General features: G+C 60.5%; 441 protein-coding genes, 9 tRNA genes and 1 riboswitch (2 of these 451 running past the window's edge). Of the genes, 269 read left to right on the forward strand and 181 right to left on the reverse strand.

The genetic code is table 11. The features are described from left to right. The 8 genes from pgsA to cobC form a co-directional block, all read left to right on the forward strand. A protein-coding gene (gene pgsA / locus E4P32_RS01810; RefSeq protein WP_116433523.1) for a CDP-diacylglycerol--glycerol-3-phosphate 3-phosphatidyltransferase crosses the window boundary here: on the forward strand, window positions 1-257 show its end. 334 nt of this gene lie to the left of the window's left edge; only the last 257 of its 591 coding nucleotides appear in the window; its start codon lies beyond the left edge, outside the window; its stop codon occupies window positions 255-257. A gap of 41 nt (window positions 258-298) precedes the next feature. Further along, a tRNA-Gly gene (locus E4P32_RS01815) sits at window positions 299-374 on the forward strand. 125 nt (window positions 375-499) lie between these two features. After that, window positions 500-573 (forward strand) — tRNA-Cys (locus E4P32_RS01820). Between the two features lie 10 nt (window positions 574-583). After that, window positions 584-659, forward strand: a tRNA-Gly gene (locus E4P32_RS01825). Window positions 660-922: 263 nt separating this feature from the next. Continuing rightward, complete coding sequence (locus E4P32_RS01830; protein ID WP_116433522.1) at window positions 923-1,873, forward strand: chemotaxis protein; 951 nt, start codon at window positions 923-925, stop codon at window positions 1,871-1,873. Between the two features lie 369 nt (window positions 1,874-2,242). Continuing rightward, on the forward strand, window positions 2,243-3,277 hold the full coding sequence (cobT, locus tag E4P32_RS01835; protein WP_116433521.1) for a nicotinate-nucleotide--dimethylbenzimidazole phosphoribosyltransferase: 1,035 nt from the start codon (window positions 2,243-2,245) through the stop codon (window positions 3,275-3,277). Between the two features lies 1 nt (window position 3,278). After that, complete coding sequence (locus E4P32_RS01840) at window positions 3,279-4,103, forward strand: adenosylcobinamide-GDP ribazoletransferase (protein WP_116433520.1); 825 nt, start codon at window positions 3,279-3,281, stop codon at window positions 4,101-4,103. Window positions 4,104-4,118: 15 nt separating this feature from the next. Then, window positions 4,119-4,673 carry an alpha-ribazole phosphatase family protein gene (cobC, locus tag E4P32_RS01845; RefSeq protein ID WP_116433519.1) on the forward strand — a complete coding sequence of 185 codons (555 nt, stop codon included), beginning with the start codon at window positions 4,119-4,121 and terminating at the stop codon, window positions 4,671-4,673. Window positions 4,674-4,740: 67 nt separating this feature from the next. Here cobC and E4P32_RS01850 read toward each other — a convergent pair whose 3' ends face one another. Both E4P32_RS01850 and E4P32_RS01855 read right to left on the reverse strand, forming a co-directional pair. Then, window positions 4,741-5,385, reverse strand: a complete 645-nt coding sequence (locus E4P32_RS01850; protein ID WP_116433518.1) for a response regulator transcription factor — start codon at window positions 5,383-5,385, stop codon at window positions 4,741-4,743. Then, window positions 5,378-6,757, reverse strand: a complete 1,380-nt coding sequence (locus E4P32_RS01855; RefSeq protein ID WP_116433517.1) for a cache domain-containing protein — start codon at window positions 6,755-6,757, stop codon at window positions 5,378-5,380. Before E4P32_RS01855 ends, E4P32_RS01850 begins: the two co-directional genes overlap by 8 nt. A gap of 189 nt (window positions 6,758-6,946) precedes the next feature. On the opposite strand from E4P32_RS01855, the gene E4P32_RS01860 reads away from it, so the two are divergent. The 9 genes from E4P32_RS01860 to E4P32_RS01900 all read left to right on the forward strand — a co-directional run bounded on the left by E4P32_RS01860 (window position 6,947) and on the right by E4P32_RS01900 (window position 14,484). After that, complete coding sequence (locus E4P32_RS01860; protein ID WP_116433516.1) at window positions 6,947-9,016, forward strand: carbon starvation CstA family protein; 2,070 nt, start codon at window positions 6,947-6,949, stop codon at window positions 9,014-9,016. 25 nt (window positions 9,017-9,041) lie between these two features. Further along, the gene (locus E4P32_RS01865) at window positions 9,042-9,257 is read left to right on the forward strand and encodes a YbdD/YjiX family protein (protein WP_116433515.1); all 216 of its coding nucleotides are present in this window, start codon (window positions 9,042-9,044) and stop codon (window positions 9,255-9,257) included. Between the two features lie 256 nt (window positions 9,258-9,513). Next, on the forward strand, window positions 9,514-9,897 hold the full coding sequence (locus E4P32_RS01870; protein ID WP_116433514.1) for a response regulator: 384 nt from the start codon (window positions 9,514-9,516) through the stop codon (window positions 9,895-9,897). Further along, entirely contained in the window at window positions 9,894-10,544 is a 651-nt protein-coding gene (locus tag E4P32_RS01875; RefSeq protein WP_116433513.1) for a chemotaxis protein CheX, read from the forward strand. Before E4P32_RS01870 ends, E4P32_RS01875 begins: the two co-directional genes overlap by 4 nt. A gap of 10 nt (window positions 10,545-10,554) precedes the next feature. Continuing rightward, on the forward strand, window positions 10,555-11,514 hold the full coding sequence (locus tag E4P32_RS01880; RefSeq protein ID WP_116433512.1) for a diguanylate cyclase: 960 nt from the start codon (window positions 10,555-10,557) through the stop codon (window positions 11,512-11,514). Window positions 11,515-11,636: 122 nt separating this feature from the next. Next, window positions 11,637-12,074 (forward strand): hypothetical protein, encoded by a 438-nt coding sequence (locus tag E4P32_RS01885; protein WP_116433511.1) that lies wholly within the window; start codon window positions 11,637-11,639, stop codon window positions 12,072-12,074. Window positions 12,075-12,186: 112 nt separating this feature from the next. Continuing rightward, window positions 12,187-13,071, forward strand: coding sequence for a protease HtpX (gene htpX / locus E4P32_RS01890; RefSeq protein ID WP_116433510.1), 885 nt, complete (start codon window positions 12,187-12,189; stop codon window positions 13,069-13,071). Window positions 13,072-13,171: 100 nt separating this feature from the next. Beyond that, window positions 13,172-13,345: riboswitch (FMN riboswitch) on the forward strand. Between the two features lie 83 nt (window positions 13,346-13,428). After that, window positions 13,429-13,938 carry a 6,7-dimethyl-8-ribityllumazine synthase gene (locus E4P32_RS01895; protein ID WP_116433509.1) on the forward strand — a complete coding sequence of 170 codons (510 nt, stop codon included), beginning with the start codon at window positions 13,429-13,431 and terminating at the stop codon, window positions 13,936-13,938. Window positions 13,939-14,154: 216 nt separating this feature from the next. After that, complete coding sequence (locus E4P32_RS01900; RefSeq protein WP_233526586.1) at window positions 14,155-14,484, forward strand: hypothetical protein; 330 nt, start codon at window positions 14,155-14,157, stop codon at window positions 14,482-14,484. 149 nt (window positions 14,485-14,633) lie between these two features. On the opposite strand, the gene E4P32_RS01905 is transcribed toward E4P32_RS01900, so the two are convergent. Continuing rightward, window positions 14,634-15,248, reverse strand: a complete 615-nt coding sequence (locus tag E4P32_RS01905; protein WP_116433507.1) for a DUF2242 domain-containing protein — start codon at window positions 15,246-15,248, stop codon at window positions 14,634-14,636. A 306-nt stretch (window positions 15,249-15,554) separates the two neighbouring features. Between E4P32_RS01905 and E4P32_RS01910 the strand changes: the two genes are divergently transcribed. From E4P32_RS01910 to E4P32_RS01920, 3 genes are all read left to right on the forward strand, one after another. After that, complete coding sequence (locus tag E4P32_RS01910) at window positions 15,555-16,598, forward strand: nitronate monooxygenase (protein WP_116433506.1); 1,044 nt, start codon at window positions 15,555-15,557, stop codon at window positions 16,596-16,598. A 319-nt stretch (window positions 16,599-16,917) separates the two neighbouring features. Continuing rightward, window positions 16,918-17,139 (forward strand): hypothetical protein, encoded by a 222-nt coding sequence (locus E4P32_RS01915; RefSeq protein ID WP_116433505.1) that lies wholly within the window; start codon window positions 16,918-16,920, stop codon window positions 17,137-17,139. Between the two features lie 367 nt (window positions 17,140-17,506). Further along, complete coding sequence (locus tag E4P32_RS01920; RefSeq protein WP_116433504.1) at window positions 17,507-17,908, forward strand: response regulator; 402 nt, start codon at window positions 17,507-17,509, stop codon at window positions 17,906-17,908. A gap of 52 nt (window positions 17,909-17,960) precedes the next feature. Here the strand turns inward: E4P32_RS01920 and E4P32_RS01925 are convergent, their stop codons facing one another. The 6 genes from E4P32_RS01925 to E4P32_RS01950 all read right to left on the reverse strand — a co-directional run bounded on the left by E4P32_RS01925 (window position 17,961) and on the right by E4P32_RS01950 (window position 24,558). Then, window positions 17,961-18,146: a hypothetical protein gene (locus E4P32_RS01925; RefSeq protein WP_116433503.1), complete on the reverse strand. Its 186-nt coding sequence runs from the start codon at window positions 18,144-18,146 to the stop codon at window positions 17,961-17,963. 506 nt (window positions 18,147-18,652) lie between these two features. Continuing rightward, window positions 18,653-18,964: a hypothetical protein gene (locus tag E4P32_RS01930; protein ID WP_116433502.1), complete on the reverse strand. Its 312-nt coding sequence runs from the start codon at window positions 18,962-18,964 to the stop codon at window positions 18,653-18,655. A gap of 149 nt (window positions 18,965-19,113) precedes the next feature. After that, window positions 19,114-20,673, reverse strand: coding sequence for an FAD-dependent monooxygenase (locus tag E4P32_RS01935; RefSeq protein WP_116433501.1), 1,560 nt, complete (start codon window positions 20,671-20,673; stop codon window positions 19,114-19,116). 30 nt (window positions 20,674-20,703) lie between these two features. Continuing rightward, a complete protein-coding gene (locus tag E4P32_RS01940; RefSeq protein WP_116433500.1) occupies window positions 20,704-21,444 on the reverse strand; it encodes an endonuclease/exonuclease/phosphatase family protein in 741 nt (246 codons plus the stop codon). Beyond that, window positions 21,441-23,600, reverse strand: a complete 2,160-nt coding sequence (locus E4P32_RS01945; RefSeq protein ID WP_116433499.1) for a VTT domain-containing protein — start codon at window positions 23,598-23,600, stop codon at window positions 21,441-21,443. The genes E4P32_RS01940 and E4P32_RS01945 overlap by 4 nt, the downstream gene beginning before the upstream one ends. A gap of 175 nt (window positions 23,601-23,775) precedes the next feature. Beyond that, on the reverse strand, window positions 23,776-24,558 hold the full coding sequence (locus tag E4P32_RS01950; protein ID WP_116433498.1) for an NAD(P)H-dependent oxidoreductase: 783 nt from the start codon (window positions 24,556-24,558) through the stop codon (window positions 23,776-23,778). Between the two features lie 95 nt (window positions 24,559-24,653). On the opposite strand from E4P32_RS01950, the gene E4P32_RS01955 reads away from it, so the two are divergent. Both E4P32_RS01955 and yddG read left to right on the forward strand, forming a co-directional pair. Continuing rightward, complete coding sequence (locus tag E4P32_RS01955) at window positions 24,654-25,547, forward strand: LysR family transcriptional regulator (protein WP_116433497.1); 894 nt, start codon at window positions 24,654-24,656, stop codon at window positions 25,545-25,547. A gap of 72 nt (window positions 25,548-25,619) precedes the next feature. Beyond that, a complete protein-coding gene (gene yddG, locus E4P32_RS01960) occupies window positions 25,620-26,543 on the forward strand; it encodes an aromatic amino acid DMT transporter YddG (protein WP_135008696.1) in 924 nt (307 codons plus the stop codon). A gap of 38 nt (window positions 26,544-26,581) precedes the next feature. Here yddG and E4P32_RS01965 read toward each other — a convergent pair whose 3' ends face one another. Beyond that, complete coding sequence (locus E4P32_RS01965; RefSeq protein ID WP_116433495.1) at window positions 26,582-26,818, reverse strand: hypothetical protein; 237 nt, start codon at window positions 26,816-26,818, stop codon at window positions 26,582-26,584. 475 nt (window positions 26,819-27,293) lie between these two features. On the opposite strand from E4P32_RS01965, the gene E4P32_RS01970 reads away from it, so the two are divergent. After that, a complete protein-coding gene (locus E4P32_RS01970; protein WP_233526585.1) occupies window positions 27,294-30,044 on the forward strand; it encodes an EAL domain-containing protein in 2,751 nt (916 codons plus the stop codon). Here the strand turns inward: E4P32_RS01970 and E4P32_RS01975 are convergent. Further along, window positions 30,014-31,531, reverse strand: coding sequence for a PLP-dependent aminotransferase family protein (locus E4P32_RS01975; protein ID WP_116433950.1), 1,518 nt, complete (start codon window positions 31,529-31,531; stop codon window positions 30,014-30,016). The genes E4P32_RS01970 and E4P32_RS01975 overlap by 31 nt on opposite strands. Before the next feature lie 184 nt (window positions 31,532-31,715). Between E4P32_RS01975 and E4P32_RS01980 the strand changes: the two genes are divergently transcribed. The 9 genes from E4P32_RS01980 (at window position 31,716) to E4P32_RS02020 (ending at window position 44,155) form a co-directional block, all read left to right on the forward strand. Beyond that, window positions 31,716-32,303, forward strand: coding sequence for a flavin reductase family protein (locus E4P32_RS01980; protein WP_116433493.1), 588 nt, complete (start codon window positions 31,716-31,718; stop codon window positions 32,301-32,303). A 219-nt stretch (window positions 32,304-32,522) separates the two neighbouring features. After that, on the forward strand, window positions 32,523-34,679 hold the full coding sequence (locus tag E4P32_RS01985) for a hybrid sensor histidine kinase/response regulator (protein WP_116433492.1): 2,157 nt from the start codon (window positions 32,523-32,525) through the stop codon (window positions 34,677-34,679). A 177-nt stretch (window positions 34,680-34,856) separates the two neighbouring features. Beyond that, window positions 34,857-35,402: a sigma-70 family RNA polymerase sigma factor gene (locus tag E4P32_RS01990; protein ID WP_116433491.1), complete on the forward strand. Its 546-nt coding sequence runs from the start codon at window positions 34,857-34,859 to the stop codon at window positions 35,400-35,402. Window positions 35,403-35,413: 11 nt separating this feature from the next. Beyond that, a complete protein-coding gene (locus E4P32_RS01995; protein WP_199525586.1) occupies window positions 35,414-36,436 on the forward strand; it encodes a FecR family protein in 1,023 nt (340 codons plus the stop codon). A 301-nt stretch (window positions 36,437-36,737) separates the two neighbouring features. Continuing rightward, on the forward strand, window positions 36,738-39,194 hold the full coding sequence (locus tag E4P32_RS02000; protein ID WP_233526584.1) for a TonB-dependent receptor: 2,457 nt from the start codon (window positions 36,738-36,740) through the stop codon (window positions 39,192-39,194). Next, window positions 39,194-40,336, forward strand: a complete 1,143-nt coding sequence (locus E4P32_RS02005) for a PepSY-associated TM helix domain-containing protein (protein WP_116433490.1) — start codon at window positions 39,194-39,196, stop codon at window positions 40,334-40,336. Before E4P32_RS02000 ends, E4P32_RS02005 begins: the two co-directional genes overlap by 1 nt. A gap of 322 nt (window positions 40,337-40,658) precedes the next feature. Next, window positions 40,659-41,474: an oxidoreductase gene (locus E4P32_RS02010; protein WP_116433489.1), complete on the forward strand. Its 816-nt coding sequence runs from the start codon at window positions 40,659-40,661 to the stop codon at window positions 41,472-41,474. Between the two features lie 58 nt (window positions 41,475-41,532). Beyond that, entirely contained in the window at window positions 41,533-43,095 is a 1,563-nt protein-coding gene (locus tag E4P32_RS02015) for an MFS transporter (RefSeq protein ID WP_116433488.1), read from the forward strand. A 112-nt stretch (window positions 43,096-43,207) separates the two neighbouring features. Further along, window positions 43,208-44,155: an alpha/beta hydrolase gene (locus E4P32_RS02020; RefSeq protein ID WP_199525585.1), complete on the forward strand. Its 948-nt coding sequence runs from the start codon at window positions 43,208-43,210 to the stop codon at window positions 44,153-44,155. Between the two features lie 123 nt (window positions 44,156-44,278). On the opposite strand, the gene E4P32_RS02025 is transcribed toward E4P32_RS02020, so the two are convergent. Next, window positions 44,279-44,371: transfer RNA gene (locus E4P32_RS02025), tRNA-Leu, on the reverse strand. Window positions 44,372-44,606: 235 nt separating this feature from the next. Between E4P32_RS02025 and E4P32_RS02030 the strand changes: the two genes are divergently transcribed. From E4P32_RS02030 to E4P32_RS02065, 6 genes are all read left to right on the forward strand, one after another. Next, window positions 44,607-45,473: an alpha/beta hydrolase gene (locus E4P32_RS02030; protein ID WP_116433487.1), complete on the forward strand. Its 867-nt coding sequence runs from the start codon at window positions 44,607-44,609 to the stop codon at window positions 45,471-45,473. 42 nt (window positions 45,474-45,515) lie between these two features. Continuing rightward, window positions 45,516-45,866, forward strand: a complete 351-nt coding sequence (locus E4P32_RS02035; protein ID WP_116433486.1) for a RidA family protein — start codon at window positions 45,516-45,518, stop codon at window positions 45,864-45,866. A 58-nt stretch (window positions 45,867-45,924) separates the two neighbouring features. Then, window positions 45,925-48,183, forward strand: coding sequence for a bifunctional (p)ppGpp synthetase/guanosine-3',5'-bis(diphosphate) 3'-pyrophosphohydrolase (locus E4P32_RS02040; RefSeq protein WP_116433485.1), 2,259 nt, complete (start codon window positions 45,925-45,927; stop codon window positions 48,181-48,183). Between the two features lie 114 nt (window positions 48,184-48,297). Then, window positions 48,298-48,374 (forward strand) — tRNA-Val (locus tag E4P32_RS02045). A gap of 356 nt (window positions 48,375-48,730) precedes the next feature. After that, the gene (locus E4P32_RS02050) at window positions 48,731-49,096 is read left to right on the forward strand and encodes a hypothetical protein (RefSeq protein ID WP_116433484.1); all 366 of its coding nucleotides are present in this window, start codon (window positions 48,731-48,733) and stop codon (window positions 49,094-49,096) included. A 694-nt stretch (window positions 49,097-49,790) separates the two neighbouring features. Next, window positions 49,791-50,483: a hypothetical protein gene (locus E4P32_RS02065; RefSeq protein WP_116433482.1), complete on the forward strand. Its 693-nt coding sequence runs from the start codon at window positions 49,791-49,793 to the stop codon at window positions 50,481-50,483. A 201-nt stretch (window positions 50,484-50,684) separates the two neighbouring features. On the opposite strand, the gene E4P32_RS02070 is transcribed toward E4P32_RS02065, so the two are convergent. The 9 genes from E4P32_RS02070 to E4P32_RS24030 form a co-directional block, all read right to left on the reverse strand. Beyond that, window positions 50,685-51,128 carry a hypothetical protein gene (locus E4P32_RS02070; protein WP_116433481.1) on the reverse strand — a complete coding sequence of 148 codons (444 nt, stop codon included), beginning with the start codon at window positions 51,126-51,128 and terminating at the stop codon, window positions 50,685-50,687. Beyond that, the gene (locus E4P32_RS02075; RefSeq protein ID WP_116433480.1) at window positions 51,125-53,230 is read right to left on the reverse strand and encodes a ParB/RepB/Spo0J family partition protein; all 2,106 of its coding nucleotides are present in this window, start codon (window positions 53,228-53,230) and stop codon (window positions 51,125-51,127) included. The genes E4P32_RS02070 and E4P32_RS02075 overlap by 4 nt, the downstream gene beginning before the upstream one ends. A gap of 15 nt (window positions 53,231-53,245) precedes the next feature. Next, window positions 53,246-53,566: a hypothetical protein gene (locus tag E4P32_RS02080; protein ID WP_116433479.1), complete on the reverse strand. Its 321-nt coding sequence runs from the start codon at window positions 53,564-53,566 to the stop codon at window positions 53,246-53,248. Then, window positions 53,563-53,859, reverse strand: a complete 297-nt coding sequence (locus E4P32_RS02085) for a hypothetical protein (protein WP_116433478.1) — start codon at window positions 53,857-53,859, stop codon at window positions 53,563-53,565. The genes E4P32_RS02080 and E4P32_RS02085 overlap by 4 nt, the downstream gene beginning before the upstream one ends. Beyond that, complete coding sequence (locus E4P32_RS24020; RefSeq protein WP_158559712.1) at window positions 53,856-53,996, reverse strand: hypothetical protein; 141 nt, start codon at window positions 53,994-53,996, stop codon at window positions 53,856-53,858. The genes E4P32_RS02085 and E4P32_RS24020 overlap by 4 nt, the downstream gene beginning before the upstream one ends. Next, window positions 53,993-54,169 carry a hypothetical protein gene (locus tag E4P32_RS24025; RefSeq protein ID WP_158559711.1) on the reverse strand — a complete coding sequence of 59 codons (177 nt, stop codon included), beginning with the start codon at window positions 54,167-54,169 and terminating at the stop codon, window positions 53,993-53,995. Before E4P32_RS24025 ends, E4P32_RS24020 begins: the two co-directional genes overlap by 4 nt. Continuing rightward, on the reverse strand, window positions 54,166-54,477 hold the full coding sequence (locus E4P32_RS02090) for a hypothetical protein (protein ID WP_116433477.1): 312 nt from the start codon (window positions 54,475-54,477) through the stop codon (window positions 54,166-54,168). The genes E4P32_RS24025 and E4P32_RS02090 overlap by 4 nt, the downstream gene beginning before the upstream one ends. Window positions 54,478-54,995: 518 nt before the next feature. Next, window positions 54,996-55,376, reverse strand: coding sequence for a helix-turn-helix transcriptional regulator (locus tag E4P32_RS02095; RefSeq protein ID WP_116433476.1), 381 nt, complete (start codon window positions 55,374-55,376; stop codon window positions 54,996-54,998). Between the two features lie 311 nt (window positions 55,377-55,687). Continuing rightward, entirely contained in the window at window positions 55,688-55,993 is a 306-nt protein-coding gene (locus E4P32_RS24030) for a hypothetical protein (protein ID WP_167735679.1), read from the reverse strand. Between the two features lie 86 nt (window positions 55,994-56,079). Between E4P32_RS24030 and E4P32_RS02105 the strand changes: the two genes are divergently transcribed. From E4P32_RS02105 to E4P32_RS02240, 29 genes are all read left to right on the forward strand, one after another. After that, the gene (locus E4P32_RS02105) at window positions 56,080-56,535 is read left to right on the forward strand and encodes a YmfL family putative regulatory protein (RefSeq protein WP_116433473.1); all 456 of its coding nucleotides are present in this window, start codon (window positions 56,080-56,082) and stop codon (window positions 56,533-56,535) included. Beyond that, window positions 56,532-59,042 (forward strand): VapE domain-containing protein, encoded by a 2,511-nt coding sequence (locus tag E4P32_RS02110; RefSeq protein WP_116433472.1) that lies wholly within the window; start codon window positions 56,532-56,534, stop codon window positions 59,040-59,042. The genes E4P32_RS02105 and E4P32_RS02110 overlap by 4 nt, the downstream gene beginning before the upstream one ends. A gap of 366 nt (window positions 59,043-59,408) precedes the next feature. Next, a complete protein-coding gene (locus E4P32_RS02115; protein WP_116433471.1) occupies window positions 59,409-59,693 on the forward strand; it encodes a hypothetical protein in 285 nt (94 codons plus the stop codon). Beyond that, entirely contained in the window at window positions 59,693-60,358 is a 666-nt protein-coding gene (locus E4P32_RS02120) for a hypothetical protein (RefSeq protein ID WP_116433470.1), read from the forward strand. The genes E4P32_RS02115 and E4P32_RS02120 overlap by 1 nt, the downstream gene beginning before the upstream one ends. A gap of 187 nt (window positions 60,359-60,545) precedes the next feature. Next, the gene (locus tag E4P32_RS02125) at window positions 60,546-60,932 is read left to right on the forward strand and encodes an HNH endonuclease (RefSeq protein ID WP_116433946.1); all 387 of its coding nucleotides are present in this window, start codon (window positions 60,546-60,548) and stop codon (window positions 60,930-60,932) included. Window positions 60,933-61,053: 121 nt separating this feature from the next. Then, window positions 61,054-61,581 (forward strand): phage terminase small subunit P27 family, encoded by a 528-nt coding sequence (locus E4P32_RS02130; RefSeq protein WP_116433469.1) that lies wholly within the window; start codon window positions 61,054-61,056, stop codon window positions 61,579-61,581. Continuing rightward, window positions 61,578-63,245 carry a terminase TerL endonuclease subunit gene (locus E4P32_RS02135; RefSeq protein WP_116433468.1) on the forward strand — a complete coding sequence of 556 codons (1,668 nt, stop codon included), beginning with the start codon at window positions 61,578-61,580 and terminating at the stop codon, window positions 63,243-63,245. Before E4P32_RS02130 ends, E4P32_RS02135 begins: the two co-directional genes overlap by 4 nt. Window positions 63,246-63,247: 2 nt before the next feature. Beyond that, on the forward strand, window positions 63,248-64,495 hold the full coding sequence (locus E4P32_RS02140; RefSeq protein WP_116433467.1) for a phage portal protein: 1,248 nt from the start codon (window positions 63,248-63,250) through the stop codon (window positions 64,493-64,495). Further along, window positions 64,492-65,427 (forward strand): S49 family peptidase, encoded by a 936-nt coding sequence (locus tag E4P32_RS02145; protein ID WP_116433466.1) that lies wholly within the window; start codon window positions 64,492-64,494, stop codon window positions 65,425-65,427. Before E4P32_RS02140 ends, E4P32_RS02145 begins: the two co-directional genes overlap by 4 nt. A 77-nt stretch (window positions 65,428-65,504) precedes the next feature. Continuing rightward, window positions 65,505-66,776 carry a phage major capsid protein gene (locus tag E4P32_RS02150; RefSeq protein WP_116433465.1) on the forward strand — a complete coding sequence of 424 codons (1,272 nt, stop codon included), beginning with the start codon at window positions 65,505-65,507 and terminating at the stop codon, window positions 66,774-66,776. Window positions 66,777-66,853: 77 nt separating this feature from the next. Further along, window positions 66,854-67,108, forward strand: coding sequence for a hypothetical protein (locus tag E4P32_RS24035; protein WP_158559710.1), 255 nt, complete (start codon window positions 66,854-66,856; stop codon window positions 67,106-67,108). Beyond that, a complete protein-coding gene (locus tag E4P32_RS02160; RefSeq protein ID WP_116433464.1) occupies window positions 67,108-67,602 on the forward strand; it encodes a hypothetical protein in 495 nt (164 codons plus the stop codon). Before E4P32_RS24035 ends, E4P32_RS02160 begins: the two co-directional genes overlap by 1 nt. Beyond that, window positions 67,602-67,934 carry a phage head closure protein gene (locus E4P32_RS02165; RefSeq protein WP_116433463.1) on the forward strand — a complete coding sequence of 111 codons (333 nt, stop codon included), beginning with the start codon at window positions 67,602-67,604 and terminating at the stop codon, window positions 67,932-67,934. Before E4P32_RS02160 ends, E4P32_RS02165 begins: the two co-directional genes overlap by 1 nt. Further along, window positions 67,927-68,397, forward strand: a complete 471-nt coding sequence (locus E4P32_RS02170) for a hypothetical protein (protein WP_116433462.1) — start codon at window positions 67,927-67,929, stop codon at window positions 68,395-68,397. Before E4P32_RS02165 ends, E4P32_RS02170 begins: the two co-directional genes overlap by 8 nt. 9 nt (window positions 68,398-68,406) lie before the next feature. Continuing rightward, window positions 68,407-69,000 (forward strand): hypothetical protein, encoded by a 594-nt coding sequence (locus tag E4P32_RS02175; protein ID WP_116433461.1) that lies wholly within the window; start codon window positions 68,407-68,409, stop codon window positions 68,998-69,000. Beyond that, window positions 68,997-69,194 carry a DUF2635 domain-containing protein gene (locus E4P32_RS02180; RefSeq protein WP_233526583.1) on the forward strand — a complete coding sequence of 66 codons (198 nt, stop codon included), beginning with the start codon at window positions 68,997-68,999 and terminating at the stop codon, window positions 69,192-69,194. The genes E4P32_RS02175 and E4P32_RS02180 overlap by 4 nt, the downstream gene beginning before the upstream one ends. After that, window positions 69,191-70,684, forward strand: a complete 1,494-nt coding sequence (locus E4P32_RS02185) for a phage tail sheath subtilisin-like domain-containing protein (protein ID WP_116433460.1) — start codon at window positions 69,191-69,193, stop codon at window positions 70,682-70,684. The genes E4P32_RS02180 and E4P32_RS02185 overlap by 4 nt, the downstream gene beginning before the upstream one ends. 64 nt (window positions 70,685-70,748) lie before the next feature. Further along, the gene (locus E4P32_RS02190) at window positions 70,749-71,096 is read left to right on the forward strand and encodes a phage tail tube protein (protein WP_116433459.1); all 348 of its coding nucleotides are present in this window, start codon (window positions 70,749-70,751) and stop codon (window positions 71,094-71,096) included. After that, window positions 71,093-71,368, forward strand: coding sequence for a phage tail assembly protein (locus tag E4P32_RS02195; protein ID WP_116433458.1), 276 nt, complete (start codon window positions 71,093-71,095; stop codon window positions 71,366-71,368). The genes E4P32_RS02190 and E4P32_RS02195 overlap by 4 nt, the downstream gene beginning before the upstream one ends. Window positions 71,369-71,373: 5 nt before the next feature. Continuing rightward, on the forward strand, window positions 71,374-71,511 hold the full coding sequence (locus E4P32_RS24040; RefSeq protein ID WP_158559709.1) for a hypothetical protein: 138 nt from the start codon (window positions 71,374-71,376) through the stop codon (window positions 71,509-71,511). Continuing rightward, window positions 71,504-73,291, forward strand: coding sequence for a phage tail tape measure protein (locus E4P32_RS02200; RefSeq protein WP_116433457.1), 1,788 nt, complete (start codon window positions 71,504-71,506; stop codon window positions 73,289-73,291). The genes E4P32_RS24040 and E4P32_RS02200 overlap by 8 nt, the downstream gene beginning before the upstream one ends. After that, window positions 73,288-74,523, forward strand: a complete 1,236-nt coding sequence (locus E4P32_RS02205; protein ID WP_116433456.1) for a DNA circularization N-terminal domain-containing protein — start codon at window positions 73,288-73,290, stop codon at window positions 74,521-74,523. The genes E4P32_RS02200 and E4P32_RS02205 overlap by 4 nt, the downstream gene beginning before the upstream one ends. Further along, window positions 74,523-75,635, forward strand: a complete 1,113-nt coding sequence (locus E4P32_RS02210) for a phage baseplate assembly protein (RefSeq protein WP_116433944.1) — start codon at window positions 74,523-74,525, stop codon at window positions 75,633-75,635. Before E4P32_RS02205 ends, E4P32_RS02210 begins: the two co-directional genes overlap by 1 nt. Continuing rightward, entirely contained in the window at window positions 75,635-76,171 is a 537-nt protein-coding gene (locus E4P32_RS02215; RefSeq protein WP_116433455.1) for a phage baseplate assembly protein V, read from the forward strand. The genes E4P32_RS02210 and E4P32_RS02215 overlap by 1 nt, the downstream gene beginning before the upstream one ends. Further along, window positions 76,164-76,568 carry a phage GP46 family protein gene (locus tag E4P32_RS02220; protein ID WP_116433454.1) on the forward strand — a complete coding sequence of 135 codons (405 nt, stop codon included), beginning with the start codon at window positions 76,164-76,166 and terminating at the stop codon, window positions 76,566-76,568. Before E4P32_RS02215 ends, E4P32_RS02220 begins: the two co-directional genes overlap by 8 nt. Further along, a complete protein-coding gene (locus E4P32_RS02225) occupies window positions 76,558-77,604 on the forward strand; it encodes a baseplate J/gp47 family protein (protein ID WP_116433453.1) in 1,047 nt (348 codons plus the stop codon). Before E4P32_RS02220 ends, E4P32_RS02225 begins: the two co-directional genes overlap by 11 nt. Continuing rightward, window positions 77,595-78,185: a YmfQ family protein gene (locus E4P32_RS02230; protein ID WP_116433452.1), complete on the forward strand. Its 591-nt coding sequence runs from the start codon at window positions 77,595-77,597 to the stop codon at window positions 78,183-78,185. Before E4P32_RS02225 ends, E4P32_RS02230 begins: the two co-directional genes overlap by 10 nt. A gap of 11 nt (window positions 78,186-78,196) precedes the next feature. Next, window positions 78,197-78,994 (forward strand): phage tail protein, encoded by a 798-nt coding sequence (locus tag E4P32_RS02235; protein ID WP_116433451.1) that lies wholly within the window; start codon window positions 78,197-78,199, stop codon window positions 78,992-78,994. A 996-nt stretch (window positions 78,995-79,990) separates the two neighbouring features. After that, window positions 79,991-80,344 (forward strand): phage tail protein, encoded by a 354-nt coding sequence (locus E4P32_RS02240; protein ID WP_116433450.1) that lies wholly within the window; start codon window positions 79,991-79,993, stop codon window positions 80,342-80,344. Here the strand turns inward: E4P32_RS02240 and E4P32_RS02245 are convergent. Continuing rightward, window positions 80,275-81,327, reverse strand: a complete 1,053-nt coding sequence (locus E4P32_RS02245; RefSeq protein ID WP_116433449.1) for a site-specific integrase — start codon at window positions 81,325-81,327, stop codon at window positions 80,275-80,277. The two genes, E4P32_RS02240 and E4P32_RS02245, sit on opposite strands and share 70 nt — an antisense overlap. A gap of 92 nt (window positions 81,328-81,419) precedes the next feature. On the opposite strand from E4P32_RS02245, the gene E4P32_RS02250 reads away from it, so the two are divergent. From E4P32_RS02250 to E4P32_RS02270, 5 genes are all read left to right on the forward strand, one after another. Further along, a complete protein-coding gene (locus E4P32_RS02250; protein ID WP_116433448.1) occupies window positions 81,420-81,809 on the forward strand; it encodes a putative holin in 390 nt (129 codons plus the stop codon). Then, window positions 81,806-82,126: a phage holin family protein gene (locus E4P32_RS02255; RefSeq protein ID WP_158559708.1), complete on the forward strand. Its 321-nt coding sequence runs from the start codon at window positions 81,806-81,808 to the stop codon at window positions 82,124-82,126. The genes E4P32_RS02250 and E4P32_RS02255 overlap by 4 nt, the downstream gene beginning before the upstream one ends. Beyond that, window positions 82,126-82,560 (forward strand): DUF5675 family protein, encoded by a 435-nt coding sequence (locus E4P32_RS02260; RefSeq protein ID WP_116433446.1) that lies wholly within the window; start codon window positions 82,126-82,128, stop codon window positions 82,558-82,560. The genes E4P32_RS02255 and E4P32_RS02260 overlap by 1 nt, the downstream gene beginning before the upstream one ends. After that, window positions 82,557-83,090, forward strand: a complete 534-nt coding sequence (locus E4P32_RS02265) for a hypothetical protein (RefSeq protein WP_116433445.1) — start codon at window positions 82,557-82,559, stop codon at window positions 83,088-83,090. The genes E4P32_RS02260 and E4P32_RS02265 overlap by 4 nt, the downstream gene beginning before the upstream one ends. 130 nt (window positions 83,091-83,220) lie before the next feature. After that, on the forward strand, window positions 83,221-84,009 hold the full coding sequence (locus E4P32_RS02270) for a DNA adenine methylase (protein ID WP_116433444.1): 789 nt from the start codon (window positions 83,221-83,223) through the stop codon (window positions 84,007-84,009). Between the two features lie 8 nt (window positions 84,010-84,017). On the opposite strand, the gene E4P32_RS02275 is transcribed toward E4P32_RS02270, so the two are convergent. Further along, on the reverse strand, window positions 84,018-84,800 hold the full coding sequence (locus E4P32_RS02275; protein WP_116433443.1) for a hypothetical protein: 783 nt from the start codon (window positions 84,798-84,800) through the stop codon (window positions 84,018-84,020). A 157-nt stretch (window positions 84,801-84,957) separates the two neighbouring features. Here E4P32_RS02275 and E4P32_RS02280 point away from each other — a divergent pair, with 157 nt between their 5' ends. Together E4P32_RS02280 and E4P32_RS02285 are read left to right on the forward strand one after the other, a co-directional pair. Further along, complete coding sequence (locus E4P32_RS02280; RefSeq protein ID WP_135008697.1) at window positions 84,958-85,296, forward strand: hypothetical protein; 339 nt, start codon at window positions 84,958-84,960, stop codon at window positions 85,294-85,296. Window positions 85,297-85,377: 81 nt separating this feature from the next. Continuing rightward, entirely contained in the window at window positions 85,378-86,367 is a 990-nt protein-coding gene (locus E4P32_RS02285; protein WP_116433441.1) for a hypothetical protein, read from the forward strand. Between the two features lie 417 nt (window positions 86,368-86,784). Here the strand turns inward: E4P32_RS02285 and E4P32_RS02290 are convergent, their stop codons facing one another. Further along, window positions 86,785-87,546, reverse strand: a complete 762-nt coding sequence (locus tag E4P32_RS02290) for a GntR family transcriptional regulator (protein WP_233526582.1) — start codon at window positions 87,544-87,546, stop codon at window positions 86,785-86,787. Between the two features lie 304 nt (window positions 87,547-87,850). Between E4P32_RS02290 and E4P32_RS02295 the strand changes: the two genes are divergently transcribed. From E4P32_RS02295 to E4P32_RS02355, 13 genes are all read left to right on the forward strand, one after another. Then, on the forward strand, window positions 87,851-89,068 hold the full coding sequence (locus E4P32_RS02295; RefSeq protein WP_116433440.1) for an aminotransferase class V-fold PLP-dependent enzyme: 1,218 nt from the start codon (window positions 87,851-87,853) through the stop codon (window positions 89,066-89,068). A 189-nt stretch (window positions 89,069-89,257) separates the two neighbouring features. Next, the gene (locus tag E4P32_RS02300) at window positions 89,258-90,541 is read left to right on the forward strand and encodes an MFS transporter (protein WP_116433439.1); all 1,284 of its coding nucleotides are present in this window, start codon (window positions 89,258-89,260) and stop codon (window positions 90,539-90,541) included. A gap of 68 nt (window positions 90,542-90,609) precedes the next feature. Continuing rightward, window positions 90,610-91,374: a 2-keto-4-pentenoate hydratase gene (locus tag E4P32_RS02305; RefSeq protein ID WP_116433438.1), complete on the forward strand. Its 765-nt coding sequence runs from the start codon at window positions 90,610-90,612 to the stop codon at window positions 91,372-91,374. A 32-nt stretch (window positions 91,375-91,406) separates the two neighbouring features. Further along, the gene (locus E4P32_RS02310) at window positions 91,407-94,412 is read left to right on the forward strand and encodes an FAD-binding and (Fe-S)-binding domain-containing protein (protein ID WP_116433437.1); all 3,006 of its coding nucleotides are present in this window, start codon (window positions 91,407-91,409) and stop codon (window positions 94,410-94,412) included. Window positions 94,413-95,409: 997 nt separating this feature from the next. Continuing rightward, window positions 95,410-97,317 (forward strand): threonine--tRNA ligase, encoded by a 1,908-nt coding sequence (gene thrS / locus E4P32_RS02315; protein WP_116433436.1) that lies wholly within the window; start codon window positions 95,410-95,412, stop codon window positions 97,315-97,317. A gap of 65 nt (window positions 97,318-97,382) precedes the next feature. Further along, a complete protein-coding gene (gene infC, locus E4P32_RS02320) occupies window positions 97,383-97,904 on the forward strand; it encodes a translation initiation factor IF-3 (protein ID WP_083457935.1) in 522 nt (173 codons plus the stop codon). Between the two features lie 267 nt (window positions 97,905-98,171). Then, window positions 98,172-98,369: a 50S ribosomal protein L35 gene (gene rpmI / locus E4P32_RS02325; RefSeq protein WP_083830894.1), complete on the forward strand. Its 198-nt coding sequence runs from the start codon at window positions 98,172-98,174 to the stop codon at window positions 98,367-98,369. A 25-nt stretch (window positions 98,370-98,394) separates the two neighbouring features. Continuing rightward, window positions 98,395-98,754, forward strand: coding sequence for a 50S ribosomal protein L20 (gene rplT, locus E4P32_RS02330; protein WP_007882754.1), 360 nt, complete (start codon window positions 98,395-98,397; stop codon window positions 98,752-98,754). A 298-nt stretch (window positions 98,755-99,052) separates the two neighbouring features. Then, window positions 99,053-100,069 (forward strand): phenylalanine--tRNA ligase subunit alpha, encoded by a 1,017-nt coding sequence (pheS, locus tag E4P32_RS02335; protein WP_116433435.1) that lies wholly within the window; start codon window positions 99,053-99,055, stop codon window positions 100,067-100,069. Window positions 100,070-100,182: 113 nt separating this feature from the next. Then, window positions 100,183-102,609, forward strand: coding sequence for a phenylalanine--tRNA ligase subunit beta (gene pheT, locus E4P32_RS02340; RefSeq protein WP_116433434.1), 2,427 nt, complete (start codon window positions 100,183-100,185; stop codon window positions 102,607-102,609). A gap of 35 nt (window positions 102,610-102,644) precedes the next feature. Further along, the gene (locus E4P32_RS02345) at window positions 102,645-103,058 is read left to right on the forward strand and encodes an integration host factor subunit alpha (RefSeq protein WP_050977690.1); all 414 of its coding nucleotides are present in this window, start codon (window positions 102,645-102,647) and stop codon (window positions 103,056-103,058) included. Between the two features lie 14 nt (window positions 103,059-103,072). After that, window positions 103,073-103,468 carry a MerR family transcriptional regulator gene (locus E4P32_RS02350; protein WP_116433433.1) on the forward strand — a complete coding sequence of 132 codons (396 nt, stop codon included), beginning with the start codon at window positions 103,073-103,075 and terminating at the stop codon, window positions 103,466-103,468. An 87-nt stretch (window positions 103,469-103,555) separates the two neighbouring features. Then, window positions 103,556-104,083 carry a GNAT family N-acetyltransferase gene (locus E4P32_RS02355; RefSeq protein ID WP_116433432.1) on the forward strand — a complete coding sequence of 176 codons (528 nt, stop codon included), beginning with the start codon at window positions 103,556-103,558 and terminating at the stop codon, window positions 104,081-104,083. Window positions 104,084-104,089: 6 nt separating this feature from the next. Here the strand turns inward: E4P32_RS02355 and E4P32_RS02360 are convergent, their stop codons facing one another. Next, a complete protein-coding gene (locus tag E4P32_RS02360) occupies window positions 104,090-106,603 on the reverse strand; it encodes an aldo/keto reductase (RefSeq protein ID WP_116433431.1) in 2,514 nt (837 codons plus the stop codon). Window positions 106,604-106,643: 40 nt separating this feature from the next. Continuing rightward, window positions 106,644-107,579, reverse strand: coding sequence for a glycosyltransferase family A protein (locus E4P32_RS02365; RefSeq protein WP_116433430.1), 936 nt, complete (start codon window positions 107,577-107,579; stop codon window positions 106,644-106,646). A gap of 287 nt (window positions 107,580-107,866) precedes the next feature. Here E4P32_RS02365 and E4P32_RS02370 point away from each other — a divergent pair, with 287 nt between their 5' ends. From E4P32_RS02370 to E4P32_RS02380, 3 genes are read left to right on the forward strand one after another with little or no spacing between them, the layout of a single operon-like run. After that, window positions 107,867-108,673 carry a WecB/TagA/CpsF family glycosyltransferase gene (locus E4P32_RS02370; protein ID WP_116433429.1) on the forward strand — a complete coding sequence of 269 codons (807 nt, stop codon included), beginning with the start codon at window positions 107,867-107,869 and terminating at the stop codon, window positions 108,671-108,673. Continuing rightward, a complete protein-coding gene (locus E4P32_RS02375) occupies window positions 108,670-110,076 on the forward strand; it encodes an undecaprenyl-phosphate glucose phosphotransferase (RefSeq protein WP_116433428.1) in 1,407 nt (468 codons plus the stop codon). The genes E4P32_RS02370 and E4P32_RS02375 overlap by 4 nt, the downstream gene beginning before the upstream one ends. A 22-nt stretch (window positions 110,077-110,098) precedes the next feature. Next, window positions 110,099-111,292 carry a GNAT family N-acetyltransferase gene (locus E4P32_RS02380; protein ID WP_116433427.1) on the forward strand — a complete coding sequence of 398 codons (1,194 nt, stop codon included), beginning with the start codon at window positions 110,099-110,101 and terminating at the stop codon, window positions 111,290-111,292. Here the strand turns inward: E4P32_RS02380 and E4P32_RS02385 are convergent. Genes E4P32_RS02385 through E4P32_RS02430 form a run of 10 tightly spaced genes read right to left on the reverse strand, consistent with a single transcriptional unit; the run spans window position 111,249 to window position 123,811 of the window. Continuing rightward, on the reverse strand, window positions 111,249-112,022 hold the full coding sequence (locus E4P32_RS02385) for a polysaccharide deacetylase family protein (RefSeq protein WP_116433426.1): 774 nt from the start codon (window positions 112,020-112,022) through the stop codon (window positions 111,249-111,251). The genes E4P32_RS02380 and E4P32_RS02385 overlap by 44 nt on opposite strands. 23 nt (window positions 112,023-112,045) lie before the next feature. After that, window positions 112,046-113,185, reverse strand: coding sequence for an acyltransferase (locus E4P32_RS02390; RefSeq protein ID WP_116433425.1), 1,140 nt, complete (start codon window positions 113,183-113,185; stop codon window positions 112,046-112,048). After that, entirely contained in the window at window positions 113,182-114,579 is a 1,398-nt protein-coding gene (locus E4P32_RS02395) for a hypothetical protein (protein WP_116433424.1), read from the reverse strand. The genes E4P32_RS02390 and E4P32_RS02395 overlap by 4 nt, the downstream gene beginning before the upstream one ends. Window positions 114,580-114,583: 4 nt before the next feature. Beyond that, window positions 114,584-116,953, reverse strand: coding sequence for a capsular biosynthesis protein (locus E4P32_RS02400; protein WP_116433423.1), 2,370 nt, complete (start codon window positions 116,951-116,953; stop codon window positions 114,584-114,586). Next, entirely contained in the window at window positions 116,950-118,329 is a 1,380-nt protein-coding gene (locus E4P32_RS02405; RefSeq protein ID WP_116433422.1) for an O-antigen ligase family protein, read from the reverse strand. The genes E4P32_RS02400 and E4P32_RS02405 overlap by 4 nt, the downstream gene beginning before the upstream one ends. Next, window positions 118,313-119,239, reverse strand: a complete 927-nt coding sequence (locus tag E4P32_RS02410; protein ID WP_116433421.1) for a glycosyltransferase family 2 protein — start codon at window positions 119,237-119,239, stop codon at window positions 118,313-118,315. The genes E4P32_RS02405 and E4P32_RS02410 overlap by 17 nt, the downstream gene beginning before the upstream one ends. Beyond that, window positions 119,236-120,525, reverse strand: a complete 1,290-nt coding sequence (locus E4P32_RS02415; RefSeq protein WP_233526581.1) for a hypothetical protein — start codon at window positions 120,523-120,525, stop codon at window positions 119,236-119,238. The genes E4P32_RS02410 and E4P32_RS02415 overlap by 4 nt, the downstream gene beginning before the upstream one ends. 5 nt (window positions 120,526-120,530) lie before the next feature. After that, complete coding sequence (locus E4P32_RS02420) at window positions 120,531-121,484, reverse strand: polysaccharide biosynthesis tyrosine autokinase (RefSeq protein ID WP_233526580.1); 954 nt, start codon at window positions 121,482-121,484, stop codon at window positions 120,531-120,533. Window positions 121,485-121,508: 24 nt separating this feature from the next. Beyond that, entirely contained in the window at window positions 121,509-122,891 is a 1,383-nt protein-coding gene (locus E4P32_RS02425) for a Wzz/FepE/Etk N-terminal domain-containing protein (RefSeq protein WP_116433418.1), read from the reverse strand. Window positions 122,892-122,911: 20 nt separating this feature from the next. Beyond that, window positions 122,912-123,811: an SLBB domain-containing protein gene (locus E4P32_RS02430; RefSeq protein WP_116433417.1), complete on the reverse strand. Its 900-nt coding sequence runs from the start codon at window positions 123,809-123,811 to the stop codon at window positions 122,912-122,914. Window positions 123,812-124,294: 483 nt separating this feature from the next. Between E4P32_RS02430 and E4P32_RS02435 the strand changes: the two genes are divergently transcribed. Beyond that, entirely contained in the window at window positions 124,295-125,332 is a 1,038-nt protein-coding gene (locus E4P32_RS02435) for an LLM class flavin-dependent oxidoreductase (RefSeq protein WP_116433942.1), read from the forward strand. 141 nt (window positions 125,333-125,473) lie between these two features. On the opposite strand, the gene E4P32_RS02440 is transcribed toward E4P32_RS02435, so the two are convergent. After that, window positions 125,474-126,616, reverse strand: coding sequence for a glycerate kinase (locus E4P32_RS02440; protein WP_116433416.1), 1,143 nt, complete (start codon window positions 126,614-126,616; stop codon window positions 125,474-125,476). A gap of 268 nt (window positions 126,617-126,884) precedes the next feature. Between E4P32_RS02440 and E4P32_RS02445 the strand changes: the two genes are divergently transcribed. The 11 genes from E4P32_RS02445 to iscX all read left to right on the forward strand — a co-directional run bounded on the left by E4P32_RS02445 (window position 126,885) and on the right by iscX (window position 134,665). Further along, entirely contained in the window at window positions 126,885-127,076 is a 192-nt protein-coding gene (locus E4P32_RS02445) for a hypothetical protein (RefSeq protein WP_116433941.1), read from the forward strand. Between the two features lie 138 nt (window positions 127,077-127,214). Continuing rightward, window positions 127,215-128,036: a hypothetical protein gene (locus E4P32_RS02450; protein ID WP_116433415.1), complete on the forward strand. Its 822-nt coding sequence runs from the start codon at window positions 127,215-127,217 to the stop codon at window positions 128,034-128,036. Between the two features lie 200 nt (window positions 128,037-128,236). Beyond that, window positions 128,237-128,740: a Fe-S cluster assembly transcriptional regulator IscR gene (iscR, locus tag E4P32_RS02455; protein ID WP_116433414.1), complete on the forward strand. Its 504-nt coding sequence runs from the start codon at window positions 128,237-128,239 to the stop codon at window positions 128,738-128,740. Between the two features lie 15 nt (window positions 128,741-128,755). Beyond that, window positions 128,756-130,009: an IscS subfamily cysteine desulfurase gene (locus E4P32_RS02460; protein WP_116433413.1), complete on the forward strand. Its 1,254-nt coding sequence runs from the start codon at window positions 128,756-128,758 to the stop codon at window positions 130,007-130,009. Between the two features lie 66 nt (window positions 130,010-130,075). Further along, on the forward strand, window positions 130,076-130,480 hold the full coding sequence (iscU, locus tag E4P32_RS02465) for a Fe-S cluster assembly scaffold IscU (RefSeq protein ID WP_016834035.1): 405 nt from the start codon (window positions 130,076-130,078) through the stop codon (window positions 130,478-130,480). Between the two features lie 42 nt (window positions 130,481-130,522). Continuing rightward, complete coding sequence (gene iscA / locus E4P32_RS02470; RefSeq protein ID WP_016834034.1) at window positions 130,523-130,846, forward strand: iron-sulfur cluster assembly protein IscA; 324 nt, start codon at window positions 130,523-130,525, stop codon at window positions 130,844-130,846. A gap of 208 nt (window positions 130,847-131,054) precedes the next feature. Beyond that, on the forward strand, window positions 131,055-131,570 hold the full coding sequence (gene hscB, locus E4P32_RS02475) for a Fe-S protein assembly co-chaperone HscB (protein WP_116433412.1): 516 nt from the start codon (window positions 131,055-131,057) through the stop codon (window positions 131,568-131,570). A gap of 6 nt (window positions 131,571-131,576) precedes the next feature. Next, the gene (locus E4P32_RS02480) at window positions 131,577-132,191 is read left to right on the forward strand and encodes a LysE family translocator (RefSeq protein ID WP_116433411.1); all 615 of its coding nucleotides are present in this window, start codon (window positions 131,577-131,579) and stop codon (window positions 132,189-132,191) included. Window positions 132,192-132,198: 7 nt separating this feature from the next. Further along, window positions 132,199-134,064, forward strand: coding sequence for a Fe-S protein assembly chaperone HscA (gene hscA / locus E4P32_RS02485; protein ID WP_116433410.1), 1,866 nt, complete (start codon window positions 132,199-132,201; stop codon window positions 134,062-134,064). A gap of 27 nt (window positions 134,065-134,091) precedes the next feature. Next, window positions 134,092-134,430 carry an ISC system 2Fe-2S type ferredoxin gene (fdx, locus tag E4P32_RS02490; RefSeq protein ID WP_116433409.1) on the forward strand — a complete coding sequence of 113 codons (339 nt, stop codon included), beginning with the start codon at window positions 134,092-134,094 and terminating at the stop codon, window positions 134,428-134,430. A gap of 40 nt (window positions 134,431-134,470) precedes the next feature. Beyond that, window positions 134,471-134,665: a Fe-S cluster assembly protein IscX gene (gene iscX / locus E4P32_RS02495; RefSeq protein WP_116433408.1), complete on the forward strand. Its 195-nt coding sequence runs from the start codon at window positions 134,471-134,473 to the stop codon at window positions 134,663-134,665. Window positions 134,666-134,733: 68 nt separating this feature from the next. On the opposite strand, the gene E4P32_RS02500 is transcribed toward iscX, so the two are convergent. From E4P32_RS02500 to E4P32_RS02530, 7 genes are all read right to left on the reverse strand, one after another. Further along, entirely contained in the window at window positions 134,734-136,050 is a 1,317-nt protein-coding gene (locus tag E4P32_RS02500; RefSeq protein WP_116433407.1) for a DUF1501 domain-containing protein, read from the reverse strand. Between the two features lie 16 nt (window positions 136,051-136,066). Then, on the reverse strand, window positions 136,067-137,578 hold the full coding sequence (locus E4P32_RS02505) for a DUF1800 domain-containing protein (protein ID WP_116433940.1): 1,512 nt from the start codon (window positions 137,576-137,578) through the stop codon (window positions 136,067-136,069). Between the two features lie 127 nt (window positions 137,579-137,705). Next, window positions 137,706-138,296, reverse strand: a complete 591-nt coding sequence (locus E4P32_RS02510) for a hypothetical protein (RefSeq protein WP_135008698.1) — start codon at window positions 138,294-138,296, stop codon at window positions 137,706-137,708. Further along, window positions 138,289-140,868, reverse strand: coding sequence for a fimbrial biogenesis usher protein (locus E4P32_RS02515; protein WP_135008699.1), 2,580 nt, complete (start codon window positions 140,866-140,868; stop codon window positions 138,289-138,291). The genes E4P32_RS02510 and E4P32_RS02515 overlap by 8 nt, the downstream gene beginning before the upstream one ends. A gap of 32 nt (window positions 140,869-140,900) precedes the next feature. Then, window positions 140,901-141,611 (reverse strand): fimbria/pilus chaperone family protein, encoded by a 711-nt coding sequence (locus tag E4P32_RS02520; protein WP_233526579.1) that lies wholly within the window; start codon window positions 141,609-141,611, stop codon window positions 140,901-140,903. 145 nt (window positions 141,612-141,756) lie between these two features. Then, a complete protein-coding gene (locus E4P32_RS02525; protein ID WP_158559707.1) occupies window positions 141,757-142,407 on the reverse strand; it encodes a DUF1120 domain-containing protein in 651 nt (216 codons plus the stop codon). Window positions 142,408-142,476: 69 nt separating this feature from the next. Beyond that, window positions 142,477-143,241, reverse strand: coding sequence for a DUF1120 domain-containing protein (locus E4P32_RS02530; RefSeq protein WP_116433404.1), 765 nt, complete (start codon window positions 143,239-143,241; stop codon window positions 142,477-142,479). A gap of 163 nt (window positions 143,242-143,404) precedes the next feature. On the opposite strand from E4P32_RS02530, the gene E4P32_RS02535 reads away from it, so the two are divergent. From E4P32_RS02535 to E4P32_RS02545, 3 genes are all read left to right on the forward strand, one after another. Continuing rightward, window positions 143,405-144,661 carry an EAL domain-containing protein gene (locus tag E4P32_RS02535; protein ID WP_116433403.1) on the forward strand — a complete coding sequence of 419 codons (1,257 nt, stop codon included), beginning with the start codon at window positions 143,405-143,407 and terminating at the stop codon, window positions 144,659-144,661. Window positions 144,662-144,816: 155 nt separating this feature from the next. Next, window positions 144,817-145,500: a response regulator transcription factor gene (locus E4P32_RS02540; protein ID WP_116433938.1), complete on the forward strand. Its 684-nt coding sequence runs from the start codon at window positions 144,817-144,819 to the stop codon at window positions 145,498-145,500. Between the two features lie 8 nt (window positions 145,501-145,508). Next, complete coding sequence (locus E4P32_RS02545; RefSeq protein WP_233526577.1) at window positions 145,509-146,204, forward strand: response regulator; 696 nt, start codon at window positions 145,509-145,511, stop codon at window positions 146,202-146,204. 88 nt (window positions 146,205-146,292) lie between these two features. On the opposite strand, the gene E4P32_RS02550 is transcribed toward E4P32_RS02545, so the two are convergent. Further along, complete coding sequence (locus E4P32_RS02550) at window positions 146,293-146,757, reverse strand: rhodanese-like domain-containing protein (RefSeq protein WP_116433402.1); 465 nt, start codon at window positions 146,755-146,757, stop codon at window positions 146,293-146,295. 371 nt (window positions 146,758-147,128) lie between these two features. Here E4P32_RS02550 and glnA point away from each other — a divergent pair, with 371 nt between their 5' ends. The 4 genes from glnA to ntrC all read left to right on the forward strand — a co-directional run bounded on the left by glnA (window position 147,129) and on the right by ntrC (window position 152,034). Next, window positions 147,129-148,544 carry a type I glutamate--ammonia ligase gene (gene glnA / locus E4P32_RS02555; protein WP_116433401.1) on the forward strand — a complete coding sequence of 472 codons (1,416 nt, stop codon included), beginning with the start codon at window positions 147,129-147,131 and terminating at the stop codon, window positions 148,542-148,544. 148 nt (window positions 148,545-148,692) lie between these two features. Beyond that, window positions 148,693-149,181 (forward strand): DUF4124 domain-containing protein, encoded by a 489-nt coding sequence (locus E4P32_RS02560; RefSeq protein WP_116433400.1) that lies wholly within the window; start codon window positions 148,693-148,695, stop codon window positions 149,179-149,181. Window positions 149,182-149,334: 153 nt separating this feature from the next. After that, a complete protein-coding gene (gene glnL, locus E4P32_RS02565) occupies window positions 149,335-150,408 on the forward strand; it encodes a nitrogen regulation protein NR(II) (RefSeq protein ID WP_116433399.1) in 1,074 nt (357 codons plus the stop codon). A 117-nt stretch (window positions 150,409-150,525) separates the two neighbouring features. Further along, entirely contained in the window at window positions 150,526-152,034 is a 1,509-nt protein-coding gene (gene ntrC, locus E4P32_RS02570; protein WP_116433398.1) for a nitrogen regulation protein NR(I), read from the forward strand. Window positions 152,035-152,240: 206 nt separating this feature from the next. On the opposite strand, the gene E4P32_RS02575 is transcribed toward ntrC, so the two are convergent. After that, entirely contained in the window at window positions 152,241-153,533 is a 1,293-nt protein-coding gene (locus tag E4P32_RS02575; RefSeq protein ID WP_116433397.1) for an MFS transporter, read from the reverse strand. A 315-nt stretch (window positions 153,534-153,848) separates the two neighbouring features. Beyond that, window positions 153,849-155,489, reverse strand: coding sequence for a propionate catabolism operon regulatory protein PrpR (prpR, locus tag E4P32_RS02580; RefSeq protein ID WP_116433396.1), 1,641 nt, complete (start codon window positions 155,487-155,489; stop codon window positions 153,849-153,851). Between the two features lie 242 nt (window positions 155,490-155,731). On the opposite strand from prpR, the gene E4P32_RS02585 reads away from it, so the two are divergent. The 11 genes from E4P32_RS02585 to E4P32_RS02635 all read left to right on the forward strand — a co-directional run bounded on the left by E4P32_RS02585 (window position 155,732) and on the right by E4P32_RS02635 (window position 168,168). Then, window positions 155,732-156,613 carry an isocitrate lyase/PEP mutase family protein gene (locus E4P32_RS02585; RefSeq protein WP_116433395.1) on the forward strand — a complete coding sequence of 294 codons (882 nt, stop codon included), beginning with the start codon at window positions 155,732-155,734 and terminating at the stop codon, window positions 156,611-156,613. A gap of 42 nt (window positions 156,614-156,655) precedes the next feature. Next, complete coding sequence (prpC, locus tag E4P32_RS02590) at window positions 156,656-157,828, forward strand: 2-methylcitrate synthase (protein ID WP_116433394.1); 1,173 nt, start codon at window positions 156,656-156,658, stop codon at window positions 157,826-157,828. Window positions 157,829-157,955: 127 nt separating this feature from the next. Then, entirely contained in the window at window positions 157,956-160,565 is a 2,610-nt protein-coding gene (gene acnD / locus E4P32_RS02595) for a Fe/S-dependent 2-methylisocitrate dehydratase AcnD (RefSeq protein ID WP_116433393.1), read from the forward strand. A gap of 23 nt (window positions 160,566-160,588) precedes the next feature. Continuing rightward, a complete protein-coding gene (gene prpF / locus E4P32_RS02600; RefSeq protein ID WP_116433392.1) occupies window positions 160,589-161,779 on the forward strand; it encodes a 2-methylaconitate cis-trans isomerase PrpF in 1,191 nt (396 codons plus the stop codon). Window positions 161,780-161,910: 131 nt separating this feature from the next. After that, on the forward strand, window positions 161,911-162,303 hold the full coding sequence (locus E4P32_RS02605; RefSeq protein WP_116433936.1) for a hypothetical protein: 393 nt from the start codon (window positions 161,911-161,913) through the stop codon (window positions 162,301-162,303). A 241-nt stretch (window positions 162,304-162,544) separates the two neighbouring features. Beyond that, window positions 162,545-164,443 (forward strand): propionate--CoA ligase, encoded by a 1,899-nt coding sequence (locus E4P32_RS02610; RefSeq protein ID WP_116433391.1) that lies wholly within the window; start codon window positions 162,545-162,547, stop codon window positions 164,441-164,443. Window positions 164,444-164,540: 97 nt separating this feature from the next. Further along, window positions 164,541-165,032: an arsinothricin resistance N-acetyltransferase ArsN1 family B gene (locus E4P32_RS02615; RefSeq protein WP_116433390.1), complete on the forward strand. Its 492-nt coding sequence runs from the start codon at window positions 164,541-164,543 to the stop codon at window positions 165,030-165,032. A 9-nt stretch (window positions 165,033-165,041) separates the two neighbouring features. Beyond that, window positions 165,042-165,308 (forward strand): hypothetical protein, encoded by a 267-nt coding sequence (locus E4P32_RS02620; protein WP_116433389.1) that lies wholly within the window; start codon window positions 165,042-165,044, stop codon window positions 165,306-165,308. An 80-nt stretch (window positions 165,309-165,388) separates the two neighbouring features. Beyond that, complete coding sequence (locus tag E4P32_RS02625; RefSeq protein ID WP_199525610.1) at window positions 165,389-166,147, forward strand: AraC family transcriptional regulator; 759 nt, start codon at window positions 165,389-165,391, stop codon at window positions 166,145-166,147. A 92-nt stretch (window positions 166,148-166,239) separates the two neighbouring features. After that, the gene (locus E4P32_RS02630; RefSeq protein WP_116433387.1) at window positions 166,240-166,626 is read left to right on the forward strand and encodes a cupin domain-containing protein; all 387 of its coding nucleotides are present in this window, start codon (window positions 166,240-166,242) and stop codon (window positions 166,624-166,626) included. 267 nt (window positions 166,627-166,893) lie between these two features. Then, the gene (locus tag E4P32_RS02635) at window positions 166,894-168,168 is read left to right on the forward strand and encodes an MFS transporter (RefSeq protein WP_116433935.1); all 1,275 of its coding nucleotides are present in this window, start codon (window positions 166,894-166,896) and stop codon (window positions 168,166-168,168) included. Between the two features lie 72 nt (window positions 168,169-168,240). On the opposite strand, the gene xth is transcribed toward E4P32_RS02635, so the two are convergent. Beyond that, window positions 168,241-169,005, reverse strand: a complete 765-nt coding sequence (gene xth / locus E4P32_RS02640; RefSeq protein WP_116433386.1) for an exodeoxyribonuclease III — start codon at window positions 169,003-169,005, stop codon at window positions 168,241-168,243. A 176-nt stretch (window positions 169,006-169,181) separates the two neighbouring features. Here xth and E4P32_RS02645 point away from each other — a divergent pair, with 176 nt between their 5' ends. Continuing rightward, window positions 169,182-170,204, forward strand: coding sequence for a hypothetical protein (locus tag E4P32_RS02645; protein WP_135008700.1), 1,023 nt, complete (start codon window positions 169,182-169,184; stop codon window positions 170,202-170,204). A 180-nt stretch (window positions 170,205-170,384) separates the two neighbouring features. On the opposite strand, the gene E4P32_RS02650 is transcribed toward E4P32_RS02645, so the two are convergent. Further along, window positions 170,385-171,131 carry a MipA/OmpV family protein gene (locus E4P32_RS02650; protein ID WP_116433384.1) on the reverse strand — a complete coding sequence of 249 codons (747 nt, stop codon included), beginning with the start codon at window positions 171,129-171,131 and terminating at the stop codon, window positions 170,385-170,387. Between the two features lie 89 nt (window positions 171,132-171,220). Continuing rightward, entirely contained in the window at window positions 171,221-171,673 is a 453-nt protein-coding gene (locus E4P32_RS02655; protein WP_116433383.1) for a helix-turn-helix domain-containing protein, read from the reverse strand. Window positions 171,674-171,858: 185 nt separating this feature from the next. Between E4P32_RS02655 and E4P32_RS02660 the strand changes: the two genes are divergently transcribed. Next, complete coding sequence (locus tag E4P32_RS02660; RefSeq protein ID WP_167735714.1) at window positions 171,859-173,031, forward strand: MFS transporter; 1,173 nt, start codon at window positions 171,859-171,861, stop codon at window positions 173,029-173,031. 15 nt (window positions 173,032-173,046) lie between these two features. Here the strand turns inward: E4P32_RS02660 and E4P32_RS02665 are convergent, their stop codons facing one another. Next, window positions 173,047-173,715 (reverse strand): S24 family peptidase, encoded by a 669-nt coding sequence (locus E4P32_RS02665; protein WP_233526576.1) that lies wholly within the window; start codon window positions 173,713-173,715, stop codon window positions 173,047-173,049. Window positions 173,716-173,825: 110 nt separating this feature from the next. On the opposite strand from E4P32_RS02665, the gene E4P32_RS02670 reads away from it, so the two are divergent. Both E4P32_RS02670 and E4P32_RS02675 read left to right on the forward strand, forming a co-directional pair. Next, window positions 173,826-174,059 (forward strand): hypothetical protein, encoded by a 234-nt coding sequence (locus E4P32_RS02670; protein WP_116433380.1) that lies wholly within the window; start codon window positions 173,826-173,828, stop codon window positions 174,057-174,059. A gap of 23 nt (window positions 174,060-174,082) precedes the next feature. Continuing rightward, window positions 174,083-174,739, forward strand: coding sequence for a hypothetical protein (locus tag E4P32_RS02675; protein WP_135008701.1), 657 nt, complete (start codon window positions 174,083-174,085; stop codon window positions 174,737-174,739). Between the two features lie 79 nt (window positions 174,740-174,818). Here the strand turns inward: E4P32_RS02675 and E4P32_RS02680 are convergent, their stop codons facing one another. After that, window positions 174,819-176,342 (reverse strand): leucyl aminopeptidase, encoded by a 1,524-nt coding sequence (locus E4P32_RS02680; protein WP_116433378.1) that lies wholly within the window; start codon window positions 176,340-176,342, stop codon window positions 174,819-174,821. A 63-nt stretch (window positions 176,343-176,405) separates the two neighbouring features. Here E4P32_RS02680 and lptF point away from each other — a divergent pair, with 63 nt between their 5' ends. The 3 genes from lptF to E4P32_RS02695 are packed head-to-tail and all read left to right on the forward strand — an operon-like array spanning window position 176,406 to window position 179,043. After that, window positions 176,406-177,533 carry an LPS export ABC transporter permease LptF gene (lptF, locus tag E4P32_RS02685; RefSeq protein ID WP_116433377.1) on the forward strand — a complete coding sequence of 376 codons (1,128 nt, stop codon included), beginning with the start codon at window positions 176,406-176,408 and terminating at the stop codon, window positions 177,531-177,533. Next, window positions 177,533-178,666 (forward strand): LPS export ABC transporter permease LptG, encoded by a 1,134-nt coding sequence (gene lptG / locus E4P32_RS02690; protein ID WP_116433376.1) that lies wholly within the window; start codon window positions 177,533-177,535, stop codon window positions 178,664-178,666. The genes lptF and lptG overlap by 1 nt, the downstream gene beginning before the upstream one ends. Before the next feature lie 5 nt (window positions 178,667-178,671). Continuing rightward, window positions 178,672-179,043 (forward strand): CbiX/SirB N-terminal domain-containing protein, encoded by a 372-nt coding sequence (locus E4P32_RS02695; protein ID WP_116433934.1) that lies wholly within the window; start codon window positions 178,672-178,674, stop codon window positions 179,041-179,043. 6 nt (window positions 179,044-179,049) lie between these two features. On the opposite strand, the gene E4P32_RS02700 is transcribed toward E4P32_RS02695, so the two are convergent. The 8 genes from E4P32_RS02700 to E4P32_RS02735 all read right to left on the reverse strand — a co-directional run bounded on the left by E4P32_RS02700 (window position 179,050) and on the right by E4P32_RS02735 (window position 186,537). Beyond that, complete coding sequence (locus tag E4P32_RS02700; RefSeq protein WP_116433375.1) at window positions 179,050-179,421, reverse strand: tRNA-binding protein; 372 nt, start codon at window positions 179,419-179,421, stop codon at window positions 179,050-179,052. Window positions 179,422-179,452: 31 nt separating this feature from the next. After that, window positions 179,453-180,244 (reverse strand): uroporphyrinogen-III C-methyltransferase, encoded by a 792-nt coding sequence (gene cobA / locus E4P32_RS02705; protein ID WP_116433374.1) that lies wholly within the window; start codon window positions 180,242-180,244, stop codon window positions 179,453-179,455. A 57-nt stretch (window positions 180,245-180,301) separates the two neighbouring features. Beyond that, window positions 180,302-181,639: a GTP-binding protein gene (locus E4P32_RS02710; protein ID WP_116433373.1), complete on the reverse strand. Its 1,338-nt coding sequence runs from the start codon at window positions 181,637-181,639 to the stop codon at window positions 180,302-180,304. Then, entirely contained in the window at window positions 181,639-182,574 is a 936-nt protein-coding gene (gene cysD / locus E4P32_RS02715) for a sulfate adenylyltransferase subunit CysD (protein ID WP_116433372.1), read from the reverse strand. The genes E4P32_RS02710 and cysD overlap by 1 nt, the downstream gene beginning before the upstream one ends. Before the next feature lie 119 nt (window positions 182,575-182,693). Beyond that, on the reverse strand, window positions 182,694-183,428 hold the full coding sequence (locus tag E4P32_RS02720; protein ID WP_116433371.1) for a phosphoadenylyl-sulfate reductase: 735 nt from the start codon (window positions 183,426-183,428) through the stop codon (window positions 182,694-182,696). Window positions 183,429-183,473: 45 nt separating this feature from the next. Then, the gene (locus E4P32_RS02725) at window positions 183,474-184,031 is read right to left on the reverse strand and encodes a DUF934 domain-containing protein (RefSeq protein ID WP_116433370.1); all 558 of its coding nucleotides are present in this window, start codon (window positions 184,029-184,031) and stop codon (window positions 183,474-183,476) included. Then, window positions 184,003-185,697: a nitrite/sulfite reductase gene (locus E4P32_RS02730; RefSeq protein ID WP_116433369.1), complete on the reverse strand. Its 1,695-nt coding sequence runs from the start codon at window positions 185,695-185,697 to the stop codon at window positions 184,003-184,005. Before E4P32_RS02730 ends, E4P32_RS02725 begins: the two co-directional genes overlap by 29 nt. 66 nt (window positions 185,698-185,763) lie before the next feature. After that, complete coding sequence (locus E4P32_RS02735; protein WP_116433368.1) at window positions 185,764-186,537, reverse strand: sulfite exporter TauE/SafE family protein; 774 nt, start codon at window positions 186,535-186,537, stop codon at window positions 185,764-185,766. Between the two features lie 129 nt (window positions 186,538-186,666). Between E4P32_RS02735 and E4P32_RS02740 the strand changes: the two genes are divergently transcribed. After that, the gene (locus E4P32_RS02740) at window positions 186,667-187,608 is read left to right on the forward strand and encodes a CysB family HTH-type transcriptional regulator (RefSeq protein ID WP_116433367.1); all 942 of its coding nucleotides are present in this window, start codon (window positions 186,667-186,669) and stop codon (window positions 187,606-187,608) included. A 43-nt stretch (window positions 187,609-187,651) separates the two neighbouring features. Continuing rightward, the gene (locus E4P32_RS02745; RefSeq protein WP_116433366.1) at window positions 187,652-188,977 is read left to right on the forward strand and encodes a chloride channel protein; all 1,326 of its coding nucleotides are present in this window, start codon (window positions 187,652-187,654) and stop codon (window positions 188,975-188,977) included. 86 nt (window positions 188,978-189,063) lie between these two features. Here the strand turns inward: E4P32_RS02745 and E4P32_RS02750 are convergent, their stop codons facing one another. After that, window positions 189,064-190,959: a chemotaxis protein CheA gene (locus E4P32_RS02750; RefSeq protein WP_116433365.1), complete on the reverse strand. Its 1,896-nt coding sequence runs from the start codon at window positions 190,957-190,959 to the stop codon at window positions 189,064-189,066. Next, a complete protein-coding gene (locus E4P32_RS02755) occupies window positions 190,959-191,675 on the reverse strand; it encodes a protein phosphatase CheZ (RefSeq protein WP_116433364.1) in 717 nt (238 codons plus the stop codon). The genes E4P32_RS02750 and E4P32_RS02755 overlap by 1 nt, the downstream gene beginning before the upstream one ends. Before the next feature lie 536 nt (window positions 191,676-192,211). On the opposite strand from E4P32_RS02755, the gene E4P32_RS02760 reads away from it, so the two are divergent. Genes E4P32_RS02760 through E4P32_RS02770 form a run of 3 tightly spaced genes read left to right on the forward strand, consistent with a single transcriptional unit; the run spans window position 192,212 to window position 195,902 of the window. Next, complete coding sequence (locus E4P32_RS02760; protein WP_116433363.1) at window positions 192,212-194,134, forward strand: TonB-dependent receptor; 1,923 nt, start codon at window positions 192,212-192,214, stop codon at window positions 194,132-194,134. A 17-nt stretch (window positions 194,135-194,151) separates the two neighbouring features. Beyond that, complete coding sequence (locus E4P32_RS02765; protein ID WP_199525583.1) at window positions 194,152-195,135, forward strand: iron ABC transporter permease; 984 nt, start codon at window positions 194,152-194,154, stop codon at window positions 195,133-195,135. After that, the gene (locus tag E4P32_RS02770) at window positions 195,132-195,902 is read left to right on the forward strand and encodes an ABC transporter ATP-binding protein (RefSeq protein WP_116433362.1); all 771 of its coding nucleotides are present in this window, start codon (window positions 195,132-195,134) and stop codon (window positions 195,900-195,902) included. The genes E4P32_RS02765 and E4P32_RS02770 overlap by 4 nt, the downstream gene beginning before the upstream one ends. Window positions 195,903-195,907: 5 nt before the next feature. On the opposite strand, the gene E4P32_RS02775 is transcribed toward E4P32_RS02770, so the two are convergent. The 4 genes from E4P32_RS02775 to E4P32_RS02790 all read right to left on the reverse strand — a co-directional run bounded on the left by E4P32_RS02775 (window position 195,908) and on the right by E4P32_RS02790 (window position 198,806). Beyond that, a complete protein-coding gene (locus E4P32_RS02775; RefSeq protein ID WP_233526575.1) occupies window positions 195,908-196,807 on the reverse strand; it encodes a cobalamin-binding protein in 900 nt (299 codons plus the stop codon). Next, window positions 196,807-197,646, reverse strand: a complete 840-nt coding sequence (panC, locus tag E4P32_RS02780) for a pantoate--beta-alanine ligase (protein WP_116433361.1) — start codon at window positions 197,644-197,646, stop codon at window positions 196,807-196,809. Before panC ends, E4P32_RS02775 begins: the two co-directional genes overlap by 1 nt. A 77-nt stretch (window positions 197,647-197,723) precedes the next feature. After that, window positions 197,724-198,590: a ScpA family protein gene (locus E4P32_RS02785; RefSeq protein ID WP_116433360.1), complete on the reverse strand. Its 867-nt coding sequence runs from the start codon at window positions 198,588-198,590 to the stop codon at window positions 197,724-197,726. Between the two features lie 9 nt (window positions 198,591-198,599). Continuing rightward, window positions 198,600-198,806, reverse strand: a complete 207-nt coding sequence (locus E4P32_RS02790; protein WP_116433359.1) for a DUF3460 family protein — start codon at window positions 198,804-198,806, stop codon at window positions 198,600-198,602. A gap of 91 nt (window positions 198,807-198,897) precedes the next feature. Between E4P32_RS02790 and bamE (E4P32_RS02795) the strand changes: the two genes are divergently transcribed. Further along, window positions 198,898-199,407: an outer membrane protein assembly factor BamE gene (bamE, locus tag E4P32_RS02795; RefSeq protein WP_233526618.1), complete on the forward strand. Its 510-nt coding sequence runs from the start codon at window positions 198,898-198,900 to the stop codon at window positions 199,405-199,407. 37 nt (window positions 199,408-199,444) lie between these two features. Here bamE (E4P32_RS02795) and E4P32_RS02800 read toward each other — a convergent pair whose 3' ends face one another. The 11 genes from E4P32_RS02800 to metG all read right to left on the reverse strand — a co-directional run bounded on the left by E4P32_RS02800 (window position 199,445) and on the right by metG (window position 212,458). Beyond that, window positions 199,445-201,145 (reverse strand): Na/Pi cotransporter family protein, encoded by a 1,701-nt coding sequence (locus E4P32_RS02800; protein ID WP_116433358.1) that lies wholly within the window; start codon window positions 201,143-201,145, stop codon window positions 199,445-199,447. After that, a complete protein-coding gene (locus E4P32_RS02805; RefSeq protein WP_116433357.1) occupies window positions 201,142-201,930 on the reverse strand; it encodes an HAD-IIB family hydrolase in 789 nt (262 codons plus the stop codon). The genes E4P32_RS02800 and E4P32_RS02805 overlap by 4 nt, the downstream gene beginning before the upstream one ends. Beyond that, entirely contained in the window at window positions 201,927-202,775 is an 849-nt protein-coding gene (locus E4P32_RS02810) for an endonuclease/exonuclease/phosphatase family protein (protein WP_116433356.1), read from the reverse strand. Before E4P32_RS02810 ends, E4P32_RS02805 begins: the two co-directional genes overlap by 4 nt. Window positions 202,776-202,793: 18 nt before the next feature. Beyond that, window positions 202,794-203,627 carry a carbohydrate ABC transporter permease gene (locus E4P32_RS02815; protein ID WP_116433355.1) on the reverse strand — a complete coding sequence of 278 codons (834 nt, stop codon included), beginning with the start codon at window positions 203,625-203,627 and terminating at the stop codon, window positions 202,794-202,796. After that, the gene (locus tag E4P32_RS02820) at window positions 203,624-204,499 is read right to left on the reverse strand and encodes a sugar ABC transporter permease (protein ID WP_116433354.1); all 876 of its coding nucleotides are present in this window, start codon (window positions 204,497-204,499) and stop codon (window positions 203,624-203,626) included. The genes E4P32_RS02815 and E4P32_RS02820 overlap by 4 nt, the downstream gene beginning before the upstream one ends. Before the next feature lie 96 nt (window positions 204,500-204,595). Continuing rightward, a complete protein-coding gene (locus E4P32_RS02825; RefSeq protein WP_116433353.1) occupies window positions 204,596-205,891 on the reverse strand; it encodes an ABC transporter substrate-binding protein in 1,296 nt (431 codons plus the stop codon). A 63-nt stretch (window positions 205,892-205,954) separates the two neighbouring features. After that, window positions 205,955-207,007, reverse strand: a complete 1,053-nt coding sequence (locus tag E4P32_RS02830) for an ABC transporter ATP-binding protein (protein ID WP_116433352.1) — start codon at window positions 207,005-207,007, stop codon at window positions 205,955-205,957. A 55-nt stretch (window positions 207,008-207,062) separates the two neighbouring features. After that, on the reverse strand, window positions 207,063-208,631 hold the full coding sequence (gene glpD / locus E4P32_RS02835; RefSeq protein WP_116433351.1) for a glycerol-3-phosphate dehydrogenase: 1,569 nt from the start codon (window positions 208,629-208,631) through the stop codon (window positions 207,063-207,065). Beyond that, complete coding sequence (locus E4P32_RS02840; RefSeq protein WP_116433930.1) at window positions 208,631-209,674, reverse strand: sugar-binding transcriptional regulator; 1,044 nt, start codon at window positions 209,672-209,674, stop codon at window positions 208,631-208,633. Before E4P32_RS02840 ends, glpD begins: the two co-directional genes overlap by 1 nt. A gap of 215 nt (window positions 209,675-209,889) precedes the next feature. Next, the gene (locus tag E4P32_RS02845) at window positions 209,890-210,369 is read right to left on the reverse strand and encodes a GNAT family N-acetyltransferase (RefSeq protein ID WP_116433929.1); all 480 of its coding nucleotides are present in this window, start codon (window positions 210,367-210,369) and stop codon (window positions 209,890-209,892) included. Between the two features lie 25 nt (window positions 210,370-210,394). Next, window positions 210,395-212,458: a methionine--tRNA ligase gene (gene metG, locus E4P32_RS02850; protein ID WP_116433350.1), complete on the reverse strand. Its 2,064-nt coding sequence runs from the start codon at window positions 212,456-212,458 to the stop codon at window positions 210,395-210,397. Between the two features lie 243 nt (window positions 212,459-212,701). On the opposite strand from metG, the gene apbC reads away from it, so the two are divergent. From apbC to E4P32_RS02885, 7 genes are all read left to right on the forward strand, one after another. Further along, the gene (gene apbC / locus E4P32_RS02855; protein WP_116433349.1) at window positions 212,702-213,790 is read left to right on the forward strand and encodes an iron-sulfur cluster carrier protein ApbC; all 1,089 of its coding nucleotides are present in this window, start codon (window positions 212,702-212,704) and stop codon (window positions 213,788-213,790) included. Window positions 213,791-213,872: 82 nt separating this feature from the next. Continuing rightward, on the forward strand, window positions 213,873-214,316 hold the full coding sequence (locus E4P32_RS02860; RefSeq protein WP_116433348.1) for a DUF4399 domain-containing protein: 444 nt from the start codon (window positions 213,873-213,875) through the stop codon (window positions 214,314-214,316). A gap of 111 nt (window positions 214,317-214,427) precedes the next feature. Then, the gene (gltX, locus tag E4P32_RS02865) at window positions 214,428-215,840 is read left to right on the forward strand and encodes a glutamate--tRNA ligase (protein ID WP_116433347.1); all 1,413 of its coding nucleotides are present in this window, start codon (window positions 214,428-214,430) and stop codon (window positions 215,838-215,840) included. A gap of 73 nt (window positions 215,841-215,913) precedes the next feature. Next, window positions 215,914-215,989: transfer RNA gene (locus tag E4P32_RS02870), tRNA-Ala, on the forward strand. Window positions 215,990-216,100: 111 nt separating this feature from the next. Next, a tRNA-Glu gene (locus tag E4P32_RS02875) sits at window positions 216,101-216,176 on the forward strand. Between the two features lie 41 nt (window positions 216,177-216,217). Then, window positions 216,218-216,293: transfer RNA gene (locus E4P32_RS02880), tRNA-Glu, on the forward strand. 598 nt (window positions 216,294-216,891) lie between these two features. After that, window positions 216,892-217,683: an enoyl-CoA hydratase-related protein gene (locus E4P32_RS02885; RefSeq protein WP_116433346.1), complete on the forward strand. Its 792-nt coding sequence runs from the start codon at window positions 216,892-216,894 to the stop codon at window positions 217,681-217,683. Between the two features lie 80 nt (window positions 217,684-217,763). On the opposite strand, the gene E4P32_RS02890 is transcribed toward E4P32_RS02885, so the two are convergent. Then, window positions 217,764-218,345, reverse strand: a complete 582-nt coding sequence (locus tag E4P32_RS02890; protein ID WP_116433345.1) for a DJ-1/PfpI family protein — start codon at window positions 218,343-218,345, stop codon at window positions 217,764-217,766. A gap of 83 nt (window positions 218,346-218,428) precedes the next feature. Continuing rightward, on the reverse strand, window positions 218,429-219,346 hold the full coding sequence (locus E4P32_RS02895) for a LysR family transcriptional regulator (RefSeq protein ID WP_116433344.1): 918 nt from the start codon (window positions 219,344-219,346) through the stop codon (window positions 218,429-218,431). 153 nt (window positions 219,347-219,499) lie between these two features. Between E4P32_RS02895 and E4P32_RS02900 the strand changes: the two genes are divergently transcribed. The 3 genes from E4P32_RS02900 (at window position 219,500) to mmsB (ending at window position 223,250) form a co-directional block, all read left to right on the forward strand. Then, window positions 219,500-220,714 carry an ABC transporter substrate-binding protein gene (locus E4P32_RS02900; protein ID WP_116433343.1) on the forward strand — a complete coding sequence of 405 codons (1,215 nt, stop codon included), beginning with the start codon at window positions 219,500-219,502 and terminating at the stop codon, window positions 220,712-220,714. A gap of 94 nt (window positions 220,715-220,808) precedes the next feature. Then, window positions 220,809-222,317 (forward strand): CoA-acylating methylmalonate-semialdehyde dehydrogenase, encoded by a 1,509-nt coding sequence (locus E4P32_RS02905; RefSeq protein WP_116433342.1) that lies wholly within the window; start codon window positions 220,809-220,811, stop codon window positions 222,315-222,317. A gap of 39 nt (window positions 222,318-222,356) precedes the next feature. Then, the gene (gene mmsB, locus E4P32_RS02910) at window positions 222,357-223,250 is read left to right on the forward strand and encodes a 3-hydroxyisobutyrate dehydrogenase (protein ID WP_116433341.1); all 894 of its coding nucleotides are present in this window, start codon (window positions 222,357-222,359) and stop codon (window positions 223,248-223,250) included. Window positions 223,251-223,419: 169 nt separating this feature from the next. Here mmsB and denD read toward each other — a convergent pair whose 3' ends face one another. Continuing rightward, on the reverse strand, window positions 223,420-224,394 hold the full coding sequence (gene denD / locus E4P32_RS02915) for a D-erythronate dehydrogenase (protein ID WP_116433340.1): 975 nt from the start codon (window positions 224,392-224,394) through the stop codon (window positions 223,420-223,422). Between the two features lie 101 nt (window positions 224,395-224,495). On the opposite strand from denD, the gene E4P32_RS02920 reads away from it, so the two are divergent. Continuing rightward, window positions 224,496-225,320 carry a FadR/GntR family transcriptional regulator gene (locus tag E4P32_RS02920; RefSeq protein WP_233526574.1) on the forward strand — a complete coding sequence of 275 codons (825 nt, stop codon included), beginning with the start codon at window positions 224,496-224,498 and terminating at the stop codon, window positions 225,318-225,320. Window positions 225,321-225,407: 87 nt separating this feature from the next. Here E4P32_RS02920 and E4P32_RS02925 read toward each other — a convergent pair whose 3' ends face one another. The 5 genes from E4P32_RS02925 to E4P32_RS02945 form a co-directional block, all read right to left on the reverse strand. After that, entirely contained in the window at window positions 225,408-225,977 is a 570-nt protein-coding gene (locus E4P32_RS02925; protein WP_116433338.1) for a DUF4865 family protein, read from the reverse strand. A 154-nt stretch (window positions 225,978-226,131) separates the two neighbouring features. Then, window positions 226,132-226,548, reverse strand: coding sequence for a MarR family transcriptional regulator (locus E4P32_RS02930; RefSeq protein ID WP_116433337.1), 417 nt, complete (start codon window positions 226,546-226,548; stop codon window positions 226,132-226,134). A gap of 152 nt (window positions 226,549-226,700) precedes the next feature. Next, complete coding sequence (locus tag E4P32_RS02935) at window positions 226,701-227,276, reverse strand: elongation factor P (protein ID WP_116433336.1); 576 nt, start codon at window positions 227,274-227,276, stop codon at window positions 226,701-226,703. Between the two features lie 157 nt (window positions 227,277-227,433). Beyond that, on the reverse strand, window positions 227,434-228,609 hold the full coding sequence (gene earP, locus E4P32_RS02940) for an elongation factor P maturation arginine rhamnosyltransferase EarP (protein ID WP_116433928.1): 1,176 nt from the start codon (window positions 228,607-228,609) through the stop codon (window positions 227,434-227,436). A 97-nt stretch (window positions 228,610-228,706) separates the two neighbouring features. Then, window positions 228,707-229,498 (reverse strand): glucose 1-dehydrogenase, encoded by a 792-nt coding sequence (locus tag E4P32_RS02945; protein WP_116433335.1) that lies wholly within the window; start codon window positions 229,496-229,498, stop codon window positions 228,707-228,709. Window positions 229,499-229,593: 95 nt separating this feature from the next. Here E4P32_RS02945 and E4P32_RS02950 point away from each other — a divergent pair, with 95 nt between their 5' ends. The 3 genes from E4P32_RS02950 to E4P32_RS02960 all read left to right on the forward strand — a co-directional run bounded on the left by E4P32_RS02950 (window position 229,594) and on the right by E4P32_RS02960 (window position 231,771). Beyond that, window positions 229,594-230,550, forward strand: a complete 957-nt coding sequence (locus E4P32_RS02950) for a helix-turn-helix domain-containing GNAT family N-acetyltransferase (RefSeq protein WP_116433334.1) — start codon at window positions 229,594-229,596, stop codon at window positions 230,548-230,550. Between the two features lie 109 nt (window positions 230,551-230,659). Beyond that, window positions 230,660-231,136: a MarR family transcriptional regulator gene (locus E4P32_RS02955; RefSeq protein WP_116433333.1), complete on the forward strand. Its 477-nt coding sequence runs from the start codon at window positions 230,660-230,662 to the stop codon at window positions 231,134-231,136. A 209-nt stretch (window positions 231,137-231,345) separates the two neighbouring features. Further along, a complete protein-coding gene (locus tag E4P32_RS02960; protein ID WP_007875624.1) occupies window positions 231,346-231,771 on the forward strand; it encodes an organic hydroperoxide resistance protein in 426 nt (141 codons plus the stop codon). Between the two features lie 93 nt (window positions 231,772-231,864). On the opposite strand, the gene E4P32_RS02965 is transcribed toward E4P32_RS02960, so the two are convergent. The 6 genes from E4P32_RS02965 to E4P32_RS02990 all read right to left on the reverse strand — a co-directional run bounded on the left by E4P32_RS02965 (window position 231,865) and on the right by E4P32_RS02990 (window position 236,288). Continuing rightward, window positions 231,865-232,362, reverse strand: coding sequence for a DUF2867 domain-containing protein (locus tag E4P32_RS02965; RefSeq protein WP_116433332.1), 498 nt, complete (start codon window positions 232,360-232,362; stop codon window positions 231,865-231,867). Between the two features lie 7 nt (window positions 232,363-232,369). Further along, a complete protein-coding gene (gene cydX, locus E4P32_RS02970; RefSeq protein WP_116433331.1) occupies window positions 232,370-232,549 on the reverse strand; it encodes a cytochrome bd-I oxidase subunit CydX in 180 nt (59 codons plus the stop codon). A gap of 29 nt (window positions 232,550-232,578) precedes the next feature. Then, window positions 232,579-233,721, reverse strand: a complete 1,143-nt coding sequence (gene cydB, locus E4P32_RS02975) for a cytochrome d ubiquinol oxidase subunit II (RefSeq protein ID WP_116433330.1) — start codon at window positions 233,719-233,721, stop codon at window positions 232,579-232,581. Between the two features lie 61 nt (window positions 233,722-233,782). After that, complete coding sequence (locus E4P32_RS02980; RefSeq protein WP_116433329.1) at window positions 233,783-235,393, reverse strand: cytochrome ubiquinol oxidase subunit I; 1,611 nt, start codon at window positions 235,391-235,393, stop codon at window positions 233,783-233,785. Beyond that, window positions 235,380-235,649, reverse strand: coding sequence for a cytochrome oxidase putative small subunit CydP (cydP, locus tag E4P32_RS02985; RefSeq protein WP_116433328.1), 270 nt, complete (start codon window positions 235,647-235,649; stop codon window positions 235,380-235,382). Before cydP ends, E4P32_RS02980 begins: the two co-directional genes overlap by 14 nt. A gap of 3 nt (window positions 235,650-235,652) precedes the next feature. Continuing rightward, window positions 235,653-236,288: a GbsR/MarR family transcriptional regulator gene (locus tag E4P32_RS02990; RefSeq protein WP_199525582.1), complete on the reverse strand. Its 636-nt coding sequence runs from the start codon at window positions 236,286-236,288 to the stop codon at window positions 235,653-235,655. A gap of 223 nt (window positions 236,289-236,511) precedes the next feature. Between E4P32_RS02990 and E4P32_RS02995 the strand changes: the two genes are divergently transcribed. Next, window positions 236,512-237,417 carry a YihY/virulence factor BrkB family protein gene (locus tag E4P32_RS02995; protein WP_233526573.1) on the forward strand — a complete coding sequence of 302 codons (906 nt, stop codon included), beginning with the start codon at window positions 236,512-236,514 and terminating at the stop codon, window positions 237,415-237,417. Between the two features lie 18 nt (window positions 237,418-237,435). On the opposite strand, the gene E4P32_RS03000 is transcribed toward E4P32_RS02995, so the two are convergent. Beyond that, the gene (locus E4P32_RS03000; protein ID WP_158559706.1) at window positions 237,436-238,680 is read right to left on the reverse strand and encodes an NAD(P)/FAD-dependent oxidoreductase; all 1,245 of its coding nucleotides are present in this window, start codon (window positions 238,678-238,680) and stop codon (window positions 237,436-237,438) included. A gap of 120 nt (window positions 238,681-238,800) precedes the next feature. Between E4P32_RS03000 and E4P32_RS03005 the strand changes: the two genes are divergently transcribed. Beyond that, window positions 238,801-239,625: a helix-turn-helix transcriptional regulator gene (locus tag E4P32_RS03005; RefSeq protein ID WP_116433927.1), complete on the forward strand. Its 825-nt coding sequence runs from the start codon at window positions 238,801-238,803 to the stop codon at window positions 239,623-239,625. A 40-nt stretch (window positions 239,626-239,665) separates the two neighbouring features. Then, window positions 239,666-241,366 (forward strand): tetratricopeptide repeat protein, encoded by a 1,701-nt coding sequence (locus tag E4P32_RS03010; RefSeq protein WP_116433324.1) that lies wholly within the window; start codon window positions 239,666-239,668, stop codon window positions 241,364-241,366. Here the strand turns inward: E4P32_RS03010 and E4P32_RS03015 are convergent, their stop codons facing one another. Together E4P32_RS03015 and E4P32_RS03020 are read right to left on the reverse strand one after the other, a co-directional pair. After that, window positions 241,367-242,791 (reverse strand): heavy metal sensor histidine kinase, encoded by a 1,425-nt coding sequence (locus tag E4P32_RS03015; protein ID WP_116433323.1) that lies wholly within the window; start codon window positions 242,789-242,791, stop codon window positions 241,367-241,369. Window positions 242,792-242,816: 25 nt separating this feature from the next. Continuing rightward, entirely contained in the window at window positions 242,817-243,488 is a 672-nt protein-coding gene (locus E4P32_RS03020; protein ID WP_116433322.1) for a heavy metal response regulator transcription factor, read from the reverse strand. 233 nt (window positions 243,489-243,721) lie between these two features. Here E4P32_RS03020 and msrP point away from each other — a divergent pair, with 233 nt between their 5' ends. The 5 genes from msrP (at window position 243,722) to E4P32_RS03045 (ending at window position 248,172) form a co-directional block, all read left to right on the forward strand. Beyond that, the gene (gene msrP, locus E4P32_RS03025; RefSeq protein WP_116433321.1) at window positions 243,722-244,696 is read left to right on the forward strand and encodes a protein-methionine-sulfoxide reductase catalytic subunit MsrP; all 975 of its coding nucleotides are present in this window, start codon (window positions 243,722-243,724) and stop codon (window positions 244,694-244,696) included. 13 nt (window positions 244,697-244,709) lie between these two features. After that, window positions 244,710-245,402, forward strand: coding sequence for a protein-methionine-sulfoxide reductase heme-binding subunit MsrQ (locus E4P32_RS03030; RefSeq protein ID WP_116433320.1), 693 nt, complete (start codon window positions 244,710-244,712; stop codon window positions 245,400-245,402). Beyond that, on the forward strand, window positions 245,399-246,106 hold the full coding sequence (gene msrA, locus E4P32_RS03035) for a peptide-methionine (S)-S-oxide reductase MsrA (protein ID WP_116433319.1): 708 nt from the start codon (window positions 245,399-245,401) through the stop codon (window positions 246,104-246,106). Before E4P32_RS03030 ends, msrA begins: the two co-directional genes overlap by 4 nt. Before the next feature lie 161 nt (window positions 246,107-246,267). After that, window positions 246,268-246,723 (forward strand): DUF305 domain-containing protein, encoded by a 456-nt coding sequence (locus E4P32_RS03040; RefSeq protein ID WP_233526572.1) that lies wholly within the window; start codon window positions 246,268-246,270, stop codon window positions 246,721-246,723. Window positions 246,724-246,762: 39 nt separating this feature from the next. Beyond that, on the forward strand, window positions 246,763-248,172 hold the full coding sequence (locus E4P32_RS03045; RefSeq protein WP_116433318.1) for a hypothetical protein: 1,410 nt from the start codon (window positions 246,763-246,765) through the stop codon (window positions 248,170-248,172). A 4-nt stretch (window positions 248,173-248,176) separates the two neighbouring features. Here the strand turns inward: E4P32_RS03045 and E4P32_RS03050 are convergent, their stop codons facing one another. The 7 genes from E4P32_RS03050 to E4P32_RS03080 all read right to left on the reverse strand — a co-directional run bounded on the left by E4P32_RS03050 (window position 248,177) and on the right by E4P32_RS03080 (window position 255,511). Continuing rightward, entirely contained in the window at window positions 248,177-250,762 is a 2,586-nt protein-coding gene (locus tag E4P32_RS03050; protein ID WP_116433317.1) for an EAL domain-containing protein, read from the reverse strand. Window positions 250,763-251,206: 444 nt separating this feature from the next. Next, window positions 251,207-251,497 (reverse strand): hypothetical protein, encoded by a 291-nt coding sequence (locus tag E4P32_RS03055; RefSeq protein ID WP_116433316.1) that lies wholly within the window; start codon window positions 251,495-251,497, stop codon window positions 251,207-251,209. 567 nt (window positions 251,498-252,064) lie between these two features. Beyond that, window positions 252,065-252,673 carry a TetR/AcrR family transcriptional regulator gene (locus E4P32_RS03060; RefSeq protein ID WP_116433315.1) on the reverse strand — a complete coding sequence of 203 codons (609 nt, stop codon included), beginning with the start codon at window positions 252,671-252,673 and terminating at the stop codon, window positions 252,065-252,067. A gap of 147 nt (window positions 252,674-252,820) precedes the next feature. Continuing rightward, the gene (locus E4P32_RS03065; RefSeq protein WP_116433314.1) at window positions 252,821-253,522 is read right to left on the reverse strand and encodes a Pr6Pr family membrane protein; all 702 of its coding nucleotides are present in this window, start codon (window positions 253,520-253,522) and stop codon (window positions 252,821-252,823) included. 79 nt (window positions 253,523-253,601) lie between these two features. Then, window positions 253,602-253,916, reverse strand: coding sequence for a hypothetical protein (locus E4P32_RS03070; protein ID WP_135008703.1), 315 nt, complete (start codon window positions 253,914-253,916; stop codon window positions 253,602-253,604). A gap of 18 nt (window positions 253,917-253,934) precedes the next feature. Continuing rightward, window positions 253,935-254,555: a TetR/AcrR family transcriptional regulator gene (locus E4P32_RS03075; RefSeq protein WP_116433925.1), complete on the reverse strand. Its 621-nt coding sequence runs from the start codon at window positions 254,553-254,555 to the stop codon at window positions 253,935-253,937. A gap of 122 nt (window positions 254,556-254,677) precedes the next feature. Beyond that, on the reverse strand, window positions 254,678-255,511 hold the full coding sequence (locus E4P32_RS03080; protein WP_116433924.1) for a helix-turn-helix transcriptional regulator: 834 nt from the start codon (window positions 255,509-255,511) through the stop codon (window positions 254,678-254,680). Window positions 255,512-255,678: 167 nt separating this feature from the next. On the opposite strand from E4P32_RS03080, the gene E4P32_RS03085 reads away from it, so the two are divergent. After that, window positions 255,679-256,053 (forward strand): nuclear transport factor 2 family protein, encoded by a 375-nt coding sequence (locus tag E4P32_RS03085; RefSeq protein WP_199525581.1) that lies wholly within the window; start codon window positions 255,679-255,681, stop codon window positions 256,051-256,053. 17 nt (window positions 256,054-256,070) lie between these two features. On the opposite strand, the gene E4P32_RS03090 is transcribed toward E4P32_RS03085, so the two are convergent. Further along, window positions 256,071-257,063, reverse strand: coding sequence for a M48 family metallopeptidase (locus E4P32_RS03090; RefSeq protein ID WP_116433922.1), 993 nt, complete (start codon window positions 257,061-257,063; stop codon window positions 256,071-256,073). An 8-nt stretch (window positions 257,064-257,071) separates the two neighbouring features. Beyond that, window positions 257,072-258,178: a YjgN family protein gene (locus E4P32_RS03095; RefSeq protein ID WP_116433312.1), complete on the reverse strand. Its 1,107-nt coding sequence runs from the start codon at window positions 258,176-258,178 to the stop codon at window positions 257,072-257,074. A 29-nt stretch (window positions 258,179-258,207) separates the two neighbouring features. Between E4P32_RS03095 and E4P32_RS24045 the strand changes: the two genes are divergently transcribed. The 10 genes from E4P32_RS24045 (at window position 258,208) to E4P32_RS03140 (ending at window position 269,360) form a co-directional block, all read left to right on the forward strand. Then, the gene (locus E4P32_RS24045) at window positions 258,208-258,345 is read left to right on the forward strand and encodes a hypothetical protein (protein WP_158559705.1); all 138 of its coding nucleotides are present in this window, start codon (window positions 258,208-258,210) and stop codon (window positions 258,343-258,345) included. Window positions 258,346-258,860: 515 nt separating this feature from the next. Then, window positions 258,861-259,391, forward strand: a complete 531-nt coding sequence (locus E4P32_RS03100) for a polymer-forming cytoskeletal protein (protein WP_116433311.1) — start codon at window positions 258,861-258,863, stop codon at window positions 259,389-259,391. 365 nt (window positions 259,392-259,756) lie between these two features. Continuing rightward, window positions 259,757-260,626, forward strand: a complete 870-nt coding sequence (gene purU, locus E4P32_RS03105) for a formyltetrahydrofolate deformylase (RefSeq protein ID WP_116433310.1) — start codon at window positions 259,757-259,759, stop codon at window positions 260,624-260,626. A gap of 219 nt (window positions 260,627-260,845) precedes the next feature. Continuing rightward, window positions 260,846-262,474 carry a methyl-accepting chemotaxis protein gene (locus E4P32_RS03110; protein ID WP_116433309.1) on the forward strand — a complete coding sequence of 543 codons (1,629 nt, stop codon included), beginning with the start codon at window positions 260,846-260,848 and terminating at the stop codon, window positions 262,472-262,474. Window positions 262,475-262,484: 10 nt separating this feature from the next. After that, on the forward strand, window positions 262,485-262,946 hold the full coding sequence (locus tag E4P32_RS03115; RefSeq protein ID WP_116433308.1) for a chemotaxis protein CheW: 462 nt from the start codon (window positions 262,485-262,487) through the stop codon (window positions 262,944-262,946). Beyond that, window positions 262,943-264,283 (forward strand): protein-glutamate O-methyltransferase CheR, encoded by a 1,341-nt coding sequence (locus tag E4P32_RS03120; protein WP_116433307.1) that lies wholly within the window; start codon window positions 262,943-262,945, stop codon window positions 264,281-264,283. Before E4P32_RS03115 ends, E4P32_RS03120 begins: the two co-directional genes overlap by 4 nt. After that, on the forward strand, window positions 264,276-264,983 hold the full coding sequence (locus E4P32_RS03125) for a chemotaxis protein CheW (RefSeq protein ID WP_116433306.1): 708 nt from the start codon (window positions 264,276-264,278) through the stop codon (window positions 264,981-264,983). The genes E4P32_RS03120 and E4P32_RS03125 overlap by 8 nt, the downstream gene beginning before the upstream one ends. Continuing rightward, complete coding sequence (locus E4P32_RS03130) at window positions 264,980-267,271, forward strand: hybrid sensor histidine kinase/response regulator (RefSeq protein WP_116433305.1); 2,292 nt, start codon at window positions 264,980-264,982, stop codon at window positions 267,269-267,271. Before E4P32_RS03125 ends, E4P32_RS03130 begins: the two co-directional genes overlap by 4 nt. Next, entirely contained in the window at window positions 267,271-268,293 is a 1,023-nt protein-coding gene (locus E4P32_RS03135) for a chemotaxis response regulator protein-glutamate methylesterase (RefSeq protein ID WP_116433304.1), read from the forward strand. Before E4P32_RS03130 ends, E4P32_RS03135 begins: the two co-directional genes overlap by 1 nt. 107 nt (window positions 268,294-268,400) lie before the next feature. After that, window positions 268,401-269,360, forward strand: coding sequence for a diguanylate cyclase (locus E4P32_RS03140; protein WP_116433921.1), 960 nt, complete (start codon window positions 268,401-268,403; stop codon window positions 269,358-269,360). Window positions 269,361-269,407: 47 nt separating this feature from the next. Here E4P32_RS03140 and E4P32_RS03145 read toward each other — a convergent pair whose 3' ends face one another. From E4P32_RS03145 to E4P32_RS03170, 6 genes are all read right to left on the reverse strand, one after another. Next, the gene (locus E4P32_RS03145) at window positions 269,408-271,057 is read right to left on the reverse strand and encodes a fatty acid--CoA ligase (RefSeq protein WP_116433303.1); all 1,650 of its coding nucleotides are present in this window, start codon (window positions 271,055-271,057) and stop codon (window positions 269,408-269,410) included. Between the two features lie 133 nt (window positions 271,058-271,190). Next, on the reverse strand, window positions 271,191-271,538 hold the full coding sequence (locus E4P32_RS03150) for a copper-binding protein (protein WP_116433302.1): 348 nt from the start codon (window positions 271,536-271,538) through the stop codon (window positions 271,191-271,193). 15 nt (window positions 271,539-271,553) lie between these two features. Beyond that, window positions 271,554-272,936, reverse strand: coding sequence for a copper oxidase (locus tag E4P32_RS03155; protein WP_116433301.1), 1,383 nt, complete (start codon window positions 272,934-272,936; stop codon window positions 271,554-271,556). Then, window positions 272,929-274,335 carry a TolC family protein gene (locus E4P32_RS03160; protein ID WP_116433300.1) on the reverse strand — a complete coding sequence of 469 codons (1,407 nt, stop codon included), beginning with the start codon at window positions 274,333-274,335 and terminating at the stop codon, window positions 272,929-272,931. The genes E4P32_RS03155 and E4P32_RS03160 overlap by 8 nt, the downstream gene beginning before the upstream one ends. Window positions 274,336-274,439: 104 nt before the next feature. After that, window positions 274,440-274,835 (reverse strand): hypothetical protein, encoded by a 396-nt coding sequence (locus tag E4P32_RS03165; RefSeq protein ID WP_116433299.1) that lies wholly within the window; start codon window positions 274,833-274,835, stop codon window positions 274,440-274,442. Between the two features lie 34 nt (window positions 274,836-274,869). After that, on the reverse strand, window positions 274,870-276,084 hold the full coding sequence (locus tag E4P32_RS03170; protein WP_116433298.1) for a citrate synthase: 1,215 nt from the start codon (window positions 276,082-276,084) through the stop codon (window positions 274,870-274,872). Window positions 276,085-276,191: 107 nt separating this feature from the next. Between E4P32_RS03170 and E4P32_RS03175 the strand changes: the two genes are divergently transcribed. Further along, window positions 276,192-277,574: a CoA transferase gene (locus E4P32_RS03175; RefSeq protein ID WP_116433920.1), complete on the forward strand. Its 1,383-nt coding sequence runs from the start codon at window positions 276,192-276,194 to the stop codon at window positions 277,572-277,574. Between the two features lie 6 nt (window positions 277,575-277,580). On the opposite strand, the gene E4P32_RS03180 is transcribed toward E4P32_RS03175, so the two are convergent. Continuing rightward, a complete protein-coding gene (locus E4P32_RS03180; protein ID WP_116433297.1) occupies window positions 277,581-279,854 on the reverse strand; it encodes a heavy metal translocating P-type ATPase in 2,274 nt (757 codons plus the stop codon). A gap of 114 nt (window positions 279,855-279,968) precedes the next feature. On the opposite strand from E4P32_RS03180, the gene cadR reads away from it, so the two are divergent. The 3 genes from cadR (at window position 279,969) to E4P32_RS03195 (ending at window position 281,765) form a co-directional block, all read left to right on the forward strand. Beyond that, window positions 279,969-280,421, forward strand: coding sequence for a Cd(II)/Pb(II)-responsive transcriptional regulator (gene cadR, locus E4P32_RS03185; protein ID WP_116433296.1), 453 nt, complete (start codon window positions 279,969-279,971; stop codon window positions 280,419-280,421). 129 nt (window positions 280,422-280,550) lie between these two features. After that, on the forward strand, window positions 280,551-281,312 hold the full coding sequence (locus tag E4P32_RS03190; RefSeq protein ID WP_116433295.1) for a DUF3658 domain-containing protein: 762 nt from the start codon (window positions 280,551-280,553) through the stop codon (window positions 281,310-281,312). A 90-nt stretch (window positions 281,313-281,402) separates the two neighbouring features. After that, window positions 281,403-281,765, forward strand: coding sequence for a NirD/YgiW/YdeI family stress tolerance protein (locus tag E4P32_RS03195; protein ID WP_233526571.1), 363 nt, complete (start codon window positions 281,403-281,405; stop codon window positions 281,763-281,765). Here E4P32_RS03195 and E4P32_RS03200 read toward each other — a convergent pair. Genes E4P32_RS03200 through E4P32_RS03210 form a run of 3 tightly spaced genes read right to left on the reverse strand, consistent with a single transcriptional unit; the run spans window position 281,762 to window position 285,652 of the window. After that, the gene (locus E4P32_RS03200; protein WP_116433294.1) at window positions 281,762-282,751 is read right to left on the reverse strand and encodes a Gfo/Idh/MocA family oxidoreductase; all 990 of its coding nucleotides are present in this window, start codon (window positions 282,749-282,751) and stop codon (window positions 281,762-281,764) included. The two genes, E4P32_RS03195 and E4P32_RS03200, sit on opposite strands and share 4 nt — an antisense overlap. 16 nt (window positions 282,752-282,767) lie before the next feature. Next, window positions 282,768-283,175: a Cu(I)-responsive transcriptional regulator gene (cueR, locus tag E4P32_RS03205; protein WP_116433918.1), complete on the reverse strand. Its 408-nt coding sequence runs from the start codon at window positions 283,173-283,175 to the stop codon at window positions 282,768-282,770. 20 nt (window positions 283,176-283,195) lie between these two features. Next, window positions 283,196-285,652: a heavy metal translocating P-type ATPase gene (locus E4P32_RS03210; protein WP_116433293.1), complete on the reverse strand. Its 2,457-nt coding sequence runs from the start codon at window positions 285,650-285,652 to the stop codon at window positions 283,196-283,198. Between the two features lie 169 nt (window positions 285,653-285,821). Here E4P32_RS03210 and E4P32_RS03215 point away from each other — a divergent pair, with 169 nt between their 5' ends. Then, window positions 285,822-286,019 (forward strand): heavy-metal-associated domain-containing protein, encoded by a 198-nt coding sequence (locus E4P32_RS03215; protein ID WP_116433292.1) that lies wholly within the window; start codon window positions 285,822-285,824, stop codon window positions 286,017-286,019. Window positions 286,020-286,025: 6 nt separating this feature from the next. On the opposite strand, the gene E4P32_RS03220 is transcribed toward E4P32_RS03215, so the two are convergent. Genes E4P32_RS03220 through E4P32_RS03230 form a run of 3 tightly spaced genes read right to left on the reverse strand, consistent with a single transcriptional unit; the run spans window position 286,026 to window position 288,696 of the window. Further along, window positions 286,026-287,195, reverse strand: coding sequence for a VWA domain-containing protein (locus tag E4P32_RS03220; RefSeq protein WP_116433291.1), 1,170 nt, complete (start codon window positions 287,193-287,195; stop codon window positions 286,026-286,028). A gap of 21 nt (window positions 287,196-287,216) precedes the next feature. Continuing rightward, on the reverse strand, window positions 287,217-287,804 hold the full coding sequence (locus E4P32_RS03225; RefSeq protein WP_116433290.1) for a GNAT family protein: 588 nt from the start codon (window positions 287,802-287,804) through the stop codon (window positions 287,217-287,219). A gap of 37 nt (window positions 287,805-287,841) precedes the next feature. Continuing rightward, the gene (locus E4P32_RS03230) at window positions 287,842-288,696 is read right to left on the reverse strand and encodes a MoxR family ATPase (protein ID WP_116433289.1); all 855 of its coding nucleotides are present in this window, start codon (window positions 288,694-288,696) and stop codon (window positions 287,842-287,844) included. A gap of 195 nt (window positions 288,697-288,891) precedes the next feature. Here E4P32_RS03230 and E4P32_RS03235 point away from each other — a divergent pair, with 195 nt between their 5' ends. The 3 genes from E4P32_RS03235 to E4P32_RS03245 all read left to right on the forward strand — a co-directional run bounded on the left by E4P32_RS03235 (window position 288,892) and on the right by E4P32_RS03245 (window position 291,940). Beyond that, window positions 288,892-291,015, forward strand: a complete 2,124-nt coding sequence (locus E4P32_RS03235) for a site-specific recombinase (RefSeq protein ID WP_116433288.1) — start codon at window positions 288,892-288,894, stop codon at window positions 291,013-291,015. A 244-nt stretch (window positions 291,016-291,259) separates the two neighbouring features. Beyond that, a complete protein-coding gene (locus E4P32_RS03240) occupies window positions 291,260-291,574 on the forward strand; it encodes a cytochrome c (RefSeq protein ID WP_053198566.1) in 315 nt (104 codons plus the stop codon). Between the two features lie 12 nt (window positions 291,575-291,586). Beyond that, a complete protein-coding gene (locus tag E4P32_RS03245) occupies window positions 291,587-291,940 on the forward strand; it encodes a cytochrome c (protein ID WP_053198564.1) in 354 nt (117 codons plus the stop codon). Window positions 291,941-292,025: 85 nt separating this feature from the next. On the opposite strand, the gene E4P32_RS03250 is transcribed toward E4P32_RS03245, so the two are convergent. After that, complete coding sequence (locus E4P32_RS03250; RefSeq protein WP_053198562.1) at window positions 292,026-292,445, reverse strand: DUF1841 family protein; 420 nt, start codon at window positions 292,443-292,445, stop codon at window positions 292,026-292,028. Window positions 292,446-292,610: 165 nt separating this feature from the next. Here E4P32_RS03250 and E4P32_RS03255 point away from each other — a divergent pair, with 165 nt between their 5' ends. Continuing rightward, window positions 292,611-293,837 (forward strand): branched-chain amino acid ABC transporter substrate-binding protein, encoded by a 1,227-nt coding sequence (locus E4P32_RS03255; RefSeq protein ID WP_116433287.1) that lies wholly within the window; start codon window positions 292,611-292,613, stop codon window positions 293,835-293,837. 13 nt (window positions 293,838-293,850) lie between these two features. On the opposite strand, the gene nth is transcribed toward E4P32_RS03255, so the two are convergent. The 5 genes from nth to fdxA all read right to left on the reverse strand — a co-directional run bounded on the left by nth (window position 293,851) and on the right by fdxA (window position 298,577). Then, window positions 293,851-294,501 (reverse strand): endonuclease III, encoded by a 651-nt coding sequence (gene nth / locus E4P32_RS03260; RefSeq protein ID WP_116433286.1) that lies wholly within the window; start codon window positions 294,499-294,501, stop codon window positions 293,851-293,853. After that, complete coding sequence (rsxB, locus tag E4P32_RS03265; protein WP_116433285.1) at window positions 294,498-295,217, reverse strand: electron transport complex subunit RsxB; 720 nt, start codon at window positions 295,215-295,217, stop codon at window positions 294,498-294,500. Before rsxB ends, nth begins: the two co-directional genes overlap by 4 nt. Before the next feature lie 156 nt (window positions 295,218-295,373). Next, a complete protein-coding gene (gene phaZ / locus E4P32_RS03270) occupies window positions 295,374-296,609 on the reverse strand; it encodes a polyhydroxyalkanoate depolymerase (RefSeq protein WP_116433284.1) in 1,236 nt (411 codons plus the stop codon). Between the two features lie 356 nt (window positions 296,610-296,965). Further along, the gene (locus E4P32_RS03275) at window positions 296,966-298,048 is read right to left on the reverse strand and encodes an NAD(P)/FAD-dependent oxidoreductase (RefSeq protein ID WP_116433283.1); all 1,083 of its coding nucleotides are present in this window, start codon (window positions 298,046-298,048) and stop codon (window positions 296,966-296,968) included. 205 nt (window positions 298,049-298,253) lie between these two features. Continuing rightward, window positions 298,254-298,577: a ferredoxin FdxA gene (gene fdxA, locus E4P32_RS03280; protein ID WP_116433282.1), complete on the reverse strand. Its 324-nt coding sequence runs from the start codon at window positions 298,575-298,577 to the stop codon at window positions 298,254-298,256. Window positions 298,578-298,927: 350 nt separating this feature from the next. Here fdxA and E4P32_RS03285 point away from each other — a divergent pair, with 350 nt between their 5' ends. The 4 genes from E4P32_RS03285 (at window position 298,928) to E4P32_RS03300 (ending at window position 304,049) form a co-directional block, all read left to right on the forward strand. Beyond that, window positions 298,928-300,130 (forward strand): ABC transporter substrate-binding protein, encoded by a 1,203-nt coding sequence (locus E4P32_RS03285; RefSeq protein WP_199525580.1) that lies wholly within the window; start codon window positions 298,928-298,930, stop codon window positions 300,128-300,130. 156 nt (window positions 300,131-300,286) lie between these two features. Beyond that, on the forward strand, window positions 300,287-301,459 hold the full coding sequence (gene pncB / locus E4P32_RS03290; protein ID WP_116433280.1) for a nicotinate phosphoribosyltransferase: 1,173 nt from the start codon (window positions 300,287-300,289) through the stop codon (window positions 301,457-301,459). Window positions 301,460-301,674: 215 nt separating this feature from the next. Then, window positions 301,675-303,048: a sodium:proton antiporter gene (locus E4P32_RS03295; RefSeq protein ID WP_116433279.1), complete on the forward strand. Its 1,374-nt coding sequence runs from the start codon at window positions 301,675-301,677 to the stop codon at window positions 303,046-303,048. Between the two features lie 17 nt (window positions 303,049-303,065). Beyond that, window positions 303,066-304,049: a D-glycerate dehydrogenase gene (locus E4P32_RS03300; protein WP_116433278.1), complete on the forward strand. Its 984-nt coding sequence runs from the start codon at window positions 303,066-303,068 to the stop codon at window positions 304,047-304,049. Between the two features lie 82 nt (window positions 304,050-304,131). Here the strand turns inward: E4P32_RS03300 and E4P32_RS03305 are convergent, their stop codons facing one another. Continuing rightward, window positions 304,132-304,386, reverse strand: a complete 255-nt coding sequence (locus E4P32_RS03305; protein ID WP_116433277.1) for an acyl-CoA-binding protein — start codon at window positions 304,384-304,386, stop codon at window positions 304,132-304,134. A gap of 38 nt (window positions 304,387-304,424) precedes the next feature. Next, the gene (locus tag E4P32_RS03310) at window positions 304,425-304,781 is read right to left on the reverse strand and encodes an FKBP-type peptidyl-prolyl cis-trans isomerase (RefSeq protein ID WP_116433276.1); all 357 of its coding nucleotides are present in this window, start codon (window positions 304,779-304,781) and stop codon (window positions 304,425-304,427) included. Window positions 304,782-305,068: 287 nt separating this feature from the next. Between E4P32_RS03310 and E4P32_RS03315 the strand changes: the two genes are divergently transcribed. The 5 genes from E4P32_RS03315 (at window position 305,069) to E4P32_RS03335 (ending at window position 309,662) form a co-directional block, all read left to right on the forward strand. Further along, a complete protein-coding gene (locus E4P32_RS03315) occupies window positions 305,069-306,055 on the forward strand; it encodes a cytochrome D1 domain-containing protein (protein ID WP_116433275.1) in 987 nt (328 codons plus the stop codon). 50 nt (window positions 306,056-306,105) lie between these two features. Next, window positions 306,106-306,900, forward strand: a complete 795-nt coding sequence (locus tag E4P32_RS03320; RefSeq protein ID WP_233526570.1) for a polysaccharide deacetylase family protein — start codon at window positions 306,106-306,108, stop codon at window positions 306,898-306,900. Window positions 306,901-306,963: 63 nt separating this feature from the next. Then, entirely contained in the window at window positions 306,964-307,950 is a 987-nt protein-coding gene (locus E4P32_RS03325; RefSeq protein WP_116433916.1) for a sterol desaturase family protein, read from the forward strand. Beyond that, a complete protein-coding gene (locus E4P32_RS03330) occupies window positions 307,950-308,783 on the forward strand; it encodes an EI24 domain-containing protein (protein ID WP_116433274.1) in 834 nt (277 codons plus the stop codon). The genes E4P32_RS03325 and E4P32_RS03330 overlap by 1 nt, the downstream gene beginning before the upstream one ends. A 72-nt stretch (window positions 308,784-308,855) precedes the next feature. Continuing rightward, the gene (locus E4P32_RS03335) at window positions 308,856-309,662 is read left to right on the forward strand and encodes a molybdopterin-binding protein (protein ID WP_116433273.1); all 807 of its coding nucleotides are present in this window, start codon (window positions 308,856-308,858) and stop codon (window positions 309,660-309,662) included. Window positions 309,663-309,972: 310 nt separating this feature from the next. On the opposite strand, the gene phaP is transcribed toward E4P32_RS03335, so the two are convergent. Next, a complete protein-coding gene (gene phaP / locus E4P32_RS03340) occupies window positions 309,973-310,536 on the reverse strand; it encodes a TIGR01841 family phasin (RefSeq protein WP_116433272.1) in 564 nt (187 codons plus the stop codon). A gap of 273 nt (window positions 310,537-310,809) precedes the next feature. Here phaP and E4P32_RS03345 point away from each other — a divergent pair, with 273 nt between their 5' ends. Beyond that, the gene (locus E4P32_RS03345; protein WP_116433915.1) at window positions 310,810-311,712 is read left to right on the forward strand and encodes a histone deacetylase; all 903 of its coding nucleotides are present in this window, start codon (window positions 310,810-310,812) and stop codon (window positions 311,710-311,712) included. Window positions 311,713-311,776: 64 nt separating this feature from the next. Next, window positions 311,777-312,691 (forward strand): DMT family transporter, encoded by a 915-nt coding sequence (locus E4P32_RS03350; protein ID WP_116433271.1) that lies wholly within the window; start codon window positions 311,777-311,779, stop codon window positions 312,689-312,691. Between the two features lie 5 nt (window positions 312,692-312,696). On the opposite strand, the gene E4P32_RS03355 is transcribed toward E4P32_RS03350, so the two are convergent. Further along, window positions 312,697-313,521: a helix-turn-helix transcriptional regulator gene (locus E4P32_RS03355; RefSeq protein ID WP_116433270.1), complete on the reverse strand. Its 825-nt coding sequence runs from the start codon at window positions 313,519-313,521 to the stop codon at window positions 312,697-312,699. 129 nt (window positions 313,522-313,650) lie between these two features. On the opposite strand from E4P32_RS03355, the gene E4P32_RS03360 reads away from it, so the two are divergent. The 3 genes from E4P32_RS03360 to pbpG all read left to right on the forward strand — a co-directional run bounded on the left by E4P32_RS03360 (window position 313,651) and on the right by pbpG (window position 316,722). Then, on the forward strand, window positions 313,651-314,412 hold the full coding sequence (locus E4P32_RS03360; protein ID WP_116433269.1) for a class I SAM-dependent methyltransferase: 762 nt from the start codon (window positions 313,651-313,653) through the stop codon (window positions 314,410-314,412). Between the two features lie 126 nt (window positions 314,413-314,538). After that, the gene (locus tag E4P32_RS03365; protein WP_158559704.1) at window positions 314,539-315,447 is read left to right on the forward strand and encodes a DMT family transporter; all 909 of its coding nucleotides are present in this window, start codon (window positions 314,539-314,541) and stop codon (window positions 315,445-315,447) included. 156 nt (window positions 315,448-315,603) lie between these two features. Next, complete coding sequence (gene pbpG, locus E4P32_RS03370) at window positions 315,604-316,722, forward strand: D-alanyl-D-alanine endopeptidase (RefSeq protein ID WP_116433267.1); 1,119 nt, start codon at window positions 315,604-315,606, stop codon at window positions 316,720-316,722. Between the two features lie 87 nt (window positions 316,723-316,809). Here pbpG and E4P32_RS03375 read toward each other — a convergent pair whose 3' ends face one another. Beyond that, complete coding sequence (locus E4P32_RS03375) at window positions 316,810-317,613, reverse strand: IclR family transcriptional regulator (protein ID WP_116433266.1); 804 nt, start codon at window positions 317,611-317,613, stop codon at window positions 316,810-316,812. A 421-nt stretch (window positions 317,614-318,034) separates the two neighbouring features. Between E4P32_RS03375 and E4P32_RS03380 the strand changes: the two genes are divergently transcribed. The 9 genes from E4P32_RS03380 to E4P32_RS03420 all read left to right on the forward strand — a co-directional run bounded on the left by E4P32_RS03380 (window position 318,035) and on the right by E4P32_RS03420 (window position 325,563). Then, on the forward strand, window positions 318,035-319,048 hold the full coding sequence (locus tag E4P32_RS03380; RefSeq protein WP_116433914.1) for a sulfate ABC transporter substrate-binding protein: 1,014 nt from the start codon (window positions 318,035-318,037) through the stop codon (window positions 319,046-319,048). Between the two features lie 91 nt (window positions 319,049-319,139). After that, window positions 319,140-319,730, forward strand: a complete 591-nt coding sequence (gene ssuE, locus E4P32_RS03385; protein WP_016835620.1) for an NADPH-dependent FMN reductase — start codon at window positions 319,140-319,142, stop codon at window positions 319,728-319,730. 120 nt (window positions 319,731-319,850) lie between these two features. Then, window positions 319,851-320,828, forward strand: coding sequence for a sulfonate ABC transporter substrate-binding protein (locus tag E4P32_RS03390; RefSeq protein ID WP_116433265.1), 978 nt, complete (start codon window positions 319,851-319,853; stop codon window positions 320,826-320,828). 91 nt (window positions 320,829-320,919) lie between these two features. Further along, complete coding sequence (ssuD, locus tag E4P32_RS03395) at window positions 320,920-322,095, forward strand: FMNH2-dependent alkanesulfonate monooxygenase (RefSeq protein WP_116433264.1); 1,176 nt, start codon at window positions 320,920-320,922, stop codon at window positions 322,093-322,095. Between the two features lie 9 nt (window positions 322,096-322,104). Continuing rightward, window positions 322,105-322,941: an aliphatic sulfonate ABC transporter permease SsuC gene (gene ssuC / locus E4P32_RS03400; RefSeq protein ID WP_116433263.1), complete on the forward strand. Its 837-nt coding sequence runs from the start codon at window positions 322,105-322,107 to the stop codon at window positions 322,939-322,941. Window positions 322,942-322,967: 26 nt separating this feature from the next. Further along, window positions 322,968-323,834: an ATP-binding cassette domain-containing protein gene (locus E4P32_RS03405; protein ID WP_116433913.1), complete on the forward strand. Its 867-nt coding sequence runs from the start codon at window positions 322,968-322,970 to the stop codon at window positions 323,832-323,834. A 75-nt stretch (window positions 323,835-323,909) separates the two neighbouring features. Beyond that, window positions 323,910-324,125: a TOBE domain-containing protein gene (locus E4P32_RS03410; protein WP_007884497.1), complete on the forward strand. Its 216-nt coding sequence runs from the start codon at window positions 323,910-323,912 to the stop codon at window positions 324,123-324,125. A 24-nt stretch (window positions 324,126-324,149) separates the two neighbouring features. Then, on the forward strand, window positions 324,150-324,992 hold the full coding sequence (locus tag E4P32_RS03415) for an EAL domain-containing protein (protein ID WP_116433262.1): 843 nt from the start codon (window positions 324,150-324,152) through the stop codon (window positions 324,990-324,992). A gap of 1 nt (window position 324,993) precedes the next feature. Further along, the gene (locus E4P32_RS03420; RefSeq protein WP_116433261.1) at window positions 324,994-325,563 is read left to right on the forward strand and encodes an alpha/beta hydrolase; all 570 of its coding nucleotides are present in this window, start codon (window positions 324,994-324,996) and stop codon (window positions 325,561-325,563) included. 351 nt (window positions 325,564-325,914) lie between these two features. Here E4P32_RS03420 and E4P32_RS03430 read toward each other — a convergent pair whose 3' ends face one another. Next, window positions 325,915-326,670 carry an SDR family oxidoreductase gene (locus tag E4P32_RS03430; RefSeq protein ID WP_116433259.1) on the reverse strand — a complete coding sequence of 252 codons (756 nt, stop codon included), beginning with the start codon at window positions 326,668-326,670 and terminating at the stop codon, window positions 325,915-325,917. 152 nt (window positions 326,671-326,822) lie between these two features. Here E4P32_RS03430 and E4P32_RS03435 point away from each other — a divergent pair, with 152 nt between their 5' ends. Further along, window positions 326,823-327,719, forward strand: coding sequence for an AraC family transcriptional regulator (locus E4P32_RS03435; protein ID WP_116433258.1), 897 nt, complete (start codon window positions 326,823-326,825; stop codon window positions 327,717-327,719). Here E4P32_RS03435 and E4P32_RS03440 read toward each other — a convergent pair whose 3' ends face one another. The 7 genes from E4P32_RS03440 to E4P32_RS03470 form a co-directional block, all read right to left on the reverse strand. Beyond that, complete coding sequence (locus E4P32_RS03440; protein WP_116433257.1) at window positions 327,720-329,189, reverse strand: mannitol dehydrogenase family protein; 1,470 nt, start codon at window positions 329,187-329,189, stop codon at window positions 327,720-327,722. A 22-nt stretch (window positions 329,190-329,211) separates the two neighbouring features. Further along, window positions 329,212-330,090, reverse strand: coding sequence for an ABC transporter permease subunit (locus E4P32_RS03445; protein ID WP_199525579.1), 879 nt, complete (start codon window positions 330,088-330,090; stop codon window positions 329,212-329,214). Between the two features lie 32 nt (window positions 330,091-330,122). Beyond that, the gene (locus E4P32_RS03450) at window positions 330,123-331,001 is read right to left on the reverse strand and encodes a sugar ABC transporter permease (protein ID WP_116433256.1); all 879 of its coding nucleotides are present in this window, start codon (window positions 330,999-331,001) and stop codon (window positions 330,123-330,125) included. Then, complete coding sequence (locus E4P32_RS03455) at window positions 330,998-332,098, reverse strand: ABC transporter ATP-binding protein (RefSeq protein WP_116433255.1); 1,101 nt, start codon at window positions 332,096-332,098, stop codon at window positions 330,998-331,000. Before E4P32_RS03455 ends, E4P32_RS03450 begins: the two co-directional genes overlap by 4 nt. Window positions 332,099-332,192: 94 nt before the next feature. Next, entirely contained in the window at window positions 332,193-333,380 is a 1,188-nt protein-coding gene (locus tag E4P32_RS03460; protein ID WP_116433254.1) for an extracellular solute-binding protein, read from the reverse strand. Between the two features lie 127 nt (window positions 333,381-333,507). Beyond that, the gene (uxaC, locus tag E4P32_RS03465) at window positions 333,508-334,929 is read right to left on the reverse strand and encodes a glucuronate isomerase (protein WP_116433253.1); all 1,422 of its coding nucleotides are present in this window, start codon (window positions 334,927-334,929) and stop codon (window positions 333,508-333,510) included. 120 nt (window positions 334,930-335,049) lie between these two features. Then, window positions 335,050-335,790: a FadR/GntR family transcriptional regulator gene (locus E4P32_RS03470; protein WP_116433252.1), complete on the reverse strand. Its 741-nt coding sequence runs from the start codon at window positions 335,788-335,790 to the stop codon at window positions 335,050-335,052. 460 nt (window positions 335,791-336,250) lie between these two features. Between E4P32_RS03470 and cysT the strand changes: the two genes are divergently transcribed. From cysT to E4P32_RS03490, 4 genes are read left to right on the forward strand one after another with little or no spacing between them, the layout of a single operon-like run. Then, window positions 336,251-337,108: a sulfate ABC transporter permease subunit CysT gene (gene cysT, locus E4P32_RS03475; protein ID WP_116433251.1), complete on the forward strand. Its 858-nt coding sequence runs from the start codon at window positions 336,251-336,253 to the stop codon at window positions 337,106-337,108. 1 nt (window position 337,109) lies between these two features. Continuing rightward, the gene (cysW, locus tag E4P32_RS03480) at window positions 337,110-338,036 is read left to right on the forward strand and encodes a sulfate ABC transporter permease subunit CysW (protein ID WP_116433250.1); all 927 of its coding nucleotides are present in this window, start codon (window positions 337,110-337,112) and stop codon (window positions 338,034-338,036) included. 16 nt (window positions 338,037-338,052) lie between these two features. After that, on the forward strand, window positions 338,053-339,153 hold the full coding sequence (locus E4P32_RS03485) for a sulfate ABC transporter ATP-binding protein (RefSeq protein WP_116433249.1): 1,101 nt from the start codon (window positions 338,053-338,055) through the stop codon (window positions 339,151-339,153). Then, window positions 339,150-340,085: a CysB family HTH-type transcriptional regulator gene (locus tag E4P32_RS03490; protein ID WP_116433248.1), complete on the forward strand. Its 936-nt coding sequence runs from the start codon at window positions 339,150-339,152 to the stop codon at window positions 340,083-340,085. The genes E4P32_RS03485 and E4P32_RS03490 overlap by 4 nt, the downstream gene beginning before the upstream one ends. A 77-nt stretch (window positions 340,086-340,162) precedes the next feature. Here E4P32_RS03490 and E4P32_RS03495 read toward each other — a convergent pair whose 3' ends face one another. From E4P32_RS03495 to E4P32_RS03515, 5 genes are all read right to left on the reverse strand, one after another. After that, window positions 340,163-342,136 carry a family 2A encapsulin nanocompartment cargo protein cysteine desulfurase gene (locus tag E4P32_RS03495; protein WP_167747541.1) on the reverse strand — a complete coding sequence of 658 codons (1,974 nt, stop codon included), beginning with the start codon at window positions 342,134-342,136 and terminating at the stop codon, window positions 340,163-340,165. An 8-nt stretch (window positions 342,137-342,144) separates the two neighbouring features. Continuing rightward, a complete protein-coding gene (locus E4P32_RS03500; RefSeq protein WP_016835647.1) occupies window positions 342,145-343,077 on the reverse strand; it encodes a family 2A encapsulin nanocompartment shell protein in 933 nt (310 codons plus the stop codon). Window positions 343,078-343,157: 80 nt separating this feature from the next. After that, entirely contained in the window at window positions 343,158-343,430 is a 273-nt protein-coding gene (locus E4P32_RS03505) for a helix-turn-helix transcriptional regulator (RefSeq protein ID WP_116433910.1), read from the reverse strand. A 105-nt stretch (window positions 343,431-343,535) separates the two neighbouring features. Then, window positions 343,536-344,459, reverse strand: coding sequence for a serine O-acetyltransferase EpsC (gene epsC, locus E4P32_RS03510; RefSeq protein ID WP_116433247.1), 924 nt, complete (start codon window positions 344,457-344,459; stop codon window positions 343,536-343,538). Between the two features lie 38 nt (window positions 344,460-344,497). Next, window positions 344,498-344,995 carry a rhodanese-like domain-containing protein gene (locus tag E4P32_RS03515; RefSeq protein WP_116433246.1) on the reverse strand — a complete coding sequence of 166 codons (498 nt, stop codon included), beginning with the start codon at window positions 344,993-344,995 and terminating at the stop codon, window positions 344,498-344,500. Window positions 344,996-345,338: 343 nt separating this feature from the next. Here E4P32_RS03515 and E4P32_RS03520 point away from each other — a divergent pair, with 343 nt between their 5' ends. Then, on the forward strand, window positions 345,339-346,343 hold the full coding sequence (locus E4P32_RS03520; RefSeq protein WP_116433245.1) for a sulfonate ABC transporter substrate-binding protein: 1,005 nt from the start codon (window positions 345,339-345,341) through the stop codon (window positions 346,341-346,343). An 18-nt stretch (window positions 346,344-346,361) separates the two neighbouring features. Here the strand turns inward: E4P32_RS03520 and E4P32_RS03525 are convergent, their stop codons facing one another. Next, on the reverse strand, window positions 346,362-347,357 hold the full coding sequence (locus E4P32_RS03525) for an SDR family oxidoreductase (protein ID WP_116433244.1): 996 nt from the start codon (window positions 347,355-347,357) through the stop codon (window positions 346,362-346,364). Between the two features lie 106 nt (window positions 347,358-347,463). Between E4P32_RS03525 and E4P32_RS03530 the strand changes: the two genes are divergently transcribed. Together E4P32_RS03530 and E4P32_RS03535 are read left to right on the forward strand one after the other, a co-directional pair. Then, window positions 347,464-348,372: a LysR family transcriptional regulator gene (locus tag E4P32_RS03530; RefSeq protein WP_116433243.1), complete on the forward strand. Its 909-nt coding sequence runs from the start codon at window positions 347,464-347,466 to the stop codon at window positions 348,370-348,372. Further along, a complete protein-coding gene (locus E4P32_RS03535; RefSeq protein ID WP_233526569.1) occupies window positions 348,369-349,007 on the forward strand; it encodes a tRNA-uridine aminocarboxypropyltransferase in 639 nt (212 codons plus the stop codon). The genes E4P32_RS03530 and E4P32_RS03535 overlap by 4 nt, the downstream gene beginning before the upstream one ends. On the opposite strand, the gene E4P32_RS03540 is transcribed toward E4P32_RS03535, so the two are convergent. Next, entirely contained in the window at window positions 348,988-349,455 is a 468-nt protein-coding gene (locus E4P32_RS03540; protein ID WP_116433242.1) for an Lrp/AsnC family transcriptional regulator, read from the reverse strand. The genes E4P32_RS03535 and E4P32_RS03540 overlap by 20 nt on opposite strands. A 143-nt stretch (window positions 349,456-349,598) precedes the next feature. Between E4P32_RS03540 and E4P32_RS03545 the strand changes: the two genes are divergently transcribed. The 5 genes from E4P32_RS03545 (at window position 349,599) to E4P32_RS03565 (ending at window position 354,174) form a co-directional block, all read left to right on the forward strand. Beyond that, entirely contained in the window at window positions 349,599-350,660 is a 1,062-nt protein-coding gene (locus tag E4P32_RS03545; RefSeq protein ID WP_116433908.1) for an ornithine cyclodeaminase, read from the forward strand. A gap of 39 nt (window positions 350,661-350,699) precedes the next feature. After that, entirely contained in the window at window positions 350,700-351,623 is a 924-nt protein-coding gene (rocF, locus tag E4P32_RS03550) for an arginase (RefSeq protein ID WP_116433241.1), read from the forward strand. A gap of 195 nt (window positions 351,624-351,818) precedes the next feature. Further along, entirely contained in the window at window positions 351,819-352,598 is a 780-nt protein-coding gene (locus E4P32_RS03555) for a basic amino acid ABC transporter substrate-binding protein (RefSeq protein ID WP_016835658.1), read from the forward strand. 104 nt (window positions 352,599-352,702) lie between these two features. Continuing rightward, window positions 352,703-353,455, forward strand: coding sequence for an amino acid ABC transporter permease (locus E4P32_RS03560; protein WP_116433240.1), 753 nt, complete (start codon window positions 352,703-352,705; stop codon window positions 353,453-353,455). Next, window positions 353,452-354,174 (forward strand): amino acid ABC transporter ATP-binding protein, encoded by a 723-nt coding sequence (locus tag E4P32_RS03565; protein WP_116433239.1) that lies wholly within the window; start codon window positions 353,452-353,454, stop codon window positions 354,172-354,174. Before E4P32_RS03560 ends, E4P32_RS03565 begins: the two co-directional genes overlap by 4 nt. Before the next feature lie 76 nt (window positions 354,175-354,250). Here E4P32_RS03565 and E4P32_RS03570 read toward each other — a convergent pair whose 3' ends face one another. From E4P32_RS03570 to E4P32_RS03585, 4 genes are all read right to left on the reverse strand, one after another. After that, complete coding sequence (locus E4P32_RS03570; RefSeq protein WP_116433238.1) at window positions 354,251-355,285, reverse strand: quinone-dependent dihydroorotate dehydrogenase; 1,035 nt, start codon at window positions 355,283-355,285, stop codon at window positions 354,251-354,253. A 93-nt stretch (window positions 355,286-355,378) separates the two neighbouring features. After that, on the reverse strand, window positions 355,379-356,107 hold the full coding sequence (locus E4P32_RS03575; protein WP_116433237.1) for an arginyltransferase: 729 nt from the start codon (window positions 356,105-356,107) through the stop codon (window positions 355,379-355,381). A 144-nt stretch (window positions 356,108-356,251) separates the two neighbouring features. Beyond that, window positions 356,252-356,974: a leucyl/phenylalanyl-tRNA--protein transferase gene (gene aat / locus E4P32_RS03580; protein WP_116433236.1), complete on the reverse strand. Its 723-nt coding sequence runs from the start codon at window positions 356,972-356,974 to the stop codon at window positions 356,252-356,254. 15 nt (window positions 356,975-356,989) lie between these two features. Beyond that, window positions 356,990-357,574 carry an NUDIX hydrolase gene (locus tag E4P32_RS03585; RefSeq protein WP_116433235.1) on the reverse strand — a complete coding sequence of 195 codons (585 nt, stop codon included), beginning with the start codon at window positions 357,572-357,574 and terminating at the stop codon, window positions 356,990-356,992. Between the two features lie 260 nt (window positions 357,575-357,834). On the opposite strand from E4P32_RS03585, the gene E4P32_RS03590 reads away from it, so the two are divergent. Then, window positions 357,835-357,911 (forward strand) — tRNA-Met (locus tag E4P32_RS03590). Between the two features lie 190 nt (window positions 357,912-358,101). Here E4P32_RS03590 and E4P32_RS03595 read toward each other — a convergent pair. Next, window positions 358,102-358,308 (reverse strand): hypothetical protein, encoded by a 207-nt coding sequence (locus E4P32_RS03595; RefSeq protein ID WP_116433234.1) that lies wholly within the window; start codon window positions 358,306-358,308, stop codon window positions 358,102-358,104. Window positions 358,309-358,434: 126 nt separating this feature from the next. Then, complete coding sequence (locus tag E4P32_RS03600) at window positions 358,435-358,761, reverse strand: hypothetical protein (RefSeq protein WP_116433233.1); 327 nt, start codon at window positions 358,759-358,761, stop codon at window positions 358,435-358,437. A 186-nt stretch (window positions 358,762-358,947) separates the two neighbouring features. On the opposite strand from E4P32_RS03600, the gene aroQ reads away from it, so the two are divergent. Continuing rightward, window positions 358,948-359,532, forward strand: a complete 585-nt coding sequence (aroQ, locus tag E4P32_RS03605) for a gamma subclass chorismate mutase AroQ (protein WP_116433232.1) — start codon at window positions 358,948-358,950, stop codon at window positions 359,530-359,532. Between the two features lie 3 nt (window positions 359,533-359,535). Here the strand turns inward: aroQ and E4P32_RS03610 are convergent, their stop codons facing one another. Further along, window positions 359,536-360,255 carry a M15 family metallopeptidase gene (locus tag E4P32_RS03610; protein ID WP_233526568.1) on the reverse strand — a complete coding sequence of 240 codons (720 nt, stop codon included), beginning with the start codon at window positions 360,253-360,255 and terminating at the stop codon, window positions 359,536-359,538. 327 nt (window positions 360,256-360,582) lie between these two features. Here E4P32_RS03610 and E4P32_RS03615 point away from each other — a divergent pair, with 327 nt between their 5' ends. After that, window positions 360,583-360,816 carry a hypothetical protein gene (locus E4P32_RS03615; protein ID WP_233526567.1) on the forward strand — a complete coding sequence of 78 codons (234 nt, stop codon included), beginning with the start codon at window positions 360,583-360,585 and terminating at the stop codon, window positions 360,814-360,816. Between the two features lie 269 nt (window positions 360,817-361,085). Here the strand turns inward: E4P32_RS03615 and E4P32_RS03620 are convergent, their stop codons facing one another. Together E4P32_RS03620 and E4P32_RS03625 are read right to left on the reverse strand one after the other, a co-directional pair. Continuing rightward, window positions 361,086-361,886, reverse strand: a complete 801-nt coding sequence (locus E4P32_RS03620; protein ID WP_116433229.1) for a MetQ/NlpA family ABC transporter substrate-binding protein — start codon at window positions 361,884-361,886, stop codon at window positions 361,086-361,088. A gap of 137 nt (window positions 361,887-362,023) precedes the next feature. Further along, on the reverse strand, window positions 362,024-362,809 hold the full coding sequence (locus tag E4P32_RS03625; protein ID WP_116433228.1) for a phosphodiester glycosidase family protein: 786 nt from the start codon (window positions 362,807-362,809) through the stop codon (window positions 362,024-362,026). Window positions 362,810-363,124: 315 nt separating this feature from the next. Here E4P32_RS03625 and E4P32_RS03630 point away from each other — a divergent pair, with 315 nt between their 5' ends. The 6 genes from E4P32_RS03630 to E4P32_RS03655 all read left to right on the forward strand — a co-directional run bounded on the left by E4P32_RS03630 (window position 363,125) and on the right by E4P32_RS03655 (window position 370,069). Next, entirely contained in the window at window positions 363,125-364,825 is a 1,701-nt protein-coding gene (locus E4P32_RS03630; protein WP_116433227.1) for a methyl-accepting chemotaxis protein, read from the forward strand. Window positions 364,826-365,188: 363 nt separating this feature from the next. Then, window positions 365,189-366,331: a branched-chain amino acid ABC transporter substrate-binding protein gene (locus tag E4P32_RS03635; protein ID WP_116433226.1), complete on the forward strand. Its 1,143-nt coding sequence runs from the start codon at window positions 365,189-365,191 to the stop codon at window positions 366,329-366,331. Between the two features lie 105 nt (window positions 366,332-366,436). Next, on the forward strand, window positions 366,437-367,363 hold the full coding sequence (gene livH / locus E4P32_RS03640) for a high-affinity branched-chain amino acid ABC transporter permease LivH (RefSeq protein WP_116433225.1): 927 nt from the start codon (window positions 366,437-366,439) through the stop codon (window positions 367,361-367,363). Beyond that, a complete protein-coding gene (locus E4P32_RS03645) occupies window positions 367,363-368,589 on the forward strand; it encodes a high-affinity branched-chain amino acid ABC transporter permease LivM (protein WP_116433224.1) in 1,227 nt (408 codons plus the stop codon). The genes livH and E4P32_RS03645 overlap by 1 nt, the downstream gene beginning before the upstream one ends. Beyond that, the gene (livG, locus tag E4P32_RS03650; protein WP_116433223.1) at window positions 368,586-369,365 is read left to right on the forward strand and encodes a high-affinity branched-chain amino acid ABC transporter ATP-binding protein LivG; all 780 of its coding nucleotides are present in this window, start codon (window positions 368,586-368,588) and stop codon (window positions 369,363-369,365) included. The genes E4P32_RS03645 and livG overlap by 4 nt, the downstream gene beginning before the upstream one ends. Then, a complete protein-coding gene (locus E4P32_RS03655) occupies window positions 369,365-370,069 on the forward strand; it encodes an ABC transporter ATP-binding protein (protein ID WP_116433222.1) in 705 nt (234 codons plus the stop codon). The genes livG and E4P32_RS03655 overlap by 1 nt, the downstream gene beginning before the upstream one ends. A gap of 134 nt (window positions 370,070-370,203) precedes the next feature. On the opposite strand, the gene E4P32_RS03660 is transcribed toward E4P32_RS03655, so the two are convergent. Then, window positions 370,204-370,827: a hypothetical protein gene (locus tag E4P32_RS03660; protein WP_116433221.1), complete on the reverse strand. Its 624-nt coding sequence runs from the start codon at window positions 370,825-370,827 to the stop codon at window positions 370,204-370,206. A gap of 311 nt (window positions 370,828-371,138) precedes the next feature. Between E4P32_RS03660 and E4P32_RS03665 the strand changes: the two genes are divergently transcribed. Then, window positions 371,139-371,774: an FMN-binding negative transcriptional regulator gene (locus E4P32_RS03665; RefSeq protein ID WP_116433220.1), complete on the forward strand. Its 636-nt coding sequence runs from the start codon at window positions 371,139-371,141 to the stop codon at window positions 371,772-371,774. Window positions 371,775-371,798: 24 nt separating this feature from the next. Here the strand turns inward: E4P32_RS03665 and E4P32_RS03670 are convergent, their stop codons facing one another. Then, window positions 371,799-372,086 carry a hypothetical protein gene (locus tag E4P32_RS03670; protein WP_116433219.1) on the reverse strand — a complete coding sequence of 96 codons (288 nt, stop codon included), beginning with the start codon at window positions 372,084-372,086 and terminating at the stop codon, window positions 371,799-371,801. A 128-nt stretch (window positions 372,087-372,214) separates the two neighbouring features. Further along, window positions 372,215-373,309 (reverse strand): 4-hydroxyphenylpyruvate dioxygenase, encoded by a 1,095-nt coding sequence (gene hppD / locus E4P32_RS03675; RefSeq protein ID WP_116433218.1) that lies wholly within the window; start codon window positions 373,307-373,309, stop codon window positions 372,215-372,217. 184 nt (window positions 373,310-373,493) lie between these two features. Here hppD and E4P32_RS03680 point away from each other — a divergent pair, with 184 nt between their 5' ends. The 4 genes from E4P32_RS03680 (at window position 373,494) to E4P32_RS03695 (ending at window position 377,204) form a co-directional block, all read left to right on the forward strand. Further along, window positions 373,494-374,012: an Lrp/AsnC family transcriptional regulator gene (locus E4P32_RS03680; protein ID WP_016835679.1), complete on the forward strand. Its 519-nt coding sequence runs from the start codon at window positions 373,494-373,496 to the stop codon at window positions 374,010-374,012. A gap of 113 nt (window positions 374,013-374,125) precedes the next feature. Beyond that, on the forward strand, window positions 374,126-375,223 hold the full coding sequence (gene ada / locus E4P32_RS03685) for a bifunctional DNA-binding transcriptional regulator/O6-methylguanine-DNA methyltransferase Ada (protein ID WP_116433217.1): 1,098 nt from the start codon (window positions 374,126-374,128) through the stop codon (window positions 375,221-375,223). Then, a complete protein-coding gene (gene alkB, locus E4P32_RS03690) occupies window positions 375,220-375,867 on the forward strand; it encodes a DNA oxidative demethylase AlkB (RefSeq protein ID WP_116433216.1) in 648 nt (215 codons plus the stop codon). Before ada ends, alkB begins: the two co-directional genes overlap by 4 nt. 128 nt (window positions 375,868-375,995) lie before the next feature. Beyond that, on the forward strand, window positions 375,996-377,204 hold the full coding sequence (locus E4P32_RS03695; RefSeq protein WP_116433215.1) for an MFS transporter: 1,209 nt from the start codon (window positions 375,996-375,998) through the stop codon (window positions 377,202-377,204). Window positions 377,205-377,255: 51 nt separating this feature from the next. On the opposite strand, the gene E4P32_RS03700 is transcribed toward E4P32_RS03695, so the two are convergent. After that, entirely contained in the window at window positions 377,256-378,395 is a 1,140-nt protein-coding gene (locus tag E4P32_RS03700; RefSeq protein WP_233526566.1) for a DNA topoisomerase IB, read from the reverse strand. Window positions 378,396-378,629: 234 nt separating this feature from the next. Beyond that, window positions 378,630-379,913: a D-amino acid dehydrogenase gene (locus E4P32_RS03705; protein ID WP_116433214.1), complete on the reverse strand. Its 1,284-nt coding sequence runs from the start codon at window positions 379,911-379,913 to the stop codon at window positions 378,630-378,632. 105 nt (window positions 379,914-380,018) lie between these two features. Between E4P32_RS03705 and E4P32_RS03710 the strand changes: the two genes are divergently transcribed. The 8 genes from E4P32_RS03710 to E4P32_RS03745 all read left to right on the forward strand — a co-directional run bounded on the left by E4P32_RS03710 (window position 380,019) and on the right by E4P32_RS03745 (window position 389,392). Beyond that, window positions 380,019-380,507 carry an Lrp/AsnC ligand binding domain-containing protein gene (locus tag E4P32_RS03710; protein ID WP_116433213.1) on the forward strand — a complete coding sequence of 163 codons (489 nt, stop codon included), beginning with the start codon at window positions 380,019-380,021 and terminating at the stop codon, window positions 380,505-380,507. Window positions 380,508-381,083: 576 nt separating this feature from the next. Further along, the gene (locus tag E4P32_RS03715) at window positions 381,084-382,655 is read left to right on the forward strand and encodes an ABC transporter substrate-binding protein (RefSeq protein ID WP_116433212.1); all 1,572 of its coding nucleotides are present in this window, start codon (window positions 381,084-381,086) and stop codon (window positions 382,653-382,655) included. A gap of 164 nt (window positions 382,656-382,819) precedes the next feature. Then, the gene (locus E4P32_RS03720) at window positions 382,820-383,761 is read left to right on the forward strand and encodes an ABC transporter permease (protein ID WP_116433211.1); all 942 of its coding nucleotides are present in this window, start codon (window positions 382,820-382,822) and stop codon (window positions 383,759-383,761) included. A gap of 15 nt (window positions 383,762-383,776) precedes the next feature. Beyond that, entirely contained in the window at window positions 383,777-384,610 is an 834-nt protein-coding gene (locus E4P32_RS03725; protein WP_116433210.1) for an ABC transporter permease, read from the forward strand. Between the two features lie 26 nt (window positions 384,611-384,636). Then, entirely contained in the window at window positions 384,637-385,665 is a 1,029-nt protein-coding gene (locus E4P32_RS03730; RefSeq protein ID WP_116433209.1) for an ABC transporter ATP-binding protein, read from the forward strand. Beyond that, entirely contained in the window at window positions 385,662-386,660 is a 999-nt protein-coding gene (locus E4P32_RS03735; RefSeq protein ID WP_116433208.1) for an oligopeptide/dipeptide ABC transporter ATP-binding protein, read from the forward strand. The genes E4P32_RS03730 and E4P32_RS03735 overlap by 4 nt, the downstream gene beginning before the upstream one ends. Before the next feature lie 126 nt (window positions 386,661-386,786). Next, on the forward strand, window positions 386,787-389,123 hold the full coding sequence (locus E4P32_RS03740; protein WP_116433207.1) for an FdhF/YdeP family oxidoreductase: 2,337 nt from the start codon (window positions 386,787-386,789) through the stop codon (window positions 389,121-389,123). 8 nt (window positions 389,124-389,131) lie between these two features. After that, window positions 389,132-389,392, forward strand: coding sequence for a helix-turn-helix domain-containing protein (locus E4P32_RS03745; protein ID WP_116433206.1), 261 nt, complete (start codon window positions 389,132-389,134; stop codon window positions 389,390-389,392). Window positions 389,393-389,402: 10 nt separating this feature from the next. On the opposite strand, the gene E4P32_RS03750 is transcribed toward E4P32_RS03745, so the two are convergent. Continuing rightward, window positions 389,403-390,860, reverse strand: a complete 1,458-nt coding sequence (locus tag E4P32_RS03750) for a PLP-dependent aminotransferase family protein (RefSeq protein ID WP_116433205.1) — start codon at window positions 390,858-390,860, stop codon at window positions 389,403-389,405. A gap of 59 nt (window positions 390,861-390,919) precedes the next feature. Here E4P32_RS03750 and E4P32_RS03755 point away from each other — a divergent pair, with 59 nt between their 5' ends. The 8 genes from E4P32_RS03755 to E4P32_RS03790 all read left to right on the forward strand — a co-directional run bounded on the left by E4P32_RS03755 (window position 390,920) and on the right by E4P32_RS03790 (window position 398,944). Continuing rightward, entirely contained in the window at window positions 390,920-391,588 is a 669-nt protein-coding gene (locus E4P32_RS03755; protein WP_116433204.1) for a glutathione S-transferase, read from the forward strand. A gap of 198 nt (window positions 391,589-391,786) precedes the next feature. Continuing rightward, window positions 391,787-392,431, forward strand: coding sequence for a PepSY-associated TM helix domain-containing protein (locus E4P32_RS03760; protein ID WP_116433203.1), 645 nt, complete (start codon window positions 391,787-391,789; stop codon window positions 392,429-392,431). Between the two features lie 39 nt (window positions 392,432-392,470). Continuing rightward, window positions 392,471-393,007: a DUF2271 domain-containing protein gene (locus tag E4P32_RS03765; RefSeq protein WP_116433202.1), complete on the forward strand. Its 537-nt coding sequence runs from the start codon at window positions 392,471-392,473 to the stop codon at window positions 393,005-393,007. Between the two features lie 14 nt (window positions 393,008-393,021). Next, window positions 393,022-393,840: a DUF4198 domain-containing protein gene (locus E4P32_RS03770; RefSeq protein ID WP_116433201.1), complete on the forward strand. Its 819-nt coding sequence runs from the start codon at window positions 393,022-393,024 to the stop codon at window positions 393,838-393,840. 113 nt (window positions 393,841-393,953) lie between these two features. Beyond that, a complete protein-coding gene (locus tag E4P32_RS03775; RefSeq protein WP_116433200.1) occupies window positions 393,954-394,961 on the forward strand; it encodes an FAD:protein FMN transferase in 1,008 nt (335 codons plus the stop codon). Next, entirely contained in the window at window positions 394,958-396,601 is a 1,644-nt protein-coding gene (locus tag E4P32_RS03780) for a sulfite reductase flavoprotein subunit alpha (RefSeq protein WP_116433199.1), read from the forward strand. Before E4P32_RS03775 ends, E4P32_RS03780 begins: the two co-directional genes overlap by 4 nt. Window positions 396,602-396,694: 93 nt before the next feature. After that, a complete protein-coding gene (locus E4P32_RS03785; RefSeq protein WP_199525577.1) occupies window positions 396,695-398,020 on the forward strand; it encodes a hemolysin family protein in 1,326 nt (441 codons plus the stop codon). Between the two features lie 54 nt (window positions 398,021-398,074). Further along, a complete protein-coding gene (locus E4P32_RS03790) occupies window positions 398,075-398,944 on the forward strand; it encodes a DNA ligase (protein ID WP_255419415.1) in 870 nt (289 codons plus the stop codon). A gap of 13 nt (window positions 398,945-398,957) precedes the next feature. Here the strand turns inward: E4P32_RS03790 and E4P32_RS03795 are convergent, their stop codons facing one another. The 3 genes from E4P32_RS03795 to E4P32_RS03805 form a co-directional block, all read right to left on the reverse strand. Then, window positions 398,958-399,407 (reverse strand): TM2 domain-containing protein, encoded by a 450-nt coding sequence (locus E4P32_RS03795; protein ID WP_116433197.1) that lies wholly within the window; start codon window positions 399,405-399,407, stop codon window positions 398,958-398,960. A gap of 123 nt (window positions 399,408-399,530) precedes the next feature. Further along, window positions 399,531-401,204, reverse strand: a complete 1,674-nt coding sequence (locus E4P32_RS03800; RefSeq protein WP_116433196.1) for a 2-isopropylmalate synthase — start codon at window positions 401,202-401,204, stop codon at window positions 399,531-399,533. 31 nt (window positions 401,205-401,235) lie between these two features. Beyond that, on the reverse strand, window positions 401,236-402,141 hold the full coding sequence (locus E4P32_RS03805) for a DMT family transporter (RefSeq protein WP_116433195.1): 906 nt from the start codon (window positions 402,139-402,141) through the stop codon (window positions 401,236-401,238). Between the two features lie 117 nt (window positions 402,142-402,258). On the opposite strand from E4P32_RS03805, the gene E4P32_RS03810 reads away from it, so the two are divergent. The 7 genes from E4P32_RS03810 to E4P32_RS03840 all read left to right on the forward strand — a co-directional run bounded on the left by E4P32_RS03810 (window position 402,259) and on the right by E4P32_RS03840 (window position 409,209). Beyond that, entirely contained in the window at window positions 402,259-403,023 is a 765-nt protein-coding gene (locus E4P32_RS03810) for a helix-turn-helix transcriptional regulator (RefSeq protein ID WP_116433194.1), read from the forward strand. A 192-nt stretch (window positions 403,024-403,215) separates the two neighbouring features. After that, window positions 403,216-404,565: an MFS transporter gene (locus E4P32_RS03815; protein WP_116433193.1), complete on the forward strand. Its 1,350-nt coding sequence runs from the start codon at window positions 403,216-403,218 to the stop codon at window positions 404,563-404,565. Between the two features lie 77 nt (window positions 404,566-404,642). After that, on the forward strand, window positions 404,643-405,341 hold the full coding sequence (locus E4P32_RS03820) for a DUF4197 domain-containing protein (RefSeq protein WP_116433192.1): 699 nt from the start codon (window positions 404,643-404,645) through the stop codon (window positions 405,339-405,341). A 410-nt stretch (window positions 405,342-405,751) separates the two neighbouring features. After that, window positions 405,752-406,477 (forward strand): ABC transporter permease, encoded by a 726-nt coding sequence (locus tag E4P32_RS03825; RefSeq protein WP_116433191.1) that lies wholly within the window; start codon window positions 405,752-405,754, stop codon window positions 406,475-406,477. Between the two features lie 32 nt (window positions 406,478-406,509). Continuing rightward, on the forward strand, window positions 406,510-407,412 hold the full coding sequence (locus tag E4P32_RS03830) for a glycine betaine ABC transporter substrate-binding protein (protein ID WP_116433190.1): 903 nt from the start codon (window positions 406,510-406,512) through the stop codon (window positions 407,410-407,412). Between the two features lie 10 nt (window positions 407,413-407,422). Beyond that, the gene (locus tag E4P32_RS03835) at window positions 407,423-408,073 is read left to right on the forward strand and encodes an ABC transporter permease (RefSeq protein ID WP_116433189.1); all 651 of its coding nucleotides are present in this window, start codon (window positions 407,423-407,425) and stop codon (window positions 408,071-408,073) included. Continuing rightward, window positions 408,070-409,209, forward strand: coding sequence for an ABC transporter ATP-binding protein (locus E4P32_RS03840; protein WP_116433188.1), 1,140 nt, complete (start codon window positions 408,070-408,072; stop codon window positions 409,207-409,209). Before E4P32_RS03835 ends, E4P32_RS03840 begins: the two co-directional genes overlap by 4 nt. Window positions 409,210-409,259: 50 nt before the next feature. Here E4P32_RS03840 and E4P32_RS03845 read toward each other — a convergent pair whose 3' ends face one another. The 3 genes from E4P32_RS03845 to E4P32_RS03855 form a co-directional block, all read right to left on the reverse strand. Continuing rightward, complete coding sequence (locus tag E4P32_RS03845) at window positions 409,260-409,739, reverse strand: GNAT family N-acetyltransferase (protein ID WP_116433187.1); 480 nt, start codon at window positions 409,737-409,739, stop codon at window positions 409,260-409,262. 41 nt (window positions 409,740-409,780) lie between these two features. Continuing rightward, window positions 409,781-411,214 carry a DEAD/DEAH box helicase gene (locus tag E4P32_RS03850; protein WP_116433186.1) on the reverse strand — a complete coding sequence of 478 codons (1,434 nt, stop codon included), beginning with the start codon at window positions 411,212-411,214 and terminating at the stop codon, window positions 409,781-409,783. A 216-nt stretch (window positions 411,215-411,430) separates the two neighbouring features. Further along, window positions 411,431-411,748, reverse strand: coding sequence for a multidrug efflux SMR transporter (locus E4P32_RS03855; RefSeq protein ID WP_116433185.1), 318 nt, complete (start codon window positions 411,746-411,748; stop codon window positions 411,431-411,433). 81 nt (window positions 411,749-411,829) lie between these two features. Here E4P32_RS03855 and E4P32_RS03860 point away from each other — a divergent pair, with 81 nt between their 5' ends. Then, entirely contained in the window at window positions 411,830-412,261 is a 432-nt protein-coding gene (locus E4P32_RS03860) for a helix-turn-helix domain-containing protein (protein WP_116433184.1), read from the forward strand. A 10-nt stretch (window positions 412,262-412,271) separates the two neighbouring features. Here E4P32_RS03860 and E4P32_RS03865 read toward each other — a convergent pair whose 3' ends face one another. The 3 genes from E4P32_RS03865 to E4P32_RS03875 all read right to left on the reverse strand — a co-directional run bounded on the left by E4P32_RS03865 (window position 412,272) and on the right by E4P32_RS03875 (window position 414,448). Then, window positions 412,272-413,030 (reverse strand): alpha/beta hydrolase, encoded by a 759-nt coding sequence (locus E4P32_RS03865; protein ID WP_116433183.1) that lies wholly within the window; start codon window positions 413,028-413,030, stop codon window positions 412,272-412,274. 20 nt (window positions 413,031-413,050) lie between these two features. Next, window positions 413,051-413,530 (reverse strand): VOC family protein, encoded by a 480-nt coding sequence (locus E4P32_RS03870; RefSeq protein WP_116433182.1) that lies wholly within the window; start codon window positions 413,528-413,530, stop codon window positions 413,051-413,053. Window positions 413,531-413,650: 120 nt separating this feature from the next. Then, a complete protein-coding gene (locus E4P32_RS03875; RefSeq protein WP_116433181.1) occupies window positions 413,651-414,448 on the reverse strand; it encodes an inositol monophosphatase family protein in 798 nt (265 codons plus the stop codon). A gap of 207 nt (window positions 414,449-414,655) precedes the next feature. On the opposite strand from E4P32_RS03875, the gene E4P32_RS03880 reads away from it, so the two are divergent. Beyond that, on the forward strand, window positions 414,656-415,426 hold the full coding sequence (locus tag E4P32_RS03880) for an RNA methyltransferase (protein WP_116433180.1): 771 nt from the start codon (window positions 414,656-414,658) through the stop codon (window positions 415,424-415,426). Next, a complete protein-coding gene (locus E4P32_RS03885; protein ID WP_116433179.1) occupies window positions 415,426-416,142 on the forward strand; it encodes a 16S rRNA pseudouridine(516) synthase in 717 nt (238 codons plus the stop codon). Before E4P32_RS03880 ends, E4P32_RS03885 begins: the two co-directional genes overlap by 1 nt. 88 nt (window positions 416,143-416,230) lie before the next feature. On the opposite strand, the gene hslO is transcribed toward E4P32_RS03885, so the two are convergent. Continuing rightward, window positions 416,231-417,163 carry an Hsp33 family molecular chaperone HslO gene (gene hslO / locus E4P32_RS03890; RefSeq protein WP_116433178.1) on the reverse strand — a complete coding sequence of 311 codons (933 nt, stop codon included), beginning with the start codon at window positions 417,161-417,163 and terminating at the stop codon, window positions 416,231-416,233. 87 nt (window positions 417,164-417,250) lie between these two features. Further along, window positions 417,251-417,775: a gamma carbonic anhydrase family protein gene (locus E4P32_RS03895; RefSeq protein WP_116433177.1), complete on the reverse strand. Its 525-nt coding sequence runs from the start codon at window positions 417,773-417,775 to the stop codon at window positions 417,251-417,253. 101 nt (window positions 417,776-417,876) lie between these two features. Here E4P32_RS03895 and E4P32_RS03900 point away from each other — a divergent pair, with 101 nt between their 5' ends. Both E4P32_RS03900 and E4P32_RS03905 read left to right on the forward strand, forming a co-directional pair. Continuing rightward, window positions 417,877-418,713 carry a ferritin-like domain-containing protein gene (locus E4P32_RS03900; RefSeq protein ID WP_116433176.1) on the forward strand — a complete coding sequence of 279 codons (837 nt, stop codon included), beginning with the start codon at window positions 417,877-417,879 and terminating at the stop codon, window positions 418,711-418,713. A 146-nt stretch (window positions 418,714-418,859) separates the two neighbouring features. Continuing rightward, complete coding sequence (locus E4P32_RS03905; RefSeq protein ID WP_116433175.1) at window positions 418,860-419,183, forward strand: hypothetical protein; 324 nt, start codon at window positions 418,860-418,862, stop codon at window positions 419,181-419,183. A 49-nt stretch (window positions 419,184-419,232) separates the two neighbouring features. Here E4P32_RS03905 and E4P32_RS03910 read toward each other — a convergent pair whose 3' ends face one another. The 5 genes from E4P32_RS03910 to E4P32_RS03930 all read right to left on the reverse strand — a co-directional run bounded on the left by E4P32_RS03910 (window position 419,233) and on the right by E4P32_RS03930 (window position 422,660). Beyond that, window positions 419,233-420,165 (reverse strand): alpha/beta fold hydrolase, encoded by a 933-nt coding sequence (locus E4P32_RS03910; RefSeq protein WP_116433174.1) that lies wholly within the window; start codon window positions 420,163-420,165, stop codon window positions 419,233-419,235. Window positions 420,166-420,240: 75 nt separating this feature from the next. Then, a complete protein-coding gene (locus tag E4P32_RS03915; RefSeq protein ID WP_255419420.1) occupies window positions 420,241-420,717 on the reverse strand; it encodes an RDD family protein in 477 nt (158 codons plus the stop codon). Window positions 420,718-421,008: 291 nt separating this feature from the next. Next, window positions 421,009-421,662 (reverse strand): DUF3106 domain-containing protein, encoded by a 654-nt coding sequence (locus E4P32_RS03920; protein ID WP_116433905.1) that lies wholly within the window; start codon window positions 421,660-421,662, stop codon window positions 421,009-421,011. 21 nt (window positions 421,663-421,683) lie between these two features. Then, complete coding sequence (locus E4P32_RS03925; protein ID WP_116433172.1) at window positions 421,684-422,094, reverse strand: DUF3619 family protein; 411 nt, start codon at window positions 422,092-422,094, stop codon at window positions 421,684-421,686. After that, on the reverse strand, window positions 422,091-422,660 hold the full coding sequence (locus E4P32_RS03930; RefSeq protein WP_116433171.1) for an RNA polymerase sigma factor: 570 nt from the start codon (window positions 422,658-422,660) through the stop codon (window positions 422,091-422,093). Before E4P32_RS03930 ends, E4P32_RS03925 begins: the two co-directional genes overlap by 4 nt. Window positions 422,661-423,190: 530 nt before the next feature. Between E4P32_RS03930 and E4P32_RS03935 the strand changes: the two genes are divergently transcribed. The 7 genes from E4P32_RS03935 to E4P32_RS03965 all read left to right on the forward strand — a co-directional run bounded on the left by E4P32_RS03935 (window position 423,191) and on the right by E4P32_RS03965 (window position 430,039). Then, window positions 423,191-424,909, forward strand: a complete 1,719-nt coding sequence (locus tag E4P32_RS03935; RefSeq protein ID WP_116433170.1) for an acetolactate synthase 3 catalytic subunit — start codon at window positions 423,191-423,193, stop codon at window positions 424,907-424,909. Next, window positions 424,909-425,400, forward strand: coding sequence for an acetolactate synthase small subunit (ilvN, locus tag E4P32_RS03940; protein WP_007882202.1), 492 nt, complete (start codon window positions 424,909-424,911; stop codon window positions 425,398-425,400). Before E4P32_RS03935 ends, ilvN begins: the two co-directional genes overlap by 1 nt. Window positions 425,401-425,486: 86 nt before the next feature. Next, on the forward strand, window positions 425,487-426,503 hold the full coding sequence (gene ilvC, locus E4P32_RS03945; RefSeq protein ID WP_116433169.1) for a ketol-acid reductoisomerase: 1,017 nt from the start codon (window positions 425,487-425,489) through the stop codon (window positions 426,501-426,503). Between the two features lie 233 nt (window positions 426,504-426,736). Then, on the forward strand, window positions 426,737-427,483 hold the full coding sequence (locus E4P32_RS03950) for an SIMPL domain-containing protein (RefSeq protein WP_116433168.1): 747 nt from the start codon (window positions 426,737-426,739) through the stop codon (window positions 427,481-427,483). Between the two features lie 351 nt (window positions 427,484-427,834). Then, window positions 427,835-428,476, forward strand: coding sequence for a phosphatidylserine decarboxylase (locus E4P32_RS03955; RefSeq protein WP_016832346.1), 642 nt, complete (start codon window positions 427,835-427,837; stop codon window positions 428,474-428,476). A gap of 29 nt (window positions 428,477-428,505) precedes the next feature. Next, a complete protein-coding gene (gene pssA / locus E4P32_RS03960; protein WP_116433167.1) occupies window positions 428,506-429,372 on the forward strand; it encodes a CDP-diacylglycerol--serine O-phosphatidyltransferase in 867 nt (288 codons plus the stop codon). A gap of 163 nt (window positions 429,373-429,535) precedes the next feature. Next, entirely contained in the window at window positions 429,536-430,039 is a 504-nt protein-coding gene (locus E4P32_RS03965) for a hypothetical protein (protein ID WP_116433166.1), read from the forward strand. Here E4P32_RS03965 and E4P32_RS03970 read toward each other — a convergent pair whose 3' ends face one another. The 3 genes from E4P32_RS03970 to E4P32_RS03980 all read right to left on the reverse strand — a co-directional run bounded on the left by E4P32_RS03970 (window position 430,040) and on the right by E4P32_RS03980 (window position 432,784). After that, window positions 430,040-430,786: an alpha/beta hydrolase gene (locus E4P32_RS03970; protein ID WP_116433165.1), complete on the reverse strand. Its 747-nt coding sequence runs from the start codon at window positions 430,784-430,786 to the stop codon at window positions 430,040-430,042. It lies immediately after the preceding gene. After that, a complete protein-coding gene (locus E4P32_RS03975) occupies window positions 430,783-432,285 on the reverse strand; it encodes a sensor domain-containing diguanylate cyclase (RefSeq protein WP_116433164.1) in 1,503 nt (500 codons plus the stop codon). Before E4P32_RS03975 ends, E4P32_RS03970 begins: the two co-directional genes overlap by 4 nt. A 133-nt stretch (window positions 432,286-432,418) precedes the next feature. Further along, the gene (locus tag E4P32_RS03980) at window positions 432,419-432,784 is read right to left on the reverse strand and encodes a hypothetical protein (protein WP_116433163.1); all 366 of its coding nucleotides are present in this window, start codon (window positions 432,782-432,784) and stop codon (window positions 432,419-432,421) included. Between the two features lie 174 nt (window positions 432,785-432,958). On the opposite strand from E4P32_RS03980, the gene E4P32_RS03985 reads away from it, so the two are divergent. Continuing rightward, window positions 432,959-434,467 (forward strand): PLP-dependent aminotransferase family protein, encoded by a 1,509-nt coding sequence (locus tag E4P32_RS03985; protein WP_116433162.1) that lies wholly within the window; start codon window positions 432,959-432,961, stop codon window positions 434,465-434,467. A 196-nt stretch (window positions 434,468-434,663) separates the two neighbouring features. After that, the gene (locus tag E4P32_RS03990) at window positions 434,664-435,995 is read left to right on the forward strand and encodes a tetratricopeptide repeat protein (RefSeq protein ID WP_116433161.1); all 1,332 of its coding nucleotides are present in this window, start codon (window positions 434,664-434,666) and stop codon (window positions 435,993-435,995) included. A gap of 89 nt (window positions 435,996-436,084) precedes the next feature. Here E4P32_RS03990 and E4P32_RS03995 read toward each other — a convergent pair whose 3' ends face one another. Both E4P32_RS03995 and E4P32_RS04000 read right to left on the reverse strand, forming a co-directional pair. Further along, window positions 436,085-437,008, reverse strand: coding sequence for a sugar kinase (locus E4P32_RS03995; protein ID WP_116433160.1), 924 nt, complete (start codon window positions 437,006-437,008; stop codon window positions 436,085-436,087). A 21-nt stretch (window positions 437,009-437,029) separates the two neighbouring features. Next, window positions 437,030-438,325, reverse strand: coding sequence for an amino acid deaminase (locus tag E4P32_RS04000; RefSeq protein WP_116433159.1), 1,296 nt, complete (start codon window positions 438,323-438,325; stop codon window positions 437,030-437,032). 170 nt (window positions 438,326-438,495) lie between these two features. Between E4P32_RS04000 and E4P32_RS04005 the strand changes: the two genes are divergently transcribed. The 4 genes from E4P32_RS04005 to E4P32_RS04020 all read left to right on the forward strand — a co-directional run bounded on the left by E4P32_RS04005 (window position 438,496) and on the right by E4P32_RS04020 (window position 442,795). Next, window positions 438,496-439,377: a MurR/RpiR family transcriptional regulator gene (locus tag E4P32_RS04005; protein WP_116433158.1), complete on the forward strand. Its 882-nt coding sequence runs from the start codon at window positions 438,496-438,498 to the stop codon at window positions 439,375-439,377. Between the two features lies 1 nt (window position 439,378). Continuing rightward, window positions 439,379-440,887: a D-aminoacylase gene (locus tag E4P32_RS04010; RefSeq protein WP_116433157.1), complete on the forward strand. Its 1,509-nt coding sequence runs from the start codon at window positions 439,379-439,381 to the stop codon at window positions 440,885-440,887. A gap of 91 nt (window positions 440,888-440,978) precedes the next feature. Then, the gene (locus E4P32_RS04015; protein WP_116433156.1) at window positions 440,979-441,362 is read left to right on the forward strand and encodes a RidA family protein; all 384 of its coding nucleotides are present in this window, start codon (window positions 440,979-440,981) and stop codon (window positions 441,360-441,362) included. 71 nt (window positions 441,363-441,433) lie between these two features. Further along, the gene (locus E4P32_RS04020) at window positions 441,434-442,795 is read left to right on the forward strand and encodes a GntP family permease (RefSeq protein ID WP_116433155.1); all 1,362 of its coding nucleotides are present in this window, start codon (window positions 441,434-441,436) and stop codon (window positions 442,793-442,795) included. Window positions 442,796-442,878: 83 nt separating this feature from the next. Here the strand turns inward: E4P32_RS04020 and bamE (E4P32_RS04025) are convergent, their stop codons facing one another. After that, window positions 442,879-443,376, reverse strand: a complete 498-nt coding sequence (bamE, locus tag E4P32_RS04025) for an outer membrane protein assembly factor BamE (RefSeq protein ID WP_116433154.1) — start codon at window positions 443,374-443,376, stop codon at window positions 442,879-442,881. Between the two features lie 188 nt (window positions 443,377-443,564). On the opposite strand from bamE (E4P32_RS04025), the gene rpsO reads away from it, so the two are divergent. The 3 genes from rpsO (at window position 443,565) to E4P32_RS04040 (ending at window position 447,884) form a co-directional block, all read left to right on the forward strand. Beyond that, window positions 443,565-443,834: a 30S ribosomal protein S15 gene (rpsO, locus tag E4P32_RS04030; protein ID WP_016832358.1), complete on the forward strand. Its 270-nt coding sequence runs from the start codon at window positions 443,565-443,567 to the stop codon at window positions 443,832-443,834. 311 nt (window positions 443,835-444,145) lie between these two features. Then, complete coding sequence (gene pnp, locus E4P32_RS04035) at window positions 444,146-446,278, forward strand: polyribonucleotide nucleotidyltransferase (protein WP_116433153.1); 2,133 nt, start codon at window positions 444,146-444,148, stop codon at window positions 446,276-446,278. A gap of 307 nt (window positions 446,279-446,585) precedes the next feature. Further along, window positions 446,586-447,884: an NAD(P)/FAD-dependent oxidoreductase gene (locus E4P32_RS04040; RefSeq protein WP_116433152.1), complete on the forward strand. Its 1,299-nt coding sequence runs from the start codon at window positions 446,586-446,588 to the stop codon at window positions 447,882-447,884. A 71-nt stretch (window positions 447,885-447,955) separates the two neighbouring features. Here E4P32_RS04040 and E4P32_RS04045 read toward each other — a convergent pair whose 3' ends face one another. Together E4P32_RS04045 and E4P32_RS04050 are read right to left on the reverse strand one after the other, a co-directional pair. Beyond that, window positions 447,956-448,960 (reverse strand): DUF2891 domain-containing protein, encoded by a 1,005-nt coding sequence (locus tag E4P32_RS04045; protein ID WP_116433151.1) that lies wholly within the window; start codon window positions 448,958-448,960, stop codon window positions 447,956-447,958. 101 nt (window positions 448,961-449,061) lie between these two features. Beyond that, on the reverse strand, window positions 449,062-449,642 hold the 3' portion of the coding sequence (locus tag E4P32_RS04050; RefSeq protein WP_116433150.1) for a DUF979 domain-containing protein. 406 nt of this gene lie beyond the right edge of the window; 581 of the gene's 987 nt are visible here — the last part of the coding sequence; the start codon falls outside the window, past its right edge — the gene reads right to left on this strand; it ends in the stop codon at window positions 449,062-449,064.

Below are 449,642 nucleotides of genomic sequence, written 5' to 3' on the forward strand. Positions count from 1 at the left end.
GTGAATGGATGGCGCAGCTCGGCGCTTCGAAATCCGTCGCCGTCAGTTCGCTCGGCAAAATCAAGACCACCGCGCAAATGATCGCCATTCCGATGCTGCTGTTCTACTCGGATCTGTTCGGCATCATCGACACGCGCGAGTGGGGTCACTGGCTGCTGCTGATCGCTGCGGTGCTGACGGTTTGGTCGATGCTGTACTACCTGCGCAAGGCCTGGCCGCTCATTAAAAAAGTGCAGGAAAGTAAAAGCGGCGCTTGACTTCTCCTATGGAAGCTCTATAATAGCGTTCTGTTGTTGATGCGGGAGTAGCTCAGTTGGTAGAGCGATACCTTGCCAAGGTATAGGTCGAGAGTTCGAGCCTCTTCTCCCGCTCCAGAATTACTAAAGGAAGCGCAAAACGCTTCCTTTTTTCATTGTGAGAGTTTGGTCATCAGCTGGAAAAACTTCTTCGGAAGCCGGTTGAAAACATATCGCAATTGACAGCAGTTTCAGTGTCCCCTGGCGGGGTAGCAAAGTGGTTATGCAGCGGCCTGCAAAGCCGTTTACGCCGGTTCGATCCCGACCCCCGCCTCCAAACACTCCATGCGGGAGTAGCTCAGTTGGTAGAGCGATACCTTGCCAAGGTATAGGTCGAGAGTTCGAGCCTCTTCTCCCGCTCCAAATTAAAAAGGAAGCTCAGCAATGAGCTTCCTTTTTTCTTGCCCGGCTCGCTTTTATCCTGCCGTCCGTAGTGCTCCTTAGTTACCCCATTTCATCTTTCGCCACGCCGGCACGCCGTGCTGCACCTGCACAGTGCGGACATCATCAGCGCATCGTTACTTTTATGTCGCATTTCGTTGGATGTAATTGTTTTTTAAGCAATTACACTCTACATTGGTATTTCGGTCGGCGAGGGTGGGTCATAACAAACGGGGGACAGGGAAATGGATGCATTTCAAAAAGAAATCGACGAGAGAACCAATCTCACGAGTTCCAACAAGTTCGAACTGCTGCTGTTCCGTCTGGGCACGGATCCGTACGGCGTACGCTCCGAACTGTTCGGCATCAACGTATTCAAGATTCGTGAAATCGTCCCGATGCAGGAGATCACCAAGGCCGCCGGCACGCGTTCACCGCTGCTGGGCATGGTCAATATCCGCGGTCAGATCATTTCCGTCATCGATTTGCCGGCCGTCGTCGGCTGTGTGCCCAAAAGCGGCCTGAACATTTTGCTCGTCACCGAATACGCGCGCAGCACCCAAGCGTTTGCGGTCGAGTCGGTCGATGAAATCGTGCGGCTGGAGTGGAGCCAGGTCCTGTCGGCCGAATCCAAGGCCGGCGGCAACTTCGTCACCAGCATCGCGCGTCTTGACGACGACCTCAGCAGCAGCCGTCTGGCGCAGGTGCTCGACGTCGAGCAGATCCTGCACGAAATCATGCCGACTGAGCGCGACATGGAAATGGAGGGCCTGGAACATATCCAGCTCAAGCCCGGTTCGATCATCCTCGCGGCAGACGATTCCAAAGTCGCCCGTTCACTGGTCGAAAGCGGACTCAAGGCGCTCGGCTTGCCGTACGTGATGTGCAAGACCGGCAAGGAAGCCTGGGAAAAGCTGCAAGACATCTACAAGGAAACCAAGTCCCAGGGCGTGCCCATCACCGATCGCGTGGCGATGGTGCTGACCGACCTTGAAATGCCCGAGATGGACGGCTTTACGCTCACGCGCAACATCAAGCGCGACGACGGCCTGAAAGCCATTCCGGTGGTGATTCACTCGTCGCTGTCGGGCTCGGCCAATGAAGATCACGTCAAGAACATCGGCGCCGACGGCTACGTGGCAAAGTTCGTCATTGAAGACCTGACTGCCGCCCTCATCAAGGCGCTCGGCAAATAATAGCCGGCCGCGGCGTCCTGAACGAGGTCGTCGCAAGTTGAAAGCAAAATGCCGTTTGTCCCGAATAGAGAGAGGGAGCGGCATTTTGCCGTTTTCTCTCCATTCGTTTGCAATGAACAGGTAGTCGGCCAGCCATGCAGCGCAAACCATGTTCAGGAGCGCCGGGTGTCGCAGCGGAAACTACCATGCTCAACAATGTTGATATATTGATATCGTTTGTCGTTCCGACCGGCCATGTCCGCGGGACGCATTCAAATGTAAAGATCGGGACTTCATCGCGGCACATTTGCTCGCAGGACGCCGCTATCTCTTATACTGACGTCCTTTCCAACCTGTTCCCATTTTCCGGTCACGCATCGTGATCCTGCTATGCGCATTCCACAGTTAGCTTCCACGCAAGACGCTGCGCTGGCCTCGGCCCTGCAAGCGGCAATCGACAACAAGACCAAGCCGCAGGGCAGCCTCGGCGTGCTCGAATTCGTCGCGCATCGCATCGGCCTGATCCAGCAATCGCGCACGCCACGTATCGACCGCGCCGCAGTCGCGGTGTTCGCTGGCGACCATGGCGTGGTGGCGGAAAATATTTCGGCCTATCCGCAAAGCGTGACCTGGCAGATGGTGGAAAATTTCCTGCAGCAGGGCGCGGCGATCAACGTGTTTGCGCGCCAGAACGATTGCGCGCTGCATATTGTGGACGCCGGCGTGAACCATGAGTTCGGCGAGCGTGAAGGACTGGTCTCGCGCAAGCTGGGACCGGGCACGCGCAATTTCGCGCAAGAACCTGCCATGAGCGCAGCGCAGTGTGAACAGGCCTTGCAGTACGGCATGGACCTGGTTGCAGCGATGCCGGTCGACGTCATCGGTTTCGGTGAAATGGGCATCGGCAACACCACCGCTGCTGCTGCCATCATGCACAAGATCACCGGCATCGCCGTCGCGGAATGCGTCGGCGCCGGCACCGGCCTGGCCGCCGACGGCATCCTTCATAAGCAACGGGTGATCGAGCGGGCGGTCGCGCTGCACGTCGGCGCCGATGCGCCGCTGGAAGTGCTGCGCACCTTCGGCGGTTTTGAAATCGCCATGATCGCCGGCGCCATGCTCAAGGCGGCCGAGCGTCGCATGGTGTTGCTGATCGACGGCTTCATCGTGACCTCGGCGCTGCTGGTGGCGGCGAAACTGCAACCGGCCATCCTCGACTATTGCCTGTTCTCGCATTGTTCCGATGAGCACGGCCACCGCCGCATGTTGCAGTATCTTGACGCGCGTCCCTTGATGCAACTCGACCTGCGGCTGGGCGAAGGCACCGGCAGCGCGCTGGCGTTGCCGTTGCTGCACGCGGCGGTCAACTTCCTCGCGCAGATGGCGACGTTTTCCTCTGCGCAAGTCAGTGAGAAGAGCGCCTGACATGGCTGCCGCGCCCACGCCGTCACCCGCCACCGGCTTGCGCCATCAGTTGCAGCTGTTCTTTACGGCGCTGCAATTTTTCACGCGCCTGCCGGCGCCGCGCTGGGTCGGTTTCGACGCTGCCTGGCTGCAACACGCGGCACGCTATTTTCCTGCGGTGGGGATCATCGTTTCATTGGCATGCGCCGCTGTGTACTGGCTGGCGGCGCTGTGGCTGCCGCAAGTGGTGGCGGTGCTGTTATCGACTGCAGCGGGCATCTATCTCACCGGCGCTTTTCATGAAGACGGCTTTGCCGACGTCTGCGACGGTTTCGGCGGTGGCATGCAGCCATCGCGCGTGCTCGAGATCATGCGCGACTCGCGTGTCGGCGCCTATGGGGTGATCGGCATCGTGCTGCTGCTGGCGACCAAGATCGCCGGCCTGGCGTCGCTGCCCGCATTGCAGGTGATGCCGGCCTTGCTGATTGCCCATCCCTTGTCGCGCTGCTTCGCCGCAGCGCTGATCTGGCGCATGCCGTATGTGCGTGAAGAGGGCAAGGTCAAGCCGTTGGCGCAAAACATGAGCAAGGGTGAATTCACCGTCGCCGCCGTCACCGCCGCGTTGCCGTTGATCGTGTGCGTTGCGACGGGATGGCTGGCGCTGCAGGCGCTGCTGTTGGCCATGTTGCTCGGCGCCGGCGCGGCCTGGTTCCTTGCGCGAAAATTCCACCGCCGCATCGGCGGCTACACCGGCGACTGCCTCGGCGCCGTCCAACAATTCAGCGAAGTCGCGATCTACCTGGGCCTGCTGGCCGCAGCGTCAGTGTCGCCGGCTTCCCATATTTAAACAGAAAGGTCGACCATGTTGCTGCATCTCATCCGCCACCCCCAGCCCGTTATCGACAAAGGCCTTTGCTACGGCAGCAGCGACCTTGCCGTGACCGAAGAAGAGTGCGCCAAGGTGCTCGAGCAGGTAAAACCTGCGCTGCCGCCGCATGTGCCGGTGTACTCGAGTCCGTTGCAGCGTTGCGTATTCCTGGCCGAACCACTGGCGACCGCGCTCAGCGCCGGTCCGGTGCGCTACGATCCGCGCCTGATGGAAATGCATTTCGGCACTTGGGAACAGCGCGCCTGGGATGACTTGCCACGTGCGGAAATTGATGCCTGGGCCAGCGATGTGGTCGGCTATCGTCCCGGCGGCGGCGAGAATGTCCTCAACGTGGCGCAGCGCGTGGAAGCCTTCTGCAGCGACTTGCAGCAGCGCGGCCAGAGCCAGGCCATCGTGGTCTGCCACGCCGGCACGATCCGTCTGTTGCAGGCGCGCGCGCTTGGCTTGTCCGTCACCAAGATGGCTGAGCATGCTGCGGTCAACGCGCATGCGATTGCGTTCGGCGAAGTACTGACGCTGAAGTTGTAAAAACAAAACGCGCGGTTTGAGGCCGCGCGTTTTTGTTCATTCTTCCGTTTGATCTTCCGATCTTTATCTATTCGTAGCGCTGTTCCACCGCAAATTTGATCAGTTCCGCCTGACCGTCGATGCCGAGCTTGCGCTTGATGTTCAGGCGATGCGTCTCCACCGTGCGCACGCTCAGGTCCAGCTCGCGTGCAATCTGCTTGTTCGATTCGCCGTTGGCGATATGCTGCAGCACCTGGCGCTCGCGCGAGGTCAGCAGGTCGCCTGCCGCCAGCGGCTGCGACAGTTTCCTGGCCAGCGCGGCGCTGTAATAAATCCCTCCCGATATCACCGTCTCGATGGCCCGGATAATGTCCTGGCCCGGGGCATCCTTGAGCACGTAGCCGCGTGCGCCGGCCTGGATCGACTGCATCACGTATTCGCTCTTGTCGTGCATGCTCAGGATCAGCACGGCGATCTCCGGAAAGCGTGCGTGGAATTCCGCCGTCAGGTCGATACCGTTCATGCCGCGCATGTTGATGTCCATCAGCACCAGATCGATCTCCTGCAGCGTCGCCAGTTTCAGGGCCTCGTCGGCGCCGCCGGCTTCGGCCACCACGTGCAGGTTCGTCACCGTCTCCAGTCGCGCGCGCAAGCCGTCGCGTACCAGCGGATGATCGTCGACCAGCATGATGCGGGTGACATTGGACGCAGACGTCGATGTGGACTCAGACATGGGGATATACCGGTGCGGTTGAGTGGGGAATGCGGGCCGTCACGACCGTGCCTTCCGACGAAGAGCGCAGCGAGAAGCTGCCGCCCACGGCTTCCAGACGTTCGACCATGTTGCGCAGGCCGATACCGCGCTTGGGATGGTCGTCGATCTGGTCGAGATTGAATCCGATGCCGTTATCGCCAATCTCCAGCGTAACGTGGCCGGCGTCGGCATGCAGCTGCATGTCGATCTGGGTGGCTTGGGCGTGGCGCGCGATATTGGTCAGCGCTTCCTGCGCGATGCGGAACAGCACCGTGTTGGCCACGCCCGACAAGGTATCGACCTGGGCGCCGGCATGGAAGGCGATCGGCGTCGACGCAGTGCTGCTCCATTCCTGGCACAGATGTTCCAGCGCCGCGGCCAGCCCCAGGTCGTCCAGGATGGCAGGGCGCAGGTCATGAGAAATGCGGCGCACTTCGGCCAGCACGTCAGTGATCTGGGTGGCGGTGCGTTCGACGCTGAGCTTGGCGGCCGCAGCCTGCTCGGGCGTGCCCGACAATCGGATGACGGCGGCTTCGATCTGCAGCTTGATCGACACGAGCCACTGGCTGATGCCGTCGTGCAAATCGCGTGACAGCCGCGCGCGTTCTTCTTCCTGCGAGCGCACCACGCGCTGCGCCAGCTGCTTGAGCTTGGCGTCGGCGACGCGATGTTCGCTGACGTTGAGCAGCAAGCCGGACAGCGCCACCACCAGCGCGCTCAGGATGGCGATGCCGGCGATCAGCAGCATGGTCTTGTGGATGTGGCCGGACACCTGGTTGTCGATCTTTTCCAGCGCGGCGTCGACGTCGTCGAGATAAATGCCGGTGCCGACCACCCAGCCCCAATTCGGTATCGCCACCACGTAGCCGAGCTTGGGCGCGACGGTGTGGCTGGACGGCTTTTCCCACAAGTAACGCACGTAGCCGCCGCCTTCGTTGGCGCGCGCGATCAGCAGCTGGATGGTCGGGCTGCCGCTGGCATCGCGCCAGTCCCACATGTCGCGGCCGACCAGCTCGGGTTGGCGCGGATGGACCAGGTTCTTGCCGCGCTGATCGTAGACGTAGAAATAACCGTCGTCGCCGAAATCGAGGCGTTCCAGAATCCGCTTGGCTTCTTCCTGCACTGCGGTGTCGCTGCGGCCCGATTCGTACAGGTGCGCAATCGCGCGCGTGGCCAGGTCGACGTAGTGCTTGAGCTCGGCATCCTTGCTCGCCAGATAGGCCGCCTGCACCGAGGCGCGCTGCTGCTGGCCGAGCGTCACCGCCTGGTGGCGCACCACCAGCGCGATCGCGGACAAGGCCAGCGCCAGTGGGACGATGGCGAGGAAAATGATCTTGTGACGTAAGTTCATGTCGCGCATTCTACATAACTACAAGTACGTAGTTATACGTAGCGAACCTGCGTAGTGCTCCGCTTGTGGCGGCTCCTCCGATATCAAATACTACGCTCCGTACCGATCCCTCGCGGACGGGCAATGTCGCACAACAAAAACAATAAAAACAATTTCCATAAAACAGAGATCCCGTCAGGGAGGAGAACAATGAACCAATTGACTTCAAAATTGGGCTGGCTCGCGCTGGCCCTGCTCGGCGCATGCTCGCTGGGCTACGTCGCCCTGCAGCGCGGCGAATCGATCAATGCAGTCTGGATCGTCATCGCGGCGGTCTGCGTCTATCTGATCGCCTACCGCTTCTACAGCCTCTATATCGCCAAACAGGTGCTGAGCCTGGACCCGGCGCGCATGACGCCGGCCTACAAGTTCAACGACGGCCTCGACTACGTCCCGACCAACAAGTACGTGCTGTTCGGCCACCACTTCGCCGCCATCGCCGGCGCCGGTCCGCTGGTCGGCCCGGTGCTGGCCGCGCAGATGGGTTACCTGCCGGGCATGCTGTGGATCCTGGCCGGGGTGGTGTTCGCCGGTGCGGTGCAGGACTTCATGGTGCTGTTCATCTCGACGCGCCGCGACGGCCGTTCGCTGGGCGACCTGATCAAGTCCGAGCTCGGCAATACGCCGGGCGTGATCGCGCTGTTCGGCGCCTTCATGATCATGGTCATCATCCTCGCGGTGCTGGCGCTGATCGTGGTCAAGGCGCTGGCCGAATCGCCGTGGGGCACCTTCACCGTGGCGGCGACGATCCCGATCGCGCTGTTCATGGGCGTCTATACGCGCTATCTGCGTGCGGGCCGGGTCGGCGAAGTCTCGCTGATCGGCTTCGTGCTGTTGATGCTGGCCATCGTCGGCGGCCAGTACGTGCAGGAGCACGCGACGCTGGCGCAGATGTTCACCTTCACCGGCAAGGAACTGACCTGGATGCTGATCGGCTACGGCTTCGTCGCCTCGGTGCTGCCGGTGTGGCTGCTGCTGGCGCCGCGCGACTACCTGTCGACCTTCCTCAAGATCGGCACCATCCTGGCGCTGGCGCTGGGCATCGTGTTCATCGCGCCGCACTTGAAGATGCACGCCGTCACCAAGTTCATCGACGGCAGCGGTCCGGTGTGGTCGGGTTCGCTGTTCCCGTTCCTGTTCATCACCATCGCCTGCGGCGCGGTGTCGGGTTTCCACGCGCTGATCTCGTCGGGCACCACACCCAAGCTGCTGGAAAATGAGCAGCACGCGCGCTTCATCGGCTACGGCGCCATGCTGATGGAATCCTTCGTCGCCATCATGGCGCTGATCGCAGCCTCGTGCATCGAACCGGGCATCTACTTCGCCATGAACAGCCCGGCCGCGCTGATCGGCACCACGCCGGACCAGGTCGCCGCCACCATTTCGCAATGGGGCTTCATGCTCACGCCGGAAATGCTCACCCACACCGCGCAGGCGGTCGGCGAGCACACCATCATCTCGCGCGCAGGCGGCGCGCCGACGCTGGCCGTCGGCATGGCGCAGATCCTCTCGGGCGTGACCGGCGAGGCCATGATGGCGTTCTGGTACCACTTCGCCATCCTGTTCGAAGCCTTGTTCATCCTGACCGCCGTCGACGCCGGCACGCGCGCCGGCCGCTTTATGCTGCAGGATTTGCTGGGCACCTTTGTCCCTTCGATGAAGCGCACCGAATCCTGGGTTGCCAGCCTGATCGCCACCGGCCTGTGCGTGGCCGGCTGGGGCTACTTCCTGTACCAGGGCGTGATCGATCCGCTGGGCGGCATCAACACGCTGTGGCCGCTGTTCGGCATCTCCAACCAGATGCTGGCCGGCATTGCGCTGATCCTGGCTACCTGCGTGCTGTTCCGCATGAAGCGCGACCGCTTCGCCTGGGTCACGGCCGTGCCGACCGTATGGCTGCTGGCGTGCACGCTGACCGCCGGCTGGCAAAAGGTGTTCGACGCCAATCCGCGCGTCGGCTTCCTGGCCCATGCGCAGAAGTACCAGGCCGCGCTGGCCGACGGCAAGCTGCTGGCGCCGGCCAAGTCGATTGACCAGATGCGTCAGGTGATTTTCAACGACTACCTCGACGCCGGCCTGGCCGCGATGTTCATGCTGGTGGTGATCAGCGTGCTGGGCTTCGGCATACGCACCGTGCTGCAGGCGCGTGCGGCGCAACGGCCGAGCGTGCGCGAGTCGGCCTACGAAAGCATGCCGGCCGCCGCAGCGGCGCCGCAATAAACCTCGACAACACACAGGAGCCGCCATGGGCAAACCGAATCTTTTGCAAGAATGCGTGAAGCTGGGGCGCTATGCAGGCCAGACGCTGCGCCTGATGGTGGGTTTGCCCGAATACGACGCCTACGTGGCGCACATGCAGGCGACCCATCCCGAGGCCGACGTGATGAGCTACGAAGCGTTTTTCCGTGAACGCCAGGAAGCGCGCTACGGCGGCAAGGGACGGGTGGGGCGCTGTTGCTGAGCGCCCACATACATCGGATGGAGTGAATTCAAGGAAGCCTGCGGGCTTCCTTTTTTGTGCCTGCTCGCCAGAGACCCGCGTTGCAGGAGCAGCGCATTAAGGGAAGTGATGATTTCCGGCAAGTCATTGTTTTAGCGCAAGATTTCCTCGGAAAAATGCACATTGATTTTGCCTGCATTTCTGTAACACTTAAAAATATTCGATTTAAAAATAGTAGAATGTAGAAAAAAAGACAACTTTATTCACGAATACAGACATGCTCGCCACCCAATCTCCGAAGAAAGTCCTGATCGTCGACGACAGCAAAGTCTCGCGCATGGTCATCAAGGCGCACATCCTCGCCGCCTATCCTGAATGGAGCGTACAGGAGGCGGCCAGCGGCGACGAGGCGATCAGCGCGGTCGAGCGCGATCTGCCCGATTACTGCACGATGGACATCAACATGCCGGGCATGCTCGGCACCGACGCCGCCGAAATCATCCTCGCCAAACATCCGCAACTGCGCGTGGTGATTTTCTCGGCCAATATCCAGGAAGCCGCGCAATCGCGTGCGCAGCAATTGGGCGCCTTGTTCGTCGCCAAGCCGGTGACGGAAAAATCCATCGCCCAGGCGCTCGGCCATTTCGCGAGGGGTGCATGAAGGCGAAGGTCCTGTCCGAGATCCAGATCGACGCGCTCACCGAAGTCTTCAACGTCGGCGCGGGCAGGGCGGCGCTCAGCCTGAGCGAAATCGTCGGCGAAGAAGTCATGCTGTCGGTGCCGTCGATCGAGGTGCTCAAGGCCGAGGACGTCAACAGTCGCGTGCTGACGCTCAAGGATGACAAGTTCGCCACCGTGAGCCAACTGTTTTCCGGCCCGTTCGAGGCCGAGGCGGTGCTGCTGTTTACCGAGAATTACGCCCTCGAAATCGTGCGCGACATGATGGGCTCGCAGATGAGCATCGAGGACCTCGCCGAATTCGAGCAGGAAGCCATGTGCGAGCTCGGTAACATCATCCTCAACGCCTGCCTGTCGGCGATGGCGGACATGCTCGGCATCAGCCTGAACAGTTCGCTGCCGACTTACGCGATGTCGTCGCCGGACGAAATCACGGCGCGGCTGGCGGACAAGCGCGACGAGGAAAACGGGGAAGATGATGACAATGACGGAAGTTACGTGCTGGTCCTGCACATCGACCTGGTGCTCGAAAAGCACCATACCGAAGGTCATCTGATCTTCCTGCTCAGCTCGACTTCGCTGAGCAAGCTGATCTCCCATATCCAGCAGTATTTGAACAATATTCTCTGAACGGCACGTCATGAGCAGCGCGGCACCTTTGGGATTTTCTCCGGATGAAGTGGTCAACAGCATCGGCCTGGGACTGGTCGTGGTGGACAGCGAACTGAACATTCTGCTGTGGAACGACTGGATGACCAGACACAGCCGCATCACCGGCGAGCAGGCGCTGGGCAAGAACATCATCGCGCTGTTCGGCGAACAACTCACGCCGGGTTTTTTGCGTACGCTCAACAACGCCATCGGCTATGGCTTGCCGGCCATGATGTCGAGCGCGTTGCACCGTTCGCCGCTACCCTTGTTCCTCGAGCTGGACAAGAGCGACAAGCCGCTGCGCATGCACCAGTCGATCGTCATGACGCCGCTGCAAGCCAGCGAAGGCAAGGCGGCCAGCTGCCTGATCCAGATCAGCGATTCGAGCACGTCCATCAAGCGCGAAAAAATGCTGATCTCGCATTCCGATGCCCTGAAACGCGAAGCCATCACCGACGGCCTCACCGGCATCTACAACCGCCGCTTCTTCGACGAGAGCTATGCGATTGCGTTGCGCACGGCCAAACGCAATCGCAGCAGCCTGTCGCTGTTCATGATCGACATCGACTACTTCAAGCAGTACAACGACCACTACGGCCACGTCGAAGGCGACAAGGCGCTGCAACTGGTCGCCAACACCCTGCGCGCACAGATGCGCAGACCAACCGATATTTGCGCGCGCTACGGCGGCGAAGAATTCATCATGCTGATCCCCGGCTTCACGCCGGAGCAGGCCGGGCGCTTCGGCGAACGGCTGCGCGCCAGCGTCAGCGACCTGGCGATTGCGCATGAAAAGTCGACCGTGCAGCCGAACATGACCATCAGCGTCGGCGTCTGCACCATGACGCCGGACCAGACCAGCGAAGGCAAGACCTTGCTCAGCGGCGCTGACGGCGCCTTGTACCAAGCCAAGAAGCAGGGCCGCAACTGCGTCCAGAGCGCGTCCTGAGCAAATTCTGCCCAATCGCACGAAAGCTTGAACGCATGCGGCTTGCGCGCGGTCATAGACAAGTTATCCACAGGGTTGACCACATTTTCTGTGGGTAACTCGGCCGGCGGCTTTTGCGTATAATGCGGCGCTTGTCGTCATGTATTTCACCATCATCCACCATCATTTCTGCTGTCCCTATTGCCTTGCTCATGCGCCGATTCTGCTTTTTGTTGCTGGCATTCCTGTTTCCCCTGCAATTGTTTGCGGGGACGCTTGAGCCTATGGCGAATGCGGCAGCAGTAACGGACGACGCAATCGTCATTGTTTTTGAAGCGGTACTTCACGCTTCGGATCCTGTCGACGCAGACGCATTGACCGTGCAGGCAGGCGACGACGAGGCCGGCACCGATCCCGGCCCGGATCCATGGAAGGTGCAAGCCGATCTGGAAGACCAGACCCTGCCGGTGCCTGTGGCTACCTTGCCGCTGGACTGGCAATCCTTTCCCCATTTGTATCCCCACGTGAGCGGCAGCGAGTCTGTGTTCATCGGTTTGCTGCGGCCGCCTCCGGCCGTCTGATCTCCTGTCCGCGGCCGATTCTTTCCGCCGCGGCGACATCTTCTTTCCCGAATCCGGTTTTCCCGCGACGATCGTCACCGCACGGTCGCGCTCTCTTTGCATAGGAAGCATCATGAAACGCGTCATTCTTTTCCTCGTCACCAACCTGGCAGTGATGCTGGTGCTGAGCGTCACCGCCAGCATCCTCGGCATCAACCGCTACATGACCGCCAACGGCCTGAACTTCGGCATGCTGCTGATGTTCTGTGCGCTGATGGGCTTCGGCGGCTCCTTCATTTCGCTGCTGATGTCCAAGACCATCGCCAAATGGTCGACCGGCGCGCGCGTCATTGAGCAGCCGCAGAACTCCACCGAAATGTGGCTGGTCGACACCGTCAATCGTCTCGCCACGCGCGCCGGCCTGACGATGCCCGAAGTGGCCGTCTACGACGGTCCGCCCAACGCCTTCGCCACCGGCGCCAGCAAGAGCAATTCGCTGGTGGCGGTGTCGACCGGCCTGCTACAAGGCATGACCAAAGAAGAAGTGGAAGCCGTGCTGGCGCACGAAGTCGCGCACATTGCCAACGGCGACATGGTTACGCTGACGCTGATCCAGGGTGTGGTGAACACCTTCGTCATGTTCTTCGCGCGCATCGTCGGCTACTTCGTCGATTCGGCCCTGCGCCGCAACAACGAGCAGTCATCGGGTCCCGGCATCGGCTACATGGTCACGGTGGTGGTGTGCGAAATCGTGTTCGGCATCCTCGCCAGCATCATCGTCATGTACTTCTCGCGCCAGCGCGAATACCGCGCCGACTCCGGCGCTGCAAAACTGATGGGTTCGCCGACGCCGATGATCGGCGCCTTGCGTCGCCTCGGCGGGATGGAAGCGGACGGCCTGCCGCAAAACCTGCAGGCTTCCGGCATCGCCGGTCGCAGTGCGTGGATGGGTTTGTTCTCCAGCCATCCGCCTATCGAATCGCGCATCGCCTCGCTGCAGGGCCGCGCCATCGCATAAGCGCATCGAAAAATGAAGCGGCCGCCAGCAGGTTTTTTTCAGCCGTGATAAATTCCTGCGTGGCGAAAAACTTTGCATCCGATGCGAAATTTTTCGACCACGATGTTCTCGGGGCGGGGTGGAAATCCCCACCGGCGGTAATGTCGTAGCGGCGTTGTTTTCGACGTCATTGCAGCGAGCCCGCGAGCGCTTGGCGGACGCCTGTCCGTTGAGGTCAGCAGACCCGGTGTGATCCCGGGGCCGACGGTCATAGTCCGGATGAAAGAGAACGAAAACCTGCCGCGCGCATGCTGCCTGCATGCGCTCGCCGGTTTTCATGCGCCCTGTTTTTATTCGACAAACAGGAGTCCTGAACAAATGCAACACCCATCCAGCAATACCTCGTCCGCCAAGAACCGCATCGCCTTCATCCAGGCCAGCTGGCACAAGGAGATCGTCGACCAGTGCCGTATCTCCTTCACTGCGGAAATGGCCAAACTCGGCTTTGCCGAATCCAGCATCGACTTCTTTGAATTGCCCGGCGCGTTTGAAATCCCGCTGCATGCCAAGCTGTTGGCCAAGACCGGCAAATACGCCGGCATCGTCGCGGCAGGCCTGGTGGTCGACGGCGGCATCTATCGCCACGACTTTGTGGCGCAAGCGGTGATCACGTCGCTGATGAACGTCCAGCTCGAGACCGAAGTGCCGGTCTTCTCGGCCGTACTGACGCCGCATCATTTCCATTCACACGGCGAGCATCAGCAGTTCTTCCATGAGCATTTCGTGGTCAAGGGCCAGGAAGTGGCGCGCGCCTGCGCCGATACGGTGGCCAAGGTCGCGCGTATCGAAGCGGGGCAGGGCAATGTGGCGGTGCTGAACGCTGCCTGAAGTCAGTGGTGAAGACAAAACGGGCCTCGTTGATCGAGGCCCGTTTTTTTTGAGCTGATTGTCAAATCACGTCAGGGATTTGTAGCATCTTGTTACAAGGCTTACCGTCAACTGACTGGTCCCCGGCCGCGAATTGGATTTAAATACAGCTAAGGATTCAACGTTTTATTTTTAGCAAAGTATTTAAGTACCTCTAGGTACATCCAAGGAGCCATCGTGAAAAAATCTATTCTCTCCGTGACAGTCATTTCTGTCGGCGTGCTCGCCGCGAGCCTGTTTGCGACGCCGGCGATGGCCACCCATGTCGGCGTGGGCATCAACATCGGCGTGCCGGTGTATGCACCGCCGCCACCTCCGGTCTATTACGCACCTGCACCGGTGTATGCGCCGCCGCCGCCGGTCTATGTGCGTCCGGCCCCGGTCTATTACGCCCCCGCACCGGTCTATGTGGAACGCGGCTACTATCATCGCGGCCCCGGCTATTACCGCCATGGTCCACGTTATTACGGCCACGGCCATCATGATCGCCACGATCACCGTCGTTAAACCGGCCGCCAGGTTGTCCACAGTTACCCACAGAAACTGTGGGTAACCATGTGAGCAACTCTGTACAACATTGGCAAGTCGTTGATTTTATTGAAATACCGTAGCGCGCCTCAAAATCAGGCAGTTGCTTAAAAACTGTGCAGGGAGTCCTATTTGGACTCCTTTTTTTGTGGCTGCGGCAAAGGGCCGTCAAGCTCGGTTTTGCTGGCTTTGGCTGCATCATCCTCGCCCGGCGCCAGGTAACGCTCCACCGCGCCGAAGAAGCGGTCGTAGAAATGTGCTGAGCGGATGGTTTCACTGGCCACGCGCACCAGCGAATCGTCGCTCGAGCCGAACGGCATCGAGACCGAACCCAGTACGCCGACACCCAGGCTGGCTGAGTTGTTGGTCTTTTTGAGCGCATAGCGATCCTGGGTGGCGCTGACGAAGACCGACGCCTTCTGATCGGCCTTGCCATTGCCGGCGCAGACGATATGAAAGGCGATTTCGACGTGCTGGTCGCTTTCCGGCTGGAAGCTCTTGGTGCCGTCGACGATATTGGCCTGCGCCTTGCTGATGATGTAGCCCTGGCCCAACAGTGCGCGGCGCGCGGCTTCGCACACCGCAGCGTCGCTGGCGCCGAAGCTGCGCGAATAGGTGTCGGTTTCGCTGAAATCTTCCTGATGATAAAACGATGGCTTGGACGTGGAGCAGCCGGCCAGCAGGGCAACGGCCACGAGCGGCAACACGGTAAAAGCGTACGGCAAAGGAAGCGAGCGGCGCATGCCTGGATTCTCCTGAAGATAATTCGATACCCCGATTGTAAATTATCGGCAAGCCCGCAAGTCGAAGCAGAAGGTAAGGAGTGGTAACAGTAAGCGAACAGTAAACGGGCCGCCGACGCGAAATTCATCAGCCCGTTATACTGGCGATGAACACGAATATTTTGGTTTAAATGTGAATTTTCGTTTATTTCTTGTTGATATTTCTCGCCGGTCGTGACGTAAAAATTTCACTTGAGGCAGCTTCGGCCCCGCAGCAATTTGACGGCATCATGAACCGCAGAAAAGAATCGGGGACAGAGAACAGTCATGGACACACTGCAAAAATTGCTCGGCATCGAACTCCCTCTGATCCAGGCGCCGCTGGCGGGGATTCAGACCCACGCCATGGCCATCGCCGTCTCGAACGCAGGCGGACTGGGCTCGCTGCCCTGTGCGATGCTGACGCCGGACGCCTTGCGCAAGGAGCTTGAATTGATCCGCGCAGGCACCTCCAAGCCCTACAACGTCAATTTCTTCGCGCACACGCCACCGACGCCGGATGCTGCGCGGGAAGCCGCCTGGCGCACCGCGCTGGCGCCTTATTATCGCGAGTACGGCATCGATCCCGAGACCATCCCCCAAGGGGCTGGCCGTGCGCCTTTCTCCGCCGAGGCAGCGGAACTGCTGAGCGAATTCAAGCCGCCGGTGGTGAGTTTTCATTTCGGCTTGCCAGACCAGGCTTTGATCGATCGCGTACGCAAGTGGGGCGCCAAAGTACTGTGTTCGGCCACCACCGTGGCGGAAGCGCGTTGGCTGGAAGAACAGGGCGTCGACGCCATCATTGCGCAAGGTATCGAAGCAGGCGGTCATCGCGGCTTCTTCCTCACGCACGACCTGTCGACGCAAATAGGTACTTTTGCCTTGCTGCCGCAAATTGTCCGTGCCGTCAAAGTCCCGGTGATTGCCTCCGGCGGGATTGCCGACGCGGCCGGCGTGGCTGCCGCCAAGCTGCTGGGCGCAGCCGGCGTGCAGATCGGCACCGCCTACATGCTGACGCCGGAAGCCTTCACCAGCGCGCCGCATCGCGCCGCACTCAAGGGCGCCGCCGCCGAACACACCGCGCTGACGACCTTATTTACCGGCGGTCCGGCGCGCGGCATCGTCAATCGCGTCATGCGCGAGCTGGGGCCGTTGAGCAGCGCCGCGCAAGTTTTTCCGCTTGCCACCGCCGCGATTGCGCCGTTGCGCGCCAAGGCGGAGGCGCAGGGCAGCGGCGATTTTTCCCCGCTGTGGTCGGGGCAGAATGCACGCGGCTGCAAGGAAATTCCTTCGGCCGACCTGACCCGCGAGCTGGCGGCCGGTTGGAAATAAGTGATAAAGAGGAGCAAAGCAGGACCAAAACACGAGCAGTGTAGCGAGTCCGCCTGCAGTCATTTGATCAGGATCAGGTCGTCGTAAAAATTGGCATAAAAAGTCAGAAGATTTATTGTTTAAGTACAGAAATTCGGTGTAATGTCTATTGCGCAATGACAAGTTGCAATCAAGATACCGAAGTGAATGCGAGTCACGGGCTTGAAAGAATTGATGCATAGTATGGTGTCGGGGGCTTCACGATGTATTTCCTTGCATGAATTAATCGGATGCCGCGTCAACCGTCAGATTCGAATAACCGACGAGCTAAAAATCATCGATGGATAAAACAAAGAAAACCGAACTGGATCGGATCCGTAGAGAGTTGATCAACGCGCATAATCGCGCCGCGTGGCATATGGCGGCGACGATCGTCAAGGCGTCGCTGGTCAAGGGCGGGATGGACGAACCGCCGACGGCGAGGGAGCTTGCCGACCTCAACGCGACGATTACCAATTTGCGCAGCGTCGCTGAAGACGCGATCGAACTGTTGAAGAAGTAGGGCGGCAGGACGAGAGGATCGTCACCTGCATCAGCCCTGGCCTGTTTCCTGCTCTGGAGACAGGTGGCGTATTTCTGGCGTATTTCCCGCAAGTTTGCTTTGCCAATCGAGCGATCGGCGCACGGATAGATCGCGTTCTTGCTGATATTGAACGCCGGCCCCCGTAGAAATGTCTTTACAATATGCTCTCGTAAAAATATTGTTTGTTTATAAATAAACAACTTGAATTTTTAGCGATTAATACAATAACGATACCGTAGAGTATTGAAATTTCTGGAAATGTTTTAAACTGGCAATAGCAAAAAATTCTAGATAAAAATCAAGAAAACCCTCGCTTTCACTAACTCGCAAGAATCAATTATCCAAAATGGCAGATGACCAATATTTCCTGGTGGTAGACGATTTTTCTACCATGAGGCGCATCGTAACGGGCTTGCTCAAAGAGCTTGAGTTCACCAAGATGGCCGAGGCCGAAGATGGCGCCGCCGCAATGAAAGTGCTGGAAGGCGGAGCCGCTCCCATCACTTTCGTGCTGACCGACTGGAATATGCCGGTGATGGATGGTCTGGCCTTGCTGAAAAAAATTCGCGCGACACCGTCCCTGGCGCATTTGCCGGTGCTGATGATTACCGCGGAAGCGAAGAAGGAAAATATCGTCGAAGCGGCGCAAGCCGGCGCCGACGGTTATATCGTCAAGCCGTTCAATGCCGCGACGCTGAAAGAGAAGATCGAGAAGATCATCGCCCGTCGCGCCAACATGGCGACGTAACGTGGAAAGATGATGAGGGCGGCAATGCCCTCATCGGATTGATGCTCCGCCGTCAGCCGATGGCGAAGTAAGCGCGGATGTCGCCTGCAGTCCAGGATTTGACCACCGCGCCTTTCAGCAGCACCCGGTATTCGGGTTGCTGCGTTCCATCCGCAGCTGCGATCGTGCGGCTTTGCAAAACATACTCAACATTGTTGATGATGGTCGGCAGTTCGATACATTGGTGACCGTCAGGCATTCTTCGTTTCTCCCTTGAATGGCAAAATCCTAGCATGAACTTTTCGCTTTTCGCGGGACGTTTTGTGTAAAACAGGTGAAATTTTTTCGCGTGCTTGTCGCTTTGTTAAAGCTTGTCGAAATAAATGTGCATTTATGCAAATGAAACTGCACGTTTGATTGCCATTCCGATCATTTTCTCTTCCGCCAATATCCTCCAACGATCGATTCTCGTCTTCCGTCTTTGCACAACTTTGCGGCGTTTTACCGTGCGCGAACGAACTTTGCCAGCGCCGGTTTCTATACTTGGCGCATGCCTTGCGATGACGTGGGGGCAACTTTGATGCGAGAGGAAATGGCATGACCTTCGACTGGCTCTTGCACGTATTGGCAGTAGTCGCGATCAGTGTATTTGCAGGCGGGATCTGGATAGTGGCCAGGCAGGAACTGAGCGCCTGAGGAAGTCCTGCTTGCCGCCATGGCGGCTGTCGCCGCGGCAAGCAGGATGGGTTTGATGGGGCAAGCGGATTAACCGCCGCTGCCGCTGCCCGCCCCACCTGCGCCAGCGCCGCCTGCACCGGCACCCGCGCCGCCGGAACCGCTGCCACTATTGCCGCTGCCGCTATTGCCGCCACCCGGCGGCTTCGGTGCAGCGCTGCTGTCCTTCGGTTGGCGCATGCTCTTCTTGGACGATTTGGTTTTCGACTTCGACATGTCGTTGTTCACGGTCTGGGCCGAATCATTGGTGGTGCTGGTGCCGGCAGTACCTGTGCTGGCCTGGGCATACGCGCCCGCACTGAAAGTGGCGGCGACGAGGACTGCAATGAGTTTGGAATGCATGGTGGTCTCCTTGGATGTGGACGCCAGGCAGACGCGTGGCGTGTTCAACCATCCTAAAGAAGATCGTTCTCATTGAAAGTCGGCAAGCACCGCTACACGATGTCGGAGTAGGACGGACGGCTTGTAGTGGTTTGCGGTCGTTGCCGACGCTACGACGCTCTGGTACCGACGCCCATCTGCAAGCCGCGCTGCCGTAAATAGTCGTCAAACGCCTGTGGACCGCCCGCCGGATCGGCACATGCAATGTAGGAGTCGGGCCGCAGCAGATAGGCCGCATTGCGCGCGAGTCCGGCGTGGTGGTGCTGCGCCGCCCATGGAAAAACATGCAGCGCGATACCGCGTGCGGCGGCCCACTCGGATAATTCAGGACGCGCTTCGCCGTACACATGGACTTGCCACACCGGTGTCGCCAGGCTTGCAAAGTTGTCGCCGCCGTGCGTCGGCGCCCATGGCAGTCGGTCGCCACCGCGTACGGCGCCGGCCTGGCCTGCGCCGAGCGGGCCGTGACGGTAGCTGATCGTGGTTTGCGACACCGTGCGGAACAGGAACTCGCGCGCCATCGGCAAGCGCACCGCGCGCGGCAGCAAGGCGGGTGCGAGTCGCGTGCGCACCACCTTCGCCAGATTTCCCGGCGAGGTCACCAGCGTGAAGGCGCGGTCGGTGGTCTGCACCAGGCGTCGCGCGAAAGTAAGACGTTCCGCTTCATAACTGTCCAGCAGACTGTCGCCGGCTTCACCGCGCAAGACCGCCGCCAGTTTCCACGCCAGGTTGATGGCGTCGCCGATGCCGGTGTTCATGCCCTGGCCGCCGACCGGACTGTGCACGTGACCGGCATCGCCGGCGATGAATGCGCGACCGGCGCGGAAACGGTCCGCCACGCGATGATGCACGTGATAGCTGGAGAACCAGTTGACCTTGTCGACCTTGATCTTCATCTCCCGCAGGGCGCGTTCGGAGACATCTTCAAAATTCAGCGCTGCGGCTTGTCCGTTGCCGCTCAAACCACTCACCCGATCTTCGCGGATGGTGCCGACCAGGCGCGCACGGCCGCCCGCATTCATGCCGAACACCGCGACGAAGTCTGCCTCGCTGAGATCCACATGCACCTCGCCGTTGAGCGCAGGCCCGCTGCCTTCGATGTCGGCAACGTAGAACAGCTGACGGTACGTGCCGCCGGAAAAATCCGCCCCCAGGCTTTTGCGCACCATCGAATGGGCGCCGTCGCAGCCGACGATATAGCGCGCCTCGCAGGTCTGTGCGCGGCCGTCGGCATCGAGGTAACGCGCACTGACATGCGAACCGGCATCGCTGTAGTCGATGAAGTCGATGCCGCGTTCGATCACGACCCCGGCCGCCTGCAACCGTTCGGCCAGCAGTTTTTCATGACGATCCTGCGGAAAGATCTGCAGGAACGGGTAGGGGGTGAGACCTTCACCGATCGCGCCGAGCTGCACGTGCGCTTTGTGCTCTCCTTCGGCCCACAGGTTGAAAGCCTGGGCCCGATGCCCGTCTGCCAATACTGCCTCGGTCAGGTTGAGCTGGCGATACAGTTCCAGCGTCCGCGCCTGCACCACCAGCGCGCGCGACGCCGTGCCCGGCGCAGCCGCCTTGTCAAGGACACGCACGCGCACGCCGAATTTGTTGAGCCACAACGCGAGCACCATGCCGGTAGGGCCGGCACCGACGATCAATACTTCATGCTGTTCCATTGGATATTCCTTTCAATGAGGGCCGAACCGCTAGGCATCAATATGCGCCACCAGCGGCAAATGGTCGGACGCAATGCGCGCCAACGGGCTCGCGTGCACGTGCACGCGCAACAACCGACGGCGCGGGCTGATCCAGATGCGGTCGAGCGAAAACAGCGGCCAGCGCGCCGGGAACGTGCGTGGAGCCGGGACCGCATCGAAGTGCGACACCAGCCAGCGCAATGGCCGCCCCCAGACAAACCATTCGTTGACGTCGCCCATCAGGATCACCGGCATGCGGTCGGTATCGAAGGCTTGCAGCAGGCGTTTGATCTGATCGCGCCGTTCGGCCGGACGCAGGCCCAGGTGCGTCGCCACCACGCGCAACGGCTGACCGTGGCAATCCAGGTCGGCATCGAGCGCGCCGCGCGCTTCGTGACTGCCGAACGACAAGTCGATGGCGCGCGTCGCCTGCACCGGATAGCGGCTCAGCACCGCGTTGCCGTAGCGACGCTGCGGCGTATCTTCGGTCGGCCCTTCCACTGCATGAAAGCCGGTGGCGTCCTGCAACACCTTCAGCACATCCGCGCTTTCTGATCCGCCCAGCGGCACTTCCTGCAGCGCGATGACGTCAGCGCCGATGTCGAGCAGTACACGCGCGATGCGTTCCGGCGCGAAGCGGCCATCGGTTCCGATTGCACTATGGATATTGTAGGTGGCGACGGTCAGAGGCCACGGGCTGGGCGGCGTTGTGTGCGCCGGGGGCGCCAGCACGGCAGCGAGGTCATTCATCGTGCGCCCTTGGGCTGTTGTGAAAACAATTTCTGCAAGCCCAGCGCCATGCCGATCAGCAGCGCTGCCATGCCGGCCAGCAAGGCCATCGTCGCCAGGCTGGGATGGCGAATCGCCTCCGCCAGATTATGCGCGAACGCGACGGTGAGGATGATGCCGGGCGCCATGCCGAGGAAAGTGCCGATCAGATAATCGCGCAAGCTCAGGTGCGACACGCCGGCAACCACATTGGCGATCGTGAACGGCGCTACCGGCAGCAGGCGGATCACCACCATGGCCGGAATGCCGCGCTGCGCGAAGCGACGGCTGAGGCTGTTGACGCGACGCCCCAACAGTTGCTGCAGCGTCTCGCGCCCGAGCCAGACCCCGAAGCCGAAGCCGGCCAGCGCACTGAGCAAGGATCCCGCCAGCGCATACAAAGCGCCATAGAACGGTCCGAACACGATCCCGGTCACCGCAATCAGCAAGGTCACCGGAAACATCAGCATGCCCGCCACGAGATACACCGCCATCACCGCCAGCGGCGTGAACGGCAATGCTTCAAGGCCGCGCGCCAGGGCGATCAGCGAGCTCAGGTTAAGCCATTCGCGCAGCGGCGTGAAACGCCACGCCAGAGCCAGTGCCAGCAACAGGATGCCGAACACGCCGAGTCCGATCAGGCGACGCGGCACCGGCTTGCGTGCATGGCCCGGCACGAACTGCGCAATCAGTTCATCGGGATTGATCGGTGTTTCCGGATCGAACATCACCTTGTCCGGCATGACAGCTTCGATCTGCGGCAGCAGGACCGGATCGAGCGTGACCACGGTGCGGCCTTCGCTGTGCAGCGCGGCGATGGCGGCATGCAGTCCGGCGCGGCTTTCAATTTCTTTTTGTACAGTTTCCACACTGGCGTCGAGATGCTCGGCCAGCAAGCGGTTACGCATGTCCACAATCGCGGCACGGATGCGCGCCTGCTGCGCTGCATCGCCGTGGGCTTCGACAATCAGATTGCACTCGGTGTCATATGCCATCGAACGGTTGCTCATGTTGGCCGAGCCGACGCAAAACAAACGATCATCAACGGCGAATACCTTGCTGTGCACATTGAGGCAGCCATCCTGCTCGCCGGCCAGCTGCGGGCAATACATGCGATAACGGTCGTGACGGTCAGCGGTTTTCAGGCGCTGATGGATGCGCGCGCGCAGATGGCCCATGGTGGCTTGTTCCAGCCAGCCGCTCTGGTTTTGCGGCGACACCACTGCGACTTCCGGCGCGTCGTCTTCAGCCAGGCGCGCCGCCAGCGCATCGTGCAGCACGTTGGCGGTGAAGTACTGGTTTTCGAAGAACAAGGAATGCTGAGCAGCGGCGATGGCGTCGAGGTAGAGCTGGCGGATTTCGTAGACGCCCGGCACGCCTTCGCGTTCCGGTTCGGTGCGTGCGATGCCGATCTCGACATCGCTCAGGTCGGGTTCCATGCCGGCCGGCCAGAGGTCGTCGCCACCTTCTGCCTGGTTCTGCGCCAACGCAGGTCTGCAGCCGGCGCGCAACCAGCGGGTGCGCGCCAGTTCGCCCAGCGCAGCCGCGGCTTCGCCGTCGAGCATGGCCTGCACGTCGTGAAAAGGACCGTACGCCTTGCCGTCGATGTCGCGGCGCAACGGTTGATCCGGCGCATGCTCCGGCGTGTCCCAGCGGTTGCGCGTGAGGTCGATACCGCCTGCGAAGGCCAGCTTGTCATCCACCACGACAATCTTCTGATGATGTGAAGCGCCGACCGGATGACTGGCGTCCATATGGAAGTAAAGCCGGCTGCGCTTGCGCCAGCCGTGTTTGTAGGCCGGCGGCCACTCACGCTCCAGCGCATACAGCATGGCAAAATCCCAGTTGAGAATATAGACCCGCAGTTGCGGGCGCTCCTCAATCAGCGCGTTGAGGAAATCGCCCAGCGCCTCCGGATAGCCGTCGCCGGCGCCTCCCGGCACCAGCCGCATGCGGCTGTCGATGTCCCAGCCCAGGATGAACACGCTGTGCTGCGCCTGCCGGACGGCGGCGCGCACTGCACGGAAATAGGCGTCGGCGTCGATCAGCAGCTTGAAGCGGCGTGTCGGCGCAATGCGCCAGCAATTCTTGCCGGGCTCGAGCAGGCGAGATGAGGATGGCGCGGGCTCGGTGTGCATGGATTCGCTGACCTTTCGGAAATGCCTGCGGTGCAGGCGCAGTAAGGGATTTCAGCGTAGACCGTGCAGGCCGGAGCGGGTATCGGCAAATGCCTTTTTCCAAAGTCAGACAAAAAGGAAGTCCGGGCGCGGGCGAGATGGGGGATGTTGTGATTTTGAAATCATTTCGGCACGTTCAGGAATTCCGCTCATGCGCAGCAAAGCCGGACGCGCCTGGCGCAATGTCCTCGCGCAGCGTCAGCGCGGGAATGTCATAGTCGCCGGCGTTCTGCGGACGAAATGCAATCGGCGTGGTGCTGGCGAGCGTGTCGAGGCGCTCGCCGAGCGCGGCACAGATGCCGGCATAGCGCGCAGCATCGGTCTTGCCGGTGCGATACACGACGAACGGCGGCAGCACTTCAAAGCCGGGGTAGTACAGGATGCCGTGGTGGATAGGGAACAGCAGGTCGTTGATCGGGCCGTTGATGCCGCGCGCCGCATAGTGCGACTCCCAGCCGCCGGTGGTGGTGATCACCATCGCGCGCTTGCCTGCCAGTGAACCTTCGCCGAAACGGTCGCCCCAGTGGGTATCGGAATGTTCACCGACGCCATAGGCGAAGCCGTAAGCGTAAACGCGTTCCACCCAGCCCTTCATGATGGCCGGCATGGAATACCACCACAGCGGGAATTGCAAAATCACCGTATCGGCCCAGCGCAGCTTGTCCTGTTCGCGCGCGATATCTGCACTTTGCAGGTCGTTCTCAAAGGCATGCATCGATGCCAGCGATGCATCGAAGCGTTCGCCGTTGCGCGGCGCCAGGCTGTCGTTGGCATCGATCGGCGCTTTCCAGTTCATGGCATACAGATCCGACACTTGTACGGCGTGGCCGGCCGCCTCCAGACGGGCAACCGCGAAATCCTTGAGGGAACCGTTCAGCGATTGCGGTTCGGGATGGGCGTAGACAATCAGGACATTCATGGCGGACTTTCAAAAGAAGGAAGCGCCCAGCTTAGGTCCGTATCAGGTATATTGGAAATGAATTTCCACAATTACAGGTATTACGAAAGCTGATCATGAACAAGCTGCGACAACTCGATCTCAATCTGCTGGTGACGCTGGATGTGCTGCTGTCCGAGCACAATGTCACGCGTGCGGCGCAGCGGCTCAACTTCTCCCAGCCGTCGGTCAGCGTGCATCTGGCCAAGCTGCGCGAAATATTCGGCGATCCATTGCTGTTGCCGGGACCACGCGGCATGCAACCCACCGCACGCGCCGAAGAATTGCGCGAACCGCTGCGTGAAGCCTTGCAGGCGCTCGAGCGTGCGGTGGCGCCGGGTGCTGGATTCGATCCCGCCACTGCGGACAATACCTGGCGCATCGCCGCTACTGATGCCACCGAAACGGCGGTGTTGCTGCCGGCCTTGCCAGGATTGCGCGCCGCCGCGCCCGGTACGCGCCTTGCGGTGGTTGAACTGGCGCCCACGCGCATCGCGCGGCAGGCGGAGCAGGGCGAGATCGACCTGGCCTTCCACACCAGCCATGACGCGCCGCCGGGCATGCGACAGCGCGTGCTGTTCCGCGAGCGCTATGTTCTGGTCGGTCGCAGCGGGCATCCAAAATTACGTCGCAAACCGACTCCGGCGCAGTTCTGCGCGCTGGAGCACGTGATCGTGTCGCCGGATGGCGGCGGCTTTCGCGGCGTTACCGACGACGCGCTGGCGGCTGTTGGACTGACGCGTCGCGTGGCATTGTCGGTGCCGCATTTTCTGTTCATGATGTCGGTGCTGGCCAATACCGACATGGTGGCGATGGTGCCGTCGCGCCTGATGCGAGGATCGGCGGCGCTGCAGGTGGTTGAGCCTCCCTTCGACGTCGCCGGTTATGACATGGCGATGCTGTGGCATGAGCGTTCGCATCGCGATCCGGCGCATCAATGGTTGCGCGATCATCTGGTCAATTCGATCTGATCACAGTCAGTCGTGATTCGGCTAGACTGCGGGCCATCACGATTTTTCTTACCCGATACCTGTTGAAATTTGATGAATAGAAAGAAAGCCACACTCATCGGACTTACCGCCGTCGTCCTTTGGAGTTCCATCGTTGGATTGATCCGCAGCGTCAGCGAGTATTTCGGCGCCACTGCCGGCGCGGCAATGATTTACAGCGTTGCGTCCTTGTTTTTACTGTGCTCGGTCGGTGTTCCAAAACTCAGTTCTTTCCCCAAGAAATACCTGCTGTGGGGAAGCCTCCTGTTTGTGACCTATGAGCTATGCCTCTCCCTGTCCATCGGCTATGCCAACTCGGGCAGGCAGGCCATTGAAGTGGGGATGGTCAATTATCTGTGGCCGACATTTACGCTCGTCGCCGCAATTGCTTTCGGCAAGCAGAGGGCGACCCTGCTGGTCCTTCCCGGCCTGGTTCTTTCGATTGTCGGTATCGGTTGGGTGGTGGGCGGCGATCAGGGACTGGACGTCCTCGGCATGCTCACCAACGTCAAAGAAAATCCGCTCAGCTACGGCCTGGCGTTTGCAGGGGCGCTTGTCTGGGCGGCATATTGCACCGTCACGACCAATGTCGCGAAGGGGAAAAACGGCGTGACGCTGTTCTTCATTCTTGTTTCACTGGCGCTGTGGGTGAAATTCTTCCTGGAGGACCACGGCCCTATTTCCTTCAGCACGCCGGCGGTGGTCTATCTGCTCCTGGCGGCGGCAGCGATGGGATTCGGCTATGCGGCGTGGAATGTCGGAATCCTGCACGGCAATGTCACCGTGCTGGCGGGATCGTCTTACTTCATTCCTGTTTTCTCGTCGGCGCTGTCCGCCGTCTTGCTGCATGCACCGCTGCCGAAATCGTTTTGGATTGGGGCATTGCTGGTGTGCGCAGGCTCGATACTGTGCTGGCGTGCAACCGCGGCCGCGAGCCCTTCAGCGGCGCAAGCAAACGTTGCCGCAGACCGCACCTGAACGGAGGCTTCCCGGTTGTCTTCCTGCGTGCGGGATTGCTAGAAATTCCCGGTTGCGATCTTGCGCGCTGCGTGCAGGCGCGCAAGATCGATTGCCTGCTCGCGGCTTTGTGCCGGGCGTTCTGACGCGACCGGCTGGCGCTCCAGAACGCGGATGCTGCGATACGAAGCGGCGCGGCCGCGATAGATGGTCAGGTAAGGCGTCCATGCCGACGCCGACAGGTCGGGGTAGGCTTCGAGCACAATTTCATATTGACCGATGACTTCAATCAGCATGTGTTCTCCGTTGGGTGTGGTTGCGTGTGCGCATTGTTTGGAACGTCGAGCTTAGGTGCGCGTTGCCGCCGCCGCCATCCGACCAAGGTGTGGCTGTGCTCATACCTTGGTTTAATCATCGCCCTTTTCCGACCGTGTTCCGGCTGTACTTCTTCATAGCGCAATCCCTTGCCCGCAAAGGTTTGCGCGCGATGTCAGTGGTTCTCATTCCCGCGCAACTGTGTTCCTCGCATGTTGCCTCATGTGTGCGTCCAGTGCCGACGCACTTGCTTTTAGACTTGCAGCAACAGGTCGAATAACGACAAGCGGCGCCAATCCGGCGCAGGCGTCACAGTTCGCCACGGTTCGTCACGGTTCGTCACGCACAGCGAGGACATCAGATGAGGCTCGAAAATATTTCCATACGGATCAGGCAAGCCATGGCGTTTGCCGTGGTGCTGGCCCGCGTCTCGTGAAAGCCATCGAGCGAGGCGATATGCGCAGGCATCTGTTCCGCCAGGTCGGCTTCAGTCGCAGCATTCTTGAATGGTGTACCTTTGGTGCCGTGCTGGTGTTCACCGCCTTGCTGATCGCCAACTTCATCTGGGCCGAACGGCGCCTGATCACGGCGTCGGAAACCTCGCGCATGCAGACGCAAGCCCGGATCATTGAAGAGAACCTGTCGCATCAGTTTCAGGGCGTGCGCAATGCGCTCGACAGCGCGCGTGAAGCGATCGTCGATCCTGCGCGTTGCGGCGGCGACTGCCAGAACCTGCTGCTGCATGCGCTCAAGCGCGCCATGCCTGGCGTACGCGCGCTGGTGGTGCTCGATGCTGAAGGCAAGATCCGCATGTCGGCCGACGACATGGGCGACCGCCATTTGGACGACCGCGATTTCCTGTCGCAGATTTCACAGATGTATTCACGCAAGCTGATGTATCTGTCGCAGCCGTTTGAAAACACGCCGGGCGTGTTCAACATCAAGCTGTCGGTGCCGATCCTCGACGCCGGCGCGCACAACGTCGGCGCCATCAGCGCCATCCTCAATCCGGAATACTTCGACGCCGTCATGCGTTCGGCGCTGTACGCGGAAGACATGAACAGCGCCATCACCCAGGAAGACGGCCGCCGCGTGCTGTTCGTACCGGCCAACACTGCAGCGATGCGCTCGCTTGGCGCAGGCGAGGACGACTTCCTGCTGCGCCATTTGCGCGGCGGCAATGCCACCAGCGTACTGGTCGGCCTGGGCGGCGACGGCGAGAAGCGCATGGTGGTGCAAAGAAGCGTGGCGCCGGGCGACCTCGGGCTGGACAAGACCCTGGTCATCAGCCTCACGCGCAGCGTCGACAAACTGCATGCCGGCTGGCACGACCTGGCGATGTCCTACCTGCTGGCGTGGTGCGTCTTCGCCATGATCGGCTCACTGGCGCTGGCGCTGGTGCAACGGCGTCGGCGCATTGCTCAACATCTTGTGCGTGCGCACGAGGCGCATCAGGCCGAAACCACCGAACGCATCGAACTGGCGCTGAGCGGCGCCAACCTCGGTCTGTGGGATTGGGACATCCCCAACGACAGCCGCACCGTCGACGCGCGCGCCAACGCCATGCTCGGCTATCCGGCCGAGCGCCAGCACAACACGCCCGGCGAATGGCGCAGCCTGGTCAATCCTGAGCATCGCGACGAACTCGACCGAGTGCTGCGCCAGCATCTGCACGACAGCAGTCATTCGTTCGAAGCCGAATACCAGATGTGGCATCGCGACGGCCATTGGGTCTGGATCCAGTGCCGCGGCCGCGTGGTGCAGCGCGATGTGCACGGTCGCGCCCTGCGCATGGTCGGCACGCGCATGGATATCAGCGCGCGCAAACAGGCCGAGGCCGACATTGCACACCTGGCGTTCTACGACGGCCTGACCAATCTTCCCAACCGACGCCTGCTGCTGGAACGCCTGGCGCATGCAGTGGCGCGCAGTGAACGCGGCGGTTATCACGGGGCGGTGATCTTCGTCGACCTCGACAACTTCAAATCACTCAATGACACCATGGGCCACGACATGGGTGACCAGTTGCTGGGCCTGGTGGCGCGCCGCCTCACGCAAGTGACGCGTGAAGTGGATACCGTGGCGCGCCTAGGCGGTGACGAATTCGTGATCCTGCTGGATGACCTTGGCGCTTCCCCCGAAGAAGCAGGCAACAACGCCGAGTTCGTTTGCCGCAAGGTGCTGGCCGCGCTCAACGCCGGCTATGCGCTCGGCGCCTATGAATTGCGCAGCACGCCCAGCATCGGCGTGGTGATGTTCGGAGGCGGCGAACACACCGTCAACGACCTGCTGCGGCAGGCCGACATGGCGATGTACGAAGCCAAGGCGGCAGGGCGCAATACTTTCCGTTTTTTCGATCCGCGCATGCAGGAAGCGCTCGACGAAATCGCCATGCTGGAAACCGACCTGCGGCATGCCTTGGCGCGCAAGGAATTGCTGTTGCACTACCAGCCCATCGTTGACAACGACGGTCGCCTGAGCGGCGTCGAGGCGCTGATGCGCTGGCGGCATCCGCAGCGCGGGCTGGTGTTTCCCGGCACCTTCATTACCCAGGCCGAAAAGTCCGGCATCATCGTCGAGTTCGGCGAGTGGGCGCTGGAAACCGCCTGCGAACAACTGGTGCAATGGTCGGCGCGTCGCGATACCGCGCACCTGACGATCGCCGTCAACGTCAGCGCGCGCCAGTTCCGCCAGCCGGAATTCACCCAGCGCATCCTGCAGATCATCGAGCGCACCGGCGCCAATCCGCGTCGCCTCAAGCTGGAATTGACCGAGAGCATGCTGCTGACCGACGTCGAAGACCTGATCCACAAAATGAGCATGCTGAAGACGCATGGCGTCGGCTTCTCGCTGGACGATTTCGGTACCGGTTATTCGTCGCTGAGCTATCTGAAGAAGCTGCCGATTGACCAGTTGAAGATCGACCGCTCGTTCGTCCAGGACATGCTGCTGACGCCGCACGCGTCATCGATCGTCCGCACCATCGTCAATCTGGCGCAGAGTATGGGGCTGCAAGTGGTGGCGGAGGGGGTGGAGACGGCGGAGCAATGGGCGGCGCTGAAGAAGATCGGCTGTGGCAACTTCCAGGGCTATCTGTTTGCTCGTCCCGGCACGATCGGTGACCTGCGGCATTGGTTCGCCGCGGTGGACGATACAGCGTCGAGCGTGCGTTCGTCTCACCTGAGTTTGGTCAATCCGGTTCCCTGAACAGCTGCGCGCGGCCGGGAAGCTTTTGGCAGGGCAGCCGGAGGTGTTGCAGCAATGGACCTTACTGCATTCAATTGTGTGGCAATGCCGCCGAGCGTTTGTACTGCGGCTTCCAGTCTCGGACTCCAGGGAAAGCTGCAGTTCAGGCGCAGGCAATTGCGGAACTGTTCGTCGATGCTGAACATGGTGCCGGGCGCGATGCTGATGCCCTCGCCGTGGCCGCGCGAATACAGTTCCAGCGCGTCGATATGCGCGGGCATGACAACCCACAGCAGATAGCCGCCGGTAGGGTGCGACACGCGGGTGCCGGCCGGGAAGAAGCGCAGCACCGCTGCGCTCATGATGCGCACTTGTTGGGCGTAGGTCTTGCGCAGGCGGCGCAGGTGGTAGTCGTAACCTTCGTTCTTGAGGTAGTCGGCGATCGCCATCTGCGGCGTCGACGGCGTCGTCACTGTGTTGAGGAATTTGAGACCTTCGATACTTTCGCGATAGCGTCCCGGCAGGGTCCAGCCGATGCGCGGTTCGGCCGTCAGGCTTTTCGAGAAAGAGCTGCAGTACAGCACCAGTCCGGCGCGGTCGAAAGCCTTCAGCGATTTGGGACGCTGCTCGTCGAAGTGCAGTTCACCGTAGACATCGTTCTCGATGAGGGGAAGGTCATGTCTGCGCATCATCTCCACCAGCATCTTCTTGCGCTGCTCGGGCATGACGAAGCCGAGTGGATTCTGGAAATTCGGCATGACGATGCAAGCCACGATGCCCTCGGCGGCGATGGCTTCTTCCAGTGCGTCGATATCGATGCCGGTCTCGGGATCGGTGGCGATCGGCACGGCGCGCATACCCATCCGGGCGATGGCATGCAACACGGCGTAGTAGGCCGGCGCCTCCACGGCGATGGCGTCGCCGCTCCTGGCGACCGCTTGCAGGCACAGGTTGATGGCTTCGGTGGCGCCTTCGGTGATGATGATTTCGGCGGCGTCGATTGCCAGCCCGGTTTCAAGATGGCGACGGGCGATTTGCCGGATCAGTTCGGGATGGCCGGGCGGCAGCGCACCGATCAGTTCCTGGCGTTCGCGGCGTTTGTAGAGGCCACGCGCGAGCTGGCTGATCCTGGCCTCGGGAAACAGCGACGGGTCGGGATAGGGCGAGCCGAGCGGCACCGAATTCTGGCAATTGATCATGCGCAGGTTGGACAGCACCAGTGCGTACGACGACAGGTTTTCCGCCGTCGGCTGTATAGCCGGCGGGCGCGAGGGCGATGTCGAGGATGCGGCGTCCTGTTGGCCGGCGCGCACGAAGTAGCCCGACTGCGGCCGGCTCTCGATCACGCCGCGGCTCTCCAGCAACAGGTAGGCGCGGATCACGGTGGAGATGCTGAGATTGTGTTGCTGGCTGGTGCGTCGGACCGACGGGATCTTTTCGCCCTCGTGCATGACGCCGCGGGCGATTTGTTCTCTGATGGTTTCCGCGAGCGTTTCGTATAGCTTCATGGTGTTTTCCCCGAGATGCTTCATTGCACCCTTTTTCCATGTTATGTCGCCGACTGCCGTCCGCCAATCATACGAGAGTATGAGCGCGTTTTATTGTATTTCCGGCCGGAAAGGCTGCCCCTGTCCGCTTTTCCGGATCAGACGATAATACAGATTTTCCGAAATCCACCTTCAAGTAAATGACATGAACGAACATATATCCGCAGTTGAACTCGGCAAAGCCTACCGCTTGTTGAATCACGGTCCGACGGTGCTGGTGTCGGCCGAACATGGCGGCACCGTCAACGTCATGGCGGCGGCCTGGGCTTGCGCACTGGATTTCGCCCCGCCCAAGGTGACGGTGGTGCTGGACAAGGCCACCGCCACGCGCGCGCTGGTGGAGCAGAGCGGCTTCTTTGTGTTGCAGGTGCCCAACGCCGCTCAGTTGGAGCTGACCCAGGCGGTCGGCAGCACCAGCTTGTCGGAAGCGCCGGACAAGCTCGGCCGCTGCGGCGTGGAGTTATTCCGGGCGGAAGGTCACGACCAGCCGCTGGTGGCAGGCTGCTCCGCGTGGCTGGTATGTCGCCTGATCCCGGAGCCGCACAACCAGAACACCTACGACCTGTTCATCGGCGAAGTCGTCGGCGCCTGGGCCGACACGCGGGTTTTCCGCGACGGCCACTGGCGCTTCGAAGACGCGGGTCCGGAATGGCGCAGCCTGCACTACATTGCCGGCGGGAATTACTACGCCATAGGCGAACCTCTGCGTGCCGCAGGAGGCGAAGCGGCGTAACCCCGCCCGCGTCGATCACTTCGCTTTGTCCTACACGGTAATCAGTGTTTCTCGACCTGCTCTTTTGCAGCCGGTTTGGAGATACTCCTCAGCGCCGGGAGGAACATTGTTGTCATCAGTACATGTGCTGTGGCAACCTGTGACGTCAGCAGGGGGGCGGCAAACATTCATCAGAAATGAATCGGGAAATGGCTCTTGGACACCAATAATAATCAACCAATGGCGACAGACGCAGCGGATCTCAGCGCACCGCGCGTGGGATTCGACGTGCAGCGACGCCTCCTGATCGCCTTGCTGGCGCTGTGCGTGCTGATTTCCGCGGCGTTACTGAGCGTGCTCGGCTTCGTCCAGTGGCGCACCCTGCATGAACAGGCCGAACTCTCGGCGGCGCGCGCCACGGTGGTGGCCAAGGAACACGCGGACAAAGTGTTCGAACTCAACGCTGCGCTCAAGGGGCGTATTGAAGACTTGCTCGGCGGGATGAGCGAGAGCGCGATCCACGCCGACGAAAGAAACATCCACACCAAATTGCGCCGCATGATCGCCGGCCTGCCGCAGGTCGTGTCAGTCGGCATCATCGGCAAGGACGGCGAGCTGCTGGTGCACAGCCGCGAGTATCCGTCGCCGGGGACGATCGTGTCGGACCGGGATTATTTCAAGACGCTCAAGGAAGGCAAGCAGGAGTCGGTCTCTCCCGTGGTGATCGGCCGGCGTGCCCTGCAGCCGGTGTTTACCGATGGCGTGGCGCGGCGCTCGGAGAGCGGTGAATTCCTCGGCATCATCCTGGTGTCGCTCGATCCAAATTATTTCTTGTCCTTCTACGAGGAAATGCTGCCCGGCGACATGCATCAGTCGTTGTCACTGGTGCGCGAGGACGGCGCGCTGCTGGTCCGTTATCCACGCCTGCTGGGCGAGTTCTCGACCGTGCCGGCGGGGTCGCCGTTCTTCCGCGGCATCCAGGCGAACCCGGAGTCGGGTGCATTGGTCGGTATTTCTCCCATTGACGGCGACAAGAAAATCCTCGCTTATCGGCGCGTCGCCAATCACGATCTCTATGTGGTGTCGGCCGGCTCACTGACAAGCGTGCGAAACGCCTGGCTATCCTACATGGCGTTGGCGGCGGCCTTGCTGCTGGTACCGTGCGGGCTGCTGTGCGGAATCATCGTGTTCGCGATTCGTAAAGTGCGCGACCAGCGCGTCGCGTGGAGCCACTGGAGACGCGAATTCAGCCTGCGCCACACGGCCGAATCCACGCTGCGCGAATCGCAGAAATTTGAAGCGCTCGGCAAGCTGCTCGGCCGCGTGGCGCACGATTTCAACAACTGCCTGATGGTGGTCACGACCGGCATCCAGATCATCCGCCTCAAGCGCATCGCCGGCGTTGAAAAGCAGATTGATGCGATTGAGCGTGCCGTCAATGGCGGTCAGCAACTGACGCGGCAATTGCTGGGCGTGAGCCGTCGTCAGCCGCTCAAGCCGGAGGTACTCGCGCTGCAGACCCGCCTCCCGGAATGGCAGATCCTGTTGCTCAATCCGATCGGCGCCGAGCGCTGTACGGTTGTGGTGGAGCCGGATACCTGGCCGGTCTGCGTCGATCCGATCGAGCTGCAGTTGGCGCTGATCAACGTGCTCATGAACGCACGCGATGCGAGTCCCTCCGAGGGCAAGATCACGCTGCAGGTTGGGAATGTCCTCAAGCGCAACGACGAACAAACACATGATTATTTTGTGCGCCTCGCCATCGTTGATCACGGCATCGGCATGTCCGAGAGCGCACGCCGACAAGCGTTCGATCCGCTGTTCACGACCAAGGAAGCAGGCAAGGGAACCGGATTGGGATTGTCGCAGGTACAGAATTTTGCACGCGCCGCCGGCGGCCATGTGGAATTGGAAAGTACGCTCGGCGTCGGCACCACGGTATCCATCTTCCTGCCGGCGGCCGAAGGCGCGGTGCGAGAGCCGGAGCCGGATCCGGCGGCAACGCCTGCGGTGGTGAAGCCGTTGAAGCTGCTGCTGGTCGAAGACAACCTCGACGTCGCCGACGGCATCATCACGCTGCTGCAGACGGCCGGGCACACGGTCACGCACATGAAGAACGCGATGGATGCAGAGCAGTTCCTGTTGGATAACCAGGTCGAACTGGTGATCTCCGACATCCACATGCCGGGAGGCATCACCGGCATCGCGCTGGCGAAGAAACTCCAACTGTCGCACCCGGCCTTGCCGGTGGTCCTCATCAGCGGCTATGCCGAAGACCTGCAGTCGGCGATGAAGAGCGGCTTCAAGGTCGTGTCGAAACCGTTCTCGCTGGAGAGCATCAATCAGCATTTACGGATTGATGACATACAGATCGACCCGGTGGGACAGGGCCGATAAAATCCGGTCTTTCTCGCGATGCAGTCTTCCTGTCAAATCAACAGTCGGTCAGCTTTCGTAAAAATGACGGCAACGCACGTCGTTGCTAGCCTTTTTGCAATCGGATAAAATGAGAATAATTCCCATTTAAGTGAGTGCCACGCACTCCTATATCCATAAGAGAGGGCGGGGCCGGCTATGGAGTTTTACGCACAACAGCAGATTGACGCTCTCTACGTCGACCATCACACGTGGCTCAGGACTTGGTTGCAGCGACGACTGGGCAACGCCGCCGATGCCGCCGATCTGGCGCATGACGCCTTTCTTCGCCTGATGTTGAAACCAGCCCCGCGCGGCTTCGGCAGCGTAGGAGAGGCGCGCGCGTACTTGCGCACCATGGCCCAGGGCATGTGCATCAACCTCTGGCGCCGCCGTGAAATCGAGCAGGCCTGGCTCGACACGCTGGCGGCGCATCCCGAGCAATGCGCACCGTCTGCGGAGCGGCAGGCGATCATTCTTGAAGCGCTCCACGAGATGAGCGCCTTGCTGCTCGGACTGCCGCCTAAGGCGGCCAAAGCCTTTCTGATGGTGAGCGTGTGCGAGATGACTGAACCCGAAACAGCTGCCGAGCTTGGCGTGTCTTCACGCATGGTGCGCAAGTATGTGGCGCAGGCAATGCTCTGCTGCATGCAGGCCAACGCGCGCCATACCGCAGCTGAGCTTCGCTATTCCTCCGAACTGTGAGCACGTCGGCAATGAGCACGGCGTCGTCCGGTTCTCCCTCGGAAATTCCGCATCGCGCCATGGAAGAGGCCGCCGAATGGTATGCGCTGCTGGTGTCCGGCCAGGCCGGCGACGACGACAAGTCACGTTGGCAATCCTGGTTGGCGGCAAGTCCGCACCATCGCCAGGCGTGGGCTTATGTGGAGTCGGTCAGCCGTCGCATCCTGGCGCCGCTGCAGCAGACTCCCGATCCGCAGGCGACTTCCGATAGTTTGCTGACGGTCAACCACCGGTTGCTGAAGCGTCGCCGGGTGCTGACGCGCGTGGCGGCATTTACGGGCATCAGCCTGCTGGGATGGGGGGCATGGTATCGCATGGCTGTAGGGCAATTCGTTGCAGTTCTCGCGGCAGACCACCATACCGGCACCGGCGAGATACGGGAAGTTGCGTTGCCTGACGGGACACGCGTCTGGCTCAATACCGCCAGCGCTTTCAACGCCGACTACCAGCCCGCGCTGCGCCGTCTTCATCTGCTGGCCGGCGAGATCCTGATCACCACTGCGGCCGATGCTTCCCGGCCATTTGTCGTCGATACCGCGCAAGGACGGCTGCGCGCGCTGGGGACGCGGTTCACCGTACGCCTGGAAGAAGGCAAGACTTTCCTCGCCGTCTATGAAGGCAAAGTAGAAGTGCGCACCGCCAACGGCAGCGCCGCCGTCGTCATTCCGGCCGGTCAACAGACCACGTTTGACGGCGTCGCCGTGCAGCGGGTTTCACCAGCAGATCCGGCGCGCCAGGCCTGGAGCCAGGGACAACTGGTCGCCTGGGATCTGCCGTTGCAGGAGATTGTGCAGGAATTGCGGCGTTATCACGGCGGTCATCTGGGCGTGGCGCCGGAACTCGCTCAAAGACACGTCTTCGGCATCTATCCGCTGGGCGACGTACCGCAAACGATGAGCATGCTGGCCGATGCCGTGCACGCACGCGTCAGTCGTCCTCTTCCCTGGTGGACGACGATCGAAGCCGACGACCGCAGCAGCGCGTCAAAAAAATAATTTCAGATTTCTCTGCAAAACCGGTTCCGCTTTTGCATCCCTCGATTGATTCATGGAGTAAGAGAAGTCACATCCATGCCTCTTCCTGCAGGGACGGAAGAGTGTGCCGAACCCCACGCTTGCGGAGTCTGTCGGAGATACAGACGAAGCGGCGGTTCGGTGCTGAAGATGGGACTTGATCTTTTCATCTTCCCTCTTTCTTTGGAGTCGACTTCCCATGCATCACCGTCTGTCTCATCGTCTGCCTGGCCGCCTGTCTTGCGCTCTGTCCCGTACTGCTATCGCGATACCACCCAATGAAATGGCGCAGCGTGCCGCCGGCTCCCGGTTTGCCTTGCGCCCGTTGGTTCTGGCCTTGCAACTGAGCGCGATCGCGGCGGCGGCCTGGTCCGGCGACACGCATGCGCAATCTGCGTCAAACGCAGGCAATCCGTCCAGGCAGCAGCCAGTCGCCGCGTCCGACGCCGTGCACGGTTACGACATCCCGCCGGGACCATTGCAGACGGTATTGACGCGATTTGCCGGCGAAGCCGGCGTATTCCTGGCTGGCGCGATTGAATTGACCAGCGGCAAGAACAGTGCGGGACTGAAAGGAAACTACACTGTGCGGGAGGGATTCGCCGCTATCCTCGGCGGCATGGGCCTCGACGTCGTGCTCAATAGCCAAGGGCAGTACGTATTGCGGCGTGCGGCGCCGGGGGCCGCCGCCGGCGTGCTGCCTGCCGTGACAATCACGGCAACGGAAGACGCGTCGCCGGGAATTTACGCCGGAGGACAGGTCGCCCGCAAAGGAAAGATCGGCTTCCTCGGGGATCGCGACTTCATGGATACGCCCTTCAACGTCACGACCATCACGGCGGAGACGATACAGAACCAGCAGGCGCGCACCATCGGCGACGTCGTCAAGAACGACCCATCGGTACGCACCATCTGGCCCGACGTCAGCTACATCAGCCAGTTCACGATCCGTGGATTTCCAACGCAAACGCAAGACATGGCCGTCAACGGACTGTATGGCATCGTGCCGCCGCAGATGACCGGCGGACTGGAAGCCATCGAGCGCGTTGAGATCCTCAAAGGTCCCAGCGCGCTGCTCAACGGCATGGCGCCGACCGGCGGCGTCGGCGGCAACATCAATCTGGTCACCAAGCGCGCCACCGACAAGCCCATTACCCAGCTCACCACCAGCTATTATTCCGACGCCCAGTTCGGCGCCCATCTCGATCTGGGGCGACGATTCGGGCAGGACAACAGCTGGGGCATCCGCTTCAACGGCGCCTATCGCGACGGCCGCACGGGCGTCAACGATCAGTCGCAACGGGCGTCATCGGCAACCGTGGGCATTGACTACCGCAGCGAACGTTTCCGCGTCTCGGCGGACCTCGGCTATCACGACATGCGTACCGATGCGCCGACGCGCATCGTGTATACCGACAATGCCAATTTTCAGATTCCTTCTGCGCCGGACAGCCGCCTCAGCCTCGGGCAGCCATGGTATTTCGCAAAATCGACAGACCGTTTCGGCATGATCCAGGGTGAGGTGGACATCACTGACAATCTGAGCGCCTATGCGGCGTTCGGTGCGCGGAAAAACGATTTCCTCGGTCTGTACAACTTCATCTATCTGCAAAATGCAGCCGGGAATTTCCGCGCCAATCAATACTTCCAGCCGACGTTTTCCAACAGCAACACCAGTGTTGCGGGCCTGAAAGGCAAGTTCAGCACCGGACCCGTGAAGCACGAAGTCAATCTGAGCGCCACGACGCTGCATACCGAGTCCGGCGTGCTGGCGCCGATTTTTGCCACCTACACATCCAACATGTACGCGCCGGGAAGCATCAGCCAACCGAGCCTGTCGGCCTATTCCAGCACGGCGCCAAAAACGGCGGAATCGGATCTGGACAGTATCGCCCTGGCCGACACGCTGTCCTTCTTTGACGATACGGTGCAACTGACGCTTGGAGCGCGACAACAAAACGTCAAGGTGCGTAATTTCAGCGCCACCACCAGCGCGCAAACGTCGTTGTACGACCGCAGCAAAGTGACGCCGGCGGTGGGACTGATCGTCAAACTTTCGCCGGCCGTCAGCCTGTACGGCAACTACATTGAAGGCCTCAGCCAGGGACCGACCGCACCGGCAGGAACGACGAATGCCGGCGCCATGTTCGAGCCGCTCGCGTCCAGGCAATATGAAGCGGGCGTCAAGTACGACATGGGACGTTTCGCCACCACCATCGGCGTTTTTCAGATCGAGCAGCCGAGCGGTTACACCAATACGGCAACCAATACCTATGGCGTTGACGGCAAGCAGCGCAATCAGGGGATTGAAATCAATGCGTTCGGCGAGGCCGCACGCGGCGTCCGATTGCTTGGCGGCGTGAGCTTCCTGCGCGGCATCATGACGAAGACGGCCGGCGGCACTTTCGACGGCAAGAAGGCGATCGGCGTGCCGACCACGCAGCTCAATCTGGGCGCCGAATGGGATACACCCTATGTACCCGGAATGACGCTCACGGGACGTGTGATCTATACCTCTTCGCAGTACTACAACGTCGCCAACACCCAGAGCATTCCGTCATGGACGCGTCTCGATCTTGGTGCACGCTATAACACCAGCATTGCGGGAACACCGGTGGTGATTCGCGCCGCCATCGAGAATGCACTGGGCAAGGATTACTGGGCGGCGACATCCAGTTCCTTCGGACTTGCCCGCGGCGCACCGCGCACGCTGCTGATTTCGACGACCTTCGATTTCTGATGGCAAGAGTCCTGATGCCGGCGTTCCGCCTGGGGACGATACGGCTGCGGCGCACAGTGCATCGCTGGAGCAGCCTGGGATGCACGCTGTTCTTGCTGCTCTCGTGCGTGACGGGTTTGCCGATGATCTTTTCGGATGAGATTGATGAGCTCATGGCGCCGCCTGCCATGCTCAGAGGTCCCGCCGTGAAGGTTGACCCGCCCAGCCTGGACGGCATGATCACGGTCGCCGCAGCACGCTACCCGCAGGAGAAGGTGCGTTTCGTATTTTTCGACAAGGATGAGCGCCAGGTCAAGGTCGTGCTGGGGCCGGCCGATATGCCCGACCGCCGTCGCGATCATCCGCTGGTCTTCGATGCGGACAGCGGGATGCTGCTCGACGAACCGCTGCCGGTGGCAAGTCGCCGCCTGAGCGTCATGGGCGTGCTCAATCGGCTGCATACCGATCTGTTCGCCGGGTTTGCAGGCGAGATGTTGATGGGATTTGTCGGTGTTTTGTTTGTGGTGGCAATCATCTCGGGAGTGGTGTTGTACGCACCGTACATGAAGCGCTTGTCGTTTGGCACGCTGCGACAGCGCAACTCAAGGATACGATGGCTCGACCTGCATAATCTGACGGGAATCGTCATTGCCGTCTGGCTGGCCGTGGTGGGCGCAACGGGAGTGCTCAACGAAGTGTCGAAGCCGTTGGCCGCGCTATGGAGAGCAGGGGAGGCAGGTCGTTTCGGCAGCGGTGACCATGTTCCTTTGGGGCGCGGCGACTCCGCTTCCGTCGACGCCGTCTTCGCGAAGGTGAGGGATGCCCTGCCTGAAAATAACGTGACGAGCATTATTTTCCCGAGTCGGACATTCAACAATCCGCGACATTTTCTGGTCTGGTCCAACGGCAACACGCCGCTGACCCATCGCCTGTTCAGCGCGGCCTTCGTGGACGCAGCAAGCGGCAAGCTGGCATCGGTCGCGCAGATGCCGGGATATTTGCGCGCGCTCCAACTGTCCCGGCCGCTGCATTTCGGCGACTTCGGCGGGATGCCGCTGAAAGTGGTCTGGGCCTTCCTCGATGTGATTGCCATCCTTGTATTGGTCAGCGGTTTTCTGCTTTACGCAAAACGGTCAAAGGAAATCGGCAATACACTGGCCTAGTGCTGGAAATCGCAATCAAGACAGTCATCGGAAACGGGCCGATCTGCGCTCGTTTCCTCGATCTGCGCTCGTTTCCTTTTTCTCCACCATCTTCTCCCTCTCCAACTCTTCCTCCGGCGCACATCCCGCCAAATCAACACGCTCCCCTTGCACTCCGGAAACGCCAAGGCACGCGCGCATGCCGTCGGGAAGGTGTTTTGGCGACACCTTGATTGAGCATTCAATTAAATGATGAATTACTTTCATAATGATAGTAATATTACTTTCGAAATGATAGTAACCCTTCTTTTTAGACTGATCTGCCGATGTGGAGATAGAAATAATGAGCAACGTTTATGGACGCGTGGCGATAGTGACAGGCGCTTCGTCGGGCATCGGCCTGGCGACCGCAAAAAGGCTCAAGCAAGCCGGGTATCGGGTGTTCGGCACCAGCCGTAAAGCCATGGCCGACAACGTCGACGGTATTTCCATGCTGGTCTGCGACGTGACCGACGACGCGTCGGTTCAAGCCATGGTGGCGGCAGTGTTGCGCAAGGACGAGCGGATTGATTTGCTGGTCAACAACGCGGGCATCGGTTTGCTGGGCGCTGCGGAAGAATCCTCCGTTGCCCAGGCCCAGGCGCTGTTTGACGTGAACGTCTTCGGAATACTGCGCGTGACCAACGCCGTATTGCCGACGATGCGGGCGCAGCGCAGCGGGCGGATCGTCAACATGAGTTCGATATTGGGGCTGATACCGTCGCCTTACAACGCTCTCTACGCGTCGACGAAACATGCCGTCGAAGGTTATTCGGAGTCACTGGATCATGAACTGCGCACGTTCGGCATCCGGGTGGCGCTGGTCGAGCCCGGACTGATCAGGACTTCGTTCGAAGAAAGCATCACAAGGCCGGATGCATCGCTTGCCGTCTATGACGCCGTACGCGCGGACATGGAAGCGTTGATGCGAAAAGGCATCGTCGCCGGCGACTCGCCCGACGTGGTCGCCGATACGGTGTTGAAGGCGGCAACAGATGCCGTGCCGAAGCGGCGTTATACCGCAGGAAAACTGGCGCAGCAGGTCAGCTTCATGCGGAGATTCCTGCCGGAATCGATGGTCGATAAAAATCTCAGGAAATACAACCAGTTGCCGGTCTGACGCACCAACGCGTCATGACAACCGCTGTCTATCCACTCCTCACTGATCGAGCAATAAAATGACTGCTGCCCGTAACCCGGCCGAAGCAAACCGCATCCTTTACATCGCCGCCATCGTATCGTCGTTGGTGATGCTGGATTCCAATGTGGTCGCGGTTGCGCTGCCGACGATCGCGCGTTCCATCGGGGCGGATTTTTCCGCCTTGCAATGGGTCATTACCGCTTACGTCCTTCCTTTCGCCGCGTTGCTGCTTGCCGCCGGATCATGGGCGGACATCTACGGCCGCAAGAAAGCCATCCTGCTGGGGCAATTCATCTTTGCACTGGCATCGCTGTTCTGCGGCATCGCCACGACGCCGCTGTTGCTGAACCTGGCGCGGGCGGTGCAAGGTGTCGGCGCCAGTCTGCTGCTGACGGCGGCGCTGGCCATCATCAACAACGAATTCCAGGGCAAGGAGCGCGCCCGGGCTTACGCATTCTGGGGATCTTGCCTGGGCATTGCCATCACATGCGGTCCCATCATCGGCGGCGTGATCTCGAACTATTGGGGCTGGAACTGGGTGTTCCTGATTAACGTCCCGATTTGCGCCGTACTGATTTTCGCCACGCAGAAAATCATTCCCGAATCGAAATCGCCGGTGGCCAAAAAGCTGGACTACGCCGGCGTGGCGACCTTCAGCATCGGCCTGTTCCTGCTCACCTGGGCGGTCATCGACGGCAATGCGCTCGGCTGGAGCAGCGCCGCCATTTCCTTGCGCCTTGCCGGCGGCATCGTGTTGCTGCTGTTGTTTGTTGTCGTGGAACGGCGGCAGCAAGATCCGATGGTCGACTTTTCGCTGCTGACGACATCGCGCTTCATCGGCAGCGCCCTGGCGATGATCGGTTATGCCGGCGGTGCGCAGGTGATGATTTTCTATCTTCCGGTTTATCTCCAGAAAGCCTACGGATTTGAGCCTGCAGCAGCCGGCCTGGCGATGTTGCCGTTCGCGCTGCCGATGTTCCTGATTCCCAAGGTGGGGGCGCGCCTGTCGGCCGTGATCCCGTCGAAGGCCATCCTCGGCATGGCGCTGGCGATCACGGCGTCCGCCAATTTCCTGATGGCGTTGGTGAGCGTTTCAGACTTGAGCTACGGCGTCTTCGCTGCGGCGATGATCTGGGCGGGAGTCGGCGCCGGATTGCTCAACAGTGAAACGGCAAAGGCCTTGCAAGGCGCCATTCCACCGGAACGCGCAGGCATGGCGTCGGGCGTCAGCGCTACCGTCCGCTTTACCGGTTTGTTGCTCAGCGTGGCTGCACTGGGCGCCGTGCTGGCCGCGACCACCACCAGATTATTTTCGGACCGTGCAGCGAGCTTGGGACTTTCTCTTGACGCCGCGCGGGAACTGGCCAGACATTTTGTCGCGGGCGAAGCGGCGCAAGCGCATGCCGGCGGCGTGGATTTTTCGCGCTACCAGGATGCCCTGCGCCATGCTTTTGATGCTGGTTTTGCCTCCACCAGCATTGGCGCTGCGTTGATTGCGGCGGTTTGCCTGGTGCTGATGTATCTGATCATGCCGAGGGAGCAGGGCTTGTCGGCAAAGGGGCAGAGCGACCTGGAAGCGGTCATCGTTCCCGGCGAATAAAAGCGCGGGTCAGGCGATGGGTCATTTCAGATCAGATGGCGGGCAAGAAATGCATCCGCCCGCCCGTTCGCCGGGCTGACCATTCGCAGTAAAACCTATCGGAGATCAATGCATGAAAATCGGTTCAACACTGGCGGCCCTGATGCTGGCGGCGATCGCTGCGACACCCGTTGCAGGCAATGCAGCCAATGCAGTCCCAGACGGGACGGCAATTCGCTATCGTCATGCGACTGTCGACAACATCGACATTTTTTATCGGGAAGCAGGCAATCCGCGCGCGCCGACCTTGCTCCTGCTGCACGGCTTTCCTTCGTCATCGGCAATGTTCCGCGATCTGATGCCATTGCTGGCGGACCGTTTTCATGTGGTGGCGCCGGACTATCCGGGTATGGGCGCCAGCGAAGCTCCCGCAGCTGACAAGTTCAAGCCGACCTTCGACAACCTGGCCACCGTGATGACGGATTTCGCAGTCAAGCTCAATCTGTCCAACTACATTCTGTACATGCAGGATTTCGGCGGGCCGGTCGGCATGCGCATGGCGGTGCGCAATCCGGAGCGTGTGGACGGATTGATCATCCAGAATTCACCGGTCTCACTGGACGGCTGGGATGCCAAGAGGCTTGCTGCAATCCAGGCCGGCGCCGCCGGTCCGATGACGCCCGAGAAGCGCGCGGCGGCGGCGGCGCGCGTGGTGCAGGCAACCTCGAACCTGTTGCACCAGTACGGCGCCGCGCATCCCGAACAACTCAACCCGGATTCCTGGGCGGTCGACGCCTACGCGTTGAACGACCCGGACAAGCGTCGCATCATGACCGATCTGCAACTCGATATTCCGTCGAGCCTGGCGCTGTATCCGGCCTGGCAGGACTACCTGCGATCCCGGCAGCCGCGCACGCTTGTCGTATGGGGACGCAACGACCCGATTTTCGCGCCCAATGGCGGCGACGTGATCAAGACGCTGATTCCGACTGCCGATGTCCATTACTACAACACCGGCCATTTTGCGCTGGAAGAGAATGGCGCCGACATCGCCGGCGAGATCCGGCGCTTCTTTCCGTGATGGAGTGAAGCGCATCGGCAGTCGGATTTGAAATAACACTGATCGCCAGAAAACAGAAAGCCGCTGAAACTTGCGTTTGAGCGGCTTTTTCACGACTTCTGCGTACTATCCTGCCATGTTTCTTGGTGCCTGAGGCCGGACTTGAACCGGCACGCCCCTTTCCAGGTAAGCGGCGGATTTTAAGTCCGCTGTGTCTACCAATTTCACCACTCAGGCCTTGGGTGTTTCCGGCGCAGGAGGCCGGAAAAGGAACGCATTATAGCAGCGACTTTGGCCGGATTTGCGCGAATGTTTCCGCTGCGCCATGCATTTCGCGGTTTTTGTCGCCGCAGCGCACATCCGCGCACATCGGCCCCTGTCGGCGCGGATTGACGTCGCCCGGCATTTCCAGTCTGTAACATCCATGCAGGTAGTAAAATGAGGGCTATTCCAATTCGAATCGGTTGAGACCATGACACAAGCTGTATTGAAGACAGTTCAATGTATTTCGCCTACCGGTTTGCATTCCATGGCTTACAAAGAGTGGGGCGACGCGCACAATCCGAATGTGCTGGTCTGCGTCCACGGCGTGACGCGCGTGAGTGATGACTTTGACGTGATGGCGCGCGACTTGTGCGACACCTATCGGGTGGTGTGTCCCGACGTGGTCGGCCGCGGCCGTTCCGGACGTCTGGGCAATCCACAGCATTACGCAATTCCTCAGTATGTCAGCGACATGGTCACGCTGCTGGCGCGGCTCGATGCCGACAGCGTCGACTGGTTCGGCACCTCGATGGGCGGCCTGATCGGCATGGGGCTGGCGTCCTTGCCGGACAATCCAATACGCCGCCTGGTGCTCAACGATATCGGCCCGTCCATCAACGGCGCGGCGCTGGCGCGCATCGGTGAATACATCGGGCAGGATGTGCGTTTCGACACGTTCGACGAAGCGGCGCTGTACATCCGCACGATTTCGGCGAGCTTCGGTCCGCATACCGATGAAGAGTGGCACAAGCTGGCAAGCGACGTGCTGCGCCAGGACGAACAAGGCAAGTGGAAACGTCATTACGACTTGCGCCTGGCCGAGCCGTTCAAGACCATGACGCCGGAAGCGGCCAGCATCGGCGAAGCCATGCTGTGGGCCGCCTACGATGCGATCCGCTGTCCGACGCTGCTGGTGCGCGGCGCGCAATCCGACCTGTTGCTGCCCGAGGTGGCGCAGGCCATGACACAACGCGGTCCCAAGGCCAAACTGGTGGAGCTGGAGGGCGTCGGCCATGCGCCGACTTTCATGCACGCTCAGCAAATCCAGGTCGCCAAGGACTTTTTGCTCGGTTGATTTCATCCCTGACCGGGCTCTTATTGATTGAGAGGAAACATCATGACAGTTCAACGTCTGCACGTCGGCAAGCGTCTTTCCGAAGTCGCCATCCACAACGGCACGGTCTACCTGGCGGGCCAGATCGCCGAAGACACTACCCAGAACATCGAAGGCCAGACGCGCGAAGTGCTGGGTCATATCGATCGCCTGCTGGCCGAAGCCGGCAGCAGCAAGGAACATATCCTGTCGTGCCAGATCTATATCGCCGATGTCAAGGATTTCGAAGGCATGAACATCGTGTGGGACGCCTGGGTGGCCGCCGGCAACACGCCGCCGCGCGCTACGGTTGAAGCCAAGCTGGCGCGTCCGGAACTGCTGGTCGAGATCATCATCGTCGCCGCACAGAAGTAATCTTCCGGCGCAATTTCCAACGCGGTCTTCAACGTTTATCGAATCAGGCAAAGGTTTCATGGTTTCTGTCGTCGCAGTTCAGCAGGAGGGCAATGCCTCCATCGTCGCCGGCCTGAGTCCGGAAGACAGCGCACGCGTATTGGCGGCGCTGGCCTTCGTCGAGCCGATCTATCGCGGCAAGCCGATTACCTCGGGACAGGATGCGCTGGCATTCGTGCAAGGCGTGGCCGGCGTGCTGACGGCGCTCAACGTCGACGCCGAGACGCGCATCGCGGGGCTACTGTTCGAGCTGCATCTGCTCGACCTTGATGTGGCGGCGACGATTGAAGAGCGCTACGGCAAGGACATCGGCGACCTGGTCGCCGGCGTGCGCCAGCTGATGCGTTTCCACGGCCTGACCTTCCAGCATCCGCAGGAAGTCCTGCGCGGCAAGAACGCGGCGCAACAGGCCGCGGCGCAGATCGAGACGCTGCGCAAGATGCTGCTGGCGATGGCTTCCGACATGCGCGTGGTGCTGGTGCGCCTGGCGTCACGCGTGACGACCTTGCGCTACTTCGCCGAGAACAAGATGGAGAACGAGACCACCGCGCAATATGCGCGCGAGACTTTCGATCTCTATGCGCCGCTGGCCAATCGCCTCGGCATCTGGCAGCTCAAATGGGAGCTGGAGGATCTGTCCTTCCGCTTCATCGAGCCGGTCACGTACAAGCGCATCGCCAAGATGCTGGAAGAGAAGCGCATCGAGCGCGCCGAGTTTGTCGCCACTGCCATCGAGCGCCTGCGCGCCGAACTGACGACCGCCGACATCAAGGCGGAGGTCTCGGGCCGCCCCAAGCACATCTACAGCATCTGGAACAAGATGCGCGGCAAGTCCATTGATTTCTCCGAGCTGTACGACGTGCGCGCTTTCCGCGTCATCGTCGACGACGTCAAGGATTGCTACACGGTGCTCGGCATCATCCACAACATCTGGGTGCCGATTCCCAAGGAATTCGACGATTACATTTCGCGGCCCAAGCAGAACGGCTACCAGTCGCTGCACACTGTCGTGGTGGCCGAAGACGGCCGTCCGCTGGAAGTGCAGATCCGCACGCGCGAGATGCACCACTTCGCGGAGTACGGCGTGGCGGCGCACTGGCGCTACAAGGAAAGCGGCGGCTCCAATTTCGCTGCGCAGAAGTATGACGAAAAGATTGCCTGGCTGCGTCAGCTGCTGGCATGGAAGAGCGAAGTCTCCGACGCCGTCGTGGAGCAGGAAGAAGTGCGCCGCGACTGGGTCGAGAAGCTTAAGTCGACCACGCTCGACGAACGTATCTATGTACTGACCCCGCAGGCGCGCGTGATCGAACTGCCGAGCGGCGCCACACCGATCGACTTCGCCTATCACCTGCACAGCGACGTCGGCCATCGCTGCCGCGGCGCGCGCGTGGACGGCGTCATGGTGCCGTTGAACACGCCGCTGAAGAACGGCCAGACCGTCGACATCATCACCGTCAAGAGCGGTCCCGGCGTCGGCCCGTCGCGCGACTGGCTGAGCACCGGTTATGCCGCCAGTTCGCGTACGCGCTCCAAGGTGCGTGCCTGGTTCAACGCCATCGAACAGGAAGAGACGCTGGCGCACGGCCGCACCGTGCTGGAGAAAACGCTGCAGCGTGAAGGCAAGACCGCCGTCAACCTGGAAGAGCTGGCGCACAAGCTCGGCTTCGGCAAGGTCGATGATCTGTGCCTGTCGCTGGGCAAGGACGAATTCAGCCCGCGCCAGATCGAGCAGATGCTGCATGAAGGCGAGGAAGGCAAGGAAAATAAGCACACCGAGCCCGATGAAGCCTCCATCACGCGCAAGAGCCGCGCCTCCAGCGTGGTGCAGGGCGCCAAGTCCGGCGTGCTGGTGGTCGGCACCGAAGGCCTGATGACGCAGCTGGCGCGTTGCTGCAAACCGGCGCCGCCGGACACCATCGTCGGCTTCGTCACGCGCGGCAAGGGCGTGTCGATTCATCGTCTGACCTGCAAGAATTTCACCGAGATGAGCAGCAAGGCGCCCGAACGCGTGATCCAGACCGAATGGGGCGCCTCCGGCAAAGACACGGTCTACCCGGTCGACATCTTCGTGCTGGCCGGCGATCGCCAGGGTTTGCTGCGCGATATTTCGGAAATCTTCCTGCGCGAAAAGATCAACGTCATCGGCGTCAGCACGCAAAGCATGAAGGGACAGGCGCGCATGGGCTTCACCGCCGAGATCGGTTCGACTGCGCAATTGCAAAAGGCGCTGACCGTGATCCGCGAGGTGAAGGGCGTACTGGAAGCCAGGCGGCAGTAGGGGTTGCGGGCGGCTGCCTGATTTCTGGAAAGCTGCCGGAGAAGATATTTTTAAAAACTTTCCGCCAAGACTAGCCAAAAATAAAAAATGCCCCTATAATCTCGCTTCTTCACTAGGCGCGTAGCTCAGCTGGTTAGAGCACTACCTTGACATGGTAGGGGTCGTTGGTTCGAGTCCAATCGTGCCTACCAGTATTCTCGATATTTGCGGGGGTGCTGGGATTATTTTGGGATAGTGACCCATTCAGTATCGCTTCCATCTTGGCCTTTTCCCGGCCTCGATCGGCAGCATCAATCCATTTTGCGTACGTCGTGAAAACCATCTTGGGATTAGCATGGCCAAGCTGGCGAGCGATGTATGCAGGGTTGACTCCTGACATCAGCGCAATCGTTGCGTAGGTGTGCCTGGTCTGATAGGCGCGCCGGTGTCGAATTCCTTTTCTCTTCAAAGTCGGTGCCCAATAGTGGTCTCTTTGCGACCGCTCGTCATGCCATGACTTCCCCGTTACCGGGTTCTCAAAAACTTCCTCTGTCTTCAAGTACGTGTATTGCTTCATCGTGCGCAGCGCATTCATGGCGCGCTCGACCAGGTCGACGTCGCGGGTCTCGCTCGTCTTGAGTGCTTTGACCGTTCCCTTGAAAGTCTTGGCGACCTGGATGCGGATTGTTCCATGGTTCCAATCGATGTCCTGCCAGCGCACGGCAATGGCTTCTTCCGGCCGCACTCCCGTCGTAAACATGAACTCGAAATAGGCGACGACTCTCGGATCGTATTGCTTTGCCATGTGCGCCAGCACGGACTCCATCTCTTCGGCGCTCAACGGATCTGGGGGCGACTTCTGGTGCTTGGTGTTGTTGACGCCGCGCATGGGGTTGTCCAGCTCCGGCCGGTCGCGGCCGAGCAATTCAAATAGGCCGCGCAGCGGTATGAGGTAGTTGTTGCACAGCTTGGCCGTTGGCCAGGGGTGCGATCCGACGACGCCAGCGATTTCACTGTGGGGGATGGCGGTTAGCGGCCGGTCAGCGCCGAATTTCTTTTGCCAAAAGACCAGCGCATTCTTGTATTGCGACAGCGTCGCAGCGGAGAGGCGCCCCTTGGTGGCCAGCCATCGATCCGACATATCTTTCAGGGTAACGTCTGCTGCCGGGTCGCTCTTCGCGATGGCCGAGTTCGGGAAATACACTGCATACTCAAAGATGCCGGCGGCGATCTTCTTCTTGATCTCGTCCGCCAGCCTGGTCGCGTATTTGATATTGGCCGGCGTCGGCTCCATGTTCTCCAGCGTCTCCTTACGCTGCTTTCCCTGCCAGCTAAATACGATCCGGATGCTGCGCTCACGGACTTCTATCCCTCTACCCATTTGTAATACTCCAACATGTTGATATTGATATGCCCGTCTGGGGCGCGTCTATACTGCCGGCCTTCAATCCATACGCCCGATTCTATCTTGCGCCGTACCGCTTTGTCTGAATAGCCGGTGAGGGCGCAGAACGCGGGAATTAGCACCCATATGACCTGGACGGCGACTGCGTTCATGTCGCCCCCCTTGCTACGTGACCGATGTGGGTCGTGCTACGATTCCGCCAAACACTAAACTTGGGGGAAAGATGAAATTTCGGGCGGCAATTGCGCGGGTCGTTAGTCTGAGACTGTATGGTTTTGTGATCTTGCTTGCGGCGGGTCTGCTCTATGGGTTGCTGCGGGCAATTTGTGAGCATGGTGTGGCGTCCAGTGAGGCGGCGGGCTGGGTGCAGGCTATCGGCTCCGTCCTCACTTTGGTCGTAGCCTTCCTGGTCGTGGAGCGCCAGTTCAATAAGCAGCGGCAACTCGACATTGAAAAGGAGCGGCGCGATAGTCATCGGAAAGCCGTTGTTGCAGCCGGCCCGGCCTTCCACAAGCTCAGTCAAATGAACGTAACCATAACCGCCGCCATCAACCTGCTGCTCGAAGCGGAGACTATGGATATGGGATTCGTTCCGTTGGAACAGTGCGCAACGCGGTTGCGAACCATCCAGGCATGGACGTTTGATGAGTTGATGAATCTCGCCCCTATAGCTGCCGACCTTGCCCTCAACCTGATTGAATTGTCTGCCAGCATCAGTCATAAGGCTGATCTTGCAGCGGGAGAGGATATTCGCGGCCAACACATCTTGGGGCCGGTTCGCATTCATCGCGCACAGATGGTGGCTGGCGGGCTGCGGGCATGCCGCCAGACGTTGGTGGGCATCTTGCGTCAGATCAATGAATTTACCGTCCATAGCGCCACCACAAAGCCTGCCCTCGACGTGAATCCGATCTAACTTGTACGGTGCTAGGGATGCGTGTTTGGCGCTTGCGGGGCAACGGATTCCGCAAAACAATCAGCCCGGTTTCGACGGGCTTTCTTCCCAATGCGACCCGCACCAGGTCGCGCATTTCAGCGCTGGTCGCAAGGCCAAGCTCCTCCGGATTGAGGAGCTTGAGCAGCAGATCCTGAATGCGCGGATCTATCGGCCTTGTTCTCATGGTGTCTCCGCTGCAGTCTGGATCAATGCATCGACGTAGTTCAGGTTCATGGTCCGGGTCTCGGCCTTCAGGGTCGCCAGTGCTTCACGCACCAAGTCGACGTCCGACTGAAAAATCATCATTCCATACTTGAACTTGTTGGCGAGCTGGCGGAGCGGGGCCGTTGGCATTTCGCGCTCGGCGATATGAGCGTGCAGCTCGTACACCTCGGCGAAGCCGTTGATCGCTGGCGCTAGTTCAAACCACTCATGGCTGCTAGGCACCTGAAAGACTGCAGTGCCGCCCTGGTCGTCGATGTCGCCGGTCGTTTGGAGAGTCGTGACGATCTGCTCCATCTGGCCGAACGCAGCTGCGATTTTCCAGGGCATGCTTGCAATGGTGCGGGTGCCTGGCTCGATCCGCTTATGTGCGCGGCGGTCGCGTCGATCCCAGCGGCTCATTTTGGATCCTTCGCGGTAGCGGTGTTCTTTTCTTCTGCCAGTTGGTCCGGCGTCTTGAACGGCCATGCGGACTTTGCTGGGGCCACCGGCTGACGCAGCGCGAACTCCACTGGGCCGGCTTTGCGCTCGAACTCGGAGCGATGAAGGCGGCCGATATTCCAGTGATCGTGCGTCGGCTCGGTTGGCGGATATGGATTCGTTGTCGAAAGGTCGGTGCAGTTGTAGCCCTCTGTATAGGCCGGCTGCTTTTCGACGTCGACCAAGGACCAATCCTGCGCATCTGCTGCAGGCGCAGCCGTAGGAGGGGTAGGAGCGGCTGCGGCGGCTTTGGCCTTTGGTGCTGCCTTCTTCGGTTTGGCGGGTGACTTCTTCGCTGCAGGCTTGGTTGCAGCGGGGGCCGGCTTTGCGGCAGTCACTGTTTCATCAGCCTTGTTTGTCTTTGGCACGGCAATCGCTGCCTGCTTTTCTTTTGCTTTGCTCTCGGCCTTGATGCGTGCTGCGCGGAGCTTGCTGTTTGCTTCCGCCGTCGCTTCGGCTTTGTGCTGGGCCTTGATCTTTGCAGCGTCGACGCCGTGGCGTTTCGCAGCGTTAGCGAGTTCTTCTGGCGCTTCATCGTTGTTGTTGTAGTTGCTGTTGGCCTGCGTGCAGCTAAAGATTGATGCCGTCCAGATGACGTCAGCCAGCTCGCCAGTATTGAGCGACCGCAGTTTGTCGGCCAGTTCCTTGCGGCCGTCGTAGCTTGCCATGCTGACGTCCCAGCCGAGAAACTTGAGGAGCCTGCGCAGCGTGTTGCTCTCGGTGCGGTGCAAGACATGCGCGGCAACCATCTGCCAGTCTTCAAACTGCGGACCCGTCGCCTGCATGTTTTCGCGGATTTTGGAAAGCACATCGACGCGGAATTCGGTGTTGAACTTCGCTTTCTTGATGGCGGCTTTTTCGGAATCGCTAAGCGAACCTCCGGACAGGGATATGCCCAGCTCTTTCACGGCCGGCTTCAGATCGTCCATGCTGATCAGTTCAATCACATCCTGAGTAACTGGATGGCGAACAGCGACCGGGTCAATGCCGCTCGCTTTTGCCAACTGCCCGTAGGTGCGGTTCTTTGGGTCTCGATAGCATGTCTCTGACGGCTTCTTGAACGTCTCGTCCGTGCTATCGCTTGTGCCATACGGGAATATTTTCTTCGCCGCTGCCGTGTCGTCGATAACTGTGCGGCCGCGCTCCTTGGCCTTGTTGACTTGGATAGTCGACCAAGCAGAGCGTTTCTGACTGAAGCACGCGGTGTCTGTGCAGACGTCTGCACTTTCGACGTCGGGGAACTGATCAGGCTGATTGCCGGTGCGTTTTGGGCATGTCGTGCATGCGCCGACCTTCGGCAGCAGCGCTTCATCTTTGATGTTGAATGGAGCTTCCTTCAGCTTGAGCATGAACTTGCGCTGAATCAGGTTGATGGCGACGCGTTGCGACATAGGGTCTTTGTTCTTGTCGCCAGCGATCTCGCCGCATGCTTCCATCTGCAGCTTGGAGCCGGGGATGCGCGCAATAAGAACTGCCAGCGACAGGGTCAGGTGCTTTGCATAGAACAGTTTGCGTGCGCCATCGCACAAGTCCAGTAGCTTCATGCTGGCATCAACATAGGCTTTGCTGCGATTGATCTTTTCGGCCAGGTCGAGACGCTTGTAGCCGTAGGTCTTGATCAATTGCTCGAAACCTTCCGCCTCCTCCAGTGGGTGCAGGTCGCGGCGCTGCAGGTTTTCCAGCACCTGAATTTCGTATACCTGCTGGTCCGTAAGCACGCGAATCAGGACGGGGATTTTGGTCAGTCCTGCAATGAGCGATGCGCGCCAGCGTTGTTCTCCGGCTACGACCTCCAAGTCCTGCGGCTCGGCCTTCGTCGGTGTGACGGGCCGCATCAGGATCGGCTGAACGATGCCGTACTCCTTGATGCTGCCGGCCAGATCCTTCAGGAAGGCTTCGTCAAAAATCTTGCGCGGGTTCGTCTTGGAAGCGCGGGTGCGGCTGCGTTCGACGACCTTGAATTCGCTGTCGGGGACAAGTTCAAATTTGCCGTCGACGACGGGCGTGGTGGTGGCGAGTTCCATTGTGTGGATCCTTAGTTAAGTGGCAGAGCGGGAGTTGCTTTCGGGGACGTAGAACAGCAATGCGCCGGAGGCGCTAACGGCCGAAGCGTGAAGGGGAAGGGTTACGGTGATTTGCCATGCGGTGCTGCCCGGCAGGCGAGGGGCTTGAACGGCGCGCACTGGAGCGCTGACCTCGTAGCCCTTCGATTCCATGCGTGCAATCACATTGGCCAGCGAGTTGGACTCGTTGCGAAGCAGTAGGGCGCTGCGAGTCGCTCCGGCGTCGAGTGCGTCGCTCAGCGCATGGATTGTCATTGCCGCCGCCGGCGTTGATACAGACGGCTGGACGCGCTTCATTGGTCGCTCCGCTTAGCTGGAGCGGTCGCGCCGCAAGCGCGTTGGCGTGCTACGACGCCATCGGCAGTGTCTGGCCAAGACTGCTTGCAGATATCCAGCAGCTGCGCCTGAACGGCTGGCGTCAACTTGGGGGCGCGAGCGGCCATGATGCCGTGCGATACCCCGCGTTTATATGCACTGGTGACGCGCTCGATCTCTTCGTTGCGGTGAAAGTGGTTGTAGATGACAAGCAACACCAGGATGACGACGGCTGCAATCACGGTATCAATCAGCATTTGACGGATGCGGTTCATAGTGGTCTCACGAATGTGGCGCACAGGCCGAAGCGGTCGAATGCAGACGTCTGCACATCGAAGCTGGACCGTGCAATGGCGGGATAAGCCCAGCGCTGGCCGGACTCGGTGGTGACGGTGATGTGGAAGGCTTTCACGATGCCGCCTTGATGCGGACGCAACTGACGCAGAGGCCGTACTGCTGCAACTGTTTGACGGTGATCTGCTTGCCGCAGTCGCAACGGCGGCGGTTGTGGACGTATGGCGGTTTGCTTGCCGCAGTGGTCGCACGAAAGCGTTCGGTGCTGAGAGGTGTGAAGCCGATGATCATGCTGGCTCCAGCTCTTTAGTTGGGGTTGGTGTGAAGAGATTGCGGATCATCTGCTCGCCGCTGAACACTTGCGGTGGGCGCTTGCGATGCAGGTAGTGCGGTTCGACGACCACCTGCCAGTTGCGATAAGCCACGACATAGCCATAGACAAGGCCGGGGCCGCCTCCGGGCGCGCCGTCGAGGCAATGCCTCGTGGCGGCTGCCTCGATAATTTCCAGTTCGGTTTCGTTGGGAATCAGGAACTCGCCTGCGAGGTTTGCTGGCGCACGGAATACGACGATCTCGCCGACTGCGAAGGGGCCGTTCATTTGGCACCTCGCTTGGTTTTGCCCTTCAGCTTGTCGAGGTCGCGTTGCGTTGCGATTTGCTTGCGTGCTTCGGCGCAGGTCATGCCGAGGGGCCACGCGCTGGGAAGCGCTGGTCGTTGCGAGCGGATGGAACTGATCGGCTGGAGAAAGTTAATGCGCCGTGGGAGTTGGAATGCTGCAGCTCTGTGTTTTCGGGATTGCATCGTCGGTCCTCATCTGGTTGTGATGGAAAACGCGACGATTAAACCATAGGTTTAAATTAAGAGTCAACCTCAGGTTTAATGTGTGAAAAAATTAAACTGACGGTATGCTTACAGCGGGTTGATTTTTGACAATGAACAATAGTGGTGCTGGAAGGGGCGGTGGTGGTTCAGATGATTAAGAAGTCAGACGAGGGGGATGATGTGGTGGAGTTGCTGGAGGCGTACAGGGGTATGGCACCTGAGGCACGGCGTATCTTGCTGGAGGCGGCCAGGCTCTATCTCCGGCGGTTCCCGGACAAGCGCTCTAAGGCGGTTTTACGGCTTGTTGTTGCGCGCAATAAGGTTAACTGATTCAGCCTTTGGGGCGCTATCGATAGCGGCCTCAATCAGCGCGCGGCCCATAACGCTCGCCTCGCGATAGGACGTCAGCATCCGCATTTCATCTGCGGTCACGTAGATGAGGGAGAGCGATTGTGCTGGCGCTGCCTCCGACTCCGTATCTTCTGATAGTAGGGCGTCGAGGGAAATCTGCAAGATGATTGCAACCTCTTTGGCCTTGGCTCTCGAAATATTCCCTGTTGCGATCCATTTGGACACGGCGGTATTAGACACGCTGGCCTGCTCTGCGAGCCAGCCCTGCGTCTTTTGCAGGCTTTTGAGGCGCTGCTTGATGATGGTGCCTACGTGTTTGGACATGTGTTGATTTTCAACTCTACGTTTATTAAGTTCAACAAACCTGCGCTTTACAAAGAATTAAACCTCTGGTTAAAATGCGCGAATGCAAAATGACCGGAAGACAACAATTGAAGAGGCCGTCGCCGCTGTGGACGGTCCATCAGAAATGGGGCGGCGCTGCGGTGTGACGCCGCAAGCCGTGTGCCGCTGGCTGCGGCGCGGCAAAGCCCCGAGTGATCGCTGCATAGCGATTGAGGTCGCGACGGGCGGGCGCTATACGCGCTACGTATTGCGGCCTGACGTGTTTGGTCGCCAGGACGCATCTGGTCAGCCTACCGTCCCGGCCGATTCCTCCAAGTTGCCAGTCCCGGATGTGACGTAACGATGTCATCTCCCAACTCCAAGACGCTCAAGTTGTCGCCGCTACGTAGTGCGCTGCCGATGGCTCTGAAGATCGAATCCGAGCCGGCGCTGGATAACCCCGTCATCGCAATCGCGGCCTCGGAAGTCAGCACGGCCTCAACGTCATCGAGGTTTGACTTGATCGCCTGTAGCACTGCGGTTGCTATTGCAGGCAGATCGTTGCGGGTGATCTTTGACGCGAGATGGACAAGCACCAGGTATTTGGCCGATTTCATTTTTCTTATTCCTCCAACGTTTGATGTGTGGGCGAAGCATAGCGAACCGCACAGAAAAATATAACCACCAGAAAAGGGCATACGTTGTGAACATTCGTAAGGCGCTCCTCGGAATGATCCGAGCAATTGGTTGGGACTCGATGTGCGACGTCCTGACAATGACGCGGCAGCAACTGGAGAATCGGCTGTACGAACGCCGTGGCCAGGGCATCACTGTTGACCTCGCATTGGAGATGCAAGCGGCCAGCGGTACGACACTGTTTGCCCAAGCGATAGCGGTCGCAAGCGGCGGCTCGTTCGTCAAGCTGCCGCCTGGGATGGAGGGCGATCAGGAAGAGTTGCTCGCCAAGTTCAACCGTCTATACATGCATGTTGGCCTGCTGTCGGCTCGATACGCCGAGTACACGGCCGACAACGAAGTCGACAAGCGCGAGCGGGCGGACTTGATTGCGATTGGCAACGAGATATCGCAAGCGACGCAGGAGCTGCTTGCGCTGACTTTCCGGACGTTCTGCGCACCTGAGCAGGGGGCCGCTGAGTGACGCTTGACGATTTCGGCGTTGTTGCCTCAGCCGCCCTGCAGTCTATTGAATCCCTGCTTTTTGAATGGTTTCCCAATGGCGTCATTGAGGGCGCGGAGTTTTGTATTGGTTCTACCTCCGGCGAAGCCGGCAAATCTCTGCGGGTTCGCCTTCACGGCGAACGCGCAGGCTTTTGGTCAGATTTTTCTATGGACGGCGAAGCCGGCCGTGATCTTATTTCCCTCTACGAAGTCGCGAAGGGTGTTTCGCCTGGTCGAGCGTGCGCAGAACTTGCATCCCAGCTCGGCGTAGCGATCACCAACGACGACGGTACAAAAACCGTCCCGTCCTTGGTTTCAAAAAATCCACCAAATCGTGCGCCTGCGCAAGCCGGCAAAGGGGTACAAGCCAAGTCGGAGAAGAAGCCAGCGACCGCTTGGGAACCAATCGTCCCGATTCCTGATGACGCGCCACCGTATCCTGCAGCGCATCCTATTCGTGGTCTGCCTGAGCGGCGCTGGGAGTATCGCGATCAGGAGCGGCGTCTGTTGGGTGTGGTGTCGCGTTTTGTCACATCAGAGGGCGATAAGGACATCATCCCTTGCGTCTACGCGAGACATCCGGAGACGGGGCGATGCGATTGGCGGTGGATGCAGTGGCGCGTGCCTCGGCCGCTGTACCTGCCTGGTCCCATCGTGCCGGGACTGCCCGTACTGGTGGTCGAGGGGGAGAAATGCGCTGATGCCGCTTACGCGCTCTTCCATGAGACGTGGAACGTCGTGTCATGGCCGGGCGGTGGCAAGGCTGTTGAAAAGGCTGGATGGTCATCGCTGGCGGGGTATGACGTGCTGCTTTGGGCCGATGCCGACGCGCAGCCGTACAAGGGTAACCACCCGCAAGCCGGTCAAATCAAACCGGAATGGGAACAGCCGGGCATGAAGGCCATGCAGAAGATTGCCGGCATCCTTCGGCAGCTCCGTTGCTCCGTCTCGCTCGTCGACATCCCAGAGCCTGGCATTAAGCCGGACGGCTGGGATATTGCCGACCTTATCCACGAGGATGGTGTGACGGCCGAAGACGTTGATGCCTGGTTAAGCAAGCGTCGGCCGCAGGCGGATGACGTCGCTGCAGTCGTCCCACAACAGGCAGAGGCGCCTGCATCTGCCGACGAGATTCCCCCGTGGGTTGATGGACCTCCTGACGACGCTGTACCCCTAACTCCGGCTAGCGCGAAGGCGTTGGACTGGGCGGCCTTACGTGAATTGATGATCCCCAACAGCTCCGGTGGTGTGAAGGCGTGCCGCGAGAATGTGTTCCTGGCGTTGAAGCATGATGCCAAGCTGCAGGGCATCGTGGCTCGCGACTCGTTCGCTGAGCTACAGATGAAGAAGCGTTCGCCGCCATGGCAGTCGGATAGCGGTGAATGGAATGAAGGCGATGACTTCCACCTCGGTATGTACTTGGCGCGGCGGTATGGTCTGGTGATGGCATCGGTCGGCGAGATCGAGAAAGCCGTGGCCCAGATCGCTCGTGAGCATGCGTTCAATCCCGTCGCTGACTACATGAACGCCTGCGCCGACAAGTGGGACGGCACACCTCGCGTTGAAACTGCCTTCGTCACCTATTGGGGCGTCGAGGATTCTGAGTACGTCAGGTTGATCTCGACGATGTTCCTGGTCGGCCTTGCTGCCAGATCGTTCTATCCGGGCGTCAAGCACGACTGCGCGCCGGTGTTTGAAGGTGGGCAAGGGCGCGGCAAGTCTACTGCACTGAGTGTGCTGGCCGGCGACTGGTACGCCGACACGCCATTCCGCATGGGTGAGAAAGACGGCTACTTATCGATTCAAGGTGTTCTGCTTTACGAGATCGCCGAGCTGGAGCAATTCAACCGTTCGGAAGTGACGGCGGTGAAGGCATTTATGTCGAGCCGAAACGACCGCTATCGTGAGCCATACGGCCGTCGAGTCAAGAACGTGCCGCGTCGTACCTTGTTTGCTGCGACCACCAACGAGAACCAGTACTTCAAAGACCCGACCGGCAATCGCCGATTCTGGCCGGTCAACGTCGGCCGCATCGATATCGACAAGCTCACGGCAGACCGTGATCAGCTGTTCGGCGAAGCGGTCCATCTGATGCGTGCTAAGACCAAATGGTATCCGACGCAGGAGCAGCAGATCAGGCTGATCAACGTTCACCAGGAGGACCGAGAGATTCCGGACCCTTGGATCGGACGTCTGTACGACTACTGCGAAGGTATCGATGGTGACGGCCGGATCCTTGCGGCAAACAAGCTGGAAAAGGTAACGGTGCGCGAGCTGCTGACCAGGGCGCTCCACATTGAAATAGGCAAGCTAGGACCGGCCAAGACCGAGACGATGCGCATCTCTACATGCATGCGCAAGCTGGGTTGGCGGAAGGATAGGCAGGCGTCTGGTGCGCGTGAATATTTCTATGAGCGCATCAAGGAAGAGGTGGTCGGCATGCAAGCGTCGACCTCCGGAGAGGCGGATGATGATCTGCCGCTATAGGTCGGAAATGAATCGTCAGGTATCATTGAGCCAGGGATCGTGCGCGCATAAATCGCGTGCGGAAAAGGCTCATGCACTTGCCGATTTATCCCAACCTCCCAACCCCGTCCAACCTTTGAATTTCAAGGTTGGACGGCGGAAAGCCGCTCCAGTAGCCGGCCCGCCAACCTCCCAACCTTTTTATAAAAAATCCTCGCACACACATACGCGCCCGCGTATGTACGCGACGAGTACCGCTTTATTTTTTTTCTATTCCAATCAAAAAGAGGTTAGCGAGGTTAGGAGGTTGGCAAGTCCAACACCGAAGCGGCTTACAGCCGTCCAACCTTTTGCCCAACCTTTTCTTGTTCTGAGGAGGTTGGTCGAATGAAGGATATGCGCAACGACATGCCAACAATTTCGGGAATCGTCGATGACCTGCGGCGGCAATACGGACTTCTGCCGATTGACCGACAGATACGGCGAGCCATGCGAGGAGAGCCGACTTTCTTCGCGAAAGAGAACGGCCACACCATCGGAACACAAAGCAAGCGCGGAACGGTCGAGGTCTACTCCGACGACCGAGGGATCAGTCAGACCCGGCCAGTGGTGGTCCCGGCAACATACATCGAATTCACGCTGCCTGAAGGCAAGCCAACCAGGGGAAAGTAATGCTGCACGCAATTTCAAACGACGAAGGAATGTTCAAAGATGTGACACACGCGTTGCATGTCGCTTACCTGGTCATGTCGACCGAGGCTCGACAGGACTGCACGACAAGGGCGGCGCTGCTCAAAATGATGGAGTACGCCGAGGATCCGCTGACGGCGGAGCAGGCTGACTGGTTTGAAGAGTTGCGGGGCGTCGCATCGCAGTCTCTCAATTTCAAGGGATTAAGTTCCGACGATATCCGGGCGCAATGCGCGCTGATCGTGTCGGCCGTTCGGAGCAAACTGCCTGCTCCGGAGATGTATGCCATGGAGGCACGCTTCACTCAGACTGAGTTTGAGGATGTACGAGGCGTGCGAAGGTTCGCCTTCTCAAGAGAGAAGGCGACGGCGATCAAGGCGTTGTCCGATTGGTTGCAGCCATCAGTGGGAACGTTGCCGTCGCTGGCCTTGGATTGTTTGGTGGCGAAGCAATATGCCAACCACAGTCGCACGTCGATCAGCTATCGGGATCTGGAAGCATCGTTCCACTTGCCGCGCATGACGTTCGCTCGCGCCGCAACGAAGATTAAGGCCAACATCCGTGCGCTTGAGTTGAGTGCGGCCAAGCGACTGCAGCTGCACTTCACTCAACAGGGCATCTTGCGGGAGCCGGAAAAAACCGCTTGACGCTGTTGGGACAGCGCGAGTATATTTTCGCCACACTCGACGCAGTCACGTCCAAAGCCCTGATGAAGAAATTCATCGGGGCTTTTTCGTTTCTGTCGTGCAGACGTCTGCATCGTCATTGATCACGTGGGGAAGCGCTTGCCGTGCCTTCGGGCGCGGCTTTTTTATTCTGAGTAGGAAGGTCGCAATGGTTCAGAAAGCAAAGACGCCGTGTCGGCACATTGGTTGCCGTCACTTGGTGGATACGCCTGGCTATTGCGAGCTGCACAAGTCCGAAGCAACCGGGTGGAACTCGCCCCGCTGGAGCGGTAGCCGCCATGAGCGAGGTTACGGGTCGAAGTGGACCGAGATCCGGAAGCGGATCCTGGCTCGCGACAACGGCCTATGTCAGCCGTGCCTGAAGCAGCAGCGCTCGACCAGGGCGAAGCATGTTGACCACATCATTCGCAAGGCTGACGGCGGCAGTGATCGCGACGACAACCTGCAATCGATCTGCGTGGCCTGCCATCGGACGAAAACCGCGACAGAAGGCCGAGGCAGGCCGGGCGGAACGGAAGAAACAGGATTTTTTTGAAAAATGCCAGCAGACCGGGGGGGCGGGTCGATTTTCTGGGCAAATCGTCGGCGGGGACTGTGCGCCCCGTCTTTTTTTTGTGTGCGCAAGTTATGGAGGGGGGGGTATCTAAGGCTCCCCGATGACTATGGGACAACGAGGACCACAACCACAAGCCAACGTGCTGAAACTGATGCGCGGCAATCCTGGAAAACGGCCGATCAACTTGGCCGACGGAGTAAATCCGGAGGTGGCGGTGCCGGACGCCCCGCGCCATCTCAACAAAGAGGCGCGCAAGGAATGGAAGCGCATCACCGTCGAGCTGGAAAAGTTGGGCTTGATCAGCCGTCTCGACCGTGCGGCGCTGGCGTTGTACTGCCAATCATGGGGCCGCCTGGTCGAACTGGAGACGGCTTTCGCTCGCCGGCAGGAGATGCTGGCCGAAAAATCGGAGGATCCGACAGCTGCGTACATCGATGTGGCCCCCAGCGGCTACCGGGCGCACGCCGTTGAGATCAATATCATTCGCTCGCTGCAGGACGAGGTCCACAAATTTCTGCAGAGTTTCGGGCTGTCGCCGTCAAGCCGTTCACGCGTCACGCCGTCGACCAACCAGATGGCGCTGCCTGGAATGGAAGGACAAACAGGATGGGGGCAATTTAGCAAATGACTTTCGTCGATACAGCCAATCAGTACATCGACGATGTTCTGACTGGCCGTATCGTTGCATGCAAGTGGGTCAAGTTGGCGTGCGAACGTCAACTTCGCGACCTCGACCGTGCCGCGAAAGGCGATCCAGAGTTTCCGTATCGCTTTGACGAAGAGGCGGCCGGACGCATCTGTCAGTTCATCGAACTGTTGCCGCACACGAAAGGACGATGGGCGCGGAGTCGGGAGCGCATTTCCTTGGAGCCGTGGCAGGTTTTCATTCTGACCACCGTGTTCGGTTGGCTCCATGTCGACACAGGCCTGCGTCGTTTTCGTCGAGCCTATGAAGAGGTTGCACGGAAGAACGCGAAGTCAACAAAGAGTTCCGGCATTGCCCTCTATCTGTTTGGTGCCGACAATGAGCCGGGGGCCGAGGTCTACAGTGCGGCGACCACCCGCGACCAGGCGAAGATCGTCTTTGACGATGCACGCGCCATGGCGATACGCGAACCGGAGATGTGCAGCACGCTGGCTATCGAAGTGCTGCAGAACCAGCTCCTGACAGATGACGGTAGTAAGTTCTTGCCACTGTCGGCCGAAGGCAGCACGCTCGACGGTCTCAACGTCCACGGCGGGATCATCGATGAGTTGCACGCTCACAAGACGCGTGCCGTCTTCGATGTGATCGATAGCGCGACAGGTTCGCGGGATCAGTCGTTGCTGTGGATGATCACAACCGCCGGTACGGATCGCACTGGCATTTGCTACGAGCAGCGCACACACGTCACCAAGATCCTGCAGAACATTTTTGTGGACGAAACCTTCTTCGGGATCATCTTTACCCTGGACGAAGAGGATGAGTGGGCAGACCCGAAGGTCTGGATCAAGTCGAACCCCAATCTCGGCATTTCCGTTTTCGTTGACGACCTGGAGATGGCAGTGCGCAAGGCGCTCTCCATGCCCAGCGCCGTTAACAATCTGCTGACGAAACGGCTCAACGTTTGGGTCAACGCCGACGCAGTCTGGATGGACATGCGGGCTTGGGAGCGCTGCGCCGACCGAACTCTCCAGCTCGACGACTTCGCCGGCGAGCCTTGTTGGATCGGGATGGACCTTGCGGAGAAGAGCGACTTCGCTGCTCTTGTGCTTGTGTTTGAACGGGCTGGCACGTTCTATGTGTTCACCCGCCTTTACTTGAACGAGGACGCCGTAACAAACGGAACGAACTCGCAGTACAGCGGTTGGGAGCGCGCCGGCCACATCATCGTCAACGAAGGCAATGCCACCGACTTCGATGTGATCGCCGATGACTTGCGTCGCTACTGCGAAACTTTCGACGTGCAGGAGATCCCATACGACCCGGCCATGTCTCGCTACTTCGCGACCAAGTTGGTACAGGAGGGCTTGCCGATGGTCGAGGTCAGGCAGGCGCCGATCTTCTTCACGCAACCGCTGATCCAGACAGAGAACCTTGTCCTGGAGAAGAAACTGGTGTTTGACGGCAATCCTGCGATGACCTGGATGGTCAGCAACGTGGTGGTGACCACTTCACGCTTCACCGGATTGAAGCACCCCACAAAAGAGCGCCCAGAAAACAAGATCGACGGTCCGATAGCGATGTTCCTTGCTCTCGGCCGGGCGATGCTGGGCAATGATGACGATGACGACGCGGCGGATGGATTGTAACTATGGGAATCAGAAACAGAATTGCCGGCGCGGTAGGCGGCTTCATGTCGCCTCCTGCGCTGCAAGCGAGCGCGGAGACCAGCGGCACGGCGTCGCCGGACAACTGGCTGCTGAAGTTGTTCGGAGGCGGTCGCACGACCAGCGGACAAGTGGTCACTCCGGATAGTGCATTGCGAGTGATGGCGGTGTATGCGGCGACTCGGATTCTTGCGGAATCGATGGCAAGCCTGCCAGTCAACGTGTACGAAGCGAAGGGCGGCAGTCGAAAGAAAGTGACGCAACATTCGCTGAGCGCGCTGCTGCACGACACGCCCAACCCTAGCAACACCTCGTTCGAGTTCGTCGAGATGGGGCAGGCGCACTTAGCGTTGCGCGGCAACTGCTACTCCTATGTGGAAGGCAACGCCAAGGGTGAAGTAACTGCACTCTATCCGTTGCATCCCGATAAGGTGGTGACACGCTACGACAAGTCTGCGCATCGATTTACTTACGACATCGACGGCGAGGCGAACGTGCCGGCGTCGAATGTCCTGCACATTCGGGGCTTCTCCCTGGATGGCTTGGTCGGGCTGTCCCCGATATCGCTTGCCCGCGAAACGCTGGGGCTGGCGATGGCGGCGGAGCAGGTCGGGATGGAGGCATTCTCCGAGGGCTTCGTCCCGCCGATTGTCCTTGAGGTGCAGGAGAAGGCGAACAAGGAGCAGCGGCAGACGTATCGCAAAGAGTGGGTCGACCTGACGAAGAATCGCCGTGGCGGTCCGCCGGTGATTTCCGGCGGAATGAAGCTGCACACCTTGCGCATGTCGATGGCTGACCTCCAGTTCATCGAGTCGCGCAAGTTCAGCATCACGGAAATATCTCGATTGTTCCGGGTGCCACCCCACATGCTCGCCGACTTGGAGCGCGCTACGCACTCCAACATCGAGCAGCAGTCGCTGGAGTTCTTGAAGTACACGCTAGCCCCCTGGATCAAACGATGGGAGCAGCGGATGAATCTCACGCTGCTGTCGGGCGTCGAGCGCGAGCGAGGCTTGTATATCAAGTTCAATGTTGATGCTTTGCTGCGCGGCGACATCAAGTCCCGCTTTGAGGCATACAAGATCGGGCTGGAAGGCCGCATCTTAAACGCCAACGAGTGCCGCGAGATGGAAGACCGCGACGCCTACGATGCCGGCAACGCGTTCTGGGCACCACTCAACATGGCACCGATTGAAGTTCCGCGAGCCGGAACCGGAAAGGAAAAAACATGAAGCATCCATTGTTGGCTTCGCTTGTCTTCGGCCAGGCACACATGATTGAGCCTGCCAAGCTGGACATCATCCTGCGCGTCCTGGCTGATCGCATGGACTTGTCCCTGGAGGCACCTACGATGCCGGATCCTGGATCGGTGGCGGCGATGAGCAAGGGGCCGGTCGCCGCTTTGCAGGCTAGCGCGAGCAGCAGCTGGGGCGACGCAGGTGGCGGCGTCTCGATCTTGTCGGTCGCCGGCACTCTGGTACATCGGGCTTCCGGCCTCGATGCAATGTCGGGCCTGACCAGCTACGCCAGTTTGTCTGCGCAGTTTGATGCGATGCTGAATAGCTCGCAAGTCTCGCACATCGTGCTTGATCTCAACTCACCAGGAGGGTCGGTCAACGGAGCCTTCGATTTCGCAGATGAGATCTACAACGCACGCGGCACCAAGCCCATTACCGCAATCGTTGACGAATCCGCTTATTCCGCTGCCTACGTAATCGCAAGTGCTGCCGACGAGATCGTGCTGCCGCGAACCGGCGGCGTCGGCAGCATCGGCGTAGTGGCGGCACACATGGATCGCAGTGCCGCTAATGAACGCGACGGCATCAAAGTGACCTACGTGTACGCCGGGGCGAGAAAGGCTGACGGCAATCCGCACGAGCCGTTGTCGGCGGAAGCGCAGTCCGGACTGCAGGCAGAGGTCGATCGTGTGTACGAGCTGTTCGTGGAAACGGTTGCGCGCAACCGTGGCTTGAGCGTCGACGCAGTGCGCGCAACCGAAGCTGCGGTCTATCGCGGTCCTGGTGCCGTGGATGCCAAGTTGGCCGACCGGATCAGTCCGGCGAAGGATGCCTTGCGCGATGTGCTTGGACTGTATCAATCACCGGGTGGCGGGTCAGGGCGCTTTCAGCGTGCCGCCACCGCGATGCGCATCAAAGCAATGTAGGGATTCCCCGCGAGGGGCGTGGAGGGCCGTCAGACGATGGCCCTTTTTTTATTCAATGTCAGAAAAGGAAAGTGAATATGGATTTGAAGAGTCTATTGCAAGCCCGCGCGGGGGTGCAGGCAAAGATTGCCGGGATCGCTGCGAAAGAGGCTGCCGGTACAGCCCTGTCCGCCGAGGAAATCTCGGAGTTCGGGGCGTTGTCCGCTGAGTTCGAGGCGCTGACGGACAAGATCAATCGCCTACAGGCTTCCGAGCGCATGTCGGCGGCCGTCGCCACTCCAGTGCAAAGCCCGCTGTATGCGCAACCAAAAGCTGCGGACAAGCGCAAGCCTGGCGAATCGCTGGGCATCATGGTCCGCTCGCTGATTTCCAGCAAGGGTGACGTACGTGCTGCGGCGAACTTCGCTGAAACTGAATGCCAGGCGCCGGACATCGCGGCGGCATTGAACACCACCACCAACACTGCCGGCGGCTTCATCATTCCACCCGGATATGTGCCGGAGGTGATCGAGCTGCTGCGTCCGAATAGCGTGATCCGCTCTCTGGGCGCTCGCACTATGCCGATGCCCGCCGGCACGCTGTCCATGGCAAAGATCGCATCGGGATCCAACGCCAGCTATGTTGGTGAAGGCGTCGACATCCCGAAGTCCGAGCCAACGTTCGGCAACCTGAATCTCTCAAAGAAGAAGCTGGTTGCCATGGTGCCAGTATCGAATGACCTGGTGCGCTTCAGCTCGCCGTCCGCGAACGAGATCGTCCGTGATGACATCGTGCAGGGGCTGGGTACTCGCGAAGATCAGGCGTTCATTCGCGACGACGGCACTGGCAACACGCCGAAGGGACTGCGTGCGCTTGCTATCGCTGCGAACGTGATTCCGGCAAATGCTGTCATCAATGCGCAGAACGTGAAGAACGATGCCGGCAAGCTGGAACTGGCGCTGATGGGCAAGAACGTCAAGATGATCAAACCGGGCTGGGTGTTCTCGCCCCGCACGCTGGTTTTCCTGACAAACCTGCTCGACGGCAACGGCAATCACGTGTTTCCGGAAATCGCGACAGGCAACTGGCGCGGCAAGCCGTACAAGACGACCACCAGCGTGCCGGACAACCTGGGCGACAACGGCGACGAATCGGAAATCTACCTGACCGATTTCAACGACGCAATCATCGGCGAAGCCACCGGCTTGATTATCGACGTGTCGGGCGAAGCCAGCTACGTCGAAAACGGCACGCTGGTCTCGGCATTCAGTCGCGATCAGACGGTGGTGCGCGCCATTACCGAACATGACTTCGGTCTGCGCCACGATCCGTCGACCGCTGTGCTGACCGGCGTGAAGTGGAAGCCGTAACACCTGACTAGGCGTCGGCGCGACGCCCTATGCGTTGTGCAGACGTCTGCATTTCTCAACTCACAAACGAGGTCGATATGAAATTAGTGAAGTTTCTCCAGCGCGTCGCGCCGTTCCAAGCGGGCGAAGTCGCAGGTTTTTCCGACGAAGATGCGGATCGCCTGGTAGCCAACAAGGCCGCCGAGCTGCATACACCGTCCAAGCGCAACAAGCGTGCGAACGCGGCCGGCAGTGACGGTGGTGGCAAGGATGGTGCCGGTGGTGAAGGCGGCGGCGAAGGTGGCCAGGGTGACGGCGGCCAAGGCGGCGAAGGCGGGGAAGGGGCGCAGTAATGGCGGCGAGGCTCATCACGCCGCCGGCGTCCGAGCCGGTCGGCGTCGACGAGTCTCGTTCGTGGGCAAAGATCGATGACGACGTCGACGCCGGCATTCTCGCCGTCGCGATACAAGCGGGGCGGGAAAAGGCTGAACACATCACTGGCCGCCGCCTCATCACACAAACATGGTCCGTGCGCGTCCAGCGCGGACAAGTTCTTTCGTTGCACGACCTGATGCCTGTCCGTTCGATCAAGACCGTCGACGGCGTGACTGTCGATTGGGAGGATGGGTTGCCGGCCACGGTCAGCGTTGATGCCGATATGGAGCTGCGCATCGAGTGTGGCTATGGCGAGGCGAAGGACGTTCCCGCGTCGATCAAGCTGTGGATCTGGGAGCGACTCGGTTTCCTAATCGAGCATCGCGACGCTCTCACTACCAATCAAGAATTCGCTGCGCCACGCGACTACGTCGACGGCCTGCTGGATCAATTCATTGTGCCGAGGTTGTGATGAAGGTACCGAGTATTGGCGAGTTGAATCGTCGGGTCGAGCTGCGCGAGCGTGTCGACCAGGCAGTGGCGGACAGTGATGTGGAGGCGACGTTTCCGCAGCAGCGTTTTCGCTGGGCAAAGATCGAACCCGTCGGGTCTGCGGTATATGCCGCCAGCGTTCAGATCGATAAGAAAGTCACGCACCGCATCACCGTTCGATACCTCGACGGCATCACTGATGCATTTGAGATCGTCTATCGCACGCAAGTATTTGCCGTGAAGCGAGTGTCAGACCTGAACGGGGCGCGGCGCTTCACGGTCCTGGAAGTGGAGGAAATCCAGCATGGATAAAGAGCTGGCGTTCTACATGCACATAGGTGGATTTGAAGGATTCGACAAGTCTGTCGATTTCGACAAGAAGCAGATCAGGAAGGCAATGCGGCAGGCGGGACGGATTGTCCAGGGCGGCGCGAAGAAGAGGGTAGGCAAGACTGGTGGCTCTACTGCCGGTGACTATCCTGCTCGTCGCCGAGGTCTGCTGCAGCGCTCGATCAAAACTAAAGTGTCGCGCTCCGGGTTCTTGGTTCGGGTTGCTCCGTTCATGGTGGCCGGCATGAAGGCTTATTACCCTGCCTTCCTCTTTTATGGAGCCAAGCGTAAGCCTGGTGCGCGTCGTGATCGACGATCAAAGGGGACTGGAGCAATGCGCATCGAAGCGCGTGGCAACTACATGGCCGACGAATTGAAGGACGACAGCGGCTCGATTCAACGACTACTGGAGGCGGCGTTTAGCAGCGCCCTGGTCATCAAATAAGGAGGCGCAATGAAGTTGTCCCCAATCGTCGCGCAGCTCCGATTGCGATGCTCGCTGTTCGCCGGCCGCGTGTTCGGCGGCATCGACTGGGAGTCACTGGAAGACGCTAGCAAGCTGCCCATGCCGGCTGCGTATGTGATCGTCACGGACGACGACCCTGATCCCAACAAGTACCAGAACGTGGCGGCGCAAGACGTCAAGGACGGCTTTGATGTGTGCGTCGTGCTGGAGGCTCCGGATAACAAGACCCTTGAACGTGTCGACCAGGTGCATGACGTTCGTGCCCTTCTGCATCTGGCTTTGGTCGGCTGGCCACCGATGCCCAACTATGACCCCGTCGAGTACGAAGGTGGTCAGTTGGTGCTGATCAATCGCTATCGCCTGGTGTACCGGTTCTCGTTCTCCGCTGGCTGGACTCTCGGCCGGACTAAAGGCAGTGACCCGCCTGAGACTTGGGAGGAGTGGCAACACGACGGCTTCCCCCGGCTTGAGGGGATCGATATCGACGTCGACGCGATTGATCCGATGGTCGACAAGAACCTGAAGCAGCAAGGCCCGGATGGGCGAATCGAACTAACCATGAAAGGAGATTTACCCCAATGAACCAAGTGCGCACCATTTTTGTCGTCCCCGTTGCAGGCCGGATCGTACCGGACCCGGAGCGTGGCGGCGACCTCGCGGCCGAGGGCCGTAACGTTCCACGCACGCCGTACTGGCTGCGTGCTGTCACTGCTGGCGATGTGAAAGAAACTAAGCCAGCGGCCGATAAATCCACTGCCAAAGGTAAAGCAGAATGACCGTTCCATACAACACCACGCCGGCTGATGCGCTGGTTCCTCTGTTCTACGGTGAAGTCGACAACAGTATGGCGAACAGCGGCTCGACTGCGCTGCGCAGCCTGATCGTTGCTCAGGTGAACGATGATGTTGACCTGGTGGCGAGCGCGCTCCAGATCGTGGCGCGCACCAGCGATGCCATCGCCCTCGGTGGCGACGGCTCGATGCTGGCGTCGATGCATGCGCGTTGGCGCAAGATTGACCTCGGCGGTGAGATCTGGGTCTTGCCGGTGAAGGTCGACACTGGATCAGTTGCCACCGGTAAGGTGACGCTGACCGGTACGGCGACTGAAGCTGGCCTGATCAACCTGTATATCGGTGCAACGCGCATTCGTGCATCGGTAGTCGTGGGTCAGACCGCTGCGGAAACGGCTACAACGCTCGCTGCTGCGATCAACGTGGCGACAAGTTTGCCGGTGACTGCTGCGGCGGCAAATGCCGTGGTAACGTTGTCCTGCCGCTGGAAGGGCGACACCGGCAACGATATCAAGCTGGCGGTCAACATGAAGGGTGCTGCGGCAAACGAGAAGACGCCGGCAGGCCTGACGGTCGCCATGGTCAATCCGGCCGGCGGCACTGGCTCTCCAGACCTCGCGCAGTTGTTGGCGCTGGTCGGGGACGAGCCGTTTGAGTTCATCTGCCATCCTTACTCGGATGTGAATACGCTGGATGACTTCCGCGACTGGATGAATGACAGTTCCGGTCGCTGGTCATATGCCCAGCAGTTGTGGGGGCATGTGTACACAGCGCAACGCGGCTCGCTGGGGCAACTTGTGGCGGCTGGCCGTGTGCGCAACGATGCGCACATGACCATCGCTGGATTCGAGGCGACTGCGCCCGATCCTATCTGGGAAGAGTCAGCGGCGTATTGCGCACGGCAGGCAGTGTTCCTTTCGATTGACCCTGCGCGCCCAACCCAGACCGGCGAGCTGGTCGGGTTGACGCCCGCCCCAGCCGGCCAGCGCTTCATCTGGTCTGAGTTCCAATCGCTGCTAAAAAATGGCATCGCCACTCAGAACTATGACGGCGGTTCTGTGCGCATTCAACGAGCGATCACCACCTACCAGCGCAACGCCTATGGCCAGCCGGACGATTCGTATCTGGACAGCGAAACGATGCACACCACCGGCTACGTGATGCGCTACTTGCGCTCGATCATTACCAGCAAGTACGGCCGCCATAAGTTGGCCGATGACGGCACGCGCTTCGGTGCCGGCGACGCGCTGGTGACTCCAAGCACAATCCGCGGCGAGTTGATTGCGGCGTATCAGGAGCTGGAGCGTCGCGGCATCGTGGAGAACTCTGCGCTGTTCGAGAAGTATCTGATTGTTGAGCGCGCTGCCGGCAGTCCGAATCGTCTCAACGTACTGTTCCCGCCGGACTACGTGAATCAGTTGCGCATCTTTGCGCTGCTCAATCAGTTCCGCCTGCAGTACGCCGAAGCGGCTTAACGCCAACGTCAACGCAGTATCACGGCCCGGTAAATCCGGGCCGTTTCTTTTTAGGGAGTCTCACATGGGACAAAAAACAGCGGGTACTTGCTACGTCAAAGTAGACGGTTCCCAACTGACGATTACCGGTGGCTGCGAAGCCCCGTTGATGCCCGTCAAGCGCGAAACGGTCGTTCCTGGCTTCTACAAGGAAGAAGACATGACGCCATATCTCAAGGTCGACGCCGTGCATACGCCGGACTTCCCACTGGAGAAGCTCATCAACGGCGACAACATGACCGTCACGACTGAGTTCAAGAATGGCAAGGTCTATGTCCTCGCTGGCGCGTATCTCGTCGGTGAGCCAGCGAGCGCGGGCGACGACGGCAAGATCGCTCTGGAATTTAACGGCATTAAAGGAACATGGCAATGAAGCTGAAAAAACCAATCACGGCGCATGGCGACCAGATCACCGAAATCGTGTTGAAGGAACCGACTGGCGAAGACTGCCGCGCTGTCGGCGGCCTGCCGTACTCGATTGCTAGCGACGAATCGGTGTCCATCAATACCGCCACGGCGATGAAATACATCGGACGTTGCGCCGGCATTCCGCCGTCGTCTGTCGACCAGATTTGCCCTTCCGACCTCAATACGCTGTGCTGGGAGGTTGCGGGTTTTTTCTTGAGCGAGACGTCCAAAACATAGAAGAAGTGATCGACCTGGCGTTTAACTGTGCGGAGTTCTGGCGGGTCGATCCTGAAGTGGAGCTGACCCGCTCGATCTCCACCATCATGCAGCACAACGCCCAGGCATGGCGTATCGCTCAATCAAGGAAAAACGATGGCTGATAAATTTCAATTGAAGGCGCTGATCACCGGCGTCGACAAGCTGTCGCCAACGCTTGCCGGCATCAGGAAGAACGTCGCCACGTTTCGGAAGCAATTGAAGACCAGCAGCCTGGGAGAGAAGATCTCCTTCGGCGAGCTGGTGCAAGGTGGCGCACTGGCGCTGCCGTTCATCGCAGGCGCCAAAGCTGCTATCGACTTTGAGTCAGCGATGGCTGATGTGCGCAAGGTCGTCAACTTTGATTCACCGCAGCAGTTCAAAGACATGAGCAAGGACGTATTGGATCTCTCCAAGCGCCTGCCGATGGCGGCAAAGGATATCGCCGCCATCGTCGCTGCAGGCGGACAGGCTGGCTTCGACAAGGGCGAGCTGGGACGCTTCGCGGAGGATGCCGTCAAGATGGGCGTGGCATTCGACCAGGGCGCGGGCGAAGCGGGCGAGATGATGGCGAAATGGCGCACAGCGTTTCGCATGACTCAGGACGAGGTCGTGTCGCTGGCGGACAAGATCAACTATCTCGGCAACAACGGGCCGGCGAAGGCAAAGCAGATTTCGGCCATTGTCACCCGCATCGGTCCGCTGGCAGAGGTGGCTGGCCTCGCATCTGGTCAGATCGCCGCTATGGGCGCGACACTCGCCGGCGTCGGTATTCAGGAGGATGTCGCCGCCACCGGCATGAAGAACTTCTTCCTGACTCTTACTGCAGGTGCCTCGGCCACCAAGCAGCAAAAGGAGACGTTCAAGGCGTTGCGGATGGAGCCAAAGAAGTTGGCGAAGGACATGCAGAAAGATGCGCAGGGAACGATGCTGCGCGTCCTGACTGCTATCAGCAAAGTCGATAAGTCGAAGCAGGCATCAGTGCTGCAGCAGCTTTTCGGTCGCGAATCAATCGAAGCTATCGCACCGTTGCTGACCAATCTTTCTCTGCTTACTGGCAACCTGCAGAAAGTAGGTGACGTGACGCAGTACGCCGGCTCGATGAACCAGGAGTATGCGTCGCGAGCAGCGACGACAGCAAATAACATCCAGCTGTTCACCAACCGCGTCGTCGCGTTGGGTATCAACGTAGGCAACATTCTGTTGCCGCCGTTGAATTCGTTCATGGCTGTAGCGGGTCCAATGATTGAAATGGTGGCTGGTTTGGCCTCGGCATGCCCATGGCTTACCAAGGGCATCCTCGGTGCGGCAGTCGGGTTCGGCATCCTGCGCTTGGCCGTCATTGGCGCGACGCTGGCATCGAAGCTCTTCCTGGCTGTGACGAGCCTGACTCCAATCGGTCTCGCGGTGCGCGTATTGGCGCTAGCCGCTGGCTTCCTGATCGCGAACTGGCGGTACATAGGGCCGTTCTTTGCCGCGTTGTGGGAGGGAATCAAGTCCGTATTCAGTGCGGGCTGGGAGCTGGTGAAAACCATCTTTGGCTTCTCTCCATTGGGCATGATCATCGCCAATTGGGAACCGATTGTTGCGTGGTTCAAAGGCATGTGGGAACGCATCCGACCATACGTGCAGCCGCTCATTGATGGCTTTAAATGGGTAACGGGCAACAGCGACAAGCTGAAGCCGGCGGGCGGCGTAGCGGGCCAAGGTGCGGACCCCGGCGCATGGCGGCAGCAAGTGATAGCTGGCCAGTCGGGACAGCCGCAATTGAAGGGCGACATGGTCGTGCGATTTGAGAACGCGCCGGCGGGCATGCGTGTCGACCAGGCGCAAACCAACCAGCCGGGATTATCGGTAACGCCACGTGTGGGATATCGCACGCTCGGAATGGGAACAGGAAAATGAGTGATTGGAGAAAGCGACTGCAGCCGGCGTCGTTTCGCGGTGTGCCGTTCAAGGTGGACAGCGATTCTTCGCCGGTTGGGCGCGACGTGGTGGTCCATGAGTATCCCAAGAAGGACAAGCCCTACGTTGAAGACTCCGGGCGAAAAACGAGGGTCTTTCGTTTTCCGGCTTTTGTCATCGGCCCGGATTGTTTTGATCAACGGGACAAGTTGCTGTTAGCGCTCGATACTGCAGGCTCCGGCGAGCTGGTGCATCCGTGGTACGGGCGCATGAAGGTGACTGCGAACGGCGATTGCACGGTGTCCCATGACCGTCGCGAGGGCGGTATGGTGCGCTTTGACTTGGCGTTCGTTGAGGCGGGCGAACTGGGGTTCCCCACTGTCAAGCCGAACAATGCCAAACAAGTGCAGACGTCTGCACAGGCGGTGCGTGACTCAGCATCCACCCGATTTGCTGCTGCATTGGAGCAGGTCAATATGGCCAAGGTGAAGGTCAACAACATCACCAGCAGCATTTCGTCAATGTACGCGACGATCAACAACAATCTGCGGCCGCTGACGTCGCTGTTCTCGTCGGCCAGCGGCATGATCAACAGCATCATGAACGCGCCGCAGAACATGGCGGCCATGGTGTTCGGGACATTGAGCGATCTGGAGCGAGCATTCTCCAGCTTCGGGGGTTCTGGCAGTTCCATCGGCGGCAGTTCGTCGGCGGTGCAATCCTTTGCTGCTGCGCCAGTGCCACCGGGAGCTGATGCCGGCAAGTTGCATAGCGCACTGGTTGGACTGCTGCAAGACGCATCTATCTACAACGGTCTGCTTGATACCGCGCAAGTCCCGGTAATCGCCGCGCCCGATGCGCCGGTCGGCATTCCAGATCTGGATACGCAGTTGTCGCAAGAGCCGGACGGTGCTACTGCGCCGATCACGTCCGACGTCATTGATATTCGCGACGGGCTGAACGAGGCAATCCACGTCGTGGCTATGTCGGCCTCTGGAGATCACTACCTGGTGCTGACCGACGCTCGGCAGGCTGCGAACTTGCACTTGTCGAACGTGGCGCGGGCAGGCATACGGCTGATCTCCTATTCGCCGCGTGCGACGACACCGGCTCTCGTGCTGGCCTACCGTTTGTATGCAGATGCATCGCGTGCCGGAGAAATCGTCAGTCGAAACAAATTGCGGCATCCCGGCTTCGTACCGGCGGTGCCGCTGGAAGTGGCGAGTAAATGATGAGCAATGACGACGATGTGACCCTGACCGTGAACGGATACGACTACGGCGGGTGGACGGAGGTTGACATCAATGCTGGCGTCGAACGCCAGGCACGTGACTTTTCTCTCGGCATTACATGGGAATGGCCGGGCAGCGGTGCAACGGCTGTTCGCATCAGGAAGAACGACCGCTGTGAAGTACGCATCGGGAATGACCTGGTGCTGACTGGCTACGTATTCGCTACTCCAATCGAATGGGACAAGAAGCAGATCCAGCTGACAGTCAAAGGGCGGTCGTTGACGGCCGATCTGGTGGATGCATGCCCGGACGATAAGCCTGGTCAATGGCGCAACCAGAGCATTGAAAAGATTGTCCGCGCCCTGGTAGCGCCGTATGGCATTCAGGTGGTGAATGAAGGGCGAGACGCCACGGTGGTAAAGGATCATACGGTCAAGCCAGGGGAAACGGTGTTTGAGTCAATTGACCGACTGCTGACGGTGTCTCGCCTGTTCTCCACCGATGACGGGCGGGGCCGGTTGGTGATGGCGCGGCCGGGTAGTAAGGGCTGGGCGGCCAATGCGTTGGAGCTGGGCGTCAACCTGTTGACGGGTAATGCCCCCCTCGATTTTTCGTCGGTGTTTTCTGAGTACGTTTGCAAGGGGCAGAAAAGCTCTTCCGATGACGATGAAGACAACGAGGCGAGCGCGGAGGTATCTGCAAGCGCCAAGGATGAGCGCATGGATCGCCATCGACGGCTTGTGATTCATGAGTCGGGACAGGTCAGCAAAGAACTGGCTCAGTGGCGAGCCGATTGGGAGCGTGAACATCGCATCAGTAAAGCACTGGAGGCAACGTACAGCGTCCAAGGCTGGCGGCAGTCCAATGGCCAGCTATGGCTGCCGAACCTGATGGCGCGCCTGATAGATCCCATAGCCGGTTTCGACCGCGACATGCTGATTGCGGAGGCTGGATATCACCGAAGCCGGCAGCGTGGGACGTTGACAACAATGAAGGTAGCGCCTCCAGACGGATTCGAGCCCGAGCCGAATGACAAGCGTAAGCGGCAAAAACTCAAGAAGTCGAAGGACGGCTTTGAATATTTGCTGCCTGCAGATTGGGAGAAAAATTAATGAGCGCGGATACCCTTTTGGCGCGTTGTACTGTGGTGCTGTCGAACCCGAAGTCGAAGACGCAGCGTCTGCAGGTGCGAGTCCTGGCTGGCGAGACCAAGGATGACATGGAGCTGTTTGAGCAGTATGGCATCACATCGGTGCCGCTCAACGGTGCCGGTGGCCTCGCGTTGTTCTTCGGCGGGGATCGCTCCCATGGCGTTGTGATCATGCCGGGCGATAAACGCTATCGGCCTACCGATCTGGAGCCGGGTGAGCTGGCGATCTATACGCACGAAGGCGCGAAGATCGTCATGCGCAAGGGGAAGATCATCGAGGTGGAATGCGACGAATACCGCGTAAAGACGAAAGTCTATTCCGTGGAAGCCGAGCAGACGATCTCGCTGAAGTCGTCAGCTTTTGACCTGGCCGCAGACACTGCCAAGTCGTCAGCGGCGCTGCAGGCTCCGGATGTCGTGTTGGGTGGCAAGAGCATGGTCAGCCACCGACACAACGAACACGACGGACCACAGACAGGAGGTCCGATCAATGGCTGACGCATCGGAAGACGAACGCCGAGCATTGCTGCGGCGTGCCGCGATTATCAGCTTGTTCTCGTGGCGTCGAGCGGATCCAAGCGACCAGCCCGACGACAGTGACCAGCTGGGATGGTGGGGCGATAGCTTCCCCAGCGTTGCGAACGACCAGACCGGATCCCGGCTTTACCTACTGCGGCGGCGGACGCTGGTGGAACAGACTCTGCGCGACGCCGTTGAGTACGCGCAGGAGGCACTGGCTTGGTTTGTCGAGGACGGACATGCCAGCGCCGTGACCGTGACGACAGAGCGACGCGGCACCAGTACGTTGGCGATGCGAGCGGTCATTGACCTACTCAATGACGATCCCCTGGTGCTGGAACTTGACGATATTTGGAGTGTGATACATGCCGTTTAACTCGGATTCTTTACCCGTCATCATCAAACGGTCGAGAGCGGATCTTGCTCCGGCCAGCAGCAGCGGTGCGCTGCGTCGCTCAGACGCGGAAGTACTGGCTCGGGTCCATGGCGGCACCAGCTTCGCGCTGCGCGAACATCAAAAGACAATCGCCGACGAGATGCTGCCTGACACGTGCAGCGACGAGATGATATTGCGGCAGGCGAACCTCCGGCTGCAGCGGGGTCTGCTGCCCGCGACGACGGCCGCTGGCAGCATCATATGCACCGGTCAGGCCGGCGGGGTTGTAACAGCGGGTGCGATCTATCAGACCGAGGACGGGCGGCGTGTCGTCGTGAGTGTGGACACGCCGCTGGCTGGTAACACGGTGGTTCCAGCAGTCTCCCTGGTCGCCGGTGCGGCCGGAAACATTGAGGCCGGCACCGCGCTCACTGCAGTCTCGCCGGTTGACCAGGTCAACGACGCTGCCGTGGTTGGGGGGGCGGGCATTGCCGGCGGGACCGAGCAGGAGACGACTGCGCAACTGCGGGCGAAGGTCATCCGCTCATACCGGATCGTCGCGCACGGCGGATCGGCTGACGATTACGAGACATGGGGGCTGGAAGTTCCTGGTGTTACTCGCGCCTGGTGCCGCCGCAACTGGTTCGGTCCGGGTACGGTCGGCCTGTTCATCATGTGCGACGGCAATCCGAATCCATTTCCTGATGCGGCCAAGCTCGCGGAGGCGCAGACGTACATCGAGACGGTGTATCCGGTCGGCGCGGATCTGGCGGTCTTGGCTCCCACGCCGAAGCCGGTGCATTTTGTGATTCACCCGGTTCCGGACACGGTCGCGGTGCGAGCATCTATCGATGCTGCTCTGCGAGACTTGATCTTTTCCGAAGCGGCCCTCGGTACAACGCTACTGCACACACACCAAACGCAGGCTATCAGCAACGCTACTGGCGAGGAGGATCACGGCTTGATCGCGCCGGCGGGGAATGTGGTTGCGGCACCAGGCGAGTTGATTACGTTCGGAGATATCGCATGGGCATAGCCGAAGACTATCTCGACCAGATGCGTCAGCTGCTGCCGCCTGGTCCTGCGTGGGACGTGGCGTTCGGCGACGAGGTCGACCAGGTACTGCAGGGCTTGGCTGCAGAGTTTGCCCGCGTCGACGCACGCGGCGACGATCTGCTGGCCGAGATGTATCCGGCAACTCTGCGCGAGCTGCTGACGGATTGGGAGCGCGTCATGCAGTTGCCAGATCCCTGCTTGGGTGACAGCCAAGGATTTGAAGAGCGCCGCACGGCGGTGATCCGCAGGATGATCGTCGGCGGCGGGCAAAGCGCTGTGTACTTTGAGGGGATCGCAGTGAGCATGGGGTATCCCGACGCCGAGGTGGTTCGACATCGAGCGCCGCGCTTCGGCAGTTCACGTTTCGGTCGCGACCGATTCGGTAGCTGGGCGCAGCAGTTTTTTTGGACGCTGCAGTTAGGTACGCCGCGACCAGGAGGCCGGCGCTTTGGCGTCTCCGTGTGGGGTGAGCGCTTCGGGTCTAACCCGAACGAAGGTATCGAATGTGTGGTGCGGCGATGGGCGCCTGCACACACCATCGTCAATTTTGAATACGACTGACAAGGATAAATATGGATTTTCCAAAGAGCGTAGCCGGCGTTGGTCTGGTGGATGGTAAGTTCGTCGACGAGAACAAGGCGACTGGCCAGGCGGGGTCGTTGATCCCTAGCGCGTGGGGTAATGCGGTTACCGACGAGCTTTTGAACGTGGTCCGTGCTGCCGGTCTGAATCCGGCCGAGGGCAACAATACGCAGCTCCTGCAGGCCATCGGCATTATGCTGGCCAATCAAGGATCTGCACTGAACCGCTATCCAACAGTGCCGGCGGTGAAGGGTGACGACGAAATCTACGTCCGGGGGCGTGGTGAGATGATTTGGACGGAGACCGCCTACTTTGTCGGGTATCGGTCGCCGCATTGCGGCCGCCCTGTCGACGGTCACACGAACGTCCCGTTGACCCGCGAAGTCGACGCGGTCGGTGGACTTTTGTCGAAAACGGATTACGCCGGATTGTGGGCTTATGCTCAGGAGCAAGCGTTAGTCGTGACGCAGGCTGTATGGACCGCAAACGTAGGCGCACACTACTTTGTAGACGTTTCAGGGACTCAGTTCCGTATCCCCGATCTGCGCAACATGTTCCGCCGATTTACCGGAACTGACGCTGACACTGCAAATGCAAGAACGCTGGCCACGAAACAGGCATTCACGGTCCAGACCCACTCGCACACCTTCATGGGATCTGTGCAGGCCGTCGGTGCCGGCGGCTACCCCGTACCGTATGGCGGCGGTGCGTCGAATGTGACAAATGCTGCAGGAAGTGCTGAGACCCGTCCCGTCAACACTGGCTACGCCCCTCGGCTTTACGCGTAGAGGCGCGGGGCGTAGGCCGTGTGCTTCGGAGCCGTCTCAGCGGTCCCTGTTGGCTGGACTATGCCGCCGACGTTGGCCAGGTTCGCACTGGAGCCGGACGAATACCGATTGACGCCGCCCGTATCGGATCCGCGTAGCGTGTGATCGTGGCTCTTCAACGTGTCGGCCTTGTACGAACCGAGCGTTCTTGCATTTGCAGTGACACAGTCGGCCTATGCGTGGATTCTCGGCGCATAGGCGGTGTGCCTTGGGGCCGTTTCAGCTGAGCCGGTGGTCAAGGTGTTGGCGAGCGATACATCGGACGAAAGGTCGGCAAGCGATTGAATGCCTGCGCCAATTGCATATACCGCACGTCCCCGCTGCACATGGGAGTGCGATTTAAACGTGTCGGCCTTGTAGGAACCCAAGCCCCTGGCATTTGCAGTGACGCGGTCGCTTTACGCGTGCAGCCGTGGCGCATAGGCGGTACTCACTGGACGCGTCTCTGTCGAGACGCGAGGCAGGCCCCCTGAGCCGTCCTGGGTCGCCGGGCCAATAGCGGTGGCAGGGGTAGTTGCCACGGCTATCGCAGCGTTCACAAAATCGTTGACCGTACTACCGCCCTGGTAGCTCTTATTCGAGTTTGTGGTGCTTTGATGGAGGTGACGCTGGAAGGCATCAAGCCGCCAAGTTCCGAGCGCTCTCGCATTTGCAGTGACATGGTCGGATCAAACGTAGATACGCGGGCAATAGGCTGTGTGTTTCGGTGCAGTCTCGGCCGTTCCTGTGGACGTAGTAACGATATAACCCGACAGTTCGCGCGGCGTATTGTTGTTACCTTGCGCAAAGCCGATCCCCGCTTGATTACCAGTTTGCGCACTATGGGCGTGGCTTCGAATCGAATCTAGTTTGTACGAGCCTAGCACCCTCGCATTTGCAGTGTGACTGACAGTATGTGTTTGTGACGCGCCGAAGTCGGCGTCGTTATTTATTTTTCACTTTTCAAAAGGAGCATTCATGAATCAGATCGATGTTTATCAAACGGACGCCAACAGCATCTTTACCTTCGCAGCGAAAGCCAACGAGCTGGCGCAATCGCCTGGCACATTCAACATTCCCTACGGCGCAAAGCTGACTGCGCCGCCGGCACGTCCGGCTGGAAAAGCTGCCCTCGCTGTGGGGGAGTCATGGATTCTGGTAGACGACCATAGCGCAACGGCGTTCTATCGCACGGATACGGGCGACAAGTACGAATTCAATACGGCGATCATCGTCGACGGCAGCGCCGTCATTTACAGCGGCTACGGAGAGGTGCCGGCATGGTTGACAGATGTCGAGCCGGAACCGGCGGAAGTTCCTGCAGCGGAGTAATGCTCTTGCCGAAGCTGCAGGAGCTGCTTGCGGCCGAGGGGACTGCGAGTCAGCTTTCTGGCCAGCTCCCTGCCGTCAGGATGGTAGTAGCGCAGCAGCATGCGCGTGTCGACGTTTCCGTTCACCTTAGCCAGCTCGTGGATTTGAAACACTGTCGCCATCTGCGACGTACCTTCATGGCGAGTGTCATGGAATCTCAAGTCGCGGAAATAAGCGTTGTTTGGTTTGCGGCAGTGCTTCTTGCATAGCTCTTCGTATTTGGTCCTGGCGCGTTTGCGGGCGCGTATGAATGCCCGCGTCACCGAGCCAGGCTGAATTGTGAATATGCGACCGCGCATCGGCTTGCCGACCACCCAACAACGCAGGGCTTCTTTGGCGATGGGGGTGAGTGGAACGACGCGGGAACGGCCGTTCTTGGTGTGTGGCAGTCGGACGGTGCCGTGCTGCAGGTCCAGATTCTCTCTGCAGATCCCGGTTACCTCAGACCGCCGCATGCCTGTTTCCCTTGCGACGACAAATATGGTCGGAAACTCCGGCGATCTTGTCGATCCGAGTATCCATGCGCTCTCGTCCTTCGGGCATTCTGATTCCGGTATCCCGCGCAGTCGGATCTGATCAAAGAAGCGGCGGTCACGTGCGTCATTGACTGCAGGACGGCGGACGAGCTGCACCGGATTGGCGAGCCAGTCGTATCCCCAGTCTTTCCGGATGACGGTGTACACATGGGACAAAAATGCGAGGCGACGCGTGACGGTGGATGCGGCTTTGGTGGTCAGCCAGGAGTCGCGAATCTCGATGATGTTCGTGTTCTTCACTCGCTCGACAGGACGACTGGCCAGCCGAGTAGAGAGCCATTGCTTTGCGATGGATGCTTCGGCCGCATGGCCCTTTTTTAATAACGAAATCTCCGAAAGATATCGCTTGATCGCTTGGGCGAGGGTGAGGGGGATTCGCGGGGCTTTCTGATGGAAGCTATTTTTCATTATAAAAAGCCCCGATTTTTACACTGAAATGCAGACGTCTGCACAACAACAACAAAGCCGCCTGTGTGCGGCTTTTTCTTTTGGGAGAAGAAATGCCGGAACCAATTACATCATCGTCGACCGCAGCGGGGCTGGTGATGGTCGGGGGAATTAGCGCTGTATCGCTGCTGGCCGGCTTAGACGCGGGGGCGCTTATCGGCGCCTTCGCTGGCGCTGCGGTGTTTGTCCTGCGGGCGAAGGAGATGGGGCTGCTGGTACGCAGTTTCTATTTTTTGGCATCGATGATTGCCGGCTATATCGCTTCTGCCGAGCTGGTACGTCTGACTGTAGTACACGACCGCGGCGTGGCTGCATTGGTGGCTGCTGCCCTGGTCGTGACGATCTTGAATCGCGGCATGGACTGGGCCGCGAGCATGGATTTTTCGGATCTCGTCGTCAACGTGGGCGAGTGGCTTAGCAAATGGAAAGGACCGAAGCAATGAGTTTTTATCTCCTTAAGGCATCACCCTTTGATCAGGCACTGCTGCTCCTGCAGCTTTTGATCTGCCTCGGCATCTGCGCACGCTTGCTGTTGTATCGAAAGCGCTATGCCAGTCACAAGGTCAGCATGTCGGCCATCGCGTGGGCATTGATCGTCGCCTACGGCTGGATAGCAATCCGGATTCTGACCGGCCAGTATTGCGGCCCCGTCGATCCAGGAGAGGTGGCGGCAAGCGCCGGCGTTTTGATCGCAGTGGTTCGGTCGCGTGGAAACATTGCGCGCTTTCTGATCGCAGGTTCTTATCAAGGGGTGAAGTGATGGATGAACTGAGACTGCTCCTGCAGCGCGGCAAGAGCACCAACGTAAGCACACCAGGGACATTGCACATCGACGGAAAGTTCGAGTGCCACACCTTGGAGGATATCGTCCGCGCACCAGGCGTAAAGGTCTATGGACGGACGGCTATTCCAGCGGGCATCTACGAGGTGCAGCTGACGTTCAGCCCCAAGTTCAGCCCCAAGTACGGCGGCCTGGCTATTCCTCTCCTGGTCGCAGTGGCGAACTTTTTGGGGGTGCGGATCCATTGGGGCAACAAGGCTGAAGACACCGATGGATGCATCCTGGTTGGCGATGCGCCGGCAGTCGATTGGCTGGGACAAAGCCGCGTCGCGTTTGATCGGCTCTACGCAAAGCTGCAGGCCGCCGTCGACGCCGGCAAGAAAATTACCATAGAGATTCGGGAGGCGGCATGACGCTTGAAGCGATTGGCGCAATGCTGAAGACGGTCCCGGCATGGTGCTGGAAACTGCTGCTGGTGTGTGCGGCGCTGCTCGCGGTGGAGTGGCATGGCCGGCACGCAATCCAAGTGAAATGGGATGCGGCCGACGAGGCTCGCGCCGAGTTGGCGCGGGAAGTTGGTCGCGCTCAAAAGGTGGTGGTGGCCGAGACGCAGATCAAATACCGGGATCTGATTCAACGAATCTATGTACAGGGAGAAGAAAATGAAGGGCGAGTGCAGGAGTTTGTTACGGGCGATGACAGTAAGCGCTTTGGTGTCAACGTTGGCTTTGTGCGGATGCACGACGCCGCCTGGAGTGGTGCCGATGCCGGACCTGCCGACAGCGCTGACCGTGGACCCGCCGCCATTCCGCTTGCTGACGTCGCCGCCGCCGACGTCCACAACGCCACCAGTTGCCGCGCCTGGAGGGAAATAGCACTCGGCCTGCGAGAGAACTATCGAAAGCTGCAGGAAGCTGCAGCAGCTGCGGCAAGCAGCAAATAAGACAGAGCGCCCGTTCTAGCTGCGCTAACAGCCGGAACGGGCCTCAATCCACTGATGCGACCAGTGAATCAAGCCAGGGCACTGCCACCTCGCGAGGCGGGCGTATCCTAGCACAACTGAAAGATTCACCATGGGAACACCAATTATTCCTTGGCTCGGCGGCAAGCGTCGTCTGGCCGATACTCTTATTCCACGCTTCCCGCAGCACAAATGCTACGTCGAGGTTTTTGCCGGCGGTGCTGCGCTGTATTTCTTGCGGCCGCCGGCAGAGGTGGAAGTGATTAACGACGTCAACGGCGAGCTGATCAATCTCTATCGGGTGGTCAAGAATCACCTTGAGGAATTTGTCCGGCAATTCAAGTATGCGCTGTCGAGTCGGCAGGTATTCAAGTGGCTGCAGGACACGCCGACCGAGACGCTGACGGATATTCAGCGTGCCGCTCGTTTCTTCTACCTGCAGCAGCACTGCTTCGGTGGCAAGGTCGATGGACAGACTTGGGGGACCGCAACAACAGCGCCGCCGGTCAACCTGCTGCGCATCGAGGAGAATTTATCTGCAGCGCATTTGCGCCTGGCGTCGACGTACATCGAGAATCGCGATTGGGCAAAGTGCATCGAGACCTATGATCGGCCGCACACTTTTTTCTACATGGATCCGCCGTATTGGGAGACGGCCGGCTATGGAGTGGAGTTCGGACTGGAGCAGTATGAGCGCATGGCCGGACTGATGCGGTCTATGAAGGGCAAGGCCATCCTGAGTATCAACGACCACCCTGAGATTCGGCGAGTCTTCGCTGGATTTCAGCTGGAAGAAGTCGGTATTGACTATCAGGTCGGCGGCGGTGGCAAGTCCGTGGCCAGGACGGAGCTGATCATTTATAGCTGGGACCGTGAAGCCGAACCTGCAGGACTGTTCTAATCACCGGGCTATTTGCTGACGGGGAGCGGCAACTTCAAAGGCGGGATGTCGTTCTCTTTCACAATGGTTTGAAGCGCACGGACGATGTGTTTGCAGGTGATGAAATGCACTATGCCAGCACTTTGGCTTCCCCTGATCAGCATTCCGGAAAAGCAGGGGAAGGTTACAGTGTCGTCCATATGTGAGAGTTGAAAGACTGGCGACCCACTAAACCCGTCAAAAGACGGGAAGTCTGTCGCGTTGTTTACTTCAAGTCCATGCAATCCGCTTCCTGTTTCTCCCCCTTCGATCAGGAACGCATCCGCAATCACTCCTACCGTGTGAATTTGCTTGCCAGAATATTCGCGTAGCTCATGCGGATAGCCCCTAAAGGTGTAATTGAAGTTGGGGTTCAAAATAGTAACCGTGTCATCCACGGAAATCTTCGCTGGATAATGTTCTGCGAGTAGTGTGACGTCAACCTTCTCGGCATCAATCTCCAAGATGGTGATATCGGATAGCTCCTCTTCACTTTCGTCATTTGCTATCAGTTCGAAGCGGCGACTGATCGGCAACATTTCGTCCCGTTGCGGATCGTATTGAGCCGTCAACTGCATTACCCCGTGACTACGCGCATAGGTATGAGTGGCTGTGACTACAAAGTATCGACCGTAGAAGTCAGCTATGAAGCATGTCCCCAAGACGGAAAAGGGAAAATCGGCGTGATCATTTTTTGCGAGTAGTGGACGTACACATGTGAAGACATCCATCAGCGGTCGATAATCATCCATTGGGTTCGATTTTTTTTTCATATGATGCTCAATAGTAGACGGGTACTGCTTTCGGATATACTGTGTTTTTATACAGCATTCTGTTGCCACGATGAAAGTTTCAATCTATCAAATGCGCAGGCATGGTGTTCGAATTCCTAAGCACGCTCTCTCGCGGGAGATAGCGCAGGAGGGGGAGTTGTCTATCAATACGACGCAGGACAATCGCCTCAATCGAGTCTCGAAGACAGCGAAGCTCACACACACGCGGTACGGCAGTACTTACGAGCTGATGGACGTCGATATCCTTTGGATAGAAGGGGATAATTTTGCCCTATCTGGCTTTGAGCAGAACAAGAACGAGGCCGGGGAGGTTGTCGACTACGCGCAGTCCTGGTTATGCCTGCTTGGCGTTGGGCGGCGGCTGAAGACGGAAAGTGAACTCTATGAAGAGCAACATGCGCGCCGGAACAAAAAGCCAGCGCCAGAGCCGTTTCTTGATTGGGCTGCTGCATCTGCCAAGGTGCGGGGTGGATAGCCAGCCCGAAGCAGCAGGCGCACTTGGTGTAGTCTATGGCTGCATCTGCGCATGCCCTTTCACTGTGTTGACCGTCTCCCTATGAAACTATTGAGTAACACGATCAATCAACATTACCTGCCGCAGGTTGAGCAGCGTCTAAACACGTGCAGCGCTCCTGGCGTGGATCGTCGAAAACAGAGGATCTATAAGTTTGAGATTCAGCAACGTGGCACAAGTGACGAAATCAAACTGGGGCCAGCGGCCAAGAAATTGATTGAAGGGAATCTGTCGCTCGACGACCTGTTCAGTTTTGACGTGGAGCCACGCGCAAATTTGCGGCACAACTTTGAGGCACTCTTCCAACGGTACGAGGAGCAACTTAAAACGCATACTGAGGCATTGCTAAAAAAGGCCGAAGTGCGGTCCGCTGATATTGTCGACGAACTGTTCGCGCTCTACTCAGCAAAGCTATTGAACTTCATCCGTAATCCTTATGTGATTCATAAGTCGCTGGATACGTTTAAAAGTTTTAAAAACCATCATCCGACCGATCCGGAGAGCAATCATCTCTTTCAACTGGTTTTGAATGGACGCAAGCCGCACCAGGTTGAAACGTGCAAACGCCTGGGTATTACGAATGTTCAGTATCGGGAGTGGCTTGGGATACTATTTATGTTGCTGACTGAGTTAGAGCCGGGTCAGGAAAACATGTTGGATGCTGTGGTGCGCCAAATGTTTACCGACAAAAAACAGGCGGTTTTCGTGATGATTAGCATGTACACGAAGGAGAAGTGCCTATTGTCAGATCGTTCCTTCAGCACGAATGTTTTGCAAGGCCCCGATAAAATGGGTATGGACTTCAATTTAAGACACGATGCATTCATTCGGTACGTTTTCATCAGTCGTGCGGCGTCATTGCCGCCAGACATGCATCCAGATCGAATAGCCTTTTTCGAGACGCTCGACCAACCAGTCAACGCTTTCTATGTCGTTGACGACTTGATGCAGCTTCGGGGATTCAACATGAACGTCATCAATCAGAGCCACAGCAGTGTGTTTTGCGCGGCTAAAGATGGAATCTTGTTCTAACTGACGAGGCCTGGAGCGAAGCAATTGGGGCGAGTGTCGATCAGGACCACGATTTGATTTGGGTTTACTTCAGGGATTTTTCGGGGGCATAAGGGGGTATCGAGGGGTATCCACTCCGCCTGATACCCTTGAAAGACCGTTGCTACGGCTTCTTGAAATTGGTTCGAGTCCAATCGTGCCTACCAATATTCTTGATGTTGTCGAATATTGGTATCGAAGCAGGTAGCAAGGCTTCGTAAAAACAGCATCAAAAGCAAAATCACAATGGAAGCGCAGTCCCGGCTTCCATTTTTGCTTTTTGTCTTCTGGATTTTCTCTTCGGATTTTCTCTTCTTCTCTTCCGCGCTCGATTTTTTCTTGCAGCCAAAAAAAAGCCACCGCAAGCGATGGCCTTCAGCGACAACTTCCCAACTGTTTTTATTGATTATTCGTTTTCCCCGCAGGCGCTTCGTTCGCGACCGGCGGCACCGGCACGTTCAGCACCGCATCGCGCTTGTCCAGCAGATGCCGGCGCAGGATCGCGGCCAGGCGCTTGCCGTCGCGTGCCTCCAGCGCCTTGACCATCTCGTCGTGATCGTGTGCGGCGCTGTCCCATTTTTCCGGACGGAAGTTTGACTTGAAGCGCAGCGCCTGCAGGCGGCGGTTCAGGCCGAGGTAGGTCTGGTGCAGCACCGAGTTGCGTGCGGCTTCGTTGATCTTGTTGTGGATGGCCTGGTTGCGGCTGTAATAGCCGGGCAGGTCGTTCTGCGCCTTGCAGGCCAGCATGGCGTAGTGCAGCGCCTTGATCTCGGCCACTTCCACCGGGGTGATGCGTTCGCAGGCCAGCTCGCCGGACATCGCTTCCAGGCCGCTCATGAGTTCAAAGGTTTCCCAGATCTCGGTCTCGGTCATCTTCGACACCGAGGCGCCGCGATTTGGCGAAATTTCGATCAGGCCTTCTGCGGCCAATACCTTCAACGCTTCACGCAGCGGCGTGCGCGAAATGCCCAGCGTTTCGCACAGTTCGCGTTCGTTCAGTTTGGTGCCGGGCATCAGCACTGCTTCCACGATCAGGTTGCGCAGGTGCTCGACGACGGTGTCGTGCAGGCGCTGGCGCTCCAGTTTCGGCAGGGCGGCGGGGCTGGTTTGCTGCTCGGTCTGGTCGGGCTTGCTAATCAATTCAATGGCTGAATTTTGCATTCAAAATCCTTAATTTACTGCTTGGCGCTATTTTAGCATCCAACGCTTCATTGCAAAAATACCAGCTTTTGTGTGTTGTATGGATGAAAAATATTGCCGCCAAGCGCGTGTCGGTGATCCCAAGTGCCTATATATACAGGGTTTTCTATCAAAATCATCGCCCCGACTCCGTACCAGGAGTAAGGACTGCAACGATCAAAAAATCCTTTACCTCTTCTGATCTCACTGATAAAGTATTTTGCATTCAAAATACAAAATTCGATAAAAGATCAATTTCCAGAGACGAATTTCAAAGGAGAAGTAAATGTTAAAACTCGACTTTCATCCAGCCGGCCGTCATTTCCTGCAAATCCCGGGTCCGAGCCCTGTGCCTGATCGCATCTTGCGCGCCATGAGCTTGCCGACCATCGACCATCGCGGCCCGGAATTCGGCGCGCTGGGCCTGCAGGTGCTGGCCGGCATCAAGAAGATTTTCAAGACCGAACAGCCCGTCATCATCTATCCGGCTTCCGGCACCGGCGCCTGGGAAGCGGCGCTGACCAATACCCTGAGCGCAGGCGACACCGTGCTGATGTACGAAACCGGCCATTTCGCCACGCTGTGGAAGAAGATGGCCGAAGCGCTGGGCCTGAAGCCGGAGTTCCTCGGCTTGCCCGGCATCGAAGGCTGGCGCCGCGGCGTGCAGGCCGACCTGATCGAAGAACGCTTACGCAAGGACAGCGGCCATCAGATCAAGGCGGTGTGCGTGGTGCATAACGAAACCTCGACCGGCGTGACTTCCGACATCGCCTCGGTGCGCAAGGCCATCGACGCCGCCGGCCATCCGGCGCTGCTGCTGGTCGACACCATCTCGGGCCTGGCCTCGGCGGATTATCGCCATGACGAGTGGGGCGTCGACGTGACCGTCTCCGGTTCGCAAAAGGGCTTGATGCTGCCGCCGGGAATCAGCTTCAACGCCGTCTCGAAGAAAGCCATCGAAGCCAGCAAATCTTCCAAATTGCCGAAAGCCTTCTGGGGCTGGGGCGAAATCATCGAGATGAACGCCACCGGCTACTGGCCGTACACGCCCAACACCAACTTGCTGTACGGCTTGCACGAAGCGCTGGAAATGATCCTGGGCGAAGGCCTGGATAACGTTTTCGCACGTCATGAGCGCCTAGCCGAAGCCTGCCGCCAAGCCGTCACGGCCTGGGGTCTGGAGATTCAGTGCGCCGATCCGGCGGTGTATTCGCCGGTGCTGACGGGCGTGATGACGCCGGCCGGTTTTGATGCCGACGCGATTCGCAAGGTGATTTACGAAAACTTCAACATGTCGCTCGGCACCGGCCTGGGCAAGATGAAGGGCGGTATGTTCCGCATCGGCCATTTGGGCGAAGCCAACGACCTGACGCTGATGGCGACGCTGGCCGGCTGCGAAATGGGGCTGAAGCTCGCGGGCGTCAAGCTGGCCGGCAGCGGCGTGCAAGCTGCAATGGACAACCTGACTGCAAAGAAAAACAAGCCGGCGCTGAAGGTCGCCTGATCATCTGAACCGCCTGGCTTGGCAAAAGAAAAAGCAATAACGGAGGAAAGAACGCCGGTGCAGACCTTCTGCAAGGACTGCATCGGCAAAGTGGATCAATAACGAAAGACCGGTGCTGCAACATCCCACAGAGGAATCGAAACCACAGGTTTCACGGCGCGCCGGCGCACCAATAATGGAGACAAAGCAATGAGACACCTGCGCTTGCGCGCGACTACGGTCGTGCTATTGATGTTATGCATGATGTATTTCATCACCTACCTCGATCGCGTCAACGTCAGCACCGCCGCGGCCGGTTTTGCCAAGGAATTCAACCTCTCGAAGACGGAAATCGGTCTGGTCTTTTCCGCCTTCGCCTATCCCTATCTGGTGTTTCAGATCATCGGCGGCTGGGTCAGCGACAAGTTCGGCGCGCGCCGCACGCTGATTTATTGCGGCTTGCTGTGGGCGCTGGCGACGGTGCTGACCGGTTTCGCGGGCGGCCTGGTGTCGTTGCTGCTGGCGCGTTTGCTGCTCGGCCTCGGTGAAGGCGCGACCTTCCCGGCGGCGACCACGGCGATGTCGCGCTGGGTGGCCAAAGACAAGCGCGGTTTCGCCCAAGGCATCACGCATGCCTTCGCACGGATCGGCAATGCGGTAGCGCCGGCGGCGGTGGTGTGGATCATGGCCGAACACGGCTGGCGCGAATCGTTCTACATCTTCGGCGCGTTCAGCCTGGTGTGGGTGATCGTGTGGGCCTTCGTGTTCACGGAAGATCCGGCCAAACATCCGCGCATCACCTCGGAAGAACTGGCGATCCTGCCGCCCGGCAAAAAGAAGAGCCCGAAGATTCCATGGGGGCCGCTGTTCAAGCGCATGATGCCGGTGACCATCGTCTACTTCTGCTACGGCTGGACCTTGTGGCTGTTCCTGAGCTGGATCCCGCAGTACTTCCTGCACAGCTATGACCTCGATATGAAGAAGTCGGCGCTGTTCGCTTCCAGCGTGTTCTTTGCCGGCGTGGTGGGCGACACCTTGGGCGGCATCGTCAGCGACAAGATCCTGCGAAACACCGGCAACCTCAAGCGCGCCCGCAGCTACATGGTGTCGGTGTGCATGCTGCTGACCTTGCTGTCGCTGCTGCCGCTGATGTTCACGCACAACCTCTATGTGTCGATCATCAGCCTGAGCGCAGGTTTCTTCTTCGCTGAAATGACGATCGGTCCGATGTGGGCGATTCCGATGGATATCGCACCGGAATATTCGGGCACCGCCAGCGGCATGATGAACACCGGCTCGGCACTGGCCGCGATCATTTCGCCGGTGCTGTCGGGCTACCTGATCGACAAGACCGGGAACTGGGAACTGCCGTTCCTCGGCAGCATGGTGTTGATGGGCTTCGGCGTGCTGCTGGCGTTCCGCATGCAGCCGGACAGCAAGTTTGAAAACACCACGCCGGATGCAGGCGGCCAGGTGATCAAGGCGCGTGCCTGATTGCATCAAGCTGAGAATGCCGCGCCCGACCGGCGGCATTTTCCTTGCAACATTCGATCGGGATAGCCATGACGACTTTACTTTCCGCAGCCGAAGAACTCGGCCATCTTCTGAGCGACGCGTATTCACAGCAGGCGACGGCTATCGTGCCGCCTGAGCTGGAGCCGGCAGACAGCGACGACGCCTATCTGGCGCAACAGGCTTTCCTGCGCCGCAGCCATGCCGTCATCGGCGGCTGGAAGATCGGCGCCAAATCCGAGGTCGGGCCGATCCAGGGTGCGCCGTTGCCGCTGAGCGGCATCCATCCGGCTTCATCGGTGATTCGTCGCAGCGCATTTGCGGTGCTGGGACTGGAGCTGGAAATCATGTTTTGCTTCGACCGCGATTTCAAGCCGCGCAATACGCCGGTGCCGGATGCTGAAGTGATGGAAAGCATTTCGTCGATGGGCGCTTCCATCGAAATCGTTTCCAGCCGCCTGGCGGGTTGGCCCGATGTGCCGAAGCTGAATCAACTGGCCGATCTGCAGAATCACGGCGCACTGGTAATCGGCGAGCTGAGCGACTATCGCGAGGATTTCAACTTCCGCCGTCCCGACACGCATCTGACCTTCAACGGCGCGGATGTCTTCAAGGGGCAGGGCGTCAATCCGGCCGGCGATCCGCGCCGGCTGCTGAGCTGGCTGGTCAATCACTGCAGCGCACGCGGCATGGCGATTCCCGGCGGCACGGTGATTACCGCCGGTTCCTACACCGGCATGTTTTTTCCGCAAGAACCGGGCATGGTGATCGGGCAGATCGCCGGCTTGCCGCCGATTCATTTTGAACTGAGCTGAATTTTACTTTCGTTTTTTGACAGGACTACCCCATGCTGGTCAAGCCCATCCATCTGGTTCCGCCGAGCGCGCGGAGCTCTGCATCCGCTACGCCATTCGCCATGCAATTGCAGCGAGAGATGCGCGGCGAAGTCATGTTCGGTAAAGCCGATCGCGGTCGTTATGCCACCGATGCCTCCATCTATCAGATCATGCCGCTGGGCGTAGTCGTGCCGCGCGACCAGGCCGACCTGAAACTGGCGCTCGACATTGCACGCCAGCATCGCATGCCGGTGCTGGCCCGTGGCGCGGGCACCAGCCAGTGTGGCCAGACCGTGGGCGAGGCGCTGGTCGTCGACAACAGCAAATATCTCAACCAGGTGATCGACTTCGATCCGGTCGCGCGCACCATCACGGTTGAACCGGGCATGGTGCTCGATCATCTCAACGCCTGGCTCAAGCCGCACGGCTTGTGGTTTCCGGTCGACGTGTCGACGGCGGCGCAGTGCACCATCGGCGGCATGTCGGGCAACAACTCCTGCGGCTCGCGCTCGATCGAATACGGCAACATGGTGCACAACGTGCTGGCCATCGATGCGGTGCTGGCCGACGGTACCGAGGGCCGGTTCGGCCGTTTACCGGAGATGCCAGGCAGTGGCCGTATCGGCGACATCGTACGCGGCTTGCAAACCATCGCGCAGCGCGAGCGCGGCGAAATCGTCGAGCGCGTTCCGAAGGTGCTGCGCCGCGTGGCCGGCTACAACATCGACATCTTCGACTGCCAGAATCCGCGCGCCTTTACCGATGACGGCGTCGCCAACCTGGCGCACATTCTCATCGGTTCGGAAGGTACGCTGGCCTACAGCCGCCAGATCACGCTGGCGCTGATGCCGCTGCCGGCGCACAAGGTGCTGGGCGTGGTCAACTTCCCGACCTTCTATCAATCGATGGACATGACCCAGCACATCGTCAAGCTGGGGCCGACCGCAGTCGAGCTGGTCGATCGCACCATGATCGATCTGGCGATCAGCAATCCGGCCTTCAAGCCGGTGATCGAGAAGGCGCTGGTCGGTCATCCGGAAGCGATCCTGCTGGTGGAATTCGCCGGCGAGAATCTCGACCAACAGCTTGAAAAACTGAAACTGTTGAGCGAACTGATGGGCGACCTCGGCTTGCCCGGCTCGGTGGTCGACATGCCTGTTGCCAACGAGCAGAAAGCGCTGTGGGATGTCCGCAAGGCCGGTCTCAACATCATGATGAGCATGAAGGGCGACGGCAAGCCGGTGTCCTTCATCGAAGACTGCGCCGTGCCGCTGGAGCATCTGGCCGAGTACACGCGCCAGCTCACCGAAGTGTTCCACAAATACGGTACCGAGGGCACCTGGTACGCCCACGCCAGCGTCGGCACCTTGCACGTGCGGCCCATCCTCGACATGCGCCGAGGCGGCGCCAAGGACATGCGCGAAATCGCTGAGGCAGCTTCGGTGCTGGTGCGTAAATACAAAGGCGCGTATTCGGGCGAACACGGCGATGGCTTGTGTCGCGGCGAATGGGTGGCGTGGCAGTACGGGCCGAAACTCAATGCCGCCTTCAGCGAGATCAAGGACTTGTTCGATCCCGACAACCGCTTCAATCCGGACAAGATCGTGCGTCCGCCCAAGATGGACGATGCGAGCAACTTCCGCTTCGCTCCCGGTTATCGCGAACTGCCGTACAGCCCGGCGCTGGACTGGTCGCAATGGAACGTCAAGCGCGACCCGCTGACCGGCAAGGAAAGCGCGCCCGGCAGCGGCGGCGACCGCAGCGACGGCCTCGCCAAGCTGGTCGAGATGTGCAACAACAACGGTCACTGCCGCAAGTTCGATGCCGGCACCATGTGCCCCAGCTATCGTGTCACGCACGATGAAAAGCACGTCACGCGCGGCCGTGCCAACACCGTGCGCCTGGCTTTGTCGGGACAGCTCGGCAGCGAAGGGCTGGCCAGTCCCGAGGTCAAGGAAGTGCTGGACCTGTGTGTCTCCTGCAAGGGCTGCAAGCGCGACTGCCCGACCGGCGTCGACATGGCCAAGGTCAAGATCGAAGCGCGCTCCGCATGGGCGGCCAGGAATGGCATCAGTCTGCGCGACAGGCTGATTGCCTACATGCCGGCTTACGCATCGTATGCCGGCAGCATCGGCGGTGCATTGGCGCTGGCGGAAAAGATTCCGGTGATTTCCGGTTGGGTGAAGGGTTTGCTGGGCTTGGCGCCGCAACGCTCGCTGCCGCGTTTCCGCAAATCGTTTCTGAGTAACGCGCGCAGTTCGGCAGAGACGACTGCCGGCAAGGAAGTCCTGCTCTTCGTCGATACCTTCAACAACAACATGGAGCCGGAAAACGCGCGCGCCGCACAGCAGGTGCTGGAGGCCGCCGGCTACAAGGTGCATTTCAATACCTTGCCGGGACAGCGCCCTTTGTGTTGCGGCCGCACCTATCTGGCGGCAGGTCTGGTCGATCAGGCCAAGGCGGAAGCGCGCCGCACGCTCGATGCGCTGATGCCGTACGTGCGCAAGGGCGTAGCAGTGGTCGGGCTGGAGCCGTCCTGTCTGCTGTCCTTGCGCGATGAATTTCTCAATTACGGTTATGGCGACGAAGCGAAACAACTGGCGAAGTCGGCTTTCCTGTTTGAAGAATTTCTGGTGCAGGAACACAAGGCCGGCAAGCTGAAGCTCGACCTGAAGCCGCTGGCGTCCGGCAAGATCGTGTTGCACGGCCACTGCCATCAAAAGGCCTTCGACGCCTTCCGTCCGGTGCCAACCGTGTTGCAGTGGATTCCGCAGGCGGAAGTGTCCGTGGTGGAGTCGTCTTGCTGCGGCATGGCCGGCAGCTTCGGCTATGAAGAGGAGCACTACGCGGCATCGATGGCGATGGCGGAGTTGTCCCTATTGCCGGCGGTGCGCAAGGCTGCGGCGGACGCCATCGTAGTGGCGGACGGTACCAGTTGCCGTCACCAGATCCATGATGGCGCGGGGAGGGAGGCGCTCCACGTTGCCCGTGTGCTGGCGGCCGCGCTGAACGCGTAGTTGATGCATGGTTTGCCGCAGGCGCGTAATTTATTTGCGTCTGCGGCTTTGACAAGATCAAATTTTGTGCTATATTGCTGGTTGTTCCTCGGTTCACAACCGGGCGGCAGGCCAAAAATCAATAAAAAGTGTTTGGTCGGCTGGTGAAGGTTACTCCGCATTACTTCTTCATTTTTGACTGGTTCCCGGTCATGTCTGTAGCAGCAATTCATCTGTAAATCTTCCTCGATACACAAGTAGTTTTAGTTTTCGCACGCGGCTTCCTTGCGCATGTTCAGTTTTCGGCGTTCGTGCCGATATCAGAGCAGATTCACCTTTCGTCGTTGCCACTTTCCAGATAGGACTGGGCGACGGGAATCTACTCTTGTATCCGCATTGCGCCTGCACATCTGTACATTGTCGATTGCCGTGTCGATACCAGAGTAGATTCACCTTTCGCGCTACCACTTTCCAGATAGGACTGGGTGGCGTGAATCTTCTCTTGTATCGGCACTCAGGGTAGTTCGTCGCGGTTTTTGTGCCGATACCAGAGTAGATTCACCTTTCGCGCCGCCACTTTCCAGATAGGACTGGGTGGCGTGAATCTTCTCTTGTATCGGTATCCGATTCCAGGCACCGCGCGTCTTCGCTTCACCGTACCGATACAAGAGCAGGTTCCTCTTGAGGCCACTTTCCAGATAGGGCTGGGCCTTGGGAGTCTGTTCTTGTATCGGTATTTCCACGTATGGGATGCGACATTTTTTGATTGTTGCTATAATCCTTGTCTGTTTCATGGTTGTTTTCCGCCATGTCTGTTAAGTACTACCCCAACATCTGTAAGAGCGAGAAAGGCAAACCGGTTATGACACCGCGAACTACCACCAAGGTCACTACGCGACGCTAGTCGGGTTCTTTTTCGTCTTCTGAAAAAGCGCGGCTGGTCCGCGTTTTTTTTCGTCCGCATTTTCCCTTTTCATTTATTCAGCGTCGGCAAGCAGTTGCCGGAATGGAGTCCAACATGGTTTCAGTACGTCTTCCAGATGGTTCGCAACGTCAATTCGATGCGCCCGTCACCGTGGCGCAAGTCGCCGCCAACATCGGCGCAGGTCTGGCTAAGGCCGCACTCGCCGGCAAGGTCGACGGCAAGCTGGTCGATACCTCTTTCCTGATCGAAAAAGATTCCGATCTGGCCATCGTCACCGACAAGGATGCGGATGGTCTGGAAGTGATTCGTCACTCGACCGCCCACTTGCTGGCGTATGCGGTGAAGGAATTGTTCCCTGATGCCCAGGTGACCATCGGTCCGGTGATCGACAACGGCTTCTATTACGACTTCGCCTACAAGCGTCCGTTTACCCCGGAAGACCTGGCCGCGATCGAAAAGAAAATGGCCGAGCTGGCCAAGAAGGACGAGCCCGTCACCCGCAAGGTGTTGCCGCGCGACGAGGCGGTGGCTTACTTCAAGTCCATCGGCGAAGCCTACAAGGCCGAGATCATCGAATCCATCCCGCAAGACCAGGATGTGTCGCTGTATACAGAAGGCAGCTTCACCGACTTGTGCCGCGGCCCGCACGTGCCGTCGACCGGCAAGCTGAAGGTCTTCAAGCTGATGAAGCTGGCCGGCGCCTACTGGCGCGGTGACTCCAACAACGAGATGCTGCAGCGTGTCTACGGCACTGCCTGGGCCAAGAAGGAAGACCAGGAAAGCTACCTGCACATGCTGGAAGAGGCTGAGAAGCGCGACCACCGCAAGCTGGGCCGCGCGCTGGACTTCTTCCACTTCCAGGATGAAGCGCCGGGTTTGATCTTCTGGCATCCGAAGGGCTGGTCGATCTGGCAGCAGGTCGAGCAATACATGCGCCGCGTGTACCAGGACAGCGGCTATCAGGAAGTCAAGGCGCCGCAAATCCTTGACCGCTCGCTGTGGGAAAAGACCGGCCACTGGGAAAACTATCGTGAAAACATGTTCACGACCGAATCGGAAAACCGCGCCTACGCGCTGAAGCCGATGAATTGCCCGGGCCATATCCAGATTTACAACTCCGGTCTGCACAGCTATCGCGACCTGCCGCTGCGCTACGGCGAATTCGGCCAATGCCACCGCAACGAGCCGTCCGGCGCGCTGCACGGCATGATGCGCGTGCGCGGCTTTACCCAGGATGACGGTCACATCTTCTGTACTGAAGACCAGATCCAGGACGAAGTCGCCGCCTTCAACAAGGTGGTGCGCGAGGTTTATGACAACTTCGGCTTTACCGACGTCGCCGTGAAGCTGGCGCTGCGTCCGGAAAAGCGCATCGGCGAAGAAGCCGTCTGGGACAAGGCTGAAAACGCCTTGCGCGAGGCTATCCGCGCTTCCGGCACCGAGTGGGAAGAGTTGCCGGGCGAGGGTGCCTTCTACGGCCCGAAGATCGAATACCATCTGAAGGATTCGATCGGCCGTTCCTGGCAATGCGGCACCATGCAGGTCGATTTCTCGATGCCGGCGCGCCTGGGTGCGGAATATGTCACGGAAGACAACGGCCGCAAGGTCCCGGTCATGCTGCACCGGGCGATTGTCGGCTCGCTGGAGCGTTTCATCGCGATTCTGATCGAAAACCATGCCGGCGCCATGCCGCTGTGGCTTGCTCCCGAGCAAGTTGTGATCCTGAATATTTCCGACGCGCAAGCCGATTACGTCAAAAACGTTGCTCAAACGCTGAAAAAACAAGGGTTTAGAGTAGTGACCGATTTGCGTAACGAGAAGATTACCTATAAAATACGGCAGCATTCTTTACAGAAGCCGCCCTATATTCTGGTGGTCGGCGATAAAGAGCGCGATACAAACACAGTGGCCGTGCGTGCGCGGGGCAACGTCGATCTGGGTGTCATGCCTATCGATGTCTTGGTGGAACGCCTCAAAACCGAGGTGGAAGCCAAAGCCTAAAGGAGCAAAGCTCCTTCCAGCGCAAGAGCACGGCTTAATTTATTGGACGTTAAAAGGAAACTGCAATAGCTACTGACAAGTCGCATCGCATCAACGGTGAAATTACAGCACCGGAATTGCGTTTATCCGGGGTCAATAACGAGCCGCTTGGCATCGTCAATTTGGCTGAAGCTTTCCGTCTGGCGGAAGAGGCTAATGTGGATCTGGTGGAAATCGCACCGACCGCACAACCTCCTGTTGCGCGCCTGATGGATTATGGCAAGTTCAAATATCAGGAGCAGAAGAAAGCTCATGAAGCCAAGCTGAAGCAGAAAGTCATTCAGGTCAAGGAAGTCAAATTCCGCCCTGGCACGGATGACGGCGATTACAACATCAAGGTGCGTAACCTGACCAAGTTCCTGGAAGAAGGTGACAAGACCAAGATCACGCTGCGTTTCCGCGGCCGTGAGATGGCTCACCAGGAAATCGGCATGCGCGTGTTGGAGCGCTTGAAGGTCGATCTGGAGCCGTTTGGCCAGGTCGAGCAGTTTCCGAAGATGGAAGGACGCCAGATGATCATGGTCCTGGCGCCTAAAAAGAAGAAGTAATGTAAGTAAGCAGAATTAAAGAAGAAGCAGCCATGCTTCTTCGCGCATCGCAGGATAAGTCTTTGCGATGCGTATTCCGGTCCAGCAAGCGATAGCAATAGCTGTAGCGAAGCCGAGGATTTTGTCGGGAAGCAGTCGTTTTGTTTTCCGCAAAAGCAGCAGTGAAAACTGCTGTCAATAAGTGAGAGCAGGCATCCAAGAGCAACGTATTGTTGCCACCTGCAATCATCAAAAAATGGAGCTGTCCAATAAAGGACAGATAGTGTCATGCCAAAAATGAAGACGAAAAGCAGCGCCAAAAAGCGCTTTCGTGTACGTCCAGGTGGAACGATCAAATGTGGTCACGCTTTCAAGCGCCACATCTTGACCAAGAAAACCACAAAAGTTAAACGCCAATTGCGCGGTATTACCAATGTCAATGCTGCAGACGTCGTATCAGTCATGCGCATGATGCCGAACGCCTAACCTCACTCATTACTAAGGAGCTACTATGCCTAGAGTTAAACGTGGGGTAACAGCACGTGCCCGTCATAAAAAAGTCCTGGCGCAAGCCAAGGGTTACCGTGGTCGCCGCAGCACCGTCTATCGTATCGCCAAGCAAGCAGTCATGCGCGCGGGCCAATACGCATACCGTGACCGCCGCAACAAGAAGCGCGTTTTCCGTGCACTGTGGATCGCCCGTATCAACGCTGCTGCTCGTGAGCATGGCGTGACATACAGCGTGTTCATGAACGGCCTGAAGCGTGCTTCGATCGAACTGGACCGTAAGGTTCTGGCCGACATGGCCGTGACTGACAAGCCAGCGTTTGCTGCGATTGTCAATCAGGTGAAGGCCAACATCGCTAAGTAATTAGCCGTGTTGCTGCAGTCGTCGTCCGGTACCGGACGGCGCTGCAAAAATACTGCGGGGCAGAGGTGAAATACCTGTGCCCCGTAGTCGTTTCAGAGAGCCGCTTTTACAGTGCAGATTTCACTCTGCAATCTGCAATGTGATGCAGTTTCTGAAACCACCGTTTTGAAGCAGCTGTTTTGAAACAGCCGTTTTCATTTCGATTTTATTTTCGATTTCATTTTTTCGACTTCGTCGTCAAAGCCGAACGGCTTTTGGATTACTCAGACTTCCATCTGAATGGAGCGAGACTTACCGCATGAATTCCCTAGAACAACTCGTTGCACAGGCCCAGGCCGATTTCGCCGGCGCACCTGACGCCGCCGCCCTGGAAAACGCCAAAGCCAAATATCTTGGCAAGACCGGGCAGATCACCGAGCAGATGAAGGGCCTGGGCAAGCTGGCGCCGGAAGAGCGCAAAGTGCAGGGCGCCGTCATCAACGCCGCCAAGGAGCAGATCGAGAACGCGCTGACCGCGCGCCGTGACGCTCTCGCCAACGCCCAGATGCAAGAGCGCCTGAATGCCGAAGCGATCGACGTCACCTTGCCGGGCCGCGGCCGCGCCAAGGGTGGCATCCATCCGGTGATGCGCTCGTGGGAACGGGTTGAAGAAATCTTCCGTTCGATCGGCTTCGACGTTGCCGACGGTCCGGAAATCGAAACCGACTGGACCAATTTCTCCGCCTTGAACAGCCCGGAAAACCATCCGGCCCGTTCGATGCAGGACACCTTCTACATCGAAGGCAACGACACGCAAGGCAAACCGCTGCTGCTGCGTACGCACACCAGCCCGATGCAGGTTCGCTATGCGCGCATGAACAAGCCACCGATCAAGGTCATCGCCCCGGGCCGCACTTATCGCGTCGACAGCGATGCCACCCACTCGCCGATGTTCCACCAGGTCGAAGGCCTGTGGATCGCGGAAGACATCAGCTTCGCCGACCTCAAGGGCGTGTACCTCAACTTCGTCAAGGCCTTCTTCGAGACCGACGACCTGCAGGTGCGCTTCCGTCCTTCGTATTTCCCGTTCACCGAACCGTCGGCGGAAATCGACATCGCCTTCGGCAGCGGTCCGTTGAAGGGCCGCTGGCTGGAAGTCTCCGGCGCCGGCCAGGTGCATCCGAGCGTGGTGCGCAACATGGGCCTCGATCCAGAGCAATACATCGGCTTCGCGTTCGGCTCCGGCCTTGAGCGCCTGACCATGCTGCGCTATGGCATCAGCGACCTGCGCCTGTTCTATGAAGGCGATCTGCGTTTCTTGAAGCAATTCAACTGACGCTCAACTGAACAATGCCGAGGCAGGACCGGCGCCGAGATCCATGGCACCGCCCCGCGAACTGTCTGAATGTCCGCGCGCACGCAAGCGGACGATAGCTGAAAGTATTCATCATGCAATTCTCTGAAAACTGGTTGCGCACCATGGTCAATCCGAAGATGACTTCGGATGAGTTGTCGCACATGCTGACGATGTCGGGCCTGGAAGTGGAAGAAGTCGAAGCGGTCGCGCCGCCGTTCTCCAATGTGGTGGTCGGCGAAGTGCTGGAAGTCGCCAAGCATCCCAACGCCGATCGCCTCAACGTCTGCCAGGTCGACGTCAAGACCGGCACCATCCTCAACATCGTCTGCGGCGCGCCGAACGTGCGCGTCGGCATGAAGGTGCCTTGCGCGATGGCCGGCGCCGTGCTGCCTCCGGGCGCCGACGGCAAGCCGTTCGAAATCAAGGTTGGCCAGCTGCGCGGCGTTGAGTCGCAAGGCATGCTGTGCTCCGCGCGCGAACTGAAGCTGTCGGAAGATCACGGCGGCCTGCTCGAGTTGCCGGATGATGCACCGGTGGGCCAGAATTTCCGCGATTACTTCCTGCTCAACGACCTCAAGTTCACCATCAAGCTGACCCCGAACAAGGCCGATTGCCTGTCCGTGCTCGGCGTGGCGCGCGAAGTGTCGGCCCTGACCGATACACCGCTGAAGCAGCCGACGTTCCAGACGGTCGCGGTCAACCTTGATGAAAAATTGCCGGTGAAGATTTCTGCGCCGGATCTGTGCGGCCGCTTCGCCGGTCGCGTGATCCGCGGCCTGAACGCCAAGGCAGCGACGCCGCAATGGATGAAGCAGCGCCTCGAGCGCAGCGGTCAGCGTCCGATCTCGGCGCTGGTCGATATCTCCAACTACGTCATGCTGGAACTCGGTCGTCCATCGCACGTGTTCGACCTCGACAAGATCCACGGCAGCCTCGACGTGCGCTGGGGCAAGAAGGGCGAACAGATCAAGCTCCTCAACGGCAACACCGTTGAAGTCGACGAATGGGTCGGCGTGATCGCCGACGACAAGGAGCTCGAATCGCTGGCCGGCATCATGGGCGGCGATGCCACTTCCGTCTCGCTCGAGACCACGAATATTTATCTCGAAGCCGCATTCTGGTTCCCGCAGGCGATCCAGGGCCGTGCGCGCCGCTACAACTTCTCGACCGATGCCGCGCATCGTTTCGAACGCGGCGTCGACTTTGCCACCGTAGTCGAACACATCGAGCGCATCACCGCCTTGTTGATCGAAATCTGCGGCACACCCGACACCAAGGTCGCTGCGGTCGACGACCAGATCGTCAACCTGCCCAAGCGTGAGCCGGTCAAGGTGCGCACTGCGCGCGCCACCAAGGTGATCGGCGTGGCCATCACCGACGACATGGTCGCCGACATCTTCACGCGCCTCGGCCTGCAGTTCACGCAAGAGCCCGGCCTGTTCGCGGTGACGCCGCCGTCGTTCCGTTTCGACATCGAAATCGAAGAAGACCTGATCGAAGAAATCGCGCGCGTGTACGGCTTTGAAAACATCCCGGCCTTGCCGCCGGTGGCCGCCAGCGAGATGAAGATCGCGCCGGAAAACATCCGTTCGCTGTTCGCGATTCGTCACCTGCTGGCCGACCTCGACTATCAGGAAGTGGTCAATTTCAGCTTCGTCGAGAGCGCATGGGAAGCCGACTTCGCCGGCAACCAGGCGCCGATCAAGCTGCTCAATCCGATCGCCAGCCAGATGAACGTGATGCGCTCCTCGCTGATTGCCAGCCTGGTCGCCAACGTGCGCTACAACATCAACCGCAAGGCCAACCGCGTGCGCGTGTTCGAAATCGGCGCCGTGTTCCATCGCGATGCGCAGGTGCAGGACGGTCCGCTGGAAGTGGCCGGCTATCACCAACCCAAGCGCGTCGCCGGCCTGGCCTATGGCCCGGTGGCTGACGAGCAATGGGGGCAGGATACCCGCAGCGTCGATTTCTTCGACGTCAAGGCGGATCTGGAAGCCTTGTTCGCGCCGTGCGTCCTGCGTTTCGCGCGCATCGAGCATCCTTCGCTGCATCCGGGACGCTCGGCTCAGGTCGAGCTGGATGGCAAGAACATCGGCCTGATCGGCGAACTGCACCCGCGCCTGCAACAAAAATACGACCTGCCGCTGGCACCGGTCGTGTTCGAAATCGATGCGGTGGCGCTGCAGCAACGCGAGGTACCTGCTTACGTCGAAATTTCCAAATTCCCGGCCGTGACGCGCGACCTCGCACTGGTCGTCAAGCAAGCTGTTCAGGTGCAGGAATTGCGTGATATTTTCGCTGCGGAACAGCAGGGCAACGCTGCGTGCGGAATCATCCAAGCCATTGTTTTATTTGATGAATATCAAGGCAAGGGCCTGGGAAATGACGAAAAAAGTCTTGCTTTCCGATTCACCTTGCAAGATACTCAAAACACACTCCAGGACGACACAGTTGACGCTGCAATGGCCGCTATCGTAGCCGCTGCAACGGGTAAGCTTGCCGCCAGATTGCGTACATAACAATTTATAAATTGGTAATAGGCGACTCACCCGTCATGAACAACGTGAATTCAAGCGAATTTCAATCTGTGCTGGATGCTGACTTGCAACGCGCGGTACTCGAATCCGAGGTGCGTTCGCAGGCGGAAAAAAACCTCCCCACGCTGACCAAGGCCGAACTTGCCGAACTTTTATTCGAGCAGGTCGGTCTCAACAAGCGCGAAGCGAAGGACATGGTTGAAACTTTCTTCGACGAAATTCGCAATGCGCTCGAACGTGGTGAAGCGGTGAAGCTGTCTGGATTCGGTAATTTCCAGTTGCGCGACAAGCCGCAGCGCCCCGGTCGCAATCCAAAGACGGGCGAAGAGATTCCGATTACTGCGCGCCGCGTCGTCACTTTCCACGCCAGTCAGAAGCTCAAGGAAATGGTCGAGGTGTCGAGCGGCCAGCCTCTCGCCCTTGCTGTGTAACGTAATCCCATTCCATGAACGAACGCGTCAATAAACCAGCGGTGATCGTATTGCCGCCGATCCCCGCCAAACGCTATTTCACCATCGGTGAAGTCAGCGAGCTGTGCGGCGTCAAACCGCACGTGCTGCGCTACTGGGAGCAGGAATTCACCCAGTTGAAGCCGGTCAAGCGACGCGGCAACCGCCGCTATTACCAGCATCACGAAGTGCTGCTGATTCGCCGCATCCGTGAGCTGCTCTACGAGCAAGGCTTCACCATCAGCGGCGCCCGCAACAAGCTCGACGGCCATCTGCATGAAGATCAGTCGGAGATCGCCGAAGACATCGAAATCTCGATGGGCGCGGAAGAAATCGAAGCCATGCGCGCCGAGTTGAACGGCATCCTGCAATTGCTGGGTCCGCGCGCCTGATTGGACCCGGTGTCATCGCTGCTGCGATGATGCATGACAGAAAGCTGCCGGCAACGGTGGCTTTTTTGTTTTTGGAGAGCACAGAACATGAACAATGAAGTGCGCAACGGCGTTACCTGGCGCGCCATGATAGACAACGATTTGCCGACCGTGACGGCGATCGCTGCCGAAGTGCATCCGGACTATCCGGAATCGCCTGCAGTGTTTGCGGAGCGGTTGCGCCTGTTTGCCCAGGGCTGTCTGATCGCCGTCGACGTAAACGGGACTGCGCTCGGTTACGCCATCGCGCATCCGGCCGTGCTGGGACAACCACCGGCCCTGAATTCCCTGTTGCATGATTTGTCGTCGCAGGCCGCTTGCCTGTACCTGCACGATGTTGCGCTGACTGCGGCGACGCGCCAGTCAGGCCTCGGCGGCGCTTTGGTCGGATACATCAGGGAGTTGGCTGGCGCGCATGGATTTTCCTGTGTCGCGCTGATGGCGGTCAACAACTCGGCGGCGTACTGGCAGCGGCGCGGTTTCATGCCGTATGCACATGCTGACGCGGCATTGACCCAGAAGATCGCCAGCTACGACAGCGATGCGCAATATCTGGTGTTGGACACCGGCCGCTGAGTCAGACTACGACCCCGCACGCGCCAGCTCCGCCACCCGCTCCACGCGTCGTGTCGACACCAGGATGGAGCCACCCGGATTGCGTTGCAGCGCCTGGCGCAATACTGCCGCACCGTCGCTTCCCGGTTGTGCGCCACCCGCCATATACCCATACGTGAATTGCAATGCGCGCTGATGCTGCGCGAGGACGTCAGCCTGACGTTTGTCCAGGCTGTCGCGCACCTGCACGATTTGCGCGAGCGACGGCGCCGCTTGCAGCATGGCGGCAATCATCGGCGCTTCGCCGGCGATGCCGAAGTGACGAATCTTGCCGGCTTGCACCAGCGACTCCAGCCAGCGTTGCCATTCTTCGGTAGCGATCAGCGCCTGGACCGGCTCGTGCAGGAACAGCACGTCCAGCCAGCCGCGTCGCAGGCGGCGCAAGCTGTCGTCGAGGCTCTTTTGTGCGCGCGCGATGCTCCAGTCGACAACCGGTTTGTTCAACGCCGGCAAGGCCTTGCCGGCGACTTTGCGCAGCAGGATTTCGGGCACGCTGGGGCCGGCGCCGTTCGGCCCGTACAGGCCGACTTTGCTGGCGATCGTGATGCGTTGCAACTCTGCTGTCGGCAATTCCCCCAGCGATTTTTCCGCCAGACCGAAGCCGTAATACGGCGACGTGTCGAAGTGTGTGAAGCCGGCGTCCAGCGCCGCCGTCAGCAGCGCCTGCCGCTGCGGTCCCTTGAACAGATGATGCAAACTGGCCGTGCCGAACGACAGCCGGCTGACGTCGAGCGAGGTGTCGGGAATACGGATGGTTTGCATGCGCTGGGATCCAGGTTGGAAGGAAAGGGGAGTGCGGGCAGTGCGGGCAGTGCCCATCGACGTGGCAGCATCGTCAGCGACGGGCGCGCTCAGACGCTGGGCAAGCCGATCCGCCAGCCGGGCCGCCAGCGCCACCGCGAGGAAAGTCGGATTGGCCTCGCCGGTGGTCGGGAAAACGCTGCTTGATGCGATGTGCAGATTGACGACGCCATGCACCTGGCAATGGCGATCCACTACGCCCAGTTGCGGATCGTCATGCATGCGCGTAGTGCCGACCTGGTGGAAGCCGTCGGTGGCCTGTTCCAGGATATGACCGATGCGCTGATCCGGCGAGCGATGGTATTCGACCTTGCCTTTGCCGGCGGCGCGCAATTGCCGGTCCAGAATCTCGTGTGCTTTGAGCGCCGATTCGGCGTCGTCCTTGAGATAACGGAAATCGACGGTCAGGCGCGGCATGCCGTGGGCGTCGTGTTCCGTGTTCAATGTGACGCGGCTATCCAGATTGGGGATCTGCTCGGCGTGGTAATTGAGCGCATAGGTGCCGCCCTGGTTGCGCAGCACGAAGCCCGGCTTGCGTACCGGCGAGACGTAGCGCAGGCGCAGGATGGTCAGCACGTCGGCGGCGGCCTGCCAGGGGCGGCGCAGGACATTGAGCAGATGCGCGCCGTAGCGATACGGCGGCGGCCCCACGTGCCGCAGGCGAATTGCCTCCGAAATCATGCGGCGGCCGATGGCCGGGAATGACAGCCCGAGGAACACCAGCGACAGCGTCGGATTGCGATGGCGTTCATCGTAGAACGGCGGATTGTCGGCGAAGAACGAAGTGTTCAGCACATGATGCGTGCGCTGCGCTTCTTCCGATATGGTGAAGCGGCGCCGTACATACGTGCCGGTGTCGTCCTCCGAGAAATCGAGGTCGGCGAAATCTCCCGGATGAGTCAATGTCAGGCTGGCAATGCTGCCGAAGATATGGCCCATGTAGTAGCGGCCGAGCGGCCCGCCGATGCCGCCGAACAAGGCGGGATGTCCCTGCTGCGCGGACAGCAGTAGGCGTGTGGTTTCGAGTCCTCCGCCGGCCAGCACGAAGTGGGATGCTTGCACGACGATGGCGGCGTTCTTGTGACGAGCCTGCAGCGATTTGACGCTGCGCTGGTCATCGTCAAAGACAAGGCCGGTGACGGTGGCGTCGAACAGGATGTGGATATCGGGCGAGGCCAGCACGCGCGGCCCAAGTTTGCCGACCAGCTTCGGCTGGCGCGCCCAGCGCTCCAGTTGCGATAGTTCGATTTCGCTCATCTCCGGCCAGTGCTGCGGCGCCTGGCGGAATTGCGCCTTGCCGCAGTCCAGGTAATCGGCGGCCTTGTCGTACCAGGGCAGCACTTCGTCCAGCGTGAACGGCCATCCCGAATGCGGTACGTACTTGCGCGGTTCGAAGTCGATTGCTTCGAATGGCACGCAACGTCCGCCCCACAGCCAGGAACTGCCGCCCAGGGCGCGGTTCGAGGCCAGTTCCATCGGTGCGTGCGCTTGCTGGTCGAGCACGGTGGCGCGCGACCATTGCTGCGTCGCCGGATTGTGTTCGGCGCCGCCGGACTCCAGCAGCAACACCTGCCGGCCGCGCGCTGCGGCTTCCAACGCCAGCGTCAGTCCGACCGGACCGGCGCCGACTATGCAGAGATCGAAGATCCGGTCGGCCGGAAGCGCGGTCAATATCGGCATGGAATCGGGGAGGACAGGAAGCGCAGATTCATTGAGGTGGTCATTTCTTGCCGAAGAAGTGGTTCTTCAGGCGCGCCATTTGCCATTGGCGCAAGTAGCGCCGGAATTCAAGGTTTTCGTAGCGCGGCAGGCGGCGCAGGGCGGACCAGAAGTAGCTGAAGATCATCAGCAGGCCGCCGATGATCATCGGTTTTTCGCGCATGCGGTTGACGCCGGTGGCGATCGCGTACAGCGGGTGGTAGCCCATGTACCAGTTGCCGCGGCCCCAGCGCAGCCGGCCTTCGTAGATGTGCTTGTCGGACGAGCCCATGATGCGGTGGTGCCACAGCCAGGCCTTGGGATCGTAATAGCAGAACGTTTTCCAACCCTTCATCCACGCAGTATGCACATCGATGCCGTCCCACGACAGATGCTGGACGAAGCCGCCGATATCTTCGAACGCGGTGCGCTTGTACAGCTTGAACTGGCCTGCGACCTGTTCGTCGATATGGCTTTCTTCGATGAACTGGCCGTCTTCATGACGATAGACCTTGCCCGACACAGCGGCCAGTTTGGGATCTTCATCGAGCTTGCGGAACATGTGTTCCAGGTAATGCGGACCGAACGACATGTCGCCGTCGAGCTTGGCGATGTATTGATAATCCTTGTTCTGAATGTGCTCGACGCCGAAGTTGAAGGCGGCGATGACGCCGCCGCCCAACTTGCGGAAGCCGCGGTTCTGGCGCGGCACGAGGCGGATGAAGGGATATTTCTCGGCGTATTCGCGCACGATGTCGGGAGTGGCGTCGGCCGAGCCGTCATCCACCAGGATCCATTCAAGCGGCCGGAACGTCTGCGCCACCATCGAGTCCATCGTCAGGCGCAGGTATTGCGACTCATCGCGCACCGGCGAAATGATGACCAGCGGCACGATGCGCGGGTCGGTCGCAGGAGGCGCTTGCACCGGCTCCAGAGGCTGCTTCTGAACATCTTGCATAGGGCCTTCCTTCTGCATGTCTTGTCGTATGTAAATAAATTTGTGGTCAGGCTCAGTCTTGCTTATGCTTGCGTATGCTGTCTGATACAGACACCCAAATCAAGAATTAATGCGTAAATTGATGTCAAATAGCGAGTACTTGGCTCGTAATATTGTTAGAATGATATCAAACTAATGATGCAATATAGTCAACTATTTCCGCGATAAGTGTTTGCTGGTTGCTGGTTGTTGATTACTGACTATCAGGGTTTCTGGATTCGAATCGTTTCTTCACCTCGCCGGAACGCATGACAAAACAAACCGCATTCCCGACGTCGTCCTTGTTCGGACTTGATATCTGCGCCGCGAGTTTCACCGGGGCAGCCGCGCAACTGATGCAACTGGCCGCGCGCCGCGAAGGACCGCCGGCGATCGTGGTTACGCCCAACGTCGACCACGTGGTGCGGCTCGATGCCGACGCGCAGTTCCGTCAGTTGTATGTGCAGGCCGATTATATTTTTGCCGACGGCATGCCGCTGGTCTGGGCCAGCCGTCGCAGCGCGGCGCCGCTGCCTGAGCGCGTCACCGGGTCAGATCTGTTCGTTCGGCTGGCGCGCGAAGCGGCGGCGCAGCAATTACCCGTATTCGTCATCGGCGGCATGCCGGGCCAGGAAGCCATGCTGACCGCAGCGTTCGCACGCGTCTATCCGGGTTTGCAGGTGACGCTGTATTGCCCGTCGATGCAGTTCGATCCGGCAGGTGCCGAGGGGCTGGAGGCGCTGCGGCGCGTGAATGCAGTACGGCCGGGTGTAGTGTTCGTCTGCCTCGGCATGCCCAAGCAGGAGCGCTGGGCGTTCGCCCACAAGGACAACATGCAGGCCGGCGTGGTCATGTGTGTCGGCGCTGCGATGGAGTTCGCGCTCGGTTTCAAGTCGCGCGCGCCGCTGTGGATGCAGAAGATCGGCATGGAATGGTTCTGGCGCCTGGCCTCCGAACCGCGCCGTCTGTGGCGCCGCTACATCGTGCAGGGCTCGAAGTTCGCCGGATTGCTGCGACGCGAATGGAAGCTGCAGCGTACAATCAATGACAACCAGAAGACAGGGAGCGGCCATTGAGCTTTTATTCCGACAAGCGCAACCACCACACTACCTTGCTCGGGTTGGCCATCGGCGCAGCCTATGCGCTGACGATCATCCTGACGCTGGAAATCTGCGTCGCGATTTATCAATGGGCCGAATTCGCCACTTTCAACTTCGTCGCCGCCGTGTCCGGCGTGACCGGTTTCATCGTTTTCAGCGACCTGCGTCGCTATGCCGTCGACAACGCCGCGCTCATGGTGCATCGCTTCAGCACTATCGTGAGGCTGTGGATCGGCACCTTCTTCGTGGTGGTGCTGGCTTTGTACCTGACCAAGACGGGCACCGAGTTTTCGCGCGTGGTGGTGACGCTGTGGCTGCTTGTCACGCCATTCACGCTGACGCTGACTTCGCTCGGTTGCCGTTGGTGGGCATTGCGCATGTACACCGCCAAGGGCGAGCGCCGCACCGCAATCTTCGTCGGTTTCAGTGAAGATGCGCAGCGCCTGGCGGAGTCGTTCCAGACCTCCAGAATGCTCGGCATCACGCCGGTGGGATTCTTTGACAACCGCCAGGGAACGCAGCGCGTCGGCTCCGAATTGCCGCGCCTGGGCAGCCTGATGGAAGCAATCGACTGGATCGAACATAATCCCGTCGACGTCGTGTTCGTCGGCCTGGTGCATGCACGCACCAGCGACATTGCACCGGTGGTGGACGCCTTGCATGACTCGGTGGCGTCGGTGTATTTCGTGCCGGATTCCAAACTGTTCGGGCTGGGCCACATGCAATACGCCGAGATGGCCGGCACGCCGGTGCTGGTGGCCTACGAGACGCCGTTCATCGGCATTACGCGCTTGCTCAAGCGCTTCGTTGACGTCATCATGTCGTTCCTGATCCTGCTGCTGCTGAGCCCGGTCCTGCTGACCATTGCCATCGGCGTCAAGCTGTCGTCGCCGGGACCGGTGGTGTTCCGCCAGATGCGTTACGGCGTCGGCGGCCAGAAGATCGTGGTATCCAAATTCCGCTCCATGCGCAACGATCCCTTGCCACAGACCGGCGAGGTCAAGCAGGCTACCGTCGGCGATGCGCGCGTGACGCCGTTCGGACGTTTTCTGCGCAAGACTTCGCTCGATGAACTGCCGCAATTCTTCAACGTGCTGGAAGGCTCGATGAGCATCGTCGGACCGCGCCCCCATGCGGTCCAGCACAACGAGCTGTATCGCAAGCAGGTCAAGGGCTACATGTTGCGGCACAAGGTCAAGCCCGGTATCACCGGCTGGGCCCAGATCAATGGCCTGCGCGGCGAAACCGACACGCTCGACAAGATGCAGCGCCGCATCGAATACGACCTGTACTACATCCGCAACTGGTCGCTCGGGCTCGACTTCAAAATCATTCTGCGCACGGTGCTGGTGGTCGTCAAAGACCGCAACGCCTACTAGGCCGGGCGTCGCGCATGCAGACATGGTGAACGCCGTATCCCGACACTTGCTGAGCGAGCTGGCCCCGGACATTGCCGGGCGCTTTGCCGACGGCGTCGCCATCCGCGTCCACACTTCCTTCGAACAAGCCGAACAACGCTGGCGCGCCGCGCAGGAAGAGTGCGTGTGCTACGGCTTCCAATCCTATGACTGGCTGGCGACCTGGTATGCAACGCTGGGCCGGCGGCAGGGCTGGGAAGTCCTGCTGGTCGAACTGACTGACGGGAATGATCGCACCCTGATGCTGCTGCCGCTGGGACGACGACGTCAATACGGATTGCGCATTGCGAGCTTTCTCGGCGGCGAAGTGACCGACTACAACGCGCCGCTGCTGCGCGCCGATTTCGACATCTCGGCCTTTGGCGTATTGTGGCCGGTGATCTTGCGGCTGCTCGGCGGCGTCGATGTGTTTCGCGCGCGTCGCGTGCCATTGCACGTCGAAGGCGTCGCCAATCCGATGGCTGCGCTGGCCGGCATGCAGCATACCGAACAGGCCCATGTGGCGACGCTGACGAGCAGCTTCGAAGAATTCCAGAAGCAGCGCAGCGCCAAGGTGTTCGCCGATACGCGCCGGCAATTGCGACGGTTGGGCGAGCTCGGTACGGTGCAGTTGCTGATCGATACGACGGCGCCACAGCGTGCGCAAGTGGTGGACGCCATGGCGCGTCAGAAGGCGCGGCGCTGGCATGAGACCGGCAGTCGGGACCTGTTTGCGGAAGAGGGCTATCTGACCTTCTATCAGGATCTTGCTGCGAATGGACTAGGAGGCGGCGCGGTCGTGGTGTCAGCGCTGTACGTCGATGGGCATTTGGTCGCCACGCATTGGGGCATCCGCTACGGCAAGCGTTTTTACTGGTTGATGCCGGGGTACGAAGACGGCGAGTGGGGGCGTTATTCGGTGGGGCGCATCCTGCTCGATGCGGTGGTGCGCGATTGCATCGCCCAGGGGCTGGCACTGTTCGATCTCACGGTCGGCGACGAAGCTTACAAACAACAATGGGCCGATCACATTCTGCCGCTGTATGCCGGCCAGCAAGGCCACAGCCTGCGCGGCAAGCTGGCGGTCACGTTGGACCGGACCTACCGCCGCCTGCGCGAACGGGCGCGCGCCAACCAGACCTTGCGCTCGCTGGTCAGGCGTCTGCGGGGGCAGCGTACTGCTGCAGATAGTCGATAGCGGCATTCACCGGCAACACCTTGCAGCCGGCCGCCAGCGCCGCCGTTACTGCACGTTCCAGCCGCTCGGGCGTGTAGCCGTAGCGGCTCGGCGGGTCTTCCACATCATGCGTATTCACAATCAGCCAACCTTTGCGGCGCACCGTGCGTTGCAGCAGCGTGTCGTAGTTTTCGGCATCCACGTGCACGTCGTAGAGTCGATGCGTTTTCAGCGCGTTCAGGTCGGCGGAGTCTTCGTGCGTGCCGCCGCCGGTGATGCGGCTGGATCGGAAGCGCTTGCCGCAGATGCGCTTGGCGTTGTAGGCATAGGCGCCGAACGGATAGGCAAAATCCAGCGTCAGCGGGTCCACGCCCAGTTCGGCCAGGAAGGCGGCGTTGCGGTCGAGCTCCTGCTCCAGTTCGGCAGCGGTGAGCGTGTCGCAGCGGACGTGCGAGTAGCTGTGGCAGCCGAGTTCGTGGCCGGTAGCCAGCAGGGTACGCAGATGTTCGCGCGAGTGGCAGGGCTTGCCTTCTTCGAGCGCGTCGGTGAGGCCGCCGGCGACGTAAAACGTGCCGCGCGCGCCATGCCGCTCAAGCGCCTGGGCTCCGGCCACGCAAGCTGATGCAGGTACATCGTCGAAGGTGAAGCTGACTACGCCGACGTCGGCGCGCAGCGGCAATATTTCCTTGAACGCATGCTGCGCCAGTCGTCGACTGATGCGCAGGGCCAGTTTGGAAGCGGTATCGGGCATGGGATTTTTCCGGAATCGTCGCCCTAGTTCGCGACCACATGCGCGCCAAAACGGCGACGCCAGCGCAGGAAGGGCTTTTCGACAAAGTTATAGGAAGCAACTGCGAACGCAAATGATAGCAGCACCGCAGTCGCCGCGAACCAGGGGAAGGTTTGCCAGCCGATGCGCTGCGGTCCGATGCTGCCGGGTCCCCACCAGATCTCGGCAATCACGATGGCGATCGGATGGTACAGATACAAGGAATACGACCAGTTGCCCACCCGCCGCGCCGGTTTGGTTTCCAGCAGGCGCGTCAGCGGCGCCAGCTTGTCGGTGAAGCAGATCGCGGTCACCAGCGGCATCAGCGCCAAGCCTTGCAGAGAATAACGCAGTGTGTCGCGAAAGCCCGGATGGCGCAGCATGAAGCACGCCAGCAACAACAGCAGGCAGACCGCCTGGACCACGTGGCTGGATGAAAAACGGCGCCAGTGTTTTTGCGTGTCGTTGGCGAGGATCAATGCCAGCCACGCGCCATACAGGATGGAGTCGATGCGCGTGTCGGTGGCCATGTAGATGTAATCGCTGCTGCCGACGCTGTTGTTACCGTAGTGATGCAAGATCACGCGCCACAACAGCACCAGCGCCACGCTGGCCGCCAGTACCCAGGAAAATCGGCGCAGGTTCGCCGTACCGGCCAGCAGCGCCACGCAGACGAAGGGAAAGACCAGGTAATACTGTTCTTCCACCGCCAGCGACCACAGGATGCTGAACGGATCGAAGCCGTCGCGGCCCTGGCCGAAATGCACAAAGATGCCGTAGTAATTGGCGTAATAGAACAGCGACGCGAAGACCTTGCCCCAGCTCATGATGCCGCCCGCGAGCGTAAACACCAGCGCGCCCAGCGCTACCGCGACCAGCAAGGCCGGATACAGCCGGAACAGCCGGCGTACATAAAATCGCCCGACCGCGATGCGGCCGTTCTGCGCATGCTCGGCCAGCAGCAGGCGCGTGATCAGCATGCCGCTGATGAAGAAAAATACGGTCACGCCGAAACCGCCCGGGATGCTGGTGCTGAAACCCATGTGCGCCACCAGCACCAGCAGCACCGCGCAGGCGCGCAGACCATCGAGGCCGGGGATGTAGTCGAACGAAGGTCGTGCACTGGCGAGCGCGCTGGCGGTCATCGCAGATCCTCAATTTGTTGGCGAGCGCGGTTGTAGCCCTGCTGGTTTTCGTAAATGAACGGCCCGGTGATGTTGTCGAAGGTGTAGTTCAGGCTGACCTGCACCGTGCTGCGCCGGTAATCGACATTGCCGCCTGACTTCGAGGTGGTCTGCTCGCGCATGGCGTCGATGCGGAAAGCCAGCCGGCGCGTGATGTCGTAGTCGTAGCGGAAACCCAGGCGCAGCAGCTGGTCGTTGCCGCTGGTCGGCGTGCTGATCTGACTGGTCGCGAAGCCGGCGGATTTTTGCGACTCCAGCGAGCTCAGCAACGACACGCGCGTCTTCGGCGTGGCCTGCCAGACCACGCGGCCCTGGATGCCTTTGGTCACGACGTAGAGACGGCTGTCGGCTTCGTCATTGGCTTGCGGGCGATCCCAGATGCGGCCGTAGAACGTGGTCTTGGCGGAGTAATGCCAGTCGATGCCGAGCTCGGCGGACACCAGGCGACTGTCGCGGTTGGGCACCGTATTGAAGTGCCGCGCGATGGTGCCGAGATGGCCGATGAACACCGTGTTCTCGGAAAAACGCCAGGCGGTGTCGGTGAACAGCTCCGTGTCGGTATAGCCGGAGTCGAAATCGGCAATCTCGTCCGGCGTGCGATTCGGGAAGCGCACCTTGTTGCGTCGCACGCCGCCCGAAAAGGTCGACTTGGTGCCGGCGGTGTAGCGGACGGCAGCCTGGACCGCGTTGCTGTTCATGTTGTACATCTCGACCCGGCCCGGGATCATGTAGCTCAGGGTTTGCTGGGTCCAGGTCAGCGGCACGTCGAAGCGGTTGGTGACGCGGTAGGCGACTTCGACGTTGTCTTCGCGCAGATGCGGGAACTCCGGCTCCACGTTGGAAATTCCGCGCGGTGGTGGATCGGCGGGGCCGCTACGGCGTTCAATCTCGCCGCCGAAATAGTTGTACAACCGGTCGTCGGTGCGATGCCGGATACGACCACGGAACAGGTCGCTGTATTCCCAGTTGTAGATGCCCTCGAACTGTTTTTTATCTTTGTTCAGACTGTAGGGGCCGCCGGTGTTCACCTGTTCATTGTAATTGCCGAAGCCGCTGCCGAAATGCATCTTGGACAGCGACGCCGTCAATTGGAGGTTGGTGCGTTCGCTCGGCAGCGGCAGGAACAACGCGCCGCGCACGTCGGTCGACCAGGCCGAATCCGAGGTCTTGAGCTTGTTGTCGCTGTTGCTCGGGAACATGAACGGGTTGTCGATGCGATACCAGCTCAGGCCGCTTTGCAGCGCGTATTCGGCGGTCGCATGGGCAGTCGGGGCAAGCAGTAGCATGCCGAGCGCGCTTGCTGCCGTGCAGCCCAGCGTAAGCAATCGGCGCGCGTTGAAGATAGTTGATCGCATGCGGTCACTCATCGGTCACCACCTCGTACCATGGGCTGGCCTGGGCGATGTCGGCCTGGATATGAATCGTTGCGACGCCGTTGCTCACCGCAGCGCGGCCGGCGTCCAGCGCGGCCAGTCGCTTGCCGCTGCCGTCCAGCGGATAAACCGCGATGCGACGCGCCTGTGTGCGCAGGGTGATGCGCGCTTCGTTGCGCTCCATCCAGACCGGACCTTCAACATCGCGCGGGCCGGAGGGTTTGTCGTTCATGCCGGAGTCGCGTTCCAGCGTCCACCACTTGGGATCGTTCTTGTAGCGCACCAGCTCTTTCGGCCGCGAGGGCATTGAGCCGGGCTGGGTGCCGGTCACGGCGCTCGAGGCGGAAATCAGGATTTGCCGCGATGAGGCCAGCGGACGGTTGTCGAGCGCCGTCAGCAACACACCGGTAAAGCCGCGGCTCTTGCCAAGCAATTCGACGGCGGCGTTGTCGTCGCCGACGCGGCGCTTCATCAGGAAACCGAAGAAGCCGCGCGCCTGCGGCGTACGTAACTGGATGCTGCGCTGCTGGGCGTCGAATTCAAATTCCCCGTTGGGCGCGCGCAGCGGCATCGCCGGTGGTGCTTGCGTCGCCAGCTTGGCGGCGCCGCTCAGATCCATGCCCAGGCGCGCCTGAGTGGCCAGTTCCGGCTTGACGCCGTAGCGCACCGCCAGATGCGATTCGAAAGCGCCCGGTTCACGCGCAGCTGCGACGGCGCGACGCGCATCGGCGCCGAACGGAATCGCGGTCAAGGTCGGCAGCGTCGCCACCAGGCCATTGCGGAACAGCATGGCGCTCTGGCCCGTAGCGGCGTACTTGCCCCAGTCGCCGGCGAGTGTGAACGCCGACGGCGTATTGGCCCAGTTGTCGCCGTCCATGTAATCGAAGAAGAACAGGCCGTCCCAGTCCTGCGACGCGGCGAAGGCCGCCATCAGCGGCTGGATTTCGCTGCTTTGCCTGTTCGGGAAAGGCTGGTTGTATTCGCTGACCACGAAGGGCTTGCGCACATCGCGGCGCAGCGACAAGGCCAGCAAACGGTTGAGTTCGCCGTCGCTGGCGGCGCTGTTGTGGATGCGCCAGTCATTGCGGTCCCAGGCCGGTCCGGGGAAGTCGGGATGGTCGATGTAAAAGTGCTCGTCGATGTAATCCATCTGCGCCTGCGAGTCGAAATTGAGCACGCCGCCGTAACCCATTTGGGTGCCGGTTACCGGCACCAGCGTGTCGGTCTCGGCTTGCACGACCTGACGAATGCGGTTGAAATAGGCACGGTCGGTATCGGCCAGGAACATCAGGAAGTCGCGGATGCGCAGCGCTTCACCCGAGGTGTTCGGCGTGCCGGGGTCGCCCGGACCGAGGACTTTTTCGGCGAGCGATTTGAGCTTGCCGTCGAGGCGGTCGCGCCATTGGCCGATCTGCGAGGCGTCGGTCGGCGTCAGCAGTTCGATGACCGAGTTGTTCGAGACGCAGGTGTTCCACGTCGCGCAGGCCTTGGCGGTAGAACCGTAGCGCTTGACCAGCCATTCCTGCCATTGCTTGCGCAGCTCGGGCTCGTAGGCCTTGGGCACGGCTTCGGTCCATTCACGGCGCTGCCAGGCGGCCAGCAGCGATGACTCATTGTTGATCTCGACCATCGCCAGCGCCGGATTGCCGTGCAGGCCCAGGCCGCGGATCAACTGGTGCGCGTACTCTTCCTGCAAAGCCACCATGCGCGGGTAATACACATGCAGCGGCGCACCCAGCGGCGTGGCTTCAGCCTTGCCGTCCAGCGGCGGCAACTGATCGACGCCGGGGCGGAAACGGTAGCCGACGTGGAGGTTCAGGTTGACGTAGATGCCTTGCTGCTTCAACGCCGCGATGAAGTTGCGCAGGCGCGTGACGGCAGTCTGGTTGAAGGTCGGATACGGACCGGGTGTCAGCAGGCTGCGCGGCGGGTTCTCCTGCACGCCCGGACTGCTGTCCATGTGATGCAGGCGCACCGCGTTGATGCCGAGCTTGCGCAGGCGCTGGGCCAGCCGCAGGGCATCGGCGTCGGACGGAAAATTGGTGGCGAAGCTGAGATTGATACCGTACAGGCGTACGCGCGTGTCGTCGGGCGTGTTGGGGCGATTGTCGGCGCCGACGCGGTAGAAATGTCCGTTGCGCACGAAGATGCGCGAACCGGCGTCGAGCGGCTGGTTCATGGCCGAGCGATCGGGGGCTCCGGCGAGCTTGTCTTCGTCAATGGCGAAGGTGAAATAGGGGATGCCGTTGTCGCCGGTGGTGAATGCGGCAGGCAGATTTTGCGCCTGGACCTGTGGCGCTAAAGCGGCGATGGCGGTCGCCATTGCCAGCGAGTGGAGTGGCGTGAATGCGTTCATGGTGTTGCCCCCGCTTCGGCCTGCGCGAGTCGCGCCGCCTCGGCCTTTTCCATGCGATGCACGGTGATGCGCGCGGAGATCGCCGTCGAGGAATAGATGAAGAAGATGTTTTGGAACAGCACGCCGCGGAACATTTCACTTTCCGACAGGTTGCTGATCAGGATCAGGATCAGCATGGCCCAGTGGATGGCTGCTTCTTCACGGTCGATGCGCGTCATCTTCACAAGATTGAGAATGTGGAAAATGAAGACGCCGGCCATGATCACCAGGCCGACGATGCCGAGCTCGTTGAGGATGTCGAGATAGCCGTTGTGGGCTTGCAGCGGGATCCAGTGCAAGGCATTGATGATCATCTGCGACGGACTGCCTTCGCCCAGCCAGAACGCGCCGTAACCGATGCCGAAGACCGGGTGGCGCTGCACTTCCAGCAGTACCAGGCGCCAGATGTCGGTGCGGCCGGTGAGGTCGGTACTCTTGTTGAACAGGGCGCCGAACGGCGCGAACAATTCATTCCATTCCGGCAGGCGGCCTTGGGCGACATAGAACATGTGCAGGCACACCAGCGCCACCACGATCACCGTCAGCGTCAGGCGGCGGCCGTCGAATTCGCCGTTGAGATAGCGCCGGCGCACCAGCAGGTAAATGCCGGTGCCCAGCGTTGCCACCAGGATCGCGGTGCTGCTCTTGGCCATCACCAGCATGAACAGGCTGAACAGAATGCCGAAATAGCAGATCGACCGCGGGAAGGTGGTGCCCAGGCTTTCCTTGATCCACAACACCACGCACAGGCCGGAGATGGCGCCGAGCGTGTTCTTCTGCGTCAGGATGCCGCGCCAGGCGCCGCCCAGTTCATAGTCGACGCCGATGCGAGGCAGCACCAGCGACACCACGAAGGACACCGCCATGAGCGCCATCAGCGTGCCCAGCATGGTACGGATCAGTTGATGCTTGCCGCCGATCGGTGGCGAGATCGCGATGCCGACCAGCGTCAGGCCGATCAGCTGGATGCTGCGCTTGAGCGTGACCACCGGATAGGGCGACCAGATGATGGTGAGCAGGCAGTACAGGATGATGGCGATGAGCATCGGATTGAGGTGCACGATGTGGCGCAGGCTCCAGCCGCGATTGCGCCAGGCCAGCCAGGCGCCGATCAGGAACACCGAGCCGAACTCCATCTGGAAGATCAGCGAACCCTCGGCATAGCTGCCTTGCGGATCGGTGTGGCCCCAGTTGAAGCCGGGCGGCAGCAGCGAGAACGTCATGCTCATGACGATCAGCAGCCGCACCACGAACGGGTCGATGTTGCTGAACACCGATCCCGATCGGGAGGGCAAGGGGGGCGACGACGATGTCGGGGATTCAGTTGCCGTATTCATGATAACGATGGCCCGCGAGGGCGCTTAACTTGCCGCATTGCGCCAGCGTCGTGCGCAGCCAGCGGATGGCCGCAATGCGTGAAAAAGGAAGAGCCAGCAGCGTCACGCCTGCGGCAATCAGCAATTGGATGAGCGCACGCACGCCGAGCTGGGCCGCACGCAGGAAACGCTGCAAGCCGCCGAGACGGGCGATCTCCGACAATACGTAGGTCTGCCCGAGTCGATAGGAGCGGCGCAGCAGCCAGTTCAGGTTGGCGCGCTGGGCCGGCACTTCTTCGCTGACCGTGGCTTCGTCGCACCAGATGAAGCGGGCGCCGTGGGCCAGCATGTCGCGAAACAGCATGGTGTCTTCCGCGCCGGTGCGGCCGAAGGCGGTGTCGAATGGCCCCGGCACCACCATCAGTTTGCTGCGCCGGATGAGTACGTTGCCGGTGCGCGCATCCTTGGTGGTGATGGCGGTGCCGGTGGCGAAGCGGCGACGGTTGAAAAAGTCGCCGGCGCGGATCCAGTCCGGCGTATCGGACAGATAGCGCGGCAGCACCGGCGCGAACACGGCGTCGGCGTTGTACTCGCGCTGGGTGTGCACCAGATGGCGGATCCAGTCGGCGTCGGGGGCTTCGTCATCGTCAATGAACAGCACCCATTCGCCTTGCGCCGTATGAACTGCGGCATTGCGCGCCTGGGCGATGTTGGGCGTGGTTTCGTGGCGCGCGTGCAGCGGCATGGGCATGCGGCTTTGCCAGTCGCGCAGGACTTCCGCCGCCGAGCCGGCCGGATCGTTGTCGACCACCACGACTTCCACGCGCAGGCCGTCGCAGGCCTGCTCGGTCAAGGCCATGAGCAGCTGGTCCAGCAGCGCAGGGCGGCGGAACGTGCAGATGCAGATGCTGATGTCGATGGGTGCGGTCATGGATTGGATGGCGGATGGGCCGCGGCGTTTTTACGGCGCAGCATGGGCAGGAAGACGACCCAGATCAGCAGCAGGTCAAAGGCTTCCACGATGATCAGCGAAAGGATCGCCCCCCAGGCGCCGTACAGCGGAATGAACACTGCTGCCGAAATCAGCATGATCACCAGGCAGGCTACGCCGCTCAGCAACAACAGCTTGTACTGGTCGTTGCTGGTCAGCCAGGACGAGCCGATCCAGCGCGCGGCATTGATGGCGAAATAACCGCCCCAGGCCAGCACCATCGGTTCCAGCCCATGGTATTTGGCGCCCAGCACATGCGCTTGCAGCCACGGCAGCGCCAGCCACAGGACGATCACGTACAGCACGGTGAGTGCTTCGATGCCGGCCACCGAGGCCCAGGCCAGGCGATCAAGGTGTTTCCAGTCGCGCGCGGCGAACAGGCGGCTGACCATCGGGCGCGCTACCCGCGACCAGGCCAGCACCGACAGCGAAATCGGCATCAGCAGCAGGCGCGAGGCGTTGAGGTCGGCCGAGGCGGCGACGCCCAGGAAGGCGGCGGCAAGATAGAGATAACTATAGTTGGTGGCCCATGCCACCAGCGCGCCGGGCAAGGCCCAACGGCCGCGTTGCATGACTTCGGCGACGGCAGCGCGGAATTCGGTCGGGTCATGTTGCGCGCGCGCGTAGCCGTGATCGGTGCTGCGCCACATGCCGGCAATATTGGCCAGGCCCATCACCAGCAGGATGGCAGGCACGGTGAAATAACCGGTCAGCAACAGGATACCGACGCCCACCGCCACCGCCAGTGCATAGGCAATGTCGGTGTGCAACACGCGTCGCGGCCGCGCTTCGATGAAGCTGATGCTGCGGTGGTATTCACGCTGGGCGTTGGCGAACAGGTAGATGGCGAAGGCGATGCCGAGCAGGATCGGATGCGCATCGATGGCGGCGACCTGGGCGACGATTGCGCTGCCTACGCCGAATGCCAGGGCCAGGCCGATGCTGAGCTGCCATTGAAAGCGCAGCAGTAGCGTCGACAGGCGCGCGCGCTGTTCAGGCGTCTTGCCGGGAGCGATGGTGGTAAGGGGGCCGGTGATCAGTGCTTCGACTACGGTGGAGGCAAAAATGCCGGCGACGTAAAGCTGCGAGTAAACGCCGTAGGATTCCTTCGTGGCCAGGCGGATCAATACCAGGCCGAGCGCGAAGTTCAGGCCGCTCAGCAGGGCCTGGTCGATGAGCGAGGCCAGCGAGTGCGTCAGCAATTTTCTGTTGCTGACGCCGCTCACACCGCCTACTTCTGGAGTGGGCCGCTCAACCATTTGCGTAGACGGCGCCATAGTGTTTTGCCCTTGCCCTCAAGCTGATCGAATGCATCCTGTTCGGAGAATTCGTTGTAGACGGTGCCGATGATCTGGGCTCCGGCAGTCTTCATCTGGGCCTGCGTCTGGCGCAGGTCGTCGAGACGCGAGTGATGCTGGCGCGCCACCAGCAGGCACATGCCGACTTGCTGGGAGATGGTTTGCGCGTCGGACGAAGTCTGCGCCGCCGGCGTATCGACGATGAAGACGTCGAAGTCGTCGGCCAGCTGCCGCATCAGGTTGCTGAGCGCGGGCTGCAGCAGGATTTCGAGCGGGTTTGGCGGTTTCGGACCGGCGTTGAGGATGTGCAGGTGCGGGAAACCTTCGGCCAGGCCGCCGGCGGAAATGGTGGTGCGCCCGGCCAGCATGGTCGACAGACCGGTCTTGTTTTCCAGGCCGAACAGCTCGTGTTGTTTAGGCGAGCGCATGTCGGCATCGATCAGCAGCGTACGCTTGCCCATCTGTGAAAACGCTAGCGCCAGGCTCGCCGCCAGGTAGCTCTTGCCTTCGCCTTCGGCGGTGCTGACGATGGCCAGCGAAATCTTTTCCTGGTCGCTGAGGCGAATCGACAGTTCGGCGCGGATCTGGCGGATCGCTTCGGCTTCCAGGCCGAACGGCGCCAGCGCGATGTCGAGCGAATCGTCGAGGCTCTCGGTCGGCACCAGCGCGGTGGCGTAGTTGAATTGGTCGGACAGCACCGCCTGCACGTTCTGCTCGGTCAGCAGGCCCAGTCGTACGGCGGCTTCGCCGAAGCGGATGCCGGCGGAGTTCTGCAGTTCGACGACACGCGCCACCTGGTCTTGCGTGAGCAGGCCCGCTTCGACGAAGCGGGAACCCATCTTGTCGGCGGTGCCCGCGTTTGCTGGTATGGAGTTTTCTGTAGCCATGGTCATGGGTGCCGGGGTCGGGGCCTAGCGAATGCCGATATGGCCGATTAACGGGAGATGGATGCCGCGCACCAGGTCGTCTTCGCAGCGTACGCGGCGCTGACCCAGTTCGTACAGCAAGGCAAGGCAGAAGCCCAGCGCCAGTCCCACCAGGATGCTGGCGGCGATGTTCTGCAGCAGCAGCGGCTTGGAGTGCGAACTCGGCACTTCGGCCACCCGCAGCACGGTCAGATCGAAGGTGTTGATGTTGCTGGCCATCAGGATTTCATCGTACTTCGCCAGTGCGGTGTTAAAGACGCGCTCGACGCTGTCGAGCTGGCGCTGGTAGGAGGTGATGGTGTCGCGGTGCTTTTTCTGTTCCAGCAGTTTGTCGCGCTGGGTGTCAACTTCCTTCCTCAACGCTTCTTCCTGCATGGCCAGGCGGCGCGCATCGATCTGTTGCGCGTCGAGCGAGCTGCGTGCTTCGCGTGTGATGCGGGTGGCGATATCGTCGCGTTCACTGATCAGCGCCAGCGTCTTCGGATGGCGCGGACCCAGCACATCCTGGATGTCGGACAGGCGCTTGTTGACGTCGGTGAGCTTGGATTTCAGGTCGTTGATGTTGGGGCGCTGAGCAACTTCAGGCAATTCGTCGATGCGCAGGCCGCCGCGGACCAGGCTGTCGGTGGCGTTCTTGCGTGCCTGAGCTTCCTGCTGCTGGTTCTGGACCGTGATCAGCGAAGTCATGAGGTCGCCGAGCTGGCGCGACTGCAGGTCGTTGCGCTCGTTCGGATCGAGGATGCCGACGTCCTGCTGGTACTTGGTCAGTTTTTCCTGGATCGAATCGGCTTCCTTGCGCAGGTGTTCGAGCTGGGCGTTGTATTGCTCGCGGCGCGCACGCGCCGAGGCCGAGGAAATCTGCTGGTTGAGATCGATATAGGCGCGCACCACGGCGTTGGCCAGGTCGCGCGCCTGTTCCGGCGCGCCGGCGGCGTATTCGACTTCAATCACGCGGCTGGAGCGACGCGTGACCACCAGGGTCTGGTCGTTGATGCGTTTGATCAGTTGCGAATGGGCGCGCGCTTCGCCCTGGCGCTCGACCGATTCGCGATAGGCGGCGGTGCGCTCCAGGTCCAGCGAGTCGATGACTTTCTCTGCCACGGCCTGGCTCTTGATCATGTCGAGCTGGGTCTGCATGTAGCTCTCGTCCATCATTGGCGAGAACAGGCGGCCATTGATCGGGTCGTTGCCCTTGTAGTCAAGGAACACGTCGGACGACGCGGTATAAGTCTTCGGCAGCAACAGGGTGACGACGATAGTGACCGCCATGGTCGCCATCAGCGTTTTGAAAATGGTGCCGCGCCGCGCCGAGATCATCGACGCCAGCTGTTTGGACGATAAGCCGGTTTCGGGAGCCTGAAGGTTCACGCTATAGCCTTGATGTTTGTTCAGAATAGACTTTCATTGACGTACACGACGTCGCCGGGCAAGACCGGGTCCGTCAATTTTGCCTTGATTTCCTGGACACCCTTTTCAGGCATTTCCCTATTGATATAGATGCGCCGTTGTGAGGCGCGCTGCGTCATGCCGCCACCCATCGAAATCGCGCGCATGACGTTCATGTCCTGTTCCATCGGATAGGAACCCGGGCGATTGACTTCGCCGTGGATGTAGAAGAGTTTCTTCTTGTTGACGTAGACGACGTCGCCGGCGTTGAGCTCGACGTCGAGAGGGGTGCGTTCGGTGGCGCTGGTTTCGCCCAGCAGAATAGGGATGCGGACGTCGCTTTCCGAGCTACTGCCTGATTTATCGTTTTTCCTGCGCAGCAGCGTCACGGTCTGATCGGCCTGCACGGTGAGGCCGCCGGCGGTGGCCAGCAACTCCAGCACGCTCATGTGGCCGGGAATCGGATAGCGGCCCGGACGGCTGACTTCGCCCAGCACCGACACCATCTGACTGCGCAGTTGGACGACTTCAACCGAAACTTCGGGATTCTTGAGGTACTGCCCCTTGCGCAGGCCGTCCGCGACCTTGGCGGAGATTTCGCTGGTGGTCAGGCCATTGACGTCGACACCGCCGATCAGCGGCAGCGTCAGGAAGCCTTTGTCGTTGACGCCGACTTCCGCGGACAGATCTGGTTGGCCAAACACGGTCACACGCAGCACGTCGCCGGAACCGACGCGGGTATTCGTTACAGTGGAAGAGGGAAGCGCCAGTGTCGACAGGGTGCCGGGCGGCGCGGACATCAGTTCACCGGTCTTGGTCGGATCGGTCGGCACCTGCGCCAGAGCGGAGAAGCTCGTCAGGAGGGCAATGATGGTGACAATGAATAAAGCGAATCGGCGCAAACTTAACTCCCGTGACTGATTACAAAACGATTGCTTGTGCGGCACAGGAATGCGCCGGCAATAAACGTGAATCAGAGGCAAAAGTTTTGTAAATATGACAACTTAAGCTGTGCATATTAATCGAAAACAGGCTCATTTCAAAAAAATTCTAATTGCGCCTACAAATCTTTGCAATTTGAGTCTTCATTGCAATAAATGTTTCTGCTAGGTAATTTTACCTGTTTTTATCTTTGCCGATGGATCGTTCCGATGCACGGAAGTTCTTTCAATTGCAGCGATATGGCGTTGCAACTCCGGGTGTGGGGCCAGTTAAGCATAGATATTGCGCGATATCAATTCAATGTTGCAGCTTTATAACGTGCCGGACGGTTGGTGCAGCAGTGCAAAAGAGAATCCCTGGACAGTCCCGCCGGAATCGCGCTCCGAAAAACCGTTTTTGCGATTTCGTCTATGCTTGGCGCATTGTCTTTTGTCCTTTACACCATGTCAGCTGCCACCGCGATTTCTTCTTCGTCCTCCCTGCGCATCAGCGTGCTCGACCAGGCCCCGGTTTCCGAGGGCATGAGCAGCGCGCAGGCGCTCCGCAATTCGCTGGACCTGGCCGTGTTGGCCGACCGTCTCGGTTATTACCGCTACTGGGTCGCTGAACACCACGGCACCCAGTCGCTGGCCTGCGCCAGCCCGGAAGTGCTGATCGGGCCGATCGCCGCCGCCACGTCGCGCTTGCGCGTGGGCAGCGGCGGCGTGATGCTGCCGCATTACAGTCCGCTCAAGGTAGCGGAATCCTTCAGCATGCTGAGCGGACTGTATCCGGACCGCATCGACCTGGGACTGGGGCGAGCGCCCGGCAGTGATTCACTGACGGCGTCGGCGCTGCAGCGCGACCGGCGTCAGCGCCCGCAGGACGATTTTCCCGAACAATTGAATGAGTTGCTGGCCTACTTGTGGGGCGAGTTGCCGGACGATCATCCGTTCGCGCGTTTGCCGCCGATGCCGGGCAGTCCCGAACTGATTCAACCGTGGATGCTCGGGTCCTCGCCGCAGAGTGGCATTTGGGCAGCTGAACTGGGCATGCCTTATATGTTTGCCGACTTCATCCAGGCGGCGGGTGAAACCGTCGCGGCGCGTTACCGGCGCGACTTCGTGCCGTCGCCGCACTGGGCGGAAGCACGTCAGGGGGTGGCTTTGCAGGTGATTTGTGCCGAGACCGATGAAGAAGCGAAGTTGCTGGCGACCAGTTACGGTATGCGCCTGATTCACATGCACAGCGGCCGCCGTCTGGACAAGATTCCTTCGGTGGAGACCGCGTTGCGTTTCTTCGAAGAACATGACCTGCCGTCGTCGACCTTGCCGTCGGGACGCCGCGCCGTGATCGGTTCACCGGCGCGGGTGCGCGAGCAGATCGAGGCGCTGGCGCAGGCCTACGGTGCGGATGAAGTCATGATCGTCAGCATCATTTACGATCATGAAGCGCGCAAGCGTTCGTATGAGCTGATTGCGCGGGAGTTTGCGCTGGTTTGATCGTCGAAGCTGGGATGCGTGAAAATGCATCCACTTTTATCAATCCAATAAATTCGTTAAGAATCAATTGGATAGCAAGAACTCCTCAAGGTTATCCACAAAGTTACCCCCAATTTCTGTGAGTAACTTCTCCTCTTTAGATTAGCGTCCGGACAGCCATAGCCGCGTCATCTGTTCGGCGCTGTCCTTGAGCAATCCGGCGGCATCTGCGATGGCCTTGTCCAGCGTAGTCGGTCCGAACGTGATCGAGAAGCAGCCCGAGAAGCTGGTCTGCAATTCTCCCAGGGCTGAGCGATCGACGCCGCCGGAAAGCAGCGAAGTCTGCACGCCCGCCTGGCGCGCGCGCTGGGCCGCGATGAAGGGCGCCTTGCCGTGCAGCGTCTGGACGTCGCTGCGGCCTTCGCCTGTGATCAGCCAGTCGGCGTCCTCGAGCGCCGTATCTAGTCCGATGTAGTCCGCCACCGTTTGCGCTCCGGACTGGAATTCGGCGCCGAGCATCAGCAAGGCATATCCCAATCCACCCGCCGCACCGGCTCCCGGCAAGTTGGCCGCGCTGCGGCCGCTGGCTTGTTCGAACAGGCCGGCGAAATGACCGAGCAGGGCGTCGAGCGGCTTGACCTGGTCGGCAGTCACGCCTTTTTGCGGGCCGAAAATCGCGGTCGCGCCCTTGTCGCCGCACAGGGGATTGTCGACGTCGGACATGGCGACGATGTGAATATCCTGCAGACGCGGATCGAGACCGGCAACTTCCACACGTGCCAGCTTTGCGAGTTGTGATGGTACCGGCTCCAGTTCCTTGCCGTCGGCGTCGTAAAGCTTCAGGCCCAGCGCGACCAGCATGCCGATACCGCCGTCGTTGGTGCTGCTGCCGCCCAACGCGATCAGGAAGCGCCGCGCGCCACTGTCAAGCAAGGCCAGCAGGGCGTCGCCGATACCGAGCGTAGAGCGGTTTTCGACCGCGACTGCGGTGCCGACGGGGTCGGTCAGGCCGACGATTTCGGCGGATTCAATAACGGCGCTGCCATCGGTGAGGATACCGGCGGCGGCGTCGCGCAATGTGCCTGCCGCGCCGCGCACTTGCAGCCGACGGACTTCGCCGCCGGCGTGCAGCAGTGCATCGAGCGTGCCTTCGCCACCGTCGGCGATCGGGCACAGACGGACGATTGCAGAGGGCGCAGCAGCGTGTACGCCGGCGCCGATGGCTTCGGCAACTTCCTGCGCGCTCAGCGAGCCTTTGAAAGAATCGGGGGCAATGACAACAACGGGGGCGGAAGCGATGGTCATGAAAGCTTTTTCGGTGGTGGGAGGTTGGCAAGGCGGCGGACGTGTTGAGTGCTGCGGCGCGGGCTTGCGTGTCTCCTGGAATGATCGGTTATTGTTTTATTGTTGAGCTGGTAGCCATCCCGACGGATGAACTGCAGATCTGCACAGATTATATAAGCAAGCGCACCTGTTTCTCGCAGGTACACGAGGTAACAAAAGGTAATGGCGCTAGCGCGGTGGTGGTGGGCAGCGCATGATGAGTTTGGAATATTCCCGGCAGGAGGGCATCATGAAACGTTTGCTATGGATCATCCCGGCGTTGCTGCTGGGCGGTTGCGTGGCGGTTCCCTACGATCCTTATCCTTATTACGGCTACGCGCAACCCGCACCGGTCTATGTCGTTCCTTCCGCATCGGTGTATTACGGTTACGGTGGCGGTTATCGCGGCGGCTGGGGTGGTCGCGGGCGCTGGCGTCATTGAGGACGGTTTCCAGACCCGGCCGGTTTGCATTCTGCGATTCAAGGCAGTAGCATTGCGGATCGTTGATCCGGGCTGATGCGCCGCATCAGGTATGATGAGCGCTGAAAAATTAGACGCTATTCGTTGTTGCTGCATGGTATGGCGATTTTTACGACACTTTCCCGAACCTCTCCCAAAACGCGCACTCGCAACAGAACCATCGTCGGCGTCAGCCTGTCGGTTCTGATTCATGTGCTGCTGTTTTTTGTTTTGCGGCCCAGCCTGCAAAAAATCGAACCACAGGCACGTTCTTCCAATGAACCGCTTGAGGTGACGTTCGTCCAGACTCCGTCGAAGCCGGCTGTCAAACAACCTGAGCCGCCTCAACAAGCCAAGCCAGTCAAAAGGCCGACTCCGCAGCCCAGGCAGATTGCACGCGCCAAACCAAGTTCGTCTGCGCCGAGGCGGCAAGCGCTGCCCCTTTCCAATTCGCCGACCGCCATCACCCAGGCACCGCCGGAAATGGACATGTCCACCATGCTCAATGCCGCACGCGAACGCCGTCGCTCCAGCGAAGATTCAGCCGCGCGCGAGAACGCCGCTGCGCGCGCCGCAGAGCAGGGCCCGTCGGCCAACGAGATTGCCCAGGCGAATATTGACTTCCAGGCGCGCAAAGCGAGCGGACCGAGCAACGGGATGTTTGAAATCGTCAGCAAGGGGCCGCGCATTTCCCAGTATCTGTTCTATGGCTGGACCAGAGATGCACGCAACAAATCGCGGCGCACCATTACTGTGGATGCCGGTTTGAACGGCGACATGGACAAAGCGATCGTGGACAGCATGATCGCCATCATCCGGCAAAATGTGACCGGCGACTTTACCTTTGACTCCCAACGGCTGGGCCGGGTCGTCACTTTGTCTGCCAGGGTGCAGGACAACGCCGGCTTGCAGGCTTTCCTGCTGCGCGAATTCTTCGGCTGATTTTCGCCTTATTTCTACCTTTTCGTACGGGTAAAGTCCTTTGCCCGCATGCCTTCCCGCCCTTTGATTCATAGTGCTTGTCCATGGCGGGGAAGGGTGTTTTGCAGTACCTGACAAGATTACTCAAGTTTGTTATACTTGACCTAAATATTCGGGAATTCAGGGAGTGGGACTGAAAACTGTTCTGGAGTCGAGAGTTCATGCGATTAACTACTAAAGGCCGTTTTGCGGTGACAGCAATGATTGACCTGGCGTTGCGCCAGGGCAATGGTCCCGTCACGTTGTCCGCCATCAGCGAGAGACAGGAAATTTCTTTATCATATCTCGAGCAGTTGTTCGGCAAATTGCGGCGTCACCAGATCGTCGAGTCCGTGCGCGGACCTGGCGGCGGCTATAACCTGGCGCGCAAAGCGGCGGACGTATCCGTCGCCGACATCATCATCGCGGTCGACGAGCCTCTGGATGCAACCCAATGCGGCGGCAAGGAAAATTGCCACAGCGTGACCCATCCCGGCGGTACCCGTTGCATGACGCACGACCTGTGGTCGACGCTGAATGAAAAAATGGTCGAATATCTTGACTCGGTCTCCCTGCAAGACCTGGTCAATCAGCAGCACACCAAAGAACAGAAGCACCCGGAACACAGAAACCTCGGTACCGAACAAAGCGTGGTTGTCATGCACCGCCCTCACGCAGCGGTTTGATTGGAGCTAGAACAAATGAACGCACCTCTGGAAAAAAGCCTGTTGGACACCCTCAAGGCACCGCATTTTCCAATTTACCTGGATTATTCGGCAACGACGCCGGTCGACCCGCGCGTAGCGGACAAGATGATTCCGTATCTGCGCGAGCAGTTCGGCAATCCTGCGTCGCGCAGCCACATGTACGGCTGGACGGCGGAGAAGGCCGTGGAAGACGCACGCGAAGAAGTCGCCAAGCTGGTCAACGCGGATTCGCGCGAAATCATCTGGACTTCCGGCGCAACCGAAAGCAACAACCTGGCAATCAAGGGTGCGGCACAGTTCTACAAGACCAAGGGCAAGCACATCATCACGGTCAAGACCGAGCACAAGGCTGTGCTGGATACCTTCCGTGAACTCGAGCGTCAAGGTTTCGAGGCGACTTATCTGCAGCCGCAAGATAATGGTCTGGTGACGGTCGAGCAAATCGCCGCAGCCGTGCGTCCCGACACCATCCTGATCTCGGTCATGCTGGTCAACAATGAAATCGGCGTGATCCAGCCGGTGCCGGAAATCGGCGAATTCTGCCGCTCCAAGGGCATCATTTTCCATTGCGACGCTGCGCAGGCAACCGGCAAGGTCGCGATCGATCTGGAAAGCTGGAAAGTCGATCTGATGAGCTTCTCGGCCCACAAGACTTACGGTCCCAAGGGCATCGGCGCGCTGTACGTCCGTCGCAAGCCGCGCGTGCGCATTGAAGCGCAGATCCACGGCGGCGGTCATGAGCGCGGTTTGCGTTCCGGTACGCTGGCAACCCACCAGATCGTCGGCATGGGCGAAGCTTTCCGCATCGCCCGCGAAGAAATGGAAACCGAACTGGCCCACATCCGCGCCATGCGCGATCGCCTGGCCAAGGGCTTGCAAGAGATCGAAGAAACTTACATCAACGGCGACATGGAACATCGTGTGCCGCACAACCTGAACGTCAGCTTCAACTACGTCGAAGGCGAATCCCTGATCATGGCGATCAAGGACATCGCGGTGTCGTCCGGCTCGGCTTGCACCTCGGCCAGCCTGGAACCGTCGTACGTGCTGCGCGCCCTGGGCCGCAGCGACGAACTGGCGCACAGCTCGATCCGCTTCACCATCGGCCGTTTCACGACCGAAGAAGACATCGACTTCACGATTGACCTGATCAAGAGCAAGGTCGGCAAGCTGCGCGAACTGTCGCCGCTGTGGGATATGTACAAGGACGGGATCGACATCAGCACGATCCAATGGGCTGCACACTAAATATCGCGAAAATGAAAACCGCCCCCATATGAATGACAGGGGCGACCATCATCAAGGAGCATCAAAATGTCTTACTCGGAAAAAGTACTCGATCACTACGAAAACCCACGTAACGTCGGCGCGTTTGAAAAAGGCGACGAGACCGTAGGCACAGGTATGGTCGGCGCGCCCGCTTGCGGCGACGTCATGAAGTTGCAGATCAAGGTCGGCGCCGACGGCGTGATCCTGGACGCCAAGTTCAAAACCTATGGTTGCGGTTCGGCAATCGCTTCGTCGTCGCTGGTGACCGAATGGGTCAAGGGCAAGACGCTGGATCAGGCGCTGTCGATCAAGAACACCCAGATCGCCGAAGAACTGGCCTTGCCGCCGGTGAAGATTCACTGCTCGATCCTGGCGGAAGACGCCATCAAGGCGGCAGTGCAAGATTACAAGGCCAAGCACGGCAGCGTTGAACAAAAGGTTGCGGCCTAATTCAGGTTGCAGCAAACGAGAAGCACGCGAAGGGCAAGCATCATGGCAATCACACTGACTGAAAAAGCTGCAAAGCACATCAGCCGCTATATGGAACGTCGCGGCAAAGGCCTCGGCCTGCGCCTTGGCGTGCGCACGACAGGTTGTTCCGGCCTGGCTTACAAGCTGGAATACGTGGACGAGGAAACACCCGAAGATCAGGTGTTCGAATCGCGCGGCATTCGCGTTTTTGTCGATCCGAAGAGCCTGCCGTACATTGACGGCACCGAACTCGACTTCGCCCGCGAAGGCCTCAACGAAGGCTTCAAGTTCCAGAATCCGAACATGAAGGATGAGTGCGGCTGCGGTGAAAGCTTCCGTATCTGACCTGCGTATTTTCCCAGGCGCCATGATGTTGATGTGCAGTGGCGTCTGCAGGAGCATCTGAGCAACTCTGCGAGTTGAGGTGCAAATGCAAGATCGTGCTTAGCCAGAATAGTCGTAGCGATAGCCTCTGAAGCGTTGTTCTGCCAAGCCTGTTGAAGTTCGAACAGGCTTTTTATTTTTTACCCATCCGCTCCCGTTTGCACAACGTATGCAAAATCATTTCGCGCTTTTCCAGTTACCGCAACGCTTTGCCGTCGATCTGACTGCGTTGGAAAAGGCGTTCCACGGCGTGCAGAATCAGGCCCATCCCGACAAGTTCGCCAACGCGACCGGCGCTGAAAAGCGCGTCGCCATGCAATGGGCCACACGCGCCAACGAGGCTTACCAGACCCTCAAAAATCCCCTCAAGCGCGCCACGTATCTGTGCGAGCTCAATGGCGTCGATCTCGAAACCGAATCCAACACCGCCATGCCGACCGCATTCCTGATGCAGCAGATGGAATGGCGCGAAGAACTCGACGACGCGCGCGCAGGCAAGAATATCGATGCGCTTGAGCAGCTCGACGGCGCCTTGCGCAGCGCCAAGAAAGATGCTGTCGCCCGCATCGAAACACTGCTCGATGCGGACGACTTTGCCGGCGCCGCACAACTCGTGCGCCAATTGATGTTCCTTGAAAAATTCGGCGAAGAGATCGGCAACGCCTTCGCCCTGATCGAAGGTTGATGCGCTATGCCTGACGTATTCCTGTTCCTTGTCGCCGCCATGATGCTGACCCTGGCGCCGGGCCCCGATAATATCTACGTGCTTACGCGTGGCGTCGCGCAGGGGAAGAAGGCCGGATTCGTGGCGGCACTCGGCTTCTCTTCCGGCTTGTTCTTCCACACTTTGCTGGCGGTGCTCGGTTTCGCCGCCATCATCAAGGCGTATCCGGCCGCCTATCACGCCCTGCAATATGCCGGCGCCGCGTATCTGGTGTACCTCGGCATCCGCACTTTGCGCTCCGCCGCATCAATGTCGCTGGATGCCACGATGACGCCGGTCAGCCTGTCGCGCATTTTTTGGCAAAGCGTCATTGCCAATATTCTCAATCCCAAGGTGACGCTGTTCTTCATCGCTTTCCTGCCGCAGTTCGTCAATGTGCAGGCCGGCCATGTGGCCTGGCAGATGCTGTTGCTGGCAGTGGTATTCATCCTCCAGGCGCTGGCGATTTTCAGCGCGATTGCATTTTTCTCCGGCATCGTCGGCGCGTATTTCAAGCGTCAGGCGCGTGCCGCTCTCTATTTGAACAGGCTTGCCGGCTGTGCGTTTGTGGGACTCGGTATCCGCATCGCCTTGCCGGAATAAATCGACTATGGCTCTTCTCCAAATCTCAGAACCGGGCATGTCCACCGCGCCGCACCAACATCGGCTGGCGGTCGGTATTGATCTCGGCACCACCAATTCACTGGTCGCCACCGTGCGCAACAGCATTCCGGAAGTCCTCAGCGACGAAGAGGGCCGCAGCCTGTTGCCGTCGGTGGTGCGTTATCTGCCCAACGGCAATGCCAACATCGGCTACAAGGCGCAAGCCGCGCAGACCACCGACCCGAAGAACACCATCGTCTCGGTCAAGCGCTTCATGGGCCGCGGTCTGAAAGACATCGCCTACGTCGAAAACCTGCCCTACGATTTCCAGGATGCGCCGGGCATGGTGCAACTGAAGACCGTGGCCGGTGTGAAGAGCCCGGTCGAGATTTCGGCGCAGATTCTGGCGACTTTGCGCCAGACTGCAGAAGATGCCTTGGGCGACGACCTGGTCGGCGCCGTGATCACCGTGCCTGCGTACTTTGACGATGCACAGCGCCAGGCCACCAAAGATGCCGCGCAACTGGCCGGCCTGAACGTGCTGCGTCTGCTCAACGAGCCGACCGCTGCGGCTATCGCTTATGGTCTCGACAACGGTTCGGAAGGCACGTTTGCCGTCTATGACCTTGGTGGCGGCACCTTCGACATCTCGATCCTGAAATTGACCAAGGGCGTGTTTGAAGTCCTGTCGACCGGCGGAGATTCCGCTCTGGGCGGCGATGATTTCGACCAGCGCCTGTTCTGCTGGATCTGCGAGCAATCGCAACTGGCGCCATTGTCGGACGAAGACACCCGCATCTTGCTGGTCAAGGCGCGCGAGGTAAAGGAATTGCTCTCGTCCAAAGCTAACACGCAGATCGACGCCGTACTCAATTCCGGTGAAGAAGTGCATCTCTCGATTACGGCCGAAGAGTTTGTCGCGCTGACCCAGCATCTGGTCGCCAAGACCATCACGCCGAGCCGCAAGGCTTTGCGCGATGCAGGGCTGTCGGTTGATGACGTCGATGGCGTCGTGCTGGTCGGCGGCGCCACGCGCATGCCGCACGTGCGCAAGGCGGTCGGTGAATTCTTCCAGACCACGCCGCTGGCCAACATCGATCCGGACAAAGTGGTGGCGCTGGGCGCTGCGGTACAAGCCAACCTGCTGGCCGGCAACCGCGCCGCGGGCGACGACTGGCTGTTGCTCGACGTGATCCCGCTGTCGCTTGGTATCGAAACCATGGGCGGTCTGGCCGAGAAAGTCATTCCGCGCAATTCCACGATTCCGTGCGCGCGCGCGCAGGAGTTCACCACCTTCAAGGATGGCCAGACTGCGCTGGCGGTACACGTGGTGCAGGGCGAGCGCGAGCTGGTGTCCGATTGCCGTTCGCTGGCGCGCTTCGAGTTGCGCGGCATTCCGCCGATGGCGGCCGGCGCTGCGCGTATTCGCGTCACGTATCAGGTTGATGCAGACGGCTTGCTGTCGGTGTCGGCGCGCGAGATGACCTCAGGCGTGGAAGCGGCCATCACGGTCAAACCTTCGTATGGCCTGGCCGACGACGACGTCGCACGCATGCTGCAGGATTCCTTCCAGTCGGCCGATGAAGACATGAAGCGCCGCGCCCTGCGGGAAGAGCAGGTCGAAGCCGAGCGCATTATCCTGGCGACGCAATCGGCGCTGGATGCCGACAGCGCACTGCTCAACGAACAGGAGCGCATCGACATCGCCGCGCTGATCGAAATCGTGCGTGAGAAGGCGCAAAGCGACGATCACCTGGCGATCAAGGCCTCGGTGGAAGCGCTTGCGCATGGCACCGAAGAATTCGCCGCCCGCCGCATGGACCGCAGCGTCCACGCCGCGCTGGCAGGCAAGAAATTGGATGAAGTTTCGTAAAAGACAAAGTCATTAAAGGTAAATACCGTGCCACAAATCGTCATACTTCCACACCCCACGTTTTGCCCTGACGGCGCCGTCATTGATGCGCCGGTCGGCAAGACTTTGTGCGACGCCATGCTCGACAGCGACGTCGATATCGAACACGCTTGCGAGAAATCTTGCGCCTGTACCACTTGCCACGTGGTGATCCGCGAAGGTTTCAACACGCTGGGCGAGCCGACCGACAAGGAAGAAGATTTGCTCGACATGGCCTGGGGCCTGGAAGCGAATTCACGCCTGTCTTGCCAGGTGGTGCTGGGCGACGACGATCTGGTCGTTGAAATTCCGAAGTACACCATCAATCACGCCAGCGAGAATCACTGATTCTGTCTGGGAGTGTGCGACCTACGTTAGCGAGGCAGCCATGAAATGGACCGACATTCAACTTATCGCTGAAGAACTCAGCGATAAATTCCCGGACACCGATCCCAAGACCATTCGTTTCACCGACCTGCATCGCTGGGTGATGGAGTTGGATGGTTTTGACGACGATGCCAATCGCTCGGGTGAAAAAATTCTCGAAGCGATTCAGGCGGCGTGGATCGAAGAAGCAGAATAATTCAGTGACGGCATGAAACAAAAAGGAGCGAAATCGCTCCTTTTTTGTTGTCCGCCCGACGCTCATCGTTACACCAGAATGTTGGACACATGCTGCATGCCGGTCGTGTATTGCGGAAAAATCTGCTGCAAGGCGCTGTCCGGAATGCGCATGTGCTTCTCCGCCAGCGTCGACATCACCGCGCGGAAATCCGTGGTGATCGCCAGATCGCGCCCTTCATTGAGCTCGGTCTTGTTCAGCCCCGGCCATTGACCGTAAATCGTCCTGCCGCGCACGTTGCCGCCCAGCAGCCACATGACATTGCCGTGACCGTGGTCGGTGCCGCCGTTGCCGTTTTCGCGGAAGGTGCGGCCGAACTCCGAAATCACCACGATCACCGTATCGTTGAAGGCTGGACCCAGCTCCTGCGCCAGCGTCGCCAATCCGGTTGCCAGCGGCGCCAGCCGTCCGGCCAGCTGCCCCGCACCGTTTCCCTGGTTGGCATGCGTATCCCAACCGCCCACCGCCAGGAAGCCCAGGCGGATCTTCGGATCGCCGCGCATCAAACGACCCAGCCGCGCCGCATCGATGGCCATGCCGTTCGGCAGAGGCGCGCCGTTGTTGGCCATGCGCTGTTCATTGCTGCTCAGTTCCGCCATCAGTTCCTTGCGCGCGGCGATGCCGTCGCGGTAGGCCTTGTCGAGCGCATCATTGCCCGCATACATGGCGCCGTAAGCCTGGCTGATCTTCGGTTGATCGATCAGGGTGGGGCGCGCTGCATCGCGGCCGGTCGGCATGTTGGCCACCACTTGCCGACCGCTCAGGATGCGCGGGATCGACTCGCCCAGCGTCAGCGCCTGCACCGGTGATTCGGACGGGGGCAGGCGGCCTTGCAGGCGATTCATCCAGCCGTCGCGTGTGTTGTGCTGACCGGGCGTGCCGGTCTCCATGTAATCCTGCGCTTCGAAATGCGAGCGCGAACCGTCGGGTGATCCTGAGGCATGGACAAAGGCCAGTTGGCCGCTATCCCAATACGGCATCAGCGGACGCAAGGACGGATGCAGACCGAAGTAGCCGGTCAGGTCGATGACGCCGTTGTTCTGGCCGGGACGCGCGACGGCGATGCCCGGGCGCGCCTGGTAGTACTCCCTGTCGCCATGCGGCACTACCACGTTGAGACCGTCGACGGCGCCGCGCAGGAACACTACCACCATGCGCGGCGTACCGTCGCCGTCGGCGTGTGCACGCTGGCGCGGAGCGCCGTAGGCCAAGGGTGCGTTGCCACCGGCATTGGCGACAGGCGGTTTGCCGGAGGGCGCTACCGCGCAGCCGGACAAGCCGACCGGCACCAGGATGGCGCCGCTGCCTGCCAGGCCCATGTAGCGGATGAAGTCTCGACGTCTCATTCCGGCTCCGATGCTCTTAACGTTTCATGAAAGCAGGTCCACCCAGGATCAGGCCGACTTGCAAATTGGGCGGCGCCGCAGCGATGGCGGTCACGGCGTTCTGGTCCAGCAGCGGCGACAGCGTCTGGATCAGGCGCACCGGATCGACGGCTTCTGTATTGGCTGCCGGTTGCGTATTCTCGGCGCGGGCGATGGGCGACTTGCCGTTGCTCAGGCCGTTGGCGAAATTGATACGGCGCAGCAGCGCATCGGGATTGAGCCAGGCTTCTTCGGAGAACTTGTAGCCCTCCGGCGTCAGCCAGCCGTACAAAGGCATGCCGAACTGGCTGAGCACGCCGCTCACTGGTCTGGCGTTGACGACCGGCGTGGCGGTGGCGCGCAGGCTGGAGACCACGTATTGATAGGGGGTCTTGAACTGGCTCTGGTAATTCCGGCGCGACCAGAATTGCGGACTGTCGAACAAGCTGCGCAGCACGGACTTGATGTCGCCGTCGCTGGCAAGGAAACGTTGCGCCAGTTTGTCGACCAGCGCCGGATCCGCCTGGTCCGAGACGAAGTACTGCACCAGCTTGGTCGAGATGAAGCGCGCCGTCGCCGGATTGCGCGCCAGCATGTCGAGCGCCTGTTCGCCTTCCTGCTGACCGCCCGGCGCAATCGTGCGACCGAGGAATTGTTTGGCTGTGCCGTCATGCCGTTGCGGATTGAACGCGAAGCCGGCGCTGTCGAATCCTTGTTTCATGTTCGGCTCATCGATGGTCCATCCGCTCAGGATGCGCGCCAGTGAAATCACGTCGGCCTGCGTGTAGCCGCCGTCAACGCCTAGCGTGTGCAGCTCCATCAGTTCGCGCGCATAGTTCTCGTTGAGTCCCTTGAAGCGTCCTTTTGCCTGCGGCGTATTGGCGCCGCTGCTGAGCCAGTTGTCGAGGTAATAGAGCATCGCCGGATGGTGTGCGACCGCGCCCAGCAACTGTCGGAAATTACCAAGCGCATTGGGGCGGATGGCATTCTTTTCATAGTCGGCGCTCCAGTAGCGCACCCATTCCTTGCCTTCGAAGACATTGAAATGATTGAACCAGAATTCGGTCATCACCTCCTGCAACTGGCGCGGACTTTCGGTCGCCAGCCACAATCGCGCGGCATGGCTTTGTGGCGTGATTTCTTTTGCGGCGCGCTGGCGTGCGGCATTCTTTTCGTCGGCGCTGGCGGTATTGGGCGGGAACGAGGGCGGGCCGTAAGCGACGTAGAGTTGCGAGGTGTTCAGCTGGTAGGTCGGAAGGCTGTCGAGGCGACTCTGGAGGTCGGCTGGAAGCGGGATGCGTTCCGGATTGAGCTGCTCGTCGATGTAGCGTTTGACGCCGGTTTTTTCAACCGCGGCGACATCACCCGGACGCGGGCCGTATGCCAGGCGATTGAGCACATGCAGGGCCTGCTCCTGCGAATTCAGCGCCTGCGCCAATGCACCGCCGCAAGCGCCGGCGAGGCTCAATGCCAGCAATCCGATCACACCATGTCTGCGGAGGAGTTGCATGAGTTGCATGACGCCGTAGAATAAAAGAAGAATGCTTAAAGTATCGCATCCTCATCGAACGTCGCTGTAATAAAGTGTAAGAGCATCGCTTCTGCCGAAAAGTCGTCAGCAGCCCTTCAGCTTGTCGTCAGTTTTCCACGAGTTCGAAACTGCCGCTGCTGCGCCATGTGGTGCGATCGGCAACCCGGCTTGCGGTGCCGGAAACGCTGGTGTTGATTTCGACCTGCACCGAGAAGCTGGCGCCCTTGAGCGTGCGTTCATCCTGCACCGGCACAATGCCCACGCCGGGCGTCAGCAGCGCGATTTCAGCCATGTTGTCGGGTTGTTGGCCGGTGACTTTGACGTTGCCGAGCTTGACGCGTTTGCCGTCAAGCTGCGCCAGCGACAAGTTAAGAACGAAGTTGCCGGCATTGCCGAAGCGGTAGCCGTTGCCGTCGCCGGCAGCGCCGCGGAAGTAAATCGTCATCAGCGTCGGCTGACGGCAGTTTACCGAGAGCGTCATGGTTTGCTTGCCCAGAGCGAAAGCGGTAGGCGAGACCTGCCGTTCAAGCAACTCGGCGCGCGTGACCTGGCCGTAGTCGATCACCGTATTGCTGATCTGCATCTGGCAATTGTCATTGGGGGCCGCCAGCGTCGGCGGCGATGCCAGGGCGATGGCCACGGCAACGATGGCGTTCCGCGTCATGGAGCCGCAGATAAAAAATTCACGATTAGGCATGAGGCGCTTTCTGTAGTTGTACTTGCAGAGTAGGGCCGCAGCGGGCCTCCGCGGTTTCGAAGAACATGTTGGGATCCGCCCTGGACGGCAATTCAAATTGCAGCGAGCATTGCCTGCCGTCCGGGAGCGAGACCTCGAGTTTGGAATTGGGTACGCCGTTGATCAGGAAAATTTGACCGTCATCCACTACAGTCGTCACGAACTGGCCTTCGGCATCCACCACAAAAGCGCCCTTGGGCAGAGGGTTGCCATCCGCTCCCTTGGTGTTGAGCAGGATGCGCCGCACCTTGATGGTGTCGAAGGTAACGAAGTTGACCGAGCCGCGCCCCGGCTCGACCAGCTTGTAGCCGTTCTTGATGTCGACATTGCGCGGCAGGCTCTTGGTGGCGATCTCCAGCCGGCTGCTGGCATACGGCGCCATTTGCGAAATCACGGCCTGCCCCCATGGATCGGTCCACACGGGCCCGTAGGGCGTGCTGACGCGGATGCCGGATTCATCTCCCACCGACAGGATGCCGAAGGTGTCCTGGATCGGATAGGGCGACAGCGTCAGGCCGTTCTGATGCAGCACCATGCCGCCGCGCAGGCCGCCATTCATGGAAGTCGCTCCCGATCCTGCGCGCGAGTATCCGAGGTTGACCTGGGTATAGCGAGGCAGTATCGACGCCTGCGTCGAGAGATCGGTTTCCTGGTTTTGGGTGTTGCGTTCCGCGGAGACCGTGTAGTTGGCGTATTCGTTGATCGTCTCGTTATAAGAGGCGCCGTAGCGTTTGTAGCCGCTGCTGTTGTTGACGTAGGTGCGTACGTTGCGCTGCCCGAGCGGGATGCTCAGCGTAAGGTAAAACGTGTTGATCGGCACTGTGTTGGCGCTGTTGGCGTCGGTGTTGCCGCTGTTGCCGCTGGTGCCGAGATTGTGTTCGAGGTTGAACGATATCGTGCCGAATGAGAATGTCTGGCCCCACGAACCGGTCACGCGCTGGGTCGATACGCCGCTGAACAGCGACGAACGCGAATAGGCGACGTTGAAGGAGCCCAGCGTCGCGTTGCTCCAGCTCATCGATGCGGTGTACTGGCCGCGATAGCGATTGTGCTGCAGGTCGCCGGCATTGGCGGGGGTGTCGACGATGGTGTCGGCCAGGTCGCGATAGCCGAGCGTTTGCTGAGTTGCTGAAAAGCTGCCTGAAAGCGACGTCGACAGCAGGCTGCTGCTGGACAGGCTGACCTGGGTGCCGCGCACGCCTTCGCCGGTTGCATTGGACAGGCGTTGCTGCAGGCTGACGCTGGTGCTGTTGAACACGCGCGTATCCATGCCCCAGGCGCCCGCCTGATACGACGTCGCCGCCATGAGGCCGGCGTTGGCATTGCTGTCCTTGCCGATTTTCCAGCCGCCGGAACCGGTGACGATCCATGGCTGGCGTGCAGTACTGCCGCCGAGACTGCGCTGACGACCGACGGCAAAGGAATAGCCGCGCTGGCTGCCCAGCGAGCCACTGTGCAGCGAAGCGGCCGGAACGATGAAGCGACGCTGCGCGCCGGTGGCTTCCACGACAGTGACTTCCAGATCGCTTCCCGAATTGAGCAGCGGCAGGTCGGACAAGGCGAATGGCCCGGCCGGAACAACGGTGGTGTAAATCAGCGCACCGGCCTGGCGCACTTCCACACGTGCCTGCCATTGCGCGATGCCTTCCACCATGACGTTGTTGCGACTGAGGCTCATCAGCGCACTTTCAGGAATGATCTGCGCGCCCGTGATGGAACCGCCCGATACCGCCGAATTGGCGATGTTGATCTGGCCCGCCTGCAGGATGGATTTGTAGTCCATCAGCGTGTGCTGGGCATAGGCATAGACATGCTGGCGCTGAGATTTTTCATCCTGTGCGGTGTAGACCTCACGACTGCGCACGATCCAGTCCCTGAAGTTGAATCCGGGCTCGGCGTTGGCCGACATGAAGCGGCTGCCGCCGCCGGCGAATTTGCTGTTCACACCGAGTATTTCGTAGTTCAGCATTGCCGCCGTGCCGCCGCTGCTGTAGCCGGCGAAGTCGTCCTCGGTGGGTCGCAAGGCATCGGTAGGCACTACCAGCGCCACTTCTTCTTTGCCGGGGCGCAGCTCCACCTGGGTTTGCGGAAAGGCTTCCTTGTAGTCGAAGCAGGCTGGTGATGCCGCCGTCGCAGATTGTGTCGCAGATGCTCCAGGCGCGGGCTTCTCGATTTTCTTCAACTGCGACGGCACGATCAATCCGCCTTTGTCGAGCATGCCGACGTCAAAGCACAAGTCACCTTTGGCATTGAAGCGTGCATCAACGCGACCGCGTTTGCTGCCGTTGACGAACAGCGTCACGACCTGCACGCCCGGACGAAAGCGCGCAGCTTCGCGAAAATAATCTGCAAGCTGCGGATCGATGCCACGCTCTTTCAGCATGTTCAGATCGAATCCGCTGGCGTCGGCTGCATGCAAGGGCGTCACCGCCATGCCTCCCGCCAGGGCTGACAAGGCAAGGAGGCAATGCTTCAGACGAGCAACGGGCGGGTCGAGGACAGATCCATGTTCCTCGCTGATTTTATTATTCATGTTCCCTGATCGCGAGGGAGAAAAAACGGGACTTATTTGGTGAGTGCGGCGTCGTAACTATCCACCGAGAAGCCGTAGACGGTCGCCGGCGCCAAGCGCACCGTGGTCGATGCCGCGCCGGCTGCCGGGACTGCTACGCTGATGGTTTCGCCCGGCAGGAAATAGGTCTTGCCGAGATCCAGCTCGGTCTTGGCCGGCAGCAGCGTCACCGTTTGCGCCAGGCGCACGACATAGGCGCTGTCGTTCCTGGCGACGAGATTGCCGTTGCGCACCGACCAGGTCAGCAGTTTCCATGGTTCGCGATTTTGCGCCAGGCCTTTGGGATGGATGATGACCGGCAGATTTTGACGAACGTTCATCGTCACCTTGACGCCGCCGTCTTTGGACTGCTGCGGGATGCCTTCAAAAATGACGCGTTTGAAGCGTTGCGTCTTGAGCGGCTCCTTTATCTGGAGGATGAAGCGCACCAGCTGGGTTTCATCCGGCTCGACGCGTGCAACGGGGGGCGTCACGACCAGCAGGTTTTCCTTGTCTTCGGGGAGATTTTGAATCGAGGTGTAGAGCAAGGTGGCATTGGCGTCGGTATTCTTGACGTTCATGCTGGCTTCGCCGTCGGCCTCGTTGATGATGACCACGGAGGTCTCGGGAAGCATGCCACTGGCATGTGCAGTCAGAGGAATGATCGCGTTGGAAAGAAAGCCGGCAACAGCAAGAAAAATCAATTTCTTAAAAATGGTGCACATTTCATTTACCCCCGATTGTTGTAGATGCAGGTGTTGAACAGCTCCGATTTTATGAGAAATTAATTTAAGAGTATTTGAGAATATTCTCAAAATGCAGACGATTTGAAGCGTCGAACAGGGGCGACAAACAGTGTCGCGGAGACTCTTAAAGATAGGAAAGCTCAAGCGTTGCCGAACCGTCGAGCAAGATCTCTTGCGACAAGGAAAGGTTTTCGGGTTTGTTGATGTAGGGCAGCACGGTAATGGTGCCGGAGATCGTGCGCAAGGACGATACGTAGCTGCTGCCCGCTGCGCCCCAGCCGAAGCTGCGGTTCTTGGCGACGTAGCCGTTCGTCGATGGTTGCCAGGTCGTACCGCTGTCGGTCGAATACAACAATTGGGCCTGCTGGTAGTCGCCGGTATAGGACGTCGGCTGAAACACGATCGCATAGCCGCCGATGCTCTTGCCGGCAGCGGTGCCCAGACCGAAGTTGAAACTGTCATTAAGGGTGCCGTCGCCCGAACCGGCAGCAACGATGCCGACGATGACCGAGCTGGTGCGATTGTCGATGGCGCGGACGCTCACTTTGGCGGCGGCATCGCAATTGATGCTGAACGACAGCGACTTCGCCGGCAGAGGCGTCACCGCGCCGGGTTTCAGCGAACGTGCCGGGATGGTGCCGTAGTCGGCGACGCCGCCGCCCGACAGCATCGGCGTGCAGGCGGCGGGAGTGATGACGCTGACTACCTGCATTTCCACCATGTTGGCAGCGCCCGACAGCGCGGTTGCCCCAATGCAGGACAGTCCGAAAGCCACAGTTGCAGTTCTGATCGCAATATTTTTCACCAATGCGCTTCTTTCATTTCGGCAGATCGTGAGCATTGCCTATAAGTACAACAGTTCGAAGGTAGCCGAACCGTTCAGCGAGGCATCTTCTTTCGTCGCTGTATTGTCGGTGCTGTCGATCACCGCCTGGATGCTCAGCCTAGCCTCGAAGTTGAGCGTGCCGCCGGGGTGGATTTTGTGTTCCGCATCCCAGGCGTAGAGCACATTCTTGCGGATGGTATTGTCGCTGCTCAGCATCCATTGCGTGGCATTGATGCCGGTAGCCGATTCCATCATGGTGGGCGGCCTCGCCGTGGGATGCGCCGGTTCGAACGATACGATGTAGGCGCCGGCATTTTGTCCGCTCTGTGCGCCCAATCCGAACAAATCTTTCTTGCTGCGATTGCGCATCGCCACTGCCTGCATTTGCGGTATCGGCGCGCTGTCGCGATTGTCGATCAGGCGCAGCGCAAGGCGTGAAGGCAGGGCACAGGAAACGGAGAGCGTGAAGATTTTCTTGCTGAGGATTTTTGCTGCGCCGCGCTCGGATGAAATCGGCCCGTAATCCACTACGCCGGCATCGGAAAAAACCGGCAGGCAGGCATCAGGAACGATCTTTCCGGTCACCCGCAATTCAGTTGCCCCGACGGCGGACGCGGTAGATGCAGCGACAAGCAGGGAGAATGAGACGCCACGCCACAGCGTTGTCGAGACGGCCTTTTTCATGCTTTCCCCAGATTGCCAAGTATTGTGATTTGATCCGGCAAGGATAACGTTGGCGAGATGTACGTCCAACCAAAATATGGGAAACGTATAAAAAAACATCACTGGTGTGGTGAACTCGTCATTTTTCGATTATTTACCGGCAAATAAGCGGGGCTGAATTGAGATCATTCTCATATACGGATGTGCGCAAGATGATCAGAATTGCATCTGGTTAATCAAAGTCTATGCCGCAGCTGCGGTGCACATCTCGCTTGGGGTAAAGATGAAAACAGTCGCGAATCTTTCTGTTCTGGTAGTTGAGGATGAGCCGTTGCAAAAAATATTTGCAGTCGAAAAATTGCGCGAGCTGGGTTGCATCAGTGTCGTCGACGCCGCAGACGGCATGGAAGCAATGGAGCGCCTCTCGGAACGCCACATCGATCTGATCTTTTGTGACATCGGTATGCCCAACATGGACGGCTCGCAGTTTGTGCTGGCGCAAGACCGTTCGGCGCAATCCGCCGGCAAGGAATTGCCGATGCTGGTATGGATGAGCGTGCATGCAGAAGACGTACGCGAGTCGCATCTGCAGCTGGCGTATTCCGCCGGATTTCCTTTTGTCGAAGCGATCGCCAAACCTCTCTCCTTGCCCGCGCTGGAAAGCATTCTCGCTACGGCGCTGAAACTGATGAATGCGATCAAGCCTCCGCCTGGGCGAAGCGGAAAAACAACACCGGCGGCAATGGACGGCGCCATCGGCGATGACGACATCTTGCGCGCCATCTGCGACACCAGTGAATTCGAAGTGCGGTACCAGCCGCAGATCGCGCTGGAGACCAAGACCATCATCGGCGCCGATGCCATGGTGCGTTGGAGTCATCCCAAATTCAGCTATCTCGTGCCGGAGCAATTCATGACGCTGATCGAGCGGCAGGGGCTCGGTCTCATGCTGTTCTATCGGACTGTCAATCATGTTCTGAAAACGCAACAGAGACTGGCGCACATCGGCTGCAGCATTCCGATCTGCATCAAGGCATCCGCTTCAACGCTGGAAACGCCGGAAATCGCCGACTATCTTTACGAACGTTCGCAACGCTACGGCATTGCCTCCAGCCTGATCACCGTCGGCATTTCGGAAGAAGAGCCGTCGCAACATGCGCTCAAGCTGGCGGCGTCGCTCAATCGTCTGCGCCTGCGCGGATTCGGTTTGTCGATTGACGATTTCGGCTCCGGCATTTCAACCATGAAGCTGCTGTCGCAAATGCCCTTCACCGAAATCCGCATTGATCGCCACTTCGTGCGTCAGTTCCTGCGCCAGCCGCAATGTCGCGTCATCGTCGAATCGATCATCGGCATCGCCAAGCGCCTGCAACTCACCGTCACTGCGGAAGGAATAGAAAATGCCCGGCAAATGGAGGTTCTCGCTGCGATGGGATGCGGGCGCGGGCAGGGCTATATTGCAGCGCCCATGCGTCAGGAAGACTTCCTGAATAAGGTCGGTGCCAATCAATTGTTCAACAATGGCCTCATAAATGCCTGAGTTTTCTATTGTATTTTTACTATTTTTGTTACACTCGATCATAATTCGACTGGTCGGGAGTCCTACCTTTTTCAATCGCATCCAGGCGAAGCGAGCATCGATTTCGATGTCTAGCGGTTTTCTGCGTGAATGATCGTCTGCGAAAGGACGCCATGATGACCTGGACTGCGACAAAGGCAATTCGTATTGCATTGCTCGACGATCATGCCGTGGTCCGGCATGGGCTGGCGGCGAGACTGACCGAAGAATCTGATTTTGAGGTAGTCGGCGCTTATGCCGCAAGCAAGGACATGATGTCCGCCTTGCGTGCCTTGCCGGCGGATATCCTGTTGATCGACTATTCCCTCGGGGCCAACGACATTGATGGCCTCAACCTGATCCGGGCGCTCAAGGTGCGTTTCCCCGACAGCAAAATTCTGGTCTCTTCTTCCCACTACAATCCAGCGACGGTCGCTTTGGCGATGCGCGCCGGTGCACGTGGTTTCGTGGGCAAGGAACAAGAATTGTCCGAGCTGATTGCGGCAGTGCGTTCGGTGGCGGTCGGGCGCGTGCACCTGAACCCGCTCATGGCGGCGGAAATCTCCTCGATGTTGTCCAGCAACGGCTCGGACGAAGAATCGGCAAACGGCGATTCGCTCACCGACAACGTCGAACTGTCGCCGCGTGAACGCGAAGTGCTGCGCTGTTGCCTGGATGGGCTGAGCGTCACGCAGATCGCCGAGAAATTCGCGCGCAGCGTCAAGACCATCAGCGGACAGAAGCAGGCAGCCTTCCGCAAACTGGGCGTGCGCAACGACAATGAACTGTTCAAGATTCAGCATCAACTCCAAGACATATAGGACGCACCATGACCACGATTGCCCCGGCTCCTTTGCTTCAGATTCTTGTCGTCGACGATTCTGCGACCAGTCGCGTCGTCATCGAGAAGCAGCTGAAGAAACTTGGTTGCGAGGTAGCGACGGCGCAGGATGGAAACTCCGGTCTTGCTGCAATGCAGGACAATGAATTCGACCTGGTGCTGCTGGATTGCCAGATGCCGGACATGAGTGGTTACGACGTGGCGAAAATTTTTCGCCGGCGCGAACGCGAAGAGGAGCTCACGCACACGCCCATCATCGCGATCTCGGCCGAGACGGATACCGCGCACATGCAGCTTTGTCTCGACAGTGGCATGGATGGCGTACTTGGCAAGCCTTTGCCAGTCGATGAACTGAAAAAAATGCTGTCGCTATGGTGCGACGTCGATGTTTCGGCGGTCGCGCCAATGAACATTGACGACGTGCGCAGCGTGGATCTGAATCTGCTGTTCCGCACGACATCGTTGGAGGACTTCACCGTGTTGCGGGCCGCCATGGATGAATCGGACATGGCGTCAGTCGGCAGGCTGGCGCATCGGATGAAAGGCGCTGCACTCACGATGGCGGCAGGCGAGATCGTTGCGACGCTGGAACGCATCGAAGCGATTGCCGTGCATCGCGCACAGCCGCCCACAGATCTGAGCGCTGAGGTCACTGCGCTCGAGCGGCAATTGCGCTCCATCTGAATCCGGGTTCATGAAAAAGGCCCGCATCAGCGGGCCCGTTCATGTTTGCCGTAAGCATACGTCAGCTGGCCCCGCTCACTGCGTCAACTCAAGCTCCTGCCCACGGCAGACCCGCCTTGCACCATCCTTCGATGGTCTTGCGATGGCCCGCACCGTCCTTGTTTCCTTCGAAACCTTCCAGAATGTCATAGCAGCGCGTATAGCCGTTTTCGGTCGCCAGTTTTGCAGCGTGGCGGGAACGCACGCCCGAACGGCACATGAACAGCAATGTCGCCTGCTTGCCTGCGAGGGCGTCAAGCTGCTCCAGAAATTGAGGATTGGGAACGCTCTCGGGATAGAGATTCCATTGCACCGCCAGATGTTGTTCCGCCGGAATCACAACCTGACCGACCCAGTCGCGTTCCGCCTTGGTGCGGACATCGACCAGTTTGACGGCCGGATCGCCCTGCAGCAGGGCAAATGCCTCTTGCGGCGTGACCGCGCCCGCATACGGAAACTGGCCGGTCTGGGCGCGCTGACCTGCGGTCGAAAGAATATCGCTGGAAGTCGTCATCAAAGTCCTTTAAGAATTGCTGGAAAGATACTTAATTTTTTATTTCAACGCTAGCGTCATCAAATATTTGCACCAAAATAAAGCATTGAGAGAAATTTGCTTTTTATTGGTGCGAAAAATGAAATTTGCACCACAATTGTTCAATATTGGAATCATCGTGCACTGCTCGGAAACGCCCGCCAGCCAATAACTCCCTAAAATATGCCATAAGCATCAACGTGAGGGAGTTGATGGCATGGAATCTGCTATCATTCCCGCCTGAGTTCTGGCGCACTATCTGTTGTATTTGCTGCACACATTAAGTCGCACGTAGTCGGCTCATCACCCAAATTGTACAAATTTATACTACTTCCTCGTTTTAGGAGATTCGCATGGCAAGGACGGCCGCAGAGGTTTTGAAGTTGGTGAAAGACAATGAAGTCAAGTTTGTTGATTTCCGTTTTGCCGACACCCGGGGTAAAGAGCAACACGTAACTGTTCCCGTTTCCCACTTCGACATCGACAAGTTCGAATCGGGTCACGCATTCGACGGTTCCTCGATCGCCGGCTGGAAGGGTATCGAAGCTTCGGACATGTTGCTGATCCCTGATCCAAACACCGCCAACATCGACCCGTTCATGGAAGAAACCACATTGTTCATGCAATGTGACGTGATCGAACCGGCCGACGGCAAGGGTTACGACCGTGATCCACGCTCCATCGCCAAGCGCGCTGAAGCGTACCTGAAGTCCACCGGCTTGGGCGACACCGCCTACTTCGGTCCTGAGCCAGAATTCTTCATTTTCGACGGTGTACGTTGGGGCGCGGACATGTCCGGTTCCTTCGTCAAGATTGAATCCGAAGAAGCAGCATGGAGCACCGGCGCCAAGCTCGAAGGCGGCAACACCGGCCATCGTCCGACCGTCAAGGGCGGCTACTTCCCAGTGCCACCGGTCGACAGCTTCCAGGACATGCGTTCGGAAATGTCCCTGATTCTCGAGTCCCTGGGCATCCCTGTTGAAGTGCACCACCACGAAGTGGCCGGCGCAGGTCAAAACGAACTGGGCACCAAGTTCTCGACACTGGTTGAGCGCGCTGACTGGACACAGACACTGAAGTATGTGATCTGGAACGTCGCCCACACCTACGGCAAGACAGCGACCTTCATGCCTAAGCCACTGGTCGGCGACAACGGCTCCGGCATGCACGTTCACCAATCGGTCTGGAAAGACGGCAAGAACCTGTTCGCAGGCGACGGCTATGCTGGCCTGTCCGAATTCGCGCTGTTCTACATCGGCGGCATCATCAAGCACGCCAAGGCGCTGAACGCGATCACCAACCCGGGCACCAACTCGTACAAGCGTCTGGTTCCAGGTTTCGAAGCACCGGTCAAGCTGGCGTACTCGGCACGTAACCGTTCCGCATCGATCCGTATTCCGCACGTTGCGAATCCTAAGGGCCGTCGTATCGAAACACGTTTCCCGGATCCACTGGCGAACCCATACCTGTGCTTCTCGGCTCTGCTGATGGCAGGTCTGGACGGCGTGCAGAACAAGATTCATCCAGGCGAAGCCGCTTCGAAGGATCTGTACCATCTGCCACCGGAAGAAGACAAGCTGATCCCGACAGTGTGCGCATCGCTGGAAGAAGCGCTGGAAGCACTGAACGCCGATCGCGAGTTCCTGACCCGCGGCGGCGTCTTCACCGACAGCATGATTGATGCCTATCTGGACCTGAAGGGCCAGGAAGTGCAACGCTATCGCATGACGACACACCCAATCGAATTCGACATGTACTACTCGCTGTAATCGTCGATTTTGCATTGATAAAAAAGGGAAGCTTGCTTCCCTTTTTTCATGCGCGCGGCATTTTCTGTTTGGTCCGGGCGGGCCGCATTTGTTCACCGCCGGGTCTTGTCATACACTTGGTTCCATCGCATTTTTCAGACGTGGACCAATGAAATCTTTTGTATTCATCGTACTGCCGGGCCTGCTCTGCGCAGTCATCGCGCACGCCGCTCCGGTGCAAGATGAAGTCTATGTCTGTGTCGATCAGAACGGCGTCACCGAATACCGTAACACCGGCCTCAACAAAGGATGTCGCAAACTGGACATGCCGGCTGCGAATGCGGCGACGCCGGCCAAACGTGCGGTACCGGGCAAGCCGGCGACGGCAGTGACGGCAGGCGCTTTCCCCAAGGCCGACGGCCAGGTGCAGAAAGCGCGCGACAGTGATCGCAAACTGATATTGCAGGATGAACTCAGACTGGAAGAGGGCAAGCTGGCGGGCCTGAAAGCGGACTACAACAACGGCGAACCCGAGCGGCGCGGCGACGAGCGCAACTATGCAAAATACCAGGAACGCGCTGCCGCCATGAAGGACGACATTGCCCGCGCAGAACGCAATGTCGACGCACTCAGGCGCGAGCTGGGCAAGCTGCGTTAATTTGCAAAACGGCTTGCAAGCCGGGAAGCCAGTGGTGTTGCAGCCTTGCCCAAATCTTGCTTAGCTGAGGGGAAGCTGACAAATCTGTGCGCATGGCCACAAGCTGTGACGACATACTTGATGCGGCATTAATACAGGCACTTACCGGAACGCATGAAAACAACTTTACCTTCACTTGATGGTCTGGATTTGCTGGCCTCAGCGGTCATCATCCTGGACGCCAACGGCGGCATTGTGTACGCCAACGCCGCCGCTGAAAACCTGCTGGAAAGTTCCTTCAAGGTGCTGTCTCAGCAAAAGCTCAGCGAGCTGTTCCTCAACGGCAAAGAGCTCGCCACTTTGTTCTACCAAGCGGTTGCACACCAGTTCGCCGACAAGCGCCTCGATCTCGTGCTGGAACGAATCGGCCGCGAGCCGCTGCAGGTCCACACCATCGTCACCGCTCTCGACAACGCCGATACACCGGTGCTGCTGGAGCTGCGTGAAAACGTCCAGCAACTCAAGCTCGACCGCGAGGAGCGTCTGCTTGACCAGAGCCAGGCCAACAAGGAGCTGATCCGCAATCTCGCGCATGAAATCAAGAATCCGCTCGGCGGCATTCGCGGCGCGGCGCAACTGCTGGAGCTGGAGCTTCCGGAACGCCATCTGAAAGAGCTGCGCGAATATACCCAGGTCATCATCAAGGAAGCCGATCGCCTGCAAACGCTGGTCGACCGTCTGCTGGCGCCGCACCGGCGGCCGCACATCGTCGGCGACGTCAACATTCACGAAGTCTGCGAGCGCGTGCGCAGCCTGATCCTGGCCGAGTTCCCCAACGGGCTGACCATCAAGCGCGACTACGACCTGTCGATTCCGGAATTCCGCGGCGACAAGGAGCAACTGATCCAGGCTTTGCTCAACATTGTTCACAACGCCGCGCAAGCGCTCGCCGAACGTATTCGCACCGGCGACGGCGAGCTGATTTTGCAGACCCGCGTAATGCGTCAAGTGACGCTGGCCAAGGTCCGGTATCGGCTGGCACTAGACTTGCATATCATCGACAACGGCCCCGGCATTTCACCGGATATCCAGGACCGCATTTTTTACCCGCTGGTATCCGGTCGGGAAGGAGGCAGCGGTTTGGGACTGACGTTGGCGCAAACATTCGTCCAGCAGCACATGGGGGTGATCGAATGCGAAAGCCGGCCGGGATGTACGGATTTCAGAATATTGATTCCGCTTCCCTGATGGCAGTTCATCGGGGGCGCAGGATTGAACAGGGCAACACCGGCACAGGCTTTTCAGGCTGTGCACATACGCCACCAAACGTTACCAATGCAACGATAAGCAAGAAAAGATAACACTATGAAACCGATCTGGATTGTTGACGACGACGAATCGATACGCTGGGTATTGGAAAAAGCCCTCGCGCGAGAAAATCTCGCCACACAGAGCTTTTCCAGCGCACGCGACGCCATGCAGGCACTGGAGAGCGGCACGCCGCAAGTATTGGTTTCCGATATCCGCATGCCCGGCGCATCCGGTCTGGAACTGCTGCAGACCATCAAGGCCAAGCATCCCGGCATTCCGGTCATCATCATCACCGCCTTCTCCGATCTCGATTCGGCAGTCTCGGCATTCCAGGGCGGCGCCTTCGAATACCTGGCCAAGCCCTTCGACGTCGACAAGGCCGTCGAGCTGATCCGTCGCGCATTGGAAGAGAGCCTGCGTGAAACCGACGTCGAGCAATCATCGGCCAACGCGCCGGAGATTCTCGGCCAGGCGCCTGCCATGCAGGATGTCTTCCGCGCCATCGGTCGCTTGTCCCAATCCAACGTGACGGTGCTGATCACCGGCGAATCCGGCTCTGGCAAGGAACTGGTAGCACGCGCCTTGCACAAGCACAGCCCGCGCGCGGCGCAGCCGTTCGTCGCCTTGAATACCGCAGCGATCCCCAAGGATCTGCTCGAGTCCGAGCTGTTCGGCCACGAACGTGGCGCTTTCACCGGCGCGCAGGCGATGCGTCGCGGACGTTTTGAACAGGCCGAAGGCGGCACGCTGTTCCTCGATGAAATCGGCGATATGCCGCTCGACCTGCAAACGCGTTTGTTGCGTGTGCTGTCGGACGGCCATTTCTATCGCGTCGGCGGCCATCAGTCGCTCAAGGCCAACGTGCGCGTGATTGCCGCTACTCACCAGAATCTCGAGCACCGCGTGCGCGAAGGCCTGTTCCGCGAAGACTTGTATCATCGCCTCAACGTCATTCGCCTGCGTCTGCCGAGCCTGCGCGAGCGCAACGAAGACATCCCTATCCTGGCGCGCCACTTCCTCACGCAAAGTGCACGTCAGCTCGGCGTCGAAGCCAAGCGCCTGTCGCCGCAGGCGATGCAGTTCCTGTCGCAACTGGAACTGCCCGGCAACGTACGCCAACTGGAAAACCTGTGCAACTGGATCACCGTCATGGCGCCAGGCCAGACCGTGGAAGTGAAGGATTTGCCGCAGGATCTGATCGAAGAGCGCAGCAGCAACTTCCAGCCGACGCACGGACACGGGCACATAACCTCATCGGCCGCGCCGGCCGAAGCGCACGGCGGGCACGGTAGTGCCGGAGCAGGCGCGAGCTACGACGGTGACGCCGGCGTTGATCGCAGCTGGATCAGCCTGCTGGAAACCGAGGCCGCGCAAATGCTGGCAGAAGAACGTCCGGAAGTCATGGACATCCTCGGTCGTCAGTTCGAAGCGACGCTGATCAAGATCGCACTCAAGCATACCCACGGCCGCAAGAACGATGCAGCCGTGCGCCTGGGCATCGGTCGCAACACGATCACGCGCAAGATCCAGGAACTCGGCATAGGCGGCGCTGAAGACGATTGAACGGAAGAGCGAAAGAATGAAAGAAGGGGTTTGAGGGGAAGAGGGAACAGAACAAGCTGCAGTGCAGGAGCAACATCTGCACATGCGATGCGGATCAATAACATCAAAAACATGAGGGCCGGTTTCAGCGATGAAACCGGCCCATTTTTTCGAGCAGCTTTTCCTTCACGCCGACCGGCTGAGCCGATCAGGCGTGAAGTCGATCATCAACGCACGCGCAGGACGTAGCGCGCCGCCGTCGAGGCGATGAGGCTCAGGGCCGCGCCGAAGATCACGAAGAAGCTCACCGACAGCTTGTTGCCGGTGACCTGAATCAGCCAGGTAATGATCAGGCCTGCGAAACCGCCGAACAGCATCACCGCAATGTTATAGCTCAGCGACATGCCGGTGCCGCGCGTCTGCACCGGGAACACATCGGCCAGCAACGCAGGCATCGACGCGAAGTACATCGTCATCAGCACGCCGATCACGATCTGCAGCAACAGCAGGTTGACGAAGCTCGGCGCACTCGTCAGGAACACGAACATCGGATAGGTGAACACCACGAACGCCAGGCTGCTGGCGATCATGAACGGCGTGCGGCCGTACTTGTCGGACAGCTCGCCCACCAGCGGTGAGAACACCATCATGATCAGCCCGGAGACGATGGTCGCTGCGTACGACGACCACGCCGGCATGCCGAGTTGCTTGATCGCATACGTCGGCATGTACAGCGCCAGGTAGACCGAAACGGTCGCCATGATCACGCTGCCGGTACCGATCAGCAGGCGCATTTTCTGGCTGGAGAAGGTGTCGCGCAGCGGTGTTTCGGTACGTTCAGCGGCGGCGAACTCCGGCGATTCATCGAGATGGCGGCGGATGTAGTAACCGGCAGGGCCGATCAGCAGGCCGAACAGGAACGGCAGGCGCCAGCCCCAGGAGTAGAGTTGCTCAGGCGTCAGCAAACCGTTCAAACCGGCGCCGAAAACCGCCGCCATCAACAGGCTCAGACCCTGGCTGGCGACTTGCCAGCTGGAGAAGAAACCGCGGCGATGCGGAGCGTGTTCCACCAGGAACGCGGTCGAACTGCCGAACTCGCCGCCTGCCGAGAAGCCCTGGATCAGGCGCGCCAGCACGATGCCGGCAGGCGCCCACAAACCGATGCTGGCATAGGTCGGCATGAACGCGATCATGGCGGTGCCGATGGTCATCAGAACGATCGACAGCGACAGCGCCGCCTTGCGGCCGACGCGATCGGAATACGCACCGAGTATGACCGCACCGAGGGGGCGCATGAAGAACGACACGCCGAAGGTGGCGAAGGTCACCAGCAACGAGACGGTCTCGTTCTGAGTAGGAAAAAACAGTTTGGCGATGATCACGGCAAAGGCGCCGTAGATCAGCACGTCAAACCATTCCAGCGCGTTGCCGATCGATGATGAAATGACCGCGCGCCAGGTTTGCGGATGTAATTTGACCGACTTGGCGTCGCCCGTGTTTGCTGAACTGATGGCGTTCATGTTTCTCCCGGAATGAAGTGATTGAAATGATTTTTTTTATGGTGGTGCATCGCACCGCAGATCATTCAGCGTCATGTTGTTTACACATCATGAACAATGCGTAAACAGTATGTCGTTGAGAGATGCGATCGAGCGAGAATACGTGCATGCGCGCGCGACTGTCAATCAGGTTTCGCGCCCGAAGGAAGCTGTCTGTCGGAGGGGGAGAGGGAGCGATTCCCGAGGGGTGGGAATCGCCGCAGATCTGCTTCACAGATGAATCAAATCAGGGAAGTGTAAAGAGCGCTGTCACGCCGCAGGACGTGTGCTGACGTTTCAGTTTTTCTCACCGAGGCGACGCCACAGCGTCGTACGGCTGATACCCAGATAACTTGCTGCGGCGGCGCGGTTGCCGTCGAAACGCGCCAGCACGTCCCGCAATGTTTCCTCGCTGCCGGAATGTACTGCAGGCGGAGCTGACATTGCGGACGCTAACGTTGTCGATCCGTCATCGCGCAGGATTTCGGGTGCGATGCGCACAATCAGATTCGGCGTCAATGCCTGCAGCGGTTCGGCCGCCAAAAACAGCGCCAGCCGCTCCATCATGTTGCGCAGTTCACGGACGTTGCCGGGCCAGGCATAGCGCGCGAGCAGCGGCGTGCAGCGCAATATTTCTGCGTGCAGGTTGGCGTGCGGGCGGATGTCCATCGCCGCCAGCGCATTCTTCAGGCACCACTCAGCCAACGGCGCAAGATCATCGGGCCGCTCGCGCAGCGGCGGCAGCGTCATGCGCAAGACGCTCAGGCGGTAAAACAGATCGGCGCGGAAGCGGCCCTCGCGCACGCGCGCATCGAGATCGCAATGCGTGGCGCTGATGATGCGCACGTTGACCGGTATCGGCCGGGTGCCGCCCACGCGCACCACTTCGCGTTCTTCCAGCACACGCAACAGGCGTGTCTGCAGCGGCAGCGGCATCTCTCCGATTTCATCGAGCAAAAGGGTGCCGCGATGCGCGGCTTCAAACAGCCCGGCGCGACCGCCGCGGCGCGAGCCGGTGAAGGCGCCTTCTTCGTAGCCGAACAGTTCGGACTCCAGCAGCGACTCCGCCAGCGCGCCGCAGTTGACTGCGACAAAAGGATGGTGCGCCTGCACCTTGCCCTGCATTTGCGGATGCGCGCGATGAATGGCTTGCGCGGCGAGTTCCTTGCCGGTGCCGGTTTCACCCTGGATCAATACCGTCGCCGGTGATTTTGCGAACAGCGTGATGGATTGCCGTACGCTTTCCATCGCTGCCGAATCGCCACGCAAGTCGTTGATGTGATGTTTGGCGCGCAGCGTGTCGGCCACCGGGAAGCTGCGTCCACGCGTCGACTCCAGTTGCGTCAGGCGTGCCAGTTCCAGCGCGTCGTCGAAGGCCTGGCGGATGGACGCGGCGGAGTACACGAAGACGCCCGCCAGTCCCGCTTCCTCGGCGAGGTCGGTAATCAGGCCGGCGCCGACGATGGCCTTGATGCCGGCGGCTTTGAGTTCGCTGATCTGCGAGCGTGCATCTTCTTCGGTGGCGTAAGTGCGCTGGGCAATGTTGAGGCCGAAGGTACTCTGGAATTCGCTGAGCGCCGGCATGGTTTCCTGATAGGTGATCAGGCCGATGTCAGGTGTGATCTTGCGTGCGCGCGCCAGCGCCTGCATCACGTCGAAGCCGCTGGCCTTGGCGATGATGACCGGCACCGACAAGCGGCTCTTCAGGTAGGCGCCGTTGGAGCCCGCCGCAATCACCGCATCGCAGCGCTCGGTGGCGAGGCGCTCGCGGATATGCCGCACCGCATCCTCGAAGCCCAGCGGGATCGGTTCGATCTCGGCCTGGTCGTCGAACTCCAGCGTGATGTCGCGGAACAGTTCGAACAGGCGCGATACCGAGACGGTCCAGATGACCGGCTTGTCGCTTTGATCACGGTGCTGAGAGGAAGGGCGCTTCATGTTTCACGTTTCAGATTGATGTTTCAAGTGTTTCAAATGTAACACATCGCAGAAGCCGTCGTGAGACCTGAAAATGGATGTTGTCGAGGGAGAAATACCCGTAACTCATTGATTTAACGATGGCTTGTTCTGAAACATCGATTTCTTCCGCGTTACAACACCCGGCAGGAGCTGCATGGCACGCGCATTGCAATAAGCAGAGACATTCACCTCGCTGAAACATGCAACTTCAAGGACTCCGTATGACCAACCTTTCCCAAACCACCAAACAAATCCTGCGTGACAAGGTCAATGCGCGCAAAGGCCTGCTGGTTCCCGGCGCCTTCAATGCGCTGTCGGCGCGCGTGATTGCCGATCTTGGTTTCGAGGCGCTCTACATCACCGGCGCCGGCGTGACCAACATGTACTTCGGCATGCCGGATCAGGGCTTCATCGGTCTCAACGAACTGGCCGACCATACCGCGCGCATTCGCGATGCGGTGGAGATTCCGCTGATCGTCGATGCCGACACCGGCTTCGGCAATGCCCTCAACGTGCGCCACACGATCCGCACGCTGGAACGCGCCGGCGCCGATGCGGTGCAGCTGGAAGACCAGGTCTCGCCCAAGCGTTGCGGTCACTTCAGCGGCAAGGAAGTCATCTCCTGTGCCGAAATGGTCGGCAAGATCCACGCCGCCGTCGATGCGCGCAGCAATGACGGCATGCTGATCATGGCGCGCACCGATGCGTGCAGCGTCCACGGTTTTGAGGATGCGCTGGAACGCGCGGCCCGCTACAGCGAAGCCGGCGCCGACATCCTGTTTGTAGAGGCGGTCGAGACCGCAGATGAAATCCGTCGTCTGCCGCAGGCATTGGACAAGCCGCAGCTGATGAACCTGGTGATCGGCGGCAAGACGCCGATCTTCAACGCCGACGAGCTGGGCGAGCTGGGCTACGGCATCGTGCTGTACGCCAACGCCGCGCTGCAAGGCGCCGTGGCCGGCATGCAAAAGGCCCTGACCGTGTTGCGCGACAACCATCGCCTCGACGAAGACCCGAATTTCGTGACGCCGTTTGCCGAACGCCAGCGCCTGGTCAACAAGCCGATGTTCGATTTGCTGGAAAAGAAATACGCGGACAAATAATTACAAACACTAAAACCTTAATACATCATTCAGGAGATACGCATGAGCGAATCACAAGCACAAACACAAGCACCGGCACCAGGCTTCAAACCGAAGAAATCCGTCGCCCTGTCCGGCGTCACTGCCGGCAACACCGCGCTGTGCACCGTCGGCAAGACCGGCAATGACTTGCACTATCGCGGCTACGACATCCTCGACGTCGCCGACAGCTGCGAGTTCGAAGAGATCGCACACTTGCTGGTGCACGGCAAGCTGCCGACCGCCGCCGAACTGAAGGCCTACAAGGCCAAGCTGAAAGCACTGCGCGGCTTGCCGGCCAACGTCAAGGCGGCGCTGGAATGGCTGCCAGCGGCGTCGCACCCGATGGACGTGATGCGCACCGGCGTATCGGCATTGGGCTGTGTGCTGCCGGAGAAGGATGACCACAACACGCCGGGCGCGCGCGACATCGCCGACCGCCTGATGGCGTCGTTGGGTTCAATGCTGCTGTACTGGTATCACTACAGCCAGAACGGCAAGCGCATCGAAACGGAAACCGACGATGAATCCATCGGCGGCCACTTCCTGCATCTGCTGCACGGCGAAAAGCCATCCGAGCTGTGGGAAAAGGCGATGCACACTTCGCTGATCCTGTACGCCGAGCACGAATTCAACGCCTCCACCTTCGCCAGCCGCGTCATCGCCGGCACCGGTTCCGACATGTACTCGGCCATCACCGGCGGCATCGGCGCCTTGCGCGGTCCGAAGCACGGTGGCGCCAATGAAGTCGCGTTTGAAATCCAGAAGCGTTACGACAACCCTGATGAAGCGGAAGCCGACATCAAGCGTCGCGTCGAGAACAAGGAAGTCGTGATCGGCTTCGGCCATCCGGTCTACACCATCTCCGACCCGCGCAACAAGGTCATCAAGGAAGTCGCGCGCAAGCTGTCCAAAGATGCCGGTTCGCTCAAGATGTTCGACATCGCCGAGCGCCTCGAAACGGTCATGTGGGACATCAAGAAGATGTTCCCGAATCTTGACTGGTTCTCGGCCGTGTCCTATCACATGATGGGCGTGCCGACCGCGATGTTCACGCCGCTGTTCGTGATCGCGCGCACTTCCGGCTGGGCGGCGCACATCATCGAGCAACGCATCGACAACAAGATCATCCGTCCGTCGGCGAATTACGTCGGCCCGGAAGATCTGAAGTTCGTGCCGATCGGCAAGCGCAAATAAGCAGCAAGTACGCGAACAAGCTTCACACGCAGCACAGCAGTCTGCCATGCCGCCACGGCGGGCAGGCTGCCGCTCTTGCAATCGCTCTTGCAATTTCTCTTACCAATGTTTTTCTCGGGATCGAGCCATGAATACCGCACACCGCAAACCTCTGCCCGGCACCACGCTGGATTACTTCGACGCGCGTGGCGCAGTGGAGGCAATCAAGCTGGGCGCCTGGAACACGCTGCCCTATACCTCGCGCGTGCACGCCGAAAATCTGGTTCGCCGTTGCGATCCGGCCATCCTCAATGACTACCTGAAGCAGATCATCGAATGCAAGCGCGACCTCGATTTTCCCTGGTTCCCGGCGCGCGTGGTCTGCCACGACATCCTCGGCCAGACTGCGCTGGTCGACCTCGCCGGTCTGCGCGACGCCATTGCCGACCAGGGCGGCGATCCGGCCAAGGTCAATCCGGTGGTGCCGGTGCAACTGATCGTCGACCATTCGCTGGCGGTGGAATGCGGCGGCTTCGATCCGCAGGCGTTTGAAAAGAATCGCGCCATCGAAGATCGCCGCAACGAAGACCGCTTCCACTTCATCAACTGGACCAAGCGCGCGTTCAAGAACATCAACGTGATCCAGCCCGGCAACGGCATCATGCACCAGATCAATCTGGAAAAAATGTCGCCGGTCATTCACAACGACAACGGCCTGGCTTATCCGGACACTTGCGTCGGCACCGACAGCCATACGCCGCACGTCGACGCGCTGGGCGTGATCGCCGTCGGCGTCGGCGGCCTCGAAGCCGAGAACGTCATGCTGGGTCGCGCATCGTGGATGCGCCTGCCTGAAATCATCGGCGTCGAACTGTCCGGCAAACCGCTGCCGGGCATCACTGCGACCGACGTCGTGCTGTCGCTGACCGAATTCCTGCGCAAGGAAAAAGTGGTCGGGGCTTACCTGGAATTCCGCGGCGAGGGTGCATCGGCATTGACGCTGGGCGACCGTGCCACGATTTCCAACATGGCGCCGGAATACGGCGCGACCGCGGCGATGTTCTTCATCGACCAGCAGACCATCGACTACCTCAAGCTCACCGGCCGTGAAGACGAACAGGTCAAGCTGGTCGAGACCTACGCCAAGGAAGCCGGCCTGTGGGCCGACAGCCTCGCCACGGCGCAATACGAACGCACGCTCAAATTCGATCTGACTACCGTGGTGCGCACGCTGGCCGGCCCGTCCAATCCGCATCGCCGCCTGCCGGTGTCGGCGCTGGCCGAACGCGGCATCGCCGTCGATCTGGACAAGGCGCAGGCGCAGGAAGCCGAAGGCCTGATGCCGGACGGCGCCGTGATCATCGCCGCCATCACCAGCTGCACCAACACCAGCAATCCACGCAACGTCATCGCCGCCGGCCTGCTGGCGCGCAACGCCAACAAGCTAGGCCTGACTCGCAAGCCATGGGTGAAGTCATCGCTGGCGCCGGGTTCCAAGACCGTGGAACTGTATCTCGACGAAGCGGGCCTCAGCACTGAGCTGCAAAAGCTCGGCTTCGGCATCGTCGCCTTCGCCTGCACCACCTGCAACGGTATGTCGGGCGCGCTGGATCCGGTGATCCAGAAAGAGATCATTGATCGCGATCTGTACGCCACCGCAGTCCTGTCCGGCAACCGCAACTTCGACGGCCGCATCCATCCTTACGCCAAGCAGGCCTTCCTGGCGTCGCCGCCGCTGGTGGTGGCGTATGCCATCGCCGGCACCATCCGCTTCGACATCGAGAAGGACGTGCTGGCAGTCGTCGACGGCAAGGAAATCCGCCTGAAGGACATCTGGCCGAGCGACGAAGAGATCGACGCCGTGGTCAAGTCCTCGGTCAAGCCCGAGCAATTCCGCAACGTCTACACACCGATGTTCGCCGTCCAAGTGGACAAGGGCCCGGCTGCGGCGCCGTTGTATGACTGGCGTCCGATGAGCACCTACATCCGCCGTCCGCCCTACTGGGAAGGCGCGCTCGCCGGTGAACGCACGATGACCGGCATGCGCGCGCTGGCGGTGCTGCCCGACAACATCACCACCGACCACCTGTCGCCGTCCAACGCCATCATGGCCGATTCGGCCGCCGGCGAATACCTGGCCAAGATGGGCTTGCCGGAAGAAGACTTCAACTCCTACGCCACGCATCGCGGTGATCACCTGACGGCATTGCGCGCCACCTTTGCAAATCCGCAGCTGGTCAATGAAATGGCAGTCGTCGACGGCGAGGTCAAGAAGGGTTCGTTGGCGCGCGTGGAACCGGAAGGCAAGGTCATGCGCATGTGGGAAGCGATCGAAACCTACCTCAACCGCAAGCAGCCGCTGATCATCGTCGCCGGCGCCGACTACGGCCAGGGCTCGTCGCGCGACTGGGCAGCCAAGGGCGTGCGTCTGGCGGGCGTGGAAGTGATTGCGGCCGAAGGCTTCGAACGCATCCACCGCACCAACCTGATCGGCATGGGCGTACTGCCGCTGGAATTCAAACCGGGTACGACACGCAAAACGCTGGGCATCGACGGCACCGAGACCTTCGACGTGATCGGCAAGCGCACCCCGCGCGCCGACCTGACGCTGGTCCTCATCCGCAAGAATGGCGAACGCGTTGAAGTGCCGATGACCTGCCGCCTCGACACCGGCGAAGAAGTCTCGATCTATGAAGCCGGCGGCGTGCTGCAGCGTTTTGCGCAGGACTTCCTGGCGTCGACCGTCAAAGCGGCTTGAGTATTCAATCTGGAAAGAAGCATATGACCCACGTACCCCAAATCAAGATTCCCGCCACCTACATGCGCGGCGGCACCAGCAAGGGCGTGTTCTTCCGCCTGCAGGATTTACCGGCCACGGCGCAAGTGCCGGGCCCAGCGCGCGACGCCTTGCTGATGCGCGTGATCGGCAGCCCCGACCCGTACAGCAAGCAGATTGACGGCATGGGCGGCGCCACCTCGAGCACCAGCAAGACGGTGATCCTGTCCAAATCCACCCGCGCGGAGCATGACGTCGACTATTTGTTCGGCCAGGTTTCCATCGACACGTCGTTCGTCGACTGGAGCGGCAACTGCGGCAACCTGTCGGCGGCAGTCGGTCCGTTCGCGATCAGCAACGGCCTGGTCAATCCCGATCGGATTCCGGTCAATGGCGTCTGCATCGTACGCATCTGGCAGGCCAACATCGGCAAGACCATCATTGCGCACGTACCGATCACCGACGGCCAGGTGCAGGAGACCGGCGACTTCGAGCTCGACGGCGTGACCTTCCCGGCGGCCGAAGTGCAGCTCGAATTCATGGATCCGGCAGCGGAAGAAGAGGGCGCAGGCGGCGCCATGTTCCCGACCGGGAATCTGGTGGACGACCTGGAAGTGCCGGGCATCGGCACCTTCAAGGCGACCATGATCAATGCCGGCATCCCGGCGATTTTCCTCAACGCGGAAGACATCGGTTACACCGGCGCTGAATTGCAGGACGCCATCAACGGTGATCCCAAGGCCTTGGCGCGCTTCGAGACCATCCGTGCACACGGCGCCGTGCGCATGGGCCTGATCAAGCACGTCGACGAAGCCGTCAAGCGCCAGCACACGCCCAAGGTTGCCTTCGTCGCCGCGCCGCGCGACTACACGGCATCCAGCGGCAAGAAGGTCACCACTGCCGACGTCGACCTGCTGGTGCGCGCCATGTCCATGGGCAAGCTGCATCACGCCATGATGGGGACGGCGGCGGTCGCCATCGGTGTTGCGGCAGCGATTCCCGGCACGCTGGTGAATCTGGCCGCCGGCGGCGGTGAACGCACGGCGGTGCGCTTCGGCCATCCGTCCGGTACCTTGCGCGTCGGTGCGCAGGCGCAACAGGCCAATGGCGAATGGAGCGTGACCAAGGCCATCATGAGCCGCAGCGCACGGGTGTTGATGGAAGGCTGGGTACGTGTTCCCGGCGACGCCTTCTGATCGGCGCTCAGTAATAGTTGGGGAAATAGCGGGAAACATGTTGCATTGCAGTGGCAGGAAAACGAGACAATGGAACGAAAGTTGGTAAGATGCCGTCCACATTCCTTTTCATCCCGGCATTGGACCAAAACATGACTTTCTTGCAACGCGCTTCCGTACTGACCCTGACCATCCTGCTGGCCGCCTGCGCTGAAACAGTGCCGCTGACCGAAACCAAGCCGGTGCCTGCACCACTGCAACCGGTAGCCGCCGCAGTCAATCCGGCCTGGGCCGGCCGCCTGGCGACCGGCAGTTTCGCCTGCGACATGGGCAACAAGGTGGAAGTCAAGGTCGACGGCAGCAATAACGTGAGCCTGGTGTGGAAGGGCAGCACTTACAAGATGACGCCGGTATCGACCTCCACCGGCGCGCTGCGTTTCGAAGACAAGGGCGATGGCCTGGTGTGGATCCAGATCCCGTCCAAGTCGATGCTGCTGAATTCGAAGATCGGTCAGCAACTCGCGAACGATTGCAAGAATCGATGACAGCTTGTTTTCAGTGAGAAAAAAGGATGCGGCGATGCATCCTTTTTTTTCGCGCCCGCCGGATTTTTTGCTACAGTTTTTTAAAAAAAGAAGACGCAGATTAAGCTGCGCGTAAGCATGTTCTGCGACAGTAAACAGCTACACACAACAAGCAGATGAATGCCGCGCAAAGACGCGGCACACCGCTCGCAGCGACACCTTGACAAGGTCGGTGCACATCCGATCGCCATGAGGAGACATCATGAGTTTCGCATCGTTTTACCAGCAGTCCATCGACGACCCGGATACCTTCTGGGCCAATGAAGCCAGGCGCATCGACTGGCATGCACCGTTCACCAAAACGCTCGATTACACGCGCCCGCCGTTCGCGCGCTGGTTCATCGGCGGCGAGACCAATCTGTGCCACAACGCCGTCGATCGTCATCTGGCGCAACGCGCCGATCAGGCCGCGCTGATTGCTGTATCGACCGAAACCAATACCGAAAAAACCTACACCTTCCGCGAGCTGCATCGCGAAGTCAGCGCGATGGCGGCGATCATGCTGTCGCTCGGCGTCAAGCGCGGCGACCGCGTGCTGATCTACATGCCGATGATTGCCGAAGCAGTGTTCGCGATGCTGGCGTGTGCGCGCATCGGCGCGGTGCATTCGGTAGTGTTCGGCGGCTTCGCCTCCAACAGCCTGGCGACACGCATCGACGACGCGCAGCCGACGCTGATCGTGTCGGCCGACGCCGGCTCGCGCGGCGGCAGGGTAGTGGCCTACAAGGGCCTGCTCGACGAGGCGATCCGGCTGGCGCAGCACAAGCCGGCGCATGTTTTGCTGACCGATCGCGGACTGGCCGAGATGCCGCGCACCACCGGACGCGACGTCGATTACACCAGCCTGCGCGCGCAATACCTCGATGCCGACGTGCCGGTGACCTGGCTGGAATCGAACGAGCCGTCCTACATCCTGTATACCTCCGGCACCACCGGCAAGCCCAAGGGCGTGCAGCGCGACGTCGGCGGCTATGCGGTGGCGCTGGCGGCGTCGATGCCCTACGTGTTTTGCGGCAATCCCGGCGAGACTTATTTCTGCACCTCCGACATCGGCTGGGTGGTCGGCCATTCCTACATCGTCTACGGTCCGCTGATGGCCGGTATGGCGACCATTCTGTACGAAGGCCTGCCGGTGCTGGCGGGCGACAAGCCGGACGGCGGCATCTGGTGGAGCCTGGTGGAGAAGTACAAGGTCACGCGCATGTTCTCGTCGCCGACGGCAATCCGTGTGCTCAAGAAGCAGCCGGCCGAATGCATGACGCGGCATGACTTGTCGTCGCTCAAGAGTCTCTATCTGGCCGGCGAGCCTCTGGACGAGACCACCTCGAACTGGATTTCAGGCGCGCTCGGCGTGCCGGTGATCGACAACTACTGGCAGACCGAAAGCGGCTGGCCCATCCTGTCCATTGCCAAGGGCGTCGACGACAAGCCGACCCGGCTGGGCAGCCCGGGTGTGCCCTTGTATGGCTACAAGATGCACATCATGAACGAGTCCACCGGCGCGCTGTGCGGCGCCAACGAAAAGGGCGTGGTGGTGATCGAAGGGCCGTTGCCGCCGGGCTGCATGCAGACCGTGTATCGCGACGACGAGCGCTTCGTCAACACCTACTGGTCCAACTTCAAGACGCAGGTGTATTCCACCTTCGACTGGGGCATCCGCGATGAAGACGGTTACTACTTCATCCTCGGCCGCACCGACGACGTCATCAACGTCGCCGGCCATCGCCTCGGCACGCGCGAGATCGAAGAGAGCATTTCCAGCCACGCCAACGTGTCAGAGGTGGCCGTGGTCGGCGTCGAAGACAAGCTCAAGGGACAAGTCGCCATCGCCTTCGTGATCCCAAAGCAGGCCGACGCCGTCGCCACGGCGGAGGGCCGCCAGACACTCGAAGCGGAAATCATGCGCGTGGTCGACAAGCAGATCGGCGCCGTCGGCCGGCCGTCGCGCGTGCTGTTCGTCAGCCTGTTGCCGAAGACGCGCTCGGGCAAGCTGCTGCGCCGTTCCATCCAGGCCATCTGCGAGGGACGCGATCCGGGCGACCTGACCACCATCGAAGATCCGACCTCGCTGCAGCAGATCAAAGCGGTCTTGCAAGCATAGAAATACGCTGGAAGCGGCAGCGACGACGTCCGGCCCCTGCGCCGGACGTCGTCATTTTGGGTACACTACGTGCTACCGCACTTTCTCCCCAGCTTTCATGACTACCTCGATACGCCCGGCCACGACGGCCGATGCCGCCGCCATTTGCGAGATCTACAACCACTACGTTCTGACGACGACCATCAGCTTTGAGCTGGAAGCCGTTTCCACTGAGGAAATGGCGCAGCGCATCGTCGAGGTGTCTGCGATATTTCCATGGCTGGTGTACGAAGAGGACGGCCGCATCCTCGGCTATGCCTACGCCACCAAATGGAAGGCGCGCAAGGCCTACCAGCAGTCTGTAGAGAGTTCGGTCTACATGGCGAAGGATAGCGGTGGCAAGGGTGTCGGTACGAAGCTGTACAGTGCCTTGTTTGCCGAACTGAAGGCGTGCGGGGTGCATGCAGTCATGGGCGGCATCGCCCAGCCGAATCCAGGCAGCATCGCCCTGCACGAAAAAATGGGCTTCGTCAAAGTCGCCCATTTCGCGCAGGTCGGCAGGAAATTCGATCAATGGATTGACGTCGCCTATTGGCAGTTGATTCTCTAAGGAGCACACATGGCCAGATCGACCAGAGCAACCGGCGCCATCGAGCGCCTCAACACGCGCGCAGGGACGAAGCAGTATTCAATGGGCCGCACCTCTGCGGAACTGTTTTACCTGCTCCAGCGCACCCCCGACAATCCGGCTGAAAAACTCAGCGAACCTCTGCCGCTGGATGAGTTCGTCACCTTCGTCAATGCCTACGGGCCGCAAAAGCCGAAGCGCATCAGCAAGCTTGACGTCGCCTTTGAAAAGCAACTCGCGAAGAAGCGCGAAGAGTAAGGCGGCAAGACATCGTGGCCTCATCGCGCCCCCGCCAGCAAAAGCGCAAGGACTGGATACTGCGGTCGCAGTCGTCCGGCATGGAGCGCATCGAGGCGTTTTTCCACGGGCGCGGCTATGCCATGCACCGCCACGACACCTACGCCATCGGCATCACACTGGGTGGGGTGCAATCGTTCCAGTACAAGAAGTCGATGCGCCACAGCCTGCCCGGCAACACCATGGCGCTGTACCCCGATGAGCCGCATGACGGCCAGGCCGGCAGCGAAGCGGGTTTCCGTTATCGCATGCTGTACATCGAACCGTCCTTGCTGCAGGACGCACTCGGCGGAGTCGCTTTGCCGTTCATCGAAGGCGGGATCTCGACCGATCCGCGCCTGTTCGGCGCCGTGGGCAATCTGTTGCTGCACATGGACGACGAGGTGGAACCATTGCAACAGGACGACGGCATCTTCGAGCTGGCGCGCGCGATGGACGCCGTATCCGGCAAGCGGCCGCGCCGCCATGCCGCCGACTTCGGCGCAGCTCAGCTGGCGCGCGAATACATCCATGGCGCGCTCGACCGCACGCTGACGCTCGACGAGTTGGCGCAAGCCAGCGGCCGCGACCGCTGGAGCCTGACGCGCGACTTTCGCAGTTTCTTCGGCACCAGTCCCTATCGCTACCTCAGCATGCGCCGGCTCGACATGGCGCGTCGCCTGATGGCGCAAGGCCTGCCGCTGGCGGATGCCGCCGCCATGTCCGGTTTTGCCGACCAGAGCCACATGACGCGTCTGTTCACCAAGACCTACGGCATTGCACCCGCGCACTGGCTGCGCATCATGCGGCGCGGGGCCTGATCCCGTAGTTGTCGTTCAAGTTGCACGATCGTTCAAGACCGCGACGTTCCGCTCGCGTAGGCTTGCTTCCGTTACTTACCTACGGAGCCAGCATGTCAGCCGCCATCCATCTGCGCGAATACCGCGCCATCAATTTTACCGACAAGCTTTCGCTGTTCAGCGAGCACTGGTCACAACACGTCATCGCCGAGATGAACGACTACCAGTTCAAACTGGCCAAGGTGAAGGGCGATTTCATCTGGCACGACCACGCCGACACCGATGAAGTCTTCATCGTGGTCGACGGCGCATTGCGCATCGACTTCCGCGACGGCGCGGTGCATTTGAAAGCCGGCGAGATGTTCGTGATTCCCAAGGGCGTCGAGCACAAGCCGTATGCCGAAGAGGAAGCCAGCATTCTGCTGGTCGAGCCGCGCGGGGTGGTCAATACCGGCGACGCCGAGAGCGACAAGACGCAACCGAACGACGTCTGGATATGACGCGATACAACCGGTATGCCGACGCGAAGGTCGGGCTGCGATCGCATCGGTGACCTGGTTTTTCAGCATTCTGTCGGGAGGCAATTCGTAAAATATCTGCATATCGAAACAGATTGCGCAATGCGGCTCGCTGGGTGCATGGAAGTTGTTTAAAAGGCAATGTGTCATGATATTTTTCGATTGATCGGACCAGCGTGATCCGAACAATCGACAACGAAGGAGATATCCGTGCACATTGCCATCGACGAGCAAAAACTGATCGACAAAATGGCCTGGAAACTGATGCCGTTTCTGGGCCTGTTATATCTGGTCGCCTACATTGATCGCCAGAACGTCAGCTACGCCAAGCTGCAAATGGTCTCCAGCCTGGGGCTGAGTGAAGCGTCGTATGGTTTGGGCGCTTCGCTGTTTTTCGTCGGTTACCTGCTGTTTGAAGTACCCAGTAACATCATCCTGCACAAGGTCGGCGCGCGTGTCTGGTTTGCCCGCATCATGTTCTCGTGGGGACTGGTGACATTGGCGCTGGCTTACACGCAGAATGCGACGATGTTTTACGTCCTGCGATTCTTGCTTGGCGCAACCGAGGCCGGTTTTTACCCGGGCGTGCTGTACTACCTGACGCTATGGTTTCCGCGGCAACATCGCAGCCGCATGATCGGTTACTTCCTGATCGGCAGCAGCATCGCCAACATGATTGGTGCTCCCATCGGCGGGGCGCTGCTGGATCTGGATGGCCTGTTCGGTATGCGCGGGTGGCAGCTGACCTTCATCTTTACCGGATTGCCGGCGGTGCTGTTGGCGTTCGTTGTGTTTTTCCGGTTGCCGGCTTCTCCTGCACAGGCGCGCTTCCTCGATCCTGAAGAGCGCAACTGGCTGCAGGAAGTTCTGACGCGGGAAAGACTGGCGCTGGAGCGAACCGGCGAGGAAGGGCATGGCAATCCCTTCAAGACGCTGCTGGACTATCGTGTCCTGCTGCTGGCGTTCTTTCTCATCTTTTTCCCGTTGTCGTCCTACGGCCTGAGCTATTGGCTGCCGACCATCGTGAAGAGCTTTGGCGTCGGTAATACGCTCAATGGTTTCATCAATACGATTCCGTGGTTGCTGGTGACCCTGGTCTTATGGTGGGTGCCGCGCAAGCCGGGACGCACGGAAGATCCGGTCAAGAACATTCTGTTGCCGGCGTTGTTTGGCGCTTGCTGCCTGGTCGGTAGCGTGTACTTCGACAATTCCTTCGTGAAGTTCGCCATGCTCTGCCTTGCCGCCGCCTGCAGCTTCACCGTCCTGCCGTGCTTTTGGACGCTGCCTGGCAGGTTTCTCACCGGTGCAAGCGCCGCTGCAGGTATTGCGGCGATTAACTCGATCGGAAACCTTGGGGGCTTCATTGCCCAGAATGTTGTGCCGATGATTCGTGAAAGCACCGGCAGCACGATTGCACCCATGTTGTTCCTGGCTGTATGCATGGCGTTCGGCGGATTGTTCACGCTCGTCGTCATGTACTGCATACGCCGCCATGAACGCGGTCTGACGCCGCGGTATGCGTGAGTGTCAAGGCAATCTGCACTCGAAATGAAAAAGCCCGCGAAGCGGGCTTTTTCACGTGTGGATAGTACGACCTCAACCGAGCGTCGCCACCACGGGCGCATGATCCGACGGCTGCTCCCACTTACGCGGCACCTTGTCGATGACGCACGCCGTGCATTGCGCCGCCAAGGGCGCGGTCAGCAGGATATGGTCGATGCGCATGCCCTTGTTGAGGCGGAATCCCATCTGGCGGTAATCCCACCAGCTGAACAGCTTGTCCGGCTGCTCGAACTTGCGGAAGGCGTCGGTGAAGCCCATTTTCTCCAGATGGAAGAAGGCGGCGCGTTCCGGTTCCGACACCAGGTTCTGGCCGACCCAGGCGGCCGGGTCATGGACGTCGCGGTCTGCCGGCGCAATGTTGTAGTCGCCCAGCAGCGCCAGTTTTTCATGCTGCTGCTGTTCTTGCGCGAGCCATTCATGCAGGGCCGCCAGCCACTTCAGCTTGTACTGGTATTTCTCCGAGTCGGGCGCCTGGCCGTTGGGGATGTAGGCGCAGACGTAGCGCACACCTTCGATGGTGGCGGCGATGATGCGTTGCTGTTCATCTTCGAACAGCGGATTGTTCTTGACCACGTCGGTGATCGGATGGCGCGACAGGATCGCCACGCCGTTGTAGGTTTTCTGTCCGCTGAAGACGACTTCGTAACCGGCGGCGTTGATTTCAGCCTGCGGGAATTTGTCGTCGGTGAGCTTGGTTTCCTGCAGGCACAGCACGTCGACCGGATTGTCGCCCAGCCATTGCAATACCTGGGGCAGGCGGACTTTGAGGGAATTGACGTTCCAGGTGGCGATCTTCATTGCGTTTGCGAATCCTTGTGGGTGAAGCTGTTTCTTGCTTGTCTGCTACGTTTCGGTTGTGCAGCAGAGGCTGAAATCATCGGTGCTTTGGTTGCGGTGTGGAATATTACCGCATTCGATCCGCGGCGATTTACTCCCGCTAAAATAGCCGGCATAACAACATCCGGGGAAACGCAATGGGAAGCTTCCACGTAACGGCCGGTTCATTCGGCAGGCGACGGTATTTTTTGCCGCTGGCCGTACTGCTGGTCGGAATAGGCGCCAGCCAGCTCGCTGCGGCGCAGGAGCCGGCAGGGGAGAATCTCCCACCATTTTCTGAACGCGATCTGCAATACGGCACCAGTTCCACGAAAGAAATCTGCGAGCGCCAGACAAATTCGGTCTGGGTCGTACACCAACTTGGGACGGAGTGCATCCGCTATTACCCCTCAGGCGGCTTGTCGGACGAAGAAAAACCGAATGTCGCCGTCATGTATTTCCACGGCGATCATCTGGCAGGTTCGGCGCCGCTGGGCAACTACGGGAAAATCACACCGCAAAAGCTGCTCGACGGCGTGCAGTCGTACTACCGCAAGTTCGGAGTGCCGTACATACTGATCGGGCGGCCCGGCGTGTACGGTTCATCAGGCGATCACACACAGCGCAGACGCCTCAAGGAATCGTATTCACTCAACGCCGCCGTGGATGCGATCAAGGCGCGCTATGGTTTGCAAAAGGTGGTGCTGGCGGGGCAGTCCGGCGGCGCGTATACCGCGGCCGCGTTGCTGTCGCTGGGCCGTACCGACGTGATGTGCGTGGCGGCGTCGTCAGGCGTGTATGCGGTCAGTGAGCTGGCGGAAATCAAGCGCGCCAAAAACTACATGCGCCCACGGCCCGGTTGCGACGTCACGAATTATTGCGACGCCTATGAAGTCATCGATCACGTGGACGGCGTCGTGGCCGATCCGCAGCGCGTGTTTTACCTGATCGCCAATCCCGAGGACCGCAACACCGTGTTCTTTTTGCAGAACCGTTTCGCCGACAAGCTGGCGGTGGCCGGTCATCGGGTTGAAGTCATTGAGGCGAAAGGACGTGGGCCGGATGGCCATAGCCTGTCGCACGTGTCCTTCCCGGTTGCCGGCCTCTGCGCACGCGGGCAGGATCCTAAAACGCTATCGCCCGGGATACAGAAAGATCAGCCGATTGAAGCGGTGAAGTAGCCTTCATCAGGGCGACGCCGGCGCACTCCATTTGACGCGGCCCTGGGCTACCAGCCGACTTGCGGAATTCGTAAACGCTTCCAGCAACCGCGCCGCTAATGCCGTCGCGGACCAGCGCATCGTTATCGCCACCGGCAATGCCGCCATCGTCCGCATGGCCTGGCACCTCTGAAACCGGGATTACTTGAAGTGATAGTTGATCGCCACCAGCCCCATGTTCTCGGTGCTGTGGTTGACGATCGGGCTGTTGGCGATGCCGTTGCCCAGCCATTTGCGGCGGAAGGTGACGTTGGCGACCCAGTTCTCGGCCACCGGCATTTCGATGGTCAAGCCCAGCATCGGCGTGGTCGAAGCGCCGGCATGGTATTCACGGAAACCGCTGGCGGACGATTCCTGGCCGGTAACGCCGTAGAAGTAGTTGTTGTAGGAGCTGCTGCGGCGCTCAATGCCGATCTGCGGGTAGAAGCTGGCGCGGCCGAGATCGAATTGCGCGGCGTAAACGGCTTCCAGCAGCGTGCCGTGCGACTTGTTGACGTCGTAGAAGGCGTTCAGGAAGAACGCGCCGAAGCGGGTTTCCTGCAGCGTGCCGATGCCGATCGGCACCGAGTTGGAGCGGCGGTTCAGGCCGCGCTCGGCGTCCATGTGGTCAAAGTTGACGCGCGCCGCCAGTTCCAGATAGCCGGCGCCGAATTTCACGGTCTTGACGCCGAAGGTATCCAGGCGCGCGAAGAAGCGGCCGTAGTCGAAGTAGGCGTACGGCAGCACCTGGGTGACGTCGCTCTTGCCGAGGATGTTGCGTTCCAGACGGAACACGCCCGGGCCGATGTCGCCGCGCAGGTGGTCGGGGAAGTCGGCTTCCGCAGCTTGCTGGGCAGAGGCGTGGCCGGCGAACGACAGGAGCAGGGCGCACAGCAGGGTTTTGTTCATGTTGGCTTTCGATGGGTGAAATTGGGATGATGTCGCCGGCTCTGTCAGCCGCGTTAAAGACGCATCTTGCACGAATAGTGGCCGTGGCATCAAGCCCTGGCCTTTCTTTTGACGAAGGCGTTTTCCGGCTTCAGCGGTTTGCCTTCACAAGTGTGTAAAGCGATTTTCGGTATCGGCTTGCCGCTGTCGCGGTCGACCATCGGCGCGATGCGTTCGCCCTTCTTGAACAGATGGCCTTCGCCCCATTGACGCAGGCCCAGCACCACCGTGAACAATTCCTTGCCCTTGGCGGTGAGGATGTATTCCTGATACGCGCTGCCATCGGAGGCCGGGGCGACGTCGAGGATGCCGGCGTCGACCAGGTCGCGCAGCCGCGCCGACAGGATGTTCTTGGCTACACCCAGGCTCTTCTGGAACTCGCCGAAGCGGCGCATGCCGTCGAAGGCGTCGCGAATGATCAGCAGCGCCCAGCGGTCGCCGACCACGTCAATCGACCTTGCTACCGGGCAGGGATCGCTCATGAGACTTTTCCGCTTGGCCATCGTATTGCCGCTTCCTCGTGCATGTCTGATGGTTGCATTTTAAAACTCGCTCGCCTACACTTCAACTGGTTTTAATTTGAAACCACATGTAAAAGTTGAAAAGGAGCGGAACAATGGCGCAAAACGATGGCGGGGCAGATGCGTGCCGATTCGAAGAGGCTGGCCCGGAGCGAGCCTCCGCGGTGATGCCGCGCGCCATGGTGTTGTTGTTTGCGATGGCCTGCGGCGTCAGCGTCGCCAACGTGTATTACGCCCAGCCCTTGCTGGATGCGCTGGCGGCAGAGTTCGGCTTCAGCCAGGCGGCGGTCGGCGTGGTGGTGACGGCAACCCAGCTCGGTTCAGCGCTGGCCTTGGTGCTGGTGGTGCCGCTCGGCGATTTGCTGGACCGCCGTCGCCTGACGCTGGCGCAGTTGCTGCTGCTGTTCGTCGCGCTGGTCGCGGTCGGGCTGGCGTCGTCGCCGGCCTGGCTGCTGCTCGGCATGCTGGCCGTGGGCATGCTCGGCACGGCCATGACGCAGGGGCTGATTTCCTATGCGGCGGCGCTGGCGGCGCCGCACGAGCGCGGCCGTGTGGTCGGCACGGCGCAGGCGGGCGTGGTGATCGGTCTGCTGCTGGCGCGCACCTTGGCGGGACTGATCGCGGATGTCGCCGGCTGGCGCATGGTGTACGCGGTGTCGGCCGTGCTGGCGCTGCTGATGCTGGCGCTGTTGCATGGCCGCCTGCCGCGCGACGGTGTATCAAACGATACCGTTCGCTTATCGTATGGACAACTGCTGGCGTCGATGGCGACGCTGATGCTGCATGACCGCGTGCTGCAAATTCGCGGCGTGATCGCGATGCTGATGTTCGCCGTGCTGAACATCTTCTGGAGCGCGCTGGTGCTGCCATTGCGTGCGCCGCCGTATTCGCTGTCGCATGCGGCGATCGGCGCCTTCGGCCTGATCGGTGTGGTCGGCACGCTGGGCGCGGCCAAGGCCGGAAGCTGGGCCGATCGCGGACGGGGGCAGTGGACCAGCGGCGTGGCGCTGGCGTTGCTGGCGGCGGCCTGGCTGCCGCTGTCGTTGCTGTCGTGGAGCCTGTGGGCGCTCGCTGCGGGCGTGCTGTTGCTGGACCTGGCGGCACAGGCGATCCATGTCACCAATCAGAGCATGATCTTTCGCGCGAGCGCTACGGCCCACAGCCGGCTGGTGGCTTGCTACATGATTTTTTATGCGGTCGGCAGCGGTGCCGGTGCGGTGCTGTCGACCGCGACATTTTCTGCCTGGGGATGGATCGGCGTGTGCTTGTTGGGTGCAGGCGTCAGCGTGCTCGGCTTGCTGTTCTGGAGCTGGAGCTTGCGGCACATGCCGCACGCCTGAACCCGGCCGGTAGAATCAGATCCGTTCGCTGGCGAGTACGATGACGCGTCCCAGCAGGATGCAGTCGGGCTGCTCGAATTCGAGACGGGGATAACGTTTTCCGGCGTTGTTGTCGGAGGTCATGAACCAGCGCCCGAGGTCCAGCGCCAGGCGTTTGATGATGGCCTCGCCGCGGTAGTTGACCAGATATACCGCGCCATCCTGCAACGCGGTGTCGCTGCTGTTGACCACTACTACGTCGCCGTCGTGCAGGCGCGGCGCCATGCCGGCGCCGGTTACCGCGACGGCGAACAACTTGTCGGCGTGCAGGCCGTGGGCCTTGAGCCAGCTCTTCGGAAATTTCCAAAGACACAGCGCCGGCGCGATCTCCTGCATGGACGTGCGCGCCGAGCCTGCTGTCAGAGCCAATACGACCTGGCGAACCGAGAGGGTATCTTCGGCGTCCGTTTTTGGCGTCTGGCGAACCACATAGGGCGTCGCCATCTCGCTGACGGCGAACTGATCGAAATAGAGGGGGGCCAGATGCAGGCGGTCTTCCAGGGCGCGGGCCGCCTTCTCGCCGAAGCCCTGGCCGTGCCGGTAGCTGGACGAAAGCAATTGCGCCAGGCGCGACTCGCTCATGCCGCTGGCGTCGCAAATCTGTCGGCGGTCGCCGTTATAGCGATCCGCGATCAACGCAAGCAAACGTTTCCGTCGATGTTCATGCATGTCCATGCCTGCATTTGAACGCAAATTTAGCATTTGGTAAATTAGCCTTTGCTTGACTTGTCTGTAGCAGATGCTAAATTGTCGTTATGACATTGATCGAATATCTCAATTCCGTGCCGATGGACAGGCGCGCCGTGCTTGCTGCGTACTGTGAGACCTCGTTCGACTATTTGCGCCAGATCGGCTACGGCAATCGCCCGTGTTCACCGCTGATTGCCGTTTGTCTCGAACGCGCGTCGCAGGGAGTGATCACCCGCAAAGACCTGTTTCCCGACGACTGGGCCAAGCTGTGGCCCGAGTTGGGCGACATAAACGATTGAGCCCTCCGACTACCTGGATACCCATGCCACCGTTCAAAACATCCCTGTGCCGGACACCCGGCGGTTTTCTCACGTTGCCGCATTTTTCTGGGACAGACGCCCAGGTTGAGAACCTTGCGCAGTTTTCACTGATGGCGGTGCTGTTCGCGGTGCTGCCGGCGATGTTGTATTGGCAGCATCGCCGGCGCCGCTGGTGGACGATGGGCGCCGGGCTGACCGCATTCATTCTGGTGCTCGATCACCTCATGCTCAAGGACCGCGGCAGCATCTGGCAGACGATGGCCGCGACAGGGATTCTGTGCGGTCCGTCGTATCTGGCGCTGACAGCGCTTTGGGCTGCCCTGCGCAGGATTGGACGCGTGGTGGGCGGTGGCCGGGCAGCGCCATTGTCGTTGTCGGACTGCATCGTGATTGCGCTGCTGGCAATCGTGGCGCACCTGTTGTTCTTCATCGCCGCAACGATCGCGGACGTCGCCAGCACGGCGCTGCTCAACGCCGTCGGCGACTTCATCAATTGCCTGTATCACCTGGCGCGCCCGGTTAATATCCGGAGCCACGGCGATCAGTTGAACATGCTGTTTGCCGCGCTGCCTGCATTGCTACTGGCGACGCTGTTGCAGGCCTGGCTGCGCCGGCGTCGCGCCATCCTCCCGCAGACATCCTTGCTGCTGCCGCGATGAAAGCGATACCCCAATAAAAAAAGCCGTCATCTTGCGGATGACGGCTTGATTGCGGAGCGTGCGAACTTACACGAGCAACTTACGCGCGCGCTTTTTGCGACTTCTTCGCTTCATTCAGCAGGAAGGTCGTCAGCAGCGGCACCGGACGGCCGCTGGCGCCCTTGGTCGCGCCGCCGCGCCATGCAGTGCCGGCGATGTCCAGATGCGCCCAGGTGTACTTCTTGGTGAAGCGTTCAAGGAAGCACGCCGCCGTCACGCTGCCTCCAGGCTGACCGCCGATGTTCGCGATGTCGGCGAAGTTCGACTTGAGCTGTTCCTGATAGACGTCCTGCACCGGCATGCGCCATGCGGTGTCGCCGCTGGATTTGCCGGCCGCCAGCAGGTCGTTGGCGAGCTGGTCATGGGCATCGTCTTCACGCGTGAACAGGCCGGTATTGTGATGCCCCAAGGCCACCACGCAGGCGCCGGTCAGTGTTGCGATATCGACCACGGCTGCAGGCTTGAAGCGTTCGACGTAAGTCAGCGCGTCGCACAGGATCAGGCGGCCTTCGGCGTCGGTGTTGAGCACTTCGATGGTCTGGCCCGACATCGAGGTGACGATGTCGCCCGGCTTGGTGGCACGGCCCGACGGCATGTTTTCGCAGGTCGGGATGACGCCGATGACGTTGAGCTTCAATTGCAGCTCGGCGATGGCGCGGAAGGTGCCCAGCACCGAAGCGGCGCCGCACATGTCGTATTTCATTTCATCCATGCCGGCGCCGGGCTTGAGCGAGATGCCGCCGGTGTCGAAGGTGATGCCCTTGCCGACCAGCACAATAGGCGCATCCTTGGATTTGCCGCCGAGATGCTTGAGCACGATGAATTTCGGTGGTTCGTCGCTGCCGTTGGTGACCGACAGGAAGCTGCCCATCTTGAGCGCTTCGAGTTGTTTGCGGTCCAGCACTTCGACGCCGAGCTTGTATTCCTTGGCCAGTTTCTTGGCGCTGTTGGCGAGGTAGGTCGGGGTGCAGACGTTGCCCGGCAGGTTGGCCAGGTCCTTGCTCAGTTCCATGCCGTTGGCCAGCGCAACCGCTTCGGCCAGGCCGGTTTTGGCGGCGGCAGTGGCGGCGGTGGAGACCGCGACGGCGATCTTCTTGACGCCGGTCGGTGCGGGATCTTTTTTGCTCTTCAGGACGTCAGAGCGGTAATTGTTGTCACGGGCAGCCAGCACCAGCGCGCGGATGGCCCAGGCGGCGTCGCGACCCTTGATCTGGTCCAGCGGCAGCGCCACCAGTGCATCGGCGGCGCCGACGGTGGTCAGTGCGCGCACGGCGCCTTGTGTTGCGGAGGAGAAACTCTTGTCGATGATCTCTTCGTCAGCACCCAGGCCGACCAGCAGCACGCGTTCGGCGGCGACGCCGGCCAGGCCGCGCAGCAGCAGGGTGGAGCCGGGCTTGCCGGTGATGTCGCCGGATTTCAGCGCATCGCTGATCGCGCCCGATTTGTCCAGAGCTTGCGCAGCTTGTGTCAGTTTGCGGTTTTCAAAAACGCCAACGACGAGCACGCCGGTCTTGGCGGTGTTGACAGAGGTTTTTGCGTCCAATGTTTTTATGCTAAAGTCCATCGCTTGTCCTTAGTTTGCTAGTTTCTGTTTGCATCAATCTACCTCTGCGATTATAAGCCCCGAATGATTTTTGAGCGCGCTCTTCGACGCGAATTGATGAGCACCGCCGGCGCAGTGTTCACAACGCTATTTACAATCACCCTCACCGTGATGCTGATCAAGATCCTCGGTCAGGCTGCGGGTGGACAGGTGAGCTCGCAGGACGTGCTCGCGCTGATCGGTTTCCAGGCGCTGAATTACATGCCGGTGATCCTGATCCTGACCGGCTTCATTTCCGTATTGCTGGTGGTGACGCGCAGCTACCAGGATTCCGAAATGGTGGTGTGGTTCGCCTCGGGACTGAGCCTGACGCGCTGGATCAGGCCGGTGCTGCGCTTCGGCTGGCCCATCATCCTGCTCACCGCGGTATTGAGTTTCGTCGCCACCCCCTGGGCCAATCAGCAAAGCGCGCAATTCCGCGAGCGCTTTGAAAAGCGCGAAGACATCGCTCGCGTCTCCCCGGGCAAGTTCCAGGAATCCGCTACTGCCAACCGCATCTTCTTCGTCGAAGGCATTTCCGGCGACGCCAACAAGGTCAAGAACGTCTTCGTCAACACCTTCCGCGACGGCAAGAACAGCATCGTGGTCGCCAAGGAAGGCGAAATGGAAGTCGACAAGGACGGCGAAAAATTCGTCGTCATGACCAAGGGCCGCCGGTACGACGGCATGCCTACCCAACCCGATTTCCAGATGGTCGAATTCGAACGCTACGGCTTGCTGGTGGGCGGGCAGTCGCAGGCCGCCGCCGGCGACAAGTCGGCGCGCGCGCTGCAGACCTGGGACTTGCTGGCGCAGGACACCCAGTTCACCCGCGGTGAGCTGCTGTGGCGCATGGCGTTGCCGCTGATGGCTTCGACCCTGATGCTGCTGGCGATCCCGCTGTCCTTCGTCAATCCGCGCGTAGGCCGCTCAATGGGCTTGCTGGTCGCATTGCTGCTGTTCGTCGTGTACAGCAATACTGTCAGCGTGATGCAATCGTCCGTGATCCAGAACCGCACCTCGTTCCTGCTGGCCTGGTGGCCGGTGCATCTGGTGGTGGCCTTGCTGGTGGTCGGCCTGTTCTTCCTGCGGCTGAAGGTCAACAGCCACTATCACCCCGCAGTCATGTGGTCTCGCGTACGGCGTGCGCTTTTCTTGAAACGGCAAGCCTGATGAGAGTCCTGCAACGTTACATCACCACCGAGATCGTCCGTTCGGTCGCATTCGCGCTGGCAGCCTTCCTCGCGCTGTTTGCGTTTTTTGAAATGATGGGGCAGTTGGAAGCGGTTGGTCGCAATGGCTATCAACTGCAGAACGCCGTGCTCTACGTGATCATGGGTTTGCCCGGCAACGTCTATGAGCTGATGCCTATCGCGGTGCTGATCGGCACCATTTACGCGCTGGCGCAGTTCGCCGCAAGTTCCGAATTCACCATCATGCGCGTGTCCAGCATGTCGACGCGCATGACCGCCAAGGCGCTGGCCAAGATCGGCCTTGGCTTCGCCATCGTCACCATCCTGTTCGGCGAACTGGTGGCGCCCAAGGCCACCGAGCTGGGCGAGAAGATCAAGTTGCAGGCGCAGGGTTCGTCGCTGTCGCAGCAGTTCCGTTCCGGCCTGTGGGCCAAGGACGTGATCAAGAGCAAGGGCCTGGAAGGCGACGTGATCGGCACGCGCTTCCTCAATATCCAACGTATCCAGACCGATGGCCGCCTGGAAGGCGTGAAGATTTATGAGCTGGACAAGGACTTCCACCTGTCCGATCTGATCGTCGCGGCGCGCGGCGATTATCAAGGTGACCACACCTGGCAACTGTCCGACGTACAGAAGACCACCTTCATCGTTGATGAGAAGGTCAGTTCGATCACTGCGCCGATTACCACCGAGAAGGTCAAGACCGTCAATTTCGTCTCCGAAGTCACACCGGAAATCCTGTCGGTGCTGTTCGCCGATCCGGATCGCATGTCGGCCTACGATTTGCGCGCCTACACCAAGCATCTGGAAGCCAATAATCAGCGCACCGAGCGCTATGAAATCGCGTTCTGGAAAAAGATCGTCTATCCGCTGTCGATCTTCGTGATGATGGGGCTGGCGTTGCCGTTCGCCTACCTGCATTTCCGTACCGGCGGCGTCAGCCTGAAGATCTTCACCGGCATCATGATCGGCGTCAGCTTCCAGTTAATCAATAATCTGTTCTCGCACCTGGGCCTGCTCAATACCTGGCCGGCGCTGGTCACTGCGGCGCTGCCGAGCACGCTGTTCATGTTGATGGCGATCGTGGCCCTGCGCTGGGTTGAGCGGCGCTGACCATGATGAAGAAATCACTGATCCTGTTTGCGCATGGCGCGCGCGATCCCAACTGGGCCGAGCCGTTCAAGCGTTTGCGCGCACTGACGCAGGCGAACCTGCCGGATGTGGCGGTGGAATTGGCTTTCCTGGAATTGATGACGCCGGACTTGCCGCAACTGGCGGCGCAGCAGATCGCCGACGGCGCGCAGCAGGTGACGATCGTGCCTGTATTTTTGGGGCAGGGCGGGCATGTCCGGCGCGATTTGCCGGTACTGATCGAACAGTTGCGCCAGGATCATCCCGGCGTGAGTTTCCAAGTGGCCGCAGCGGCCGGTGAAGACGATGGTGTGCTGCAGGCGCTGGCGCAGTACTGCATCAGCAGTTCTGCTAAATAACGCCGCTCAGAACAAGCGTCCGCCGTTCGGCGTGGCGCGATCCGGCGCGAACAAGACCACTTCTCCCTGTGCATCAGGGAATCCCAGCGTCAATACTTCCGACATGAATTTGCCGATCTGGCGCGGAGGAAAGTTGACCACCGCCGCCACCTGTTTCCCCACCAATTCTTCCAACTGATAGAGCGCCGTGATCTGCGCGCTGCTCTGCTTGATGCCGATGGTCGGCCCGAAGTCGATTTTCAGCTTGTAAGCCGGTTTGCGGGCTTCCGGGTAGGCTTCGGCCGAGATGATCGTGCCGATGCGGATATCCACCTTGAGGAAGTCGTCAAATGTGATCGGGGCCGCCGCGGGGGCGCTGGGATCGTGTAGCAAGTGCATGGGGTGTGCTCAAAAAATAGACAGGCGATGATCAGTCGCGGCCGGCCAGCGCCTCGCCGATCATGACGAGCACCGGGCCGCTGCACTGGGCCAGTCCCTGCTCCAGCGTGCCCAGTTCCAGATCGAGGATGCGTTCGTTGTCGCGGCTGCAATTTTCCACCACCACCACCGGTGTGGTGCGGGCATAGCCGAGCGACAGCAGGCGTTGCGCCGTCGCGGCGGCTTCACGGCCGCCCATGTACTGCACCAGGGTGTCGCCGTTGGGCATGATGAATTCGCTGGGCTCGTCGGGCGCGGTACTGGAGGTGAACAGCGACACGCTGCGCGCGACGCCGCGCTTGGTCAGCGGTCGCTGCGCCGACGATGCAGCGGCCAGCGCCGCAGTGATGCCGGGGACGATTTCGTAAGGAATGTCGTGGCTGTCGAGCGCGCGCAATTCTTCATCGGCGCGGCCGAACAGCATCGGGTCGCCGCCTTTCAGGCGCACGACAAGACGGTATTGATGCGCGCATTCGATCAGGCGTTCATTGATGACTTGCTGGGCGGTGGAGCGCTGGCCGCTGCGTTTGCCGACAGAGATTTTCACGGCCTGCGGGCACAGCTCGAGCATTTCTTCCGTGACCAGCGCATCGTGCAAGACGACATCCGCCTGGGCGAGAAGACGCGCCCCGCGCACGGTGATCAGATCGGCCGCGCCGGGACCGGCGCCGATCAGATAGACCTTGCCGATGGGTTTTATGGAAACAGGAGGCGTTGGCAAGTTGGCTGGTTTGGCTGGGGCTGAGCTCATGCTGAAAAAGATAAGAATCGCAGCCCGGCACATACCGGCTGCTGCGCGTTTCAGCCCGCCTGAGCGGGTGAAACGGCACAGCAGCGATTATCAGGCATCCAGGCGGATCATGCCAGCGGCAACGGTCTGGTGGGTGACTTCATCAATCAGGATGAAGGCGCCCGTGGCGCGGATGGCGTCGTAGCTGTCCGCAGCAATCGGCTGCTGCACATTGATGGACACGCGGGCGATGTCATTGAGCTTGAGCGACTCGGCCGGATGGCGTTGCTGCGTGTTGATGTCGAGCAAAGTATCGACTTTGGTCACGCGCGCCGCCACTTGTTTTGTGGTGTGCTTGAGCCAGTATTTGCGACGCGGATCAAGCGCATCTTCGGACAGCCAGCACAGGTCGGCGTTGACGGTCTTGAGTTGCGTCGGCGCCTGCTCGGCGGAAGCCAGCATGTCGCCACGTGAAATATCCAGGTACTCGTCCAGCAGGATCGTCACCGACTGGCCGGCCGCGGCCGATTGCAGCGAGCCGTCCAGCGTCAGGATGTCCTTGACGGTCGCGCTCTGGCCGCTCGGCTGCACCAGCAGCTTGTCGCCCTTGCTCACCTTGCCGGCTTCGATACGGCCCATGTAGCCGCGGAAGTCGTTGGCTTCGTGGCCGTTGTGGCGCGCCACCAGTTGTACCGGGAAGCGGAACGGTTCTTCGTGCGCATCTTCGTACACCGACAGCGACTCCAGCAGTTCAATCAGCGTCGGACCCTTGTACCAGGACAACTTTTCGCTCGCGGTCACGACGTTGTCGCCGGCCAGCGCCGACAGCGGAATCGGACGCACATCCTTGAGGCCCAGTTGCGCCGCAAATTCTTGGTACGCGCCGACGATGCGGTCGTACACGGTCTGGTCGTAGTTGACCAGGTCCATCTTGTTGACCGCGACCACGACGTGCTGGATTTGCAGCAGGTGGGCAATGGTCGAGTGACGCTTGGTCTGCGTCAGCAGCTCAACGCTGCCGTCGTCGTTCAGCTTGACCTTGGACACGTCGATCAGAATGATCACGGCGTCCGCCGTCGAAGCGCCGGTCACCATGTTGCGCGTGTACTGCTCGTGGCCCGGGGTGTCGGCTATGATGAACTTGCGTTTCGGCGTGGCGAAGTAACGATACGCCACGTCGATGGTGATGCCTTGCTCGCGCTCGGCTTCGAGGCCATCGGTCAGCAAGGACAGGTCGATGGTGTCGCCCACGGTGCGCTTGTGCTTGGCGCGCGAGATGGACGCGAGCTGGTCGGCGAAGATGCCCTTGCTGTCGAACAGCAGGCGGCCGATCAGCGTGCTCTTGCCGTCATCCACCGAACCGGCGGTGATGAAGCGCAGCAGGCCGCGTTCGTGCGCGTTGGCGTCGGAATTCGTGTTCAAATCTTTTTCGGCAACAGCGGCATTCATCAGAAATATCCTTCTTTTTTACGTTTTTCCATCGACGCTTCGGAGGTCTGGTCGTCCATGCGCGTCGCGCCGCGTTCGGTAATCTGGGTGACGGCGGTTTCGGCAATGATGGCTTCCACGGAAGCCGCATCGGAGGCCACCGGGCAGGTGCACGAAATGTCACCCACGGTGCGGAAGCGCACCACGCGGTTCTCGACGGTTTCGCCTTCCTTGGCCGGAGTCAGATCGGTCAGCGGCACCAACAGGCCGTTGCGCGGGATAACCTGGCGCTCATGCGCAAAGTAGATCGGTGGCAGCGCCAGTTTTTCACGGGCGATGTATTGCCAGACGTCGAGTTCGGTCCAGTTCGAGATCGGGAACACGCGCATGTTTTCGCCCGGATGCACGCGGGTGTTGTACAGGTCCCAGAGTTCAGGGCGTTGCGCTTTCGGATTCCATTGGCCGAACTCGTCGCGGAAGGAAAAGATGCGTTCCTTGGCGCGCGCCTTTTCTTCGTCGCGACGGGCGCCGCCGATACAGGCATCGAACTGAAATTCGGCGATGGTTTCCAGCAGCGTCACGGCTTGCGCCGCATTGCGCGAATCGGTCAGCGGATTGCGCAGGCGCACGGTACCGCGCTTGATCGAGTCTTCGACTGAACGCACCACCAGCTTTTCACCGAGTTCGGCGGCGCGCTGGTCGCGGAAGGAAATCACTTCCGGGAAATTGTGGCCGGTATCGATGTGCACCAGCGGGAACGGGAACTTGCCCGGACGGAAGGCCTTCTCGGCGATGCGCAGCAGCACCACGGAATCCTTGCCGCCCGAGAACAGCAGGGCAGGGTTGCTGCACTCGGCCGCGACCTCGCGCATGATGTGGATGGCTTCGGATTCCAGCCAGTCGAGGTGACGGTTGCTGGCGTTGTCCAGGAAGAGTTGTTCAACTGCTGTGTTCATACGATGACCTTTGGTTCAAGTCGGATGTAAAACGGATATCGGAATATCGGAATATCGGAATATCGAGTACGGCGATGCCGGCAACGCCGCGCATCGACATGTTGTTTGTCGTGGAAAAATCAGGCCGGCGCGGTCTGCGACTTGATGCGGATCAGCTTGCCGTCCACCACGTGCAGGCCGCACTCCTTGGAGTCGGGGTTTTCCCACCACCAGCGGCCGGCGCGCACATCTTCGCCTGGCTCGATGGCGCGGGTACAAGGCTCGCAGCCGATCGAGGGATAGCCCTGGTCGTGCAGCGGGTTGTACGGCACCTTGTGGTCGCGGATGTATTGCCAGACGTCTTCTTCCGACCAGTCGGCCAGCGGATTGAACTTGGCCATGCCGTGCGCCGGATCGTCTTCCTGCACGTCGAGCGCAGCGCGCGTGACCGACTGCGCGCGGCGTTGGCCGGTGATCCAGGATTTGTTGCCGGCCAGCGCACGGTTGAGCGGCTCGATCTTGCGGATGCGGCAGCATTCCTTGCGCATCTCGACGCTGTCGTAGAAGGCATTGAGGCCGTTCTGGCTGACATACTGTTCGACGGCGGCAGGTTCCGGGCGATACGGCGTGACGTCGTAATCGTAGGTTTCCCTGATGCGGTCGAGCATGCCCAGAGTTTCCTTGTGCAGGCGGCCGGTTTCCAATGTGAAGATGCCGATCTTGTCCTGCAGCTTGCCGCGCAGGATGAGGTCGGTCAGCACCATGTCCTCCGCCGCCATGCTGGAAGCGAACACGGCCGGCGTGTAGTCGGCGGCGATCTTTTCCAGAGTGGCGCGGGTAGCTTCGATGAGCGCTTGCAAAGCTTGTTCGGACATGGCGTTACTTCCTTTTCCCTTGATTCAGATGAGGCTTACTTACTCTTAATCGCGGGTGACAACCGTCTCGCGTTTGGCGCGACGGAACAGCGGGTTCTTCTCATCCCACGAGGTCTGGTACTTTTCCGAAAAATCGGTCAGGCCCTTCAATGCATCGTTGATGTCCTTGTCGGCGCGCACGGCGAAGGCGTTGAAGCCGACGCGCTGCATGTAGAACAACTGGTCGCGCAGCACGTCGCCGACAGCGCGCAGTTCGCCGGTGTAGCCGAGGCGCGCGCGCAGGTTGTAGGCGATGGAGTAGCCGCGGCCGTCGGCGAACTTGGGGAAGTCCACGGCGATGACCTTGAACGGCGCCAGATCGTCCTTCAGCGCTTCCGGACGCTCGTCGCTGGCGAACCAGACCCCGAGTTCCGCGCGGCCTTGCAGTGCGCCGCGTTGCGCTTGCCAAACCTTCAGCGGCACGATGATCTTGCCTTCCGGGACGGCGACGCCTTCCGGTGTTTCACCTTCGCTCAGGCGCAGGATGGTCCAGTCATCGCTGATGACGACTTTGTCTTTGATGATGTGGGAGGAATTAGGCACAGACGTCTTCTCCAGTGACATGACCAGCTTTGATCGGGGTTGCATAGACGAAGTCCTTGAACGGCGTGACGCCGACGCGGCGCACGGTGTCGATGAAGCGTTCGTCTTCGATGCGTTGTTTGACATAGACCTGCAGCAGGCGGTCGATCACGGTCGGCATCTGATGCGCCGAGAACGATGGGCCGATGATCTTGCCGATGCTGGAGGTGTTGCCCTGGGCGCCGCCCAGCGACACCTGGTACCACTCGGCGCCGTCCTTGTCGACGCCCAGGATGCCAATGTTGCCGACGTGATGGTGGCCGCAGGCGTTGATGCAACCCGAGATGTTCAGTTCGATGTCGCCGATGTCGTGCTGGAAATCGATGTTGTCAAAGCGTTCCGCGATGGCTTGCGCGATCGGGATCGACTTGGCGTTGGCCAGCGAGCAGAAGTCGCCGCCGGGGCAGCAGATGATGTCAGTCAGCAGGCCGATGTTCGGCGTCGCCAGACCGTGCGCCTTGGCTTCTTTCCACAGCGCGTACAGTTCGCTTTGCTTGACGTCGGCCAGCACCAGGTTCTGCTCGTGCGTGACGCGCAGTTCCGAGAAGCTGTAGCGGTCGGACAGATCGGCCACGAAGTCGAGCTGGTCGGCGGTGATGTCGCCCGGCGGTACGCCGGTCTTCTTCAGCGACAGGATCGCGGCCGCGTAGCCGGGCACCTTGTGGTCCTTGACGTTGCGCTTGATCCAGTTGGCGAAGCCCTTGTCTTCGGCCTTCAGGCGTTCGTATTCGGCATCAGTTGCCGGCAGGGTTTCATACGCAGGCTCGGTGAAGTAGTTCGCCACGCGCTGCAGTTCTTCTTCGGTCAGCGTCGACGGGCCGTCCTTGATGTCCTGCCATTCGGCTTCGACCTGGCGTGCGAATTCTTCAGGACCGATGGCCTTGACCAGGATCTTGATGCGCGCCTTGTAGATGTTGTCGCGGCGGCCGTACTGGTTGTACACGCGCAGGATCGCTTCCAGGTAAGACATCGCGTGCTTCCATGGCAGGAAGTCGCGGATCTGGCTGCCGAGGATGGGCGTACGGCCCATGCCGCCGCCGACCAGTACGCGGAAACCGACTTCGCCGGCCTCGTTCTTGATCACGTGCAGGCCGATGTCATGCACGGCGGTTGCAGCACGGTCCTGCTCGGAACCGCTGATGGCGATCTTGAACTTGCGCGGCAGGTAGGCGAACTCGGGGTGGAAGGTGCTCCACTCGCGGATCAGTTCGGCGTAGGGACGCGGATCGACGATCTCGTCGGCGGCGACGCCGGCCAGTTCGTCCGAAGTGGTGTTGCGGATGCAGTTGCCGGAAGTCTGGATGGCGTGCATTTCGACCGTGGCGAGTTCAGCCAGGATGTCCGGCGACTCTTCCAGCTTGATCCAGTTGAACTGGATGTTCTGGCGTGTGGTGAAGTGACCGTAGCCGCGATCGTATTTGCGCGCGATGTGGGCAAACATGCGGACCTGGCGCGATGCCAACAGACCGTAAGGAACAGCGATGCGCAGCATGTACGCATGGCGTTGCAGGTACAGGCCGTTCTGCAGGCGCAGGATGCGGAATTCGTCCTCGATCAGTTCATCGGAAAGGCGGCGGCGGACCTGGTCACGGTACTGGGCAACGCGCTCTTTGACGATCAGGTGATCGTATTGGTCATAACGGTACATCTTGTCATCCCTGTTAACGTCTTGCAGAAGTCTTTCATGGAGACTTCATGTGATAAAAAAAACAGCCTACCAAATCAGCTTCAAGGCAACGCTCGTCAGCGTAATCGCCAGCAGGCCACGCAAAAATTTCTCCGGCACCGCACGCGCGGCGAGGGAGCCGATGGTGATGCCCGGCACCGAACCCAGCAGCAACGCGCCGAGCAGGTTCCAGTCGATCGAACCCAGCCACCAGTGACCGAATGCCGCAATCGCCGTCAACGGCACCGCATACGCGATGTCGGTGCCGGCTATTTCAGCAGGCGACAGACGCGGATACAGCAGCACCAGCAAGGTGGCGCCGACCGCGCCGGCGCCGATCGAAGAGATCGTCACCAGCGTACCAAGCACGGCGCCTGCCAGGATGGTTGCCCGGGACAGCTCGAGGCCTTGCAACTGGCGCTCGGGATGGGCATTCAACCAAGCCTGAAGTTTACTCTTAAACAGCAAAGCGATCACCGTGAGGAAAACGGAGATAGCGATGGAATAACGGATGACGAGGCTCATGCCGTCGCTGACCGCGCCGAAATGCTTCAACAGCAGCGTGGTGACGACCGCAGCGGGCAGGGCGCCGTAGGACAGGCGGCGTACGATGTCCCAGCGCACGGTGCCCTTGAAACGGTGCGCGAACGTACCGGCCGTCTTCGTCGCCGAAGCAAAGGCCAAGTCGGTGCCGACCGCCACGCTGGGGTGGATGCCGAACAGCAGCGTCAGTAAGGGAGTCATCAGCGAGCCACCGCCGACACCGGTCAATCCGACCAGCACACCGACAGCAAATCCGCTGACTACATAAGAAACAGTCATAACACCTCGTCTATAACAGGTCGAATCGTAATAAACTTAGCCTTCAAACCAAACTACATACTATTTATTTGCTTATATGCACATTCGGCATATACAAATTCATTTGCTGAGCATATCGAAGGACAAGCCATGAATCTGCATCAATTCCGCTTCGTCAGGGAAGCGGTCAGGCAAAACTACAATCTGACCGAAGCCGCCAAAGCGTTGTTCACCTCGCAACCCGGCGTCTCGAAAGCGATCATCGAGCTGGAAGAAGAACTCGGCGTCGACATCTTCACCCGTCACGGCAAGCGCATCCGCGGCCTCACAGAGCCGGGCCGCGCGGTATTGCGTTCGGTCGAGCTGATCATGCAGGAAGTCGACGGCCTCAAGCGTATCGGCAAGGAATTCGCCGCCCACGACAGCGGAAGCTTCACTATCGCCACCACCCACACCCAGGCGCGCTATTCGCTGCCGAAGGTGGTGCAGGCGTTCACGCAAAAATACCCCAAGGTCAGGTTGTCATTGCTGCAAGGCAATCCCAAACAGATTACCGAGATGGTGCGCAACGACCAGGCCGACATCGCCATCGCCACCGAAGCGCTGGCCTCGGGCGAGGGACTTGTCTCTTTGCCATGTTATCAATGGGAGCACGTGGTGGTGGTGCCGCCCGACCATCCCTTGCTGAAATCGAAGAACCTGTCGCTGGAAGAAATCGCCGGCTATCCGCTGATCACCTACGACGCCGCCTTCAGCGGCCGCAGCAAGATCGACCACGCGTTCTCGCTACGCGACCTGAAACCGGACATCGTGCTCGAAGCCATCGACGCCGACGTCATCAAGACTTACGTCGAGCTGGGCATGGGCGTGGGCATCATCGCCGGCATGGCCTTCGACGCCGAGCGCGATCGCGGTCTGCGCTCCCTGCCGGCCGGACACCTGTTCGGCACCAATGTCTCGCGCGTAGCGCTCAAGCAGGGCGCTTATCTGCGCAGCTATGTCTATACCTTCATCGAATTGCTGGCGCCGACGCTCAACCGCAAGTTGATCGGCCAGGTCATGGAAGGCGAGAAGGACATGTACGAACTCTGAGTTGCCTGCGGGCAGCCGGATCAACGATGGGAACTGAAACGCGATGATGTCTATGCTTGCCGGCCTGCATGGCCATACTCTCCGCCGGGCGCGCCGGCTGTGGATGCAATACGGGATTCTGTGGCTGGGCGCGGTGCTGGTCGGCCTGGTGGCGGTGATGTATGCCTGGCTGATCGATTTCGGCTTCGAAATGTTCAGCGCCATGCGGCGCGATCACATCTGGCTGCCGCTGGTCCTGACGCCGGCCATGAGCGCCTTGTGCGTGTGGCTGACACGTCGTTTCTTCCCGGGCGCCGAGGGCAGCGGGATTCCGCAGGTGATTGCCTCGCTGGCGGAGGAGAATGATCGCGGAACGCCGCGTCCCTCCCGTGCGCCTGCGTTGCTGACGCTGAAGATCCTGGCCGGCAAGATCGGTATCTCTTTTCTGGGTATTTTGGGCGGCTTCACTATCGGCCGCGAGGGACCGACGGTGCACGTCGGCGCGGCGCTGATGTACAACATGCGTCGCTTCTATCCGCGTCCCAGCGCCATCCTGGAACGACGCCTGATCCTGGCCGGCGCCGCTGCAGGCTTGTCGGCCGCTTTCAATACGCCGCTGGCCGGCATCGTGTTCGCGATTGAAGAGCTGTCGCGCAGCTTCGAGCAGCGCGCCAGCGGCATCGTCATCACGACCATCATCTTCGCCGGTATCGTCGCACTCGGCCTGAACGGCAACTACACCTATTTCGGCACCATCAATGCCGGCAATGACAGCGCGCGCGAATTGATCGTCGCGGTCATCGTCAGCGGCATCCTGATGGGCGTGGCCGGCGGCATCTTTTGCTGGCTGTTGCTCAATACGCACAAGTGGATTCCGGCGCCGCTGCGCGCCTTGCGTGCAGAGCGTCCGGTGGTGTTCGGCGCCGTGTGCGGTCTGATCGTCGCGATCGTCGGTTTGTGTGCAGGCGGCATGACCTTCGGCAGCGGCTATGCCGAAGCCAAGGGTTTGCTGAGCGGCCAGACACAGTTGTCAGCGTGGTATCCGCTGGCCAAGATGGCCTCGATGGTGGGGTCTTACCTGCCGGGGATTCCGGGCGGCATCTTTGCACCGTCTCTGTCGATCGGCGCCGGCTTCGGCAATCTGCTGCACATGGTGTTCGAGCATACCTCGCTGTCGATGCTGATCGCGCTGGCGATGGTGGGCTACCTGGCGGCGGTGACGCAATCGCCGATCACCGCCTTCGTGATTGTCATGGAAATGATCAACGGCCATGCGCTGGTGATTTCATTGATGGCGACAGCCTTGCTGGCCAGTCGCGTCTCGCGCTTCTTTGCGCCGCCGCTGTATGAGGCATTGTCGGAGCGCTACGCACACGCCAGCGCCAAGTGACGCGTTGAGACGGATTCGCTCAGGTCATAAAAAAAGCTGAGCCCGGCAACGGGCTCAGCTTTTTTCGATGGGACTTGAAGCGTTGCTTAAACTTGCGCCACGGCCTTGGCAGCGGAACGGCAGCCTTCCAGCAAGAACGAGAGGCCGACCACCAGCACCAGTTCACCCTCGGCAGAGCGTGCGGTACCGGTAATGCCATTGGTCTGGATCGCGGTCAACGGTTTGATCACCAGGTCGGCAGTGCCTTCCACGGCGCCGACGCTGAGGATGTACGGATGCGGCACCGCCATCACGATACCGACACGTTCATTGCCCGGTTCATAGCCAAGGACACCGGCCAGCGAATGCACCGGCAATGGACGACCCTGATCGCGCAACACCGGTGCACCACCGACTTCATCGAATTCGGCCGGCAATTCCACCACGCGTTCCACCACTGCCATCGGCAAGGCCAATGCCGCACCGGCGGTACGCACCAGCATGGTCGGGATGATCGACAATTCGATCGGCAGACGGATCGAGAAGCGCGTGCCGACGCCCAGTGTCGAGTCGATGCGGATGGTGCCGCGGTGTTTTTCCACCGCCGTCTTCACCACGTCCATGCCGACGCCGCGGCCGGACACGCTGGACGCCACTTCCTTGGTCGAGAAGCCGGGCAGGAACACCAGTTGCAGCGCTTCGTCGTGACTTTGCGCTTCGTGTTCGCCGATGAGACCCTTGCCGATCGCCTTCTTGCGCAGGAAATCGGGATCCATGCCCTTGCCGTCGTCGAAGATTTCAATCATGACGCTACTGGCTTCCTGCCACGCCTTGAGCGAAATGGTTGCCTTGTTCGGCTTGCCGGCAGCGCCGCGATCGGTTTCGATACCGTGATCGAGCGAGTTGCGCAGCATGTGGACCAGCGGATCGTACAGGCTGTCCACGACCACACGGTCGACTTCGGTTTCCGCACCCGAGATCGCCAGGTCGACGTCCTTGCCCAGATCCTTGGCCAGTTCGCGCACCAGGCGCGGGAATTTCTGGAACAGGCGGCCGACCGGCTGCATGCGCGTCGACAGCGTGGCGCGTTGCAGTTCGCTGGAGTAGCGCGACGCGCGGCCGAGGGTTTCGGCCAGCGTCGACATCAGCGAAGCGGCGGTGCCTTCGAACTTGAACTGTTGCAATTTTTCCAGCAGCACGGCGGCCTGGTTGGCGGCCTGCACCGATTCGCCGGCCACTTCCAGCAGCGCGTCGAGCTTGCCGGCATCGATACGGATGCTTTCTTCCTTGGCGTTGCCGGGCTGGTTGTCGGTCGCGCGACGTGCTTGTACGGGGGCAGCGGCCGGCTTTGGCGTCGGCGTCGAAGAAGGCAGCGACTTCGGATGGCCGGAGCTGCTTTCCGCTTCCGCAGGCGCAGCTTCGACGGCCGCAGCAGCAACCGGCGCAACTTCGCCGGTACCGCCGGAAACGGCCTGGTACAAGGCATTCCAGTCGAGCGAGCCGTCAGCGCCGAGCACGCTGGCGCCGCCGTTGGCGGAAGGAGTCGAGGCGGCAGCCGGAGCACTCGCAGCAGCAGCAGGGGCGGCAGGCGCAGCAGCGGCAGCCGGAGCGGCCGCGTTGCCTTCAATGGCTTGCGTCAGAATGTCTTCAAGGTCCTGCGGCATCGACGCCAGGCTGGCCGGATCGGCGCCGTTGGCCAGCTCATTGAGCTGGTCGGCGACGAAGCCGCTGGCTTGCAGCGCCGCTTCGATCGCCAGCGGCGTGACCGAGGCCTTGCCGGTGCGCAATGCGTCGAACAGGTTTTCCGTCAAGTGACAGGCCGATACCATGGCCGGCAAATTGACGAAACCCGCGCCGCCCTTGATGGTGTGGAAGGCGCGGAAAACCGCGTTCAGAATTTCCAGATCGTCAGGATGTCGTTCAAGAGTCAGCAGATGCTCTTCAACGTTAGTCGCGAGGTCTAATGCCTCGACGACAAAATCCTTGAGCATTTCGTCATCCATTAGAACCCCAGGTTAGCGAGTAAGTCATCCACATCATTTTGCTCCATGGCGGAGCCGGGAGCGGAGGGCCCGTTGAGCAGTTCTACCGGTTTTTCTATGGCAGCCTTGACTTCCGGCGGCGCGTTGTCGCGCAGCAGCTGCGCCAGTTCGCGTTCCGCCACGGCGGTGATGCTGACGATCTTCTTGATCAGTTGGCCCGTGATGTCCTGGAAGTCCTGTGCCATCATGATTTCGAGCATGCGGGCCTTTTCGACCTCGGTGGCTTCGATGACGGCGGAAGAGAATTTCTTGGAATCGTTGGCCAGGTTCTTGAATTCGTCGATGGTCATCTGGCCGGCGAACAGGCGTGCCCAGCGGTCATCGATGTCCTTGGCCTTGCTGGCGAGAGCATCCTGGGCCGGCATGCCGGCGTCGATCGAATTGAGCACCTTGTTGGCAGCTTGTTCGGTCAGCGTGGCGACGTGCTCCAGGCGGCCCTGGGCATCGCCGATCTGCGACGCGACATCGGACAGCGAACGGTCGTAGCCGAGTTCGCGCATGGAGTCGTGCAACAGGCGAACGATGCCGCCCAGACGTTCATACATGGGCTTGTCGGTCTGGTCTTCGAGCGGTTCTTCTGCTGCGGCCGGTGCCGCTGGCGCTGCTGCTGCCGAAGCCGGCAGGCTCTGCGCCGAAATCTCATCGAATAGTGCCTCTAAATCAACGTCGTCACTCATGATCTTGGTATCTCCATACAAATTTGATGCGTTATTTGCTTCCGCCGCGAGGCAGGTAATCTGTCACAACTGAATTACATGGTTCGACGAGATGGTTCGGTGATAGGAAGCTCCTGTTGCTGTAAGTGCGCGGCAGCGGCCGCCGGATATCCATTGCATATCGGCAATAAATAAAAAATCTGTAGAGAGCTTGCCCCTGTTTTTGCCCGATCCCCCGGAGAGTGCCCCGGTAGGGACGGACTTCCGCTATTTGTTGAATGGATTATAAGTCCCTGTCAAGCGGCTCCATCGGCTAAAAAGCGATGAAAATTCCCCATTTAAATGGCGTTATGGCGATCCTGTTGATCTTCGGGCAATCATAATGCAAGCCCGCTCCATTTGTCACGGGTGATTGCCGCCTGTGGCGTTGGCGCATACAATTGCGCCCTTTTTGGTGCTCGCCGGCATGTTCGTGCCGGCACTCAGGGGAAAGCCCGGCTTTCCATTTCAATCCGGCTCGCGGGTAGGCAGGCACGGAAACCACTGCAAAACGAACGATGATATTCACAGTCCCATCCCGCCGCGCCGCCATGGCCTGCGCCGTATTTTCACTTGCTCACCCCCTGGCGCAGGCGGCCGACGATCCCAGGCTCACGCCGGTCGTCGTCACGGCGTCGCGTTTTTCGAACGATCCGGCGTTTCCACCCGTTGGTGCGACCGTGATCGGTGCCGACGACATCCGCAACGCCGGCATCGACAACGTCAACGAGGCGATCCGCAAACTGGGCGGCGTGTATGGACGCCAGAGCCTGGCAGGTCCCGGCGACTTCGCGCTCGACATGCGCGGCTTTGGCAGCAACGGCGATCAGAACATGGTGATCCTGATCGACGGCGTGCGTCTGTCGGAAAACGAATTGTCGACCGCCTTGCTGTCGTCGGTGCCGATCGATTCTGTCGAGCGCATTGAAATCGTGCGCGGCGGCAGCAGCGTGCTGTACGGCGACGGCGCCACCGGCGGCACCATCCAGATCATCACCAAACGCCCGGCTGCGGACGCGATGCACGGCAGCGTGGTCGGCGAAGTCGGCAGCTACGGCGTGCGCAGCGGCCGCGCGAGTGTCGCCAAAGGCTGGGACGGCTTCGCCTTGAACGCGGCGTACAGCAAGCAGCACGCCGACAATTACCGCGACAACAATGTCTCCAACCAGGAAAATTTCAGTGGCACGGCGCAGTGGTTTTCCAATGAAGGCCGCTTCGGCTTGCGGGTCGATCTGGCGCGTGCCGACTACGGCTTGGCCGGCTCGCTGAGCATGGCGCAATTCCTCACCAATCCGCGCCAGACCACCAGCCCGAAAGACTACGGTTCGTATGACAGCGACCGCATCACCGCCTTCTTCGAACGCAAGTTCGGCGCGCTGGAAGCTGCCGCCGAACTGTCGCATCGCGAAAGAATTTCACGCGCCAGCTATGGCGGTGGCGCAGTCACCGAAGTGCATAGCCGCACCACGCAATTTTCGCCGCGCTTGCGTCACCTTGCAGAAGGCGGCCTGCTGAAGAATGAACTGGTGGCCGGCATTGATTTCTCAGAATGGCAGATCGGCAATATCGACGGCAGCGGCGACGCGGCGCAGACGGCACGCGCCGCCTACGTGCGCGATGAAGTGCAGATTGCCGGCAATACCCGCATCGCGCTGGGCCTGCGCCACGAAGTGATGGACAAGCGCAGCACCGCCAACGCCTATGACAAGGCGCAAGGCGTCAATGCCTGGGATGTGCAGGCCAGCCATGCGGTGATCCCGTCAGTGCGCCTGTTCGGCAAGGCAGGCCAAAGCTATCGCCTGGCGACTGCCGACGAAAATCGCGGCATCGTGCTGGCGGCAGGACAGATCCTCAAGCCGCAGACCTCGCATGACCTGGAGTTCGGCGCGACCTGGGGCGGCGCCGACAACAATGCCACGCTCAGGTGGTTCCGTCATCGCATCAAGGATGAGTTGTTTTACGATCCCACCGTCGGCGCATTTGGCGCCAACGTCAATCTCGATCCGACCAAGCGGCAGGGCGTCGAACTGGAAGCCGCTGCGCGCCTGAACGCCGACTTCAGCCTCAGGGCGAATTTCCAGCACATTGCAGCCACCTTCACGGGCGGTCCGAATGCCGGCAAGGAAATGGTGCTGGTGCCAAAAAATACCGCCTCGGCGCGGCTCAACTGGCAGTCCGGCAACCAGACCGTCAACCTCGGTGTGCTGTGGGCCGATGCGCAGCGCTACGGCAGCGACTTCAGCAATACCTGCAATGCGCGCATGCCGTCGTACACCACGGTCGATGCGCGCTACGCGGTGCGGGTGAGTACATGGGAGCTGGCGCTGACCGGCAGCAACCTGGGCGACCGGCGTTATTTCTCGCAAGCCTTCGGCTGTGCGTCGGGCATCTATCCCGAAAGCGGCCGTGCAGTAAAATTCACCGCCCGTTACGACTTTTAAATCACTTCAAGGACTTCATGCGCAGAGCGATCTTGCTGCTTTCCTGCCTGGCCGTATTGGCCGGGCTGGCGCTCGTGCTGGCGGGTCTGTGCGGCAGTACCGGCTGTCTGCACCCAAGCGGCGATCCTGCCGATATCGCCATGCTGCTGCAATTGCGCGTGCCGCGCGCGCTGACGGCATTCACCGTCGGCGCCTTGCTGGCGATGGCGGGCGCGCTGATGCAGGTATTGCTACGTAATCCTTTGGCTGAACCCTATGTGCTTGGCGTCTCCGGCGGATCCGCCGCGGGCGCCTTGCTGGCAATGCTGCTGGCGGCGTCCATCGGGTTGCCGCGCCAGAATATCGCCGCCGTCGGCGCCGCCTTGGGCGCCGGCCTGGCGGTGCTGCTCTTGTTCGGTTTGGTCGGCAAATCGCTGCGGCGTTTGCCGCTGTCGCCGATGGCGGCCGGGCATCGTTTGCTGCTGACCGGCGTGATGCTGGCAGCCGGCTTCGGCGCCGTGATCACGCTGGTGCTGACGCTGGCGGGAGATACGCAATTGCGCGGCATGGTGTTCTGGCTCATGGGCGATCTCGAGGACAGCCGCTTCCTGCCGGTAGCCGCCGTCATCGCCGGTGCAGTCTTGCTGTGGTCGATATGGAATGCGCCGCGTTTGAACCTGCTGGCACGCGGTGAAAGTTTTGCGCAGTTGCTGGGCGTGCCGGTGGTGCGTCTGCGCGTGGCGACCTTGTGCGCGGCGTCGTTGGCGACGGCTGCCGCGGTGACGCTGGCCGGCACTATCGGTTTCGTCGGCCTGGTGGTGCCGCACGGCTTGCGCCTGCTGGTCGGCAACGATCAGCGCATCTTGCTGCCGGCCTCGGCGCTGGCCGGAGGCGCCGGCTTGACGCTGGCCGATCTGGCGGCGCGCACCATCGTAGCGCCCATGCAATTGCCGGTTGGCGTCATCACGGCGCTGATCGGCGTGCCGCTGTTCCTGTGGCTGCTGGCGCGGAGTCGCGCATGACGGCGGGCCTGTTGCTGCAAGTGGAGGCGCTGACGTTGCGCGCCGGCGACGCCATCTTGCTGGAAAACGTCGACTGGCAGGTGCGCACCGGAGAATTCTGGTGCGTGCTCGGCAAGAACGGCATCGGCAAAAGCACCTTGCTGCATGCCGTTGCCGGTCTGTTGCCGCCGACGTCCGGTCGCATCCTTTCTCCGGAGGGCGACATCAGGCGGGCAAGGCCGCAGCAATTGGCCTTATGGCGTGGACTGCAGGCGCAGCAACAACTCGATGCGTTTCCTTGTAGCGTGCTGGACAGTGTGATGGCGGGTTTGCATCCGTGTCGTCCGGGCTGGGGCTGGCCCGATGCAAGCGATCGGCGCGCGGCATTGCATGCGCTGGAACGCCTGGACATGGCGTCTTACGTCGACGCCGACGTCATGCGTCTGTCGGGCGGCGAACGCCAGCGCGTGGCGATGGCGACGCTGATGCTGCAGGCGCCGCAACTCTATCTGCTCGATGAACCGGCCTCACATCAGGACGTCGCCGCGCAGCAACTGGTGATGCGCACGCTGAAAGAACTGGCGGACGACGATCACGCCGTCGTCGCCACCATGCACGACATCAATCTGGCAACGCGTTTTGCGTCGCACGTGTTGCTGATCGCAGAGGGAAAAGTCTGGCAGGGCAGGGCTGCGGATATTCTGCAGCCGGATCTGTTGGAAGCGGCCTATGGCTGCCGTTTCGAAATCGTGGAATCTGCCGCGGGGAGATGGCTGATGCCGGCCTGAGGATTTCAGCCGGGCTGGCGGCGCGAGCGCACCGTGTCGAGCATCTTGCAGACCTCTTCGGTCGCATCCAGCACGCGCGGTCCCGGACGGTTAAGCCAGTCGGCGTTGACCGTGAACAGGTTGCCGGCGATCACCGCCTTCATCTTGCCGAACTGGCGCCATTCATCGAGCGGATGATCCTTGGCGTCATCGGGCGCGAGGATGGCCTCCGGATTGGCGGCAATCACCGATTCCAGGCTGACGTGCGGCGCCAGCTGCGGCAAGTCGCCGAAGATATTGGTGCCGCCGCAGGTGCGCAACACCGTCGACACCATGTGCTTGCCGTTGAGCGTCATCAGCGGCCGTCCCCAGATCTGATAGAACACGTTGACCGGCTTGCGGTCACGGTAGTTGCGGCTCAGCGCCTGCCAGCGCATGCGGAAATCGGCGGCGGCTTTGCGGCCTTGTTCGTCGGTGCCGCTGAGCGCGCCCAGCCGCTCCAGCGAGGTCGCAATCGTCGCGTAATCGGCCGGCTGGCTTTCGAACACCGGCAAACCGAATGAACGCAGTTGCTGCAACTGCGAGGCTGAATTGCCGCTGCGCCAGGCCAGGATCAGGTCCGGTTTGAGGGTAAGGATTTTTTCGATGTCGACCGCGCTGATGCGGCCGACCGAGGTCACTTGCAGCGCAGCCAGAGGATAGTTGCTGTAGTTGCTGACGCCGATGACATACGGTCCGGCGCCGGCGGCGTAGAGCAATTCTGTGGTGTGCGGCGACAGGCTGATGATGCGGCGGGCGGGCTTGTCGAGACGAATGTCGTTGCCGAAATCATCGGTGACGGTGATGCTTGCGGCGGCGTTGCCGGCCCAAAGCAACGCCAGCAACGCCAGCACAGCGAACCACAGCGGCATCAGCCGATGGCGCATCAGACTTCGAGATTGTCGATCAGGCGCGTCCTGCCGAGTTTGGCGGCAGCGACCACGACCAGTTGTTCGCCTTGCGCCAGATCGCCGGCGGATGGCGCTTGCAGGTCGTTGCGCTTGCGGATCGAAATGTAATCAGGTTGCCAGCCGCGCTGCGCCAGCGCATCCATGGCCTTGCGTTCCAGCTTGGAGATGTCGAGGTGGCCGCCGCGCACTTCATCGGCGACCTGGTTGAGCACCTTGTACAGCTCGGGCGCTTCGGCGCGCTCGTCAGCAGAGAGGTAGCCGTTGCGCGAGGACAGCGCCAGGCCGTCGTCGGCGCGCCAGGTTTCGGCGGCGATGATTTCGGTCGGCAGCGCGAACTGGCGCGCCATGTTGCGCACGATCATGAGTTGCTGGTAATCCTTCTTGCCAAATACCGCCACGCGCGGCTGCACACAGGAGAACAGCTTGAGCACGACGGTGGTCACGCCGGTGAAAAAACCGGGGCGGAATTCGCCCTCAAGAATGTTGCCGAGGTCGTCCGGCGGCTGCACGCGGTATTCCTGCGGCTCGGGGTAGAGATCTCTTTCGGTCGGTGCGAACAGGACGTAGACGCCTTCCTTCTCCAACTTGTCGATGTCGTCCTGGAAGGTGCGCGGATACTTGTCGAAGTCTTCGTTCGGTCCGAACTGCAGGCGGTTGACGAAAATCGACGCCACCACCGGATCGCCATGGGTGCGCGCCAGGCGCATCAGCGACAGGTGGCCTTCGTGCAGGTTGCCCATGGTCGGGACGAAGGCGGTGCGCAATTGGCCGCGCAGCTGGTCGCGCAGTTCTTCGATGGACGAGATGATTTTCATGGCGTGGTGTCGTGGATGGAGACGGAAGCGGACTGTGCTGTACTGGAGCGATCGGGCTGAAGAATCAGCCCGGCAAATCAGCTCGGTGAATACGACAGCCGCACATAAATCGGCGCGAAGGCTTCGGCCTGGGTGATTTCGATCAGGGTTTCCTTGGCCAGCTCGAGCAGGGCGATGAAGTTCACCACCACCACCGGCACGCCGCGCGCCGGATCGAACAGGTCGGCGAATTCGACGAAGCGCGCCGAGCGCAGTCGACGCAGGATGCCGGTCATGTGTTCGCGCACGGACAGTTCTTCACGACTGATGTGGTGATGCTCGGTCAGTTTGGCGCGGCGAATGATGTCGGTCCACACGGCTTGCAGGTCGTCGAGGTTGACCTCGGGCCAGCGGACGACGACGGTTTGTTCGATGTGGACCTGGGTGCGCACGTAGTCGCGGCCGACTTGCGGCAGCGAGTCGAGTTCCTGCGCGGCCAGTTTCATCTGTTCGTATTCAAGCAGGCGGCGCACCAGCTCGGCGCGCGGATCTTCGGCTTCTTCGCCGGAGTCGGCCTTCCTGACCGGCAGCAGCATGCGCGATTTGATCTCGATGAGCATCGCCGCCATCAGCAGGTATTCTGCGGCCAGCTCAAGGTTGTGCTTGCGGATCTGTTCGACGTATTCCAAGTATTGCAGGGTGACCTGCGCCATCGGGATGTCAAGGATATTGAAGTTCTGTTTGCGGATCAGGTACAGCAACAGATCCAGCGGTCCCTGGAACGCTTCGAGGAAAATCTCCAGCGCATCCGGCGGAATGTACAGATCGGTCGGCAGCTTGAACAGCGGCTCGCCGTACAGCTTCGCGAACGCGACGCCGTCGACCACATTCGGGGTCGAGTCCGGCTGGCCTTCCAGCGTCAGTTCGGCAGCGTCGGAGGATGGATTCCCGGCGTTTTCGATCATGCTGGCTGATTAATGGTTTTGGTAAACGTAAGACTGTTGCTTGACGCGGGAATCGGTCTCGCGCGCGGTCTTGTCCAGATCCAGCGGCGTCTTGTCCCACAGCAGGGCGCGACCGGCGCGTTGTTCTTCTTCGAGATTGGGATTCTTTACCTTGAGTTCGGCGATGAACTTGGTGGCTTCCGACTCGTAGGAGGTGAAAAGTTTGCTGAAGAACATGATTTATCCCGGGAATTCTTGTTAACTGGCTAATAACCGCTATTCTACCCTGTCTTGAAGCCCGCATAGAATGACAGACGCAAAGATGACCATGATCAAAAACAAGTTGCTGGCCCGGCTGGTGGCCGTCTGCGCGACGGTACTCGCGCTCGGTTGCGACCGCAACGGCAATCCGGTGGAGGAATTCGGTTTGGACAAGTTGAACAAAGGCGTATCGACCGAGGCCGACGTGCGCGGCGTGATGGGACAGCCGGACAGCGTGCGCGAGGAGAGCGACGGCGGCCGCACGCTGGAATACCCGAAAGGACCGCAAGGAGTGCGGACCTGGATGTTTCGCATCGGTGGCGATGGAAAATTGTCAGACTATCAACAAGTTCTCACGGCTGAAAACTTTGACCGGGTGCAGAAGGGTATGACCCGCGAAGAAGTGCGCAACATGCTCGGCCGTCCGCGCACCGTGGTGCCGTTCGCGCGCAAGCAGGAAGAAGTGTGGGACTGGAAATACCTGCACGTCCACGAGGAGCGGCTGTTCAACGTGCATTTCGATATGCAGACCGGCAAGGTCGTGCGCATGTCGATTTCGGAGATTTCCGGGCACTGACCGCTGACCGATATTTGATATCAGTCAGCACGTTTGATCAGGGCGGGTGCGAATAGTCGCCGAACTCCTGGCGTTCCTGCACCACCACCGGATCTTCACCGATGTCCATGCGGCTGCGGCGCAGCATGCCGGCTTCGTCCAGCACCGAATACGCGGTCGAGCAGAACAGCGAATGCATGCGGCGCATGTCGCTGATCAGGTCCAGGTGCAAGGAACTGGTTTCGATGCTCTGCTGGGTCTCGCCGGCCAGGCGCGTCAGGTGGGTCTTCGAATAAGCGCGCTCGAGGTCGCGGAAGGCTTCCTTCTCGGCCAGCAGCTTCTGCGCACTCTTGAGATCGCCGTCGATGAACACCGACAGGCCCAGTTGCAGGCTCGCCACCAGGCGCGCATGCATTTCGCAGACCTCCGTCATGCCTGCCGCAGAGAAGCTGCGCTGCAGCGCGATCTTCTTGCTTTCGATGCCCTTGACGATGCGCTCGATGATGTCGCCGGCCTGTTCCAGGTTGATCGTCAGCGTGACGATGTTGGTCCAGCGGCGCACTTCCTTTTCATTGAGTTCTTCACGCGAGACGCGCGCCAGATACATCTTCACCGCCGTGTACAGCTTGTCGACGTCGTCATCGAGCTTGCGGATCTGTTGCGCGCGCAGCTGGTTGTTGTCGCGGATGACCGGCAACAGGCTCGTCAACATTTTCTCGATCAGGTCGCCGATGCGCAGCACTTCACGCGAGGCATTGGCCAACGCCAGCGAGGGCGTATCGATTGCGGCAAGGTCGAGGTGGCGCGCGACGGCGGCGTCTTCTTCATCCTTCTGCGACGCCGGCAACAGTCGTTCGCACAAGCGCGCCATCGGTTCCACCAGCGGCAGCAGCAGGCCGCAACGCACCGTGTTGTACAGCACGTGGAAGGCCACCACGCTGAAGCGCAGGTCCTTGCCTAGCAGGGCAATCCACAAGTCGATGTAATTGATGAAGGGCAGCACCACGATCGCGCCCGAAAGGCGGAACAGCATGCTGCCCAGCGCCACCCGTCGGCCGGCGACGTTCTGGCTGGCCGCGGTCAGCAGCGCCAGGATGCCGCTGCCGAGGTTGGCTCCGATCACCAGGCACAGCGCAACCTTCAGCGAAATGATGCCGGAGGTGGCCAGCGTCGCGGCCAGCAGCACGGCGGCCAGGCTGGAATAGGTCAGCATGGCGAACACCGCGCCGATCAGCGCGTCGAGAATGATGTCGCCGGTCAGTGTGGAAAACAGCACCTTGATGCCGGCGCCGGTGATCATGGGCCGCGTCGCCGCAGTGATCAGTTCCAGCGCCAGCAGGATCAGGCCGAGGCCGATCACGGCGCGCGCCAGGCGTCCCACCGAGGTATGGCGGCGCGACAGATACACCACCACGCCGCCGAAAATCAGCAGCGGCGAAATCCACGACAGATCGAAACTCAGCACGCCCGTCATCAGCGCGGTGCCGACGTCGGCGCCGAGCATGATGGTCAGCGCAGGCGTCAGCCCGACCAGGCCCTGGGCGACGAAGGAGCAGACGATGACGGCGGTGGCGTTGCTGCTCTGGACCAGGCTGGTGACGCCGACGCCGGCCAGGAAGGCCAGGCTGCGCCGTTTGATGCTGGTGCTCAGGATGCGGCGCAGCTGCGCGCCATAGACGCGCAGCACGTCGGTACGCACGATGTGGGTGCCCCATACCAGCAGGGCCAGTGCAGAAAGCAGGTTGAGAAGGGTGGTCATGGCTCCAGCAAATGTTGAGTCAATTCGGCAAATCCGGCGCCGAAAGGATGCCGCGTGATGAAGCGCGGCGGATGTTGCAGGCGATCAGCAAATTCGAGTACGTTGGCCACCCCCACCGATAGCGGGAAGTAGGCGAACATCGGTGCGTCGTTGGGAGAGTCGCCGGCGAATACGCAGCGGCTGCGTTCTTCGTCATCGGCGAGGTCGACGTCGTAGCGCTCCTGCATCATGAGGCGCGCCATGCTCAGTTTGTCGTAGTCGCCGAACCAGCCGTTGACGTGGATGGAACTGATTTTTGCAGTCATCCCCGCATCTTCCATGATTTGCACGATGCGATCAACGGCTGCACGGTCCAGCGACGGTACATCTTCACAAAAATCGATGGCCAGGTCGTACTGGCGGCAGAACTGATCGGACGCCACGGCGCAACCCGGCACTTCGCGCAGGATGCGGTCGCGCACTGCGGCCAGCTTGTCGGTGTTATTGCGGCGGCTTGTTTCATCCAGCAGATGGCGCGTGCGCAGCTTGTTGGCGGCGCGGTCGTGCCACATGTAGAGCGCGCCGTTTTCGCCGATCACGCCGTCGACCGGCCACATGCGCGCGATCTGATCGCACCAGCCGGCGGGACGGCCGGTCACGGGGATGACGCGCAGGCCGGCGCGCTGCAAAGTCTCCAGCGATTGGTACGCTTGCGCGCTGAGTTTGCCGTCGGTGGTCAGCGTGTCGTCGATGTCGGTGAAGACGGTCGTGACCTGTGCGCGCGGCAATTGGTCTACGGATTTCATTTCAATTCCAGTAATTGCGGTTGGTGGTCGGAAGAGTGCGTGTCGCTGTCGATGTCAAAGGCGCGCACGCGTGGCAACAAATCTTCGCTGGCGAAGATGAAGTCGCAGGCAAAGGCTTCCGGCCATTGTTCGCGGTCATATAGACCGACATTGTGCGGATGCGGTTTGTTCCCGTGCAGGTATTCCCAGGTGTCGCGCAGCCCCGGCACGCCATCCTTGAACGGATGTTGCAGGCGCGAATGCAGCGGATCTTCCGGGCGGAAATTGAAGTCGCCGGTGAGGATCGTTTTCGAAGTCTGTTCGAACGCATGGTAAGGCGAATCCGACAGATCGCGCACGCGGCTGCGGGCGGCGCGCAGCGAGGTCTCGGCATGGATCGCACGGATCGCCTCGACCTGGGCGCGGCGTTGCAGCAGCGAATAATATTCCAGGTGGGTGTTCATCACGCGCACGGCGCCCAGTGGTGTATCCAGCGTCGCCTCGATCAGCACGCGCGGCATGCTGATGACGTCGGCGTCGACCGGCCACGGCAATTGGTGGCGCAGCACGCGCGAGACCGGATAGCGCGACAGGATCATGTTGCCGAAGCAGCGCCGGCTGCCGTCGGGTGCAGCGACGTCGACGCCGGCTGCCGGGATGGCCGTGAAGTCCGGCAACAGCCGGGCAAAGATCTCGAACTGGTTCTCGCCGGCGCTGCCGGCCAGCGACGGGAAATTCGCCGCCACTTCCTGCAGGCAGAGTACGTCGAAGTCGCCCAGCTTCTTTGCGTCGCGCACGATGCGCGCCGGATCGACGACGCCGTCGACGCCGCGCGACCATTGGATATTCCAGCTGATGAGTTTCATCGTAGTGTCCTGATCAAATCAGCGAATGCCGGCGCGCATGAACGACTGCACGAACTGGCGCTGGAACAACAGGAACGCCAGCAGCAGCGGCGCCGAAGTCATCAGCGTGGCCGAGGTGATGATCGACCAGTCGACGCCCTGGTCGGTGGACGAGAACACCTGCAGACCGACCGTCAGTGGACGCGACTCGACCGAGTTGGTGACGATCAGCGGCCACAGGAAATTGTTCCAGTGCGTGCTGATCGAGACCAGGCCGAACGCCAGATAGATCGGTTTGGCCAGCGGCACGTACACCTTCCACAGCACCTGCATGGCGCTGGCGCCTTCCACGGTGGCCGCTTCGTCCAGTTCGCGCGGCACCGTCTTGAAGGTTTGGCGCAGCAGGAAGATGCCGAACGCCGAGGCAAAGTAGGGCAGGCCGATCGACAGGATGGTGTCGCGCAGGCCGAGCAGGTTCATGGTGTTGTAGTTCTCGACGATCAGGATGTCGGGCATCACCATCAGCTGCATCAGCACCAGCATGAACATGATGTTGTCGCCGCGGAAGCGGTAGCGCGAGAACGCATAGGCCGCCATCGTCGCCAGCACCATCTGCGCGATCAGGATCATCGTCACCAGCAGGAAGGTGTTGAGGAAGTAGCGCGGGAACGGCGCCGCATTCCAGGCGTTGACGAAGTTCTGCAGCGTCAGCGGCGCGGTCAGCGAAAAGCGCGTGGCGAACTCGGCCGGATGGAATGCGGTCCAGATCGCATAGATCAGCGGCAGCAGCCACAGCAGGCCGAGCACCCAGGCCGCGACGGTTTCCAGTATCTTGTTCCGTTCGCCGAACGGATTGGTGGCTTGAGCGATCATTGGTAGTGAGTCCTGCGGTCGAGAATACGGAATTTGACGAAGGCGATTACCGCCAGCATCATCAGCAGCACCACGGTCAGCGCGGCGGCGTAGGACGAATCCCAGAAGCTGAAGCCGACTTCATAGATGTAGTACAGCAGCAGCGAGCTGGCGTTGTCCGGTCCGCCCTTGGTCATCACCACGATATGGTCGACCAGGCGGAAGGAATTGATCAGCGCGTTGATCAGCACGAACAGCGTGGTCGGCATCAGCAGCGGGAACTGCACCTTCCAGAAATACTGCCAGCGCGACGCGCCTTCCAGTCCGGCGGCTTCCGCCAGCACCGGCGAGATCTGCTGCAGCGCGGCCAGGTAGAAGATCATGAAGAAGCCGGCTTCCTTCCAGATCGCCACCACCATCATGCAGCCCAGCACCGTGTCCGGGTTGCCGAGCCAGTTATGCGAAGGCAGGCCGAGCGCATTGGTCAGCTGCTCCAGCAAGCCGTACTGCGGCGTGTAGAAGAACAGCCAGATATTGGCCACCGCAATCATCGGCAGCACCGTCGGCGTGAAGTAAGCCAGGCGCAGCAGGCCGCGACCCAGCAGCTTGTCGTTGACCCACAGCGCCATCATGATGGCCAGTGCGATCGAGACCGGGATGGTGCCCAGTGCGAACCACAGATTGTTGAACAGCGCGCGCCAGAAGACCGGGTCGTCGGCCATCAGCGCATAGTTTTCCAGGCCGACGAACACCGACGGGCTGGCCCCCTTGGGCGTGGAAAAGAAGCTGTGCCAGATCGTCGCCACCGCCGGATAGTGGGTGAACGCGATCAGCAGCACCATGGCCGGCATCAGCAGCAGCCAGGGTGTGATGGAAAATTGTGTGCGATTCATGTAAAGCCTTTTGCTGTCTCAGACCAGGTGCAATGCCGGTGCAGGAACCTGTCCCTGCACCGGCGATTGCAGACCTTTGCTTCGCCAAAGCGTCAATTAACGATTCCAGCTGCGCAGGATGCGATCGGATTCGCGTTGCGCATCCTTCAGTGCCGCTTCCGGCGTCTTGGTGCCGGACAAAGCAGCCTGCAGGTTGTCGTTCAGCGCCTTGGTGACGCGCTGGTTGTCATGTGTCGACAACTCGGCCACGCCGTACTTCATTTGCTCGCGCGCCACGCTGGCGGCCGGGACTTCCTGCAGGTACTTCTTCATTTCCGGTGTATCCCAGGCATCCTGGCGCGGCGCCACGTAACCAGTGGCGATCGACCATTGGGCCGCGCGTGCAGGTTCGGTGGCGAAGCGGATGAACTTCACGGCAGCTTGCTGCTGCTCCGGCGTGGTCTTGTTGAACACGTAGAAATTGCCGCCTCCGGTCGGGCTGCCCGGATGCTTGTTGGCCGGCAGCATCGCCACGCCGAATGGGAAGCTGGCGTTCGCGCGGATGTTGGTCAGGTTGCCGGTGGTGGTCCAGACCATGGCGGCCTTCTGTTCGAGGAAGTCCTTCGGCGTGGTGCCCCATTCGATCACGCCGCTCGGCATGACCTTGTGTTTGGCCGACAGGTCGACCCAGTATTGCAGCGACTCGACGGCGGCCGGCTTGTCGAAGAAGGTCTTGGTGCCGGCGGCGTTCATCAGCGCGGTGTCGTTCGGTGTGGTCAGACCCTGGAACATCCAGTAGGTGAAGCCGGTCGACGGAATCTTCAGGCCCCATTGCGAGACGTTGCCGTTGGCGTCGCTCTTGGTCAGCTTCTTGGCGTAGGTGATGGTCTCGGCCCAGTTGGCCGGCGCCTTGTCCGGATTCAGGCCGGCTTCCTTGAACAGGTTCTTGTTCCAGAACATGACGATGGTCGAGCGCTGGAACGGAATGCCCCAGGTCTTGCCGCCGGTCTGGCTGTTTTCCATGAAGCCCTTGTAGAAGCCCTCGATCCACTTCTTGTCTTCCGGCTTGTTGGCCAGACCGTCGATCGGCACGATGGCATTTTCATCGATCAGCGTGAACAGGTCGGTCGACAGCAGCACGGCCAGCGTCGGCGGCGTACCGCTCTTGAACGCGGTCAGCGCCTTGACGATGCTTTCCTGATAGGTGCCGGCGTAGACCGCCTTGATCTTGACGTCGGGATTCTGTTTTTCGAAATCGGCGACCATGGTGTCGATGGTCTTGGTGATCGGGCCGCCCACGGCGACCGGATAATAGAAGGTCAGCTCGACCGGATTGGCGGCGAATGCGGGTGCAGCGGCGAAGGCGCCGGCGACCGCCAGTGCGGCCATGGATTTCAGAATGACTCTACGCATGTTTGTCTCCCAGATTAGTTATGGTGGTACGTCTGTGGTGCAAGGTAAAAGCGGTGAAAACGATTACATCGGAATCCGACGCAAGCCCGATTTTTTGTCGAAGAAATACTGGCTGCCATGGTCCCAGCCGAGTTGGATCGCGTCGCCCGGCACCAGCGTCAGTTGGCCCGGTACGCGCATGAGCAGCGAAGCCTGGCCGACGCGGCAGCCGACGATGGTGTCGGCGCCGAAGTACTCGATCGTGTCAACCGTGGCGGCAATGCCTTGCTCGACCAGATGGATGTGCTCAGGACGCACGCCCAGTTGCCATTCTTCATCAACGTTGTGCGGATGGATCACCGGACCGGTACTGCCTTCGATGACGAGGCCGTTGGCGCTGTTCGACAGCGGCAGGATGTTCATCGGCGGCGTGCCGATGAAGCGTGCGGCGAACACCGAAGCAGGCTGCGCATACAGTTCGGCCGGCGGCGCGTTCTGTTCGATCTTGCCGTCGCGCAGCAGGATCACCTGGTCGGCCATGCTCATCGCCTCGGTCTGGTCGTGCGTGACGTAGATCATGGTCATGTTGAGCTGCTGCTGCAGGGCGCGGATTTCACGGCGCATTTCCTGGCGCAGTTGGGCATCCAGATTCGACAGCGGTTCGTCCATCAGGCAGACCGGCGCATCGGCGATGATGGCGCGGCCCAGCGCCACGCGCTGTTGCTGGCCGCCCGACAACTGGCCGGGACGGCGGTCGAGCAGGTGGCTCAGGCCGAGGATGTCGGCGACGCGCTTGAGGCGCTCCTCGAAATGCTTGGCCGGTTCCTTGCGCACGCGCACGCCGAACAGGATGTTGTCGCGCACGTTCAGGTGCGGGAACAGCGCATACGACTGGAACACCATGGCGATCTTGCGTTGCGCCGGCGGCAGGTTGGTGACGTCGCGCTCGCCGATGCGGATGGCGCCAGTGGACGGCGTGTCGAGGCCGGCGATCAGGCGCAGCGTGGTCGACTTGCCGCAGCCGGACGGTCCCAGCAACACGGTGAAGTCGCCCGACTTCACTTCGAAATCAATGCCTTTTACTGCCTGGGCGTCTCCCCAGTTCTTGGTAATGCCCTTGAGCGAAATTGCTGCCATCGCGGTGTCCCCTCGGTAAAGAAATGAATGGTGATGCAAATCAATGCGGTCGCGCTCAGGTCTGCGCCATCTGTGCGGCCAGGTGTTTTCGGATCGCGCAGTGTTCGGCGAAATAGGCGGCGAACTCGGCGCGTTGTTGCTCGCTCATGTGCAGGCCGCACTTGGTGCGGCGCCACAGGATGTCGTCCGGCTGGTAGGCCCATTCGTGCGTGATCAGGTAATCGACCTCGCGCTGCACCAGGCCGCCGCCGAAGTCGCGACCGAGTTCGGCCGGCGTCTGCGCTTCCTTGAGGATGACGTGGGCGATGCGGCCGTGGCGACCGAACAGGCGCGTCAGGAAATGGGCGTCGAGCTGGGCGTATTTCTTTTTCAGGTAATCCAGTTCCTGGGCGCGGTCGGCGCGCTTGAACTTGCCGCCGGGCAGGGCTTCGTCCTTGCTCCACGGGCCGCGACGGGTCTTGGTCCAAGGCGCCAGCTTTTCCAGCACCGATTCGGCCAGGCGGCGGTAAGTGGTGATCTTGCCGCCGTAGACCGACACGCATGGCGTGTTGTCGGCGTCCTGCAGCACCAGCGTGTAGTCACGCGTGACCGCCGACGGATTGTCGGACTCGTCGTCGAACAACGGACGCACGCCGGCGTAGCGCCAGACGATGTCGGCGTGGGCTATCGGCTTGGCCAGGTATTGATTGACCGCGCGCAGCAGGTAGGCTTCTTCATCGGCGCTGATCTTGGCGCCGTTGTCCATGTTCTCTTGCGGCACGTCGGTGGTGCCGATCAGCGTGAACTTGTCTTCGTAAGGAATCATGAAGACGATGCGCTTGTCGTCGTTCTGCAGGATGTAGGCGTGCTCGCCGGCGAACAGGCGCGGCACCACGATGTGGCTGCCGCGCACCAGCTTGACCGCGGCGTGCGTCTTGCCTTGCTGGGCCGGATTGAGCAACTGGTCCATCTTCGCCACCCACGGGCCGGCGGTGTTGACGACGGCGCGTGCGGTGAGCTGCTTGCGGACGCCGGTGACGGTGTTCTCGACTTCGCATTGCCATTGGCCGTTGCTGCGCTTGGCGTCCACCAGGCGCGTGCGGGCGAAGATGTCGGCGCCGTGTTCCTGTGCACTCAGCAAATTAAGAATCACCAGGCGGGCGTCGTCGACCCAGGCGTCGGAATAGGCAAAGCCGCGCGTGATGTCGGCGCGCAGGCCGCTCGGTGCGCTCATCTGGTCGAGCGCGATACCTGCCGAATGGGGCAGCGTGATGCGGCCGCCGATATGGTCGTACATCCACAATCCGAGACGAATCATCCAGCGCGGACGCAGACCCTTGACGTGCGGCATCACGAAGCGCAAAGGCCAGGCAATGTGCGGCGCGATGTTGAGCAGGTGCTCGCGCTCGGCCAGCGCTTCGGCGACCAGGCGGAATTCATAGTATTCGAGATAGCGGAGGCCGCCGTGGATCAGCTTGGTGCTGGCCGACGAGGTGGCGCCGGCGAAATCGTTCTGCTCGCACAAGGCGACCTTGAGGCCGCGCCCGGCGGCGTCGCGCGCCACGCCGGCGCCGTTGATGCCGCCGCCGATGATCAGGAGATCGTAGGTTTCTGAAGTGGTCGCTGTGCCGGTTGCTGTACTCATTACTTTGCTCGTTTGCGGTTGGTTTTGTTGTTTGCGGTCTTGCCGGCAGGCGCTTCCTGCGCCGCCTCGTTCTTGTCTTCGTCCAGCTGCTGCACAAGCAGGCGGGCGGTGGGTTCGTCGATCACCAGTTCATTGATGAAGCCGCCCAGCAGCGCTGCGCGCAGGCCCGGGATCTTGCCCTTGCCGGACACCACGCAGATCGAATGTGCGGCGCGCTGGAAGCGGTCGAGATCGGGTCCGCTGCTGCGCGCATTGAGCGCCACGTCGCGCCAGCTGCCGTCGTCGCGGAAGAACACGGTGGCGATGTCGCCGACCACGTCGTCGCGGCGGATGTCTTGCTGGTCCTGCTTGTCGAGGTAGCCGCCGGTGTGGATGTGGCTGCCGGTTTCGGCCGCGCCGATGCTGAACAGCAGGATGGCGGCGTCGTTCTGCAAGGTGCGGATGGCCTTGATGCTGCGCTCGCGCCAGAGCGCGGTGCGCGTGTCGGCGTAGTCGAAGAAGGCAGGCACCGGGAAGCTGTGGGCGCGGCCGCCGTAGTTCTGGGCGAAGCGCGACACCAGCGATTCGCCGAAGGTGTTGACGATGTTAGCGCCGGCGCCCGAACCGTTGAGTTGGACCACGTCGACGTCGTGCACGGCCTTCGGGCTCAGGTTGTCGGCGATGGCGGCGACGGTGTTGCCCCAGGCCAGCCCGATCACGGTGGACGGCTGCATCAGCGTATTCAGGTAAGCGGCGGTGTGCGCGGCGACGCGCTGCATGCTTTCGCGCTCGGTGGCGGCGGCCGGCACCGGCACGACCTGGATCGAGCGCAGCGGATAGTGTTTGGTGATGGCGGCTTCGAGATTGCCGGAGAGCTCCTGCGGATCATGCACGCGGATCTCTACCAGGCCGTTCTCCATGGCGTACGACAGCAGTCGCGACACGGTCGCGCGCGAGGTGCCGATCTCTTCCGCGATGGCCGCCGTCGTCATGTTCTGGAAGTAGTACAGACGCGCGACGCGCACGGCCGAATAAGCGGTGTCCTGACGTTCTCCTGTAGCCATTTTGCCTTTGAACAGATGATCATTGTTGTTGAACGTTTGTACAATAATCGAATTGATGCGAGAAATCAAGCCTGAGCCTTGACGCCGTGCAGCATCGGCGAGCACGTACGCGCCGACATGATGACGATGGGAAACAGCGCGGCGGGAAAAAGAAAAACCGCCGTGCGCGACTGCGATTGCAGCGCGGACGACGGCTCAGGGATATTGCGGAGAAGTTAGTTGCGCAGCCAGCGACGCATCACGATGGGCGACGGCTCCATCGGATTGGCGCGGGTGTATTCCAGTTCAGGGGCGATTTCAAAACCGAAGGCGGCGTAGACGTCGAGCAATTGCTCCTGATCGCTGCGGACCGCCAGGCGCAGTTCGCCGATGTCGGCGGCGAGGGCGCGATGGATCAGGGCTTCCATCAGGTGCTGCGACAGGCGTTCGCCGCGATAGCCGGGCAGGATGCCCATGCGCAGGATTTCCCAGACGTCGAGTTCGGTGTCCAGCGGCAGCCAGCGTACTGAACCGGCGGGCACGTTGTCGCGCAGCAGCACGAAGCCGCCGCCGCGTTGCAGGTCTTCCGCGACGCGCTTTGGTTCTTCACGATGGCCGCTCGAACTGGGCGCAACCTTGTTGGCCCAGCTGTCGCGCGTGAGTTCGGCGATCAGTTCCGCGTCGTCGACGGTGGCTTCACGAATCAGAAGGTCAATGTCTGCCATGGCGTGATCGCTGAGATTAATGAACCCGCATGCCCGGCTCGGCGCCCGGCCACGGATTGAGCACATAGATGCCCGGCTTGGCTTTTTCATCCTTGGCCGAAGCCGCCAGCACCATGCCTTCGGAAATGCCGAACTTCATCTTGCGCGGCGCCAGGTTGGCGACCATCACGGTCAGCTTGCCGACCAGCTCTTCCGGCTTGTAGGCCGAAGCGATGCCGGAGAACACGTTGCGGGTCTTGCCTTCACCGGCGTCCAGCGTCAGGCGCAGCAGCTTGGTCGAACCTTCGACGGCTTCGCAGTTGACGATCCTGGCGATGCGCAGATCGATCTTGGCGAAGTCGTCGATGCTGATTTCGGGGGCGAGTTCTTCGATGCCGACATCAGCCGTTTCGGCAGGCGCAGCAGCGGGCTCGGGCGCATCGAACAGCGCATCCAGCATCTTCGGATCAACGCGTTGCATCAGATGGGCATAGGCATTAATGACGTGGCCGTCAGGCAGCGCGGTCTGGACGTCGGCCCAATTGAACGGCGCAACGTTGAGGAAGCCTTCGACTTGTGCAGCCAGTTGCGGCAGCACCGGTTTCAGGTACACGGTCAGGATGCGGAAGGCTTCCAGCAGGCGGCTGCAGACTTCGTGCAGTTGCGCGTCCTTGGCGGTGTCCTTGGCCAGTTCCCATGGTTTGTTGGCGTCGACGTAGGCGTTGATGACGTCGGCTTGCTCCATGATCGCGCGCAGGGCCTTGCCGTATTCGCGTTGTTCGTAGAGCGCCAGGATGTCCGGCGCGATGCCGCGCAGCTTGGCCAGGAAAGCATCGTCGGCAGTCGCCCACGCGGTCGACAGCTTGCCGTCGAAACGCTTGGCGATGAAGCCGGCGGCGCGGCTGGCGATGTTGACGTATTTGCCGATCAGGTCGGCATTGACGCGGGCGACGAAATCGTCAGGATTGAAGTCGACGTCTTCCACCTTGGCGTTGAGCTTGGCGGCGATGTAGTAGCGCAGCCATTCCGGATTCATGCCGATATCGAGGTAGCGCAGCGGCGAGATGCCGGTGCCGCGCGACTTCGACATCTTTTCGCCGCTGACGGTGATGAAGCCGTGCGCGAACACGTTGGTCGGCGTCTTGCGGCCGGCGAACTTGAGCATGGCGGGCCAGAACAGCGTGTGGAAATACGTGATGTCCTTGCCGATAAAATGATATTGCTCGGTCTTGTCGTTGGCCATGAAGGCGTCGAAATCGCGGCCGGTCTTCTCGAAGTAATTCTTCAGCGAAGCCAGGTAGCCGATCGGCGCGTCCAGCCAGACGTAGAAATACTTGCCCGGCGCGTCGGGGATTTCGATGCCGAAGTAGGGCGCATCGCGGCTGATGTCCCAGTCGCCCAGACCGCTCTCGCCGTCCAGCCATTCGCGGCACTTGTTGGCCACTTCCGGTTGCAGGCGGTTGTTGTCCAACGCCCATTCACGCAGGAAAGCCACGCACTTCGGATCCGACAGCTTGAAGAAGAAGTGTTCCGATGACTTCATCACCGGCGTCGCGCCCGACAGGGTCGAGTACGGATTCTTCAGGTCGGTCGGTGCATACACGGCGCTGCAGTTTTCACAGGAGTCGCCGTATTGGTCCTTGGTGCCGCACTTCGGGCATTCGCCCTTGATATAGCGGTCCGGCAAGAACATGCTCTTGACCGGGTCGAAGAACTGGTCGATGGTCTTGGTAGTGATCAGCTTGGCATCGTCGCGCAGGGCGCGGTAGATGTCTTGCGACAGCTGGTGGTTTTCCTGGCTGTCGGTCGAGCTCCAGTTGTCGAAGGCGATGTGGAAGCCGTCCAGATATTGCTTGCGGCCGGCCGCGATGTCGGCGACGAACTGCTGCGGCGTCACGCCGGCTTTTTCAGCCGCGATCATGATCGGTGCGCCGTGGGCGTCATCGGCGCCGACGAAATGGACTTCATGGCCCTGCATTCGTTGGAACCGGACCCAGATATCGGCCTGGATGTATTCCATGATGTGGCCGATGTGGAACGCGCCGTTGGCGTAGGGAAGGGCGGTGGTAACGAAAAGTTGGCGTGGCGATGAAGTGCTCATTGGCAATGCGTGCTTGGGTTGGTGATCAGGAAAGAGGGTCATTTTAGCAGCCGCAGGGGCTTTGGCGCAGGCTTGATCCATAAACAAGCCGCAAACAAGCAGCCGCAAACGTCGTTTTTCATGTCTGTATGGCAATTTCCCGGAATGCCTGCCGTGTCGATGCGGCAACCTCGGCGGCGCTATTGGTTTAGACTTGCGGGTGCATTAAAGCTGGCATTAAAGCCGGTCCATCAAGGAGAGGTAATGAGCATCACCGCAGAAGTCGTCAAAGCAGCGCTGTCCCAGGTCATCGACCCCAACACCGGCAAGGATCTGGTGGCGGGCAAGTCGGTCAAGAATATCCAGATCACCGGTGCCGATGTCGCCTTCGACGTCGAATTGGGTTATCCGGCCAATAGCCAGATCGAACCGATCCGCAACGCCGCCGAGGCCGCCGTGCGGACGGTTGAGGGCGTGGGCGCGGTCAAGGCCGATGTCTATTTCAAGATCGTCGCGCATGCGGTGCAGCGCGGCATCAAGCTCAAATCCAACGTCAAGAACATCATCGCCGTGGCTTCCGGCAAGGGCGGTGTCGGCAAGTCGACCACCGCCGCCAACCTGGCGCTGGCGCTGGCCGCCGAAGGCGCGCGCGTGGGCATCCTCGACGCCGACATCTATGGTCCGTCGCAGCCGATGATGCTGGGCATCGACGCCAAGCCCGAGACCAAGGACGGCAAGACCATGGAGCCGCTGGAAAACCATGGCCTGCAAGTGTCCTCGATCGGCTTCATGATCGATCCGGACGAGCCGATGGTGTGGCGCGGTCCGATCGTCACGCAGGCCCTGCAACAGCTGCTCGACCAGACCAACTGGCGCGACCTGGACTACCTGATCGTCGACATGCCGCCGGGTACCGGCGACGTGCAGCTGACGCTGTCGCAGAAGGTGCCGGTCACCGGCGCGGTGATCGTCACGACGCCGCAGGACATCGCCTTGCTGGATGCGCGCAAGGGCCTGAAGATGTTCGAGAAGGTCGGCATCCCGATCCTGGGCATCGTCGAGAACATGAGCACGCACATCTGCTCCAACTGCGGCCACGCCGAAGCCATCTTCGGCAGCGGCGGCGGCGAGAAAATGTGCGCCGACTTCGGCGTCGATTTCCTCGGCGCCTTGCCGCTGACGATGGCGATCCGCGAGCAGACCGATTCAGGCCGTCCGACCGTGGTGGCCGAGCCGAATGGCGCGGTGGCTGAAATTTACAAGAACATCGCGCGCAAGGTCGCTGTCAAAGTGGCGGAAAAAGCCAAGGACATGACCAGCAAGTTTCCGAGCATCGTGATCCAGAACGACTGATTGATTGGTCGGTCGGTCGATGCCGGCGACGCCATGGGGGTAGGGAATCCCACCAACGTAGAACGTAGCAAGGAGAACTGCAATGACATCCACGATATCCCTGACATCGCGAGCATTCCAACCATCGCGATTCATCAAGACCCTGTTCGCCGCATCCGTCCTGCTCGTTGCGGCGCAGGCAGCCCAGGCGGCCGAGCCGTCGGTGTCGTTCACGGCGCCGATGGACGGCGCTGTCGTCTCCAGTCCGTTCGACGTCAAGTTCGCGGTCTCCGGCATGGAAATCCGGCCGCTTGGCGACATGACGCCCAATACCGGCCATCATCATCTGCTGATCAACACCGGCCCTGTCGCGAAGGGCGCGCCGATCCCGATGGACGACACGCATCTGCATTACGGCAAGGGACAGACCGAAGCGAAAATCACGCTGCCGCCGGGCAAGTACGCGCTGACCATGCAGTTCGGCGATGGCGCTCACCAGTCCTATGGTCCTGCGATGAGCAAGACCATCAACATCACCGTCAAGTAAGTGTCCGGTCTGCCGTCTGATTCCACGACGGCGGCCGACGCGGTAAAATGACGGCTTTCCGATCAGACTGACAACGGCTTTGGCGTTCCAAGGCCGTTTTTATTTATCATCATGACATCCACAGTACCTGCCACACCCGTCCGCACCCGATTTGCGCCCAGCCCGACCGGTTATCTCCACCTCGGCGGCGCGCGCACGGCCTTGTTCTCGTGGGCCTATGCACGCCGTTTCGGCGGCACCTTCATCTTGCGTGTTGAAGACACCGATCTGGAGCGTTCCACCCCGGAAGCGGTGCAGGCCATCATCGAGGGCATGCAGTGGCTGGGACTGGCGCATGACGAAGGCCCGTTCTATCAGATGAAGCGCATGGACCGTTACCGCGAAGTGGTGGCACAGATGCTGCAACAGGGCACCGCCTACCATTGCTATTCCTCGCCGGAAGAAGTCGAAGCCATGCGCGAACGCCAACGCGCCGCAGGCGAGAAGCCGCGTTACGACGGCACCTGGCGCCCCGAAGACGGCAAGACCTTGCCGGCGATCCCCGAAGGCCGCAAGCCGGTGGTGCGCTTCCGCAATCCGCTCGACGGCGACGTCACCTGGGACGACGTGGTCAAGGGCCCGATCACGATTTCCAATCGCGAGATGGACGACCTGGTGATTGCGCGTCCGGACGGCACGCCGACCTACAACTTCTGCGTCGTGGTGGACGACTGGGACATGAAGATCACCCACGTGATCCGCGGCGACGACCATGTCAACAACACGCCGCGTCAGATCAATATCCTCAAGGCGCTGGGCGGCACGCTGCCGCTGTACGGCCACGTGCCGATGATCCTCGGCGCCGACGGCGAGAAGCTGTCCAAGCGTCACGGCGCGGTCAGCGTGATGGATTATCCGGCGCAAGGTTTCTTGCCGGAAGCGATGCTGAACTATCTGGCGCGTCTGGGCTGGAGCCATGGCGACGAAGAAATTTTCTCGATGGAACAATTCTGCGAATGGTTTGACCTCGACCATCTGTCGAAGTCGCCGGCGCAATTCAATCCGGAAAAGCTGGCCTGGCTCAACAACCACTACATCAAGCTGGCCGACAACGAGCGCCTCGCTGCGCTGGTGCGTCCGCTGCTGGAAAAAGAGGGCGCGCAATTCGACGGCGCACCGGCACTGGCGCAGACCATCGCGCTGCTCAAAGAGCGCGCCAACACCGTCAATGAGCTCGCTCCTGCGGTGCTGATGTTCTATCGCCAGCCTGCGCCCGATGCGGCACTGGTGACGCAACACATCACCGACGCCATCAAGCCGGCGTTGCAGGATTTCGCTGCACGCTGTGCGACGGTGGAGTGGAACAAGGCGGCGCTGGGCGCAATGATCAAGGAAGTGCTTGCAGCCCACACGCTGAAGATGCCGTTGCTGGCGATGCCTTTGCGCCTGATCGTTGCCGGTCAGTTGCAGACGCCGGCGATTGATGCGGTATTGGAATTGTTCGGCCGCGAGGTCGTGCTGGCGCGTTTGCAAAACTATTTGTAATAAAGAAGAGGGTTTTTCCGAAAACCCTCTTGCTATTTACCAATGCATGTTGCATAATCTCGCTTCTTCGCAAGGGGGTATAGCTCAGCTGGGAGAGCGCTTGCATGGCATGCAAGAGGTCAGCGGTTCGATCCCGCTTACCTCCACCAGCGACTCAGTAGTTACTGAGTAAGAGAAGTAAAGCAGTAAATGCTAGTAATAAACTGTGATGCCACACAGTCGGTAGTACGGTAACAGCTGCGGGACATGATGTATGCGATGTCCCCATCGTCTAGAGGCCTAGGACATCACCCTTTCACGGTGAGTACGGGGGTTCGAATCCCCCTGGGGACGCCAGCTTTATCAGGTACTGCTTGAATTACTGCAAAAGGACAATTGTCCCCATCGTCTAGAGGCCTAGGACATCACCCTTTCACGGTGAGTACGGGGGTTCGAATCCCCCTGGGGACGCCAAAACAAAAATGCCCGCTGATGCGGGCATTTTTATTTTGACGTCCCCAAGTGATGTGCCTGCGCACATCACGCGGGGGATTCGAAGGGTTTCGCCTACTGGCGAAACCGCGGCCTGCCGAAGGTAGGCGAATCCCCGGACGCGCAGCGTTCGTTAGCCGGCCGGCGATCTCGCTCAAAACGAAAATAATCCCAAGAACAAAAAGCAATGTTTCGGCAAAGCCGAAACGAGCACGCCCGCAAAGCGGGCGAACTGGTGGTCGAGCCAACGCCGTCAATTAATCAATCCAAGAAAAACAGCAATGTTTCGGCAAAGCCGAAACGAACGCGCCCGCAAAGCGGGCGAACCGGCGGTCGAGTCAACGCTGCAAAAAAAATAAGTCAAAGAACAAACAGCAACGTTCCGGCAAAGCCGGGACCAGCACGCCTGCACAGCAGGCGATCCGCGCCGCAAATACAGCAACCACCATCCCCCCCTTTGTCCTCCCAAAGACAACCCATCCCCCCATTTCCCGTTAATCTCCTTCCGCACATCCCCTTGATCGCATTTTTCTTTTACCATCAGCCATCAAGCAATCAATAAAAGACAAAGGAGCCCACCATGAGCCAAGCCGCCGATCTGACCATCGACGCGCGCGGGGTAGCCACCATCACCCTGAACCGCCCCGAAGTCCACAACGCCTTCGACGACCTGCTGATCGCCCACCTGATCGACCTGATCAAACAAGCGCGCGACAACCCGCAAGTCAACGTACTGGTGCTGGCCTCGACCGGAAAATCCTTCTCCGCCGGCGCCGACCTCGGCTGGATGCGGCGCATGGCCGACGCCACGCGTGAAGACAACCTCAAGGACGCGCACCAGCTCGCCGCGTTGATGGAAAGCCTCAACAACTTCCCATGCCCGACCGTGGCCCGCATCCAGGGCACCGTGATGGGCGGCGGCGTCGGCCTGGTTTCCTGCTGCGACGTCGCTATCGCCAGCGACAACGCCTTCTTCGCCTTGTCCGAAGTCAAGCTCGGCCTGGCGCCGGCCGTCATCAGCCCCTACGTGATCGCCAAGATCGGCACCTCGCAGGCGCGTCGCTACTTCGTCACGGCGGAGCGTTTCTCCGCCATCCGCGCCGCCGCCATCGACCTGGTACATGAAGTGGTGCCGGCCACCGAGCTGGAAGCAAAGACCGAGCAAATCATCGCCACCTTGCTGGCCAACGGTCCGCAGGCAATGCGACGCGCCAAGGAATTGGCGCAGGTTGCCAACCCCTTGCCGGCCACACCGGCGCTGCGCGATTACACCACCGGCGTGATCGCCGATCTGCGTGCGTCGGAAGAGGGCAAGGAGGGCTTGCGCGCCTTTCTCGAAAAAGAATCACCGGCCTGGATTACCAAGCGTTAAGAGCGTTGAGCTGCATCTGCCGCAAATAAAAAGCCGCAGCCCGTCACAGGCTGCGGCTTTTTAACGGGCGAAGCAAAAGACTACAGCTTGATCTCCGTACCCAACACCTTGAGGAATTGCGCCAGCCATTCCGGATGACCCGGCCATGCCGGTGAGGTGACAAAGTTGCCGTCGGTGATGGCGCTGTCGACGGCGATCTCGGCATAGTGGCCGCCGGCCAGTTTGACTTCCGGTGCGCAGGCCGGATAAGCCGAAATCTTCTTGCCTTCGATTACGCCCGCCGCCGCCAGCAATTGCGCGCCGTGGCACACCGCCGCGATCGGCTTCTTGGCCTCGGCGAAATGGCGCACGATGGCGATCACCTTGGCGTCTAGGCGCAGGTATTCCGGCGCGCGACCGCCGGCGATGACGATGGCATCGTATTTGGCCGGATCGACGTCGTCGAAGCTGGCGTTGAGCGCGAACTGGTGGCCCGGTTTTTCGGTATAGGTCTGGTCGCCTTCAAAATCGTGGATGGCGGTCTTGATCTTGTCGCCGGCCTTCTTGCCTGGGCAGATGGCGTGTACCGTGTGGCCAACCATTTGCAGCGCCTGGAACGGCACCATGGTTTCGTAATCTTCGGCAAAGTCGCCGGTCAACAATAAAATCTTCTTTGCTGCCATGCTGATCTCCTGATGTGTGAGCCGGGGGCGGCTCTGGGTGGGATTGCGGAAAACTCAATACAGTGCGCGCTGGTTGCGCGTTCTCATTTCATCCAGGTCATCTGACGCGACCTCCCCATCAAAAATTCCTTGTTCGGCTCCATGCAATCGCGCAGGTAACTCCACAGCGCCGACACCCGCGCCACGTGCCGCTGCTCGCTGGCGGCGACCAGCCAGAACGAACGCTTGATCTCGACTTCATCAGGCAGCACCGGCACCAGGTCATCCGACTGCTGGGCCAGGAAGCAGGGCAGGATCGCCAGCGCCTGGCCGCTGCGCGCCGCCGTGTACTGCGCAATCACGCTGGTGCTGCGGAAGGCGCGAAACGCCTCGGGCGCGATGTTTTCCTTGTAGCGCAGCTCTTCGCTGAACACCAGATCGTCAATATAGCCGATGAAGGCATGCGGCTCGAGATCGGCCACGCTGCGCACCGGCGGATGGCTTTCCAGATAGGCCGGGGTGGCGTACAGCTTCAGCGCATAGTCCGCCAGTTTCGTGACAACGTAATTACCGCTGACCGGCCGCTCGATGGTCACGCTGATGTCGGCCTCGCGCTTGGACAGGTTGACGAAGCGCGGCATCGGCAGCATGTCCACCGAGATATGCGGATTGCGTGCGCAGAAGTGGGCAATGTGCGGCGCCAGCACGAAAGTGCCGAAGCCTTCCGTCGCGCCCAGGCGCACCTGGCCCGACAACAGCCGGTTGTGGCCGCCCAGTTCCTCGGCGGCGGCGTAGACCGTGCTTTCTATCTTTTCCGCATATTCCACCAGCCGGTAGCCGTCGGCGGTCAGGCTGTAGCCATGGTTGTTGCGGTCGAACAGCTGGCTGCCGACCTGTTCTTCGAAGCGCTTGATGCGCCGCGAGACGGTCGAGTGATCGATGCCGAGTTTCTTGGCGGCATCGACCAGGCCTTGGCTGCGCGTGAGTTCGAGGAATACCCGCAGGTTGTCCCAATCCAGCATCTTGTCTCCAGTGTGCTTCGTTATTTGTCCTTTGCAATTATGCAAAAGGCTTTTGAATTATTGGTTATTGTAACGATATTAACGCACATGCAAAATGAGCCTCGAAATCGCCGCAGAGCAATTTCATAAAAAACATATAAATGAGGAGACTCCATGCAAAAGAACATCCGCGCCGGCCTCGCCGTCGCCGCGCTTTCCCTGACCTGTATCGCCGGCGCCGTCCAGGCGCAAAATTCCGACACCGTCAAAATCGGCATCCTGACCGACATGTCCGGCCCTTACTCCGCCATGGGTGGCCAGGGTTCGGTGGTCGCCGCCAAACTGGCGATCGAGGATTGCCTCAAGGCTGAATGCAAAGGCATGAAGATTGAAGTCCTCGCGGCCGACAACCAGAACAAGCCCGACGTCGGCGTGACGCGCGCACGCGAATGGCTGGACCGCGACAAGGTCGAGGCGATCGCCGACCTGACCAATTCGTCGGTGGCGCTGGCGGTGCAAAAACTGGTCAAGGAAAAGGGCGGCATCGCCATGTACAGCGGCCCGGCTACCGGCGCGCTGACGACGACCGAATGCGCGTCCAACGGCTTCCACTGGATGTTCGACACCTATTCACAAGCGGCCGGCGCGGCGGCTGCGCTGACCAAGCTGGGCAACAAGTCCTGGTATTTCGTGACCGTCGACTACGCCTTCGGCCACTCGCTGGAGAAGGACGCATCCGACGTGGTCAAGGCCAACGGCGGCACCGTGCTGGGTTCAGTCCGTCATCCGCTGAACGCTTCCGACTTCTCGTCCTTCCTGCTGCAGGCGCAGGCTTCCAAGGCCCAGGTGATCGGCCTGGCTGACGGCGGCACCGATGTCGTCAATGCGATCAAGCAGGCCCGTTCGTTCGCCGTGGGCGGCAAGGATCAACGCCTGGTCGCTCTGCTGGTGTTCCTGTCCGACGTCCACGCACTCGGTCTGGATGCTGCACAAGGCCTGGTCTACACCGACGGCTTCTACTGGGATTACGACGAACAGACGCGCGGCTTCTCCAAGCGCTTCGAAGCGCAATTCAAGAACAACAAACCGACCATGGTGCAGGCCGGCGTGTATTCCAGCGTGTATCACTTCCTGAAGGCGCGCGCTGCGGCGAAGACTTCTGACTGGAAGGTCGTCTCGCAAAAAATGCGCGAGATCCCGATCAGCGACGTCGTCATGCGCAACGCATCGATCCGTCCCGACGGCCGCGTGATTCACGACATGTATTTGTACCAGGTCAAGTCGCCGGCTGAATCGAAGGCACCCTGGGACTATCTGAAATTGCTGTCGACCATTCCTGCGCAACAAGCCTTCCGTCCGATGGACGCGGCCTGCTCGCTGGTCAAATAAGTTTTTCAGGGAGTCGTGTTTTACCTGCCATACATCTCCGACACGCGTTTGACACGACCTCCGGTTTCTTCTTCATCACTATGGAAAATGCATCATGAGCCAAGCCAACATTCCTAACGTACCCCTCTACATCAACGGCGAACACGTCCAGTCGACTTCGAAAGAATGGCGCGACGTGATCAATCCGGCCACGCAGGAAGTCGTCGCGCGCGTGCCGTTCGCAACCAAAGAGGAAGTCGATCGCGCCGTCGCCAACGCCAAGGAAGCGTTCAAGACCTGGCGCAACACCTCGCTGGCGCAACGCATGCGCATCATGCTCAAGTTCCAGCAACTGCTGCGCGACAATATCGCACCGCTGGCCGAGATGATCACGCGCGAACACGGAAAGACCCTGCCGGACGCCGAAGGCGAAGTCATGCGCGGCCTCGAAGTCGTCGAACACGCCTGCTCGATCACCTCGCTGCAACTGGGCGAACTGGCCGAGAACGTGGCCGGCGGCGTCGACGTCTACACCATTCACCAACCGATCGGCGTGGGCGCCGGCATCACCGCGTTCAACTTCCCGGTCATGCTGCCTTGCTTCATGTTCCCGATCTCGGTCGCCTGCGGCAACACCTTCGTGCTCAAGCCTTCTGAACAGGATCCGACCTCGTCGCTGTTCCTGGTCGAGCTGGCCAACAAGGCCGGCTTGCCGCCGGGCGTGCTGAACGTGGTACATGGCGGTCCTGAAGTCGCCAACATGATCTGCGACCATCCCGATATCAAGGCCGTGTCCTTCATCGGTTCGACCAACGTCGGCACCCACATCTATCGTCGCGCCAGCGAAGCCGGCAAGCGCGCACAGTGCATGATGGGCGCCAAGAACCACTGCATCGTGCTGCCTGACGCACCCAAGGATCAAGCGATCAACAACTTGCTGGGCGCAGCATTCGGCGCCGCCGGTCAACGTTGCATGGCTAACTCGGTAGTGGTCCTGGTCGGCAAGACCAAGGAATGGATCCCGGAAATCGTCGAGCGCTCCAAGGCCATGAAGGTCGGTCCGGGCAGCGATCGCAAGGCCGATGTCGGCCCGCTGGTTTCCAAGGCCGCCAAGGAACGTGTCGAGCGCCTGATCGGCGTCGGCGTGGAGCAGGGCGCCAAGCTGCTGCTCGACGGCCGCAATTGCACGGTGCCGGGTAACGAGTCCGGCAACTTCGTCGGACCGACCGTGTTCACCGGCGTCAAGGCCGGCATGGACATCTACGAACAGGAAATCTTCGGACCGGCGATGTGCATCGTCGAAGTCGAAACCCTGGACGATGCCATCGCCTTCATCAACGCCAATCCGAACGGCAACGGCACCTCGATCTTCACCTCGTCCGGTTGGGCGGCGCGCAAGTTCCAGAACGAAATCGACGTCGGCCAGGTCGGCATCAACGTGCCGATTCCGGTGCCTGTGGCGTACTTCAGCTTCACCGGTTCGCGCGCTTCCAAGCTCGGCGACCTCGGCCCGAACGGCAAGCAGGCGGTGATGTTCTGGACCCAGACCAAGACCGTGACGGCACGCTGGTATGCACCGGATGAAGAAGCCGGTCAGGTCAACACCACGATTTCGCTGAAGTAAGCAGCCAAAGACGAATAGGAATAGGAAGAGGAGAACAACATGAGCGCCGATATCGTTTTCATTGGCCTGGGCAACATGGGCTTGCCCATGGCGCAGAACCTGGTCAAGGCGGGTTATTCGGTCAGCGGGCATGACCTGGTCAAGGCCAGCGTCGACAAGCTGGTCGAGAGCGGCGGCGTCACCGAAGCCGACGCCATGGCTGCGGTGACCAAGGCCAAGGTCGTCATCACCATGCTGCCGGCCAGCAAGCACGTCGAATCGATTTACCTCGGCGACAAGGGCATCCTGGCCAACATCAAGCCCGGCACCTTGCTGATCGACTGTTCGACCATCGCTCCGGAAAGCGCCCGCAAGGTCGCCGCCGCCGCGCTGGAAAAAGGCTACACCATGCTGGATGCGCCGGTCTCCGGCGGCACCGGCGGCGCCACCGCCGGCACGCTGACCTTCATGGTCGGCGGCACCGACGACGGCTTCGGTCTCGCCAAACCTTATCTCGAAAAGATGGGCAAGGCGATCTACCACGCCGGCGCCAGCGGCAGCGGCCAGACCGTCAAGGTCTGCAACAACATGTTGCTGGGCATCCTGATGATCGGCACCTCCGAAGCGATCCGTCTCGGCATCGCCAACGGCATGGATCCCAAGGTCCTGTCGGAAGTGATGTCCAAGAGTTCGGGCCGCAACTGGACGCTGGAAGTCTACAATCCTTGCCCCGGCGTGATGGAAAATGCGCCGGCATCGAAAGGCTACGCCGGCGGTTTCGGCGTCGACCTGATGCTCAAGGATCTGGGTCTGGCGGTGGAGAACGCACTGGCCACCGGCAGCAGCGTGCCGATGGGCGCACTGGCGCGCAATCTGTACGACATCCACAGCAAGTCGGGATCGGGCGGACTGGATTTTTCCAGTGTGTTCAACATGCTGGCGAAAGCGAAGTAACGGGAAGTTGTTGCTGCTGTACTGATGGCCGTGGCGGGGGAAACGACACGGCCGGCAGTCTCCAATTCAGCGCGGATTCGTCCGCGCTTTTTTTATGGCGTGGCAGATGATGCATCAAAAAAACGGCGCCGTTGCAGGCGCCGTTTTTTTACGAAATGAGCGGGAGAACTTATTTCTTCACTTCATCCTCGATATGCGCCTTCACGATGCCGGCGAAATCGCTGTCCGCAGTGAAACCCAGCGCCTTGGCGCGCTTGGCCTCAAAGCTGCCGGGCCAGGAGTTGACGATGCGCTTGATGGCTTCGTCTTCCTTCCATTCGATCAGCTTGACGACGTCGGCGCCGGCAACCTCTTCCAGCGCATCAACCATCTGACGCACCGAAACCGACAGGCCGTCGATGCTGAGGAAGCGCGCCAGGCCGAGATCGGCACCGTTGATTTCGTGACCGTGGATCAGGTTGTCGATGGCCTTGCGCGGCGACATCAGCCACATGCGCGTCTCGGGCGAGACCGGGCAAACCGAGGGCTGGCCGTTGAGCGGTTCGCGAATAATGCCGCTGGCGAAGCTCGACGCCGCCTTATTGGGGGCGCCCGGGCGCACTGAAATGGTCGGCATGCGCAGCGCGCGGCCGTCGATGAAGCCCTTGCGGCTGTAGTCGTTGATCAGCAATTCGCCCATCACTTTTTGTGCGCCGTAAGAGCTTTGCGGCATCAGCAGCGCATTGTCGGGGACTTGCGCCGGCAGGTCGCCGCCGAACACCGCTACCGAGCTGGTGAACACCACGCGCGGCTTGGTGCCGAGCGCGCGGGCGCGTTCCAGGATGATGCGGGTGGCGTCGAAGTTGATCTTCATGCCGAGTTCGAAATCGGCTTCGGCCTGGCCGCTGACGATGGCGGCCAGATGGAAGATCGACTGCGTGTCCTTGGTGATGGCGCGTTCGATCACGGCAGCATCGGCGATGTCGCCGACCACTGCGTCAATGCGTGCATCGTCGAAACCCTGCGCAGCCACGACGTCGAGCAGGGTGATGCGGCTGATGGTTTGCTGCTTGCCGTCGCTGCCGGTCAGCTGACCGCGCTTGAGCAATTGACGCGCCAGGCGGCTGCCCAGGAAGCCGGCGCCGCCGGTGATAACAATGTGCATCTGAATCTCCTCAATTTTATGATGTGCGGGAAACGAATCCGATAAGTTGTCATACAACTTTGCAGTCAGTGTAAAAAGAAAGCGGTATCATGTCAATCAACATGAAAAATACTCAGCTTTCCAAGACTGCTTCCCTCTCTGCTCCCCGCACTGGACCACCAGGGCCGCTCGATTCCGCCAAAGGCACATTGGCAGATCGCGTGACCGGCGCGCTGTATGAACAGATCCGTCAGGGTGACTTCGCGCCGGGTGCACGCATGCCCTCCGAGAATGAATTGACCGAGCGTTTCCAAGTCAGCCGCACCGTGATTCGGGAAGCCATTTCCCGTCTCAAATCGGAAGGCCTGGTCGGTTCGCGCCGGGGCAGCGGCACCGTCGTCCTCGCGCCGAACAATGCGACGCCGTTCCGGCTCGACATCGACGTGCAGGATTCGATCCAGGCGGTGCTGCGCGTGATCGAGTTGCGCCGCGGCGTCGAGGGCGAGATGGCGGCATTGGCGGCGCAGCGCCGCACCAAGGCGGAGAATCAACGTATTCAGCAAGCACTGAAGAGCATCGACAAGGCGGTGGTTGAGGGCAAGGACGGCGTGGAAGAAGACTTTGCTTTCCACGCGGCGATTTCCGAGGCGGCACACAATCCGCTGTACACGTCGCTGTTGCAGTTCCTGAGCCAGTTCCTGCAGGCGGCGATTCGTGTGGCGCGGATCAATGAGGCGCGTCGCGAGGATTTCAGCCAGCAGGTGCGTAATGAGCACGCCGTGATTGCGCAGGCGATCGCCGACGGCGATGCCGACGCCGCGCGCGCGGCGGCTTTGCGTCACATGGAGAATTCGGCGCAGCGCATCCAGGCTGCCGATACGGCGTTCTGGGCCAGCGAGGGCGGCAAGGCAGCGCGGCGCCTGGCGCAGACGAAAGGGCTTAAATAAACCGCAACCGTCCCGGGCGAGACGGAAAATACGCCTTGCCCGGGACGGTTGCGATCAAGACGTCGCCGGCGATTCCCTCGCATTGAATCAGATCCCGAGTTCCTTCTTCAGAGCGGGTGCGGAAAGGTGGGCTACTTCAAAGATTTTGCTGCCGTGCGACGGGGATTGCACCGGCCGTGCCTGCCACAGCGCTATCTTCATCAGCTTCCAATTATTGGTGTCCAGACCGACGAAAACCGAATGCAAGTCGTGTTCGCAGAGCATTGCCTCTGCATCGGTCGCATGCAGTTCGCATAGTTGCGCCAGGTCGACGTCGGCAGGAATGTCGATGAATTGCTGAGTCGCGAATGCCGGCGTTTGTGCAACCGCGGTTCCTTTGAAAAAGGCGACCTTGTTCCAGCGCTGTACGATCGGGCGACCGTACTTGGCGACTACCGCCCGAAACGCATCCGACAGCAGGAAGTCGCTCATGCCGCCGAGTTCATCCCACAGATAAAAAGGCGTATAGCGCGCCGGGCTGCCGTCGATGGCATCTGCGACCAGAAAGGCCTTGGAGTACAGCCCCGGCAGTTGGTCGAAGCGGCTGCCAATTTCTCTGACGCGCGCTCTGACTGGTTCTGCATCCGGGACGTCAAATCCGTATTGCATTGCAAACATGGTGTTCTCCTTGGGTTGGATGGAATTCCGATAAGTCGGGCCTGAGGTCGTCAGGCGGTGTCATTGGTGAAAAGCGAAAAACGCATTTGTCGATATAGTTAGCAATGCAACTATATAGGGTAAAAATAAGCGCGAACACGCGCACGAAAAACAATCACTCCAGGGCTGAACGTACATCCCTGATTTTCAGGACCGCATCGGCAAATTCTTCCTTGCCCAGGATCTTGCGGATCTTCTCCGCCGCGCCGCCCGCCGATGCATTCAGCGCCACCTTGATTTCAACGCCGGCGGGCGTCGGATACACCGAGATTTCCCTGCCGTCGCCGTCGGTCCTGCGGCGCTCAAGCAAGCCTTTTTGCTCCAGCGTATCCAGCGCGCGCGTGGTGGTGGAGCGGGCGATGGCAAGCTCTGCAGCCAATTCACTTTGCAGCATGCCAGGCCGGTCGATGATTGCCCTGAGCATGAAGCCCTGCGGCGCGGTCAGGCCGAACGGTGCAAAGGCTTCCGCCCACTCGCGTTCAAGTCGGCGTGACAATGCTGCGGTATTGAAATAGAGGCAGTGATCAAACATGGATTCACAATACTGCAAATTAGTTCGCAATGCAACTATATTTAAAGGAAGTGAGATTTTTTGGAAAGCGAGGAGGGGAGCAATGACTGAAGAGGACGAAAAAAAGCCGCGAAGATCGCGGCTTTTTTAATGGTACGGCTGAACAGCTGAAATCAGTTACGCACAACTTTCTTGTATTCGTTGGTGCGTGTGTCGATTTCGATCTGGTCGTCCTGGCTGACGAACAGTGGGACCATCACGACGATCTGATTCTCTTCGATCGCGTTTTCGATCTTGGCTTCCTTCAGGACGTTGCCCGAAGTATTGCCCTTGACGGCTGGTTCCGAGTACACGATCTGGCGCACGATGGTGGTTGGCAGTTCGACCGAGATTGCCTTGCCGTCATAGAAGACCGCTTCGCATTCCATGCCGTCCTTCAGGTAGCCCAGTGCTTCGCCCAGGTTTTCGCCTTCGATTTCGAACTGGTTGTATTCGGAGTCCATGAACACAAACAGTGGATCGGCGAAGTACGAGTAAGTCACTGCCTTCTTGTCCAGCACGACCACTTCGAACTTGTCGTCGCCGCGGAAAACGTTTTCCTGCGGGCTGTTGGTCAGCAGGTTCTTCATCTTCCACTTGTAAGTGAAACCTGTGCGGCTGGAACCGTTGACGTCGGAGCGCAGGACGATCATTGGCTTGCTGTCGACCATAATGATGTTGCCGACGCGAATTTCTTTTGCAAATTTCATAGCGAATATACGTAAAAAGTAGGTTGCGTAAAAATCTTCTGTAGCCTACCGGCAGAACCACACCGCAAGCCCACGTACGATTGAGTTGTTGTTGCTGAATCGATGATGCCTAAAAATTAGCCCTATATTTTAACCCATTTCCGGGCCGATTTCGCTGTTACTGCTGCATTGATGCCGCAAACTTCAGCAAATTGGACGTCAAATCGCCATTTGCCAACAGCTGTTGCTGCCATTCCATGGACAGATCGGCAAGCTGCGGCAATTCGGCGGCAAATGCGGGCCAGCGCGTCGCCATGTCGGCCTGTTCCGTGAAGGCACCGTTCCAGGCCAGCATCATGGCCTGCATCGCCGGCGTTGCCGCTTTGTAAATGTTGAGGAAGGCCTGCAGCTTGACGTGGTGCAAATTTTCATCTTGAGGATAGATGTGCCAGATGAAGGGCTTGCCGGCCAGTTGCGCACGCACGAAGGAATCCTCACCGCGTGCGAAGTTGAGGTCACAAGCCCACAGCAGCTTGTCGTAGTCGGGCTGCGGCACGAACGACAACACGCGCACTGTCAGCGCGCCCTGCGTGGCGTTGGCGCCGGCAGTTGGGGCTTGCGCCAGGAAGGCTTGCACCGCGTCGGTCGCCACGCCTTCGGGGACCAGGCAGGTGACGGCGCGGTCGCCGTCGCGCCAGGCGGCAAAGAGGTCGGCGATCGGCGCCTGCGGATAGCAGAACAGCGAAACTTTGAACGCCTCGGCTTCAGTTGTGGTAACGCCGAACTGCGCAAGGAACGCGTGGCGCGCGGCCTCATCGTCGGCAAATTCCTGGCGTTGCTGCTCAAGACCCGCTTCATACAACACGCCGCCGGTGCGCTCATTGAATCCAGGAAAGAAGAAATGCTTGGTCAGCCGCAACTGCGGATGCGGCGATGGCAGGGTGTGGCAGCCTTCTACCCAGGTTTCGGCCGTCAGTCCTTCGAAGTTGAGCCACACCGGGCGCGGCGCCCGTTGCGACATGGCCTTGATGTAGTCGGGCGGAATATCGCAGCCGAAGAACTCGATCACGATATCGGGAATATCGGCGACGCCGAACGCGCCGTCCTGATCCCGCCAATGCCTGACGGTTACACCCTGGACTTGCTGCGTCTTCTGATCAATCGCTACCTCCGGACAGATGCGCCGGAAGCTGGCCAGGTCGTCCACCCAGAGCGTGACCGCGACGCCGTGTTCGCGTTGAAGTTGCCGCGACAGGCGCCAGCAAATGCCGATGTCGCCGTAGTTGTCGACGACCTTGCAGAACAGGGCAAGAGAGGGGGCGTGAGGCGCCTGCGAGGATGTTGTTGAAAGCATTTCCGGAGTGTTCGGGATGTCGGATGGCAAGAAATAAGCGGCATGAGTGCGACCATTGCGGCCGCAATCAAGCTGGTCAGCATGATACAGGATGGGCTCACGAAGCGAGGAATCCGCCATCTGCCGCCAGCACGTGCCCGACGACGTACGATGCTGCGCCGGACAGCAGCCATAACACGGCTTCGGCGACTTCCTCCGGTTGCCCCATGCGTCTGAGCGGCAAGCCTGCGGCCACTGCGGACATGTCGGCAATGCCTGATGAAAGCATCATGTCGGTTACCACTCTGCCAGGAGCGATCGCGTTGATGCGGACGCCGTGGGGCGCATATTCCATGGCCGCCGACCGCATCAGCGAGATGGCGGCGGCCTTGGAGGCGGAGTAGAGGGCAAGCCCTGGATTGGGATTGCGTACGCCGCTGACTGAGGTATTGATGACGATGCTGCCGTTGCCGCGAGCCACCATCGGTGGCAATTGGTATTTCAGGCACAAAAATACGGCACGCACGTTGGCGTCGAAGATGGCGTCGTAGACAGCGGATTCCTGCGCTTGCAGGGACGCCCGTCGTTCCTGTCGTCCGGCATTGTTGAAGGCTGCGTCCAGGCGTCCGAATTGCGTCAGTACGGTGTCGATCAGTCGTTGGACGTCGCCCTCCTGCGTCACATCGGTTTGCACATAGAGGCTTTGTGCGCCGGCGGCGCGGCATTCGGCGGCCACGGCTTCTCCCTCCGGTTGACGCCGGCCTGCAATCACCACGGCGCTTGCGCCCGCATGCGCCATGCGAATCGCGGCGGCACGACCGATGCCGCTACCGCCTCCGGTCACCAAGGCAACTTGTCCGGTCATGTCGTACGGACTGGCGCTGCGTTCCTTTTTCGGCATCGTTTCCATGGCATTTCTCCTGAGAGGGCGCATTTGAATCGCGCTGATTTTCTTTCGATTTATAGTTGTATAATACAACTATGTAAAACGAGGGATGGAAAAATATGCAAAAAACAGGCTCTTCACCGGACCTTTCTTTTGTCGACGGCATCCGTACCGCTTCGCGTCGGATGGTGCGCGAATTGGGCTTCATGCAATCCACGCTGGCGGCGACCGACTATCCGCCGTCAGCAGTGCATGCCATTATCGAGATCGGCGCGCGCAAATCGATGAGCGCAGCGCAGCTTGCCGAATTCCTTGGTCTTGAAAAGTCCAGCGTCAGCCGTATGGTGCGCAAGCTGGTCGAGGCCGGGGAATTGCAGGAACGGGCCAGCGACGTCGACGGCCGCGTCAAATGGCTGGCGTTGACGCCGCAAGGCCGACGTACGCTGACTGCAGTCCAGGCGTTCGGTCGCAAGCAGGTGGTCGGCGCGCTCGAACAATTGAGTACGGATCAGCAGGACGCCGTAGCGAAAGGGCTGAGTGTCTATGCGATGGCACTGGAAGCGCGCCGGTCGGGCGAGCCAATCGTGCAAGCCGACGAGATTCGCATCGTCGCCGGTTATCAGGCAGGGGTGATCGGTCGCATCGTTCAGATGCATGCGATGTTTTACGCGCGCAGTGTCGGCTTCGGCAGCTTTTTCGAGAGCAAGGTGGCGGCGGGACTGGCAGAGTTCGTGCCGCGTCTGGATCATCCTAGCAATGGTTTGTGGCTAGCGGTGCAAGGTCAGCGCATCGTCGGTTCGGTGGCCATCGACGGCCAGGATTTGGGCGACAACAAGGCGCATTTGCGTTGGTTCATTGTTGATGACGATCTGCGCGGAGCAGGCGTGGGGCGCCGTCTGATGGAGGCGGCGATGGCCTTTTGTGACGCCCAGGGTTTTGCGTCGGTGCAGCTGTGGACTTTTCAGGGATTGGATGCGGCGCGCCGTCTGTATGAGAGTTACGGATTCCAGCTTGAGGAAGAATGGCCGGGAGCGCAGTGGGGCAAGGAAGTGGTGGAACAACGCTTCGAACGTTGAGGTGGGTGGGGCATCTTGCTCGAACGCAAGTTCGTTGTATTTTTTTGGCGTCGGATCTTTTTAATTAAATTGCTTGCAATTTAATTTTTGACTATGTATTATTCAATCCATGGCAAACGCAAACACATCGAAGAACGCAGCAGCGATTGATCAGGCCCTGATGCTTGAAAATCAATTGTGCTTCGCCATGTATTCGGCGTCGTTGGCGATGACCAAGGTGTACAAGAAGATTTTGAAAGACCTCGACATTACTTATCCGCAATACCTGGTCATGCTGGTCTTGTGGGAAAAGGATGAAGTCACGGTCTCGGATCTGGGTAGCAAGTTGTTCCTCGATTCCGGTACATTGACGCCGCTGTTGAAGCGCATGGAAACGATGGGTTTGCTGCACCGTGCTCGCGATACGCAAGACGAACGTCGCGTCGTGGTTCGGCTCAGCGAGGATGGCCGTGCGCTGCGCAAGCGGGCGACGGCAGTGCCGGAGCGGTTGATGTGCGCCTTGCCGCCGCTGGAGCAAGTCGCCAGCCTGCGCGAGCAACTGAAGGACCTGCGCAAGGGCTTGCTGGAAGACGCCGAAGATTCCTGATTTACCCTCTTTGCAAGAATAGTCGTATTACGTTTTAGTCGTTTATTATTTATATTGTTAGCAATTTTATTGTTTAAAATTTAAATTCCTTGCAGTTTGCATCGTTTGGGATTTAAATGAGTTTTTATCCTGTTTGAACCCTGACTGACTTACTACCAATAATCGATGCTTCCCCGCATCTTCTTCTGAACCACTCGAAAGGAAACAAAATGAAAATCGAAAAAGCACTCTACCAAGCGACTGCAACTGCAACCGGCGGCCGTGAAGGCTCGGCCAAGTCGTCCGACGGCATCCTGGACGTCAAGCTGACCACACCAAAAGAACTGGGCGGCGCAGGCGGCAACGGCACCAATCCTGAACAACTGTTTGCAGCCGGTTACTCGGCCTGTTTCCTCGGCGCGATGAAGTTCGTCGGCGGCCAGGAAAAGATCGCGATTCCTGCTGACACCAGCATCACCGGCACGGTCGGCATCGGCACCATTCCAGGCGGCTTCGGCATCGAAGTGGCATTGAACATTTCTCTGCCGGGCCTGGACCGCGCGGTTGCACAATCGGTGATCGACAAGGCACACCAAGTCTGCCCATACTCGAACGCCACACGCGGCAACATCAACGTGACACTGACACTGGTTTAATACTGGTATCGATTTCACGCATCGCGATCAGCGATGAAAAAAGCCTCGCCGGTCAAACGGCGGGGCTTTTTGTTTTTACGCAAGAAACGCTATTCAGCTACGCAACCTGTTCAGCATCGCCGGCACAATGCACCGGTGAAACGGCATGATCACGCCGAGATAGGCGCGGCCGAGCAACTGCTTGGTGCGTACCGCCGTGGTCAACGTGAGTTGTGCCGGCGACGTCGGCGTGGCGGCATCGCGCCGTACCCAGACACGGAAATCCAGATGCTTGTCGTCGAAGCCGAGCTGCACCATATCGTCGCTCTGCGCAATGATCGGAAAACCCGCCACGCCACTGTGCCTGTCGTCGCCCACCTGCATGTCGGCTGCGCGCAGGCCGAACACTGCCACCGCGCGATTGCGGATCGACACCAGCAGCGTGACCCAGGACGGCGCGCGACGGAACATCTGTTCAGCCAGTTGGGCGGCGGACTGACGCGCCTGTTCATCGCTGAGGGTGATGCGGAAGGCATCGGCAAAGCCGGCGCCGGGCAGCGCCTGCAGCAGGGCTGCGTCGGTATCAACGAGATGGGCGGAAGGCGTTTTCATCGCGGCCTCAGGGTTTGGACGGGCGTTTTTTCGCCAGATCAGCCTGGGCGCTGGCGGCGACGAAACGTTCGCGGGTTTCGTCTTCCTTGCGGCGGCCGAAGGCGTAGTTGGCTTCCAGCCACATGACGTTGATGATGCCGAAGGCCAGCGCCAGGCCGACTCCGAGTATCCAGGCGAAATACCACATGATGTTCTCCTTCTCGACTATGTAATTGGTTAGTAGGCGGTGTGTTCGTTGTCGGCGATGTGCTTGAGCGTCACCTTGCCGCGCATGACGCGATACACCCAGGCCGTGTACAGCATGATCAGCGGCAGGAAGAACAGCACCAGCCAGAACATGATCCCCAGCGTCTTGTGGCTCGACACGGCATCCCAGACCGTCAGGCTGCTGCGCGGGTCCAGCGACGACGGCAGGATGAACGGAAACATGGCGGTGGCGGCGGTCAGGATGATGCCGGCTACCGCAATGCCGCTGCTGATGAAGGCCAGCCGCGCCTTGCGCCAGGCGCCGAAGATCAGCACCAGCAGCAATCCGGCGATGGCTGCGATCGGGATCGCCTTGGTGGCGGGCCAGCGGGTGTAGTTTTCCATCCATGCGCCGGAGACGATTTCGACGGTCTTCGCCAGCGGCATGAAGGCGCTGTTGGCGCTCGGCATATCGGTGATGCTGTAGCCGTCGATGCCGTACGCGACCCAGAAGCCGGCCGCGACGAACAAGGCGAGGGTGGCGAGTGCGCCCCACAATGCAATCTTGCGTGCGCGCACCGCAATCGCCGCCTCGGTCTTCACCATGATGAAGGTGGCGCCGTGAGTCAGCAGCATCGCCACGCTCAGCACGCCGGCCAGCAGGCCGAAGGGATTGAGCAGTTCGAAGAAGCTGCCGATGTACTCCACGCGCATGGTGTCGTCGTAGTGGAAAGGCACGCCCAGCAACAGGTTGCCGAAGGCCACGCCGCAGATCAGCGGCGGCACGATGCCGCCGACGAACAGGCCCCAGTCCCAGGCATTGCGCCAGCGCGTATCGGCCACCTTGCTGCGATAGTCGAAGCCGACCGGGCGGAAGAACAGCGAGAACAGCAATACCATCAGCGCGATGTAAAAGCCCGAGAAGGCAGTCGCGTAGACCAGCGGCCATGCCGCGAAGGTGGCGCCGCCGGCGGTGATGAACCAGGTCTGGTTGCCTTCCCAGGTTGGACCGATGGAGTTGATCAGCACGCGGCGTTCGGCGTCGGTCTTGCCGACGAAGGGCAGCATCATGCCCACGCCGAAGTCGAAGCCGTCGGTCAGCGCGAAGCCGATGATGAGCACGCCGACAAAGGCCCACCAGATGATTTTTAAGGTTTCGTAATCGAAGATCATGAGGATTTCCTTGTGTACTTCTTCGTGAATGTGATCAGTTGCATCAACGTTGGCATCACCATCAGCGCGTCGGCTTCGGCAGCGGCGGCTTGGCTGCAACGGCCGGTTTCTTTTCCTTCTCCAGCAGCTCCCAGTGGTACTTGCCGGTGTGCAGGCTGCTCGGGCCACGCTTGGCGTACTTGATCATCAGCATCATTTCCACCACCAGCAGGAAGGTATAGAACAGGATGAATCCGGCCAGGCTGAAATACAGGCTTGACGGTTGCAGGGTCGAGGCCGACAGATGGGTCGGCAGGATGCCGGCGATGGTCCACGGCTGGCGGCCGTATTCGGCCACGATCCAACCCAGTTCGGCGGCGATCCACGGCAGCGGGATGCTGAATACCGCCAGGCGCAGCAGCCAGCGTTGCGGCGCCAGCTGCTTGCGCACCAGGAAGTAGAACGAGGCCGAGAAGATGAACAGGAACAGCATGCCCAGCGCCACCATGCCGCGGAACGACCAGAACAGCGGCGCCACGTTCGGGATGGTGTCGTCGACCGCCTTGGCGATCTGCTGCGGCGTGGCGTCGATCACGTTGGGGGTGTACTTCTTGAGCAGCAGGCCGTAGCCGAGATCATGCTTGAGCTTGTCGAACTCGGCGCGCGCCTCGGGCGACTTGTCGCCGGATTTCAAGCGCGTCAGTGCAGCGTAGGCCAGCATGCCGTTGCGGATGCGCACCTCATGTTCTTTCTTCAGGTCCTTGATGCCGATCACCGGCGTGTCGACCGAGCGCGTGGCGATCAGGCCCAGCACATAAGGCACCTTGAAGGCATAGTCGGTGCGCTCACCCTTGTTGTCGGGCAGGCCGAAGATGGTGATGCCGGCCGGTGCCGGATGGGTTTCCCATTCGGCTTCGATGGCGGCCAGTTTGACCTTGTTGACTTCACCGGCGGTGTAGCCGGATTCGTCGCCCAGCACGATCACCGACAAGGTCGACGCCAGGCCGAAACCGGCTGCCACGGCGAACGAGCGCAAGGCGAACGCGGTGTCGCGGCCCTTGAGCAGGTAATAGGCGGACACGCCCAGCACGAACATCGACGCCGTGACGTAACCGGCCGCAACCGTGTGCACGAACTTCACCTGCGCCACCGGATTGAAGATCACCTCGGTCATGCTGACCAGTTCCATGCGCATGGTTTCAAAATTGAATTCCGCGCCGACCGGGTTGTTCATCCAGCCGTTGGCGATCAGGATCCACAGCGCCGACAGGCTCGATCCCAGCGCCACCAGGAAGGTCACCATCAGATGCTTGACGCGCGACAGGCGGTCCCAGCCGAAGAAGAACAGGCCGACGAAAGTCGACTCGAGGAAGAACGCCGCCATGCCCTCGATCGCCAGCGGCGTACCGAAGATATCGCCGACGTAGTGCGAGTAGTACGACCAGTTGGTGCCGAACTGGAACTCCAGCGTGATGCCGGTGGCCACGCCCATGGCGAAGTTGATGCCGAACAGCTTGCCCCAGAAGCGTGTCATGTCCTTGTAGATGGGACTGCCGGTCATGACGTAGACGGATTCCATGATGACCAGGATCCAAGACAGGCCGAGCGTCAGGGGAACGAACAGGAAGTGATACAGCGCCGTGATGGCGAACTGCAGGCGCGACAGACTGACGACTTCGTCAATGGGAAGCATGGAGGACCTCGGTGGTGGGAGTGGATACGTTTGATACGCTGGATGCGGTTGATGCAGATTCCGGCGCCGGCGCCAGCAGATGCTGTTCCACCTGGGCGGTGGGCATGCGCATTTTCTTTGCCTGCGGTTCGGAGAAAAAGGTTTTTGCCAGCACCGTCAGAAGTGCGATCTTGACCACCAGGATCAAGGCGATCTCGGCGCCGAGCGGGAGTTTGGTGAGGCGCGGCAGGCGCCACAGGCGATGTGAACGCAACATGACTTACTCCTTGGCCTTTGTGGGGACCTTCTCGTTTTTATCTTCGTTTTTGTCTTCGTTCTTGCCGTCGCTTTTACTATTCTTCTCGCCGCCGAAGCGGAACTTGTCCTTGACGTCCAGCAGCTTCTTGATCTTCGAGCCCATCTTCATGAGCGAAGACAATGTTTCCGGCGACAGCCGCTGTACGTCGTCGAACCAGGAGCTGGACAGCTCGATCAGGTCGTACATTTCACGCATGCGTTTCTGCGCGTGCTTGTCGTCGACGCTGGCTGGCGTTTCCAGCAACGCATCCCGCAGCATCGACAGCGTTGGTTCGATTTCGCGGCGGCGGCGTTCTTCCAGCAAGGCCTTAAAGATATCCCAAATATCCTTCGGCGGTTCAAAATATTCACGGCGGTCGCCGGGCTGATGGAGCAGCTTGACCAGCCGCCACGATTGCAGCTCCTTGAGCCCCATGCTGACGTTGGAGCGCGAGAAGCTCAGGTAATCGGCGATTTCATCGGCGTTCAGCGGACGCGCCTGCACATACAGCAGGGCGTAGATCTGGCCGACGGTGCGGTTGATGCCCCAGCGGCTGCCCATCTCGCCGAAATGGAGGATGAAGCGCTGCATCAGGGGGCTGAGGGTGTTGGGTTCCATGGAAAATTCCTGGGGGAGGGGGCGGAGCGGCATTGTGGAATGTTTTGAATTTTCAGTAATTACTGAAATATACGACATTTCAGGAATCCAAACAATCGCTGCGTTGCCGCATGACGACGTCGGCGGCATCAACAAACCGCCTAAAATCAGGGGAAAATGCCATCTTCAGGGAATCAAACCGGCGTCCGGGCGATCCGACCACTTATTTGCCCGGAAAAACGCCATGCCCCACACCTTCATCCGTAAACTTCCTGACGAAACCCGCGCCCAGCAGGCCTGGCAGCTCAGCAAAGGCGCCGTGACCGCGTGGCTGGACGATTTTGCGCCGAGCATGGGCGCGGCGATCGCCTACTACACGATCTTTTCGCTGGCGCCGATGCTGGTGATAGCGATTGCGGTGGCCGGCATGATCTTTGGCCATGACGCAGCGCAAGGCGAAATCGTCGGGCAGATCCAGGGCGTGGTCGGGGTGGAAGGCGCGATGGCGGTGCAGGGTTTGCTGAAATCGGTGAGCGAGCCGCGCGATGGCATCATCGCCGCCGGCCTCGGCATCGTCACGCTGGTGATCGGCGCCACCGCCGTGTTCGCGGAATTGCAAAGCGCGCTCGACCGCATCTGGCACATCCCGGCGGCGCCCCGGGACAGCGGCATCTGGCTGCTGATCCGCAAACGTTTATTGTCGTTCGGTCTGATCCTCGGCCTCGGCTTTATGCTGATCATTTCGCTGGTGGCCAGCGCCGGACTGGCGGCGCTGGGGAAATGGTGGGGCAGCTGGTTTATCGGCTGGGAAATTCTGCTGCAGGTGCTCAACTTCGCGATTTCATTCGCCGTATTCACGGGATTGTTTTCGGTGATCTACAAATATCTGCCGAGCGTGCGGCTGGCATGGCATGACGTGCGCGCCGGCGCGGTCGCCACGACCATCCTGTTCATCATCGGCAAATACCTGATCGGGCTGTATCTGGGACGCGCCGGCATGACCTCGGGTTTCGGCGCGGCCGGCTCGTTCGCCTTGTTGCTGGCGTGGATCTATTATTCGGCGCAGATCTTCCTGCTGGGAGCGGAGTTTACCTGGGTGTACGCCAATCGTTACGGTTCGCGCGCGCACTTGCGCGCATCCGGCGCTTGACCTGGGGCGGTTGCCGCTTCAGTCGGCCACTGCGTTTTCGTCGCGGCCGAGTAATTGGCGGTTGCCTTGTTGGGATGACGCCAGCGCGGCAAAACTGCGCGCGCACATCAGGCTTTCATAGAGATCGATAGCGGGCGTGATGGTGTCCACCTTGTCAGCGCCACCGGCTTCGCGCTGTGCTTCATGGCTTGCTTCCGCCAGTGCGCTCGTCAATAGTGCGGCATCGGCCAGCGCACTGTTGGCGCCCAAGCCGCCGGCCGGACTCATGGCATGGATCGCGTCGCCCAGCGCCGTCACTCGCGAGGCCTTCCACAAGCACGGCAGGCTCGCCGTGCGTATCGGCACCAGCGTACGCAGGGCCGGATTGCAGGATTCGTAGACCAGCTTCAGTGCCGGCGACCAGCCGGCGGTGATGGCGCCGATTTTTTGTGTCAGCTCTGCGGCGCTCAGGCGTAGCGCTGCATCCGGAGCCTGTTCCAGGCCGAAGCGTTCGCGCGCGCCGACCAGTGCCCAGTACAGATAGTCGTCCGGTTGCTGCAGGTCGCTGTCGAAGGCATCGCCACTAAAGCGCATGGCGTCAATCACGCCCGCCAATCCTTTTTCAAAAATCACGCTGGTGCCGGCTTGCAGCTGATGCGCCAGCGTTGCGCGCAAAGCTGCGGTCAGCGGTGTCTTGCCGTACACGCAGACGTCGCCGGTATCCTGCGGCTGCATCGCAGGGAAGCGTTGCGCCGCCACTGCCGAATGGACGCCGTCAGCCGCGACCAGCACATCTCCCGTGACGCTGCCGCCATTGACGAAATGCGCCGTCACGCGACCATCGGCGGTTTCTTCGTAGTGCAGGAATTGCGCGCCGAAATGCACCTCGCGCCGCAAGCCCTGCAACAGCACCTGACGCATGGTCTGGCGATCGGCCAGGTTGTCCGGTGCGCCGCCTTCCGCCGCACCCTTGCGCCAGCTGCTGACCCACTTGCCCGCCAGTGGCTGCAATTGTCCGTTGACGGTGTCGACGCCGGCGGCCGTTTGTGCGCAGGTGGCGTTGAACAGCCGGTAGCGCTCCGGCGGCAGGCAGGCCTGCAGCGCATCGCGGCCGTTGTGGTCGATGCGGATGCGATAGCCTTGTGTGCGGCTGAACGGCGAGGCGTCTTTTTCGTAGACGGCGACCGAGATGCCGTTTTTCTTCAGGCCTTGCGCCAGGCACAGGCCGCCCAGGCCGGCGCCGATGACGATCACATGCAGGGAGGAGGTGGGGGATAGCTTCACGTTTTTCCTTTCGCTGGAGGGATGCAGAATCACTGTGCAGAACTGTCGGGATGGACAGTATTGAGCGAAAGCAGGAAAGCGTGATAACGTTGTTTGGACAGAATATATTGAAATCCGGCCATGACAAAAGAACTCTACGCACAATTCGCCGACGTCAGCGATCGCGCCGATGGACCGCCACTGATTGCGATCTGGGGCGACGATTTGCGCGCCGAGGAATTCGAGCGGCTCAAGATCGGCACACGCGAATACGACTGGCACACCCATCTGCGCGGCCAGCTTTTCTGCATCGAAAGCGGCCTGGTGCATGCGCGCACAAAACATGGTTCGTGGCTGCTGCCGCCGCAGCGCGCCGGCTGGATTCCACCGGGCGAACTGCATCAGGCTGACATCCTCGGCGTCATGAGCGGCTGGAGCATTCTGATTTCACCAGAAGCCTGCCGCGGCCTGCCCGACAAGCCGTGTGTGATCGGCGTCTCCGACCTGATGCGGGCATTGGTGCGGCGCGCGGTGACGTGGAGCACCCAGGATGCGTTGTCGCCGGCGCAGCGCCGCGTCATGAATGTGTTGCTCGACGAAGTGCGGCAGGCGCCGCACGAGCCCTTGCATCTGCCGTTGCCGACGGATCGCCGCCTGCTGCGCATCGTCTCGGCCATCATGCAGGAACCTGCGGACAACCGCACGCTGGAACAATGGGCCGAATGGGCCGGCCTGTCGCCGCGCACCATGAGCCGGCTGTTTCGCGTCGAGGTCGGATGCAGTTTCGCCCAATGGCGGCAGCAGGCGCTGCTCACGCATGCGCTCGAGCGGCTGGCGCGCGGCGAGCAGGTGGCCGCAGTGGCGGATGCGCTCGGTTATGCATCGCCGAGCAATTTTATCGCCATGTTCCGGCGTTGTTTCGGCGAATCGCCGGGGCGCTATTTCAACGGCAATTTCAGCGCCTAGCTCAGGCAGGCCCGGGCGCATGCATGTTAACATCGCGCCCATGAACAATAACGACGCCATCGCCCAGGCTTACCTGTTTTTCCAGCACGGCCAGCTGGAGGCGGCTCATGCCATCCTGCAGCCGCTGGCGCAGCAGGCCGCCGCCGATTTCAATCTTCTGCACCTGGCCGGCGCCGTCGCCGCCGGTTTGCAGCTGCACGTGCAGGCAATCGAGTTGTACCGCCGCGCACTGGCGCTGACGCCGGGCGACCTTGCGGTGAGCTACAAGCTCGGCCGTGTCCTGTATGACACGGGCAAGCATCAGGAAGCGCTGAGCCTCTATTTGCAACTGATCGCCGCCGGCGTGCAGCATGCCGATGTCTTCCACGCCGCAGGCTTGCTGCTGCAGGATTTCAACCGCAACGAAGAAGCGCTGCAAACGCTGGAGCACGCCTTGCGCCTGGCGCCGCAGAACGCCGACGCCTGGCATCGCCACGGTGTCGTGCTGGAGCGCCTGCAGCGTCCGGGCGACGCCTTGCAGAGCCTGCAGCAAGCAGTTGTTCTGGCGCCCGAACAGACTGTGTATCGCTTTGATCTGGCCTTGCTGCAGTACGAACTCCATCGCAATGAAGAAGCGCTCGCCAGCGTCGACCAGGTGCTGGCGCAAGAGCCCGACTTCGGCGACGGCTGGGTATGTCGCGCGGCGTCGCTGGGACGTCTGCGCCGCTATGAGGAATCGATCGTCGCTGCCAAGAAAGCCTTGAGCCTGCGCGCCGGCTATGCCGATGCCAGCGTTAACCTGGCGCTGACCCTGCTGGCGCTGGGACGTTTCGACGAAGCCTGGCCCTTGTACGAAGCGCGCTGGCAGGGCGAACGCGCCGATCCGCAGCGGCATGGCAGCATTGCGCGCTGGCCCGGTGTGGATGTCGCCGCCGGCAAGACCGTGTTGCTGTGGGCCGAACAAGGCCTGGGCGACGCCATTCAATTTTCGCGTTACGCGCAACAGGTCGCCGCGCTCGGTGCGAACGTCGTGCTGGAAGTGCACGCCGCGCTGAAGACGCTGTTGCAAACCTTGGAGACCGATCCGGAGTCAGGCAGGCCTACACGCATCATCGTCAAAGCCATCGGCGAAGATTTGCCCGCAGCCGATTACCAGGTGGCGCTGATGAGCCTGCCGCTGATGTTCGGCACGCGTCCGGACACGATCCCGTCGCCGCAGGCATATCTGCGCGCCGGATCGCACATGCAACAGCGCTGGGCGCAATCGCTGGAACAGGGCAGGGACGGCGTACGCCCGCTGCGCATCGGCATCGTCTGCTCGGGCAACGCCGGCAATCACAACGACCGCCGCCGCTCGATTCCCTTGCAGTCGTTTGGCCCCTTGCTGGATATCGCCAACGCCGAATTCTTCCTGCTGCAACCGGAACTGCGCCGGCGCGATGCCGACTGGTTGCAGACTACGTCGGTGCTGCAATGGCCCGGACGTGAATTGCAAGCTTTCGACGATACCGCAGCGCTGATCGCCAATCTGGATCTGGTAGTTGGTGTCGATACCGCTGCTGTGCATCTGGCCGGCGCGTTGGGTGTTCCCGTTTGGATATTGCTGTCGCACGCCGCCGACTGGCGCTGGCTGCTGGAACGCGACGACAGCCCCTGGTATGCCTCGGCGCGCCTGTTCAGGCAGACGACGGCAGGTGACTGGGATGCAGTGATGACGCGTGTTCGCACGGAACTGGCGGTGCTGAAACAAGCCGCCGGCTGATCAGCGCAGAGTGACCTTCCCCCGAGTGGAGAAGAGCAGGCTGAAGGCGATCCAGCCGTCGGCTGAACAGGCCACCGCCACCGTGCCGCCGTGCACGGTCATGATGGCCTTGACGATCGCCAGGCCGAGGCCGTTGGATTCGGTGAATTCGCTGCGCGACTTGTCGCCGCGATAGAAGCGGTCGAACATGCGTTCCATCTGTTGCCGCGTCATCGCCGCACCGCGATTGGCGACATCGATGGCGACGCCGTCGGCAGTCGGCCGCGCGCTGATCCTGATGGCGGTGCCGGCATCGCCGTAGCGCACCGCATTGACGACGAGGTTGCTCACTGCGCGTCGCCACATCACGAGGTTGGCGCTGCAGGCCAGACCCGGCGCCACATCGACTTCGAACTGCATGTCGCGTTCGGCGGCCACGCCTTCGAAATAATCGGCGATCTTCTGCAACTCTTCCTTCAGGTCGATTGCGCTGCGGTCGACCACCAGTTCCGCGTGATCGGTCTGCGCCAGGAACAGGATATTTTCAATGATGCGCGACAGGCGCGTCAATTCTTCCAGGTTCGATTCCAGCAGCTGCTCATACTCTTCCACGTTGCGGCGCTGGCCCAGCGTCACCTGCGTCTGCCCCATCAGGATGTTGACCGGCGTCCGTATCTCATGCGCCAGGTCGGCGGAAAACTGCGACAGGTGTTCATAGCCGTTTTCGAGCCGGTCCAGCATTGCGTTGAGGGCGCCGGCGAGTTGGCGCAATTCGGCCGGCGCGTCTTCTTCGCGCAGCCGGGTGCTGAGGTTGGTCGGGGTGATCTCGGCGGCGCGACGGCTCATGCGCGTGAGCGGCATCAGGTCGCGCCGCAGCACAGCGAAGCCGAGCACTGATGTCAGCAGCACGGCCAGCGCGACGGCGGCGACCACGCGCCACAGGTAGACCGTCATCATGCGCGACTCTTGCGTCATGACGTAGGCGGCGACGATCTCGACGGTGTCGTTGTGGTTGCCGACGTCGGCCAGCGCGGCGACCCAGCGCACGCGCACACCGTCGGCGCGCATGCCGTCATGCAGAGAAGATATCCCGAGCGGCACGCCGATGGCGACCGGCGTCATCGCCGGCGGCGTCAGGTTGTCGGGATTCATGTTGATGAACGGCGCCTCACCCTGGCGGCGGAAGATGCGCACGTCCTGCTCGTTGCCGAGCATGCTTTCGAACAGGGCGGGGCGCTGCTCCATCTGCTCGACGTTGTAGAGGTCGTGCAGCAGATTGCGGAAATGTTCGACGCGGCCGATCAGCGTGTAGTCGGCACGAATTTCCAGCGACATGCGCGCCGAGTTGTAGAGATACATGCCGAGACCGGTCACCACCAGACAGGCGATCAATGCAAACAGCGCACTGACGCGAAACGCCAGCGTCCAGGAACGCCACGGTCTCATTGCGCGTCCTTCATGGTGCGAATGTTCATGGGTTTTCTGAAAACATGTAGCCAATGCTGCGCACGGTATGGATCAATTTCTTTTCGAACGGTGCATCGATCTTGGCGCGCAGACGCTTGACCGCGACGTCGACGACGTTGGTGTCGCTGTCGAAGTTCATGTCCCACACCTGCGAGGCGATCACCGAGCGCGACAGGGCTTCGCCCTGGCGTTTGATCAGCAGGTGCAGCAGTAAAAATTCCTTATTCGTCAGCACGATATTGACGCCTTGCCGGGTAACCTTGTGGCGCACATGATCAAGTTGCAGGTCGGCCACCTGATAGACCTCGGCGTCGCGCGTGACGCCGCGGCGCAGTAGCGTGCGGATGCGCAGCACCAGCTCGGTGAACGAAAACGGCTTGACCAGGTAATCGTCGGCGCCCAGTTCCAGCCCGCGGATGCGGTCGTCGACGTGGTCGCGCGCCGTCAGGAAAATCACCGGCAGGTCGCGCTTGGCGCGCAGCGCGCTCATCACCTGCCAGCCGTCGGTGCCGGGCAGCATGACGTCGAGCACCACCAGGTCGTAGTTCTGTTCCATCGCCATGTGCAGGCCGTCGGTGCCGGTGCGCGCGAGATCGACCGTATAGCCGGATTCGCGCAAGCCCTTTTTAAGGTAGTCGCCGGTCTTGGGGTCGTCTTCGATGACAAGGATGGCCATGCTGGGCTTGAGTAGGGTTCAGAGGTTGAGAGGTTGTACGGGGGGACGTGGCTGCATTCTAGCAATTCGGGGCGGGCGCTCGATGACAAATTTGTCATCAAATTGCCATCTTGATGACACTGCCCCTGCCATAGGATGATGGTGCAAAAGAAGCGTCCGCGCCATGCATCATCATCTCGTATCGTGCTGCCAGGCAACAAATCGCATCCATTCATTATTCCAGGGAAACCGCCATGCTGATCAAAATCCGTCCAGACCAGATCGATATTCCGCTCGCTTCGGAGATCACGCCGCAAGAAGTCTACGCCTCGCGCCGCGCTTTCATGGGCAAGGTGGCGGCAGGCGCAATCGCCGGCAGCGGCCTGCTCGGCGCTGGCAGCGCCTTCGCCCAGTCGGCCACGGCGCGCAAGTTGCCGGCCAAGCTCAACAGCGCCTACGCGGTGATGGACAAGCCGACCGCCTATCAGGACGCGACGACGTACAACAATTATTACGAGTTCGGCACCGACAAGGCCGATCCGGCACGCACCGCCGGCACGCTCAAGACCACGCCATGGACCGTCAGCATCGAAGGAGAGGTGAAGAAGCCGTTCACGCTCGATCTCGACGCGCTCACGAAACTGGCGCCGCTGGAAGAACGCATCTATCGCCTGCGCTGTGTCGAAGGCTGGTCGATGGTGATTCCATGGATCGGCTATTCGCTGTCGGCGTTGATCAAGAAAGCCGATCCTACCGGCAACGCCAAGTACATCGAATTCGTCACCCTGGCCGACAAGAAGCAGATGCCCGGTTTGTCGGACCCGATCCTGCAGTGGCCGTACACCGAAGGCCTGCGCATGGACGAAGCGAACCATCCGCTGACCTTGCTGACCATGGGCATGTACGGTGAAGTGCTGCCGAACCAGAACGGCGCACCGGTGCGCGTCATCGTGCCGTGGAAGTATGGTTTCAAATCAGCCAAATCCATCGTCAAGATCCGCTTCCTCAAGGATCAGCCGAAGACAGCCTGGAACATGTACGCCGCGCAGGAATACGGTTTCTATTCCAACGTCAATCCCAACGTCGATCATCCGCGCTGGTCGCAAGCCAGCGAGCGCCGCATCGGCGAAGACGGTTTCTTCGCACGCAAGCGCAAGACCTTGATGTTCAACGGCTACAACGATGTCGCCGGCCTGTACACCGGCATGGACCTCAAGAAGTATTTCTGACGCCGGAGCCAGCATGCAATTTCTCAAGAGTCTGTCGAGTTTGTCACAGCGCCGGGTGCTGCAACTGCGCAACCTGCTGTTCGTGCTGGCGCTGCTGCCGCTGGTGAGGCTGGTGGCGTTCGGTTTCCTGGACCGGCTGGGCGCCAATCCGATCGAGTTCATCACGCGCAATACCGGCGACTGGGCTTTGTATTTTCTGTGCATCACGCTGGCGGTGACGCCGCTGCGCAAGCTGACCAAGTGGAACTGGCTGGTGCGCTTGCGTCGCATGCTGGGCTTGTATGCGTTCTTCTACGTGGCTTTGCATTTCACGATTTTCTTCTGGCTCGATCATTTCTTCGACGTGCAGGAGATGTGGGCCGACATCGTCAAGCGGCCGTTCATCACGATCGGCGTGCTGGCCTTCGTGCTGCTGATTCCGCTGGCGGTCACCAGCACCAACGCCATGGTGCGCAGGCTCGGCGGCAAGCGTTGGCAATGGCTGCATCGCCTCACCTATGTGATCGTGCCGCTGGGTGTGCTGCATTTCTGGTGGGTCAAGGCAGGCAAGAATCTGCTGGCGCAACCGATCTTGTTTTCGGTGATTGTGGGATTGCTGTTGTTGACGCGCGTGCTGTCGGAAAAGAATCGCCAACGGGTGGCGCAATTGTGGTCGCGGCGTAGTGCCCGCAACGCAGGAACTACTTTGATGAAAGAAAGCAAATGATGAAAAACACTTTGTACAAATACGGTCTGCCGTTCGTGCTTGCAGCTTCGGCGCTGGCGATGCAGGCAACGCCAGCGTTCGCCGCGGAATCAGCATTCAAGATTCCGCCGCCGAAAAGTGCATCCGCCAACAATGCAAGCACTGAAACGGTGGTCCTCGCCGGCGGTTGCTTCTGGGGCGTGCAGGCGGTGTTCCAGCACACGCTGGGGGTGACTAGTGCAGTGTCGGGCTATGCCGGCGGCGCCAAGGAAACGGCACGCTATGACAGGGTCGGTAGCGGTTCCACCGGCCATGCCGAATCGGTCAAGGTCACCTTCGATCCGCGCAAGGTTTCCTACGGCAAGATCCTGCAAATCTACTTCTCGGTGGTGCACGATCCGACTCAGCTCAATCGCCAGGGACCGGACAGCGGCACACAATATCGCTCGGCCATCTTCTATCAGAGCGATGAGCAGAAGCGCGTTGCCGCCGATTACATCGCCCAGCTGGATGCGGCCAAGGTCTATCCTGCGCGCATCGTCACGCAGCTGACACCGCTGGCGCCGGCGGCGTTCTATGCGGCCGAGGATTATCACCAGGATTTCGCTACGCTACATCCGACGCAAGGCTATATCGCGCGTTTCGATCTGCCCAAGATCGAGAATTTCAAGCAAATGTTCCCCTCCGACTATCGCGCCGCGCCGGTCCTCGTCTCCAGCAAATAATTTGTCCGCATGCTTCCTTTCGCGAGAAGGGAAGCATGACAAATTTGTCACTGCTTTGTCATCCGTTTAACCCGCTGCGCCTCCTACACTGAACGTCAATCCTGTGCACTGCTCATCGCTGTGCGGGGCTCGTCCACGATTAAAAATACAAGGGAGTTTGCATGGAACAAACAAAGCGATTCATTTCGGGCCAACGCCACCTCGCTGCGGCGATGGCAGTCGCCGGCTCGGTGCTGGCGGCGACGATTTTCCTGTGCGGCAGCAGCAACGCGCTGGCGCAGGACATGCCACATCATCATGGCGCCACACATGACATGGCGCCGCCGGCCTTCATCGCCAGCACCGCCAAACCATTTTCAGGATTGATGGAGGATGCCATGGCGGTGATGGAGCACGGCATGACGCAGGCGCCGATGAACGGCAAGCCGGCGCACGATTTCATCACGATGATGATGCCGCATCACCAGGGCGCGATCGACATGGCGAAGGCGGTTTTGCTTTATTCCGATGACCCCGAAATCCGCAATCTGGCGCTGGGCATCATCACCGAGCAGCAAAACGAAATCAAGGTCATGCAAGCCTGGCTGCAGCGTCATGGCGGCGCAGACGGCAAGTAATCTTCAACAATCACAATCCAACTCAGGGACACCACCAACATGAAAAAATCCACACTGGCGCTGGGCGCCATCGCCGCGCTTTTCGCGCACGCCGCTTCGGCCCTGCCTTCGGCCGATGATCGCGTCTACACCGCCGACCAGAACAGCAATACCGTCAGCGTCATCAATCCCGCCACCAATACACTGGTCGGTCAGATCCGCCTCGGCAATCCGCGCCCGGACGTGCTATCGCCGCTGTACAAGGGGCAGATCAACGTGCACGGTATGGGCTTTTCGCCCGACCACAAGACATTGCTGGTGGTGTCCAACGGTTCCAATTCGGTGACTTTCATCGACACCTCCACCAACAAGGTCAAGGGCACGACCTATGTCGGCCGTTCGCCGCATGAAGGTTTCTTCAGCGCCGACGGGAAGGAAGTCTGGGTAGTGGTGCGCGGCGAGGATTACATCTCGGTGATCGATCCGGTCAGCTTCAAGGAGACCGGCCGCATCCAGACCGGCGTCGGTCCCGGCATGGTGCAGTTCATGCCGGACAACAAGCTGGCGTTTGCGGTGTCGAGCTTCACGCCGCAAGTCGACGTGATCGACGTGCAGTCGCACAAGGTGGTCAAAAAGATCGATGTCGTCAGTCCGTTCTCGCCGTTCCTGCAATTCACGCCGGACTACAAGGAGGTGTGGATGACGCACAAGGACGTCGGCAAGGTCACGCGCATCGATACGCGCACGCAGCAAGTCGTCGGCGTGATCGACACCGGCTTCATCACCAACCACTTGTCGTTTGCCAAAGTCGGCGGCAAGGTGCTGGCGTACGTGACCATCGGCGGGGAAAACGTCGTCAAGGTCTACACCACCGACAAGGAAGCCAAACTCATCGCCACAATTGCCACCGGCGCCTTGCCGCACGGGATCTGGACCTCGGATGACAGCAGCCGCATCTACGTCGGCCTGGAGAACGGCGACGGCGTCGAAGTCATCGACACGGCATCGAACAAGGTGATTGCGCATATCGGCGGCGGCCAGGCGCCGCAGGCGCTGGTGTATCTGTCGCATGTTGCCGGTTCGGATGGCGGCGCCGCCAATCTCGTGGCGCGCGTGAACAGCGACCCGCTGAATATTCGCCTGCAAGCGGCAGCGGGCGGTCCTGCCGACGCGCGCGGCTTTGTGGTCTCACGCAATCTCGGCGTGGTCGATGCGCTGGAAGTGTCGTTGTTCAAGCTCAAGCCGCAGACCGCATACAGCGTCTATCTCGATGGTCAGGCAGCGCCGGTGGCGCGGTTTGTCACCGACGCCAAGGGCATGTCGAACGGCACCGCGATCGGACCGCTGCGTGAGTTGGCGGCGCCGGATGCTGCACCGACTGCGACTGCGACTGCGGCGGCACGCATTGTCGTGATGGAAGGCAATGCGACGGCAGACGTTTCCAAAGCGGTGTTGGTGCAGGCGAGGTAAGAGCCTAATCCTGCGTGACCGGTGCAGCAGGGAACAGATAGCGTCGTTGCATGAGCGGCGGGATGTCGGCGGCGGGGACGGGGTGCGAGATGTAGTAGCCCTGGACCTCGTCGCAGCCCAGCGATTGCAACAAGCGCAGTTGCGCTTCGGTCTCCACGCCTTCTGCGACCACCGTCATGCGCAGGGCATGGGCCATCGACACCATGGCGTTGAAGAGTACTTCGCTCTCGGCGCGCACGCCGAGTTCGGCGGTGAAGGCCTTGTCCACTTTCAGCACGTCGAGATCGAGGCGCTGCAATTGCGACAGCGATGAATAGCCAGTGCCGAAATCGTCGACCAGCAACTTGATGCCGAGCTGGCGGAACGAGGCCAGTTCTTCTGCCACCTCAAGGGCGTCGGCCATCATGCAGGACTCGGTCAGTTCGAGCTCCAGCTGGGCTGGATCAATCGCGTGTTCGGCCAGCGCGGTGGCGATGATGTCGTTGAGATTGCCCTGGTTGAGCTGACGCGAGGAGACGTTGACCGACATCGGCAACAGCGGTAATCCGGCGATACGCCATTGCGCCAGTTGCGCGCAGGCCTTGCGGATGATCAGTTCGCCCAGCTCCAGGATCAGGCCGGTTTCTTCCGCCACCGGGATGAACTCGAGCGGCGACACGATGCCGCGCACCGGATGTCGCCAGCGCGCCAGCGCTTCCATGCTGCAGAACTCGCCGGTCAAGGTGTTTACGCGCGGCTGGAAGTACAGCACGAATTCATCGCGCTCAATCGCCAGGCGCAGAGCGTTTTCGTTTTCTATCTTGATTTGGAGCCGCTCGGATAATTGCGGTTGGTAGAAACGGAAGCGTTTTTTACCTTCCGATTTCGCGGCATGCATGGCGGTGTCGGCGTGCTTGAGCAGGGTATCGACGCTGCTGCCGTCGCGCGGAAAAATGCTGATGCCGATCGACAGGTTGATCTGCAGGATGTTCTGGTTGGACAACATCAGAGGTCGTGAAAACGCCAACAGGATGCTATCTGCAAGTTGTGCCGCTTCATCGATGCTGCCGCCCTGATGGATCACCGTGAACGAGTCGCCGCTGAAGCGCACCACTTCATGCGGCGCGGGAACCAGCTCGCGCAATCGCTGCGTCACCGCTTGCAGCAGCAAGTCGCCGCTGGAGTGGCCGAGCGTGTCGTTGATGTTCTTGAAGTCATCGAGGTCGACGAACAGCACGGCGAAAGCACGGCCGTCGCCGGCGGCGTCGTGCAGCAGGCGGTTCAGATAACGGATTACCCAGTGACGGTTGGGCAGACCGGTCAGTTCGTCGGTGTTGATCTGGTCCAGCAAGGCCAGTTCATGGGCCTTGCTTTCGCTGATGTCGCGCACCGTGATGGCCAGTCCGAAGCGCGTGCGCACCATGCGCCGATGCAGCCACGACGCACCGAGCGGGCTTTCGGGCGGGGTCTCGAATTCATCTTCGTATTCGCCGGTTTCCATGGCGCGGCGGAAGGTGCGCATCAGCGTCGCGAAATATTCCTGCGAATAAAACCGCGACATGTGGCTGCCGATCAGTTCGGACTTGTTGATGCCGAAAATGGCGGCGCCGCGTTCATTGCAGTCGAGCACCTGGAAGTCGGTGATCTCGCCATCCTTGCCGCGCAACGCCAGCCACATGTAGAAGCCGTCGGCGCCGCCTTCGGTGACGATGCCGTAGGCTTCACGCGCCTTCTCGGTCTCATGCTTGCGGATCGCCAGGCGCATCGAAAACAGCATGCCAACCAGCGCGCAGATCGCAAGGAAAACCGAGCAGGCGCTGGCGATGAACATGTAATCGGCGGCTCGTTCGCGGAAGGCGGCGTAGACGTCGCGGGTGGATACACCGACCGCCGCCACCAGCGGATAACCGCGCACCGTATGCCATGCCACGATGCGCTCTTCGCCGTCGCCGAAAGTCGAGCCGGGCATGACCATGGCGGCGTTGGCGCCGACCAGCGGCGGCCGCGACTTGAACACGGTCTCCTGCGTTTGCAGCGCGTCCATCGTACGCGACAACAGCGGCGTGCCGTCCGGTTGGAACAGCGCGATGAAGTCCTTCTTGCCGAGCGCCGATTCGTCTTGCGACGGCGCCAGGAACGCCGGTTCCACCGCGACCATGACGATGCCGTTGAAGTTGCCGTCGGCATCGTTGAGGCGACGCGAGAAGCGGATCAGCATGCGCTGCGAGCGCACGCCTATCGCCGGATTACTGATCAGCAATCCGCTATGCGCATGGCTCTTGTGGGTGAGGAAGTAATCGCGATTGGCGATGCTGGCCAGTTTCTGCAGCGACAGCGAACTGGTCATCAGTGTGCCGTCGCGATCCGAGATGGTGACGTACAGCAGCGAGGAGGTGGGGTAAAGGCCTTGCCGCTGCTGGTCTTCCACGCTCAGGTGGCCGTCGGTGTAAGTCCAGTAGTACTTCAGGTGCAGAGTGATCTGGTCGACCTGGCTGACGGCGCGCGCCAGTTGTTCGGCATATGACTTGGATTGGACGCTGGCGTCCTGCAGCGCGTTTTTGCCGATTTCCGCTTCGCGGTCGTTGAGGCGCGCCAGCAGCAGTGACCACATGACGATTGCCAGGATGAGGCACCCAATGGGCCAGGCCAGAATGCTGAGGACTTTGGGGAGGCGCTTCTTCACTGTCGTTGGCTTATAAAAAATTTCAAGGTGTCATGAGCGAGTCGGTGGCGATACGGCGATACGTAATGTGATCGGCGATGCTGGCGCTTTCTTTAGGTCCCTTTTTGTTATTTTTTGTTCAAGCAGTTGTTTGTGAAAATGAAGCGGACTTGCCAAAATTAATTCTATTTTTGCAAATGATTATATAGAAACGTTGGCTTGTTCATACGATCCGGGCATGTCTTTGAACAGACTTTTTTCAAGTAGTTGCGTGGAGGTCTTGTCCGCCATGTGGGCAGCCGGCGAGGCGGAGGCCGACGCGCGCTGTGCAATATGGATACTCGGGCTTGAAGCTGTGTCAGGGCGCCAGGGAGGCGGCCCGAAATCATGGGATCAGGGTGCCGGTAATTTGCGTTTGCAGTTCCAGATACGCACGCCAAGCGCGCACCAGACCAGGAAAATGACCATGTTGGCAGGCACCCAGACCAACTGCAGCCAGATGTAGTAACGCATGGCTTCGTTCCAATGGCCGGGATTCTGCAAATCGGTCATTTCCATCCACGGTGCGGTACTGAGGGAAACGTATTGCGTCCATCCGAGTATGACGGCCATCGGAATCAGCAGGAAGCTCCAGAATGATATGGTGCGATGCACGCGTACGTCTGCGTAGGCGGATTGAGACATCGCATCGTGCTGCCGGTTGTATGTCGTGTCATGTCCTGAACATTGCATGGCGTTCATACCGCCTTGTTCGTGACAGTGGTTGTGTTGACTGCGCGCGTTATTTTCTGCATTTGCCACATCGTTCTGCATAGTGCCCCCGCATCTGCAAACTGACTTGATTGAATTTATTTGGTTTCTTATTTCATTCCCGGCATGGCGCCGATGTCTTCATTCGGACAGGCGCAGCAGGAGATGCGTACGATCGCGCCGCCGTTCGGGCGAGCGCTGCGGGAGAAGATCAGGAGCAAGCCGGGAAATGGAAAGTCGGACCTGCGGCCATGGCGTCATTGCGCAGGCAAGCGGTCGTGTCTCTGGCTGACCGGAGGCCGCCAAATTGTGACGAGGCATTTACGGTTCTCGCTGAGGTTGAGCGCATCCCTGACCAGGGTCGGGATGCATTGTTGTGCAATAGGAAAAGCAAGACGATACGTTTCGTCTCTAATTCTAGGTGCAAAATTCCTAGGGCGCAACAAATCTTACGAGAATGTTGTTAAATTGACTTGATGCTAATTCTGAATTAATTCGGAATTAATTCGAAATTAATTCAATTTTTGTTTTGGCGGGGGTGATGCCGTCGAGCACCAGTGCGACGTGCAGGTCGATATGGCGTTCGTCGATGCCGGCATGGCGCATGAGCATGCGCTGGATGATCGGACCGTACAGCAGGTCGAAAATGACGTCGAAGTCGAGGTCGGGCTTGAATTCACCGTTCTCAATGCCGCGCAACAGGACTTGCTTGGCGGCGTTGCGGCGCGGATCGAGGAAATTGTCGTTGAACAGGCGCATGGTCTCGGCGTCGAATTGCGACAGGCCGATCATTTCGCACACTACACGGCCGGTCTTGCCGCGATACAGCTTGGCCAGCTTGCGGATTTGATTTTCGATGTCGTGGCGGGCCGATTCGGTTTCCGGGAAGGCGACAGTCGGACCGACTTCACGCAGCAATGCTTCCATGGCCAGCGAACTCTTGTTCGGCCACCAGCGATAGATCGTTGCTTTACCTACACCTGCGCGCGCAGCCACGCCTTCAAGCGAGAGCTTGTCGAAGCCAATCTCGTCCAGCAGGACGCATGTGGCGTCCAGGATGGCATCGTGTGTGGCCGGGTTGCGGCGCCTGCCTGTGGCGGGGTCAGGCATGTAGGTGAGAGAAATGATCGTGCTCCAGTGATGGGGAATACAGTCTGTCCACAGCCTATATCGGTCATCTGCGTGACAACTTGAGAAAGAAACCTCCATCGCCGCGATTTTCGACAACATTTTTTACCGTCAGCTCTGTGATACGCTTCAACGACGCAGCAGCAGATTTTTGCCGGCGTTGTTGATGACCAGCAACAGACCCATCAGGACCAGGAAGCCGGCGAACAGTCCGGTGGCGTTGAGCAGCACGTGCGGATAGCCGAGGTCGCGCACGTTGATGAAGGGATAGGGATAGAAGCCGGAACTGCCGCCGCGCCACAATGTGATGCTCAGGTAGCCGAGTGGATAGACCAGCCACAGAAGGCATTTCTTCAGGCTGGGCTGGAAGCGCGGGACGAAGAAGATCCAGTACACCAGCGCCAGCAGCGGCGTCACTGTATGCAGGCTTTCGTTGACCAGCGCGCGGAAACCGGTCGGCTGCCACAACTGGCGCAGCAGGAGATTGTAGGCAATCCCGACGAAGATCATGTACGCCACCACTGCCGTAATGACCTGCGGTTTGCGGAAGAAGCGGCTGACCGGATTTGCCCCGGGCAGGGCGAGTGCGGAAAAACTCACGGCGCTCAGCAGGATGGTCAGGTTGGTGAGATAACTCGTCAAGCGTTCGACGCCGTCCATGACCGTCATGCCGCGGTCGAGCAGGCGGTCGATGGTGATGTCGGTCTGGGCGCTCAGCGCGAACCAGCTGATCACGGCGATCAGCAGGGCGAGCATGCAGGAGAGGGTGATCAGTTGCCGGTCGGGGAAGATCTCGGCAGACAGGGTGGGTTCGTTGTTTGGCGTGGACATCGGCGGTTCGTCGGGGCTGGCATTGATAAGGAGACCTTCAATCCAGTGACGGCAATACCGCAGCGACCAACGCAGACGCTCAGAACTCCTTCACCGGAACCTGGATATTGACCGCAGCAACGAAAACATTGTTCCTGGCTGCTGCATCTGTCTGTTGTTCCGCGAGTTCTGCGGCTGCGATGAAGATGAAGTCTTCATTGCTGTCCGGCACCAGGTTCATCGCCTGCAACAACTGGAACAACAATGGGAACAACAGTGATGCCGCGATGGGCAGTGCAATAGCGCCAATGATAATCCACATGATCCTCTCCCTGTTTAGCACGATAGTGCGAAATTTAGATAAAAAAAAGCAAACACAAAAAGCAAACAAAACTCCCGCATGCAGCGCCGGCATGTCGGCACTGCAGCGGCCTCAGCCGTGATAATTGAAACTGCGGTAAGTCGAAATCAGCCGGTCGTAAGCTGTTTGCACGCGCCCCAGCGCCTCCGGATCGCGCAGGAAGCGCGCATCGTGCATCAGTCCGACCATCAGGCAATACAGTTCGAACACCAGCTGCTGCGGATCGGTATCCGGGCGCAGCTGGCCTTCTTCCAGCGCCTGCTCGATGGTCCGGTGCAGCATGCCGCGCCATTGCAGGATGTTCTTCTTGATGCGGTCGCGCATCGGGCTGTCGACCACGTCGTCGTATTCAAAAGCCCCGGCGATGTACAGGCAACTGACGTCGTTGTTGGTGCGCTGCAGCCAGTTGCGGATCATCTTGTTCAGACGTGGAAGGCCACGCGGCAGCGCCATCGCGGGCTTGAAGATTTCTTCCACGAAACGGCGGTCGAATTCGTCCAGCACCGCCTGTTGCAAAGCTTCTCGCGAGCCGACGCGCGAAAACACGCCGCTTTTGCTGATGTTGAGCCGCTTGGCGACTTCGCCCAGCGACAGCGACTCCAGCCCCTCGTTGGCCGCCATCTCAAGGGCAGTGTCGACGATGGCGCTCAGAGTCAGTTCGCTTTTGGCGGTACGGGTGATGACGGTATCCATGGTCGTCAATTTAGCACACTGGTGCGAAATGTAAATCGCTTTGTGCCGCGATCGTAGAAGTACCGTAGGCAGGCCGTGTCGAAAGCGATGAAAGGATGCAGAAAGGAAATGTTTGACGTGCATCAGTCTGGTAGCAATGCCCTCAAGGCTGCCGAAGTCTCCGCATTGGCCGGGAAAAAGCACTCCATCGCCAACTCCGACAAAGTAATGTCGACCGGCGTGCCGAAGATGGTGGTGGTGCTGAAGAAGGACAGCACGCCGCCGTCCGTCGCCAGTTGGAACGGCACCGCCACGGCCGCATAAGGCGAGGCCGGGTGTTCATTGGCATCGGTTCCGGCGGGCTCCGGATAGCTCTGCAATTCCTTCATCAGGTCGATCAGCACCGGATCTGCGCTCAAGGCGATCTGCTGGCGCAGGCGATCGAGCAGGTGGCGACGCCATTCGGGAAAGTTGACGATGCGCGGCGCCAGTCCTTGCGGATGCAGGCTCAGGCGCATGACGTTGACGGGTGCGGCCAGCAATTCCGGCGCCACGCCGGTCAGCAGCAAGGGAATGACGCGATTGGCCGACACCAGGTTCCAGTGGCGGTCAATGGCCAGCGCCGGAAACGGTTCGTGACCGGTCAGGATCTGTTCGATCGCCGCACGCGCCGCCAGCAGCGCCGGATCGTCCAGCGCACGTTCCGGAAACAACGGCGCGAAGCCGCCCGCCATCAGCAAGGCATTGCGTTCGCGCAGCGGGATCTCGAGCCGTTCGGCCAGCCGCAACAGCATCTCCCGGCTCGGTTGCGAGCGGCCGGTTTCGAGAAAGCTCAGATGACGCGTCGAAATTTCAGCCTCGCAGGCCAGGTCGAGCTGGCTCATGCGGCGGCGCAGGCGCCATTCGCGCAGCAGGTCGCTGGCGCTGCGCGCAGCGGCGCGGGATGGTGTCGTAGTCAAGGGAGATGTCGTGATCATGAGCGGATCATAGCGCATCGTCCGGCATCCTCACATTACCTCCGAGGTAATTGCCGGTGCTACCGGGTCTGCGCAAAGATGTGTCTGACGCCGCACCGGATGTGTTGCAGATGTACCGGGCGGCGATCGATTGAACGCCTTTTTTCACTCACCGTATGGAGCCGAGCATGACAAACCTGAACAACGAACACATGAGCAACCTGGTCGATCTCTACATCGCCGTCTGGAACGAACCGGACGCCGCGCGCCGCACCGGCCTGATCGAAGAACTCTGGACCGCCGACGCCAGCTACCGCGATCCGCTGATGCAAGGCGACGGCCATGCCGGCATCTCGCAGCTGGTCGCGGCGGTGCACGAGCGCTTCCCGGGCTTCCGCTTCAGCCGCATCGGCGCGGCCGACTTCCACGGCGACCATTTGCGTTTTTCGTGGGCGCTGGGGCTGGACGGTGAGGAAGCCATGATCAAGGGTACCGATTACGCCATCCTGCAGGAAGGACGCCTGCGCAGCGTGACTGGTTTCCTTGATCAGGTGCCGGCCTGAGCCTGGCGGCCGGCAGCCTATTGCGCATTGAGGATGCGATCGACCCGCTCGGCGCTGGCCGGATGGCTCGACAGGTAAGGCGGCACACCGCCGCCGGCAGCTTCCTTCTCGCCCAGCTTCTCGAACACGTACGCCAGCTTCTTGCGGCTGATGCCGTTGGCCTTGAACAGCTCCACGGCATAGTCGTCGGCCTCGCGCTCGACGTCGCGTGAATACTTCATGTCCAGCAGCACCGTCGGGATATTGGCGATCACCGCCGAGACGTCGCCGAACAGCGCCGTCGCGGCCGCGCCGATGGCCGAGCTCTGGATCAGGCGGCGCATCAGGTGACGCCGGTGCACGTGGCCCAGTTCATGCGCGAGCACGCCCATGACCGCGTCGTCGTCATCCAGCAGCGTGACGATTTCGTCGGTCAGCACGATCTGACCCGACGGCAGCGCCAGCGCATTGGGGCCGATGCGGCTTTTGCGGAACACGATCTCGTAGTGAGGCACGCCTTCGACTTCGGCCGTCAGCGCGCGAAAGCGCGTCGTGATGGCGGTGCGCCGCGTGGCCGGCAACTGTGCCGGCAGCAGGATATGGTCGTCGAGGAAGTCCAGCGCACCGTCGCCGATGCGCTGCTCGACGCTGATGGGCAACGAGCGCGCGACGACTTCCGCCGCCAGCGGCAGCAGATACAGGTAACCCAGCACCAGCACCACCACCAGCGTCGCGGCCGCGGCCAGCGTGGCGCGCCAGTTCTGCTGCATGCGCACCACCAGCGAATCACGATGAGCGGTGGCTTGCAACAGGCTCGTGAAGGCGGCGTTGTCCTGGATTTCAAGATAGGCGCCGTCGGGGTAGGTCACCTTGCGCGCCGCCCGGTTGAGTCGCTCGGACACACGCAGCTGGGCAATCGGACAGGCCCGTTCAGCCTCGCCGCTGATGGTGGCGACGCCGTCGGCCACGTCCAGCGTGACCGCATGGCGACGCGAGGTCTTGCCGTCGAAGTAGAACGCTGCAACCTGTATCACGGCGCTCAAAGCGACAGATCGAAGTCGAGCAGGTCGCTCAGGCCTTCACCGGCGGCGGAACCCTGCGCCGCATTGCCGGCGATGAACTCGTCGAGATTGCCGGCCGCATGCAGGCTCATCGATTCGATCTTGTAGCGCAGCGCGCGGATCTGCGCGAACGGCGTGAACAGCCCCAGCGTCAGCACGATGCCGAGGATGTTGGTGAAGGCGATGAACATCATGCGCGGCCAGCGCATCGCGCTATGGAAGCGGTGTTCGCCGAGCCGGGTATGGTTCCAGATCAGGTTTTGCAGCAGCGTCAGGAACAGCGGATACATCAGGAACGTCCACACATACAGCGCAAAGAACAGCAGCATGAACGAGAACACGCTGTGCGCGCCGAAATCGCGCCCGGCGGCGATCAGCGCGGTGCCGCCCAGCGCCACCACGATCGCGATGAAGCCGGCCAGGTAAATCCCGAAGCCGATCAGGTAGGTCTTGTAGAAACTGCCCACCGAGCCGTCGAACGAGAAATGGCTGGCGCCGAAGCGCGATTCATTGTGCTGGAAGCGTTTGATGCGCTGATGCGTGAACGGCGTCAGCAGGTACAGCGTCAGCACGGTCAGGATGGGCAGCAGCAGATAGGCCTTGTAAGCACCGCCGGCGTTGCCGCGAAAGCCGAAGCGGATACCGCGATAGCTGGAGTTGTACAGCTTGAACTGCAAGCTGCGCCAGATCAGCCATGGCACCGCCAGCGCAAACACCAGCAGCGCGATGATGCCCAGCAGCGGGTTGTAGTTGAATGCGAACTGGTAGCCGAACAGCAGCACCACCGCGACGATGCGGCCCTTGAGGATGGCGATGGGGTTGCCGTGATACTCGAAGCTGGTGCCCGCCACCGTCGTGTTGTCATAAAAATAACGCAGGCGGCGCACCTTGGCCCACGCCGAGTAAATGCCGAAGGTGACCACTGACAGCAGCAGATTGACTATCCATATGCGGAAATATTCGGAGCCGCGTCCGCTGAACGAAAACCCTTCCACCGATGGCTCGGTCTGCGGCGGCAGCAATGATGCAAAACTGGTCGGCGTATTTGGCTCAGGCTGCCCCGGCGGATCGAAAGTGTCGCTCATGTTTACCCCGTTCGTTGTTATGGAATTAGATGCCCGACGCAAGCGATGAGTCCGGCGCGTCGTTGAGTGCGGCAAAGAATCTCTTGCGGCATGCAAAAAGTCAAGCCGTCGCCGAATTGATGTCGTCGAAATCGGCGGCGATGAAATTAAAAAGGAGGCGTGAATAAAAATAGAAAATAAAAATAGAAAATAAAAAATGAAAAATAAAAGAAGAAAAAAACGATCGGGAAAATGTAACTGCCGTTCATCGACCGGATGAAAAACCGAGGGTGTCGCCGTTTGGCGACACCCTCCATCATCGTCAAAAAATTATCGCCTCCACATAGGGAAAACGCAGATAAAAAATGATGATGCGGGCAGTCATATTTGCGTGTCGCGAAAATTTTATACGGATTAAAAATACGCGCTGCGAATTCAACTGCGCGAATGTTCTGCAATCTCATTTCACTGTTACAAAGTTCTCGTGAACTTTCTATTTCTTGATGTGCCGAATCGCCTGAGATCGCTGCACAACTCATGTCGTGAAAACACAAACGGCATCAGCATTACAGCGATCTCACCCTCCGCGGAGGACAGCGTTCATCATCGCGTAGAAACAGTGCGCCACCATATGAAGATCATGTCCCCGATTTGTTTTATCAGTGCCACGTCTTGCACCGCACATCTATCTTCAGGAGATACCATGCTTCGCTCAGAAACCCTCTTTGGCAAACGAGAAACCAATTCGCCAAACACCCCTTTCGGCGCCAACAACAACTTGACGCAACCGGGCGTATCCAATGTGTCGAAGACAGCGACTCCCACTTCCACTCCTTCTTCCAGCTCGCAGCCGAACAACAGCTCCGGCTCCAACGAAATGGGCAGCAAGCTGATCGTCGGACCCAACATCAAACTGAAAGGTGTCGAAATCAATGATTGCGACACGCTCGTGGTCGAAGGCCGCGTGGAAGCCACCATGGATTCGCGCGTGATCCAGATCGCCGAAAAGGGCGCGTTCAAGGGATCGGCTGAAATCGACCTGGCTGAAATCCGCGGCGACTTCGACGGCGATCTGACCGTGCGCCAGAAACTGGTGATTTATTCCAGTGGCCGGGTATCGGGCAAGATCCGTTACGGCAAACTGGTGATCGAAGAGGGCGGCCAGCTCAGCGGCGATGTGCAGGTCGGCGGCAGCGCAGAGCAGCGCGAACTGTTGCAGGCTAAAACGGCTTAACGGACGCATTAATTTCACCTGGCCGTCTTACTTGATCGAGTAAGCGGCGACCGTCAGCTGCTTGCCGCGGGCGCGGCAGCGGCGTGTCCGACTGTGGCCGTCTATCGGCTTAGTCTATCGGCTTATTGCTCAAGACGGCAGAGACAGCGCGATGCTTTCCGGAATGTTCCGGACGGGTTGCTGACCTTGTTCGCCTGTTTTTAACGGCTGTTAGCCGTTTTTCGTGCTTTCCAGGCCCCTGATGGGGGTTTGGCGCTTTGTGCGCGTGCGCCGGGCATGCGACAATAGCGGCTTTTCGCCATTCGGCTGCATTCCGGAGTCTTTTCCGGGACTGGCGGCAGGCGACAGCGCTTTCACGATCGACTATGACTCACCCGGAATACATCCTCACCATCTCCTGTCTCGACCAGCGCGGCATCGTTCATCGCGTGTCGGGCTTTCTCGCCGATCACGGCTGCAACATCATCGATTCCGCCCAGTTCGGCGACGCCCAGTCGAAGCTGTTCTTCATGCGCGTGCATTTCGCGTCGGAAGACCCCACGATCAGCGACGAAGTGTTGCGCGCCGATTTCGCACTGCTGGGCGGTTCGCTCAACATGGACTGGGAACTGCACGACGCCGCCGCCAAGCCGCGCGTCTTGCTGATGGTGTCGAAGATCGGCCATTGCCTCAACGACTTGCTGTTCCGCTACAAGAGCGGCCTGCTGCCGGTGGAAATCCCGGCCATCGTGTCCAATCACACCGATTTCTACCAACTGGCGGCAAGCTACAACATCCCCTTCCATCATCTGCCATTGGCTGCCGGTGCGTCGGAGGAGGCCAAGATGGCGCAGGAAGCGCGTATCCTGGAAATCGTCGAGCACAACCAGATCGACCTGGTGGTGCTGGCGCGTTACATGCAGATCCTGTCGCCGTCGATGTGCGCTGCGCTCAAAGGCCGCGCGATCAACATCCACCATTCCTTCCTGCCCAGCTTCAAGGGCGCCAAGCCGTATTACCAGGCGCATGACCGCGGCGTAAAGCTGATCGGCGCCACTGCGCATTTCGTCACCAGCGACCTCGACGAAGGCCCGATCATCGAGCAGGGCGTCGAGCGCGTGGATCATTCCATGGGGCCGGATACGCTGACCGCCATTGGCCGCGACATTGAGTCGGTGGTGCTGGCGCGCGCCGTCAAGTGGTTCACGGAACACCGCATCCTGCTGAACGGGCACAAGACGGTGATCTTCAACTGATCACGCTTTTGTGAGCTTGCAGGCGAAAACGCCGGTGCAGATCTTCTGCACCGGCGTTTTTCATTGGGGCCGCGAGTGGCAATGCGCAGGCGATTCAGCGATAATGCGCGGGAAGCAAGAATCTAGCGGTTTTTCGATGATTTTTCGATATTAATTTCACGCCAGGTTTCGCATCATCTTCTGCACCATCTTTTATCCTATTGAGAGAGCCCCGTCAGCATGAAAAATTGGACGATCAAACAGCGAATCCTCGGCAGCTTTGCGGTCATCCTGATCCTGATGGCGGTCATGGCCGGAATCGCCTACACCAGGCTGGCCAAGATCGACGACGAGGCCACCAGCCTGCGCCAGGACTCCACGCCCGGCCTGTATTACAGCACCATGATCAACGCTGCCTGGTATGAAAACCTGCTGCTGGGCCAGCAAATCGCCCAGGTTGACGATACCGAGGCGACACGCCAGGCCGACATCGCGCTGCTGCGCGCCAACGGCGAACGCCTCAATCATCTGCAGGAAGAGTACGAAAAGACCATCTTCACCACCCGCGATCGCACCTTGTTCGACCAGTTCAAGCAGGCGCGCATGGCGTACCGGCAGATCCAGCAGGAAATCCTGCGCATGGATTTGTCCAGCCCCAATCCGGCCGTCTACAAGATTATTTCGGACCAGCTGCGCCCAGCCTGGCGCACCGGTTATACGCTGACGCAGAAAATGGTGGAGATCAACAAGACCATTTCCGACGATTCGGCGCAACGCATCACCGACGCGGTGACCCAGGCCAAGACCAGCATGCTGATCGCCGTGATCGCCGCGCTGGCGGCGGCGGTGGTGTGCGGCTACTTCTTGCTGCGCGCGATTACCGGCCCTATGCAGCGCCTGATGGGTATCCTCGACGTGATGCGCGCCGGCGATTTTTCGCAACGGCTGTATTTCGAGCGCCGCGACGAGTTTTCACATCTGGCGGCAGGCTTCAACCGCATGACTGATGAACTCACCGCGCTGGTCGGCCAGGCGCAGAAATCGTCGGCCCAGGTCTCCACCTCAGTGACTGAAATCGCCGCGACTTCGCGTCAGCAGCAAGCGACTGCCTCCGAGACGGCCGCCACCACCACCGAAATCGGCGTCACCTCGCGCGAAATTTTCGCCACCTCGCGCGACCTGGTGCGCACCATGAACGAAGTCTCGCTGGTGTCGGAACAGGCCGCCACGCTGGCCGGCAGCGGCCAGAGCGGCCTGACGCGCATGGAAGACACCATGCAGGACGTCATGGAAGCGGCCGGCTCGGTCAGCGGCAAGCTGGCCATCCTCAACGAGAAGGCCGGCAACATCAACCAGGTCGTCACCACCATCACCAAGGTCGCCGACCAGACCAATCTGCTGTCGCTGAACGCCGCCATCGAGGCGGAGAAGGCCGGCGAATACGGCCGCGGCTTCTCGGTCGTGGCGACTGAAATCCGCCGCCTGGCCGACCAGACCGCGGTGGCCACTTACGACATCGAACTGATGGTCAAGGAAATCCAGTCGGCGGTCGCCGCCGGCGTCATGGGCATGGACAAGTTCTCCGACCAGGTTCGTCGCGGTATGGCCGAAGTCCAGCAGGTCGGCACCCAGCTGTCGCAGATCATCGCCCAGGTGCAGGCGCTGGCGCCGCGCTTCCAGGTGGTCAACGAAGGCATGCAGGCGCAGGCCAACAGCGCCGAACAGATCAACCAGGCGCTGCTGCAGCTGAGCGAATCAGCCCAGCAGACCGTCGAGTCGCTGCAGCAATCGAGCCAGGCCATCGACGAACTGAATCTGGTGTCGAACGGCTTGCGCAACGGCGTCTCGCGCTTCAAGGTATCGGCCTGAGCGGCCGGCCATGCTGTTCCTGATTTTCCAGATCGGCAATGAGCGCTATGCGCTCGACGCCGCCGAGGTGGCGGTGGTATTGCCGCCGGCGCCATGCAAGCAGGTGCCCGAGGCGCCGCCGTGGGTGCGCGGCATCTTCAGTCACGAGGGACGCAACGTGCCGGTGCTGGACGTCAGCATGCTGGCGCTTGGCACGCCTGCCGCCGCGCGCCTGAGCACACGCATGGTGCTGGTCCATTACACGCCGGAAAGACAGGCATCACAATTGCTGGGCCTGATCGTCGAACGCGCCACCGACACGCTGCGCTGCGAAGCGGCTGATTTCACCGGCTCCGGCCTGGCGCACGACAATGCGCGCTACCTCGGTCCCGTCATGCGCCAGGGCGACAGCCTGATCCAATGGATCAAGGTGGCCGATATGCTCGACGCCGACGTCCAGGCCTTGCTGTTCCCCGAGGAGAGCCCGGCATGAGCGCCAATGCTTCCCTGATTTCCCACGACTACCACGCAGCAGTCGGGCCGATTGCCGCCATGCTCAAGCAACACATGGGGCTGGACATTGCCGCGGTCGGCAGCGCGCTGATCGAGCGCGGCGTGCGCGAGCGCATGAAGGTGCTGGGCGAGGCCGACATGACCGGCTACCTGCATGTCCTGCAATCCGGCGTGGGCGAACTGCAGGAACTCATTGAACTCGTGGTCGTGCCGGAAACCTGGTTCTTCCGCGATCGCGAAGCGATCCTCGCTGTGGCGCGGCTGGCCCGCGAAAAAATCATCCGCGCGCCTGACGCCTCCAACGCCACCGTACGCATCCTGAGCCTGCCGTGTTCGACCGGCGAAGAGCCGTATTCCATCGCGATGGCGCTGCTCGAGGCCGGCGTGCCGCCCGCGCAATTCCGCATCGACGGCGTCGACATCTGCCATCGTTCATTGGCCGCAGCGCAGCGCGCGGTCTACGGCCGCAATTCGTTCCGCGGCAAACAGCTCGAGTATCGCGAACGCCATTTCACCGACGGTCACGAAGGCGCCGGCCAGCACGACTGGGCGCTGGACGAGGACGTGCGGCAGCAGGTCGCTTTCCGCTTCGGCAACATGCTGTCGCCCGACTTCATGCGCAACGAAGCGCCTTACGATTTCATTTTTTGCCGCAACGTGCTGATCTACTTCGACCGCGACGTGCAACAGCAGGCGGTGCAGGTGCTGGAGCGCCTGCTGGACCGCGACGGTTGCATTTTCGTCGGCCCGGCTGAGGCAGGATTGCTGCTCAAGCCGCATATCGAATCCATCGGCATCCCGCTCAGTTTCGGTTTCCGCCGCAAGAAAGTGGTTGATCGCGTGGACTTGCCGCTGCCGCCACTGAAGATGGTGGCGGCAATTCCCCGGATTGTCGCGCCTGAACCTGCGCCGCCGCTGCGCGTACGGCCCGCGCAGGTACGTCAACGCATTCCCGAAGCGGCGCCGTCTGCCGTTGTACAGGATGACTTGCTCGCGCAGGCGCGCGCCTGCGCCGACCGCGGCGAACTGGCACAGGCCGAGGCGCTGTGCGAGCAACTGAATGCTGTGGGTCCCAACGCCGACGCTTACCATTTGCAAGGCCTGATCAGCGATGCGCGCCAGGATGCCAGCGCCGCGCAGCAGCTGTACCGCAAGGCGATCTATCTGCAACCCGACCACCGCGAAGCCTTGTTGCATCTGGCCGCCTTGCTGGCGGCACAGGGCGACGATGCGGGCGCGCAGCGTTTGCAGGAACGCGCGGAACGCGCCCAACAGGCGCAACTGAAGCAGGCCAATGAGGAGCGCTCGCATGTCTGATTTCGCCTCCGCTCCATTCGTCGTGGAAATCGCCGTCGACGATTGCTGGAATCGTATCGGCGTACGCGGCGACAACAGCTGCGCCAAGTTGAAAGAATATTTCCGCTGCCTCAATTGCCCGACCTTTGCGTCGGCCGCGTCGGCGCTGCTCGACCGGCCTGTGTTTGGCGACGAGGCGGGGGCCGGTTTGTTTGTACCGAAGGGCGAAGGCGAAGCGCAAGTGCGTGGTCGCGGCGATGCCACGGCATCAATGCTGGCGTTTCGCGTCGGCGCCGAATGGCTGGCGTTTCCGACTGCGGCCGTGGTCGAAGTGATCGAGGCGCGCGCCGTCCACAGCTTGCCGGGCCAGGCCAATCCGGCCGTGCTGGGGCTGACCAATATCCGCGGCGCGCTGAAGATCTGCGTGTCGCTCGGCCGCATGCTTGGCATGGCCGATGCCGATACCGATACCGATATTGCTTCCGCCAAGACTGCACAACGCCTGCTGGTGGTGGAGCATGAACAGCAGGTGCTGGTGTTCCCGGTCAATGAAGTCGCCGGTGTCTACGGCTATGCCGCCGATGCCGTGCAGCCGCCGCCGTCGACCATGGCGCATGCCGGCATGACCTACACGCAATCGCTGATCTCCTGGCGCGACCGGCAACTCGGCCTGCTCGACTGCGGTTTGCTGTTTTATGCCTTGAATCGGAGCCTGACATGAGTTCTCCCGATCTGCGGCAGATGACCATGCTGGAACTGTTCCGGCACGAAGTGGAAAGCCAGGTGCAGGTACTCAACGCCGGTCTGCTCGAACTGGAACGCCACGGCGGCGACGTCGATCCCGAGCAGTTGGCCGAGCCGCTGGAAGCCTGCATGCGCGCCGCCCATTCGCTCAAGGGTGCGGCGCGCATCATCACGCTTAACGCCGGCGTCAACGTCGCGCACGTGATGGAAGATTGTTTTGTACTGGCGCAGCAGGGCAAGCTGAGCTTGCGGCGCCGGCAGATCGACGCCTTGTTCAAGGGCGTCGACTTGCTGGAGCGTATCGCCAATGCACCGGGTGACGACGAAAGCTGGGGCGACAAGGACGGCAAGCCCGAGATCGACGCCTTCATGCTGGCGCTCAGCGTGGCGATGACAGACAGCAGCGACGATGCCGGGGAAGCAACCCCGGTCGTCGCCAACGCGCCGGAAGCAACTTCAGTCGCGGCGCCAACTCCAGCCATATCAACCGAAACCCGCGACAGCGTGCCCGCCGGCGGCGGCCGTTCGGTGCGTGTCTCCGCCGACAATCTCGACCGCCTGCTCAGCCTGAGCGGCGAATCGCTGGTGGAATCGCGCCGCCTCAAACCGTTTGCCGCATCGATGCTGCGCGTCAAGCGCTTGCAACGCGAAGCCGCGCAAGCGCTCGACATGTTGCAGCAAAAGATGGGCGCCGGCGGCGACGCCGCGCAAGTCGCGCTCAATGAAGTGCGCGCGCTGATGCTGCAATCGCAGCACATGGTCGGCGACCAGCTGGCCGAGCTCGAGATGTTCGATCGTCATTCCGTCAATCTGTCGCAGCGCCTCTATGAAGAAGCGCTGGCCTGCCGCATGCGGCCATTTTCGGACGGCGCCGGGGCAGGCTCCGGCAACTACGCCCGCATGGTGCGCGACGTCGGCAACACGCTGGGCAAGTCGGTGCGGCTGGACATTGTCGGCAACGCCACCCAGATCGACCGCGACATCCTGGAAAAACTCGACGCCCCGATCGGTCACCTGTTGCGCAACGCCGTCGACCACGGCATCGAATCGCCGCAGCAGCGCCTGCAGGCAGGCAAGCCGGAGCAGGGCCGTATTACGCTGGAAGCGCGCCATAGCGCCGGCATGCTGCAGGTCAACGTCAGCGACGACGGCGCCGGCATCGACATGGAGCGATTGAAGCAGGCCATCGTCGCACGCAAGTTGTCGACTGAGGATATCGTCGCGCGCCTGAGCGAAGCCGAGCTGCTGGAATTCCTGCTGCTGCCCGGCTTCAGCCTGCGCGACACGGTCACCGATATCTCTGGCCGCGGCGTCGGCCTCGACGTTGTCGCCGACATGCTCAAGCAGGTGCGCGGCACGGTGCGCATCACCAGCACGGCCGGGCAGGGTACCCGCTTCCAGCTGCAATTGCCGCTGACGCTGTCGGTGATCCGCAGCCTGCTGGTGAGTATTGACGGCGAACCGTACGCGTTCCCGCTGGCCTACGTCAATCGCACGCTGGAGTTGCAGCGCGACGAGCTGGACGTGCTCGAGGGTTACCAGCATTTCAGTTTCGAAGGCCGTCAGATCGGTCTCGTCAGCGCGCACCAGATTTTGCAGAAAGGCGAGTTGCGGGCAAGGGGCGAGTCGGTCATGGTGGTGGTCATCGGCGACAACGAACATACCTATGGCCTGGCGGTGGATCGCTTCCTCGGCGAGCGCATGCTGGTGGTGCAGGCGCTCGATACGCGCCTGGGCAAGATTCCCAACGTGCAAGCCGGCGCCTTGATGGAAGACGGCGCGCCGGTGCTGATCCTGGATGTGGCCGACATGCTGCGTTCGGTGGAGAAGCTCAGCGTCGCCGGCCAACTCGAAAGCGTCGGCCAGGCCACCGCAGAGGATGCCGGCGCAGCGCGCAAGAAAGTACTGGTGGTGGACGACTCGCTGACGGTGCGTGAACTGGAGCGCAAGCTGCTGAGCAATCGCGGCTACCAGGTCACCGTGGCGGTTGACGGCATGGACGGCTGGAACGCCGTGCGCACCGAACCGTTCGACCTCGTCATTACCGACATCGACATGCCGCGCATGGACGGCATCGAGCTGGTCACGCTGATTCGCCAGGCATCGCATCTGCGCAATCTGCCGGTGATGATCGTGTCGTACAAGGATCGTGAAGAAGATCGCCAGCGCGGCCTCGAAGCCGGCGCCGATCACTATTTCACCAAGAGCAGTTTCCACGACGAGACGCTGCTGCAGGCGGTGGTCGATCTGATCGGAGTCGCCTGATGAAGATCGCCATCGTCAACGACGTCTCCATGGTGGTCGAGATCCTGCGCCGCGTGCTGGCGGAGTGGCCCGAACACCAGTTGCTCTGGGTGGCGCAGGACGGCGCGCAAGCGGTTGAGCTGTGCGCCTGGCAATTGCCGGACCTGATCCTGATGGATATCGTCATGCCGGGCATGGACGGCGTCGAAGCCACGCGCCGCATCATGCAGCAGACGCCGTGCCCGATCCTGATCGTCACGGCCGACATCGGCGCTTGCGCCGACAAGGTCTACCAGGCGCTCGGCCATGGCGCGCTCGACGCCGTCGATACGCCGGCGTTGTCGGGCAGCGACTGGCGTCAGGGTTCGGCCGTGCTGATGGAAAAAATCGACCGGATAGGTCGCATGGAACGCAAGTCTGCGCAGTCATCGGTCGCGCGCCCGAAGATCGAGCCGAGGCGAACGCCGTTGGCGCCGACAGTTTCCGACAAGTTGGTGGCGATCGGTGCGTCGGCAGGAGGTCCGGGCGCATTGGCGACCATATTGCGCACGCTTCCCGATACATTTCCGGCGGCCATCGTGATCGTGCAGCACATCGACCCCGGTTTTGCCGGCGGCATGGCGGGCTGGTTGCAGCAACAAAGCGGACTGGCGGTGAAGGTGGCGCAAGAGGGCGATCGTCCGCAACGCGGCACGGTGCTCATGGCGGGCACCAATCAGCATTTGCTGTTCAGGAGCCGCGACAGCCTCGGCTACGTACCCGAGTCGCCGGAGGATGTCTACCATCCGTCGATCGACGTTTTTTTCAACAGCGTGGTGCGGCAGTGGCGCGGCCAGGCTGTGGGCGTGTTGCTGACCGGCATGGGGCGCGACGGCGCGGCCGGTTTGAAAGCCATCCGCGACGCCGGATATCACACGATCGCCCAGGATCGCGAGAGCAGTTCCGTCTACGGCATGCCGAAGGCGGCAGCGGCGCTGGATGCCGCCACCGAAATTTTACCGATAGCGAACATCGCCAAGGCGCTGGTCAGTCAATTTACATGATGCAAAGGAACGACAAGATGGAGTCCCCGACTCTTACCGGTAATGTCAGCAATGACAGTAACGACAGCGACCTCGGCATACAACTGCCGCCGGCCGACTACAAGATCATGGTGTTGCTGGTCGATGACCAGGCCATGGTCGGCGAAGCGATCCGGCGTGCGCTGCTGACCGAAGCCGACATCGATTTCCATTTCTGTTCGCGCGCTGAAGACGCCCAGGGCATTGCCGAAAAGACCCAGCCCACCGTGATCCTGCAGGATCTGGTGATGCCCGGCGTCGACGGCCTCACGCTGGTGAAGCAGTACCGCAGCAATCCGCTGACGATGGATATTCCGATCATCGTGCTGTCGAGCAAGGAAGACCCGCTGGTCAAGCGCGACGCCTTCGCCACCGGCGTCAACGATTACATGGTGAAGCTGCCGGACACGATCGAACTGATCGCACGCATCCGCTACCACTCGCGCTCGTACAACAACCAGCTGCAGCGCGACGCCGCCTACCGTGCCTTGCGCGAGAGCCAGCAGCAACTGCAGAAGAGCAATTTCGAACTGCAGCGCCTGACCAATACCGACGGCCTGACCAGCATCGCCAACCGCCGCTATTTCGATGATTACCTGAACGCGGAATGGAAGCGCGCCAAGCGCGTGCAGCAAGAGATTTCCCTGCTGCTGATCGACGTCGACAACTTCAAGCTGTACAACGACAATTACGGCCACGTCGCCGGCGATCAGGTGCTCAAGAATGTCGCACGTGCGATGGAAGCCAGCGCGGTGCGTTCATCCGACCTCAGCGCACGCTACGGCGGCGAAGAGTTCGCGGTCATCCTGCCGGGCACCGATGCCGAAGGCGCGCGCGCTGCCGGCGAAAAATTGCGCGAGATGGTGGAAGCCTTGCACATCGGCCATGCGCATTCGACCACCGGCGAATGGGTCACCGTCAGCGTCGGCGCGGCGACCGTGATTCCCAAGGAAGAACAGACCCAGAGCGACCTGATCCGCCTGGCGGACAAACGTCTCTACAAGGCCAAGCAGGGCGGCAAGAACCGCGTGATGTCACAGGACGACTGAACTTGTTCTGAGCGCCCGGATGTCGTGCAATCGGTCACGCCAGCCTGTCACGACGGATACTGCTCGCGCATCACGCGCTTGTTGAGCTTGCCGACGCTGGTGCGCGCCAGTTCTTTCACGAACTCGATGCGATCCGGCACGCCGTATTTTGAAATCACGCCGTCGTCGGCTGCCGCCAGCACCAGCTTGCGGATGTCGTCGGCGTCGATCTTGCCGGCCTGGTCAGCCTTGAGCACCACCAGCGCCACCGGGCGTTCGCCCCATTTGGCATCCTTCACGCCGATCACCGCGATCTCCGCCACCGCGGGGTGACGCGCGATGATTTCTTCGATCTCCAGGGACGACACCCATTCGCCGCCGGTCTTGATCACATCCTTGATGCGATCGGTGACCTGCAGATAGCCGCGCGCATCGATGTTGCCGATGTCCTGCGTGTGCAGCCAGCCGCCTTCCCACAGACCTTGCGACGCCTCCGGATTGTGCAGGTAGCCTTGCGTGAGCCAGGGCGCGCGCACCACCACTTCGCCGGTGCTCTTGCCGTCGTGCGGGCAGTCGTTCATCTCGGCGTCGACCGTACGCAGCGCCACCAGCGGTATCGGGCGGCCGGTCTTCACGCGTGTGGCAACGTCTTGTCCGGTGCCGAGTTCGGCGGTGGGTACGTGCGCCAGCGAAAGGATCGGGCAGGTCTCCGACATGCCGTAGCCGGTGAAGACGTCAATGCCGCGTTCGCGCGCCGTCTGCGCCAGCGCGCTGGTCATGGCCGAGCCGCCGATGATCATTTTCCAGTTCGACAGATCGACGTCTTTTGCCGCCGGCGCGCTCAGCACCATGTGCAGGATGGTCGGCACGCAATGCGAGAAGGTGACCTTCTCCGTATCGATCAGTTTGAGAATGGTGTCGGGCACGTAGCGGCCCGGATAGACCTGTTTGAGCCCGGCCATCGTGGCGACGTAGGGCAGGCCCCAGGCGTGCACGTGGAACATCGGCGTGAGCGGCATGTAGACGTCGTCGCGATGCAGGCGTCCTTGCTGCGGCGCCAGCGCCAGGCCGGCAGTCACCGCCAGCGTGTGCAGCACCAGCTGGCGATGGCTGAAGTAGACGCCCTTGGGCAGGCCGGTGGTGCCGGTGGTGTAGAAAGTGGTGGCGCGCGCGTTCTCGTCGAAGTCGGGGAACTCGCAGGTCGGCGAGGCTTGCGCCAGCAGTTCTTCGTACTCGCCCGCGAAGCCGGGACCGCGCGGCGCCGGCGTGCCGTCGTCGGTGATCAGCACGCAGCGCGTGAGCGTCTTGAGCTCGCCGCGGATCTGCTTGAGGATGGGCATGAAATCCGAATTCACCAGCAGCACGTCGGCCTGCGCATGGTTCAGCGTGTAGGCGATTTGTTCCGGCGACAGGCGCACATTGACGGTCTGCAGCACGCAGCCGAGCATCGGCACGGCGAAGAAGCATTCGAGATAGCGGTGGCTGTCCCAGTCCATCACGGCGACGGTATTGCCGCGCTGCAGGCCGAGTTCGCGCAGCATGTTGCCGAGGCGCTGGATGCGCACGTTAAGGTCGGCGTAGGTATGGCGGCGCTGGTTGTCGATGCCGTAGACGATTTCCTGGTCGGGCGCGGTCGCCATGGAGGAGTGCAGCAATTGCTTGATCAGCAGCGGGTAGCTGTAGGCTTCGGGGGTGGTGTCGATGATGTGGGCGCTCATGCGGTCTCCTGTCGTTGTTATGGCGGCAAGTGGGCCGGCGCGCACAAGGTGGGCGATGTGCGCGCTGCGTACTTTTCCGGAACGACGATGATAGCCCGATTTGCTGTCGCGAGTCTTGCCGGCGCAGAGCAGCTTACTTCACCGGTTCAGCTTCGATGGAGGTCACGGTCAGCACGCCGTTGGTCTTCTCGGCGGTGAACAGGATCTGGTCGCCCACCTTGGCCTTGGCCAGCAAGTCCGGGGCGGCGGCGCGGAACACCATCGTCATTGGTGGCATGCCGAGGTTGGGGATGTCGGCGTGACGAATGGTGATCTTGCCGGTGTCAGTGTCGACCTTGCGGATTTCGCCGTGGACTTGCGGTGCGGTCGCAGAGCCGGTCTGCATGGCATGCATGCCGTGATTCATTTCTTGCGCTGCGGCAGGCAAAACAGACAGGAGGCCGGCGGCGGCGAGGAGGATGGCGAAGGCAGTTTTTTTCATGAAATTTTCCTTTGATCAGTGTTGGTGTGTGCGACGAACGACGTTGACGGTGTTGTCGTCGACTTTGGTTTTTGGGCCGGGTGCGGCGACGGCCGGTTGACCGGCGCCGCGCCACTCGTAAGCGACCGTGCCGGGCGGCGCCTGGTACCAGCCGGGGTCGCGGTAGTCGTTGCGCGCCAGGTTCTTGCGCACCTTGACGACGCTGAACATGCCGCCCATTTCCAGCGATCCGTAAGGTCCGGCTCCGCCCATCATCGGCAGCGTGTTGTCGGGCAGCGGCATCTCCATGTCGCCCATGGCGCCGCCCTTGTCGCCCATCACCATGTAGTCGGGAATGAGGCGGTTGATCTTCTTCGCCAGGTCGGCCTGTTCGACGCCGATCATGGTCGGCACGCTGTGGCCCATGGCGTTCATGGTGTGGTGCGACTTGTGGCAATGCAGCGCCCAGTCGCCTTCTTCGGTGGCGTCGAATTCGATCGCGCGCATCTGGCCGACCGCGATGTCGGCGCTGACTTCAGGCCAGCGCGAAGCGGTAGGAGTCCAGCCGCCGTCGGTGCCGGTGACGACGAATTCATGGCCGTGCAGGTGGATGGGATGATTGGTCATGGTCAGGTTGCCGACGCGGATGCGCACGCGGTCGTTCTGCCGCACCGGCAGCGCGTCGATGCCGGGGAAAGCGCGGCTGTTCCAGGTCCACAGGTTGAAGTCGAGCATGGTATTGACCTTGGGCGTGGCGGCGCCCGGTTCGATGTCGTAGGCGTTGAGCAGGAAGACGAAATCGCGGTCCACGCGCATGAAGTTCGGATCCTTGGGATGCGTGATCCAGAAGCCCATCATGCCCATCGCCATCTGCACCATTTCATCGGCATGCGGGTGGTACATGAAGGTGCCCGCGCGGCGCGCCGTGAATTCGTAGACGAAGGTCTTGCCCGGCGGGATACCCGGCTGGGTCAGGCCGGTGACGCCGTCCATGCCGTTGGGCAGGCGCTGGCCGTGCCAGTGCACCGAAGTGTGTTCAGGCAGCTTGTTGGTGACGAAGATGCGCACGCGGTCGCCTTCCACGACTTCGATGGTGGGGCCGGGGCTTTGGCCGTTGTAGCCCCACAGGTTGGCTTTCATGCCGGGGGCGATTTCGCGCACCACCGGTTCGGCGACGAGGTGGAATTCCTTGACACCGTTGTTCATGCGCCAGGGCAGCGACCAGCCGTTGAGGGTGACGACGGGATGATAGGGCCGGCCGTTGGGCGGTATCAGCGGCGCTTGCGTGGCGGCGCTGCTTTGCACCGCGGCTTCGGGCAGCGAGGCGGCGCCGATGCGCGTGACGGCGGTGGCGCCGACAGCCAGCGCGGACCCTTGCAGGAAGGCGCGGCGGCTCAGTTTGTTGGCGGCGTCAGTCATGTCTGTTTCCTTCAATATTGTTTGGTGCAGGAGCGCTCCGTCCGCCCAGCGCCAGCTGCAGGTCGCTGTCGGCGATCCAGTAGTCGCGTGATGCGTCGATGGCGGCATTGACGGCGTTGGCTTGTTCGCGCGCATCGGCCAGCAGTTCGAATACGCTCGCCAGCATGCCGTTGTAGCGCAGCAGGTATTCGTCGGAGATGCGTTTGCGCAGCGGCACTACGTCATCGCGATACTGGCGGGCCAGGGCGTAGGCGTTCTGCTGCGCGGCATAGGCGACGCGCACTTCCGATTGCGCCTGCACGGCGGTGGCGGCGAGCCGGTGCGCCGCCTGCATGTAGATCGCCTCGGCCTTGGCCACGCGCGCGCCGCCCCAGTCGAACAGCGGGATCTCTATGCCGGCCTGGTAGCCGACTTCGGCGGCCTTGCCGGTTTCCGAATTGCGCACGTAGCCGAGATCGAGCACGTTGACGAAGCGGGTGGCTTTGCTGAGTCCGAGCGAGGTTTGCAGCGCGGCGACTTCCAGTTTTGCCGATTGCACGTCGAGCCGCTGTTCCATCGCGACCTGTTCGCTGTCAGCCAGCGTGACCGGCTGCTTGGGAAGATCGGGAAGGCGCTGCGGCAATTGCAGTTCGCCGTCTTGCCGGCGCAGTCCAAGCAGACGTATCAGATTTTCGCGTTCCTGCACTGCTTGCGTGCGGGCGCGCGTCAGTTGGGCGGAGGTGTCGAGGTAGAACGCCTGCTCACGTGCGGCGTCGAGTTGCGAGAAATTGCCTTTCTTCGCCATGCGCACGGCGAGCTCGTGGGCGACTTCAGCGGCTTGTTTTACCTGCTCCAGATACTGCAGACTCTGCGTCGCCGCGATGCTCTGGAAGTAAGCCTTGCGCGTCTGCGCGGCGGTGCGCAACATGGCGTCCGCCACCTTCAGTTTGGTCTGTTCGAAGCGTCGCGCCTCGATGCGCGATGCGGCGGGCATGGTCAGCAGACGCATCACCGACAGCGACAGGCTGCGCTCGATCTTGATGTCGCCGCCGCTGTGCGTTCGCCCGAAACTGAAGCCTGGATTGGGCAGCCGTCCGGCCTGCACCAGGTCGGCCTCGGCGATGCCGAGTTCGCTGTAGGAAGCCTGCAGTTCGCGGTTGTTGATCAGGGCGATCTGTACCGCGTCGTCGACGGCCAGCGGTCGTGCCAGCATGGCTCGGACGCGGCGGGCGACGTTGTCGGCGTCCTGTTCAGATCGCGTCCAACTGGTTTCTTTGTTGAGTCGCTGTTGTGCGGCCTGGTTGACGGTGTTGAAACCGCCGTCGTCGCTGAAACTCGCACAGCCCGCAAGAACAAAAACGGCAAGCAGCGGCGGCGCGAGTGGACGCAAAAATCTGCGCAAGAAGGGAAATGCATTCATGTAAGCCTCGTGCAAACGACAAGTTCGCCGGCGCACGATCAACATCACGCGCCGGAACGGTTGCAGGAAGCTGCAGGCGGATTACGCCGGTGCAGCTTCAGGGATTACACGGACAGTGAAGGGGGGCGTTCGGGATTTTCCGGCGTATAGCCGACGAAGCCGTGCGGCGTGTCGGCGACGTGGATGTCTGCCGCGACGGGCAGGTTGATGAGCTTGTCGAGCGCCAGCGGCAGGACCGCGCCGATGGTGCAGACGCTGCAGGAACTGCACGATGCCGAGGAAGCCTTGTGCTGATGCGGCATCGTGTGGTCGGTGTCGGCTTGCGTGCTCATGTCGTGCATGGCATGACCGCTGTGATGATGCGTGTCAGCAGCAGGCGCAACCACTGTCGGCATCTGATGCGACGACGCGCAACCGGCCTGCACCGCGGCAGCGAATCCCTGGACGGGAATCGCAAAGGCCAGCAGCCAGAGCAGGAGGATTTTTACGCGCGAAGTCATGGGCCGTAGTGTATCACTGCCGAAAATAGTCTCGTTATTTTACGAGATCAACGACAGATGGAACCGGACGTGGACCGGTGTACGCCGCACGCGGCCGGATCAGTTCCCCGCTGGCGCGCTGCTCCAGCGCCTGCGCGATCCAGCCCATGCCGCGCCCCAGCGCGAACAGGCCGAAGGCGGCGCCCACCGGCAATTGCAGATGCCGCCGCAGCGCCACCAGCGCAAAGTCCACCGACGGATGCTGGCCGATCAGGTTGCGGGTGGCGCCGATGATGTCGCGCCAGGCGGGATGATGCGGCAATACTTCCGCCAGCAAGGCATTGGCGCGCACGTCGCCGTCGGGATAAAGGTGGTGGCCGAAGCCGGGCAAGTCGTCGCCGCGCGCCAGGCGTCGTTGCAATCCGGCAGCAATATCGGCTTTTCCATGCTCACCGATTTCATCCAGCAAGGCTTCCACGCGTGCCGTGGTTCCGCCGTGCTTGCCGCCGGTCAGCGCCGCAAGTCCGGCGATCACCGAGGCGCGCAGGCTGGTGCCGGTGGACGCCACGCAGCGGGCGGTGAAACTCGAGGCGTTGAGCTCGTGATCGGCGCACAGCACCAGCGCCATGCGCACCAGCGCGGCGCCGTGCGCATCCAGCTTCCACGCCTTGGCGCATTGTTCATGGATGGGCGCTGACGATGGTCGCGTGCCGAGCAGGCTGGCGGCGAGCAGGCGCATCAGCGCACCGCTGCCTTCGGCGGTGCGCTCGGGCGAGGTTTGCCACAGTGCAGTGGCGGCGTCGTCGCTGGCGATCGTGAACAGCGGCAGCAGCGATTCTTCCGCACGGCGTCCGGCGAAATGTTTGAGCAGGCCGGCGTAGGCGGGATGCGCCGTCGCTTCGCCGGGGCCGAAAGCCTGTCGTACGTCAGCGTTCCACAGCAGTGCGGCGACATCTTCCACGGACTGCGAGTTCGCCAGCGCGACAGCGTCGCGGCCGCGATAGTAGAGCCGGCCGTCTTCGATCAGCGTGATGGCCGATTCCAGCACCGGCAGGCCCCAGCTGAGCGTGGCCTTGGCGACTTCCTTCGGCTTGCGTCCGCGCGTGCGCTGGGTCGCCAGGCGCGTGACTTCTTCTTCCAGATAGCGGCTTTCACGCGCAGTGCCGTCCGACTGCGCGCTGAGCAGGCCGCGGCTGACGTAGGCATACAGGGTCTGGCGCGAGACGCCGAGCGCGGCGGCGGCTTCGGCGGAGCTGAGGTAGGTGGGCATAGTGGTTCCGGCAGAGAGTTATGTTGATTATATTAATCAATATTGACAATTAAAACGAGCGGAATATGCTTCAGTCATCTTCACGAATCTTCCGATGAAAGGTCATGATGTCTGCTCAATCACACCAAAGCACGCAGGCTTTCCTGCGCGAAATCTGGCTGGCCGCACAGGGCGAGTCCGCTTTCCTTGAACAAGTCCGGCTGAGCGGCGAGGGCAGCCTGCCGTCGGTCTTCGCAGTGACCGATCTGGCGGCGGGCGCCATCGGGGCCGCCGGGCTGGCGGTTGCGGAACTGGTGCAAGCTGCCGGTGGCGCTGAACAGGAAGTGGCGGCGGACCGCCGGCTGGCGTCGTTCTGGTTCGGCACCTCGCTGCGGCCGCAAGGTTGGGAAGCGCCGCCTTTGTGGGATGCGGTCGCCGGCGACTATCAGACGGCCGACGGCTGGATACGTCTGCACACCAACGCGCCGCATCATCGTGCAGCAGCACTGGCGGTGTTGAAGGCGCCGGTTGACCGGACCGCCGTCGCCCATGCCGTGGCGCAATGGAAGGCCGAGGAGCTGGAAGCCGCCGTCGTCGCGCAAGGCGGGTGCGCCGCCAAAATGCGCACTATGGAGGAGTGGCGCGTTCATCCGCAAGGCGCTGCCGTCAATGCCGAACCGCTGCTGCACATCAACGATGCGCCCGCGAGCGCGAAGCCCGGCTGGCCGATCGATCCGCAACGCCCCTTGCAGGGCATCCGCGTGCTTGATCTGACGCGTGTATTGGCGGGGCCGACCGCGACGCGCTTCATGGCCGGCTTCGGCGCCGACGTGCTGCGCCTCGATCCGCCAAGCTGGGACGAGCCGGGCGTGGTGCCAGATCTGGTGCCGGGCAAACGCTGCGCGCGGCTCGATCTGCGCACGTCGCAAGGGAAGGAAATCTTCACGCAATTGCTGGCGCAGGCCGACGTGCTGGTGCATGGCTATCGTTCTGACGCGCTGGCCGGCATGGGCTTTGACGCCGCCAATCGCCGCCGCATCAATCCGGCGCTGGTGGACGTCAGCCTCGACGCCTACGGCTGGAGCGGTCCGTGGAAAACGCGGCGCGGTTTCGACAGCCTGGTGCAGATGAGCAGCGGCATCGCCGAAGCCGGCATGCGCCGCCTCGGCCGCGACAAGCCGACGCCGCTGCCGGTGCAGGCGCTGGATCACGCCACCGGTTACCTGATGGCGACGGCGGCGATCCGTGGATTGACGCAGCGTTTGACGAGCGGCAAGGGCAGCGAGGTGCGCATGTCGCTGGCGCGCATGGCGCAGCTGCTGGTGACGGGGTCGGGCAATCAGGTCGATGCGGCGCTTGCCGCAGAAAACGCCGGCGATCTGGCGCCGGCGATTGAACAGACTTTCTGGGGGCCGGCGCAACGTGTGCGCGGTGCAGTGACAGTGGGTGGAACAGCGATGGCCTGGGACAGGCCGGCTGCGCCGCTCGGGTCGGCGCAGCCGGTGTGGTGAGGATTTCTACAGCGAGCGCACCAATCGCAGGCCGTTGAACACCACGATCAGGCTCGCACCCATGTCGGCGAATACCGCCATCCACAGCGAGCTTTCACCGGCCAGCGCGAGCGCGAGGAATACCGCCTTGATGCCGAGTGCAATCGTGATGTTTTGCATCAGCACGCTGTGGGTCTTTTTGCTCAGGCGGATGAAGTCGGGAATCTTGCGCAGGTCGTCGTCCATCAGCGCGACGTCGGCGGTTTCCAGTGCGGTGTCGGTGCCGGCCGCGCCCATGGCGAAACCGATCTGCGCACGCGCCAGCGCCGGCGCATCGTTGATGCCGTCGCCGACCATGCCGACGTAGCCGTGCCGCGCTATCAGCTCACCGATCGCCGTCAACTTATCTTCGGGAAGCTGGTCGCCGCGCGCATCGTCGAGCTGCACGATGTCGGCGATGGCGCGCGCGGTGTGCGCGTTGTCGCCGGTCAGCATGGTGACGCTGACGCCGAGCTGCTTCAATTGTGCGATGGCGTCGCGGCTGCTGTCGCGCACCGTGTCGGCGACAGCCAGCAGCAATTCCACGCGGCCGTCACGGCACAGGATGGTGGTCGTTTTGCCCTGCTTTTCCAATAGCTGCAGACGTGCTTCCAGCTCCGGGCTGCACATGCCCATTTCATGCACCAGGCGGTGATTGCCGAGATGGAATTCGCTGTCGCCGATGCGTCCCTTGACGCCGCGTCCGCTCAACGCTTCGAATTCTGCGACCTCGTCCGCACGTCCTTGTTGTTGCGCTGTCCAGTGCGCCGCAATTGCCGCTGAGACCGGATGATCGGAGCGCAGCGCCAGGCTGGCAGCCTGTTGCAATAACAGGGCCTGGTCGCCGTCCGACAGCAACTGCACGTCGGTGACGACCGGCTTGCCGTGTGTGATGGTGCCGGTCTTGTCGAGCGCGAGCGCCTTGATCAGGCGTCCTTGTTCCAGATACACGCCGCCCTTGATCAGGATGCCGTGGCGGGCCGCCGCAGCGAGTCCGCTGACGATGGTCACCGGCGTGGAAATCACCAGTGCGCAAGGGCAGGCGATCACCAGCAGCACCAGCGCCTTGTACAGCCACGGATAAAAAGCTGCACCCAGCAAGAGCGGCGGCACGATGGCGATCAGCGCCGCCACCGCAACTACCGCCGGGATGTAATAGCGCGCGAACTGATCGACGAAACGCTGTGTCGGTGCGCGCTGGCCTTGCGCCTGCTGCACGCTTTTGACGATGCGCGACAGCGTCGATTCGCTTTGCACTGCGGTGACGCGAAAGTCGAAGGCGCTGTTGCCGTTGATGGTGCCGGCAAAGACCTGATCGTTGCGTTGCTTGGCGACCGGCATGCTTTCGCCGGTGATCGGCGCCTGGTTGATCGCCGGCTGTCCTTGCGTGACCACGCCGTCGAGCGGAATGCGCTCGCCCGGCTTGACGCGGACTTCCGTGTTCAGCACCACCTGTTTTGCAGCGACCTCGATCCAGGCGCCGTCCTGCAGCACGGTGGCTTTGTCGGGCGACATTGCCATCAGTCCGGCGATGGCGTTGCGGGCGCGGTCCAGCGACAACGACTCGATCATCTCGGCCAGCGTGAACAGCACGATGACGACGGCAGCCTCCGGCCATTGGCCGATGATGGCGGCGCCGATCACGGCCAGCGACATCAGGAAGTTCATGTTCAGCGACAAGTGGCGCAGCGCGATCCAGCCCTTTTTGAGCGTATCGAGACCGCCCACCGCAATGGCGAACAGCGCCAGCGCAATCACCGTCAGCGAGCCGTCATCGCCACTGCGCCAAGCCACGACTTCGGCAGCCAGCGCCGCCACGCCGGCAACGCCGACCATCAGCCATTTGCGCGCGGGAATGGCATAGGACGCGCTGTGGTCGTCATCGTCGTTCATGTGGGCCTCGGCATCGAGCGTGTCGCTCTTGACCTTGGGCAGCATGTCGAGTGCGGCCAGCGTCTTGACGATGGGATCGACCGACGGCAGGCGATGCTGCACGGTCAGTTCGCGCTGGATCAGGTTGAACTGCATGGCGGCGATGCCGTCCATGTTGGCGAGGCGTTCGCGGATCAGCTTTTCTTCGGTGGGGCAATCCATCTTCTGGATGAAGAACACAGCCTCTTCGGCGTCGGCGAGGCCGGCCGGTTTGGCGTTGTCGACCGACGATTGTGCGTGATCGTGCGCATGCTCATGGGCGTGCTCGTGGACATGGCCGGCTTTCTTGCCATGATTGTGGTCGTGATCGTGGTTACAGCAATTCGACATGCGTGCTCCTGACAAGCGAGATATGGGGGCTTGCTGTATATTAAAAACCCTGAACCAGCTACAAGGTCAAGCCTTTTATAACCTTGCTTGCAGGCTGGTTGTTCTGGAGAAAGCATGGATGCACTGAAGATAGGCGAACTGGCGGCGCGCACCGATTGCCCGGTTGAAACCATCCGCTACTACGAGCGCGAAGCCTTGTTGCCCGCGCCCACGCGGTCACAGGGCAATTACCGCCTGTACGGCGACAGGCATGTCGAGCGGTTGCAATTCATCCGCCATTGCCGTTCGCTCGACATGACGCTTGACGAGGTGCGCAGCCTGTTGCAATTCCGCGATGCGCCCGAGGAAAATTGCGGTGAGGTCAACGCCTTGCTCGACAAGCACATCGGCCACGTGGCCCAGCGCATCGCCGAGCTGAAGAAGCTGCAGGTGCAATTGAAGAGCCTGCGCGCGCAATGCGACACGGCCCAGGCGACCCGCGATTGCGGCATCCTGCAAGGGCTGGCCAACATGAGCGATGACAGCAAACCGGTCAATCTTGGCAGTCACGGCAGCGGTTGTCACTAGCCGGTTTTTTACGTTGTTTCTCCCATTCTTACGACGAACTCTGTTGGGTGGATATTTTCAAAGAAACTCCCTGGCGGCGCATGAGCGTCACAGGTTCATTTTCTTGATATCCCCAACCGAGAGGTACTCGTGACCGACTTCCACCTGTTCAGTTTCGCCGCCGGCGACGACCCGATACACGCCGCTCTTCCACCCGCCCAGGCATTTTTTGCAATGGACGACTACAGTCTCGGCCCGCTTGATGACGAAAGCAAAAGAGAGGCCTTCTGGCGGGACATGCTGCGCGGGTACGAAGAGGATGATCCGGAGGAGCGGGCTACTGCGGGTTTTTCTCCTTGGCGTGAATTGCAGTCCCGGCTTCTTCAGGCACCCGCCGGCCGGGTTTATATGTGGCACGCCGCCAATGCGGCCGACTACGTGTTTGTGAGGATGGCTTGCCATTGGCTCGCGCAGACCGGGCATGCCTTGTTTGCGATCGATATACCGGAGGAGGGATACGTTCTTCCGACCCACGCGAAGCTGGAACAACTTTGTGCAGGCGCTGCCCAGATATCACCGGCGCAGCGCCTGCAATGGGCGCAGGAATTTGTCGCGATGGCTGCGCGCCCGGAGATGTTGCGGGAGCTGGATGACGCCGGACATTTGCAGTGCCGGGAAATGCACGTGCATGACGATTTCATGTTGGCATGCTGTCCGACGCAATGGCAACTGGCCGCGCGTCTGGTAGGTGAGACCATGGCGAAGGCGTGTCCGCCGCACTGTCTGGGCGACGTGTTCTGGAACATGCGCTTGCAATGTCTGATCGATGCCGGATTGATAGAAGCGGACGGTGAACGCGTCGGATTGAGGAATTACCGCGTCCGCAGACGCCAGTCCGTTCCGGGAAATTGATTTGCGGCGGGCGCTTGGTCTTGCGCTGCAGGAACCAACCGGCCGTGGGCTTTTCTAAACGGTTCGCCCTCAGAAAATTCAGGAACAGCCATGAAAAAATCCTCCGCCCGCCTGCTCGCGTTTGCCGTCGTTTTCGCCGGCGCCACCCTGACTACCACGGCCTTCGCGCAATACACCGGCCCATCGCACAAACCGTCAATACAGACCGTGGCCAGCGCCGCCAAGTCGGCCGACGACACGCATGTGGTGCTGGTCGGCGTCATCATCGCCAAGTTGCGTGACGAGCACTACACCTTCCAGGACGGCAGCGGCAAGATCGAGATCGAAATCGACGACAAGCATTTCCCGACCACGCCGATCAGTGAAACCACTCAGGTGCGTATCTACGGCAAGGTCGACAAGCATTTCGGCAAGGACGCCACCATCGACGTCAAAAAGGTCGAACCCTTCTAAGAATTTTTTCCCAGTATGCGATCCAACGCCCAGCTGGTACGCGCCGCGGTGCGTCCTGTCGACGGGTGAGCCGCACTGCCGCGCAGATGCGCGTGCATGTTGCGCACGTGGTGCAGCTGGATATTGTCGGGATTGGCGATGACAGCCTCTTCGACGCCGGCAGCGGTAGTCAGCTGCAGCGGAGCCTCTTCAAACACCGAAAAGGCAATCTTGCCAAGGCTGCCGGTGATTTCCACCTTGTCGCAGCGTTCGAAGCTGCCGAAGTTCCAGTTGCCGCTGCCGGTGACGCCGGAGGCGTGCAACCAGGCGCCGCTGACCGTATCGGCCGCTGAATACAATCCCTGCTGATTGGCGCTGTATCCGGACGCCTGCACCACCTCGCCCAGCAAATGTGCAAACAGGTCGACGCCGTGGCTGGCAAGATCGTCAAAGTATCCGCCCGCTGCAATCGTCGCATCCGTGCGCCAGTTGTAAGCGCGGCTCAGGTCGAGCGGCGAGGGCGTGCGGCTGAATTGCCAGCTGACGTTGCGCGGTGCGCCGATGCGGCCTTCGTCGAGCCAGCGTTTGACCTGCGCGAAACGCGGCAGCGAACGCCGGTAATAGGCGACGAACAAGGGCCGGCCGCGGTTTTCAAATGCCGCGCAGATGGTTTCGCATTCGGCGAACGTGGGCGCCATCGGCTTTTCAATGCAGCAAGGTTTGTTCGCCGCCGCCACTTTCAAGGCGTAGAACAGGTGCGTGTCGGGCGGCGTCGCGATGTAGATGGCGTCGATGTCCGGATCGGCAATCAGCGCATCGGCATCGTCGTAGTGCCGCGGCACGCCGTGCCGGCGCGCGTAGTCGGCCGCCTTGGCGGCGTCGCGGCGCATCACGGCGTGCAGCGCGAAGCCGGGCGTCTGCTGATAGGCCGGACCGCTCTTGCGTTCGGTGACGGCGCCGCAGCCGATGATGGCCCAGCGGATGGTCTCGGGAAGCGTATTTAACATAGGCCTGATTCGCTGTTCAATGTGTCGCCGCCGGATGCCCGGCACCCAGCGCATCGAGGATCGGACAATCGGGCCGGCTGTCGCCATGGCAATCGTGAGCGAGTTGCTGCAAGGTTGATTTCATCGCCTGCAGTTCACGTATCTTGATATCGAGTTCGGCGATGTGATCATTCGCCAGTTGCTTGACCTTGCGGCTCGGGCGCGACTGGTCCAGCCACAAGCCCATCAGGTCGCCGATCTGCTTCATCGAAAAACCGAGCACGCGGCCTTGCCGGATGAAGCGCAGCAGGTGCACGTCGCGCTCGCCGTAGAGGCGATAGCCGGCGTCAGTGCGGGCCACTTTGGGCACCAGGCCAATGTCTTCGTAGTGGCGGATCATCTTGGCGGATACGCCGGAAGCCTGTGCTGCTTCACCGATGTTCATGCTTGTGCCTGTGCTCATGTTCATGATTGCTCCCCTTGAGATTGCTTTGGTTTCCAGCGCTTGAGCAGTAGTGCATTGCTGACCACGCTCACGCTCGAAATCGCCATCGCGGCGCCGGCGATCATCGGATTCAATAATCCGAAGGCTGCCAGCGGAATGCCGACGATGTTGTAGATGAATGCCCAGAACAGGTTCTGGCGGATCTTGCCATAGGTGCGGCGGGAGATGTCGATGGCATCCGCCACCAGCGAGGGATCGCCGCGCATGAGCGTGATCCCGGCCGCCTGCATGGCGACGTCGGTGCCGGTCGACATGGCGATGCCGACATCGGCCGCGGCCAGCGCGGGTGCATCGTTGATGCCGTCGCCGACCATGGCGACCAGCGCGCCGTCCTTGCGCAATTCGCCGATCGCCTGGGCCTTGTCGGCCGGCAGGATGTTGGCGCGGAAATCGTCGAGTCCCAGCTGTTGCGCCACGTGCGCGGCGGCGCCATGGTTGTCACCGCTGAGCATGACGGTGCGCACGCCGAGCGCGTGCAGGCTGGTCACGGCTTGCTGCGCGCTGGCCTTGACCGTGTCGCCGAACGCCAGCAGGCCGAGCAGGGCGATGTTGCTACCGTCGGCTTCGCTTTGCGCCAACCAGGAAATCGTGCGGCCTTGCTGCTCCAGTGTTGTTGCCATGCCGGCCAGCTCCGTGTGTTGATCGGGAGCCGCGCCGAGCTCTTGCATCCAGCGCGCGCTACCGAGGTAGGTCAGGCGATTGCCGATCAGTGCCTGCGTGCCGCGACCGGGGACCGCTTTGCTGTCGTCGGCCGCAGCCGGAGCAATTTGTTTGTGTGCTGCGACAGCCATCACGGCATGTGCCAGCGGATGTTCGCTGTTACGTTGCAATGCGGCGGCGAGAGCGAGCAGCTTGTCGTCATCGTGGTCGATCGCATGCATGGCCGCCAGCACCGGTTTTCCTTCGGTCAGGGTACCGGTCTTGTCGAAGGCGACCACGCCGATGCGATGGGCGATTTCCAGCGCTTCCGCATCCTTGATCAGGATGCCGTAACGCGCCGCGACACCGGTGCCGGCCATGATGGCGGTCGGTGTGGCGAGGCCGAGCGCGCAGGGGCAGGCAATCACCAGCACGGCGACGGCATTGAGCAGCGCCTGTTCCCAGTCGCCGGCGATCAGGCCCCAGCCCAGCAGCGTCAGCAAGGCCAGCACCAGCACCACCGGGACGAATACGGCGCTGACCTGATCGACCAGGCGCTGGATCGGCGCCTTCGCGGCCTGGGCATGTTCCACCATGCGGATGATGCGGGCCAGTACGGTTTCTGCGCCGACGGCGGTGGTCTCGATCAGCAGCAAGCCGTCGCCGTTGATGGCGCCGCCGGTGACGTGGTCGCCGCTGTGTTTTTCCATCGGCAGGCTTTCGCCGGTGAGCATGGATTCGTCCAGATGGCTGGCGCCTTCGCGCACCACGCCGTCGACTGCAACGCGTTCGCCGGGACGCACCACGATCAGATCGCCGAGCCGGATGGCGGACAGGGCGACTTCACTGTCAACGCCGTCGCGCCGCACCGTCGCCTTGTCCGGACGCAACGCATTGAGCGCGCGGATGGCGTCGGCGGTCTGGCGCTTGGCGCGGGTTTCCAGCCATTTGCCGAGCAACACCAGGGTAATGACCGCAGCCGAAGCTTCGAAATAAAAATGCGCCGCGCCGTGTCCGGCATGGCCAGCATATTCGCCTTGCCATTGATTGAACAACTGATACAGCGACAATCCGTAAGCGGCGCTGGTGCCGAGCGCCACCAGCAGGTCCATGTTGCCGGTGTAGGCCTTCACGGCGCGCCAGCCGGCGCGATAGAAGCGGGCACCGAGCCAGAACTGCACCGGCGTGGCCAGCAGCAATTGCCAGATGCCGGGCAATTGCCATTCGATGCCGAAGGGCATCAGCAGCATGGGCAGGATCAGCGGTGCGGTGAACAGGGCGCCGACTGCAACCGGCCACCATGAGGGCGCGGCGGATTTTTGCGCGGTTGCTTGTATTGCGGCGGGCAGGCTGGCGGAGTAGCCGGCGCGGTCGATGGCGGCGATCAGCGTGTCGGCCGTGACGTCGCTGGTGGTCGTCAACGTGGCTTTTTCGGTGGCGAGATTGACCGAGACGGCGCTGACGCCGCTTACTTTGTAGAGTGCTTTTTCAACGCGTCCGACGCAGGAGGCGCACGTCATGCCGTCGATGTCGAGCGTGACTTCTTGTTGCTTGACGTCGTAGCCGGCTTTATGGATGGCGGCGATCAGCTGATCGGCGTGCACGCCTGCTTCGGCCTGGATGGTCGCGCGCTCGGTGGCCAGGTTGACGCTGACGTCATGGACGGCGGGAATTGCGCGCAAGGCTTTTTCGACGCGACCGACGCAGGAGGCGCAGGTCATGCCTTCGACGGCGAGCGTCAGTTCCTGCAGTTTGGGGGAGAGTGTGGCGGAGTTCATGTTTGGCTCATTAAGGGATTGATCACGGGGTCAGCATGATCCTTCCCATCATGGTAAGGTCAAGGCCTATTCTGACACGATTCGCGAAATATCACGCAATGCGGTGCTTGACCTTCACCTTATGGGAAGGTTTAAGCTGGCATCTTTCCATCACGAAAGGAGCAACACCATGTTGACATTCAATGTCCAGGACATGACCTGCAACCACTGCGCGAGCGCCATTACACGTGCCGTCAAGGAAGTCGACGCCAGCGCCAAAGTCGACGTCCAGGTCGCCGAGAAGCGCGTCAGCATCGACAGCAGCGTCGCTGCCGCCGAGTTTGAAGAGGCGATCAAGGAAGCCGGTTATACACCCGTTGCAGCCTGAGGCAGTTTATTTACTGAGCAGGCGCATGGCCCGTTCCAGGCCGTCGATGGTCAGCGGAAACATGCGCTGGCTCATCAGTTGCTGGATGATGGAGATCGATTGCCGGTATTGCCACAGGCCTTCCGGCTCCGGATTGAGCCAGGCGAAGTTGGCGAAGGTGCTGGTGAAGCGCTGCAGCCAGACCGCGCCGGCTTCCGGGTTGTTGTATTCCACCGAGCCGCCCGGCTGGACGATTTCGTAAGGACTCATGGTGGCGTCGCCGACAAAGAGCAGCTTGGTGTCCGGCGAGTACTTGTGCAGCAGATCCCAGGTCGGGAAGCGCTCGGCATGGCGGCGGCGATTGTTTTTCCAGACGTAGTCGTAGACGCAGTTGTGGAAGTAGAAGAACTCCATGTTCTTGAATTCCGTCTTGGCGGCGGAAAACAATTCTTCGGTGCGGGCGATGTGATCGTCCATCGAACCGCCGACGTCGAACAGCATCATTACCTTGATGTTGTTGCGCCGCTCCGGTTGCATCCTGATGTCGAGATAGCCGGCGTTGTTGGCGGTGGCGCGGATGGTGTCGTCGAGCGCCAGTTCTTCCTCGGCGCCGTCGCGGGCAAACTTGCGCAGGCGACGCAGCGCCACCTTGATGTTGCGCGTACCGAGTTCGCGCTCGCTGTCGTAATCCTTGTAAGTCCGTTCGTCCCACACCTTGACCGCGCTGCGGTTCTTGCTCTCGCCGCCGATGCGGATGCCTTCCGGGTTGTAGCCGCTGTTGCCGAAGGGCGAACTGCCGCCGGTGCCTATCCATTTGTTGCCGCCTTCATGGCGATCGTGCTGTTCCTTGAGCAGTTCCTTGAGGCGGTCCATCAACTTGTCGTAGCCGAACTTCTCCAGCGCCGCTTTCTGCTCCGGCGTGAGTTCACGCTGCATGCGCTTCATCAGCCAGTCGAGCGGGATTTCGGGATTCTTTTCAAAGATCGTTTCTATGCCTTTGAAGTAGCTGCCGAAGGCCTTGTCGAACTTGTCGTAGTTGGCCTCGTCCTTGACCAGCGTGATGCGCGAGAGATAGTAGAAGTCGTCGATGTTCGGCGAGATCACGTTCTTTTGCATGGCTTCAAGCAGGATCAGGAACTCCTTGATGGAGACCGGGATGCGTGCGTCCTTAAGCGTGAAAAAGAAGTCGATCAGCATAGAAAAATAATTGAATCTGAATCAGTGTCCGAGCTTGAATTGCAGATGACGTTTGACTGCCGGCCATTCGGATTCGATGATGGAAAACACCACCGTATCGCGCAGCGAACCGTCGGGCGCACGTTGATGATTGCGCAGGATGCCGTCCTGCTTTGCGCCCAGGCGCAAGATGGCTGCACGCGATTGCTGGTTCATCCAGTGGGTGCGGAATTCGACGGCGATGCAGTGCAGCGTTTCGAAGGCATGCGTCAGCAGCATCAGCTTGCACTCGGTGTTGATGCCGGTGCGCTGGGCGCTGGCGGCGGTCCAGGTCGAGCCGATTTCGACGCGGCGATGGACGGCGTCGACGTTCATGTAAGTCGTCATACCGCACAGCGCGCCGGTGTCATGACGGCGTGTGACGAAGGGCAGCATCGAGCCTTGCTCTTGCAGCCGCAGGCGCCGTTCGATTTCGGCGCGCATGTTTTCCGGTTTGGGGATCGATGTGTACCAGAGCTTCCACAGCTTGCCGTCGGAGGCCGCCGCGATCAGCGCATCGTGGTGGTCGAGCGACAGCGGCTCGAGCGTGGCGTAGTGGCCTTTGAGCGTGATCGGGTGCAGGAATTGCATGGCGGACTCCTTGCGTGGGCAGGCGAGGTTGATCGGGCTATCGATTGTTGCGCGACATGAACACCAGGCGTTCGAACAAATGCACGTCCTGTTCATTCTTGAGCAGCGCGCCGTGCAGCGGCGGGATGGCGGCCTTGCCGTCCTTGCTGTGCAGCGTTTCGGCCGGGATGTCTTCGGCCAGCAGCAGCTTGAGCCAGTCGATCAGTTCCGAGGTCGACGGCTTCTTCTTCAGGCCGGGAATGTCGCGCACTTCATAGAACGTCTGCAGCGCCTGTGCCAGCAGATCGCGCTTGAGGTGCGGGAAATGCACGTCGACGATCTGCTGCATGGTGTCCTTGTCGGGGAACTTGATGTAGTGGAAGAAGCAGCGGCGCAAAAAGGCGTCCGGCAATTCCTTCTCGTTGTTCGACGTGATGATCACCAGCGGGCGATGCTTGGCGCGCACCATCTCGCGCGTTTCATACACATAGAATTCCATGCGGTCGATCTCGCGCAGCAAGTCGTTGGGGAACTCGATGTCGGCCTTGTCGATTTCATCGATCAGCAGCACCTGGGGCTCGTCGGCAGTGAAGGCCTGCCACAGCACGCCCTTGAGGATGTAGTTGTGGATGTCCTTGACGCGTTCATCGCCGAGTTGCGAATCACGCAGCCGTGAGACCGCGTCGTACTCATACAGGCCTTGTTGCGCCTTGGTGGTGGATTTGATGTGCCATTGCAGCAATGGCCGGTTGAGCGCCGCCGCGACTTCTTCGGCCAGCATGGTCTTGCCGGTGCCGGGCTCGCCTTTGATCAGCAAGGGACGTTGCAGGGTCAGGGCGGCGTTCACTGCGAGTTTCAGGTCGTCGGTGGCAACGTAACTGGAGGAACCTTCGAAGCGTGTTTCTTGTCGCATGGCGGGGGTGTCATCAGGACGAAAATAAATCCGAGTATAAGGTAAAAAGATTGAGGCTTCCCGCACGCCGACCGTCGCAGACGGTTCGCCGTTGCTTGAAAACCGGCTTTTCGTCCCCAAATACCTAGGTCAGTGGAATTTGCCGCGGCGTTGCCGCTGCGGCATGTCTTTTTCCCCATAAAAACAGAGTGAGGCATGAAGTTTCTTTTTCTCAAGATGCGCGTGATCTGGCGGCGTTTCCGCCACGGTTTGCAAGCGCGTTACGAACACCACGGCGAACATGGGCCGCAGCTGGAAGTGCTGATGCGCCGCGCCGATCCCGATTCCGCCTGGCACGACCGCGCCAACTGGATGATCGACGTCGCCGAATGGGTGCGCCATCAGCCCAAGGTTTCCCTGCTCGACGCCGAAGGCTGGCGCCGGGTCAAGCATCAGCGCGTGCGCGCGATGCTGGACTGGCTCGATGTGCATCGCGACATCCGCCGCCAGGTGCAGGGCTGCCTGCAAAAGACGCTGCGCGAGGCCAGCGGGCCGGAGTTGTTTTCAGTCACCGGCTTGCCGCATGAACCGGCCTTTTTCACCGAACTGACCGAACGCGCCTTCAAGATGGTGTTGCCGCGGCATTTGTCGCCGAGCGAGCTGCCGACCTTGTTCGCCGCCATGTTCCCCGACCCGGACGACGCCGAATGGCTGCTCGAACTGGATCAGGAGTTGCAGGAGCGGCTATGGAAACTGGCAGCCGACGACGGCATCTCGCACACTTACTGGCAGCAGATCGAAGAGGCGCTGACTTATCTCACCACGGTGGTGGTGGCGGACGGCATCAGCCCGGCGTTCCGCCAGCGGCTGGACCCCAAGATCCCGCTGCAGGCCACGCCGTTCATGGCCTTGCGCCGTGAGATGGAAGCCTACCTGCGCGCCAGCCCGCACGACGAAGGCCCCTTGCGCAGCGCGCGCATGCTGATCGCGGTGTGCCAGGCGCAGACCGATCGCATCTATGCGCATCTGGATGAATACGGCGTCTCGGTCAGCCTGGTCTACCGCATCGAGCGCATGCGCGCGCAGCTCACGCGCATGGGGCGTCTGATTGATGTGCGCTCGGCTACCTGGCGGGAGCCCAAGACGGGGCGCGGAGCCGGTCGCGTGCAATTGCTGCTGGCCGACCTGATCGCCGCCCATCACAGCCGTTCGTCGGTGCGCAGCCTGGTGCGGCGCAGCTTCGCGCTGCTGGCGCGCAAGATGGTCGAGCGCAGCGCCGATCATGGCGAACACTACATCGCGCGCGACAGTGCCGGTTACCGCGCGATGCTCAAGGCGGCCTGTATCGGCGGTCTGGTGACGGCGTTCACGGTGCTGGGCAAGATCGCGCTGGCCAGGCTGGGACTGGCGCATTTCTTCGAAGGAGTGTTCGCATCAATCAATTACGCCTTCAGCTTCCTGGTGATTGCCGCCCTGGGCGGCGTACTGGCGACCAAGCAGCCGGCCGTGACTGCGCCTGCGCTGGCGGCCAAGATGGGCGAGCTGGACACCGTTGACGGCCTGCGGGCACTGATCGGTGAGACCGCCATGCTGCTGCGTTCACAGGCGGCGGCGATTTTCGGCAACCTGATTGCGGTGATCCCGACCATGCTGCTGATCACGGCCGGCTTCCTGCTGGCCTCCGGGACCACGCTGATGACGCCGGAAAAAGCCCGCGCGGCCTTGCACAGCCTGTCGCTGGTCGGACCGGCGCCCTTGTACGCAGCCTTGACCGGCATCTTGCTGTGGCTGTCGAGCCTGGCGGCGGGATTTGCCGACAACTGGTTCGCCTTGCGCCGCCTGCGCGAAGCACTGGCGCATCAGCGCCGGCTGGTGCATGCGCTGGGCGCTGCACGCGCGGCGCGCTGGGCCATCTGGCTGGAACGCCACGTCGCCACCATCGTCGGTAATGTCTCGCTGGGCGTGCTGCTCGGCATGGGGCCGGTGGTGGCCGAGTTCTTCGGACTGCCGCTGGACGTGCGCCACGTCACGCTGGCGACCGGCACGCTGGTGGCCGCCGGGGCCAGCCTTGGCTGGGGTATTGTGTCGACGCCGGCATTCTGGCTGGCGGTCAGCGGCATCGTAGTGATCGGTGCGCTCAACGTCGGCATCGCGTTCTTGTGTGCGATGGCGCTGGCCTTGCGCGCGCGGGAAATCCCGGCGCGCATCCGGCGCGTGGTTTTTCGTGCTGTGCTGCGACGTTTTGCGGCTTCGCCGTGGACGTTTTTATTCCCTGAAAAGGCCGCCAGTGCGGCCGTAAGGCCCGTTCCGAGCGAATCGGAGACCGAAGAAGAGCGCTGAAGTACCGCAATATGGGGTGGGCGCAGAGGGGCGATGTTGTAATTTGGAGCGCTGTGACAGATTGACTCACGGCGTTGTTGGGGTAAAATCAACCGGTTTTTTGGCGTCGCAGGGGACGGGCGAGAATGCTCAAGTAATCCAATAAGCCAAATTGGTTGAGCCAATAATGTATAGCCAAACCTGTGAAACCAGCTTCGAACAGTCATGTGTTTCGCTTTAGTTGATTTTATTTACCCCTGCCAATATGAAAAAACTCTTCGTACTGCTCGCTCTCGCGGGTGTTGCCAGCGCGGCCTCGGCCGTCGATCTTGCAGGTAACACCGGCAAGGTCAATGTGTCGATGTGCATCGGCTGTCACGGGATTCCAGGCTACAAGGCAACTTTCCCCGAGGTCTACCAGGTCCCCATGCTGGGCGGCCAGTCTGAAAAATATATCGAGAACGCGCTGAAGGCCTATCAAAAAGGCGAGCGTAAGCATCCGTCCATGCAGGGCATCGCCGGTAGCCTGTCCGACAAGGACATCGCTGAACTGGCTGCTTACTACTCACAGCAAAAATAAGGGAAGCACGAGATGAAAAAGATCCTGACCTGGGCAGTGTTCGCCGCTGCCTCCGTTGTTTCCCTGCAAGCCGCTGCGGCAGGTAACGCCGAATCGGGCAAGCTGCTGGTTGAAAAGTACAACTGCGCTTCCTGCCACGGCAAAGACTTCAATTCCCCGATCGATCCTTCGTATCCGAAGCTGGCCGGCCAGCATCAGGACTACCTGCAGCATGCGCTGGTGTCGTATCGCCGCGGCAACGACGGCATGAACGGCCGCACCAACGCCATCATGGCCGGCCAGGCCAAGGTGCTGACCGACAAGGATATCCAGGATATCGCCGCTTACCTGCACAAGTTGCCGGGTTCGCTGGTGCTGGAGAAGTAAAACCGGCAGTCGAGGCCTGGCCTCAACGTAAAAAGCCACGGCATGCCGTGGCTTTTTTCATGGGCGCTGCATCGGAAGCGCCGGATCAGCGCCGCTTGATGCTTTCGATATAGGCCGCGCCGTCGGGCGGCAGGCCGCTGCGCTGGGAATTCCAGATCATCTCGCCCAGACATTCCATGATTTCGTGATGCGCATCGTGCGCCGAACCCTTGCGTTGCGCCAGTGCTTCGAAGGCCTTGCGGATGCCGGGCGGCTGGTCAATGGAAATCTGCTCGCTGATCGACAGATGCATTGACAAATGCAGGAACGGGTTGTGGCCTTGCTCGACCGAATAATCGGCTGCCAGCGCCTGCTCGACGTCTTTCAGCGCGTCATCGTACTCGGGATGCTCGATGATCCAGTCGCGGGCGATGGCTTCGAGGGGAGTCAGGATTTCGTTGGCGCGATACTTGCGGAACGCTTCGCAAAAGAAGCGGCGGACATCATGCTGGGACGGGTTGAACATTGCGGCGGCTGGCGAAACGCGTAAAAGCCGTATTGTACGCCGTGTCGGCCAACTCGGCCGGCGTAGGCAAAACCAGTCATACGCACGAAATTGTCCTGCGGTAATATGTCCCTACAAGACGAGCAAAAACATCGTCACATCTCGCGAAATGAGGGGACACCATTCATGAAACTCAGGCTCTGCAGGGTGCAGCTCGCGTTCCTGTTGCCGGCGCTATTGTCGTCGTCGCTGCTGTTGCTCTCCTTGTTTTCGATTTCCTCATACGCCTCGATCGCCTCGGTCCCTGCGGTCACGAAGGCAAGCACGGAAGACGACGGTAACCGGACCGTGCTGATCGGCTATGCGGGTCCGTTGAGCGGCACTTCCTCCGCCGTCGGCAAAAGCATGGCCAACGCCGCGCAACTGGCGGTCGATGAAGCCAACAAGCGCGGCCTGCAAATCCAGGGCCGGCCGGTCCAATTGAAATTGCTGATCCAGGACGACCGCAGTAATCCGCGCACCGCCGAATTGATCGCCCGCTATCTGGTGCGCAGCGGCGTAGTGGGCGTCATCGGCCATTGGAACAGCGCCGCCAGCCTGGCTGCCGCGCCGCTTTACAATGCCGGCGGCGTGATCCAGATCTCGCCGGCCAGCATGAGCACCCTGTACACCCAGCAAGGCAACCGCGCCGCCTTCCGCACCATCGGCAACAACGGCAGCGCCGGCAGCCACACGGCAGACTACGCGGTCAAGATATTGCAGGCCAGACGCATCCTCGTGGTGGATGACGGCACCGCATTCGGACGCGGCTTTGTCGAACAATTCAGCCGCTCGGCCAAGGAGCAGGGCGCACAGATCGTCGGCTCCCACAGCGTCAGCGACAAGACTTCGGATTTCAATGCAGTGCTGACCGACGCCGCCAGGCTGCGTCCCGATGCGGTGATGTTTGGCGGCCTCGAGCTGCAGGCCTCGACGCTGGCGCGCAGCCTGAAACGGCGCAGTCCCGGGGTCCGCTTTATCGGTTCCAGCGGCACCGTGGGTTTGCCGTTCCTGCGCGCAGCGGGCGCCGACGGTAACGGCAGCGTCGTGCTGGAGCCTGGACTGCCGATGGGCAAGATGCCGGGCTGGAAGAATTTCGAAAAGAACTACATGCAGAAATTCGACAGCAACATCGAGCTCTTTGCGCCGTTCGCGTACGACGCCACGCAAGTGTTGATTGCGGCGATGCGTCAGGCCAATTCAGCGGAGCCGAAGAAGATCGCCGAGGCGCTGCATGAAATCCGATTCAACGGCATGACAGGCACGATCTCCTTCAATCAGGATGGCGACCTCAACAATCCAGCCTTCACGATCTACGAAGTGGAAAATCAGAGCTGGGTGGTAAAGAAGATTATCAGCGGTAGCGCCAACTGAGCTGCCCGGGCAGTTACACGCCTTTTTCCGGCAGCGGCGTCTTTTTCTTGAATTCGCAGAGATCGGCGATGAGGCAGTTCCAGCATTGCGGTTTGCGCGCGATGCAGGTGTAGCGGCCGTGCAGGATCAACCAGTGATGGGCGTCCTGCAGGAATTCCGGCGCGACGAATTTCATCAGCTTGCGTTCGACCTCGTCGACGTCCTTGCCCGGCGCAATGCCGGTGCGGTTGGACACGCGGAAAATGTGCGTATCCACGGCGATGGTCGGATGACCGAAGGCGGTATTCATCACCACGTTGGCGGTCTTGCGCCCCACGCCCGGCAGGGCTTCCAGTTCTTCACGCGTTTGCGGCACCTCGCCGCCGTGCTGCTCCAGCAGGAGGCGGCAAGTCTCGATGACATTCTTGGCCTTGGTACGGAACAGGCCGATGGTCTGGATGTAGGGAATCAGCTCGTCCACGCCCAGTTTGTAGATCTTGGCCGGCGTATTGGCGACCGGGTACAGCTTCCGCGTGGCCTTGTTGACCGAGACGTCGGTGGCTTGCGCCGACAGCAACACGGCGATCAGCAGCTCGAACGGCGTGGTGTATTCCAGCTCGGTGGTCGGAGTCGGATTGGCTTGCCGCAGGCGGCTGAATATTTCACGGCGCTTTTCGCTGTTCATGGCTGGCGGATGGGCTTGGCGGTTGGTGGATCGTTGGCGGCGGCTTGTTCTTTTTTCAGGCGCGCGCGTTCGATGGCGGCCTGAATGATGGCCTTCTTGCGGTCTTGCTCGGCCTTTTCAGTCGGCGTCAATGCGTCGACGGCTTCGACCTCTTTCAACTTGGCGGCGGCTTTGGCGGCCAGGCGGTCATCGTTTTCCTGCTTCTCGCGACGCAGGCGGAAGCTGCGGAAATCGTGCCGTGCGCGAGCGTCGTCGGCCTGTTCCTGCGACCATGCCTGCCAGCCGGTCAGGCCCGGCGTGACCTCGACCATGGCGATGCAGTCGACCGGGCAGGGCGCCACGCACAGGTCGCAGCCGGTGCACAGGTCGGGCAGCACGGTATGCATCTGTTTGGCGGCGCCGACGATGGCGTCGACCGGGCAGGCCTGGATGCAGAGCGTGCAGCCGATGCAGGCGGCTTCGTCGATGACGGCGCGCGTGCGCGGACGCTCCAGGCCGTGGACCGGGTTGAGCGGCAGTAGCGGTCTGGCCAGCAATTGCGCCAGACGCGCCACGCCCTCGGCGCCGCCGGGCGGACATTGGTTGTAGCCGGCGGCATCGTTGGCAATTGCTTCCGCATACGGCCGGCAGGCGGGATAGCCGCACTTGCCGCACTGGGTTTGCGGCAGCAGGTTTTCGATCTGATCGGCGAGGGTGAGGACTGCGGAAGAAGACACGTTGGATGGCTGGCAGAAATTGGCTGAATGGCTGAACGGGCGTGAAGCCGTATTATCCCGGAAACCGGCGCTGCGGGGGAACTAAGGAGCGCAGGCAATAAAAAAGCCTTCGCCTTGTTACGGGCAAAGGCTTGCGGACGGGAGATTGCAGACCGCTCAGGAATTCGTTTTGATGAATTCGCCGATTTTCGGACAGATCACTTCGCGCCAGCGGCGGCCCGAGAAGATGCCGTAGTGGCCGCACTTGGGCGCGGTGAAGTGCTGCTTGCGCGACTTCGGAATCGACGAGCACAGGTCTTGCGCCGCCTGGGTCTGGCCGGAGCCGGAGATGTCGTCCAGTTCGCCTTCGATGGTGAACAGCGCCACCGACTTGATGTCCTGAGGACGCACCAGCTTGCCGTCAATCTTCCACGTACCTTGCGGCAGGTCGAAGTCCTGGAAAACGATCTTGATGGTTTCCAGGTAGAACTCGGCCGGCATGTCGAGCACGGCGTTGTACTCATCGTAGAACTTGCGATGGCTTTCGGCCGACTCGTCGTCGCCGTCGCGCAGGTGCATGTAGAAGTCCCAGTGGCTCTGCGCGTGGCGGCGCGGGTTCATGGCGACGAAACCGGCGTGCTGCAGGAAGCCCGGGTAAACCTTGCGGCCGAAGCCGGGGAAGTTGGCCGGCACGCTGTAGATCACGGTATTTTCGAACCAGCTGAACGGCTTTTCAGTGGCCAGGTCGTTGACTGCGGTCGGCGATTTGCGCGCGTCGATAGGGCCGCCCATCATGGTCATGCTCTTGGGCAGCTTGGGATCGTTGGCGCTTGCCATGAGGGCGATCGCGGCCAGCACCGGTACGGTCGGCTGGCACACGGAGATCACGTGCACATCCGGACCAAGGGTGCGGATGAAGTCCTGGATGTAATAGACGTAGTCATGCAGGTGGAACGCGCCTTTGTCGAGCGGCACCATGCGCGCATCGGTCCAGTCGGTGACGAACACGTCGTGGTTCGGCAGCAGGCCGCGCACGGTGTCGCGCAGCAGTGTGGAGTGATGGCCCGACAGCGGCGCCACCAGCAGCACGGTGGGCTGCTTGAGCGCGGCGTACTGCTTGCTGTCCAGGTCCTTGCTGAAATGAATCAGGCGACAGAAAGGCTTGGTTTCTGCAACTTTCTCAACGATCCCGATGGTCTTGCCATTGATTTCGGTCGATTCGATCTGGAATTCGGGTTTTTCGTAGTCTTTGCCGAGGCGGTACAGCAGTTCGTAACCGGCGGCGATACGTTGTGCGAATGGCGTGTGGGCCAGCGGCGAAACAGGATCGGAAAAGAGTTTTGCCGAGGTCTCCGCCCATTGCATCAAGGGGGTGAGAAAGGCACGGTTTAATTCGTGAAGTTGATAAAGCATGGCTGACCTTTACACATAGTACGCATGAAGCTGGCTGATTAGTCCATAACGGCATTGTGTGCTGTCGAGACTACAAGTATTGCTCTGTTATAGCTCTATTTTCTTGCTATGTTGCAATGCAATATTTTAACACGGTTCAGTGTTCGCCGTGCTGCGCCGGGGCATGATAAAAACACCAAATGTCGACAAACTATTTTCAGGTTGTTGAACAAATTATGCCTTTTTATTCAACGATTTATAGCGACATTATCGGCGCCCGAATGTTGATCTTGAATCAATATGCAAGCCGATGCACAAAGAAAAAAGCCCCTGTCCGGATGGAAGGGGCTTTTTTTGTGGCGCACGGTGATCGGATTTTAATCGAAGACCGGAGTTTCCACGCCGAGGATCTTGTGCAGTTTCGGCGATGTCGTCGTGTACTGCATGTGGATCTTCTTGTCCGGGAAGATGTACGGCGCAGCGCCGAAAGCGGCCAGCGCGGCTTCGTGGAAGCCCGACAGGATCAGTTTCTTCTTGCCCGGATAGGTGTTGATGTCGCCGACCGCGAAGATGCCCGGCACATTGGTTTCGAACTTCTCGGTATCGACCACTTTGAGTTGCTTGCGCTCGATGTCCAGGCCCCATTCGGCAATCGGGCCCAGTTTTGGCGACAAACCGAAGAACACCAGCAGCATGTCCAGCGGCAGGCGGCGGGTGACGCCGTCGGCGCCGGTGACCTTGATTTCGGACAACTTGCCATCCTTGGCTTCAAAGCCGGTAGCCTGGCCGACGATGAGTTGCATTTCGTACTGTTCGCACAGTTCCTTCATCTTGGCCACCGATGCCGGCGCTGCACGGAATTCGTCGCGACGGTGCAGCAGCACGACCGATTCGGCCTTGCCGACGAAGTTCAGCGCCCAGTCCAGCGCGGAGTCGCCGCCGCCGCAGATGACGATGTTCTTGCCTTCAAACTGGGCCGGATTCTTGACGCGGTAGAACAGTTGTGAACCGTCGAAGGCTTCGATGCCGTCGACCTTCAGCGTGCGCGGCTGGAACGAACCGACGCCGGCGGCGATGAAGATGGTCTTGGTGATGAACTTGGTGCCTGCCGAGGTTTCCAGGTCAAAGCGGCCGTCTTCGCGCTTTTGCACGACGGTGACTTCCTGACCCAGATGGAAGGTCGGATCGAACGGCTCGATCTGCTTCAACAGGTTGTCGGTCAGTTCCTGGCCGGTGCAGACAGGCACGGCGGGGATGTCGTAGATCGGCTTGTCCGGATACAGCTCGACGCATTGACCGCCGACATTGGCGAGCGAGTCGATGACGTGCGCCTTGATTTCCAGCAGGCCGAGTTCGAATACCTGGAACAGGCCGACCGGGCCGGCGCCGACGATGACGGCATCGGTTTCGATCGGCGTTGTCTTGCCGGCGTCAGCTGCGGCAATCTTGAAGTTGTCCATAAAAAAATCCAATTTCCGTTTCAGTTGAGGGTGTTTCCAGACTCAATTGGCTATCGGCCAAGGCAGGTTTGCGTAGCGGCTTGCGCGTGCATTCCCGATCTTGGCTGTATGGCTAGAAGTGAAGGCTGTCTGTTGAAGGAGCGTGCCGGCCGTGTGCCGGCGCCGCTCCGTTGCGGCGCTGTGCTGCACTGTGCTGCGGTAAGGCTCAGCGCTGCAGGAACTCCAGCTTGTTCTTGGCGTCTTTCCATTCCTCGGCTTCGGCCAGCGGCGCCTTGGTTTTGGTGATCGAAGGCCAGAAGCGCGCCAGTTGTTCATTGAGCTTGATGAATTCCTGCTGATCGGCCGGGACGTCTTCTTCCGCGTAGATCGCATTGACCGGGCATTCCGCCACGCACACGGCGCAATCGATGCACTCGTCGGGATCGATAGTGAGGAAATTCGGGCCTTCGCGGAAGCAATCAACCGGGCATACATCGACGCAGTCCGTATAACGGCAGCGGATGCAGGAGTCGGTCACAACGTGGGTCATAACAGTCCTATCTGTAAAATTTCTTTAAAACCTGGGCAAACTCAGCCGGAATTAGTGGCAATATGGCGCGGTTCAATCGAGGCTCATGCAGCTATATCGCGATTGCCGCCGGCCCCCCCGATTGTTTCCTGGTTGTTCCCTGATTGCTGCGCAACTGCAGGCAGATTTGAAGCAAATCGGCCGCTCGCGCGACAATCCCTATACAACCGGCTGGAAAGCCTTGTATTTTAAGGCAATTCAACTTTTCTCACAAATGAGGCTTATACAAATTACGTATAAGTAAATATGAAATATTCATTCGTCCAAGGACAAGATCAAAAGTGAACGACGAACAAGCAAAGACGGGTTTCATGAAGCATGCACTGGCCGGGCTGACAGCGGCCCTGGGCCTGGCATTGGCGGTCGCCGCGCAGGCCGAGAATATCCGTATCGGCGAAATCAACAGCTATACCGGCGTGGCGCAGTCCAGCCAGTCCTACCGCAACGGCGCCGATCTGGCCGTGGCCGAGATCAATGCCGCCGGCGGCTTGCTGGGCCGCAACCTCGAGCTGATTTCACGCGACGACAGCGGTAGTCCCGATGAAGCAGTACGGCATGCCGAGGCGCTGATCAGGACCGATCGCGTTGATGTGCTGACAGGCTCGATGCTGTCGAACGTGGCGCTGGCAGTGGCCAGGACAGCTGCATCCGAGAAGAAGCTGTTTGTCGTCGGCGATGCCTTGTCGGACGCCATCACGCTCGACAAGGGCAATCGCTACACCTTCCGCCTGCGGCCGTCGACCTATACACAGGCCGCCATGCTGGCGGAAGCGGCAGCCAAGGTGCCGGGACGGCGCTGGGCCATCGTCGCGCCCAATTACGAATACGGACAAAGTGCGGTCGCCAACTTCAAGCTATTGCTGAAGGAGCGCCGTCCGGACATCGAATTCGTCGCCGAACAATGGCCGGCGCTGGGCAAGATGCGCGCCGACGTGGTCGTCAAGGCCTTGCGCCAGGCGCGTCCCGATGCGATCTTCAACGCCGCCTTCGGCAGCGATCTGCAGCAATTCGCGGAAGAAGGCGGCCGTCAGGGTCTGTTCGCCGCCAGTACGGTTTTCTCGATGTCGGCCGGCCCTGCGCTGGGCGATGTGCTGGCGCAGTATGAAGGCACCAAAAACTGGGTGGTGCTGGGTTATCCGTCGGAGCAACTCGCCACGCCCGAGCATCAGCGCTTTCGCGAGGCCTACCTGAAGCGCTTCAATGATAGGCCGCTGTTGCAGGCGGTATTCGGCTACAGCACCGTGATGTCGATCGCCGCCGGGATCAAGAAGGCCGGTTCGGTCGATTCTGAAAAACTGGTGACGGCCATGCGCGGTCTCGGTGTGGAGACGCCGGTCGGTCCGATCACCTTCCGCGCCCACGATCAGCAGTCCAGCATGGGCGCCTTCGTGGCGACGCTGGTGTGCAAGGACGGTCGTAGCAACATGACTGAATGGCATTACCTCGACGGCGCGCGCTACATGCCTGACGACAATTACATCAAGGGGCGCCGGCCGGCTTCGGCGATGCGCTGACGACATGCGGACGGCGCGCAAATCCTTGCGCGGCGTACGAGTGATTTGTCGCGTCGATTAACCCTCCACGCAAGCGGGGCACGATCTTCTCCATCCAAGGTAAGATAGTGCCCCTTGTCCTCTCCAGCACACGATCCTTTCGAATCGTCAGGCGCCATGATCATTTCTTCCTTGCTCGACACCGACCTCTACAAATTCACCATGATGCAGGTGGTGCTGCACCACTTCCCGGGGGCGCAGGTTGAGTACCGTTTCAAATGCCGCAACGACAATGTCGACCTGACGCCGTACATCGACGAAATCAAGGCAGAGATCGCGGCGCTGTGCCGCCTGCGGTTCCGCGAATCTGAGCTGGCCTACCTGCGCAGTTTCCGCTTCATCAAGAGCGATTTCGTCGACTTCCTCGACCTGTTCCATCTCAACGAAAAGTACATCAGCGTCACGCCGTCGCCGGCCGGCAACGGCGAGATCGAGATCCAGGTCAAGGGCCCATGGCTGCACACCATCCTGTTCGAGGTGCCGGTGCTGGCGATCGTCAACGAAGTATATTTCCGCGCCACCCAGCGCACACCTGATTACGAAACCGGGCGCGCGCGCCTGCGCGACAAGATTGCGCTGCTGACCGACAATCCGGCGCTTGACGGTTGCAAGATCGCTGACTACGGCACACGCCGCCGCTTCTCGCGCAGCTGGCACGCCGAAGTGATCCTGGCGATGAAGGACCACATGGGCAGCCATTTCGCCGGCACCTCCAACGTCCAGTTCGCGATGCAGCACGATCTCACGCCGCTGGGCACGATGGCGCATGAATACCTGCAAGCCTGCCAGGCCCTCGGTCCGCGCCTGCGCGATTCGCAGATTTACGGTTTTGAAATGTGGGCGCGCGAATACCGCGGCGACCTCGGCATTGCCTTGTCGGACGTGTACGGCATGGACGCCTTCCTGCGCGATTTCGACATGTACTTCTGCAAGCTGTTCGACGGTGCGCGCCACGATTCCGGCGACCCGTTCGAGTGGGGCGAACGCCTGCTCAAGCATTACGACAACAATCGCGTCGACTCCAAGAGCAAGGTGCTGGTGTTCTCCGACGGCCTCGATTTCGACAAGGTGGTGTCGCTGTACCTGCGGTTCAAGGATCGCGCCAAAGTGGCGTTCGGCGTCGGCACCAACCTGACCAACGACCTCGGCTATACACCCTTGCAGGTGGTCATGAAGATGGTGCGCTGCAATGGCCAGCCGGTGGCGAAACTGTCCGATACGCCAGCCAAGAACATGTGCGACGACGAAGCCTACGTGAAGTATCTGCGGCAGGTGTTCGAGATCAAGTAAGCCCTCGCGGCATTGCCCCGGCGAGAGAGTTTTCGCCGGTTCAGATCCTGCCCCAAAGCCTGCTTGAAATGTTTTAATGCATTCGGATTCCGGCCGCCATGGCCGGTCTTGCTGGTATAGTGTGGCCTCGTTTATTGCGATTTTTTTTCGCTTCACAAGGTCCCACATTGCGCACAAAACTCCTCACGACATCGGCCTGTCTCGGCCTTGCTTTGATGCTTCCTCAACTGGCGCATGCAGCTGATCTTGACGGCGGCGCATTGTCTGCGTTGTGGGGTATTCCATTCATGGGTTTGTTGCTCTCGATTGCGCTCGGGCCGTTGCTGTTCGAGCACTTCTGGCACCACCATTTCGGCAAGATCGCGCTGGCATGGGGCGCGGCGTTCCTGCTGCCGTTTGCGGCGACCTTCGGTGTCCATACGGCTGCGGCCGGCACCGTGCATGCGCTGCTGGCCGAATACATTCCCTTCATCGCCTTGCTGACCGCCTTGTTCGTGGTGGCCGGCGGCATCTGCGTACGCGGCAACCTGCACGGAACGCCCGCGCTCAATACCGGCCTGCTGGCGCTGGGCACCGTGCTGGCCAGCATCATGGGCACCACCGGTGCATCAATGCTGCTGATCCGTCCGCTGATCCGCGCCAACGACAACCGCAAGCACGCGGTGCATATCGTGGTGTTCTTCATTTTCCTGGTTGCCAATGCGGGCGGCTCGCTGACGCCGCTGGGCGATCCGCCGCTGTTCCTCGGTTTCCTCAAGGGCGTGGATTTTTTCTGGACCATGCAGAACATCTTTCCCGAGACCCTGTTCGTCTGCGTCTCGTTGCTGGTGATTTTCTATCTGCTGGATAGTCACTACTACAAGAACAAGGAAGAAGCCTTGCCGCCGGCGCGCGATCCGACGCCCGACTCGGGCATCAGCTTCGAAGGGAAATTCAATTTCGTGCTGCTGCTGGCGGTGATCGCGCTGGTGCTCATGAGCGGTTTCTGGAAGTCGGGCGTGGCGTTCGATGTCATGGGCACGCCGGTCGAACTGCAGAACCTGCTGCGCGACCTCGCGCTGGTCGCGATCATCGTGATCTCGCTGTGGAGCACGCCGAAATCCGCACGTGCCGGCAACGATTTTTCGTGGGGGCCGATCCTCGAAGTGGCCAAGCTGTTTGCGGGTATCTTCATCACCATCATTCCCGTGATCGCCATGCTGCGGGCAGGCGAAGCGGGTGCGTTCGGCGCCGTCGTGCGTGCCGTCACCGGCCCGGACGGCCAGCCTGTCGACGCGATGTATTTCTGGATCACCGGGCTGCTGTCATCATTCCTCGATAACGCGCCGACTTATCTGGTGTTCTTCAACACCGCGTCTGGTGACGCGCATACGCTGATGACCAAGTTGAGTTCGACGCTGGCGGCGATTTCCGCCGGCGCGGTGTTCATGGGCGCCAACAGCTACATCGGCAATGCGCCCAACATGATGGTCAAGGCCATCGCCGAAGAGCGCGGTATCAAGATGCCGTCCTTCTTCGGCTATATGGCCTGGTCGTTGGTCATCCTGATGCCGCTGTTCGTCATCATGACCTTCCTGTTTTTTGTTTAACGATAAAAGAGACAAGCATGAAACCAAAGATCTTCGTTGCACGTGCCGTTTTTCCTGAAGTGCTGGAACGCCTGGCGCAGCATTTTGACGTCGAGTCCAATCAGGAGGATCGCATCTTCGCGGCCGACGAACTGATTGCCAAGCTGCAGGGCAAGGTCGGGCTATTCTCGACGCCGAGCGAGCCGGTCAGCGCCGCCTTGTTTGCCGCCAACCCGCAGCTGAAGGCGGTCTGCAACATGGCGGTCGGCTACAACAACATCGACATCGCCGCAGCCACCAGCGCAGGTGTGCAAGCCACCAACACACCCGACGTGCTCAACGAAACCACCGCCGACTTCGGCTGGGCGCTGCTGATGGCGACTGCACGCCGCGTGACCGAATCGGAGCACTGGCTGCGCGCCGGTCACTGGAAGAAGTGGAGCTACGACAGTTTTACCGGCCCTGACGTGCATGGCGCGACGCTGGGCATCATCGGCATGGGCCGCATCGGCCAGGCCATTGCGCGACGTTCGCTGGGTTTCGACATGAACGTGCTCTATCACAATCGTTCGCCACTCTCGCCGGAGCTGGAAGCGCGTGCCAACAACGCCAAATACGTCGGCAAGGAAGAACTGTTGCGCACTGCCGACCACGTCATCCTGGTGTTGCCGTATTCGAAAGAATCGCATCACACGATCAAGGCGGCCGACCTGGCGCTGATGAAGCCGCAGGCCACGCTGATCAACCTGGCGCGCGGCGGGATTGTCGACGATGCGGCGCTGATCGCCGCCTTGCGCGACAAGAAGATCGCCGCCGCCGGCCTCGACGTGTTCGAGAACGAGCCTGCCTTCAATCCGGATTTCCTCGGTTTGTCGAACGTCGTGCTGACGCCGCACATCGCCAGCGCCTCGACACCGACCCGCCTGGCAATGGCCAATTGCGCCGCCGACAACCTGATCGCTGCACTGTCGGGACAGACGCCGCCGAACTTGCTGAATCGTGACGTCCAGCCGAAGTCATAATCATCTGACATTGTCATGAAGGCAATAAAAAACCCGCCGAGGCGGGTTTTTTATTTTCCGGACGCTGCTTTCAAGGAGGGGATCAGCCCTTCAGATCGGCGATCAGGTCAATGTACTGCTGCTGCGCTTCCTCTTGCGGCAAGCCTTTGAGGGCCTCCCAGGCGTCCCATTTGGCGCGACCGACAAAGTCGGTCATGCCGGGACGGTCGCCTTGCACATCGCCGTTGCTGCCTTGCTTGTACAGGCCGTACATCTTCAGCAGGGTCATGTTGTCGGGGCGTTCCGAGAGGTTCTTGGACTCGGCGACGGTCTGTTCAAATTGTTCCTGCAAACTCATGTTTTCTCCTGAATGGCCTGGTGACGGCTTTAAAGCGCTTAGACCGCGAGCAGTTCGACTTCGAAAATCAGCGTCGCGTTCGGTGGAATCACGCCGCCGGCGCCGCGTGCGCCATAGCCCAGCGCAGCAGGGATGATCAGCTTGCGGACGCCGCCGACCTTCATGCCCTGGACGCCTTCGTCCCAGCCCTTGATCACATGGCCTGCACCCAAAGGGAACGCAAATGGATCGTTGCGGTCTTTACTCGAGTCGAATTTGCTGCCGGCGGTGCCATCGGGGTTTTGCAACCAGCCGGTGTAATGCACGCTGACATGGTTTCCTGCCTTGGCTTCGTCGCCGGCGCCAACCTGGATTTCTTCGTATTGCAGTCCAGAGGAGGTAGCGATAGTAGACATTTTGTTCCTTTCAAAGAGTTTGTTTGTGCCGTGTTTTTAGCCGCGCGTCCGGAAGAAAAGGGCCCCGTAAGGCCCGTCCTCCCTGCGTTCTGCGCAGGTACATGCTGCGTTGCTGAACGGGGTTGGTGGCAGTGTAAACCAAAACACCGCAAAACACCGGGATCAACGCCACTCGTGTCAGCCAAATCGGCATCACAAGCGTTAGGTACCGTGGGGCGTGCTTTTTTTACGGATTTGTTACGGATTTCATGCACGGTAAGATCGCAATTTTTAAAGTAAAGTTCTTCATGCTGCATAGTTTTGCCCGGTTTTCCCGGCTCTCTCTTCTGGCGCTGTGCGCGCTGTCCGCTGTCATCACTGCGCCGGCATCTGCGAACGTGGTGGTGGTCCTCAATTCCGGCGACGCCACGGTGACGTTGCTGGATCAGTCGACTTACAAGGAAATCAACACTTTCTCGGTCGGCAAGGAGCCGCATCACTTGATGGCGACGCCCGACAACAAGTCGCTCGTCGTCGCCAGCGCCACCGGCAACCAGCTGATTTTCCTCGACCCCAAGACCGGCGAAGTGCAACGTCAGTTGCGCGGCATCATCGATCCATACCAGATCGGTTTTTCCCCGGACCAGAAATGGTTCATCTCCAATGGCTTGCGCCTGGACCGTGTCGACGTGTATCGCTACGACGGCCATAACCTCGACCTGGCCAAGCGCGTGCGCCTGGCCAAGACGCCCAGCCATATCGCCTTCGACGCCGCCAGCACCACGGCTTTCATTACTCAGCAGGGCAGCAACGAGATCAGCGCCATCGACCTTGCCACCCAGCAGGTCAAATGGACCATGCCGGTCGGCAAGTTGCCTGCCGGTATTTTCATGACGCCGGACAACAAGTACCTGCTGGTCGGCATCATGGGCAAGGATTACGTCCAGGTGATCGACTGGCGGACACAAAAGACCGTCAAGACCATCCGCACCGGCGAAGGCGCGCATAATTTCCGCGCCCACGGCGACAAGCGCTATGTCTATGTCTCGAATCGCGTCTCCAATACCATCAACATCATCGACCTGCAAACGCTGGAAAGCGTCGGCGTCATTTCCGTGCCCGGCGGCCCGGATTGCATGGAGGTGACTGACGACGGCAAGACCATGTGGGTTACGTTGCGCTGGGTCAAGAAGGTCGCCGTGATCGACCTGGCCAGCAAGAAGATCACGAAAATCATCCCGGTCGGCCGTTCGCCGCACGGCATCTACTTCATCAATCGGGCTGCCGACCTTTGATGCAGAGGGCGCCGCAAGCTGGTTCGCTTCGCCTTGGCAGGTTCGCTGCCATGGGCGCTGCGGTGGCCGCGGTGGCCTCGATCTGGCCGGCGCAGGCGGCGACCGACAATACCGCCTCCTGCAAGGGCACGATCTACCTCAGTTTCGACACTGGCAGCCAGTCGCAGGCCGAGTTCATCGCCCAAACGCTCAACAAGCATCACATCAAGGCAACGTTTTTCCTTGCCAACGAAAAAACCGTCAACGGCGATTACACGCTAGATCCGGCTTGGGCGCCGTACTGGAAAGCGCGTGTCGCCGAAGGCCATGCTTTCGGCACGCACACCTTCGACCATGTCTACGTCCAGCGCGATCTGCCCGACGGCCGCATCGAAGTCAAACCGCAATTCGGCGCGCACGCAGGCAAGAAGCAGGTTTGGAGCGCCGCCCAATATTGCGGCGAGCTGCAGCGCGTGGCGGATCGTTTCAAGGAACTGACCGGCGCCACGCTCGATCATCTGTGGCGCGCGCCCGGCGGCAAGCTGACGCCGCAGCTGCTGGCGGCAGGGCGCGCTTGCGGTTATTCTCATGTGGCGTGGGCCGAAGCAGGTTTCTCCGGCGACGAATTGCCCAGCGAAAAATGGCCCAATGCCATGTTGCTGCAACAAGCTTTGCGCAAACTGAAAGATGGCGACATCGTCATGGCCCATCTTGGCATCTGGTCGCGCAAGGATCCATGGGCGCCGGCCGTGCTGGAGCCGTTGATTTCCGGGCTGGAGCAGAAGGGCTTCTGCTTCGCCACCTTGCGCGAGCATCCGGCTTACCGGGCCGCGCTCGACAAGCAGCAGACCGCCGTTATCAAATAAGCACGCACCAATGCGGCGTCTTCAGCAATTACAGCATTTACCCAGGCAATCCTCATGATGCACATGATCCAGGTATTTTCCGATTTGTTCGCCACCGTCCAGGGATGGTTGTTTGAAACCGTCGTCCAGCCGATGGTGTTCAACCTCGGCCTGGGCGAATTCGTCGAAGAGGCGTTTACCGGCACGGAGTGGTTCCTGGTCGGCGTGTGCGAGCTGGCGGTGCTGTTCATCATCCTGCGTCCGCTGGAAGCTTGGATCCCGGTGCATGCGTTCACCGACCGCCGCGCGCGCTGGAACGATTTCATCTATACCGCCTTGCATCGTCTCGGCGCGTTCTCGATCCTGGTGTTTTTCCTGCTCGATCCGGCCATGTCGTACCTCAGCGAATTCCTGCACTGGGAAGGCTGGGGTACCTTCAATCTCGACGACGTCTGGCCGGGCGTCACCGATCAGGCGCTGGTGAGTTTCCTGCTTTACCTGATCGTGCTGGATTTCTGCGACTACTGGTATCACCGCGCACAACATGGCGTGCGCTGGCTGTGGGCCTTGCACAGCCTGCATCACAGCCAGGAAAACATGAACCTGTGGAGCGACGACCGCAACCACCTGCTCGACGACCTGGTGCGCGACGTCCTGATGGGCATCGTGGCGCTGGCCATCGGCGTGCAGCCGGGTCAATACATCCTGCTGGTGTCGGCGTCGCGCATGTTGCAAAGTCTGCAGCATGCCAATGTGCGCATCCATTTCGGCCGCATTGGTGAATGGCTGCTGGTGTCGCCGCGCTTCCATCGCCTGCATCACGCGATCGGCATCGGCCATGAGAGCCGCGGCAAGAATTCGCTGGGCGGTCATAACTTCGCGGTGCTGTTCCCGATCTGGGATGTGCTGTTCCGCACCCGCCACGTCGGCTCCGGCTTCGCCATGACCGGCGTGCGCGACCAGCTGCCGCCACCGGCCGGCAAGGGGCGCAACTACGGTCGCGGCTTCTGGGCGCAGCAATGGCTGGGCTTGAAGCGCATCGTCGAGTTTTCTCGCAAGGCGGCGCGCTGATGCGTTTGATGACCGTCTCCTTCGGACGCGCGCTGCTGTCGCAGCTGCATATCCGCATGTTGCTGCTGACGGTGCTGCCGTTCGTGATGTCCATCGTTCTCTGGGGCGTGGCGCTGTGGCTCGGCCTGCAGCCGATGATCGACTGGCTGCAGGATTACTTCGTCGGCCACAACGGCTTCGGCGTGGCCGGCTCCATTCTCAGCTGGTTCAACATGGGCGCGCTCAAGACCGTGATCGTGCCGCTGATCGCCATGTGGGCCTTGCTGCCGCTGATGATCCTGACGGCGCTGGTGTTCGTCGGCTTGTGGGCGGTGCCGGCGATCGCACGCCACGTCGGCGGTCGTCACTACGCGCATCTTGAGCAGCGTCACGGCGGTTCGGTGGCGGGCAGTCTGTGGACCTCGTTGTGGTGCTTTGCGGTGTTCGTGTTCGGCTGGATCGTGACCTTGCCGCTGTCGATTTTCCCGCCGCTGGCGTTCGTGATCCATCCCTTGCTGTGGGGCTGGCTGACGTATCGCGTGATGGCCTACGACACGCTGGCCGACTACGCCACGTCGGAAGAACGCCGCGCCATCCTGCATGCGCATCGCTGGCCGTTGCTGCTGGTCGGCGCCATCGCCGGCACCATGGGCGCCGCGCCTACGCTGCTTTGGCTGGGCGGCGCGTTGTCGGTGATTTTCTTTCCGATACTGGCGGCCGGCGCGATCTGGCTGTACGTGCTGGTGTTCGTCTTCACCGGTCTGTGGTTCCAATACTATTGTCTGGAAGCGCTGAGCAGATTGCGCGCCGCAGCCAGCACCGATGCGGTTCCCGCTTCCGTCGCCGCCAACTGAGCGGCGCGCAGCCGGATTATCCGGATCAGGGCATAATTCCGGGTTATCACCTGCAGAAGCGAACGGATATTTATGGCTATCGGACTCATCATCATCGGCGACGAAATCCTTTCCGGAAAACGCGTCGACAAACATTTCCCCAAAGTACTTGAACTGCTCACCGCGCGCGGCCTGCAACTGGCCTGGGTGGAGTATGTGGGCGACGATCCCGAACGCATCACCAACACGCTCAGGCGCACTTTCGCCAGCGAAGACATCGTGTTTTGCACCGGCGGCATCGGCGCCACACCCGACGATCACACGCGTCAATGCGCGGCGGCGGCGCTGGGCGTCGGGCTCGTACTGCATCCCGACGCCAAGGTGAAAATCCAGGAGCGTATCGCCGACACCGCACGCGAAGCCGGCATCACGCCGGTGTTCGATGCGCCGGAAAACCTGCATCGTCTGAAGATGGGCGAGTTCCCGGCCGGCTCCTCGATCATCCCCAATCCGTTCAACAAGATTCCCGGCTTCTTTGTGCCGAACGTCAGCGGCGAGGGCACGCACTATTTCGCGCCGGGCTTTCCGGTCATGGCGTGGCCGATGTTTGAATGGGTGCTCGATACCCACTATGCGCACCTGTTCCACCGCGTCGCGCGTGCGGAAAAGTCGGTGCTGGTATTCGAGATGCCGGAGTCGACGTTGACGCCGCTCATGGAAGCCATCGAGGCGGAGTTTGCGCTCGTGAAGGTCTTCAGCTTGCCGCACGTGGGCGACGACAAGACGCGTCGCCACATCGACCTTGGCGTAAAAGGCGAGCCGTCACAGGTGGAAGATGCCTTCCGCAAGATGGAAGAGGGCCTGCGCCAGTTGAAGGCGGATTACCAGCAAGCAAGCTGAACTGAATTGAGTCAGAGATGAATGCCGCGGGCAAAAAAATGCCCCGGCTCACCGAGGCATCAGAAACGGTATCTTAGGAGGAAATCAGATACCGAGGAGACAAAGATTGCTCTGAGGCGCTACGGGTAGAACGGGATACGCCTCATTGCTGAATAACGGGCATTGCACAAGCACTACTTGCAACCACTTGCAGAGAATCTTGCAGCGTTACAACTGTGTCAACAAACCTGTAAAGCAAACCGGGCAGAGCAATCATCATAACGAATATTGTCTGCCCGGGTGTTGTTCAAACTCGATTTATTCGTTGAAATTATTTCTTGCTGCGGCTTGTTGCTTTTACGGTCGCTTGCGACAACTGATCGACGGCGCTGGATACATTGGCTTCCAGTGCCTCGCTCGCTTGCTTGGCGCTCTTGGTGAATTGCTCGTAGCCGGCGTTGAAGTTACCGATGGTTGTCTTGACGAAGGTGATCGCGTTTTCCGAGCCGGCCGGGGCGTTCTTGGAGGCTTCGTCGATCAGCGAAATCACCTTGCGATTGACTTCAGCCAGTTGCGCTTCCGCAGTCTTGGTCAGTTCGGCTTGCGTGGTCGACACGATGCCGGCCAGATGGCGGCCATAAGCCAGGCTCTTTTCGACGCTAGGCTGAGCCTGTGCGCTCGAGAACGAGAAGAATTCCTGTGCATCCTTGGCGGTCAGCAGCTTCTGTGTCGCTTCGCGGGATTCTTCCAGGGAAGATTTGGTGGCTTTCAGGTTCAGGTCGACCAGCTTTTCGACGCCCTCGAAGGTCTTGTTGGCGAACTGCGTGAACAGTGCGATTTGCGCTTCGAAGTTCGCTTTGGTTGCGGCGGAGAATTGTTCGGTGAGAGTCGTCATTTTGCGTAGTCCTTTGGTCCGGTATCAAGATTGAATGGAATGGGTCAGGGGAAAATGCACGCTATTGTTGGACACTCTTTTGTGCGGTGCACAATTCTGATTTTAGGTGAAAACACCAGCATGTCAATAGGTTTGCCGACGATTTGCAAAAAGATTGTTAGCCAGTTTCTGTATATGGGAAACATACTTCCGAGTCGGTTTTTTTTTGAGAGTGATGTGACCTATGTCAGTCCAGAGAACTCCTATTGAAATTCAGTTTTTGAGAGCCTATTGTTGAGAGCCTATTACAGCGACCATTTCGTTCTGCCGCTCCCGGCCGGGCATCGTTTCCCGATGATCAAGTATCGCCTCATCCGTGAAGGTGCGGCGCGCGCCGTGGCGGATCTGGAATTCCACGAAGCCCAGGCCGCCACTGACGGCGTGCTGGCGCTGGCGCATCATCCGCGCTATGTCGATCTGGTCTCGCGCGGCGCGTTGCCGGAGCAGGTGCAAAAGGACATCGGCTTTCCCTGGTCGCTTGAGATGGTCGAGCGTTCGCGCCGATCCGCAGGGGCCACCATCGCCGCCTGCCGCAGCGCCATGGAGCAGGGCGTGGCGGTCAACCTGGCCGGCGGCACGCATCACGCCTATGCCGATCGCGGCGCCGGCTTTTGCGTGTTCAACGACGCCGCCGTCGCTGCGCGCCTGATGCAGGCTGAACGTCGCGCTGCACGCGTGGCGATCGTCGACCTCGACGTCCATCAAGGCAACGGTACTGCATCGATTCTGGCGACGGACGATTCGGTGTTCACCTTATCGCTGCACGGCGAACGCAACTATCCATTCGAAAAAGAACGCAGCGATCTCGATGTCGGCTTGCCCGACGGCGTCGGCGACGCCGACTACCTGGCGGCGCTAGAGGCGGCGTTGGCGCAGCTGATGGCGCGCTTCGACCCGCAACTCATCATTTACCTGGCCGGCGCCGATCCGCACGAAGGCGACCGCCTCGGACGCATGAAACTGAGCATGGCCGGCATGGCGGCGCGCGACACGCTGGTGTTCGAACTGGGCCGTCAGCAAAAAATTCCGATCGCGGTTACGATGGCGGGCGGTTACGGAAAAAACATCGAAGACACCGTCGCCGTCCACGTACAAACAATAACGCTTGCCAGTCGATACGCTGCCGACTGGAACTGAGCCCCGGAGCCAAAACGTTCACCGCACTCCGGCGCAGACTTCCCGCAGTGTGTTTTGGATAACTATGACTCGCATCGCCGCCGGCGCCGCCCAGGACAAAGGTTCCTGGAATCCCCTGTTGCTCAATCTCGTTCCGCTGTCCTTTGTGCTGATCTGGAGCACCGGCTTCATCGTCGCCAAGTTCGGCCTGCCGTATGCGCCGCCGCTGACCTTTTTGATCCTGCGCTTCGTCGGCGTGCTGATCTTCCTCGTGCCGCTGGTGCTGATCTTGCGCGCGCCGTGGCCGCAAGGGCGGCAGGTTGCACACATCTCCGTCGCCGGCGTGCTGTTGCATGCCGGTTATCTGGCCGGCGTGTGGAGCGCGATCAAGATGGGCATGCCGGCCGGGTTGACCGCGTTGATCGTCGGCATGCAACCGGTACTCACGGCCTTCGCGGCGCCCTTCGTCGGCGAGCGCGTCAAGGGACGCCAATGGCTGGGACTGGGCTTAGGTTTGTGCGGCGTCGGGCTGGTGGTGGCCAACAAGATTTCACTGATCGGCTTGTCGTGGGAAGCGATTTCCCTGTGCGTCATGGCATTGGTGGCGATCACCATCGGCACGCTGTATCAGAAACGCTTCTGCCCGCACTTCGACCTGCGTACCGGCACCATCGTGCAGTTCGTTGCGTCGTTGCTGGTGGTGCTGCCGTTCGCCATCGTCATGGAACACTTCGACCTGCATTTGCAGGCGGTCGCATGGACGCCGCAGTTCATCGGCGCCTTGTTGTGGTCCATCCTGGCGCTGTCGATCGGCGCCATCTTCCTCTTGTTTGCGTTGATCCGGCGCAGCGCTGCCACGGCCGTCACCAGCCTGCTGTACCTGACGCCACCGACCACTGCCGTGATGGCCTGGTTGATGTTCGGTGAAGTCTTCAGCGTGGTCGGCATCATCGGCATGGTGGTGGCCGTGATCGGCGTCGCTTTCGTGGTGCGCAAGTAATCCGTTCAGACCGGCATCAAGGTGATCAGCTTCAGATCCGGCCTGTTCGCCACGCGGAAATTCACCTGCTGGTAAGTCAGCTCGCCCTGTACGGGATGGCGGAACAGGCGCTTGCCGCCTTCGCGTTCGACCACATCCTGCAGGCTCCAAGTGCGCTTGAACAGCGCACTGCGCGCCGATAATTCTTCCACCATCGTCTTGATCTGCGGATCGTCCAGGTACTGGCCGCAATCGGCGCGAAACTCCGCGACCAGGCGGCGTGCGCGCTGTTCCCAATCGGTGATCAGTTCTTGCGAGGCCGTGGTGCAAAACGTGAAAAACAGCAGGTTGTCGTATTCACTGCCGGCGGTGAGCCAGCCGGTGAACAGCTTGCGCGCGGGCGCATTGCTGGCCAGCACATTCCAGTAGCGGTCCAGCACATACGCCGGCTGGCGGATGCTGCGCACGACCTCGAGGATTTCCGGCGCGATGCTTTCAGTGTGATCGTCCTGATGCACCGGATCCTTCTTTTCCGCCAGTTCAAACAGGTAGGTGCGCTTGGCGCGCGGCAGGTGCAGCGCATCGGCAATGCGCGCCAGCGCCTGCGGCGAAATCGAATCGGTGCGGCCTTGTTCTATCCAGGTGTACCAGGTCACGCTGATGCCGCACAGCTGCGCCACTTCTTCGCGCCGCAGTCCCGGTGTGCGGCGTCGGGTGCCGCGCGACAGATGGCCAAGTCCGGCCAGCGTCGGCGAGATCTGCTCGCGCTGCGATTTGATGAACTCGCCCAAGGCTTTGCGCTTGATGTCGGGTTTCGGGTTTTTATCCTGTCTGGTGTCGTCGGATGCCATGGAGAGGGATTCAGGCTGTTGGTTTTGGTAATAGTATAAATGGTGAACTTGTACCAGCATACAGAACAACTAAACTTGCGTCTCCAGCCATCAATCACCACGTAAGCACATCAACTCAGGGAGCCAGGAATGCGTAGCCACAATGAAGTGATTTCCGAACAATTCGGCACGACCGCCGCCTCATATCTGACCAGCGCCGTCCACGCGCAGGGTGCGGATTTGCAAGACCTCGCGGCGTATGCCGCAGCCTATCCGCATGCCCGCGTACTGGATCTCGGCTGTGGTGGCGGCCACGCCAGTTTTGCAACGGCGCCGTTCGCCGCGCAAGTAGTCGCCTACGATTTGTCGGCACAGATGCTGGAAGTAGTGCGCGCTGCCGCTGTTGAACGCAAATTGCCGAATATTGAGGTGCAACAGGGCAGCGCCGACCGCCTGCCGTTCGCCGACGCTTCATTCGATGTCGTCTGTACACGCTTCAGCGCGCACCACTGGCGCAACCTGCCACAGGCCTTGCAGGAAGCCGCGCGCGTGTTGAAGCAGGGCGGCCGCTTCGTCGTGATCGACACTGCGGCACCCGTCGATGTGTTAGCCGACACCTACATGCAGGGCATCGAACTGCTGCGCGACACCTCGCACGTGCGCAACGTCAGTCTGTCGTCATGGAAGAAACTGATCGCGCAGACCGGCCTGCAGGTCGAGTTTTCCAAGAGCTGGAAACTGACGCTGGAATTCGCCTCCTGGGTCGCACGCATGCGCACTTCGCCGGAACACATCGTCGCCATCAAGTCGCTGTGGCGCGCCGCACCGGCCGAAGTGCGCACCTACTTCAACGTGGCCGAGGATTATTCCTTCGACATCGACACTGTGCTGGTGGAGGCGATCAAGAAGTAACAGGCAGGCCAGGAATCATATGTAGTCCGACTTAAAGTGGGCTCAATAATATATTGGACCCGATGTGAGTCGGTGCTTATGCTGGGCGGCATTTCCTTATGTCAGCGTCAGGCACGCCGCCCAGCCATGAAAGCACTGCGCTCATCCGATTTCCTTGCCGTTCTGGCGCTCGCCACCGCGGCCCTGTTCTGGGCCGGCAACATGCTGGTCGGCAAAGCGCTCAACGAGCAGGTCGCGCCGCTGACGCTGGCGTTCTGGCGCTGGGTGCTGATCCTGACGATCCTGGCGCCGTTCGTGTGGCGCGACGTGGTACGTCATCGTGCTGAAATCCGTGCGGCTTTACCGCTGCTGAGCTTGCTGGCTTTGCTCGGCACCGGCTTGTACAACGCGCTGATTTTCGGTGCTTTGCATTTCACCAGCGCCACCAACGCGGCGTTGCTCAATTCCTCGATTCCGGTCTGGACCGTATTGCTCTCCGTGCTGCTGCACCGGCGTCGGCCGGGGCCCATGGAACTGCTAGGCGTCAGCGTCTCGCTGTGCGGTGTCGCCGCCATCATCAGCCATGGTTCGATCGCCGGCCTGGCAAGCTTCCAGCTCAATCGCGGCGACGCCTGGATGCTGGTTGCGATGGTGATGTGGAGTCTCTATCTGCTGCTGTTGCCGCTCCGCCCGCGCGTCTTGCCGAGCTTCTGTTTTTTGTGGGTCACGGGCGTGCTCGGATTGTTTGCATTGACTTTGCTGATGCTCGTCAACGGAGGCGGGGAGACGTTCGTTATACCGCTCAGCCGAACCAGTGTGACCGGTGTTTTTTATCTGGCTGTTTTCCCCAGCATCCTGGCCACGCTCGTGTGCAACTACGGCATCGATCGCATTGGCGCCGTAAGGGCATCGCAATGCGTTCATCTGGTCCCGGTATTCGCCTCTGTTATCGCGATGGCCTGGCTGGGGGAGACGTTACACTGGTATCATGCTGTGGGTTTTATTTTCGTACTGGCGGGTCTGTTTATAGCAAATCAGAGGTATCGCGACCGTTAAAAAGTCGCGCGGGGTTTCCAAAAATTAAAAAAGCACACTTTTTCAAGAAAATTGATTAAAAAGTTGCGCTAACTACCTAATTATCTTGCGATTTTCCCTTGGTTTGCTACACTGCCAACAGTTTCTTGTATGTATCAATCAGGGGGAGGTTCACCAATGCTCAAATCTGCGCTAGCTGCCGTCGCTACGGCACTTCTGGTTCTGGTCGGCACATCCTCTGTGCAAGCACAAACTTCACCGAATTCCAAGAAAACAGTCGTTAAAAAGACTGTAATCAAGAAGAACGTCGTCAATCGTCGTCCAGTCGCCGCGCCCAGACGCGCTACCCAAGCCTCGCTGGATCGCCGCGAAAAACTGGTCAAGAAGGTCGCCATGGTTCACGGCAAGCGCCGCGTGGTGTATCAGCGCGTAGCCGCCATGCCGACAGTGCCGGTGGTGCCGCCCGTGATGACCGCCGGCGACATGGCCGGCCTCAACCTGACGCAGGATCCTCTGGCCTTGCGTTCCAACGTCGCGCTGGTGATTGACCAGGCCAGCTCCCAGGTTCTGTTTGAAAAGAATTCCGCCGTCGCCTTGCCGATCGCTTCCGTCACCAAGCTGATGACTTCGCTGGTGGTGGTTGAAGCGCGCCAGAACATGGAAGAGATCCTGACCGTCAGCGATGACGACGTCGATCGTCAAAAACACAGCAGCTCCCGCCTGCGCGTCGGCGCACAATTGTCGCGCGACGACATGCTGCACATTGCGCTGATGAGCTCCGAAAACCGCGCGGCATCGGCACTGGGCCGCAGCTATCCGGGCGGCCTGCCGGCATTCGTCGCCGCGATGAACGCCAAGGCCCGCTCGCTGGGCATGATGGATACGCACTACGTTGATTCGACCGGTCTCTCCAGCAGCAACGTCGCCAGCGCACGCGACCTTGCCAAATTGGTGGTCGCCGCTTACAACTACCCGATCATTCGCCAATATTCGACCGATGCCAAGTACATGGTCGAGCCCAGCGGTCATGCATTGCAATACGCCAGCTCCAACCGCCTGGTTGCCAGCAAGGATTGGGACATTGGTCTGCAAAAAACCGGTTACATCAACGAAGCAGGCCACTGCCTGGTCATGCTGACCAAGATCGAAGGCCGCTCAGTGGTCATGGTGTTCCTCGACTCCAAGGGCAAGCTGTCGCACGTCGGTGATGCTGCACGCATGCGCAAATGGCTGTCCGAGCAAGGTCCGCAAAACCTGACCCGTGTGAATCTGCGTGCACGCGCGGACGAAGGCTGATCCGGACGCAGGCATTCAGACAATAAAAAAGGCGAACTTCGGTTCGCCTTTTTTTATTCCTGCCTCAGCACGTAGCTAGCGTTCAAGCTACGCCACGCCGTCCTGCAGGTTCTGCTGGCTCACGAAGCCCAGCGCCGAGGAGATCTGTGCCGCCGTGGTGACCAGGTCTTCCACCCAATCTTCCTGCAGGCGATCGGCCGGCGCCGAAATCGACAGTCCCGCGACCAGTTTGCCGGAGTCGTCGCGGATGCCTGCCGCCATGCAGCGCACACCCAGTTCCAGCTCTTCGTTGTCACGCGCGTAACCAAGCGCGCGTACCATGCTCAACTCGCGCTCCAGCTTGCTCAGATCGGTAATCGAATTCTTGTTGTGGCCGGCCAGCCCGGTGCGCGTGGCGTACGCGCGCACGGCTTTGGGGTCGTCAATGGAGAGGAACAGCTTGCCGGTCGAGGTCAGGTGCAGCGGCGCGCGGCCGCCGATGGCGCGCACCACCTGCATACCCGAGCGTTCGGAGAAAGAGCGATCGATATAAACGATTTCATCGCTCTGGCGCACTGACAGGTTGATGGTCTGATGCGTCTTGCGGTGCAGGGCGCGCATGAAGTCGAGCGCCGCTTCGCGCACGCTCAGGCGGCTCTTGACGATGTTGCCGAGTTCCAGCAGGCGCATGCCGAGGCGATAGGTGCCTGGCTCGGAGCGATCGACGAAACGTTTCACCACCATGTCGTTGAGGATGCGGTGGGCGGTCGATGGATGCAACTTGGTGGCAGCCGACAATTCCTTCAGGCTGACCGGATCCGGATACATTGCCAGCGCGTCCAGCAAGGACACCATCCGTTCAATGACCTGGATCGATATCGCGCCTGTTTCGTCGTGGGCTTCTTTTTTCATCTCGATGTTTGATGCATAGCAATAGGTTCTTTATACCACATTGTGAAAAGGAGGAGATGGCGCTGCGCCAGAAGAAGGCGTTTTCGATGCGCACCGGTAGTTTTACGAGGCCAAAAATGAAACGGCGCAAGTAGGTGGGGGAGACGGCGCCGAATTCCGTCATCACATCGCAATGGCCGATATTACGATTTTGCCGCGATTCCGGTCCCGATCCCGATCCATCCATATCTCACGGCTATATTGCTGGCGGTGATTCCCTTATGCGAATTTGATATGAACAGCGCCTGTCTATATTCGGCAGCCTTGTTGTTGCTTATCTGTTTTCCGCATATTGAGAGAAGAAAGTATTCGTTCGTTTTTTCTTGCCGCCTCATTAACCTGTGCTCTCCAGAACAAAACTGAACACAGAGGGATGCAGATCATGTTGAAAAAGCTTATCAAGTCGGTTGCCGTGGCAGCCTTGTTCTCCCAGGTTGTGCCGCTGGCGCACGCTGCGGATATTTCCTTGCTGAATGTCTCTTACGACCCGACTCGCGAGCTCTACGCCGACTACAACAAGGCCTTTGCCAAATACTGGAAAGCCAAGACCGGCGACAACGTGACCATCAAGGCATCCCACGGCGGTTCCGGCAAACAGGGCCGCTCCGTCATCGACGGCATCGACGCTGACGTGGTGACACTGGCGCTGGCTTACGACATTGATGAAATCTCCGAAAAGGCCAAACTGCTGCCGCCCGACTGGCAAAAGCGCCTCGAGCACAACAGCTCGCCGTACACCTCGACCATCGTGTTCCTGGTGCGCAAGGGCAACCCCAAGAAGATCAAGGACTGGGACGACCTGATCAAACCGGGCGTGTCCGTGATCACGCCGAATCCGAAGACCTCCGGCGGTGCTCGCTGGAACTACCTGGCCGCATGGGCCTACGCGCTGAAGAAGGGCGGCACTGACGCTGCTGCGCGCGACTACATTTCCAAGCTGTTCAAGAACGTGCCGGTACTGGATTCCGGTGCTCGCGGCGCCACCATCAGCTTCGTTGAACGCGGCCTGGGCGACGTTCTGCTGGCATGGGAAAACGAAGCGCTGATCTCGCTGAAGGAATGGGGCCCGGACAAGTTCGACGTCATCACGCCTTCGATCTCCATCCTGGCTGAACCGCCAGTGTCGATCGTCGACAAAGTCGTTGATCGCCGCGGCACCCGCAAGGTCGCTGAAGAATACCTGAAGCATCTGTATTCCGACGAAGGCCAGGAAATCATCGCCAAGAATTACTACCGCCCGATCAACCCGAAGATCGCTGCGAAGTACGCATCGCAATATCCGAAGGTCAACCTGATCACCGTCGACAACACCTTCGGCGGCTGGCAGAAGGCTCAGAAGGATCACTTCTCCGACGGCGGCAGCTTCGACCAGTTGTACGTGCCGAACAAGAAGTAATTCCGGCACATCAGCATCGCACTCCGGAAGTCTGTAGTACGGCTTCCGGAATCTTCACCAGATTCACCTTGATTCACCCTTTGAGTTGACCATGACGATTCTCTTGTTGGCCGGCAGTCCTTCCGCACCGTCCCGTTCCACCCGCTTGCTGCACCACGTCGGCGAAAAGCTGGCCGCGCTGGGGCACCGCTATTCGAAATTGGACGTACGTGATCTGCCGGGACAGGCATTGATCCGCGCCGACTTCAACGACCCTGAAATCAAGGCCGCACTGGCGCGCGTTGCAGAAGCTTCGGCAGTCGTCGTGGCAACGCCGGTTTACAAGGCGGCCTACAGCGGCGCGCTCAAGGCGTTCCTCGACCTGTTGCCGCAGTTCGGCCTGACCGACAAGCTGGTGTTGCCGCTGGCGACCGGCGGCAGTCAGTCGCACATGCTGGCGCTCGACTACGCGCTGCGTCCGGTACTGTCGTCGTTGGGGCCCAAGCATGTACTGCCAAGCATTTACGCCACCGAAGCGCAAGTGATCTGGTCGGAGCAGGATGGCCTGGTGCTGGATGCGCCGATCGTGGCGCGCGTGCAGGAAGGCGTCGACCAATTGTCGAGCAGCCTGCTGGCCTTGCACAAGACCGCGCCGGGGGCATTCACCGACGTACCGTTTTCGCAGATCCGATGTAGCGTTTAAGCGTAGCTCCGAATCTAGCTCCGCTTCAAATTAGTCATCCACGCAAGACCCAAGATCCGCTGCAGGAGCGGAGGGGCCTTGTTACGCCAAATTACACAAATAACAGTTACGGGAAAACAGATGAGTGCACAACAACGTTCCGCCAGACGCCGCACCCTCGGCTTGCTGTCCGCGCTGACCACACTGACCATTGCGGCCGCCGGCTTCGGCGTCAGCAATTTCGCCGCAGCGCAATCCAAGCCGGTGCTGCGCATCGGCTATCAAAAAGCCGCCAGCACGCTGGTGCTGCTCAAGGCGCACGGCGCGCTGGAAAAGCGTCTGCAGGCGCAAGGCGTGGAAGTCAAATGGGCGGAATTCACTGCCGGTCCGCAACTGCTGGAAGCGCTGAACGTCGGCTCGGTCGACTTCGGTTATGTCGGCGAAGCGCCGCCGGTGTTTGCCCAGGCGGCAGGCGCAGACTTTGTCTACACCGCCTATGAAATCCCGACGCCGAACGCCGAAGGCCTGCTGGTGCAAAAGGATTCACCTATCAAGAACGTGGCCGAACTGAAGGGCAAGAAAATCGCCTTCAACAAAGGCTCCGATGTGCATTGGCTGGTGGTGGCCCTGCTCAAGAAAGCCGGCCTCAACTACAGCGACATCCAGCCGGTCTACCTGGCGCCGGCCGATGCCCGCGCCGCCTTTGAAAAAGGCGCCATCGATGCGTGGGCCATCTGGGATCCGTTCCAGGCCGCCGCTGAAAAACAGATCGGCGCACGTCGTCTGGCAACCGGTGTGGGCGCAGTCAGCCATCACCAGTTCTTCCTGAGCGCGCGTCCGTTCGCTGAAAAGAATGCCGCGGTTCTCAAGGTGCTGCTGGAAGAAATCACCAAGGAAGGCCAATGGATCCGCGCCAACACCAAGGAAGCCGCGACCCAGCTCGCGCCTATCCAGGGTCTGGACACCGACGTCATCGAAGTCAGCCTGAAGCGCTACGAACACATCTTCCGTCCGATCGACGCCAAGGTGCTGGAAGAGCAGCAGCGCATCGCCGACGCCTTCTTCGAGCTCAAGCTGATCCCGAAGAAACTCAGCGTCAAGGACGCAGTGCTGAAGTAAGGAAAGTAACTACGCAAGAAGGATGCGCCGGCTTTCAACAGACCGACGCACCACTGGTTTCACCTGATACCGATATCGATTGGAGTTTGCAATGAACGTTTTCTGGTTTATCCCCACGCACGGCGACAGCCGCTACCTCGGCACCGCAGAAGGCGGACGCCTGGTCAGTCATGACTACATGAAGCAGGTCGCGGTTGCTGCCGATACCCTGGGATATGACGGCGTGCTGTTGCCGACCGGACGTTCCTGTGAAGACGCCTGGGTCACCGCGGCCAGCCTGATCGGTGAAACCAAGCAACTGAAATTTCTGGTCGCAGTGCGTCCCGGCCTGAGCGCACCGACGCTGTCGGCGCGCATGGCTGCCACCTTTGACCGCTTGTCCGGCGGTCGCCTGCTGGTCAACGTTGTTACCGGCGGCGATCCTGCCGAGCAGGAAAGCGACGGCATCTTCGGCACGCACAAAGAGCGCTATGAAATCTCCGACGAGTTCCTCAAGATCTGGCGCGACGTGCTGAGCAAGACCCACACCGGCGGCGAAACCAATTTCGAAGGCAAGCACCTCAGCGTCAAGGGCGCCAAGGCGCTTTATCCACCGGTGCAGGCGCCGTATCCGCCATTGTATTTCGGCGGTTCCTCGGATGAAGCGATCGACCTCGCCGCCGAGCAGGTCGACGTCTACCTGACCTGGGGTGAACCGCCTGAGGCAGTTGCAGAGAAGATCGCCATCGTGCGTGCACGCGCCGCCAAAGCCGGCCGCACGTTGCGCTTCGGCATCCGCCTGCACGTGATCGTCCGTGAAACCACGGAAGCCGCCTGGCGCGCCGCCGACGAGCTCATCAGCAAGCTCGACGACGCCACCATCGAAAAGGCGCAGAAGACCTTTGCCAAGATGGATTCCGAAGGACAGCGCCGCATGGCGGCGCTGCACGGCGGCAAGCGCGACAAGCTCGAAGTCAGCCCGAATCTCTGGGCCGGCGTCGGCCTGGTGCGCGGCGGCGCCGGCACCGCGCTGGTCGGCGACGGTCCGACCGTGGCGGCACGCCTGAAAGAATATGCAGACCTCGGCATCGACACCTTCATCCTGTCCGGCTATCCGCATCTGGAAGAATCGTATCGCTTCGCCGAACTGGTGTTCCCGCTGTTGCCGCGCAAGCAAAAGGAAACGCTGCCCGGCTTCAACCTGACCGGTCCGTTCGGTGAAATCGTCGGTAACACCCATGTGCCGCCGCCGGCCGCAAAGCCGGCGCAGCAAGTCTCGGAGAGTTAAGGAACCATCATGAGTGCAAGCATCGCCAGCTCTACCGTCGACACGCCGCGCAAGATCGCTGCCGCAAAGCGTGACGGCAACAGCAGCGGTTTCGGCGCCACGCAATTGCTGTCCTGGGCTTTGCCGGTCGGCCTGATCGTGGTGTGGCAAATCGCCGCGCAGCTCGGCTGGCTGTCCAGCCGCATCCTGCCCGAGCCGTGGGCGGTGCTGCGCGCAGCCTGGAACCTGTCGGCATCGGGCGAGTTGTGGACACATCTGGGCGTGAGCACCGGACGCGCAGCCTCGGGCTTCGCCGTCGGCGGCGGACTCGGTTTGCTGCTGGGTCTGTTGACCGGCACTTTCCGCCAGGCGGAAGTGCTGCTCGACACCACGCTGCAGATGGTGCGCAATATCCCTGCGCTGGCCTTGATTCCACTCGTGATCCTGTGGTTCGGTATCGACGAGACTTCCAAGCTGTTCCTGGTGTCGGTCGGCGTGTTCTTCCCGATTTACCTCAATACTTTCCACGGCATCCGCTCGGTCGACAAGGGTCTGATCGAAATGGCGAAGAGCTACGGCTTGTCCGGCTGGCCGCTGTATCGCGACGTGATCCTGCCCGGCGCATTGCCGTCGATCCTGGTCGGCGTGCGCTTTGCGCTCGGCCTGGTGTGGGTGCTGCTGATCGTGGCCGAAACCATTTCGGCGCAGGCCGGCATCGGTTACATGACCATGAACGCCCGTGAATTCCTGCAAACCGATGTGGTGCTGGTCGGCATTCTGCTGTACGCGCTGCTAGGCAAACTGGCCGACGTACTGGCGCGCGGCCTGGAAAAATTCTGGCTGCGCTGGCATCCGGGTTATCAATGAACAAGGCAACGGATAAAGGCGTCGTAATGCAAAACAATCCTGTCGAAACCACGCAAGTGAAGAATGCCGCCGAAGCGCAATCCGGCAAGCAGAGCCGCGGCGTGCGCGTCGCCATCGACGGCCTGTCGAAATCCTATGCCGGCCGCGAAGTGCTCAAAGCCGTCGCACTCGACGTCAAGCCCGGCGAGTTCGTCGCCATCGTCGGTCGCAGCGGTTGCGGTAAAAGCACCTTGTTGCGCCTGATCGCCAAGCTGGAAACTGCTACCCACGGCGAAGTCGCCTTCGCCAAGGACGCCGACGGACGTCAACCGGGCTTTGAGCCGGAGACCCGCATCATGTTCCAGGACTCGCGCCTGCTGCCATGGAAACGCGTGCTCAACAATGTGGCGCTGGGCTTGCCCAAGGCGGCCTTGCCCTCGGCCTCGCAAGCGCTGCGCCAGGTCGGTCTCGAAGAGCGCGCCGGCGAATGGCCGGCGGTGCTGTCGGGCGGTCAACGTCAACGCGTGGCGCTGGCGCGCGCGCTGGTGCACGACCCTGAATTATTGCTGCTGGACGAACCGCTGGGCGCACTCGATGCGCTGACCCGCATCGAGATGCAGCAACTGATCGAATCGCTGTGGCAAAAGCGCGGCTTCACCGCCGTGCTGGTCACGCATGACGTACAGGAAGCGATCGCGCTGGCCGATCGCGTGGTGTTGATCGAAGACGGCAACATCACGCTCGACCAGACCATAGCCCTGCCGCGTCCGCGTGCACGCGGCAACCCTGCGTTCGCGCAGATGGAAGAGTACATCCTGTCGCGCGTGCTGCAACATCCGGCCAATGCGCCGGACAGCGCGCTCGGCGATGTCTCGCTGCAAAAGACCGTCAATCAGGTGCAGTGGGCAATTTGAGTTTTCGTTTTTGTTTTTGTTTTTGTTTTTGTTTTCGTTTTTCAACGCAGTTTTCTACCTCACCAGGAGTCAAGCATGACCATTCAAGCCATCAACGTCCGCAATCAATTCAAGGGCAAAGTCAAAGCCATCATCGAAGGCTCCGTCGTCTCCGAAGTCGATGTCGAAACACCTGCCGGTATCGTCACATCGGTCATCACCACACGCTCGGTCAAGGACCTGGGCCTGGTGATCGGCAGCGAAGTCGTCGCGCTGGTCAAGGCGACTGAAGTGTCGATCGCCAAGCTCTGATCTGATTATTTCGCGGAGCCATTGATGAAGTATCAAGCCCTGGAAAAATATCTTGCCCGTCTCAACGGGTCTGTGAAAGAAGAGTCCAGGGTCTGGCTGGATGCGGAAGGGCGGGCGCAGGGAAAGTATTTCAATACCACGCTCACTTCCGCGTTTCAGCCGATACGTGTATTCGGCAGCGCCGGCACGCCGGACGCCACCATCGTTGCGCATGAAGGTTTTGCGCGCAGTTATTCCGAAGACGACAGCGGCCTGCATCTGTGGCGCCTGCTCGACCAGGCCGCCAGCGATGACGAGTCGGTCGAGTTGGACCGCTTGTGCCGCATGTTGCATTCGATCAATTTTTATCGCCAGGTGGACCATGACGTCAGTCTGCACCTGAGCGTGCATGCGCGGTTGCTGGCGGCCGTCGACAGCAATCACGGCATCGCTTTCCGTCGCATTCTCAACCTGCTGGAACTGCCGCATGACAAGATCGTGCTGCAAATGCCGGTGGTGACGCAGAACCAGGGCTGGCTGCTCAACTACGTGCTCGACAATTACCGGCGCAACGGTTTCCGGCTCGGCATCAGCGCCGCCGATGCGCGCGACGCGCTGGCCTTGCTCGATAAGGTCAAGCCCGACATGATCAAGGTCGATGCGCGCGAACTGGTTGATGAAGAGGGCACTGAAAAGTTGCTGCGCCAGGCCGGCGCACTCGGCATTCGCGTCGTGTTCAAACGCGTCGAGAATTCGGATGTATTCGCGCGGTTGCAAGAGTTCGGCGGCAAGCTGGCAACGCCGGTGTATGCTCAGGGCTATTTGTGGGATACGCCGAAATCGGTTTTGGCGCTTCCACTCTCAAACTCTGAAAGCAAGGTGGCCTGACATGGGCAACACATCCATTGCACGCATTGCTGATTTCCGCGTGCTGGTGGTGCCGGGACTTGACGGCAGCGGTCCCGAGCATTGGCAGTCACGCTGGCAACGGCTGTATCCGGCTTTCGAGCGGGTTGAGCAGGATCGCTGGGATGTTGCGGATTTGCCGGTGTGGTCGGCGCGTTTGCAGGAAGTGCTGGCGCAGGATGTTCGTCCTACTGTTCTTGTCGCGCACAGCTTCGGTTGCCTGACTTCGGTGCATCGTGCTGGTGTTGACGCCGGTCATATCGTTGGCGCGTTGTTGGTGGCGCCGGCGGATCCTGAAAAATTCAAAGTTGCCGATGTCGTGCAGACGCGGTTGCCGTTTCCTTCGGTGGTTGTCGGTAGTACCGATGATCCGTGGATGTCGGCGGAACGTGCGGAGCATTGGGCTGGGGTTTGGGGGAGCGAATTCGTCAATGCGGGGGCGGTGGGGCATATCAATACTGCTTCGGGGTTGGGGGACTGGCCTGATGGGCAGGATGTGTTGGCGGCCTTGGTTAGGCGGGTTGGTAACCGTAATTCGGTGACTTCCGCCTGAAGTTTTTCGTTCTGTTCTTATTTATTCCTTTTTCTCTTCGGTCGACCTTGCCGGGGGCGGCCCGGCAGCCGCTCACTTTCTTTGCTTCGCCAAAGAAAGTAAGCAAAGAAAGGCGACCGCGATTCGCCGCCTCGCTGCGCGAGGTTCCCGTTGGCGCCACGCACAAATCGGGAAGGGAAACAAACTCGCTTCGCTCAGACAAGTTTCCCTTCTTTATCCGATTTGTGCGCGTCACCAACGGCGACTCATAAGCGGAATTCCTTTTTCGGCTCGCTTCGCATTGCCTTGGGTGGCTCGCCTTCGGCATCGTGATTTTTTGCGTCTTTCTTGCCTCTTTTTTTCCTTGATTTCTTAGATTCCTTGTCCGCCCGACACTTCAATCCTTTGCGCCGTTACCCAACGATTATCCTGTGACAGCAGTGACGCGATCATCGGGCCGATGTCGTCCGGTACGCCTACGCGGCCCAGTGCGGTCATTCCTGCAAACAGTTTGTTGATGTCCGGGTTATCCCGTACTGCGCCGCCGCCGAAGTCGGTTTCGATGGCGCCGGGGGCTACCGTGTTGACGGCGATGCCGCGCGCGCCAAGCTCCTTTGCCATGTAGCGTGTAAGCACTTCGACCGCGCCCTTGGCTGCGGCGTATACGGCATAGCCGGGGAACGAGGTGCGCGTCAGGCCTGAGGACAGGTTGACGATGCGGCCGCCGTCGGCAATCAGGGGCAGCAGGGTTTGCGTCAGGAAATAGACGCCCTTGAAATGCACGTTCACCAGGCCGTCGAACTGCGCCTCGGTGGTGTCGCCGATCAGGGCGTAGTCACCGTGGCCGGCGTTGTTGACCAGGTGATCGATGCTGTCGCGCGACCAGCTGTCGCGCAGTGCGGCGCGCAGGCGTTCGGCGAAGGGGGCGAATGCGGCGACGTCGCCGGTGTCGAGCTGCAATGCGACCGCCTTGCGGCCGAGTGCCTGGATTTCGGCGACTACGGCTTGCGCTTCGTCGCTGCGGCTGTGGTAGGTGACGATGACGTCGCCGCCTTGGCGGGCGATGCTGAGGGCGGTGTTGCGGCCGAGTCCGCGGCTGGCGCCGGTGATGAGGGTGATCTTGGTCATGATGGAGCTCCTGTGCTGGTGCGTTGATGGAGACCGCAGTATCGAACGCAGGGAGCAGGCCCGGTTACCGGATACTCGACGTTCCTTGCCTGATCCTCCAACTCGAGCACAAGTCGCGTGCAAGACCATCTCCGACAAGGTAGGCTTGCAGCATGACGACTTTACTCACTGCCGTGCAACGCTACGCCGACGCCCATGCCGACCGGGACGGGCTGGCGCATACACCTATCGCCGGGCTTACCATCGTGCGCGCGACCGAAGTCAGCGAGTTGCTTTACGCCATTTCTCGACCGCTGGTATGCCTGGTCTTGCAAGGCAGCAAGCGTGTCGCCATGGGCGCGGAAGCCTTTGCCTTCTCGGCCGGCGATTCGCTGCTGATCACAGCCGACGTACCGACGGTCAGCCAGATTACGCGTGCAAGTCTTGCCGCGCCTTATCTATCGCTGGTGCTGGAACTCGATCCTGCGGTGATCGCCGATCTGGCGATGCAGATGGAAGCGGCGCCTGCTTCTGCGCACGTGCCGGTGCGCGTCGATCCTACCGATACGGAAGTCGCCGACGCGGCGTTGCGGCTGATGCGCTTGCTTGATCGTCCGGCGGCGCTGCCCGTGCTGCAGACGCAATTGACGCGCGAGTTGCACTACTGGCTGCTGGCCGGCAAGCATGGCGCTGCGATTCGCAATCTGGGGTGGCCGGACAGTCAGGCGCGGCGCGTGGCGCGTGCGGTGGACGTGTTGCGGACCGATTTTGCGCAGGCCTTGCCGGTGGAACGTCTGGCGGCGGTGGCGGGCATGAGCCCGTCGTCGTTCCATCAGCATTTCCGCAGCGTGACCTCGTTGTCGCCGCTGCAGTTCCAGAAGCAGTTGCGCCTGATCGAGGCCAGGAGGCTGATGCTGAACGACGGCGTCAGCGCCAGTAGTGCGGCGTTTGCGGTCGGTTACGAGAGCGTGCCGCAGTTCACGCGCGAATACGGCAGGATGTTCGGCCTGCCGCCGGTGAAAGATACCGAAGAGGCGAAGAGCAAGGTGCGCGCTTCCGCCTCCGTCTGACTACGCACCGATCTTGCTGAGCGCTTTCAGAACGCCTTGCTCTTCGATGCTGCGCAGGAATGTCTTCACGGCAGACACGAACTCCACTCGCTTGGCCAGGTCGTTTCCGAACACTGCTTCCAAAGCCAGCAAAGCATCCACACGCTCATCGATGTCGGCGATACATGCGGCAGCCTGCAATGATTCCGCCAGTGGATCCGAAATCGGATATACCAATCCGGCTTCATCTTCCCCGCGTAAATATCGAATCCATCCCGCCACTGCAAAACACAGTCGCGCACAGGGCAGTCCTGCATCAAGGCGCGCACGGATGGTGCCGAGCAGGCGCTGTGGCAATTTCTGTGAACCGTCCATGGCGATCTGCTGCAGGCGATGCTTCAGCGCCGGATTGCGGAAGCGCTCCACCAGTTCATCGCGATAGTCATTCAGGCCGGGCCGTTGCAGCGTCGGCGCGATTTCCTGCGTCATCATCTGTTCGATGAAAGCGCGCAAACCATCGTCGCGAATGGCTTGGTCAACAGTGATATAGCCCGCCAGCGAACCGAGGTAGGCGAGGCTGGAATGGCTGCCGTTGAGCATGCGCAGCTTGGCGTGTTCGTAGGGTTCGGCTTCTTCCACCAACGTCGCGCCGGCGCTTTCCCAGGCCGGTCGCGGACCGGCGAAACGGTCTTCGATCACCCATTGCGAGAACGGCTCCGTCACCACCGGCCAGGCGTCGTCGACGCCCAGATGTGCGGCGATGGCGGCGCGATCTTCCTCGGTGGTCTTGGGCACGATGCGGTCCACCATGGAGTTGGGAAAAGCGCCGTGCTGGGAAATCCATTTCGACAATTCAGGATCGATACGCTCGGCAAACGCCAGCACCAGCGCGCGCGACGTGTTGCCGTTGGACGGCAGGTTGTCGCACGACAGTACCGTGAACGGCGGCAGACCCGCATCGCGGCGTTTGTCGAGGGCGCACACGATGAAGCCGATGGCCGAACGCGGCGCGTCCGCATGCGCCAGGTCGTGGACGATGTCGGGATGATCGAAGCGCAGCGTGTTGGACGCCGGATCGTGGCAGTAGCCTTTTTCGGTCACGGTCAGGCTGACGATGTGGCAATGCGGATGGCTCATCGCCGCCAACACCGCGGCAGGCGACTCCGGCGCAACCAGCGACTCGATCAGCGAACCGATGATGCGCAGTTGTTCGCCTTCCGTTCCCCTGATGCCGAGCGTGTAGAGATGGTCCTGCGGCGCCAGCGCATCGCGCGTGTCGGCGCTGCGCAGCGATACGCCGACGATGCCCCAGCGTAGGTCGCCCTGCGCCAGCACCGTGTCGGTGTAGACCGCCTGGTGCGCGCGGTGGAAGGCGCCCAGTCCGAGATGCACGATGCCGGGCAGCAGGACGGCGTTGTCATACGCCGGCAGCGCCGCCCGCTTGTCTGCTTGCTTGTCTGTTTGCGCCAGTGTTTGCTTGTTCAGCTTCATCGTCTGTCTGCGTCAGGTTTGATTATTTTTGCGGATGCTCTTTGACGCGCGACACCAGTTGCGTCGGACTGACGAAGCGCATGGCGATCAGCAGCCAGATCAAGGTGACGATCATGTACACCATCGCCATCGCATCGATCGATTGCGAAGCGCGCACGCCTGCGGCAAACACCGAGTAATACAGCGCCACCACCAGCGTCTGCGTATCCGCACCGGCCGTCAGGAAGGTCAGCTCGAACATCGCAATCGTGCGCACCAGCACCAGCAGCGAGGCGGCCAGGATGCCCGGCGCCAGCAGCGGCACCAGCACATGGCGGAACATCGTGAAGGTGCGTGCGCCGAACACGCGCGCAGCCGATTCCAGATTGGGATCGATCTGCTCGATGAACGGCGTCATCACCAGAATCACGAACGGCAGCGCCGGCAACAGGTTGGCGATGATCACACCGGGCAGGGTGCCGGCCAGGTGCAGTTCATACATCAGCGTCGCCAACGGGATGCCGTAGGTGATCGGCGGAATCATCAGCGGCAGCAGGAACAAACCGGTCAGCAGTTTCTTGCCGCGGAAGTTGCGCCGCGCCAGGGTGTAGGCTGCCGGCACGCCGATCAGGATGGACAGCACCACCACCGACAGCACCACCTGCACTGTCACCAGCAAGACATCGCCGAGCTGGAACTCCTGCCAGGCGGCGGAATACCACTCCAGCGTCCAGCCGCTTGGCAGCCAGGTGCCGAGCCAGCGCTTGGCCACCGAGTTGGTGGCGACCGAGGCGATCATCAGGCCGACGTTGATCAGGAAGAAGGTCATCAGGCCGACCACCAGCCCGCTCCAGGCGCGGCTGCCCCAATGCGTGCGTCGCTTCGGTGCTGGCTGTCTGGAGATGGATTGCGATGTCATCATGGGAGAAGTAGTTGTCGTTGCTTGATTCATGATTAGCCTTTGCCGCCGGTGACCGGACCGCGATAGAACAGATTGCGCGCACCGAGCACGATCACCACCACGCCCAATTGCACAGCGCCCATGATCATCGCCACTGCCGACGCCATGGAGTAGTCGTAGTTTTCGAACGCCGCTTCATATGCCGCAATCGAAATTACACGCGTCGCCCCGGCCGGTGAACCCAGCAGCACGGCTGACGGGAAGACCGAAAACGCCTGCACGAACGACAGGCAGAACGCCATCGCCAGGCCCGGCAGGATCAGCGGGAAGATCACGTAACGGAACTGGTTGAACGGATTGGCGCCCAACGTCGCCGCCGCGCGCGGCAGCACCGGATCGATGCCGGTGATGTACGACAGGATCAGCAGGAAGGCGAACGGGAAGCCCGAAATCACCAGCGAGATCAGCACGCCCGCATAGTTGTGCGTGAGGCGGATCGCGCCTTCATAGATATGCAGCGTTTGCAGGATTTGCGCGAACCAGCCCTTCGGGCCGAAGTAAGTCAGCATGCCTTCGGCGATCAGCACGGTGCCCAGCGTGATCGGAATCACCAGGATCGTCGTGGCGATCTTTTGATACGGCGTCTTGTGGCGCAGGCGATAGGCTACCGGTACCGCGATCAGGATGTTGATCAGCGTCGCCGGCAAGGCCAGCTTGAGCGTCACACCGATGGTCATCCACAGGTTCTCAGTGCTGAAGAACTTGATGTAGTTCGACAGCGTGCCGCCCTGGAGCGGCTGGAACGACAGGATCAGGCCGTGAATGAACGGATAGACAAACACCGCCAGCATGAAGATCACCGCCGGAGCAGCCATCCACATGGCCGGATCGCGCCAGCGCGCGCCGGCGGTTTGCGAGGACGTCAGCATCATGCCACCTGTTCGGAAGGATAAGCCAGCACGCGATCGGCTGCGACCGCGACACGGATGGTTTCACCTGGCGAGGCTTTGCCTTCGGCGCGTACATACAGGCGTGTGTTGTCTTGCGTGCGCAGCATGAACAGCGATTCGCGACCGTAATATTCAACCGACTCCACACGCGCGCTGATGCTGTTGGATGGGTTACTGCCATCGGCGCAGATGCTGAATTCTTCCGGACGGATCGATACCGCAGCGCGGGCGTTCAGGCGCATCTTCGGAATGCCGACCAGATTGACGCCGGGACCGGCCAGGGTCACGGTTTGCGCATCTTGAGCAACCACATCCAGAATCAACTCGTTGCGATAACCCATGAAGCGCGCCACCGCGAGATTGGACGGCTGGCCGTAGACTTCCGGCGGCGTACCGATCTGCTGGACCTTGCCGTCTTTCATGACGACGATGCGGTCAGCCAGCGACAAGGCTTCATCCTGATCATGCGTGACGTACAGCGTGGTGCGGCCGAGTTCGCCGTGGATGCGACGGATTTCGGAGCGCATTTCCAGACGCAGTTTGGCGTCGAGGTTGGACAGCGGCTCATCCATCAGGATCAGCGGCGGCTCGATGACGATGGCGCGGGCAATTGCCACGCGCTGCTGCTGGCCGCCGGACAACTGGCCGGGCAGCTTGTTCATGTGTTGCGCCAGTTGCACCAGGTCGAGGGCGCGCTTGACACGGGTCTGGATTTCGGCGGCGGGAACGCCGCGCATCAGCAGGCCGAAGCCGACGTTCTTGGCCACCGTCATGTGCGGGAACAGGGCGTAATTCTGGAACACCATGCCGAAGCCGCGCTGTTCAGGCGGCAAGGTATCGATACGGTGATCGTCAAGATAGATGCCGCCGTCCGACAAGGGCAGCAGGCCGGCGATGCAGTTCAGCGCGGTCGACTTGCCGCAGCCGGAAGGGCCGAGCAGGGCGATGAATTCGCCGCGCGCAATGTCCATCTGCAAACCGTCCAGCGCAGCGATCTGCGGTGCATCGTTGGTTTTAGCCGGGCCGCCAAAGCGACGTGTCACGCGATCCAGTCGCAATGTCTTGAAGTCAGGTTTCATGCTTGCCTCTAATTGATCGTAATGAGCCGGGCGGCGTGGAATGTGTCATTGCCGCCCGGCTGGTTCTGCTTTGTCTCTGCTACTTTGCTTTTGCTTATTTAAACTTCTGTGCGCCGACTTGCTCATCCCAGATACGGAATGCTTTCACCATTACCTGTGCATCCAGCGGTTGCACGTGCGGGAACTTGGCGATCCAGTCGGCGTATTCGGCGCGGCCGAATTCCTTGAGCGTGTCCTGGCTGGCTTGCGGCGCCATCGTCACCGGCACGTTCTTGATCGCAGGACCAGGGTAGAAGTAGCCCTTGTCGTAGGTCTGCGCCTGTTGCTTCGGTTGCAGCAGGTAAGCCATCACGTCCAGCACCACGGCTTGCTTGGCGGGAGCCAGGCCCTTCGGCACGATCATGTAATGGGTGTCGTTGACCCAGGTCATGTTCTTGAAGGCGCCGACCTTGAATTCCTTCGGCACCACGCCCAGTGCACGTGGGTTGATGTCCCAGCCGGTCACGGTGACGGTCATGTCGCGCGAGCCTTCGCCGAGTTCCTTCATCACGGCGCCGGTGCCGCCTGGGTAGTACTCGATGCAGGTGTTCAGCTCTTTCAGGTAGGCCCAGGTCTTGTCCCAGCCCTTGACCGGATCTTTCGGATCCTTGTCGCCGAGCAGGTAAGGCAGGCCCATCAGGAAGGTGCGGCCGGGACCGGAGTTGGCCGGGCGCGCATAGATCAGCTTGTTCGGATTGGCCTTGCACCATGCCAGCAATTCCTGCGGCGAGGTCGGCACCTGCTTGACCTTGTCGGGGTTGTATTCGAGCAGCGGACCGGCCGGCATGAAGGCCACGGCCAGGCCCTGGTTATGCGCCAGTTCCTGCATCTTCTTCACTTCCGGCAGGTAGTTGTCGGTCAACGGTGCGAACTTGGCGTTGTTCTCGGGCAGCAGCGTCACCCACAGATTCTGCTCGATGCCGGCAGCCAGAATGTCGGTGCCGCCGAGGACCAGATCGATGTCGCTGCGCTTGGCGTTCTGCATCGCCTTCAGCTTGCTCGGCAGCTCCGGCGCCGGCGCCTTGGTGAAGGTGAATTTGACGTTGGGGTGCGTGGTCTTGTATGACTCGATCGCTTCCTGCAACAGTGCCAGCGAACCGGCGACGTCGACCACGTTGATGGTGACGGCTGCCTGCGCATGCGCAGCGGGGCTGCCGACCATGGCAGCGAAGCCGACGCTGATGGCGGCGGCCATGACGGTGCGGCGAGTCGCCTTGTGCAAGGTATTCAAAACCTGTTTCATTGTTGTCTCCTCCTAGAGATGGAATTGTTGGGTACCGGGATAAAGCGGACGTCTTGTGACGCTCTGATGAATCTTCAAACCGTACTGCGATTGCGGTGGCTCTCTTTCAAAAACGATTACGTATGAATTACAAACGATAAGCCTGCTTGGCCAAGCGATAAGTCAGGTCATGCGCCAGGTCCAGCGCTTCGTCTTCATGCAGGCGATGTTCGGCCACCAGGCGCGCCAGGTAGCCGCAATCGATGCGGCGGCTGACGTCGTGACGGGCGGGGATCGACAGGAAGGCGCGGGTGTCGTCGTTGAAGCCGACCGTGTTGGCGAAACCGGCGGTCTCGGTGGTCAGCTCGCGGAAGCGACGCATGCCTTCCGGCGCATCGAAGAACCACCATGCCGGACCGAGCTTCAGGGCCGGATACACGCCGGCCAGCGGCGCCAGTTCGCGCGAGTAACTGGTCTCATCGAGCGTGAACAGAATCACGGAGAGACGCGGGTCGAGGCCGAAGCGATCCAGCAGCGGCTTGAGCGCGCCGACGTATTCGGTCTGCATCGGAATATCAAAACCCTTGTCGCGGCCGAAGCGCGCCAGCATCGCCGGGCTGTGGCTGCGCCAGCAACCTGGATGGATCTGCAGGACCAGGCCGTCGTCGATGCTCATCGCCGCCATCTCGGTCAGCATCTGGGCGCGGAACAGTTCGGCTTCGTCGCTGCTGATCTTGCCCGACAGCGCCTTGTCGAACAGCGCCTTGCATTCGGCCAATGGCAGGTCGGCGGTGCGCGCGCTCGGATGACCGTGGTCGGTCGAGGTGGCGCCGTGTTCCTTGAAGAAGGCGCGACGGACGCGGTGCGCTTTCAGATAGCCTTCCCAGGTGCGGGTGTTTTCGCCGGTCAGTTCGCCGAAGCGCTCGACATTGGCGGTGAAGCCTTCGAATTCCGGATCGACCACCGGATCGGGACGATAGGCCGTCACCACGCGGGCGCGGCCCTTGGCGGTCTGCCACGGATCGTTCTTCAGCTTGGCATGATGCGCCAGCGGATCGAGCGGCGACTCGGTAGTGGCGATGACATCGATGTTGAAGCGTTCGAACAGTGCGCGCGGGCGGAACTCGGGACGCTGCAGGCAAGCATCGATGTGATCGTAGAGACGATCGGCGTTGGCCTCGGTCAGACCTTCTTCGAGGCCGAACACTTCTTCGAACACGTGATCGAGCCACATGCGTGACGGCGTGCCGCGAAACAGCGGCCAGTGTTTTGCCAGGATACGCCAGATACGGCGCGGATCAGCCTCGACCGCGCTGCCGTCACGGGCCGGGATGCCCAGTTCTTCCAGTCTGACGCCCTGGCTGAACAGCATGCGGAAGACATAGTGGTCGGGCTGGATCAGCAGCGCCGACGGATTGGGGAAGGCGGCGTTGTCGGCGAACCAGGCAGGGTCGGTGTGGCCGTGCGGGCTGACGATGGGCGCGTCCTTGATCTCTTTATAGAGACGGCGCGCGATCGAGCGCGTGTCGGGGTCGGCGGGGAACAGTCGGTCTGGGTGCAGCAATGGCATGTCGTCTCCTGAATTCCAAAGTCTGTCTTTATCGCTTCCGGCATCCTCGGCTCTGTCGGGTATTGGCTACCCTGGCCTCTGACGGACGTCGTCGCGTCTATCGTGTTGAATCCTGCGCTGCTACTCCTGGTGGTGCGGCGTGTAAGCCTTGCCGCCGCCCCAGCCGCGTGAAAACTCGGTGGTCACGCGTTCGAGGTGGGAGTGCATCGCCTTGCGCGCGCCTTCGGGATCGCGGTCGACGATGGCCTCGAGGATGCGGCGATGGTCAACCAGCGTCTGCTGGCGCAATTCTTCGGTATGGAAATGTTCTTCCATCTTGATCCACAGGCGGCCGCGCTGGTCCCACAGGTTTTCGATCACGCTGACCAGGGCGCTGTTGCCGGTGGCGCGGGCGATCGACAGGTGGAAGGTGCGGTCGGCTTCTTCATTGTTGGGGCGGTCGTCATAGAAACGCTCCATGTCGTTGAGGGCGCGCAGGATGGCGTCCAGTGCGCCGTCGGTCGCCATGCGCGCAGCGATCGCCGCCACTTCGCCCTCGATCAGGCAGCGCGCCGACAGGATCTCGAACGGACCCGGGCCGATTTCCTGGATGGCCGGCGCCGCGCCTTTCTTTTCAATCACATAAATACCGGAACCGCCACGCACTTCGATCACGCCGGTCAGTTCCAGCGCGATCAGCGCTTCACGCACTGAGGCGCGGCTGACCTTCAGTTGCGCCGCCAGGTCGCGTTCCGACGGCAGGCGTTCGCCGGCCGCAATGTGTTCGTCGCGGATGTATGCCTGAACGCGATCGGCGACCACGCGATACAGGCGCGTTTCGGGCGCGCTGAATTCGGCAAGGGCTGTGACGACTTTGAGCATGGCAGGCTGGACGGAGGTCCCTGAAAAATTGGTCAGGCCATTCTAAGTTGGCCTGACCAATATTGCAATATGGTCTAGCCGATTTATTTCTTTGTGTGCCGAACCCTTGTTTTATAAGGCTTACAAGGCTGTAAGCATGAGGCTTGTTGTCATATTAAGTGGTCAACCACTTCTTTCATTTTCGAGTGATCAGTCGTCGGATGACTATGCCCGGGGCGACTTTCAGGAGATCGGAAGGGCATATTTTGACCCATCGATAAATCATCTCGACAGCCATTCTTTATGCATAAATCTTCTATGGACATGCAAAAAAATTCGTTCTCTTTATAACAATGCGATGCGATTATCCTCGCTCATTAGTCGTATTTGTAATAAGAGATTCCTCCGGTTGTTGTCCCTCTGATACGCATTCGCAGGTATCGCGGCCTTCCGGAGAAGACAATAAAAAGGAAGTGCAAGCGTGACCGTCTCCATTGCCACGAACAAGAAAGCGCCGTTCCGGGTGTTGCCGGGCTTCCGCCTGTCGCTCGGCTTCACGCTGTTCTATCTCACCCTGATCGTGCTGATCCCGTTGTCGGCGGTCTTCCTCAAGACCTTCACGATGACCTGGGACGCTTTTGTCAGCGCCGTGACCTCGCCGCGTGTGATGGCCTCGTATCGCCTGACGTTCGGCGCTTCTTTATTAGCTGCTTTCCTGAATGTGATTTTCGGCGGCATCGTGGCCTGGGTGCTGGTGCGCTATAAATTTCCCGGCAAGCGCATCATTGATGCGCTGGTCGATTTGCCGTTTGCGCTGCCGACGGCGGTGGCGGGCATTGCACTGACCACACTCTATTCGCAGAACGGCTGGATCGGCCGCTACCTGGTGCCGCTCGGCATCAAGGTCGCCTTTACCCCGCTGGGCGTGCTGGTGGCGCTGACCTTCATCGGCTTGCCCTTTGTCGTGCGCACCGTGCAACCAGTGCTGGAAGACGCCGAGCGCGAGCTTGAGGAAGCCGCCGCCAGTCTCGGCGCTTCACGCCTGCAGACCTTTGCACGGGTGATTTTCCCCACCGTGTTCCCGGCATTGTTGACCGGCTTTGCGCTGGCCTTTGCACGCGCCACCGGCGAATACGGCTCGGTCGTCTTCATCGCCGGCAACATGCCGATGGTGTCGGAAATCACACCGCTGTTCATCATCACCAAGCTGGAGCAATACGACTACACCGGCGCCACCGCCATCGCCGTGGTCATGCTGATCGTGTCGTTCGCCTTGCTGCTGACCATCAACCTGTTGCAAGCCTGGGTCCGCAAGCGCGGCCAGGCCGAGAAAGTCTGACATGAGCGCCGTCATTACTCCTGGCATTACCGCTGCGACTTCGGTAGCACCGCGCGGCGAACCCGCCTACGCGCCCGCCGCCACGCTGGAACCGTTGTGGGTGCGCATCCTGCTGATCGGGATCGCCTTCGCCTTCCTGACCCTGTTCCTGTTCGTGCCGCTGGTCGCGGTGTTTTATGAGGGCCTGAAAAAAGGCTGGGACGTCTACATCGATAACATCATTGAACCCGACGCCTGGTCGGCCATCAAGCTGACCCTGCTGACCGCCGCCATCGCCGTGCCGCTGAACCTGGTGTTCGGCGTGGCGGCGGCATGGTCGATCGCCAAGTTCGAATTCCGCGGCAAGAACATCTTGCTGACGCTGATCGACTTGCCGTTCTCGGTATCGCCGGTGATCTCGGGCCTGATCTATGTGCTGCTGTTCGGCCTGCAAGGCTACTTCGGTCCGTGGCTGCGCGAGCATGACATCAAGATCCTGTTCGCGGTGCCGGGCATTGTGCTGGCGACGGTGTTCGTGACTTTCCCGTTCGTGGCGCGCGAGCTGATCCCGTTGATGCAATCACAGGGCAGTGAAGAAGAAGAGGCCGCGCTGGTGCTGGGCGCCTCGGGCTGGAAGACTTTCTGGCACGTGACCCTGCCGAATATCAAATGGGGTTTGCTGTATGGCGTGATCTTGTGTAACGCCCGCGCCATGGGCGAGTTCGGCGCGGTGTCGGTGGTATCCGGCCATATCCGCGGCGAGACCAACACGATCCCGCTGCAGGTGGAAATCCTTTACAACGAATTCAATATCGTCGGCGCGTTTGCGGTGGCGTCGCTGCTGGCCTTCCTGGCCTTGGTGACACTGGCGATCAAGAGCTTTATCGAGTGGCGTCTGCACAAGCAGTTGACCGCACACGTCGCCCACCCCGGCGCAGACCTGGTGTAAGAATTAGGAGTCAAGCATGAGCATCGAAGTCAAAGACATCAACAAGCGTTTCGGCAATTTCGTCGCGCTCAACAACGTTTCCCTGAATTTTCCTGCGGGCGAACTGACCGCCTTGCTGGGACCGTCCGGCTGTGGCAAGACCACGCTGCTGCGCATCATCGCCGGCCTGGAGTCGCCCGATTCCGGCCAGGTCCTGCTCGACGGCGACGACGCCTCGGCGCGCCACGTGCGTGAGCGCCAGGTCGGCTTCGTGTTCCAGCACTACGCCTTGTTCAAGCACATGACCGTGTTTGAAAACATCGCCTTCGGCCTGCGCGTCAAACCGCGCGCCCTGCGTCCGTCGGAAGCGCAGATCCGCGAAAAGGTCACCAGCCTGCTGGAGCTGGTGCAGCTCGACTGGCTGGCCGACCGTTATCCGCCGCAACTGTCCGGCGGCCAGCGCCAGCGCATCGCCCTCGCGCGCGCACTGGCGGTGGAGCCGCGCGTGCTGCTGCTGGACGAGCCGTTTGGTGCGCTCGATGCCAAGGTGCGCAAGGAACTGCGCCGCTGGTTGCGTCGTCTGCATGACGAGTTGCACGTCACCAGTATTTTCGTCACTCATGATCAGGAAGAGGCATTGGAAGTCGCCGACCAGATCGTGCTGATGAACAAGGGAAACGTCGAACAGATCGGTTCGCCTGCCGAGGTCTACAACCATCCGGCGTCGCCGTTCGTCTACGGCTTCCTCGGCAACGTCAACCTGTTCCACGGCCGCGTGCATGAAGGCGTGCTGGACGCCGGCGGCGTCACCTTCGACGCCCCCAACCACGCCCAGGCGCAGGATGAAAAGGGCATCGGCTACGTGCGTCCGCACGACCTCGAGGTCGACCGCTACACGCCCGGAGCCGAAGGCATCGTGGCCCAGCTCAGGCGCTCGCATGCCATCGGTCCGCTGGCGCAACTGGAGCTGGAACGCAAAGACAATGCGGAACTGATCGAAGCCGTCATTTCCAATGAACGCTTTGCACAATTGAATCTGAAAGACGGCGAAACGCTGGTGGTGCGACCGCGCCGCCTGCACGTGTTTGTCGACAACGCGGCCTCTACCGAAGCCGCCCGGAATAAGGATGCACGATGAATTTCCAACAGCTACGCTCAATCCGCGAAGCCGCTCGCTGCGGTTTCAACCTGACTGAAGTCGCCAATGTGCTGTTCACCTCGCAACCGGGTGTGAGCCGCCAGATCCGAGAGCTCGAAGAAGAACTCGGCGTCGAGATTTTCGAACGCAATGGCAAGCGCCTGATCGGCCTGACCGAGCCGGGCAAAGGCATCTTGCACATCGTCGAACGGTTGCTGCTGGAGGCAGAAAACCTGCGCCAGGCCAGCCAGGAATACGCCGGCGAGCAAAGCGGCACGCTTACCATCGCCACCACCCACACGCAGGCGCGTTACGTGCTGCCGCGCGTGGTGCAGGCATTCCGCGCAGCGTTCCCGCAAGTGCGCATCGCGCTGCAACAGAGCGCGCCGGAACACATTGCCGAGTGGGTCATGTCGGGCAAGGCCGACGTCGGTATCGCGACCGAAGGCCTGAGCCAGTTCAAGGACCTGGTGTCGTTCCCCTGCTATACCTGGCACCACGTTGTCGTGGTGCCGCAAGGGCATCCGCTGCTGGAGCTCAAGCATCCGATCACGCTCGAAGAGCTGGCGGCGCATTCGCTGATTACCTATGACGTCGGCTTCACCGGTCGCGGTCACATTGACGACGCCTTCCGCAAGGCCGGCATCGAGAAGGATATCGTGCTCACCGCAATGGACTCGGACGTGATCCAGCAGTACGTCGCACTCGGCCTGGGCGTCGGCATCGTCGCCTCGATGGCAATCGAGCAGGGCAAGCATCACGGCTTGCAGGCGATCGAAGCCTCGCATCTGTTCGCGTCCAACATCACGCGTCTGGCAGTGCGTCGCGGCGCGTACCTGCGCGCCTACACCTATGACTTCATCCTGCAATTCGCACCGGAACTCAAGCGCGCCGACATCGTGGCGGCGCTCAATGAGCCGAGCTCGCACTGATTGCACACGACACCACAATTAAAAAACGGCCATGGATTGCTCCATGGCCGTTTTCACATCCGACTGCGGTTGCAGGTTCAGCCGGTGCGTCGTTGTCCGGCAAGCCTCCTGATGACCGTCGCAAGACGGTCGATTTCGTCGAAGGTATTGTAGAAGGCCAGCGACGGCCGCACCGTCGTTTCGACGCCGAAGCGGCGCAGAATCGGTTGGGCGCAGTGATGGCCGGTGCGTACGGCGATACCTTCTTCGTTGAGCGCATGACCGACTTCTTCGGTGCTGTAGCCGGCCAGCACGAACGACATCACGCTAGCTTTGTCGTCGGCCGTGCCGATCAGGCGCACGCTCTTGATCTCACGCAGTTGCTGCATGCCGTAGACCAGCAGGTCGTGCTCGTAGCGGGCGATGTTTTCGATGCCGATCTTGTTGACGTAGTCGATCGCCGCGCCCAGTCCGACGGCGTCGGCGATGTTGCCCGTGCCTGCCTCGAACTTGTTGGGGATCGGCTGGAACACCGTCTTCTCGAACGTCACGTCGGCGATCATGTTGCCGCCACCTTGCCACGGCGGCATGTCTTCCAGCACTTCGCGCTTGCCCCAGACCACGCCGATGCCGGTCGGACCGAACACCTTGTGCCCCGAGAACACGAAGAAGTCGGCGCCCAGCTCCTGCACGTCGACACGCATGTGCGATACCGACTGTGCGCCGTCGACCAGCGCCTTGGCGCCGGCGCGATGGGCCAGCTCAACGATTTCCTTGACCGGCGTGACCGTGCCGAGAGCATTCGACACTTGGGTGATCGCGACGATCTTGGTGCGGTCATTAAGCAGCTTGCGATACTCGTCCAGCAGGATCTGACCCGAATCGTCCACCGGAATCACGCGCAGCTTGGCGCCCTTGGCGGCCGCCAGCTGCTGCCACGGAACGATGTTGGCATGATGCTCGAGGTTGGAGACGATGATCTCGTCGCCTTCGCCGACATGCTGCGCGCCCCAGCTCTTGGCTACCAGGTTGATGGCTTCTGTCGTGCCGCGCACGAAGATAACTTCGTTGACGTCCGGCGCATTGATGAAGCGACGTACCCGTTCACGCGCGCCTTCGTAGGCGTCCGTGGCGCGTGCCGCCAGTTCATGTGCAGCACGGTGGATGTTCGAGTTTTCGTGCGCGTAGAAATGGCTGATGCGGTCGATCACCGACTGCGGCTTGTGCGTCGTTGCCGCGTTGTCGAACCAGACCAGCTGGCGACCGTTGACGCGTTCCTGAAGAATCGGGAAATCGCGTCGTACCGCGTTCACGTCGAACGGCGGATGACGATCGCCGCCGGCCAGCGGCACCGTCGCATGCGGCTGCGCCTTGGCAGGCGTGACGTAGCCGCTCGGCAGCACCACCGAATCGACGAAGTAATACTGCGGCGTCGTGGATGGCGAAGGCGCTGATGATGGTGACGCAGCACCTGGAATTCCGGTCGCCGGCGGCGCAGTCAGACTCCGATGTTCCGGGATCGACGGCGAAGGCAGATGATGTGCATCCGGCGTTGCGGGTGCGGATGCTGCACCCGGCTGACCGTAACTGTCGCTGAGGAAATAGTAAGGCGATGCGCCGGCTTGCGGCCTTGCGCTGCCGACTGATTCCGGCACGCCCAGCAAGCCGCCGCCGCTGCGTGGATCGTAGGCAGGTCCAGCGCTGAAGAGCTTGTCCGGAACGCCGTTGCCGGCCGGAGCCACCGGGGCCAGCGCAGGCGCGCGATTGCCCAGCGACAGCACCTGGGTGGGCGAGGCCGGGATCAGGTTGGTGCCGGGAATCTGGCCCTGCGGGATCGGTGTGCCGGGTACGCCCGGTCCAAAACCTGCCGGACTGACCAGCGGCGAACCGGGTGGTGCAATGTTGGCGGGCGCCTGCACACCGTGCGGTGCAAACGGCGGCGCCGGCGGGGCCGAGAAAAACTCGGTCGCCAGGCGCGCCAGCACCGCCGGATCGAACGGCGCACCTGATGCTTCAGGAACGCCGACGGGCTGGCCGGACGGCAACGAGGTAGGGGGCGAAAGTAGGCTCACGTCGCGGCTTATTTGTAGGTGTCAGGATAGTCATGGTATTTGCCGATCTCGACGTCGTCGAGCACCGCCAGCGCATCGGTGGTCAACACCGCGAGCGAGCAATACAGCGAAATCAGGTACGACGAAATCGCATGGTTGTTGATGCCCATGAAGCGCACCGACAAACCTGGGCTTTGTTCGCCCGGCAGACCCGGCTGGAACAGACCGACCACGCCCTGGCGCTTGTCGCCCACGCGCAGCAGCAGGATCTTGCTCTTGCCGTCGGCGACCGGCACCTTGTCCGACGGGATCAGCGGGATGCCGCGCCAGGTGATGAATTGCGAACCGAACAGGCTGATGGTCGGCGGCGGCGTGCCGCGACGGGTCGCTTCACGGCCGAAGGCGGCGATCGCCAGCGGATGCGTGAGGAAGAAGGCCGGTTCTTTCCAGACCTTGGTCAGCAGCTCGTCCAGATCGTCCGGCGTTGGTGCGCCGGTCAGCGGGAAGATGCGCTGTTCATCCGTGACTTGCGCCAGCAGGCCGTAGTCGGGATTGTTGATCAGTTCGCTTTCCTGGTTTTCCTTGATGGTCTCGATGGTCAGGCGCAGCTGTTCCTTGATCTGGTCATGCGGGCTGCTGTACAGATCGGAGACGCGGGTGTGCACGTCCAGCACGGTCGAGACCGCGTTGAGGAAATATTCGCGTGGATTTTCTTCGTAGTCGACGAAGGTGCGCGGCAGCTGGTTTTCTTCTTCGCGTGCGGTGCAGGTGACCTTGATCGATTCGGGATTCTTGACCTTGTTGAGGCGATAGATGCCGGCCTCGACGGGAACCCATTGCAACAGATGCGTCAGCCAGCGCGGGCTGATGGTTTCCAGTTGCGGTACGGTTTTGGTTGCGTTTGCTAGTTGCCGTGCGGCGTTATCGCCAAGCGCGGTGGTACCGCCAACTGTTGCCGACATCGTGACTCCAATTCAATAAGTGAGATAAAAAAGACGACTGAAAAATGACCGTCAGAGTGTGGCGGCCGGAGCGGGATGTCTCAACATGCTATAGCCATCAACTTGATGCCGCGCACCAGATTCATCTGGCTGATGGCTTCGCCGCGCGTCACCAGGGCGGAGGGCGTCAGCTTCAGCGCGAAAGCCAGTTTCTCGACGGTAACCAGCGAGGCGATGGCGCCGCCGCGTTCGATTTCGCCGATATAGGAGCGGTTCAGGTTGGAGTTCTCGGCCAGGCGCTCCTGCGACCAGCCTTGCGCCTCGCGCAATTGCCGCACGCCGATGCCGAAGCTCTGCACCAGCGGACTGGGGATGTTGTCGTCGGTGAGGTCAGGTTTCGCATCCTTGTCGGTGCGCTTGCCGGACTGTTGTCTGGTGTTCATGTCAGCTCTCCCGGATGAGGCGGTTCACGATGATGTTCACGTGGAAGCGATGCCGTTGGCAAACGCGCCTTCGCGCGACTCCGCCTGCGCGATGCGGCCGCCCGGCGGCACGTCGTGGGTCAGCCAGACATTGCCGCCGATGACCGCGCCTTTGCCCAGCGTGATGCGACCGAGGATGGTGGCGCCGGCATAGATGACGACGTCGTCTTCCACCACCGGATGGCGCGGCAGGCCTTTCTGGAGATTGCCTTCCGCATCGGTAGGGAAACGTTTCGCGCCCAGCGTGACCGCCTGGTAGACCCGCACGCGTTCACCGATGACCGCAGTCTCGCCGATCACCACGCCGGTGCCGTGATCGATGAAGAAGCCGGCGCCGATGGTGGCGCCCGGATGGATGTCGATGCCGGTGGCGCCATGCGCGAGTTCGGCGACGATGCGCGCCAGCAGCGGCAGGCCGAGGACATACAGCTGGTGACCGAGGCGATAGTGGATCATCGCCAGCACGCCGGGATAGCACAGCAGCACTTCGTCGACGCTGCGCGCCGCCGGGTCGCCCTGATAGGCCGCCAGCACGTCGCTGTCGAGCAGGGTGCGGATGGCAGGCAACGCTGCTGCGAAGGTCCGTGTCGCCGCCAACGCGTCATGGTCGATGTCGCGATCGGTGGCGCCGGTAAGGGCCGCGTTGTATTTCAATTCCAGTCGCACCTGTTTCAGCAGCGAGTGCAAGGCCGCATCTAGTGCATGGGCGACGTGGAAATCTTCGCTTTCCTGGCGCAGGTCGGGTGGGCCGAGGCGCATCGGAAACAGCACGCCCTTCAGGCTTTCGATGACGTCGGACAGCGCATCGCGCGAAGGAAACTCGCGGCCTCCCGGCTCGCTGGCGCGTCGTTGCGCCTGGCGCCAGCTGAGACGCGCTTCATGCAACGACTGCACGATGTTGGGAATGTCGAAAGTGGCCACGCTGTTCCTTCACTTTTATTTGTTGTTCAGTCCTGCATTTAGTCCTGAATCCAGGGCAATCCATGGAAGCGCCAGCCGTCGGCTTTGCCGCGCTGCTGCTGCGCGTCGATCTCGCCTTCGAAGCCTTCCAGGACATTGAAAATACAGGTGAGGCCGGCCTTGGCTGCAGCTTCGGCCGCCAGCGCCGAGCGCTTGCCGCTGCGGCACAGCAGCAGCGCAACGACGTCCTTGCCGCCGATCTTGCTTTCCAGTTCGCGCACGAAGCGCGGATTGCGCGTGAGCGCGGTGCCGGTCGCCCACGGCACGTGGATGCTGCCGGGAACATGGCCGACGAACTTGCGCTCTTCATTCGAGCGGACGTCCACCAGCACGACCTGCTGGGTGGAAAACAGCTTCCAGGCCAGCGCCGGCGGAACGCCGCCGGCATAAGGCAGGGAAGACGATACGGCCTCGGCCTTGATGGAGACCAGCTCCTCGGGCAAGGCCGCAGTGGATACGGGGGATTGGACAGGTGCGGACGAATAAGCGACGGACATGAAGGAGACCTCGATGATTGTTCTGACGTTCTGACAACGAATCGACTCGGACCTGCTCGCAATTGCGGTCATTCTGGTGGCGATAGACGACAGCAGGCCGTTGACATAAATGTACGGGCCGCCAATTTGAAACAAAACGAATAAAAACGAGTTGGCTAGTTTGAAAAACGAATAAGTGAAGATGGCGGATGGGATGTCGCCGAGGTAGTTCGTTCGGATAAAGACAGAGGATGCGGATCGCGACGACCGCATATTGATATGGGTTTTTATTCGTTCCCTGTCGCGGCTTCCGGTCTTTACAGTAAGCGGGCCAGAGATCAACCTGATCAACCATAAAAGACACATGAAAAAAACAACTACCTTGAAATCGAACGCCGCCTCCGCCGTCAATACCTTGCGTCGCAAGGTGCTCAAGGGAGGAGCCGGATTCGGCGCCTTCGCTGCCTTGACGTCGCTGTTTCCACTCTCTGCTTCGGCCGCCACGCGCGAGCTGCGCATCGGGTACCAGAAGGGCTTGCTCAGTCTGCTGAAAGGCCGCGGCACGCTGGAGAAAAGATTGGCGCCGTTGGGCGTTTCGATCAAGTGGATAGAATTCACGGCCGGCCCGGTGCAGCTGGAAGCGCTCAGTGTGGGCTCCATCGACTTCGGCGACGTCGGCGAAGCGCCGCCGATCTTTTCGCAGGCGGCGGGGTCGCCGCTGGTCTATGTTGCGGCCACCGTGCCGCGTCCCGGGCTGGAAGGCATCCTGCTGCCGGCCGGTTCCGCCATCAAGTCGGTGGCCGATCTGAAGGGCAAGAAGATCGCCCTGAACAAGGGTTCCAACGTCCATTACTTCCTGGTCAAGCTGCTGGAAAAATCCGGCCTGCGCTATGCCGACGTCAATCCGGTCTGGTTGTCACCGGCCGACGCCCGCGCTGCATTCGAGAAGGGCGCCATCGATGCATGGGCGATCTGGGAACCTTACCTGGCCGCCGCGCAAACCACCTTGTCGGCGCAGATCCTGGCGGATGCCAACGGCGTGGTGAAGAATCGCGCCTATTATTTTTCGTCCAAGGACTACGCGCAGAAGAACAAGGACGTCATCAACATCATCATCGACGAGCTCAACCAGATCGACGTCTGGGCCAAGGCCAACCATGCGGCCTTGTCGGCTGAGTTGTCGTCCGTGCTGGGCTTGCCGAAGCCGGTGGTCGACATCATGGTCGGCCGCTACAGCTTCGGCACCGAGCCGATCACCGGCGCCATCCTGGCGGAGCAGCAGCGGATTGCGGATACCTTCTTCGACCTGAAGCTGATTCCGAAGAAAATCGACGTGAAGGAAGCTGCGCCGCCGTGGCTGGCGGTGTGATTTTCGGCTGATGTGTTTCTACGCCGCGCGAGCCTGTGTTCCCGCTTGCGAGGGCAGGCAACCGAGCCCTCGCAGCGTGGCGCGGACGGCCTCATCGAGCGGCGTATGCGGCTCTTCACCAAGCACCTGCAGCAGGCGCACATTGTCCATGCGCACCGGCTGTTGCCACAGGTAGCGCATCTCTTTCATTTCACGGAACAGCGGCACGAACGGCGCGGCCGGACCGAGCAGCCACCACGGGAAGCTGCGCACCGGCAGCCGTGCATTGCCGAGCACGCGGCGGATTGCCTCCGTCATCTGCGTGCCGTCGGCGTCCCAGTGGCCGTTCATGTGGAAGCGGGCGAAAGTCTCCAGCGATGATTCCCGTTCCAGCAGGCGCGCCATGGTTTCCGCCAGGTCGGGCAGGTAAGTCCATTGATGGCCGACGCCGCGCTTGCCGGGATAGATGATAGAGGCAGGCGTCTTGCCCGGCTTTACCAATCCCATGGAGAACCAGTTGTTGCCGGCTTGCGGACCGAAGAAGTCGCCGGCGCGGACGATCAGGCTGCGTACGCCATCGGCCGCCGCCGTTTGCAGGCGCTGTTCCATCTGTACGCGAATGGCGCCCTTGCGTGTGACCGGATGCTGCGGCGAATCGACGTGCAGCTCGGGCAGGACGTCCGGGCCATAGTTGTAGACCGTACCCGGCAGCACGATGCGCGCGCCGAAGGCCTGGGCGGCGGCGATGCTGTTGTCCATCATCGGCAGCACCAGTTCGGCCCAGCGCCGGTAGCCGGGCGGATTGACCGCATGCACGATGACGTCGACGCCGCGCGCGGCAGCCACCACGTCGGCGCGCTGCATGGCGTCGCCGCTGATCCAGTCGAACTTGCGCATGCCTGGCCGCGCCGCGACCTGTTCGGCCTGGCGATGCAGCGCGCGCACGTGCCAACCTTGTGCATACAGGCGTTGCGCCATTTCACCGCCGATGCCGCCGGTGGCGCCGAGGACCAATACGTTTTTTCCGTTTGCCATGATTCACTCCCTGGTTGTCTGATTGTTCGTTGCGATGAGATCAGTGTCGGACAAACGCAGGTTAAATGGAATTGGTTAAAAGAATGGTGATGCTATACTTATTTGTATGGATAAAAATACCGTCGCCGATCCCGGCTGGGAGTTGTACCGCTCTTTCCTGGCGGTGTTGCAGGAGGGTTCGCTGTCTGCTGCGGCGCGCGCGCTCGGACTGACGCAGCCAACCATCGGCCGCCACGTCGACGCGCTGGAACAGGCGGTCGGCTTTGCCTTGTTCACGCGTTCGCAGCACGGTTTCATGCCGACCGAAGCGGCGCTCAGCCTGCAGCCTTACGCCGAGAGCCTGGCCGCCACCACGGCGGCGCTGATGCGCGCGGCCTCGGCGCATGGCGGCGCCGGCGAGCAGGTGCGCGGGACCGTGCGCATCACCGCCAGCGAAGTGATCGGCGTCGAAGTACTGCCGCCCATCCTGCTGGCGCTCAAACGCAGCCATCCTGAACTGGTGATCGAACTGGCCTTGTCGAGTCGCATCGAGGACTTGCTCAAGCGCGAAGCCGACATCGCTGTGCGCATGGTGCAGCCGACCCAGGAAGTACTGGTCGCGCGTCGCATCGGCGCCATCGAGTTGGGCTTGCACGCTCACAAGGATTACCTGGCGCAGCACGGCACCCCGAAGGACCTCACGCAACTGAACGAGCACGCCATCATCGGCTTCGACAAGGAAACCGCCTTCATCCGCAGCGCCGCCAAGCACATGCCGACCTTGCGCCGCAGCCAGTTCGCACTGCGCACCAGCAGCGACATCGCGCAACTGGCGATGATCCGCGCCGGTTACGGCATCGGCTTTTGCCAGACGCCGCTGGCGCGACGCGACGCCAACCTGGTGCGCGTGCTGGCCAGGCAATTTTCGTTCAAGCTCGAGACTTGGGTGGCGATGCATGAAGACCTGCGCAACAGCGCGCGCGTGCGCGTGGCTTTTGATGCATTGGCGGCGGGTTTGCAGGAGTACATCAAGTGACGGGCGCCGATTCCATATCCAAACGCGCCATGTGCGAACGTTGCCTGCGTGCGCAAAGCAGTTGCATCTGCGGCTGGATCCGGTCGCTGAAACCGGCGGCGCAGGTGTTGATCCTGCAGCATCCGTTGGAAGTCGCCCAGGTCAAGGGCAGCGGGCGCCTGCTGCACCTGAGCCTGACGGGCAGCGTGCTGGCGCAGGGTGAACAATTCAATGAAGAAGCGTTGCGGGATTTGCTGTTCAGCGAAGCTGAAGGTGTGCCGGTTCGACCGGTGCTGCTGTATCCGCACACGCCGGGCCTGCCGGAAAGCGTCTTGCCCGATCTGTCCACGCCGCAGCGGCTGCGGCTGGTAATCCTCGACGCCACCTGGCGCAAGAGCCGCAAGATGCTGCACCTGAATCCCTTGCTGCAAGCTTTGCCGCGCCTGCCGCTGATCGACCCGCCGGCCTCGCAATATCGCATCCGCAAGGCGCATCGCGCGGATCAGTTGTCGACGCTGGAAGCCGCCTGCCATGCGTTGGCACAGCTAGAGAGTGAGCACGCCAAATACTTGTCGCTGCTGCAGGCTTTCGACGGCTTCGTGGCGCAGCAGGGTTCCTATGTTTCCACTGAGCGGCTCAACGATCCTCAAGCCTGATCGGCAGTCCCGATAGCGGTTTGACTTCTTCCAGGCAAATCATTGAACGCAGCCCGGCCACGCCCGGCACCTGCATCAGGCGATCGGTGAGGAAGTGCGACAGGCTCTTGAGGTCGTGCGACACCACCTTGAGCAGATAATCGAAGTCGCCCGAAATTGTGTAGCACTCGATGATTTCCGGGAAGTCGCGGATTACGCTTTCGACCTCGCGCACCTGCTTGAACTGGGCGCGGTCGAGCGACAGCGCGACAAACGCCGTGACATCCAGCCCCACCGCAGACGGCGCCACCAGCGCGGCGTAACGCCGGATCACGCCTTGTTCTTCCAGCACGCGCACGCGGCGCAGGCATTGCGGCGGCGACAGGTGGATGTTTTCCGAGATGTCGACATTGCTCATGCGACCGTCCTGTTGCAGCAATTCAAGGATCTTGACGTCAAGTTTGTCCATGGAACCTCCCGTTAAGCTCGAGCTATGAAATAAAGCTGCATAAGCATGTCTTTATTTATAGGATAAAGAAAGCAAATTTCCAATGTTCATCTGTAAAATTTCTTTCATTGCAGCAAAAGCGGCATCATGCCGCACCGTTCATCATGGTCAAGTACATCGGCACCCGGGAATTGCAGTCCTTCCTCGCCACGCGCCCACTGGAGCAGGTCATCCAAGGTCTGGCGACTTACATCAAGGCAGACTACTTGCGCTGGCAACAGTTCGACAAAACTGCGCGGCTGGCCAGTCATTCGGCCGTGGGGGTGATTGAACTGATGCCGATTTCGGACGGGCGGCTGTATTCCTTCAAATATGTGAACGGACACCCGCGCAACACGTCACATGGTTTGTTGACGGTGACCGCCTTCGGCGTGCTGGCCGATGTCGGCAGTGGTTATCCGCGTCTGCTGAGCGAACTGACGCTGACCACCGCCTTGCGCACGGCGGCGACCTCGGTGCTGGCGGCGCGGCACATGGCGCGGTCGGACAGCCGCGTGATGGCGCTGATCGGCAACGGCGCGCAGAGCGAATTCCAGGCGATTGCCTTCCATCGCCTGCTCGGGATCGCTGAATTGCGCGTGTTCGACGTCGATGCGGCGGCCACCGACAAGCTGTGCCGCAACCTGCGCGCGTATCCGGACTTGCGCGTCGTGCGCGCCGGCAGCGTCGCCGAAGCGGTACGCGGCGCCGACATCGTCACCACCGTCACGGCGGACAAGCGCCGCGCGGTGATCGTCACGGCCGACATGGTGGAAGCGGGCATGCACCTCAACGCCGTCGGCGGCGATTGTCCGGGCAAGACCGAGTTGCAGCGCGAAGTCTTGAGCAAGGCGCGCGTGGTGGTGGAGTTCGAGCCGCAATCGCGCGTCGAGGGCGAGTTGCAGCAGATGCCGGCGGAGTTCGCCGTGACCGAGCTGTGGCAGGTGCTGGCGGGCACGGCCAGCGGGCGTGCCGGTAGCGACGAGGTGACGGTGTTCGACTCGGTGGGATTTGCGCTGGAGGATTTTTCGGCGCTGCGCTATCTGGACGAACAACTGGACGCACGATTCACACAGCAGATCGACCTGGTGCCGGACCTGGCCGATCCCAAGGATTTGTACGGCGCCGCCGTAGAGGGCGCGCCGACGGAAACATTCACAGCAGCGCTCAACTTGCTGCACGCCTGAACAATGAACCATGAATACTAAAACCGCTGAAGGAAACAAATGACAGAAAACCGCAACAAGGAAATCCGCCTGATCGGCGCTCCCACCGACATCGGCGCGGGTCGTCGCGGCGCCTCGATGGGGCCGGAAGCGCTGCGCGTGGCGAACCTGCAGCAAGCCTTGCAGCAGCACGGCCTCGTCGTGACCGATGGCGGCGACGTCAGCGGCCCGCCCAATCCGCAGCAAGGGCCGGTGCAGGGTTTCCGTCATCTGGAACAAGTGGTGGCCTGGAATCGCGCGGTGCATGAAGCGGTGCACGGCGCCTTGCATCACGGCCAGATCCCGGTGCTGCTGGGCGGCGACCATGCGCTGGCGATCGGCTCGATCGCGGCGGTGGCGCAGCATTGCCGCGAGCAGGGCAAGAAGCTGCTGGTGTTGTGGCTGGATGCGCACGCCGACGCCAACACCAGCGACTCGACGCCGACCGGCAATATCCACGGCATGCCGGTGGCCTGCCTGCTGGGCAACGGCCCAGATGCGCTCACCCATATCGGCGGCCAGGTGCCGGCGCTGCGTCCGGATGCGATCCGTCAGATCGGTATCCGCAGCGTCGACCGCGACGAAAAGCGCCACCTGCACGAGCTCGGTCTGCGTGTCTACGACATGCGCCACATCGACGAGCACGGCATGCGCGTCGCCATGGAGCAGGCCTTGTCGGGCATGGACGCCGACACCCACCTGCATGTGAGCTTCGACATCGATTTCCTCGATCCGGCGGTGGCGCCGGGGGTGGGCACGGCAGTGCAGGGCGGCCCGACTTACCGCGAAACCCAGCTGTGCATGGAAATGATCGCCGACACCGGACGGCTGGCATCGCTGGACGTCATGGAGCTCAATCCGGCCTGCGACGTGCGCAACCAGACCGCTGAGCTGGTGGTGGAGCTGGTGGAGAGCCTGTTCGGCAAATCGACATTGATTCGATAAAAAAGTAACAAAAAATCAATAAATTGGCTGTTGACTGATCGCCGCATACGCCGGATCATGTCGGGTTCCGCGCTCCGGGCGGCTTTGCAGCGCGTTTGCGCAAATGCGAGTCCTTTCTCGGAAAGCAGCAAGAATTCATTAACAACAGGCTCATTTACAAGCTCATCTACAAGCTTTACCTCAGGGAGAAAAACAATGTCGCTCAAAAAACTCGTTCTGCTCGCAGGCAGCGTGCTGGCTCTGTCGCTGACCGCCGTCTCGGCCCAGGCAGCAGACCAGACGTACGTCGTCGGCGCCGGCGGAACCTACCGTCCGTTTGAATTCGAAACGCCGAAGAAGGAACTGGTCGGTTTCGACATCGACATCATCAAGGCCATCGCCAAGGCGTCCGGCTTCCAGATCAAGCTGGTCAGCACACCATGGGAAGGCATCTTCGCCACCCTGGGCCAGGGCGACCGCGACATCATCATTTCCGGCATCACCATCACCGAGAAGCGCGCCCAGATGGTCGACTTTTCGCTGCCGTATTTCCCGGCCGAGCAAGTCATCATCACCGGCGCCGGCTCCAAGGTGGCCGCACTGGCTGACCTGAAGAAGCTGCAAGTCGGCGTGGTCAACTCGACCGCCGGCGACATCATCCTGTCGGAAGAAGTCGGCAAGTCCAGCACCGCCATCCACCGTTTCGACAACACCCCGCTGATGCTGGAAGAGCTGTATCGCGGCGGCGTTGATGCGGCCATCGGCGACGTCGGCGTGATCAAGTTCTACATCAAGAGCCATCCCGAGAAGCAATTCAAGGTGGTCGGCGACGCCAAGTTCACGCGCCAATACTTCGGTATCGCGGTCAAGAAGGGCAACAAGGAACTGCAGGACAAGATCAACGCCGGTCTGAAGAAGATCGTCGCCGACGGCACCTACGCCAAGATCTACAAGGAATGGTTCGACGCCAACGTGCCGACGCTGCCGCTGCAATAATCCGCACAGGCAGCATAAGCCGCAATCCGCACATCTAAGTACTTCCTCTCAATGCCCACGTCTTGTTTGCAAGACGTGGGCAGATTTTTACCCGGATTCCATTCATGAATTCTTTCTTCCAATGGGAAATCATCGGCGAATACCTGCCCTTGTTCATCGAGGGCACGTGGATGACCATCAAGGTCGCGTTTATTTGCGTGATCTCGGGCACCTGCTGGGGCCTGGCCTTGGGCGTCGGCCGGTTGGCTGAGGCGCGCCACGGTTTCTGGAAATATTTCCTGCGTTACGCGGTGCAGTTGCCGGTGCGTTTTTACGTCAGCTTCCTGCGCGGCACGCCGCTGTTTGTACAGATCCTGCTGATCCACTTCGCGCTGATGCCGATGCTGATCAACCCGAGCGGCGGCCTGATCCTGAGCGGCGACATCGCGCGTGAAATCCGTTCACAGTACGGCGCGTTCGCGTCGGCGGTGCTGGCGATCACGCTCAACTCGGGCGCCTACGTGTCGGAGATTTTCCGCGCCGGCATCCAGTCGATCGACCGCGGCCAGAGCGAGGCGTCGCGTTCGCTCGGCATGACCTACATGCAGACGCTGCGCAAGGTGGTGCTGCCGCAGGCGTTCCGCCGCATGCTGCCGCCGCTGGGCAACAACGCCATCGCCATCGTCAAGGATTCGTCGCTGGCCTCGGCCATCGGCCTGGCCGAGCTGGCGTATGCCGCGCGCACGGTGTCGGGTGCCTATGCACGCTACTGGGAGCCGTACCTGACGATCTCGCTGGTGTATTGGGCGATTACCTTGCTGCTGTCGGCGTTCGTGCGGCATCTTGAAACACGCTACGGCAAAGGAGATGCACGATGATCAGCGTCAAGCAATTGCAGAAGCAGTACGGCGACGCGCACATCCTGCGCGGCATCGATTGCGAGATCAAGGAGAGCGAAGTGGTGTGCGTGATCGGGCCTTCCGGTTCGGGCAAGAGCACCTTCCTGCGCTGCCTCAACGGACTGGAAGAAGCGACCGACGGCGAGATCTTCATCGACGGCGTCAAGGTCAATGATCCGCACGTCAACCTGAATACGCTGCGCGCCGGTCTCGGCATGGTGTTCCAGCGCTTCAACCTGTTCCCGCATATGTCCGTGCTGGAAAACCTGATCATGGCGCCGATGCAGGTGAAGAAGCTGTCACGCCGCGAAGCGGTGCTGGTGGCCGAGAAGCTGCTGCGGAAGGTCGGCTTGCTGGAAAAGATCGATGCGTTTCCGAACCAGCTCTCCGGCGGTCAGCAGCAACGTGTGGCGATCGCCCGTGCGCTGGCGATGGAACCCAAGGTCATGCTGTTCGACGAGCCGACCTCGGCGCTCGATCCGGAGCTGGTGGGCGAAGTGCTGACCGTGATGAAGACCCTGGCCGAAGAGGGCATGACCATGGTGGTGGTCACGCACGAGATGGGCTTTGCGCGTGAAGTCTCGGATCGCGTGTTGTTCATCGACCAGGGCGTGATCATGGAAGAAGGTCCTCCGCAGCAGGTGCTGGGTGAGCCGAAGAATGAGCGCACCCGTGATTTCCTGCGCAAGGTGCTGTAAGCCTTACATTCGACGTCATAATAAAAAACCGCCATTGCACGCAAATGCAATGGCGGTTTTTTTATGCGGAGCTGATTCAGCGCAAGGCGTCCGCGCATTCCTTGACCAGCGCCGGACCACGGTAAATCAGGCCCGAGTACAACTGCACCAGCGACGCGCCGGCCTCCATCTTGGCCTTGGCGTTGCTGCCGCTGAGGATGCCGCCGACGCCGATGATCGGCAACGCGTCGCCGAGCTCGGCCTTGAGACCGCGCACCACCTGGTTCGACAATTCGAACACCGGCGCACCCGACAGGCCGCCAGCTTCTTCACCGTATTGCAGACCCTTGACGGCGTCGCGCGTGATGGTGGTGTTGGTGGCGATGACGCCGTCGAGCTTGTGGCGCAGCAGCGCATCGGCGATGTTCTTGATCTGCTCGCTGTCGATGTCCGGTGCGATCTTCAGCGCCACCGGCACGTAGCGCTTGTGCTGGTCGGCCAGGCGCAATTGCGCATCCTTCAACTGCGACAGCAGGGCGTCCAGTTCGGACGCGCCTTGCAACTGACGCAGGTTCTTGGTGTTGGGCGACGAGATGTTGACGGTCACGTAGCTGGCGTAGGGATAGACTTTTTCCAGGCAGTGCAGGTAATCGTCGGCGGCGCGTTCGATCGGGGTGTCGGCGTTCTTGCCGATGTTCAGGCCGAGCACGCCTTGCTTGCCCTGGTAGAAGCGCGAGGCTTGCACGTTGGCGACGAAGGCGTCGACGCCGCCGTTATTGAAGCCCATGCGGTTGATGATGGCGTGCGCGGCAGGCAGGCGGAACATGCGCGGCTTCGGGTTGCCCGGTTGTGCGCGCGGTGTGACCGTGCCGATTTCAATCGAACCGAAGCCGAGCGCCGCCAGGCCGTCGATGTAGGAACCGTCCTTGTCCAGGCCGGCGGCCAGGCCGACCGGATTGGGGAAGGTGACGCCCATGACGGTGCGCGGATCGGCGGCCGGTTTGCTGATGAAGCCGGTCAGGCCGAGCGCGGCGGCGCGGCGCAAGGCGGGCAAGGTCAGGTGGTGGGCGGATTCTGCGTCGAGCGAAAACAGCAGCGGGCGGGCGAGGGCGTAGAGGAATTTATCGGACACGGTGACGGGGCTGGAGAAGCCAGAAGAAAAAGTGCCGCCATTTTAACGTGTCCCGGGCGGTTTTCCGCGCAAAACGGCGGACCGCAGGCGAAGCTATTCGCGCAATTCAGTCCAGTTGCCGTCCTGCAATGCTTCCAGCGGCTGGAAGTTGGTCTTGTAGGCCATCTTGGCACTTTCCTTGATCCAGTAGCCGAGGTAGACATACGGGATGCCGAGCTGGCGGGCTTGCTCGATCTGCCACAGGACGTTGTAGGTGCCGTAGGACGAGCCTTCGACATCGGGATCGTAGAAGGTATAGACCGATGACAAACCGTCATCAAGCACGTCGATGATGCTGACCATGCGCAGCGTGCCGTCGGCTTCGCGGAATTCCACCAGGCGCGTGTTGACCTTGCTCTGCAGCAGGAATTGCGCGTACTGGTCGCGGCTGTCCTGGTCCATGCCGCCGCCGGCGTGGCGCACCGACTGGTAGCGCAGGTACAGCTCGTAATGTTCGTAGGCGTAGGTCAGGTTGGTGACCAGCGTGACCAGCCCGCTGTTCTTGCTCCAGGCGCGGCGCTGGCTGCGGTTGGGGCTGAATTCGGCGGTCTTGATGCGCACCGGCGTACAGGCCTGGCAGCCGTCGCAATAGGGGCGATACGTAAAGATGCCGCTGCGACGGAAACCGGTCTTGACCAGTTCGGAATAGACATCGGCGTTGATCAGGTGCGACGGTGTGGCGACTTGCGAGCGGGCTTGCTGGTTATCCAGGTAACTGCAGGGATAGGGAGCCGTTGCATAAAACTGCAACGTCGAAAACGGCAGGTCTTTAAGATGCGTCATGGGCGTCCTGAGGTGCAATCATTGGCAGTCGCTTCGCTGTGCGCGGCGGTGTAACGATTTCGTCACGATTCCCTGTAATTTACACTACTTTGGGGCGGCAGTAACTGCACGGGTGACAGGGCTTCAACGCGGGGCGTCAGGACGTTATGGCGGGGGAAACAGGTCCAGCGGATGCCAGAAACCGATCTGCGGCGCCTCGATGGCCACTCTCAGGTGTTTGATGAAGTCGCTGCGAGGAATCGGGATCGCGCCCAGCGACGCCAGATGCGGTGTCTCCTGCTGGCAGTCGATCATCTGCACGCCATGCCGGCGCAGGAAATGCACCAGGTAAGCCAGCGCAATCTTGGAGGCATCGGTCACGCGCGCAAACATCGATTCTCCGTAGAACATCTGGCCGATCGACACGCCATAGGCGCCGCCGACCAGTTTCCCTTCCAGCCAGACTTCCGCCGAATGCGCATAGCCGGCGCGGTGCAAGCCGCAATAGCCGTCGACGATGTCCTTGGAAATCCAGGTGCCGGCGTCGTCGCGGCGCGGTCCGGCGCAGGCGCGCATGACGTCGCGGAAGGCCGAATCGAAACGGATCTCCCAGCGGTGGTCGGTATGGCGGCTGCGCTCGACTTTGCGCAGGGTTTTCTTCAGGCTGTCGGAAATGACGAAGCGGTCGGTGTACAGCACCATGCGCGGATCGGTGCTCCACCACAGGATGGGCTGGCCTTCGGAGAACCAGGGGAAGATGCCGTGGCGGTAGGCTTCGAGCAGGCGTTGCGGCGACAGGTCGGCGCCGGCGGCAAGCAAACCGGCCGGCTCGGCCAGCGCCTTGGACACATCGGGGAAGGGCGAATCGACATCCAGCCAGGAAATCATGCGCGGTTCCGTGAATTAATCGGGCTGTTCCGGCTGCACCATGCGTTTGCGGATATCGTCGGTGTGCAGGCCGAACACGCCGTCGCCGGTCCTGATCTTGGCAAGATCGGCAAAGAAGGAGCGCAAGGTGTATTCCACCGTCGGGAAGGCGATATCGGCCCAGGGGATTTCATCTTCCCTGAACATCGCGACTTCCAGGCTTTCGGTGCCAGCGGCGTAATCGAGGTCGAGCAGTTCGGCCAGGTAAAAGAAGTGCACCTGATGCACATGCGGTACGTTGATCAGCGAGAACAGCGCACCCAGCTTGATGTGTGCGCCGGCTTCCTCTTCGGTTTCGCGTTCGGCGGCTTCGCTGGTGGTTTCATTGTTTTCCATGAAGCCGGCCGGCAAGGTCCAATAGCCGTGACGCGGTTCGATGGCGCGCTTGCACAGCAGCACGCGCACTTCGCCGTCACGCTCCCAGACCGGGATCGAGCCGACCACCATTTTCGGATTCTGGTAATGAATGGCGCCGCAATTACCGCACACGAAGCGCGGGCGATTGTCATCGGGAGGAATCTGCAACGAAACCGGATGAGCGCATTCAGAACAAAATTTCATAAAAGGCGGTAGGCGTGTTTTTTTAGGGATGTCCGACGGCGAACAACACGCCATCGTCTATATGGTGATTCAGGGCAAATGCGAGGTAGAAGTGTATCACTGTCGCCATCAGGGTCACTCTTTTATGCAGGCAGGCGTCCCTGTGCAACTCGTGATGCCTCCGCAAGGCGCGCGCAGCATGACGCACACGCGCAAAGCAAAGTATTCTCAGTGGAAGTTTGCGCGGGAGGCGGATATGTCGTATAATCTATTTCTTCAGACGCGGGGTGGAGCAGTCTGGCAGCTCGTCGGGCTCATAACCCGAAGGTCGTAGGTTCAAATCCTGCCCCCGCAACCAAGATTCAGGCGAAAGCCCCGACTTCCTAAACGGATCGGGGCTTTTTGCTTTGTGGCGCGCATGTTGATTTGCTTCCGCCGTCATGTCGTCATTGTGAAATCACTGCGCTGTACAAACAAAAAGCCACGCGAACGTGGCTTTTTTCATTTTCGATATATGCAACATCGCCGGCATCGCTGCCGGCACACAATCATGCCGTGACTTTGGCGCCGTCGCTTTGCACGATGGCAGTGGCGCCGTTGGGTTGCTTGGTTGCAGTGTTGGTGTCGGTCTTGATGTCGCCGCCGGCATTGGCGACCAGCTTGGCGAAGTCGACGGTGGATTTGCGTTTGGATGCAGCTTGCTGTTGCGCGTGGACGTTGGCGGCAGCAGTGCTCGAAGATACGGTGTTGGTCATGTGGTCACCCCTATAAAAACTAACGGACGGAAAGCGGACGGACGAATTCTGTGTTCAGTTCCAGCGAAGCCAGTATAGGGGAGGAAATTCGCGCTCTTGATGTCGTGCGGGGAAACTTACACAGCTTTACGAGCGTGAAGAGGCGTCGTCTTTTCCGTGCAACTGCACCGCAGGCGAGGTCGCATCGTCATCCTCTTCTTCCATGTCCAGCGCCTGTATCGTTTCGTACGCTGGCATCGCCGCGCGGCGATAGGCGGGCGAATTACGGCAGCGCTCGGCGGCGGCGGTTTGCGGTACGGGCTTGCGCACGACCGGTGAAGGCGCTGCTGCGGAGTTGGCGGCGGCGCGACGCTGTGTAGATGAACGTGGTGGCGCAACCGGTCGCGGACGCGTAAGCCAGGTCACGAAGACCGGCAGCAGCAGGATTGGCCAGATCAGGAAAATGAGTTGCATGACATGCTCGGAGCTTGAAAGAGATGCCTTGCATTGTCGCGAGTCGGCGTGTCGCGCAATATAGGAAAAATCTCAAACTGACATGCAACGCTGTGGGTGGGCAACACCTTGCAACGCATTGCAGCGCGGCAAGGAGGTGATGAGTGTGTTTCAATGGCGGTTCCCATTTTTTCGAGAGAGAACGCGATGAATTCATTGCGCTATGCTGCGCGCCTGAATGTGCTGTTGCAGGCTTTTGTACTGACACTGCTGATGGCCGGCTGTCAATCGCTGTCGATGACGCCGGACCAGGCCGCACGCCAGAAAATCGACGGCTTGCTGACGCTGATCGATCAGCGTCTCGACGTGGCGGTGAAGGTGGCGCAGACGAAGTGGAATTCCGGCGCGCCGATCAATGATCCTGCACGCGAGCAGAAGATTCTCGATGACCTCACGGCGTCGTTGAAGACGGCAGATGCGCAAGACAAGTCGTTCATGCGCCGCTTCTTCCAGGCGCAATTCGATGCGGGGAAAATCATCCAGGTGGCGCTGCATGCACAGTGGAAGCAGGAAGCGCATGCGCGCTTCGCCAATCCACCCGATCTGGCACGCGATATCCGTCCGGAGCTTGACCGGCTGACGCCCTTGCTGATTGATGCGCTGAACCAGGTGCGACCGTTGTTGCAGCAGGCATCTGCCAAAGATTATTTGAAGCAGCGCGCCGGCGTGCTGGTGCGTGACGACGCTAATGGCGCCGTGCGCGCGGAGGCTGTACGCGTGTTGCTGGAATAGTCTTCAGCGCTTGCTCTGTCCCGCGCAAGCTTTGCGGCGCGTCACCAGGTTCGGCATGGCGACGATGTCGCTGCGCTGCATGCACGCGCCATATCCTTGCGTATAGGCGGCGAATTCAGCGCGCGCCTGGTCCTTCGGCAGCGCCAGCAGGCGGGCGATGAAATCGCGGCTGCCGATTTCAAAATGCTGATAGTCGATCGGTTGTTTCCAATACCCGCCCCAGATCAGGAATCCGTGCCGGAAGAAGACTTCCAGCACTTGCTCCGCCATGCCCGGTCGCACTTTACGTGAGACATATGCGCTTGCCGCGGAGGGCAACATCATGGTCTGTCCCGAGGCGTCCTTGCCGATGTACGGGTTCTGCACAGGATTGATGTCGATGGCAACGCCGTAAGCATGCTTCGACCAGGCACCGCCGCCGGTGATCGGACGGCCGTTGAAGGCAGAGCTGTTGTTGTGGTCCATCGAGGCTTCATCGTCGCCGTGGTAAACCTCCATCGGCTGCGCCCGCTGCAACGGGAATTTGCGTTCCAGCAGTTCATTGAAGATTTCCTGCACTTGCGGCGCCACGGCGTCGAATACGACCACGCTGCCGTCGTCGTGCAGCTTGCCGCTGAAATCGCGATAAGAGAACGAGACCAGCGCGAGGCGCTCGCAGGGGACGGGATTGGTCGCGCTCAATACCTGGTTTTCCTGCATCGCTGCGCATTGTCGGCTTGTCAACGGTGTGACGCCGGCCAGCGCAATCCCGCGTGCCGACAAGCCGCAAACAGCGAGGAGAATGGGGAGAGGCAAACGGCGCAACGACTGCGGGAAACAAGAGGGCATGAGCGAGAAAAGAAACTATCTGAAGGTTTTGTTGCGAATACTTACGCAAAGATGCGCAATTCTCCTACAAGATGACCGCGACAGGGCGGGAACGATTGAATTCAAGTGCATCTAAATTTGTGGAGGTAGCAGGGACTTGCTCAGACCCTGCCGTACCCATTCTTGTTCAAACAACTCTTGGAGGCATCTATGTTAGTTCGCCATGCAGTCTTAGCTTCAGTCATGTTCACAGCTCTTCTGGCCGGTTGCAACAAGCGCGACGAAGCGCCCGCCACGCCGCCACCGGCAACCGATACTGCCGCTACGCCGGCTCCGGCAACGCCTACGCCACCGGCAATGACGCCGCCGCCTGCAGCACCGGCGACACCGGCTCCGGATGCAGGCAGCAGCAATGCCACCACACCACCGGCGCCAGGGGCAACTGACGCAGGCGGTCCTGCCGACAAGAAGCCTTAAGGATCAACGAATTGGGGAAGCAGGAACGCGATGATGCCGGAATCATTCCGGCACGCGCAATCTTCAGCGAAAGATGAAGATATTGGACAAGGGTTTGGAAGAATTGCGAACTTTGTCCGCAAGAGGGAATCCTAAAAATGGTTGAACTGTTCCTTCAACCTCCCTCTTGAAAGGGATTTTGACCCGCGGCACAGAGTCTGCGGGTCTTTTTTATGGGCGGACGGTTTGTGATGTCCGCCTCATAAGCTCAATCAGAATCCTCAATCAGATCAGAACGCCGGCACCAGGGAACCCTTGAATTCGGTTTCGATGAAGTTGCGTACTTCCGCCGATTGATAGGCCTTCACCAGTTTCTTGGCCCATGGCTTGTCCTTGTCTTCGGTGCGCGTGACGATCAGGTTGGCGTAGCGGCCCTTGGCGTCTTCCACGGCGATGGTGTCGCGCTGCAGGGACAGGCCTGCCTTGACCGCGTAGTCGTTGTTGATCGATGCCGCCGCCAGGTCGTCCAGCGAGCGCGGCAATTGCGCAGCGTCCAGTTCGATCAGTTTCAGTTTCTTCGGATTTTCGATCACGTCGAGCGGGGTGGCGTTGACGCCGTTTTCACCGACGCCCGGTTTCAGCTTGATCAGACCGTATTTTTGCAGCAGCAACAAAGCACGGTTGCCATTGGACGGATCGTTCTGGATGCCGATGCTGGCGCCTTGCGGCAGTTGATCGACGGATTTGTATTTCTTCGAATAGATGCCCAGCGGCGCCGTGATGGTCAGCCCGACCGGCGTCAGCTTGTAGCCGCGCGCCTTGATCTGGCTGTCGAGAAAGGGTTGGTGCTGGAAGGCATTGGCGTCAAGGTCGCCGGCATTGAGCGCCTCATTGGGCTGCAGGTAATCGCTGAAGGTGATGATCTGGATCTCGAGGCCGTCGCGCGCGGCGACTTTCTTGACCACTTCGAAGGTCTGCTCGGCGTTGCCGACCGAGACGCCCACCTTGATCTTGTGCTTGTCCTGCGCCGAAACGGCATTGGCGCCCAGCGCCAGCAAAGCGAATAATACGGAAACCGACCAGCGACGCATTTTTTCTCCCATGATATGTAATGCCTGGCGCCTGAATGGGCGAGGCGAGCAAGGCGCGATGGTCACATATCGCCCGGCGCGGGAGAACGAAGGATTTCGCATGTCGATATGCGCAAGCCGCATCGACACAGGCAGGTCTATTTGTCTGCAGTCTTCACCACCGCGATGATGGCCCCGAACGCCGGACCGATATCGGCTTCCAGCGAGGGATACATGCGCGAGATGTTGCCGTCCAGGTAAAGCGCGTCGACGCAGCGCAGCCGGTCGCGCAGGAACAGCGCGAAATCATGGAAGCTGATGGGATTTCTGGCGATGGCCAGGATGACTTTCTGCGCCGGATCAATGCACACGGCGTTGCGCACGAACAGGTTGATCGAGCCAGGATCGAAGGCGGCGTTGATCTCGCCGTTGCGCAGCATCAGCGGCCCCGATTGCGTCGCGTACACGGCCTGCGACAGCCAGCGCTCGCGGTCGCTGTCTATCGTGGCGGTGTCGACGATGCGCGCGCGTCCTTCTTCGACAATGAACACGCCGTTGGGCTGCAGGTAGAAATTGCCGTAGGCGTCGCGCCGCGTATTGAGCTTGCGCATCGTCACGCCGCCTTCGACGTACAGGCCGAGCGGGCGGTGCTCCTTGTCGTAGATGCCGGCGTTGGTGGCGCAGACCACCTCCTTGCCTTGTGGACGCAACCAGTTGCGCAGCGCCGAGAAGGTGCCGAACACCTGGCCGGCGGGATCCTTCCAGTACATGCGCAAGGTGTCCTGCTGCAGGTCGATCGTGCAGGTGTTGATGTTGATCTGTTGATAACGGTATTGGCGCAGTTCGGCGGCGCCGGCGGCGGCAACGACGAACATGATGAAAACGAACAAGCCGGCGGCGAGCAGTTGCGGCAATCGGCGGGCAGGGTGGAATGGCTGAGGCATGCAGGTAACGTTATGCAGGAAAACTGTAAAGAGTAACAAAGAGCGCTCAAGAAATCGCGTGAGTTGTCGTAAAGAATCAAGTTCGCATCATGCATTCAAGTGTCACAGCGTCACTGTTCTGACAGTGACGCAATAAAAAAAATATTGCAATGAAAACCACATACGGAAGCCGGCAAGCAGTTCTTCCCTACCGCCGGCAAGCCATCAACGCCACAGGGGCAAATATAGCCCCGACGCTGTCTTCTGCTTTCTTCCACGCTCCCATGGCATCGCGGGGCGAGGTAACCGCACTTCCTTGATCCCAAAGAGCACCCCATGAAATGGTTTTACAACTTGAAAATCGCCCACAAACTGTTGCTGTCGTTTGTGGCGGTATTGCTATTGACTGCGCTTCTCGGCGCCTTCTCGATCGCCCAGATCGCCCGCGTCAATCAGGCGTCCACCGACATCAGCACCAACTGGCTGCCGGCCATGCGCGCCGCGTTGCAGATGAAGACCGCGCTGAGCCGCATCCGCGTGGCCGAACTGCAGCACATCCAGTCCGACAACGAAGAGGATTTCTCACGCTATGAGAAATCGATCGAGGGACAACTGGCCCAGCTCAAGAAATTCGACAGCATTTATGCGCCGCTGATTTCGGAACCGGACGAGAAGATCGTCTATCCCGAATTCAAGAAGAACCTCACCGCCTATCTGGCGGAAAACCAGAAGATCGTGATGCTCGCACGCGGCGGCCTCAATGACGAAGCACGCCTGCTGATCCGCGGCGACTCGACCAAGATCTATCTGGCGATGACCGACCAGCTCGATCGCCTCAGCGGCATCAACGAAGCGGGCAGCGCCATTGCCGACCAGACCGCGACTTCTACCTACGAAGCCGCGCGCATCTGGATCGTGGTGATTCTGTGTATCAGCGTGGCGCTGGGATTGCTGCTGGCGTTCTGGGTCGCGGCGATCGTGTCGCGTCCGTTGACGAGTGCCGTCGAGATCGCGCAGCGCGTCGCCGCCGGCGACCTGACTGCGCGCATCGATGTCCAGTCGCGCGATGAAACCGGTCAGTTGATGGGCGCGCTCAAGGCCATGAACGACAGCCTGCTGAACATCGTGTCGCAGGTGCGCACCGGCACCGACACCATCGCCACGGCGTCGACGCAGATCGCCAGCGGCAATCTGGACCTGTCGTCGCGCACCGAAGAGCAAGCCAGCTCGCTGGAAGAAACCGCGTCGTCGATGGAAGAACTGACTTCGACCGTCAAGCAGAACGCAGACAACGCGCGTCAGGCCAACCAACTGGCGGAATCGGCATCCGCTGTAGCGATCCAGGGCGGCAGCGTGGTAGGCCAGGTGATCGACACCATGGGCGCGATCAACGACTCCTCGCGCAAGATCGTCGACATCATCAGTGTGATCGACGGCATTGCCTTCCAGACCAACATTCTCGCGCTGAATGCCGCTGTTGAAGCTGCACGCGCCGGTGAACAGGGCCGCGGCTTCGCGGTGGTGGCGTCGGAAGTGCGCAGCCTGGCGCAACGCTCCGCTGCCGCCGCCAAGGAAATCAAGACCCTCATCGACGACTCGGTCGACAAGGTCGGCTCCGGCAGCAGGCTGGTGGAGCAGGCCGGTGCGACGATGGCGGAAGTGGTCGCCAGCGTCAGGCGCGTGACCGACATCGTCGGCGAAATCAGTTCGGCCAGCCAGGAACAGAGCGCCGGCATCGAACAGGTCAACCAGGCCATCGCGCAGATGGACGAAGTCACGCAGCAAAACGCCGCGCTGGTGGAAGAAGCCGCCGCCGCCGCGCAATCGCTGCAGGATCAGGCCGGCACCTTGTCGGAAGTGGTCAGCGTGTTCAACATCGGACAGACGCAAGTCCGCGCGGTGAACGATGTGAAGAAGACGGCCGCCAAACGCACCATGGATATCACGCCGCGCACCACGGCGCTGCAACCTCGGAGTACACCGAAGCTGATGGTGCCCAAGACGCCGGACAACGATTCGGATTGGGAGCAGTTTTAAGTCACTTCACCGTCCATCTAGAAGAACGCCGCCCTGAGAAATTCAGGCGGCGTTTTTCTTTGGCGATAACGTTTACAAGGCTGTTTTTGGCCTTTTTCGGCCATTCTGGGTGCGCCGCAACAAGCGCGGATTTGGAAATATGGGAAAAGGTTTTTTTGTTTTTTGAACGAAAAATGCGAGGAATATTGTCGGGACGCGCAAATATCGCAAATATGGGGGTGTCGGTATAAAAAAATCTGTCGTATATGACGGAAATGTTACACTCCTGCCCCATGGAGCCGGCATCTATAAAGATGTCGTTCCTTACCTATTGCCAGATCACCGTTATCACTCGTAACGCACAAATAAATTGGAGGAAATTCAATGAAATCCGCATTCCCTTTGAACCGCCGTCTGACAAAAATCGCCATGGCCGTTGGTGTTGCCGCTTCCGCTATTTCCTTCGCCGGCATTGCCCAGGCTGAAACCGTGAAGATCGCCATTGCCGGTCCGATGACCGGCGCCGTCGCCCAGTACGGCGACATGGTCAAGGCAGGTGCGCTGACCGCGATCGAGCAAATCAATGCAGCCGGCGGCGCCGGTGGCAACAAGTTCGAAGCAGTCCTGATGGATGACGCCTGTGAGCCGAAGCAAGCAGTCGCGGTCGCCAACAAGATCGTCAGCCAGGGCATCAAGTTCGTGATCGGTCACGTGTGCTCGGGTTCGACCATTCCTGCTTCCGACATCTATGAAAACGAAGGCGTCGTGATGATCACGCCGTCGGCGACTGCGCCTCAGCTGACTGAAGCCAAGCCGCACAAGTACATCTTCCGCACCATCGGCCGCGACGACCAGCAAGGTCCTGCCGCCGCCAAGTACGTGGTCGAGAAGCTGAAGCCGAAGAAGGCTGCCGTCCTGCACGACAAGCAATCGTATGGTCAAGGCGTGGCGACTTCGGTCAAGGCCGGCCTGGAAGCGGCAAAGATTCCGGTGGTCGTGTTTGAAGGCGTGAACGCGGGCGACAGCGATTACTCGGCAGTCATCACCAAGCTCAAATCGCAAGGCGTGGACTTCGTCTACTTCGGCGGCTACCACCCTGAAATGGGTCTGATCATGCGCCAGGCGCGCGAACAAGGCGTCAAGGCCGTGTTCATGGGCCCTGAAGGCGTTGGCAACAAGGACATCACGGCGATCGCCGGTCCTGCTTCCGAAGGCATGCTGGTGACACTGCCGGCCGACTTCGCCGCCGATCCTGCCAACGCCGCACTGATCAAGGCTTTCGCTGCACAGAAGCGTGATCCTAACGGTCCGTTCCAGATGCCTGCCTACTCGGGCGTGAAGGTGATTGCCGATGCGATCACCGCCACCAAGTCGACTGATCCGACCAAGGTTGCCGCGTACATCCACGCCAATTCCTTCAAGACACCGATCGGCACCGTGGAATACGACAAGAAGGGCGACCTGAAGTCGTTCAAGTTCGTGGTCTTCACCTGGCACAAAGACGCAACGAAGACTGAAGCCAAGTAATCTTTACGCCGGCTTGCAGTAGTCGTCCTCACTGACGTCAACCATGCAAATGCCCCATTGCGGTAAGAATGGGGCATTTGCACATCTACATTTGTCAGGTTTCCTATGAATGAACTGCTCCCTCAACTGACCCAGCAGCTAGTCAACGGGCTGAGTCTGGGCGCGATCTATGCGCTGATCGCCATCGGCTACACGATGGTCTACGGCATCATCGGCATGATCAATTTCGCGCACGGCGAAATTTACATGATGGGCTCCTACATCGGGCTGGTCACGTTGACCGCCATCGGCGTGCAGGCGGGCTATCCGCTGCCGCTGCTGCTGGGCGCCGCATTGATCGTCTCGGTGGTGGTCACCGGCCTGTACGGCTGGACCGTCGAGCGCGTGGCGTATCGTCCGCTGCGCGGCGGACCGCGCCTGGTGCCGCTGATTTCGGCAATCGGCATGTCGATCTTCCTGCAGAACTACGTGCAGATCGGCCAGGGTTCGCGCGACATGTCGGTGCCGGTGCTGATCTCGGGCGCCATCGAGTTCCAGATGGGCAGCGATTTCACCGTCACGATTCCGTATTCGCGCATGATCATCGTCGGCGTCACCTTGCTGCTGATGGTCTGCCTGACCCTGTTCATCGCACGTTCGCGCATGGGCCGCGCCTGCCGCGCCTGCGCGGAAGACATGGGCATGGCCAATCTGCTGGGCATCGATACGAACCGGGTGATTTCCTTCACCTTCGTGCTCGGCGCGATGCTGGCGGCGGTGGGCGGCGTGCTGATCGCGCTGACCATCGGCAAGCTCAATCCGTATATCGGTTTCATCGCCGGCATCAAGGCGTTTACTGCCGCCGTGCTGGGCGGCATCGGCAGCATTCCCGGCGCGATGCTGGGCGGCGTGCTGCTGGGCCTGGCTGAAACCTTCGCCGCCGGCTACCTGCCGGCCGAGTACAAGGATGTGGTGTCCTTTGCTTTGCTGGTGCTGATCCTGCTGTTCCGTCCTACGGGTTTGCTGGGCAAGCCGGACGTGGAGAAAGTCTGATGTCGATAACTCTCAAAAACGCCGTGGCGGCGGCGATCCTGACCGCCATCCTGACCACGCCGATGCTCGGCCTGCAATTGCAGCTCGAAGGCTATCGCGTGGTGCTCAACGCCCACTGGACACCGGTGCTGATCGCCGTGCTGGTGGTGTTCGTGTTCCAGCTGATCAAGCCGACGCTGACGCGCAGCACGAAGAAAATACGCCTGCCCGCACTGCCGCAACTGCAGCCGCGCCAGCAGCGTTACGCCTTGCTGTTCCTGTTTGCGATTGCATTGGTATGGCCGTTCTTCGGTTCGCGTGGCAACGTCGACGTGGTGACGCTGGCGCTGATTTACGTGATCCTCGGTCTCGGCCTGAACATCGTGGTCGGCTTTGCCGGTTTGCTTGATCTCGGCTATGTCGGCTTCTATGCGGTCGGCGGTTATACCTATGCCTTGCTGAATCAGTATTTCGGCTTCACGTTCTGGGAATGCCTGCCGATCGCGGCCGGCATGTCAGCGCTGTTCGGCTTCGTCCTCGGTTTCCCGGTGCTGCGCCTGCGCGGCGATTACCTGGCCATCGTGACCTTGGGCTTCGGTGAAATCATCCGCCTGCTGCTCAACAACATGACCTCGCTGACCGGCGGTCCGGACGGCGTGTCGGGGATCCCGAAGCCGACCGTGTTCGGCATCGAAATGGCGCGCAACGCCAGCGTCGAGGGCGGCAGGACTTTCCACGACATGCTGGGCCTGACTTACCAGGGCGGGCACATGGTGATCTTCCTGTACTTCGTCGCGTTGCTGCTGGTGCTGTTCACGTATTTCGTGACCAGCCGCCTGATCCGCATGCCGATGGGGCGCGCGTGGGAAGCCCTGCGCGACGACGAAATCGCCTGCCGTTCGCTGGGCATCAATCCGACCAAGATCAAGCTCTCGGCGTTCACGCTGGGCGCGGCGTTCGCCGGCCTGGCCGGCAGTTTCTTCGCCGCACGCCAGGGACTGGTGAATCCGGAATCCTTTACCTTCATCGAGTCGGCGCTGATCCTGGCCATCGTGGTACTGGGCGGCATGGGCTCGCAGCTGGGCGTGATCCTGGCGGCGATCCTGCTGACCATCCTGCCGGAAGTGGCGCGCAGTTTTGCCGAATACCGCATGCTGATTTTCGGCCTGGTGATGGTGCTGATGATGATGTGGCGTCCGCAGGGCCTGTTGCCGGCGACGCGTCCTCACGTGGAGCTGCCACGATGACCACAACAAACAATACAACCTTGTTGGAAGTGTCCGGCCTGTCGATGCGCTTCGGCGGTTTGCTGGCGGTCGACGGCGTGTCGCTGTCGGTGATGGAACAGGAAGTGTTCGCCATCATCGGCCCCAACGGCGCCGGCAAGACCACCGTGTTCAACTGCATCAGCGGCTTCTACCAGCCGAGCAGCGGCGACATCAGCCTGGGCGGCGCGTCGATTGCGCGCAAGCCCAGCCATGTCGTGGCGCAGCAGGGTCTGGTGCGCACCTTCCAGAATATCCGCCTGTTCAAGACGCTGAGTGTGGTCGAGAACCTGCTGGTGGCGCAGCACAACCAGATCAACAACAACCTGGTGTCGGGTTTGCTCAAGCTGCCGGGTTATCGCCGCGCCGAAAAGGAAGCGCTGGATCGCGCCGCCTACTGGCTCGACCAGCTCGGCCTGACGGCGCTGGCCAATCGCGAAGCGGGCACCTTGTCGTACGGCCTGCAACGGCGCGTCGAAATCGCCCGCTGCATGATCACCAAGCCGCGCCTGCTGTTGCTGGACGAGCCGGCCGCCGGCCTCAATCCGCAAGAGAAGCAGGAGCTGCAGCAACTGATCGACCGGCTGCGCCGCGAACACGGCGTCGCCGTGCTGCTGATCGAACACGACATGAGCCTGATCATGGGCATCTCCGACCGCATTCTGGTGATGGAGCACGGCAAGCCCATCGTCACCGGCACGCCGGAGCTGGTGCGCAATGACGAGCGCGTGATCAAAGCCTACCTGGGAGAAGAATGATGTTGCAGTTTGAACAGGTGCACACCCATTACGGCGCCATCGAAGCGCTGCATGGCGTATCGCTGAATGTGGACAAGGGCGAGATCGTCACGCTGATCGGCGCCAACGGCGCCGGCAAGACCACCTTGCTGATGACCTTGTGCGGCAATCCGCGCGCCTCGAGCGGCAAGATCATCTTCGAAGGCCAGGACATCACGCAGCGCTCAACGCATGAAATCATGCGGCTGGGCATGGCGATTTCACCGGAAGGCCGGCGCGTCTTCCCAAGCCTGACCGTGCTGGAAAACCTCAAGATGGGCGCGTTCTTCGCCAAGAACGATGAGATCGAAGAGGGCGTGCAGTACGTGTTCGGCCTCTTCCCGCGCCTGAAGGAGCGTGCCAACCAGCGCGCCGGCACCATGTCGGGCGGCGAGCAGCAGATGCTGGCGATCGGCCGCGCACTGATGAGCAAGCCGCGCCTGCTGCTGCTGGACGAGCCGACACTGGGCCTGGCGCCGCTGGTGATTGCACAGATCTTCGAGATCATTCGCACCATCCGCGACCAGGGCGTCACGGTGTTCCTGGTCGAACAGAACGCCAACAAGGCGCTGGGTGTGGCCGATCGCGGCTACGTGCTGGAAAACGGCCATGTCGTATTGGCCGACACCGGCGCCAATCTGCTGGCCAACGATGCGGTGCGCAAGGCGTATCTGGGACATGCCTGATCACGCTGCCTGGTTCTGGCTATCGGGGAAAAACGGCTCCTGCTTTTTTTTGCAGGAGCCGTTTTTTTTACGGATACCGAAGCTTGACGCCGACCCGGCTCAGTGCAGTTCCGTGACCGGGGAGCGGCTTGCAGTCAGGCCTCGGTGTCCACGAACAGACCTTTTTGCGAGGCGACGGTTTTTCCTTTGATGTCATATACATCCGCAGCAACGGCGTGTTTTTGTGCGGCGGATTTATTTTTTCGACTTGCCCTCGTCCGCTGGTTTTCGGCAGTTGGTGAGAGATCGCTCAAGTCGGCCGCTTGTTTTGTGTCCGAGACGGATAGCTCTGATTTGTCACCGTTCCTGGCGTCGCGCTTCTGCGCAGCAGCCGATCCCGGCGAATAAGGCGGGGTGTTGGCGTTATCGTCATCATCCGCAGCGACAGCAGTTGAATGACTATTTTTCTTGTTTTTCCCGACGGACTTCTTTTTGCCGGTTTCGTTGGTCTCCGAAGGTGACGATTGCTTTGCAATCCTGCGTTCCGCTTCTTCCAATTGCGCTTTTAACGCGTCGATTTTTTTTTGCGTTTGATCGCGCAGCTCCTTGGCCTTCGCCGGTGGCAGCTTTTGCTTGTCAATGTCCGCGGCGTATCGCTCAAGAGTGGCGATCTGGGCTCTCAGATTTTGTGATCTGCGCCTATCCTGCTCGAGCTGGCGTGCACGATCAGGATCGTCTGTAGAAAGCTGTAAGGCGGCTGTTGAAGATGTAACTTGCATGTTGTCCTCGCAAAGACTATTGACATGCCAGCTCTATCGGCAAAGTGTCTTGCCGACTCCAGTTCTCCTTGTTGAAATCTTGAATAAATAGAATTATTTCTAGTTTGTATTAGAAATTGATGCTGGATCCCTACTGGTGCCCAGTATCTTCCATGGGTAAGGGAGGCAGACATGTCCACGTTGTCGAGTTTTTCGCAACGGACGGCCGGTATTGTCGAACGTTTCGCCTCCTGTGAAAAAACGGCAGGGTCGGGTACAGTAGATCGCTTGAATAAAGTCGGCGTCGTGCCGCCTACAGCAAGGGAAAACACGTGTACCTACCCAGCCATTTCGCCGAATCCGACCGCAGCGTCCTGCATCGCCTGATGCAGGACCATCCCTTGTCCACGCTGGTTACGCAGACATCGGCCGGCTTGGACGCCAACCATATCCCGCTGATTCTCAGCGCCGACGAGGGCGAGCATGGCGTCCTGCGCGGGCACGTGGCGCGCGCCAATCCGTTCTGGAAAGATTTTGTGGCGACGACGGATGCACTGGCCGTCTTCCAGGGCGCGGACGCTTACATCTCGCCATCCTGGTATCCCACCAAGAAGGAAAACGGCAAGGCCGTGCCGACCTGGAATTACGCCGTCGTGCATGCCAGCGGTCCCTTGCGCATCATTGACGACGCTGAATGGTTGCGCAGCCTCGTGACCAGGTTGACCACGCATCATGAAGCCGCCATGGCGCAACCCTGGTCGGTCGGCGATGCGCCGGCGGACTACATCGACAAGATGATCGGCGCCATCGTGGGGATTGAAATCACGATCACCACGTTGGTCGGTAAATGGAAGGTCAGCCAGAATCAGCCGGCGCAGAATCGCGCCGGTGTCGTCGATGGCTTGCTCAGCGGCGCGCAGCCCAATGCTGCCGCGATGGCGGCGCTGGTGGCTGGCAAGAAAGACTGATTGGGGACGGGAGGCGTGGCGCCTTCAGGCGCTGGCGGTCGCCACTGACAGCACGACGCTGAGATAGCTGCCGTTGCGATTGCGCGAGCGCGCCTTTTCCTTTTCGAGCCGGAAAATTTCCTGGTAGTGCGATTGAATGCGCTGGCGCAGTTGCATCAGGGCCTGCTCAGGCAACGACGACGGCAAGGTCTGCGACTGCCGCTGCAAATCGCGGATCTGGCGGGTCAGCTGGTCGATGCGCTCGGAGGTCTCTTCCACCACGGCAGAAGCGGCGTGGGCGGCGTATTTTCCGGATTGAGCGCTGGCAGGCATGGATTTCCCTCGCAGAAGTAGTACTTTCTTTTACGGCGCGGGGCGCGATTTCTTGAGGCCGGGAAATGAAAAACGGCGCGCCCGCAAGAGCAGGCGCGCCGTCATGGCATTGCTTTTTTGATACTGTTTTAAATCACGCCGCGCCGGATCTGGTCCAGCTCGATCGATTCGAACAAGGCCTTGAAATTGCCTTCCCCAAAACCGTCATTACCCTTGCGCTGGATGATCTCGAAGAAGATCGGTCCGATCAGCGTCTGCGTGAAAATCTGCAGCAGCAGGCCCTGGCCTTCGGTCGGCGCGCCGTCAATCAAAATTTTCAACTCGCGCAGCGTGGCCAGGTCTTCCTTGTGCCCGGGAATGCGGCGTTCCACCAGGTCGTAGTAGGTGTTGATGGTGTCCTGCAGCGGCACCTTGCGCTGATATAGCGTACGCACGGTCTGGTAGATGTCGTCGGTGCCCAGCGCGATGTGCTGGATGCCTTCGCCGTTGTACTGCTTGATGAATTCCTCGATCTGCGATTTGTCGTCGGCGCTCTCGTTGATCGGGATGCGGATCTTGCCGCACGGGCTGGTCATCGCACGCGACTTGAGGCCGGTCAGCTTGCCTTCGATATCGAAGTACTTGATCTCGCGGAAGTTGAACAGGCGCTCGTAGAACGACGACCAGGTATCCATCGCGCCGCGCACCACGTTGTGGGTCAGGTGATCGATATAGGTCAGGCCGACGCCGACCGGATTGCGCTCGACGTTGGGGAAGAATTCAAAGTCGATGTCGTAGATCGAGCCACGCTCGCCGTAGCGATCCACCAGATACAGCAGCGACCCGCCGATGCCCTTGATGGCAGGGATATTCAGCTCCATCGGGCCGAGCTTGGCGGGCACGCCTTCGGCGCCCATTTCCAGCGCGCGTTTGTAGACGGCGGCGGCATCCTTGACGCGGAAGGCCATGGCGTTGACTGACAGGCCGTGCACCTTGGCGAACTCGGTGGCGTTGCTGTCAGGCTCGGCGTTGATGATGAAATTGATCTGGCCCTGGCGATACAGCGTCACATTCTTGGAGCGATGGCGGGCCACCGCCGCAAAGCCCATCGATTCCAGCACGGCGGCAATCGGCAGCGGGTCCAGCGCAGCGTATTCGACGAACTCGAAGCCGTCGGTTCCCATCGGGTTGTCGAACAGGTCGGTGCTGCTGCGGGTGGAAGAAATTTGCGTGGCTTGGCCCATCATGGTCTCCTGGTGTTCGGAGCGGACCGGCGCGGCGTCGGTATGAACCCCTTGTACTCGCTCCGTGCTGGGTGGTATGTGAAGCCAGTTTATTGCAGGAAAGACGCAAAATGTGATTGTTATTCGCGGATTCTTCGCGGTATCATGCACAAATTATTCAAATTAATGCATAAAAGAGGGAGATATGAGCACAATCACCGTAGACCGGTTTGACCTGGCCTTGCTGGCTGAATTGCAGCGCGACGGACACATCACTAACAGCGCCCTCGGACAGAAAGTCCACCTGTCCACCTCGCAGATCAGCCGTCGCGTGCAGCGGCTGGAAGAGGCCCACGTCATCGAGCGCTACACCGCCGTGCTGGACCCGGCCGTAATCGGCCTGGGCGTGACCGCCTTCACCAACGTCACGCTGGACCGCCAGGGCGAAACACGCGGCATCCAGTTCGAAGAAGCGGTGCAGGACATGCCGGAAATCATGGAGTGCTTTTCGATCACCGGCGAAGCCGATTATATCCTGCGTATCGTCGCGCCCGACCTGGCGGCGTTTTCCGAATTCATGATGACGCGTTTGCTGCGCTTGCCGGGCGTGACCAACGTCAAGTCCAACATCACCATGAAACAGGTCAAGCATTCGCACGTGCTGCCACTGGACCATGTCACGCAACCGGCGCAAAGCCGCCAGCGCATCAAGTTTTCGTCCTGATTTCCAAGCAGGAAAACAACAGCGGATTTGAAAGCAAGGCCTGGAGTGTGAGCGGGTGGAGCGCTTCCTATACTGCGATGACCGTGTAACCAAAAGGTGTCATCATGTTCAGTATGAATACCCGTAAGAGCTCTGCTTCCGCAGCCGTTTCCAACATCGCCGCCGGCCTCGACGACCAGCGCTGGCAGGCCGTCACGCAACGCGACAAGACGGCCGACGGCACGTTCTACTACGCCGTGCGCACCACCGGCGTGTATTGCCGGCCGTCGTGCCCGTCGCGCCAGGCGCGCCGCGAAAACGTCGCCTTCTACGATACCGGCGTGCAGGCCGAACAGGCCGGATTTCGCGCCTGCAAGCGCTGCAAACCGAATGAAGCGGCGCTGGGCGAACGCCAGGCGCAAGCCATCGCCACCGTCTGCCGCGCCATCGAGCAGGCCGAGGATCTGCCTTCACTGGATGAACTGGCGCAGATCGCCGGCATGAGCCGCTTCCATTTTCATCGCGTCTTCAAGGAAAAAACCGGCGTTACGCCCAAGGCCTACGCCGCTGCGCAACGGGCGCAGCGCCTGCGTGCAGGGCTTGCCCAGAGCGACAGCGTTACCACTGCCATGTACGATGCCGGCTTCAATTCCAGTGGCCACTTCTACGCCGAATCCAGTGGCCGCCTCGGCATGACGCCGAGCGCTTATCGTCGCGGCGGCAGCGGCGCGCAGATTCGTTTCGCGGTGGCGCAATGCTGGCTCGGCGCGATCCTGGTGGCGACCACTGAAAAGGGCGTCTGCGCCATTACGCTGGGCGACGATCCCGATCAGTTGGTGCGTGACCTGCAAGATCAGTTTCCACAAGCCGAACTGATCGGCGGCGATGCGACATTCGAAAAACTGGTGGCCAAAGTCATCGGCTTCATCGAGTCGCCGCAGGGCGATCTCAACCTGCCGCTCGACGTGCGCGGCACGGCTTTCCAGCAACGCGTGTGGCAAGCCTTGCGCGATATTCCGGCGGGGCAGCGCGTGACCTATTCGGACATCGCCGGACGTATCGGCAGCCCGACGGCGGTGCGTGCAGTCGCCAGCGCCTGCGCTTCGAACGCGATTGCGGTGCTGATTCCTTGCCATCGCGTGGTACGCATGGACGGTTCGCTGTCCGGCTATCGCTGGGGTGTGGAGCGCAAGCAGGCCTTGCTCGACCGGGAAGGCGACGGCAAAGCGTGACTGGCGATTTGTTCGCAGCCTTGCGCGCACCGGCGATCGAGCCCATCGCCGATGGCGCGACCTGGCTGCGTGCTTATGCCGATGACGATGCGGTTGCTCTGATCCAAGCGATAGAGCAGGTGACCACGCAATCGCCATTCCGCCAGATGCAGACGCCGGGCGGCTACACCATGTCGGTGGCGATGAGCAATTGCGGCGAGCTTGGCTGGGTGACCGATCGGCGCGGCTATCGCTACCAGCCCGAAGATCCCTTGTCGCAGCAGCCGTGGCCGACGATGCCCGGCATTTTTCTGGAACTGGCGGTGCGGGCGGCGGCCGCAGCCGGATTCAACGATTTCCTTCCGGACGCCTGTCTGATCAATCGCTACGCGCCCGGTGCGCGCATGTCGCTGCATCAGGACAAGAACGAAAGCGACATGGCGCAACCCATTGTTTCAGTGTCGCTGGGTTTGCCGGCAACGTTCCTGTTCGGCGGCGCCGAGCGCGCCGACAAGCCGCTGCGCATGCGTCTCGAAAGCGGCGATGTGGTGGTGTGGGGCGGGCCGGCGCGCTTGCGTTTCCATGGCGTCGATACGCTGGCGCAGGGTACGCATGCACTGACCGGCGAGTGTCGCTACAACCTTACCTTCCGCAAGGCCGGCTGAAGCAGGATAGAGCAGGCGACCCAAAATGGGGCGTCAAAAGACAAGAAAAGCCAACAGGTCTAAAATTCCGGGTTTCCCATCCAATTATTAGACAGGCCATCATGGAGACAGCGCTCAACCCGCCGGAAATGCCGCAGGCAAACGAACAGCAGGCAGCCGAAAAGACCGGCTTCCGCGTCCTTGGCGCAATCAGCTTTTCGCACTTCCTCAACGACATGATCCAGTCGCTGCTGCTGGCGATCTATCCGCTGCTGAAGGGTAATTTCCACCTGAGCTTCGCCCAGATCGGCCTGATCACGCTGACTTTCCAGGTCACGGCTTCATTGCTGCAGCCGCTGGTCGGCCTGTACACCGACAAGCATCCGAAACCCTATTCGCTGGCCATCGGCATGGGCTCGACCCTGTGCGGCCTGCTGCTGCTGTCGGTGGCGCCGAATTTCGGCATCTTGCTGGTGGCGGCGGCATTGGTCGGCACCGGTTCGTCGGTATTCCATCCTGAAGCGTCGCGCGTGGCGCGCATGGCATCGGGCGGTCGCCACGGCCTGGCCCAATCGCTGTTTCAGGTCGGCGGCAACGCCGGCAGCGCAATGGGTCCTTTGCTGGCGGCGTGGATCATCATCCCGGGCGGCCAGCACAGCATCGCCTGGTTCACCATTGCGGCGCTGATTGCCATCGTCGTGCTGCGCCAGATCGGCCATTGGTACCAGCGCCAGCAACTGGCCGGCAAGACCAAACCGAAGAAGAAGGCGCACGGTTTCGTCCCGCTGCCGCGCAACAAGGTGATCATGGCGGTCAGCATCCTGCTGGTGCTGATCTTTTCCAAGTACTTCTACATGGCCAGCCTGTCGAGCTACTTCACGTTCTACCTGATCAGCAAGTTCCAGCTGTCGGTGCAGGACGCGCAGATCCATCTGTTCGTGTTCCTGTTTGCGGTCGCCATCGGCACCGTGGCCGGCGGCCCGATCGGCGACCGCGTCGGCCGCAAGGCGGTGATCTGGACATCGATCCTGGGTGTGGCGCCGTTCACGCTGATGCTGCCTTACGCCAACCTGTTCTGGACCGGCGTGCTGACGGTCATCATCGGCATGATCCTGGCGTCGGCATTCTCGGCAATCTTGGTGTTCGCACAGGAACTGATGCCGGGCAAGGTCGGCACCGTCTCGGGATTGTTCTTTGGCTTCGCGTTCGGCATGGGCGGTATCGGCGCAGCGCTGCTGGGCAAGCTGGCCGACGTGACTGATATCTTCTTCGTCTACCAGGTCTGCGCGTTCCTGCCGCTGATCGGTTTGCTGGCGGCGTTCCTTCCCAAGCTGGAGAGGGTGCCGGCCACGGCGTAGTACTTTCTTGGCATGTCCGGCTTTCCTGTGAAAGCCGGACGCGTTCCTGTTTTATCCCGCCTTCTTTTTCCCTGCCTTCGCATCCTTTTGCTCCTGCTGCAAACGCTGCTGCAGCAGCGCCAGCACGGCCGCTTCTTCCGGACTCAGTGCATGCATTTCCTGCACCAGGTTGTCGCGCACCTGTTCCTTGAGCCGGCTCGCAGTCATGCCGTCCAGATACGATGAAATCACGTCCGGATGGACGTAGCATTTGCGGCAGATGGTGGGCGTGTTGCCGAGTTTCTTGGCGACGTGCTCGATTGCCTGCACGATGTTTTTCTTGGCCTGCGCATGCGTATCGAATTGCTGGAATTCATCCAGCGCCAGCGCCGCCAGCACCGTGCCGGCCCAGGTGCGAAAATCCTTGGCGGTGTAATCCTCGCCGGTGATTTCATGCAGGTAGTCGTTGACGTCGCCGGAACCGATGGTGTGCGTCTCGCCTTCTTCGTCGAGATACTGGAACAGATCCTGACCGGGCAGGTCGAGCAGCTTCCGGACGATGCGCACCATGTAGGGATCGTGCAACTTGATCGAATGCTGCACGCCGCTCTTGCCGCGGAAATGGAATTTGATATCGCCGCCTTCAACCTTGACGTGGCGATTGCGCAGCGTAGTGATGCCGAAGGACTGGTTATTGCGCGCGTATTCATCATTACCGACGCGCATCAGCGTGGCTTGCAGCAGGTACACCACCGTGGCCAGCACCTTTTGCTTGTTCAGGCCGCGTTTCTTCAGATCGTGTTCCAGGCATTTGCGGATCTGCGGCAGCGCCTGCGCGAACGTGATCATGCGTTGGTATTTCACCTCGTCGCGCACGATGCGCCAGCGCGCGTGATAGCGGTATTGCTTGCGCTGCCGGGCGTCACGACCAGTGGCCTGGATATGGCCATTGGCCCAGGGGCAGATCCACACCTCTTCCCATGCCGGTGGAATCGCCATGGCCCTGATGCGCGCCAATGTGGTTTCGTCGTCGACGGTTTTGCCGTGCATGTCGGTATAGGTGAATTCACCCTCGCTGCGGATGCGGAGAATTCCGGGCGTGTCGTCGTTGACGTAGCGCAGGCCCCCTTCACGGGCGATCTGTTTGGCCGTCGGGGCAGGCTGGTTGGCGGCAGGGCCGCAGTCGACATGACGATGAAGTTGGGCGTGCATACGAAGGTCTTTCTTCAAGAGGACTTGCGTTTGCGGACCGAGGAATTCCGGCGCTGGATCGATTATCGGCTGATTGCCGGGACGGCAATGTCGGTGCGCGCAGATAGCGCTTGTGAGACTTTTCCTACAAGGGGAAAAGTGCGGTGCAACAAAAAAGCCGAAGCAAAAAGCTTCGGCCTGGTTAGTTTGACTTGAAATCCGGCGTAACCGGAAGGTACGAAAAGATTTGCAGCGCTATGCGGTGACAGTCGAGGAAAATTGCCGCTGCCCAAGATAGCGCGCCACCGACAAATCATCCGAAGCAATCGCCGGGCGTTTGCCCGAAATCAGATCTGCCAGCAGTTGTCCCGAGCCGCACGACATGGTCCAGCCGAGCGTGCCGTGACCGGTGTTGAGGAACAGGTTGTTCAGCGGCGTCGCGCCGACGATCGGCGTGCCGTCCGGCGTCATCGGCCGCAGCCCGGTCCAGAAGCTGGCTTGCGCGGTATTGCCGGCGCCCGGGAACAGGTCGTTGACGACGAGTTCCAGCGTAGCGCGGCGCTTGGGGTTGAGTTCCTTGTTGAAGCCCACCACTTCCGCCATGCCGCCCACGCGGATGCGATTGTCAAAACGGGTGACGGCGATCTTGTAGGTTTCGTCGAGGATGGTCGACACCGGCGCGGCAAGGGAGTCGACCACCGGCACGGTGATCGAATAGCCCTTCAGCGGATACACCGGAATATCGACGATGCGACGCAGGAAGTTGGCGGAGTACGAACCCAGCGCCACCACGTAGGCGTCGCCGCGCACCAGCTCCTTGCCGCACACGACGCCGTCGATGTCGTCGCCGGCCACCGCCAGCGCCTGGATGTCGACGCCGTAGCGGAACTGCACACCGAGTTCTTCGGCCATCTTCGCCAGCTTGGTGGTGAACAGTTGGCAGTCGCCGGTTTCATCGTTAGGCAGGCGCAGGCCGCCGGTCAGCTTGTGGCTGACCTTGGCCAGCGCGGGTTCGGCGCCGGCCAGCTGTTCGCGGCTCAGCAGCTCGAACGGTACGCCGGTCTGGCGCAGTACGGCGATATCCTTTGCCGCGCCGTCGAACTGCTCCTGCGTGCGGAACAGTTGCAGCGTGCCTTGCTGGCGGCCTTCGTAGTCGATGCCGGTGGCGGCGCGCAATTCGCGGAAGCAATCGCGGCTGTATTCGGCCAGGCGCACCATGCGTTCCTTGTTGACGGCGTAGCGGTCGGCGCTGCAGTTGCGCAGCATTTGCCACATCCAGCGCAATTGCTGCAGCGTGCCATCAGGGCGGATCGCCAGCGGTGCGTGTTCTTCAAACATCCATTTCAGGGCTTTGAGTGGAATGCCTGGCGCGGCCCACGGCGAGGCGTAGCCGGGCGAGATCTGGCCGGCGTTGGCGAAGCTGGTTTCGAGCGCGGGACCGGGTTGGCGGTCGAGCACCGTGACCTGATGGCCGGCCTTGGCCAGATAGTAGGCGCTGGTGACGCCGATGACCCCGCTACCCAGAATGACGACACGCATGATGGATTCCCCGAAATGATGATGAGTATGTAGAATATAAAACCATGATATTGGCAATGAGCCAGTATTTGTTCTGGTATTAATAGCCAAAAACGAGAATAAATAATGAGAACTCAGCAGCTTTCAGTACGCACCCTGGACAAGCTCGACCGCCGCATCCTTTCGGTCCTGCAAAAGGACGGCCGTATCTCGATGAAAGACCTGGGCGAGCAGGTCGGGCTGTCGATCACGCCCTGTATCGAGCGCGTCAAGCGCATGGAGCGCGACGGCGTCATCAGCGGCTACTACGCGCGCATCGATCCGGCCACGCTGGGCGCGACCTTGCTGGTGTTTGTCGAGATCACGCTCAACCACAAGTCGGGCAACATGTTCGAGCAGTTCCGCCGCGAAGTGCTGCGCATCCCGGAGGTGCAGGAATGTCACCTGGTGTCGGGCGACTTCGACTACCTGATCAAGGCGCGCATCCGCGGCATGGCGGAATACCGCAAGCTGCTTGGCGACATCCTGCTGCAACTGCCGGGCGCAGCGCAATCGAAGAGCTACGTGGTGATGGAAGAAATCAAGGAGACGCTGGCGTTGCCGCTGGAAGAGTGAGCGGAATGAGCGCAGTGTGCGGCGTGAACAGAATGAGGCAATTTGCCAACGCAATATTTTTTTAAGTCTTTTTTAAAGTATTTTTTCAATCAGGGAAATCGGCAAAAGCATCGATATTCTTGCAACGCTTTTTAGCAATTTCCAGCTGCACCATCTCGTCTCACGCCGCGTTCTGCGGCCGATACTTCAATGACTTTCAGCAATCCGTGCACCCGCATTTTTGCGGCCTGCGGGCATCGTTTTGTGTGCGACCAGCGCCAATCCGCGCTGCGCCCCGGTTTGGTGATGATGCGATTTTCTGTGCTCGATTTTGGAGCAGTGCAGCATTTATGTTACTTAATAACAGTCCTTGCTTTTTCTTCTTATCGTGCATGGGTAAAGAGCCTTGCTTGTTTTCACGCGTGTTTACTTATTGCTGCGGTAAAGATCGTGATATAAACTACCAAAAAATTTCAGCAAGCAGTCCACCGCAAATAACAACGAATAAACAGCCGGACGCTGAGACCGCCGCAAGGCGCGTATCGCGACAGTTGGTCAAGCCAGGATTTTTAACCCAGCAGCATCGAGGAGAAGATGATGACAGTGCGAACTTTTTTACCGTCGTTCAACAAGGGCAGGCGTCTGCTATTTCAATGTGCAGTCAGCGCCGCCGTGTTGGTGATGGCGGGGGTCTCGCCGCTGGCGCAGGCTGCTCCCGGCGGTGTCGCCAATCTCGCCATGGTGGCCGAGCCGCAAACGCTGGATCCGATGGCGTCGACCACCGACCTGGTCGCCACCATCATGCAGCACGTCTATGAGCCTCTGTACACCTTCGATGCCAAGTGGGCCATCCAGCCCATGCTGGCCGAAAGCCTGCCCAAGGTAAGCGCCGACGGCAAGACCGTCACCATCGAATTGCGCAAGGGCGTCAAGTTCCACAACGGCAAGGAGATGAAGTCCGACGACGTCGTTGCTTCGCTCAAACGCTGGATGGACATCGCACCGCGCGGCAAGGCCGTCTCGAAAGAGATCAAGAGCCTCGACGCCAAGGGCCCTTACACCATCGTCCTGAACATGCAGAACGCCTACGCGCCGCTGCTGGCGCACCTGGCGTTGCCGTCCGGGTTCGCCGCGATCATGCCGAAAGAGTCTGTCGCCAATCCGCTCAAGGATTTCATCGGCACCGGTCCTTACCAGTTCAAGGAGCGCAAGCCTGACCAATACGTGCTGCTGACCCGCTTTGATGGCTACAGCGCACGCAAGGAAGCTGCCAGCGGCTACGCCGGCAAGCGCGAAGCCTTGTTGTCCGAACTGCGCTTCATCCCCGTGCCGAACCCGAACACCCGCGTCGAAGGTTCGCTGTCCGGCCAGTACCAGTTCGCCGACTTGCTGCCGGCCGAGGCCTCGCCGCGTCTGGCAGGCAAGTCCAACGTCGTGCCGGTGATCACTGCGCCGTTCGGCTTCCCGTATGTGGTGCTGAACACGGTGCAAGGTCCGCTGCAAAAGCAGGGCGTGCGCCAGGCCATCCAGGCTGCATTGAACATGAAGGAAATCATGACCGCCGGTTTTGGCGATCCGAAGTTCTTCTCGGTGGAAGGCAATCATTTCCCGAAGGGTTCGCCGTTCTATTCGATGGACGGCGTCGCGTCATATAACCAGGCCAATCCTGCCAAGGCGCGCGACCTGGCCGCCAAGGCCGGGTACAAGGGCGAGCCGATCAAGATCCTGACCAGCAAGCAATATGAATTCCACTACCGCATGGCACTGGTCATGGGTGAAGAACTCAAGCTGGCCGGCTTCAAGGTCGACATGCAAGTGGTCGATTGGGCCACGCTGATCCAGCGTCGCAACGACATGGCGCTGTGGGACATCTACATGACGCACTCGGCCTTCCTGCCTGAACCGACCTTGTCGCCGCCGCAGTTGAGCGACGGCGCGCCGGGCGGCTGGAAGAGCGCGGGCAAGGATGTCTCGGTCACCGTGTTCTCGCACGAAATGGATCCTACCCATCGCGGCGCCTTGTGGGGCAAAGTGCAGAGTACGGTCTACGACGAAGTGCCTTACATCCGCCTGGGCAGCTTCAACAGCCTGACCGCGCGATCCGCCAAGTTGCAGGGATATGTGCCGATGCCGTGGCCGTATTTCTGGAACACCAAGCTGGCTGACTGATCGTCGTACCAGAGTCCCGGGTTATGCCCATCGGCAGAACCCGGGGCGGCAACGCGCTTTTGCAATACCTTGCAACGTTTTTGTACTGCAGACGCAACCGGCTTCATCGTCGATGAAGCCGGTTGGCAAGCTGCATCCCTCATTCCTTAACGGATTTCACGTTTATGTTACGTTACCTGTCAGGACGTTTCACCGGCATGGTGATCGTCATGCTGATCGTCGCCGTGCTGGTGTTTTTCATCACACGTCTGGCGCCGGGCGATCCGGCTGCGATCATGCTGGGCGACCAGGCCACCGTCGCCGACATCGCCAAACTGCGCGCCCAATACGGGCTCGACAAGCCGATGCTGGTGCAGTTCGGCTTCTGGCTCAAGGAGCTGGCGCAGGGCAATCTCGGTCAATCCATTTTCCTGCAGATGCCCGTGACCGAAGCGTTGGCGTCGCGCACTGAACCGACTTTTTTCCTGACCATTTTTGCGGTGGCGCTGGCCTGCCTGATCGGCATTCCGTGCGGCATCGTCTCGGCAGTGTGGCGCGGTCGCGCGGTGGATCAGATTTTCACCGGCATCGCGATGCTGGGGGCAAGCATTCCGAGCTTCTGGTTCGGCCTGATCCTGATGCAGATTTTCGCGGTCAAGATGGGCTGGTTCCCGGTGGCCGGCTATGGCGACCCGGGCGCGCCATTGCTGGATCGCCTGCATCACCTGCTGTTGCCGGCGGTGGTCCTGGGCGTGCTCAACTCGGCGCTAATCATTCGCTTTACCCGCGCCTCGATGCTCGACGTGCTGTCGGATGACTACGTCCGCACCGCGCGCGCCAAGGGCCTCAACGAGCGTCGGGTGATCCTGCGCCACGCCTTGCGCAATGCATTGATTCCGGTAGTGACCGTGATCGGCCTGACGGCGGCGCTGATGATCGGCGGCGCGGTGGTGACCGAGACCGTGTTCGGCCTGCCGGGTGTGGGCAACCTGGTGGTGTCGGCGGTGCAGCGGCGTGACTATCCGGTGATCCAGGGCGCCTTGCTGGCGATCGCCGTGATCTACGTGCTGATCAACCTGGCCATCGATTTGCTGTACACGCTGATCGATCCGCGCGTGCGTTATTAATCCCGGGGACTCGACATGTTTGCTTTTCTTTCCAAATTCATGCGGCGCAAGCTGGTCATGTTCGGCGTGTTCACCCTGGTGGCGCTGACCCTGCTGGCGATTATCGTGCCGCTGACTTCTCCTTACGATCCGTCCGCACTGGACATCATGGCGCGCTTGCAGGCGCCGTCCGGCGCGCACTGGTTCGGCACCGACGAATTCGGCCGCGACATCTTCACGCGCGTGCTGACCGGCGGCCGTTATTCGCTGACCATCGGCGCGCTCGTGGTGGTAGTGGCGCTGGCTGCCGGTGTCTTGATGGGCCTGTGCGCCGGTTTCTTCAAGCGCCTGGACGCACCGATCATGCGCGTGGTCGATGCCATGATGTCGTTCCCCGACATCCTGCTGGCGATTGCGCTGGTGGCGATCCTCGGTTCGTCGCTGATCAATGTGGTACTGGCGCTGGCGATCGTCTACACGCCGCGGGTGGCGCGCATCGTGCGCGCCTCGACGCTCGTGGTGCGCGAACTGTTGTTCGTGGAGGCGGCGCGCGCACTTGGCGTGTCGACTGCGCGCATCGTGTTTTTTCATGTGCTGGGCAATATCCTGTCGCCGATCCTGGTGCAGGGGACGTTCATCTTCGCTTACGCGATCCTGGCGGAAGCCGGCTTATCCTTCCTCGGCGTGGGCGTCCCGCCCGAGCTGCCGACCTGGGGCACGATGATTTCGTCCGGCCAGGCCTACGCCGAGCAGGCGATCTGGCTGGTGGTTTTCCCCGGCATTGCCATCGTACTGTCGGCGTTGTCGCTGCAGATGGTCGGCGACGGCCTGCGCGACATGCTCGATCCGCGCCTGCGCAAGAGCCTCTAATTCCTCCAGCAAAGAGAGTACAGATCATGCAAGAACAGAGAGTCCAAAAAGGGACGCCGCTGCTGGAGGTCGATAACCTGCAGACGCATTTTTTCACCGAGCAGGGCACGGTGAAATCGGTCGACGGCGTCAGCTTCACCGTCAACGCCGGCGAGACGCTGGCGGTGGTCGGCGAGTCCGGTTCCGGCAAATCGGTGACCAGTTTGTCCATCATGGGATTGATTCCGGCCGATGCCGGTCGCGTGGTCGGCGGCAGCATTCGCTTCAAGCGCCGCGACGGCGAGATTGTCGACCTGACGCGTCTGCCGCAACGCAGCCTGCGCCAGTTGCGCGGCAATGAAATCGCGATGGTGTTCCAGGAGCCGATGACCAGCCTGAATCCGGTGTTCACGCTGGGCGACCAGATTGCCGAGAGCGTGCGTCTGCATCTGGGCAAGAGTCACAAGGACGCGATGATCCATGCGCAGCGCATGCTGGAGCTGGTCGAGATTCCCGCTGCGGCGCGCCGGCTGTACGAGTATCCGCATCAGTTGTCGGGCGGTATGCGTCAGCGCGTGATGATCGCACTGGCCTTGTCGTGCAATCCCTCGCTGCTGATCGCGGATGAACCCACCACGGCGCTTGACGTCACCATCCAGGCGCAAATCCTGGCGCTGTTGCAAAAGCTGCAGCGCGAGACCGGCACCGGCATTTTGTTCATCACGCACAACCTCGGCGTGGTGGCGGAGATCGCCGATCGCGTCGCCGTCATGTATGCGGGACGCATGGTGGAGCAGGGCAGCGTGCCGCAGATTTTCGACGCGCCCCAACATCCCTATACGACCGGCTTGCTCAATTGCCTGCCCGGCCGCAGCAAGAATCATGCAGTCGCCGGCAAGCGACCCCGACTGGCCGCGATTCCCGGCCAGGTCGCGAGTCCGTTGGCGCCGCCGCCGGGCTGTGCTTTCGAGCCGCGTTGCGCCCACGCCTCAGACGCCTGCCGGGTTGCCATGCCGTCGCTGACGTTGGGTGAAGACGGTCACAATGTACGTTGCATACTGAGGGAATCGGCATGAGCACCACCGCCTCCACAAACAATCCGACCACACCTCTGGTCGAGGTGCGCAACCTGAAGAAGTATTTCAGCGGCAAGCAAAAGGACGCGCCGATCCGTGCGGTCGACGACGTCAGCTTTACCATCATGCCCGGCGAGGTGCTCGGCCTGGTCGGTGAATCCGGTTCGGGCAAGAGCACCGTCGGTCGCACCTTGCTGCGCCTGATGGAAAGCAGCGGCGGCGAAATCCGCTATCAGGGCGAAGACATCTCCAATCTGTCTGCCGCGCGCATGCGCGCTCTGCGGCGCGAGATGCAGATCATTTTCCAGGATCCCTACGCCAGCCTGAATCCACGCCAGCGCGTGCGCGACATCATCGGCGAAGCGCTCGATACCCACGGCCTGCATCGTGGTGACGCACGTGCGACCCGCATCGCCGAACTGCTACAACTGGTCGGCCTGCGCGCTGAACATGGCGCCCGTTATCCGCATGAATTTTCCGGCGGGCAGCGCCAGCGCATCGGCATTGCGCGCGCCCTCGCGGTGGAGCCGCGCTTCATCGTCGCCGACGAGCCGGTGTCGGCGCTGGACGTGTCGATCCAGGCGCAGGTGATCAACCTGCTGCAGGATTTGCGTCAGCGTTTCAACCTGGCGATGCTGTTCATCTCGCATGATCTGGACGTGGTGGAATACATTTGCGACCGCGTGGTCGTGCTGTATCTCGGCAAGGTGATGGAAATCGCCCCGGCCGCGGCCTTGTTCGAGCGGCCCCTGCATCCGTATTCGCAGGCCCTGCTGGCGGCGTCGCCGAAACCGGAGTCGAACGCCCGTGAGCAGGCCCTGCTGCGCAAGCCCCTGCAAGGCGATTTGCCGAGCCCGGCCAATCCACCGTCGGGATGCGTGTTCCGTACGCGCTGTCCTTACGCGGTGGAAATGTGCGCGGCGACGGTCCCGGAGTTGCGCGAAGTCGCGCCGGGACGCTGGCGCGCCTGCCTGCGCGAAGACGTCTTGCTGTAGGGCGGGGCGGCATTCGTGCCGCCTGCTCTTGGCTGTACTCTTTTTAATCGGGCCGTACTGTGTACGCCGCCCCAATCCTGCTGCCGTAAACTAGCCATCATCTGAAATTGTATTGGTGGAGCACAAATGGCTAAGGCTGGCAAAGCAAAGATCGAAACCTACAACAATCCTGCAGGCGGGTGGGGCGCGCTGAAGTACGTCGCGCTCAACCTGGTCAAGGAGCACGTGGCCGACGGCAAGGGCCTGCGTACCTTGTTGTCGCAAAACCAACCTGACGGCTTCGATTGCCCCGGCTGCGCCTGGCCGGACCGTGAGCACACGTCCACCTTCGAATTTTGCGAAAACGGCGTCAAGGCGGTGGCGGCCGAAGCCACCAAGAAGCGCGTCACCAACGAGTTCTTTGCACGCCACACGGTTGCCGAGCTGATGCAGCAATCGGACTACGAACTCGAAGACCATGGCCGCCTGACCGCGCCGATGGTCTACGACGCCGTCAGCGACAAGTACGTGCCGATCGCCTGGCCGCAAGCTTACGAGCTGATCGCCAGACATCTCAATGCGCTGCCGGACCCCGACATGGCCGACTTCTACGTGTCGGGCCGCGCCAGCAACGAGGCTGCCTTCCTGTTCCAGTTGTTCGTGCGCCAATACGGCACCAACAATTTCCCCGATTGCTCCAACATGTGCCACGAGCCGACCAGCGTCGGCCTGCCGGGCACCGTCGGCGTCGGCAAGGGCACCGTGCTGCTGGATGACTTCGACCTGTGCGACACCTTGTTCCTGTTCGGCCAGAATCCCGCCACCAATCACCCGCGCATGATGGGCGAGTTGCGTCACGCGTCCAAGCGCGGCGCCACCATCGTCGCCATCAACCCGCTCAAGGAACGCGGCCTGGAGCGTTTCGCCGATCCGCAAAGCAAGATGGAAATGCTGACCATGGGCAGCACCCAGATCAGTTCGATGTTCATCCATCCGACGCTGGGCGGCGACCTGGCGCTGATCAAGGGCGTCATCAAGCGCACCATCGAGCTCGACGACGAGGCCGTGGCGGCAAGCGCCGAGCGCGTGCTCGACGTGCAGTTCATCGCCGAGCATACGTCGGGCTTTGAAGAGTTCGCTGCCGATGCGCGCGCCCAGAACTGGGAAGACATCATCGGCGAGTCCGGCGTGTCGCGCGACGACATTGAAAAACTGACCCAGGTCTACGTGCGCGGCAAGGCCGTCATCGCTACCTGGGGCATGGGCCTGACCCAGCACAAGCACGCCGTCGGCACCATTCAGCTGTTGTCCAACATGATGATGTTGCGCGGGAATATCGGCCGTCCCGGCGCCGGCCTGTGCCCGGTGCGCGGCCACTCCAACGTGCAGGGCGACCGCACCGTCGGCATCGACGAAAAGCCGACCGATGCCTTCCTCGATCGCCTGGAACAAGTGTTTGAATTCAAGGCGCCGCGCCACCATGGCAACGACACCGTCGGTTCGGTGATGGCGATGCTGGCAGGCCGCACCAAGGTCTTCATCGGCCTCGGCGGCAATTTCGCCATGGCCACACCCGACACGCCGCGCACGTTTGATGCGATGCGTTCGTGCAACCTGACCGTGCACATCACCACCAAGCTCAACCGCAGCCATCTGGTGCACGGCAAGGACGCACTGATCCTGCCGACGCTGGGCCGCACCGAGATCGACAAGCAGACCAGCGGCGCGCAAGGCGTGACGGTGGAAGATTCGATGAGCATGGTGCACGTCTCCTACGGCATCAACAAGCCGGCTTCGGAACTGTGCATGTCGGAAACCGCTATCGTCGCGCACATCGCCGAAGCCACCATGAAGCATCGCAACAACGGCAAGAAGATCGACTGGCTGTGGTACGCCGAAGACTATGCGCGCATCCGCGACGCCATCGAAAAAGTCTACGATTCCTTCAAGGATTACAACCAGCGCATCACCAATCCGGGCGGCTTCCACCTCGGCGTCGCTTCACGCGAGCGCGTCTGGAAGACCAACACCGGCAAGGCCAATTTCGTGGTGCACGCGATCCCGCTGGACACGCCGATTCATCGCGCGCGCAAGATCTATGGCGACAAGCTGATGACGCTGATGACCACGCGTTCGCATGATCAATACAACACCACCATTTATGGCATGGACGACCGCTATCGCGGCGTGTTCGGCCAGCGTCGCGTGATCTTCATCAACAAGCAGGATCTGGACGTGCTGGGTCTGAAGGACGGCGAGTGGGTCGACGTGGTCAGCGTCTGGGACGACGGCATCGAACGTCGCGCCGACGGTTTCCTGCTGGTCGAATACGACATCCCGCGCGGTTGCCTGGGCAGCTACTATCCGGAAACCAATCCGCTGGTGCCGCTGGAAAGTTTCGCCGACCAGGCACGCACGCCGACGTCGAAGTCGATTCCGGTGCTGTTGCATCGCGCCGCCGTGCAGCATGCGAAAGCTGCTTGAGTAATACCATGGACGCCGCGCAAGAGCCATTGGAAGAACAGTTGCCGCCGGAGCTGGTGCGTATCCTGGACGAGCTGTACCAGGAGCACCAGCGCAGCGGCGCGCCCTTGTCGCTGGCGCGCTTGTCCAAGCGCACCGAGCTGCGCATGAGCACGTTGAGAAGATTCTTGACGGCGCTGGAAGAGGCGGGGATTGCGACCGTGGTGGTCAATGACGACGGCACCGGCAACGCCATCCTGACGGCTGCCGGGCTCAAGCTGCACGGTTAGGCGTTCGACCCTAACTTAATTCTGCGACGATCTTGGCGATCGTCTTCAACGCCTTTTCAATCTCGGCCGACCATGTGTAACTGTAGTTGAGCCGGATGAAATTGCTGTAACGATTGGTCGCCGCAAAGATGCGCCCCGGTGCGATCGTGATGCCCAGCACCAGGCAGCGGCGGTACAACTCCATCGCCTCCACGCGCGGCGGCAGCTCTATCCACAGGATGTAGCCGCCGGCCGGCTCCGACACGCGCGTCCCCTCCGGAAAGAACCGCAACACGAAATGCCGCATCAGCTCGCGCTGCTGCAGCAGGCCGCGGCGCACCCGGCGCAAGTGGCGTTCATAGCCGCCTTGCGTCAGGTATTCGGCGATCGCGCGCTGCGGAATCGTCGGCGTGGCCAGGGTGTTGAGGAATTTGAGTTTTTCCACCTGATTGCGGTAGCGTCCCGGGATCGCCCAGCCGACCCGGTAAGCCGAACTCAGGCTTTTGGAGAACGACGAACAATGCAGCACCAGGCCGTCGCGATCATAGGTTTTGAGCGAAGTCGGATGCGCTGCGCCGTAGAACAGTTCGCTGTAGACCGCATCCTCGATCAACGGCATGTCGTGCTGGTGCGCAAGATCGACCAGGCGCTTCTTGTGCGCGTCCGGCATCATCGAGCCGAGCGGGTTCTGGAAATTCGGCATCACCATGCAGGCCGAGATCTTTTGCGTCTTGAGCAATTCTTCCAGCGCATCGAGGTCGATGCCGGTCTGCGGATCGGTCGGGATCTCGACGGCGCGCATGCCCATGCGTTCGATCGCGTGCAGCATGGCGTAGAAGGTCGGGGTTTCCACCGCGATGGTGTCGCCCGGTTGCGCGACGGCCTGCAGGCAGAGGTTGATGGCCTCGGTGGCGCCGACCGTGATGATGATGTCTTCCGGATCGACGGCCAGGCCGGTTTCCAGATAGCGTCGCGCGATCTGGCGCAACAGGTCCGGATGGCCCGGCGGCAGGTCGGTGAAGACGCTGAAGCTGTCGCTGTTGCGCGTGATGCGGCTGGCGTACTGGCCGATGCGCTGCGAGGGGAACAGTGCCGGATTCGGATAGGGTGAGCCGAGCGGAATGGTGCCGTCCTGCTGAATGGTCCGAAGTGTGGCCAGCACCAGCCGGCTGACGTCGACCTCATGCGGCTGCTGGGTGGCGGGATGCGAAGGCGGTAGCAGGGTCATGGCGGCCGGCGCGCTTGCCGGCGTCGCGGTCTTGCGCACGAAGTAGCCGGATTGCGGATGGCTTTCGATGATGCCGCGGCTTTCCAGCAATTCGTAGGCGCGCACCACGGTGGTCACGCTGAGGTTGTGCTGTTGGCTGGCTGCCCGCACCGAGGTCACGCGCTCGCCCGGCTGCAAGACGCCGGCGCGGATCGACGCCGCCAGTTCATCGGCGAATTTCTTGTAGAGCGGGACCTGGGGCGTTGTGGATGTGCGCGGCATGCTTTTTTATATTGTGCTGTTATGCTTCTTGGGACGCATTCTACAGAAAGGCGCAGCACATGATCACTGTCCACCATTTGAACAACTCCCGCTCGCAGCGCGTGCTCTGGCTGTTGGAAGAGCTGGGATTGGAGTACGACATCAAGTTTTACCAGCGCGATCCCAAGACCATGCTGGCGCCCAAAGAGCTGATGCAGGTGCATCCGCTGGGCAAATCACCGGTGATTACCGACGGCGACCTGACCATCGCCGAGTCCGGCGCGATCATCGAATACCTGGTCGAGCGCTACGGCAACGGCCAGTTCATTCCCGCCGCCGGCACCCCGGAGCGCCTGCGCTATCGCTACTGGCTGCACTATGCGGAAGGTTCGGCGATGCCTTTGCTGCTGCTCAAGCTGATCTTCAGCCGCTTGCCGAAATCGGTGCCGGCGCTGATTCGGCCGGTGGCGCGCCTGATCTGCGGCGGCGTTCTGGGCCGCATGGTTGATCCGCAACTGAAGCGGCATCTGCACTATCTTGAGGGCGAACTGGCGCGCGGCGGCTGGTTTGCGGGCAACAGCTTTACGGCGGCGGACATCCAGATGAGTTTCCCGGTGGAAGGCGCACGCTCGCGCGGCGGGCTGGATGCGCAATATCCGAATCTGCTCAAGTACTTGGAGGTGATTCACGCGCGGCCGGCTTACCAGCGAGCTTTGCAGCGTGGCGGGCCGTACGATCTGCTGCGCTGAGCCTGCGCCGGATAGTGTTACCTGAAAAACGCCGCAGCGGTCCTGCGGCGTTTTTTATTGGGCGGCTGTCTTGTATCGGCATGCAGCCGCATGTATCGCAAAGTAAATCCTTGATCCGACACTGTATTTTTCCTTGCAGTCGCAGTTATAATTGAGAATTATTACCATTTAGGCGATTTCAGCCGCCCGCGACAAATCATGAAGCAAGCCACCATTGCCGGGAAATTGCCTGACCAGAAGCGACGCTCGTTCTGGCTCAGGCACTTGCACCAATGGCACTGGATCAGTTCGGCGATTTGCCTGATTGCCATGTTGCTGTTTGCGGCCACCGGCATCACGCTGAACCATTCGGCGCAGATCGAGGCGCATCCGCAGGTGTCCGGCAAGCAGGGGCAATTGCCGCGCGATTTGCTGGCGCAACTGGGCGCACAGGAGCACAAGGACAAGGATGCCGTGCCGGCGCCGCTGGCACGCTGGCTGGACAAGCAGTTCGGCATTGACGTCGGCCCGCAACCGGGCGAGTGGTCGCCCGAGGAGCTGTACGTCTCGCTGCCGCGTCCGGGCGGCGATGCGTGGCTGCGCGTGGATCTCGGCAACGGCAAGGTCGAATACGAGAAGACCGATCGCGGCTGGGTGTCGTACTTCAACGATTTGCACAAGGGCCGCAACACCGGCACGGCATGGAGCTGGTTCATCGACATCTTCGCCGTCGCCTGCCTGGTGTTTTGCATCACGGGGCTGTTCCTGCTGCAGCTGCATGCGGGCAATCGTCCGGTTACCTGGCCGCTGGTCGGTCTCGGATTGGTGGTGCCGCTGGTGCTGGCGATCATTTTCATCCACTGATTTTTCATTAATCCTTACTAACGAACGAGGTTGAGTCATATGCGCATGCTGGTTCCTGGTCTCTTGCCGACGGCATTGTCGGCTGCCCTGACGGGCTTAGTGTCGTTGCCGGCGGTTGCGGCTGACCTGAATGTCAAAGTTGAAATCCCGCGCCTGAACGTGGCCGAATATCACCGTCCCTACGTTGCGGTCTGGCTGGAGCGTCCCGACCAGAGCGTCGCGGCTACGCTGGCTGTCTGGTACGACGTCAAGAAGAAGGACAAGGAAGGCGAGAAGTGGCTCAAGGATCTGCGCCAATGGTGGCGCCGCACCGGCCGTGAAGTCCACATGCCGGTGGATGGCGTTAGCGGCGCCACGCGTCCGGTCGGCGACCAGCAACTCACCCTGAGCAGCGACAAGGGCCCGCTGGCGCAACTGCCTGCCGGCGACTACATCCTGATGGTCGAAGCTGCACGTGAAACCGGCGGCCGCGAAGTCGTCAAGGTGCCGCTGCAATGGCCACCGAAGTCGGCGCAAAGCGCCAAGGGCAAGGGCGAATCCGAACTCGGCGCCATCACGCTCGACTACAAACCATAAGACCAGGGGACGACATGAAACTCTCATTCAAACTTGCCGCCGTGGCGATGACACTGGCGATCGGCCTGCCGCTGTCGGCCAGCGCGCACCGCACCTGGCTGCTGCCGTCGGCAACGGTCCTGTCCGGTAATGATCCCTGGGTCAGCGTCGACGCCGCGGTGTCCAACGACTTGTTCTTCTTCGAAAGCTTCGCGCTCAGGCTCGACGGTCTGCAAGTGACCGCGCCGGACGGCACCTTCGCCAAACCGGAGAACGCCTACACCGGCAAACTGCGCACCAGCTTCGACGTCCACCTGACGCAAAGCGGCACGTACAAAGTCGCCGTGTTGAGCAACAGCTTGTTCGGCACTTACAAGGACGCCGCCGGCCAGACCAAGCGCTGGCGCGGCACCGTCGAGACGCTGGCCAAGGACGTCCCGGCTGACGCCAAAGAGCCGCAAGTGACGCAGATGCAGGGCCGCATTGAAACCTTCGTCACCGCCGGCAAGCCTTCCAAAAAAGTGTTGGAGCTCAGCGGTACCGGGCTGGAGCTGCAGGCGATCACCCATCCGACAGACCTGATCGCCGGTGAAGCCGCCAGCTTCCGCATGGTGCTCGACGGCAAGCCGGCCGCCAATCTCAAGGTGACGGTGGTGCCGGGCGGCACGCGCTACCGCGACAAGTTGAATGAGCTGACGCTGACCACCGACGCCGACGGCAAATTCAGCGTGACCTGGCCGACTGCCGGCATGTACTGGATGGAAGCCACGGTCAAGGACAGCAAGCCCAACCTCAAGCCGGCCACGGATCGTCGCGCCAATTACACCGCAACATTGGAAGTCCTGGCGCCATAAGTTTTACCCAGGCGTTCGCCGTACCGGCGGCGAACGCTGTTTTACCGGCCGTCACAGCGTGGTTGCATTGCTGAGGCGGCTTTCTCTTTTTGGAATCGAATGTTTCAATATCCATGAATCGCGTCTTTATCCCGTTAAGCCTGTCCCAGCCCGATCCGGTTCCCGCCGATGCGCCGACCGAGAGCCTCGCTGGGCAGACCATGGGCACGTCCTGGTCGGTCAAGTTGATCCGTCCACCGCAGCTCGATCTGCCGACCATCCGCGATGGCGTCCAGCGGCAGCTTGATCTGGTGATTGCGCAGATGAGCACGTGGAGCGCGAGCTCGGACCTGAGTCATTACAATCAGGCTGAGGCAGGTAGCTGGCACGTGTTGCCGACGCATTTCCTGCGCGTGCTGGATTGCGCGCTGCAGATCGCCGAACTCAGCGGTGGCGCTTACGATCCCAGCGTCGGGCCGCTGGTCAACTTGTGGGGGTTCGGTCCTGATGCGGTAAGGTCAACGGCGCCTGACGCGGTTTCACTGGAGCAGGCGCGTGCACGTTGCGGCTGGCAGCGCGTGCGCATTGACCGCGCGCGCAACGCCTTGTTGCAGCCTGGCGGCTTGTACCTGGATTTTTCGTCGATCGCCAAAGGTTATGCCGTCGATCTGGTGGCCGATTACTTGCACAGCATTGGCGTGCACAGTCATCTGGTCGAAATCGGCGGCGAGCTGCGCGGCCATGGCGTCAAGGCCGACGGCCAGCCGTGGTGGGTGGGGCTGGAGCAGCCACCGGCGCCGGCCGGCGGCGAACCCGGGATGCAGAGCATCGTTGCGCTGCATGGGCTGGCGCTGGCGACTTCGGGCGATTACCGGCGCTATTTTGAACATGAAGGGACGCGCTATTCCCACACCATTGACCCGCGCACGGCCCGGCCGATTGCACACAAGCTGGCTTCGGTTGCGGTGCTGCACGCCGATTGCATGACGGCCGACGCCTGGGCGACTGCGCTCATGGTGCTCGGTGATGAAGACGGCATGGCGCTTGCGCTGGAGGCCAACCTGGCTGCGCTGTTCGTGCGTCGCGACGGCGCCGGGTTTCGTGAGCAGATGACGTCGGCCATGCAGGCGATGCTGTCATGAACAAGCGCGCGATTTCCGATTTTTTCCCGGGACCGGGTTTGCTTGGCCTGGCTTGCGCGATTGGCGCGACGGCTTCGATCGCGCAAACGCAGTTGCTCGACGGGGCTGCCGGACGTTTGTTCGCTGCGGCGCTGGTGCTGCTGTTTTATTGCGTATTCTGTCTGGTCGTCTTCATTGGACATCGTCGCAAGCAGCAAGCTTTTGCGCGCTGGGAGTCCGGCGGCACAGGTGTGGACGCGGACAACGTCGTGGTGGCGTTCGCCAGCCAGACCGGATTCGCGGAGCAACTGGCGTTGCAGACCGCTCAGTCGTTGCAAGCGGCAGGCATGGCGGTGCGCCTGTGTGAACTGGGTCGGCTGGATCTGGCGCAATTGCAGTCGGCGCAGAGGATCCTGTTCATTGTCAGCACCACGGGCGAGGGCGATGCACCGGACAGCGCCGCCGGTTTTGCGCGCAAGGTGATGGGACAGCCGGCGCGTTTCGATGGCTTGCGCTATGGTGTGCTGGCGCTGGGAGATCGCAGTTATGGACATTACTGCGCGTTCGGCCACGCACTCGATGTCTGGCTGCATGGACATGGAGCACAAAGCCTGTTCGACACTATCGAAGTTGACGCCGGCGACAACGGGGCCTTGCGCCACTGGCAGCATCATCTTGGCGTATTGAGTGGCCATACCGACATGGCTGACTGGAGCACGCCGACGTATGAGCGCTGGTTGTTGACGCAGCGTCGTCTGCTTAATTCGGGCAGCATCGGCGCACCGGCTTTCCATCTTGCTCTGACGCCTGCGGACGGCAGACAACGCATGTCGTGGCAAGCGGGCGATATCGCCGAGATCGGTCCGCGCAATGCGCCCGCGAAAGTCACCGCGCTGCTCGATGCATTGCAGATGGACGGATTGCAGGCCGTGCGCGACGAGACGCGCCAGACCTCCCTGAACGAGTTGCTGTCACGCCGTTTGCTGCCCGACGATTTGCAGGCCTTGACCGCTTTGCGCGCATTGACGCCGCAAACGCTGGTCGAGCAATTGCGTCCCTTGCCGCATCGCGAATATTCCATCGCCTCATTGCCGCAGGACGGTCGGCTGGAATTGCTGGTGCGCCAGACCGTGCTGTCCGACGGCAGCCTCGGCCTCGGTTCCGGCTGGTTGACTGCGCATCTGGCAGAAGGCGGCGAGCTCGATTTGCGCGTGCGGGAAAACCGCAGCTTCCACTCACCGGCATCCGACGTGCCATTGATCCTGATCGGCAACGGCACCGGCCTTGCCGGTTTGCGTGCGCACATGAGGGCACGCATCGTCGGTCGCCGGAAACGCAACTGGCTGCTCTTCGGCGAACGCTCACAACAGCATGATTTTTTTCACCGCGAAGAAATCGAGCGCTGGAAGGTGCAAGGCATGCTGCAGCGATTGGACCTGGCATTCTCACGAGACCAGAGCGAACGCATCTATGTGCAGGATAAACTGCGCGACGCCGGAGACGAGCTGCGGCGCTGGGTTGACGACGGCGCGGCGATCTATGTCTGCGGCAGCCTGGAAGGCATGGCCGCGGGCGTTGCGCAGGTCCTGCACGACACGTTGGGCGAAGAAATATTGGAGAGCATGGCCGCAAACGGCCGCTATCGCCGCGACGTCTATTGAGGCTGCGGCACACGCGGCCGTATGTTGCGCTGGTGTACTTTTCGCCCGTGGCAGGCGAGAATGGGGGCATAGCGACTTCAAGAGATAAGAAAAATGAGTTTTTTCGCCAGTTTTTTATTGATCCTCTTGCTCGTGGTCATCAGCGCATTCTTGTCCTGCGCCGAAATTTCCCTGGCGGCGTCGCGCAAGATCCGCCTCGAAATGTTGGCCAAGGAAGGCGACGCCAACGCTTTGCGGGTACTGGCGTTGCAGGCCCAGCCGGGCAATTTTTTCACAGTGGTGCAGATCGGCCTGAACGCGGTCGCCATTCTCGGCGGCGTGGTCGGGGAGCCGGCGCTGACGCCGCACATGGCTGACCTGGTCGGCAACTTCTACCAAGGTCCGATGCTGGAAACCATCAGCTTCTCGATTTCCTTCCTGCTGGTGACGTCGTTCTTCATCCTGTTCGCCGACCTGATGCCCAAGCGCCTTGCCATGCTCGCGCCGGAGCGCGCGGCGATCGCTCTGGTCAGCCCGATGCTGGTGCTGGAGCGGTTGTTCAAACCGCTGATCTGGTTTTTCAACGGCTTGTCGAAGATGTTCTTCACCCTGTTCGGCCTGCCGCAGGTGCGCCATGACGTGATTACGCCCAATGAAATCCACGCCTTCGTCGACGCCGGCGCGCAAGCCGGCGCGCTGCTGCGCCAGGAACACCACCTGATCGAAAACGTGTTCGAACTCGAAAGCCGCTACGTGCCGTCGGCCATGACGCAGCGCGAGAGCATCGTGTACTTCCTGCTCAACGATACGGAAGAAATGCTGCGCCAGAAAATCATCGATCATCCGCATTCGCGTTTCCTGGTCTGCGAAAACAACATCGACGACGTGCTCGGCTACATCGACAGCAAGGACGTGCTCAAGCGCCTGCTCAAGGGCGAACAGTTTTCGCTGCAGGACAAGGGACTGATCCACGTGCCGCTGTCGATCCCCGACAGCCTCAACCTGTGGGAAGTACTGGAGCGCATGAAGGCGGTCGACGAGGACCTCGCGATCGTCGTCAACGAATACGCACTGGTGGTCGGCATCATCAGCATCACCGACGTCACCAGCGTGCTGATGGGCAATCTGCTGAACCTGTCCTCGGAAGAGCAGCAGATCGTCAAGCGCGACGAGAATTCCTGGCTCATGGATGGCCTGACGCCGCTGGCCGAAGTCATGAACGCGCTCGACATCGACGACTATCCGAATCCGATGGGATACGAAACGCTGGCCGGCTTCATCATGTACATGCTGCGCAAGATCCCGAAGAAGACCGATTTCGCGCTGTTCTCCGAATACAAGTTTGAGGTGGTCGACATCGAAGGCAACCGCATCAACCAGTTGCTGGTGACACGCTACAAGGCGGAAAAAAGCGACAAGCCCGAACAAGAAAAAGTCTGATCGGACCGGCCGGGTTTCATTCACAGGGGAGGGGTTTCGTCGTCAAGGAGCCCCATGCAGCACGTTACAGCTATCGTCACATCCATCATCGGCGCACGCTCGCGTCATCTTTTATTTTTCCTGCTATCCCTCTGCTCCCTGCAAGCCGGCGCTGAACGCGCGCCGGTCATGCTGGCCAACGTCTATCGTCCAGGCATCGCACTTGATGATTATTGGGTCAGTGAAAAATACGACGGCGTGCGCGCCCTGTGGGATGGTCGTCGCCTGCTCACCCGTGGCGGCGAAACGATCCACGCACCGGCCTGGTTCGTCGCCGGCTGGCCGGCCATGGCGCTGGACGGCGAGTTGTGGGCGGGGCGCGGAAATTTCCAGCAGGCGGTGTCGACGGTGCGTCAGCAGACACCTGACGACAAGGCCTGGAGCAAGATGCGCTTCATGGTGTTCGACATGCCGGGCAAGGTAGGGGAGTTCGACCTGCGCCTGCGCGCGACGCGCAGCACCGTCCAGCAGATGAATCTGCCTTGGGTGCAGGTGGTTGAACAGCGCAAGGTCGCGGATCATGCCGCCTTGCAGGCGCTGCTCGATCGCACCGTTGCGCAGGGCGGTGAAGGTCTGATGTTGCATCGCGGCTCCTCGCTGTACCGCGCCGAACGCAACGACGACCTGCTCAAGTTCAAACCGTATGAAGACACCGAGGCCCGGGTGGTCGGGCATCTGCCGGGCAAGGGAAAATACGCCGGCATGCTTGGCGCCTTGCAGGTGGAAACGCCGGAGGGTGTGCGCTTCAAGCTCGGCAGCGGGCTGAGCGATGCCCAGCGCCGTGATCCGCCGGCCATCGGCGCGCTGGTGACTTACCGCTATCGCGGCTTCAACGATAGCGGTATTCCGCGCTTTGCGGTGTTCATGCGCATCAGGGAAGAGTGATCAGCTGCGGTGATCAGCTGCGCAGGCCGGACGCATGGTTGCGTTCGGAAATCTGCGTATTGAGCGTCCAGAAGTCGTACAGCACGCCGATCAGGAACAGGCCGCCGGTGAACAGGTAGATGATGCCGCTGACCCACTTGCCCATGTACATGCGATGCACGCCGAAGAAGCCGAGGAAGGTCAGCAGCAGCCACGCCACCGAATAGTTGATGGCGCCGCCGCTGAAGCGCTGGTCGGCCTCCTTGTCCATGGAGGGGATCAGGAACAGATCGATGATCCAGCCGATGCCCAGCAGCCCGAGCGTGAAGAACCAGATGGTGCCGGTCAGCGGCTTGCCGTAGTAGAACCGGTGCGCGCCGGTGAAGCCGAAAATCCACAGCAGGTAGCCGATGGTCTTGCTATGCGTGTCGTGGACCGGAATCCCGGAACCGGTTTGGGCGACCGCGTTTGTATTCGTGTTCATGCAGTTTCCTCTCATTGAATGGGACGGCTTGGATACCGTCGTCATTGTCTTGGGGAGCGGGAAACGGGATTAGTTCCTGAACCGCCGCCGGCCAAGGCCAGGCCCGGGCCGGCGTGGTTCGCGTCAGGACTGCAGGCGGTTGGCGGCGCTGATGACGGCCAGGATCGACGCCGTCACGATGTTGACATGTCGCGCCGCGCCGAAGCGCGTGCCGGCTACGCCCGGCGCTGCAGCCTCGACGATGGCCCATGCCTGGGCTTGCGCGCCGCTGCCGATGCTGCGCTCTTCGTAGCTATCGATGCGCAAGCCTTCCAGCCCCGTCAGCCGGCTACGCAGGGCGTCCACCGTGGCGGCGATAGGACCGTTGCCGCTGCCGTTCAATTGCATCACGACATCACCGACGGTCAGCTCAAGCACGATGTCCTGAGCGTCGTCCGGATTGCTCAGTCGATGGCTGAGGTAGCGTACCCGCCCGTCTTGCTGAGGCGAGGCGAGATAGGTCCGTTCAAACAATTCCCACAAGGCGGTGCTGCTGATTTCGGTTTCGCTGGCGTCGGCGTGCTTTTGCACGATGGCGCTGAACTCCACCTGCATGCGGCGCGGCATGACGATGCCGTGATCGCGTTCCAGCAGAAAGGCGATGCCGCCTTTGCCCGACTGGCTGTTGACGCGCACGATGCTGTCGTAGGTGCGGCCGATGTCCTGCGGGTCGATCGGCAGATAGGGAACGCGCCACAAGCCATCCGCTTTCTGCGCTGCGAAGCCCTTCCTGATCGCATCCTGGTGCGAACCGGAGAACGCCGTGAACACCAGGTCGCCGACGTAGGGATGGCGCGGATGGATGGGCAGGGCGGTGCAGTTCTCGGCTACGCGGGCAACCGCGGCGATGTCGGAGAAGTCCAGTTGCGGATCGATGCCGTTGGTGTACAGGTTGAGCGCCAGCGTCACCACGTCGAGATTGCCGCTGCGTTCGCCGTTGCCGAACAAACAGCCTTCGACGCGTTGCGCGCCGGCCAGCAGCGCCTGTTCCGCGCAGGCCACGCCGGTACCGCGATCATTGTGCGGATGCACCGACAGCACCACATGCTCGCGACGCGGCAGGCGCCGGTGCATCCACTCGATCTGGTCGGCGAAGACGTTGGGCGTGCTCACTTCGACCGTGGTCGGCAGGTTGATGATGATGGGACGACCTGGTCCTGCATCCCACGTCTCGATGGCGACGCTGCAGGCTTGCAGCGAGACTTCGAGTTCGGCCATGCAAAAAGTCTCGGGCGAGTATTGCAGGATCCATTCGGTTTCCGGATGCTGCGCGGTCAGGTCTTTCAGCAGCCGCACATTGCGTTCGATCAGCTCCATCACTTGCGGCACGCTGAGGCCGAACACCACTTCGCGCCACAGCGGCGCCACGGCGTTGTAGAAATGCACGATGGCGCGCGGCGCTCCTTGCAGCGATTCGACGGTGCGCACGATCTGCTCTTCGCGCAATTGCGTCATGACCATGGGCGTGACGTCGGCCGGAATATGCTTGCCGGTGATCAGCGTGCGTACGACGTCGAAATCGGTTTGCGAACCGGCAGGAAAGCCGACCTCGATTTCCTTGAAGCCGAGCCTGACCAGTTCATGGAACAAGGTCAGCTTGCGTTCGGCGTTCATGGGCTCGAACAGGGCCTGGTTGCCGTCGCGCAGATCGGTCGACAGCCAGATCGGCGCCTTGTCGATGATGCGTGACGGCCATTGGCGATCGGGCAGATCGACGGTCGGAGGATGGGGGTATTTGGTGTGGGGATGAGCAATCATGATGTCAGTCTGCGAGATGATGAATGTCGAATCAGCGATAGCCGACGCGTGCGCCGAACAATGGGCGTTGCACGATTTGCGTCAGCAGCACGCCGGCCAGACTGACGCCGCCGCCGATGAGGTGGTAGGCGTGCATGCTTTCGTTGAGCCAGAGGATGGCGAACAGCGCGGTCAGCACCGGCAGCAGGTTGATGAAGATGCTGCAGCGATTCGGGCCGAGTTTTTTCACGCCTTCGATCCACAGGAACGACAGCAGGATCGAGGAGCCGATACCGGAGTAAGCGATCAGCGGCAGTGTGCGCGCGTCCAGCACCGCAGTGCCGGGCGCCAGCAACAGGAATTGCGGCAGCATCAGCACGAGCGCCGCAACCGCCTGCACGTACACTGCTTGCCAGACCGGCACATTCATCTTCCAGCGTCGCAGCAGCACGCCGTACAGCGCATAAGAGAACGCCGCCAGCAGCATCAGCGCATCGCCCAGGTGCACGCCTTCACGCATGGCCGCGCCGAGGTCGCCGTGCCCGACCAGATACAGCAAGCCGGTGAACGACAGCAGGCCGCCCACAGCCATGCCGACCGTGACTGCTTCGCCCAGCACGATCACGCTCAGCAGCGCCGTCAGCAGCGGAATCAGCGCGGTGACGATGGCCATGTTGGTGGCGGTGGTGCTCTCGGCCGCGCGGTAGGACAGACTCTGGAACAAGGCCATCGCCAGCAATCCGGACAGCGCCAGTTGCCACCAGTGGCGGCGGATCTGGACGCGGTTGCGCCAGAGCGTGCGCAGCATGAACGGACTCATGAGCAGCAGCACCAGAACCAGGCGATAAAAGGTGATGGCGGTCGGCGAGATGGCGGAGGCCGCCATTTTCGAAACGATGACGTTGCCGGCCCACAGCACGATGGCGAGGAACGGGTAAAGGTAAGAGCGCAATGGCATGGCAGTTTGATCGTGTTGGAAAAGGAGATGCACTCATCTTGCGGGGAAATGAGAAGTCCGTCGCGTGCTAACATGCCTTAAGTTGTCGCAAAAGTGACAGCGTCTCACAAGCGCTCTATGGACACCTCCAACTACCACCACATGATCAACGCCAACGCTCCCGCTGCGGCGCTCGCGATCGACTATCCGCACGGCCACGTGATCGAGCTGCACCGGCATACCTATGCGCAGTTGTTGTACGCCATCGAGGGCGTGCTGGTGGTGGAAACCGCCGAAGGCCGCTGGGTGGTGCCGCCCACGCGCGGCGTCTGGCTTCAGCCCGAGGTTGATCATCAGGTGCGCATGCGTGGCGACGTCAAGATGCGCACCGTGTTCGTCAACATGCAGGAGTTGCCGAACATGCCGCAGGAGAATTGCGTGCTCGACATCCCGCCTTTGCTGCGCGAGCTGATCGTCGCCGCCGTCGGCATCGGCCCGGCGCTGGTTGCCGACGGCCGCGACTGGCACTTGCTGCGGCTGCTGGTGCACGAGCTGCGCTCGGTGCCGGTGCTGCCGCTGTACCTGCCGCTGCCGGCGGATCGCGGCTTGCGCGTGATCTGCGAAGCGCTGATGGCGCAGCCCGAGGACGACGCCACGGTCGACATGCATGCGCAGCAACTGGGCATCGCCACGCGCACCTTCCATCGTTTGTTCCTGCGCGAAACCGGCATGCGTTTCAGCCACTGGCGACAGCAGGCGCGGCTGTTGCTGGCGCTGGAAAACCTGGCGCGCGGCGACAAAATCATCGACGTCGCGCTCGATCATGGCTACACCAGCCAGAGTGCATTCGCGGCCATGTTCAAGAAACATTTCGGGATCGCGCCGAGCCGGTTTTTTCGCTGAAGCGGACGCGCCTATTTCCTCGCTGCAACGCACAAGCCGCAAGTGGTGTAAACTTGCCGCACCTTAGAAGGCTGTCAGAAGCACGTATCCGGCTACAACGCCCGCCGAAACAGCCCGAACTCTTTCCTGTCGTACCGCATCATCGTGTCCCCCTCGCTTATCGTCCCGCTCATCGTCGGCTGTGCGCTGTTCATGGAAAACATGGACGTCACCGTCATCGCCACTTCCTTGCCTGCACTCGCGCGCGATCTCGGGCAGGATCCGATCACCCTGAAACTGGCGCTGACCTCCTACGTGGTCAGCCTTGGCGTGTTCATCCCGATTTCCGGCTGGGTGGCGGACAAGGTCGGCGCGCGCACGATTTTCCGTTCGGCGATGATTACCTTCATGGCCGGCTCGATCCTGTGCGCCTTGTCGGACTCGCTGCTGACCTTCGTCGCGGCGCGTTTCCTGCAAGGTATCGGCGGCGCCATGATGGTGCCGGTGGGACGCATCATCATCGTGCGCTCGGTGTCCAAGGCCGAACTCGTCAAGGCCATCAGTTACCTGACCTTGCCGTCGTTGATGGGGCCGGTGATCGGGCCGCCGCTGGGCGGATTCATCACGACGTATTTCCACTGGCGCTGGATTTTCCTGATCAACATCCCGATCTGCATCCTCGGCCTGTATCTGGCCGGACGCTACATCCAGAACTTCCGTGAAGAAGATCCGGCGCCGCTGGACGTGAAGGGTTTCCTGCTGACCGCCTGCGGCGGCGGAGTGGCGATGCTGGGCTTTTCGCTGATCGGCAACCACCTGGTGCCGCAGGCGTGGCCGATCATCATGTGCGTGGTCGGCTCGGTGGCCTTGTTCTTCTACTTCCGCCACGCCATGCGCAGCGAGTATCCCTTGCTCGATCTGCGCCTGCTGAAGATCCCGACCCTGCGCGCCAGCGTGCTCGGCGGCTCGCTGTTCCGCGTCGGCCTCGGTGCGGTGCCGTTCCTGCTGCCGCTGGCCTTGCAGGAAGGGCTCGGGCTCAATCCTTTCGAGGCCGGCACGATCACCTGTGCCTCTGCCTTCGGCGCCATGTTCATGAAGGCGCTGGCGGCGATGGTGCTGCGCCGTTACGGCTTCCGCACGGTGTTGATGGTCAATGCGGTGTTCGCCGGTATGGCGATCGCGTCGTACGGCATCTTCTCGTCGCATACGCCTTACTACGTGATGCTGCTGGTGGTGCTGATGGGCGGCTTCTTCCCGTCGCTGCAATTCACCTGCCTCAATTCGATCGCCTACGCCGATATCAGCAACCGCGACGCCGGCCGCGCCACCAGCCTGGCCAGTGTGGTGCAGCAATTGTCGCTGGGCATGGGCGTGACCATCGCCGGCCTGGTGCTGCAAATTTCCAACTATCTGCAAGGCCATGCGACCATCGTCGAGGCCGATTTCTGGCCGGCTTTCCTGGTGGTGGGCCTGTTCTCTGTGGCGTCGGTGCCGGTGACGGCGCGCCTGCCGAAGAACGCCGGCATGGAACTTACGCGCAGCCGCAGCAGTAGCGGTAAGTGAGATAAAACCGACGGGCTTCGATAGGCAGGCTGCGAGGCGCGTATTATGATGGCGCGTCTTCTTCCTTCGGAGTTCCCATGCTGCCCCTCAAGAAATTCAAACACGCTCCCATCGCTGCCGCACTGGTGCTGACCAGCACACTGGCGTTCGCGTTGTCGCTGTCCGACCTCAGCAACCAGGACGCCACCAGCGGTCTGAAAGCGGCGCTGGAGAAGGGCGCCAACGTCGCCGTTTCGAAGCTCGGCGTGGAGAATGGTTTCCTCGACAACGACAAGGTCAAGATCCAGTTGCCGGGCCCGTTGCAGCAAGCCATGCCGCTGCTGAAGATGACCGGCCAGGGCCAGAAGCTGGACGACCTGGTGGTGTCGATGAACCGCGCCGCCGAATCGGCCGTGCCGCTGGCCAAGCCGCTGCTGATCAACGCGGTCAAGTCCATGTCGGTCACTGACGCGAAGAACATCCTGTCCGGCGGCCAGACCTCGGTGACCGATTTCTTCCGCCAGAAGACGGCCACGCCGCTCGGTGAAAAATTCCTCCCCATCGTCAAGAAGATCACCGATAAAAACGGCCTCTCCGCCAAGTACAACGGCACCATGGGGCAGGTCGCCAAAACCGGTCTGGTGTCGGGTGACCAGGCCACGGTCGAAGGCTATGTCACGCAGCGTTCTCTCGACGGCCTGTTCTACATGATCGGCGAAGAAGAGAAGGCGATCCGCGCCGATCCGATCGGCGCCGGCAGCGCGATCATCGGCAAGGTGTTCGGGGCGCTGAAATAAGCCGCGGTTTTTTGCTCGAAAATCCCTGAAAACCGGCCTTTTTGGCCGGTTTTTCGTTTCTACAGATTCGTCGGTTATGACTTCTTGAATTGTCATTTCTGGACTTCATTAAGCAAGTCGGTTATACTGCCGTCTGTCCTAGCGACAACACTTGTTCAACTACTAAGTAATTCCTGATCCGCTCTTGGGTCGTCTCGTTGTCCGGCATGCCGATTTACTGCCGCCGGATGCATACATCGTCGATTACGCGTTCGCGCGATCGATTTCATCGCTGCCTCGGCAGCACAGGTTCGTATCCAAACGATTAGCCCTGCGAGGGCAACGAACCAATACAAATAGTCAAAGCGCTGTCGCGGTTTCGATATCGGCATTTCATTGATCTCGACCATGGCGGCCACACAGGGGGAACCATGACGCGAAGTCTTCGCAACGTCATCGGTGGCGCAGCCTCGGTCACAGCCGTTTCAGTGCTCGCCGTCGCCGGCCTGATCCAGTGGATCGGGATGGACGTCATCACGCAGTATCGCAGCGACCTGATCTACTACACCGGCAAGCATCTGCAACTGGTCGCGTGGTCCATGCTGCTGGCGATCGCCACCGGTATTCCGGCCGGCATCATGCTGAGCCGGCCGGCGCTGGCGCGTCGCGCCGAGTACTTCATCCAGGTCTTCAACATCGGCAACACCATCCCGTCGATCGCGGTACTGGCCCTGGCGCTGGCCTTCTTCGGCATCGGCAACTGGCCAACCATTCTGGCGCTATGGCTGGCTTCGCTGCTGCCTATCGTGCGCAATACCTTCGAAGGCTTGAAGAACGTGCCGGCGCCGCTGCGCGAAGCGGCCAAAGGCATCGGCATGAAGCCCTATCAGGTACTGCTGCGCGTCGAGCTGCCAAACGCCTTGCCGATCATCGTCGGCGGCATCCGCACGGCGCTGGTGATCAATGTCGGCACCGCGCCGCTGTCGATGCTGATCGGCGGCGAAAGCCTGGGCGGATTGATCTTTCCGGGCATCTACCTGAACAACCACGGCCAGCTGCTGCTGGGCGCCGCCGCAACCGCCTTGCTGGCGCTGTTGCTGGACGCGATCGTCACGCTGCTGTCGCACTGGTACCTGTCGCGTCGAGGCCTGGCGTGAGCCGGGTGCACAACAACAAAAAGGGAACAGCCATGAAATCTTCTTATCTTTTACGTGCGTTCGGCTTTGCGCTCAGCCTGCTGGCACTGTTGCCGGCCACGGCCGCCACGCTGGTCGTCGGCGGCAAGAACTTCACCGAACAATTGATTCTGTCATCGATGACTGCGCAATACCTGCGCGCCAAAGGCTATGACGTCGATCTCAGGAACGGCCTCGGCTCGACGCTCATGCGCAAGGCGCAGGAAAGCAAGCAGCTCGATATCGTGTGGGAATACACCGGCACGTCGCTGATTGTCTACAACCACGTCGACGAAAAACTCGACGCTGAAACGACCTATGCGCGCGTCAAGGCGCTCGACCAGAAAATCGGCCTGACCTGGCTCAACGAGTCCGGCCTCAACAACACCTACGCCTTCGCCATGCCGCAAAAGCTGGCCGATGAACAAGGCATCAACACGCTGGAAGACCTCGCGCAGCACATCACGCAGGAACAGCAGTCCGGCGGCAAGCCGCAGCTGATGGGTGTGGACTATGAATTCGCGTCGCGCCCCGACGGCCTCGAACCGATGCAAAAACTCTATGGCTTCCAGCTCGACCGCAGCGAAGTCAAGCAGATGGATCCGGGACTGGTCTACACCGCCTTGCGCAACGAGCAGCTGTATGTCGGCCTGACGTATTCGTCGGACGGCCGCATCAAGGGCTTCAACCTGAAACTGCTGGAAGACAACAAGGGCTACTTCGCCGCCTACAAGGCGACCCCCGTGGTGCGCGAAGAAGTGCTGCAAGAGCATACACAACTGGCGGAACAACTGAACGCCTTGTCGGCCGCCATCGACACCGAAAAAATGACCGACATGAACAAGCGCGTCGACATCGACCAGGAGCCGATCGGCAAGGTCGTCACCGAATTCCTGCAGCAGCAGGGACTGATCTGAGGAGCCGGCCATGAATCTGATCGACTACCTCGCCGGCGACTGGCACAACATCCTCAACCTGACGCTGCAGCATCTCAGGCTGGTCGGCGTTGCCGTCAGCCTGGCCATCGTCATCGGCGTGCCGCTGGGCATCCTCATCACGCGCCATCGCTGGCTGGCCACGCCCTTGCTCGGTCTCGCCACGGTGGTGCTGACCTTGCCGTCGATTGCGCTGTTCGGCCTGATGATTCCGGTGTTCTCGCAATTCGGCGCCGGCATCGGGCCGTTGCCGGCGATCACGGCAGTGTTCCTGTATTCGCTGTTGCCGATCATGCGCAACACCTTCCTCGCGCTCGACAACATCGACAGCGGCATCCGGGAGGCCGGCATCGGTATCGGCATGACCTTCTGGCAGCGTCTGCGCATGGTGGATCTGCCGCTGGCGCTGCCGGTGATACTAGGCGGCGTGCGTACGGCGGTGGTGATGAACATCGGCGTGATGGCGATCGCCGCAGTGATCGGCGCCGGCGGCCTGGGCGTGCTGATCCTGCATGCGATCAGCCAGAGCAACATGCAAAAACTGGTGGTGGGCGCCGTGCTCATCAGCGTGCTGGCGATTGTCGCCGACGTGCTGCTGCAAGGCCTGCAACGACTTCTGACTCCGAAAGGACTGCAAAAATGATAGAACTCGAACAACTCAGCAAAACCTATACGCAAAAAGACGGCACGCCGGTGAAGGCGGTCGACTCGGTCAGCCTCAAGGTGGCCGAAGGCGAGATCTGCGTCTTCCTCGGTCCGTCCGGTTGCGGCAAGACCACCACGCTGAAGATGATCAATCGCCTGATCGCGCCGACATCCGGCCGCGTGCTGCTCAACGGTGAAGACACCACCGGCATCGATGAAGTCAGCCTGCGCCGCCACATCGGTTACGTGATCCAGCAGATCGGCCTGTTTCCCAACATGACGATCGAAGAAAACATCACCATCGTGCCGCGCCTGCTGGGCTGGGACAAGAAGCGCTGCCGCGAGCGCGCGACCGAACTGATGGCGATGGTGGCGCTGGATCCGGCGAAATTCCTCAAGCGCTATCCGCGCGAACTGTCGGGCGGCCAGCAACAGCGCATCGGCGTGATCCGCGCGCTGGCGGCGGATGCGCCGGTGCTGCTGATGGACGAGCCGTTCGGCGCGGTCGACCCGATCAACCGCGAATCGATCCAGAACGAATTTTTCCAGATGCAGCGCCAGCTCAAGAAGACCGTGATCATGGTCAGCCACGACATTGACGAAGCCATCAAGTTGGGCGACCAGGTGGCGATTTTCCGCGCCGGCAAGCTGGTGCAGTTCGATCATCCGGATACCTTGCTGGCGCGTCCCAAGGATGATTTTGTCAGCGCCTTCGTCGGTCAGGACCATACGCTCAAGCGCCTGCTGCTGGTGCGCGCGGGCGACGCCGCGACGACGCCTGCAACGGCACGTCCCGGTTTGCCGCTGCAGGATGCGATGACGCTGATGGACGACCAGGATGCGCGTTACCTCACTATCACCGACAACGACAACCGCGCGCTCGGCTACGTCAGCCGTCGCGATATCCGCAGCGCAGGAACAGTTGGCGTCAGCGGAGACAAGGTCAAGCCCTTCAATCTCAATGCGACGCCGGATGAAAACCTGCGCGTGGTGCTGTCGAAGATGTACAAGCACAGCGCCAGCTGGATGCCGGTCATCGATGCAGAGGGAAAATATCTGGGAGAGGTGACGCAGGATTCGATCGCCGACTACCTGAGTTCGGGAAAATCGCGCGGCCAGAAGATGGCGGCCTGAAAAGAGTTGCTGTGATAAAAAACGCCCCGGATGTCCGGGGCGTTTTTACGTCACAGCAAGCGATGCATGAACACCGCTTTGCCAGAAGAAGGATCCAGTTCATAGCCGACGAAACCGGTGGAGGCGTACAGCGAACGCGCCACGGTATTGCCTTCCAGGACTTCCAAGGTGATCTTGCAGCAACCGAGTTCGCGTGCGCAGGTGTCGACCGCCTGCATCAGCAACTTCGCAATGCCGCGTCCGCGATAAGCGGGCGCCACGGCGAAGTCGTGGATGTTGAGCAGCGGTTTGCAGGCGAAGCTGGAAAAGCCTTCGATGCAATTGGCGAAGCCGGCAGCATGCTCGCCGTCGAATGCCAGGAACACATGCACGGCAGGGCGCTTGCGCAATTCGTCGATCAGGTGGGCGCGGACGAAATCGCTGATGCCTTCGCCGCCTCCCATCAGGTCGGATGCATACGCATCAAGCATCTCGAGGATGGCGACGCCATGTCGCGGATTGTTGAGGTCAGCTTTGACGACGGCTATCAATTCGGATGCCTTTCTGCGCGATGCAATCGGAAACGACGATGTTACCTGCCGCGACCGCCGGAGCGGTGGGTCGATGCAGGACGCGCAGCAGGACCGCGGTTCTGCGCCGGACCTGCGCCTTGTGGCTTGGCCGGACCGCCGCCTTGGCGCGGCTTGGCTGCTTGCGCCTGGCCTTGGCCGCCGGTCTTCGGCTGCTGGGAACGATTTCCGCCACCACCGCCGCCGCCATTGGCGCTACGACCGCCGCCGCCACCACCTTGTGGACGACGACCACCGCCGCCGCCACCGCGATGACCTTCGCTGCGCAACTGGATCGGTTGCGGCTTGGCCTTAGGATCGGGTTCGAAGCCGGGCACGATTTCGACAGGAATCTCACGCTTGATGAAACGTTCGATGTCGCTCAGCAGATCGCGTTCGTCGACGCAGACCAGCGACACGGCTGAGCCGGTGGCGCCGGCGCGGCCGGTGCGGCCGATGCGGTGGACGTAATCTTCGGCGACGTTCGGCAGGTCATAGTTGACCACGTGCGGCAATTGATCGATGTCGATGCCGCGTGCAGCGATGTCGGTGGCGATCAGCGCTTGCAGCTTGCCGTCCTTGAAGTCGGCCAGGGCGCGGGTGCGCGCTGCCTGGCTCTTGTTGCCGTGGATTGCCATGGCAGTGATTTCGTCGCGTGCCAGCTGTTCGACCAGCTTGTTGGCGCCGTGCTTGGTGCGGGTGAACACCAGCACCTGGTTCCACTGGTTGGTCTTGATCAGATGCGCCAGCAGCGGATGCTTCTTGTCGCGGTCGACCGGGTGGATCTTCTGGCCGATCACTTCCACGGTGGAATTGCGGCGCGCCACTTCGATCATTGCCGGCGAATTCAGCAGGCCATCGGCCAGTGCCTTGATCTCGTCGGAGAAGGTGGCCGAGAACAACAGGTTCTGGCGCTTCTTCGGCAGGACGGCGAGGATCTTCTTGATGTCGCGGATGAAACCCATGTCGAGCATGCGATCGGCTTCGTCCAGGATCAGGACTTGCACGCTCTTCAGATCAACCGTGTTTTGCTGCATGTGGTCGAGCAGGCGGCCAGGTGTGGCGACCAGGATATCGACGCCTTGCTTGAGCAGGCGGATTTGCGGGTTGATGCCGACGCCGCCGAAGATGCAGGCGGAAGTCAGCGGCAGGTACTTGCCGTAGACGCGCACGCTTTCTTCGACCTGCGCCGCGAGTTCACGCGTCGGGGTCAGGATCAGCGCGCGGATCGGCACATGGCCGTTGACTTTGACGCGTTCCACGGACGACAGGCGTTGCAGCAGCGGCAAAGTGAAGCCGGCGGTCTTGCCGGTGCCGGTTTGTGCGCCGGCCAGCAGGTCGCCGCCACCGAGTACGGCAGGCACGGCTTGCATCTGGATTGGCGTGGGCGTGGTGTAGCCTTGTTCGGTTACGGCACGAACGATTTCCTCGGAAAGACCGAGAGATGAGAATGACATAGTGGGATTTTAAAAATATCGGCCTGTCGCCGCAGTGGGCGCCAGTCGCAGGCAAACGGGTTGAAACGTCGGGAGGACAGCGGACTTTGACTGGAGAATGTGCCGCACGGGGCGCAGTATAACAGGTGCGGGGACGGGCCGTGGATAAATCTTGACCAGCGGCGTGCAGGACAGAGCGTACGCCGCCGGGTCTGACCGGCGCCAGGGCGACGCTGCTCAGGCGTCCAGCAAGCGCAGGCCGATGGTGCCGCCGATGATCAGCGCAATGCATACCAGACGCAGTGGCGACAGCGCGTCGTTGAACAGGTAAATGCCGAGCACCGCTACGCCGACCGAGCCGGTGCCGGTCCAGATCGCATAGGCGGTGCCGGCCGGCAGGCTACGCATGGCCAGCGTCAGGAACAGCACGCTGCAGGCGGCTGCACCGACGCCGATCAGGCTGGGCGTCAACCGGGTCCAGCCGTTTGCGTACTTGAGCGCGATCGCCATGATGATTTCCACTACACTTGCCAATGACAGGAATACCCAGGCCATTATTTTTCTCCGTGAATTTTGAACAGGCGCTCAGCATAGGCAGGGACCGCGAGCCCAACAAGAAGGCACTTTTTGGTAACCATGAAACCGGTAATAAAACTCCCCGTCGAAGAACCGCAAACCGATATCTACAGTCTCGCCTGTCCGTCGCGCAAGGCGCTGGAACTGGTCGGCAGCAAATGGGCCTTGCTGATTTTTCCGGCGCTGGCGGCGGGGCCGATGCGCAACAGCGCGTTGCTGCGCAAGATCGAAGGTATTTCGCAAAAGATGCTGACGCAGACGCTCAAGGAACTGGAGCGCAACGGTCTGGTGACACGCTGCAACCTGGAGACGGCGGCGCCGCACGTGGAATACGAACTGAGCCCGCTGGGGGAGTCGCTCAGCGATACGCTGATCGCGCTGGACAACTGGGCCGAACGCCATCACGCGGATCTGCAGCGCGCGCGCGAACAATTCGACAATGAAAAAACCGGCGAACAGGTCGCCGGTCGTCTGGTGCACAAGCTCAAATAAGGTTGAAAATTTAGCCTCGCGCCTGGCCGGATAGAAATTCCAACAGCGGCGGCAGCACCAGCTTGCTCTGCATCAGCCCGCCGAAATGCGTCACCCCGGGTAGCGACACAAAGCGTGCGCGCGGCAACAATCCTGCGCAGCGCTCGACCGCTGCATGGCGTGCATCGGCGTCACCGCAAAACATCAGGCAGGGCAGGTCGATCAGCGACAGCAATTCTTCCATTGAGACGCGCGGTTGTTGCGCAGCCGCGGCCAGCGCCTGCAGGTCGTTGGCGCGTATCAGCATTTTTACTTCGGGTGAGATGCGTTCATTGAGCACGCTCTCAAATGCCGTGATGAAGGCATTGGCATCGGCGCCGTCGAGTCCCCTGAAGGCATCCCAACTGGTATCGGCATACGGATGTGCGGCGCCGAGTGTCAGCGATTGCAGGCGTTCGCGCGCGTGGCGCACCATGCCGTAACCGACCCAGCCGCCCAGCGAATAGCCGCAGTAATGGACCTTGTCGATGGCGAGGTCGTCGAGCACGGCCACCACGTCGGCGCTGCGTTGCTGCAGCGTGTAGGCGTCCGTCTCGTGCGGCTTGTCGCTGAGGCCGTGGCCCAGCGCATCGAGCGCAATGACGCGGTGGTGTTGCTGCAGTACTTCGGTGAATCCGAAGAAGCGCCAGGCTTGCGAGCTGCTGGTGAAGCCGTGGTGCAGGAACAGGTCAGGGCCCTGGCCGCTGACTTCGTAATGGATGCGCCGTCCGGCGCTGACGACAAATGGCATGGGATGGAGTGAAAAAGGGTTCAGGCCTGGTTGGGTTTGCACTTGTTGAGCAGCGCTTGCGAGCGGCTGCGGATTTCTTCGTCGGAAAGATCTTCCTTGTGCGTCGCGATCGACCAGATGTGGCCGAAGGGATCGCGCAGCATGCCGGAGCGGTCGCCGTAGAACTGGTCCTGCACGGCACGCAGTTTGGCGGCGCCGGCGGCGATGGCCTGGACAAACATGGCATCGACGTCGTCGACGTAAATCAGCATGCTGGCACCGGCGCCACCGAGCGTCTTGGGGCAATGGATGCCCATTTCGATGAATTCGTCGGCGAGCATGACACGGGCGTTGCCGATCTGGATTTCGGCGTGCCAGATTTTGTTGTGGGGACCGTCGATACGCATGACTTCGGTGGCATCGAAGGCTTTTTCGTAGAACGTGATGGCGCTGGCGGTATCGGAGACGATCAGGTAAGGCGTGACGCTGCTGTAGCCTTCAGGAATGGGATTGACTGCCATGCTCGTCTCCTTGGGTGGCTGGGAAGCGATGCAAGCTGCATCGCACTCCCTGGCGTGACTTGGTGACTGCTCCGGTTCTCCGACCGGTCGTGCTGCTGATGCGGAACTGAAGTCTGAATCTTATGCGAATTCAGACAGCAAATTGACTTGCTGCGAGAAAATCTTTGGATTGCCGGCCAGGACGTCGCCCTTGTACAGGTAATCGCCTTCACCCTTGAAGGTGCCGACGATGCCGCCGGCTTCCGTCACCAGCAGCGAGCCGGCGGCGATGTCCCAAGGCTTCAGGCCCTTTTCGAAGAAACCGTCGAGGCGGCCGGTGGCGACGTAGGCCAGGTCCAGCGCGGCAGCGCCCGGACGGCGCAGGCCGGCGCAGCTTTCGGTCATGATCTTGAACATCTTCATGTATTCGTTCAGGCCGTCCAGGTCGCGGAACGGGAAGCCGGTGCCGATCAGGCAATCGGCGATCTTGTCGCGCTTGCTGACGCGGATGCGTTTCTCGTTCAGGTAGGCGCCGGCGCCTTTGGAAGCGGTGAACAGGTCGTTGCGGGTAGGGTCGTAGACCACCGCTTGCGTGATCTGGCCGCGCTGTTGCAGCGCGATCGAGACGCAGTATTGCGGGAAGCCGTGGATGAAGTTGGTGGTGCCGTCGAGTGGATCGATGATCCAGACGTTTTCATTTTCGTCGTGCAGGTTGGCCGATGGGCCGGACTCTTCCGCCAGGATGGCGTGGTCGGGATACGCGGTCTTCAGGACCTCAATGATGGCGTCTTCCGCCGCCTTGTCGACTTCGGTGACGAAGTCGTTGTGTTGCTTCTTGGTGACCTTCAACAGCGAGACGTCGAACGACGCGCGATTGATGACGGCAGCACCGCGGCGAGCGGCCTTGATGGCCGTATTGAGCATTGGGGGGATAAGCATCCTGAGGGTTCCGTTAAAATGGCGTCTTCGCCGCCCGGTTCGCTACCCGGCGGAAATTTGCACAACTATGAAATTAATGAGCGATGCACGGTCCGAAAATTGCCGGTTTGTCATCAAACCGGCATTGCCCGGCGTGTTTGGGTTCGTTTTTGATCCCTTACAGGCCGGCTTACGATGTTTCCTGACGTGCGAATACCGCTATTTTAAATGAACACGCCCAAAATCGATAATTCTGTTTTCAAGCGCCTGCGTTTCGTGTTGGTGGAAACCAGCAGTCCAGGCAATATCGGCGCGGCTGCCCGCGCCATCAAAACCATGGGTTTCGGCGAGCTGGTGCTGATCAACCCGCGCTTTCCCAATGCGGTTGAGGAAGAGGCCGCCGTGGCCTTCGCCAGCGGCGCGCAGGACGTGCTGTCCGGCGCACGCATCGTGAGCAGTATCGAGGAGGCGTTGCAGGATTGCAATTTTGCCGCCGCGATCAGCGCACGCCTGCGCGAGTTTTCGCCGCCGGTGGTCTCGCCGCGCGCGATTGCCGAGCAGATTGCAGGGGACGTCGGACTGAACGCTGCGCTCATTTTCGGCAACGAGCGTTTCGGCTTGCCCAACGAGCTGGTGCAGAAATGCAATGTGCTGATCAACATTCCGGCCAATCCCGATTATTCTTCGCTCAACCTGGCGCAGGCGGTGCAGGTGCTGGCTTACGAATGCCGCATGGCCGAACTGGGCGACCACAGGCAGGCCACCGACATCGGCTTCCAGGGTGAGATGGCCGGCGTGGCCGAGATCGAGGGCATGTTCCGCCATCTCGAAGAAGCGCTGGTGGCAATTGAATTCCTCAAGCCCGATAGCCCGAAAAAATTGATGCCGCGCCTCAAACGCCTGTTTGCGCGCACGCAGCTGGAAACCGAAGAGGTCAATATCCTGCGCGGCATCGCCCGCCAGATATTGACGCCCAAACAAGACAGAAAGACCAAGTAATGAGCAAGTTGACCCTGGATCGCATCCTCCAGTCGCAAGGTTTCGGATCGCGCAAATATTGCCGTTCGCTGATCGAAGACGGCGAAGTCGCCATCAACGGTGAAGTCGTCGACGACTACCGTTTCGCACCTGATACCGAAGGATTGGCGTTCACGCTGTTCGACGAAGAATGGGTCTATCGCGAACACGTCTACATCGCCCTGAACAAGCCTGCCAATTTTGAATGTTCGCGCAAGCCCAGCCACCATCCGGGCGTGCTGACGATTTTGCCGGAGCAATTCTCTTGGCGCGACGTGCAGCCGGTTGGTCGCCTCGATCACGACACCACCGGCTTGTTGCTGATGTCGGACGACGGCGCCTTCATCCACGCGCAATCGTCGCCCAAGCGCCATGTGCCGAAAGTCTACGCGGCCACTACGCACGATGCGGTGACGGACGAGCTGATCGCGCAATTGCTGGGCGGCGTCAAACTGCACGATGAGCCGGCGCCGCTGGCGGCGGTGACTTGCCGCAAGCTTGATGCGCATTTGCTGGAGATCGTGCTGGAGCAGGGAAAATACCATCAGGTCAAACGCATGCTGGCGGCCGCCGGCAACCATTGCAGCGCCTTGCGCCGCACCGCCATCGGCGGTTTGCAGCTGGATGCACTGGAATTGGAAGAGGGCGAGTGGTGTTATCTCGATGCAGAGCAGCTGGGTTTGCTGGTGCCGGCTTGACGCGCTAGTCCTTCAACGATCTTTCAAAGAAAAATGGCCGCCGCTGGAATCCAGCGGCGGCCATTTTTTGCGTCAAGAGCAGTGAGAATTAGTGGCGTGTATCAGTCTGCGGCACTGCATCCGCCGGTGTTTCGGCACGGAAGATTTGCGCACAATCGACTGCGTCGAACTCGTAGTGCAATCCGCAGAAATCGCAATCGACGCTGAGCTTTTCCTCTGTGGCGAGTGCTTCTTCGATTTCAGCCTGGCCCAGCATCTTGAGCATGTTGCCGACCTTTTCGCGCGAGCAGGTGCAGTGGAATTCCGGATGCACAGGATCGAAGACGCGGATGGTTTCTTCCCAGAACAGGCGATGCATCAACGTCTCGATGTCGGTACTCAGCAGTTCTTCGGCGCGCAGCGTATTGCCCAGCATCGACAGGCGATTCCAGGTTTCCAGCTCATCCTCGGGTGCGGCTTTGCCGACGTCCTTGCCGCCATGGTTCGGCAGCTTTTGCAGCAGGAGGCCGCGTGACACTTTATCGTCGGCGGCGAGCCACAGCTTGGTGTCGAGCTGCTCGGAGCGCAGCATGTAGTTTTCGATGACGGTGGCAACGCTATCGCCATCCAGCGGCACGATGCCCTGGTAGGCCTGCTGGCCCGGCATCTTGTCCTTCGGATCAAGCGTGATGGCGAAACGGCCTTCGCCATTGACGTTGACCAGTTGCGTCAGCGTGGCGTCGTCGGCCACTTCGGCGTCCTCGACCAGTTTGGCGGTGGCGCGCAGGCGCAGCTCGGAGTCGCACTCGACCACCAGCAGGCGGACCGGGCCGTCGCCGTGGATCTGCATGACAACCGTGCCGTTGAACTTGAGATTGGCGGTCAGCAGCGCCGCCGCCGACAGCATCTGGCCGAGCAGTGCCTTGACCGCAGCCGGATAGTCGCGACGCGCCAACACCTGTTGCCAGGTCGACGAAATCTCCACCAGTTCTCCGCGAACCGGTGCGTTTTCCACCATGAATTTTTGCAGCGTATCTTTCATTGTTTCTTTCTTGTTGCTCACTGACCGACGAGAGGCTGAATACGGCCGCCTCGTGCAGTTGTGTTGTTGCCTTGCTTCGATGGCGCTTCAGGCGATGCGCTTGAGACTGGTTTTAAACAATTGCGCGCGTTCGACATAACTGTCGGTGCCGGCGCGCATGCGGGCGATATCTTCTTCGTTGAGGGTGCGCACGGCCTTGGCCGGCGAACCGATGATCAGCGAATTCTCGGGGAATTCCTTGCCTTCGGTCACCAGTGCACCGGCGCCGACCAGGCTGTTCTTGCCGATCTTGGCGCCGTTGAGCACGATGGCCTGGATGCCGATCAGGGCGCCTTCGCCGATGGTGCAGCCGTGCAGCATGGCCTGGTGGCCGACCGTCACGTTCTTGCCGATATGCATCGGATAGCCGACGTCGGTGTGCAATACTGCGCCTTCCTGGACGTTGCTGTTTTCACCGATGGTGATCAATTCATTGTCGCCGCGGATGCTCACGTTGAACCAGACGCTGGCGTGCTCTTCGAGCTTGACCTTGCCGACTACCACGGCCGATTCAGCCACCCAGGCGGTTTCCGCGATTTCCGGCGTGTTTTCTTCCAACTTGTAAATTGCCATAATAAAATTGTCTCCTCGGTTATTCGGGAACACAGACATCCATATTGGGACAAACCGTGTTCCATCAACCCGCCATTTTACCGCTGCTGACATAAATCATCGTGAATCTACCGCCGACCACCGTTTTTCCTGAAGACAAGTTTTCTGCCTCGACCGAATTGCGCCGCGCCGCGCTGCATTGGCTGGTGTACACCGGCAGCGCCGCCAAAGCGGCCGGCGTGCGCGCCATGGCGCAGGCGTGGCATGCCGGCGAGCTGGTGCTGGACCGTGAGGCGGTGTTGTTTGCCGAGGCCGCAGTGCCGGGACGACCTGCGCATCCGGAGCTGGTATCGCCGTTGCTGGTGAAGTCGCGTTCGATGCGTACCGACGAGGGGCGCGCCGCGATGATCCATGCTCTGGCGCATATCGAATTCAACGCCATCAATCTCGCGTTGGATGTGATCTGGCGTTTCCCTGACATGCCCGAGGCGTTTTACATTGATTGGCTCAAGGTAGCCGATGAAGAGGCTTACCACTTCTCGCTGCTGGAGGCGCATTTGCAGGTGCTCGGTTGCGCCTATGGGGACTTCACTGCGCATAACAGCTTGTGGGACATGGCCGAGAAAACCAAAGACGACATTCTTGCCCGCATCGCGCTGGTGCCGCGCACGATGGAGGCGCGCGGTCTGGACGCGGCGCCGCCCGTGCGCAACAAACTGGCGCAGGCCGGCGACCACGCGGCGGCGGCCATCCTCGACATCATCATGCGTGACGAAATCGGCCACGTGGCCATCGGCAATCTCTGGTACGGCTGGTTGTGCGAGCAGCGCGGACTGGATCCGATTGCGACGTTCGCCCGTCTGACAATCGAATTCAAGGCGCCAGTCATGCGCGGGCCGTTCAACATGGAGGCACGTCGCGCCGCAGGGTTCACCGAAGCCGAGCTTGCCTTGATGTAAGGCGACGCCAATTTGGAAATCTTGCGATTTTGGCGGGAAATTATTACCGTTTTTACATTTTGGACAGGGCGCTGTTTGTCTGGCGTGATATCGTGCGGCAGGAGTTTTCGCACGATTTTTCCCGGTGTTTCTTTTGAGAGGATGATATGAAATTGATCAAAGTGATCGGCACGGCATTGGCGCTCGGCGCGGTAGGGCTGGCGATCTCCGCTTGCCAGAAGAAAGAGGAAACGCCCGGACCGGCGGAAACCATGGGCAAGCAAATCGACAGCGCGGTGAAGAACGCCGGCGATCAGGCCGCAGTGGTGGCTGACAAGGCGCAGGAGAAGGCCGCAGAAGCCGGCCAGAAACTGGACAAGGCTGTTGGCGACATGAAAGACGGCGCCAAGGACCTGACACAAAAAGCCGGCGAAAAGATGGAAGCCGCCGGCCAGAAAATCCAGGACACCGCAAAAGAAGCGCAGAAGTAATTTTCGCGCTGGCATCAACGAAAACCCGCATGTCGCCATGCGGGTTTTTTTATATCCCGGCCCTGTGGATTTCTGCGACGACGCGTGCCTGAATGGTGGGATCCAGCGCCAGCGCGACGTGGCCGATGCCGCTGATGGGAACGTTTTCGGCGCCGGGCAAATGCGATGAAATTTGCGGTGAGACGATATTGTCGTGATGCGAATAGATCGACAGGATGACGGCGCGCGTGGCCGGTTCTTCGGTGGCGGCGAGCTTTTGCAGCCACTCGCTGCTGGTGCCTTCTTCGGCGCGGCCGAGCCAGTTCATTTCGCCGCAGTTGATGCCGATGCCGAAGTTGGCGATGGTGGTGCCGTGATGCGGCGTTCCCAGCGTGATGACCTTGGCGATGTTGGCGCAACCGTGGTCGCGCAGGTAAGCACGCGCCGCCAGCCCGCCCATGCTGTGGGCGACGATGACGATCTTGTCCTGGCCGCTTTCGGTCACCAGCCGCTGCACCGCTTCATGGACCAGCGGCGCGTAACCGTCGATGCTGCCGAACACCGGCTCCATGTCGACCGCGTAGTGCGTGATGTGGGCTTCTTCCAGGGCCTTGCTCATCCAGTGCCAGTAGCCGCTGTTGCAGCCGTAGCCATGGATCAGCAGCACCGGCAACGAGGTGGTGTCGGTGTAAATGCGCTTGTCGAAACGCTGGAACGGCATGCCCCACGAAGAGCACACCATGGTGGCGCAATATTCGCCGGCAAACAGCCGGAAGATGCCGGGCCAACTGAGTTCAGGCGTGTGCGCCGACTTGGCGCGGTTGGGCCAGGTCAGGAAAAAGCTGTTGGCCGTGATCGAAGCGCGGAACAGCCCGACCATCGCCAGGCTGAGGACGATGGCGAGCGGAACGTTGGTGACATGCAGCTTGACGAGCAGGAGGTAGAACAGGGCGGCGACGCCGAATTGGGTCAGCAGCAGGGTTCGGGCAATGCGGGCGATCATGCAGTGACGGCCTCTTGATTGTGAGCGAAACGACTAGCGTAACAGGATTGCATGACCGTTTTATTGCAGCGCAGCTTATTGTTTCTTTTTGGGCGGATTCAGATCCACGAGCCGTGTGCCGGCCAGGCGATCGTGCACGAACTGGCGTTGCGGATCGGCGTAGATCAACGCGGCCCAGACCACGACATTGATGGCAGGAATCCCGATCAGCATCCAGCCCTTGGCGCCCAGCACCCACGCCAGCGCCAGTCCCGGCAGGAACCACAGCCAGCTGAGCAGGAAGCGCAGCAGCGCGCGCCATGCGTTGACCGGTGAGCCGTCGGCACTGGTCAGGCGGATACGCCAGGTTTTCATCGCCAGCGTCTGGCCACCGCGATTCCAGAACCAGATGAAGTACATGCCGAGGATGACGAACAGCCAACTTTCCAGCGCATGGCGCAGGTAAAGCGCGTGGCGCTGTTCGAGCACGGTTGAGAATATCAAGGTCGAAATGAACACCACGCCGAACAGCAGCATGGATTCGTACACCATGCTGCACAGGCGGCGGCGCAGGGACGGAGTGAGTAGAGCGGCGGTGGTTGCAGTTGCTGTTGCAGGCGTCGGTGCGGAGCTCAAGGCGGTCTCTTCTCTTGGTGGTGGCAAGTATTTTTCGGTTGGCATGGCGCGGAGGCGGAAGTGCGCCGGGAAGCATGATACGCGAACTGGGGAGAAATCAGGCGCAAACGGGAGCGCAAACGGAACGCGCGGGACCATGCAAAAACGCCATGTCGGCGTGAATGCGCGGACATGGCGTTTTTGTTTTTCCTGAATCTTGCCGATAGGCGCAAGGTCGTGCGTTTTTGCCTACTTGACCTCAGTCTGCGTCGCAGTTGCCGGCGTAATGACTGGCGGCGGTGGCACCAGAGTCTGCTCCAGCGCTTCAGGAGGCAGCTGGATTGTCGGTGCCGCCTTGGCCTGAGTCGGCGGCAGCGCGGCAACGTGCTTGGGCAGCTTGGCTTGCGACAGTTTCTTCTTTTGTTCGTCCGACAACTGCTGGTATTCCTTCCACTGGGCGGACTTTTTGTCCGCATCCAGCTTCTTGGCGCGGGTGTAGCTTTCGCGCACTGAGCGGCGCTGCACCGGCGTCAGCTTGACCCAGTCGCGCATGCGTTCCTGCAGGCGTTCCTGTTCGGCAGGGCTCATGGCGGCGAACTTGTTGCCGATGACCAGCCATTTTTCCTTGCTGTTGAATTCCATCTTCTTCCACTCGCCGGCCAGCGGTGCGAGCGCGTGCTGCTGTGCGGGTGTCAGCTCGCTCCAGGTCGGCTTGGAGTCGGGCTTCTTGGCGATCTTGGAGGGCGTGGTCTGCGTCGGCGCCACAGGCGCGGGCTGCTGCGTTGCCGCCGTGGTGTTCGGACCTTGCGCATGCACTGGTTTGCACGTCAGAACGGACAGGCCGCCCAGTGCGACGAATGCGGCAACGGTAAAGCTCAACATGTTGCGTGCTGCGGTGCTCATGGTCCGGGTGCCTGCCATCAATTATTCGCCTTGCTGCGCCAGGTAGGCGTTGAAACCGTGATCGAGATACGCCGACAGCGGCAGTTCGTCCGACAAGACGCCGGCGTCGATTTCAGCCAGAGCGCTGATGCGCTGTTTGTGTTCGTGTTCATACAAGCCGGCAAACAGCATCACGCCGGCCAGCAGAGGGATGGCGACGCCGAGGCGGCCCAGCCAGGAAAACGACGACGATGGCGTGAAGTTGCCGCCCAAAGCGCCGGCCAATGCGAATTGCGGCGCCACGACGCGAACCGGTGCGGTCGTTTTCTTGCGGGCAAGCGCAACGCGACGCGCTTCCGCCAGGCTTTGTGTGGTCGATTCGGGCAAGTGTTCCAGATTGGCGTCCAGAGCGCGCTTTACCCGGTAAGCAAATTGTAGTTCTTTGTTGTTCATAAAGTGATTCCTTTGGCCCTGAGAGCTTGAGCCAGGGCGTGTGTTGCACGAGAGCAATGAGTTTTGACGCTGCCCTCTGAGCATCCCATCGCGGCAGCTGTCTCGGCGACATCCATGTCTTGCCAGTAACGCATGAGGAAGGCTTCCCGTTGACGGGTTGGAAGTTTTTGTACTTCGGCGTCGATCAAGGCGAGCGTTTGTTCACGTTCAACCTTGTCTGCGCTGGATTCCGAGGCCTGGGTGCCTTCCTCGGCTTCGTAGCTTTCGAGCAGGTCGAAGTCTTCCTGGTTCTCGTTGTCGCGGCCGATGCTGGAAAACAGGCTGACCCAGGTGGTGCGCACTTTTTCCCGACGGAAAAAGTCATGGATGGTGTTTTGCAGGATGCGCTGGAACAGCAGGGGAAGTTCGTTGGCCGGCTTGTCGCCGTATTTCTCGGCCAGCTTGATCATCGCATCCTGAACAATATCGAGCGCGACTTCATCCTTGCGCACCGCGTACACAGCCTGCTTGAAGGCGCGGCGTTCGACATTTTCGAGAAAATCGGAGAGTTCTTTGTCAGTTGCCATGCAATACGGCTTGTCGATGTGGAGCCGGGAATAGATGAATCGAATGCAATTCCGACGGGTATGTTGGTGGAATGTACGGATTTGTAACAGAGCGCATGCTAGCAAAAAAGCCCTTGTTTGTGGTGGTGTTTATAGGAAAAGCACAATTACGGGGCGGTTTTGCGGGCGACCGCACTAAATTCGCTTGACCAAAATGATGCGACGCATTAACGTGTCAGTCCGCTTCATCAACATGAAGTTCTATGGTCTTTACCGTGGCTACGCATAATGTAGCGATTGTCAAAGACGCGCTTTATTTAAAAAGCTGTTTGTTCTAACCCGCGCCACAAGCGCGAGAAATTCGTAACGGTGTGCTTGCACCAAGGCTGAACGAGTCGCGCTGAGCGGCATTTTGAACCTCACTACGGTTGGGGCGCAGAAATGACGTGACCGCACAAAGAAGGGATGCCGAAGGACGCAGGTCGATCAGTGCGATTTCGCCAGGAGAGAACATCCGATCAATCTCCAATGGACCTTGAAAGGAAGTAGTAATGAGTGCAGAAAACCTCACCGGTGCGGAGATACTCGTCCGTTGCCTGGCTGAAGAGGGCGTTGAGCACGTCTTCGGCTATCCTGGTGGCGCCGTGCTTTATATTTACGACGCTATCTTCAAGCAAGACAAATTCCAACATATCCTGGTACGCCACGAGCAGGCTGCGGTGCATGCAGCGGATGCCTATTCGCGCAGCTCCGAAAAAGTCGGCGTCTGCATCGTGACCTCCGGTCCCGGCGTCACCAATGCGGTGACCGGTCTGGCGACCGCGTACATGGATTCGATCCCGATGATCGTGATTTCCGGCCAGGTGCCTTCGACCGCCATCGGTCAGGACGCCTTCCAGGAATGCGACACCGTCGGCATCACACGTCCCTGCGTCAAGCACAACTTCCTCGTGAAGGATGTGAAGGACCTCGCGGAGACGATGAAAAAAGCTTTCTATATCGCCACCACCGGCCGTCCAGGTCCAGTGCTGGTCGATATCCCGAAGGATATCTCGATGCACACCTGTGCCTACGAGTATCCTAAAACCGTCGAAATGCGTTCGTACAAGCCGGTCGACAAAGGCCATTCCGGTCAGATCCGCAAAGCGCTGCAGTTGCTGCTGACGGCGGAACGTCCGATGATCTACACCGGCGGCGGCGTGATTCTCGCGAATGCCGCTCCCGAGCTCAACAAGCTGGTGGATCGCCTCGGCTTCCCTTGCACCAACACACTGATGGGGCTGGGCGCTTACCGCTCGACCAGCGACAAGTTCGTCGGCATGCCGGGCATGCACGGTACGTATGAAGCCAACATGGCGATGCAGCACAGCGATGTGATGATCGCCATCGGCGCGCGCTTCGACGACCGCGTGATCGGCAACCCGAAGCACTTCGCCTCCAACGCGCGCAAGATCATCCATATCGACATCGATCCTTCGTCGATTTCCAAGCGCGTCAAGGTCGACATTCCTATCGTCGGCAACGTCAAGGACGTGCTGCAGGAATTGCTGGCCCAGCTGGACGCCGCCGAAACCAAGCCGAATGCGCCTGCGCTGGCCAACTGGTGGAAGCAGATCAACAAGTGGCGTGAGCGCGACTGCCTGAAGTTTGCTACTTCGGATGAGTTCATCAAGCCGCAGGCAGTGGTCAAGAACGTCTGGGAAATCACCAAGGGTGACGCCTTCATCACCTCCGACGTCGGCCAGCATCAGATGTGGGCTGCGCAGTACTACGGTTTCGACAAGCCGCGCCGCTGGATCAATTCCGGTGGTCTCGGCACCATGGGCGTCGGCCTGCCGTACGCCATGGGCGTGCAGAAGGCCAATCCGGACGCGACCGTCGCCTGCATCACCGGCGAAGCATCGATTCAGATGTGCATCCAGGAACTCGCGACCTGCAAGCAATATCACCTGACGCCGAAAATCATTCTGCTGAACAACCGTTTCCTCGGCATGGTTCGCCAGTGGCAGCAAATCGATTACGGTTCGCGCTACTCCGAGTCGTACATGGATTCCTTGCCCGACTTCACCAAGCTGGCCGAGTCCTATGGCCACGTCGGCATGAAGATCGAAAAGCCGGGCGATGTGGACGGTGCGCTCAGGGAAGCGTTCAGCATGAAAGACAAGCTGGTCTTCATGAACTTCATTACGGATCAAACCGAAAACGTCTGGCCGATGGTCAAGGCAGGTAAGGGTTTGACTGAAATGCTCTTGGGTTCGGAGGATCTGTAATGCGCCATATTGTTTCTGTACTGCTGGAAAACGAAGCCGGCGCTCTGTCCCGTGTGGTGGGCCTGTTCTCCGCGCGCGGCTATAACATCGAAACCCTGACTGTTGCACCTACCGAAGACGCCACCTTGTCGCGCATGACCATCGTGACCAGCGGCTCGGACGACGTGATTGAACAAATCACCAAACACCTGAACCGCCTGATCGAGGTGGTGAAGGTCGTGGATCTGACTGAAGGCGCGCATATCGAGCGTGAACTGATGCTGATCAAGGTACGTGCCGTGGGCAAGGAACGTGAAGAAATGAAGCGCACTGCGGACATCTTCCGCGGCCGCATCATCGATGTCACTGAAAAGACCTACACGATCGAATTGACAGGCAACAAGGGCAAGCTGGACGCGTTTATCGACTCGATCGACCGTGCAGCGATTCTTGAGACTGTGCGTACCGGCGGCTCCGGTATCGGCCGCGGCGAACGGATCCTCAAGGTCTGATGCACGCCCATCGCTGGTAGTTCTATCGCTCTCTCTGTACTTAATTCAGTATTGAATATTTTAAAAATTAGTTAATAGGAAAAATCATGAAAGTTTTTTACGACAAAGACGCAGACCTGTCCCTGATCAAGAACAAGAACGTGACCATCATCGGTTACGGTTCGCAAGGCCACGCCCACGCGCAAAACCTGAATGACTCCGGCTGTAAAGTCACCGTCGCGCTGCGCAAGGATGGCGCCTCGTGGAACAAGGCCAAGAACGCCGGCCTGAACGTTGCCGAAGTCAACGAAGCGGTCAAGGGCGCCGACGTCATCATGATCCTGCTGCCGGATGAAAACATCGGCCAGGTCTATGCAGAAAACGTCGCACCGCACGCCAAGCAAGGCGCGACAGTCGCCTTCGCCCACGGCTTCAACATCCATTACGGCCAAGTCGTGCCGCGCGCTGATCTGGACATCATCATGATCGCGCCGAAGGCGCCAGGCCACACCGTGCGTTCGACCTACACCCAAGGTGGCGGCGTGCCCCACCTGATCGCGGTCTATCAAGACAAGTCCGGCACTGCCCGTGACGTCGCGCTGTCGTACGCTACCGCCAACGGCGGCGGCCGTGCCGGCATCATCGAAACCAACTTCCGCGAAGAAACCGAAACCGACCTGTTCGGCGAACAAGCGGTTCTGTGCGGCGGCGCCGTCGAACTGATCAAGGCTGGTTTCGAAACGCTGGTGGAAGCCGGCTACGCGCCTGAAATGGCGTACTTCGAATGCCTGCACGAACTGAAACTGATCGTCGACCTGATCTACGAAGGCGGCATCGCCAACATGAACTACTCGATCTCGAACAATGCGGAATACGGCGAATACGTCACCGGCCCACGCATCATCAACGAAGAGAGCAAGAAGGTCATGAAGCAAGTGTTGAACGACATCCAGACCGGCGAATACGCCAAGAGCTTCATCCTGGAAAACAAGGCCGGCGCACCGACCTTGCTGTCGCGTCGTCGTATCAACGCTGAACACCAGATCGAAATCGTCGGCGAGAAGCTGCGCGCGATGATGCCTTGGATCAAGGCAAACAAGCTGGTTGATCAGACCAAGAACTAATCGATATTTTTATCGATGAAGAAAAGGACGCTCAGGCGTCCTTTTTTATTTTCTGCGATCTGCAGCAACAAAGATGTTGCAACGCTTGCATCTTGTCACAATTGCATTGTTCCTCCGAAGAACTAAGCGCGTTGCAAGGCGTCCAAACGCCAGTCTTCGTTACTGCTTCCTCCGGGCTTTCATGCGCAGGGCAGTGCGAAACTCATTAATCCGTTTTATTTCTGGAGATATCCATGTCGCGCTCAAGCCAACTATTATTCGCCGCCGTACTTGCCACAGCCACGATGGCGGCACATGCGCAATCAGCTCAAACCACCGGCACCATGGTGGTCATTCCCGCTTCGGGCGAACTCGTCGTCCCTAACGACGAAGCCCGCGCCACCCTGAACGTCGAGGAACAGGACAAGGACAAGGCCGCCGCCGCGTCGCGCGTCAACAAGAAGATGAAGCAGGGCATCGACATCGTGAAGCGGCAAGACCCGCAAGCGCAGCTCAAGACACGCGGCTATTACACCTACGCGGTCTACTCCGAAGATCCGCGCCCGAGCAACAAGCCGCGTCCCATTGTCGGCTGGCGCGTCGGGCAATACCTCGATGTAACAACCACCAATCTGGAAGGCTTGCCGCGTACCGTGGCAGCAGCACAGGGCATCCTGGGACTCAACAATCTGCAATTCGGACTGAGCCCGGCCGCGACCAAAAAACTTGATGCAGACCTCATCAACGCGACCTTCAAGAATCTCAATGAGCGCATTGCATCGATTGCCGGCGCGATGGGCCGCCGCAGCAGTGACGTAGTGGTGGAAACGGTGGATTTCGAAGGCTCCGGCAACTACGCTCAGAACGTCGCGGCTCCCAAGGCGATGATGATGCGTGCGATGGCCGATGCGCCGGCGCAGGAGGCAGTCGCCGAGCCGAGCTTTGAGCCGGGTGACACCACCATCGGCATGCATCTGGTCGGCAAGGTACGTTTCAAATAATTGATGGAATGTCATCGGGCGGCGCGCTCTACAGACCGCCCGATGCAGTTGTGCGTCGGTGCGCCAGCCCGGCATAGCACCGTAATTGTTCCTCCTCGTCCTGTCCATCACTGCCGCCATTGTTCGTCAATCGTGGTAATCGAGATAAAATAGGCTCCATCAGAACAAGAATGGCTATATCAGGCCACCAGGTCCCTCCGTTTTCCTCCGGCCGGAATCTCTGGCTGTCATTCGCTGTCTACGGGTAAATATCCGTCGATTTGACTCGCGGTGCGTTACATTTCTTAGGCGCTCGTCTAGAATAAGCACGCTTTAACATTTTGAAAACTATCAGCGACTATCGGAGCAACGTTGAATAATCACTATCCACATCCTATTATTGCCCGCGAAGGCTGGCCTTTTCTGGGCATCGCCGTTGTCGTCGCCGTTGTCGTCACCCTGATCGGTGGAGCATGGTCGATCCCGTTCTGGATCATCGCCTTGTTCGTGCTGCAATTCTTCCGCGATCCGCCGCGCACCATTCCACAGAATCCCAACGCCGTGCTGTCGCCTGCCGACGGCCGCATCGTTGTGGTCGCCAAAGCCCACGATCCTTACACCAATCGCGAAGCGCTGAAGATCAGCGTGTTCATGAACGTGTTCAACGTCCACTCCAACCGCGCCCCGGTGGATGGCAAGATTGAAACCGTGCAGTATTTCCCCGGCAAGTTCGTCAACGCCGACCTTGACAAGGCTTCGCTGGAAAACGAGCGCAATGCGCTGGCGATTACCGCAGCCAACGGCCAGAGCGTGACGTGCGTGCAAGTGGCCGGTCTGATTGCCCGTCGCATCCTGTGCTACGTCAAAGCCGGCGATGTGCTGGCGCGCGGCCAGCGTTACGGCTTCATCCGTTTCGGCTCGCGCGTTGACGTGTACCTGCCGTTGACGGCAACCCCGAAAGTGAGCGTCGGCGAAAAAGTCTCGGCTACGGAAACCATCCTGGCTGAATTCTGATCACCCGACGCATATTGGACTGACTTCCTATGGCAACTTTCCGCAGACGCAAAAACAAGGGCGCGATTCCGTTTCCGAAATCCTTGCGCAGCCATAAGGCGCCGATGTATCCGGCCCAGCTGGAAGACGTCGACGGCGCGCCGATCGTGCGTCCACGGCGCTCGCGCGGTATTTACCTGCTGCCCAATGCCTTCACGACGGCAGCGTTGTTCTGCGGTTTCTACGCCATCGTGATGGCGATGAACCTGAAGTTCGACCATGCCTCCATCGCGATTTTCGTCGCCATGGTGCTGGACAGCCTGGACGGTCGCGTGGCGCGCATGACCAACACGCAAAGCGAATTCGGCGCCCAGTACGACAGCCTGTCCGACATGGTGTCATTCGGCGCGGCGCCGGCGCTGGTGGTGTATGAGTGGTCCCTGCGCGGCATGGGCAAGCTGGGCTGGCTGGCGGCGTTCGTGTATTGCGCCGGTGGCGCCTTGCGCCTGGCGCGCTTCAACACCAACATCGCGGTGGTCGACAAGCGTTACTTCCAGGGTTTGCCAAGTCCTGCCGCTGCGGCGCTGGTGGCCGGCTTCGTCTGGCTGATGGACGACTTGCGTTTCGCCGGTACCGATCTGAGCTGGGCGGCGTGGATCATCACTTTGTATGCCGGCATCACGATGGTGACCAACGTGCCGTTCTACAGTTTCAAGGACATCAATTTCCGCAAGCCGGTGCCGTTCATCGCGGCCTTGCTGGTGGTGGTGCTCCTGGTGGTGATCTCCAGCGATCCGTCCAAGGTGCTGTTCGGTCTGTTTGTCCTGTATGGTTTGTCCGGCTATATCGTCTATGCCTGGCGCAAGATCAAGGGCAAGCCCGTCAGCATCGTGCAGACGGAACACGAAGAGAAGTAGTTTTCAGGGCAACTGAAACCGATCAAAACCGCCGCAGCGAAAGCCCGGCGGTTTTTTTCGTCACGCGCTGCAGAGTCGACCGGGTTGTCACTGTTGCATCGAAAATCGTCCACATTGCTGCTAAGCTGAAACCGAGGGGCTGATTCAGCCATCGAGGACCTTTATGGCCATCGCAATCAACAGTTCATTTACCGCCAGCGTTCCGGCTGCCTATGGAGGCAGTACGCCGGTGATCGACCTCGGCGTGAGTCCCGCCGCGATCAGTACGGCGGTGGCGCTGACCAATGCCGGATCAGTCGTGGTCAGCATCAGTGGCGCGCCGGCAGGATCGGTGACTTACACTGCGGCCGGGCTGCTGCGCGAGATCTCGTTTGCCGGCGTGCCGGCGCAAAGACCGCCGCCGCAAATTGTGCAGCAAGAGCGGCAATCATTACAGGCCGCCAACTCGGCGTCCGCAGCTTCACCCACGAATGACGGCCAGGAGTCGGATCAAAGCGAACCTGCCGTGGATGGCGTCTACAACGGCAGTGGTGTATTCACGCCGACCAGCGGGGTCTCGCCGCAATTTGCAGCAGTACTGCGCAGCGATCCGGGCTTGGCGGCCGTGGCGGCCAATGATTCGTTCGCTTCGGGCGTTGTAGGGACGCTGGTATCGACCAGCGCCTGATTATCTTTCTTCCCGATTTTCCAGTTTGTCCGCACTGATGGCGGTGGCGATGCGTCGTCGCAGTCCGGCGTCCTGCGCGATTTTTTCGCTGAGGCGGTGGTCCACGCCGGGCAGATCGATCAGCCTTCGGAAGCGCGCCGACTGCGCCGCATCCATCAACAGGTCGGCGACGTCGTACGGTATCACCGTGTCGTCGAGGGTGCGGATGATCGTCAGGCTGCCGCAATAGTTGCGGATCAATTCCAGCGTTTCCGCGTCCCGCCAGCTGTCCGGACGCCGTATCGCGGCGGAGAACGCCGGTCCGAACGGCAAGGCAAAGGCCGCCCGATCATAAATCGCACCGACCAACAGGACCACATGATCAATGCCGGAGGCATCGCTGCAGGCCAGGCGAATGGCGATTTCGCCGCTCATGCTGACGCCGGCGACGGTGTGGATGCGGCGTTCGGGATCGAGGTGTTGCCGTGCTTGTTCGGCTTGGTGCAGGCGTTTTTGCAGCGAGCCCGGCGTGTTGGCGCTGCTCTCGCCATGACCGGAAAAATCGAAGGCAATGCTGCCAAGGCCGAGCGTTGCAAGCTCTTCCCGCAGCAGGCGCTGGCGTTGGCGATGGCTTTGCCCGGCGCCATGCAGGAACAGTACACCCGGCACACCTGGCATACCCGGCGCATCCTCCGAATTCGTCGCACTCAGAATGTCGCCGACGATGATCTCATCGTCGATCGCCAGCTCAAAGCGCCGCTCGTTCATTCCGGAGAGTTTTGCCGCCGTTCGTTGCCCGGCGTCTTGGCGTAATAAGAACGCTTGTCTTCGTACATCAGCGCGTCCGCGCGTTGCACCGTGGCTTCCAGGCGTTCGCCGTGCTGGCTGGTGGCGCTGCCCATCGACAGGCTCAGCGGCGACCCGGAGTAATACTGGTTGTTGATGTCGATCAGGCTCTGGATGTTTTCCATCATGGCGACGGCGCCGCGTTCATCGGTGGCCGGCATCAGGATGGCGAATTCGTCGCCGCCGATGCGCGCTGCGTGGACAGGCCGGTCGGCCGCCTTGCCGAGCACTTCGCCGATGCGGCGCAGCAGGGCGTCGCCGGCCGCGTGGCCAAGTTGATCGTTGACGTCCTTGAGACCGTTGAGGTCGGCCATGATGATACTGACCGGGAACGGTCCTTTGCGCTCCAGGCGATTCATTTCATCGACCATGAAGGCGCGGTTGTGCAGCTTGGTCAGCTCGTCGTGCTTGCCCAGGAATTCGAGATAGGCTTCGGCCTTCTTGCGCGCGGTAATGTCGGTCAGGGAGACCAGCACGAGATCCCAGTCCTGTTCGTGGCCGGGGAATACCGAGAACTGCAGATGCACGTGCAATTGTTCGCCATTGAGCGCGTAGTTCACCACTTCGCGCTGATGGAACAGATTACCGTGCCACAGCTCGCTCAGTTGCTCATTGAAATGCGGCCGCATGTCGTCGCGGAATACTTCGCTCAGACGCGAGAGCAGGGTCTGCTTGTCGGGCGCATGGAACATCGTCAGCGTTTGCTGGTTGACGTCGATGACGCGGATCTCCTGCATGCAGCGCTCGACGAACTCCGGATGCACATCGGTGAACACGCGGAAATCCTTGATGCCGATCTGGCGCAGGTCGCCGAACAGGCGCTTGACCGCGCTGAAGTCTTCCACCCACAGCGAAATCGGCGAGTACTCGAACAGCCCGCGCGCATAGTCTTCGCTGTGCGTCAGCTTGCGCCGTGCGGTTTCGCGTTCGGTGACGTTTTCCACCGCCAGCAGCACGCGTTCCCAGCTGTCTTCATAGCCGGGCAGGATGCGCGCGTTGAGCTGGATGTCGAGCCGCTTGCCGGACAGCGTGTAGTTGACGCTATGGCTGGAGAATTCGTGTTTGCCTTCCCATACCTGCAGCAGCTCTTCGATATGCGTGTGCAGCATGTCGTCGCGGAATACCTTGCCGAGGTTGGTGATCAGATGGTCCAGATTATCGGCCTCGAACAGTTGCAGCGTCTTGCTGTTGACTTGCAGGACGCGGATGTTCAAGGTGCATTCGTGGACGCGCGCCAGGTCGGCTTGCAGATAGCTGCGCAAATCGGTGACGCCGGCTTCGCGCCAGGCATCGAGCAGTTTTTTGACGCCGCTGAAATCTTCCAGCCACATGGAGACGGGAGCCAGCTCAAACATCTCCGCATTGACAAGCCCGACGCCGTCGGTGGCGGCATTGTCGAGGGGGCTGCTTTGATTCTGCATAACGGTGAAGAAAGGTGGGTGACGCATAAGTGTAATGCCTTTAATGCAATGCACCCACATCCTTCGAGGTCAATTTGCAGATTTTTTGATGAAAATTATGCAATTTTACAAAGCTGCTTGACGCGTGAAATTCCTACCGCGGCGCCAGCAATTGCGCCGCCATGTTGCGCAAACGACGGGCCGGCGCCGTCGCCAGGCGAACCAGGGATTCCCGCGAAAAGTAACGCGTCGGCGCGCTGGCGTAATGCAGCACCTCGGCCGTTCGCGTTGCATGCAGGCAAGTCCAGCCGCCGCGTTCGATCTGGTAGTACTGGCCTTCGTGGATGGTCGACAAGGTCCGCAGCACGGCGTCGGACAGCCATTCGGGCGACTCGCGCAAGCGGATGCTGCCGGCTTCCACCACCAGCACGGCATCGCGGCGGCTCCACAAGTAATAGCTTTGGCCGGTGCTGAGTTGGATCCGGGTCGGGGCGGTCTGAGGGCGGTCGGTTGTGCGCATGATGTTTTCCCTTTTGGTTGGCGTAGGGATAGTCTAGGCAGTACCGGCCATGCGAAACAGGCACAGGCAATGCTCATGTGAATCGAAACAGCGGACATTTTTTTGATCTGTTATCGTCTGTTTTCGACTGCTCTGTATCTATCGCCGCTGCGGCGGAACGCTGAAGATTCACCCATGAACATGCAACCACCTCCGCTCGCTCTCGCCGCTATTGCGGCCACACCAGCACCCGCGCCAGTATCGCCATCTGCCTTGCCGATTTACCGGCGTCTGGCCGAGCACTATCTGTCGGCGATCCAGTCAGGCACGCTGGCGCCAGGAGATCGCATGCCGTCGGTGCGCGACCTGATGCGCCAGCATCATGTCAGCCTGTCGACCGCGCTGCAGACCTTGCGTCATCTGGAAGAGGGCGGCTGGCTGGAAGCGCGTCCGCGCTCCGGCTATTTCGTGCGCCAGCCGCGCCGCGCCACCATCCGCCCGGTCGGTGAGCCCAACATTCTGGCACCGCTGGACCCGGCGCAATATGTCGGCATTCATGAGCAGGTCTCCGATTTCATCGCGCGCCGGCAATTACAGGCGCCCACCATTGATCTGAGCGGCATGACTTGCGCGCCCGAGCTGTATGCGGTCGAAGCGCTCAAGAACGCCGCCATCCGCGCCTTGCGCGAGCAGCCCTCCTTGCTCACCAGCGCCATGCCGATCAATGGCAACGCCACGTTCCGCCAGGTGGTGGCGAGGCGGGCGCTCAACGCCGGCATTCGCATCGGCGCCGATGACGTGGTGGTTACGCACGGCTGCATCGAGGCGCTCAATCTGGCCTTGCGCGCAGTGGCGCAGGCGGGCGACACGATTGCGGTGGAGTCGCCGACTTATTTCGGCTTGCTGCAGACGCTGGAAAGCCTGGGCATGCGTGCGCTGGAGATTCCGACCAGTCCGCTGACCGGCATTTCGATCGAAGCGCTGGAACTGGCCATCCAGACTTACGGCAACATCAAGGCAGTCGTGGTGGTGCCGACGCTGCAGAATCCGCTCGGCTGCATCATGCCGGACAGCCACAAGGAGCGCCTGGTGGCGCTATGCGAACGCTGTGCGGTGCCGCTGATCGAAGACGACGCCTACAGCGAACTGGCCGATGGCGATGTCGCGCCGAGTGCGGCCAAGGTGTGGGATCGCAGCGGCAATGTGATCTATTGCGCCTCGCTCAACAAGGTGCTGGCGCCGGGCATGCGGCTGGGCTGGATGACCAGCGGCAAATGGCATGAGCGGGTCAAGATGCTCAAGTTCGCCTATACCCGCGCCAACGAGGAATGGACTCAGATCACCGCCGCCAACTACATGGGCTCACCGGCTTACGACCGGCACCTGCGACGTTTGCGCGGCAGCCTGAAGGAGCAGCGCGAGCAGATGGCCGAAGCGATCGCCGGCTACTTCCCGTCGGAAACGCGTCTGAGCGTGCCCAACGGCGGCGTCGGCCTGTGGGTGGAGTTGCCGCGCGGGCTGTCGTCCAAGGCGGTGTTCGCTGCTGCGCTCGATCAGGGCATCGGCGTATCGCCTGGCGTGATTTTCTCCAACTCCGATCGCTTCGATCACTACCTGCGCCTGTGCTGCGGCAAGCCGTTCACGCATGAACTGGATCAGGCCTTGCGCAAGCTGGGCGGGATCGTGGAGCGCATCCCGGGTTGAAGTATGCCCTGAGGCTGCCGCCGGGAAAGCTCTCCCGTTGCGGCCGGAAAGCTTTTTTTTGCTTCCCCGAGGAAAACTTGTAAGATTGCGTTCGATCCCTGCGACAAAGCACCACTGCCGACCGGCGTGCTGCGTTGATTTGCGCGTCGCTGCCGGACCAGCATTCCTCAATCAGAACAAGCTACAGGAACAGCATATGCAGTCTTTTTCTCAGGGCGGGGCGGACGCGGCGTCGTTACAACTGCTGCAGCAGGCGATCAGCTTTCACACGTCAGGCGACCTGGCCCGGGCCGAGCGTATCTACCGCGAAGTGCTGGCGCAGGATCCGGTCCATCCGATTGCGCTGCATTACCTCGGCATTTTCTTGCATCAGAACGGCCAGCATGACGAAGGCGTGCAGAGCATCCGCCTGTCGTGCGCGCTGCAGCCGGACAACGCGGCCTGGCACAACGATCTCGGCAACGTGCTGTTCGCGCTGCGCGAGTTCGAAGAAGCCTCCGAAGCCTATCAGGCCTCGCTCGACGCCGATCCGCACGATCACGTGGTGTGGAACAATCTCGGTTCATCCCAACTGCAGCACAACGACAGCGAAGGCGCGATCGCGTCCTTCAAGCAAGCCGTCGCTTTGTCGCCAGAGTTCGGTCCGGCGCTGATCCACCTCGGCAATATCTACGATGCAGCCGGTGACAAGATGACCAGTTCTCACTACCAGTGCCGTGCCTTCGTGTTGCCGCCGTTGGAAGAAAAGTCGAAGGAGATGCTGGGCATTTCCTTTTACTTCCTGGGCCGCCTGCAAGAGGCCGCCGATATCTATCGAGACTGGATGGAAGACGAGCCCGACAATCCGATTGCCGCGCACATGTACGCCGCCTGCTCGCAGATCGAAGTGCCTGGTCGGGCGTCGGACAGCTACCTGGAAAAACACTTCGACCGTTATGCCGAGACCTTCAACGCCAACCTGGTCGGCAGCCTGGGCTATCGCGGTCCGCAACTGATGGCGCAGGGGCTGGACATCATCGGCGCCGCCGGCAAGCAATACGACGTGCTCGACCTCGGTTGCGGCACCGGCTTGTGCGCGCCCATTGTGGCCGCCCATGCGCGCTCGCTGACCGGCGTCGACCTGTCCGGCAAAATGCTCGACCAGGCGCGTGCACGCGGCGGCTACGACCGGCTGATCAAGCAGGAAATCACTGACTTCATGGCGGCAGAACCGCAGGCGTTCGACCTCGTTCTGGCAGCTGACACGATGATTTATTTCGGCGGTCTGGACAAGGTGTTCCACGCCGTGGCGACCGCATTGAGGAGCGCCGGCCATTTCATGTTCACAGTGGAGGCCGTTACGCAGGAAGCCGGTCAGGTAGACGGTTTTCAATTGCATCCGAGCGGGCGCTATCGCCACGGCACCGACTATGTCATGCGTTGCCTGGCGGATGCCGGGCTCAGTCTGGTCAGCATGACTGAGGCGACACTGCGTGAAGAAATTCGCCAGCCGGTCAAAGGCATGCTGGTGGTGGCGAAAAAGACTTAACGTCGATTGCAGAACGGCGGAAGAAAAAAGAGCGACGGGCATCCGCCCGGTCGCTCTTTTTCATTTCCCGCTGTTCAGGTACGAGCAGATCAGTTCAGACGGCCCAATACCTCGCGCACTTGTTCCGCAGTCGGGATCGGCGCAACAGCGCCGTAGCCGGTGGTGGAAATCGCCGCCGCCACATTGGCGTAGCGCGCCGCTTCGAACGGATCCTTGCCGTCGACCAGTTGCGCAATGAAGGCGCCGCCGAAGCAGTCGCCGGCCCCGGTGGCGTCGATGGCGGCAACTGTGTGCGGGGCCACCATGCGGCGCTCAGTCGGCGTTGCCACGTAGCAGCCTTCCTGACCGAGTTTGAAGGCGACCAGTTTGACGCCGTAAGCCAGCAGCTTGTCGACGATGGCGTCGCGGTCTTCAAGGCCGGTGAGGGCGCTGACGTCTTCCCAGCTCGGCAGGCAGATGTCGCACAAGGAGAAGGCCTCGGCCATTTTGGCGCGGGCGCGCTCCAGCGGCCACAGCCGCAGTCGCAGATTGGTGTCGAGCGAGGTCAGCGTGCCGTTCTTGCGTGCATGCGCCATCGCAGCCAGGCCCGCATCGCAGGCGCTTTCGCTGATGGCCAGGCTGATGCCGGACAGGTGCAGCACCTTGGCGTCGGCGATGGCTTGCAGCGGGAGTTGTGCCGAGGTGTAGCGGCTGGCGGCGGAGCTCGAGCGAAGGTACGTGAAGTGATGGCCGGCATCGTCATGCGTGACGAAGTACACGCCCGACGGTGCATCCTGCACCACGCTGACATGCGCATCGTCGACGCGCTCGGCTTTCCACAAGGCCTGCAGGCTCTTGCCGAAATGGTCGTCGCCGACCGCACTGACGTAAGCGGTATCGGCACCCTGGCGCGCCGCAGCGATGCAGAAGTTGGAGGTGTCGCCGCCGAAGCCTTCCAGGTAATAGCGCGGGTCGTCGATGCTCTGGTTGAATTCCACCATCGCTTCGCCATAGGCGAGGATTTTCTTGCTCATGATGTCAAAGTAATAGAAAACTCAGAAGAAGGTCTGGACGATGTCGAGAACGTTGAATTTGGCGTCCAGCACCGGCAGATGGCGCCACTTGTCGAACGTCAGGCAAGGGTGCGAAATGTCGAAGGCGATCATGTCGCCCACGCGGATGTCGTCGCCCGGCGCAATCTTGAGATAGGCATGTTGATCCATCATGCCGGTGACTTCCCAATGCGACGGCGTATCAACGGGCGCGGCATCCTGGCCCGGACGGAAACGCTTGACCGGCAGCGGAAGGCCGGCGTCGAAGGCGGCGTCGCGTTTGCCCAGCGCAATGATGGCCTTGTCGGCTTCCGGGATCGATTGCACGTAGGCCCATAATTGCAGCGCCGGCAGCAGTTCGCTGCGCATCTTGCGTGCGACCGGATTGCGGGTCTGGATCTGTTCCTGCGCGGCGCGATAGACGCCGACGTCATGCGTGAGGTAACAGCCGGGGCGCAGCACCACATCCAGCGGCACGCCGATGTCGGCGCCGGCGAATTCTTCGGCAACCACGTCGTACCAGGCTGAACCTGCGCCAGTCAACACAGCGGGCTTTTGTGCCGTGCGGTGGCTCAGGTAGCCCTGCTGCGCCAGGTCCTTGGCGCATTGCACCGCGCGTTGCAGGAACAGGCGGATATCGGCTTCTTCTTTCAGCACGCCTTCATACACTTCAATACCGGACAGCGCGATGCTGCCTTCCCAGCGCTTGACGGCTGCCAGTACGGTAGCCTGTTGTTCGTTGTCGCGCACACCGGTGCGGCCGCCCACCGGACCCAGCTCCAACAGGACGTTGAGGGTTTGTTTCTTTTCCGAGAAGAAGCGGCCGAGCTGATCGACCAGTTCGGCGGAATCGACCAGGCAAAAGAATTCGAACGAAGGATCTTCCAGCAGGCGCGAGACGATCTGCATGTTCTGTTTGCCGACCAGTTGATTGGCCATCAGCACGCGGCGCACGCCATGGTGATAGGCGACATTGGTTTGATGCGCGGTGGCCAGCGTGATGCCCCAGGCGCCGGTGGCGAGCTGGCGCGCAAACAGTTTCGGCGCCATGGTGGTCTTGCCGTGCGGCGCCAGTTTGACGCCGTATTCGGTGACGAAACGCTGCATCCAGTCGAGGTTGTGCGTCAGGCGTTCTTCATACAGCACGGCGGTCGGCAGACTCAGGTCTTCCTTGAGGAGATTCCAGGGTAGGGTGTCGGCGGCGTCAGGCGCCAGCGGGGCGTTCAGCGTACCGATTCCCTTGTTGAGCGGGTCAATAATGCCACTTTGCCATTCTTTCTGGTAGTTTGTATCACTCATCTTGAATTTCTCCTCAAAAATTTGATTTGACGTAATCATAGTCCTGAATTTACTATGTTGGAAGTGTGTTATAAACTAACACGAAAAAATTATGATGCACCTGACGGCAAGTTTTTAACAGCGTTTCCGCTCAGGATCTCATTCACAATTCGAGACTTCATTCCACAGCCATGGCACAAGCTTTCGACATCGTTTCACGCATTACCGAGCGCAGCGGCCAGTTGCGCCTGGCGGAGCAAAAGGTCGCCGAGGCGATCTTGACCGATTTGTCCTTCGCCGCCAGCGCCAGCATCGGCGAACTTGCGTTGAAGGCCGGTGTCAGTCTGGCGAGCGTGACGCGATTTGCCAAGGCCATGGGCTGCCGCGACGTGCGCGAATTCAAGTTCATGCTGGCGCAGGCCGTGGCGGTCGGGCAACGCTTCTTCGATGGCGTCAAAACCATTCCGTCCGGACAACCTCCCGAACTGATCGACGTCGTCTACAACGACATTCACGCGGTACTGGAAGTCAATCGTGCGCTGATCAACGCCGACGCTCTGGCGGGTGCAGCTGAATTGCTGCGTGACGCGCGCATGATTTATTCATTCGGCATGGGCGGCGGTTCCACCATGATGTCCGACGAAGCGCGCTACCGCCTGGTGCGACTGGGTCGCCCGGTGGCGACTTACCATGATGCCTTGTTGCAGCGCATGGTGGCCGCGACACTGGACAAGAACGATGTGCTGCTGGTGTTTTCGACCACGGGCAACGTGCCGGAGTTGCTGACCAATTGCGAAGTCGCCAAGGAATACGGCGTCAAGATGATCGGCATTACTGCGCTCGGCTCGCCGCTGGCCGGCATGGTCGATGTGCTGCTGCCGATCAAGGCGCTGGAAACCGATTTCATTTTCAAACCATCGTCGTCGCGCTACGCCATGATGATGGTGCTGGACATGCTGGTGCTGGAACTGGCCCTGCTGCAGAAGGATCGCAGCCAGGAACAGCTGCGGCGCCTGAAGTATGTGCTCGACATGCATCGCGGCGGCGGCGACCGTCAGCCGCTGGGAGACTGATATGACCACCCCGAACACTTCCGGAGCTTCCTATCCCGTGCGCACCTGCGATACGCTGATCCGCAATGTTTTCGTGATCGACGGCAGCGGCGCCGATCCCGTTGTCGCCGATGTCGCCATTGCAGGCGGACGCATCGCCGCTATCGGCACGCTTGACGACTGGCAGGCGCAACAGGTGATGGATGGCACAGGCAAAGTCCTCAGCCCCGGCTTCATCGACGTGCATACGCATGACGACACCAACGTGATCCGCATGCCGGAAATGTTCCCCAAGCTGTCGCAAGGCGTCACCACCGTGGTGGTGGGCAATTGCGGCATCAGCGCCTCGCCGGTCACGCTCAAGGGCGATCCGCCGGATCCGATGAATCTGCTCGGTCAGTCGACGGCATTTTCCTACCCGACATTCGCCAGCTACGTCGCCGCCATCGACGCTGCCAGGCCCTCGGTCAATGTCGCCGCGCTGGTCGGTCATACCGCCTTGCGCAGCAATCACATGGACCGGCTCGATCGTGCCGCCAGCGATGCTGAAATCGTCGGCATGCGCGACCAGCTGACTGAAGCGCTGGAGCATGGCGCGCTCGGCCTGAGCACCGGCCTGGCCTACGGCAACGCCATCAACGCGCCGACCGAAGAAGTGCTGGCGCTGGCCGAACCGCTGGCGGAGTACGGCGCGATGTACGCGACCCATCTGCGCAGCGAATTCGCCGACATCCTTGACGCTATGGACGAAGCCTTCCGCATCGGCAAGCACTCGCGCGTGCCGGTGGTGATCTCGCATCTCAAATGCGCCGGCGTCGAAAACTGGGGCCGCAGCAGCGAAGTGCTGGCGGCGCTGGAGCAGGCCGAGAAACATCAGCACGTCGGTTGCGATTGCTATCCCTATACCGCCAGCTCCTCGACGCTGGATCTGAAACAAGTCACCGACACCTATCCCATCCAGGTCACCTGGTCCGAACCGCATCCGGAGCAGGGCGGCAAGCTGCTGTCCGACATCGCCGCCGCCTGGCAGGTCGACCTGACGGAAGCGGCGCGCCGCCTGATGCCGGCCGGCGCCGTCTACCACTGCATGGCCGACGATGACGTCAATCGCATCCTGAGCCATCCCGCGACCGTGATCGGTTCCGACGGTTTGCCCAATGATCCGCTGCCGCATCCGCGGCTGTGGGGCGCTTTCCCGCGCGTGCTCGGTTATTACAGCCGCGAGCAGAAATTGTTCTCGCTGGCGGCGGCGGTGCGCAAGATGACCGGCTTGTCGGCGCAGCGTTTCGGCCTGCACGAACGGGGTCTGGTCAAGGAAGGTTACTGGGCCGATCTGGTGCTGTTCGATGCCGACACCATTCGCGATGCCGCCACCTTCACCGATCCGATGCAGCCGGCGCACGGCATTGACGCCGTCTGGGTCAACGGCGTGCTGTCCTATCGCGGCGAGGACAAGAAGGCCACCGGCGAACGTGCCGGTCGTTTCCTTGCGCGTCAACGGATTCAGGCGGAAGAGACCGCGGCAGTGTAGTTCACAACTAATTCACGACAAACAATTGCAATAGCGGGATGCGTCGATGGTCGAGCAGTGTCCCGATTTAATTTCTTGAAGGAGAAACAGGATGAGCATCAAACGATATGGCGTCGACGGCGGCAAAGGTACCGGCGGACAGCATCTTCCCTTCGCCCGCGCAGTGGAAGCGGACGGCTGGTTGTACGTTTCCGGCCAGGTGGCGATGGTCGATGGCGAAGTGATCGACGGCGGCATCGTGGCGCAGTCGCACCAGGCCATCAAGAACGTGCTGGCCATCCTCAAGGAAGCCGGCTACGGCCCGGAGCACGTGGTGCGTTGCGGCGTCTGGCTCGACGACACGCGCGACTTCCAGTCCTTCAATAAAGTGTTCAAGGAATACTTCGGCGCCAACCCGCCGGCGCGCGCCTGCGTGCAGTCGGCGATGGTCGTCGACTGCAAGGTGGAAGTGGATTGCGTGGCGTTCAAGCGCTGAGTTGAATGAAGCCCGGGGTTCAATGAAAACCCGGGGTTGAGTGAAACCCGAATTGGGGTGAGGAGAAGGAAATGGAAGCAGTACAAGGAAGCATGCTGTTGATCTATGCTCTGGTGGCGGTGATCGCATTGATCGTGTTAATCGCGAAATTCAAGATGAATCCGTTCATCGTGCTGATCGTGGTTTCGTTGATATTGGGTCTGGCCGTCGGCATGCCGATGGGCGCGATCGTCAAGTCATTTGAAACCGGCGTGGGCAATACGCTCGGCCATATTGCGCTGGTGGTCGGTCTCGGCACCATGCTGGGCAAGATGATGGCGGAGTCGGGCGGCGCTGAACGCATCGCGACGACGATGATCGATGCCTTCGGTGAAAAGAACGTGCACTGGGCAATGATGACGGTGGCCTTCATCGTCGGCCTGCCGGTATTCTTCGAAGTCGGTTTCGTGCTGTTGATCCCGATCGCCTTCAACGTCGCCAAACGCACCGGCACATCGATGGTGCTGGTCGGTATTCCGATGGTGGCGGGTTTGTCGGTGGTGCACGGCCTGATTCCTCCGCATCCTGCTGCGCTGCTGGCGGTGACCGCCTATAACGCGGACATCGGTCGCACCATCCTGTTCGCGCTGATCGTCGGTATTCCGACTGCCATCATTGCCGGTCCGATCTTCGGCAAGCTGATGTCCAAAGTGGTGATCCCCAATCCGGACAATCCACTGATCGGCCAGTTTGTTGATCAAGGCGCAAATGGCGGAACCAAGCGCGAACTGCCGGGCTTCGGCATCACGCTGTTCACCATCCTGTTGCCGGTGGCGCTGATGCTGATCGGCAGCTGGGCGGACGTGTTCTTCACACCGAAGACCTTCGCCAACGACTTCCTGCGTCTGATCGGCAATTCGGTGATCGCGTTGCTGATCGCTACGCTGGTGAGCTTCTACACCTTCGGTAAAATGCGTGGTTTCAATCGCGAAGCCATCCTCAAATTCACCAATGAATGCCTGGGCCCGATCGCCAGCATCACATTGGTGGTGGGCGCGGGCGCCGGTTTCGGTCGTATCCTGATGGATGGCGGCGTGTCCAAGGCCATCGTCGGTATCGCGACCGATGCGCATTTGTCGCCGTTGCTGCTGGGCTGGTTCGTGGCGGCGCTGATTCGTGTGGCGACCGGTTCGGCTACTGTCGCGATGACCACCGCTTGCGGCATCGTGGCGCCGATCGTGATGGCGGGCGGCGGTGCGCGTCCGGAGCTGATGGTGCTGGCCACCGGCGCCGGTTCGCTGATCCTGTCGCACGTCAACGACGGCGGTTTCTGGCTGGTCAAGGAGTACTTCAACATGACCGTGCCGCAAACCTTCAAGACCTGGACCGTCTGCGAAACGCTGATTTCGGTGCTGGCCCTGTTGTTCACGCTGGCGCTGTCGACTGTGGTCTGAGTTGTGGTCTGAGTTGCAGGGTAGTTGTCGGATGTGTAAAAAAGCCGCTTTTCGAAGCGGCTTTTTCATTTGTTCAGTACGGATCAGAAGCGCATGCGGCTGTCGTCATAGCGCGGATCAGGACCGTTTTCGACTTTGCGGACGATGCCGTTGTCATCGAAATAGACCGTCATCTGTGAATTCCAGACTCCGCTTTCCTTGAAGCCGTAATTCCACGCCTCGTAAGGGATGCGCGCATAGCGCATCACTTCGGTCGGCCGGCCGACGATATGCAGTACATCGTTCTTGGTGGCCTGGTCGACTTTGATTGACTGGAATTTTTGGACGGTCCACACTTGCTCGTAGGAAATCAGGCGTCCGTCCGGACCGATGCGGGCCATATAAGAGTATTGGCCGAAAGGACCTGGCGCATATTCGAGCAGGCGTGTGTTGCCGTCGGGATAGACGGCTGTCGGATGGCCGAGGCGCGTGACGACCTGTTCTTCGGAGTCACCGGCGGCCGGCGGCGGGGCGAACAGGCTGGCGCAGCCGCTCAGGGAGAAGGCTGCAGCTGCTAAAACAGGAAGAAGGAGGCGTTTCATGGACAGTTGGAGAGGTGTTGGTAAGGAAAATATCCCGAGAGGCCTGTGATTCTACGCTTTTCGGGTAAGTATTTGAATCTGCTGGTCTTTTGCTATATACTTGCGCCTCTGGTCATTTCGGCCAGTTTTTATTTTTGTTCACGGTATGCAGGGTAACTACTCCGCACACCGCTTGTGAAAGGTATAGCATGTCGATCGAAAAAACAGCCAAGGCTGCCATTATTACTGATAACGCCCGTGGTCAAAACGACACCGGCTCCCCGGAAGTTCAAGTTGCGCTGCTGACAGCACGCATCAACGACCTGAACGGTCACTTCAAAGAACACAGCAAGGATCACCACTCCCGTCGTGGTCTGATCAAGATGGTTAACCGTCGCAAGAGCCTGTTGTCCTACCTCAAGGGCAAGGACGCCGACCGTTACCGCGCACTGATCGAAAAACTCGGTCTGCGTAAGTAATTTTGTTCCCTCGTACCATTCAGGTTCAGGGTTCATAGCCAAAATGCCTGCGTCAGTTTCTGACGCGGGCATTTTGTTTTTTGCGATTCCGCTTCGTGTGGTTGTCGATGTTTTCCCGGTTCGCAAAACTTCTTTGCAGTACCGCGATCCCATCCAATGATCGTGATTCGTAAGATGTCTTGCAGCGGCGCTGTTTTGGCCGGTGACAAGCATCCGTGGTGAGGTGAACGACAGCGCCTGAAAATCTGTCGGCAAAAAAGAATCCCTGCCAAGCAAGGCAACGCGGGGGTTCAATATAGAAAGGAAATACCGTGTTCAATAAAGTTACTAAAACCTTCCAGTATGGACAACATCAGGTCACTCTGGAAACCGGCGAAATCGCTCGCCAGGCTTCCGGTGCAGTCGTCGTTTCGATTGAAGACACTGTTGTGCTGGCAACGGTTGTGGCCCGCAAGGATGCCAAGCCAGGTCAGGACTTTTTCCCATTAACCGTCGATTACATCGAGAAGACTTACGCTGCGGGTCGCATCCCCGGCGGCTTCTTCAAACGTGAAGGCAAGCCTTCCGAAAAGGAAACACTGACATCGCGCCTGATCGATCGCCCGATTCGTCCGCTGTTCCCTGAAGGCTACCTGAACGAAGTGCAGATCATCATTCACGTTCTGTCCGTGAATCCTGAAATCGATCCGGACATCGCAGCAATGATCGGTGCGTCGGCAGCCTTGTCGATCGCCGGCCTTCCATTCAACGGCCCGGTCGGCGCCGCACGCGTCGGTTACATCGACGGTCAGTACGTCCTGAACCCAACCGCAACGCAACTGAAGACTTCGCAACTGGATCTGGTTGTCGCCGGCACCGAAAGCGCCGTGCTGATGGTCGAATCCGAAGCCAAGCAATTGTCCGAAGAAATCATGCTGGGCGCGGTCGTGTTCGGTCACGATCAATCGAAGGCTGTCATCAACGCGATCCACGAACTGGTGCGCGACGGCGGCAAGCCTGAAGTGCAATGGACTGCGCCTGCCAAGAATGAACCGCTGATCGCACGCGTCACCGAACTGGCTGACGGCAAGCTGCGCGCTGCGTATCAAACCAAGGACAAGCAAGCCCGTACCGAAAAGCTGAAGACGGTCACTTCCGAAGTCAACGCAGCGCTGGCGGCAGATGCTGCAGCGGCCGGCACATCGGCAGCTGATTCCGCAGAAGTCGGCGGCATCCTGTTCGATCTGGAAGCCAAGATCGTTCGTTCGCAGATCCTCGACGGCGAGCCACGCATTGACGGCCGCGACACCCGTACCGTGCGTCCGATCAGCATCCGCACCGGCGTGCTGCCACGCACCCACGGTTCGGCATTGTTCACCCGCGGTGAAACTCAGGCGCTGGTCATCGCGACCCTGGGCACTGCACGCGACGAACAAAAGATCGACGCGCTGATGGGCGAGTACACCGACCGCTTCATGCTCCACTACAACATGCCTCCGTTCGCTACCGGCGAAACCGGCCGCGTTGGTACGCCAAAGCGCCGCGAAATCGGTCATGGTCGTCTGGCCAAGCGCGCGCTGATCGCCGCCTTGCCGGCAGCTGACGAGTTCAGCTACTCGGTGCGTCTGGTGTCGGAAATCACTGAATCCAACGGTTCCTCGTCGATGGCTTCGGTCTGCGGCGGCTGCCTGGCATTGATGGACGCCGGTGTGCCGATGCAAGCACACGTGGCTGGTATCGCCATGGGCCTGATCAAGGAAGGCAGCAAGTTCGCCGTCCTGACCGACATCCTGGGCGACGAAGATCACCTCGGCGACATGGACTTCAAGGTGGCGGGTACTGCCAATGGCATCACCGCACTGCAAATGGACATCAAAATCCAGGGCATCACCAAGGAAATCATGCAGGTCGCGCTGGAACAAGCCAAGGAAGGCCGCGTGCACATCCTCGGCAAGATGCAGGAAGCCGTTCCTGCCGGCGCCGGCGAACTGTCCGACTTCGCTCCACGCCTGATCACCATCAAGATCAATCCGGAAAAAATCCGTGACGTGATCGGCAAGGGCGGCGCAGTCATTCGCGCGCTGACCGAAGAAACCGGCACCCAGATCGACATCAGCGACGAAGGCGTGGTCACCATCGCTTCCGTTGACGCTGGTGCAGGCCAGGAAGCCAAGCGTCGTATCGAAGAACTGACCGCTTCCGTTGAAGTCGGCAAGGTCTACGAAGGCACCGTCCTGAAGCTGCTGGACTTCGGCGCGATCGTTCAGGTCTTGCCAGGCAAAGACGGCTTGCTGCACATCAGCCAAATCGCCAACGAACGTGTCAACGCCGTTGCCGATTATCTGAAGGAAGGCCAGCAAGTCCGCGTCAAGGTTCTGGAAACCGACGACCGCGGCCGTCTGAAACTGTCGATGAAGGCAGCGCAAGAAGGCACGGAAGCGCCTGCTTCGCCAGAAGCGCAATAATCGGAATCGGCGCATCTGTCTTGCGAATGCAGGCGTTGCCGCATTCGCAAGCTGCAGTCAGGTAGTATCGAATCCCTCAGGGCGAAAGTCCTGGGGGATTTTTGTTTTTGGCTTGCTTTGGCTTACTTTGGTTTGTTTGTCGGAAAGCGCCGCATGCGGCTGTCGGACGCGCGCCGATTCGCGTCTGTACACCTTGCCCATGCCGGCAACTGGCATTACCCTCGGGGTAGCCGTTTGAGACAATGCAGGCGCAAACTATTCAGGACAATTGGGGAGCATCATTTCATTCGAATCTGAAAGGAGTTCCATGCCTCACGTGATCATCGTCGGTTGCGGTTTCGGCGGCCTCGCCGCAGCACGCGCACTGGCCGACGCCAAGGTCGACATCACCATCATCGACCGCAGCAATCATCACCTGTTCCAGCCGCTGCTGTACCAGGTCGCCACCGCGGGATTGTCGGCGCCCGCCATCAGCGCGCCGATTCGCAGCATCCTCGCGGAGCAGCGCAATATCACCAGCCTGATGGCGGCGGTCGCCGACATCGATGTGACGCGCAAGACGGTCGCGCTGGAAGACGGCAGCGAAATCGCCTACGACTACCTGATCGTTGCCGCAGGCTCCACCCATAGCTATTTCGGTCACGACGAATGGGCATCCTTGGCCCCCGGACTGAAAACGCTGGAAGACGCCTTCGACATCCGTCGCCGCATCCTGATGGCGTTCGAATATGCCGAACGTGAAGACGATCCCGTGCGCCGCGCCGAATGGCTTACCTTCACCGTGATCGGCGCCGGCGCCACCGGCGTCGAAATGGCCGGCACGCTGATCGAGATCGCACGCCATACCCTCAGCGGAGAATTCCGCCGCATCGATCCGCACCATGCCAAGGTGGTGTTGCTGGAAGGCTCCGACCGCGTGCTGGCGGCCTTTCCACCCGATCTGTCGGAAAAGGCGCGCACGCAGCTGGCCAAGCTGGGCGTCGACGTGCGCACCGGCAGCCGCGTTACCGACATTGATGAAGAATGCGTGCGCTACACCGACAAGGATGGCGAGCAACGGCTGGCGTCACGCACCGTGATCTGGTCGGCCGGCGTGGCGGCGTCGCCGCTGGGCAAGGCGCTTAACGTGCCGCTCGATCGTGCGGGCAGGGTGCCGGTGGGCGGCGAGCTGTCGATTCCCGGCCATCCGGAAGTCTTTGTCATCGGCGATCTTGCCGCTGCGACCTCCGACGGCAAGCCGGTGCCGGGCGTATCGCCGGCGGCCAAGCAGATGGGCCGCGTCGCTGCGCGTAATGTACTAGCCCACATGGCAGGCAAGGCGCCGGAAAACTTCGTCTACCAGGACTATGGATCGCTGGCAACGATTGGTCGCAAGGCCGCCGTGGCGATGGTCGGCAAGCTGAAGTTTTCAGGCTATCCGGCGTGGCTGTTCTGGTTGTTCATCCACGTCTATTTCCTGATCGGCTTCCGCAATCGCCTGATGGTAATGACGGATTGGGCGTGGGCTTACCTGACCTTCAAGCGCAGCGCACGCGTGATTTCCAGTGCGATCAACACGCCGCCGGCCAAGCCGCATGACAAGCATGATGAAGCGCCGACGCAGTAATCGATTTGCCAAATAAAAAGGCCGGCATCAATATGCCGGCCTTTTTTTCGTTTGCAGTTCGTTCCGCAGCGTCAGTTTTCCAACGCCAGCAGCGCAAAGCTGGCAAGCCAGTGGCCGCCGCTGTAGTGGCTGCCGACGACGTGGTCGACGCTGGCTTTCAGGTGACGCTCGATCGCGCCCGTCAATGCCGCTTGGGCCGGATGGCCGACCGGCAGGTGACGCGCAATGTGTTTCATGCACCAGGCGCGGCTCAGGTTGAGGCCGTCGAGGTGGGCGATCTTCGGGTCGGTACGATCGCTGACTTGCGCCGGCTGCATCAATCGTTCGATCTTGTCGATCTGCGGCAGGAATGTATCGAACCATGCAGGGAATGCCGTCGCGTCCAACACCTTGCTCATCAACAGTGCTTCCGTCAACGCCGCGGAGATGTATTCGTCGCCGCCGGGTTCGTAATGCGCCGGATAGTTGACGTCCTTGCCGTAGTAGCCCTGCGACGCCTGAACGATGGCAGTCTCAAGCTCGCCATCGTTTGCTGCGCGGGCGTAGTCAAGCGCCAATGCCAGCGCAAACGCCGTGTTGTAGTGCGTGCCGACGCGAATCGGGTAAGTCAGCTTGCCCAGGTATTCCAGCAGGCGCTTGCGGATTTCCAGTGTCAGGGGTTGCATCGCCGCGTGCCAGGCGGCTGCGCGTGGATGCGACGATGCGGCAAGTTCCTGCGCCAGACCGAGGATCCAGCCGAAGCCGTAAGGACGCTCGAAGGAGGCACGGCCGCCGACCTGGAAGTAGGCGGTTTCCCGCGCCATCAGTTCCGGCGTGAAGTGCTCGTCGAAGATCGCATTGATCTTGTCCTGCGTCGGCAGCGTCGGATACAGCTTCGCGCAGCGCAACAGCAGCCAATAGCCATGGACGGCCGAGTGCCAGTCGTAGCAGCCATAGAACACCGGATGCAAGGCGCGCGGCGACAAGACGTCGTCGGCGCTGTGCAGCACGTGCATGATGTGATTGGGATATTCCTGGCGGAGGTAGGTCAGCGGCATCTCGGTGTATGCGGCAGCCAGTTCGATAGTGAGTTGCATGAGAGTTTTCCGATTTTCAGATCAGCGTTGTTTCAGCGGTGCTACAGCGTGCTTGCGGCCGGTGCAAAAGCAACGGCCGCAAGCACGTATTAGTGAAACAATTAACGGAACACGATGAAGTACATCAGCAGGATATTGGCTGCCAACAGCGCGATGCCGGTAGGAATTTGCACCTTGATGACCTGGTACTTGTCCTTTAGCTCCAATAGCGCCGCCGGCACGATGTTGTAGTTTGCTGCCATCGGCGTCATCAGCGTGCCGCAATAACCGGCCAGCATGCCGATGGTCACCAGCGGCGCCGGATCGGCATGTTGTCCGACGATGATGAAGGGCAGGGCGATGCCGGCGGTCATGACGGGGAAGGCTGCGAAGGCATTGCCCATGATCATGGTGAAGAGCGCCATGCCGACGCAGTAGATCACGATCAGCATGAAGCGATTTTCAGGATTGACGAACAGGCCGACAACCTGCTGCACCGATTTGCCGGTTTGCGCTGCGACGAAGACGCCGCCGAGCATTGCCAGCATTTGCGGCAACACCGCAGCCCAGCCGATGGCGTCGAGCAGCCGGCGCGATTCACGCACGGCATGCAGCGGGGTGCCGCCGGTCAGTTTCCAGCCCGCCAGGATGGCGCAGATACAGCCGACGCACAATGCCGCCAGGGTCAGTTGCTTCTGGTCGA

This window comes from Herbaspirillum sp. 3R11 (assembly GCF_004563925.1).
In the GTDB taxonomy this organism is placed as follows: Bacteria; Pseudomonadota; Gammaproteobacteria; order Burkholderiales; family Burkholderiaceae_D; genus Herbaspirillum.

What these genes read in the sequence shown, in the direction of transcription:
- E4P32_RS01830 (WP_116433522.1), top strand. Translation starts at nt 923, where the DNA reads ATGGATGCATTTCAAAAAGAAATCGACGAGAGAACCAATCTCACGAGT.
- cobT (WP_116433521.1), top strand. Translation starts at nt 2,243, where the DNA reads ATGCGCATTCCACAGTTAGCTTCCACGCAAGACGCTGCGCTGGCCTCG.
- E4P32_RS01840 (WP_116433520.1), top strand. Translation starts at nt 3,279, where the DNA reads ATGGCTGCCGCGCCCACGCCGTCACCCGCCACCGGCTTGCGCCATCAG.
- cobC (WP_116433519.1), top strand. Translation starts at nt 4,119, where the DNA reads ATGTTGCTGCATCTCATCCGCCACCCCCAGCCCGTTATCGACAAAGGC.
- E4P32_RS01850 (WP_116433518.1), bottom strand. Translation starts at nt 5,385, where the DNA reads ATGTCTGAGTCCACATCGACGTCTGCGTCCAATGTCACCCGCATCATG.
- E4P32_RS01855 (WP_116433517.1), bottom strand. Translation starts at nt 6,757, where the DNA reads ATGAACTTACGTCACAAGATCATTTTCCTCGCCATCGTCCCACTGGCG.
- E4P32_RS01860 (WP_116433516.1), top strand. Translation starts at nt 6,947, where the DNA reads ATGAACCAATTGACTTCAAAATTGGGCTGGCTCGCGCTGGCCCTGCTC.
- E4P32_RS01865 (WP_116433515.1), top strand. Translation starts at nt 9,042, where the DNA reads ATGGGCAAACCGAATCTTTTGCAAGAATGCGTGAAGCTGGGGCGCTAT.
- E4P32_RS01870 (WP_116433514.1), top strand. Translation starts at nt 9,514, where the DNA reads ATGCTCGCCACCCAATCTCCGAAGAAAGTCCTGATCGTCGACGACAGC.
- E4P32_RS01875 (WP_116433513.1), top strand. Translation starts at nt 9,894, where the DNA reads ATGAAGGCGAAGGTCCTGTCCGAGATCCAGATCGACGCGCTCACCGAA.
- E4P32_RS01880 (WP_116433512.1), top strand. Translation starts at nt 10,555, where the DNA reads ATGAGCAGCGCGGCACCTTTGGGATTTTCTCCGGATGAAGTGGTCAAC.
- E4P32_RS01885 (WP_116433511.1), top strand. Translation starts at nt 11,637, where the DNA reads ATGCGGCGCTTGTCGTCATGTATTTCACCATCATCCACCATCATTTCT.
- htpX (WP_116433510.1), top strand. Translation starts at nt 12,187, where the DNA reads ATGAAACGCGTCATTCTTTTCCTCGTCACCAACCTGGCAGTGATGCTG.
- E4P32_RS01895 (WP_116433509.1), top strand. Translation starts at nt 13,429, where the DNA reads ATGCAACACCCATCCAGCAATACCTCGTCCGCCAAGAACCGCATCGCC.
- E4P32_RS01905 (WP_116433507.1), bottom strand. Translation starts at nt 15,248, where the DNA reads ATGCGCCGCTCGCTTCCTTTGCCGTACGCTTTTACCGTGTTGCCGCTC.
- E4P32_RS01910 (WP_116433506.1), top strand. Translation starts at nt 15,555, where the DNA reads ATGGACACACTGCAAAAATTGCTCGGCATCGAACTCCCTCTGATCCAG.
- E4P32_RS01915 (WP_116433505.1), top strand. Translation starts at nt 16,918, where the DNA reads ATGGATAAAACAAAGAAAACCGAACTGGATCGGATCCGTAGAGAGTTG.
- E4P32_RS01920 (WP_116433504.1), top strand. Translation starts at nt 17,507, where the DNA reads ATGGCAGATGACCAATATTTCCTGGTGGTAGACGATTTTTCTACCATG.
- E4P32_RS01925 (WP_116433503.1), bottom strand. Translation starts at nt 18,146, where the DNA reads ATGCCTGACGGTCACCAATGTATCGAACTGCCGACCATCATCAACAAT.
- E4P32_RS01930 (WP_116433502.1), bottom strand. Translation starts at nt 18,964, where the DNA reads ATGCATTCCAAACTCATTGCAGTCCTCGTCGCCGCCACTTTCAGTGCG.
- E4P32_RS01935 (WP_116433501.1), bottom strand. Translation starts at nt 20,673, where the DNA reads ATGGAACAGCATGAAGTATTGATCGTCGGTGCCGGCCCTACCGGCATG.
- E4P32_RS01940 (WP_116433500.1), bottom strand. Translation starts at nt 21,444, where the DNA reads ATGAATGACCTCGCTGCCGTGCTGGCGCCCCCGGCGCACACAACGCCG.
- E4P32_RS01945 (WP_116433499.1), bottom strand. Translation starts at nt 23,600, where the DNA reads ATGCACACCGAGCCCGCGCCATCCTCATCTCGCCTGCTCGAGCCCGGC.
- E4P32_RS01950 (WP_116433498.1), bottom strand. Translation starts at nt 24,558, where the DNA reads ATGAATGTCCTGATTGTCTACGCCCATCCCGAACCGCAATCGCTGAAC.
- E4P32_RS01955 (WP_116433497.1), top strand. Translation starts at nt 24,654, where the DNA reads ATGAACAAGCTGCGACAACTCGATCTCAATCTGCTGGTGACGCTGGAT.
- yddG (WP_135008696.1), top strand. Translation starts at nt 25,620, where the DNA reads ATGAATAGAAAGAAAGCCACACTCATCGGACTTACCGCCGTCGTCCTT.
- E4P32_RS01965 (WP_116433495.1), bottom strand. Translation starts at nt 26,818, where the DNA reads ATGCTGATTGAAGTCATCGGTCAATATGAAATTGTGCTCGAAGCCTAC.
- E4P32_RS01970 (WP_233526585.1), top strand. Translation starts at nt 27,294, where the DNA reads ATGCGCAGGCATCTGTTCCGCCAGGTCGGCTTCAGTCGCAGCATTCTT.
- E4P32_RS01975 (WP_116433950.1), bottom strand. Translation starts at nt 31,531, where the DNA reads ATGAAGCTATACGAAACGCTCGCGGAAACCATCAGAGAACAAATCGCC.
- E4P32_RS01980 (WP_116433493.1), top strand. Translation starts at nt 31,716, where the DNA reads ATGAACGAACATATATCCGCAGTTGAACTCGGCAAAGCCTACCGCTTG.
- E4P32_RS01985 (WP_116433492.1), top strand. Translation starts at nt 32,523, where the DNA reads ATGGCGACAGACGCAGCGGATCTCAGCGCACCGCGCGTGGGATTCGAC.
- E4P32_RS01990 (WP_116433491.1), top strand. Translation starts at nt 34,857, where the DNA reads ATGGAGTTTTACGCACAACAGCAGATTGACGCTCTCTACGTCGACCAT.
- E4P32_RS01995 (WP_199525586.1), top strand. Translation starts at nt 35,414, where the DNA reads ATGAGCACGGCGTCGTCCGGTTCTCCCTCGGAAATTCCGCATCGCGCC.
- E4P32_RS02000 (WP_233526584.1), top strand. Translation starts at nt 36,738, where the DNA reads ATGGCGCAGCGTGCCGCCGGCTCCCGGTTTGCCTTGCGCCCGTTGGTT.
- E4P32_RS02005 (WP_116433490.1), top strand. Translation starts at nt 39,194, where the DNA reads ATGGCAAGAGTCCTGATGCCGGCGTTCCGCCTGGGGACGATACGGCTG.
- E4P32_RS02010 (WP_116433489.1), top strand. Translation starts at nt 40,659, where the DNA reads ATGAGCAACGTTTATGGACGCGTGGCGATAGTGACAGGCGCTTCGTCG.
- E4P32_RS02015 (WP_116433488.1), top strand. Translation starts at nt 41,533, where the DNA reads ATGACTGCTGCCCGTAACCCGGCCGAAGCAAACCGCATCCTTTACATC.
- E4P32_RS02020 (WP_199525585.1), top strand. Translation starts at nt 43,208, where the DNA reads ATGAAAATCGGTTCAACACTGGCGGCCCTGATGCTGGCGGCGATCGCT.
- E4P32_RS02030 (WP_116433487.1), top strand. Translation starts at nt 44,607, where the DNA reads ATGACACAAGCTGTATTGAAGACAGTTCAATGTATTTCGCCTACCGGT.
- E4P32_RS02035 (WP_116433486.1), top strand. Translation starts at nt 45,516, where the DNA reads ATGACAGTTCAACGTCTGCACGTCGGCAAGCGTCTTTCCGAAGTCGCC.
- E4P32_RS02040 (WP_116433485.1), top strand. Translation starts at nt 45,925, where the DNA reads ATGGTTTCTGTCGTCGCAGTTCAGCAGGAGGGCAATGCCTCCATCGTC.
- E4P32_RS02065 (WP_116433482.1), top strand. Translation starts at nt 49,791, where the DNA reads ATGAAATTTCGGGCGGCAATTGCGCGGGTCGTTAGTCTGAGACTGTAT.
- E4P32_RS02070 (WP_116433481.1), bottom strand. Translation starts at nt 51,128, where the DNA reads ATGAGCCGCTGGGATCGACGCGACCGCCGCGCACATAAGCGGATCGAG.
- E4P32_RS02075 (WP_116433480.1), bottom strand. Translation starts at nt 53,230, where the DNA reads ATGGAACTCGCCACCACCACGCCCGTCGTCGACGGCAAATTTGAACTT.
- E4P32_RS02080 (WP_116433479.1), bottom strand. Translation starts at nt 53,566, where the DNA reads ATGAAGCGCGTCCAGCCGTCTGTATCAACGCCGGCGGCGGCAATGACA.
- E4P32_RS02085 (WP_116433478.1), bottom strand. Translation starts at nt 53,859, where the DNA reads ATGAACCGCATCCGTCAAATGCTGATTGATACCGTGATTGCAGCCGTC.
- E4P32_RS24025 (WP_158559711.1), bottom strand. Translation starts at nt 54,169, where the DNA reads ATGATCATCGGCTTCACACCTCTCAGCACCGAACGCTTTCGTGCGACC.
- E4P32_RS02090 (WP_116433477.1), bottom strand. Translation starts at nt 54,477, where the DNA reads ATGAACGGCCCCTTCGCAGTCGGCGAGATCGTCGTATTCCGTGCGCCA.
- E4P32_RS02095 (WP_116433476.1), bottom strand. Translation starts at nt 55,376, where the DNA reads ATGTCCAAACACGTAGGCACCATCATCAAGCAGCGCCTCAAAAGCCTG.
- E4P32_RS24030 (WP_167735679.1), bottom strand. Translation starts at nt 55,993, where the DNA reads ATGAAATCGGCCAAATACCTGGTGCTTGTCCATCTCGCGTCAAAGATC.
- E4P32_RS02115 (WP_116433471.1), top strand. Translation starts at nt 59,409, where the DNA reads ATGAAGGATATGCGCAACGACATGCCAACAATTTCGGGAATCGTCGAT.
- E4P32_RS02120 (WP_116433470.1), top strand. Translation starts at nt 59,693, where the DNA reads ATGCTGCACGCAATTTCAAACGACGAAGGAATGTTCAAAGATGTGACA.
- E4P32_RS02125 (WP_116433946.1), top strand. Translation starts at nt 60,546, where the DNA reads ATGGTTCAGAAAGCAAAGACGCCGTGTCGGCACATTGGTTGCCGTCAC.
- E4P32_RS02130 (WP_116433469.1), top strand. Translation starts at nt 61,054, where the DNA reads ATGACTATGGGACAACGAGGACCACAACCACAAGCCAACGTGCTGAAA.
- E4P32_RS02135 (WP_116433468.1), top strand. Translation starts at nt 61,578, where the DNA reads ATGACTTTCGTCGATACAGCCAATCAGTACATCGACGATGTTCTGACT.
- E4P32_RS02140 (WP_116433467.1), top strand. Translation starts at nt 63,248, where the DNA reads ATGGGAATCAGAAACAGAATTGCCGGCGCGGTAGGCGGCTTCATGTCG.
- E4P32_RS02145 (WP_116433466.1), top strand. Translation starts at nt 64,492, where the DNA reads ATGAAGCATCCATTGTTGGCTTCGCTTGTCTTCGGCCAGGCACACATG.
- E4P32_RS02150 (WP_116433465.1), top strand. Translation starts at nt 65,505, where the DNA reads ATGGATTTGAAGAGTCTATTGCAAGCCCGCGCGGGGGTGCAGGCAAAG.
- E4P32_RS24035 (WP_158559710.1), top strand. Translation starts at nt 66,854, where the DNA reads ATGAAATTAGTGAAGTTTCTCCAGCGCGTCGCGCCGTTCCAAGCGGGC.
- E4P32_RS02160 (WP_116433464.1), top strand. Translation starts at nt 67,108, where the DNA reads ATGGCGGCGAGGCTCATCACGCCGCCGGCGTCCGAGCCGGTCGGCGTC.
- E4P32_RS02165 (WP_116433463.1), top strand. Translation starts at nt 67,602, where the DNA reads ATGAAGGTACCGAGTATTGGCGAGTTGAATCGTCGGGTCGAGCTGCGC.
- E4P32_RS02170 (WP_116433462.1), top strand. Translation starts at nt 67,927, where the DNA reads ATGGATAAAGAGCTGGCGTTCTACATGCACATAGGTGGATTTGAAGGA.
- E4P32_RS02175 (WP_116433461.1), top strand. Translation starts at nt 68,407, where the DNA reads ATGAAGTTGTCCCCAATCGTCGCGCAGCTCCGATTGCGATGCTCGCTG.
- E4P32_RS02180 (WP_233526583.1), top strand. Translation starts at nt 68,997, where the DNA reads ATGAACCAAGTGCGCACCATTTTTGTCGTCCCCGTTGCAGGCCGGATC.
- E4P32_RS02185 (WP_116433460.1), top strand. Translation starts at nt 69,191, where the DNA reads ATGACCGTTCCATACAACACCACGCCGGCTGATGCGCTGGTTCCTCTG.
- E4P32_RS02190 (WP_116433459.1), top strand. Translation starts at nt 70,749, where the DNA reads ATGGGACAAAAAACAGCGGGTACTTGCTACGTCAAAGTAGACGGTTCC.
- E4P32_RS02195 (WP_116433458.1), top strand. Translation starts at nt 71,093, where the DNA reads ATGAAGCTGAAAAAACCAATCACGGCGCATGGCGACCAGATCACCGAA.
- E4P32_RS02200 (WP_116433457.1), top strand. Translation starts at nt 71,504, where the DNA reads ATGGCTGATAAATTTCAATTGAAGGCGCTGATCACCGGCGTCGACAAG.
- E4P32_RS02205 (WP_116433456.1), top strand. Translation starts at nt 73,288, where the DNA reads ATGAGTGATTGGAGAAAGCGACTGCAGCCGGCGTCGTTTCGCGGTGTG.
- E4P32_RS02210 (WP_116433944.1), top strand. Translation starts at nt 74,523, where the DNA reads ATGAGCAATGACGACGATGTGACCCTGACCGTGAACGGATACGACTAC.
- E4P32_RS02215 (WP_116433455.1), top strand. Translation starts at nt 75,635, where the DNA reads ATGAGCGCGGATACCCTTTTGGCGCGTTGTACTGTGGTGCTGTCGAAC.
- E4P32_RS02220 (WP_116433454.1), top strand. Translation starts at nt 76,164, where the DNA reads ATGGCTGACGCATCGGAAGACGAACGCCGAGCATTGCTGCGGCGTGCC.
- E4P32_RS02225 (WP_116433453.1), top strand. Translation starts at nt 76,558, where the DNA reads ATGCCGTTTAACTCGGATTCTTTACCCGTCATCATCAAACGGTCGAGA.
- E4P32_RS02230 (WP_116433452.1), top strand. Translation starts at nt 77,595, where the DNA reads ATGGGCATAGCCGAAGACTATCTCGACCAGATGCGTCAGCTGCTGCCG.
- E4P32_RS02235 (WP_116433451.1), top strand. Translation starts at nt 78,197, where the DNA reads ATGGATTTTCCAAAGAGCGTAGCCGGCGTTGGTCTGGTGGATGGTAAG.
- E4P32_RS02240 (WP_116433450.1), top strand. Translation starts at nt 79,991, where the DNA reads ATGAATCAGATCGATGTTTATCAAACGGACGCCAACAGCATCTTTACC.
- E4P32_RS02245 (WP_116433449.1), bottom strand. Translation starts at nt 81,327, where the DNA reads ATGAAAAATAGCTTCCATCAGAAAGCCCCGCGAATCCCCCTCACCCTC.
- E4P32_RS02250 (WP_116433448.1), top strand. Translation starts at nt 81,420, where the DNA reads ATGCCGGAACCAATTACATCATCGTCGACCGCAGCGGGGCTGGTGATG.
- E4P32_RS02255 (WP_158559708.1), top strand. Translation starts at nt 81,806, where the DNA reads ATGAGTTTTTATCTCCTTAAGGCATCACCCTTTGATCAGGCACTGCTG.
- E4P32_RS02260 (WP_116433446.1), top strand. Translation starts at nt 82,126, where the DNA reads ATGGATGAACTGAGACTGCTCCTGCAGCGCGGCAAGAGCACCAACGTA.
- E4P32_RS02265 (WP_116433445.1), top strand. Translation starts at nt 82,557, where the DNA reads ATGACGCTTGAAGCGATTGGCGCAATGCTGAAGACGGTCCCGGCATGG.
- E4P32_RS02270 (WP_116433444.1), top strand. Translation starts at nt 83,221, where the DNA reads ATGGGAACACCAATTATTCCTTGGCTCGGCGGCAAGCGTCGTCTGGCC.
- E4P32_RS02275 (WP_116433443.1), bottom strand. Translation starts at nt 84,800, where the DNA reads ATGAAAAAAAAATCGAACCCAATGGATGATTATCGACCGCTGATGGAT.
- E4P32_RS02285 (WP_116433441.1), top strand. Translation starts at nt 85,378, where the DNA reads ATGAAACTATTGAGTAACACGATCAATCAACATTACCTGCCGCAGGTT.
- E4P32_RS02290 (WP_233526582.1), bottom strand. Translation starts at nt 87,546, where the DNA reads ATGCAAAATTCAGCCATTGAATTGATTAGCAAGCCCGACCAGACCGAG.
- E4P32_RS02295 (WP_116433440.1), top strand. Translation starts at nt 87,851, where the DNA reads ATGTTAAAACTCGACTTTCATCCAGCCGGCCGTCATTTCCTGCAAATC.
- E4P32_RS02300 (WP_116433439.1), top strand. Translation starts at nt 89,258, where the DNA reads ATGAGACACCTGCGCTTGCGCGCGACTACGGTCGTGCTATTGATGTTA.
- E4P32_RS02305 (WP_116433438.1), top strand. Translation starts at nt 90,610, where the DNA reads ATGACGACTTTACTTTCCGCAGCCGAAGAACTCGGCCATCTTCTGAGC.
- E4P32_RS02310 (WP_116433437.1), top strand. Translation starts at nt 91,407, where the DNA reads ATGCTGGTCAAGCCCATCCATCTGGTTCCGCCGAGCGCGCGGAGCTCT.
- thrS (WP_116433436.1), top strand. Translation starts at nt 95,410, where the DNA reads ATGGTTTCAGTACGTCTTCCAGATGGTTCGCAACGTCAATTCGATGCG.
- rpmI (WP_083830894.1), top strand. Translation starts at nt 98,172, where the DNA reads ATGCCAAAAATGAAGACGAAAAGCAGCGCCAAAAAGCGCTTTCGTGTA.
- rplT (WP_007882754.1), top strand. Translation starts at nt 98,395, where the DNA reads ATGCCTAGAGTTAAACGTGGGGTAACAGCACGTGCCCGTCATAAAAAA.
- pheS (WP_116433435.1), top strand. Translation starts at nt 99,053, where the DNA reads ATGAATTCCCTAGAACAACTCGTTGCACAGGCCCAGGCCGATTTCGCC.
- pheT (WP_116433434.1), top strand. Translation starts at nt 100,183, where the DNA reads ATGCAATTCTCTGAAAACTGGTTGCGCACCATGGTCAATCCGAAGATG.
- E4P32_RS02345 (WP_050977690.1), top strand. Translation starts at nt 102,645, where the DNA reads ATGAACAACGTGAATTCAAGCGAATTTCAATCTGTGCTGGATGCTGAC.
- E4P32_RS02350 (WP_116433433.1), top strand. Translation starts at nt 103,073, where the DNA reads ATGAACGAACGCGTCAATAAACCAGCGGTGATCGTATTGCCGCCGATC.
- E4P32_RS02355 (WP_116433432.1), top strand. Translation starts at nt 103,556, where the DNA reads ATGAACAATGAAGTGCGCAACGGCGTTACCTGGCGCGCCATGATAGAC.
- E4P32_RS02360 (WP_116433431.1), bottom strand. Translation starts at nt 106,603, where the DNA reads ATGCCGATATTGACCGCGCTTCCGGCCGACCGGATCTTCGATCTCTGC.
- E4P32_RS02365 (WP_116433430.1), bottom strand. Translation starts at nt 107,579, where the DNA reads ATGCAAGATGTTCAGAAGCAGCCTCTGGAGCCGGTGCAAGCGCCTCCT.
- E4P32_RS02370 (WP_116433429.1), top strand. Translation starts at nt 107,867, where the DNA reads ATGACAAAACAAACCGCATTCCCGACGTCGTCCTTGTTCGGACTTGAT.
- E4P32_RS02380 (WP_116433427.1), top strand. Translation starts at nt 110,099, where the DNA reads ATGGTGAACGCCGTATCCCGACACTTGCTGAGCGAGCTGGCCCCGGAC.
- E4P32_RS02385 (WP_116433426.1), bottom strand. Translation starts at nt 112,022, where the DNA reads ATGCCCGATACCGCTTCCAAACTGGCCCTGCGCATCAGTCGACGACTG.
- E4P32_RS02390 (WP_116433425.1), bottom strand. Translation starts at nt 113,185, where the DNA reads ATGACCGCCAGCGCGCTCGCCAGTGCACGACCTTCGTTCGACTACATC.
- E4P32_RS02395 (WP_116433424.1), bottom strand. Translation starts at nt 114,579, where the DNA reads ATGCGATCAACTATCTTCAACGCGCGCCGATTGCTTACGCTGGGCTGC.
- E4P32_RS02400 (WP_116433423.1), bottom strand. Translation starts at nt 116,953, where the DNA reads ATGAACGCATTCACGCCACTCCACTCGCTGGCAATGGCGACCGCCATC.
- E4P32_RS02405 (WP_116433422.1), bottom strand. Translation starts at nt 118,329, where the DNA reads ATGAATACGGCAACTGAATCCCCGACATCGTCGTCGCCCCCCTTGCCC.
- E4P32_RS02410 (WP_116433421.1), bottom strand. Translation starts at nt 119,239, where the DNA reads ATGACCGCACCCATCGACATCAGCATCTGCATCTGCACGTTCCGCCGC.
- E4P32_RS02420 (WP_233526580.1), bottom strand. Translation starts at nt 121,484, where the DNA reads ATGGCTACAGAAAACTCCATACCAGCAAACGCGGGCACCGCCGACAAG.
- E4P32_RS02435 (WP_116433942.1), top strand. Translation starts at nt 124,295, where the DNA reads ATGTCAGCTGCCACCGCGATTTCTTCTTCGTCCTCCCTGCGCATCAGC.
- E4P32_RS02440 (WP_116433416.1), bottom strand. Translation starts at nt 126,616, where the DNA reads ATGACCATCGCTTCCGCCCCCGTTGTTGTCATTGCCCCCGATTCTTTC.
- E4P32_RS02445 (WP_116433941.1), top strand. Translation starts at nt 126,885, where the DNA reads ATGAAACGTTTGCTATGGATCATCCCGGCGTTGCTGCTGGGCGGTTGC.
- E4P32_RS02450 (WP_116433415.1), top strand. Translation starts at nt 127,215, where the DNA reads ATGGCGATTTTTACGACACTTTCCCGAACCTCTCCCAAAACGCGCACT.
- iscR (WP_116433414.1), top strand. Translation starts at nt 128,237, where the DNA reads ATGCGATTAACTACTAAAGGCCGTTTTGCGGTGACAGCAATGATTGAC.
- E4P32_RS02460 (WP_116433413.1), top strand. Translation starts at nt 128,756, where the DNA reads ATGAACGCACCTCTGGAAAAAAGCCTGTTGGACACCCTCAAGGCACCG.
- iscU (WP_016834035.1), top strand. Translation starts at nt 130,076, where the DNA reads ATGTCTTACTCGGAAAAAGTACTCGATCACTACGAAAACCCACGTAAC.
- iscA (WP_016834034.1), top strand. Translation starts at nt 130,523, where the DNA reads ATGGCAATCACACTGACTGAAAAAGCTGCAAAGCACATCAGCCGCTAT.
- hscB (WP_116433412.1), top strand. Translation starts at nt 131,055, where the DNA reads ATGCAAAATCATTTCGCGCTTTTCCAGTTACCGCAACGCTTTGCCGTC.
- E4P32_RS02480 (WP_116433411.1), top strand. Translation starts at nt 131,577, where the DNA reads ATGCCTGACGTATTCCTGTTCCTTGTCGCCGCCATGATGCTGACCCTG.
- hscA (WP_116433410.1), top strand. Translation starts at nt 132,199, where the DNA reads ATGGCTCTTCTCCAAATCTCAGAACCGGGCATGTCCACCGCGCCGCAC.
- iscX (WP_116433408.1), top strand. Translation starts at nt 134,471, where the DNA reads ATGAAATGGACCGACATTCAACTTATCGCTGAAGAACTCAGCGATAAA.
- E4P32_RS02500 (WP_116433407.1), bottom strand. Translation starts at nt 136,050, where the DNA reads ATGAGACGTCGAGACTTCATCCGCTACATGGGCCTGGCAGGCAGCGGC.
- E4P32_RS02505 (WP_116433940.1), bottom strand. Translation starts at nt 137,578, where the DNA reads ATGCAACTCCTCCGCAGACATGGTGTGATCGGATTGCTGGCATTGAGC.
- E4P32_RS02510 (WP_135008698.1), bottom strand. Translation starts at nt 138,296, where the DNA reads ATGCCTAATCGTGAATTTTTTATCTGCGGCTCCATGACGCGGAACGCC.
- E4P32_RS02515 (WP_135008699.1), bottom strand. Translation starts at nt 140,868, where the DNA reads ATGAATAATAAAATCAGCGAGGAACATGGATCTGTCCTCGACCCGCCC.
- E4P32_RS02520 (WP_233526579.1), bottom strand. Translation starts at nt 141,611, where the DNA reads ATGTGCACCATTTTTAAGAAATTGATTTTTCTTGCTGTTGCCGGCTTT.
- E4P32_RS02530 (WP_116433404.1), bottom strand. Translation starts at nt 143,241, where the DNA reads ATGTTTTTTTATACGTTTCCCATATTTTGGTTGGACGTACATCTCGCC.
- E4P32_RS02535 (WP_116433403.1), top strand. Translation starts at nt 143,405, where the DNA reads ATGAAAACAGTCGCGAATCTTTCTGTTCTGGTAGTTGAGGATGAGCCG.
- E4P32_RS02540 (WP_116433938.1), top strand. Translation starts at nt 144,817, where the DNA reads ATGACCTGGACTGCGACAAAGGCAATTCGTATTGCATTGCTCGACGAT.
- E4P32_RS02545 (WP_233526577.1), top strand. Translation starts at nt 145,509, where the DNA reads ATGACCACGATTGCCCCGGCTCCTTTGCTTCAGATTCTTGTCGTCGAC.
- E4P32_RS02550 (WP_116433402.1), bottom strand. Translation starts at nt 146,757, where the DNA reads ATGACGACTTCCAGCGATATTCTTTCGACCGCAGGTCAGCGCGCCCAG.
- glnA (WP_116433401.1), top strand. Translation starts at nt 147,129, where the DNA reads ATGGCAAGGACGGCCGCAGAGGTTTTGAAGTTGGTGAAAGACAATGAA.
- E4P32_RS02560 (WP_116433400.1), top strand. Translation starts at nt 148,693, where the DNA reads ATGAAATCTTTTGTATTCATCGTACTGCCGGGCCTGCTCTGCGCAGTC.
- glnL (WP_116433399.1), top strand. Translation starts at nt 149,335, where the DNA reads ATGAAAACAACTTTACCTTCACTTGATGGTCTGGATTTGCTGGCCTCA.
- ntrC (WP_116433398.1), top strand. Translation starts at nt 150,526, where the DNA reads ATGAAACCGATCTGGATTGTTGACGACGACGAATCGATACGCTGGGTA.
- E4P32_RS02575 (WP_116433397.1), bottom strand. Translation starts at nt 153,533, where the DNA reads ATGAACGCCATCAGTTCAGCAAACACGGGCGACGCCAAGTCGGTCAAA.
- prpR (WP_116433396.1), bottom strand. Translation starts at nt 155,489, where the DNA reads ATGAAGCGCCCTTCCTCTCAGCACCGTGATCAAAGCGACAAGCCGGTC.
- E4P32_RS02585 (WP_116433395.1), top strand. Translation starts at nt 155,732, where the DNA reads ATGACCAACCTTTCCCAAACCACCAAACAAATCCTGCGTGACAAGGTC.
- prpC (WP_116433394.1), top strand. Translation starts at nt 156,656, where the DNA reads ATGAGCGAATCACAAGCACAAACACAAGCACCGGCACCAGGCTTCAAA.
- acnD (WP_116433393.1), top strand. Translation starts at nt 157,956, where the DNA reads ATGAATACCGCACACCGCAAACCTCTGCCCGGCACCACGCTGGATTAC.
- prpF (WP_116433392.1), top strand. Translation starts at nt 160,589, where the DNA reads ATGACCCACGTACCCCAAATCAAGATTCCCGCCACCTACATGCGCGGC.
- E4P32_RS02605 (WP_116433936.1), top strand. Translation starts at nt 161,911, where the DNA reads ATGACTTTCTTGCAACGCGCTTCCGTACTGACCCTGACCATCCTGCTG.
- E4P32_RS02610 (WP_116433391.1), top strand. Translation starts at nt 162,545, where the DNA reads ATGAGTTTCGCATCGTTTTACCAGCAGTCCATCGACGACCCGGATACC.
- E4P32_RS02615 (WP_116433390.1), top strand. Translation starts at nt 164,541, where the DNA reads ATGACTACCTCGATACGCCCGGCCACGACGGCCGATGCCGCCGCCATT.
- E4P32_RS02620 (WP_116433389.1), top strand. Translation starts at nt 165,042, where the DNA reads ATGGCCAGATCGACCAGAGCAACCGGCGCCATCGAGCGCCTCAACACG.
- E4P32_RS02625 (WP_199525610.1), top strand. Translation starts at nt 165,389, where the DNA reads ATGGAGCGCATCGAGGCGTTTTTCCACGGGCGCGGCTATGCCATGCAC.
- E4P32_RS02630 (WP_116433387.1), top strand. Translation starts at nt 166,240, where the DNA reads ATGTCAGCCGCCATCCATCTGCGCGAATACCGCGCCATCAATTTTACC.
- E4P32_RS02635 (WP_116433935.1), top strand. Translation starts at nt 166,894, where the DNA reads ATGGCCTGGAAACTGATGCCGTTTCTGGGCCTGTTATATCTGGTCGCC.
- xth (WP_116433386.1), bottom strand. Translation starts at nt 169,005, where the DNA reads ATGAAGATCGCCACCTGGAACGTCAATTCCCTCAAAGTCCGCCTGCCC.
- E4P32_RS02645 (WP_135008700.1), top strand. Translation starts at nt 169,182, where the DNA reads ATGGGAAGCTTCCACGTAACGGCCGGTTCATTCGGCAGGCGACGGTAT.
- E4P32_RS02650 (WP_116433384.1), bottom strand. Translation starts at nt 171,131, where the DNA reads ATGAACAAAACCCTGCTGTGCGCCCTGCTCCTGTCGTTCGCCGGCCAC.
- E4P32_RS02655 (WP_116433383.1), bottom strand. Translation starts at nt 171,673, where the DNA reads ATGGCCAAGCGGAAAAGTCTCATGAGCGATCCCTGCCCGGTAGCAAGG.
- E4P32_RS02660 (WP_167735714.1), top strand. Translation starts at nt 171,859, where the DNA reads ATGCCGCGCGCCATGGTGTTGTTGTTTGCGATGGCCTGCGGCGTCAGC.
- E4P32_RS02670 (WP_116433380.1), top strand. Translation starts at nt 173,826, where the DNA reads ATGACATTGATCGAATATCTCAATTCCGTGCCGATGGACAGGCGCGCC.
- E4P32_RS02675 (WP_135008701.1), top strand. Translation starts at nt 174,083, where the DNA reads ATGCCACCGTTCAAAACATCCCTGTGCCGGACACCCGGCGGTTTTCTC.
- E4P32_RS02680 (WP_116433378.1), bottom strand. Translation starts at nt 176,342, where the DNA reads ATGGACTTTAGCATAAAAACATTGGACGCAAAAACCTCTGTCAACACC.
- lptF (WP_116433377.1), top strand. Translation starts at nt 176,406, where the DNA reads ATGATTTTTGAGCGCGCTCTTCGACGCGAATTGATGAGCACCGCCGGC.
- lptG (WP_116433376.1), top strand. Translation starts at nt 177,533, where the DNA reads ATGAGAGTCCTGCAACGTTACATCACCACCGAGATCGTCCGTTCGGTC.
- E4P32_RS02695 (WP_116433934.1), top strand. Translation starts at nt 178,672, where the DNA reads ATGAAGAAATCACTGATCCTGTTTGCGCATGGCGCGCGCGATCCCAAC.
- E4P32_RS02700 (WP_116433375.1), bottom strand. Translation starts at nt 179,421, where the DNA reads ATGCACTTGCTACACGATCCCAGCGCCCCCGCGGCGGCCCCGATCACA.
- cobA (WP_116433374.1), bottom strand. Translation starts at nt 180,244, where the DNA reads ATGTGCCGGGCTGCGATTCTTATCTTTTTCAGCATGAGCTCAGCCCCA.
- E4P32_RS02710 (WP_116433373.1), bottom strand. Translation starts at nt 181,639, where the DNA reads ATGAATGCCGCTGTTGCCGAAAAAGATTTGAACACGAATTCCGACGCC.
- cysD (WP_116433372.1), bottom strand. Translation starts at nt 182,574, where the DNA reads ATGAACACAGCAGTTGAACAACTCTTCCTGGACAACGCCAGCAACCGT.
- E4P32_RS02720 (WP_116433371.1), bottom strand. Translation starts at nt 183,428, where the DNA reads ATGTCCGAACAAGCTTTGCAAGCGCTCATCGAAGCTACCCGCGCCACT.
- E4P32_RS02725 (WP_116433370.1), bottom strand. Translation starts at nt 184,031, where the DNA reads ATGTCACTGGAGAAGACGTCTGTGCCTAATTCCTCCCACATCATCAAA.
- E4P32_RS02730 (WP_116433369.1), bottom strand. Translation starts at nt 185,697, where the DNA reads ATGTACCGTTATGACCAATACGATCACCTGATCGTCAAAGAGCGCGTT.
- E4P32_RS02735 (WP_116433368.1), bottom strand. Translation starts at nt 186,537, where the DNA reads ATGACTGTTTCTTATGTAGTCAGCGGATTTGCTGTCGGTGTGCTGGTC.
- E4P32_RS02740 (WP_116433367.1), top strand. Translation starts at nt 186,667, where the DNA reads ATGAATCTGCATCAATTCCGCTTCGTCAGGGAAGCGGTCAGGCAAAAC.
- E4P32_RS02745 (WP_116433366.1), top strand. Translation starts at nt 187,652, where the DNA reads ATGATGTCTATGCTTGCCGGCCTGCATGGCCATACTCTCCGCCGGGCG.
- E4P32_RS02750 (WP_116433365.1), bottom strand. Translation starts at nt 190,959, where the DNA reads ATGGATGACGAAATGCTCAAGGATTTTGTCGTCGAGGCATTAGACCTC.
- E4P32_RS02755 (WP_116433364.1), bottom strand. Translation starts at nt 191,675, where the DNA reads ATGAGTGACGACGTTGATTTAGAGGCACTATTCGATGAGATTTCGGCG.
- E4P32_RS02760 (WP_116433363.1), top strand. Translation starts at nt 192,212, where the DNA reads ATGATATTCACAGTCCCATCCCGCCGCGCCGCCATGGCCTGCGCCGTA.
- E4P32_RS02765 (WP_199525583.1), top strand. Translation starts at nt 194,152, where the DNA reads ATGCGCAGAGCGATCTTGCTGCTTTCCTGCCTGGCCGTATTGGCCGGG.
- E4P32_RS02770 (WP_116433362.1), top strand. Translation starts at nt 195,132, where the DNA reads ATGACGGCGGGCCTGTTGCTGCAAGTGGAGGCGCTGACGTTGCGCGCC.
- E4P32_RS02775 (WP_233526575.1), bottom strand. Translation starts at nt 196,807, where the DNA reads ATGCGCCATCGGCTGATGCCGCTGTGGTTCGCTGTGCTGGCGTTGCTG.
- panC (WP_116433361.1), bottom strand. Translation starts at nt 197,646, where the DNA reads ATGAAAATCATCTCGTCCATCGAAGAACTGCGCGACCAGCTGCGCGGC.
- E4P32_RS02785 (WP_116433360.1), bottom strand. Translation starts at nt 198,590, where the DNA reads ATGATCGAAAACGCCGGGAATCCATCCTCCGACGCTGCCGAACTGACG.
- E4P32_RS02790 (WP_116433359.1), bottom strand. Translation starts at nt 198,806, where the DNA reads ATGTTCTTCAGCAAACTTTTCACCTCCTACGAGTCGGAAGCCACCAAG.
- bamE (WP_233526618.1), top strand. Translation starts at nt 198,898, where the DNA reads ATGATCAAAAACAAGTTGCTGGCCCGGCTGGTGGCCGTCTGCGCGACG.
- E4P32_RS02800 (WP_116433358.1), bottom strand. Translation starts at nt 201,145, where the DNA reads ATGACCACCCTTCTCAACCTGCTTTCTGCACTGGCCCTGCTGGTATGG.
- E4P32_RS02805 (WP_116433357.1), bottom strand. Translation starts at nt 201,930, where the DNA reads ATGAAATCCGTAGACCAATTGCCGCGCGCACAGGTCACGACCGTCTTC.
- E4P32_RS02810 (WP_116433356.1), bottom strand. Translation starts at nt 202,775, where the DNA reads ATGAAACTCATCAGCTGGAATATCCAATGGTCGCGCGGCGTCGACGGC.
- E4P32_RS02815 (WP_116433355.1), bottom strand. Translation starts at nt 203,627, where the DNA reads ATGATCGCTCAAGCCACCAATCCGTTCGGCGAACGGAACAAGATACTG.
- E4P32_RS02820 (WP_116433354.1), bottom strand. Translation starts at nt 204,499, where the DNA reads ATGAATCGCACACAATTTTCCATCACACCCTGGCTGCTGCTGATGCCG.
- E4P32_RS02825 (WP_116433353.1), bottom strand. Translation starts at nt 205,891, where the DNA reads ATGCGTAGAGTCATTCTGAAATCCATGGCCGCACTGGCGGTCGCCGGC.
- E4P32_RS02830 (WP_116433352.1), bottom strand. Translation starts at nt 207,007, where the DNA reads ATGGCAGCAATTTCGCTCAAGGGCATTACCAAGAACTGGGGAGACGCC.
- glpD (WP_116433351.1), bottom strand. Translation starts at nt 208,631, where the DNA reads ATGAGTACAGCAACCGGCACAGCGACCACTTCAGAAACCTACGATCTC.
- E4P32_RS02840 (WP_116433930.1), bottom strand. Translation starts at nt 209,674, where the DNA reads ATGGCTACAGGAGAACGTCAGGACACCGCTTATTCGGCCGTGCGCGTC.
- metG (WP_116433350.1), bottom strand. Translation starts at nt 212,458, where the DNA reads ATGAGCACTTCATCGCCACGCCAACTTTTCGTTACCACCGCCCTTCCC.
- apbC (WP_116433349.1), top strand. Translation starts at nt 212,702, where the DNA reads ATGAGCATCACCGCAGAAGTCGTCAAAGCAGCGCTGTCCCAGGTCATC.
- E4P32_RS02860 (WP_116433348.1), top strand. Translation starts at nt 213,873, where the DNA reads ATGACATCCACGATATCCCTGACATCGCGAGCATTCCAACCATCGCGA.
- gltX (WP_116433347.1), top strand. Translation starts at nt 214,428, where the DNA reads ATGACATCCACAGTACCTGCCACACCCGTCCGCACCCGATTTGCGCCC.
- E4P32_RS02885 (WP_116433346.1), top strand. Translation starts at nt 216,892, where the DNA reads ATGAGCCAAGCCGCCGATCTGACCATCGACGCGCGCGGGGTAGCCACC.
- E4P32_RS02890 (WP_116433345.1), bottom strand. Translation starts at nt 218,345, where the DNA reads ATGGCAGCAAAGAAGATTTTATTGTTGACCGGCGACTTTGCCGAAGAT.
- E4P32_RS02895 (WP_116433344.1), bottom strand. Translation starts at nt 219,346, where the DNA reads ATGCTGGATTGGGACAACCTGCGGGTATTCCTCGAACTCACGCGCAGC.
- E4P32_RS02900 (WP_116433343.1), top strand. Translation starts at nt 219,500, where the DNA reads ATGCAAAAGAACATCCGCGCCGGCCTCGCCGTCGCCGCGCTTTCCCTG.
- E4P32_RS02905 (WP_116433342.1), top strand. Translation starts at nt 220,809, where the DNA reads ATGAGCCAAGCCAACATTCCTAACGTACCCCTCTACATCAACGGCGAA.
- mmsB (WP_116433341.1), top strand. Translation starts at nt 222,357, where the DNA reads ATGAGCGCCGATATCGTTTTCATTGGCCTGGGCAACATGGGCTTGCCC.
- denD (WP_116433340.1), bottom strand. Translation starts at nt 224,394, where the DNA reads ATGCACATTGTTATCACCGGCGGCGCCGGCTTCCTGGGCAGCCGCCTG.
- E4P32_RS02920 (WP_233526574.1), top strand. Translation starts at nt 224,496, where the DNA reads ATGAAAAATACTCAGCTTTCCAAGACTGCTTCCCTCTCTGCTCCCCGC.
- E4P32_RS02925 (WP_116433338.1), bottom strand. Translation starts at nt 225,977, where the DNA reads ATGTTTGCAATGCAATACGGATTTGACGTCCCGGATGCAGAACCAGTC.
- E4P32_RS02930 (WP_116433337.1), bottom strand. Translation starts at nt 226,548, where the DNA reads ATGTTTGATCACTGCCTCTATTTCAATACCGCAGCATTGTCACGCCGA.
- E4P32_RS02935 (WP_116433336.1), bottom strand. Translation starts at nt 227,276, where the DNA reads ATGAAATTTGCAAAAGAAATTCGCGTCGGCAACATCATTATGGTCGAC.
- earP (WP_116433928.1), bottom strand. Translation starts at nt 228,609, where the DNA reads ATGCTTTCAACAACATCCTCGCAGGCGCCTCACGCCCCCTCTCTTGCC.
- E4P32_RS02945 (WP_116433335.1), bottom strand. Translation starts at nt 229,498, where the DNA reads ATGGAAACGATGCCGAAAAAGGAACGCAGCGCCAGTCCGTACGACATG.
- E4P32_RS02950 (WP_116433334.1), top strand. Translation starts at nt 229,594, where the DNA reads ATGCAAAAAACAGGCTCTTCACCGGACCTTTCTTTTGTCGACGGCATC.
- E4P32_RS02955 (WP_116433333.1), top strand. Translation starts at nt 230,660, where the DNA reads ATGGCAAACGCAAACACATCGAAGAACGCAGCAGCGATTGATCAGGCC.
- E4P32_RS02960 (WP_007875624.1), top strand. Translation starts at nt 231,346, where the DNA reads ATGAAAATCGAAAAAGCACTCTACCAAGCGACTGCAACTGCAACCGGC.
- E4P32_RS02965 (WP_116433332.1), bottom strand. Translation starts at nt 232,362, where the DNA reads ATGAAAACGCCTTCCGCCCATCTCGTTGATACCGACGCAGCCCTGCTG.
- cydX (WP_116433331.1), bottom strand. Translation starts at nt 232,549, where the DNA reads ATGTGGTATTTCGCCTGGATACTCGGAGTCGGCCTGGCGCTGGCCTTC.
- cydB (WP_116433330.1), bottom strand. Translation starts at nt 233,721, where the DNA reads ATGATCTTCGATTACGAAACCTTAAAAATCATCTGGTGGGCCTTTGTC.
- E4P32_RS02980 (WP_116433329.1), bottom strand. Translation starts at nt 235,393, where the DNA reads ATGCTTCCCATTGACGAAGTCGTCAGTCTGTCGCGCCTGCAGTTCGCC.
- cydP (WP_116433328.1), bottom strand. Translation starts at nt 235,649, where the DNA reads ATGTTGCGTTCACATCGCCTGTGGCGCCTGCCGCGCCTCACCAAACTC.
- E4P32_RS02990 (WP_199525582.1), bottom strand. Translation starts at nt 236,288, where the DNA reads ATGGAACCCAACACCCTCAGCCCCCTGATGCAGCGCTTCATCCTCCAT.
- E4P32_RS02995 (WP_233526573.1), top strand. Translation starts at nt 236,512, where the DNA reads ATGCCCCACACCTTCATCCGTAAACTTCCTGACGAAACCCGCGCCCAG.
- E4P32_RS03005 (WP_116433927.1), top strand. Translation starts at nt 238,801, where the DNA reads ATGACAAAAGAACTCTACGCACAATTCGCCGACGTCAGCGATCGCGCC.
- E4P32_RS03010 (WP_116433324.1), top strand. Translation starts at nt 239,666, where the DNA reads ATGAACAATAACGACGCCATCGCCCAGGCTTACCTGTTTTTCCAGCAC.
- E4P32_RS03015 (WP_116433323.1), bottom strand. Translation starts at nt 242,791, where the DNA reads ATGAGACCGTGGCGTTCCTGGACGCTGGCGTTTCGCGTCAGTGCGCTG.
- E4P32_RS03020 (WP_116433322.1), bottom strand. Translation starts at nt 243,488, where the DNA reads ATGGCCATCCTTGTCATCGAAGACGACCCCAAGACCGGCGACTACCTT.
- msrP (WP_116433321.1), top strand. Translation starts at nt 243,722, where the DNA reads ATGCTGATCAAAATCCGTCCAGACCAGATCGATATTCCGCTCGCTTCG.
- E4P32_RS03030 (WP_116433320.1), top strand. Translation starts at nt 244,710, where the DNA reads ATGCAATTTCTCAAGAGTCTGTCGAGTTTGTCACAGCGCCGGGTGCTG.
- msrA (WP_116433319.1), top strand. Translation starts at nt 245,399, where the DNA reads ATGATGAAAAACACTTTGTACAAATACGGTCTGCCGTTCGTGCTTGCA.
- E4P32_RS03040 (WP_233526572.1), top strand. Translation starts at nt 246,268, where the DNA reads ATGGAACAAACAAAGCGATTCATTTCGGGCCAACGCCACCTCGCTGCG.
- E4P32_RS03045 (WP_116433318.1), top strand. Translation starts at nt 246,763, where the DNA reads ATGAAAAAATCCACACTGGCGCTGGGCGCCATCGCCGCGCTTTTCGCG.
- E4P32_RS03050 (WP_116433317.1), bottom strand. Translation starts at nt 250,762, where the DNA reads ATGTGGTCACTGCTGCTGGCGCGCCTCAACGACCGCGAAGCGGAAATC.
- E4P32_RS03055 (WP_116433316.1), bottom strand. Translation starts at nt 251,497, where the DNA reads ATGTCTCAATCCGCCTACGCAGACGTACGCGTGCATCGCACCATATCA.
- E4P32_RS03060 (WP_116433315.1), bottom strand. Translation starts at nt 252,673, where the DNA reads ATGCCTGACCCCGCCACAGGCAGGCGCCGCAACCCGGCCACACACGAT.
- E4P32_RS03065 (WP_116433314.1), bottom strand. Translation starts at nt 253,522, where the DNA reads ATGTCCACGCCAAACAACGAACCCACCCTGTCTGCCGAGATCTTCCCC.
- E4P32_RS03070 (WP_135008703.1), bottom strand. Translation starts at nt 253,916, where the DNA reads ATGCCGGCGCTGCATGCGGGAGTTTTGTTTGCTTTTTGTGTTTGCTTT.
- E4P32_RS03075 (WP_116433925.1), bottom strand. Translation starts at nt 254,555, where the DNA reads ATGGATACCGTCATCACCCGTACCGCCAAAAGCGAACTGACTCTGAGC.
- E4P32_RS03080 (WP_116433924.1), bottom strand. Translation starts at nt 255,511, where the DNA reads ATGATCACGACATCTCCCTTGACTACGACACCATCCCGCGCCGCTGCG.
- E4P32_RS03085 (WP_199525581.1), top strand. Translation starts at nt 255,679, where the DNA reads ATGACAAACCTGAACAACGAACACATGAGCAACCTGGTCGATCTCTAC.
- E4P32_RS03095 (WP_116433312.1), bottom strand. Translation starts at nt 258,178, where the DNA reads ATGAGCGACACTTTCGATCCGCCGGGGCAGCCTGAGCCAAATACGCCG.
- E4P32_RS24045 (WP_158559705.1), top strand. Translation starts at nt 258,208, where the DNA reads ATGCCCGACGCAAGCGATGAGTCCGGCGCGTCGTTGAGTGCGGCAAAG.
- E4P32_RS03100 (WP_116433311.1), top strand. Translation starts at nt 258,861, where the DNA reads ATGCTTCGCTCAGAAACCCTCTTTGGCAAACGAGAAACCAATTCGCCA.
- purU (WP_116433310.1), top strand. Translation starts at nt 259,757, where the DNA reads ATGACTCACCCGGAATACATCCTCACCATCTCCTGTCTCGACCAGCGC.
- E4P32_RS03110 (WP_116433309.1), top strand. Translation starts at nt 260,846, where the DNA reads ATGAAAAATTGGACGATCAAACAGCGAATCCTCGGCAGCTTTGCGGTC.
- E4P32_RS03115 (WP_116433308.1), top strand. Translation starts at nt 262,485, where the DNA reads ATGCTGTTCCTGATTTTCCAGATCGGCAATGAGCGCTATGCGCTCGAC.
- E4P32_RS03120 (WP_116433307.1), top strand. Translation starts at nt 262,943, where the DNA reads ATGAGCGCCAATGCTTCCCTGATTTCCCACGACTACCACGCAGCAGTC.
- E4P32_RS03125 (WP_116433306.1), top strand. Translation starts at nt 264,276, where the DNA reads ATGTCTGATTTCGCCTCCGCTCCATTCGTCGTGGAAATCGCCGTCGAC.
- E4P32_RS03130 (WP_116433305.1), top strand. Translation starts at nt 264,980, where the DNA reads ATGAGTTCTCCCGATCTGCGGCAGATGACCATGCTGGAACTGTTCCGG.
- E4P32_RS03135 (WP_116433304.1), top strand. Translation starts at nt 267,271, where the DNA reads ATGAAGATCGCCATCGTCAACGACGTCTCCATGGTGGTCGAGATCCTG.
- E4P32_RS03140 (WP_116433921.1), top strand. Translation starts at nt 268,401, where the DNA reads ATGGTGTTGCTGGTCGATGACCAGGCCATGGTCGGCGAAGCGATCCGG.
- E4P32_RS03145 (WP_116433303.1), bottom strand. Translation starts at nt 271,057, where the DNA reads ATGAGCGCCCACATCATCGACACCACCCCCGAAGCCTACAGCTACCCG.
- E4P32_RS03150 (WP_116433302.1), bottom strand. Translation starts at nt 271,538, where the DNA reads ATGAAAAAAACTGCCTTCGCCATCCTCCTCGCCGCCGCCGGCCTCCTG.
- E4P32_RS03155 (WP_116433301.1), bottom strand. Translation starts at nt 272,936, where the DNA reads ATGACTGACGCCGCCAACAAACTGAGCCGCCGCGCCTTCCTGCAAGGG.
- E4P32_RS03160 (WP_116433300.1), bottom strand. Translation starts at nt 274,335, where the DNA reads ATGAATGCATTTCCCTTCTTGCGCAGATTTTTGCGTCCACTCGCGCCG.
- E4P32_RS03165 (WP_116433299.1), bottom strand. Translation starts at nt 274,835, where the DNA reads ATGACTTCGCGCGTAAAAATCCTCCTGCTCTGGCTGCTGGCCTTTGCG.
- E4P32_RS03170 (WP_116433298.1), bottom strand. Translation starts at nt 276,084, where the DNA reads ATGCCCACCTACCTCAGCTCCGCCGAAGCCGCCGCCGCGCTCGGCGTC.
- E4P32_RS03175 (WP_116433920.1), top strand. Translation starts at nt 276,192, where the DNA reads ATGTCTGCTCAATCACACCAAAGCACGCAGGCTTTCCTGCGCGAAATC.
- E4P32_RS03180 (WP_116433297.1), bottom strand. Translation starts at nt 279,854, where the DNA reads ATGTCGAATTGCTGTAACCACGATCACGACCACAATCATGGCAAGAAA.
- cadR (WP_116433296.1), top strand. Translation starts at nt 279,969, where the DNA reads ATGGATGCACTGAAGATAGGCGAACTGGCGGCGCGCACCGATTGCCCG.
- E4P32_RS03195 (WP_233526571.1), top strand. Translation starts at nt 281,403, where the DNA reads ATGAAAAAATCCTCCGCCCGCCTGCTCGCGTTTGCCGTCGTTTTCGCC.
- E4P32_RS03200 (WP_116433294.1), bottom strand. Translation starts at nt 282,751, where the DNA reads ATGTTAAATACGCTTCCCGAGACCATCCGCTGGGCCATCATCGGCTGC.
- cueR (WP_116433918.1), bottom strand. Translation starts at nt 283,175, where the DNA reads ATGAACATCGGTGAAGCAGCACAGGCTTCCGGCGTATCCGCCAAGATG.
- E4P32_RS03210 (WP_116433293.1), bottom strand. Translation starts at nt 285,652, where the DNA reads ATGAACTCCGCCACACTCTCCCCCAAACTGCAGGAACTGACGCTCGCC.
- E4P32_RS03215 (WP_116433292.1), top strand. Translation starts at nt 285,822, where the DNA reads ATGTTGACATTCAATGTCCAGGACATGACCTGCAACCACTGCGCGAGC.
- E4P32_RS03220 (WP_116433291.1), bottom strand. Translation starts at nt 287,195, where the DNA reads ATGCTGATCGACTTCTTTTTCACGCTTAAGGACGCACGCATCCCGGTC.
- E4P32_RS03225 (WP_116433290.1), bottom strand. Translation starts at nt 287,804, where the DNA reads ATGCAATTCCTGCACCCGATCACGCTCAAAGGCCACTACGCCACGCTC.
- E4P32_RS03230 (WP_116433289.1), bottom strand. Translation starts at nt 288,696, where the DNA reads ATGCGACAAGAAACACGCTTCGAAGGTTCCTCCAGTTACGTTGCCACC.
- E4P32_RS03235 (WP_116433288.1), top strand. Translation starts at nt 288,892, where the DNA reads ATGAAGTTTCTTTTTCTCAAGATGCGCGTGATCTGGCGGCGTTTCCGC.
- E4P32_RS03240 (WP_053198566.1), top strand. Translation starts at nt 291,260, where the DNA reads ATGAAAAAACTCTTCGTACTGCTCGCTCTCGCGGGTGTTGCCAGCGCG.
- E4P32_RS03245 (WP_053198564.1), top strand. Translation starts at nt 291,587, where the DNA reads ATGAAAAAGATCCTGACCTGGGCAGTGTTCGCCGCTGCCTCCGTTGTT.
- E4P32_RS03250 (WP_053198562.1), bottom strand. Translation starts at nt 292,445, where the DNA reads ATGTTCAACCCGTCCCAGCATGATGTCCGCCGCTTCTTTTGCGAAGCG.
- E4P32_RS03255 (WP_116433287.1), top strand. Translation starts at nt 292,611, where the DNA reads ATGAAACTCAGGCTCTGCAGGGTGCAGCTCGCGTTCCTGTTGCCGGCG.
- nth (WP_116433286.1), bottom strand. Translation starts at nt 294,501, where the DNA reads ATGAACAGCGAAAAGCGCCGTGAAATATTCAGCCGCCTGCGGCAAGCC.
- phaZ (WP_116433284.1), bottom strand. Translation starts at nt 296,609, where the DNA reads ATGCTTTATCAACTTCACGAATTAAACCGTGCCTTTCTCACCCCCTTG.
- E4P32_RS03275 (WP_116433283.1), bottom strand. Translation starts at nt 298,048, where the DNA reads ATGGACAACTTCAAGATTGCCGCAGCTGACGCCGGCAAGACAACGCCG.
- fdxA (WP_116433282.1), bottom strand. Translation starts at nt 298,577, where the DNA reads ATGACCCACGTTGTGACCGACTCCTGCATCCGCTGCCGTTATACGGAC.
- E4P32_RS03285 (WP_199525580.1), top strand. Translation starts at nt 298,928, where the DNA reads ATGAAGCATGCACTGGCCGGGCTGACAGCGGCCCTGGGCCTGGCATTG.
- pncB (WP_116433280.1), top strand. Translation starts at nt 300,287, where the DNA reads ATGATCATTTCTTCCTTGCTCGACACCGACCTCTACAAATTCACCATG.
- E4P32_RS03295 (WP_116433279.1), top strand. Translation starts at nt 301,675, where the DNA reads ATGCTTCCTCAACTGGCGCATGCAGCTGATCTTGACGGCGGCGCATTG.
- E4P32_RS03300 (WP_116433278.1), top strand. Translation starts at nt 303,066, where the DNA reads ATGAAACCAAAGATCTTCGTTGCACGTGCCGTTTTTCCTGAAGTGCTG.
- E4P32_RS03305 (WP_116433277.1), bottom strand. Translation starts at nt 304,386, where the DNA reads ATGAGTTTGCAGGAACAATTTGAACAGACCGTCGCCGAGTCCAAGAAC.
- E4P32_RS03310 (WP_116433276.1), bottom strand. Translation starts at nt 304,781, where the DNA reads ATGTCTACTATCGCTACCTCCTCTGGACTGCAATACGAAGAAATCCAG.
- E4P32_RS03315 (WP_116433275.1), top strand. Translation starts at nt 305,069, where the DNA reads ATGCTGCATAGTTTTGCCCGGTTTTCCCGGCTCTCTCTTCTGGCGCTG.
- E4P32_RS03320 (WP_233526570.1), top strand. Translation starts at nt 306,106, where the DNA reads ATGGGCGCTGCGGTGGCCGCGGTGGCCTCGATCTGGCCGGCGCAGGCG.
- E4P32_RS03325 (WP_116433916.1), top strand. Translation starts at nt 306,964, where the DNA reads ATGATCCAGGTATTTTCCGATTTGTTCGCCACCGTCCAGGGATGGTTG.
- E4P32_RS03330 (WP_116433274.1), top strand. Translation starts at nt 307,950, where the DNA reads ATGCGTTTGATGACCGTCTCCTTCGGACGCGCGCTGCTGTCGCAGCTG.
- E4P32_RS03335 (WP_116433273.1), top strand. Translation starts at nt 308,856, where the DNA reads ATGGCTATCGGACTCATCATCATCGGCGACGAAATCCTTTCCGGAAAA.
- phaP (WP_116433272.1), bottom strand. Translation starts at nt 310,536, where the DNA reads ATGACGACTCTCACCGAACAATTCTCCGCCGCAACCAAAGCGAACTTC.
- E4P32_RS03350 (WP_116433271.1), top strand. Translation starts at nt 311,777, where the DNA reads ATGACTCGCATCGCCGCCGGCGCCGCCCAGGACAAAGGTTCCTGGAAT.
- E4P32_RS03355 (WP_116433270.1), bottom strand. Translation starts at nt 313,521, where the DNA reads ATGGCATCCGACGACACCAGACAGGATAAAAACCCGAAACCCGACATC.
- E4P32_RS03360 (WP_116433269.1), top strand. Translation starts at nt 313,651, where the DNA reads ATGCGTAGCCACAATGAAGTGATTTCCGAACAATTCGGCACGACCGCC.
- E4P32_RS03365 (WP_158559704.1), top strand. Translation starts at nt 314,539, where the DNA reads ATGAAAGCACTGCGCTCATCCGATTTCCTTGCCGTTCTGGCGCTCGCC.
- pbpG (WP_116433267.1), top strand. Translation starts at nt 315,604, where the DNA reads ATGCTCAAATCTGCGCTAGCTGCCGTCGCTACGGCACTTCTGGTTCTG.
- E4P32_RS03375 (WP_116433266.1), bottom strand. Translation starts at nt 317,613, where the DNA reads ATGAAAAAAGAAGCCCACGACGAAACAGGCGCGATATCGATCCAGGTC.
- E4P32_RS03380 (WP_116433914.1), top strand. Translation starts at nt 318,035, where the DNA reads ATGTTGAAAAAGCTTATCAAGTCGGTTGCCGTGGCAGCCTTGTTCTCC.
- ssuE (WP_016835620.1), top strand. Translation starts at nt 319,140, where the DNA reads ATGACGATTCTCTTGTTGGCCGGCAGTCCTTCCGCACCGTCCCGTTCC.
- E4P32_RS03390 (WP_116433265.1), top strand. Translation starts at nt 319,851, where the DNA reads ATGAGTGCACAACAACGTTCCGCCAGACGCCGCACCCTCGGCTTGCTG.
- ssuD (WP_116433264.1), top strand. Translation starts at nt 320,920, where the DNA reads ATGAACGTTTTCTGGTTTATCCCCACGCACGGCGACAGCCGCTACCTC.
- ssuC (WP_116433263.1), top strand. Translation starts at nt 322,105, where the DNA reads ATGAGTGCAAGCATCGCCAGCTCTACCGTCGACACGCCGCGCAAGATC.
- E4P32_RS03405 (WP_116433913.1), top strand. Translation starts at nt 322,968, where the DNA reads ATGCAAAACAATCCTGTCGAAACCACGCAAGTGAAGAATGCCGCCGAA.
- E4P32_RS03410 (WP_007884497.1), top strand. Translation starts at nt 323,910, where the DNA reads ATGACCATTCAAGCCATCAACGTCCGCAATCAATTCAAGGGCAAAGTC.
- E4P32_RS03415 (WP_116433262.1), top strand. Translation starts at nt 324,150, where the DNA reads ATGAAGTATCAAGCCCTGGAAAAATATCTTGCCCGTCTCAACGGGTCT.
- E4P32_RS03420 (WP_116433261.1), top strand. Translation starts at nt 324,994, where the DNA reads ATGGGCAACACATCCATTGCACGCATTGCTGATTTCCGCGTGCTGGTG.
- E4P32_RS03430 (WP_116433259.1), bottom strand. Translation starts at nt 326,670, where the DNA reads ATGACCAAGATCACCCTCATCACCGGCGCCAGCCGCGGACTCGGCCGC.
- E4P32_RS03435 (WP_116433258.1), top strand. Translation starts at nt 326,823, where the DNA reads ATGACGACTTTACTCACTGCCGTGCAACGCTACGCCGACGCCCATGCC.
- E4P32_RS03440 (WP_116433257.1), bottom strand. Translation starts at nt 329,189, where the DNA reads ATGAAGCTGAACAAGCAAACACTGGCGCAAACAGACAAGCAAGCAGAC.
- E4P32_RS03445 (WP_199525579.1), bottom strand. Translation starts at nt 330,090, where the DNA reads ATGATGACATCGCAATCCATCTCCAGACAGCCAGCACCGAAGCGACGC.
- E4P32_RS03450 (WP_116433256.1), bottom strand. Translation starts at nt 331,001, where the DNA reads ATGATGCTGACGTCCTCGCAAACCGCCGGCGCGCGCTGGCGCGATCCG.
- E4P32_RS03455 (WP_116433255.1), bottom strand. Translation starts at nt 332,098, where the DNA reads ATGAAACCTGACTTCAAGACATTGCGACTGGATCGCGTGACACGTCGC.
- E4P32_RS03460 (WP_116433254.1), bottom strand. Translation starts at nt 333,380, where the DNA reads ATGAAACAGGTTTTGAATACCTTGCACAAGGCGACTCGCCGCACCGTC.
- uxaC (WP_116433253.1), bottom strand. Translation starts at nt 334,929, where the DNA reads ATGCCATTGCTGCACCCAGACCGACTGTTCCCCGCCGACCCCGACACG.
- E4P32_RS03470 (WP_116433252.1), bottom strand. Translation starts at nt 335,790, where the DNA reads ATGCTCAAAGTCGTCACAGCCCTTGCCGAATTCAGCGCGCCCGAAACG.
- cysW (WP_116433250.1), top strand. Translation starts at nt 337,110, where the DNA reads ATGAGCGCCGTCATTACTCCTGGCATTACCGCTGCGACTTCGGTAGCA.
- E4P32_RS03485 (WP_116433249.1), top strand. Translation starts at nt 338,053, where the DNA reads ATGAGCATCGAAGTCAAAGACATCAACAAGCGTTTCGGCAATTTCGTC.
- E4P32_RS03490 (WP_116433248.1), top strand. Translation starts at nt 339,150, where the DNA reads ATGAATTTCCAACAGCTACGCTCAATCCGCGAAGCCGCTCGCTGCGGT.
- E4P32_RS03500 (WP_016835647.1), bottom strand. Translation starts at nt 343,077, where the DNA reads ATGTCGGCAACAGTTGGCGGTACCACCGCGCTTGGCGATAACGCCGCA.
- E4P32_RS03515 (WP_116433246.1), bottom strand. Translation starts at nt 344,995, where the DNA reads ATGTCCGTCGCTTATTCGTCCGCACCTGTCCAATCCCCCGTATCCACT.
- E4P32_RS03520 (WP_116433245.1), top strand. Translation starts at nt 345,339, where the DNA reads ATGAAAAAAACAACTACCTTGAAATCGAACGCCGCCTCCGCCGTCAAT.
- E4P32_RS03525 (WP_116433244.1), bottom strand. Translation starts at nt 347,357, where the DNA reads ATGGCAAACGGAAAAAACGTATTGGTCCTCGGCGCCACCGGCGGCATC.
- E4P32_RS03530 (WP_116433243.1), top strand. Translation starts at nt 347,464, where the DNA reads ATGGATAAAAATACCGTCGCCGATCCCGGCTGGGAGTTGTACCGCTCT.
- E4P32_RS03540 (WP_116433242.1), bottom strand. Translation starts at nt 349,455, where the DNA reads ATGGACAAACTTGACGTCAAGATCCTTGAATTGCTGCAACAGGACGGT.
- E4P32_RS03545 (WP_116433908.1), top strand. Translation starts at nt 349,599, where the DNA reads ATGGTCAAGTACATCGGCACCCGGGAATTGCAGTCCTTCCTCGCCACG.
- rocF (WP_116433241.1), top strand. Translation starts at nt 350,700, where the DNA reads ATGACAGAAAACCGCAACAAGGAAATCCGCCTGATCGGCGCTCCCACC.
- E4P32_RS03555 (WP_016835658.1), top strand. Translation starts at nt 351,819, where the DNA reads ATGTCGCTCAAAAAACTCGTTCTGCTCGCAGGCAGCGTGCTGGCTCTG.
- E4P32_RS03560 (WP_116433240.1), top strand. Translation starts at nt 352,703, where the DNA reads ATGAATTCTTTCTTCCAATGGGAAATCATCGGCGAATACCTGCCCTTG.
- E4P32_RS03565 (WP_116433239.1), top strand. Translation starts at nt 353,452, where the DNA reads ATGATCAGCGTCAAGCAATTGCAGAAGCAGTACGGCGACGCGCACATC.
- E4P32_RS03575 (WP_116433237.1), bottom strand. Translation starts at nt 356,107, where the DNA reads ATGACGCATCTTAAAGACCTGCCGTTTTCGACGTTGCAGTTTTATGCA.
- aat (WP_116433236.1), bottom strand. Translation starts at nt 356,974, where the DNA reads ATGATTTCCTGGCTGGATGTCGATTCGCCCTTCCCCGATGTGTCCAAG.
- E4P32_RS03585 (WP_116433235.1), bottom strand. Translation starts at nt 357,574, where the DNA reads ATGAAATTTTGTTCTGAATGCGCTCATCCGGTTTCGTTGCAGATTCCT.
- E4P32_RS03595 (WP_116433234.1), bottom strand. Translation starts at nt 358,308, where the DNA reads ATGACCAACACCGTATCTTCGAGCACTGCTGCCGCCAACGTCCACGCG.
- E4P32_RS03600 (WP_116433233.1), bottom strand. Translation starts at nt 358,761, where the DNA reads ATGCAACTCATTTTCCTGATCTGGCCAATCCTGCTGCTGCCGGTCTTC.
- aroQ (WP_116433232.1), top strand. Translation starts at nt 358,948, where the DNA reads ATGAATTCATTGCGCTATGCTGCGCGCCTGAATGTGCTGTTGCAGGCT.
- E4P32_RS03615 (WP_233526567.1), top strand. Translation starts at nt 360,583, where the DNA reads ATGTTCACAGCTCTTCTGGCCGGTTGCAACAAGCGCGACGAAGCGCCC.
- E4P32_RS03620 (WP_116433229.1), bottom strand. Translation starts at nt 361,886, where the DNA reads ATGCGTCGCTGGTCGGTTTCCGTATTATTCGCTTTGCTGGCGCTGGGC.
- E4P32_RS03625 (WP_116433228.1), bottom strand. Translation starts at nt 362,809, where the DNA reads ATGCCTCAGCCATTCCACCCTGCCCGCCGATTGCCGCAACTGCTCGCC.
- E4P32_RS03630 (WP_116433227.1), top strand. Translation starts at nt 363,125, where the DNA reads ATGAAATGGTTTTACAACTTGAAAATCGCCCACAAACTGTTGCTGTCG.
- E4P32_RS03635 (WP_116433226.1), top strand. Translation starts at nt 365,189, where the DNA reads ATGAAATCCGCATTCCCTTTGAACCGCCGTCTGACAAAAATCGCCATG.
- livH (WP_116433225.1), top strand. Translation starts at nt 366,437, where the DNA reads ATGAATGAACTGCTCCCTCAACTGACCCAGCAGCTAGTCAACGGGCTG.
- E4P32_RS03645 (WP_116433224.1), top strand. Translation starts at nt 367,363, where the DNA reads ATGTCGATAACTCTCAAAAACGCCGTGGCGGCGGCGATCCTGACCGCC.
- livG (WP_116433223.1), top strand. Translation starts at nt 368,586, where the DNA reads ATGACCACAACAAACAATACAACCTTGTTGGAAGTGTCCGGCCTGTCG.
- E4P32_RS03655 (WP_116433222.1), top strand. Translation starts at nt 369,365, where the DNA reads ATGTTGCAGTTTGAACAGGTGCACACCCATTACGGCGCCATCGAAGCG.
- E4P32_RS03660 (WP_116433221.1), bottom strand. Translation starts at nt 370,827, where the DNA reads ATGCAAGTTACATCTTCAACAGCCGCCTTACAGCTTTCTACAGACGAT.
- E4P32_RS03670 (WP_116433219.1), bottom strand. Translation starts at nt 372,086, where the DNA reads ATGCCTGCCAGCGCTCAATCCGGAAAATACGCCGCCCACGCCGCTTCT.
- hppD (WP_116433218.1), bottom strand. Translation starts at nt 373,309, where the DNA reads ATGGGCCAAGCCACGCAAATTTCTTCCACCCGCAGCAGCACCGACCTG.
- E4P32_RS03680 (WP_016835679.1), top strand. Translation starts at nt 373,494, where the DNA reads ATGAGCACAATCACCGTAGACCGGTTTGACCTGGCCTTGCTGGCTGAA.
- ada (WP_116433217.1), top strand. Translation starts at nt 374,126, where the DNA reads ATGAATACCCGTAAGAGCTCTGCTTCCGCAGCCGTTTCCAACATCGCC.
- E4P32_RS03695 (WP_116433215.1), top strand. Translation starts at nt 375,996, where the DNA reads ATGCCGCAGGCAAACGAACAGCAGGCAGCCGAAAAGACCGGCTTCCGC.
- E4P32_RS03700 (WP_233526566.1), bottom strand. Translation starts at nt 378,395, where the DNA reads ATGCACGCCCAACTTCATCGTCATGTCGACTGCGGCCCTGCCGCCAAC.
- E4P32_RS03705 (WP_116433214.1), bottom strand. Translation starts at nt 379,913, where the DNA reads ATGCGTGTCGTCATTCTGGGTAGCGGGGTCATCGGCGTCACCAGCGCC.
- E4P32_RS03710 (WP_116433213.1), top strand. Translation starts at nt 380,019, where the DNA reads ATGAGAACTCAGCAGCTTTCAGTACGCACCCTGGACAAGCTCGACCGC.
- E4P32_RS03715 (WP_116433212.1), top strand. Translation starts at nt 381,084, where the DNA reads ATGACAGTGCGAACTTTTTTACCGTCGTTCAACAAGGGCAGGCGTCTG.
- E4P32_RS03720 (WP_116433211.1), top strand. Translation starts at nt 382,820, where the DNA reads ATGTTACGTTACCTGTCAGGACGTTTCACCGGCATGGTGATCGTCATG.
- E4P32_RS03725 (WP_116433210.1), top strand. Translation starts at nt 383,777, where the DNA reads ATGTTTGCTTTTCTTTCCAAATTCATGCGGCGCAAGCTGGTCATGTTC.
- E4P32_RS03730 (WP_116433209.1), top strand. Translation starts at nt 384,637, where the DNA reads ATGCAAGAACAGAGAGTCCAAAAAGGGACGCCGCTGCTGGAGGTCGAT.
- E4P32_RS03735 (WP_116433208.1), top strand. Translation starts at nt 385,662, where the DNA reads ATGAGCACCACCGCCTCCACAAACAATCCGACCACACCTCTGGTCGAG.
- E4P32_RS03740 (WP_116433207.1), top strand. Translation starts at nt 386,787, where the DNA reads ATGGCTAAGGCTGGCAAAGCAAAGATCGAAACCTACAACAATCCTGCA.
- E4P32_RS03745 (WP_116433206.1), top strand. Translation starts at nt 389,132, where the DNA reads ATGGACGCCGCGCAAGAGCCATTGGAAGAACAGTTGCCGCCGGAGCTG.
- E4P32_RS03750 (WP_116433205.1), bottom strand. Translation starts at nt 390,860, where the DNA reads ATGCCGCGCACATCCACAACGCCCCAGGTCCCGCTCTACAAGAAATTC.
- E4P32_RS03755 (WP_116433204.1), top strand. Translation starts at nt 390,920, where the DNA reads ATGATCACTGTCCACCATTTGAACAACTCCCGCTCGCAGCGCGTGCTC.
- E4P32_RS03760 (WP_116433203.1), top strand. Translation starts at nt 391,787, where the DNA reads ATGAAGCAAGCCACCATTGCCGGGAAATTGCCTGACCAGAAGCGACGC.
- E4P32_RS03765 (WP_116433202.1), top strand. Translation starts at nt 392,471, where the DNA reads ATGCGCATGCTGGTTCCTGGTCTCTTGCCGACGGCATTGTCGGCTGCC.
- E4P32_RS03770 (WP_116433201.1), top strand. Translation starts at nt 393,022, where the DNA reads ATGAAACTCTCATTCAAACTTGCCGCCGTGGCGATGACACTGGCGATC.
- E4P32_RS03775 (WP_116433200.1), top strand. Translation starts at nt 393,954, where the DNA reads ATGAATCGCGTCTTTATCCCGTTAAGCCTGTCCCAGCCCGATCCGGTT.
- E4P32_RS03780 (WP_116433199.1), top strand. Translation starts at nt 394,958, where the DNA reads ATGAACAAGCGCGCGATTTCCGATTTTTTCCCGGGACCGGGTTTGCTT.
- E4P32_RS03785 (WP_199525577.1), top strand. Translation starts at nt 396,695, where the DNA reads ATGAGTTTTTTCGCCAGTTTTTTATTGATCCTCTTGCTCGTGGTCATC.
- E4P32_RS03790 (WP_255419415.1), top strand. Translation starts at nt 398,075, where the DNA reads ATGCAGCACGTTACAGCTATCGTCACATCCATCATCGGCGCACGCTCG.
- E4P32_RS03795 (WP_116433197.1), bottom strand. Translation starts at nt 399,407, where the DNA reads ATGAACACGAATACAAACGCGGTCGCCCAAACCGGTTCCGGGATTCCG.
- E4P32_RS03800 (WP_116433196.1), bottom strand. Translation starts at nt 401,204, where the DNA reads ATGATTGCTCATCCCCACACCAAATACCCCCATCCTCCGACCGTCGAT.
- E4P32_RS03805 (WP_116433195.1), bottom strand. Translation starts at nt 402,141, where the DNA reads ATGCCATTGCGCTCTTACCTTTACCCGTTCCTCGCCATCGTGCTGTGG.
- E4P32_RS03810 (WP_116433194.1), top strand. Translation starts at nt 402,259, where the DNA reads ATGGACACCTCCAACTACCACCACATGATCAACGCCAACGCTCCCGCT.
- E4P32_RS03815 (WP_116433193.1), top strand. Translation starts at nt 403,216, where the DNA reads ATGGAAAACATGGACGTCACCGTCATCGCCACTTCCTTGCCTGCACTC.
- E4P32_RS03820 (WP_116433192.1), top strand. Translation starts at nt 404,643, where the DNA reads ATGCTGCCCCTCAAGAAATTCAAACACGCTCCCATCGCTGCCGCACTG.
- E4P32_RS03825 (WP_116433191.1), top strand. Translation starts at nt 405,752, where the DNA reads ATGACGCGAAGTCTTCGCAACGTCATCGGTGGCGCAGCCTCGGTCACA.
- E4P32_RS03830 (WP_116433190.1), top strand. Translation starts at nt 406,510, where the DNA reads ATGAAATCTTCTTATCTTTTACGTGCGTTCGGCTTTGCGCTCAGCCTG.
- E4P32_RS03835 (WP_116433189.1), top strand. Translation starts at nt 407,423, where the DNA reads ATGAATCTGATCGACTACCTCGCCGGCGACTGGCACAACATCCTCAAC.
- E4P32_RS03840 (WP_116433188.1), top strand. Translation starts at nt 408,070, where the DNA reads ATGATAGAACTCGAACAACTCAGCAAAACCTATACGCAAAAAGACGGC.
- E4P32_RS03850 (WP_116433186.1), bottom strand. Translation starts at nt 411,214, where the DNA reads ATGTCATTCTCATCTCTCGGTCTTTCCGAGGAAATCGTTCGTGCCGTA.
- E4P32_RS03855 (WP_116433185.1), bottom strand. Translation starts at nt 411,748, where the DNA reads ATGGCCTGGGTATTCCTGTCATTGGCAAGTGTAGTGGAAATCATCATG.
- E4P32_RS03860 (WP_116433184.1), top strand. Translation starts at nt 411,830, where the DNA reads ATGAAACCGGTAATAAAACTCCCCGTCGAAGAACCGCAAACCGATATC.
- E4P32_RS03865 (WP_116433183.1), bottom strand. Translation starts at nt 413,030, where the DNA reads ATGCCATTTGTCGTCAGCGCCGGACGGCGCATCCATTACGAAGTCAGC.
- E4P32_RS03870 (WP_116433182.1), bottom strand. Translation starts at nt 413,530, where the DNA reads ATGGCAGTCAATCCCATTCCTGAAGGCTACAGCAGCGTCACGCCTTAC.
- E4P32_RS03875 (WP_116433181.1), bottom strand. Translation starts at nt 414,448, where the DNA reads ATGCTTATCCCCCCAATGCTCAATACGGCCATCAAGGCCGCTCGCCGC.
- E4P32_RS03880 (WP_116433180.1), top strand. Translation starts at nt 414,656, where the DNA reads ATGAACACGCCCAAAATCGATAATTCTGTTTTCAAGCGCCTGCGTTTC.
- E4P32_RS03885 (WP_116433179.1), top strand. Translation starts at nt 415,426, where the DNA reads ATGAGCAAGTTGACCCTGGATCGCATCCTCCAGTCGCAAGGTTTCGGA.
- hslO (WP_116433178.1), bottom strand. Translation starts at nt 417,163, where the DNA reads ATGAAAGATACGCTGCAAAAATTCATGGTGGAAAACGCACCGGTTCGC.
- E4P32_RS03895 (WP_116433177.1), bottom strand. Translation starts at nt 417,775, where the DNA reads ATGGCAATTTACAAGTTGGAAGAAAACACGCCGGAAATCGCGGAAACC.
- E4P32_RS03905 (WP_116433175.1), top strand. Translation starts at nt 418,860, where the DNA reads ATGAAATTGATCAAAGTGATCGGCACGGCATTGGCGCTCGGCGCGGTA.
- E4P32_RS03910 (WP_116433174.1), bottom strand. Translation starts at nt 420,165, where the DNA reads ATGATCGCCCGCATTGCCCGAACCCTGCTGCTGACCCAATTCGGCGTC.
- E4P32_RS03920 (WP_116433905.1), bottom strand. Translation starts at nt 421,662, where the DNA reads ATGAGCACCGCAGCACGCAACATGTTGAGCTTTACCGTTGCCGCATTC.
- E4P32_RS03925 (WP_116433172.1), bottom strand. Translation starts at nt 422,094, where the DNA reads ATGAACAACAAAGAACTACAATTTGCTTACCGGGTAAAGCGCGCTCTG.
- E4P32_RS03930 (WP_116433171.1), bottom strand. Translation starts at nt 422,660, where the DNA reads ATGGCAACTGACAAAGAACTCTCCGATTTTCTCGAAAATGTCGAACGC.
- E4P32_RS03935 (WP_116433170.1), top strand. Translation starts at nt 423,191, where the DNA reads ATGAGTGCAGAAAACCTCACCGGTGCGGAGATACTCGTCCGTTGCCTG.
- ilvN (WP_007882202.1), top strand. Translation starts at nt 424,909, where the DNA reads ATGCGCCATATTGTTTCTGTACTGCTGGAAAACGAAGCCGGCGCTCTG.
- ilvC (WP_116433169.1), top strand. Translation starts at nt 425,487, where the DNA reads ATGAAAGTTTTTTACGACAAAGACGCAGACCTGTCCCTGATCAAGAAC.
- E4P32_RS03950 (WP_116433168.1), top strand. Translation starts at nt 426,737, where the DNA reads ATGTCGCGCTCAAGCCAACTATTATTCGCCGCCGTACTTGCCACAGCC.
- pssA (WP_116433167.1), top strand. Translation starts at nt 428,506, where the DNA reads ATGGCAACTTTCCGCAGACGCAAAAACAAGGGCGCGATTCCGTTTCCG.
- E4P32_RS03965 (WP_116433166.1), top strand. Translation starts at nt 429,536, where the DNA reads ATGGCCATCGCAATCAACAGTTCATTTACCGCCAGCGTTCCGGCTGCC.
- E4P32_RS03970 (WP_116433165.1), bottom strand. Translation starts at nt 430,786, where the DNA reads ATGAACGAGCGGCGCTTTGAGCTGGCGATCGACGATGAGATCATCGTC.
- E4P32_RS03975 (WP_116433164.1), bottom strand. Translation starts at nt 432,285, where the DNA reads ATGCAGAATCAAAGCAGCCCCCTCGACAATGCCGCCACCGACGGCGTC.
- E4P32_RS03980 (WP_116433163.1), bottom strand. Translation starts at nt 432,784, where the DNA reads ATGCGCACAACCGACCGCCCTCAGACCGCCCCGACCCGGATCCAACTC.
- E4P32_RS03985 (WP_116433162.1), top strand. Translation starts at nt 432,959, where the DNA reads ATGAACATGCAACCACCTCCGCTCGCTCTCGCCGCTATTGCGGCCACA.
- E4P32_RS03990 (WP_116433161.1), top strand. Translation starts at nt 434,664, where the DNA reads ATGCAGTCTTTTTCTCAGGGCGGGGCGGACGCGGCGTCGTTACAACTG.
- E4P32_RS03995 (WP_116433160.1), bottom strand. Translation starts at nt 437,008, where the DNA reads ATGAGCAAGAAAATCCTCGCCTATGGCGAAGCGATGGTGGAATTCAAC.
- E4P32_RS04000 (WP_116433159.1), bottom strand. Translation starts at nt 438,325, where the DNA reads ATGAGTGATACAAACTACCAGAAAGAATGGCAAAGTGGCATTATTGAC.
- E4P32_RS04005 (WP_116433158.1), top strand. Translation starts at nt 438,496, where the DNA reads ATGGCACAAGCTTTCGACATCGTTTCACGCATTACCGAGCGCAGCGGC.
- E4P32_RS04010 (WP_116433157.1), top strand. Translation starts at nt 439,379, where the DNA reads ATGACCACCCCGAACACTTCCGGAGCTTCCTATCCCGTGCGCACCTGC.
- E4P32_RS04015 (WP_116433156.1), top strand. Translation starts at nt 440,979, where the DNA reads ATGAGCATCAAACGATATGGCGTCGACGGCGGCAAAGGTACCGGCGGA.
- E4P32_RS04020 (WP_116433155.1), top strand. Translation starts at nt 441,434, where the DNA reads ATGGAAGCAGTACAAGGAAGCATGCTGTTGATCTATGCTCTGGTGGCG.
- bamE (WP_116433154.1), bottom strand. Translation starts at nt 443,376, where the DNA reads ATGAAACGCCTCCTTCTTCCTGTTTTAGCAGCTGCAGCCTTCTCCCTG.
- rpsO (WP_016832358.1), top strand. Translation starts at nt 443,565, where the DNA reads ATGTCGATCGAAAAAACAGCCAAGGCTGCCATTATTACTGATAACGCC.
- E4P32_RS04040 (WP_116433152.1), top strand. Translation starts at nt 446,586, where the DNA reads ATGCCTCACGTGATCATCGTCGGTTGCGGTTTCGGCGGCCTCGCCGCA.
- E4P32_RS04045 (WP_116433151.1), bottom strand. Translation starts at nt 448,960, where the DNA reads ATGCAACTCACTATCGAACTGGCTGCCGCATACACCGAGATGCCGCTG.